This window comes from Burkholderia pyrrocinia (assembly GCF_001028665.1).
In the GTDB taxonomy this organism is placed as follows: domain Bacteria; phylum Pseudomonadota; class Gammaproteobacteria; order Burkholderiales; family Burkholderiaceae; genus Burkholderia; species Burkholderia pyrrocinia.
This window is the reverse complement of sequence record NZ_CP011504.1, coordinates 345691-807063: the sequence shown is the minus strand read 5'-3', so window position 1 is coordinate 807063 and position 461373 is coordinate 345691. Positions and strand designations below refer to the sequence as shown.

Below are 461373 nucleotides of genomic sequence, written 5' to 3'. Positions count from 1 at the left end.
CACGGCCACCTGGTTCGACGTCGACGACGGCGCGTCGGTGCCGGGGATGAACGCCTGGTCGAGGATCGAGTTCGTCTTGTCGCCGGCGATGTGCTGGTATGCGGCCTGCACGTACACGTCGGTGCGCTTCGACAGGTTGTAGTCGGCCATCAGCCCGACCGAGTGGATCTTCGGCTTCGCGTCGCCGGTCGATGCGTCGTACTTCTCGAGCGACAGCACGTATTGCGCGCCGACCATGAACGCCGGCGTGATCTGGTACGCGCCGTTCACTTCGAAGTTCTGGTACTTGATCGCGCTGACCGTCGCCCCCGGCGCGATGATCGCGCCCGGCGTGCCGAGGTAGCCGTTGCCGGTCGGGTTCTTGTAGTTCGAGTTCGTGTACGCGAAGCCGACCGTCGCGGGCCCGAACGTGTAGTTGATGCCCGCGCCGAACACGCGCATGCGCTCGGCGATGTAGCTCGCGTCGTTCGCGGTGATCGCGCCGGCCGAGCCGTTGCCCGGATGGTTCGCCTGCAGGTATGCGGCGCCGATCAGCAGCCCGTTGTTCTGGTATTGCGCGCCGAAGCTGTATGCGCGGTTGTCCGAGAAGCTCGTGCTGTTGCTGAAGCTGTACGCGCCGCCGAACTGGAAGCCGCCGAAGTTCGGGCTCGCGTACTTCACCGTGTTGTCGAGGCGGAACGAGTTGTCGGTGTTGTCGTTGTCGAACGGGTGCGCGAGCAGGTAGCCGCCCCAGTTGCCGTTGGCGGTGGTCGGCGCGAGATAGTCGACCACCGAGTCGTACTGGCGGCCGAACGTCAGCGTGCCGTACTGTGCCTGGCTCAGGCCGACATAAGCCTGGCGGCCGAACATGCGGCCGCCCTGGTTGAGCCGGCCGCTGTTCACGTCGAAGCCGTTCTCGAGCTGGAAGATCGCCTTCATGCCGCCGCCGAGATCCTCGCTGCCTTTCAGGCCCCAGCGGCTGCCCTGCGCGTAGCCGCTTGCCATTTCGTAGACGTGGCCGGTGCCGACGTTGTTCGTGTAGTTCAGGCCTTCGTCGATCACGCCGTACAGCGTGACGCTGCTTTGCGCGAACGCGGGCGACGCGAATGCGGCCGTTACGGCGAGCGCCGTCAGTTTCTTGTTCATTGAGAGATCTCCGGGGTATCCATCTTGTATCGGTTGTCGTGAGCGCGTCCGGCGAGGCGCGTCCCGTCATCCGGGGCGACCCGGCGCAGCGCGTGCGGCGCCGGAAACGCGCAGTGCGCGGCGGCGCGGCGACCGGCCGTGTCGGGTCGTGTCTCCTCCGATGACACCGCGCATTCTTCCGAAGCCGAAACGGAATCGAAAGCGAGTAATTTCGATGGATTGGATCGGGATCGCCAATGGGGGCGAGACGGATGGTTTCGACAGCCGAAACGGCGTGCGCGCAGCCGTGGTTCAGGGCCGGCCGGGCAGCCGCCGAACGGGATCGAGACGCCGCCCGCGCCGGGTCGTCAACGGCCACGTGAAACCGACTGAGAGCCCCGTCCGGCGGGCCTGACGGGTCGGAAGGCGATCGATTGGCGCTGCCGATTGCAATGATCGGAATTACTCGTTTCCCTAAACAAATTGGCGGTTGAACCATGCAGGCTGACCGGACGTGGATGGATTCGCGATTCGCCGGTCGCCGCGCATGCCGCGACGCACAAACAACAGATTCGATTTGGAGACGACCCACCATGCAGATTCGACGACTGAAAACGGTCCTTCTCGCCGCCGCGGCGATCCTGTCCGCGCCCGCGGCCCATGCGGCCGGCGGCGCGTGCGCCGACGGCAAGACGGTCCATTTCGCGGGCATCACGTGGGAGAGCGGGGCGTTCGCGACCGAGGTGCTGCGGCAGATCATGGAGAAGGGCTACGGCTGCAAGACGGACGTCGTGCCGGGCAGCACGGCCGCGACGGAAACGGCGCTCGCGCGCAACGACCTGCAGATCTGGGCCGAGCAGTGGACGGGCCGCAGCGAGATCACTGCGAAGGCCGTCGCGTCGGGCGCCGTGAAGCTGATCGGCGACACGCTGCCGGGCGGCACGACGGAAGGCTGGTTCGTGCCCGAATACGTGGTGAAGGGCGATCCGGCGCGCAACATCAAGCCGGTCGCGCCGGGGCTCGCGTCGATCGACGATCTGCCGAAGTACAAGCAGGTGTTCGCGGACGAGGAGGAACCGGACAAGGGCCGCTTCCTGAACTGCCCGACGGGCTGGGACTGCGAGCGCGTGAACACGCGGCTGTTGCGCGTGCTGAAGCTCGACCAGTCGTATACGAACTTCCATCCGGGCACGGGTGCGGCGCTCGACGCGGCGATCGCGTCCGCGTACCAGCGCGGCGCGCCGATCGTGTTCTATTACTGGGGCCCGGCCGCGCTGATGGCGAAATACAAGTTCGCCGCGCTGAAGATGCCGGCCTATAACGAAGCATGCTGGAAGACGCTGCGCGACGAGAGCAGCACGCACCAGTGCGCATCGTCGTACATGGTGTCGCGGCTGACGGTCGGCGTGTCGAAGCCGTTCGCCGATGCGAACCCCGATCTCGTCGGCGTGTTCGGCAAGGTGCGCTTCCCGATGGACTTCCTGAACCAGACGATCCTCGAGATGACGACGAAGAAGATCGACGGTGCGGCGATGGCCACGCAGTTCCTGAAGACTCGCCAGGACATGTGGAAGCAGTGGGTGCCGGCCGACGTCGCGCAGAAGATCGCCGGCAGCCTGAAGGGCGCGTAACCTGCGCGCGGCGGCGGGCCCGCGCCTGCCGCCGCCGTCACGCGCCTGCGCGGCGCGACGGAGAATCACTATGAACGGCTTCTTTCTGCACCTGTCGATCGCCGACTGGGTGAACAGCGCGCTCGAGACTTTCGTTGCGCAATACGGCGACAGCTTCCATCACTTCAGCACGATGCTGCTGCGCTACCTGCTCGTGCCGCTCGAAGGCGCGCTGCGCGTGGCGCCGCCGTGGCTCGTGCTGCTGGTCGTCGGCGCGATCGCGTGGAATGCGACGCGCCGCATCGGCCTCGGCGTGCTCTTCATGCTGCTGCTCTACGCGATCGGCTGCTTCGGCCTGTGGGACAAGCTGATGCAGACGCTTGCGCTGATGCTCGTCGCGACGGTGCTGTCGGTCGCGCTCGGCGTGCCGTTGGGCATCCTCGCATCGCGCAGCGCGTGGCTGCGGAGGATGCTGCTGCCGGTGCTCGACGTGATGCAGACGCTGCCGAGCTTCGTGTACCTGATTCCGGTGCTGATGCTGTTCGGCCTCGGCAAGGTGCCCGCGATCCTCGCGACGATCATCTACGCGCTGCCGCCGCTGATTCGCCTGACCGATCTCGGCATCCGCCAGGTCGATCCGGACGTGACGGAAGCCGCGCGCGCGTTCGGCACGACGCGCTGGCAACTGCTCGTCAACGTGCAGTTGCCGCTGGCGCGGCCGAGCATCATGGCCGGCATCAACCAGACGACGATGATGGCGCTGTCGATGGTCGTGATCGCATCGATGATCGGCTCGCGCGGGCTCGGCGAGGACGTGCTCGCGGGCATCCAGACGCTCGACGTCGGCAAGGGCACGCAGGCCGGCCTCGCGATCGTGATCCTCGCGATCGTGATCGACCGGATCAGCCAGGGCTTCGGCCAGGAGCGGCGCGCGCGCCGCCGGCTCGCGCAGCAGCGCCGGCAAAAAGGCGCGTCGCGCGTGCCGTACCGGCTGCCGCGCAACGCGCAGTCGGCGGGCGTCGATTCGAATCAGGCGACGCAATCGTCGCGCGCATAGGAACGGAGACAGACATGGCGACCATCGACGTCAAACACGTGTACAAGCTGTTCGGGCCGCAGGCCGCGCATGCGCGCGTGCTCGACCTGCTGCGCGCCGGCAAGCGCAAGGCCGACGTGCTGGCCGAAACGGGCTGCAACGTCGGGCTCAACGACGTGAGCCTCGGCATCGAGTCGGGCGAGATCTTCGTGATCATGGGGCTGTCGGGTTCCGGGAAATCGACGCTCGTGCGGCACTTCAACCGGCTGATCGAGCCGACGGCCGGCGAGATCGTGATCGACGGCAGCGACGTGATCAAGCTCGACGCGCACGGGCTGCGCGAACTGCGCCGCTACAAGGTCAGCATGGTGTTCCAGAACTTCGGGCTGCTGCCGCACCAGACCGTGCTCGACAACGCCGCGTATGCGCTGCGCACGCGCGGCGAGAAGCGGCACGATGCGGCCGACGCGGCGCGCAACTGGCTGACGAAGGTCGGGCTCGACGGGTACGGCGATCATTATCCGGACGAATTGTCGGGCGGGATGCGGCAGCGCGTCGGGCTGGCGCGCGCGCTGGCGGCCGACACCGACGTGCTGCTGATGGATGAGGCGTTCTCCGCGCTCGATCCGCTGATCCGCACCGAGATGCAGGATCAGTTGCTCGAACTGCAGGCGACGCTTTCGAAGACGATCGTGTTCATCACGCACGATCTCGACGAGGCATTGCGCATCGGCGACCGGATCGCGATCCTGCGCGACGGCACGCTCGTGCAGGTCGGGACGCCGGACGACATCCTGTCGCGGCCGGCGGACGATTATGTGCGGCGGTTCGTGGAGAAGCGGACGAGTACGAACTGAGCCGGCGCGGGAACGGCCAACGAAGCATGGGGCGCCACGCCTGCCGCCAACAGGATCCGAAGAATAAGCGTCCTATCACAGTCGAAACATTTCTGAATGGCGCTTCTTGCGGGTTTTTAACGCCCTGGCGGAATGAATTCGGGCGCGTCCTTGCCGGGCGTGCGTTTGCGATCGAGATCGAATACCCGGCGCCTCGGGCATACCCGGATGCACCCGTACTTCAGCCTCAAAAGTGAAACATTCCGCACTTGCCGGGCCCGCCTTGGGCCGATCGGGCAAGCGACTGAATACAAAGGGGAAATCCACCCGCACATCACAGATGTCCCGGCGCCGTGCCGATCGACACGTTTCAGACTTGAAACATAAATCGCGTGCCGGAATCGGGCGGGGCGGGCCAGGTCGCGTGAAGAATCCAACGGTCTCTTTGTATTCGGGCCGCTTGGAGGATTGGCATCGCCGATGCGTGATGTCGTCCGGATTGGTGCGGTCGGCCAAGCCGTTCCTCGTTACCTCAGGAGGATTTCATGCGTAAAACTTTATTGGCGTCCGCTGCGCTTCTCGCCTTGGGATTCAGCGGCTACGCGATGGCGAACCCATGCAGCAGCAATGCCAGTTCGACGTGCAGCCAGAAAGCGGATGACGGATCGAACACCCTCAGCAACGCAGTCAGCTCAACCCAGACCAGCACCACCGGGTCCAATGCGAATGAAGTTTCGCCTGGCGCGAGCGTCTATCAGGATTCGTACAACAGCACCAAGATCGTCGCGATCAGCAAACTCGACGGGTACGTGAGCAATGTCCAGGTCTGGGGCATTGGCAACAACGCGACCAATTCGGGCAGCGCGGCCGGCGGAAGCGGCGGCAAGGGCGGCAACGGGTATGGCTACGGTGGCAAGGGCGGTAACGGCGGCGGCGGCGGCGCGGGCGGCGCCGGCGGCAGCGGCGGCAGCGCGCATAACGGCAGCGCCACGGCAGGCAACGCCAGCAATGGCAGCGCGACGGCCGGCACCGGCAACGGCGGCGGCGGCGGAGCCGGCGGTTCACCTGACGCCAGCGGCGGGAGTGGCGGCAATGCCACTGCGAGCGGCGGCTATGGTTCCGGCAAGGGCGGCGGCGCAATCGCGGCTTCGGTCGGCGTAGGCGGCTCCGGCAAGGGCACCGGCACCGGCTGGGGCGGCGGCACCGGCACAGGCGATTCCGGTTCCGCGTGGGCCAAGAATCATGGCAGCGGAAGCGCGTCGGCATCGGCCGGCAGCGGCACCGGCACCGGCACGGGCACCGGCAGCGGCTCGGGTAGCGGCACAGGCGGCGCAGGGTCGGCGGGTACGTCGACTGCTTCGGGCGGATCGGGCTCGGGCACCGGCGGCTCGGGTGCGGCGGCGGGCGGCACCGGCGGCGCGGCAGCGGCCACGGCGGGCAACGGCGGTGCCGGCGGCGCGGGCACGGGCGGCGGCGCGACGAACGGCGGCGCGACGACGACGGCCAGCAACGGTAGCGCAACCGCGGGTAGCGGCGCGGTGGGCGCGATGGGCGGCGCGGGCGGCGCAGGCGGCACCGGCAACGGCGGCACCGGCAACGGCGCGGTCGGCGGCGCGGGTGGCGCAGGCGGAGCCAATGCGGTCAACGCGGGGACGTTCAACATGTCCAACGCGATGGCGAGCGTCGGCCAGACCGCTGCGGGCATCATGGTCGCCAACCAGAACAGCGGCATGGCGTCGCTCGTTCAGCAGGCTGTGACCGTGCAGGCGAACCTGTCCGTAGGACGTTAGAACGGCCGGTTGGTCCTGGCGAGCCGGATGCATTGACGCGGGCGCAGGCGAGCCCGCGGCTTGCGTTCCATCGCCGATGGACAGGACTGCCGGCGAGGGCGGGATGGCCGAACGGCCGTCTCGCTCTCGTTGGCACAGGCCGGGCTGATTTCCGTCGATCGACGGTCACGCGGATTCCGCTCCCTGTGCGTCGGGTTCGAGCCGACTCGCGCAGGGACCAAGGAGACAGCCATGCGAATCCGAACGGCACTTTCGCTGGTGATATTGCCTGCGGCGCTGCTGCCGGGCCTGACGGCCCATGCCACGGCTGACGGGTCGCAAACCGTTGCGGCGGAGGCAGCCGTCGGCGTTGCGCCGGCAACCGCACCTTCCCCACCCGCCGCACGCGCGGATCAGGCCGATCCGGCCGCGGCCGGCGCGCCCGCTGCGACAGCTACACCCCCTGCGACCGGCGCCGCGACCGCGCAAGCGGGCAGCTTCGGCGTCGCGATGTCGCCCGACCAGCTCGACGAGCATCGGGGCGGCGATGCGCTGATCGGCCAGAACTATCTGACCGGCGCGGTGACCGACAACGTGGCGAACCGGGTGTCGACCGGCTCGAACTCGATCACCGACGGCTCGTTCGCCAATGCGAGCGGCCTGCCGACGGTCATCCAGAATACCGGCGCCAACGTGTTGATTCAGAACGCGACGGTGCTCAACGTGCGCTTCGGGAACTGAGCGATGAGACAGGTCGCCGCAGCGTGCATCGCGGCGCTCGCGTGCGCGCTATCCGGTCCGGTTGCACAGGCGGACGAGATGACGGTCGTCGATCCGGCGGGCGCCGGTTATACGATGCACGTCACGAGTCTCAAGGAGGCGCGCTTCAAGCGCACCATCAAGCAGCAGTTCGATTTCAGCTGCGGGTCGGCTGCCGTCGCGACGCTGCTGACTTATCAGTACGACTATCCGATGACCGAGCAGACCGCGTTCGCCGAGATGTGGGAGAACGGCAACCAGGAGAAGATTCGCCGGCAGGGCTTCTCGCTGCTCGACATCCGGCGTTTTCTCGACGCGCACGGCTTCGTCGCGGACGGCTTCGAGCTGCCGTTGCAGACGCTCGCGAAGACGCACACGCCGGCGATCGTGTTGATCACCGAGCACGGCTATCACCATTTCGTGGTCGTGAAGGGGCTGCGTGACGGGCGTGTGCTCGTCGGCGATCCGGCCACCGGCACGCGGCCGATGTCGCTGGCGAGTTTCGAGCAGAAGTGGGAAGACCATGTGATTTTCGTGATCCACAACCGGCCCGAGCTGGCGGTGTTCAACGACCCGCGTGACTGGCGCGTCGCGCCCAGCGCGCCGCTCGACACCGGCATCGCCCGCGACGGCCTGTATTACGTCGTGGTGCCGAAGCACGGCCCGCGCGACTATTGAGGACCGTCATGAGATCCGAGACCAGGAAGATCGCCGGCATCGCCGCGATGGTGTGCGGCGGGGTGACGTCCGTGAGTGCGGCGGCGATGCAGGACGGCGCGCCGGCCGCGACCGTCGAGCCTGCCGTGCAGACGAGCGGCGCGCACGAACGGAACTGGCCGGCAACCGGCGCGATCGCGCTCAGCGACGCGCGCCTCGATGCGATGCGCGGCGGTTTCGATATGCCGGGCGGCCTGAAGGTTTCGTTCGGTGTGTCGCGTGTCGCGTTCGTGAACGGCAATCTGGTCACGACGACCAACTTCAACATCCCGGACATCAGTCATATCACTGCGCAACAGGCGCAGGCGCTGGCGGCCGCGAACGCAGGCGCGCTGATCCAGGTCGGCGCCGGCAACGCCGCGCAGCCCGCCGCGCTGCCGGCGCTGACCGGCGCGGTGATCCAGAACACGTTGAGCAACCAGCAAATCCAGGCGGTGACGACGATCAACACGACCGTCAACACACTGTCGACGTTCAAGAACCTGAACGTGATGTCGACGCTGAACAATGCGCTGCTCGGCGCGTTGCCGGGACGTTGAAGGGGCGATGAAGGATCGGCGAGCGACCGATGAATGGCAGGTGAACGGGCAGGTGAACGAGCAGGGAGCGGGCAGATGAGCGGGCAGATGAGCGGGCAATGGCACGCCGGGGCCGGCGTGCGTCACGCGGCCCGCCTTCGGCGCCGTCCGGCGATCAGAATGCAATCGGCACGCGCAGCGTCATGACCACGTCCGGCGTGTCGCGCGTGAGGCCGGCGCCGATCGACAGATTCAGCGTGGTCTTCGGCGACAGCCGGTACGAGTAACCGAGGAGCAGCGAGCCGAGGATCACGCGCACCGAGCTGGGCACCGTCTGGCCGTTCTGCTTCGTGGGCAGCACGATGCTCTGGTCGTAGCCGAGGCTCACCGACGCTTTCTCGTTCAGCGCGAGGCCCATGCCGACATTGAAACCCCAGATGTCGCCGGGCTGCAGTTTGCCGATGAAGTCCTTCTGCCCGTCGCGAATCGTGAGGCTGAGATTGTCGCGGCTGAAGCTGTGCAGATAGCTCAGGTTGCCGAAGAACACCACCGGGTCGGACGGAAAGAGCCACGTGAGGCCCGGCTGGATCGCGTAGAAGCCGGAGCCCGTCGGCTGCTCGAGCGGCAGGCCGGTGCCGGTGGCATTGCCGACGCAGCGCGTGACGCAGTCGGTGACCACGTCGAACGGGCTCTTGCCAGTGGCGGTCTTGAAGCGCAGCCAGCCGATGTAGTAGAACTTGTCGGGGCCGCCGGTATTGAACTGGTAGCGCAGCGTCATTTCGACGTCGCCGAGGCCTTTGCCGTGGCTGTTGAACGCGTTGTCCTGGGCGGAACCGGTGAAGATCTCGCGGCTGATCGTGTCGTTCGTCGAGTACACATAGGGGACGCGGACTTCGACTTCCATCCGGTTGGTGATCCCGTAGCGCACCGCGACCGCGCCCGTCAGCGTGGTCGTCTTGACTTCCCGCACGTCGACCAGGCCGATCAACAGCGCCGGGATGATCGTGTAGCCGACGAGTGCGACGCGGTTCGACGACGAATAGTTGAACTGGAACGACGGCTCGACGACGAACTTGTTCTTCGGCGTCAGCACGCCGGGCTGATCGAAGATCGGCGCGACGGGCGGCGGTGCGGTGTCCGCCACCGGCGCCTGGCCGACCGGCTGGCGCGGCTGCGCGGCGGACCCGGCCGCGGATTGCGCGTTGGCGGGGGCGTTGCCTGCCGTGCCGGGTGCGCCGCCCGGGGCGCCGGTATCGGCTTGCGGCGCTGCGTCGCCGGGGCCGCCGGCATCACCGGGGCCTGTACCGCGCCGGGCCGCGAGTTCCCGGTTGTCCAGCGCACGGCTCAGGCGCGAGAGATTGGCTTCTTCGTCGGCCAGTTTGCGCTTGAGCGCGCTCAGTTCCTGCAGATGGTGATCGACTTCCTGGCGCAGTGCGGAAATGTTCTCCTGCGTCGACTGGGCGTCCAGCGACTGCGCGTGCGTTTGGGCCTGAAAGAGCAGCACGCTTGCATAGCTGATGGCATGGATGCAGCGAAATGGCATGCGTTTCACGGCGCGTCTCCACGATCGGGCCTGCGGTTCCCCCGGCGCACACCGACGGCAAGCCGGCGCGCGCGTTGCCCCGGATCGCTTCGCTGCGCGTCACGTCACGCGAGCGCTGAACGCGCGTCACATCGCACGCGAGCCAAAGAATGTTTCTCCGGCTGCATCGATGTGCGTGATCGAACGCAATGAAACTTCGGCAGCGAGGCCGCGCGCCGACACTCGATTGTCAATGTGCACAACGTCACCACAACGTCACGTCCCGCCGGCCGAACGATGCGGCGACAGACCTCACGAGGCTAGTGCAGGCCGGCATCGAACGCCAACCAGACAAACCCTTGCTCGCGTATGGCGGACGACGGACGACACGGCGACACCTGTTTCGCGGGGCCTTCCGTCAAAACCGAATGCACGTTTCGAGCCTGTGCGCGCGGGCCCCGCGGCGTGTTCATGGTGGTGTTTTCCCGTGTGCCGGCGGGCATTGTGCCGACCGGACGATGCGTGGGGCCGGCCGCCGTCGCCGGAGACGCGATCGCGCGGAAATCGCGCGTTCCGTTCCCTCCGCGGGGCGCGTCGATTCCGCTGGAAACGGTTCGCGCCGGCGTTCGCGCGAGCATCGGGCCGTCGCGTCAGTGCGGGACGGTTTCGCGGGTGCGCATCCGCGCGCCGGCGGTTTCTGCGCGTTGCGCGTCCGCCAGAATCAGATCCGCGCCTTTCTCCGCGACCATCATCGTCGGTGCGTTGATGTTGCCCGACGTGATGTTCGGGAACACCGACGCGTCGACGATCCGCAGCGCCTGCAGCCCGTGCACGCGCAACGACGCATCGACGACCGACGTCGCCGCATCGGGCCCCATCGCGCACGAGCCGCACAGGTGGTAGATCGACCCCGACTGCTCGCGGAAGTACTGCAGCATCGCTTCGTCGGAGTCGACCTGCGGCCCCGGCGAGATTTCCTCGACGGTCATCGACTTCAGCGCCGGCGCGTGCATCAGCGCGCGGATCACCTTGCTGCCCTGCACGGCTTCGTCGAGATCCTTCTGCGTGGTCAGTGCATTGATGCGGATCTTCGCCGCGTCTTCCGCGCGGTTCGACGCGATCTCGATCGTGCCGCGGCTCGTCGGCCGGCACGGGTTGAACGCGATCAGGAAACCCGAATACGGCTCGGGCTTGATGCTCGCGCGGTCGCTCTTCGGAATCCGGTACGACAGCGGGTTGAAGTAGAGCTGCAGGTTCGGTTCCCGCGCATCGTCCGTGCCGCGGAAGAAGCCGCCGGCCTGGTTGACGCTCATCGCGAGCGGGCCGCGTTTCGTCAGCAGGTAGCGCAACCCGATCTTCATCTTGCCGAGCAGCGTGCCCATCTCGTCGTTCAGCGTCGGCCGGTTCGCCTTGAAGTAGAAGCTCACGCACAGGTGGTCCTGCAGGTTGCGGCCCACTGCCGGCAGCGCATGCACGAGCGGTACGCGCCGGCGCGCGAGCAGCGCCGGATCGCCGATGCCCGACAGTTGCAGCAGCTTCGGCGTATCGACCGCGCCGGCCGCGAGGATTACCTCGCGCGCGGCGATGAGTGTTTCGTCGCCGTTTGCGCCGGCCACGACCACGCCGGTCGCGCGCGAGCCGTCGAACGTCACGCGCCGCACCAGCACGCCCGAGCGCAGCGTGAGGTTCGCGCGGCCCAGCGCGGGCCGCAGGTACGCGAAGCTGCTCGAACAGCGTTCGCCGTTTTTCGTGTTCAGGTCGTAGATGCCCGCGCCTTCGAAGTGCGCGCCGTTGAAGTCGTCGGTGCGCGGCAGGTTCAGTTGCGCGCAACCCGTCAGGAACTCGTGGACGATCGGATGCACGTCGGCCTTCATCGACGTGATGTGAATCGGCCCCGTCGAACCGTGATGCTGCGGGTCGGTCGCGCCGGCCGCGTGGGTTTCGAGCTTGCGGAAGTACGGCAGCACGTCGTCGTACGCCCAGCCCGGATTGCCGGCGTTCGCCCAGTCGTCGTAGTCGCTGCGCTGGCCGCGCACGTAGACCATCGCGTTGATCGAGCCCGATCCGCCGACCACCTTGCCGCGCGGGCAGTACAGCTTGCGGTCGGCGAGCTGCGCTTCGGGCTCGCTGTAGTACATCCAGTTGTAGCGGCGGTTGTAGTAGGTCTTCGTGAAGCCGACCGGCACCTTGAACCAGAACGACGCGTCGTGTTCGCCCGCTTCGAGCAGCAGCACCGAGTGCCGGCCCGATTCGCTGAGGCGGTTCGCGAGGATGCAGCCGGCCGAGCCCGCGCCGACGATGATGTAGTCGTAAGTCATGGTCGCGTTTGTCCTGGTCAGCCCTTCGCGGGGGCGAGATCCTTCACGTCGACGGGCTTCTCGCCCATCTGCAGGTGCAGCCGCTCGCCCGTGTACGGCGTGTGACGGCGCACGACGTCCATGTCGAGTTCGATGCCGAGGCCCGGCTCGTTCGACGGGATGATGTAGCCGTCTTCCCAGCGGATCGGCGTCTTCACGACTTCGGCATGGAACCCGCCCCACGTCATGATGCTTTCCTGGATCAGGAAGTTCGGCGTGCAGGTCGCGAGCTGGATGCTCGCGGCCGCGCCGACCGGCCCGTTGTACAGGTGCGGCGCGATCTGCGCGTAGTGCACTTCGGCGAGCGTCGCGATCTTCTTCGCTTCGAGCAGGCCGCCCACACGTGCGACGTTCAACTGCAGGATCGATGCGCCGCCCGCCTGCAACAGCTTGTGGAATTCGTACTTGGTCGTCAGGCGCTCGCCGGTCGCGATCGGAATCGACGTGTGCTTCGCGACTTCGGCGATCGCTTCTTCCTGGCCCGGCGGCACGGGTTCCTCGAACCACAGCGGGTCGTATTTCTCGAGCCGCTTCGCCAGCCGGATCGCCGACGACGGCACCATCTGCCCGTGCGTGCCGAACAGCAGGTCGGCCTTGCTGCCGACGGCCTCGCGCACGCGGCGGCAGAACAGCTCGCAGCGGTCGAGCACTTCGAGCGACAACTGGTGGCCCGAGTAGGCCGTGTACGGGCCGGCCGGGTCGAACTTGACGGCCGTGAAGCCGAGCTTCACGTTCTCGGCCGCGCATTCTGCCGCGAGGTCGGGATCGTCGTAGTCGTATTCGCCGTTCGCGTTCTTCGGATACAGGTACGTGTACGAGCGCAGCCGATCGTGGATCCTGCCGCCGAGCAGTTCGTACACGGGCTTGCCGGCGGCCTTGCCGATGATGTCCCAGCACGCCATCTCGAGGCCGCTGACGACGCCCATCATCGTGAGGTCGGGCCGCTGCGTGAAGCCGCTCGAATACGCGTGGCGGAACAGCCGCTCGACGTGATGCGGGTCGTGGTTCAGCAGGTAGCGGTCGAACACGTCGTCGATGATCGGGCCCATCGCCTTCGGGTGGAACGTCGCCGAATAGATCTCGCCGACGCCTTCGATCCCGTCGTCGGTCTTCAGCTTCACGAAGATCCAGTACATCCCGCCGACATGCGGCGGCGGCACGGCGACGATGTGGGTTTCGAGCGAAACGATCTTCATACGGACTCCTTGATGCGATTGAGGCGGTATTTGAGGAACGCGGCGGCGCCTGCGCCGCAGAGCGCGATCGCCGCGATATAACCGAAATAGAGCTGGTAGCCGTGCGCGCCCGGGTAGGTCTGCGTCACGTAGCCGTTGATCAGCGGCACGAATACGTCGGGCGAATAGCCGAGCACCGAGATCAGGCCGATCGCGAGGCCCGCGCAATGCGTCGGAACCTTGCAGTCGTCGAGCAGCGACCAGTACAGGCCGCGAATCGAATAGGTGAGGATGCCGATGAACAGCACGAGCACGACGAGCATCGCCTGCGGGCTGTGCGGCGGTGCGGCGATCAGCCCGACGAGCGACAGCGCCGCGAGCACGAGCGCCCAGAACAGCACCGACACCTTCGACACGCGGTCGCCGAGGAAGCCGCCGCCGATGCCGCCGACGGGGCGCATCCACAGCTTGAGCGTCGTGATGAAGCCGGCCGCCGTCGCGCTGAGCCCGAAGTTGCCTTCGTGCAGGTACGCGGAGAAGCTGTAGGTCGCCCAGAACACCTGGTAGCCGCAGAACACGATCGCCGCGACGAGCCACAGCTCGGGGATTGCCGCGAGCGTCTTCAGGTCGGTCAGCACGTTGCCGGTGCGGCGCTTCGTGGCCGCCGCGCGATCGCCCGCGCGCGCCGGATCCTTCACCAGCGCAAGCAGCACGCCGAGCGCGATGCAGAAGAACGCATACAGGTGCACGACGAGCTTGAAGCCGGCTGCATCGGTGCCGCCGTGCGCCTGCGTCACGTACGCGAACAGCGTGATCGCGATCGTCGCGAGCAGCGCCTCGACGAGCCCGCGGCCGCCGTCGAGCAGCCCGAAGAAGCGGCCCTGTTGGTCGGGGCCCGCGATCACGTTCACGCGCTTGATCACGGCCGCCCAGAACGTGAGGCCGGTGGTGAGCCCCCAGCCGCCGAAGATCAGCACGAGCGTGTTGAACGACGGCCCGGTTGCGTAAACGAGCCCGAGCGCGCCCGTCGCGAGCAGCGAGAAGCAGATCAGCCAGCGCGGCGACAGGCGGTCGGCGAGCCAGCCGCTCGGCAGGTAGCTGACGAGGAAAATCGTGCCGAGCGACGAGTACAGGTAACCGAGCTGCACGTCGTCGATACGGAAGAACTGCAGCATCGTCGGCTGGTACACCTGCCGCAGGTACAGCATCGGGTAGATCGCGCCCGCGGCGATCACGAGCAGCAGCAGTTGCAGGTAGCGCTGCGCGCGTGTGTCTTGCGACGCGTGTGCGTCTTGCGTGTTGTCCTGCAATGCGAGCGACGCGGCGGGCGTCGACGGTTGGGTCGGCATGATGTCTTCCTCCATCAGACTTCCTTCAAGCGGAGGTCTGCAGATTTGTTTTGTGTTCGATCGGATCGGGGCGGCGCGCGCGGCGGTGTCGTGGCCGCGCGCGCCCGGATGCGTCAGTACTTCATGACGACGAGGCGCGTCTGCGTGAATTCGAGCATCCCGTGCTTGCCGTCGTCGCCGCCGAGGCCCGAGCGCTTCCAGCCGGCGTGGAAGCCCTGGTACGGATCGGCCGGCGTGCGGTTCACGTACAGCTCGCCCGCCTCGATCGCGTTCGCGACGGTCATCGCGGTGCGGTAGTGCTCCGTGTACAGCACCGACGACAGCCCGAACTGGTGGTCGTTCGCGAAGCCGACGGCTTCGTCGATCGTCGAGTAGCGCAGCACGGGCATGATCGGGCCGAAGGTTTCCTCCTGCACGATCTCCATGTCCTGCCGGCAGTTCGTCAGCAGCGTGGCCGGGTAGAAGAAGCCGGGGCCGTCGGGGATCGCGCCGCCGGTTTCGAGCGTCGCGCCGGCCGCGACCGCGCGTTCGACCATCGCGTGGATGTGCGCGCGCGCCGATGCGCTGACGAGCGGGCCCATGTTCGACGGATCGGCCGCACGGTCGCCGCTGCGTACCGCGCCCATCTTTTCCTTCAGCAGCGCGACAAAGCGGTCGTGCACGCTGTCGTGCACGTACACGCGCTCGATGGCCGTGCAGAGCTGGCCGCAATGCGTGGTTTTCGACGCGACGAGCGCGGCGGCCGCGCGTTCGAGGTCGGCGTCGGGCTCGATGATCGCGGGCGTCTTGCCGCCGAGTTCGAGCGACGGCTTCGCGATGTTCGCCTTGCAGTAGTCGAGCACCTTGCGGCCCGCGTTCACGCTGCCCGTCAGCGTGATCATCCCGACCGCCGGATGCGTGCACAGTGCCTCGGCCGTTGCATGGTCCATCGTCAGGATGTTGACGACGCCCGGCGGGAACCCGGCTTCGTCGACGGCCTTTGCGATCTCGAACGCCGACACCGGCGTGTGGTTGCTCGGCCGCACGACCACGGTGTTGCCGGAGATCAGCGCGGGCGCGACCTTGCGCAGCAGCGTGTAGACGGGATAGTTGAACGGGATCAGGCACGCGACGACACCGATCGGCTCGCGCTGCAGGAACAGGTTCTCGTCGGGCGTGTCGCTCGGGATGATCTCGCCCTCGATCCGGCGCGCCCACTCGGCGTGGTAGCGCGTGATCTGGCCGGCGTAGACGGCTTCGTTCGATGCGTCCTCGACGCTCTTGCCGGATTCCTGCGCGAGCGCCGCGCCGATGTCGGGCGCGCGTGCGGTCAGCGCGTCGGCGAGCTTGTGCAGGTAGGTCGCGCGTTCGGCGCTCGGCAGCTTGCGCCACGCCTTTTGCGCGGCGGCCGCGGCGTCGACGGCGGCCAGCGCGTCGGCCGGCGTTGCGGCCGGCACGCGCGCGTACGGTGCTTCGGTGGCGGGATTGTGGACGACGATGGTCGCGTCGCTTTCCGGGACGACGAAACGGCCGTTGACGTAGTTGCGTTCGATGCGCATGAAGTGGCTCCTCCGATGGATGCGGGCGGATCGCTTCGAGCGGCGAAACGCGCGGCACGGGACAGGGGCCATTCTGTTCATGCGTTTAGCGCACGACAAACGACTTATTTTCGCGTCGAGCATGAGAAAAACGCACGTTACTCGACGAATCGGCCGGAATCGCCCGTCCGGCAAGGCCGGTGCGGCGGTGGCGGGACGGGCGCGGGCGGCGGCCGGGCCGCATTTTCCGACTGGTCCGAATGCGGGCGGGCGCGGGAGCCGGTAAGGTGTCGCCCGCGGCCGGCGTCCGGGGACGGGGTCGGGGCTGGGGCTGGGGCTGGGGCTGAGGCTGAGGCTGAGGCTGAGGCTGGCCGGGGACGGATCGCGCGCTAGGCCAGCGGCACCTGCGGCAGCGGCGACGACGGTTCGAGGTGGCGCTTCGCGAGCCACACTTCCTGCTGCAGCCAGTCGCGGAACTGCACGATGTGCGGCAGGTTCGTCTGTTCGGGCCGCGTGACGAACCAGTACGACTGGTGGCCGTCGACGTGCACGTTGAGCACCTGCATCAGTTGCCCGGTCGCGAGCTCGCGCGCGACCATGTGGCGATCGGCGATCGTGATCCCGAGCCCGTCGATCGCCGCGCGGATCGCATGGTCGAGCAGGTCGAATTCGTAGCCGCCGCGCGTGTCGACGTCGGCGATGCCGGCCGCCTTCAGCCAGTGTTGCCAGGTCAGGTAGCGCTGGTCGTCGGTCGCGAGCACGTGCAACAGCGTGAAGCGGTTCAGGTCGATCGGCGCGCCTTCCTGTCGCAGCCGCGCATACAGCGCGGGCGCGCAGACGGCGATATGCTGCTCCTGCATCAGCAGCGCGTTGTCGAAGCCGTCCCATTCGCCGTCGCCGAACCGGATCGCGCAATCGAGCACGCGCGATTCGCCGAGGCTGTCGTGAATGCGCGTCGTGAGGCTCAGCTCGAATTCGGGATGCGCGTCGCGCAGCCGGCCGAGGCGCGGCATCAGCCAGCGTGCGGCAAAGGTCGGCGGCACGTTCGCGCGCAGGCGGTTCAGGTGGGTTTTTTCCTGCAGGCTGCGCACGGTCAGCTCGATCTTGTCGAACGACTGCTGCAGCGCGCGCAGCAGCACGCGGCCGGCCGCCGTCAGTTCGAGCTGGTGATGGCGGCGCTCGAGCAGCGTTTCGCCGAGCTGGCCTTCGAGCTGGCGAACCTGCCGGCTCACCGCGCTCTGCGTCACGTTGAGCAGTTCGGCCGCGCGCGTGAAGCTGCCGGTGCGGCCGGCCATCTCGAAGGCTTTCAGCGCATTCAGCGCCGGCATCTTGCGTCTCACGGGGCGGTGTCGTGTGTGGTGCGGGATGCTTATTGTAGGCGGGCGGCCGGCGGGACGGGGACGATGAACGATGAGGCGGCTGCCCGGAGCCGCACGCACCGGACATCGGGGTTTTCACGGCCTGACGGCCGGCGCGCTTTTCTGCGATAAAGCTGCCCGCGGGATTGCCGGCGGGCCGGCCGGCTGCCGGACGAAAGAGAGGAGCACACATCATGCGACGCCTGCCATCGTTGATCGCGCTGCGATTTTTCGAGGAGACCGCGCGTCACCTGAGCTTCAATCGCGCGGCGGTGTCGCTGTGCGTGACGCAAGGCGCGGTGAGCCGGCAGATCCGGCTGCTCGAGGAAGCGCTCGGTGCGCGCCTGTTCGAGCGCGATCACAAGGGCGTGCGTCTGACCGATGCGGGCCAGCGGTTGCTGCCGTTCATCGGGCAGGCGTTCGACACGATCGAGCGCGGCGTCGGCGAAATCGCTGCCGCGCGGCCGGGCGCGAAGCGGCGCCTGACGGTGTCGCTGCCGCCGACGTTCGCGACGCAGTGGTTTTCGCCGCGGCTCGGCACGCTCGCGGAGGCGTTGCCCGACGTGGAGCTGTCGATCCGCACGGAGCCGGCCGACGATTGCCATTGCCATATCCGCTTCGGGCGCGCGGCGCGGCCCGGCATGCAATCGGAACTGCTGATGATGGAGCGGCACGCGCTGGTCGGTGCGCCGCGCTATCGCGGCGACGCGCTCGATGCGCTGTTCGGCCGCTTGCCGTCGCTGCATGTGCTGCACGAGGGCAAACGCCTGACGCTGTGGGCCGACTGGTGCGAGCAGGCAGGCGTCGACGTCGCGCGGATCGGCGACGGCATCGAGTTCTCGACGCTCGAACAGGCAATCCGCGCGGCGCGCAAGGGCGCCGGGCTCGCGGTGGTCGACCTGAACATGATCGAGGAGGAGATCGGCGAGGGCAGCCTCGTGCGGCTGTCGCCGGTGCAGCCGATCGGGCCGTTCGGGTACTGGCTCGACGTCGAGCCGGAGAGCGTCGCGGTCGAGCATGTGACGGCGTTTGCCGCGTGGTTGAGGGGGCAGGCGGCGAGGAGGGGGTAGGGGGCGGGCGTGGCGGTGAGTCGCGGCTGATCAGGACGTGGAAACAATCGGATCAGTCCACGTTTGTCTTGTCGTGCTTCCGGTCGCAGTATCTGTCAACGATCGTTACCGAGAACGGAGATCGGCACGATCGTTGACGACTCGAGCCACGCGGTTTCTTTCCGTCGCCGCCGGTTACGAGTCGGGATCCAGCCCGAAGTGCATGAGCGTTTCACGGCGGGCCATGGCTTCTGCTTCGGCCGACGATATGTTCGGCAACTGGCACTTCGAGGGATCGATGCGCTCGACCTTGAAGACGGCTCGTCGAGGCCGGATTGCGAGTGCGGCGGCCGCCTGCGCGTCGTGCTCCAGCGCGGACCTGCGCATGACACGCGCCAGGCAGTGATGGAGTTCGCGCGCGACGAACGCGTCAAGGAGCTGGCGGGCTTCCGAGAGGCGAACGGGACGATGCTTGCTCATCGGGCGGCCACGCTTCGACGTGGCCCGTGTCATCCGGAATCCGGCGATCGGAGCGTGCTTTGCGGTCATTCGTAAATCCCCTTTTCGATCAAGTATTTCTGTAACGTCTGCACAGACTTGCTGTGCGGTGTGACGTCGAATGTCATCCAGCGATGTGATCCCGCTACGCGCCAGAAATCTCGCCCGAATCGCGTCGCATAGAGTGCACGTAGCGACCGAAGCGATCCGTCGGCCAGACCGGCCGGGTCCTCTTGGAAATACTGAAACAGCGCCGCTTCGTCGCCGTGCGGGGCGGGAATGGGTGCATCGAAGCCGAAGCGCGGCCAGGCGTAATATCCAAACAGTCGGCGCCCGCCAGGCTTCGGTGCGGCCTTGCGCCCGCCCGCGGCAAGTGTGCTTATCCGGACGATCCCCAACATATTGCATGCTCGAACGATTCGCCACAGCATCGCTGCGCCGAGTCCTGCGATCGCGTGATCGACGAGATCGATCGTTCTGAGTTCGAGTGCGGACACGCCTGATTCTCGAAAAACGGATATCCGATTCTCGGATCGGATCAACGCAGGGTGCGTGACGCTGAAAGTCAACCTGTCCGCGCTGTCGAGATACGCTTGAATATCCGATCCGGCAGGCGCCCCGCACAACGAGACCAGCAGCGTATCCGTAACGTCGCCGTTCACGCCGAGCAACGCGGAGATATCCAGATCGTTTCGATCGACCGCGAGCCGATCGTCGAAGTACGTCGTCTCGTACGGCAGAACATGGCTGAGATCGACGCGCTGGGCGGGCATGATTGCGGGCAAAGAGTGGAAAGTACCCAGCATATCGACACGGTTCCGGCGGGCCGAGTCCGCCGAACGGCCAGTCGAACGCGCGGTAGCGGGCTCGGCGAACACGCCGGCGTCGAACGGATAGACCTTCAGGCCAGGTTGTGGCGTGACGATGCCTTCAAACATGATCGGAGTTCGCACGGTGAGGGCCCGGCAAGGCTGCACGAGAGAAGGCGATCACCGGATGAATGCCCGGCGCCGCCGCAGCCTGCCCGACGCGCGTCCCGTTCCGTCCATCCGTCCATCCGCCCGATCGGCGGCGCCTGCATTCGCCCCGATCCGTCTGGAGTTCATCCCTTGATAACTGTTGATAACCGGGTTACCCTGCATGCATCGAATTCAATGCCGTCAGGAGGTCGACATGATCAGTGCCGAACTGGGCCAGCAACTGGAGGCTTACGTCGCGAAGCTGGTCGAATCGGGGCGTTACGGTTCCAAGAGCGAAGTGCTCCGGGAAGGCGTGCGCCTGATTCAGGATCGCGAGGCGCAACTGAATGCGCTGGACGCGGTCATCGCGCGCAGCCTGGCCGATGCGGAAGCAGGACGCGGCGCCGATGCGGAGGAAGTATTCGATCGCCTCGAGGCGAAGTATCGGGCACAGGCGGATCGTCAGGCGTGATCGTCCGCCTGTCGGACTTCGCGATCGCCGAACTCGAAGCGATTGCCGATTACATCGCGCGTGACAATCCGCAACGGGCCGTGACTTTCGTGCGCGAGATTCGCGACAAGTGCCTGGGCCTGGCCGGGATGCCGTTGGCGTTTCCGCTGGTACCGCGCTTCGAGCGCCACGGCGTGCGGCACCGCGTGTACGGCAACTATCAGATCTTCTATCGGGTCGTCGGCGATCCGCCGACGCGGATCGATATTCTTCACATCCTGCACGGCGCGCGGGATTACGCGTCGATTCTGTTCTGAGCGTTTCGCGATTCCCGTCTCGCCGGGAATGCAAAAAACTTCCGGCAAGAATGCAAGAACCCGGCCTCGGCCGGGTTCGTTCGGATCGCATTTCGCATCGCATCGCATCGCCGCGGCGCATGATCAGTATGACGATGCGAAAGCCCCGGGCGTGCCGACGCTGGCAAGCACGAAGCCTGCCTCCATCGTCAATGCCCCGACGCCTCCTCCAGTGTCAGGTGCTTCGTCTCCGGCGCCCACGCGATCGACACGATCATCCCCACCAGCAGCACGCCGGCCAGCGCGAACATCGTCGCGTGAAAGCCGAGCGTCGCGATGCCGACCGGCAGCAGGAACGTGCCGATCGCCGAACCGAGTCGACTACACGCGATCGCCAGCCCGACGCCGCTCGCGCGCACCTCGGTCGAAAAGCACTCGGGCGGGAACACGCCGACGAGGTTGCTGAACGCCGACATCGTCAACGTGAAGATCGCGAACGCGACGATCATCGCGACGGCCGCCGCCGACGGCAGCACCGCCAGCGCGACGAGCGACGCGTACGTCACCGCGAACGAGCCGATCAGGAAACCGCGCCGCGACAACCGGATCGTCAGCCAGATGCCGATCAGCGCGCCGAGCACGAGAAAGCCGTTCAGCAGCAGGTCGGCACCGAAGCCTTCGGCGAGGCCGATCGTTTTCAGGATCGTCGGCAGGAACGTGTAGATCGCGAAATTCGGAATCACGAGACACACGAAGAACGCGCAGTTGAAGACCGTCCGGCGGATCAGGTCGCGCTGGAACAGTCGCGAGAAGCCCGCATTCGCATGCGGATCGGTCGAGCCGTCGAGCATCACGTGCGGCCCGAAATGCTTCGCGACGATCGCGCGCGCTTCCTGCACGCGGCCCTTGCCGAGCAGCCAGCGCGGCGATTCGGGCGTGCCGATCAGCAGCACCAGCACGATCAGCGCGGGCAATGCCGCCGACGCGAGCAGCCAGCGCCATGCGTCGGGCGCGGCGTCGCTGTACGCGAGGCCGAGCACGTTCGCGGCGACATAGCCGATCGTCCAGATCACGCTGAACGAACCGAGCAACGCGCCGCGATGCTTGCGCGGCGAGAATTCGGCGAGGATCGCGTGGCCGACCGTGAAGTCGCCGCCCATCCCGAAGCCGATCAGCACGCGCAGCACGCACAATTCGAGCGGCGAGCTCACGAAGAACTGCGCGAACGCGGCCGCGGTGATGATCACGAAGCTCGTCAGGAAGGTCTTCTGCCGGCCCATCCGGTCGGACGGCCAGCCGAACACGAGGCTGCCGAAGAAGATGCCGATCAGCGCCGAGCTGCCGATCATCCCCATCCAGAACGCGTCGAACGACGTCGCGAGAGCCGTGCGGGGCGCCGCGCGGCCGGGCGGCGCGCGGCGCGGATCGACCGCGGAGAGCGGTCAGAGGTCAGCGGTCAGCGGCCGAGGCCGGCCATCAGCGTGTACTTGAGTTCCACGTATTCGTCGAGGCCGTACTTCGAGCCTTCGCGGCCGAGCCCCGATTGCTTGACGCCGCCGAACGGCGCGACTTCGGTCGAGATGATCCCGTCGTTGACGCCGACCATCCCGCTTTCCAGCGCACCCGACACGCGCCACGCGCGGCCGAGGTCGCGCGTGTAGAAATACGCGGACAGCCCGAACGGCGTGTCGTTGGCCGCGGCGACGGCTTCGTCCTCGGTCGTGAAGCGGAAGCAGCCGGCGACCGGGCCGAAGGTTTCCTCTTCGGCGATCAGCATGTCGGGCGTCATGCCGGTCAGCACGGTCGGCTCGTAGAACGTGCCGCCGAGCGCGTGACGCTTGCCGCCGGTGAGCACGCTCGCACCCTTCGCGGCGGCATCGGCGACGTGCCGCTCGACCTTGCCGAGCGCCGCTTCGTTGATCAGCGGCCCCTGGTCGACGTCGCCCGCGAGCGCGTTGCCGACGCGCAGCGTGCGCACGGCGTCCGCGAGCTTGCGCGTGAACGCGTCGTACACGCCGTCCTGTACGAGGAAGCGGTTTACGCACACGCAGGTCTGGCCTGTGTTGCGGAACTTCGACGCGATCGCGCCAACGACTGCCGCATCGAGATCGGCATCGTCGAACACGATGAACGGTGCGTTGCCGCCGAGTTCGAGCGACAGCTTCTTCAGTGTGTCGGCCGACTGCTTCGCGAGCAGCTTGCCGACCCGCGTCGAGCCCGTGAACGACAGCTTGCGCACGACGGACGAGCTCGTCAGCGTCTCGCCGATCGCGACTGCATCGCCCGACACGACGTTGAACACGCCGGCCGGCACGCCCGCGCGCTCGGCGAGCACCGCGAGCGCGAACGCCGACAGCGGCGTTTCCTCGGACGGCTTCAGCACCATCGTGCAGCCGGCCGCGAGCGCGGGGCCCGCCTTGCGCGTGATCATCGCGAGCGGGAAATTCCATGGCGTGATCGCCGCGACGACGCCGACCGGCTCGCGCGTGACGACGATCTGCGCGTTCGGCTTCGGGCTCGGGATCACATCGCCGTACATGCGCTTCGCTTCTTCCGCGAACCATTCGAGAAAGCTCGCCGCGTACGCGACTTCGCCGCGCGCTTCCGCAAGCGGCTTGCCCTGTTCGCGCGTCAGCAGCTCGGCGAGTGCGTCGCGGTGTTCGAGCATCAGCTCGCCCCAGCGCTTCACGCGGGCGCCGCGCTCTTTCGCGGTCAGTGCGCGCCACGCGGGAAACGCGTGCGCGGCCGCATCGATCGCGCGCTGCGTATCGTCGGCGCCGCCTTTCGCGACCTTCGCGATCGTCTCGCCGGTCGCCGGGTTCAGCACCGGATAGGTTGCGTCGCTCGCATCATGCGATTCGTGCCATTCACCGCCGATGTAATGGCCGGTCCTCAGAAATTCGTTCATTGTTTGTGGTTCCTTCAGTGCCTCAGTGCTTCAGTCGGCCGCGAAACTGCCCTGCGCCGGACGCGACTCGCGCGCGATGCGCTTGCCGGCCGTGTAGTCGTTGATCAGGTCGCACGGCGTGTAGTTGCGTTCCAGTTCGTGCAGCTCCTCGTCGGTGAGCTGCGTTTCGAGCGCGCCGAGCGCGCTGTCGAACTGCGCGACGGAATCCGCGCCCACCAGCATGCTCGCGATGCCGGGCCGGCTCAGCACCCACGCCTGCGCGATCTGCGCGGGCGGCACGCCGCGCCGCTTCGCGACCTTCGCGACCGATGCGGCGATCGCGAGCGACGATGCGTCGCCGTACATCTGCGCGGTGAAGAAGTCGGTCTGGTTGCGCGTCGATTGCGGCTCGCAGGTCAGCAGGCCGCGCGCGAGCGGGCTGAACACCGACACGCCGACGCCCTGGTCGATGCAGTACGGCACCATCTCGCGCTCTTCCTCGCGATATGCGAGGTTGAGCTGAAGCTGCATGTTGATCGGCTTGTCCCAGCCGTTGCGCTCGCACGCCTGCATGATCTTCGCGAACTGCCACGTGTACATCGTCGATACGCCGATGTAGCGCGCCTTGCCCGCGCGCACGATGTCGTGCAGCGCGCTCATCGTTTCCTCGACGGGCGTGTTCACGTCGAAGAAGTGCAGCATGAAGATGTCGACGTAATCCATCCCGAGCCGCTTCAGCGAACCGTCGATGCCGTCGAGCACGTGCTTGCGCGAATGGCCGCCCGCGTTCGGATAACTGCCCATGTCGTAGCCGACCTTGGTCGTCACGACGAGCTCCTCGCGGCGCGCGTTGCGCTTCAGGATGCGGCCGACCACTTCCTCGCCGACGCCCGTCGAATAGAAATCCGCGAGATCGATGAAGTTGACGCCGGCGTCGAGCGCGCGACGCACGATCGGCTCGCTCTGCGCTTCGTCGAAGATCCACGGCTTCCATTCGGGGGTGCCCATGTTCATCGTGCCGAGACACAGGCGGGACACCTTCAGGCCGGACTGGCCGAGGCGGACGTATTCCATGCTTCCTCCTGGTGCGGCCTTGCCGGCCGCTCGTTGTCTGTCAGTTCTTTTTCGGCGTGTAGAACGGGTTCGACACGTCGCGCGCGGCGGCGAACACGGCGTCGCGATGCGGCAGCCCTTCCATCGCGGCGACGATCGCATTGCGGCACGCGCGGTAGTTGTTCTCGAACACGGCGTCGAGATCGTCGGTCTGCGGGTTCACCCAGTTCGCCGACACGACGACCCAGTCGTTTTCCGCTTCGGGCGGCAGCGTGCCGTTCTCGAGCGCTTCGGCCACGGCCTTCGCGATGCCGGCCTGCGATGCGCCCCACGTGGCATTGCCGTGGAAGTCGCCGGCGATCTGCGCCTTGTTCACGTACAGCGTGAGCGGCTTGGTCGGCACGCCCGGCTGCGCGATCACGACGAACGGCGCATGGCCAGCCGACGGCGTCGCGAGCGCGGTCGCGAAGGCCTGTCCGGCCGGGCCGTTGCGCGGGCCGACCAGCACGTTGATGTGCGCGAGGTTGACGCCGGGGCCTTCGAAGCCTTCGCCGATATAGAGCTGCCTGGGTTGGGATGCGGTCATTGCTGTGTCTCGTCGATGAGGTTGGATGTGAGGCGATTGTGGTGGGCCGCGCGGCGGCCGGTGAATCGATGTTTTCTGATCGGGCTATGAGTTTTCGTCGTCTCCGGGAAAGCCCTGGGCCCGGCGCGCAAACGCCCGCCGGGCGGGCCGCGGCTGCCGCCGCGACGGCATGCGGGGCGAGATCGGCGGGCGGTTTTTCGCGTGCAGGCTCCGGGTTTGTCATACCCGGGCAGGGGTTGGAGGGCCGAGCGCATCTGGACAACAATCGGCGTACTCCGAGCCCTATCTTTCGTCTTCCCTTTTCTTTTCGAAAGCGAGTAATTCCGATGGCTGCCATTGAGAAACCTGTCGCTTCGCGCCAGATCCCCCAAGGGGGGCACGCCCCCAAGGCGACTTCCTTCGGGGCGGAAAGCTTGGGGCGGCCCGGCGTGTTCTCGAAGCCCGACTGGTCGAAGCTGACTTCGCTCGATCCGGAGCTGATCCGCGCATTCGTCGCCGTCGTCGAAAGCGGCGGCTTCACCGCGGCGGCCCGGCAACTGCATCGCACGCAGTCGACGATCAGCCTGCGCATCCGCACGCTCGAGGAGCGGCTCGACACGCACCTGTTCATGCGCAACAGCCGGCGGCTCGAACTGTCGCGCGACGGCGAGAATTTCCTGATCCACGCGCGGCGGATCATCCAGGTGCAGAACGACGCGATCATCGCGCTGAAGCAGACGAGCAGCGATCGCGGCGCCGTGCGCTTCGGGCTGCCCGAGGACTACGCGGAGCTGTGGCTGCCCGACCTGCTGAAATCGTTCTATGCGCTGCGGCCCGGCGCGCGCCTGCACGTGCATTGCCGCACGTCGCTCGAATTGCTCGAACGGCTGCAGGCCGGCGAGCTCGACGTCGCGCTCGTCGTGCGGCACGGGCCGAATGCGGGCGGACGGTTGCTCGGCCGTCACGACGTCGTGTGGGCCGCGCATCGGGATTTCGCGCTCGGCCCGCAAGCGTCGGTGCCGCTCGCGTTGTTTCCCGAGACGTGCTGCTACCGGCAGCGCGGGCTGCAGGCGCTCGCGACGGCCGAGCGGCCGTATCACGTCGTCTACACGAGCCAGAGCCCGACCGGCATCAAGATCGCGGTGAACCACGGTGCAGCCGTGACGATGATCGATCGCTGCACGCTGCCCGAGAACTGGCGCGTGCTCGACGAGACGGACGGGCTGCCGCCGCTGCCGGCGGCCGATCTCGAGTTGCATCGCTCGCCCGGCATCTGCGACCCGCTGACCGACGATCTCGTGTCGCTGATCGAATCGATGGTCGACGAGCGGCGGCGTGCGTCGCTCGAGGCGTTCGCGTAGCGGGGGACCGGGGTGGTCGGGGCGCGAGGGCGACCGGAGAGACCGGAGAGACCGGAGAGACCGGAGAGACCGGAGAGACCGGAGAGACCGGAGAGACCGGAGAGACCGGAGAGACCGGAGCGCGGACGAGCCTGACGCGAGGCGACCGGCTCGATCCTGGCGCATGTCGCCCACCGCCCACCGCTCGCCACCCGGCCCGCTGACGGCAGGCAGCGTTCCACATGCCGTTTTTTGCACGGCGTTTATGTGTCGTCTTCTAAGCTGGTCATGTGTCGAACAGCCGAGACGGCTTCCGTCCGCTCCATGACCTTCATCCATCCCGTTCCCGCCTTCGATGTCGCCGGCCGCCGGTTGCGCGCCGGCGCACGCAACAACGTCATTCCGTTCCCGCCTGCGCGCCCGCGCCTGCAGTTGCCCGTCACGCTGACGGCCGACTCCGGCGAACTCGCGCGCGCCCGCCTCGCGGCGCTGCTGCATTCGCCGCTCGGCGTGTATGTCGTCAGCGCGCGCGCCGTGCGCGACGTGATCCATGTGCACTTCGAGATCGCGCCGGAAGATCTGGACTTCACGTTGCACACGCTGATCGCGCAGCAGGCCGATGCGGTGATCGGGCCCGTCGCGCGCCGGTTGCGCGTCAGGCCGCAGGCCCGGTGAGCACGCGAACGGTTATTGCGCGTTCGTTGCTTGTTGCTCGATCGATTCGCGGCCGGATCGCCGGTCGCGGTGCTGTCCGCCGGCCGGCGGCGGATGTTCGTGCGCCGCGTCGCGCGCGGCGCCGATCCTGAATACGGAGGGTTCATGTACCTCACCGAAGAAGTGCGTACCGCGCGGCCGGCAAGCCGACGCGTGCGGACCGCGTCGCTGCCGTCGGGCCGGCAGCTTGCGCGGCAGCTCATGACGACGGTTCGCGTGGCCGAAGTGCTGCTGCATCAGGCGATCGTCGTGCCCGACGGCCATCAGTGGTCGGTCGACACCGAGCGCGTCGATGCGGTCGCGGCGAACGTCAATGCGGCGCTGGCCGCGGCGGGGTTTGGCGCGACGCGTTGATCACGCGTCGCCGGTTTGCCCGGTCTGCCGCTGCAGATCCTCCATCAACTGTTCCGCGAGGAAGTCGCACGGCGGCCGCTTCGATTTCGTGCTGCGCGCCAGGATCAGTTCGAGCGGCGGCAGGTCGGGCAGCCCGTGCGAGCGGCCGAGCATCGACAGTTGCGCGGGAATCGCGCAGCGCGCGAGCGGCGCGACCGCGAGGCCGGCCTCGACCATGCTGAGCAGCCCGAGCAGGCTCGGGCTTTCATACGAGGTGCGATACGGCACCTTCGCGCGTTCGAGGCTGCGGATCGCGTTCTCGCGCGCGACGCTGCCCGGCATGAACACCGCGATCGGCAGCGGCCGTTCTTCCCACACGCGCGGCCCGTTCGTCATCGCGGCCCACGCCATCGGCTCGTGGCGGATGAAGTCGCCGGTCAGCCCCTTGATGCGCGTGCCGCACACGAGATCGACGGTGCCTTCCTTGATCAGCGGCGCGAGCGCGCTGCTCGGCAGCCCCATCACCTGGATCTCGACCTTCGGGTAGGTCGCCGAGAATTTCTTCAGGACCGACGGCAGCAGCGACGACGCATAGTCGTCCGGCACGCCGATCACGACCTTGCCGGTCACTTCCGGCCGCACCACGGCCGCCCAGGCCTCGTCGCGCAGCGCCAGCATTCGTCTGGCGAATCCCAGCAGCACCTCGCCCTCGCGCGTCAGCACGATGCTGCGCGGCTTGCGCACGAACAGCGGCCGCCCGATCGCGTCTTCCAGGCTCTTGATCTGCATGCTCACGGCCGACTGCGAGCGGTTCACGGCCTCGGCGGCGCGGGTCATGTTGCCCGTCTCCGCGACGGCGACGACGGTGGCCAGCACGTCGTGATCGAGCATCTTCATGGGTATCAGGAAAACTGAACGTAACGATCAGCATTATGCGTTTTTATTGTTGCTGTGTGTCTGCCATAGTGCGATCACGCTGGCGTTTTGCCCGGCACGCAGGCTTGAACAAGGAAGAGTGGTGTATCGATGATGGACCATCCGTTGCGCGCCGCCCTGGCCGCGGAATTGCATGCGCGGCCGTTCCTGCGGCTGGCCGAAGCCGTGTCGCTCACGCATTACGCGATCTACGCGGACGGCCAGCCTGACATCCACGAAACGCTGCTGCACGCGCTGTGCCGCGACACCGGCATAACCGCGCCGCACGAAGGCGCGACGCACTACGCGGTGCAGTCGCCGTGCGGCTGGCACCTGAAGTGGGAACGTCACACCGAATTCTCGACCTTTACGTTCGTCGCGCCGCGTCGCGACACCGGCTATTTCGACGATCTCGCGATCGAGGGCATTCCGGCAGCATGGTTCGCGCAGCTCGCCGGCATCCGCTTCGTCGCGGTGCGGATGGAGTTGCTGTCGGGCGATGCCGCGCGGCTCGTCTGCGGCGACCTGCGCCGCTGGATCGACGGGCCCGCGCTCGTCGGCAGCAACGTGCTTGGCGGCGGCAAGGTGTTCTGCGACTGGCACGTGCGCGACGACGGCTTCATGCGCTTTCTCGTCGTCGACGAGGATTTTCGCGAGGAGCAGGGCGGGCGCCTGCTGCAGCGTCTCCATGAAATCGAAACGTACCGGATGATGGCGCTGCTCGCGCTGCCCGTCGCGCGCCGGATGAGCCGCGAACTCGACGAGATCCACGCGGCACTGCATGCACTGATGCAGCGGATGGACGCGACCGGCGCCGATGGTGACGACGCGGCGCTGCTCGTCAAGCTCACGCATCTCGCGGTGCGGGTCGAGTCGCTGTCGGGATCGGGCGCGCGGTTCAGTGCATCGCGCGCGTACGAAAAGCTCGTGCTGGCGCGCATCCAGGAATTGCGCGAGGAGCGCATCGAAGGGATGCCGACGATCGCCGAATTCATGGAGCGGCGCTTCGCGCCGGCGATGGAGACGTGCCGCAGCGTGTGGGCGCGCCACGAGCAGATCGCCGCGCGGATCGCACGCGCGGTCGACCTGCTGCGCACGCGCGTGAACCTCGCGCAGGAAAAGGACGTGACGCGCCTGCTGGCGGGCATGGAGCGCACCGCGCGCAATCAGCTGCATCTGCAGCACGCGGTCGAAGGGCTGTCGGTGGCGGCTATTTCGTACTACGTGCTGTCGCTTGCGACGGCGGCGTTCAAGGCGCTGCACGTGATGAACCTGCCGGTCGATCCGGAGCTGGCGGAAGGCCTGCTGATCGCGCCGGTGGTATTCGCGGTGATTCACATCACGCGGCGCACGCGCGCGCAGCTTGCACGATCGGAGGCCGTGCATGACGGCACGCCCGTGCATACGGCGGGTTTGAAGCAAGTTGGTTAAAACATCGACAACATAATCAAGGAAAGGAGTGGAGATGACTTTTTCGCAGAAACAACCGGGGTTTTATAGCGGTTTCGATGCCTTCGACGAATCGGCATCGGATGAAGCGGGCGTGCCGGAGGAGGCGCGCGTGAGCTCGTATCAGGCCGTGCTGCAGGAGCCGATGACGTCGCTCGTCGGGAATACGCTCGATCGGCCGGACGTCGCGGCGGTGGCGATCCTCGGCTACAACTGACGCGTTTCCTCGCGTCGATTCGATTCGATGTAATTCAGGCGTTCATTTGCCGGCCGCCCTTCGGCGCGCCGGACGTGAAGCGCCTTCCCCCTTCGCTTTCCCCGCCCCCAGAGCGAGCGCCAGCTCGACGAACGCGCGCGCGGCCGCGCTCCGGTACGCGCCCTTGCGCTGCAGCAGCACGGCCGTGCGCCGCAGCACGGCCGGATCGAGCGCGACGGCGACGAGATCGTCGTGCCCGGTCGCGATCGTCGCGGGCAGCAGCGTCGCGAGATTCGTGCGGCGCACGATCTCGATCACCGCACCCAGCGAATTCGCCTCCATCAACACGCGCGGCCGCACGTCGTGCTCGCGGAAATATCGGTCGATCTGCGCGCGCGTCGCGAACTCGGCCGTGAGCAGCACGAGCGGCGCGTCGTGCAGCGTGCGCAGGCCGGCCTTGCGTTTCCCTGCGAGCGCGTGCCGGCGGTTCACGACGAGCGCAAGCGTCTCGACCAGCAGCGTTTCCACTTCGATGTCCGACGTTTGCACCTCCTCGAACGCGATGCCGACATCGAGCTCGTCGTCGACGAGCAGCGCCTCGATGCGCTCCTGCGACATCTCGCGCACCGATAGCGACACATCCGGATAGCGGCCGTGAAACGCCTCGACGAGCGGCCCGACGAGATAGCTCGTGAAGGTCGGCGTGACCGCGATCCGCAGCGAGCCGCGGCTGAGATCCTGCACGTCGTGAATGGCGCGCCGGCCTTCCGCGAGATCGTGCAGCGCCTGCCGCGCATAGCGGAAATACACGTCGCCGGCATCCGTCAACCGCGTGACGCGCCCGGTGCGGTCGAACAGTTGCGCGCCGAGCGTCTCCTCGAGCTGGCGGATCTGCTGCGACAGCGCGGGCTGCGACACGTGCAGCGCGGCGGCCGCGCGCGTGAAGCTGCGGTGTTCGGCGACGGCCAGGAAGTAGTTGATATGGCGCAGCAGCATGGCGATTCCTATAAGTCGTGCTTATCCGCTGGATCATAAATCAGTCTTTTACGTTATTGGAAGTCCGGCGTAACCTGCCCTTCATCGATTTCGCCCACACCGGAGGACACGCGATGAAGGAGATCATCGAAGGCTTTCTGAAGTTCCAGCGCCACGCCTATCCGGAGCGCGCCGCGCTGTTCCGCGATCTCGCGCGCAGCCAGAACCCGCGTGCGCTGTTCATCTCGTGTTCGGACAGCCGGCTCGTGCCCGAACTCGTCACGCAGCGCGAACCGGGCGATCTGTTCGTGATCCGAAATGCCGGCAACATCGTGCCGTCGTACGGCCCCGAGCCGGGCGGCGTGTCGGCGTCGGTCGAATACGCGGTGGCCGCGCTGCGCGTGACCGACGTCGTGATCTGCGGGCATTCCGATTGCGGCGCGATGACCGCGATCGCGACCTGCCAGTGCATGGATCACATGCCGGCCGTCGGCCACTGGCTGCGCTACGCCGATTCGGCGCGCGTCGTGAACGAGGCGCGCACGCATCGCAGCGAACGCGAGCGAATCGACTCGATGGTGCGCGAGAACGTCGTAGCGCAACTCGCGAACCTGAAGACGCACCCCGCCGTGCGGCTCGCGCTCGAAGAAGGGCGTCTCGCGCTGCACGGCTGGGTCTACGACATCGAATCCGGCTGCATCGACGCCCATGACGGCGCGACCGGCCGGTTCGTCTCCCTGGCGGACCATCCCGAAGTCCGCGCCACGCCCGCGACGCTCCCGGTCGCGGCCTGAATCGCTCCCACCCAACCACGAGGTATAACCATGATCCAGTCCCAGCACAGTCAGACCGCCCGTCACGCGCTTGCAGAAACCGTCGTCCTCGCGAAGGCGCGCAAGAACCTGTCGTTCGCGCAGCTCACCGAAGGCACGGGCCTGAGCGAAGCGTTCGTCACGGCCGCGCTGCTCGGCCAGCATGCGCTGCCGGCCGACGCCGCGCGCGTCGTCGCCGACAAGCTCGGCCTCGACGACGATGCGGTGCTGCTGCTGCAGACGATTCCGCTGCGCGGCAGTATCGACGATCGGGTGCCGACCGATCCGACCATTTACCGCTTCTACGAAATGCTGCAGGTGTACGGCACGACGCTGAAGGCGCTCGTCCACGAGAAGTTCGGCGACGGCATCATCAGCGCGATCAATTTCCGGCTCGACGTGAAGAAGGTCGACGATCCCGAAGGCGGTTCGCGCGCGGTGATCACGCTCGACGGCAAGTACCTGCCGACCAAGCCGTTCTGACCGTTCCGACGCCGGCGCGGTGCTGCGGTGACGGTGCCGCGCAGGTCGCGCGACGCGCCGGCTCCAACTGCTCGTTTTCCCCACCCTCCGTTTCGCCCGGCGGCTTTTGTGCCGCCGGGTGTCCGTGTTGCCACGCGGGACCGTGTCGTGCCCCCGTTTTCCCGCCTCCCTAAACATCGATCCCGTTCAATGTCCGGAACGGAAATTCGCGATCCAAAAAGTTTTTGACGGGTTTAAAAATTCGCACTGGAGACGACACTGTCACGTTGTCGGTCCGGTCGACGAATCGGGAGCCGATGAGACGATCGATCAGCAATCGGTGAACGGATTTTGGGCCACCTCGGTGAACCGGCGCCAGGCTTCGAACCGTGCCGTGAGTTGATCCGTACCTCCTCCTTGTCAGAATAGATCGTGTCCACGAAAGCGGGTCATCTCCATTACGTACGCGGCGGATGCGGTGAGACCACGCTGGAGTGCATCGACGAGTCAAGCGACGACGCTGCACCGAAGGAAACAGGGGACGTGTGTCGCGCGAGCCATAGAAAAACCGACCGGCAAGCCGGTCGGAAAAGGTTGTGGTTCCGAGGGCGATCAAGCATTGTTGGAGCATGGCCCGGAGTAAACCGACAATAGAGGCACTGGGGGGGAAATGGTGCAACACACCGACACGGGGCGGGAGGTCCGGCCGGGTTCATAGAGGAGCCACAGTGCCTGAAAAAATGGATGAGGAAAGCGATATTTAAAGACGATGAGCGTCTATCTATTAACGAGCCGTCCGTTTGTAATCAGAAAACGAACTCGGAGATTTCGCGTTTTGCTTTTGCAATGGCGGCATTCCTTGCTTCATCGCCGAGCGCCAATCCTTCGGCGCGGACGATCGTGACATCGGTCAGTCCGATAAATGACAGAATACCGGTGAGATAACTTTCCTGGTGATCCAGTACGCGTGACGGGCTGTTGCCGGTATATTGCCCACCGCGGGAAGATGCGATGAAGACTTTCTTGCCCTCGGGGAGAAGGCTTTCCGGTCCATTCGGTCCATAACGGAACGTCTTCCCGGCCACGACGATACGGTCGATCCATGCCTTGAGCTGGGACGAAATGGAGAAGTTGTACATCGGCGACCCGATCACGATGAAATCCGCCGGGAAGAGATCGTCCAGATACTGAGCGCCAAGCGCGATGTCTTTAGCCAAAGCTTCGTCGCTGTTGGCGTTTCCCTGGGATGCGGATACATGCGTCGAGGACAGGTGAAGTGCCGGGTCCTTTTCAAGATCGCGATACGTGACACGAATTCGGGGGTGCAGGACGCTCAGGCGGTCGACGATGTCGGCGGAAAGATTGCGGCTAACCGAATGGTCGCCCAGGATGCTTGAATCAATGTGCAGTAGATTCACGATAGATAGCCCGGAACAAGGTTGACAGGGTTCAATCGACCGGAATCGATCGATCAACGGTGATACTTATCTCACATGCCGGCTTGCTGAGGTATCCACAATATATCGATGCAACCTATATCGGAATACGATGGGTGAGCCTGATGAATCGGGGCCGATCGTTGTTTGCGACAAGACTGTCAACATTTTCCGGGATATCTGATTTCTCGATGGAAGCCATCGAGAAATCAGAGTTGCTCATGATCCATGCGTCTGCATAGACTGAGGTGTCCATCGACGGGTGGCGCAAACGCATCGACGAAGACCTCGTCGAATGATTGGCGACGCGCCGACGACGAAATTAACCTCTGTAGATAGTGATGTAAGGAATAGAGAATCCTGATGAATAAGATTGGAATAATCGGTGCCGGTGCAATCGGATCCGCGATTGCCGAAGCGCTCTCGCGAAAAGGAATACACGCCGTCGTCGCCAATAGCCGCGGACCGGCATCACTCCAGAAACTAGTCGACAGGTTTGGTCCGACCATCCAAGCCGGTACTCGTGAAGAAGCTGCTGCTCAGGAAATTGTTTTCGTGGCGGTAAATTGGTCAAAGCTATCCACGGCGTTGGCGGGATTGCCCAATTTTGCCGGCCGAATTGTGATCGACACCAACAACCCACTGGAGGGGATGCCGCTCAACGTAGCTGATTTGGGTGGGCGCACATCGAGCGAGGTGTTTCGGGAATGGGTGCCCGGCGCCAAAGTGGTGAAAGCCTTCAATCACTTGAAGCCGATATTACTGTCCAGCGATCCTCGTGCGGAGGGCGGGCAGCGCGTTTTGTTCTATGCAGGCGACGACGGGGCCGCGAAGGCCACCGTCGCTCAGTTGATCGAGCGGCTGGACTTTTTCGGGATCGATCTCGGCACGCTTGTCACCGGTGGACGGCTCTTCCAATTTCCAGGAGGGCCGCTTCCTTCGCGCAATCTCGTTCGATATCCCTAGCTTCATGGGCGGGATATGCCAAGGAAGGCCGCAACGAAGATCACGTACACGTCGTACCGCGTTTGATTCGGGACGCGTCGGGCCTGCTAGCAGGGAACTTTGAGCTGTTCGAGCAGCCATCGACCCGCTGGCCCCGGTGGCGTGTCTTTGCGGTATATCCCCAGCATCGGCATTGCATGGATGCGAGGAAACAGGATGCCGAGGCTTAATCTGACGAGACGTCCGGCGTCGATATCGTCCCGCACCATCGCTTCCGGCATGTGCCCCCAGCCGAACCCCGCCTTCAGGAATGCGTGCTTGGCACCCAGATCGGCCAGCCGCCACGTGAGCGATGAATAGACACCGAACAATTTCCCGTCGGTCAGAGCACTGCGATCGGTCAAGACGAGTTGAACATGCTCGTCCAGCTCGTCGGACTGGATCACGTGTTCATGCCGCGAGAGCGGATGAGTCGGGGCGGCGACCGTTACCATGGGTACTTCGAGCAGATGTTCGGCGCCGACGGTCTCGGGTACGTCGGGCATCGAGCCGCTGATGCCGAGTCTGCACGTGCCGTCGAGCACGGGTTGCACCACCGCGCCCAATGCCTCCACGTAGAGGCGCAGCGGCGTGTCGGGAAATGCGATGCGAAATCCGCCGACGGCATGAGTCAGCTTCTCCATCGGAAACATCACGTCCATGACGACCGAGAGTTCGGGCTCCAGCCCTTCCGCGATCGCGCGTGCCTGCGATTTGAACGAATCCATGCTGCCGACCACGAGGCGCGCCTGCGCGAGCAACGCTCTGCCTTCTTCCGTCAGCCGCGGATAGCGGCTGCTGCGGTCGAATAACTGAATGTCGAGCTGGGATTCAAGATTTGCGAGCGTTTGGCTCACGACCGACTGGGCGCGCCGCAGCTTTCGGCCCGCAGCCGAAAAGCTGCCTTCGTCAGCCGCGGCAATAAAGGTCCTCAACTGGTCGAGCGAGAGGGCTTCGAGCATGTATCTGGGAATCGGATGGGTTTCATCGAAAAATATCGGCTATCCGTTCCGAGGTCAACGACTTAATCTGACCGTATCGCAATTGCGGGAGGATATGATGAGTTCACTCGTCGACAGTATCGAGCAGCCGGTCGCCGCCCCTCGGGTGCGCAGGATCACGCTGCGCACTGCTGGCTACCAGCTGGGTTCCATCCTGAGGCTGGTCAGCCCGACGGATATCGGGCGGCGAATCAAGCCGTTTGTGTTCGTCGATTACTTCGATTTCGCGCCGACACGCGACGAACTGTTCCGGATTCATCCTCACTCGGGCATCGCGACCGCCAGCATAGTGTTGAACGGTGAGGCACGATACCAGGATACGACCGGTGCATCGGGAATCATGCGGAAAGGCGACGTGGAATGGTTGCAGGCCGGGAATGGCGTCTGGCATGACGGAAGCGCCGTCGGAAACGAACGCCTCCGAGGCTATCAAGTCTGGATTGCATTGCCGCCCGATCAGGAGAACGGTCCCGCGTTCAGTCAACAAGTGCCCGCTGGATCGATTCCCGGTGTCGGTCCCGCGCGCGTGCTTTTCGGCGATCTCGCCGGCGTTCGGAGTCCCGTTGCATCGACGGAAGGCGTCACCTTGCTGCATGTCCGGTTGCGGGCCGGCAAGACCTGGCGATTTCAGCCGCCGTCTGGGCAAACGGTCGCGTGGGCACATGCGGGATCCGGTTCGGTGACGGCCAACGGCATGTCGATCGGTAGCGATCTGGTCGTGTTCGATGAATCTGACGGCACGATCGTATTCACGGCCGGAAGCGACGCGGACATTCTCGTGGGCTCCGCTGTTCCTCATCCGTACGATCTCGTGGTCGGCAATTACTCTGTTCACACGTCGGTCGATGCACTCCGAAAGGGCGAGGCCGAAATCGATCGAATCGGCAGCGCGTCGGATTGGCGAGCGCGCTGAGATAAGGGAAGTTCGAGCAGTTCATATTTTTTAAATTTGATTGGGATTGCATTTCATGGAAACGAAGAACTCGAATCTCACGCTGGCCCTTCCGCTGGTAGGGCGTGTCTTGATCGCACTCCTCTTCCTGATCAGCGGACTGGGCAAGCTCGCGGCCCCCGGGGCGACGATCGGCTATATCGAGTCGATTGGCCTGCCGGCGCCTACGCTCGGCTTTTTGGGGGCACTGATTCTCGAGCTGGCCGGAGGCGGTCTTCTCGTCGCCGGCTATCGAGTCCGCCTTGTGGCTGCGTTACTCGCCGTTTATTCGGTGGTCACCGCGCTGATCTTCCACCATGCGCTAGGCGATCAGAATCAGCTTTTCCATTTCTTCAAGGACGTGGCCATTGCTGGCGGGCTGCTGCAGATCGTTGCAAATGGTGCGGGCGCGTTCAGTATCGATCAGCGTATTGCCAGGGGGAGCGGAAAGCTTGGGGTGTCTCGATAACGGGGCCCAATGAAATGACGTCGAGATCGCATCGATATCCCGGTCAGGTGTTTGCGGCTTGAAATTCGAAGATGATGACAAGGCAAAAACGATGAGCTCCGAAGCATATGAAAACCAGACCTCCGAGAGTGCGAGGATTGTCGTCGCGATGGCTTACGGCGGCCCCGAGGTTCTTGCCCTGCGTGAGGTTCCGGTACCGAAAGTTGGCCATGGTCAGGTGAGTGTCGCGATTCGCGCGTCAGGGGTGAATCCGATCGATTACAAACTCTATGGCGGTGGATTCGGTACCAATCCGGCAAATCTACCGCTCCGAATCGGCTTCGAAGCGGCCGGTGTCGTGACGGCCACGGGGGAAGGGGCCGTGGGGCCAACCGGCCCGATATCAGTGGGCGACGAGGTGCTGGTGTATCGTGCGCCGGGCGCATATGCAACGCAGTTAGTCGTTCCTGCGTCGTCGGTGCTGGCCAAGCCCGCGAATCTACCGTGGGATCAGGCCGGCGGGTTGCTTGCCGCGGGTACTACCGCGGTTCATGCCTTGGAGGCCGTCGCGCTTGAGGAGGGCGAGACCGTGTTGATTCACGGCGCAGCTGGCGGCGTAGGCCATCTCGCAGTGCAATTGGCCGTGGCGCGGGGCGCGACGGTGATCGGGACCGCGAGTCCCGGCAAGCGCGACGTGTTGCGCGCACTCGGCGCGATCCCGGTCGCATATGGACCAGGCTTGGCGGATCGAGTCAGGGCTGCAGCCCCTCAAGGCGTCAATGCGGCTGCGGATATGGTGGGATCCGACGAAGCAATCGACACGTCGCTGGAGGTAGTTTCCGATCGCTCGCGCATTGCGACGATCGCCGGGTTTGCCCGGGGAAGCCTTGCGGGCGTGAAGCTGCTTGGCGGCGTTCCTGGCGCCGATCCCGGGCAGGATATCCGTTACGCGGCGCGCCTGAGGCTGGTTGTTGCGGCTGCGACTGGCACACTGCGCGTCAGTGTCAGCGAGACCTTTCCGCTGAATCGCGCCGCGGATGCTCATCGCGCGATCATGAGCGGACGGACGACCGGGAAAATCGTCCTGCTCTCCTAAATTTACAACGAACGGTACGTACAAGCGGATGAGGCGTTCCTCTCGCGGAATATCTTAAGGATGGAAGCGGCAATCACCGACGATGACTTGCGGACGTGGATTGAGCCTTGCCGCCGCGATCGAAACGACGGAAAACTCGCTCTATACCTGGTCCGGGAAACCTAAGTGGATCAGATGCAAGATGGACAAAATTCAATCCGTACGTTTCTTCTTGCAGGTCGTGGAAGACGAGAGTTTTGTGCGGGTCGCTAACCGATTGGGCGTCTCTGATGTGGCGATCAGCCGCCATGTGGTTTGGCTCGAAAAGCAAATAGGAGCACAACTGCTTGTTCGCAAGACGCGAAGTGTGTCGGTTACGGAATTCGGACGGACCTACTATGCGAGAATGCGGAACATTCTAGCGAAGCTAGACGAACTTGAGCGCTCCATATCGGAGTCGTCACTGAAACCGATTGGGACATTGCGCGTTGCGGTTTCGTCTTTCTTCTCGCTTCGGTACCTTACCTCGTGTTTGTACGGCTATCACAACACATACCCCGACGTATCGATCTCTCTAATCCTTCTAGATCGCCCGTTCGACATTGTCCGCGACGGATACGATGTCGGTATTATCGATCTGTCGACGTTGTCGAATATGAGCTTCATCGCGCGCCCTATCTGTGATGACCCATTAATCGCTTGCGCATCGCCAGCATACCTAGAGCGATGTGGCGAGCCGCTGCATCCTGAGCAACTGATAGGCCATTCGTATATCAAGGCATCTGGTTTGCATGCCAGTGGGCCCGGACTGAAAATCACCGGCCATGGCGGTACAGTGAGGTTGGATTGCAAACCAGTTCTGGTGGTCAATAACGTGGATTTTCTTGTGCAGATGATTCTGGCTGGAACTGGGGTCGGCTTTGTTCCGCCGGCATTGATTGAGTCGGAGCTTCAAAACGGGGAGTTGAAGTCAGTGTTGACTGGATATTCGTCTCCTGCTCCCGCTGTCGGCATTGTTTACCCGAGCCGTCGTCACTTGCCGGCCAAGGTGAGGACGTTCGTTGAGCACCTTCTGGCCACTTTCGATACATCGTCGGGTGTGTGATCAGCGCGCGAACGTTGAGCTTTGGCGTCGGGTAGTCGCGATCAAGATTGATCCAGTCCGCAATGTGTTCGACCGACAGGGTCGAATGATCGGCGATGAGATCGGCGGTGGATAGGACGAGTTTCAGATATTGGAGTAGAGCGTTTGTCGCCATGGGTACGAATCCTTGATCAAAGTGGACGTCAGGTAAGGTGCCGTCGCGCTACGCCTCCCGTTACCTCAAAGGGTCATACGATGGCTCGACAAGGACGTCATGGCACTTCGTGGCCGCGTATGGCTTGTGGAGTACTGCGAACCAAGCTTCAGGCTCTGGATGACGGCACGCGCAATACCCGTACCGCTCGCGCATCACCGCCCCGGCGTCGCGCGCTCGACGATCATGTCGTAGAGCGCCCGCGCGGCAGGCGACAGTTGCGCGCTCTTGCGCGTGACGAGCACGAGCGTGCGCGACACCGACGGCTCGACGAGTTCGATCATGCGGATCATCGGATACGCGTTCTTCTGGATCGCGAGCTTCGGCACCACGGCGGCGCCGAGCCCTTCCGCGACGAGCCCGAGCGCGGTCGAACTGCGCTGCACCTCGTAGAACGAATGCAGCGATACGCCACTGGTTTTCAGCGCACCTTCGAGCAGCCCACGATTGCCGCTCACTTCGCCGGCGAAGATCAGCGGATGCGGCTGCAGCGCCGCCCAGCGGATGCGTCGCCGCTTCGCGAGCGGATGATCGTCGCGGCAGACGAGCACATACGGGTCGTTCGTGAGCGGCACGCTGACGAGTTCGGGGTGCTGGTCGCCGGCGATGCTGATGCCGAATTCGGCTTCGCGGCGCAGCACGGCCTGCAGCACCGACGCCGACGCGTGATCGAGGATCTTCACCCGATCGTGCGGCCGGTGCCCGGAGAACGCGCGCAGGATGCGCGGCAGGTATTGCACGCCGACCGTCGGCACGCACGCGATCGTGACGTCGCCGCGCTGGCTCAGGCCCGTCTCGCGGATTTCGGTCAGCGCGTCGGACAGCTCGTTCAGCAGCCGCCGTGCCTGCGGCAGGAAGCGCCGGCCGATCTCGGTCAGCGTGGTGCGGCGCGTCGTGCGTTCGACCAGCGCGACGCCGAGAAACGACTCGAGCTTGCGCAGCCGTTGCGTGATCGCCGTCTGCGTCACATGCAGCGTGTCGGCCGCCTGCCGGAAGCTGCCGCCGTCGGCGATCGCGACGAAAGCCTGGACACCGAGCGTATCGATCTTCATCAGAAATTTGAATCAATCACGATATTAAATTCATTTTACTGAAGTGCGGCGTCGGTCGCAGAATGCGCTGCATCGGCGGCCGCATGCATCCCGCGCCCGGATGCGGCGACGCCGCCCATGCCGACCAGGAGAACCATCGTGACGACCCCACTCGATCAATACGCGAACCAGTATGTGCAATTCGAGGACGAACGCACGCGGCCGGTGCGCGACCTGCTGGCCGCGGTGCCGCGCACGCCGATCCGCACGGCGGTCGATATCGGCTGCGGGCCCGGCAATTCGACCGAAGCGCTGATCGCACGCGCACCCGACGCGACGATCCACGGGATCGATGCGTCGGCGGACATGATCGAGGCCGCGCGCAAGCGCCTGCCGGCGTTGCGTTTCGATATCGCGGATGTGGCCACGTGGGACGATCCGGGCGGCTATGACCTGATCCTGTCGAACGCGGTGCTGCAATGGGTGCCCGCGCACGACACGCTGTTTCCGACGCTCGTCGGTCGGCTCGCGCCGGGCGGCCACCTCGCCGTGCAGATGCCCAACAACCTCGACGAACCGGCGCACCGGCTGATGCGCGAAGTCGCCGCGGCCGGGGCGTGGGCGGACAAGCTGAAAGGCGCGGCGCGCACCGAACGGTTCGACGCGCGCTATTACTACGCGCTGCTGTCGCCACTGTGTTCGCGCGTGGACGTGTGGCGCACGACCTACTACCACCCGCTGCGCGGCGGCGCGGACGCGGTCGTCGAATGGTTCAAGGGCAGTGCGTTGCGGCCGTTCCTCGCGGCGCTCGATGACGACGAACAGCGTGCGTTCCTCGCGCGCTATCGCGACGCGCTCGCCGGCCCGAACGGCTATCCGGCACTTGCCGACGGCACCGTGCTGCTGCCGTTCCCGCGCCTGTTCATCGTGGCGACGCGGAAGTGATGCAGCAATGACGCGTTGGGCGACGCTGCGTCAGCGCACCGGCCGCACCGATTCCGGGTCGACCGTGCGGCTTCGTGCGGTCTGCCCGTCGCGCAGGTCCTTGTACCAGAACAGCGCGACGTCCCCGTCGTTGTCGCCATCCGCGTACAGCAAGCGATCGTGGCCGCCGAGCACGAAGCCCGTGCGAGCATACGTGCTGCAGGCCGCGACATTGTTCGCCTGCGTTTCCAGCCGCATGAAGCCGAACCCCTGGTTGCGCGCCCATGCTTCTGCTGCCGCCAGCAGGAACTGCCCGATCCCCTGGCGCCGGCAATGGCGGTCGACGGCCAGCTCTGCGATTTCGGCCATCCCGTTCCAGCTCTCCGCGATTGCCACGAATCCGGCTAGCCGCCCGCCGGCCGTCGCGCGAAAGAGCGCCGTTTTGCCAGATGATTGGTTTGCCCAGCCGGCCGGATCGAAGCCGTAGTCCTTGCGCCGTACCGGCAGCGCGCGAAGATCGAGCAAGTCCTGATATGGCGGATTCAGCTCCCATGCGATGTCGAACGAGAAGTCGCATCGTTCCAGTTCGTCGGCGGGAAGCCCGCTCGCCGGTTCGATGCTGATGTGCTCGGTTCGGTCCATGTGTCGGTGTCCTGTCGTCGGCGGGATGGTGTGGTCTTGTGCATGACGCGATCGTCGGCGCCATGATGCGCACCGGATCGCGTCCGTTCCTCGTTCGTCTTTTTGCACCTGCATGATTTGTCGCGCGCGAAACCGGCACGGACCGGCTGTATCCACGGTTGCCGAACGCGGGCAAGCCGTGAACCGGACGACGCCGCAAACGTGTGCGCCGTTCGCGCGCCGGCTGCGGCGCTGGTTCAACCGCCGGATTATGCTGGATTTCGATGTCGGCCCGGTGCTGTCATCTATTTGACGGCGGCGCCATGCATCGTGTTTGCGCTGTCGAAGCGCACGGACGTGTACGTGAGCGCGGCCTGCCGGAAGGCGTCGGGCAGCAACACGATCAACGGTCGCGCGGTGCCGGTGCGGGCCGAGATCGGCTCGTCGCCGTCGTTCATCGGCAGCGCGGGCGCGAACACGCAGTTCGTCACGCGGATCGGCCTGCGTCACAAGTTTTGATCGACCGGGCGGACGGGCGTTGCCGACGCGCGCAGCGCCCGTCGCGACGTCCGGAACCGGTACCGGCACGACAGCGGGCGCGCCATCGGAGCGCTCGTTTCGCTGTGGATGACGGAACGCGTGGGCAACGCGCCGGCCCGGAAAGCGATATATTTACCGGCGCATATCGAAGCGACGATCGACCCCATCACCCCACCTTCACCAGCACGGGAGCACCATTTTGAATTCGACGCAACGCGAAGCCGTCGGCGAGGCCTTTTCGCTCGACGCGATGCAGCATGCAAGAACCATGACGTGGCAGGCTGTCGACGCGATCGCCGCGGGCATCCGCCCCGGCACGCGCGAATCGGAGGCCAACGCGCTGGGGCTGAGCGTGCTCAAGGATCTCGGGATGGACCGGATCTGGCATCCGATTCTCGTCCGCTTCGGGGAAAACACGCTGCGCACGTTCAAGGAGCGTTCGGTGGCGGACCCCGTCCTCGCCGACGACGACATCTTCTTCATCGACCTCGGCGCCGTCTGGGCGAAGCACGAGGGCGACGCGGGCGCGACGTTCGTGTGCGGCGACGATCCGGACATGCATGCCTGTGCGCGCGCGGCGCGCATCATCTACGGCGAAGTCGAGCATCACTGGCGGACCACCGGATGCGCGGGTATCTCGCTGTACGAATTCGCGGCGCAACGCGCCGACGCGCACGGCTTCCGGCTGAACGTCGACATCAAGGGGCATCGCGTCAGCGATTTCCCGCACGCGATCTACAAGGCCGGCAATCTCGGCGATTTCGACGGTGCGCCGGCCGCCGGCCTGTGGATCCTCGAGATCCAGATCGCGCATCCGACGCGGCCGTTCGGCGCGTTCCACGAAGACCTGCTCGTGTAGGCGAGGCGCCCGGTGGCGCGCCCGTGAAGCGGCTGGCCGGCATCGTCGCGCGCGTGCTCGAGATCCGGGCGCGGCGCGTGTGCTGCCGGCGTTTGCCGCGCCGGCCATCGTGTATGCTTGCCCGCATCGTTCTAACGGCAAACAACATGAAGACTTCGGCACACCCCAAGCCAGAGGTGCGGTTCAGGATGCGCATCCAGCAGGCCGATACGATCGCGCTCGGCCCGGGCAAGGTCGCGCTGCTGGAGGCCGTGCGCGAGCACGGTTCGATTTCGGCGGCGGCGCGCAGTTTGAAGATGTCGTACCGGCGCGCGTGGCTGCTGATGGATGAGCTGAACCGCTCGCTGAAATCGCCGGCGACGGTGTCCGAGCACGGCGGGCAGAGTGGCGGCGGCAGCGTGCTGACGCCGGTCGGCGAGGAGATCATCCGCCTCTATCGCGGGATCGAGGAGCGCGCGTACGCGGCTTGCGCGGACGAGATCGCCGCGCTCACGAAAATGGTGCGCCGCTGAAGGCTTCTTCAGGTTGACGCCTGCTCAGGGCACGTTCCGCTGTTTGGAAAAATCATGCGTGGGGCCAGCGCGAGCCAGTCATTCGCGGGAACAGGCCCTAGCCGTGCCGCAGGCAAAAGCGCGGCGTGTCGCCTGCGGCGGCGTCCGGCGCGATGACATCGCGCGCTTGCGCATCGAGCCGCCCGATCAGTTCGACGAAGCTGGCGACGCTGGCGGTCCGCAGCGGGTAGTACGCGATGTGATTGCGTTCGCAGATGCGCTTGAGCAGGTTCATCGAATCGTGGTCGATGCAGTCGACCGGAAACACGACCAGGTGCGCGCCCGGTAACGCCGCGGCCAGCAGACCCTTGCGATCCTCGATGCCGCCGTCGTGCATCGTCATCTCGCCGCCCGCAGTCTCGACGATCCGCCGGATCGCGCGGTTCGACCCGGGCCGCCCGCCGACATAGACGAGGCGCGTGTGCCGAAGCATCGACAGCGTGTCCACCGTCTGTTCGGCCGGATCGTCCGTCGACGCCTGCACCGCCTGCTCGATCGCGCTCGCTTCGGCGCGCAGCGTCTTCACCATCGCCATCAGGTCGTCGAGCCGCGCGCGCATCGCGCGGGCGCTCGCCTGTTCCGCGGCGATCCGCTGTTCGGCCGCCTCGCGGCGGCTCGTATGCAGCGCGAGCCGTTCGTCGCGCGCGGCCAGCGCTTCGCGCAGCTCCTGCACTTCGTCGCGCAATACGGATTCGGCAGCCAGCGGCTGCGCGTTCTGGCGCGCGTTGATCGCATCCAGTTCCTTCAGCACCGTGTCGCGCTGCGTGCTCATCTCGTGCAGGCGCGCCTGCTGCCGTTCGATCTTCGCGTGCAGCGCCGCATTCTCTTCCTCCAGCGCGACCAGCCGCCGGATGTCGGCGCGATTGGCCGCGCCGACCAGGTGCGACAGCATGTGCAGGTCGCCGAACGCGGCCTGGCGCACGCCCATCGTCGTGCGCGGATGCGTCATCAGCGCCCAGTACGCGGGCGGAATGTCGCCGCTCGTGAGCGCTTCCTTCCAGCGTGCGAGGAGTTCGTCCGCATCCTTCGCGCTGTCGAACGCGCGTATCGCACCGGCATAGCGTTCGTCGAGCGCCTTGTGCAACGCCTTGGCGCCGGCCGCGCCGTCGATTGCGAGCTCGACGGCCGCGTGATGGATTTCGAGGTCGGTGGCGCGCTGCCGGTCGAGATCGGTGAATTTCGGCACGAGCCGGCGCAGTTCGTGCGTGGTCAGGCAGGTGCCGATGATCGAGCAGTGCAGGTTTGCATCGAGTTCGGACAGGCGCGCGCGGCGCTTCAGCTCGACCTGTTGCGCACGGGACGGCGCACAGCACGCGTCGACTCGCGCGCCGGTTGCCGCGGCCGGGTGGCCGCCGGACGACGGGAGGCCCGCCGTGCGGGCAAGGCGAAAGGGCGGAGCGTGCATGTTGACCTCTGTCCGGCCCTGTCGGACCGGGGACGGATGCGCGAAAGATTCGCGAAATATACCACGGAATATAACGGGTGAAATTCCGGAGAAATCGCGGAGAAATGCGGGGTGGCGCGTCAGCAGAGTGCGGTCGAACGGTCGGTGCGCGACAGTGCGGCCAGGGCCGGCGTTGCGGTCGAAACCGCGAGCGATGCCGGCGCGTGGCACGCCATCACGTACTCGACGCACAGTCCGACCAGCATCACGTCGACGCGCTCCAGCGCGGTGACCGCGTCGCGCATCGCGGCCGGATCGTTGCTGAACGAATCGGAAAACACGTCGTCGCGCGTGCGTTCGAGGCCGTGCGCCTGACCGATTGCATGTTCGAGTTCGGGCAGGCGCGTGAAGCGCGCGGCGCGCGCGTCGCGTTCGAGCGCCGCCAGCAATTCGCGCAGGCTCATCGCGGACAGCGTTTCGTCCGTGGCGGCCGAGAATAGCCGGATGAAGCGCGCGACGCTGCCGCGCAGGCGCCGGAACGCATCGACGACGTCCGTGACCTGCTGCGCGCGCCCGTCGCTCGGCAACGGCCTGAGCGCGCTGATCTTGCAAGTCAGTGCCGGCGTCTGGTCGCGTGCGGCGCGCAGCAGTGCGCGGTCCGTCGGCGTGCGGGGCATGGCGTGTCTCCGGTGGTGCAGATGTCGATATATTCTATGGGATATATCGATGGCGCAGTCGATTGATGCCTGACAGGAGTCGTTGTGGTGAATGAGAAGGTTGGCGACGAGCGACGCGTGAATCGAGGTAGCGGGGGACCAATGCGGCGACTAGCGCGTTCCGACAGCGACGGGTTTCAGTTGTGTATTGATCCAGGACCGGACACCGCTGTCTACTCGGACGTAGATGCCACCGTCACCACGCGTGGCCATTCCGGGTGTTTCGACCGCGCGCGACGTAATGGCGGCCAGACTGGACGTTTGGGTTCCAGTTATCGAGTCCTTGCCTTCTACGAATAGACGAACGGCGCTGCGCAACGAAATCGATGCGCGCGATGCCGGCTTGCTTCAGCTCGCTACGGACCGGGCGACAGAGGCAGTTTCCGCCCACCTTGGCGACGGGCCGGTGGCCGGCAAGATTCAGGCGCATGTCATCGTGGCGACAGGATAGTGGCGTCCCGGATTGCTCATATCAAATCGGCGCCGTTCGATTGCTCGCCAACCCTAAGTGTGTCGCGCTGCGGTTCGACTATGCTGAATTGACTGCAGCCCGCGCTTCGCGCCGCAACGCTGCGAACCGGCGATGACGGGAGGGCATGATGACCGAGCAAGGCAACGTTCAACTGGTGCAGCAGGCGTACGCGGCATTCGGCAGGGCCGATATCGACGGCATCCTGCAGACGCTCTCCGAAAGCGTCGACTGGTTCATACCAGGGCCGACCGGCTTCATTCCGTTCGCCGGCAGAAGACATGGGCCCCAGGAGGTCGCGGCGTTCTTCGCGGCGCTTGCGTCGGCGCAGACCGCGGAACGGTTCGAGCCGCGCGAGTTCATCGCCAGCGGCAGCCGGGTCGTCGTGGTCGGCGCACAACGCTGGTATGTCCACTCGACCGGACGCACGTACGAGGACGAGTGGGTGCATCTGATCACGATCGAGAACGGCAAGATCACGGCGTTTGCCGAGTATCACGATACCGAGGCGGAAGCGTCGGCACATCGACAGTGACGGCGTCGCCAACGGCCTGAACGGCCGCACTGGTCAGTCGATCGCGCGCATCGCGTGGCGCAGTTCCTGATAGCTGCGCAGCCCCGCGACGCCGAGCTCGCGGCCGATCCCGCTGAGCCCGAAGCCGCCCCAGCACACGTGCGGATAGATGAGCTGCGGCGCATTGATCCATACGAGCCCCGCGCGTACGCGTTGCTGGAACTGCTTCGCGATGCCCGCGTCGCGCGTCACGACGGTCGCGACAAGCCCGTAGCGCGTGTCGTTCGCGAGCGCGATCGCTTCGTCGTCGGTGCGGAACGACTTCACGCATGCGACGGGGCCGAACACTTCATCGGTCCATAGCGGGTTGTCGGCGGCCGGTTCGGCGATCACGACGGGCGCCATGAAGAAGCCGGCGCCGCCGGCATCCGCGACCCGGCCGTTGAACGCGACGCGTGCGCCCGCATCGATGCCGTGCTCGAGCATCGCTCCGACGCGCGCACGATGCGCGGCCGAGATCAGCGGCCCCATCGCGACCTGCTCCGCGGCCGGCGGCGCGACGACGAGCGCGCGCACGGCCGTCTCGAACGCGGCCATGAAGCTGCGGTACACGCTGTCGTGCACGAGGATGCGCGCGGTGGCCGAGCACATCTGGCCCGCGTTCGTGAACGCGCCCGCGACCGCGAGCGATACCGCGACGTCGAGATCGGCGTCGTCGCGCACGATCAGCGACGACTTGCCGCCGAGTTCGAGCGTCACGCGCTTCATGTCCTCGGCCGCGGCCTGCATCACTTTGCGGCCGGCCGCCGTGCTGCCGGTAAACGAGATCTTGTCGATCAGCGGATGTGCGGTGAGCGCCGCGCCGACGTCGGCGCCGCCGTTCACGACGTTGACGACGCCCGCCGGCACGCCAGCTTGCTCGACGATGTCGAGTAGCGCGTGCTCGGTCGGCGACGTGAGTTCGGACGGCTTCAGCACGACCGCGCAGCCGGCCGCGAGCGCGGGCGCGAGCTTCCACGCGGTCGTGACCATCGGGAAGTTCCACGGCATCACGAGCGCGGCGACGCCGACCGCGTCGTGGAAGCGTTCGGCCGTGACGGCGTCGCTCGGCAGCGCGACGGTTTCGGCCGCGAACAGCGCCGGGTCTTCGCACAGCTTCGCGTAGTACGCGAACGTCGCGGCGACGTCGCCGACGTCGGCTTCGGCTTCGAACGGCGGCTTGCCGCTCACTTGCATCTGCAGCGCGGCGAGGCGGTCGCGTTCGGCTTCGACGCGCTCGGCGATCGTCGCAAGAATACGGCCGCGCTCGGCGGGCGGCGTATCGCGCCAGCCGGCGAACGCGTCGCGCGCGGCGCGCACCGCGGCGTCGACGTGCGCGGCCGTCGCGAATTCCTGCCAGCCGATCGTGTCGCCGGTCGACGCGTTGCAGATCGGCGCGCCGGCCGCGTCGGAATGCGTGCGCACGGGCTGGCCGGCGATGTGCGCCGCGGGCAGCACGAACGTGGCGGTGGAGCGGGAAAGTTCGGCGGTGGACATGAGGGTCATCCTGTCGTCGGGTTAGCGGTAGGCGACGCCAGGCATCACGCAGAGCATCTCGAACGCGAGGTTCGCGCCGGTGAGCGCGGTGGTGCCGGTCGGGTCGTACGGCGGCGCGACTTCGACGAGATCCGCTCCGACGATGTTCAGGCCTTTCATTCCGCGTACGATTTCGAGGCCCTGCTGCACGGTGAGGCCGCCGATTTCCGGCGTGCCGGTGCCGGGCGCGAACGACGGGTCGAGGCCGTCGATGTCGAAGCTGAGATACACGGGCGTGTCGCCGACGCGTTCGCGCACCTGCGCCATCAGCGGCGCGAGCGACTTGTTCCAGCATTCCTCCGCCTGCACGACGGTGAAGCCCTGCTCGCGGCACCAGTCGAAATCGTCCGCGTGGTAGCCGGTGCCGCGCAGGCCGATCTGCGTGACCTTGTCGCATTGCAGCAGGCCGTCTTCCACCGCGCGGCGGAACGGCGTGCCGTGCGCGATTTTCTCGCCGAACATCGTGTCGTTCACGTCCGCATGCGCATCGACGTGCACGACGGCGACCTTGCCGTACTTCCGGTGCAGCGCGCGCAGGATCGGCCACGCGATCGTGTGGTCGCCGCCGAGCGTGATCGGCCGGCAGCCGTTCGCGACGATCTCGTCATACGCTTCCTCGATGCGGCGCACCGAGTCCTTCAGGTCGTACGGATTGGTCGCGACGTCGCCGATATCGGCGACCTGCAGCGAGTCGAACGGCGCGGCGCGCGTGGCCATGTTGTACGGGCGCAGCAGCACGGATTCGGTGCGGATCTGGCGCGGGCCGAAACGCGAACCCGAGCGGTTCGACGTGCCGAGGTCGAGCGGCACGCCGACGAAGCACACGTCGAGGCCGTCGGTCGTCGCGGCTTGCGGCAGCCGCATCATCGTGGCGATGCCGCCAAAGCGCGGCATCTCGTTGCCGCCCATCGGCTGGTTCAGTTCGCGGGGCATGGGGCCGTCTCCTTTTTCTGAGGTAAAGCGATCGGCCGATGGTAGAGGAGAACGCCCGCGCGAAGATTTTGAAGTCGCAACGTTTACATCGACGGGTCTCGATGCGAGTGGCGCCGCCGCATCGACGCGGCGCAACCGAACGCGGCCGCCCGGCCAGGTCAGGCCGGATCAGGCCGGCGCGAGAGGGCCGGCGGCGCGGCGCCGTCGTGCGGGCCGGAGGAAGGGAACGCGGTGGTCGCCGAACCCCACGCGGCGAGTTCGCGCTTCGTGCGCACGCCGAGCTTCGCGAACGCGCGCTTCACGTACGACTCGGCCGACGCGACGCGCACGCCGAGGATCTCCGCCGTTTCCGGCACGGTCTTGCCGGAGATCAGGTGCTTGCAGGTTTCGTATTCGCGCTTCGACAGCTTCACGCCGTCGGCCGCGATCCGCGCATCGAATTGCGCGAGCGGATGGACTTCGGGCGTCGGGTGCGCGACGCGCCGCACGGCGGTGGTCGACGCATGCAGTTCGAGCAGCGGGAACAGCACGTCGCTGATGCTGCGAAAGCGGTTCATCTCGGCGAGCGTGAACGGCGGCCGGTCGCGGCCGCGCTCCAGCGCGATCGAATGCTGCGAATAACGCGTGCCGCGCGCGAGCACGCATTCGTGGCCGATATGCACGTCGTCGAACAGCCGCTGGCGGAATTCGCCGGGCGGGATCGCCGCGATGTCGCGCACCACGAGCATCGTGCCCGTCTTGCCGCGCAGCCCCGCGAACAGCGGGTCGCTGTCGAGAAAGCGCTCGTAGTAGAGCGTCATCACGTCCGAGATGTCCGACGTCGCGGTGCCGATGCCGCTGCTGCCGATCCATTCGCATCGGTAGCCGGTGGGCATCGTGCCGTCGACACGCGAGCGTTCGACGTGCGCGACGTCGAGCGGCACCACGTCGTTCAGCAGCTGCGTGAGGCGCGGCACGAAGTGCGGCGTGCCGACCGTCTCGATCAGCTCGCCCAGCGCCTTGAACGACACGTTGAAGCGGTCGTTGTCGCGGTGGAAGGGGTTCACGTTGAGCAGCATGCGGTTCCCCGGTGAGAAGCGGCCGGATTGTAGCGGTTGCAACGACAAGCGTCATTAAGGGGAAACACCGTCGGGTGTCCTGCCGACCCGTTTGCCCCGCAAAACATCGCTTGTCCCCCCCGGAGGGGGGCATACCGGGGCAGTGTAAATGAGTAACTTTGTCGCTGCTTTTTTCAATCAAGAGACGAAAGACTCAGATGACCAAACTGATCAAGGACATCCTGCCGCTCGGCGCAGGCATCGGCGAATTCACGAAGCTCGACTTCGGGATGGACGAAAGCGACTGGCGCGCGGCCGAAGGCAAGAGCGGCAACTACATCATCGGCTGGTGGGAAGGCAAGGCCGGCTCGGTGGAGTTTCCGGAAACCGCGGCCGACGAAGCGGTATGGCTCGTCGAGGGCCGGATCGCGCTGACCGACGTCGAAGGCAACCGCAAGGAATTCGCGCCGGGCCAGGGCTACCTGTTGCCGGCCGGCTTCGCGGGCCGCTGGGAGACGATCGAGGACGCGAAGAAGTTCTACGTGCTGCTCGAGAAGTCGTGATGCCCGAAACCGCCGCCGTGGTGTCGTCGTCCGTGTGACGCGCACCTGGCGGCGGTTTCGTTTTCGCGTGTGATGGCTGGGATCATGGAAATGGAAGTCAACGAAGCAAAACTGACCGCGCCGGTTCAGGCGCACGTCATGCGCGGCGCGCCGGTCGCACTGGGCGTCGAGGCGGCGCTCGCGAATACGAAGCTGTTCCCGTACTGGCTCGACAACCCGGCCGCGCCGGCGACCGAGCCGGAACTCGTCGGCGACGTGACGGCCGACCTGCTGATCGTCGGCGGCGGCTTCACGGGGCTGTGGTCGGCCGTGCAGGCGAAGGAACAGATGCCGCACCTGAACGTGGTGCTGATCGAGGCCGGCAAGGTCGCGCACGGCGCATCGGGCCGCGCGGGCGGGATCATCTCGACGTCGGTGATGCACGGGCTGCCGAACGCGGTGCGCGTGTTCCCGAACGACATCGCGCAGCTCGAGGAATTTGGCCATCACAACCTCGACGGGTTCGAGGAGACGCTGAAGCGCTACGACATCGACGCCGACATCGAATGGAACGGCGAGATGACGGTCGCGGTCGATCCGGAGCACATCGCGCACCTGAAGGGCGATTACGACCTGCATCGCGAGTACGGCCACAACGTCGTGCTGCTGAATCGCGACGAAACGCTCGAACAACTGAACTCGCCGCTGTTCGCGGGCGCGCTGTGGTCGCGCAACCGCAGCGGCATCGTGCATCCGGCGAAGCTCGCATGGGGGCTGAAGCGCGCGGCGCTGTCGCTCGGCGTGAAGCTGTACGAGCACACGCCGCTCACGACCGTGACCGACGAAGGCAGCACCGTGTTCGTGACGACGCCGAAGGGCAGCGTGCGTGCGCCGCGCGTCGTGTTCGGCAGCGGCACCGCGAAGGTCGGGATTCCCGACATCAACCGCCGTGTGATGCAGGTGCGCGACCACGTGCTCGCGACCGAGCCGCTGACCGACGAGCAGCTCGCGCGGATCGGCTGGAAGAACCGCCAGGGCGTGTACGACACGCGCACGCAGCTCAACTATTTCCGCCTGACGAAGAACAACAACATCATCTTCGGCGGCCTGGTCAGCTATCACTTCGACGGCGACCCGGAACCGCACCAGGACGGCCAGCGCGAAACGTACTACCGGCTCGCGGAGGCGTTCTACCGCACGTTCCCGCAACTGAGCGACGTGCGCTTCTCGCACGCGTGGGGCGGCCCGATCGACTACTGCTCGCGCGGCTCGGTGTTCGCGAAGCGCTATCTCGGCGACAAGGCCGTGTTCGTCGCCGGTTATACGGGCTTCGGCGTCGCGGCGAGCCGGTTCGGCGCGTTCATGGGGCTGAACATCCTGTTCGATCGCGACAGCCCGGAGCGCAAGCTCGACATCGCGAACCAGAGCCCGAGCTACATCCCGCCCGAGCCGATGCGCTGGGTCGCCGCGAAGATCACGTTCCATGCGTTCGATGGCGCGGATGCCGAAGGCGGCTGGAAGCGTGCGTGGATCAGCGGGCTCAAGGCGATGGGCTTCCCGATGTAAGCGACGCGACGTCCCGGAATCGGGCCATCGCCATACCAAGCTCCCATGAGGAGACGGTCCGCACAGCGGACACGGAGAGAGACAGCGAATGAACGTAGTCAACCTGCAGGATGAAGCGCGACAGGAAAGCGCGCTGTTCGTCGTCGTGATGCTGCTGCTCGGCATACTCGGGCCGACGGTTTTTCTCGGCCTGCCCGCGATCGTCGGGCAGGTCGAGCGCCATTGGGGCTTCGGCGAAGCGGCGCTCGGGCTGTCCAGCTTCGTCGAGGTGCTCGGCGAATCGACGGGCACGCTGCTCGTCGCGTTCGTGCTCGGCCGCCAGCCGGTCCGGCTCGTGCTCGCGGGCGCGGTGACGCTCGCGGCCGGCGCGAACCTCGGCACGCTCGCGACACACGGGCTCGTCGCGTATTCGGCGCTGCAGTTCATCGCGGGCGTCGGCTCGGGCGGGCTGAACGGGATCGCGCTGCGCTACCTGTCGTATTCGCGCGCGCCGGAACGCAATCTCGGGATGATGCTGATGGGGCAAGTGATGTGGAGCATGGTGCTGCTCGCATACATCTTCCCGATGCTGAGCAGCGCATGGGGCGCGCACGGCGTGTTCGGTTTCGTCGCGTGCGTGCTCGGCATGTTCGTGCTCGCGGCGCCGCTGTTTCGCCGCGGCGAGACGCTGGCCGCGCCGACGCCGGCCGGCGTCGCCGGCAGCATCGACCGCAAGGGCGCGATGCTCGTGCTGTGCGCGCAGCTCGCACTGTATGGCGGCGTCGGCGTCGTGTGGACCTTCCTCGAGAAGATCGGCACCGATGCGGGCCTGAGCGGCAAGTCGGTATCGCTCGTGCTCGGCATCGCGAACGTCGCGAGCCTCGTGATCTGCGCGGCGATGCCGAAGCTCGGTGCCGGCCCGGGCCTGCGCCGCTGGACGCTCGTGAACCTCGGCGGCTGCGCGGTCGCGGCCGTGCTGCTTGCGATGCCGGCGTCGGTCGCGACGTTCACGCTCGGCGCGATCGTGTTCATCGGCTGCTGGACCGGCGGTGCGCTGCTGATCTACGCGACGATTCCGCAGTACGACCTGATCGGCAAGTCGGCCGCGCTGTCGCCGGGCTGCGTCGCGCTCGGCTACGGCGTCGGTTCGGTCGCGGGCGGCTCGCTGATCGAAAGCGCGGGCACGCAGTCGGCGCTTCTCGCGGCGATCGTGCTGTGCGCGGTGGCGTTCCTCTGCTACGTGCGGCTGCGGCCCGCGGTGTTCGGCATGGAGCGCGCGCTCGCAGTGGCACCTGAATGACGGATGCGGCGCGCGCCGCTGCCGATGGCGGCGCGTGTCCGGTTCGGTTCATCGGCGAAGGCGGCCGGCGTGGCGCGCGATGCGCGTCGTGCGGGCCGGCCGGGCAACGCGCGTACGCGCAGCGGCTTCAGCATGTTTTCGAATACCACCGATCTCGATCTCCGGCTTATCCGGGTCTTTCTGGCCGTCGTCGACGCACGCGGCATCACGGCCGCCGAGGCGTCGCTCGGCGTGCGGCAGTCGACCATCAGCACGCAGCTGTCGGCGCTCGAAGCGCGCGTCGGCTTCAAGCTGTGCGATCGCGGGCGCGGCGGCTTTCGCCTGACGTCGAAGGGCGAACGCTTCGCGGCCACGGCGCGCACGCTCGTCGCGGCGACGTCCGAATTCGTCGCGCGCGTGCGCGACATCGACCGCAAGCTGGTCGGCACGCTGTCGATCGGCCTGATCGGCCAGGCGCCGCTCGTCGAGAACGCGCGCGTGGCCGACGCGATCGGTGCGTTCCGCAAGCGCGACCAGGCCGTCACGTTCTCGATGAAGGTCGCGTCGCCGCAGGAGCTCGAGGAAAGCCTCGTCAACAACCAGCTCGATCTCGCGATCGGCTATTTCTGGCATCGCGTGCCGGGCCTGCTCTACACGCCGCTGTTCACCGAGCAGCAGGTGATCTACTGCGGGCGCGGGCATCCGCTGTTCCACGCGGCGCGGCCGGTGTCGGCGGACGACCTGCAGGCGCACGACTGGGTATGGCGCACCTATCCGGTGCCGGAGGAGCAGTATCCGCTGCCCGAGCGGCGCGTGACCGCGAGCGCGGACAGCATCGAGGCCGCGACGATCCTGATCCTGTCGGGCGGCCATCTCGGCTACCTGCCCGCGCATTACGCGGAGCCGTTCGAGCAGCGCGGGCTCGTGAAGGCCGTCGGCCGTTCGACGTTCAGCTTCGACGTGCCGCTGCATCTCGCGATGAAGCGCAGCACCAGCGACAAGCCGATCGTCGATGCGTTCTGCGAGGACCTGCTGCGCGCGTTCAACATCAAGGCGGCCGCGCTGGCCGCGTAGGCGCGCATCGCGCGTTCAGCAGTCGACGAGCACCCAGTCGAACAGCTCGCGGCGCGTGCGCACGCCGAGCTTCGCGAACGCGCGCTTCACATACGACTCGGCGGTCGACAGCTTCACGTCGAGTTGCTGCGCGGCCTCGGGCACCGAGCGCCCGCACAGCATCAGCCGGCAGATCTCGTGCTCGCGGCGCGATAGCTGCACGTGCTGCCGTTCGAGGCGCGCATCGAAACCGGCCTGCCCGGCCTGCGACAGCGCATTCGGCGATACCGACGCGACGCGCCGTGCGGCGCATGTGCGCGCATGCAACTCGAACATCGGAAACAGCAGGTCGACCATCTGCCGGAAGTGGAACAGCTCGTCCGTCGTGAACGCGGACTGAGCGCCGGTGCGCGCGAGCCCCAGTGCGTACTGCACGTGCGCGTTGCCGTGCACCAGTACGCATTCCTGCGCGATGCCCGGTTCGTCGAAGATCCGGCGGCGGAAGTCGCCGTTCGCGAGCCCGTCGATATGACGCTGCACGAGCAGCGTGCCGGCCTTGCCGCGCAGCGGCGCGAACAGCGGATCGACGTGGCAGTAGTCCTGGTAATAGACGTCCATCACGCGCAGCGTATCCGCCGGCAAGCGCAGGCTGCCGCTGCCGAGCCAATCGACGACATGGCCCGATGCGCTGCCCGTGTCGGCGCGCCAGCGTTCGAGATGCACGGCATCGGCCGCAATGCTGTCGTTCACGAACGCGGTGATCGCGCCGACGAAGCCCGGCGTGCCGACCGCGCGGATCGCCGCGCCGAGCGTATCGGGACGCACGCCGACCAGGTAGTGGCCTTGCGCGGCGGGATCGGGATGGAGAAGTCGCATGTTCGGACCGTGGCGGGCGGATGACAGCGCGACGTTACGCGAAGCGCGTGCGCGCGTCTGCCGGGAATTCACCGGATAAAAGCGCCGATTTTGCGCGTTGTCCCCACAATGACGACACGGCCTGCGCGCGGCGCGCCGGAATTCGCGAAGGCCCCTGCGTCGGGGGGGCAGACCCGTGCGAATCGTCTGTCTATAGTGAAAGCACTTCGAAAACCCGATCACCAGAAAGGACAGGCAATGCAGATTCAACCGACGCATGCCGCCGCGACGCCGGCGGATTTCGTGCTGACCAACGCGAAGGTCTACACCGTCGATCCGCACAAGCCGTGGGCGCAGGCCGTCGCCGTGCGCGACGGCCGGATCGTCCAGGTCGGCGATACCGCGGCCGTGCAGGCTTACGTCGGCGCGCAAACGAAAGTGGTCGACGCAGCCGGCCGGCTCGTGCTGCCGGGCTTCGTCGAATCGCACTGGCACTTCGAGACGACCGCGTTCGCGTTCCAGGCGTTCGTGAACTACGAGGATCCGCACAAGGTGCTCGCTGCGCTGCGCGCGTACGTCGAGTCGCATCCGGACGAGCCGGCGATCACCGGGATGGGCTGGGTGCAGGCGACGATTCCGCCGGCGCTGCTGCGCAAGGAGACGCTCGACGCGATCTGCGCGGATCGCCCTGTGTGCCTGCTGTCGACCGATTTCCATTCGATGTGGGTGAACTCGAAGGCGCTGGAGATCGCCGGCATCGATGCGTCGACGCCGCCCGTGCAGGAAGGCGCGAGCTGGTTCGAGAAGGACGCGGTGACGGGCGAGCCGACCGGCCTGATCGTCGACGGCGCCGCGTATTCGTTGCTGATGCTGCGGATCAGCGCGGCTGGCCTGCTGCCGACCGGCATCGACCTGTACCTGAAATCGATTCCGCCGTGGCAGAAGAAGCTGTGCGCGGCCGGCGTGACGACCGTGTTCGACGCGGGTTTCTTCGATCCGAGCGGCGACCAGTCGCTGCTGTACGAGACGCTGCAGACGATGGAGCGCGCGGGCGACCTGAAGCTGCGCGTGGTCGGCAGCGTCGCGGTGATCGGCGAGATCGACGATCCGGTCGGCACGCTCGTCAAATACCGTGAGCAGTACGATTCGCCGCTCGTGAAGGCACGCGCGCTGAAGCTGTTTCTCGACGGCACCGAGGCGAACCACACCGCGTACCTGCTCGAGCCGTACTCGGACCGCCCCGACACCTGCGGCGCGCCGACGATGCCGGCCGATACGTTCAACCGCTATCTGGTCGAAGCCGATCGCGCGAACGCGAACGTGATGGTCCACTGCGTCGGCGACGCGGCCGTGCGGATGGCGCTCGACGGCTTCGACTCGGTCAACCGCACGAACCCGCCGCGCGACCGCCGCCACGTGATCACGCACGCGTTCCTCACGCATCCGGACGACATCCCGCGTTTCCGCCGCGCGGGCGTGATCGCGAACACGCAGCTGCAATGGGGCGTGGTCGACGCGTACACCGAGCAACTGCGCGACCACTACGGCCACGAACGCTGGAGCAACATGTACAAGTTCCGCACGTTCCTCGACGAAGGCGTGACGGTGTCGATCGGCATGGACGGCCTCGCGTGCCAGTGCCGCTGCCAGCACAAGCCGCTCGAACACATCGAGTCGGGCCATACGCGCCAGCTCGCGGGCGAGCCCGATGCGCCGGTGTTCCCGGATATCGCCGAGCGCCTGAGCATTCCGCAGCTGATCGCCGCGTACACGATCCACGGCGCGTACCAGCTCGGGATGGAGCACGAAGTCGGCTCGCTGACGCCCGGCAAGCGCGCGGATCTCGTCGTGCTCGAGCACGACCTGTTCGAAGTCGGCCAGTACGACATCGGCCGCATCGACGTCGCGCTGACGATGATGGACGGCCGCATCACGCACGTGGGCGACGATTTCGGCGCACGCACGGGCGTGCAGGCATCCTGAGCGATCGTCTGCTGACGAAGCGACGACGATAACTTTCAAATCGCTTCCGTTTTGATCGATCGACGCATCCGGCCGGAACCGGATGCGCCGATTGTGCGGCGTGTCCCCCTATCGGCAGGGCAGACCGGCCAATTTCCTCGGGCTACATTTTTCCGGACCGAAGCACACACCCGTTCAACGCGAACGGATCATGATATCGACGGAGGAAACCATGGCAGGGGACTGGAAACAGCATCTGAGGACGGCATGCGCGGCGCTCGCGCTGGGCGGTTTCGCGTGGGCCGGCGTGCCCGTCGCGCACGCGGCGGACGTCGTCAACGCGTACAACTGGGGCAACTCGATCGGCAAGGCGACTATCGCGAACTTCGAGAAGGCGACCGGCATCAAGGTCGTCTACCAGGAGTTCGATTCGAACGAGACGCTGCAGGCGAAGCTGCTGTCGGGCACGTCGGGCTACGACGTCGTCGTGCCGTCCGACATCTTCTGGGCGCGGCAGCTGCAGGCCGGCATCTTCCGCAAGATCGACAAGAGCCAGGTGCCGAACTACGGGCTGCTCGATCCGGAAGTCATGAAGGTGCTGTCGAAGGACGATCCGGGCAACCAGTTCGGCATTCCGTGGACGTGGGGCACGGATGGCCTCGGGATGAACGTCGAGAAGGTGAAGGCCGCGCTCGGCAACGACGCGCCGCTCGACAGCTGGGCGCTGCTGTTCGACCCGAAGTACGTGCAGAAGCTGCGGAGTTGCGGTGTGTCGGTGCTCGATTCGCCGGTCGATGCGTTCGGGATGGCGCTGGTCTACCTGAAGAAGGATGCGAACACGACGAACCCGGCCGACTACCAGGCCGCGTACGAGCTGCTGAAATCGGTGCGGCCGTACATCACGCAGTTCAATTCGAGCAGCTACATCAACGATCTCGCGGGCGGCGACATCTGCCTCGCGCTCGGCTGGTCGGGCGACGTGAACTCCGCGCGCATCGCGGCCGCTGCCGCGAAGAAGCCGTATCACATCAAGTACGTGATCCCGACCGAGGGCAGCGCAATGTGGTTCGACATGATGGCGATCCCGAAGGATGCGCCGCATCCGGACGCTGCGCTGAAGTTCGTCAACTTCGTGCTGTCGGAGAAGGAGAGCGCGAACCTGACCAACGACACGTCGTATCCGTCGGCCGTGCCGTCGTCGAAGCACCTGGTGCGCAGCGAGGTGACGAGCGATCCGGCCGTGTTCCCGCCCGCCGACGTGATCCGCAAGCTGAGCCTCAGCAAGCCGGTTCCGCCTGAGCTGATGCGTCTGCAGAACCGTCTCTGGACGAAGCTGAAGACCGAGTAAGCCGGCCGCCGTTCGCCACATTCCCGCATATCTTTCGCGCGCCCCGCCGCCTACCGCGGCGGGCGGGGGCGCGCTCGTCCCGACGACACCCACCCCATGAAAATCAAACACATGACGGCGCTGTGCCTGCTCGCGTTCGAAGCGGCTTCGGCATTCGCACACACGCCGCAGGCAACCGACGCGAGCAGGATGAAGGCACTGCAGGCGCAGGTCACCGCGCTGCAGCAGCAGGTGAACGAACTGCGCGCGAGCATGATGGCAGCGCAGGCGCCCGGCACCGCAACTGCAACCGCCGCCGCATCGGGCGGCGCGAAGATTGGCGCCATCAACACGGCGGCCGCTGCCGCGCCGGCGGCCGACGCGGCGCCCACGTTCACGAACGACGACCTGCAGCAGATGCGCGAACAGATTTCGAACGCATCGCTGAAGGTCGATTCGCTGCAGGAAGCCGCGACGACCGGCCCGCTCGCGGGCCTGAGCATCACCGGCTACGTCGATCCGGTTTACCTGTTCAACCGTGCGCAGCGCACGTCCGGCTTCCAGTTCCTGAATCACGATCCGGGCGCGTACGACTACTTCAACAGCACGATCGGCGACGTCTATCTCGACATCAAGAAGACTTTCGGCGTCGGCCCGATGGCGCCGTCGGCGGAGATCGTGATCCAGCCGAACCGCGGTTTCGGCAACGTGTTCAGCAATGCGCACGGCGGCGTCGGCAACAACATCGTCACGCAGGCGCAGGTCAACGTGCCGCTCGGCACGACGCGGACCTTCGAGGTCGGGATGATGCCGAGCCTCGCGGGCTACGAGGTGCAGCCGTCGAACCAGATGCTGACGCTCACGCACGGGCTGCTGTACGACTTCAGCGAGCCGGGCAACCTGATCGGCATCGGGCTGAAGGGCTCCAACGCGGCGATGACGCGCTTCTGGCAGGTGGTGATCGGCAACGAGGTGCTGCGCACGGCCGGCGCGATCGCGAACGCGGCGAACAACACGACGAAGACCAACTGGACGCCGACGATCACCGCGCGCTTCGACAACGCGACGTCGACGGCTTTCGACTTCGGCATCTCCGGGATGCTCGGCCGGCAATCGCTGTTCTCGCCGTGCGCGGTGGCGGGCGGCTACGGCTACCAGTGCAACGGATCGTCGCCGACCGGCCTCTACAAATACGTGGAAGCCGACATGGCCTATACGCACGACAAGACGCAGGTCAACGCGCAGGTCGACTACGGCGAGCTGCAGAAGGGCGCCTGGAATGGCGGCACCGCGCGCTGGTACGGGATGTCGCTGCTCGGCCATACGAAGTGGACGACGTCGTGGGTCGGCCGCATGGGCGCGACGCTGCGCTTCGACTACCTGAACAACACGGCGAACGGCGGCGGCGGCACCAACATCCAGTACGGGCTCGCGGGCGGCAACCCGTCGGTGAACGGGTCGAGCGGCTTCGGCATCGATCCGTCATGCTTCCAGGGCTCGTCGACGAACGGCACCGAGTGCAAGGGCGCGCAACGCTATGCGATCACGGCCGACCTGTTGTTCTACCCGACGCAGCAGATTACCGTGAAGGTCGAATACCGCCACGACGCGGCGAACCATCCGGTGTTCCTGAAGAGCAACGGCACGTACGCGCGCAGCAACGACCTGGCCGGGATGCAGTTCATCTACTCGTTCTGACGGCCGGCGCGTGCCGATTCTTTCGCACTACACACCGCACGCCGGGCCGCGCGGGCCCGGACCTCATTCAACCCAGGAGAATTGACCTTGAAGCTGCACACCTTCGTGACCGACATCACCGATCCGCGCGCGAGAGGCCGCCTGATCGGCGAACGCTTCGCGCCGGGGATTCGCGAGACGGTCGCGCTGTATCTCGCGTTCTTTCCGAAGCTCGGCATCGATCCGCAGCGCGCACGGGAGATCGGCGAAGCGAGCCTTGCCGCGCTCGACGCATGGTGCCCGCGCCTGGCCGCCGAAGTCGAAGCGATCGCCGATGGCGTCGACCTGCCGCGCTGGCAGCTCGCGTGCCTGAACGCGCGCACCGAGATTCTCGCCACCGCGCCCGCGTCGGCCGAAGGCGAATGCTCGACGACCGTCTACGCGCCGGCCGGCCCGCACGCGCCGCGCACGCTGCAGACGTGGGACTGGCACGACAGCCTCGCGCCGCAGGGGCTGCTGATGCAGTTCGACACGCCGCACGGCCGTACCGTCAAGCTGTTCTCCGAATTCGGGATGCTGGCGAAGCTCGGCGTGAACAGCGCGGGGCTCGGGCTGCATTTCAACATCCTGCACCACGCGAGCGACAACGACAGCGCCGGCGTACCCGTGCATGCGATCGCACGGCGCCTGCTCGAAGACGCGACGACGGTGCAGGAGGCGATCGAACTCGCCAGCACTGCGCGCGTGAGCGCGTCGACGGTGCTGACCGTGTTCACGCGGCATGACGCGAACCCGCGCGCCGCGAGCATCGAGCTGAGCCCGTCGGGCGTGGGTGTGGTCGTGCCGCGTCCGGACGGCTGGCTGCTGCATACGAACCATTTCCTCGATCTTGCGTTGAGCGGTGGCGAGTGCATGCCCGACAGCTCGACGACGCGCGAGCGCTTCGCGCACCTGAACGATGTCGTGAAAGGCATGACGAGCGCCGACGTGCGCGAGCGCGCGGCCGCGATGTGCGGCGCGGCGGGCGACGAGGCCGTCGTGTGTTTCCATCCGGACCTGTCGATGCCCGACACCGAGCGCTGGGAAACGCTGCTGACCGTCGGCATCGATACCGATGCGTGCGCGCTCGACTACGTGGCCGGTAATCCGCACGACCTCGCGCGCGACGGGTTCCAGCGGTTCTGATACGCAAGCGACGGGTAAGCAGGGCGGCACGCGTGTGCCTCAACAGCTCGACCTGTTCGTGTCACTGCTGTCGTGACCGATCTATCGGAGTCCTCGGGTTGCCCGCTGAGGGCAACAAATTGCTCCCTGTCAGTCGGCTATCGCGTCCTTCGCGCTGATCCAGCCCGTCACGGCGCCTGCGCGCGGATTGCGATAGATAACCTTCAGCCACCGGAAGTCGGCAGTCGCGTCGACCAGTTCGAGCGTGTCGCCCGCGACGACGTAGCGGCGCGTGGGCGCGTCGGTCGCCAGGTCGTGCAGCGGCAGGCGTGCCGCCGCGCGCACCTTGAACGTGACCTTGCCGCCGCCATACGCCTGCGGGCGGCGCGACACGCGCTTGCCGTGCTCGTCGTAGGTCAGCAGCATCGACGACGGGCCGTTGTCGTCGTCGAGCAGTGTGCGCAAGTCGTCCGGTATCGCTTCGCTGGACTGGTACAGAAACATCCTGCCGCTGGCGTCGAAGCGGTACGCATCGGTGTACCAGATCGGGCCGCCGCGGCACGAGCTGTACAGCGTGCGCTCCTTCGGCTTCGCTTCGACGTTGATCAGGTCGTCGCAGTTGCCGTGCGGCATGTTGCTCGCCGGCATGTGCAGCGGCTCGAACTGCTGGCGCGCGGCGTTGTACAGGTAGATGCCGTAGCTTTCGTTGACCATGCCTAACATCGCGTGCAGCGCGAGATCGCGGTGGCCGTCGAAGTTGTAGTCGTCCGTTGCGAGGTGGTAGTGGCCTTCCTCGTCGGCGGCGGTGACGTCGAGCGTCTGCGTTTTCCCGCTCGGCAGGAAGCGGACCGTGAGGCGCGCGCTGTCGGCGCGCTCGACGCGGGCCGTGACGGTGTCGTCGACCTTGAACGTGAGCAGCGGTTTGGCCGCGTGTGCGGCGGGGGTCGCCGATGCGCACGCGGCGAGCAGCAGCGCGGCGACGCGCGGAAACGGTCGGAATCGGAGGGAGCGCGTCATGAGCGGGCGTCGGAACGAAAGATCGAGAATGGGCGTGCGCGCGAACGGCTAGCCGCGTGTGCTGTCGTCGCGATAACCATTCTTGCCGACAAAGATCTCCTTCAGCGCGGCGCGCAGCGCGACCGGATCGTACTGGCCGGGTGCGAGATGGATCACGTAACGCGTTTGACCGTCGAGACGCGCGGCGACGCCCGGTTCGATCTCGACGTCGATCGTGTCGTCCGTCAGGCGCACCGACAGATCCTTGACGCGCCAGTTGATCTGGTCGCGCACCATCACTTCGATCAGCGTGTCGTCCGGAAAGCGCGACAGTGCGAAGCAATAGTCCTGCTCCGCGTCGTGACAGTAGATGTTGGCGAAGCTTTCGTCGTCGTCGAGGTCGGACGTTGCTGCGCCGACGGTAGCGTGAAGTTCCATGAACGTAGGTTCCTGCGTATTGGTTGTCTGGGGTTATCGGGTTGTTTCTATCGCCGCTGCGGGCGTCGTGCCGCTATCGCACGACGCATCGGCATCGCGCGCCTTCAGCCACAGCCCGAATTCGCGCATCACGTCGACCACCGGCCGCAGCCGGTCGCCGTCCGCGGTCAGATCGTACTCGACCCGCACCGGCACTTCCGGATAGACGGTCCGTCGCACGAGCCCCGCGTCTTCGAGCGCGCGCAGGTCGAGCGTCAGCATGCGCTGCGAGATGCCCGGCATGTCGCGGCGCAGGTCGCTGAAGCGTCGCGGCCCGTCGAGCAGGTACGACACCAGCAGTAGCCGCCAGCGGCCGCCGAGCACGCGCATCGCTTCTTCAACGGAACATCCTGTCGCACTCGTTTTCATCCTGCTGAACCCTGGTCGGTAAATTTTTTGTGACTACGGCACAAACGACTGCCGTCTTCCCAGCCATGCGCCGATGCGAGATATTAGCGCCCGCGTCGCGGCGAATCGATACACGGACAACGAAACGAAGGAATCGCATGAAGCTTTATCACGCTCCCGGAAGCTGTTCGCAGGCGATCTGCATCGTACTGCGCGAAGGCGACATCGATGCGGAGATCGTCAAGGTCGACGCGCGCAAGCATGTCGTCGTCGAAGGCGGACTCAACTACTACGACATGACCGAACTCGGCTACGTGCCGCTGCTCGAACTCGACGACGGCACGATGCTGCGCGAAGGGCCGGTGATCGCGCAGTATCTCGCGGATCTGCGCCCGGAAGCCGCGCTCGCGCCCGCATACGGCACGCTCGCCCGCTACCGGCTGATGGAGTGGCTCAGCTTCCTCGGCACCGAGATCCACAAGGGCTTCGTTCCGCTGCTGTACGCGATGCAGGCGGGGAAGTACGTGGAGCCCGTGCGGCAGAAGCTCGACAGCCGCTTTGCATGGATCGACCGCCAGCTCGACGGCAAGACGTTCGTTATCGGCGACACGTTCACCGTCGCGGATGCGTACCTGTTCGCGCTGACCGGTTGGGGCAAGGCCGACTGGATGCGCTCGGTGTACAACGCGGATATCGACCTGAGCCGGTATGCGCAGCTGCGCGCGTGGTACGAGCGGGTTCGCGAGCGGCCGGCCGTGCAGGCCGTGCTGGCGGCGGACGACCTGTTGCGGTAGCGTGCTGCGACGGTCGCGGATACGGCGCGTCATCCCGCCGCGCCGTGACCGTTTTGCGCGATCGAGGTGCCGCCACGCAGCAAAACGCCGCGCTATAATCGCGACCATGAAACTGCTTCGGACCTTCATCCTGTTGCTGCTTTGCGCGGTGCTGCCCATCAGCGGGCTGGCAGCCAGCGGCCTGACCGGTGAATGTCCGATGCAGCACACGATGTCGATGGAAGCGGACGCTGGCATGAATATGTCCGCCGACATGAGCGATTGCGATTCGATGAAGTCGCCCTCCGCCGGCAGCGCGAAAGCGAAGGCCAAAGCCAAGGGCATGGCCTGCAAGATAACGGCCCAATGCCAGTTCGGCAGTCTCTATCACCCGGCCGCCCGCGCCGACGTCAGCCGCCCCGCTGCATTCGCCAGCACGATCGTCTTCCACTACACGCAGTCCGTCCCGGTCCGCGACCCGAGCGGGTTGTGGCGCCCTCCACGCATTAGCTGATCCCGATCCGACCGGTTCACCGCCCACGCGGTGAGGTTCGTCCTGTGCTCAGGACGTGGAATCCCTATGGATTCCGACGTTGGGGTTAAACCATGTCATTCGATTTCGGCACGCCGCGCACGCGGCGTGCGTGTCGGCGCGCGCCCGTGCTGTGGGCCGCGCTGCTGGTGGCAGGCGCCGTTCACGCGCAGCAGTCGCCGTTCACGCTGGACGCCGCGCTGCAGTCCGCGACCGATCGTTCCGCTTCGATGCAGGCCGCGCAGGCTTCGGTGCGCGCGAGCTCGGAAGCGGCCGTCAAGGCCGGCCAGTTGCCGGACCCGATGCTCAAGGCCGGCATCGACAACCTGCCGGTCAGCGGCGGGCAGCGCTTCACCGTCGGCCAGGACTTCATGACGATGCGCCGCATCGGCATCGAGCAGGAATGGGTGTCCGGCGACAAGCGGCGGCTGCGCACCGCGCTGGCCGACGAGCAGGTCAGCCGCGAACGCGCGGGTTATCTCGTGCAGCTTGCGGCCGTGCGCCGGCAGACCGCGACGGCGTGGCTCGACGCCGTCTATGCGAAGCAGGCGCTCGCGCTTCAGCAGGCGCTGCTCGCGCACATGAACCATGAACTCGACGCGACACAGGCGTCGTATCGCGGCGCGAAGGCGAGCGCGGGCGATGTCGTTCAGGCCCGCGCGATGCTCGCGCAAACGCAGGATCAGGTGCTCAAGGCGCAGCAGGCATATCGCACCGCACTCATCGCGCTTGCCCGCTGGACGGCGGCTCCCGTTGCGGACGTGACGGGGACGCCGCCCGCGCCCGAATCCTTCGTGTCGTCGCTGCCGCCGGACGAACTGCGCCTGTCGCAACCGGCGCTTGTCGCCGCCGCGAACGACATCGCGGTTGCCGAAGCCGACACCGCGGTGGCGAACAGCGAGCGCAGCCCGAACTGGACGTGGGAAATCGCGTACCAGCAGCGCGGCGGCGCGTATTCGAACATGGTGTCGGTCGGCGTCTCGATCCCGCTGCCGCTCAACCGCAAGAACCGCCAGAACCGCGACGTCGCCGAGAAAACCGCACTCGCGACGAAGGCGCGCCTGATGTACGAGGACACGCTGCGTCAGGTGCAGGCCGATATCCGCACGCAGTCCGAAACGCTGGCGAGCGGCCGCGAACGCATCGCGAACCTGAGCGCGTCGCTGCTGCCCGCCGCCGATCGGCGCATACAGCTCGCCAGCGCCGCGTACCGGGCCGGCACGGGGTCGCTTGCCGACACGTTCGCCGCCCGGCGTGCGCAACTGGAAGCGCAGTTGCAGGTGCTCGATCTCAGGCGCGACGTGTCGCAGACCTGGGCGCAGCTCGAATATCAGGTCGTGCCGGCGACGCTGGCCGCCGCGCAGTGAAGGAGAACCTCATGACGAACCAATCACTGGCGCGCGCGGCGCTGATGGCATTCGCCGGCGCGGCGCTGCTCGGCGCCGGCTATTTCGCGGGCGTCCGCCATGCGGCGGGCGGTGCGGGGATGGCCGCAGCGGTCGCAGCGCCTGCTGTCGCCGCTGCAGGCGCGACCGATCCGAACACGGGCCGCAGGGTGTTGTACTGGCACGACCCGATGGTGCCGAACCAGCACTTCGACAAACCGGGCAAATCGCCGTTCATGGACATGCAGTTGCAGCCTGTCTATGCGGAAGAAGGCGGCGGTTCGTCAGGCATCCGGATCGATCCGGGCCTGCAGCAGAACCTCGGCATTCGCTACGCGACCGTCCGACGCCAGCAGACGGCGGCCGGATTCGATGCGGTGGGCACCACGCAGTTCGACGAATCGCGCGCGGACGTCGTTCAGTCGCGCGTCACCGGTTACATCGATCGCCTCCATGCGCGCGCGCCGATGCAGCGCATCGCGAAGGGCGCGCCGGTCGCGTCGCTGTTCGTGCCGGACTGGCTCGCGCCGCAGGAGGAATATCTCGCGCTCAAGCGCGGCGGGATGGACGGCAGCCTGCTCGATGCGTCGCGCGCGCGGATGCGGGCGCTGTCGATTCCCGACGGCATGATCGCGAATCTCGACCGCACTGGCCGCGCGCAGACGCACGTCGTGCTGACCGCGCCGGAAACCGGCGTCGTCAGCGAGCTGAACGTGCGGGACGGCGCGATGGTCGCGCCCGGTCAGACGCTCGCGAAGATCGCCGGGCTGTCGACGCTGTGGCTGATCGTCGAGGTGCCGGAAGCGCTCGCGCTGAACGTGCAGCCGGGGATGTCGGTCGATGCGACGTTCGCGGGCGATCCGGCGCGGCACTTCAGCGGACGCATCCGCGAAGTGCTGCCCGGCATCAGTACCGGCAGCCGCACGCTGCAGGCGCGCGTGGAGATCGACAACGCAGCGCTGAAGCTCACGCCCGGCATGCTGATGCGCGTGCGCGTCGCCGCGAAGGAGTCGGTTTCGCGCCTGCTCGTGCCGTCCGAAGCGGTGATCGCGACCGGCAAGCGCACGATCGTCATCGTGAAGAACGGCGACGGGCGGCTTCAGCCGGTGTCCGTGACGGTGGGCAACGACGTCGGCGGCGACACGGAAGTGCTCGACGGGTTGAACGAAGGCGATACGGTGGTCGCATCGGGGCAGTTCCTGATCGATTCGGAAGCCAGCCTGAAAAGCGTGCTGCCGAAGCTGGAGCGGGCCGCGGGGGCAAGCGCGGCGGCATCGTCCGCAGCAGCAGCGGCGCCGATCTACGAAACCACCGGCAAGGTCGAGAAGGTCACGGCCGACGACATCACGTTCTCGCATCAGCCCGTTCCGGCGCTCGGCTGGGGCGCGATGACGATGGCGTTCGGCAAGCCGTCGGCACAGGCGTTCCCGAGCGTGAAGCCGGGCCAGACCGTGCATTTCGCGTTCACGCAGACCGACGACGGCTACCGTCTGACGAAGGTCGAGCCGCAAGGAGCTGAGCAATGATCGCGCGCGTCATTCGCTGGTCTGTCCACAACCGCTTCCTGGTGCTGCTGGCCACCGTGCTGATCGCGGCATGGGGCGTTCATTCGCTGCGGCAGACGCCGCTCGATGCGTTGCCCGACCTGTCGGACACGCAGGTGATCGTGAAGGCGTCGTATCCGGGCAAGGCGCCGCAGGTCGTCGAGGATCAAGTGACCTATCCGCTGACGACGACGCTGCTCGGCGTGCCCGGCGCGAAAACCGTCCGCGCGTACTCGTCGTTCGGCGACGCGTTCGTCTACGTGCTGTTCGACGATCGCACCGACCCGTACTGGGCGCGTTCGCGCGTGCTCGAATACCTGAGCCAGGTGCAGACCCGGCTGCCGGCGGGCGCGACCGTGTCGCTCGGGCCGGATGCGACAGGCGTCGGCTGGGTGTACGAGTACGCGCTCGTCGACCGCACCGGCCATCACGATCTCGGGCAACTGCGCGCGCTCAACGACTGGTTCCTGAAGTTCGAGCTGAAAGCGGTGCCGGACGTATCCGAAGTCGCGAGCATCGGCGGCATGGTGCGCCAGTACCAGGTCGTGCTCGATCCCGACAAGCTGCGCGCTTACGGAATCACGCAGGCGGCGGTGGCGGACGCGCTCCGCCAGGGCAATCAGGAGTCCGGTGGTTCGGTCGTCGAGCTGGCCGAGTCGGAGTACATGGTGCGGTCGTCCGGCTACCTGCGCACGCTCGACGATTTCCGGCACGTCGTGCTGCGCACGGACGACGCAGGCACGCCGGTGCTGCTCGGCGACGTCGCGCGCATCCAGGTCGGCCCGGCGATGCGGCGCGGGATCGCGGAGCTGAACGGGCAGGGCGAGGTGACGGGCGGCGTCATCGTGATGCGCTCGGGCAAGAACGCGCTCACGACGATCGACGCGGTGAAGGCGAAGCTGGCCGACCTGAAGCGTTCGCTGCCGCCCGGCGTCGAGATCGTCACGACTTACGACCGCTCGCAACTGATCGAGCGCGCGGTGGGTAACCTGAAGGACAAGCTGATCGAGGAATTCGTGATCGTCGGCATCGTCTGCGCGGTGTTCCTGTTCCATCTGCGCAGCGCGTTCGTCGCGATCCTGTCGCTGCCGCTCGGCGTGCTGGCCGCGTTCATCGTGATGCGCTACCAGGGCGTGAACGCGAACCTGATGTCGCTCGGCGGGATCGCGATTGCGATCGGCGCGATGATCGATGCGGCGATCGTGATGATCGAGAACGCGCACAAGCATCTGGAGGCGTACGACCACGCGCATCCCGGCGAACCAATCACGGCCGAGCGCCGCTGGGAACTCGTCGCGGCGTCGGCCGCGGAGGTCGGGCCGGCGCTGTTCTTCTCGCTGCTGATCATCACGTTGTCGTTCATTCCGGTGTTTTCGCTGGAAGGGCAGGAGGGCAAGCTGTTCGCGCCGCTGGCGTTCACGAAGACCTACACGATTGCCGCCGCCGCCGGGCTGTCGGTGACGCTGGTGCCCGTGCTGATGGGCTATCTCGTGCGCGGCCGCATTCCGCACGAGAACGCGAATCCGATCAACCGCGTGCTGATCCGCCTGTACCGGCCGCTGCTCGAAGCGACGCTGCGGCGCCCGTGGGTCGCGATCGGCATCGCGGTCGTCGCGCTCGTGCTGACGGCCGTGCCGTTGTCGCGGCTCGGCGGCGAATTCATGCCGCCGCTCGACGAAGGCGACCTGCTGTACATGCCGACCGCGCTGCCCGGTATTTCGGCCGACAAGGCGAGCGAGCTGCTGCAGCAGACCGACCGGCTGATCAAGACCGTGCCCGAGGTCGACACGGTGTTCGGCAAATCGGGGCGCGCCGATACCGCGACCGACCCGGCGCCGCTTGAGATGTTCGAGACGACGATCCGCTTCAAGCCGCGCAGCGCGTGGCGGCCCGGCATGACGCCGGAGAAGCTCGTCGACGAGCTCGATCGCACGGTGAAGGTGCCGGGCCTGTCGAACGTGTGGGTGCCGCCGATCCGCAACCGGCTCGACATGCTGTCCACCGGCATCAAGACGCCGGTCGGCGTGAAGATCTCCGGGCCGGACCTGAAGGGGATCGACGCGATCGCGACGCAGGTCGAGGCGGCGGTGAAGCACGTGCCGGGCGTGACGTCCGCGCTCGCGGAACGGCTGAACGGCGGCCGCTACATCGACGTCGATATCGACCGGCTCGCCGCCGCGCGCTACGGGCTGTCGGTCGCCGATATCCAGGCGGTCGTGTCGTCGTCGGTCGGCGGCGACGATGTCGGCGAGGTGATCGCGGGGCGCGAGCGTTTCCCGATCAACATCCGCTATCCGCGCGAGATCCGCGATTCGCTCGAGAACCTGCGGCAACTGCCGGTCGTCACGGCACGCGGTGCGCAGATCCGCCTCGGCGACGTCGCGCGCATCGCAATTGCCGACGGTCCGCCGATGATCCGCAGCGAGAACGCGCGGCTGTCGGGTTACGTGTACGTCGACATCCGCGGCACGGATCTGAACACGGCGGTGCGCGCGATGCAGCAGGCGGTCGCGCAACAGGTCGCGTTGCCGCCCGGCTATTCGATCGCGTGGTCGGGGCAGTTCGAGTATCTCGAACGCGCGGCGGCGACGCTGCGCACCGTCGTGCCGGTGACGCTCGTCGTGATCTTCGTGCTGCTGTTCCTCACGTTCGGCTCGGCGGCCGACGCGCTGCTGCTGATGTCGACGGTGCCGTTCGCGCTGGTCGGCGGCTTCTGGCTCGTGTGGGGGCTCGGCCACGCGGTGTCCGTCGCGACGTCGGTGGGTTTCATCGCGCTCGCGGGCGTGGCCGCCGAGTTCGGCGTCGTGATGCTGCTGTACCTGAAGGGCGCGCTGACGCGCCGGCTCGACGCCGGCGAACCGCTGACCGATGCGCTGCTGCTCGACGCGATTCGCGAAGGCGCGGTGCTGCGCGTGCGGCCGAAGGCGATGACGGTCGCCGTCGTGCTCGCCGGCCTCGTGCCGATCGTGGTCGGGCACGGCGCCGGCTCCGAAGTCATGCAGCGCATCGCCGCGCCGATGGTCGGCGGCATGGTCACGGCGCCGCTGCTGTCGATGTTCGTCATTCCCGCCGCGTGGCTTCTGCTTCAGCGCCGTCGTGTGCGAAGCGCGAGCGATGCGCGGCATTTCCCCACAGTTTCACCTGCAGTGCCTTCCGGCATGAATGTGCCATCGACCCAAACTGGAGAACCTCGATGAAGAAGTTGATGATTACCGCCGCCACTCTCGCGATCGGCGCTTTCGCCGCCCCCGCCTTTGCCGCCGGAGAAATGTCCGGCATGGACATGTCGGGCATGAAGATGTCGTCCGACGGCTCGGACGCATCGCATACCGCGCTGACCGATGCCGAAGTGAAGAAGGTCGATGCCGCGACCGGCAAGGTCACGCTGAAGCACGGCGCACTCGACAACGTCGGAATGCCGCCGATGACGATGGCGTTCAAGGCGAAGGATGCCGCGATGCTCACGCAGGTTCACGCGGGCGACAAGGTCAAGGTCCGGATCGAGAACGTCAACGGCACGCTGACGATCGTCAAGCTCGTCAACGCATCCTGATCGTCCGGATGCGGGCATTGCTGTCGCCCGCATCCGCACAACGAAGCACGTCGCACGGACGCGGTAGTCGTTGCCGCGTCCGCGCGCGAACGCCTGTCGGGCAGCGCGCCCGATCCGGGCGTCAGCGCGCCAGCGTCAGGAACAGATATCCCGCATAACCCGCGCCGTTCGCGAGCAACGCCCAGATCGCGAGCCCGCGCGCACGCGCATTGATGCGCAGCCAGGCCGCCGCCGCGAGCGTGACGATCACGCCGGTCAGCACTTCGGGGCGCGGCTCCCACGGCGTCAGCATGATGCCGATCGCCGGCAGCAACGTGCCCTGGAACACCATCGCGCCGGTGATGTTGCCGAACGCGAGCGTGTCCTTCTTGCGGCGGATCCACAGCACGCTGTTGACCTTCTCCGGCAATTCCGTGGCAATCGGCACGATGATCAGCGACAGCAGCAGCGCCGATACGCCAAGCACGTGCGACACGCCTTCCACGCCGTGAATGAAGCCCTTCGCACCGCCGACCAGCAGCGCGACGCCGAGCAGCAACTGCAGCGCGATGGTCGCCAGGTTGGTCGGCAGGCCCGTGCGCGCCAGGAACATCGTATGCGGCGCCTCGGTGCCATGCCCGGCATCGACAAGCTGGCTCGACGCGCGGAACGTCATCACGACATACATCACGTAGATGCCGACCAGCATCGCGGCGAGCAGCGCGCGCACGGCCCAGTTGTGGTGCGGGACGAACATCGCCGCAGTCGCCAGCGAGAACGCGGCGAGGAAGTAGTTCATGTCGCGCACGAAACCCGTACGCTCGGGCGCGATCGTGCCGCGCAGCCCGCGCGAGCGGATCACGGCGAGCGTCATCAGGAAGGTGGTGAGCGTCGCGAGCATCAGCGGCGCGCCGAGAATCGCGCCGACGCCGATTTCCTCGTTCACGGCCTGGTTCGCCGTGCCGCCGGCCAGTGCGAGCAGCGGCACCATCGTTTCGGGCAGCGCGGTGCCGACCGCCGCGAACAGCGACCCCGTCACGCCTTCGGAAATCTTCAGACGTTCGCCGAGGTGTTCGAGCGCGTTGGTGAAGACCTCGGCGGCCACGAGGATGACGACCAGCATGAACGCCAGTTCGAGGAACATGAAAGTCATGCGGCGCCTCCGCAGGCAGGTGCGTAGCGGGCAATGGGGCTTGGGGGGGACGCGGGGAGGAACATGGGGACTCCGTGGTCGGACGCTGACGAACCATGGCGCATCCGCCGACGTCCGACCAGGAACGACGCGATGCACCCATGGTCTCGCCAAACCGACTCGGTCGAACGCGCCACGGCTGAAAGCCGAGTGTGTTGACGCGTTCGCTTTCCGGGGGACGGAAAGCAGGCTACTCCCCAAAGACGAACGCAAGTCTAGCCGAGCGGATTTCTTTCGACAAGCCTTCATCTCGAAAAAATAACCCCCTCTACCCTATATGGAAAACACTTTGAAGATATACTCCCCCACCCTATACAGGAGCAATCGATGAGTCACACAGTTCGCGAAAAACAGAAGCTGCTGAACCGCGTGCGCCGTATCAGGGGCCAGGTCGAAGCGATCGAGCGCGCGCTCGAAGAGGAGCGCGGCTGCAACGACGTGCTGCAGCAGATCACGAGCTGCCGGGGCGCGATGAACGGCCTGCTGGCCGTCGTGCTGGAAGACCACATCCGGTCGCACCTCGTCGATGCGGACACGCCCGACGCGCATGAAGGCAGCGCGACCGAGCAGCTGATCGAGGTCGTCCACAGCTATTTCAAGTAAGCGGAACCAACATGAACGGATTCAACGGCACGGCGGCCGGCGGCGGCAGGCATAGCCATGCGTTTCTGGGCGCCGCACACGAGCAGAACGAACGGAAGACGTGGATGGTCATCGGCCTGTGCACGGCGATGATGGTGGCCGAAATCGTCGGCGGCACGCTGTTCGGGTCGCTGGCGCTCGTCGCCGACGGGCTGCACATGTCGACGCATGCGGGCGCGATGCTGATCGCCGCGCTGGCCTATACCTATGCGCGCAAGCATGCCGACGATCAGCGCTTCGTGTTCGGCACGGGCAAGCTCGGCGACCTCGCCGGGTTCACGAGCGCGATCGTGCTGGCGATGATTGCGTTGCTGATCGGCTGTGAGGCGATCGCGCGTCTTCTGTCTCCCGTGCCCATTCATTTCAGTGAAGCGATTCCGATCGCGGTGCTGGGGCTCGCGGTGAACCTGGCCAGCGTGTGGCTGCTGAGCGGCGACCACCATCACGGGCATGGCCACGGTCATCATCATGGGCATGACCACGACGACCATGACCACGACCACGAAGATGAGCATCACGCTCATGGTTCGCATACGGCGGCCCACCGCGATCACAACATCCGGTCGGCCTACATTCACGTGATCGCCGACGCGGCCGTTTCGGTGCTGGCCATCGTCGGCCTGCTGCTTGCGCGTGCGTTCGGATGGGTCTGGATGGATCCGCTCGCAGGCATCGTCGGCGCGCTGGTGATCGCGAACTGGGCCTACGGACTGATGCGCGATACGGGCGGCATCCTGCTCGACGTCAACGTCGATCGCAAGCTGGCGGACAACGTTCGCCGCGCGATCGAGACGCTCGGCGACAAGGTCAACGATCTCCACGTCTGGCGCGTGGGCCCCGGGCACATGAGCGCGATCGTGTCGGTCGAAACCGGCGACGCGGCGCGCGATGCGCGTTTCTATCACGCGCTGATCGCGCGCTTCGACGGCGTGTCGCACGTGACCGTCGAAGTGATGACGCCCGCGAAGGCGGCCTGATCGTGGCCGTGAAATCGCCGTGCATCGAGCTGTGCGCGTTTGACGGTCGAACGGGCTTTTGCGTCGGCTGCCTGCGCACGCGCGACGAGGCGCGCGACTGGAAGAAGCTGACCGACCACCGCCGGCACCAGATACTGAACGACCGCTCGCGCCGGCAGGCGAAGATCCGGCGCGAGCCGGGGGAATAGGGTGGCGCGCGCGACAGCCCATGCGTACCGTGTGTCACGGGCCTGCAGTAGTATCGATGGCGTCCCGTGTCGGGATTCCCGAATCGAGAGCGCCCCATGCAGACCGAACCGTCGACCGGCATTCTTCGTCAGATTCCGCGCAGCGTCTGGGTGCTGGGCTGCGTCAGCCTGTTGATGGACGTGTCGTCCGAAATCATCCACAGCCTGTTGCCGATGTTCCTGATGGCGGGGCTCGGCGCGAGCGCGACCACGATCGGCGTCATCGAGGGGATCGCCGAGGCGACGGCGCCGGTCGTCAAGGTGTTCTCCGGCACGTTGAGCGACTATCTGCGCAATCGCAAGTGGCTGGCGGTCGCCGGATACGGGCTCGGCGCGCTCAGCAAGCCGCTGTTCGCCATCGCGCCGACGATCGGCGTCGTGGTGACGGCGCGGATCGTCGACCGGATCGGCAAGGGAATCCGGGGCGCGCCGCGCGATGCGCTCGTGGCCGACGTCACGCCGGTCCACCTGCGCGGCGCCGCGTACGGGCTGCGGCAGTCGCTCGACACGGTGGGGGCGTTTCTCGGGCCGCTGCTGGCCGTCGCCATCATGCTGATGTGGCGCGACGACTTCCGCCTCGCGTTCTGGCTGGCCGTGATCCCGGGCATGCTGGCCGTGGCGCTGCTCGCGTTCGGTATCGACGAGCCGGCGCGCGCGCCGGGCGAGCGGCGCGTCAACCCGATCCGCCGCGACGTCGTGAAGCAACTCGGCGTCCGCTACTGGTGGGTCGTCGCCGTCGGCGCCGTGTTTGCGCTGGCCCGCTTCAGCGAGGCTTTCCTGGTGCTGCGCGCGATGGGCAGCGGCGTACCCGTCGCGCTCGTTCCGCTCGTGATGGTCGCGATGAACGTCGTGTATGCGTTGTCGGCCTACCCGTTCGGCAAGCTCGCCGACACCACGAGCCACACGAAGCTGATGGTGGCCGGACTCGCGATGCTGATCGCAGCCGACCTCGTGCTCGCGCACGGCACGCACTGGGGCACCGTAGTCGTCGGCGTGGCGCTGTGGGGGCTCCATATGGGGATGACGCAGGGGTTGCTCGCCACGATGGTCGCGCATGCCGCGCCGTCCGAATTGAGAGGCACGGCGTTCGGCGTGTTCAATCTGCTCAGCGGCGTCGTGACGCTCGTATCGAGCGTCGTCGCCGGTCTCCTGTGGGACCGGGTGGGCGCGGCGGCCACGTTCTACGCGGGGGCGGTGTTCAGCGCGGCGACCATCGTGCTGCTCGTCTGCCTGCGCGGATCGTTCGGCGCCGCGCAGGCCCGGTGATCGCAAGCCGGCGGCGAACGGTCTAGCTGTCGGTGCCGCGCGGAAAGTAAAGCGCGAACGTCGTGCGTCCGTCGCGGCTCACGACCTCGACCTTGCCGCGATGCAGCTCCATGATCGACTTGACGATCGCGAGCCCGAGCCCCGCGTTCCTTGCCGCGCCGTGCCGCGACGAATCGATGCGGTAGAAGCGCTCGAAGATCCGGTCGACCTGTTCGGGCGGAATCGCGGCGCCGCGATTCGTGACCTCGACGACCGCGTAGCCTGTTTGCGCGGACACGGCCAGCTCGATCGTCGACGCGGCTTCCGCGTGTTCGAGCGCGTTCGACGCGAGGTTGCTGACCGCGCGCCGGAACAGCGTCGCGTCCGCGACGACCGGCGCGTCGCCATGCACGTCGATGCGCACGCCGGCCTCGTCGGCCAGCGCCTGGAAATACGACGCGAGCCGGCGCAGTTCGCTGCCCGCGTCGAGTTCGGCGGTTTTCAGGTGCTGCCGCGCATTGTCGGTGCGCGCGAGAAACAGCATGTTCTCGATCATCCGCTGCAGCCGTTCGCATTCCTCGATATTCGAATCGATCAGCGCTTCGTATTCTTCGGTCGTGCGTGCGCGCGACAGCGTGATCTGCGACGAGCTGATCACGTTGGCGAGCGGCGTGCGCATGTCGTGTGCGAGATCGGACGAGAACTGCGACAGCCGCACGAATGCGCGTTCGAGGCGGTCGAGCATCCGGTTGACCGACGTCGCGAGCTCGCGCAGCTCGACGGGGCCGCCGCGCGCATCGAGACGCGCGTTCAGGTTGTGCGCCTCGATGCGCGACGTCTGCCGGCCGAGGCTCTCGACCGGGCGCAGGCCGCGCGACGCGACCGCGTAGCCGAGCGTGCCGACCAGCAGCGCGCCGACGGCCGCTGCGAGCCAGATGTCGACGCGATAGCTTTCGAGCAGCGACTGGCGATCGGTCGCCGTGCGCGCGAGCGCGACCTGGATCGCCTCGCCGGACGGCAGCGTGTCGCGCGCATACACGCAGCGCGACGTGCCGATGCCGGGCGGCGAGCAGGTGAACGGGCCGCCGGGTCCAGCGGTTCCGCCGGCCGGGTGCGGCGCCGCGATCACCGAGGCCAGCGTGTTGCCGGCTTCGTCGGTGTGCTCGACGAGCGGGCGGTTCTGCCCGTCGTAGATGCCGAGATAGACGCCCGGATGCGACAGCAGCACTTCGTGGAACACGGCCGGATCGTCGCGCAGCGCGGCTGTCGATCCGCTCGCGTGCGCGAGCTGCAGGAACTGGTTGAGCTTGCCGGAGATCTCGATGTCGTCGCGCCGCTTCAGTTCGGCGGACAGCGAGCGATAGAGGTACGCGCCGGTCAGCGCGAACACGAGCGCGGCGACGACGGCGAACGCGAGCGTCAGGCGCTGCAGCAGCGAATACGAAGCCGGGCCGGCGGTCACGAACGATCCTCGAGCACGTAGCCCATGCCGCGGATCGTGTGGATCAGCTTCTTGTCGTATGCGTTGTCGATCTTTGCGCGCAGCCGCTTGATCGCCGCATCGACGACGTTCGTGTCGCTGTCGAAATTCATGTCCCAGATCTGCGACGTGATGAAGGTGCGCGTCAGCACTTCGCCCTCGCGTTCCGCGAGCAACTGCAGCAGCGCGAACTCCTGCGCGGTCAGGTCGATGCGGTTGTCGGCGCGCCGCACGCGGCGCTTGATCAGGTCGATTTCGAGATCGGCCACGTTGAGGATGTCGCGCACGTTGCGCGGCGCGCGCCGCAGCAGCGAGCGGATGCGTGCGAGGAATTCGGCATACGCGAACGGCTTGAGCAGGTAGTCGTCGGCGCCCAGCTCGAGCCCGGCGACCTTGTCCTCGATCGCCTCGCGGGCCGTGAGCAGCAGCACGGGCGTCTGCTTCTGCGCGCGCAGCCGCCGAAGCACCTCGAAGCCGTCCATCTCCGGCAGCATCACGTCGAGCACGACGAGATCGAAATCCTCGTGCAGCGCGAGGAACAGCCCGTCCTTGCCGTTCTCTGCAATGTCGACCGTGTAGCTCGCCTCCATCAGCCCCTTCCGGAGGTACGACGCCATCTTGGGTTCGTCTTCGACTATCAGTATCCGCATGGTGAGGCAGGCTGTCCGTGATTCCAGCCGGTCAGTGTAACGCCTGAGCTTACGGTGCCGCGCGTGCGCGAAAGATGACCGCCGGATGACGGAATTTTCATGAAGTGCTTACTCGCCGCTTCGCCCGCGGTTCATGAAAATCTGGTCATGTTTCGACCATGTCGTCGTCACTGCGGCGGCGATAAGCTGCAGCCGTCTTGTCTCCGGAGCGCGCCGTCGCGGCGCTGCGCCGGCCCATCCGGTCGTTGCTTGCCTGATTCCGTTTCCATGTCGTACTGGCGCAAATTCATCCTCGTCGTGCTGCTGGCGCTGAGCCTGCCGATCCAGTCGTTCGCGACCGTTTCGATGCAGTGCGCGGGCGCCGCCGTGCCGCATGGGGAAGAGGCGCCGCACACGATGACGGTCGCACAGGGCGCGCACGACGGCCACGCCGGTCATGACGACAACGCAAGGCATGCGCCGTCGTGCGCCGCCTGCGTGTCCTGCTGCTTCGGCACGGGCATGACGGGCGTGCCCGCGGAGCCGGCTGCGGCGGACGCCAGCATCGCGATCGCGTCGTATCCGCCTTCGGCCGTCGTCGTGTCGTTCCTGACCGGCGGCATCGAGCGGCCGCCACGCCGGATGCCTGTCTAGTCCCTGCCCGCGGCCGACCGGCCGCGACCTGCAATCCACGCTGGCGGCCGTACGCGGTCCGCCGGACGACTCACGACGAGACTTGTTCATGCGATTGATCACTGCGGCGCTGTTGAGCGCGGCGGCCCTCGTGCCGTCGCTCGCGCCTGCGCAAACCCCGTTTCCCGATCCGGCGGACGCCGCCGCGACGGTGCCGGACGTCACCGTGACGTCCGCGTTCGACGGCTACCGGCCGTATCGGGACGACGAAGGCCCGGGCTGGAAACAACTGAACCGGGACGTGATGGAGCGGCCCGCGAAGGGGCGCACGACCGGCCACGCGAAGCCCGGAAACCCGGCGGGCAACGGCGGCGCCCATTCGATGCACGGAGGGGCCGCGCAATGAAGCACCTGGCGATATCGCCGCGGATCGGCGCGGCTGCGGTCGTGCTGGCGTTCCTCGCGGGCTGCACGACGTTTTCGAAGGACGGCGGCTTCGGCGCCGTGTCGTCCGCCGCATCGGAACGGATCGGGAAAGATGCCGTCGTCGTCCGTACCGATGCCGACCGCGAAGCCGTCGACAAGCGGACCCGCGAACTGCTCGCGAAACCGCTGTCGATGGACGACGCGGTGCAGGTTGCGCTGCTGAACAACCGCGGCCTGCAGGCGTCGTATGCGGAGCTCGGGCTGTCGGAGTCCGACCTCGTGCAGGCCGGCCGGCTGCCGAACCCGCGCTTCTCGTTCAGCCGCACGCGCGCCGGTGATGGCGAACTGACGCTCGGCCGCACGTTCTCGGCGAACGTGTTCGCGCTGCTGACGATGCCGCTCGCGACCAACATCGAACGCCGCCGTTTCGAACAGACCAAGCTCGAAACGGCCGACGCGATGCTGAAGGTGGCGGCCGACGCGCGCCGTGCGTATGTCGAGGCCGTCGCCGCCGAGCAGGCCGCGAACTATGCGCAGCAGGTGCGCGACGCGGCGAGCGCGGCCGCCGAACTCGCGCAGCGCATGCGGCAGGCCGGCAACTTCAACCGGCTCGATTACGCACGCGAACAGGCGTTCCATGCGGACGCGGTCGCGCAGCACGCGAAGTCGGGCCAGCAGGCCGTGGCCGCGCGCGAGAAGCTCACGCGCGCGATGGGGCTGTGGGGCGAGCGCACGCAGTACGCGCTGCCCGACCGTTTGCCCGACCTGCCGAAAGCGCGCCCGGACCTGCCCGATCTCGAACGCTTCGCGATGAGCAACCGCCTCGACATCCAGGCCGCGAAGCTGCAGACGCAGGGCGTCGCGTCGTCGCTCGGCCTCAGCAAGGCGACGCGCTTCGTCAACGCGGTCGATCTCGGCTACGTGAACAACTACGAGACCGGCAAGGGCCACGAGCACGGCTACGAGATCAGCGTCGAGATTCCGCTGTTCGACTGGGGCGGCGCGAAGGTCGCGCGGGCCGAGGCCGTCTACATGCAGTCGGCGAACCGGCTCGCGAAGACGGCCATCGATGCGCGCTCCGAAGTGCGCGAGTCGTACGCGGCGTACGTGACGAGCTACGACGTCGCGAAACACTATCGCGACGAAGTCGTGCCGCTGCGCAAGACGATCTCGGACGAACTGCTGCTGCGCTACAACGGGATGCTCGCGAGCGTGTTCGAGCTGCTGACCGATGCGCGCGAACAGGTCGGCGCGGTGAACGGCTACATCGATTCGCTGAAGGACTACTGGCTCGCCGAGACCGATCTGCAGATGGCCGTCGGCGGCCGGCTGCCGACCTCGGGCACCGCGCCGCGCGCGGCGGCTTCCGCCGAACCCGAACCCAAAACCGATACCGACGCTGCACCGCAGCCGGCTTCTTCACCCGCGGCGCAACCGGCGCCCGCAACGCATCCGGAAGGTCATTGACATGGTGTCCCGTCGACAATTTCTCAGCGGCTCGGGCGCCGCGCTGCTGGGCGCCGCGATGGTCAGCAAGGCCGGCGCCGCGTCGCTGCCCGAAGCGCCCACGATGGCGAAAAGCGCCACGCAGCCGCCGCTCGTGCCGCCCAACGGCCGCCCGTACACGCCGGTCGCGACGCTCAACGGCTGGACGCTGCCGTGGCGGATGAAGAACGGCTGGAAGGAATTCCACCTGACGGCCGAGCCCGTCGTGCGCGAGATGGCGCCCGGCATGAACGCGAACCTGTGGGGCTACAACGGCCAGTCGCCGGGCCCGACGATCGAGGCCGTCGAAGGCGACAAGGTCCGCATCTTCGTGACCAACCGGTTGCCCGAGCACACGACGATCCACTGGCACGGGCTGCGGCTGCCGAACGGGATGGACGGCGTCGGCGGCCTCACGCAGCCGCATATCCCGCCCGGCAAGACCTTCGTCTACGAGTTCCAGCTCGAATCGCACGGCACGTTCATGTATCACCCGCACGCCGACGAGATGGTGCAGATGGCGATGGGGATGATGGGCATGTTCATCGTGCACCCGAAGGATCGCGGCACGATGCCGGTCGATCGCGACTTCGTGTTCCTGCTCGCCGCGTACGACATCGATCCGGGCAGCTACACGCCGCGCGTGAACGAGATGACGGATTTCAACATGTGGACCTTCAACTCGCGCGTGTTCCCGGGCATCGATCCGCTGCCGGTGCGCGCGGGCGACCGCGTGCGGATTCGTTTCGGCAACCTGACGATGACGAACCATCCGATCCACCTGCACGGCTACAGCTTCGAAGTCGCCGGCACCGACGGCGGCTGGATTCCGCCGGCGGCGCGCTGGCCGGAAGTGACGGCCGATGTCGCGGTGGGCCAGATGCGCGCGATCGAGTTCACCGCCGATCGCCCGGGCGATTGGGCGTTCCATTGCCACAAGTCGCATCACACGATGAATGCGATGGGCCACCAGGTGCCGAACCTGATCGGCGTGCCGCAGAAGGATCTCGCGAAGAAGATCGGCAAGCTCGTGCCGGACTACATGGCGATGGGCAGCACGGGCGGCGCGATGGGCGGCATGGAGATGCCGCTGCCCGACAACACGCTGCCGATGATGACGGGCACGGGCCCGTTCGGGCCGCTGGAGATGGGCGGCATGTTCACGGTGCTCAAGGTGCGGCAGGGGCTCGGCCGCAACGACTATCGCGATCCGGGCTGGTTCCGGCATCCGAAGGGCACCGTTGCATACGAGTACACCGGCGAATTGCCGGACGGCTGAGCAGCGGCAGGCGGCAGCAGGCGGCGGCCGTGCCGATACGGCCGCTGGTTTCGATTCACTCACTCAGGAGCAAGCACGATGAAGAAAGGACTGGTTTCGATTGCAATGGGTTGTGCGCTGGCGTTTTCCGCCGCGTCGTACGCGGCCGGCGACATGGCCGGCATGGACATGAGCGGCGGCGCGAAGCAGGGCGCCGACGCGAAGCAGCGCATGTCGCACGGCGAGATCCGCAAGGTCGACACGGCCGTTGGCAAGCTGACGATCAAGCACGGCCCGCTGGACAACCTCGGGATGGACGCGATGACGATGGTGTTCAAGGTGAAGGACCCCGCGATGCTGTCGCAGGTGAAGGCGGGCGACAAGATCGACTTCGTCGCCGAGGACGTGGGCGGTGCGCTGACCGTCGTCGAGCTGAAGAAGCTGTAACGCCGGGCATGCACATGAAGATCACGACTCTCGGGCGGCTGGCCGCCTTCGCCGCGGCCGGCGCGATCCTCGCGGCCGCGCCGGTCGCTGCATCGGCGCACGGCAAGCTGGAAAGCGCCGCACCCGCGACGGGCAGCACGGTCGACACGGCGCCCGACATGGTGCGGCTCACCTTCAACGAAGACCTCGAACCGACGTTCAGTTCGGTGAAGGTGTCGGACGCGAACGGCAACGCCGTCACGCAGGAAAAGGCGAAGGTCGATGCGTCGAACCCGCGCGTGATGACCGTCGCGATGCCGAAGCTTGCGCCGGGCGCGTACACGGTGCAGTGGGCCGCGATGACGGCCGACGCGCATCGCACCAAGGGCACCTATACGTTCAAGGTGAAAGGGTGAACGAAGGCTTCGTCGGCCTGCTGCGGCTCGTATCGGTGGCGATCCAGAACGCCGGGTTCGCCGTAATCGTCGGCGCGCTGCTCGGCAGTCACTGGCTCGCGCGCGGCGCATCGGCGTGGCAGCACGGCATCGGGCGGCGTCTCGTCGCGACGCTGCGCATCGCGTCCGTCGTGTCGCTGCTCGCGAGCATTACCGCGTTCTGGGCGCACTGCGCGCTGATGAGCGACGTGTCGATGCTCGAAGCAGGGCCGGCCGTCTGCGCGATGCTCGTGGGCACCGGCTTCGGCCACGCATGGCTGGCCGGCGCCGTGTTCATGGTTGTCATCGTGCTGCTTTCATTCGTCAGGCATGCGAACGACACGCGTTTTCCGTTCGCGATGTGGGCTGCGCTCGCATGCGTCGCGCTCGCGCGCAGCAACGGCGGGCATCCGGTCGACGCGGGGCTGTTCAGCGTGCCGGTGTGGGTCGACTGGCTGCATCTGCTGGCGATCAGCGCGTGGGTCGGGCTCGTGCTCGTGACGGCGTTCGGCGTGACGCCGCGTCTTGCCGGCATGCCGGCAAGCGAACGCGCGACCGGCGCGTCGTTCGTGCAGTCGCTTTCCGATGCGTCGACGTATGCGTTGATCGTGCTGTTCGCGACCGGCGCGTACAACGGTTGGCGCGGTGTCGATACGCCCGCCAACCTGCTTGCATCGACATACGGGCAGATCCTGCTGCTGAAGCTCGCGCTTGTGTTGACCGCGGCGGCGCTCGGCGGACACAACCGGTTCTTCGGGATGCCGAAGCTGCTGGCCGCGCTGAAGGACCCGGCCGCCGCGATGCCGGCCGGCCCGTTGCGCCGGTTCGGCGCGGTGTTGCGGATCGAGGCGGTCGTGCTGGCCGGCGTGCTGATGGTGGCGGCCGTGCTCGTGTCGAGCGCGCTGCCGGGGACGGTTTAGCGCAGCGGTGCGGTGCCGAAAGTTACGCAGGGGAATCGTCACGGGCACGGCGGATTTTTGTCAGACGATTCCCCGTTTTTCACGCGTGATCGTGCGGCCGGTTGCGATCGCAGTGCGATACCGGGAATTACATCGGCCTGTCTGTCGATTACCAAAAACTGTCATTGAGCGCCGCTAAGCTTTCGCCACCCTCACAACCGGGATTTCCCGTCATGCGCTCGACAATCCGCCTGTTTGCCCCGCTATTGCTTCTGCCCACGCTTGCTGCCCCGGCGATCGCCGCCACCGCCGCGCCCGTCAGCCCGAACTGCGGCGGCAGCGCGACGCCCATTGCCGATATCCAGGGGCCGGGTGCGCCTTCGCCGCTCGCCGGCCAGAACGTGTCGATCGAAGCCGTCGTCACCGCCGATTTCGGCGGCACGGACGGCTTCGGCGGCTTCTTCGTCCAGCAGGCCGACGCGCAGCGCCGCAACCAGCCGGGCGTGTCCGAAGGCCTGTTCGTCTATGCGCCGAAAGTGCGCGCGAAGGCTGGCGATCTCGTGCACGTGACCGGCAAGGTCGAGGAGAAATACGGTCAGACGCAGCTCACGCAGTCGGGTGCGATCGCGGTGTGCGCGAACGGCCAGACCGTCACGCCCGCGACGCTCACGCTGCCGGTCGACAGCCCGAACGCATTCGCCGCGTATGAAGGGATGCTCGTGCGCCTGCCGCAGACGCTGAACGTCACCGACAACTACGAGCTCGGCCGCTACGGCAGCGTGTTGCTCAGCAACGGCCGCCTGCGCACGCCGACGAGCGTCGTGCCGCCCGCCCAGGCGCAGACGCAGATCGACGCGAACGCGCGCAACCGCCTGGTCCTCGACGACGGCTCGAACAAGCAGAACCCCGCGACCGTGCCGTATCCGGCGCCGGGCCTGTCGGCCGCGAACACGCTGCGCGCGGGCTACACGGTGCGCGACGTCGAAGGCGTGCTCGAAGTGCGTTACGGCGCCTGGCGCGTGCAGCCGCTGCCCGGCGCGGCCGTGCCGGCATTCGACGCGCGCACGAACCCGCGCACCAACGCGCCCGCGCGCGATCCGAAATCGAACCTGCGCGTCGCGTCGTTCAACGTCCTCAACTACTTCAACGGCAACGGTCTCGGCGGCGGCTTCGACGATCCGAACAACCGCGGCGCGAAGAACTATCAGGAATTCCAGCGCCAGGAAGCGAAGATCGTCAGCGCGCTGAAAGCGCTCGACGCCGACGTGATCGGCCTGATGGAAGTCCAGAACAACGGCTACGGCGAACTGAGCGCGGTGCGCCAGCTCGCGGCGAAGCTCGGCAACCACTGGCGCGTCGTCGATCCTGGCACGTCGCGCCTCGGCGGCGACGCGATCGCGGTTGCGATGATCTACGACAGCCGCAAGGTCGAACCGGTCGGACGCGCGGCCACGCTCGCGATCGACGACAAGAACCGCCAGCCGCTCGCGCAGTCGTTCCGCCGCATCGGCGGCAAGCAGGCGCTGACGATCGCGGTGAACCACCTGAAGTCGAAGAACTGCCCGGATGCCGCGAACGACGATCTCGACCAGGGCGACGGCCAGGGCTGCTGGAACCCGACGCGCACGCGCGCGGCGGCGAAGGTCGCCGACTGGCTCGCCGGCACGCCGACGGGTGTCGCGGGCCAGGGCGTGCTGCTGATCGGCGACTTCAACAGCTACACGTATGAAGACCCGATCCGCACGCTCGAATCGCGCGGCTACCGCAACCTCGTCGCGCGCTGGATCGGCGCGAACGCGTACAGCTACGTGTACAACGGCGAAGCCGGTTATCTCGATCACGCGCTCGCGACGCTGCCGCTCGCATCGCACGTGAAGGCCGTGCACGAATGGCACATCAACGCGGACGAGCCGCTCGCGCTGCAGTACACGCTCGCGTACAAATCGGCCGAGCAGCAGAAGACGTTCTACGCGCCGGATGCGTATCGTTCGTCGGATCACGATCCGGTGCTGATCGATATCGCGCTGCCGGGCGGCGGGCATTGATTGCGGGTTGAGTGTTTGCAATTGGCGATGTGCGGCACTGCCGCACGTCGTTGTGCGGGCGGCGGCTTGTGTATCGCGCGCCGCTCGCACTGCGGAAAATCCGGTCGGATATCGGGTAAATAATTCCGCCGCGGCCGGTATGAATTAACGAAGTCGGTATTTTATGGATGCCGAGGTGCGCATAAGCCCCCGGATTGACGAATGGTTGAAGTGAATCTCGTCATCGCATCGCGTATGCCTGCCGCTACAACGCCTTAATCGATCTCCGATAATAAAAATGAAAGAAAAATCCTGTCGGCCTGAAGGCATTTGAGGCGCTGCATCAATACAGGAAAGGCTGCTGAGTTGTGCGATAAAAGTAAAATATTCGGCGCAGCATTGCCGATAAGGCGCGCCTTGCACGAATAATCCCGTTTTCTTTCAAATCCCAGACACCGGCTGTCGTTCGCATCATTACGGGATTTTTAATATCGGAATGATCTTTGACAACGCGGCGCAGCACCGCCTATTTTGTCGATGTCGTAAATTTCGGTAATCAGAAAAGAAGTCCAAACTGCAGGGGGCGGTTCAAGCACGATTCTCGCCAGCAGTTTGCTGTGTCTGTATCACGTTCAGTCTCTTGAAGCAGTCCGATTCCAACCGCCTTTTGCGCGAGTGGCGGGTGTTGCTGCGCGTCTCGCCGGCGAAGGCGGCCTTTGTGAAGCGGTATCCGAACCAAATCAAAGGGCAGAGATGAAACCAGACAGGAGCAGTACCGGCAGCCGCCGTGCTCGTCACGGCCGGTTGGCCGGGCTAGGCGCATTGACGGTCATGACACTGGCGCTCGCGGCATGCGGCGGCGACGATTCGTCGTCCGTCGGCGCGTCGAGCCTCGCGCAGGCGACCGCCAGCCAGCAGGCCAGCGCACAAGCGGCCAGCAGTCAGGCACCGGCCGCCAACCAGCCTTATGTCGATCAGGTCGCGTATTCGATGAATGCGACCGACGGCCTCGCCGCCGCGCAGGTGTCCGAGAAAGCGGCGGTCATGCATTACCAGTGGAAGTCCGGCGGCACGACGATCAACTACACGACGACCACCGGCCACCTGACCGCGCAGGACGCGAACGGCAATGCGGAAGCGTCGATGTCGTATGTCGCGTACACCGCGCCGAGCACGAACGGCAAGCCGCGTCCAGTCACGTTCGTGTATAACGGCGGCCCCGGCTCGTCGTCGATCTGGCTGCGGCTCGGCTCGTTCGCACCGACGCGTGTGGCCACGCCTGATCCGGGGTTCGGCACCAACTGGCCGAACTATCCGCTCGTCGACAACGCGGAAAGCCTGATCGACACCACCGACCTCGTGTTCATCGACCCGCCGGGAACCGGCCTGTCGGAAGCCGTGTTGCCGAACACCAACCAGAAGTACTGGGGTTCCGATGCGGACGTGAACATCATGCGCGACTTCATCCAGCGCTACCTGAACGTCAACAGCCGCAGTACGTCGCCGATCTACCTGTACGGCGAATCGTACGGCACGCCGCGCACCGACATGCTGGCGCTCGCGCTCGAATCGGCCGGCGTGCACCTGACGGGCATCGTGCTGCAGTCGGCGATCCTGAACTACTTCGCGGATGCGGTGGAAGCAGTGGCGATCACGCAGTCGACGGAAGGGCTGCTGCTCGAAACCGATACCGTGGCAGGTTATCTGCCGGGTTATGCGGCGGTCGCGGCGTACTTCAACCAGGTATCGCCGGCGCCGGTGAACCAGGCTTTGTACGCACTGCAGACGGAACTGTTCACGACGCTGATCTACAACCAGCTGCAGAAGTACTCGCAGTCTTGGGTGTTGAGCCAGCTCGGCATTCCGGATGCGCTCGGCACGCCGGTGTTCCCGAGCGATGCGACGCTCCAGCTGTGGTCGATCCCGTCGAGCCTGACGCAACAGGCGCTGCGCGGCTACTTCAACGCGAACCCGTTCGGCACGAGCCTGCTGCCCGGAACGACGGTCGGCCGGTATGACGGACGCGTGTCGCTGCCGAACTCCGATCCGCGGCTGCAGAACGACGGCGACCCGTCCGACATCCTGATCTCGCAGCCGTTCACGAACGCGCTCGCGACGCAGATGCCGGACTACCTCGGCTACACCGCGCCGAACGCGACCTACCTGCCGCTGAACGACAACATCATCGGCGTATGGGACTTCTCGCACGACGGCCAGCCGATGCCCGACACGATCCCCGATCTGCTCGGCGCGCTGCAACTCAACCCGAAGCTTCGCGTGCTCGCGGAGAATGGCTTCCACGATCTCGCGACGCCGTTCTTCAACACCGAGAAGCAACTCGCGCGGCTGCAGACGGTGAAGGGCCTGAATCCGAAGCTGCAGGTGAACTTCTTCCAGGGCGGCCACATGACTTACCTGGACGATGTCGCCCGTCCGCAGATGAAGCGGGACCTGAAGACGTTCTACAAGGGCGCGCGGATTCCGACGGCGCTGACGCTGCATACGCTTCCGCCGCCGTGGCCGGACGAGAACCCGCCCAGCGTGCCGACCGGCAGCGTCCCGGGCGCGACGGCCGCGACGACGCTGGCGGCGGCCCCTTGAGCGACGGACTCCTTGTCAAAGGAACCCTCTATTCATCCATTGAATGCGAGTGATCATGTCCCTAATCAAATTGATTCGGCGGTTGTCTGCGTTGATCGTCCTCGGTGCCGTGGTGAGCAGCGCCTACGCATTGCCGCCGCAGGCGGTGGCGCCCGTGAAGCTGCCGCATGGCGGGCGCGGTGTCGACGGCCCGTTCTTTCCTGCCACGCGTGCGGCGCCGGTGTTGCCGTCGACCGGCGCGACGCTGCAGCAGCAGGCGCAGCGGCGCGTCGACGCGAGGCTCGGCGCCAATACGGTGCTGAGCAACGGCGCGGCCGTGACGAAGGCGCAGGCGCAGAGCAGCGGGCTCGGTTTCGTGTCGAAGCACTTCGACGAGATCGATGCGAAGCACACGGGCCGCGTGACGATGAGCGATGTGCGGCAGTTCATCCAGCAGCGGCAGGTGCAGGCGCAGCAGGAACAGCAGGACGAGTGATGGTGCGGGCAGGGCGGCGGCCGGTGCGAGGTCGGCACCGGCCGCCGAGCCGCACCACGCGTTCAGGTTGCGTGGCGCGCGTAGCGCCTGGCCGTGGCGGACGGCAACTCGCCGAACATCGCGCGATAGTCCTGCGCGAAACTGCTCAGGTGCCAGAAGCCCCATTTGGTTGCGGCGGACGTCACGGATTCGCCGAGCCGAAGCTCGCGACGCGCGTGATTCAGTCGAACGGCCCGCAGATACGCAATGGGGTTCAGGTTGAGCGCGTCGTGGAATGCATACTGCGCGGTACGCCGGCTGATGCCGAGCTGCACGCACAGTTCGGCGATCGACAGCGGGCAGGTCGATGCGTCCTGAAGCCGCTCCTGCACGGCGTTGACGAGCGACCAGTATTTCGTCGGGCGCGCGGCCTGCGCGCCGGCCTCCGGCGCGGCCGCCGTCAACACTTCCGAGATCGCATACAGGACGGTGCGCTCCAGCAGTTCGATCCGGTCCAGTGTCGTCACGTCTTCGACGGAGGTGCTTTTCGCCGCGGCGGCCAGCGTCCGGCGCAGCAGGTCGCGAAGATTGTCCGCGACATAGGTGGGCATCGGGATCAGCGGTGCGAGCGTGCGCGCGCGCAGGGACGCGGCGACCGTGCGCATCGCTTGCGTCGACAGCTTGTCGGGCTCGATTTCGACATTCACGAGCACGTGCCGGTCGGGCGAGTAGAACTCGAATTCCGGCAGGCTCGAGAACACGTGCAGGCTGTCGCGCCCGCTCTTCTCGCCGCACATGCGCGCATGCCCTTCCAGTTCCAGCGGCACGGCCACGGCGATCCGGTCCGACGGCACCGCGCCCCGCTGCAGGATGACCTTGTCGAGGTCCTCGACCAGCAGCTTGATGCCGCCCAGCGACACGATCGACGACGAGCCATGAAACAGGCCGCCCGAGATCTGCGTGTAATTCAGGTTCCAGCCTTCGAACGACCGCGCCTGTTCCTCCACGTCGGTGAACGCGCAGAACGCAACCGTTCGCGCGAACAACGGGGCGCCAGAGAAATCGCTCGGGTGGGCAGACGGCGTCATCGGGGCGGGAAGGGGCGGGCCGGGTCGAATCATTGTAGCCGCTTGATGAGCCGGTCAAAAAGCGCAGCCTCGTGGAAACCCTCGCTTGCCGAAATCCGATAGTGAAAAGCGTTTCGGCACCCTACCTTTGGCATGAATGCGACGCAGTTCACCGAGCGGTTCGGCGGTTCGGCGGAGCGGCGGGGTGGCGGGGCGGCCACCCGCCAACCGCCAACCGCCAACCCGCCGAGTCATCCCCCCAACGCACCGCGGTGCCTATCTGGAGAGACGTTGATGGAACTTCCCCGTGGCGGATTCTGGAGAAACTGGGTGGGCAATCAGTCGTGCGTGGCCGCGCACCTGGCGTCGCCGACCAGCGAGGCCGAGATCGCGGAACTGGTGCGCACCGCGACGCGGCAGGGCAAGCACGTCCGCTGCGCGGGGTCGGGGCACTCGTTCACGCCGGTCGTGGCGACGAGCGGCCTGCTGCTGTCGCTGCAGGACTACCAGGGCATCGTCGATGTCGATGAAGCGCGCAAGCGCGTGACGGTGAAGGCCGGCACCAAGCTCAATGCGCTGACGCGGCACCTGAAGACAATCGGCCTGTCGCTCGTCAACCAGGGCGACATCGATTCGCAGGCGATTGCCGGCGCGTTCGCCACCGGCACGCACGGCACGGGGACGACGCTGAGCAACCTGTCGTCGCAGGTCGTCGGGATGCGTATCGTGCGGCCCGACGGCTCGATCATGGAAGTGAGCGACCGGAAGGACCTCGACCTGCTCCATGCGACGCAGGTGAATATCGGCATGTTCGGCGTGGTCTCGGAGATGACGCTGCAGGTGACCGATGCGTTCTGGCTGCACGACCGTGTCTGGCGCGAGGACTTCGAAGCGCTGATGGAGCGATACGACGACCTGGCGGCGCAGCATCGGCATTTCGGTTTCTTCTGGTGTCCGGCGTCCGAAAGCCGCCACCTGTACTGCCTGCCCGACACCGCCAAGGTGTCGAATTCGAAGAAGGACTACGACGTGTGCGAGATCAAGGTGATGGATGTCACCGCCGAGCGCACGTTCCATGAAGGCGAACACGAGAAGATCGCTTACAGCTCCGAGGTGTATGCGATTCACTACGTGCCGAACTTCCATGAACTCGAGTACGCAGTGCCCGCGCAACACGGAAAGGAAGCGCTGCGCCGCGTCCGCGACCTCATTCTCACGAAACACCGCGACTGCATTTTCCCGGTCGAGTACCGCTTCACGAAGGGCGACCCGGCGTGGATCAGCCCGTTCAACCACCAGGACAGCGTCACCATTTCATGCTCGGGCGGCCCGAACGGCGTCGACTACTGGCCGTTCCTGAAGGACGTCGACGACATCCTGCGCGACTACGACTCGCGTCCGCACTGGGGCAAGCTGCACTTCACGAACCGCGAAGACGTGGACCGCTGGTTTCCCAAGGCGGAGGCATTCCGTGCATTGCGCCGCAGCGTGGACCCCGAAGGCTACTTCCTCAACGATCATCTTCGGACGCTGTTCAGCTGAGCGCGCCGATCGAACCAGACAGGAGAACGAAGCATGAATGTCAAGATTGACGGCCGCCTGGCCGGCAAGGTCGCCATCGTGAGCGGCGGCGCCGGCGGGTGCGGCGCGGCTGCGTCCGAACTGTTCGCCGCACAGGGCGCGAAGGTGGCGATCGTCGACCGGGACGGCGACGCCGCCGAAGCGCTCGCATCCAGGCTGCGCGATGCCGGCCTGCAGGCGCTCGGCCTTGGCGCCGACGTGTCGAAACAGGCGGAGGTTCAGCGGGCCGTCGATGCGGCGCGGGAGCAGTACGGCAATGCGGACATCCTGTTCAATCACGCGGGGACGCTGATCGTCAAACCGTTCCTCGACATCGAGGAATCGGAATGGGACTGGCTGATGGGCGTGAACGTCAAGAGCATGTTCCTGATGACGAAGGCGGTGCTGCCGCAGATGCTCGAGAAGGGGCGTGGCAGCATCGTATGTACTTCGTCGATTTCCGCGGTCTGCGCGACGCCGGGCGAAGTGCTGTACGACGCGACCAAGGGTGCGTGCCACATGTTCGCGCGGGCCATCGCGGTCGAGTACCGCGACCGCGGGATTCGCTGCAACGCGCTGGCGCCGGGGTTCATCCGCACGCCGCACGGGATGCGCGAACTCAAGGACCTGCAGGCGATGGGCGTCGACGCGACCGAAGCGGCGATCGCGATTCAGCAGGGCCGGTTGTGCGAGCCGTCGGAAGTCGCGGCGGCCGCGCTGTTCCTGGCGTCCGACGAGTCGAGTTTCGTCAACGGCACCCATCTGTTCGTCGACAACTGCTTTTCCGCCGTCTGATCGCAGATTCTCGCAGCGGCACTTTCGACGCGACACGCCATGCGACGCTAATCGTGCCGGCCAACGCGAAAGACACCGCGCAATTCGTCGTGGTTGTGGACGTTGAGCTTGCGGTAGATCTTTCGCACATGATCGACGACGGTGCTGTCGCGCAGCGCGAGGGAGCGCGCGATTGCGGTTTGCGAGTGGCCGAGGACGAGTAGCGAACAAAGCTGCCGTTGTCGTTCCGTCAGGCCGAACTCGAAGCCGAGTCGCTCGATTTCCAGTTCGTGCGGGAGGAAATGCTCGATGTAGATCACGATCGCCTGTTCGCAGTGCATCGCGCTTGCGTGCGCAAAACGATACGCCTTGAAGCGGAAGCGGCCGGCCGCATTGCGGCGTTCCATCGTGGCGGGTGCCACCGGGAGGCCGCACCAGATGCGATTGACGTTCGTTAGCAGCGGCGCAAGCCAGTTCGGAAAGCGGTCGCGACGATAGAACGCAAGCGGTTCGCCGGAAGCGAGCGCCAGCATTCTGGTGCTGTCCTCGCTCTGCAGCAGGACCTTCCCGGTGTTGTCGATGACCATGATCGCCGACTGGCTGCCTTCCGCTTCGCGCGAAGGCGGATGTATCGGGCATGAAAGCGCATGTGCGATATGTCGCGCGAAGGGCGCGATGTCCCGATGATTCTTTTCCGAGAACGGGTGACCGCCGGGCGCGCGGCACAATTTCAGGCTTCCCCAGCCACGGGTGCCATCGGTCGCCGTCAGCTCGAGGCAATGCCGCATGCCGACCGGCTGCCACAACTCCGCATACATCGCACTCTTCAGCAGCGCGGCGTCGTAACGGGCGCTGTTTTCGAAACCGCGGCCGCGGCGCATCGCATCCGAGAACGTGACGCCGAGCACTTCCTGTTTTTCGGTGTTGTGGACGTCGGCAAAGTAGGTGGGCAGGACTTGATAGACGGTGTCGTTTTCGCTGTATACGTCCGACACCGCATGGTGCTCGTCGGTATAGAAGAACATGCCCCAGTCGGCGCCCACGATGCGCCGCGTCGCTTCAACCACATGAGGAATGACGAGGCGCGGTTCGATGCCAAGCGAACATAGTCGCCGGATGTGGCCCGCTAGCGCGACATACTTGTCGGACATGGTGAGCCCCTTGAGCTACGGTGGGCTTGCACGCGACTGCGTCGCAACGCGGGCCGCTCGTTCCTTGCGCATACCGTGTCCAGTTTAGGTCGGCAATTTGACAAATTCCCAAATTGCCCCCTCGTCAGGGGGCGTTAAACCGGCAGGCTGATCCCTATCATTAATCCATTCCTGCCGGTTGCCCCGCCCGGTGCGCGGTGGCTCGAAGTGCGACATCCGCCCGGTCGCGGGCGCGCGCCGCTGGAATATTCGATTCGCGTTGCGGCACGACGCGCAGGCAAGAGCACGCGCTAGCTGCTGTGAGGCAATGTTGCGCATTCGCATGTGAATGCGCTGGTCCGGGGGGACGTTACAGGAGGACGCGAAGGTCGCTCGATGGAACCTCGAACGTGCGAAGCCGGCCGATGACTGAAGTGACGCAGCCAAATGCTCGCGATTCGCGACGAGCGGTGCATGCCGTCGCGGCCGATGTTGTCGCATCGGCGAGGTGTGTCGAATCGCGCGGACGGCCGGACATCGGCTCCGTCCCCGCTGGATGAGTCGCAATCTCTTTTCAGATGAGGTGCCACGATGAAGACGATGTACAAGGCGGCACTGGCCGCCGTTTGCATGCTGGGTGCGGCCGGGCTTGCCCGGGCGGACGGCGGAGCCGACGCGGGCCCCGGCACGCCCTCGGATGCGGCGATCAGCGCCACCGCTGTGGGCTCCATGCCCAGTGCCGGGTCACAGGCGGGCGGCCCTGCGGCGATCACGCGCGCCCAGGTGAAGCAGGAACTGATTCGCGCGCAGAAGTCGGGCGAGCTCGATCGGATGAATCAGTTCTACGGCGGCGGGGAATAGGGGCGGCGTGACGAACCGGCGCGGCCGCCCGGACCATCGGCGGCCGCGTGGTCGGTGCGCTGATTGCACGCGAGGACTGTTGCGACCGGCAACGCGACCCTTGCGACGATCACGGGCATGACTGTCAGACGAGGGTTCGACGGCCCGAAGGGCTGGATTGCCGGATCAAGGTCGTTCCGCATCGAAGTCGAAAAAAGCCGACTCGCGACATGACACCTGCGAGCCGGCGGTTTCAGCCTGTTTCAACGGCGCTTCAGACGGACGGATCGACGTTCGCCTCGAGTTCGCGGATGCGCTCGAGGTTCCGCGTGTCCTTCAGCACCGGCGGCCCCGCGAAGGTGTTGCGCACCCCGAAGCCGTACCAGATCACCATGAGCGCCGCCACGAAACCGACGAGCACGTAGAGCACCTTTTCATTCGGCGGCTGGATGCCCACATACGCGAGCACACAGGCGCCGACCAGCGCGAGCAACGCACACGGCTTGGACCAGATGCCCAGTTGGAACGGACCTTTTTCGGTCCACGTGCGGCCTTCGGCCAGCATCCCCGAGCCGATCGGCATCGCATACGAGATGAACAGGAACACCGCGCTTCCGGCACTCAGCACCGAGAACGCATCGCCGTACAGCGTGACGACGATCGCGAGCACCGCACACGTCCAGATCGCCGGGCCGGGCGTCCGGTGCGTGTGATTCACGCTGCGCAGCAGCTTCGACGCCGGCAGCCCGCCGTCGCGCGCGAACGCATACACCATCCGCGACGTCGACATGATCGCGGCGAGCCCGCACACGTAGTTGATGAAGAACATCGCGAGTTCGAGGCAGACGCGCAAGGTCTTCGGAATCGGCGCGAGTATCGCTTCGAAAAAGCCGGTGCCCTGTTTCATGCTGGCGGTCAGGTCGGGCATCACCAGCACGAACGCGCACACCATCACGTAGCCGAAGATCGCGGACCAGAACACCGACCCGATGATGCCGCGCGGCACGTTCCTGGCCGCATCGTGCGTCTCTTCCGACGTATGCGCGGACGCGTCGAAGCCGGTGATGGTGTAGGTCACCAGCAGCAGGCCGGACAGGAACGCGAGCGGCGTGGCCTGCTTCGGCCACGCACCGCCGTCGACACCGGTGAAATTGGTGAAGGTGACCAGCCGGTGCGCATCGAACGCGACAGGCGAGTAGTAGAGCAGCGAAACGACCAGCGCGATCGTCACCACGAAGATCAGATAGCCCGACAGGTCGGTGATCCTGCTCGCGATCCTGATGCCGCGTGCGTTCAGAATGGCTTGCGAGAGCGTGATGAATGCGATGAACGCCGTTTGATGCCACCAGGTCAGGCTGTCCGGACTGACGCCGAACATCGGCGCGATCAGCGTCTTGAAGAACGGATCGTAGGTGCCGAAATTGATCGCGGCGATCACGAAGACGAGGCCGATCAGGTTGAGCCACGCCGTCATCCACCCCCACTTCTTCCCGCCGAGGATGGCGCCCCAGTGATAGAGGCCGCCCGCCGTCGGGAACGCGGACGCGATTTGCGACATCGACACGGCGACGATCAGCGCGAACAGCGAACCCAACGGCCAGCCCAGGCCGATCGACGCGCCGCCGGTGGCGGAAAACGCGAGCTGAAACGCGGTAATGCCGCCCGACAGGATGCAGATCACCGAAAACGACACGGCGAAGTTCGAGAAACCGCTCATCCGTCTCGACAGTTCCTGCGCATAGCCCATCTTGTGCAGGAGGCTTACGTCACTGTCGGTGCCTGAATCAGGCGCGAGTTTTGCATCCATGTTCGCTCCGTCACGAATGTCCTGCGTGGCAGGACTGTCATCGCCGCCCGGGCCTCGTGTGACGGCCCGCTCCTGGAATTCGTCGGCGGCACGCGATGCCGCGGTTGAACGGCAATCGCGTTCCGGTCCGATGCGTGAACGGTATGAAACCAAATTTCCGGGCAATATCGGATTTCGGCAATGTAGTGAAAATCAGGATGCGTGCACTGTTTGGGGGCGTGGTGCGGCGTCATGGGCAGGCCGATCCGGTGCGACGCCGGACAGACGTGCTACGGCGCGATCACGGTCATCCTGAACGGCCCGCCGTTTGCCGCAGCATGCGCGACCGCGTCGTTCGCATCGTCGAGCGCGAACACCGTCACGTCGAAGTGCCCGAGGTCGAGCAGCCCGCCGCGGATGAGCCCCGCCATCAACGTCACGGCTTCCGTCGGGTACATCCATTTGCCGCGCAGCGTGATGTCGTTGCGCATGATCCACGGATACGGCAGCTCGAGCCCCGCACCGCCGAGCATGCCGACGCCGCCCATCAGCACCACGCGCCCGTACGGGCGCACCGCCATCACCGCAGCACGCACCGTCGTCGCGGGCACCGACGGCGGCATCAGGTCGATCACGCAGTCGATCGGCCCCGGCGCCGCCTGCTGCATGCGTGCGCGATCCGTGGTTTCGTCGCCGGTCAGCGCAACGGTGCGCACGCGTTCGCCGAAGCGGCGTTCGAGATCCGCGAGCGCATGCGCATTGCGGCCGGGCGCGATCACGCACCGCGCGCCCATCGCCAGTGCCACCGCGATGCCTGCGCTGCCGAAGTTGCCGGTCGCGCCGCTGACGAGCAGGATCTCGCCCGCCCGCAGATCGGACGCGAGCAGCCCGCCGTACGGCACGAGCAACGTATTGAGCGCGCACCAGCGCGCGGCGTCTGCCGGCCGGATGTCGCCGATGCGCACCGCGTTCTCGGTCGGCACCCGCAGACGTTCGGCGAACGGGCCGTCGTGGAAATGGCGCTGCAGCCGCTTGCCGCCTTCGCCGCGCGCGCTCCAGCCCTGCAGCACGATGTCGGGCATCTGCGCATCGTCGCGCGAGCGCACGGTCGGATCGCAGAACACCCAGTCGCCCGGCTGCAACTTCGTCGCGTCGGGGCCGGTTTGCCGGACCCGGCCGATTGCGCCGCAGCCGGGCACGTTCGGCAACTCGATCGGATACTGGCGCTCGCCGCTGAACACTTCCTGCGCATAGGACAGCACCGGCGTCGCGACGACATCCACGATGACCTCGCCGGTGCCGAGCATGGGGTCCGGCATCGTTTCGATCGCGAGCGGCATGCCGAGCGACTTCAGAATCGCAGCTTTCATGACTCTTCCAGAGGGTGGGGGACGCGCCGATTCTGGCAGGCTTAGAATCCGCAACAAGGCCCGGCACGAGCCCAGGATTGCCCGATACCACCCTGCACGGAGCGCCCCCGATGACCGTTACGACGCGAACCCCGTTCGGCGATTTTCTGCGCTCGCGGCGCAAGAAGCTGCGACCGGATGCCGTCGGCCTGCACGACGGCCCGCGCCGGCGCACGCCCGGCCTGCGGCGCGAGGAAGTCGCGGAACTGGCGGGCATCGGCGTCGACTGGTATGTGCGGCTGGAGCAGGGGCGCGACGTCAGCCCGTCGGATGCGACGCTCGACGCACTGGCACGCGCATTGCGGCTGGACAAGGCCGAAGCCGCCCATCTGCACGCGCTCGCGCGGCGCGACACGTCGCGTGCGTTCGTGCCGGAGCGCGTGCCGCCCACCATCGCGCGGCTCGTCGCGAATCTTCACCTGCCTGCGTACGTGACCGGGCGGCGCTGGGACATCCTCGCGTGGAATGCCGCAGCGGCCGACCTGCTTGGCTTCGATCGGCTTGCGGAAGCAGACCGCAACATCCTGGTCTACATGTTCGTCGAGCCGCACGCGCGCCGGCTCTTCGCCGAGCATTGGGCCGACGAGGCGCGCCGGATGATCGCGCTGTTTCGCACGAACCATGATCTCCATGCGGGCGATCCGGCGTTCATTGCGCTGGTGGAGCGCCTGTGCGCGAGCAGCGACGAGTTTGCGCAATGGTGGGGCGCGCATGACGTGCGCAGCGGGGCGTCGGGCCAGAAGGTGCTCGTGCATGCGCAACGTGGCACGCAGCGTTATGAATACGCGACGTTCCAGGCGAACGACGATCCCGCGTTGAAGCTGGCGATTTATACGCCGGTGAGTGGCGATGGGGACGTCGGCGAATAGGGGGGCGTGAGCGACACGATTGCCGGCGGGTCATGCGCCGGCAGTCGTCGGCCGGGCGACCGAGGCTTGATTGGCCGGCGTCACCGCCTGGCATCACATCGAAGCGCGGCTTCGTACGCGAATACGGGCGGTGAAGCGAAACCGGAAAGTGTTCCGGCTCAAGCCGTCCGCCGGCTCGACAAACGATTCCACAACATTCCCGCGCGGCTCCCGCTTCGGCAATACGCGAGCACCGGCTTCTGCAGCGAGTCGACCAACGCACCGAACGCATCGACTTCCGCGTCGCCGATATGATCGCGCTCGACCGGCAGGTAGCGCGCTTCGAGGCCCAGTTCGCGGGCAGCCGCTGCGATTTCATCGAACGCCGGCTGATCGTCGCCTTCGCCGTCCGGGCGGTTGCAGATGACCGAGCGGAAGCCCGCATTCCGGATCGCTTTCAGGTCGGCCGGCGTGATCTGCCGCGACGCGGAAAACCCGCTCGACGCCGTCGCGCGGCATTGCTCGATCGCGTTCCGGAAACAGGCAATGGCGAAATCGACGTCCTGCTCGGTCGTAAAGCGACCGAAGCTCACGCGCACGGTGCGGCCGGCAGTCTCTGCATCGAGGCCGATCGCAGTCAGCACGTGGGACGGTGCGCCGCTGGTCGAGTTGCATGCGGACGTCGACGACACGGCGAGCGCCTCGCCGAGCATGAACGGGAAAAAGCCGGGTGCGTTCACCGTCAGGCTCAACGTGTGCGGGATGCGGCGCGCAGCGGCAGCGTTCTGCGTGACATCGCCGAGCGCGAACAGCGCATCCGTCAGGCGTGCGCCGAGCGCCGCGATCCGCACGGCTTCGCCGTCGAGTTTCTCGGCGGCCAGTTCGCACGCGACGCCCATGCCGACGATCTGATGCGTCGCAAGCGTGCCCGAGCGCAACCCGCGCTCGTGTCCGCCGCCATGAATCTGCGGAGCGATCCGGTCGGCGATGTCGCGGCGGACGAACAGCGCGCCGATGCCCTTGGGGCCGTACACCTTGTGGGCCGACATCGACATCATGTCGATGCCGAGCGCCCGCACGTCGATCGGCATCTTGCCGAGCGCCTGCGCGGCGTCCACGTGGAGCAGCGCGCCTGCGGCATGCACGATGCGCGCGATCGCGGCGATGTCGGTCAGCGTGCCGATCTCGTTGTTCACGAGCATCAGCGACACGAGGCCGGTATCGGGGCCGATCGCGGCGGCGACCGCGTCGGCGGTGATTTCGCCGTCGCGCGTGGGCGTAAGGAAACTGACCGACATCCCGCGCTTCGACAGGTTCGCCATCGTGTCGAGAATGGCCTTGTGCTCGAGGCGGCTCGTGATCAGGTGGCGCTTGTCGGTCGCGGCTTCCGCATAGCCCTTCAGCGCGAGGTTGTTCGATTCGGTGGCGCCCGACGTCCAGACGATCTCGTCGGCATCCGCGCCGATCAGCGCGGCGACCTGCGCGCGGGCGCGCTCGACCTGTTCCCGCGCCAGCCGGCCGGCGGCGTGCGAACTCGATGCGGGATTGCCGAAGATGCCGTCGAAGCCGAGGCAGGCCGTCATCGCTTCGATTACGCGGGGATCCGCGGGCGTCGTTGCCGCGTAGTCGAGGTAGTGCAGCGTGGTGGTATCGCTCATGTCCGTCTCTTGCTCATTTCAGAATGGGAGAAATGATACGGGGGACAGGAGGGAAAATGGATCCAAAATTCCTTGGGAAACCCGCCTGATATGGAATAACGTTTTCTTCTGGAGTGGAATGGGGGAAATGGTTTCTTTGTAGGCCGGGCGGGGCTGTTCGCGACTGCCTCGATGTCTATGAGGGATTCCCCCGTGTCGCAGGCGTCAGCGCCATTCCAGCCCTGCGGCGATTCGCCCGATGCTTCCCCGCCGATGCTTCCCGAGCGCCCCGACCGATTATTTGCATTTCGCGAATGGCGCGTTCGCCGGTTGTTCCATACCCGATCCGCAGCCATGCCCCTATCGTTGTGGCGTCGGCTGGCTGGATTCGATGCGTCGAACCGGAAAGGCGGCCGGCACTTCGTCGCGATTCGCGTCGCACACAAAAAAACATCGGACCTGGCCCATGCGCAGGCGCTGCGGCGCGCGCAGGCAAGCCAGTCCTCGGAGACGGAAATGAAAGCAAACGAGTGGGATACCTCCTATGAGTGGAAGGCGGTGACGCTGCTGGCGCTCGGCTTCGGGCTGGTCGGCCTCGACCGCTGGCTCATCGCGCCGCTGTTCCCTTCGATCATGAAGGACCTCAACCTGACCGCGCAGGACGTCGGCAACTGCATCGGCGTGCTCGGCCTGTCGTGGGGCGTGTTCGCAGCACTGATGGGCGGTATCTCGGACAAGATCGGCCGCAGGAAGGTGCTCATTCCCGCCATCATCGCGTTCTCGCTGCTGTCGGGTTTTTCGGGGCTCGCGGGCGGGCTGCTCGGGCTGATGGCGATTCGCGGGCTGATGGGCGTCGCGGAGGGGTCGTTCTGCCCGACCAGTTTCGCCGCGACCGCCGACGCGTCGCATCCGCGGCGGCGCGGCCTGAACCTCGGCCTGCAGCAAAGCGGCTTCGCGCTGTTCGGCCTGGCGCTGTCCCCGATCATCGCCACGCAGTTGCTCGGCTTCGTGTCGTGGCGCTGGGTCTTTGCGCTGGTGGCGATTCCCGGCCTGATCCTCGGCGCGATCATGTTCTTCGTCATCCGCGAACCGAAGGTCACGAAGTCGGTCGCGTCGGAACACGCGCCGGCCTCGCTCGGCCATGTGCTCAAGAGCCGCAACATCCTCGTGGCGATGGCCGCACTGTGCTGCGCGATGACCGGCGTCTTCGTGCTCGGCGCGCTGCTGCCGCTGTACCTGACCGATTACCTGTCGCTCGGCACGCAGAAGATGGGCCTCGTCGTGTCGGCGATCGGCTTCGGCGGCTTTCTCGGGCAGTTCGGGTTGCCCGGCCTCTCCGACCTGGTCGGCCGCCGCCTTGCGAGTATCGTCGGCTTCGCGGGAACGGCCGTGATGCTCTATATCTTCCGCGGCCTCGGCCCGCAGCCGGTCGCGCTGTTCGGGGTCCTGTTCGTTGCATCGTTCTTCACGCTCGGGCTGGTGTCGCTGCTGTCCGGCCCGGTCGCGACCGAGGCTGCGCCCATCGGTCTCGTGTCGACGTCCATCGGCGTGGTGGTCGGCGTCGGCGAAATCTTCGGCGGTGGTATCGCGCCGGCGCTGGGCGGTTACGTCGCCGCACACTTCGGTATCCAGAACATTCTGTGGTTGCCGATGTGCGCAGTCGTGCTGGGTATCCTGGTCAGCATGCTGTTGAAGGAAACCGCGCCTGCCGTGCTGCAGCGTCGCGTGGTCGGGCAACCGGAACTGGCAGCCGGCGAGCAACCGAGGTAATGCCTGAGCGGGCGCGCCGGCGAACGCCGGTGCCGGTGCGCTTCGCGATTGACATCGATTCGGCGACACAGTGACGCTTTTCGCATGACACAGCCCGTTGCCCGGTGCAGGTAGACTGCCGGTTTCGCTGTCGAAAGAGGGCGCGGCATGGACCGGTTTCTGAGCATCGAGGCATTCGTAAGAGTCGCGGAGGCGAGCAGCTTCGCCGAGGCGGCGCGGCAGCTTGGTGTAACGAGCTCGGTCGTGACGAACCGCATCCAGCAGCTCGAGAAGTTCGTCAATGCGCCGCTGTTCCATCGCAGCACGCGCCACGTGCGCTTGTCCGAAGTGGGCGAGGCGTTTTATCGCGAGTGCGCGGAGGTGGTGGGGCGCGTCAACGAGTTGACGGACCAGATGCGCGAGCTGCGCGCCACGCCGACCGGGCGGCTGCGCATCCAGATGCTGCCCGGTTTCGCGCTCGATCACTTCGGCGCGCCGATGGTCGAGTTCAATCGACGCTACCCGGGCATCCAGCTCGACGTGATCGTCAATGATCGCGTCGTGGACCCTGTCGAAGAAGGGTTCGACATCGCGTTCCAGATCTTTCCGCCGATTTCCGAGTCGCTGATCGAGCGACGGCTGTTCACGGTCAGGCGCCTCTTCTGCGCGTCACCCGCTTACGTCGAAGCGCATGGTGCGCCACAACATCCGCGCGATTTGCTGCAGCACACCACCGCGCTGTATTCGGGTTATCCGTCGCGCAACCGCTGGACGATGACGCGCGACGACGAGGTCGTCGAAATGGAGCTGCCGGGCATGATTCGCTCGAACTCCGTTCACCTGCTGCGCGAGTACGCGCTGGCAGGCGGCGGCATCGTCTGCCTGCCCACGCTCGTGGCCAGCGACGCGCTCGTCGCGGGCCGGCTGGTGCCGATCCTGACCGACTACCAGCTCGCGCCGCTGAGCTTTGCCGCCGTTTATCCCGCAACGCAGCGACAGGCGTTGAAGGTGAAGGCTTTGGTCGAATTCCTCGCCGAATACATCGGCGACGAATCCCCGTGGGATCTTCCGCTTCTGGAGCGTGGCTGGGTGCGGTGACCCGCGCGATTATTCGCGAAACGCAAATGCCGTAATCGCCATCCGTTGCCTTGTTGGTGCTGTCCGTTGCCCCTAGAGTGGAATCCAACAAGCGGTTCAACTCAGGAGACAGACATGACCGACACGGCATACCACACCGTCTTTGGCTCGCTCGACAACTACAAGAAGGGCGAGATCGAAATCACCAGCGGCAGCGCCCAGCACTACGCCTTCTCGAACGTCTTCGAGGTGGCAGCGAAGTCGGCCCCTTACGAAAAGGTCGTCGCCGGCAAGAATCTCGAATACGTGATCGAAGTGCTGAGGACCGAGGGCCAGTCGCCCTGGTTCGCATGCGCGCATGACGAATTCACGATCCAGATGGACGGCGAAGTCCGGATCGAATTCATCAAGCTCGACACGCCGCCGACCTCGGGCCGCGGCACCGTCAGCGCCAGCGCGCAACCGGCCGGCCGCAACATGGGGTACGTCGTCCTGCGCAAGGGACATCAGGCGCTGCTGCCGGCCGGCTGTGCGTACCGCTTCGTCGCCGGCAAGCCGGGCGTCGCGCTCGTACAGACCGTCCTCGGCGAGCTGTCCGTCGAGAAGTGGGCCGAGATCTGCCTGCACTGACCCGTCCGACCGCTCACATTCGACTATCCCAGGAGACACGTTATGGCCACCCTCGAAACCCTCGACCCTTCCACCGGCTTTGCAGCCGATCTGGTGCAAGCCACGGAAGCCGATGCCGTCACCGGCTACCGCCGCTTCCAGCTCGGCGAGTTCGCGTTCCAGCGCGACGAATATTTCGTGAAGATCAGCTGGCCCGCGAAAGGCCAGACCCGCACGCATGCGATGCCGGCGGACGCGTTCCTGCGCGCGATGATGCGTGACGTGGCGTGGGGCTTCTTCTACGGCTGGGTGAATTTCGATCACGTGTTCGGCACGCGCAATCACTACGGCAAGGTGGACATGTATGCGGGCACCTTCAACGGCATCCTGAAGGACGCCGGGGTCGACTACACCGAGACCTTCGAAACGCCGACGATCATGGCGACCTTCAAGGCGATGCTGCACGACTGGACGAACGAAGGCTTCGACCCGTTCGCGGCGCCCGAGGAAACGGGCACGGCATTCGGGCGCAAGCACGGCGACAACGGGTCGGCCATCGAGCGCACGCGGATCGCGACGCGCCGCATGCCGGGCCTCGAAGGCGATTCGCCGCTGCGCGACGAGCTGCCGGTCAACCGCGCGTTCCTCGACGTCGCGCAGGACGAGCCGGAAGTGCATGCCGAGCCGGGCTTCGAAGGCGAGCTGCACGCGTTCAACCTGTTCAAGTACCTGTCGCGCTCGGACGTGACGTGGAATCCGTCAGTCACGTCGGTGTGCGGGCGCAGCCTGTTCTGCCCGACCACCGAGGAATTCATCCTGCCGGTTTTCCACGGCAACGATCGCGTCGAATGGTTCCTGCAACTGTCCGACGAAATCGTGTGGGACATCGGCGACAAGAACACCGGCGCACCGCGGGCACGCGTCACGATGCGCGCAGGCGACATCTGCGCGATGCCCGCCGACATCCGGCACCAGGGCTACTCCACCAAGCGTTCGATGCTGCTGGTCTGGGAAAACGCGACGCCGGACCTTCCGCAACGCTACGAGAGCGGCGAGCTCGCGCCGTATCCGATCGCGTTCTGAGCAGCGCTTCAGCTTCAGCTTCAGCAAAATACCGAGGACGATTCATGCAAACCCAACTCTTCATCGACGGGCGCTTCGTTGACGCCGTCGACCGCGGCACGATCGACGTGCTGAATCCCCACGACGGCTCCGTCATCACGAAGATCGCCGCGGCCACCGCGGCGGACGTGGACCTGGCCGTCGACGCGGCGACCCGCGCGTTCCCGAAATGGTCGGCCATGCCGGCGGCCGAACGCGGCCGACTGCTGCTGCGCCTCGCCGATGCGATCGAGGTCCATGCGGAGGAGCTGGCGCAACTCGAATCCCTGGACACCGGCCACCCGATTCGCGATTCGCGCTCGCTCGACGTGCCGCGCACGGCGGCGTGCTTCCGCTATTTCGGCGGCATGGCCGACAAGCTGCAGGGCTCGGTGATTCCCGTCGAGACCGGCTTCCTGAACTATGTGCAGCGCGCGCCGATCGGCGTCGTCGGCCAGATCGTGCCGTGGAATTTCCCGCTGATGTTCACGAGCTGGAAGATGGGCCCGGCACTCGCCGCCGGCAACACGGTGGTGCTCAAGCCGTCGGAAATCACGCCGCTGTCGACATTGCGCATCGTCGAGCTGATGGCCGAGGTCGGGTTTCCCGCGGGTGTCGTCAATATCGTTCCCGGCTACGGGCATACGGCTGGCCAGCGGCTCGCCGAACATCCGGGCGTCGGCAAGATCGCGTTCACGGGTTCGACGGCAACCGGCCGCCGGATCGTCGAAGCGTCGCAGGGCAACCTGAAGCGCGTTCAGCTGGAGCTGGGCGGCAAGGGCGCCAACATCGTCTTCGACGATGCCAACCTCGACGCGGCCATCAACGGCGCCGCATGGGCGATCTTTCATAACCAGGGGCAGGCGTGTATCGCGGGTTCGCGTCTCGTGCTGCACGAGCGCATCGCGGACGCGTTCCTCGAGCGGTTCGTTGCGCTCGCATCGTCGATCCGGATCGGCAACCCGTTCGACGCCGATACCGAGATGGGCCCGCTGACGTCGAAGCAGCACCTCGAGCGCGTGCTGTCGTTCGTCGACGTCGCGCGCGAGCAGGGCGGCCGCGTGCTTACCGGCGGCAGCGCGCCGCAAGATCCGGCGCTGGCCAATGGCTACTATGTGCGCCCGACGGTCATCGAAGCCAAAAGCGCGACCGACCGCATCGCGCAGGAGGAAGTGTTCGGTCCGTTCGTCACGGTACTGCGCTTCGGTAGCGACGAGGAAGCGCTTGCGATCGCCAACGCGACGGAATACGGGCTGGGCAGCGGCCTCTGGACCCAGAACCTCTCGCGTGCACACAAGATGGCGTCGCAGATCAATGCGGGCATGTGCTGGATCAACTGCTACAAGCGCGTCAATCCGGGCAGCCCGTTCGGTGGCGTAGGCAAGTCCGGTTATGGCCGCGAGATGGGCTTCGAAGCGATGCACGACTACACTGAAGCCCGGTCAGTTTGGGTCAATGTCGACGGCAACGTGCCGCCGCACTTCAAGCGCTGAGGCTTGCATGGAACGCTTCGTCTATCAAGGTACGCCTTCCCGCGTGGTGTTCGAATGGGGGGCGCTCGCCAGGCTGCCGGACGAGCTGTCGACGCTCGGCGCGCACCGTGCGCTCATCCTGTCCACGCCCGAGCAGCGGCCGCTCGCCGACCGCGTGAAGGAGGTACTGGGCGAGCGTGCGGCCGGCGTGTGCGCGCAGGCGGTCATGCACGTTCCGGTCGAAGTCGCGCGCGCTGCGCGCGAGATGGCCGCCGAACTGGGCGCGGACTGTTGCATCGCGATCGGCGGCGGCTCGACGATCGGGTTGGGCAAGGCCATTGCGCTCGAATCGTCGCTGCCGATCCTCGCCGTGCCGACGACTTACGCCGGCTCGGAGATGACGCCGATCTACGGGCTCACGGAAGGCCGGCTGAAGCGCACCGGGCGCGATGCACGCGTGCTGCCGCGTACCGTGCTCTACGACCCGTCGTTGACGTTGTCGCTGCCGCCGGGCATTTCGGCGGCGTCCGGCGTCAATGCGATGGCGCATGCCGTCGAGGCGCTCTATGCGGAAGACGCGAACCCGGTGATCAGCCTGATGGCCGAGGAATCGATTCGCGCACTCGGCGAAGCATTGCCGGTCGTGGTGCGCGATCCGGAAGACCGAACGATGCGCAGCCGCGCGTTGTATGGCGCGTGGCTCGCGGGCACCTGCCTGGGCGCGGTCGGCATGGCGCTGCATCACAAGCTCTGTCACACGCTCGGCGGCACCTTCAACCTGCCGCATGCGCAGACGCACGCGGCGATGTTGGCGCATACCGCGCACTACAACCACGCCGCCGCGCCTGACGCGCTGCGCCGTGTCGCACGGGCGCTGGGCGGGAACGATGCGGCTGAAGCCGGCCCGCTGCTGTTCAGGTTGAACGAGGCGCTCGGCATCGCGCCTGCGCTCGCCGACATCGGGATGCCGCAGGAGGGCCTCGACGAAGCGGCCGACCTCGCGTGCCGGAACCCGTATGCGAACCCGCGGCCGATCGAACGCGCGGCGATTCGCGCGTTGCTTCAGGACGCGTGGGAAGGACGCGCGCCGCATTGAACGGCTGGATGCGCAAACGGAGACAGACGTGATGAATGACCACCATGACAGCGACACGAGGCTGACCGAGCAGGTCGTCGCCAGCTTCGACGGCACGCCGAACCCGCGCTTGCGCGTGCTGATGCAGAGCCTCGTGCGGCATCTTCATGCGTTCGTACGCGAAACGGAGTTGACTGAGGCGGAGTGGATGGCGGCGATTCGCTTCCTGACCGAGACGGGGAAGATGTGCGACGACGTGGTGCGGCAGGAGTTCATCCTGTTGTCGGACACGCTCGGCGTCTCGATGCTCGTCGACGCGATCAACCATCGCTTCGCCACCGGCGCAACGGAAACCACGGTGTTCGGCCCGTTCTATATCAAGGGAATGCCCGAGCGTGCGTATGGCGAGAACATGGCGCTCACGCCGGGCGCGCCGGTCGTCGTGCACGGTCGCGTGCTGACCACCGACGGTGTTCCCGTGAAGGACGCCGTGCTCGACGTGTGGCAGACCGCGGAGAACGGCATGTATTCCGGGCAGGACACCGCGCAACCGCACGGCAACCTGCGCGGCCGCTACCGGACCGATGCCGAAGGTCGTTACGCGATCACGACGATTCTGCCGGTCAGTTATCCCATTCCGACCGACGGCCCGGTCGGGAAGATGCTCGACGCGACCGGCCGCCATCCGTGGCGGCCCGCGCATCTGCACTTCATGATCGACGCGCCGGGCTTCCGTACGCTCGTCACGCATCTTTTCGACGAGGACGACCCGTACCTGAAGTCGGATGCCGTCTTCGGCGTGAAGCCGTCGCTGATGGTCGCGTATCGCCCGCGTGCCGCGCATGACGAGCTCGCCCGCCAGATCGGCGTGAACGGCCCGTACCGCGAAGCGACGTACGACTTCGTCCTCGACCGGAGCTGATCGAATGGCTCGATTTTTCGCGGTATTTGCGACGGACCAGCCCGGTATGCGCGAGGTGCGCGACCGCGTGCGGCCGAGTCATCGGAGCTACCTGCGCTCGGCTTCGCAGCACGGCGTGTATGTGCGGCTCGGCGGCCCGACGCTGGACCCGCAGGGTGACGCGATGAACGGAACGCTGCTCGTCGTGGAGGCCGACGATATTCATGCGGTGATGCAGTTCGTCGGAAACGATCCGTATGTGAAGGAGGGGTTGTTCTCGCGCGTGGAAGTGCGTCCGTGGGACTGGAGTCTCGGAAACCCCGAGCAGCGAGTGTGAGTCATGGACGCAACGCAACTCTGCCGCTTTTCCGACGTGCCTGATGGCGGCGCGCGGGTCGTCGACGAAGCGTGCATCGGACGTCCCGTGATCGTGGTGCGAAGAGGCGAACAGGTGTGGGCATACGTGAATCGTTGCCCGCATTTCTCGGTGCCGCTCGATTTCGAGCCGGGCAATGTTTCCTGCTATCGGTCGCAGGTGTTGATGTGTGCCCATCACAGTGCGCTGTTCCGGTTCGATGATGGTGTGTGTATCGACGGACCTTGCTCGGGCTCGGCGTTGGAAGCCGTGGCTGTCGAGGTGGATGCCACAGCCTGGGTTGTCCGTCGAGGCGCTTGATTCGAGTGTTCTGATCGGGACGGGTGGGGTCAATCCATGCGGCGCTTCTCGTATTGATAAATAAGTAAAACTAATCATATTTTCGGCGTCGTTATATCTGCCGAGGTGAAGGCGTTGTTTTACGAAGCATTGAGCGAGTACCCGCCACGTAGCGGGTAGCAGGCTCGCATTTCCACAAAAAGACGGAGACAGAATGAAACTCAGGTTTGGAGCAGTGGCGATTCTCGCCGTGGCGCAGGGTGCATGGGCGCAGAGCAGCGTGACGATGTTCGGTCTGATCGACTCCGGCATCTCGTATGTCAGCAACGAGGGCGGCGGAAAGAACGTCAAATTCGACGACGGCATATTCGCGCCCAACCTCTTCGGCTTCCGCGGTACGGAAGACCTCGGCGGCGGGTATCGCGCCACGTTCGCGCTCGTGAATCAGTTTTCGATGGCCAACGGCGCCATCATCGGGTCCGGAATCTTTGGACGTAATGCATACGTGGGCCTGGAGAGCGACCGGTTCGGCAGCCTCACGCTGGGCAATCAGTACGACTTCATGGTCGATTCCCTCTTTTCCAAGGGGAATGCGATTGCGAGGGACATCAATGGGCTATACGGTTTCCGGAATGGCCCGTTCCAGCGTCTCGCGCTGCCGAACAATCCGACCGGTGCGTTCGATTGGGACCGCACCGCAGGCAGCAAGCCGATCGCGAATTCCGTCAAATACAGTTCGCCGACGGTCGCGGGCCTGTCCGGCGGCGTGATGTATGCGTTCGGCGGGGTGGCCGGCGCGATCGGCGCGGACAATGCCGTCAGCGCCGGGCTGAACTATGAGGTGGGCGCGTTTGGAGTGGGCGCGGCTTATACGAACGAGAAGTACGGTCCGGCTCCCGGTGCGCCGTCGACGAGCGTGCGGAACTGGGGCGTCGGGATGCATTACGACTTTGGTGTCGTGACGGCGAGTGCGCTGGTGACTACCGTGCGGAATTCGTTCAACGATGCCGGGGTGTGGATGGCCGAAACGGGTGGTGTGTGGCACGTCAGGCCGGACGTCGTCCTCGGTGCGAAATACATGTACATGAAGGGGAATGAGGCGGTGAACAACAACCATGCTCATCAGCTCAGCGTGGCGCTTCAATACCTGTTGTCGAAACGGACGACGGTGTATGTTTCGGCCGACTACCAGCGCGCGAACAGCGGCGCGAATGCGCAGGTCAATGGCGTGCTCGATCCGAATGGGGCGTCGAGTTCAGCGAGCCAGGCGGTGGCGCGGGTGGGGTTGCATACGGTGTTTTGATTGGGGGTGGGGCGGCGGGCGGAACTTGCGTCAAGGTTCGCCCGGCACCGGACCAGTCGCGCGGCGACATGCCGACATGCACGCCGCCGCTCGCTTCCGGACGGTTGTTGTCGCCCGGGCAACACGGTTGTGTGCCCGTTGACCTGCTGCCGGGCCGACAATGAGCTTACGATGAGGCATGCCGGTCATCGGTGAATTTCAAGCGGTGGGTGCGTTGCCGATCATTCCACCCTATAGTGCTCGTCGTTGACTGATCGACAAGAAAATCAGGAGCTCGTCGTGTTTCACCGGAAATCCAAATTGGGTCGTTCGACCTTCGTGTGCGTCGTCGCCCTGACGGTGATGCTGGCGCCAGTCGCGGCGCATGCAGAGGCGGAGGCTGTCGACGGCACGACGCGCATCGCGCCCGCTGTCAATCACGATACGTCACCGGCACGACCGATTGTCGGCGACGACCCGGTTGCAATTCGGGATGCCCTGAAGAAGCAGCACATCAGCACCATCCCCCCTTCGTTGAGCGGCCGGGTCCGCGGCCTGGTCTCCGGCGCTGTCGACCGGCATGGCTCGAATCCCGACCTGGCGGCCGTCGATCTGGATCGTGACGTGACGTTCGTGGTGCCGGTGCGGTACGGGCTGAGGTACCGGTCACAGCGGCACCTGTTGACGCTGGACGTCGACCTGTTCGACGCAGAGCGCGACGACCGGACGGGCATCCTGCTCAGAAAGGTCACGACGGGGCCACGAGGGCGAGGGCTCGTGATTGCACCCGAAGCGAAGGCAAAAGGGTACATCCAGCAGATCGACATCATCGAACTCGAGTCCGGGAAAGGCAAACTGACCACGGTTCGTAGCCGCATGCAGCTTTCGCCCGCCGTGTACGCCCAAACACATGGCGACTTCGCACTCGTTTTTTCCGGGCGCCTGGTCCGGCCTTACCTGACCGAAAAAATCGAGCATGTCGATCCGAGCATTGACGAGCCGACGGACATTACGACCAGGATCTCCAGGTTGCACATGGATATCCATGGCATCTGGCTGGTGAGTCCGTCGAGCGGTGTCGTGCTGTCGAAGAAGCTGCGTCTGTCGAAGTAGCGTTTTTCCTGTACGAGGCGATGATCTTGGCCGGCTTACGGAAGCGACAGCGCGAACGTTTGCGCCTTGCAAAAAATTTGAGGCGCTGTCGCAAATCTCAGGTTGCTCGGCACCCCATCAACGCGTCTCATCAATTGATTTTCTATACGCCTGGTGCAGCAAGGGCTGCGAGTTACCGACATCCCTTGTAAGCGAAACCAATTGACGTCAGCAGCGGAAATGAACCCGCGGTTGTCATCACTCGACAGTCACCGACTTAGCCAGATTCCTCGGCTTATCGATATCCGTCCCTCTTGCCAGCGCAGCGTGATAGGCGAGAAGCTGCATCGGCACCGTATGCAGAATCGGCGAAAGCGGCCCGTAGTACTCATTGAGCCGAATCACCTCGATCCCGTCGCTCGGTACCAGCCCGCAGTCCACATCCGCAAAGACAAAAAGCCGCCCGTTCCGCGCACTGACCTCATGCATGTTCGACCTGAGCTTCTCGAGCAGCATGTCATTCGGCGCAACCGCAATCACGGGCATCTCGTTGCTGACGAGCGCAAGCGGCCCATGCTTCAGCTCACCCGCCGGATAAGCCTCCGCGTGAATATAAGAAATCTCCTTCATCTTCAACGCACCCTCGAGCGCGATCGGGTAATGCATCCCGCGCCCGAGAAACAGCATGTTGTCGCGCCTTGCGAGCAGTTCCGACCACGCCATGATCTGCGGCTCCAGCGCGAGCACCTTCGACATCGCATCGGGCAGATGCCGCAACGCACGCAGATGTTCCTTCTCCTCGTCGTCACTCAACCGCCCGCGCACCTGCGCAAGCGACAACGTCAGCAAGAACAACGCAACGAGCTGCGTCGTGAACGCCTTCGTCGAAGCCACCCCGATCTCGATCCCCGCACGCGTGACGAACTGCAGCGCACATTCGCGCATCAACGCACTCGTCGCGACGTTGCAGATCGCGAGCGTATGCATCATCCCGCGCTGCTTCGCGACATGCACGGCACCGAGCACATCGGCCGTCTCGCCGCTCTGCGACACCGCGACAACCAGCGTGCGCGGATTCGGCACGCTGTCGCGATAACGAAACTCGCTGGCAATTTCAACGCTCGCCGGCAGCTTCGCAATGCTCTCGATCCAGTACTTCGCGGTCAGCGCCGCGTGATAGCTGCCGCCGCACGCAAGCAGCAGCACCGAATCGACATCGTTGAACACGCGCCACGCACCGTCGCCGAACAGCTCGGGCATGATCGACGCGACGTCGAGCAACGTATCGGCCACCGCCTGCGGCTGCTCGAAGATCTCCTTCTGCATGTAGTAGCGGTACGACCCGAGGTCGGCCGCGCCGCTATGCGCGGCGACCCGCTGCACCGCGCGCTCGACGCGCTGGCCGGCCGCATCGACGATCCAGTAGCGATGCAGCTGGATATCCGCGACGTCGCCATTCTCCAGATACGCGATGCGATCGGTGATGCCCGACAGCGCAATCGCGTCGGACGCCAGGAAATTCTCGCCTTCACCGACGCCGACCACGAGCGGCATCCCGTCGCGTGCGCCGACGATGCGGTGCGGTTCGTCGCGGCACATCACCGCGATCGCATAGCTGCCGCGCAGCCTCGCGACCGCGCGCCGGACCGCATCGAACAGGTCGCCGTCGTACAGGTGGTCGATCAGGTGCGCGATCGCCTCGCTGTCGGTCTGGCTCGCGAACACGTAGCCGTGCGCCTGCAGCTCCGCGCGCAACTGGTCGCAGTTCTCGATGATCCCGTTGTGCGACAGCGCAATGCGCGCGTTGGCGTCGCTCGGCGAGAAGTGCGGATGCGCGTTGAGCGTGACGGGCGCGCCATGCGTGGCCCAGCGCGTATGCGCGATGCCGGTGTAGCCCGACAGCGCATGCTCGGCGATCTCGCGCTGCAGGTTGGCCACGCGATCGACACTGCGGGCGCGCGCCAGCGCGCGGTCACGGTAGACCACGACGCCGCACGAATCGTAGCCGCGGTATTCGAGCCGCTTCAGGCCGTCGACAAGGTTCGGCAGGATGTCCCGCTGGGCGACCGCCCCGACAATTCCACACATATCGCGCTCCGTAAATGTCCCGTCTGGACCAGTGAGAGCGATGGTAGAGGTGGTCGAATGGAATTAAATTTCAAAATATAGACATAAATGAAACGGACCGCAGATCGTTTATCATGTTGAAATTAAATTTCACGCCCTGACCCGGAAGGAGCCGCCGATGGCCGGCATCACTCTCGACGATCTCGACCTGCGCATCCTCGCGATCCTGCAGGACGACGCGTCGGTGTCGAACCTGCAACTGGCCGAGCGCGCGCTGTCGTCGCCGCCGACCTGCATGCGCCGCGTGCGCCGGCTGACGGAAGCGGGCGTGATCCGCCGGCAGGTCGCGGTGCTCGATCCGGTCGCGATCGGCACGGCCGTCACGGCGCTGATCGAGATCAGTCTCGACCGGCAGACGGCCGAAGACTACGACGCGTTCGAAGCGTACGTCTGCGCGGAGCCGGCCGTCACGCAGTGCTACCGCGTGTCGCCGGGGCCCGATTTCGTCGTGGTGGCCGATCTGGCCGACGTCGCCGAATACGACGAATTCGCACGGCGGCTGTTCACCGGCGCATCGAACGTCCGCAACGTGCGGACGTTCTTCTCGACGCATCGCGCGAAATTCGAGGCGAACGCGCGGGTCGCGCATGCGATGCGCAAGCGCGCGTGATCGTATCGGTCACGCTGCATCAGGCGGCGGCCGCGTCCGCCAGTTGCAGCGGCTTGCCGTACCCGAAGCAATGGGCCGGCTCGGGAAACACGCGTTGCCGCACGTCGTGCGCGTACTGACGGATCGCGTCGCGCATCACCGCATTCGCATCGGCGTAACGCTTCACGAAGCGCGGCGTGTATGCATCGAATGCGCCGATCATGTCCTCGGTCACGAGCACTTGTCCGTCGCACGCGGGCGATGCGCCGATGCCGATCGTCGGGATCGTCAGCGTTTCGGTCAGATGGCGCGAGAGCGCTTCGGCGGTGCCTTCGATGACGACGCCGAACGCACCGGCCCGCTCGGCCGCGCACGCGGCGTCGAACACCTGCGCGGCCGAACGCGGGTCCATCCCCTGCGCGCGGAAGCCGCCGGTCGCGTTGGCCTGCTGCGGCATGAGGCCGACGTGCGCCATCACCGGAATGCCGCGCTCGGTCAGGAAGCGGATCGTGTCGGCCATCTCGCTGCCGCCTTCGAGCTTCACGGCCTGCGCGCCGGTTTCGGCGAGCAGCCGCGCGGCGGAGCGATAGGCCTGCGCGGGCGATTCCTGGTACGTCGAGAACGGCAGGTCGACGACGACGCACGCCTGCGCGGCGCCGCGTACGACGGCCGCGCCGTGTGCAATCATCATGTCGAGCGTGACGCGCAGCGTATCGGGCATCCCGTACAACACCATGCCGACGGAGTCGCCGACGATGATCACGTCGGCCACGTCGTCGACGAGCTTCGCCATCGGCGCGGAATACGCGGTCAGCGACACGAGGCTGCCGATGCCTTTGGTCGAACGGATCGCGGTGACGGTCTTGCGGGTGGTGCGGGTATGAGCGCTCATGAACGGAAGCCGTGTGAAAGAAGAGCCGCCACGGTAGCATCGCGCTCGTTCGTGCAATGACCTTCGGAGGACGTCTTATGTTGCTGGCGGGACAATCCGCTGACCCTTACGCGGTGCCGCCGATGGCGCGCCTGCCGAGGCCTCTGTACGTGCGTGCGTTCGGGATTCCCGGCAACGTGAGCGTCGATGCGCACAGTCATCCGTGGGCCCAGCTGATGTATGCGACGAGCGGCGTGCTCGAGGTGTCGACGCCGTCGGGCCGGCAGCTGCTGCCGCCGCATTACGCGATGTGGATTCCGCCGCACGTGCCGCATGCGGTGTCGACGCGCGATTGCGTCGCGTTCCACAGCCTGTATCTCGACGAAGCGATCGCACGCAGCGAGGCGAACGACGATTGCACGATCCTCTGCATGACGCCGCTGCTGCGCGAGCTGGTGATTGCCACGGCCGAATTGCCGGTGAACTACGACGAGACGGGGCCGGACGGCGCGCTCGTGTGCCTGATCGCCGACCGCATCGCACGGATGCAGCCGGCGCCGCTGACGGTGCCGCTGCCGCGCGATCCGCGTCTGCTGAAAATCGCGCGCGCGTTGCATGCGTATCCGGGCGATACGCGCAGTCTCGACGAATGGGGCCATCAGGTCGGCGCAACGCGGCGCACGTTGTCGCGGCTGTTCCGGCAGGACACGGGGCTGTCGTTTACCGAGTGGCGGCAGGCCGTGCGGCTGCTCGCGTCGCTGCCGCTGCTCGATGCCGGCGAGCCGATCGGCGCGGTGGCCGCACAACTGGGCTACGACTCGACATCGTCGTTCATCGCGCTGTTCCAGGCGAAGTTCCGCGTGACGCCCGGTGCGTATGCGAAGCGTGAAGCGCGCCGGCCTGTATTGACTGCGTGACGCGGCAACGCGTGCCGCACACCGTCACTCAGAACGCGAGCGCTGTCTGCACCGGATGATGGGCACCGCGCTGGAACCCGGCGCCTTCGAGCGACAGCAGCGCGCGCTTGCGGTCGATGCCGCCCGCATAACCGGTCAGGCTGCCCGACGCGCCGACCACGCGGTGGCACGGCACCATGATCGACACCGGGTTCCGGCCGACCGCACCGCCCACGGCGCGCGCGGCGCTCATCGGCAACCCGACGCGTTCGGTGATGTCGCCGTACGACACGAGCTCGCCGAACGGAATCGCGAGCAGCTCCTTCCACACACGTCGCTGAAACGTCGTGCCGCGCAGGTGGATCGGCACCGAGAACGTCTCGCGCATGCCGGTGAAGTATTCCGCGATTTCTTCCGCAACCTTGCGCGCGATCGGCGAAATGACGAGCGCGTTTGCTTCCGGCGCGATCGCAAGCGACGCGAAGTATTTCTGGCCGACGAAGAACAGGCCCGTCAGCGCATCGTCCTCGATACGCACGGCGATGTCGCCCAGCGGGCTCGGAATCAGGTGAGCGGGAGTCATCGCGATACATCTCCATGTAGGCGCCACACGTGCAGTGCGGCATACGCGCGCCATGGCGCCCAGCGCGCGGCATGTGGCGCGGATGATGGCATGCGCGTGCGTTCGGCGGGTTCGACGTGTTCGATGCGCGCGGGAAGCAACGCCTCGTCGGCCGGGAACGCATTCGGCCAGGCCATCGCACGCATCGCGACGTACTGCACCGCGCGCTCGTCGAAGCCGGGCATCGTGCGCAGCGCGGCGAGCGTCGCGTCGAGGGGCGCCATCGGTTCGAGTGCGAGCATGCCGTCGGCGACCGCGCGTGCGAGCGACACGATGGCCTGCGCCGTTTCGCGCGCAATGCCGAGCGCTTCAAGCGCCGCCGGCGGCAGGGCGGCCAGCGTCGCGGCGGAAGGCAGCGCGTGCATCAACCCCGGCGGCGCGCCTTCTAGCTTTGTGCCGAAACGTTCGGCGATGCACGAGAGCACCGCACTCGCATGCGCCGCCGCGAGCCGTTCGCCCGCGATCGCGCGAAGGGCGATTTCGAGGCCGTCGAACGCGCCGGGCACGCGCAGGCCGGGAGAGCCGCTCGCGAGTGCGCCGAGATGCGCGTCGATTACGTCGGGGCGGCTGTCGAGATCGAACAGCCGCCGCACGCGTGCGAGCACGGCCGGCACGACCGGCGTCAGCGCGGGCGACACGGTGACGGCCAGCGCGAAGCGCTGCGGCACGTGCGCGACGGACAGCCAGCCGGTTACGCGGCCACCATCGTTTCGATTCGGCAATTCGACGACACGCGCATAACCCTGCGCATCGATCCGCTCGACACCGTCGATCTGCCGCTGCGCGAGAAAGCGCATCAGGTCGGCCCACGCGAACGGCGGCCGGTACGGCAGCGGGAACGTCATGTCGCCATCGGCGGACGCGCCGGCCCCCTTACGAAGCCGCAGCGGATTGAGGCCGTAGCGCTGCCGGAACAGGTCGTTGAAGCGCCGCACGCTGCCGAACCCGGCCGTCGATGCGACGACGGCCACCGGCAGCGCGGTGTCGGTCAGCAGCCGCTTGGCCATCAGCAGCCGGTGAGTCTGCGCGAACTCGACCGGCGACACGCCGAACTGCGCGGCGAAGATCCGGCGCAGATGGCGTTCGGTCACGCCGACACGCCGCGCGAGCGCGTCGACGGAATGCGCGTTCAGGAAACCGTCCTCGATCAGCGTGGCGGCCGCGTCGGCGAGATTGCCGGACAGATCGAGCAGCCCGTGGCCGGGCGCGAGTTCGGGGCGGCAGCGCATGCACGGTCGGAAGCCGGCTTTCTCGGCGGCTGCGGCGGTCGGGTAGTAACTGCAGTTCTGCGCCTTCGGCGGCTTCACCGGGCAGACGGGGCGGCAATACACGCCCGTCGTCGCGACGCCGACGAAGAACCAGCCGTCGAAGCGGCGGTTCCGCGAAAGCAGGGCGTCGTAGCAGGTGTCGGGATCGAGGCGCATGAAACGACTGTAAACCATCGCCGTCATCGATTCTGGCTGGAATCGGACATGTGGTTCGGTGGCCGTGCCCCAATTTGCGCGTTGGAAAATCCGGGAAAAACGGTTAATGCCACTCTTCGAAACAGTCGTCTCTTTTGCCGCGACCAATTTGAGATGACTCATCGAAATCCCCGACTGACAGCGTGCCGGCAGACGCCCTATCCTTTGAAAAACGTTTTCCAGACGGATTGGCGATCGGCCGTGCGCGACAGCGCAACGCGGCCGCCGCCCCGGCGCCGGTCGCCGGTCAACGAACATGGTGCGGCGCGACGGGCGCTGCCGCGCATCGGAGACATTCATGCAATCTGCCGTCGTCGGCACGGTGCGCGCCGTCGCCAGCCGCTACCGCTGGACCGTCTGTGCGCTGCTGTTTTTCGCGACCGTCATCAACTACATGGATCGGCAGATCCTCGGCCTGCTCGCGCCGATGCTCCAGCACGACATCGGCTGGAGCCAGGTGCAGTACGGCCGCATCGTGATGGCGTTTTCCGCGTTCTACGCACTCGGGCTGCTCGGCTTCGGGCGCATCGTCGACTGGCTCGGCACGCGCGTTTCGTACGCGGTGGCGATGCTGGTGTGGAGCATCGCCGCGATGCTGCACGCGGCGGTCGGCTCGGTGATGGGCTTCGCGTTCGTGCGTGCGCTGCTCGGGATCGGCGAGGGAGGCAACTTCCCGGCCGCGATCAAGACGACGGCCGAGTGGTTCCCGCGCCGCGAACGCGCGCTCGCCACCGGCATCTTCAACTCGGGCGCGAACATCGGCGCGGTGTTCGCGCCGGCGATCATCCCGGCGATCGCGGTGGCCTACGGCTGGCGCGCGGCGTTCGTGATCATCGGCGCGATCGGCATCGTGTGGCTCGCGGTGTGGCTCGTGCTCTATCGCCAGGCCGATACGCGCGCGCTCGCCGCGGAATACGACGAGCCGCGCGACGAAGCCGAAGCGCTGGATGCGGCGAACGCGAACGCCGGTGCGCCGCGCTGGGGCGAACTGATCCGCAAGCGCGAGACGTGGGCGTTCCTGATCGGCAAGTTCCTGACCGACCCGGTGTGGTGGTTCTACCTGTTCTGGCTGCCGAAGTGGCTCAACGAGTCGCGCGGGATGGACATGCAGCACATCGGCCTGCCGCTCGTCTGCATCTACGCGCTGACGACGGTCGGCAGCATCGGCGGCGGCTGGCTGTCGTCGATGCTGTTGCGCGCAGGCCGGAGCGTGAACGGCGCGCGCAAGACGGCGATGCTGATCTGCGCGTGCTGCGTGCTGCCGATCGCATTCGTGTCGCAGGTGCAGAGCCTGTGGATCGCGGTGCTGATCGTCGGCCTCGCCGCCGCCGCGCACCAGGGCTGGTCGGCAAACCTGTTCACGACGGTATCCGACCTGTTCCCGCGCCGCGCGGTCGCGTCGGTGGTCGGCATCGGCGGGATGGCCGGTTCGATCGGCGGCGTGCTGTTCTCGGAAGTGATCGGCCAGGTGCTGCAACGCACGGGCCACTACTGGGTGCTGTTCGCGATCGGCGCGCTCGCGTACCTGCTCGCGCTGTCGATCATGCACGTGCTCACGCCGAAGATGAAGCCGGCGAAACTCGACGCTTGATCGCAGGTCGGCAAACGAACGCGCCGCTTAGTGCGGCGCGTTTTCTTTTGTGGAACGGAGGAGTGGTGCGCAGCAGGTATCTCAACCGACCGCCGCCGCCGTCGACGCACGCATGATCAACCGCGGCTCGAACGTCGAATAGCTCGCATCGGTGCGCCCCGCGAGCGCGTCGATCAGCTTCTGCATCGCAAGCTCGCCCATGTTCTCGCTCTGGATGTCGACGGTCGTCAGCGCGGGCGCCGCGTATTCGCCGTACGGCACGTTGTCGATGCCCGCGACCGATACGTCCTGCGGCAGCCGGAAGCCGAGCGACGCGGCTTCCTTCATGAAGCCGAGCGCGATCAGGTCGTTGTAGCAGATCACGGCCTGCGGGCGCTGCGGCCCGAGCATCACGCGCGAGCACGCGCGTTCGCCGGCTTCGGCGGTCGGCGCATGCGCATCGTGCACGTCGAGCGTGAGCCCGGCTTCGGCGAGACAGTCGCGCGCGCCCTGGATCCGCTCGTCGTTCACGCGTGCCGTGCCGAAGCCGAGATACGCGATGCGCGTGTGCCCGAGATTGAGCAGGTGGCGCGCGAGCATGTAGGTCGACAGCCGGTTGTCGATGCCGACGCTCGGAATCGGCAGGCCGGGGCTGCGCCGCAGCAGCACGAGCGGTTTGTTGAGGTCGAGCATCCAGCCGGCTTCGTCGTCGGGCATCCGCGTGCTGACGATCAGCCCGTCGACACGCTGCGCGAGCGCCTCGATCAGCGAGCGTTCGCGCGCCTGGTTCTCTTCGGTATCGACGAGCAGCAGCGTGTAGTCGTGCTGCAGCGCGATGCGGTTCGCGCCCTTGACCACGTTCGTGAAGTGCGGGTTGCTGATGTCGAGGATCACGAGGCCGATCGTGCGCGTGCGCCCGGTGATCATCGAACGCGCGAGCGGGTTCGAACGGTAGCCGAGCCGCTCGATCGCTTCCTTGAGCCGTGCCTCGACGGTCGGCGAGAAGCGCTGCGTGCCGTTCACGTACTTCGATACCGTCGCGACCGACACGCCGGCTTCCGCGGCCACGTCGCGGATCGTCGGGGAAACTTTTTTCATCCGGAGGGTAACGTTTTCGTTCGATAACGCCGGATTGTGGCAGAAAAAGCCGGCACGCGGCCGTGCGTCGATATCGGGAAAGTGCGGATGGCTGCGAACGGGTTCGGCCATTGACGTTCGGTTGCGGTCCCGCGTATAGTTGGAAAACGTTTTCCGATTCGGGCCAAAAACCGATTCGGAGTCCAGGTCAGATTCAAGGAGAAGGAGATTCGATGAACGCCTCATCCACCGGCGCGCGCAAACCGTTCGGGCGCCTGTTGCTGACGGGCGCGGCCGGCAACCTCGGCCGCCAGTTGCGCGGCGCACTCGCGGACTGGGCCGACGTCGTGCGCGTCAGCGACATCGCGGCGCTCGGCGACGCGGCCGCGCATGAAGAAGCCCGTGTCGTCGATCTGGCCGACCGGCCGGCGGTGATGCAGCTCGTCGACGGCGTGGACGCGATCGTCCATCTCGGCGGCATTTCGGTCGATGCGCCGTTCGACGATCTCGTCGGCGCGAACATCACCGGCACGTACAACCTGTACGAAGCCGCGCGCAAGCACGGCGTGAAGCGCGTCGTGTTCGCGAGCTCGAACCATGCGATCGGTTTCCATCCGGTCACCGAAGTGCTCGACGCCGATTCGCCGCTGCGCCCCGACAGCCTGTACGGCGTGACGAAATGCTTCGGCGAATCGCTGTCGCGTTACTACTTCGACCGCTTCGGGATCGAGACCGTGTGCCTGCGGATCGGCTCGTCGTTCGAAGTGCCGAAGAACCCGCGCATGCTCGTGACGTTCCTCAGCTATCGCGACTTCATCGAGCTCGTGCGCTGCTCGCTGCTGACGAACCGCGTCGGGCATGCGATCGTCTACGGCGCGTCGGACAACCCGGTGAAATGGTGGGACAACACGAAGGCCGGTTTCCTCGGCTTCCGTCCTCGCGATAGCTCCGAGCAGTTCGCGGAGCTGTTCCCGGTCGCGGCGCCGACCGCCGACTACGACGATCCCGCGCAGCGGTTCCAGGGCGGCGGCTTCGTCGTCGGCGAGCCGATGGAGCGGAAGGCTTCGTAAGCGGCACGGTCGGCCGAGGGGCCGCTTCATTGACGACGGATTTGCGGTTACGGTAAAAGGATAGCCATCCGGTGCGACGGGTTCCGCCATGCGGGGCCGAAAACGACGAACACGCCGGACGGCTGCATGCGTTGCGCGACGCTCGGGGGCACGACGTCGCGCTTCGCCGCAATCCGATCGAATAATCACAATATCGAGAGCAATGAAGAAAACCCTGTTGGCGCTGAGCCTCGTGCTGGCCATGGCGCCGGCGTTTGCCGACCTGCAGGCCGGCCTTGACGCCTATAAGAAGAAGGACTATCAGACCGCCATCCCCGAACTGACGAGCGCGGCGAACGCGGGTAACGCCGAAGCGGCTGCGCTGCTCGGCGAGTACTACCGCTACAAAGATGCCGAGCAGGCGGTGAAGTGGAGCTTCGTCGCCGCGCAGCATGGCGACGTGAAATTGCAGTACGACATGGGCGTGCGGATCGACGATATCGCGTGGAAACTGTTCCGGCACGGCGACGATCCGGCCAAGCGCTATTTCCGCGTGGCCGCGGATTGTTTCCAGCTGGCGGCCGACCGTGGTTACGCGCCCGCGCAGAGCACGCTCGGCATGTTGTACGACCAGGGGATGAAGCTGCCCCTCGACGTCGACAAAAGCGTCGTGCTGTATCGCGCGGCTGCACGCCAGGGCTATCCGCAGGGCCTCGAAAGCATGGGGACGCTGTACGAGCGGGGACGTGGCGGCGTGCAGAAGAACCTGCTGACCGCCTACACGTTCTATCTCGCCGCGGTGAAGGCCGGGAACGGCAGTCGCGACGTCGAATTCTCGGAGGTGACGGCTCGCGAGCTCGAAGCCGTATTGTCGGCACGCGATCGCGCGCGGGCGAAGGCGACCGTCGACGCATGGGAGCCGGGGCAACCGCTCAACGGGATGTAACGCGCTAGCCGGGTGTGTGCGCCGGCCCGCTTTGCGGGCCGATGGACTGCAACGCGTCGCAAGCGTTGCCGGTGCCGCCGGCGTCGCAGATTACCGCAGGACGTCGGTCGCCTTGTGCCGTGCATCGACGCCGTCGATCAGGATCAACGGGCCGCTCGCGTGCCGTGCGCGCAGCGGCTGGATTTGCCGGTACGCGTCCGATTCGTACCACGCGCGCGCCGTGTCGAGATCGGGAAACGCGATCGCGATCAGGTCGCCGCGCCACACGCCTTCGCGTACCTTCGGCCGCGCGCCGTGAATCACGAAATGGCCGTCGAACGGCGCGAGCGTGCCGTCGATGCGTTCGAGGTATTCGACGATGTCGTTGCACATGTCGACGTCGTGCAGGTGGGCGATGGCGTAGGCGGTCATGGCGGGCTCCTTGGCGTGACGCGGTTCGTGCGTCGATGGAGCCATGATCGCGGCGGGGGCGGCGCGCGTCGATTACCTGTGACGTAAGCGAATCCGCACAGCCGCGCGCAAGCGTGCCGCCCTGTACACCGCTCGCATGGTGCGACGGCATTCACGCGTACCTGTCGATGTCCAGCCCACTCTGAACCGGTGAAGGCTGTCGAGCAACGAGTTTCCGAAAGCTTGTTCACTGAACGCTGAACTTGTAGTTCATTCAGCTTTGAACGATCAATGGTGCGGTTCACTTTATTCTGAACTTTCCGTGGCGAGAACCACGCGCTGCCAACGTCAGAAATAGCACGGCAGGCCGTTGTCGACCCACAAGGGACATTCGCGATTTGGGAAAACAGCCACTCGATGCGATTCCATCTCTACACACCACGACTTAACATCAGTTAACAGTTTCCTCTGAGCTTGGCGATCTCGCTCACGAGAATTTCTACGCTTGGGGCCGATCGAAACCTTAAGCGGATTTCAGTGCGGGACGGTTGCCCTTGCAATCGCCGCACGGTAAGGCTCGGCTAGCGCTGTCCCTTCTCGGTACAGGATCCTCATCGCCCAGCACGCGTCGGGAGGAGAGACCATGCGCGGGCTTTGCTGCGCCGAAGCGAATTTCAGCGCTTCCTGCGGAGGTAGCGTGGCCTTTATTCTGGACACAGCTTCGTTGACATCCTCCTGCTTGACCGAGGGAATAGGATCCTGTCGCAATTCGGCTAGCGCGGCGTCGCCTGCCAACGTAAACCAGAAATCGGCGTCGGCCTGATTTAGCTTGACGAGGCCCTTGTCCATTGCACTGGGCCCTGGTGTTGATAACGGTCCCTGCAAGATCGCCTCGCACTCGGCTTCGCTCGCATCGTCGAGTATCTTGGACACAATTCTCAACCTGGTCTCGAGCGATGCATCGTCAAGCCGTTTCAAGCCGCTTAATGACAAGCTGGTTCCCCCCCTAAACGCATCCTCGCGCGTCGCTTTTGCTGCGAATGCCTGAATGGTCGGGTCGGTCGCCATCCGCATGATGAATTTCGCGTAGCTCGCATGGATCGGTGCTGACTCCGGGTAGGGATTGTAGATCGCCGTACCCTGGATTTTTGCCTCTGCATCAGGCGCTGCCTCCGTGCGCCCGATCCCCAGTGCAAGTACAAGCACCGCACACTTGCGAATTCTGTTGTAGTTCATGTCTATTATCGTTGAGCCTAGATTTATGGCTGGCTTTAAGCAGAAGTGGTGACTATCAAGGATAACGCAGGGCAATTTGCGCGTGGAATGTCCATTGTCGGGCGATGATCGCGAAGGACCGGACTTGGCCGAACTCGGTCGATTTGGCTAGCGAACAAGTTTTTAGGCGCCGCCGTTAATCCGCCGGGCAGTCGTCCCTCTCTTTGGGAAGGATCTCCGCACAAAAAAGTGAAGTGATGCTGGCGGACCGAGCTCAGCTCTTGCTCGACGTCTTTGCTACAAACGGCGTGGGCGCATGTTGAACCTGTTCGCTTCCACACTTTGGGCAGTGCGGGTGAGCGATTTCATGCTCCGCGAGATGTTCGACATGTTCGAATGTCTCACCACATTTATCACAACGGTATTGGTAGGTCGGCATGGCATCCCTCCAGCACGAAGCTTGCAAGTGGCGCCACGGACGAAGCCCAGGCGGCGTGCAGCACCCCAGATGAGACATTGTAGTGCAGGAGATGTGCACGCACTAATCGGCCATGCATGGCAGTACCCAGCGCGGTCTTTCGGTGCTATCAGGAGCGGTCGTTCTGAGACACATACGTTGACGTCGCACATATGTGCGTACGCCATATGGATGGAATTTCTCTACGGGACTACGCCAACGGTGACGGTAGCGAGCTTCCGTTCTCGAATGTTCCGAGAAGTGTGCGCGCTTCTTTCAGTAGGCGCTCGATTTGAACGAAAGGTAAGTCCTTCTCGAATAGGGAAACCTCCAGCGATTTTTTGGCATCGCTGCGAAATACTTCGGCAACAACCTCTCCATTGTCGTTCAAGAGTTCGAGTCCAAGTCCATCGCGCAGGACGTCTGATGCCGTTTGAAGTCGAAATGCCCTACTTACATCTCCGGTCATGAGGATTGGCCCTTAAAATGTCGGCAAGGTAGATGCTGGATGGGCAATTGTCGGCAATCTTGGTCGCGGCGTCGAGCGACTGCTTTTGGCTGCGGATTCAACCCGCCGATGCAACACACTTGAGGCTGCATAGCAGCGAGGAGTGTTGCAATGAAACAGAGGCGGCGGATCTACTATACAGACGGTCAGAAAGCGTTAATGTGGGAGCGCTGGCGCAAGGGCGCGCATGACCCCGCCGTGCTGGGGTCAAGGCTTATAAGCAATGGCCTCGATTTCTACCTTGGTGCCGACCATGTTTGTCGCCTGTACTGTCGAACGTGACGGTTTGTTCTCGCGGAAGAACTCTCCGTAAACGCGATTGAATTCATCGAAGTCGCGAGCGTCTTCAAGCCAGACGGTTGTCTTCACGACGTCCTCGAGCGTGCAACCCGCGAGCGCGAGTACATGAGCGACGTTCTTCAACGTCTGACGTGTGTGAGCTTCTATCCCGCCAGCGACGATGCTGCCGTCTTCGTCTCTGGCTACCTGACCGGATACAAACACAAAATCGCCAGCTTTCGTCGCTAGCGAGCGTGGCAGGGTTCGTGTGCCCGGATTGCTCTCTGCAAAGTTCTCAATCGTCATTTGAGTCACCTCCGCAAACCAGTGTGCCCCTGCGACCGCCGATGATCAAGGAGCGCATCGCTGAAAAACCTCCGCCGCCCTTTCTATACCCCACGCTCTGCAGTCGAACCATTTCTCCTGAAATCCTGCGAGCGTCCGGTGACGGGGTCAAGTTCACTTGCGTCCGCTCCTGGCCGAACCGAGTCGGATGACCTGACGTCCGCGTCGCTCCCTATTGCAGGCCCGGCCCACCCCCGTGCTCGATGGCTTCGGTTGCTACGCCTGCGCCCAATCACTTTCGGCCGCCAGTGTGCGCTGCGCCGAGTTCAGCGCTACGTGAATCTCGACAGTACCAGCCCCCATCGTCGACAGCCGCGTTGCCGTCAGTGCTGCTTGCGGCAAACCGGATCGGTCTCGCGCCGCTCGCTCGATTCGCACCAGTAACCCGGCCGCCACGCTTCGAACGCGACGGCGTTCGCCGCGTCGGCGCGCGTGACGCGAACCGGGTCGGCCTTCAGCGCATCGCCGTTCGGTTCGTCGTTGAAGCGCCAGTTGCGGAACACTTCCCGATGAAACACCCACGTGCGATGCGCGGCGTCGTAGCGAAAGGTCACGCGGTCGCGCCAGTGGTCCCGGCCCGCGAATACGCCCTGTTCGACCGTGAACGCGCGCGGTTCGATCGTGAGCGCGTTCTCGGCGACGCCATCGAGATACGGGTCGCCCATGCCGCCTTCGTCGGCTTTCATGATGACGGTGTCGTTGCGCGCCGCCAGCCGGTAGCGCCCGTCCTTGCCCTGCAGGAAGATCATCAGCGGACGCAGCGACGGATTACGCATCGAATCGCCGGGCCGATGCGCGACGACGACATAACCGGTGCGGGTGCTGTCGGTCAGTTGCCCGGACGCGGCATCCAGCGCTTCGTAGCCGGCGGGAAGCTGCGCGACGATGTCGTCGGGAAGATCGGAGGTGTCCGGGCAAGCGAGTGACGGAGGCGTGTCGCCGCACTGCGTAGCGTATGCGTTGCCGATGCCGAATGTCAGGAGCGCCGCGACGAGGAATCCTCTGAAGTGGGGGATCGTCATGCAGATAAGGTCAGGATGTCGCGGTGCGGAAGCCGACGCGCAAGCGTCGTCTCGTCTCGCCGCAGCGCGGGTTGATGGATCGGTTGGGGTCGCAGTGCAATCAGTCACGCACGCTTGCGCGTCGGCCGTGCGACGGGGGCCGGCGCCAGCGGCTCGCTGGCCTGCTCGCACATCCGGTCGAGCATGCGTTGCGCGGCGCCCGCGCAATCCTCGCCCTCCGGCTTGTTCTCGATCTCGTCGATCAGCGTCTCGAGATGACGCCGGTTCTGCGCGAGACGCTGTTCGAGCAGCGCGATTTCGTCGACCTTGTGCCGCAGCGCGACCAGCAGTTCGTCGCGCGGCCACGCGCCGAGATCGGGCGGCAGCACCGCGCGGATTTCGTCGAGCGCGAAACCCGCGCGCTGCGCGTGGTCGATGATCGCGAGTCGCGTCAGCGCTTCCGGCCCGTATTCCCGATAGCCGTTCGCCTGCCGGCGGGCCGGTTCGAGCAGGCCGCTCGCTTCGTAGAAGCGGATGCGCGACGCCGCGAGGCCGCTGGCCCGTGCCAGTTCGCCGATTTTCATGGTGTGCTCCAAAGGGGCTTGACCTTGAAGTTGACTTTAAAGTTATCGTTGGGCATCGTCAATCGAGGATGCGCTCCATGAACCTGTTTACGCCCCTGACACTGCCCAACGGTGCGGTGATCCCGAACCGGCTGGCCAAGGCCGCGATGGAAGAGAACATGGCCGATGCGGACCACGCGCCGTCCGACGCGTTGCTGCGCCTGTACCAGGCCTGGGCCGACGGCCAGGTCGGGCTGATGCTGACCGGCAACGTGATGGTGGACGGCCGCGCGATGACGGGGCCGAACGGCGTCGTGCTCGACAGCGACGCGCATCTCGACCGTTTCCGCCGCTGGGCGCAGATAGCGCGCTCGGGCGGCGCGCACGTGTGGATGCAGATCAATCACCCGGGGCGCCAGATGCAGGCGGCGCTCGGCCAGACGACGCTCGCGCCGTCGGCCGTGCCGCTCGAGCTCGGCGCGCTGTCGAAGCAGTTCCCGGTGCCGAAGGAAATGACGCAAGCCGATATCGCCGATGTGCAGCAGCGCTTCGTGCGCGCCGCGCAGCTCGCGGAGCAAAGCGGCTTCACCGGCGTGCAGATTCACGCGGCGCACGGCTACCTGCTGAGCCAGTTCCTGTCGCCGCTGACGAACCGCCGGCAGGACCAGTGGGGCGGCAGCATCGAAAATCGCGCGCGCCTGCTGCTCGACATCGTGCGGGCCGTGCGCGCGACGGTGTCGCCCGCGTTTGTCGTGGCGGTCAAGCTGAACTCGGCCGATTTCCAGCGCGGCGGCTTCAGCGCGGACGATGCGAAGCGCGTGGTCGAACTGCTGAATCCGCTCGACGTCGATCTCGTCGAACTGTCGGGCGGCAGCTATGAAGTGCCGGCGATGCAGGGCGAGGCGCGCGACGGGCGCACGCTTGCGCGCGAAGCGTATTTCCTCGAATTCGCGCACGACATCACGGCCGTTGCGCGGATGCCGCTGATGGTCACCGGCGGCATCCGGCGCCGCGCGGTCGCCGAACAGGTGGTCGAAAGCGGCGTGGCGATGGTCGGTATCGCGACTGCGCTGTCGATCGATCCGAACCTGCCGCGCGACTGGCAGGCCGGCAAGGACAGCGCGCCGGTGCTGCAGCCGATCCGGTGGAAGAACAAGGCGCTGGGCGCGCTGGCCAACATGGCCGTCGTCAAGTTCCAGCTCACGCGGCTCAGCGAAGGGCGCCGCACGAATCCGCTGGTGTCGCCGCTGCGCGCGCTGGTCGGGCAGCAACTGGCCACGCAGTGCCAGACGCGGCGCTATCGGAAGTGGATGGCGGGGCGCGCGGCGGGCACGCGAGCGTGACGGCGGTTGTTCGCGGCCGGGTGGTTGGTTGCCCGGCCGGCGCGAAAGCCGCGAGAACGGCGGCGGGCAGCATCAATCTGAACTTCATGCTTCGGAATCCTTTGAATCGATGGAATCGCTTTGCGATCACGCTGCCGCGCGCGCCGCATGGCCGAACAGCAAACGATCGATCAACCAGACCGCGACGATCGTCGTCCCCATCAGCGGGAATACGATGCCGAGCAGCACGAGCCCCGCGATCCAGCCACGCATCGGCGGCGTGCCGCGTTCGCGCGACGGCGCGCCCAGCTTGGCCGCAGGGCGGCGCTTCCACCACATCACCGTGCCCGTGACGGCCATCGCGGCGAGCCCGAGCGACAGCACCGCGCAGACGATCTGGTTCGCGAGCCCGAAATAACGACCCATGTGCAGCGACGTGCCGTACGACACGGCTTTCGACACCGCGCCGTAGTCGTCATAGCGGATGTCCTTCAGCACTGCACCGCTGTACTGGTCGATGTAGATCGTGCGTTCCGCCTTCGGGTCGGCCGGGAAGTACGACGCGGTGAACACGCCGTCCGCGCCCGACGGCAACGCGAGCGTGTAGCCGCTCGTCACGCCGAGCCCCGCAACGATTGCGATCGCGCGTGCCAGCGGCAGCGGTGCCGGCGTCGGCGCCGACGGCGAATGCGGAACGGGCACATTGCCGACCGCCCACGGCGTTTGCGGCAACGGCAGGTCGTCCATCACCATCCCCGGCATCGACTCGTCCGATTCGTGATGATGGCCGGACGGCGCAGCGGCTGCGCCCGGGCGCGTCGAACGCACCGACGCGCCGCCCCATGCGCCCTCCGGTGTGCCGAGGTTCACGGTCGCGGCGAGCGCCTTGAAGTTCTTGCCCCACGAGCCCGACCACGGCAGCCCCGACAGGATGAATGCCACGGTGCCGGCCGCGAGCCAGATGCCCGCCGTCGCATGGATGCTTTTCCACAGCGGCCGGCCGCGCAGCGACAGGTCGGGCTGCAGTGCACGCCCGATGCGCGCCGTGCCACGCGGCCACCACAGCGCGATGCCGGTGCCGATCATCACGAACGTCCAGCATGCGGCGAGCTCCATCAGCAATTCGCCCGTCTTGCCGAGCAGCAGCTTGCGATGCAGCATCCGGTCGACCTGCATGAAGCGGCCCTCGACGCTCAGCGTGCCGAGCACGCTGCCGTCGTACGGGTTCACGTACACGCTCTCGCGGCTGCCGTCGCGGAGCCGGAACACATATTCGGCGCTGCGGTCGGGTACCGTGGAGACCTGGACGGAAGCCGGCGTTGCTCCGGCCGGCATCGCGGTACGTGCGCGGGCGAGCAGCGTGTCCGGGTCGAGCTTCGGCGTGGCACGCGGCTCGACGACCAGCCGGTGCGGATACAGCAGCGGCTCGATCTGCGGCTGGAAGCAATAAAGGGTTCCCGTGATCGCGAGGATCACGAGAAACGGCATGACGAACAGGCCGGCATAGAAATGCCAGCGCCAGAGCGTCCGGTAACCGGCACTTGCGGAATGGGCGGGCGAGATCGTCCGCTCGATGGTGGTCGACATGGTGTCAGCTCCTCGTGATCGTCCAGATCGTCGATCGGCGAGGCCGGCGCGGGCCGGCCGCCGTCAACGCGGCACACACCGGCATGCGAGCGTCGACGTGACGGGCAACGCGGCCCGATGCGCAGGCCATGCGCAAGGCGGCGTTGCCCGCGCGACGCGGGCAGTCGGGTGAACGCTTGAATCAGGTGTGGTGAAACGAACGGCATGAAGGCCCATGCACATCGACGTGCACGAGCCGCTTGGCGGAACGTTCAGCAGAACAGCGGAGGGGCGCGGGAAGGCGGGCGATCGTCGAATATCGATCGCACGAAAGGAGGACAGTCGAAGTGAATCCGGAAACGCCGCGGAACCGCGGCGGGAAACAACAGCACCAGCAGCACGAACGACGCCAGCGCCGTGAACAGCGCCGCACCGAATGCGCAGAGGCTGTCGCCGTTTCCGGAGGACGCCGTCTTGTCGGCGTGCGCGTCATGCTTGAGCGCATCGACGAGCGCCAGCGCGTCGTTGGCCGGCGTGATCGGCGCGCTGGCGTCGAAGCGGGCGGCGAGCGCGGCTACGCTGACGATCAGCGGGCCACGGCCCGAACACAGCACCACCGAGCCCGCATCCGGACCGTCCGGATCGAGCATCACGGCGCCCGACATCAGCGCGCGGGACAGCAGCGTCACGAGGAGGAACCCCCACAGTAGCTGTCGCGCGACGCCTTGCCGGAGCAGGAAGCGGCGAAGTGCGTTCATGGCGCGCGATTGTACATCGGTTAGCGGGGAGGGACCGGCGCGCAGCGCTGATGAGCGGGATAAGCCGGCCAGCGAGCGGACGTGTGCGCGGGGTTGCCGCGTCGTGCGTCGCCCGGTTTCGCGATCGCAGCGACGCTCGTTGCGCGCATGCGCTCGTTTCGGGCGTGCCTTCCAGGGCAGCCGCCTCGTCAAGCCGCCTCGTCAAGCCGCGTCATGCCGGATACGAATCGTCGACCTTCAGGTTCGCGAGCCGGAACAGCGTGCGCAGCGTCTGCGGATGAATGTCGCGGCGCGCGGCGAGCGACGTCAGCATGAAGTCGAGCACCTTCGCGTAGCGGAGCAGCACCAGACAGCGCGCGAGATCGGGCGTGCGGCCGCGCATCTCTTCGGCGAGGTGAACCATTTCGGTCGACAGCATGCGTGCCATCTCGAGTTCCATCTGCTGTTTTTCGGTCCAGTCGGGCAGCGGCTGTTCGAGCACCTTTGCGAGAAAGAGCTGGAACGCCGTGTCGGACGAATTGGGCAGCGCATCCATGAGGGGCCTCGTTGCTTGTGCTGATCGTCCGGGCGTATTCGTGGATGCGCCCGAGGTTGAATTTGTGTCCGCGCGGGTCGTCGGCGCGGCTTTACCCGAACGGGATGCAGGTTCCGTACCAGCGCCGCGATCCGATTGTCGAGCAATGTCGAGCGGCGCTCCCGCGCCGGTCGGCGAGTCCCGTCGGTACTGGGTTGCGCGGACGGTCGAGGCGGGTGTCTACAGGCAGGGCGCGATGGACGTCGGGCGCACGGCGCGGCTCGGCGACGCGAAATGCTTCAAGGATGTAACGTAACGCGGCGTTGAAACGCGTGGTGCGTTTCCGCCGGCGAACGGCCGAAACGTGCCGGCCTGCGCGTTCCGCCCGCGTCTGCCGTGCGTTCGCCGACGGGAAACGCCGGTACGGGACGACCTCCGTTGTACGGCGGAAACCGGCGGCGAATGCGCCGGTTGTTTCATAAACGAGACGGTTTCACGAACGTCGATTCGACTGGCGTGGTCATCGAACTGGCCCTGCGATTGGCCGCGCAATTGTCCATGGGCAGACGGCGCGCGATTGCCAACAATCTCCGAACCCACCCTGCGAGATTCGACATGAGCGTCCACGCCTTCTTCTCGGCCAACCTGCTGCTGGCCTACACGGCCTATTTCATCGGTACGGCCAGCCCGGGACCGAGCAATCTGGCGATCATGTCGGTCGCCGCGAACCACGGCCGCAAGGCGGCGCTGGCGTTTGCGTTCGGCGTCATTTCGGGGTCGATGTTGTGGGCGACGGTGGCGGCGCTCGGCGTGTCGGCCGCGTTGCTCGCATGGTCGAAGCTGCTGGTCGCGATCAAGATCTTCGGCGGGCTGTACCTGCTGTGGCTCGCGTTCAAGTCGGGGCGCACGGCGCTGTCGGGTACGGCGGCGGCATCTCCGAACGCGGCGGGCGAGCAGCGGCTGTCGCGTTTCTACGCGCGCGGCGCGATGCTGCACCTGACCAATCCGAAAGCCATCCTCGTGTGGGTGTCGATCGTCGCGCTGTCGTCGAACGGCGCGGGCGCGTCGCACGGCGCGGTCGTGCCGGGTTGTGTCGTGATCGGGTGCCTGGTGTTCGGCGGTTATGCGCTCGTGTTTTCGATGGACGGCGTGCGCCGGCTGTACGTGCGCGGCCGGCGCGCGATGGAAGCGTGTCTTGCGGTGGTGTTCGGCGTGGCGGGGATCCGGCTGCTGGCGTCGAACGTATAACGGCGCGCTGCTCGCTGAAACCCTCCGCCGCATCGACGCGCGGCGGAAGGCTCCCGCTTCACGATGGCTTCAGAAAATGAAGCCCGTATTGATGAACTTCGACGTGTGATCCGACACGATCGAGTCGAGCAACTGCTTGCTGCTGTCGGTCTGCTTCGCCGCGACCATCGAGCGGATCGAGAACGCGCGCAGCGCGTCGCTCACCGACAGCGTGCCTTCGGCCGAATCCTTGCGGCCCGCGAACGGGAACACGTCGGGCCCGCGCTGGCACTGGCAGTTGATGTTCACGCGGCACACCTGGTTCACGAGCGGATCGACGAGCGCGCCGATCTGCACCGGATCGGAACCGAAGATGCTGACCTGCTGGCCGTGATCCGACGTCGTCACGTAGTCGAGCGCGGTGTCGACGTCGTCGAACGGCGCGACCGGAATGATCGGCCCGAACTGTTCCTCGCGGTACAGCTTCATCCCTTCGGACACCGGATACACGACGGCCGGATAGAACAGCGTCTTGCTGAATTCGCCGCCCGATGCGTTGACGACCTGCGCACCCTTCGCGTTCGCATCGTCGATCGCGTCCGTCATGTAGGCCGTGCGGTGCATGCCGGGCAGCGGCGTGATGCTGACGCCTTTCTCCCACGGCATGCCGATCTTCAGCTGTTCGAGCGCGGCGGTGAAGCGCTTCAGGAATTCGTCGACGATCGAGCGGTGCACGAGCAGCATCTTCAGCGCGGTGCAGCGCTGGCCGTTGAACGACAGCGCGCCGAGCAGGCATTCCTTCACGGTGAGGTCGAGATCGGCGTCGGGCAGCACGATCGCCGCGTTCTTCGCATCGAGGCCGAGGATCGCGCGCAGCCGGTGCGACTTCGGGTGCTGTTTCTTCAGGTGATCGGCCACCTTGCTCGACCCGATCAGCGCGAGCACGTTGATCTTGCCCGACGCGAGCATGTGCGGCACGACCACCGCGCCCGGCGCGTAGATCGTGTTGATCACGCCCTTCGGGAACGCGTCGCGGAACGCTTCGAGCAGCGGCTCGAACAGCAGCGTGCCGTACTGCGGCGGCTTGAATACCACGGTGTTGCCCATCAGCAGCGCGGGGATCAGCGTCGCGAAGGTTTCGTTCAGTGGATAGTTGTACGGGCCCATGCACAGCACGACGCCGAGCGGCGTGCGGCGGATCTGGCCGATCGTGCCTTCCGCGATCACGAAGCGCGAGTTCGCGTTGTCGAGCTCCTTCAGCGCATCGATCGTCTGCGTCATGTACGTGACGGTGCGGTCGAACTCCTTCTGCGAATCGGCGAGGCTCTTGCCGATCTCCCACATGATCAGGTTCACGACGAGCTCGCGCTGCGCGACCATCCGCTTGATGAAGTCCTGCATGCACGCGATGCGCTGCTCGACCTTCATCGTCGGCCACTCGCCGCGGCCCGAGTCGTACGCGCGCACTGCAGCGTCGAGCGCTGCGTCGCTCTCCGTTTCGCCCATCACCGGGTAGCTGCCGATCTCGACCTGCTCGACGTTGCCGTCCGCCTGCCGCACGCACACAGGCGACAGCACGGTTTTGGTTGCACCGTCCCACGGTCGCAACTCGCCGTCGACGAGCGACACGCGCTGGTGAATCGGCGAAGCGAGCCGGAATTCGGCGGGGATGTCCTGATAGGCGGGAAACAGTTGCTGCAGGGAGGCGGAATCGGGCATGACGGTCTCGTTTGACGGGGTGTCCGGGAAGGACGGGCGATGCGAATCCTGGGCTGAGCGATCCTCGATCCTGAATCGGCATGATGACGCGCACACGACGACGCGTCACGCGTGAACATGGCCGAATCAGTGTTTGGAACCAGTTCCATTAAAAAGGAACGCCGACGCGAATGCAAGAATTGCCGAATCGTCTCACGCGAATCGTAAGCATTTGGAAAGACTGTTTCCGAATGGCCGGTATAACGCGCTTGGTGCAACCGCAAACGTTTCACTCCGACTGGTTTGAGCGGATAATGGCGCGGCGCGGCGAAGAAAAAAATGAAGCGAGCCTGAGAGAGCAGACGTAGTGAACAAAAGAAGAAGGTCCGCCGCGCTGCCGATGCGAGGTCGGCTGCCCGGAGCGCCGGGTCGGGGTTGCCCGGCCCGGCGCGCACCGGACCGGACCGTTGAATACGTCCCGCCTGCTTCACCGGATCCTTCGTGATCCTCTCCAATCCCTCCGTAGTGGTTTTCAGAATCCCGTCTTCTGCCTGAGCGTTTCCGCACGATGCGGCCGATCGAATTCTTTCGTCGAGCTTACGCAGCGCACGTTCCAATCACGCGAAAATGAAAGGCATTCGTCAGGAATTCAGAACGCAACGCGTCCGTACGTTGCGGGCAGGCGACATGTTAAAAATTAATCGAAAACACGAATCATTCTCGTTTATTATTTCGCACCATTACGAGCCGTGACGGCAAGTCACGGCTTTTTTCGTGCCGGTCGTGCCGGCCGGCAGCCACCCGCGCCGGCCGGTCGCTCGCCCGGCATGCGTGACGGGGCGATCCCCCGCGCGCCATCTTCCTTACGGAAAGAGCCTTGTCGGTCGCTTCGCCGCGCGATTCGCGCGTCGGCCGGATGCGTTTCCGTTCGCCGTTTTTTCTTCACCCCCTACGTTCACGATGAAACTCAACACGAGCGCTTGCCATGCGCTTCTGATCGCCACGTCGCTGGCCGGCGCCCGCACTTCGTTCGCGCAGGCGAGCGACGCCGCGGCGACGTTGCCCGCAATTTCCGTCAATGCGGCCGCCGAGCATGCGTCGTACGACGCGGGCCGGTCGCGCGCGGCGACCAAGACCGACATGTCGCTGATGGATGTGCCGCAGACGGTGAACGTCGTCCCGCACGCGGTGATCGAGGACCAGAACGCGTCGTCGCTGCAGGACGCATTGCGCAACGTGCCGGGCGTAGGCTTCTCGGTCGGCGACGGCCAGCGCGACCAGATCACGATCCGCGGTTTCAACAGCATCACGGACCAGTACGTCGACGGCATTCGCGACGACGCGCTCTACTACCGCGACCTGTCGAACGTCGAGCGCGTCGAGGTGCTGAAGGGGCCGGCGGCCGTGCTGTACGGGCGCGGCTCGGCGGGCGGCATCGTGAATCGCGTGCTGAAGCGGCCGGAGGCGAACCCGGTGCGCGACGTGGGCGTGACGCTCGGCACGCGCGGCGAGCGGCGCGGCGAATTCGACCTCGGCTGGAATGCGAACGACGCGGCGCGTTTCCGCATTACCGGCGCGGCCGAGAACTCGAACAGCTTCCGCGACCAGTTCCAGCTCAACCGCCAGGCGATCGCGCCGTCCGCGCAGTTCAAGCTCGACAGCGACACGGTGCTGAACGTCGAATTCGACTACCTGCACGACCGCCGCACGTCGGACCAGGGCCTGCCCGCGTATCGCGGCCGGCCGGTCGACGTGCCGATCAACACCTATTACGGGTCGGCCGACGCGGCGAACAGCTCGTACAACGACGTCTCCGCGAAGAGCGCGACGGTGTCGCTCGATCACCGCTTCAGCGATTCGCTGTCGTTCCACGGTGCGATCCGCGCGTACGACTTCTCGCTCGAACGCAAGAATTACGTGACGTATGAGCCGATCAAGACGGCCGCGCATCCGGTCGTGACGCTCGACCAGTCGACGCGCCAGCGCACCGACCACGGCATCGACGGCCTGTTCGAGCTCACGCAGAAGACGTCGCTGTTCGGCATGCGCCACGAGCTGCTGTACGGGCTGGAGCTGTCGCAGCAGCAGAAGTTCGACACGATCTACAGCGTAACGAAGGTCGCCACCTACGATCTCTTCAATCCGCAGCAGGTGATCCTGCCCGGCGTGCCGACCGGCGCGCGTGCGAAGACGAACGCGTCGACCGTCGTCGGGCTCGCGGGCGTCTACGCGCAGGACCTGATCTCGCTGACCGAACACTGGAAGGTGCTCGCCGGCCTGCGCTTCGACTACCTGAACCAGATCCGCCACGACTACACGTCGTCGAACGTCAATCTCGACCGCACCGATCACGCGTGGAGCCCGCGCGTCGGCCTGATCTACGAACCGCTCGACTGGCTGACGCTGTACGGCTCGTTCAGCCAGTCGTTCTCGCCGCTCGCCGATACGCTGATCAGTTCCGGCGCGTTCGCGAACGGCGCCGCGCTCGCGCCGCAGAAGACCACCGCGTACGAAGTCGGCTCGCGTTTCGACCTCGGCGGCAAGGCGACGGCCAGCGTCGCGCTGTTCGACATGCGTCAGACGAACCAGCAGATCGGCGACCCCGCGAATCCCGGCTATGCGCTGCCGATCGGCACGCAGCACGTGCGCGGGATGGAGCTGGGCTTTACCGGCGAGATCGCGCCGAAGTGGTCGGTGTACGCCGGTTACGCGTACCTGAACGGCACGGTCGACGGTTCGCCGCAATCGACGGCGGCGGGGCTGGCACTGTCGAGCAACACGCCGGGGCTGATGCCGCGTCACAGCGCGAACCTGTGGCTGAAGCGCGAGCTGCCGTACGGCTTCTATGCGGCGGCCGGCATGCAGTTCCAGTCGGCGCGTTACACGTCGGCCAGCGATCTCGTCACGCTGCCGTCGTTCACGGTGTTCAACCTGGGCGCCGGCTATCGCAGCAAGAAGGTCGACGTGACGCTCACGCTCGACAACCTGTTCAATCGCCGCTACTTCATTGCCGCGCACGGCAACGCGGACCTGTACAACATGCCCGGCGATCCGCGTACGCTGACCGCGACGGTGAAGTGGCACATGTAACGCGCTTGCTGCGCGACAATGCGGGTCGTCGTTTCGATGACCCGCACATCATTGCCCATGATCCGGAAAGCGTTTGATGGGGCGAGCATGACCGGCCGCGCCCGCGCGCCGTAATCTGAAACGGGCGCGCTACTCGACGTCCTCGTCATCCTCCGCGTCGGCGTCGTCCATGTCGCGCACCGGCGCCGCATACGCGCTCGCCTGCTCGAGCAGCCAGCCGCGAAACAGCTCCAGCGGCTTGCTGTGGCTGAGCTCCGTCGGATACACGAGGTAGTAAGCGGAATCGCCGACCGTCGCCGCGTCGCACGGCACGACCAGGCCGAGCTGCTGCAACTGTTCCTCGACGAAGAACTTCGGCACGAGCGCGATCCCGAGCCCGGCCGCGGCCGCACTGATCAGCATCGTATGCAACTCGTAGCGCACGCCCTGCATCGTGCGGATGTCCTCGACGCCGTGCGTCTCGAACCACTGCGCCCACGCGCCGGGGCGCGTCGTCGAGTGCAGCAGCGGGTAAGCGAGCAGATCCTCCACACGCTCGACGGGCCCGTCGAGCAGCGCGGGCGAGCAGATCGGCACGACTTCCTCGCCGAACAGGTAGTCGGACGACGTGCCGGGCCAGGTCGGCTTGCCATAGTGGATCGCGGCCTCGAAGTGCGTGTCCTCGAACGAGAACAGGTCGGTGCGACTGCCCATGTTCACGCGCACGTCGGGCGTGCGGTCGTAGAAGCTCTTGATGCGCGGGATCAGCCAGTGCGACGCGAACGTCGGCAGCACCGCGAGTTCCAGGTAGCCGCCGCCGCTGCCGTGCGCGATGATCGACAGCGTGTCGCGGTCGAGCGCTTCCAGCGCGCGCCGCACCTGCGTGCCGTACAGCTTGCCGGCGCGCGTCAGCACGACGCGCTGCTTCACGCGCGCGAACAGCCGCACGCCGAGGCTCGCCTCGAGCGTCGCGATCTGTCGTGATACCGCGCTTTCGGTCAGGAACAGCTCCTTGGCCGCGTGCGTGAAGCTCTCGTGGCGCGCGGCGGCTTCGAAAGCCACGAGCGCGCCCATGTTGGGGATCTTGAATTTGCGCATGATGCTCGATTCGTCTGACGAACAGGGCCGCGCCACGCGGGGGCGGAGGGCGGGCGAAGGACGGTCAATAATTCCAAAAACTCATCACATATCAATTTAATCTCGCTTTACGCCCGCCTGCAACCCTTTGAATAATGCTCCCCACGCAAGGTCAGGCGCCCGATGGGCCGCCGGCCGACGAGTTGCCGGCACGTTTGCCGGCGGTCCCCCGAGACGAGAATCCTGATGCGCAATCCGAATATCGAGAGCTTGCTGACGAAGCTGCTGGGACAGGCGAAGACCGACGCCCTGTTCTCGACCCTGAACATGCCGGCCATCCTCGAAGAATGGGAAGACGGTGTCGTGACGCGCGCGGAGATCGCGCAGGCGATGAACATGGCGCTGTTCGAAGGGCTGCTCGAGCGTTCGGCGAACGGCCGCGCGTACACGGCCGACGCGATCGAAAGCGGCGGCTCGGTCTACTTCGACCACGGCGCGCTGCGCACGGTGCGCTGGCCGCACACGGGCGCGCTGCCGCCGGGCGAAGCCGCGTTCACGCGCATCCTGCGTCCGCTCGGTTTCCGCCTGAACGGCCGTTACCCGCTCGACAAGCTCGGCATGACCGGCCGCGCGTATGCGCACGAGGACGCACCGGACGAAATCGCGCAGTTCTTCGTCAGCGAACTGCATCCGGAGCGTTTCTCGAAGGAATTCCAGCAGGCCGTGACGAACGTCGTGAGCTCGTCGCGCGATCCGCTGTCGCCGGCGGCCATCGCGCTGCTGTGGGAAGTCGAACGCGAAGGCTGGCTGTCGCTCGACGCCGCGCACGCGCTGCTGCCCGAGATCGTCGGCGCCTTCGCGCGCCAGCACGACCTGCCGAACGAACTCGACTACGAAACGCTGCTGATGGAATCGGCGGAAATGGCGTGGATCTCGACCGAAGGCAATGCGTTCAACCATGCGACCGACCGCGTCGCCGACGTGTTCAAGCTGTCCGACGACGAGAAGGCGAAAGGCCGGCCGATGAAGCCGGAAGTCGAGCGCTCGCGCTCGGGCCGCGTGTTCCAGACCGCGTATCGCGCGGATACCGTCGAGCGCGAGTTCCGCACGCGCGACGGCGGCACGGTGAAGCGTAACGTGCCGGGCTCGTTCTACGAGTTCATCACGCGCAAGCGCACGTTCGACCAGGCGGCGCGCCGCTGGGTGACCGACCTGCGTTTCGATGCGGGCAACGCGCAGGGCATCTTCAAGATGACGGCGAACGCGGCGAAGTAATGGACGTAAGGCGGGGCGCGTCGCGCTTCGCTTACGAAGGGGCTAGCCGATCGGGCAGGGCGCGCACGCGTCCTGCCCGATTTGCATTGGGTGGCCCGCGATGAAGGGGAGTGCGCGCGGTCGTGCGAGCGGCAGCGGCGGATTGCCGTGTCGCCGTCGATGTCCTAGCTGGTGGGATGAGTAGCCTGCAGAGGCAGGCGGAGCGCGCCGGGCGCCGCGCCGTCAGAAGACGTGCGTGATCAGATAGAACAGCACCAGCAGCCCGACCGGTATGCCGAGCAGCCAGGCAATCAGATATTTGCCCATGTCGTTGTCCTGGTTCGTTGTCCTGGTGGCCGCGACGCCGGCGGCGTCGCGGCGGGGTGAGGTTGCCGGTTGCGTTACAGCTCGCGATCGAATTCCTTCAACTGCTTCTCGGCCGCGTCGCGGGCGATCCCGTAACGCTCCTGGATCTTCCCGGCCAGATACTCGCGATTGCCTTCCGCGACCGCGAGATCGTCGTCGGTCAGCTTGCCCCACTTGGTCTTCAGCTTGCCGGTGATCTGCTTCCACTGGCCCTTGATCTTGTCTTCGTTCATCGTGTGCTCCTTGTCGTAACGGGAAAACTGCGCGGCCTCGGCCGCGCGGGAGGTCAGGCCTTCGCCTTCAGGCCGGATGCGTCGACGTGCTTCACGCCCTTGACCGCGCGCGATACGGCGATCGCCTTCTTCACGGCGGTCTTGTTCGGCAGCACGCCCGTCAGCGTGACGACGCCGTCGACCGTCTTCACGTCGATGTCGAGACTCTTCACGCCGTCGGTGGCGGCCAGTCGGCTCTTCACCTTGGTCGTGATCCACGTGTCGGTGACGGGCTGGTTCGATTCGGCCTGCATGCCGTTGCCGTTGTCGGCAGATGTTTTTTCCTGCGCATGGGCGTTCGTGAGCGGCGCCGCACACAGCAGGAAGGCCGTGCTGACGGCGAGCAGCGCCGAAAGATGCTGGGGCTTGTTCATTGAAGTTCTCCGTCGATTGGTGTGTTGAATGGATGAGTGCGAACGGCGTTATCGGTCGCCGTCGGCCACCGGACGATCGGCGTGTCATAGCCGGGCTCGCGCGGCGGGATGTCCGGGCGCGGCATGTCGGGCGGCAGCGGAACCGGCGGATCGGTGCCGGGCGGCGGTTCGGGCGGATTGTCCGGAGGCGGATCGGGCCGCGTCGGATCGGGTGTCTGATGCAGCTTCATCGTGCTTCTCCTCTGCGGGTGGGAGGGCAGCGCATGGGCGCCGATGAAGTACCAGCGTACCGATGCGTACGCATGCGGACATCGCGCAAATTCACCTGATCGGCTAGTGCGTTTGCACGGGGGGCGGTGACGGGGTTGGTGTGCGTCGGTTGCCTGATATGCGGGGAACGGCGGGCGCGGCGGATGGCGGGATGCCGGACGGTAGCGGCGAGCCGTGCGAATGTACTATGGCGGCTAGTGCATTCGCGCCTGTCGTGCCGATGTGCGGCAGGCGATCATCGCCACACGCGCCGGCCGGCGCGTGTCGGAGCGAGGTGTGGCCGGGCCGGCGGTCATGTTGACGACATGGACAACCATTCGATGAACGAACAGGTAAACGAACAGGCGCTCAAGTCGCATACCGACCGGCGCCAGTTGCACCAGATCATCGCGGGGCTCACCGAGGGCGTGATCCTGATCGAGCCCGACCAGCGGATCGTCTGGGCGAACGAGGCCGCGCTCGCGATGCACGGCGTGACCGAGCTGAAGGCGCTCGGCGCGACCGTCACCGAATACCGCGAGCGTTTCCGGCTGCGCTACCGGAACAACCATCCGGTGCGCGACGGCCACTATCCGATGGATCGCGTGATCGCCGGCGAGGAGTTCAGCGACGTGACGGTCGAAGTCGAATCGGCCGCCGACGAAACCGTGAACTGGGTTCACCGGATCCGCAGCCTCGTGCTGACGAACGCGGCCGGCGAGCCCGACTGCCTCGCGCTCGTGCTGCACGATGCGACCGAATGGGCGAGCGCCGAGGAGCGCTTCGAACGCACCTTCAATGCGAACCCGGCGCCGGCCGTGATCTGCCGGCTCGACGATCTGCGCTACGTGAAGGTCAACCAGGGCTTTCTCGACATGACGGGCCATGCGCGCGACGACGTGCTCGGCCGCTCGGTGTACGAGATCGACGTGCTCGAACAGGCGGGGCGGCGCGAGCTCGCGATCGAGCGGCTCGGCGAAGGCGCGACGATCCCGCAGATGGAAGCCGTGCTGAAACTCGCTGACGGCAGCACGAGGGCGGTGGTTGTCGCCGGGCAGCCGATCGACGTGAACGACGAAGCGTGCATGCTGTTCACGTTCATGGATCTCGAACCGCGCAAGCAAGCCGAGCGCGCGCTGCGGCAGAGCGAGGAGCGCTTCGCGACGGCATTCCGGATGGCGCCGGTCGCGACCGCGATCGTCACGGCCGACCGTTTCGAACTGCTCGACGTCAACGATGCATTCGCCGCGATGACGGGCCATCCGCAGGACGACCTGCTCGGCAAATCCGCGGACGAGATCGGGCTGTGGGCCGAACGCGGTGCGTGGCAGCGCATCGAGGCTCGGCTCGTGCGCGACGGCAACGTACGCAGCGCCGACGTGCAGATCCGCGCGCGCGACGGCGACGTGCGCGATTGCGTCGTGTCGGCCGACCCCGTTGCGATTCACGGGCGCGACTGCCTGCTCGTCGCGCTGCTCGACATCAGCGATCGCAAGCGTACCGAGATGGAACTCGTCTACGCGATCGAGACCGCGATGCAGGATGCGTCGTGGTTCAGCCGCACGCTGATCGAGAAGCTCGCGAACGTGCGGCGCGCGAATGCGCCGGACGCGGGCGCGCAACTGTCGGATCTGACCGCGCGCGAGCGCGACGTATTCGACCTGCTGTGCCACGGTCTCGCGGACAAGGAGATCGCCGGCCGCCTCGGGCTTGCGCCGAACACCGTGCGCAATCACGTCGCGACGATCTACGCGAAGCTCGACGTGCACAGCCGCGGCGAGGCGATCGTGTGGGCGCGTGAGCGCGGAATCGTCGGCGCGGCCGATGCGAGCGGCGCACGCGAGAAGGGCGCGGAGAATGGCGGCGCGAAGGGCAAGGGCTGACGCCGTCGGTACGAATGCACCATGCGCGGTGGTGCATCCGCATCTGCCGCGCGCGGCGGATGCTTGCGAACCTGTCCATTAGGCGGTGCGGCGCGGGCCGTCACATCGCCGGTTCTCCCCAACCATTGCAGGAGACGACCATGGACAGCAATCGCATCGAAGGCAAGCTCAAGCAGCTCAAGGGTTCGCTCAAGGAAGCGCTCGGCAAGGTGACGGGCGACCGCAAGACGGAAGCGGAAGGCGTCGCCGAACAGCAGGCCGGCAGGATCCAGGAGCAGGCCGGCGAGGCGACCGATGCGACGCGCAAGCAGACGGGCACGGATCGGCACTGACCGGACGATGCGATACAGCGTGCGTCGCGAGCGCGTGCCGTTGTCGAAGGATGATGATCAATAGGCATTACAACGGCCGGCCTTGATGGACGGGCGCAGGCGCGTACCGCGATTGATGCTTTCTACACACGGCCCACCGTCGCGCGGCCCGTGTGCCGTCCGGATGCACGGAACTTGATGACAAATCCTCACAACATAGTTCCGATAATTCGTTTGCTGCACGGGTATTGGCTACCCACAATCCATTCACCTCTTTCGCGGTGAAAGGTTCTACGGAGACGGAACCGCGGTGATCGGCCGGCCGGTTTGGCGCCTTCGTTGAATGGCGCCCGGCGGCGGACGACATCACCGGCACGCAGGAGGTCGCCGACGCGCGGCAGTCGCGCGTTGCATCCCGACCCACAGAACAAGGACTGCCATGACGTTCCGCATTCGTTCGCTTTCCGGCATCGCATTGACCGCCGCGATCCTCGCGTTCCAGACGGGCGCGGCCCAGGCGCAGGAGACGGTCGTCAAGGTCGGCGTGGCCGGCCCGCTGACGGGCGGCGGCGCCGCGTACGGCAAGGACATCGAGAACGGCGTGCGCATGGCCGTCGACGAAGCGAATGCCGCGCGCACGATGGTGGGCGGCAAGCCCGTGAAGTTCGTCGTCGCGTCGCAGGACGACCAGAGCGATCCGCGCACCGGCGTGCAGGCCGCGCAGCAACTCGCCGATGCGCAGGTGGCCGTCGTGATCGGCCATTTCAATTCGGGCACGACGCTGCCCGCGTCGAAGATCTACGCGAAGGCCGGCATTCCGATGATTACGCCGTCGGCGACCAATCCCGACATCACGCGCGCCGGGCTCGGCACCGTGTACCGCGTGATCGCGACCGACACGCAGAACGCCGGCAACGCCGGGGCCTATGCGGCGAGCGTGACCAAGGCGAAGCGCATCGCGATCATCGACGATCGCACCGCGTTCGGCCAGGGCGAAGCCGACGAATTCGAGAAGTCCGTGAAGGCGAATGGCGGCACGATCGTCGCGCGCGAGTTCACGAACGACAAGGCCGTCGACTTCAGCGCGCAGCTCACGAAGATCAAGAGCACGAATGCCGACCTCGTGTTCTTCGGCGGCCTCGACGCGCAGGCCGCGATGCTCGTCAAGCGCATGCGCCAGCTCGGCATCCGCGCGCAGTTCCTCGCGGGCGGCGGCGTGATGAACGCGAACTTCATCAAGCTGGCCGGCAATGCGGCGGAAGGCGCGGCCGTGTGGGAATACGGGCAGCCGCTGTCGCGTCTCGCGAAGGGCAAGCTGTTCGAAACGAAATTCAAGCAGAAGTACGGCGTCGACATGCTCGCGTATGCGCCGTTCGCGTACGACGCGACGTGGATCGCGATCAATGCGATGCAGAAGGCGAACTCGACGAAGCCGGCCGATTTCAACGGCGCGCTGAAGGGCACGCGCTACGACGGCATCACCGGAACGATCGCGTTCACGAACACGGGCGACCTGAAGAACCCGAGCTCGACGCTGTACGAAGTGAAGAACGCCGCGTGGCAGCCCGTCACGACGAAATCGGCGGATTGAACGCAAGCGCGCGCGGGCTTTCGCGGCGATGCCGGACGTGCTGAAATACCGTGAGCGATCGGTTGCGGTCGCGGCGCGCGCCGGGGCGATCGCACCGGAAGCCTGCAGGCGCGACGCCGCGCGCGACGCGGCATGAACAACCAACGGGCGCGGCCGGCTGGCCGCGTCTTTTACGTGCAACTGGAGTCAGTCGTGAGTTCTCAAGTCGTCATCGTCGGCGGTGGTGTGATCGGCAGCTCGATCGCCTATTTCCTGCGCGCCACCGATCCGACGGTCGCCGTGACCGTCATCGAACGCGACCCCACCTATGCGCGATCGTCGTCGGCGCTGTCGGCCGCATCGATTCGCCAGCAGTTCTCGACGCCGCTGTCGATCGAGATGTCGCTGTTCGGCATCGACTTCCTGCGCACGATCGGCGAACGGCTCGAAGTGGACGGCAACCGGCCGTCGATCGATCTGCACGAAGGCGGTTACCTGTTCCTGGCAACGCCGGCCGGCGATGCGACGCTGCGCGAGAACCATGCGCTGCAGACCCGCCTCGGCGCCGATATCCGGTTGATGGATCGCGATGCGCTGCGTGCGAAGTTTCCGTGGCTGAACGTCGACGATCTCGTGTCGGGCGCGTACGGCGTGAGCGGCGAAGGCTGGTTCGACGGCTACGGGCTCGTGCAGGCGCTGCGCAAGAAAGCGCAGGCGCTCGGTGCGCGGTATGTGCCGGCCGATGTGAAGGAGGTGGTGCGCGATGGACGGAAGATCACGCATGTCATGACGGGCGACGGTGAGCGCCATGCGTGCGACACGCTCGTCAACGCGGCCGGTGCGTGGACGCGCACGCTGTCGTCGATGATGGGCATCGACATTCCCGTGTATGCGCGGCGCCGCAGCATCTTCAACGTGTCGTCGCCGGCGAAGCTCACCGATTGCCCGCTGCTGATCGATCCGACGGGCGTGTATTTCCGGCCGGAAGGGCGCACGTATATCTGCGGGACGTCGCCGAGCCCGGACCGCGACCCGGACGATCTGCCGCTCGACGAAGTCGATCACGACCTGTTCGACGAGGTGATCTGGCCGACGCTCGCGAATCGCGTGCCGGAGTTCGAGGCGCTGCGCGTGGAGAACTGCTGGTCCGGGTACTACGAGTACAACGTGTTCGACCACAACGCAATCATCGGGTATCACCCGGAACTCGACAACGTCGTGTTCGCGAACGGCTATAGCGGCCACGGGCTGCAGCAGGGGCCGGCGACAGGGCGTGGCGTCAGTGAACTCATCCTGGGCGGGCGTTATGAATCGCTCGACCTGTCGTCGCTCGGCTGGGCGCGCGTGCTGGAAAACCGGCCGATCGTCGAAAAGAACGTCGTGTAGTGCGGCGTAACCGCCCGGTGCAGGGTGGGCGGGATTCTCCTTGTGTCTCAAACCCATTGGCCCGACTTTGTCGGGCCTTTTTTTGTGCTTCGTGGATTTTGGTGGTGGGCGCTTGGTGACTCGTTGCGGCCGGTTGCACGTTCGACATTCGAGGACTGCTAACCTGGTGGCCGGTCGTCCGGGACTGCCGATACGCGTCAATTTCGGTGCCTGTCGAACCGGAACAACTGCGATGACCGCTCCACTCCGATACCCGCCCTTGGGATTATGATGACGCGATCGGCAGCCGTGGCTTACGGCATGATTGCACGGTCTGTTCTGTCAGTTGGCCGGCGCTCGCTTGCCGGCGCTTTCCCGATGCATTTTTGCGTAACACGAGGCGGCGATCCTTGAAGCCGCGAGTGGAGCGAACCATGGATCAAGGCGGTGACTTTATCGTGCGCACCATGTCGGCCGACGAGGTAGCCATGTCGGTCGAATGGGCGGCTGCGGAAGGGTGGAACCCCGGCTGGCATGACCCGCACTGTTTCAGGGAAGCGGACCCGGCCGGTTTCTTCGTCGGCATGTGGCGCGGCGAACCGGTCGCGTGCCTCGCCGCTGTCGCCTATGACGAAAGCTTCGGCTTCATCGGTCTTTACATCGTGAAGCCCGGGTTCCGCGGCAAAGGCTTCGGTATGCGGATCTGGCAGCACGGCATGCGTTATCTCGGCGACCGCAACGTCGGTCTCGATGGTGTCGTCGCGCAGCAGGCGAACTACAGGAAGTCCGGGTTCCGGCTCGCGTACCGCAACGTCCGCTATCAGGGGCGCGTGGACGGCATCGGGTGCGCGCATGTAGCCTCAGCGGCCGATGTGCCGTTCGAGCAGTTGCTTGCCTACGATCGCCAGTGTTTTCCCGCGGCGCGCGAGCGTTTCGTCTCCGCGTGGATCGCGCAGCCGGATGCCGTTGCGCTCGCAACAGTCGACGCCGGCCGCGTCGCCGGGTACGGTGTCGTGCGCCGCTGCAAGGCGGGCTGCAAGATCGGCCCGCTCTTTGCCGATGATGCAGACGTCGCCACCGGGCTGTTTCGCGCGCTGGCGGCGAGCATGCCCGGCGAGGTCATCGTGCTCGACGTGCCCGAAACGAATCCCGCGGCCGTCGCGCTCGCGGAACGGCACGGCATGACGAGCGTCTTCGAGACCGCGCGGATGTACACGAAAGATGCGCCCGCGATCGCGATCGATCGCGTGTTCGGGGTGACGTCGTTCGAGCTGGGGTGATGGGGCGGACGGGGCTGCCCGCGAATGGCTGCATGTGGCAACATCGCGGTGATCCGTACATCAAGTCGGGGCGCGGGCGGGCCCAACTATCCGAGGGGGAACTCATGTTTGACCACGTCAAATTCGGAGTCAGCGATTTCGCAGCGAGCAAGGCGTTTTTCCTCAAGGCACTCGAGCCGCTTGGCGTAGTGGTCGCGGGGGAGGGGGAGCCTTCGTACGGCGTCGAGCTTTGTCCGCCGGGGCCGTGGCAGCCTTCGTTGTGTCTGTTCCAGACCTCGGAGAAGCCCGCGCATCTTCACATCGCATTCAAGGCCGAGAATCGAAGGCAAGTCGACGAGTTCTATCGCGCGGCGCTGGAGGCGGGCGGGAAAGACAATGGCGCGCCGGGGCTGAGGCCGCGTTATAACGCGAATTACTACGCGGCGTTCGTCATCGGGCCGGACGGGCACAATATCGAGGTGGTTTGTCAGCGGGCGGACGGGTGACTTTCTGTCGAGGCGCGTTGGGCGGCGGGGCTGTCTCTCGCGTCACGCTTTTATCGAAAGCGGTTGACGGATGTCTTCGAAGCCGCGAGTGAACATGGGCGTGACTGAGGGTGTGCGCGCGCGAACATGAGAAGCCGGCAAGATGGATCGCTCGCACTGCGAGCATGAATTGTTGCTAGCCGTGCGGCAGGTCCCAAACCTTATCGCCGCGCTTCCCCATACGTCTCTCTACACACCTCGCGTAGCGCGTCGACGAGCAAATCCCGCGCCGGCGAGTGCGAGTCGGCCGAGCGGGTAAACAGCGCAATCGGCGGAAGCGTCCACACCAGCGAATAAGGCACGATCGCCACGCCGGCAATCCGCACCAGTTCCTCCGCGATATCGGCCGGCACGATCGACACGGCCTCGTCGCTCGACGCGATCATTTCGCCGATCAGCTTGGACGAGTAACTTTCGACGATCGGAACGGGCGGCGGGATGCCGGCCGACAGAAACAGGTCGGTCACCTGTTCCCGCATCGGCGTATGCGGCGCGCCGAGAATCCAGTCGAGCGCGTGCAGCTTGTTCCAGTCCAGCGGCGTGCGAGCCAGTTTCGCGGCAAGGCGCCGGCTCGCGATCATGCGTGGCTGCTGCTGGTACAGCACCTCGAAGGAAACCTGGCCCAGATCGACCGCCGACGACGCGCGCCCGATCACGATATCGACGCTGTGGTCCTTGAGCTGCAGCAGCAGTTGATCGCTGGTGCCTTCGTGGATCGTCACGGTCAGGCGCCGCTCCATCCGCGCTTGCAGCCGCTTCAGCGCCGCCGACAGCATCTGGCCGGAGATGAACGGAATCACGCCGATGTGCAGGTGGGCCGCATGCCCGGCGGCGACGGTCTCCATCTCGCGGGCGAGGTGGTCGAGATCCTTGATCATCGCCTTCGCCCGTTCGAGCACGACAGCGCCGAGCGCAGTCGGCCGCATGCCGCGCGACGAGCGCTCGAACAGCGGCGTGCCGAACATGCTCTCCAGCTCGGACAGCGCGTTCGTCACGGCGGGCTGGCTGCTGGCCATGTGCTCCGCGACGCGCGTCAGCGACCCGTGCTGCTGGATCTGCAGCAACAACACCAGATGCCGAATCTTCAGACGTGCGCCCAGCCGCCTGACCACGTCGTTTGCGTCAAAAGTCATTGACTGGTCATGCATTCATCATGAAAAAGTGATGGGCCGATATTAAAATAGAATCGTCTCCTTATGGCGGATCCCTAGAATCACCTTCATGGATCGCGCCGGGACTGGCCTGGCGCCCGTGCCCGGACCGAAAAACATGAAACAGACAGAGACACAGCAGCAGGCAGCGTTCGACTATCACGAGTTTCCGACCCCGGGGAAGATCTCGGTCGTCGCCAGCAAGCCGCTCGTGACCCAGCGCGATCTCGCGCTGGCTTACACCCCGGGCGTAGCAGGCGTGTGCGAGGCGATCGCGGCCGATCCGCTGCAGGCGCACCGCTTCACGAGCCGCGGCAACCTGGTGGGCGTGATCACGAACGGCACCGCGGTGCTCGGTCTGGGCAACATCGGCCCGCTCGCATCGAAGCCGGTCATGGAAGGCAAGGCCGTCCTGTTCAAGAAGTTCGCCGGGATCGACGTCTTCGACATCGAGATCAACGAAACCGATCCGGACAAGCTGGTCGACATCATCGCCGGTCTTGAGCCGACGTTCGGCGGCATCAATCTCGAGGACATCAAGGCGCCGGAGTGCTTCACGGTCGAGCAGAAGCTGCGCGAACGCATGAAGATTCCCGTTTTCCATGACGATCAGCACGGCACCGCCATTACCGTGTCGGCCGCTTTCATCAACGGGCTGAAGGTCGTCGGGAAGTCGATCAAGGAGGTGAAGGTCGTGACGTCGGGGGCCGGTGCGGCCGCGCTGGCCTGTCTGGACCTGCTGGTCGACCTCGGGCTGCCGGTCGAGAACATCTGGGTGACCGATATCGAAGGCGTCGTCTATCGCGGCCGTACCACGCTGATGGACCCGGCAAAGTCGCGCTTTGCGCAGGAAACCGATGCGCGCAAGCTGTCCGAAGTCATCGGCGGCGCGGACGTGTTCCTGGGGCTGTCGGTCGGCGGCATTCTGAGCGCGGAGATGCTGAAGGAGATGGCGCCGCGTCCGCTGATTCTCGCGCTGGCCAACCCGACGCCGGAAATCTTCCCGGAACTGGCGCATGCGACGCGCGACGATGTCGTGATCGCGACGGGCCGCTCGGACTACCCGAACCAGGTCAACAACGTCCTGTGCTTCCCGTATATTTTCCGCGGCGCACTGGACGTGGGCGCGACGACGATCACCCGCGAAATGGAAATCGCCGCCGTTCACGCGATCGCGGGGCTTGCCGAGGAAGAGCAGAACGAAGTCGTGGCGGCTGCGTATGGCGCGTACGACGTGGCGTTCGGTCCGCAATACCTGATTCCGAAGCCGTTCGATCCGCGCCTGATCGTTCGTATCGCGCCGGCCGTGGCCAAGGCGGCGATGGAGGGCGGTGTCGCGACGCGCCCGCTGGCGAATCTCGACGCGTATGTCGAGCAACTGCAGCAATTCGTCTACCACTCCGGCGCGTTCATGAAGCCGCTGTTCGCGACGGCGCGTCAGCTTGTGCGTGACGGCGGCAAGGCACGGATCGTCTTCACCGAAGGCGAAGACGAGCGCGTGCTTCGCGCCGTGCAGGTGATCGTCGACGAGAAGCTGGCGCGCCCGATCCTGGTTGGGCGTCCGGAGGTGCTGCTTGCACGGATCGAGCGGTTTGGTCTGCGCCTGCGGCTCGGTCAGGATGTCGAAGTGACCAATCCGGAATATGACGAGCGGTTCCCGCAGTACTGGACGACGTATTGGGAACTGCGGTGCCGGGATGGTATTTCGAAGGAGATGGCGCGCGTCGAAATGCGGCGTCGCCTGACGTTGATCGGCGCGATGATGGTGCGGCTCGGCGATGCGGACGGCATGATTTGCGGGACCGTTGGCGAGTATCACAATCACCTGCGGTTCGTCGACGAAGTGATCGGCAAGAAGCCGGGTGCTTCTACGTATGCAGCAATGAATATTCTGCTGCTCGATCAGCGGACAGTGGCGCTGGTGGATACGCACGTCAACGACAATCCCGATGCCGAACAGATCGCGGAATTCACGATTGCTGCGGCTCGGCAGATGGAATGGTTGAATCTCACGCCGAAGGCTGCGTTGCTGTCGCGGTCGAATTTTGGGTCAGGGAGTGCGGCTTCGGGCGTGAAGATGCGGCGGGCGCTGGAGATCGTCCGGGAGCAGGCACCCGATATCGAGGCGGATGGCGAGATGCATGGCGACTGTGCGCTCGATGAGGGGCTGCGGTCGAAGCTGCTGCCGATGTCGCCGCTGAAGGGGGCTGCGAATCTGCTCGTTTGTCCGAACGTCGATGCGGGGAATATTGCTTACAACCTGCTCAAGACCGAGGCGGGCAGCAATGTGGCGGTGGGGCCGTTCCTGCTCGGCGTCAACGCACCCGTGAACATTCTCACTTCGAGCGCGACCGTGCGGCGGATCGTGAATATGGCGGCGTTGACGGTGATTGAGGCGAATCGGGGTGCGTCTGCCTGATTGATTGTGTCTTGCGGGGGGGGCGCGGCCCCCCACGTTTGTCCGCACCCAGCCGGGCTGAAGCGTCATGAGTTCACGCAGGAGCGGGACGTCTCGAAGCCACGTATCGAGCGGCTTGCCGTAAACGGAATCGATCGTGTTCGGGTCAGACTGCGGAAGCGGATGCATCGGGAGACGACACCGCATCGAGCACCGGCGGATGCGTGACGATGGACTTCAGGTCGACGTCCGATGCACGCAGCTTCGCGGCATCGGGAATCGGGCGGCGTGTTTCGTCGGACGACGCGAAGAGCGTTTCGAACGCGCGGGCCGCATCGAGCAGGGCGAGATCGCCACGGAAAGCGCCGATCATCTGCAGCCCGAACGGCATGCCCCGATGATCGACTCCGCACGGCAGCGACAACGCCGGATTCGTCGCGAGCGTCACGACGTACGTGAGCGACAGCCAGCGATAGTAGTTTTCCAGTTCGACGCCATTCACCGATTTCAGATACGGCTGCGTCCACGGGAACGGCGAGACAGGCGTCGTTGGCGAAAGAATCACGTCATAACGGTCGAACAGCGTCTGGAAGCGGCGAAACAGACGCGTCTGATCGCCGTGCGCACGCACGCAATCCGCAAGACCGAGGCCGATACCCATTTCATAGTTCGCGCGCGGATTCGGGCCAAGCGAATCGGGGTCGGCCTCATACGCCTTTTGAAGGCCGGCGACGAAGGCCTCCGCGCGGAGTACATCGAAGCACCGATGCGCACCCTCGAAGCCCACTTCGATCGGCTCGCATACGGCCACCTCGCGACGGATAAACTCGATCTTGCGTCGGAACGTGGCACGGATGTCGTCGTCCACTTCGCACACACCGAAGTCTTCCGTGTAACCGATGCGCAGTTTCGACACGTCCGTGGGCGCGCGGCCGTCCATCGTCGGATTCATCGCGAACGGATAGCCGAGCGGGTCGCTGCCCGACAGGCCGGCCGTCGCCGCGAGTTGCAGCCACGTGTCGTCGACGGTGCGCCCCATCGGCCCAACCACCGCAATCGGCGTCCAGCCGAGCGGCTTTCGATCGCTCGACACGAGTCCCGGCGACGTGCGCATTCCGACCACGCCGCACTTCGCTGCGGGAATGCGCAGCGAGCCGCCGGTGTCGGAACCGCTGGCTAGCGGCACCATGTCGAGCGCAAGCGCCACCGCCGAGCCGCCCGACGAACCGCCCGCGTTCAGGCGCGGATCGAACGGATTGCCCGTCGCGCCCCACACGGGATTGAAGCTGTTCGCACCCGCGCCCATTTCCGGCACGTTGGTCTTGCCGACGACAATCGCGCCCGCTGCGCGCAGCCGACGCACCAGCGTGTTGTCGTGGGCGGGTACGTTCGCGCGATAGAGCGGCGAGCCATAAGTGGTCAGAAGGCCTTCGGTCTCTTCGAGATCCTTGATACCGATCGGCAAGCCGTGCAACGAACCGACGGCATCGCCGCGTGCGAGCGCGATATCGGCAGCACCGGCTTCGATGCGCGCGCGTTCGAAGCTCGTCGCCGTGATGGCGTTGACATACGGATTGAGCCTTTCGATTCGCGCGATGCAGGCTTCGAGCAATTCGACGGCGGAGATTTCGCGTGCTTGCAATAGCGCGCGCAGCGCAACGGCACTATGACGTGTGAGTTCGTAACGGTCGTTCACCGGACAGTCCTTCAAGCGACAATGCAAGAGTCCGCTCAATGTAGACGACGTGAAAAACGATCGCTAGTGATGTTTATCGAACGGTCAGTTCACTTTTGCGCAACGCGCGGGGGCGGAGGCAGTTCGCCGCTGAGCCGCTCGATAAACGATTGCAGCAGAGGCGGCAACGCGCGCCGCGCGAGGGTTTGAATTTCGATCGCGCGTTCGCCGGTGGCGAGTTCAGGAACGGGCAACGCGACGAGTTCTCCGGACGCCAGGCGCGGGCGCACGAAGAGTTCGCCGCTGAACGTAATGGCGTCGCTCGCGAGCGTGAACCCCAGGAGCGTTTCGAGCGTCGCGCTGCGAAGCACGCTCGGGCATGCGACGCCTTCGCGGCTGCAATAGATATCGATCAGCTTGTGCAGCGTCGAATGCACACCCGGCAATGCGAGCGGATACGCAAGCAACTCACGAAACGAAACCTGTGCAGACCGCGCGAGCGGATGAGATGACGCCACGATCGCGAACACGGGAGAGGGCGCTGAAAACGCGACGTGAATATCTTTCGCCGGGCCGAAGCTGAACGTGAGGCCGACATCGCACTCGGCTTCGCGCACGCGCTGCGTGACGTCGGCGGCCGCATCGACGACGACTTCGAACGATGCGGGTGCGACGGTGCGGCGGAAGTCCGCCATCGCGCGCGGCAGGAAGGTGGAGGCGAATCCTTCCGTGCAGGCGATGCGGATCGTGCGTTCGGTTTCGCCGCGAAGCGCGTCGATTTCCAGCGAAATCTGTTCGGCGTCGAGTTGCGAGCGACGCGCGTAGGCGGCGAGCATTTCACCCGCTTTGCTCGGGACCATGCCGCGCGATTGCCGGACAAAAAGCTGCGCGCCGAGTTCGCTTTCGAGCCGCGCGATCTGGCGGCTCACGGCGGATGGCACGACGTTCAGCCGGTTGGCGGCATCGGCGATGGAGCCGGTGTTGACGACTTCGAGGAAGTAACGGACGGCGGCTTCCTGAAGAATGCGGGCGCTCATGGTGGATCGACGGGACGCGGAGTTGCCCATGATAGCGCCTGTCCGGCCGGCAAAGCGGTCAGGCCTCCTCGGCGGTGACAAGGCGTGCACTGGTCTCGGGCGTCAGTCGTATCGACAGACTGGTGACGACTGCGAACGCCGTCGCCACGATCAGGAAGCCGAATACCGTGTCGTAGTTGCCCGTGATCGAAACCAGCAGGCCAATGACGGCTGGCGCGACGAATCCTGCGACCTGTCCGCCGAAATTGACCATGCCTGCACCGGTGCCGATGATCTTTTGCGGCAGGAATTTGACCGGAAGCGCGAAGACACCCGCGAACACGAACGACTTGAAGAAGTAGACGATCGACTGATACGCGATCACGCCCGCCACCGTTTCCGCGGTGTACATCTCATAGAGAAAGAAGCCGGAGATCGCGCAGCACGCGGCCATCAGCCACTTTTCGCGGCCGTCGAACCAGCGTGTGAGAATCCAGCCGCCCAGCGCTGTCGATACGCTCGCTGCGACGAAGGGCAGCGGCGTGAGCATGCCGACTGCCTTGAGGTCGAGATGGCGCTCGGTCAGAAGATACGCGGGCATCCACGCATCGAGTCCCTTGTTGACGATGCCCATGCAGAACCATGTGAGCAGAATCTTCCACATGAGCGGCATCTTGAGGAGCGCGCGCGTTGCCGCGCCGTCGATGCGCGCGGAACGGCCGGCCGAATCGCGTTTCCGATGCGTGTCCTTCACCGCGATCAGATAGACGAGCGCGAACACGAGACCGGCGCCGCCAGCGACGACGAATGCATGACGCCAGCCGAGATAGACGATGAGCGGCGCGATAGTCAGTGGTGCGATGAAGCTGCCGACATAGTTGGACGACATCAGGAACGCCGACATCTTCGGGCGATCCTCCCGCGCACACGATTCGGTCACGCCCTTCACTGCAGCACCGGGATAACCGCCTTCGCCGAGACCGAAGATGAAGCGGATCGCGATCAGCGAAGCGAGCGACCACGCGAGACCGGTCATCAACGTGAACAAGGACCAGAACGCGACGGACACGACGATGACCTTTTTGCTCCCCCAGCGATCCGCTATCCATCCGCCGGGAATCTGCATGGCCGCGTAGCCGATATAGAACGTGCTCATGACGACACCCTGCACCGCAGCGCCGACATGGAACTCCTTGCCGATGGCCACGAGCGAAAGCGCGATCGCCGAGCGATCGATGTAGGAGATGCAAAAGCCGAGGTAGAGCAGCGCGAATACCGCAAGGCTGGCACGTCTGCTTTTATTGGGGTCGATCATGGTGGACATCTGCCGATAGAGGGAAGATCGGGCCCGCGTCGGTGATGCCGAGCAGTCCCACCGCGACTAGTCGAATTGATCGTAAGTAGCCGCAAATGGGCCGACAAGTGACATATTCAGATCTCTCCGTTCGCGAAAACGCACCTGAGAAGCGCGGCGACGGGGGGTATTGGCGTAATTTTCTGTTGTCGCGACGCCTTGCTTCTCGCCCGTCGGATGTTGATCGCGGAACCTTTCGGACCGGTGGTCGAAAACCCCGTCTTGCTCGACAAGACGCAGCGAAGGGGAGAGAGAAGGGAAATCCACGGCCACAAAAAGCGCGGGCCGCGTGGGCGGCAGCCCATACGACCCGCTGACTACAACCGACTCACCCAAGGAGCCGGAAATGGCTGACGCCGATAATTAGTCACGTCCCAAGAAGCGCATACCGGTGCATATGAATGCCACGTTTGAGCCGGTCCTGCGCAGCACACCGGAACTTTCCAAGCGCGGCTGGCGTTACCTGCCGTGGATGCGTGCCATCGATTTGGACTGACAGCGCATGCCCGAACCACGCATCAAAACCCCGGCAAACGACACCCCCACCCCCCATTTAATGACCAAACCGCAAGACCTAGTGCATAGATATCGTTTGCCGCGGCCTTAATGACTATCGACAATCGTGGCTCGAATTCGCCGCCGCGGCGCCAGAAGCATCACGACGGCAGGCACCTGACGGCTATCCCGGCCGTCCGCGCCATCCAGCTCACGACGACATGTACGCGTTCACTCCCTCATTCCAGAATCCCGCCGGCTCGCCGATTCGCGAGTTGTTCAAGTACCTGTCCGAACCGGGGATGATTTCCTTCGCGGGCGGCTATCCGGCCAGCGACCTGTTCGACGTCGACGGCCTGAACACGGCCGCCGAACGCGCGTACGCGCAGCCTGTCCGCTGCCTGCAATACGGCCCGACCGACGGCCTTGGCGAACTGAAGCAGCAACTGATCGCGCTGATGGCGCGTCGCGGCGTCGCGTGCACGCCGGCCGAACTGCTCGTCACGACCGGTTCGCAGCAGGGCCTCGACCTGCTGCTGCGCGTGATGGTGTCGCCCGGCGACGTCGTGCTGACCGAACAGCCGGCTTACCCGGCGACGCTGCAGGCGATGCGTCTGCAGCAGGCGCGCATCGTGACGATCCCGGTCGACGGCGAGGGCCTCGACGTCGACCGTCTCGCAGCACAGCTCGCGTCCGGCGCGATCGCGCAGCCGAAACTGCTCTATACCGTCCCGACCTTCGCGAACCCCACCGGCGCGACGCTCACGCGCGAACGCCGGCTGAAGCTGCTGCGTCTCGCGGTGCAATACCGATTCCTGATCGTCGAGGACGATCCGTACGGCGACCTGCGCTTTGCAGGCGAAGCCGTGCCGTCGATGCTCGCGCTCGCCGGCGAAGTGGACGGCGCGCGCGACTGGATCGTGCATTTCGCGAGCCTGTCGAAGATCGTCGCGCCGGGGTTGCGCGTGGGCTGGACGATCGCGCCGGCCGAGATCGCGCGCCGTTGCGTGATCGCGAAGCAGACGGTCGACCTGTGCAGCACGCCGTGGACGCAGGCTACCGCCGCCGAATATCTGGCCGACGGCGCGCTCGAACGCCATCTGCCGCGCATCACGGCCGCGTACCAGCGCAAATGCGATGCGATGTGCGACGCGCTGCGCGACGGGTTCGGCGATGCGATCGAATTCCATCGCCCGGAAGGCGGGATGTTCGTGTGGGCGCGGATCGGCGCGGTGTCGTCGGACGTGCTGCTGCAACAGGCGATCGCCAACAGGATCGTGTTCGTACCCGGCAAGGCGTTCTTCGCGGACAACGTCGACGCGGCATCGCTGCGCCTGTCGTTCGCCGCGCCGGACGTCGACGCGATCCGGGAAGGCGTGGCGCGCCTCGTGCGTGCTTATGGTGCGGCGCTGGCCGCTTGAGGAGACATCAACGTGAATATCACCGTCAACGAAACGGCATCGATGGGCGCAGCGTCAGGCGCTGGCGATAACCGGCCGGCAAAGCATCGCTCGTCGCAGATCAGCGCGGGGCCGCAGTATGTGGCCGACGTGCTCGGCCGTTTCGGCGCGGAGCCGACGACCGATGCCGGCGATGCGGCGCCGGTCGTGCTCGGCTACAACTGAACGGCGCAAAGGCGGCGGCATCACACGCGAGCCGCCGCCGAAGCAAACGGTTAAGCTTGCGCGATCGACACACGCACGATCGCCGCCGCCACTCATGTCCGACTCAACCTCCGAATCGCTCACCGAAACGTACGACCGCTTGTGGTCCTGCCTCGAATCCGGCGTCAGCGTGCAGCGCTCGCCGTTTACGATGCTGCAGGCGGCAACCCTTGGCCTCGATGGTGCGCCGAAGGTGCGTACGATCGTGTTGCGCCAGGTGAGCCGCGCCGATCGCGTGCTGTCGTTTCATACCGATGCGCGTTCGGAGAAAGTCGCGGAGTTGCGCCGCGATCCGCGTATCTCGATCGTCGCGAATGATCTCGATGCGCTCGTGCAGATTCGCGCGGAAGGCGTTGCATCGATCTGCGACGACGAAGTGCAGCGGCGCGCGATCTGGCAATCGAGCCGTCCGCATACGCTGCTGCTGTATCGCGCACCTTTGCCGCCCGGCACGCGGGTCGAGTCACCGGAAGAAGCGCATGTCCCGGCGAGCCAACGCACTGCACCAACCGGCGACGGCTACGAAAACTTCTGCCTGATCCACATGACCATCAAGCGGATCGACTGGCTCGAACTCGTGCGCACCGGCCATCGCCGGGCGGTATTCGACCTGAACGAAGGCGGCTGCGAAGGCCGCTGGATCGCCCCCTGATCCGGACGCAGGCCGCTCAAGGCCGCTCGTCCGCCGCCGCTTGCCCGATCATCCAGTTTCGCATCACGGCGATCGCATCGTCGTCGCGGCGCTCGGCCGGATACACGAGATAGAACCCCACCGACAGCGGAAACGCGAAATCGAACGGCTTGCACAGCCGGCCCGCCGCGATATCGCGTTCGACCAACGGATCGGTCGCGAGCGCAATCCCCTGGCCGGCCACGGCCGCATCGATCGCGAGCGACGTCTGGTTGAAGTGCAACCCCTTGTGCGGATCGATATCCACAGGCTCGGGCATCGCTTCGATGAACTCGGGCCACAGGTCGTGCGCATCGTGCAGCAGCACGTGGCCGGCGAGCGCACGCGGCGACGCGGGCGCGGCCAGCAGCGCGGGGCTGCAGACGGCGCACACATCGAGCGGGAACAGCGCATGCGCGGCGAGATGCTTGCCGAACGGCGGCTTGCCGTAGCGGATCGCGAGATCGACGCCGTCGTGGCGGAACGTCGCGAGCTGCTGGTCTGCGATCACGCGCACGTCGTAGTCGGGATGCGCGTCGGTGAACTGCGCAAGCCGCGGGATCAGCCACTTCGACGCGAACGACGGCGTCGTGCTGATGGTCAGCGCCGCGCGCCGCTTCACGAGCTTGTCGGTTGCATCGGCGATCGCGTGCAGTGCGCGCTGCACGTCGGAGAAATACGCGGCGCCGTCGTGCGTCAGCGCGAGGCCGCGCGACAGGCGCTCGAACAGCTTCAGGCCGAGCACGTCCTCGAGATGGCGCACCTGCTGCGCGACGGCGCCCTGCGTCACGCCGATCTCGTCGGCCGCGGCGCGGAAATTGAGGTGCCGCGCGGACACTTCGAACGCACGAAGCGCATTCAGCGGCGGCAGGCGGGAAGGGCGAGGCGGCATTGTCAGGCTGTAGAAAAACTATCGGCTGAAGGCAGAAATACTGGTTCGACAGTCGTTTGCGATGCGCCTACATTACCACCATGGCGCGCCGAATGGCGGCTGCGCGGCGGCAGGTTTCGAACGAGGAGCGGATCGTGACTGTAGAAAAAGTGGCGTTGATCACGGCGGCGGGCAAGGGCATGGGCGCGGCGATCGCGCGCGAACTGGCGGCGACGGGCTATCGCGTCGCGCTGATGTCGCCGTCGGGCAGCGCGGTGGCGCTCGGCGAGGAACTGGGCGGGTTCGGCATCCAGGGCTCGGTGACGGAAGAAGCCGATATCGACCGGCTCGTACAGGAGACGGTCGCGCGCTACGGCCGGATCGACGCGGTCGTGAACAACACCGGCCATCCGCCGAAGGGCGAGCTGCTGGCGATCACCGACGACAACTGGCACGCAGGGCTCGACCTGATCCTGCTGAACGTCGTGCGCGTGATGCGCCGCGTGACGCCGATCTTCCAGAAGCAGGGCGGCGGCGCGGTGGTCAACATCTCGAGCTTCGCGGCGGATGCACCCGAGCAGCCGATGCCGGTGTCGTCGGCGCTGCGCGCGGCGCTGAGCGCGTGGACGCGCCTCTACGCGGAGCGCTATGCGGCCGAGAACATCCGGATGAACGCGGTGCTGCCGGGCTTCATCGACAGCTGGCCGGAAACGCCGGAGATCGTCGCGCGCATTCCGGCCGGCCGCTTCGGCAAGACCGGCGAGATCGCGAAGACGGTTGCGTTCCTGCTGTCCGACGGCGCGGGCTACATCACCGGGCAGAACATTCGCGTCGACGGCGCGATCGTCAAGGCACTCTGAGCGTCGTATCGGCGAGCGGCGGCGCGGGCCGCTCGCCGCGCAGCAAATACAAACGCGTACAAATCAGACAAATCCGCGATACCTCGAACCTTTCAAATTGGCGACGCCGCGTGACCAGGGCGCGCCGGATTGAAAGCCAAGGCGCGATCCAGCGCGCGGCATGTTCACTTTCCACTTCGGGAAAGGAGATGCCGGACGATGTCTTCCACACCGTTTTTCCCGATGCGTCGCCACCTGCTGGCCACGTCGGTGGCGGCCGGGGTATCGGCGATGCTACCCACCGCGCTGCATGCCGCGACCGGCGGCAGCGGCATACGCCCGTTCACCGCGCACATTCCACATGCCGGCGACGGTGCCGCCGGATATCGCGACGCTGCTCGCGACCGATTCGCCCGCGCCGGCTTCGCTGTCGCCGAAGGAGAAGGCCGCGTACGAGAAGCTCGCGACGTTCTATCGCGACAACTGCGGCTACTCGGCGATGATGGTTACGCGTCCGCAGACGGTCGGTTATGCGCTCGCCGATTCGCCGTCCGGGCAGGCCGCGTGGATGGTCGACAAGATCTCGCAGTGGACGTACAGCGGCGACGTGCCCGAACGCGCGATCCCGCGCGACGAGATTCTCGACGACATTTCGCTGTACTGGCTGACGAATACCGCGACGTCGGCCGCGCAGATCTACTGGGAGGATCACTCGAACAACTTCAACGCGGTGGATATCTCGCTGCCGGCCGCGATCACGGTGTTTCCGGGCGAGATCTACCAGGCGCCGCGCAGTTGGGCCGAGCGCAGTTATCACAACCTGATCTACTTCAACGAAGTCGAAAAGGGGGGGCATTTCGCGGCATGGGAGGAGCCGGAATTGTTCGCCCGCGAAGTACGCGCCGGGTTCCGGCCGTTGCGGCGCGGGTAAGCGCGGGTCGAGTGGCGGGCGCGGGCTGGCTTGCGTGCGGCTCGCGTTTGTTTTCGTTCTGTCGACTGTGTCGAGCTGGGCCGATCAGCCGCGCGGCCCGCCGAAAACCGTCGTTTCCCGCACGATTTTTGAATCGCTGTGTGTCGTGTTCGCACACAGATACGTTGGGATACAAAGCCTCCGGATCGTTCGGATATAAAACCGGTGAAGCGATTCACACGGCCGCGCGGTGTCATCCGCCGCCGCTGCGAACGGCGATACCGGAGCGCCTGCACGTGCCGCGGGCCCCTTCCTTAGCGATCGACAATGGAGAACGAGTCATGCCTGATACCGTGAACACCCGCCGCCGCCTGATCCTGGGTACGGCGCTTGCGGGCCTGAGCCTCGCCGACCTCGGGTTCGGCAACCTGGCGCGCGCGCAGTCTGCGCCCGATGCACCGGCTGCGAAGGGGGCGGCCGGCGTTGCGTCGCTGGGCACGATCCACCAGATCGACGCGGGCGTGCTCAACGTCGGGTATGCGGACCTCGGGCCGAAGAAGGGCCCCGTCGTGTTCCTGCTGCACGGCTGGCCGTACGACATCTATAGCTACGCCGAAGTCGCGCCGCTGCTGGTCGCGGCCGGTTATCGCGTGATCGTGCCGTACCTGCGCGGCTACGGGTCGACGACGTTCCGCTCGGCCGATACGGTGCGCAACGGCCAGCAGGCGGTGACGGCCGTCGACATCGTCGCGCTGATGGATGCGCTGAAGATCGACCGCGCGGTGTTCGGCGGCTACGATTGGGGCGCGCGCACGGCCGACATCGTCGCGGCGCTGTGGCCGCAGCGCGTGAAGGCACTGGTGTCGGTGAGCGGCTACCTGATCGGCAGCCAGGAGGCGAACCGCAAGCCGCTGCCGCCGCAGGCGGAACTGCAGTGGTGGTATCAGTTCTATTTCACGACCGAGCGCGGCGAACTCGGCTACGCGACGAACCGCGATGCGTTCAACAAGCTGATCTGGAAGCTCGCGTCGCCGAAGTGGCAGTTCTCCGACGAAACCTATGCACGCACGGCTGCGTCGTTCCAGAACCCCGACCACGTGGCCGTCGTGATTCACAACTATCGCTGGCGCCTCGGGCTTGCGAAGGGCGAAGCGCAATACGACGACATCGAGCGGCGTCTCGCCGCCGGGCCGGCGATTACCGTGCCGACGATCACGATGGAAGGCGATGCGAACGGCGCGCCGCATCCGGAACCGGCCGCCTACGCGAAGAAGTTCACGGGCAAGTACCAGCACCGGACGATTACCGGCGGCATCGGCCACAACCTGCCGCAGGAAGCGCCGCAGGCGTTCGCCGACGCGATCCTGCAAGTGGAGCACCTGTGATGCGGGCGGGCGGTGGCATCCTGCGTCGCGGCACGGGCCGCGCGCTCGTCGCGGGCGCGCTGCTGGCCGGCTCGCTGTCGGCCAGCGGCCCGGCCGCGTTCGCGGAACAACCGAATCCGGCCGCGTCGCCGATCTATGGCGTGACGATCCCGCCCGGCTACCGGAAGTGGGAAATGGTTGCGCCGGCCGAAGAGGCCGCGCCGCTCGACGAGCTGCGCGTGGTGCTCGGCAACCCCGTCGCGATGCGTGCGCTCGAACAGGCGACGCTGCCGTTTCCGGACGGCACGATCCTCGTGAAGCTCGCGTACAAGCGCAAGCAGTCCGACGAGTTCGCGCCGGCGACGGTGCCGGGCCAGGCGACGACCGTGCAGGTGATGGTGAAGGATTCGCGTCGTTATGCGTCGACGGGCGGCTGGGGTTTCGGGCGCTTCATCAACGGCGTGCCGGCCGATATCGGCCAGCATCAGACGTGCTTCGCGTGTCACCAGGCACGTGTGAAGAACCACGATTACGTGTTCACGCGGCTTGCGCCGTGACGTGAAGAAACAGGCTTGACGGAAAGGCGTGCCGCGCGAGGCACGCCTTTTTTTTGTGGTGCGTGTACGGCGCGTGTGTGTTGGAGAGCACGTCGGCAGGCGGGTTTGTATCGCACTGTATCTGCGGCCGTTCCGGAAAAACTGGCATGCAGAAAGCACCGGTTTCGGAAACATGCCGGATACGTGGGCGGGTTCTACTGTCGACATGCAGGAAACGTTCGATGCCAGACGTTTGCACCGGATGCCAAGTGATCGATACCCCAACTTCCGTCAAGGAGAACACTCATGAAAGCCGCCCGAATCCTCGCTGTTGCCGTCCTCGCCGCCATCCCCGCATTGTCGTTCGCCGATACCGGCCACGGCCTGACGCGTGCCGACGTGCGCGCCGAACTCGTCCGGCTCGAGCAGGCCGGCTACAACCCGGCCCGCAGCGAACCGCATTACCCGGACGATGTCGCCGCCGCGCAGCAGGTCGCGCGTTCCGACCAGAACGGCCCGTCGAAGTCGCAGGGCGACACCGTGGCCGATGCGTCGGCACCGGCAAGCCATCGCGACGCGGCACAGGCGCGCGCGTCGCAGCGCGCCATCGACGACCTGTACGCGCATTCGTGATCCGTTGCCGCGCCTGTCGCAGGCAGGCACGGGCCGCTACCGCAGCATTTCATGTGATTGATACAACAGAGAAAGGAGATTGACGATGGCCGGTTTGATGAAACGGGTTCTGGTATCCGCCGCGGTGATCGGCGGACTGTTCGGTGCGGTCGCGGCGCAGGCCGCGCCGAAGGACGACCTGAAGGGCACGAATGTCGTGCTCGTGCACGGTGCGTTCGCCGACGGGTCGAGCTGGAACCGCGTGATTCCGCTGCTCGAGGCGCGCGGGCTGCATGTGGTGTCGGTGCAGAATCCGCTGAGCTCGCTCGCCGACGATGCGGCCGCGACGAAGCGTACGATCGACGAGCAGAAGGGGCCGGTCGTGCTGGTCGGCCATTCGTGGGCCGGCGTCGTGATCAGCGACGCGGGCAACGACGACAAGGTGAAGTCGCTCGTCTACGTCGCGGCGTTCGCGCCCGACAACGGCCAGTCGATCGCCGACGTCACGCAAGGGCTGCCGGCACCGGCATGGGCCGGTGAACTGCGCAAGGACGCGGGCGGCTTCACGCGGCTGTCGGACAAGGCGATCGCGCAGGATTTCGCACCGGACCTGCCGCCCGCGCAGCAGCGCATCGTTGCGGCGACCCAGGGGCCGTGGTTTGGCGGTTGCATCTCGGAGAAGGTCGAGCAGGCCGCATGGCACGCGAAGCCGTCGACGTTCGTCGTCGCGACGCAGGACCGGATGATCGATCCGAAGCTGCAGGAAGCGATGGCGAAGCGGATCGGCGCGACGGTCGCGCGCGTGAACGGCAGCCATGTCGCGATGCTGAGCCAGCCGAAGGCCGTGGCCGATGCGATCATCGCAGCGGCGGAGCGTGCGAAGCACGACGCGCAGTGAGCGGATGCGGCGCCGCGTCTTCGTCGAAGCGTGGCGCCGAGAGTGATCGTGATGTCCTTCCTCAAGGAGAAGTGATGACGCATCTCTGGCAACTGTCGGCAAGCGAACTCGCGAAACGCGTGCGGCATCGCGAGGTGTCCGCGCGCGAAGTGGCGGATGCCGTGCTCGATCGTCTCGACGCGGTGAATCCGGCGATCAACGCGGTGATCGAACACCGGCCCGACGACGTGCGGCGGCAGGCCGATGAAGTCGACCGCGCGATCGCACGCGGCGACGATCCCGGCCCGCTCGCGGGCGTGCCCGTGACCGTGAAGATCAACGTCGACCAGGCGGATTTCGCGACGACCAACGGCACGCGCCTGCAGGAGAACCTGATCGCGCGCGCCGACAGCCCCGTGGTCGGCAACCTCAGGAAGGCCGGCGCGATCCTGCTCGGCCGCACCAATTCGCCGACGTTCGCGCTGCGCTGGTTCACGTCGAATCTCGTGCACGGCCACACGCGCAATCCGCGCAATCCGTCGCTGACGCCGGGCGGGTCGAGCGGCGGCGCGGCAGCGGCCGTCGCCGCCGGGATCGGCCCGCTCGCACTCGGCACCGACATCGGCGGCTCGGTCCGTTACCCGGCCTATGCGTGCGGCGTGCACGGGATCCGGCCGTCGCTCGGGCGTGTGCCGGCGTTCAACGCATCGTCGCCCGAGCGTGCGATCGGCGCGCAACTGATGTCGTCGGCGGGGCCGATCGCACGCACGATCGACGATCTCGCGCTCGCGCTGCGTGCGATCGCCGCGCCGGACCCGCGCGATCCGTGGCACGTGCAGGTGCCGTTCGACGGGCGCGAAGTGCCGAAGCGCGCGGCGCTGTGCGTGCGTCCGGGCGGCTTGCAGGTCGTGCCCGAAGTCGAGGCCGCATTGCGCGATGCCGCGCGCCGGCTCGTCGATGCGGGCTGGACCGTCGACGAGATCGACGATACGCCGCCGATGCGCGAGGCTGCGCTGCTTCAGGAGCAGCTTTGGCTTGGCGACGGTTTCGATGCGTTGTCGAACGCGGCCGCGAACGACGGCGATCCGGGCGCGGCGGCGGTGATCGCCGCCGTGCGCGACAAGGTGCGCGACCTGCCGGCCGACGTGATCAGCCGCGCGCTCGTCCGGCGCACTACGCTGACGCGGCAATGGCGGCAGTTTCTCGACGAGTATGCGGTCGTGCTGCTGCCCGTGTCGTCGGAACTGCCGTTCCCCGACGATCTCGACCGGCAGGGGCCGGACGGGTTCGAGCGTGTGTGGGAGGCGCAGCTCACGCTGCGCGCGCTGCCCGCGATGGGGCTGCCGGGGCTGGCCGTGACGACGGCGCTCGTGAACGGCGTGCCGGTCGGCGTGCAGGTGGTCGCCGCGCATCATCGCGAGGATCTGTGTTTGCTCGCGGGGCGCGACATCGAAGCGCGTGGCGTGCCGGTCGCGCCGGTCGATCCGGTGCAGTGATGGATTGACGGGCAAGCGAGTGCATCGGCGATGCCGTTCGGCATCACGCCGATGCCTGTCGCTCGCCGGTTGCCTTTCTTTGAATCATCCAGGCATGCGCAGCGACGCATGCACTCCATTTCGGATTCCATGACAACGCGCCACACGCCGCGTTGATCGTCTCCCGCCACTCCTTTCAAAACCCTTCGATGCGCGGCATCGAACGGCCATCGTCCCGCATTTCCCGACCGCAAGCGACCCCGCGCCGATAGCGCGCCTCTGCTATTGCATTCCTCGCGCCGCTGATTAGGAAATGAATTTTTATTGGTTCTGCTTCCAGATACGCGCTCGCATAGTGGCGCTGACGGCTATAGACAGCACGCAAGCTGCACCAGCCGCATTCCCGGTGTTTTTGATCATACGAATCTGCGAAAACGAGGAAGTGTCATGACGGTTGCATTGGAAGAACGAACCGCTGCGCAGCAGGCGCTCGAAGACGCTCGCGCGGCGGCCGCGTCAGCCGGCACGCCCTACGCGGGCGGCGTCGCGCCGGAAGCCGCGTGGGCGCTGTTCTCGGCCGGCGACGCATTGCTGGTGGACGTGCGCACCGCCGAAGAACGGAAGTTCGTCGGCCACGTGCCGGAGTCGCTGCATGTGCCTTGGGCGACCGGCACGAGCCTGACGCGCAACCCGCGCTTCGTGCGCGAACTGGAAGCGAAGACCGGCAAGGACGCGGTGGTGCTGCTCCTGTGCCGCAGCGGCAACCGGTCCGCGCAGGCGGCCGAAGCCGCGACGAAGGGCGGATTCAAGCGGGTATTCAACGTGCTCGAAGGGTTCGAGGGCGACCTCGACGAAGGACAGCATCGCGGCGCCCACAACGGCTGGCGCTTTCGCGGCCTGCCGTGGGCGCAGGACTGATTCACGGCCGATACAGGGAGAAGTCAGCATGGCCGCATTCGACATCGACGACATCGTTCAATCGCTGCAGACCGTCCGCCGCGCATGGCGCGAGAAGCAGCGTCGCTCGCTCGAACCGGGCGGGCGCGACCTGCCGGCGCGCGAGGCGCTCGCGCAGATCGTCGGCGCGCTGAAGGGCGTGCTGTTTCCGATGCGGCTCGGGCCACCCGACCTGCGCCAGGAGAGCGAGAACTTCCATGTGGCCCATGCGCTCGACGCGGCGCTGAACGCGCTACTCGCACAGGTCACGCTCGAGTTGCGCTACGCGGCGCGCCAGCGCAATGCCGACGGGCCGATCGACAACGTCGACGGGGTGGCTTCGACGGCCGTGCAGGCGTTCGCCGCACGGCTGCCCGAGATTCGCCGGCTGCTCGACAGCGACGTGCTCGCCGCGTTCCACGGCGATCCGGCGGCGGGCAGCGTCGACGAGGTGCTGCTGTGCTACCCGGGCATCCTCGCGATGATCCACCACCGGCTCGCGCATGAGCTGTACCGGCTCGGTTTGCCGCTGCTCGCGCGGATCATCGCCGAGCAGGCGCATGCGGAAACGGGCATCGACATTCATCCGGGCGCGCGCATCGGCGCGGGCTTCTTCATCGATCACGGCACGGGTGTCGTGATCGGCGAGACCGCGATCATCGGCGAGCGCGTACGCGTGTACCAGGCCGTCACGCTCGGCGCGAAGCGCTTCCCGCGCGATGCGGCCGGGAATCTGGAGAAAGGGCTCGCGCGCCATCCGATCGTCGAGGACGACGTGGTGATCTATGCGGGCGCGACGATCCTCGGCCGCGTGACGATCGGGCGCGGCGCGGTGATCGGCGGCAACGTGTGGCTCACGCAGGACGTGCCGGCCGGCGAGAACGTCACGCAGGCCGTGCTGCGCAGCGAAGCGAACGCCGCGCCGCGCGCGGCGGCGCGGGTCGCCTAGGAGGCGCGATGAGCGACCTCATTCATCACTTCGGCGCCAACGTGCGCAGGCTGCGCGAAGCGCGCACGTGGTCGCAGGAGCAGCTTGCCGAGCATGCGGGGCTGAACCGCTCGTATGTCGGCGAGATCGAGCGCGGCGAGGCGATCGCGTCGATCGTCACGGCCGACAAGATCGCGCGCGCGTTCGACGTGTCGATCTCGACGCTGCTGCCGGGCGCATACCTCACCTGAGGCCGTACAGCTTCGTTTCCTTTTCGGTTGCGCGACATGACGGCTATAGCATGTTGAGCCGGCAGGTGCGTGCTTCCGATAATCCCCTCGCGTCATAAGCAATCCCGTTTTTCATCTTAAGAACCCGGAGCCACACATGTCGACCGTTGCAAGCGGCACGGCCGCGCTGAGCGATCACGCCGCCCGCCAACTAGCGAACGCTACCAAGACCGTCCCCCAGCTTTCCACGATCACGCCGCGCTGGCTGACCCATCTGCTGCAGTGGGTGCCGGTCGAGGCCGGCATCTACCGCCTGAACCAGGTGAAGAACCCGGAAGCCGTGCGCGCCGCATGCACGCAGCTCGAGGACGAAAGCGTGCTGCCGCAGACCTTCGTGCCTTACGAAGAGCAACCGCGCGAATACTTCCTGAACGCGGTGAGCACGGTGCTCGACGTGCATACGCGGATCTCCGATCTTTACAGCAGTCCTCACGACCAGATCAAGGAACAGCTGCGCCTGACGATCGAGACGATCAAGGAGCTGCAGGAAAGCCAGCTGATCAACAACCCCGACTACGGGCTGCTGGCCAACGTGACCGACGAACAGCGGATCTTCCCGCTGACGGGAGCGCCGACGCCGGACGATCTCGACGAGCTGCTGACGAAGGTGTGGAAGGAACCCGCGTTTTTCCTCACGCACCCGCTCGCGATCGCCGCGTTCGGCCGCGAATGCACGCGGCGCGGCGTGCCGCCGCCGACGGTCAGCCTGTTCGGCTCGCAGTTCCTCACGTGGCGCGGCATTCCGCTGATCCCGTCGGACAAGGTGCCGGTCGCGGACGGCAAGACCAAGATCCTGCTGCTGCGCGTCGGCGACAAGCGGCAGGGCGTCGTCGGCCTCTATCAGCCGGGCGTCGCGGGCGAGCAGGGGCCGGGCCTGTCGGTGCGCTTCATGGGGATCAACAACCAGGCGATCGCGTCGTACCTGATCTCGCTGTATTGCTCGCTCGCGGTCCATTCGCCGGATGCGCTGGCTGTCCTCGATGACGTCGAAATCGCCAAGTTCCATGACTATCCCGACACCTACCGTTAATCCCGGCCTGGCCGGCGGCGACGCGCACGCGCTGCCGCACGCGCCGCTGCCGGCGGGCTTGCCCGACCCCGCGACGCTGGCGCGGCTCGCGTCCGAGTTCTTCGCGACGCCGCCCGGGCAGGCCACTGCTCCCGGGCTGTCGGCCGGCAGCGGTGCGGTCGGCGGCGTGCCGTCGGCGTTGCCGGCTGCCGCGCCGATCCTCGCGTCGGTGAGCAACCCGGCGCCCGGCGGTTCGCCGCTCGCGGGACCGGGCGGCACGGGCACCGGCGTGCCGGGCCTCGCGTTGCCGCAGGGCAAGGCGCCCGGCACGAACCTCGCACCGTCCGCGCCGACGCACGTGCTGTCGCTCGGCAATCGCGTGCCCGCGCTCGCGCCGCATGCGGCCGCGCAGAACGGGCTGCCCGACAACGCCGTGTCGATCGCGCCGGCGCTCGAGCCGCGCATCGGCGGCGCGGCGCTCGGCGTGCCGCAGGGGAATGCGGCGGCATCGGAAGGCGCGGTGAAGGCAGCGCCGGCTGCGTCGCCGTACTACTTCACCGACGGTTCGCTGCAGGGCTGGCAGGCGACGCCGCAGGACATCGTCGTGCCGTCGAACGACCTCGCGTCGCCGGAAGCGTTCGGGTTGCCGGGCGACGACGCGCTGCGCGACCTGCTCGCCGTGCATCGCGACGTGCCGGTTTCCCGCGCATCGGGCGCGGACGTGCAGCGTTACTTCATCGACGATACGCATGCAACCGAACCGCAAGGCCAGTTGCATCGCGGCGCGCACCCGCCGTTCGACGTGAACGCGATCCGCCGCGATTTCCCGATCCTGCAGGAGCGCGTGAACGGCAAGCAGTTGGTCTGGTTCGACAACGCGGCGACGACGCACAAGCCGCAGGCCGTGATCGACCGTCTCGCGTATTTCTATGCACACGAGAACTCGAATATCCACCGTGCCGCGCATGCGCTGGCCGGTCGCGCGACGGATGCGTACGAGCATGCGCGGGACACCGTGCGGCGCTTCATCGGCGCTTCGTCGCCCGACGAGATCGTGTTCGTGCGCGGCACGACCGAAGCGATCAACCTGATCGCGAAGACGTGGGGCGTGCAGAACGTCGGCGAAGGCGACGAGATCGTCGTGTCGCATCTCGAGCATCACGCGAACATCGTGCCGTGGCAGCAGCTTGCCGCGCAGAAAGGCGCGACGCTGCGCGTGATTCCGGTCGACGATTCGGGGCAGGTGCTGCTCGACGAATACCGGAAGCTGCTCAACGACCGCACGAAGATCGTGTCCGTCACGCAGGTGTCGAACGCGCTCGGCACCGTCGTGCCGGTGAAGGAGATCGTCGAGCTTGCGCATCGCGCGGGCGCGAAGGCGCTCGTCGACGGTGCGCAGTCGATCTCGCACATGCGCGTCGACGTGCAGGCGCTCGATGCGGATTTCTTCGTGTTCTCCGGGCACAAGATCTACGGGCCGACGGGCATCGGCGTCGTGTACGGCAAGCGCGCGATCCTCGACGACATGCCGCCGTGGCAGGGCGGCGGCAACATGATCGCGGACGTGACGTTCGAGCGCACGGTGTTCCAGCCGCCGCCGAACCGCTTCGAGGCCGGCACCGGCAACATCGCGGACGCGGTGGGGCTCGGCGCGGCGCTCGACTACGTGACCCGCGTCGGCATCGAGAACATCGCGCGCTACGAGCACGACCTGCTCGCGTATGCGACGAGCGTGCTCGCGCCGGTGCCGGGCGTGCGGCTCGTCGGCACCGCGCGCGACAAGGCGAGCGTGTTGTCGTTCGTGCTGAAGGGCTATGAAACCGAGGAAGTCGGGCAGGCGCTGAACGAAGAGGGCATCGCAGTGCGCTCGGGGCATCACTGCGCGCAGCCGATCCTGCGGCGTTTCGGGCTCGAGGCCACGGTGCGGCCGTCGCTCGCGTTCTACAACACGTGCGACGAGGTCGATGCGCTCGTTCGTGTGGTGCGGCGTCTCGCGACACGGCGCTGACGTCGTTCGCTTGCGGCGGCCCTTGCGGGTCGCCGCAAGTGACTTCCCGCTACCCGATCAGAATCGCACGACCTGCTTCTGCTCGACGCTGAAGCCGTCGCGCAGCACGCACGCGGAATCGGCGAAGTAGCGGCGGGTTTCCGACAGCAGGTCGGTATTGCCGCGACGGCAGAACACCACGCCCGACCCTTCCTCGGTCAGCAGCTCGTCGATCAGCGATTCGGGTTGCCCGATATCGGCGAGATGGACGTTCTGCACGCCGTGCGCGAGCGCATCGAGCGCCTCCCGCACGCAGGGCGCTGCATCGGCGGCCGGATGCTCGGCGAGCCATTGCTCGAGTTCCGTGATGCCATACAGCCCCGCGAGTTCGCCGAGTTCGCGCAGCAGCGCGCTTTCGACCATCATCACCAGCGTGACGGCGCCCGTGCGCTGCGCGAAGAGACTGCCCACCCGTTCCGGGCGCAGCAGGCGATCCTGGCCTGCGTCGTCCGGCGCGACCGGCATCACCACGGGCACCAGCCCGTTCCCGAGAAATGCGTTCAACGCGGCGCCGTCGAATTGCGCGACCGGGCTCGTGTTCGCGCGGTCGGATTCGGCGCCGGCGACCAGCAGGCCGCCGTCGTGGCCGTCGATGCCGATCGCCTTGGCGCCGTGACTGCCGATCAGGCGCACCAGCTCGTGGTTGACGTCGGCCATCGCGGTGCGCGCGGCCTGGACGGGTTCCGTGCCGGACGCGGCCGGCACGCCCTGCACGACGACCGGACGAATGCCGGTGAGCGCGAGCAGCGCGACATCCTGCGCGAATGCGTGGCGAGCGTGCGTATCGCTCGCGGCGCCGTTGTCGACGATGACGACGGTCTGCCCGTGCAGGGCCTGCATGAACGGCAGCGAGCGAGCCAGTCCGGCCACGCGCCGTGACGTAGGAGTGGGACTTTCAGGGTCTGGGAACATGGGGATCCGAAAGGATGAAGGGAGTGCCTGTCGCCGCACGATGCGGCGTCAGTGCGTGCGTTGCATGAGCCGATGAATTTCGTCGGGCGTCTGCGCGTCGCGCGACGCCTGCCGGAACGGGCGTTCGCTGAAGCACCGCGCCGCGTCGGCGAGCAGTTCGAGATGTGCGCGGTCGTCCTCTTTCGGCAGGACCAGCACGATGAATTCGCGCACGGGCTTGCGGTCCGGCGCGTTGAACGCGAACGGGTACAGCGCGCGAACGAATAGCGCGACGGCCGAGCCGAGCCCGTCGACACGCGCATGCGGAATCGCGACGCCCTGGCCGAGGCCGGTCGAACCGAGCTGTTCGCGCTTCGTCAGTTCGGACCGGATCCGTTCCGCAGAAATGCCGCTGCAGCGCGCGACGTATCGCGCGGCGAGGTCGAACAACTGGATCGCGCTTTCGACCGGCACGTCGAGCAGGATGTTGTCCGGCGGACACGCATCGGCCAGCCGGGCCGCGGGCGGCAAGCCGCCGCGTCGGTGGGGAAGGTCGGGGTGGCCGCCGATGGCGGCCTGCTGCGTTTGCATGCGGATCTCTCCGTGTCGTGATGACAGGGAAATCCTAGACACATCCGCGTAAAGACGGTGTCAGAGACGCGGGGGCCCGGCATTAAAATTTCGTATCGATTGCGGCGTGGCTCGCACCGCGCACCCGATACTGACGTCATCACGTGCCCGACAGGACGAACGGCAGCGTCGTCAGCAGAAAGACCGAAATGCCGACGACCGGCGCGCCGAACGCGATCGCTGCGAACGCCACCGCGGCGCTGGCCAGCACGAGCGTTCTCGACCGCCGGCGGTGCCGGTCGTGCGCCGTTGCCTTGTCTTCGCGGATGGCATCGGCCCGCGCGCCGATCACGTGTTTCCAGAACGTCAAGCCAAGCATGATTGCTCCTGTATGAAAGACGACCGAGACGGGGCGCGCGATGTGCCGTGCGCGCGTGTCAGCAGCGCTTGAGCTTCAGCACGCGCGAGATCTGACCGGGCGTGAAGCCGCTGTTGCGCACGTAAGGCGCACAGTCGAGCGGTGCGGTGAGCGATTCGCTGACGACGTACTGGCCGACGAAGCGGAACGCATCCGTTTCCATCTTGATGAACACCGGAATCGCATCGCGTTGCGCGGCGAGCGTCCTGCCGGCCGCGCGCGCGGATGCGCTGCCGTCGCAGAGGATCACGTCGGGTGCGTGCGGGTTGAGGTCCGTGCGCAGGCAGGCGGCCACGACCTTGCCGTTCTTCGTCGGCAGGAATGCCTGCTTGCTGCCGCCGCATGCGGTATGGATGAATTCGCGCGTGTACTGCTTGTCGATCTCGAACATGGCCGGGCTCCGGTATCGGAAATTTCCGTGAATGAAATCAGGTATGCAAAGCAATGTGACCGGATCGGTATGCCGGATGCGGGCAGGCGATCGGTCATCGCCGGGGCGGCGGAGCGATGGCGCGTCGTTGCAGGGGATTTGTCGCGAGCCCACGCCTGAGCGCACGATGCGCGATGACAGCATCGATGTCGTATTCAAGCGTGCGCGGATGTGACTACGGCGCGCACCGCCCGCCTGTCGGCAGGACGGTGGCTCGGGAAAGCGAGGCGCAGGCGTCCTGCCCGTCAGGCAGAAAAGCAACTCGGGGGACGAGGACTTCGGATGCGCATGTCGCGTGCTCGGTGGTGGATTGCGAACACATTCTAGTGAACGCACGCGCGGCGGCAAGTAAAAAGGTCGTAAAGGTTGCGGGATTCGCACGACAGGGGGCTGCCTGGCAGGTGACGAATGGTAACGGCGTGGTGCTGTCGATGTCCGTGTCGGCCGGTTGCGGCAGCGTCAGTCAGCCGTGCAACGGTGGAAGACACAGGCCGCGTCGATGCGACGACACGCCGACGCGATTCACGTGCATGCCGAGTCGAATGATTCGCATGATCAAACGAAAAAAACGCGTGACGACTTCCGTCGCCACGCGTTGCATGTTCCCGCAAAGCCGCGCGTTTGCCGTCGAACCGGCACGCACGGCGCGTCGTCAGAAATCGAACCCCGGCCCGCCCGCACCCGGGCCGCCCGGCGCCGCGGCCGGCGCCGCATCCTTTGGCGCTTCGAACACGGTCGCATCGGTCGTCAGCAGCAGCCCGGCGACCGACGCCGCGTTCTGCAGCGCAGTGCGCGTGACCTTGGTCGGATCGAGCACGCCCGATTCGACGAGATCGCCGTACTCTCCTGTCTGCGCGTTGTACCCGAAATTGCCCGAGCCTTCCGCGACCTTCGCGACGACGACGCTCGCTTCCTCGCCCGCGTTCGTGACGATCTGGCGCAGCGGTTCCTCGAGCGCGCGCAGCACGATCTTGATGCCCGCATTCTGGTCGGCATTCACGCCCTTCAGTTCGCGGATCGCCTGACGCACGCGGATCAGCGCAACACCGCCGCCCGGCACGATGCCTTCCTCGACGGCCGCACGCGTTGCGTGCAGCGCGTCGTCGACGCGATCCTTCTTCTCCTTCACCTCGATCTCGGTCGCACCGCCGACCTTGATCACTGCGACGCCGCCCGCAAGCTTCGCGACACGTTCCTGCAGTTTCTCGCGGTCGTAGTCCGACGTCGCTTCGTCGATCTGCACGCGGATCTGCTTCACGCGCGCTTCGATGTTCTTCGCATCGCCCGCACCGTCGATCACGGTCGTGTTTTCCTTGCCGACCTCGATGCGCTTCGCCTGGCCGAGTTCGGCGAGCGTCGCTTTCTCGAGCGTCAGGCCGGTTTCCTCGGCGACGACCTGCCCGCCGGTGAGGATCGCGATGTCCTCGAGCAGCGCCTTGCGGCGGTCGCCGAAGCCCGGCGCCTTGACCGCGACCGTCTTCAGGATCCCGCGGATGTTGTTCACGACGAGCGTCGCAAGCGCTTCGCCTTCGACGTCCTCCGCGATGATCAGCAGCGGCCGGCCCGACTTCGCGACCTGTTCGAGCACCGGCAGCAGGTCGCGGATGTTCGAGATCTTCTTGTCGTGCAGCAGGATGTACGGGTTCTCGATCTCGGCGATCTGCTTGTCGGGATTGTTGATGAAGTACGGCGACAGGTAGCCGCGATCGAACTGCAGCCCCTCGACGACGTCGAGTTCGTCGGCGAGCGACTTGCCGTCCTCGACGGTGATCACGCCTTCCTTGCCGACGCGGTCGATCGCCTCGGCGATGCGCTGGCCGATCGATTCCTCGCCGTTCGCGGAGATCGTCGCGACCTGCGCGATTTCCTTGCTCGTGGTGGTCGGCCTGCTGATCTTCTTCAGCTCGTCGACGGCCGCTGCGACGGCCTTGTCGATACCGCGTTTCAGGTCGAGCGGGTTGAGCCCGGCCGCGACGTATTTCTGGCCTTCGCGGACGATCGCCTGCGCGAGCACGGTGGCCGTGGTCGTGCCGTCGCCGGCCGCGTCGCTGGTGCGCGACGCGACTTCCTTCACGAGCTGCGCGCCGATGTTCTGCAGCTTGTCCGCGAGTTCGATTTCCTTCGCGACCGACACGCCGTCCTTCGTGACGACGGGCGCGCCGAAGCTGCGTTCGAGCACGACGTTGCGGCCCTTCGGCCCGAGCGTGACCTTCACCGCGTTCGCGAGAATGTTCACACCTTCGGTCAGCTTCGAACGTGCGACGTCGCTGAAAATGATTTCCTTCGCTGCCATGATTGCGCTCCGTTATTGATTGACGACCGCGACGATGTCTTCCTCGCGCAGGACGAGGAATTCATTGCCGTCCACCTTGACGGCCTGGCCCGCGTACTTGCCGAACAGCACGCGTTCGCCGACCTGCAGGTCGGGCACGATGCGCTGGCCGTCCGTGTCCTTGCGGCCGGGGCCGACGGCGATCACTTCGCCCTGGTCGGGCTTCTCGGCGGCGCTGTCGGGGATCACGATGCCCGACGCGGTGGTGGTTTCCTGATCGAGTCGCTTCACGATGACGCGGTCGTGCAAGGGGCGTAGGCTCATCTTTTCGTCCTGTGCTGTTCTGTCGAAATTGGCTGGCACTCTTTGGGAGAGAGTGCTGACGAGTATAAAAACGCTCGACGGCGCGATCCAATAACGGATTCGGAAAAGCATTTGCGCGGATGCGCTATGGACGGGAGACGGGAGGGGGAAGTCAGATCAGCAGCGATACCGTCCTGAACAGCGCGAGATCCTCCTTGCGCGCGGATCGCGCATGCTTGCGGATCACCTGCAGCAGGCAGTCGATGAAGCAGCGTGCGGCGTCGCTCAGCGTGCTGCTGCGGCGCGTGACGATCCCGAGGTCGCGCGGCTCGAACGTCTCCTTCAGTTGCAACGGCCGCATCCGTTCGCCGAATGGCGGCACGGCCGCGAGTATCGTCGGGCACCACGTGCACATGTCGGCCTGCTCGAGCATCGTCTGCAGCATCGCGACCGACTGCGCCCGCACGATGCGCCGTTCGTCGATCCGTGCGCCGTGGCGCGTGAACAGGTAGTCGACGAGCGCGGCCTGCCCGTCGGCCGCGAAATTCAGCACCCAGTCGTTGTCGAGCAAGTCGTGGATCGATCGTGCGCGTTCGTGCGGATGGCCGGCGCGCACCATGACCGACGTCTCGTAGCGCAGCATCGGCTCGAACGCGAACTCCTGCGTGCCGCCCGGTTGGACGTGCCCGAGCGCGAAATCCATGCTGCCGTCGCGCAGCAGCGGCTGTGCGACAGCCATCAGCGCTTCGTAGAGTTCGAGGCGTACGTCGGGCATCTGCTCGCGAAAACGCAGCACGGCTTCTGCGAGGAACGTCATCGTGAGCCACGGCGTGACGCCGATGCTCAGCCGCCCCTCGACGCGGCCGCGCATGCGTTCGAGATCGCTCTGCGCATGTTCGAGCTGCTTCAGCACGAGCTTCGCGTGCGTGAGCAGCGTCTTTCCGTATTCGGTGAAGCCGATGCCTTCCGGCGCGCGCACGAGCAGCGGCAGGCGCTCGCTCGCCTCCAGCTCGCGCAGCGCGCGCGTGACGGCCGCCTGCGACAGCCCGAGCGTGCGTGCCGCGCCCCGGATGCTGCCGGCCTCCGCGCTCGCGACGAGCGCCTGCAACTGATGCAGCTTGATGTTGCTCATGGTGCGATACCCGACAACGAAAGGTTGTCATCATAACGAAACCGCGGCTGGTCGCCGGGATTTTCGCTGCATACGATTCGGCCACGATCGGTCATCCGGGCGATCGACAACCGGAACGCATTCAGGAGAATCGGGGTTGGACCAGAAACATATTCATCCGGAAATAGCGGCCATCGAGACGGAGATGATTGCGCTGCGCCACCGGCTGCACGCGCATCCCGAACTCGGCTTCGAGGAATACGCGACGAGCGATCTCGTGGCCGATTGCCTGACAACGTGGGGTTATCGGGTGACGCGGGGGCTCGGCGGCACGGGCGTGGTCGGCACGCTGACGCGCGGCACCGGGAAACGGCTCGGATTGCGCGCGGACATGGATGCGCTGCCGATCCGCGAGACGACCGGGCTGCCGCATGCGAGCCGGCGCGACGGCGTGATGCACGCCTGCGGGCATGATGGCCACACGGCGATGCTGCTTGCGGCGGCCCGCTGTCTTGCCGGGCGCACGCGCTTCGCGGGCACGTTGAACCTGATTTTCCAGCCGGCCGAAGAAGGGCTCGGCGGCGCGAAGCGGATGATCGACGACGGGCTGTTCACGCAGTTTCCGTGCGATGCCGTGTTCGCGATGCATAACGTGCCGGGCCTGCCGGCCGGCGTGCTCGGCTTCTGCGACGGCGCGGCGATGGCGTCGGCCGACGAGGTGCGCGTGCGCGTGATCGGGCGCGGCGGGCATGGCGCCGCGCCGCACACGACGATCGATCCGGTGGTCGTGTGCGCGTCGATCGTGATGGCGTTGCAGACGGTCGTGTCGCGCAACGTGAATCCGCAGGAACTGGCGATCGTCACGGCCGGCTCGATCCATGCGGGCACCGCATCGAACGTGATCCCGCCGCATGCGGAACTCGAACTCAGCGTGCGTGCGCTGTCGCCGGACGTGCGCGCACTGCTGGAGCGACGCATCCGCGAGATCGTGCACGGGCAGGCCGCGAGTTACGGCGCGACGGCCGAGATCGACTATCGCTACGGCTATCCGGTGCTCGTCAATCACGCGGCGGAAACGGCGTTCGCGCGCGATGTGGCCCGCGAATGGGGCGGCGACGCGGCGCTGATTCCGCATCTGCGGCCGATCGCGGCGAGCGAGGACTTCGCATTCATGCTCGAGAAGTGCCCGGGCAGCTACCTGTCGATCGGCAACGGCGACGGCGCGGCTGGATGCGGGCTGCACAACCCGGGCTACGACTTCAACGATGCTTGCCTCGCGACGGGCGCGAGCTACTGGACCGCACTCGCGGAGCGATACCTCGCGTGATGCGGCCGCACGCTTTCGGTTCACGATTCACGATTTACACAAGGAGACGGGCAATGAAACAGTGGATGGCAGCGCTCACGATAGCGCTGGCGGCGGGATCGGTGCATGCGGGCGACTGGACGGGCAAGGAGATCCGTCTCGCGGTCGATCCGACTTACCCGCCGCTCGAATACAAGCTGCCCGACGGCACGCTGACGGGCTTCGGGATCGATATCACTAATGCGTTGTGTGCGGAGTTGCACGCGCGCTGCGTATGGGTCGAGTCGAGCTTCGACGGGATGATCCCGGGGCTGCTCGCGCGCAAGTTCGACGTGATCGCGTCGTCGATGACGATCACGCCAAAGCGGATGCAGCAGATCGCGTTCACGAACCGCATCTCGAACGCGCCGGCCCGGCTGATCGCGCACAAGGGCTCGCCGCTGCTGACGACGGCCGAATCGCTGAAAGGCAAGCGCGTGGGCGTCGAGCAAGGTTCCGCGCAGGCCGACTACGCAGTCGCGAACTGGCAGCCGGCCGGCGTGCAGATCGTGTCGTACCAGAACCAGGATCAGGTGTACGCCGATCTCGTGACGGGGCGGCTCGACGCGGCGTTCCAGGCATCGATCGCGGCCAGCGACGGCTTCCTGAAGAAGCCGCAGGGCAAGGACTTCATGTTCGCCGGAGCGCCGATCGACGACGCGAAGTACTTCGGGCAAGGCGACGGCCTCGGGTTGCGCAAGCAGGACAACGACCTGCGCGACGCGTTCAACCGCGCGCTCGCAGCGATTCTCGCGAACGGCACGTATCAACGGATCAACCGGAAGTATTTCGACTTCGACATCTACGGCGCGAAGTAAGCGGTGGAACGCGCGATGTGCGCGATAGACGATAAATAAATAAGGATTACGGATGAACTGGAGATCGGTTTTTGTCGCGATTCCGGCGCTGTGCGCAGCGCCCGCGTTCGCGCAAGGCAGCGTCACGCTTTACGGCCTCGTCGATGCGGGCATCGACTATACGAACAACGTCGGCGGCCATGGCGCGTGGCAGATGGCGAGCGGCTTCGCGCAGGGCAGCCGCTGGGGGATGAAGGGCACCGAGGATCTGGGCGGCGGCTACAGCGCGCTGTTCCAGATCGAGAGCGGGTTCAACGTGAACAGCGGCACGCTGGCGCAGGGGGGCCGCATGTTCGGGCGTCAGGCCTACGTCGGGCTCGGCAGCACGCGCTTCGGCACGCTGACGCTCGGCCGGCAATACGATTCCGTCGTCGACTATCTCGCGCCGACGACCGCGAACGGGAGCTGGGGCGTCTATCCGTTCTCGCATCCGCTCGACAACGACAACACCGGCAACACGTTCCGCACGAACAATACCGTGAAGTATGCGAGTCCGGATTTCTCCGGCTTCTCGTTCGGCGGCACGTACAGCTTCAGCAACGATACGGGCTTCGCGAACAACCGGGTATGGAGCGTCGGCGCGCAATACGAGCAGGGCGGCCTGCTCGTCGGCGCGGCGTTCCTGAATGCAGACAACCCGGGCGCGACGTCGGGCGGCGCGATCGCGGGTTCCGGGTCGGTCGGCGCCGATGCGAATTTTGCGTCGGCACGGCTGCGGATCTTCGGCGCGGGCATCAACTACACCGCGGGGCCCGCGACAGTCGGGTTCGCATACACGAACAGCAACGTCACGCGGCCGACCGCGAACGTCGGCTACCTGTTCGGCGACGAAACGATCGAACCGGTGACCGGGCCGCTTGCAGGCGGTACGGTGACGTCGATCAAGTATCAGAACTTCGAAGTGAACGGCAAGTACCAGTTCACGCCGGCGTTGTTCGTCGGCGCGCAATACGTGTACACGACGGTGCGCTACGACGCGACGACCGGCGCCGCGAAGCCGAAGATCCACTCGATCGGCTTGATGGCCGACTACACCCTGTCGAAGCGCACGGATGTGTATCTGATGGGCGCGTACCAGCGGATCGCAGGAGACGCGACCGGCTCGTCGCTCGATCAGGCATATGTGCCGGGCGCGGCCGATCTGTCGTCGACGTCGAAGCAGTTGATGGTGCACGCGGGGATTCGGCACAGGTTCTGATGGAACCCGCCGGAAAGAAGGCGGCGGCCCGCCGCCTTCATCCATCACGACGCGACGCGAATCACGACCTTGCCGAAATGCTGCCCCGACTCCAGGTACGCATACGCTTGCGGCGCTTCGTCGAAGCCGAACACGCGATCGACTACCGGCTTGATCCGTTTCGCATCGACGAGCCGCACGACGTCGTCGAGCATCGCACGGCTACCGACCATGATCCCGTGCAGCCGGCGGATCCCGCCGATCAGCGACAGCAGCCCAAGGCCGGGGCCGCCGAACCCGCTGACGCCGCCGATCACCGACACGATGCCGCCCAGCTTCGTCGCGGCGACCGAACGCGGCAGCGTGTCGTGTCCGCCGACTTCCAGGACGAGATCCGCGCCCGCGCCGCCGGTGAGCCGCAGCACTTCGTGTTGCCACTCGGGCGTCGCGCGGTAGTTGATCGTTGCGTCCGCACCGAGTGCGCGGGCGCGTTCCAGCTTCGCGTCGCTGGACGACGTAACGATCGTGCGTAGCCCCGCCGCATGCGCGAGCTGCAGCGCGACGATCGAGACGCCGCCCGTGCCGAGCAGCACGACGGTCGAGCCCGGCCCCGCGCCGCCGTCGGCGAACAGCGCGTTCCACGCGGTGATGCCCGCGCACGACAGCGTCGCCGCCTCGTCGTAGTCGAGATGCGCGGGGATTGCGACCAGCGCCGCTTCGTCGGACACGAAGTGCTCGGCCAGCACGCCGTCGAACTGCGCGCCGGGCGAACCGGAGACTTTCTGCGGCGTCGGCGGCCCGTCGATCCAGTGCGGGAAGTACGTGTTGATCACGCGATCGCCCGGCCTGAAGCGCGTGACGTCGCGGCCGGTTTCGATGACTTCGCCGGCGCCGTCGGCGACAGGAATCAGCGCGTCCTTGCCGATGCCGAGATAGTCGCCGCGCGCGAACATCAGGTCGCGGTAGTTCAGTCCTGCCGAGTGGATCTTCACGACGACGTCGGTCGGCCCGACGGGCCGGCGTGTCGCGTCGATGCGCCGGAGCCCGGCAGCGCCGTCGCCGGGTTTGACTTGCCATGCGTGCATGTCGACTCCTTTTTGAGATAGACCGGCTTATCATAGTGTTGCGCATGGGGACGCATTGGCGAGATTTTGGCCAATGACTGTCGCCATGGCGGACACAAACCTGTCTTTCAACCGGAGCGGAATCGCATGGACGAGCGGCTGAGAGGCGTCGCCGAATTTGTCGACGTCGTGGAGTCGGGCAGCTTCGCGGCGGCGGCGCTGCGCATGGGCGTCACGCGCTCGGCGATCGCGAAAGTCGTCGCGCGGCTCGAACGCCGTCTCGGCGCGCGGCTCCTGCAGCGCACGACACGCCAGCTCAGCCTGACCGACGAAGGGCTCGTCTATTACGAGCAGTGCCGGCGGCTGCTGGCCGAACTCGGCGACACGGAGGCCGCGCTCGACGCGGGCCGCCGCGAGCCGTCCGGGCGGCTGCGCATCAGCGTGCCCGTGCTGTTCGGACGGCAATGCGTGGCGCCCGTGATGCGGCGTCTCGTCGAGCGTCATCCGCGGCTCGAAATCGACGTGTCGTTCAGCGATCGCGTGGCCGACCTGATCAACGACGGTTTCGACATCGCGGTGCGCATCGGCGAGCTCGCCGATACGAGCACGCTCGTCGGGCGGCGGCTTGGCGTGCAGCGGATGGGCATTTGCGCATCGCCCGCGTATCTCGAACGTCATGGCCGGCCGACGGGGTGCGACGAACTCGTGTCGCACGTCGGCATCGCGTATTCGCGCGGCGGGCAGCCGACGCCGTGGCGGATCATCGGCGCGGACGGCGCCGTGCACGACCATCGCGCGGCCGGCCGCCTGCGGTTCGACGACCTGCTGGCGATCGCCGATGCGGCTGCTGCCGGCGCGGGCCTCGCGTGGCTGCCGTGCTGGCTGATGGCGCCTTACCTGCGCGACGGCCGTCTCGTGCTTGTGATGGACAGCAACAGCGTATCGGGCGCAGAGGTGTTCGCGGTGCGGCCGGCGTCGCGCCACGTGCCGTCGAAGGTGCGCGTCGTCATCGATGCGCTCGTCGACGAGATTCCGCCGATGCTGGCGTCGGACGACTGAAGCGAGCACGCGACCCGCCCAAGCGCGCACCGCATCCGGGCGGAGCGGCTGAACGACGCGAGTGTCGGCGCACCGTACGCGCTTTTTCCGGCCCGATGCACAATCGGCGCGGAACGCGCCTGTGCCGCGTGGCTGCGTACGCATCGCGGCGCGGGCCGCACCAAACGGCCTGCATAGCGCGCGCATCGCATATTCCAGCGCCCCGTTAGCATGTGACGAATCCGACTTTGGGCGCCGCGCGCGCGACGCTAAGATCGCCGCTCCCGTAGATCGAGCGTTCACGATAATGAAAAAGTCCGCGTCGCCGTTGCATGCTTTCCGTTTCCGTGTCGTCTGCGCCGCGATCGCCGGCGCGCTGTCGCTCGCATCGTGCGGCGGCGTCGACAGCGATTCGCCGCCCCCGCAGGCCGACACGACACCGCCGCAGGCCGCAAAGCGCCCGAACATCCTGTACATCATGGCCGACGATCTCGGCTATTCCGACATCCATGCATTCGGCGGCGAGATCAACACGCCGAACCTCGACGCGCTCGTCGCGTCGGGCCGCATCCTGTCGAACCATCACACGGGCACCGTCTGCGCGATCACGCGTGCGATGCTGGTGTCCGGCACCGATCACCATCTCGTCGGCGAAGGCACGATGGGCGTACCGACCGACGAGCGGCGCGGGCTGCCCGGCTACGAGGGCTACCTGAACGATCGCGCGCTGTCGTTCGCACAACTACTGAAGGACGCCGGTTATCACACGTATATCGCGGGCAAGTGGCACATCGGCTCGGGGATCGTCGGCAGCGCGACGGGCAGCGGGCAGACGCCCGACCAGTGGGGCTTCGAGCGCAGCTACGTGCTGCTCGGCGGCGCGGCGACCAACCACTTCGCGCACGAGCCGGCCGGCTCGTCGAACTACACGGAAGACGGCCGTTACGTGCAGCCTGGCCAGCCCGGGCAGCCGGGCGGTGCGGGCGGCAGCCCGGCCGTGTTCTATTCGACCGATTTCTATACGCAGAAGCTGATCTCGTACATCGATTCGAACCGGCGCGACGGAAAACCGTTCTTCGCGTATGCGGCGTACACGTCGCCGCACTGGCCGCTGCAGGTGCCCGAGCCGTGGCTGCACAAGTACGCGGGTGTCTATGACGCCGGCTACGACGCGATCCGCAACGCGCGGATCGCGCGGCAGAAAGCGCTCGGCCTGATTCCCGCCGACTTCAAGCCGTTCGACGGCCTGCCCGAAACGACGGCGGCGTCGCCCGCGACCGCGAACAACGGCACCGCGAGCGCGAAATACATCAGCGCGGTGCATTCGGCCGCGGACGGCTACAGCGACTACGGCCCAGGCAAGGTCGACAAGCTGTGGTCGAGCCTGTCGCCGGCCGAACGCAAGGCGCAGGCGCGCTACATGGAAATCTACGCGGGGATGGTCGAGAACCTCGACTACAACATCGGCCTGCTGATCCAGCACCTGAAGGACATCGGCGAATACGACAACACGTTCATCATGTTCCAGTCGGACAACGGCGCGGAAGGCTGGCCGATCGATTCCGGCGCGGACCCGACGGCGACCGACACCGCGAACGCGCAGGACCCGACCTATTCGGCGCTCGGCACCGACAACGGCAAGCAGAACGCGCAGCGCCTGCAGTACGGGCTGCGCTGGGCCGAAGTGAGCGCGTCGCCGTTCCGGCTCACGAAGGGTTATTCGGCCGAAGGCGGCGTGTCGACGCCGACGATCGTGCGCCTGCCGGGCCAGTCGCAGCCGTTGCCGACGCTGCGCGCGTTCACGCACGTGACCGACAACACGGCGACCTTCCTCGCGGTCGCGGGCGTCACGCCGCCGTCGCAGCCGGCGCCGCCGCTCGTCAACACGCTGACGGGCGTCGACCAGAACAAGGGCAAGGTGATCTACAACAACCGCTACGTGTATCCGGTCACGGGCCAGTCGCTGCTGCCGGTGCTCACGGGTTCGGCGACGGGCGAGGTGCATACGGCGCCGTTCGGCGACGAAGCGTACGGCCGCGCGTACCTGCGCAGCGCCGACGGCCGCTGGAAGGCGTTGTGGACCGAGCCGCCGCTCGGGCCGCTCGACGGTCACTGGCAGCTTTACGACCTCGCGTCGGATCGCGGCGAGACGACCGACGTGTCGGCGCAGAACCCGTCGGTGATCGGCACGCTCGTCGACCAGTGGAAGACCTACATGAGCAACGTCGGCGGCGTCGAGCCGCTGCGTCCGCGTGGTTATTACTGAGCGCCCCCAGCACTGTCGTTGTGCTCCGGGTCCCACGAGGGATTTCCTTCGCGGTGGAAAACCCGGAGCGGGCAGGCGTTTTCTTGAAAGGACGACACGATGCGGTTCCGGTTCTGGACGATCGGCGCGGCGCTTGCCGCCACGCTGTTCGCCACTGCGTTCGCGGTGGGCTATGCGAATCCGGCGGCGCCGGCGGGCGGCGCATTCGACGACGCGAATCGCGGCCGCGCGCTCGTGCCGCTCGGCTCGGAGCGGCAGTGCGGGCGCTATTCGGGGCTGCCGGCAAAGTGGCGCGACGACCCGAAGGCCGGGATGGTGCACCTGCGCGGCGGCGCGTTCGTGTTCGGCAGCACGCGCGGTTATGCGGACGAGCGTCCGGTCGGCGATGGCCGCACGCGCGTCGGCGGTTTCTGGATCGACCAGACCGACGTGACGATCGCGCAGTTCGCCGCGTTCGTGCAGGCGACCGGCTACGTGACCGAGGCCGAGCAGCAGGGCGGCGCGGCGGTGTTCCATGTGCCGACGCGCGACGAGATGAATGCGCGCGACCTCGCGTGGTGGTCGTGGGTGAAGGGCGCGTCGTGGCGTCATCCACGTGGGCCCGGCAGCGGCGTCGACGGGCTCGGCAACCTGCCCGTCACGCTCGTCACGCAGCGCGATGCGCTTGCGTATGCGCGCTGGCTCGGCCGCGATCTGCCGACCGAGGCCGAATGGGAATACGCGGGCAAGGCCGGCCGCGACGACGCATCGCTCGACGCGGCGCCGCGCGACGCACAGGGCAAGCCGGCCGCGAACTACTGGCAAGGTGTGTTCCCGGTGCTCGATACGGTCGAGGACGGCCACGCGGGCCTCGCGCCCGTCGGTTGTTATGCGGCGAACGGCTTCCGGCTCTACGACATGATCGGCAACGCATGGGAATGGACGAAGGACGCATACACGGGCCCGCACCAGTCGCACACCAACGGCGATACGGCGGCCGTCGCGCCGCCGACGCGCCGGCACGATACGCCGATGGTCATCAAGGGCGGCTCGTTCCTGTGCTCGCGCGACTACTGCGTGCGCTATCGCGCGTCGTCGCGCGAACAGCAGGAGGCCGATCTCGGTGCATCGCACATCGGCTTTCGCACGATCCTGAGGGATGCATCGTGACGAAGGGCATCGTGCGATTCGTCTCCGTGTGGCTGCTGGCCGCGTGTGGCGTTGTGCATCCGGGATCGGCCGTTGCGGCCGAATCGGCTGCCCCTGCCGTGCGCGTCGGCGTGACGCGCGGCGTGCATGCGCAGATCCTGGACGAAGTGAAGCGGGTCGCCGCTGCGCGAGGGCTGGGCGTCGATGTCGTCGAATTCGACGATGCGTCGCGCATCGACGCGGCGCTCGCCGACGGCCGGATCGACGCGGCCAGCTTCGAGGATGCGCACCAGCTTGCCGCGACGCGCGCGCAGAAACGCTACGCGCTGACCGAAGTCGCGCCGACCGTCACGCTGCCGATGGCGCTTTATTCGCGCAAGCTGAAAAACCTGAACGAATTGCAGCCCGGCGCGACGGTCGCGATTCCGGCCGATCCGCGCGGGATGGCGCGCGCGCTGGTGCTGCTGCAGAACGATACGCTGGTGACGCTGCGCGAGCAGGCCGGCCTGCATGCGACGCTGCGCGACGTGACCGGCAACCGGCTTGGGCTGAAGCTCGTCGCGCTGCGCCGCGATCGTCTTTACGCCGCGCTCGATACGGCCGCGTTCGTTGCGATCGACAGCGACGATGCCGCCCGCGTCGGGCTGCAGCCCGCACGCGACAGCATCAGCCTCGAGGACGCGCGCTCGCCGTACGCGAACGTGCTGACGGTGCGCAACGCCGATCGCGCGAAACCGTGGGTCGCGCAACTCGTCGCCGCGTATCACTCGGACGACGTCGCGCGCTTCATCCTCACGCGTTACCAGGATTCGGTGCGGCGGCCGTGGTAGACACGTACCTGCTCGCGTGCAACGCATGCGGACGCTGCTGCAACAGCGCGCCGACGCTGTCGTTGCGCGAACTGTTCCGGCATCGGCGCCGCTTCGTCGGCGCGCTGACGATCCGTCGCGTGCCGACGCGGCGAATCGGCGAACGCTGGCGTGCGGGCGGGCGCGAGCATGCATTCGACACGGACGATATTGCGGCGTCCGAAGCGCTGGCGGAGCGGTTGTTCCATCGACTCGGCGGCGCCAATGGCGAATGGGTCGCGCTGACGCTGCAGGGCTACGACTATCCGTCGCTCGGCCGTTGTGCGGCGCTCGCCGACGACGGCCGCTGCAGCGTGCACGCGGAGAAGCCGTCGATCTGCGGCGCGGTGCCGCTCGATCCGATGCTGCCTGACCGGTTGCAGTCGCGCGTGCTCGCGGCGCGGCGCGACGAAACGGCGTGGCTTGGCGCGAACTGCATTGTCGAGGCGGGAGACGAGCGGCCCGCCGTCGAGCACTCGTTTCCGATTCCGCTGGTGACGGCCGGGCAAGTCGCGGATCGCGCGGCGCTCGACACGTATCGCGATGCGCTCGCGTTCGAGCGCGCGGTGTGGCGCGATGCCGTGTTCGCGTCGCTGGCCGGTGGCGGGCAGGACGTACGCGATGCGTTGTCGCGGCTCGCGGCGGGCGGTTACCTGACCGTGTCGATCGTGCCCGTGCTGCTGGCCGTCGCGCCGGTCTCCGCGCATTGCCGCGCGCTGTGCATCGACTTCATCGACGCGCAACTCGCGTTGATCGGCACGAACATCGAGGCCGCACTCGCACGCCGGCACGCCGACGACCGGCCCGCGACACGCGAGTTGCGCGGTTTCGCCCAGGCGCTCGAACGTGCGCGGCATGCGCTTGCAGCGATGCCGGCGCCCGCGGCCGAAACGCGTGACGACGCGCCACGCATCGATGCATGGCTCGACGCGGATCCGCTCGCCGCGTAACGATCGCGGCACGCCGCGCGTGCCTTACACTTGGCGCTCTTTCAATCGTTTCCGACGGAGCGGGCATGTACGCGTCGACCTTTATTTTTCGTGCCGGGCAATACGATGACGAATTCCACCGGCTCGACCGGCAGATCGCCGACATGGCGCGCGCGGCGCCCGGCTATCTCGGCGAGGAGACGTGGGAGAACGTCGAAGCGGGGCTGATCCAGAACGTCTACTACTGGGAATCGGAGGCGGCGCTTCAGCAATTGATGCAGCATCCGGCGCACCTCGAAGCGAAGGCGAAACAGGCGCGCTGGCTCGACGGCTATCGCGTCGTGATCTCGAAGGTGCTTCGCGAGTACGGCGACGGCAAGCTGATGCAGCCGCATGCGGGGCAATCCGCGTGACTGGCTGACTGATTCATTGCTTCCATATTGCGGATAAATAAACAGAAACCGCACCCGGCGGCCCGCATTCGCATGCGGGTGTCGGCGGCCGCACCGTCGCACGAAGCGAGGCGCCGGATGAGCCGAATGCGATCGTGGGCGATTCGCGCAGCGATGTCGAACCCGCGCCGGAGGCTCGACCTCGCTTCACGCAGGCCCGCGCCGCTTCAAAGCGCCTCAACCAACCGCCGCGTACTCTTCGCGCAATACTCATGACACGCGGCCCGCGCGGCGATCGACGCGCCGTGCACGAACCGCGGCGCGTCCGCACGCCGCGACATCGACACGACGATCGACGGCGGCGACGGCTGCAGCGGCAGCTCGACAACCTCGCCGCTCTCGATCAGCGCATCGACGAACAGCACCGGAATCGCGGCCACGCCGAAGCCGTCGCGCACGAGCTGCACGATCACCGAGATCGACGGCGATCCGGTAATGCGCGTGTCCGACAGCGGCACGCCGTGCGCATGCGCAAGGGTACGAACGATGTCCTCCAGCGCCCGGTGAGGCGCGGTGCCGCGCCCGTAGGTCAGGATCGGCTGGCGCAGCACCTGCCGCGCGAGGCCCGTGCGCGTGTTCGGCAACAGCCCCGCGCGTGCGATCCAGCGCACCGGATAGTTCGCGAGCGCGTCGCAGACGACCGACGCCTCGTCGCTGCCCTCGACGCGGATGATCAGGTCGAGCTCGCCGGCCATCAGCCGGCGCTGCAGCACGACGCTCACGTCGACGGTCAGGTCGATCTCGAGCTGCGGATAGTCGGCCGCGAGGCGGCGCATATAGTGCGGCAGCCAGCTGTGCACGACCGTCTCGATCACGCCGAGCCGCAGCTTGCCGCGCAGCGCGCTTTCGCCGGACGCGGCGGCCTGCAGTTCCTGCGTCGCCTCGACCACGGCTTTCGCATAGCCGAGCAGGTACTCGCCATTCGGCGTGAGCCGGAATTCGCGGCTGTCGCGGTCGACGAGTACCGTCTGCAATTCGTCCTCGAGCGCCTTCAGGCGCTGCGAGATCGCGGCCGGCGTCGCGTGCAGCGCGGCGGCCGTCGTGCGGAAGTTGCGCAGCTTCGCGAGCGTGACGAAGGTTTCGAGAAAACGCGTGTTCATGGCGGTCGGGCGGACGATGGATGCGCAGCTTGCCGGTGAGGAAAAGTGAACGGGACCGGGGAAAACCCGAAGATCCGTTAAGAAATTCTATACACGAAGCGCAGAAAAACTCGTTGGCGACAAAATTTTTTCTTTTCTATTCTTCGCCGTATCCGATGACGCGACACCGTCATCCCGACCACATCCCGATCTGCGATTGAATCTCATGACGCCTTCCGAATTCCGCCAGTCCGTGCGCCACGGCGCGTTTCGCGGCCCGACCGCAGGCCACTGCGGCCCGTTCGCGCAAGCGAATCTCGCGATCCTGCCCGATGCGTATGCGCACGATTTCCTGCGCTTTTGTCAGGCAAACCCGAAAGCGTGCCCGCTGCTCGGCGTCGGCGAACCGGGTGCGTTCCGGATCGACGCGCTCGGCGAGGATCTCGACATCCGCACCGACGTGCCGAGCTACAACGTGTACCGCGACGGCCGCCAGACTGAGCGCGTCGAGTCGCTGGAAGCGCTGTGGCGCGACGACTTCGTCGTGTTCGCGATCGGCTGCTCGTTCTCGTTCGAGGACATGCTCGCCCGTGAAGGGATCGGGCTGCGCCACGTCGAGGAGGGCCGCAACGTGCCGATGTACCGCACGTCGATTCCGAACCGGCGCGCGGGGATCTTCGGCGGCCAGCTCGTCGTGTCGATGCGGCCGATGCGCGGCGCCGACGCGATCCGCGCGGTGCAGATCACGAGCCGGTTTCCGGGCGTGCACGGCGCGCCGATCCATATCGGTCACCCGCAGGAACTGGGCATCGCGGATCTGGACGCACCCGAATTCGGCGATGCGGTGACGATCCGCGACGGCGAGCTGCCGGTGTTCTGGGCGTGCGGCGTGACGCCGCAAACCGCGCTGATGGACGCGAAGCTGCCGATCGCGATCGCGCATACGCCCGGCTGCATGCTGATGACCGACATCACGAACGCGTCGCTGGCCGTGTTCTGATCCGACAACGCGACATCGCGACATCGCGACATCGCGACATCGCGACATCGCGACATCGCGGCATCGCGCGCGACGTAAGCACGACACACGACACACCACACGCAATTGACGGCGCATAACGACAGGAGCACCACCATGGAAAGCAAGACCCTCGCGGCACCCGCCGCCGAGCCCGCGAGCCCCGAGCGCAGCGGCCTGTTCTCGTGGTACGCCGACGCGCAGCCGCGCGAGCGCCGCGCGTTCTGGAGCTGCAAGGTCGGCTACATGCTCGACGGGATGGACACGCAGATGCTGTCGTTCGTGATCCCGACGCTCGTCGCGACCTGGGGTATCTCGCTCGCGGACGCCGGCTTCATCGGCACGGTCACGCTGCTCGCGTCGGCGCTCGGCGGCTGGATCGCGGGCATCCTGTCGGACCGGATCGGCCGCGTGCGCACGCTGCAGCTGACGGTGCTGTGGTTCGCGGTGTTCACCGCGCTGTGCGGGCTCGCGCAGAACTATCACCAGTTGCTCGCGGCGCGCGCGCTGATGGGCTTCGGCTTCGGCGGCGAATGGACGGCCGGCGCGGTGCTGATCGGCGAAGTGATCCGCGCGCGCGATCGCGGCAAGGCGGTCGGCCTCGTGCAGTCGGGCTGGGCGATCGGCTGGGGGCTGTGCGCGCTGCTGTATGCGCTGCTGTTCTCGGTGCTGCCGGCCGAGCAGGCGTGGCGCGCGCTGTTCCTCGTCGGGCTGGCGCCCGCGCTGCTGGTCGTCGCGATCCGCCGTTACGTGAAGGAGCCGGACGTCTACGAGAAGGAGAAGGCCGCGCAGGCGAAGGTGGCCGACGCGCCGCGCCTCACCGAGATCTTCGCGCCGAAGCTGATCACGACGACGCTGCGCGCGGCGCTGCTGACGACCGGCGCGCAGGGCGGCTACTACGCGATCACGACGTGGCTGCCGACCTTCCTGAAGACCGAGCGGCACCTGACCGTGATGGGCACCGGCGGCTATCTCGCGATGATCATCTTCGGCTCGTGGGTCGGCTACCTGACGAGTGCGTACCTGACCGACCGCCTCGGCCGCAAGCCGAACTTCATCCTGTTCGCGGTCGGCTCGATGGTGATTGCGTTCGCGTACACGTCGCTGAACCTGACCAATGCGTCGATGCTGTGGCTCGGCTTCCCGCTCGGCTTCTTCGCATCGGGCATCTTCTCGGGGATGGGCGCGTTCCTCACCGAACTGTTCCCGACCCGCGTGCGCGGCTCGGGCCAAGGCTTCTGCTACAACGTGGGCCGCGCGATCGGCGCACTGTTCCCGTTCCTGATCGGCGCGCTGTCGAAGCAGTACGGGCTCGGCACGAGCATCGGGATCTTCGCGGTCGCCGCATACGGCGTGGTGATCGTCGCCGCGCTGACGCTGCCCGAGACGCGCGGCCGCGAACTCGACGCCGCGTAAGCGGCGGGGCGGCCCGCCCTTCGTTTTCTTCCCTTTTCATCGACACCGTGACACGGCGCGACGCGCGCCGTGCGACGGCGCTCGTTCCGAGATCTCACGACGCATCGACCATCATGACCGACCGACACCTTTCTCCCGTTCCCTCCGACGCCGCGCGCTGGCAATTCTGGATCGACCGCGGCGGCACGTTCACCGACATCGTCGCGCGCCGGCCCGACGGCACGCTCGTCACGCACAAGCTGCTGTCGGAGAACCCCGAGCAGTACCGCGACGCGGCCGTGGCCGGCATCCGCCACCTGCTCGGCCTCGCGGACGGCGAGCCGATCACGCCCGCGCGCGTCGACATGGTGAAGATGGGCACGACGGTCGCGACCAACGCGCTGCTCGAACGCAAGGGCGAACGCACCGCACTCGCGACGACGCGCGGCTTTCGCGACGTGCTGCGCATCGCGTACCAGAACCGGCCGCGGCTGTTCGATCTCGACATCGTGCTGCCCGATGCGCTGTACGAGACCGTCGTCGAGATCGACGAACGCATCGGCGCGCATGGCGACGTCGTCGTGGCGCTCGATGCGCAGGATGCCGAAGCGTCGCTGCGCCGCGTGTTCGACACCGGCGTGCGCGCGCTCGCGATCGTGCTGATCCACGGCTACCGCTACACCGCGCATGAATGCGCACTCGCGGAACTCGCACGCCGCATCGGCTTCACGCAGGTGTCGGTGTCGCACGAGGTGTCGCCGCTGATGAAGATGGTGTCGCGCGGCGATACGACCGTCGTGGACGCGTACCTGTCGCCGATCCTGCGTCGTTATGTCGAGCAGGTCGCGCACGAGATGCCGGGCGTGAACCTGCAGTTCATGCAGAGCAGCGGCGGGCTGACGCGCGCCGATGCGTTCCAGGGCAAGGACGCGATCCTGTCGGGCCCGGCGGGCGGCATCGTCGGGATGGTGCGCGCCGCGCGCGCGGCCGGTTTCGGCCAGGTGATCGGCTTCGACATGGGCGGCACGTCGACCGACGTGTCGCACTACAACGGCGAGTTCGAACGCGTGTTCGAGACGCAGGTGGCCGGCGTGCGGATGCGCGCGCCGATGATGAGCATCCACACGGTCGCCGCGGGCGGCGGCTCGGTGCTCGGCTTCGACGGCGCGCGGCTGCGCGTCGGGCCCGAATCGGCCGGCGCGAACCCGGGGCCGGCCGCGTACCGGCGCGGCGGCCCGCTGACGGTGACCGACTGCAACGTGATGCTCGGCAAGATCCAGCCCGATCATTTCCCGCGCGTGTTCGGCCCGCATGCGGACGAGCCGCTCGACCGCGACGGCGTGGTCGCGAAGTTCGCGGCGCTCGCCGATGAAATCCATGCGGCGACGGGGCGGCGCGAGACGCCGGAGGCACTCGCCGAAGGTTTCCTCGAAATCGCGATCGGCAGCATGGCGAACGCGATCAAGAAGATCTCCGTACAGCGCGGCCACGACGTGTCGCGCTACGTGCTGACGACGTTCGGCGGCGCGGGCGGTCAGCACGCTTGCGGCGTGGCCGACGCGCTCGGGATGACGCAGGTGTTCGCGCATCCGCTCGCGGGCGTGCTGTCCGCGTACGGAATGGGCTTGGCCGACCAGACCGCGATGCGCGAGCGCGCGGTCGAGGCCGTGCTGTCCGATGCGTCGCTGCCGGCGTTGAACGCGGCGCTCGACCGGCTGGCCGACGAGGCCGTCGGCGCGCTGCTCGAACAGGGCGTGCCGCCGGAGCGGATCGCGACCGAGCGGCGCGTGCACCTGCGCTACCAGGGCACCGATTCGGCGCTCGACGTGCCGGCCGGCAGCGTCGACGCGATGCAGCAGGCGTTCGAGGCCGCGTACCGGCAGCGCTACGCGTTCCTGATGCCCGGCACGCCGCTCGTCGCGGAGCTGGCGTCGGTCGAGGCGATCGGCCGCTCCGATGCGCCGGTCGAAATCGCGCCGCTTGCGCCGCGCGGGGCGGGCGCCGCACCGCGCGCCGATTCCGCCGTGCGCTTTTATTCCGGCGGCAAATGGCACGACGCGGCGCTCTACGTGCGCGACACGCTGCTGGCCGGCGACGCGATCGACGGCCCGGCGATCGTCGCGGAAAAGAACGGCACGACCGTCGTCGAGCCCGGCTGGCGCGCGCAGATGACCTCACAGGGCAACCTCGTGCTGACGCGCACGACGCCGCTGCCGACGCGCCGCTCGCTCGGCACCGATGCCGATCCGGTGCGGCTCGAGATCTTCAACAACCTGTTCATGTCGATCGCCGAGCAGATGGGGCTGCGGCTGCAGAACACCGCGTACTCGGTGAACATCAAGGAGCGGCTCGACTTCTCGTGCGCGATCTTCGACGGCGACGGCAACCTGATCGCGAACGCGCCGCACATGCCCGTGCACCTCGGCTCGATGGGCGAGAGCATCCGCACGGTGATCGAGCGCAACCGCGGCCGCATGCGCGACGGCGACGTGTTCATGCTGAACGACCCGTATCATGGCGGCACGCACCTGCCGGACGTGACGGTCATCACGCCGGTGTTCGCGGACGGCTCGGACACGCCGCTGTTCTACGTCGGCTCGCGCGGGCATCACGCCGACATCGGCGGCACGACGCCGGGCTCGATGCCGCCCGATTCGACGCATATCGACGAGGAGGGCGTGCTGATCGACAACTGGCAGCTCGTGTCGGCGGGCGTGCTGCGCGATGCCGACACGCGCGCGCTGCTCGCGTCGGGCCGCTACCCGGCGCGCAACGTCGAGCAAAACATGGCCGACCTGCGCGCGCAGGTTGCCGCGAACCAGAAGGGCGTCGACGAGTTGCGCCGGATGGTCGTGCAGTTCGGCCGCGACGTCGTGCTCGCGTTCATGGGGCACGTGCAGGACAACGCGGAAGAAGCGGTGCGGCGCGTGATCGGCGCGCTGCAGGACGGCGCGTACCGCTACCCGCTCGACAACGGCGCGGAGATTCGCGTCGCGATCCGCGTCGATCGCGCGGCGCGGCGTGCGGAGATCGATTTCACGGGCACGTCCGCGCAGCTCGACAACAACTTCAACGCGCCGAAGGCCGTCTGCATGGCCGCCGTGCTGTACGTATTCCGCACGCTGGTCGGCGACGACATCCCGCTGAACGCCGGCTGCCTGAAGCCGCTCACGGTGATCGTGCCCGCCCGCTCGATGCTGAATCCCGAATATCCGGCGGCGGTCGTGTCGGGCAACGTCGAGACGTCGTCGGCGATCACCAACGCGCTGTACGGCGCGCTCGGCTGCGTCGCGTCGAGCCAGGGGACGATGAATAACTTCACATTCGGCAACGATCGCTACCAGTACTACGAGACGATCGCGGGCGGCAGCGGCGCGGGCGACGGCTTCGCGGGTGTCGGCGCGGTGCAGACGCACATGACGAACTCGCGGCTCACCGACCCGGAGGTGCTCGAATGGCGCTACCCGGTGCGGCTCGACTCGCACCGGATCCGCGCCGGCTCGGGCGGCGGCGGGCGCTGGCGCGGCGGCGACGGCGCGGTGCGGCGGATTCGCTTCCTCGAGCCGATGACCGCGTCGATCCTGTCGAACAACCGGATCCATGCGCCGTTCGGCGCGGCCGGCGGCGCAGCCGGCGCGCTCGGCCGCAACACGATCGAGCGCGCGGACGGCACGGTCGAGGCGCTCGACCATATCGGCCGCGCGCAGATGGCGCCGGGCGACGTGTTCGTCGTCGAAACGCCGGGCGGCGGCGGATACGGCGCGGCGGGTTGAGCCGCGGCACGCGCGCGGCAGCGGCGACGGCGGGCGTTCGTGCGGGGCGGCGAACGCCCGCCGCGCGTCGCGTGCGCCGGCTGCAACGGCGGCCGTACCGGTTCCACCCGCGCTGTCGGCCGGCTGCGGAATTCGACGACGCTGCGGAATCAGATAAAACACGTCGCATCGGCAGCGTCGCGATATTGCAACCGACTGTGGAATAAAGCGGCGCATTCACACCAGAACAGAAACAAATTGGCCGGATTTCGCGTCGCCTGGACGCGATCCGACCCTGCCGCCGTGGTCCTGAATTCGATCGGTCCCCACATTTTTCGATTTCCCGGAACCCTTTACGGAGCAAGGGGTTCCGCGTATCCGGCCGGCCCCGTTTCGCACCGCCTCACCCGCTCTTGCGCATGCCGCCAATCATGAAAAATCCGGCTTGCCAATCGAGTCCCGATTCCTTGACACTCTTCTCTAAATGTGAGTCCCAATCCTCAGCGTCATTTGATAAGATGGTTCTCATCATTCGTTAGGCAGAACCTGCGCGCTTTACGCGCGAACGCCGGGTCGCATTGGTTGGATACAAGTACGGGACGAGGGCCGTTGTCACGGCAATCACGGCTGCGTTGCCGGGAGCGCGCGCTGCGCGGCCCGGGAGGGCGGTTGGCCAACTCGCCTCCGTCTACACTGTGCGTTTTTTCTGGATCGGGGCGTGTCCATGGATGACGAAAACGATAGCGCGGTGCTCGAGGCGCATGTCGGTACGCGCAGCCCCTGCTGGCGTCTCGGCAGCGACAGCAATGCACTCGAACTGGCCGCCGTCCGCGGCCTGACCAACGTCGCCATCGCGTTGACGGTCGAGCAGGCCGCGTGCATTCGCGCCCTGACGGGCGTCACGTCGCACCTCGTGCTCGACATCACGCTGTTCGGCGAGCCGGTCAGCCTCCATCTCGTCGGCAGGAAGGTCAACACGACCGACTGGGCCGGTACCGCCTCCGCCTATTCCGATGCCGTGTCCGTCGCGGGTGATCTCGCGCACGGGCTCGCGTTCGCCGAGCAGGTCGTGTCCGAAGTGAATTCGCTCGTCGTGATCCTCGACCGCAACGGGATGGTGCAGCGCTTCAACCGCCTGTGCGAGGAAGTGACGGGCAAGCGCGAGGTCGACGTGATCGGCCGCAGCGCGTTCGAACTGTTCATGAGCCCCGAGCAGGGCGCGCAGTCGCGCACCAACATCACGGGCTTTTTCGCGAGCAACCACTCGTACGCGGTCGAGCGCTACATCAATACGGTCAACGGGCCGCGCCTGTTCCAGTTCCGCAACAAGTTCGTGCAGAGCGGCAGCGGCGTCGAGGAGCAGTTCCTGATCTGCTCGGGCATCGACATCACCGAGGAGCGCAACGCGCAGCATCGGCTCATCGAACTCGCGAACACCGACGTGCTCACCGGGCTGCCGAACCGTCATGCGATCAGCGAGCGCATCCATATGGCGATCGCCGACGAGAACGCCGCGTCGCGCGGCCACGTCGGCATCCTGTTCCTCGATCTCGACAACTTCAAGCGCGTCAACGATCACTACGGGCACATCACCGGCGACCGCCTGCTGCAGGACGTGTCGACGATCATCAGCGGCTGCCTGCCGTCCGGCGCGACGCTCGCGCGGCTCGGCGGCGACGAATTCCTCGTGCTGTTCGAGCACGGCACGCGGCCGCTGCTCGAAGCGACCGCGCAGATCATCCTCGAGCGGATGCGCACACCGATCCATCTCGGGCTGATGGAGGTCTATACGAGCTGCTCGATCGGCATCGCGATGCATCCGCAGCACGGCGATTCGCTCGAGACGCTGATCCGCAGCGCGGACACCGCGATGTACGTCGCGAAGGAAGAAGGCAAGCATACATACCGCGTGTTCTCGCTGGAGATGAACCAGAAAGTCGCGAAATACATGTGGCTCGACACGAACCTGCGCAAGGCGCTCGATGAAGAGCAGTTCGTGCTGTACTACCAGCCGGTCGTCGATATCGCGACCGGCGACGTGCGCGGCGTCGAGGCGCTGATCCGCTGGCAGTCGCCCGATCGCGGGCTCGTCGCGCCGATCGAGTTCATCCGCTTCGCGGAGGAGTCGGGGCTGATCGCGCCGCTCGGGCGCTGGGTGATGCGCACCGCGGCCGCGCAGGCCGCCGCGTGGAAGGCGAAGGGGCTCGGCATCCGGATCGCGGTGAACGTGTCCGCGCGGCAGTTGCAGGACATGAACATCGTGCACCAGTTCGCGTCGATTCTCGACAGCGCGGGGCTCAAGCCCGGCCTGCTCGACATCGAGCTGACCGAGAGCTGCTTCATCGAGGACGAGGATTCTGCCAACGGGCTGATGCGGCAGTTCCGCCAGCTCGGCGCGGAGATCCATCTCGACGATTTCGGCACCGGCTATTCGTCGCTGTCGCAGTTGTCGCGCCTGCCGCTCGACGCGATCAAGCTCGACCGTTCCTTCATCACGGGCATCGACCGCAATCCGCGCTCGCAGGCGCTGGTGCGCTCGGTCGTGTCGCTCGCGAAGGCGATGAATTTCGCGGTGATCGCCGAAGGCGTCGAGACGTACGCGGAAGCCGACTTCCTCAAGCAGCTCGACGTCGATCACGCGCAGGGCTACTACTACGCACGGCCGATGCCGGCGCAGGCATTCGAGGCGTGGCTCGCGGAGACGAGAAAGCTCAGGCTGATCGCCTGAGCTTCGTTCCGGAGAGCGGGGCGCCGCCGGCAACCGGCGGCGCCCGCTACCTTACACCGGGCGCAGCTTCGACACGCGCCGGTTCTGCAGCATCACCAGGCGTTCCATGTACGCGAGGTCCTTCGGCTCGATCGTGAACGCCGCATGCACCCACGCTTCCGTGATGTCCATCAGCTCCGAGCGCGACAACTGGAACACGCGCTCGCGTGCGCGCAGCATCGCGCGCACGCCGTTCAGCTTCGGCTTCGTCACGTCGATGAAGGTGCGCGTCGCGAGATACGCGTCACCCGCGTCGAACGTCACGTCGACCAGCCCGCGATCCTCGTACCACTCGGCCGCATGCGTTTCGCCGGTCGAGATCAGCGATTCCGCGAGGCCGCGGTCCGCCTTGCGCGCGACGAGCGAATAGCCGCCCATGCCCGGGAACAGGTTGAACGCGATCTCGGGGAACCCGAGCTTCACGCCCTTCTGCGCGAGCACAAAGTGATGCGCGAGCGCGGCCTCGAAGCCGCCGCCGAGCGCGCTGCCCTCGACCATCGCGATCGAGATCGACCCGGTGCCGAAGCCCGTGTAGATCTCGTACACGCCGTCGATGCATGAGCGCGCATAGGCCATCAGCTGGTCGCGCCGGCCGCTGCGGATCGCGTCGACGAAGAAGCTCAGGTCGCCGCCGACGTTGAACAGCTCGGGGACGAGCGAACCCGTCACCCAGAAGTCGAATGGCAGGCCCGAGTCGCGTGCGACGCGCGCGAGATGGATGATGTCGGTGACGAGTTGCTGGTTGAAGCACGGCCGCGGCTCCGATCGCAGCATCATCCACATGACGTTACGGCCTTCTTCGTAAAAGGCGGTCAGTTGCGTGAGTTCGCCGGCTTCATAAAACGGGCGGCACGCAGGATGGGATTGGAGTTGCATGGTATGTCCTCGTGAGTTGTGGTTTTCGAAGACCGTCGCGCCCGGCGCCATGCGGGAATCGGGTTGCCCGCCTGGCGCCGGGCGCGAGGCATCGCCATTGTTGCGCGCGCACAAAAGCCGAATTGCGGGGAACAACGCACGACTGGGACGAGGACGCGGATTGCATGAGCGCGGACAAGGGGGGGCCACGGGCGAGGAGAGGGGGAGCGGGAGGAGGAAACCTGCGCGCCGGGTGTGGCCGATGCGGGCGGGAAGGCGGGCTGCGATGCGGCTTGAGCAGGTTCGCCATCCCGCTCGATCGCGTACGGACGGCCGATCCGGCGCGCGGTCACCGGTGTCGGTCGCTTACGCGTTGAAAGCGGCGCCGGGCCGCCCCTATGGAATATGCGGACTGGCGCGGCGAGCGCACGTCGATTAGCTTTAAAGGATCGCGCTGCCGCACCGGGCGAGCCGGGAGGGGACCATGACCGCATTCCAGAAGGTGTGGCAGTTGCTGGTCGGAAAGCCTCTGGACCCGCTCGATCCGCGCACGCGGCATGCGATCGCCGTGACGCCGTTGCTGGCCTGGGTCGGGCTCGGCGCCGACGGGTTGTCGTCGTCGTGCTACGGCCCGGAAGAGGCGTTCCTCGCGCTGGCGCAACACACGCCGCTCGCGCTGTTTCTCGCGCTCGCGACCGCGGCGACCGTCTTCATCATCGCGCTCGGCTACAACCAGGTGATCGAGCTGTTCCCGACGGGCGGCGGCGGCTACCGCGTCGCGACCGCGCTGCTCGGGTCGAAGCCGGGGCTCGTGTCGGGCGCGGCGCTCCTGGTCGACTATGTGCTGACCGTCGCGACCTCGCTCGCGAGCGGCGTCGACGCGTTCTTCAGCCTGCTGCCGGTGAGCGCGCAGGTGTTCAAGCTCACGACCGAGATCGCGCTGATCCTGCTGATGACGGGGCTCAACTTCCGCGGGATGCGCGAATCGATCATGGTGCTGCTGCCGATCTTCATCGGCTTCGTGATCCTGCACTTCGGGCTGATCGTGTATGGCGTCGCCGTGCACGGCAGCAACCTCGCGATGATCGTGCCCGATGCCGTGCACGAGGCGCACGGGATGTCGCAGTCGCTCGGCGTGTTCGTGATGCTCGCGTTGCTGATGCGCGCGTTCTCGCTCGGCGGCGGCACCTATACGGGCCTCGAGGCCGTATCGAACAACGTGAACATGCTCGCCGATCCGCGCGTGCCGAACGGCAAGGTGACGATGTGGTACATGTCGACGTCGCTCGCGTTCACGGCCGGCGGCATCATCCTGCTGTACATGCTGTGGCATGCGCGGCCCGTCGAAGGCGAGACGCTCAACGCGGTCGTGTTCGGCAGCGTGATCGACCATCTCGGGCTCGGCTCGGCGTTCGCGCGGCATGCGCTGCTCGCGGCCGTGCTCGCGTTCGAGGCCGGGCTGCTGATGGTCGGCGCGCAGACGGGTTTTCTCGACGGCCCGGCCGTGCTGTCGAACATGGCGTCGGATTCGTGGGTGCCGCGCCATTTCCGCGACCTGTCGACGCGCCTCGTGCGGCAGAACGGCATCATCGTCGTCGGCCTGTCGAGCCTGCTGATCCTGCTGTGGACGCACGGCAGCGTCGACGTGCTCGTCGTGCTGTACAGCATCAACGTGTTCCTCACGTTCAGCATGTCGCTGCTCGGGCTGTGCACGTACTGGTGGCGCCATCGCAGCGAGCGCGGCTGGTTCAAGCATTTCTTCCTGTCCGCGCTCGGGCTGAGCGTGACGGCGACCGTGCTGGTCATCACGCTGGTCGAGAAGTTCACGGCGGGCGGCTGGCTCACGGTGCTCGTGACGAGCGCGGTGATCGCGCTGTGCTTCATGATCAACCGCCACTACGCATACACGCGCACGCAGCTCGCGAAGGAAGATGCGCTGTTCTCCGGCAAGCCGCCCGAAGTCGACGAGGCGAGCGCGCCGGGCAAGCCCGATCCGTCGCAACCGACGGCCGTGCTGCTGGTCGGCAAGCATCGCGGCGCGAGCATGCACGCGCTGCTGTGGGTCAACCGGCTGTTTCCCGGGCACTTCCGCAACGTGATCTTCCTCGCGGTCGGCGAGGTCGACGCGAAGGCGTACGACGGGCACGAACATCTCGAACGGCTGCGTCACTCGATCACCGAAGCGCTCGACTACTATGTCGCGCATTGCCGCCGCAACGGCATCGCGGCCGACTACCGGATCGCGTTCGGCACGAATCCCGTCGTGGAATTCATGAACCTCGCGTCGTCGACGCTCGACGAGTATCCGAATGCCGTGTGCTTCGCGAGCAAGCTGATCTTCCGGCGCGTGAATTTCCTGACCGCGTGGCTGCACAACCAGACGCCCGTCGAGCTGCAGGCGCGCCTGCACGTCGAGGGCAAGCAGATGGTGCTGTTGCCGATGAATGTCGGCTAGCGGTGCGGCGCGGCGCGTACACGCTCGCGTGGACGTGGCGCGGCAAGCGCGTCGGCGACTGCCGGTAGCAGTCGTCAGGGCTGATGATGCCGATGCGGGCGGTGAGGCCGCCGCAGCGGCGGATGACGGAATTTGGCCCTCAGCCGGTCGCGGCCCGGACGCTTGACGAAGAACAGCACGGCGAGCGCGACAAACGCCAGCAGCACGACGACTTCCACGATTCCGTTTTCCATGGTGCCTCCCGGTCGCGGGCGGACGATCCTTCGCCGGCGTTCGGCGTTAGAGCGGTTGCCGGCGGCCGCATGCGACGACGCTTTCATGTCTCATTGTAGGCCCGCGTGCACCGGCTTGACGCGTGCGTATGCGTCGCCCACACTGGCCGACACGGGAGTCGCGCGGTTGATCCTGTCCGCTGCGCGACCGCGCTTTCCGTGAACCGCGACGAGGTGCGATGTGGTGCGCTTTTCTGTCGGCCTGGCCGGCTGGATGCTGGCATGCGCTGCCGCGTTCGGCGCGTCGAACGCCGTCGGTGCGACGCCGGGCACGGGCCCGGCGGCGGACGGCGCGAACGACGTTGCCGACGAAGCGCCCGTCACGCTCGTCAGCGATGTTCACGAATTCGTGATCCAGCACGACGGTTCGCTCGACGAGCACGACGATTCGACGCTGCGCGCGAACAACGCGAACGGCATCGACGCGGTTGCGCAGCGCTACGTGTGGTTCGACAAGAATCTCGAGCAGGTCGACCTGCTCGCGGCCGAGACGATCGACCGCGACGGGCTCGCGCATCCGGTCGGCGCGGACGGCATCCGCGACGTGCAGGAGCCGCGTTCGGCCGGCGCGCCGACATTCCAGGACGGACTGTTGCGCACCGTCGTGTTTCCCGGCGTCGAAGCCGGGTCGAGCACGCGCGTGGCGTTCCGCAAGACGCGCACGAAGCCCGTCAATCGCGGTTACTTCGGCTACACCGTCGAGCCGTCGCGCGAGCCCGTCGACAACCAGCGGCTGATCTTCGACGTGCCGGCCGACATGCCGCTGTACGCGGACGCGCGCGGCTATGTCGCGCTGCCGCCGGTGACGGCGAACGGCCGCACGCGCTACGAATTCGACTACCGGCACGGCCCGTACGACCGCATCGAGAACGGCGCGGTCGGCTACCCGACCTACGGCGACCGGCTCGTCGTGTCGACGCTGCCCGACTACGCGGCGTTCGCCGCACGCTACCGCAACGCGGCCGTCGACCCGAGCGTGAGCGCCCCGGCCGTCGTGCAGTTCGCGCGCGCGCTCACCGCGGATGCCGCCGATCCACGCGACAAGGCGCGCATCCTGTACGACTGGGTGCAGGCGAACGTGCGCTACGTCGGGTTGTTCCTGGGCGAAACGGCCGCCGCGCCGCATCGTGCGACGGACATCCTGCGCAACCGCTACGGCGACTGCAAGGACCATGTCGCGCTGTTCGGCGCGCTGCTCGCGGCGGTCGGCATCCGCAGCGAACCGGTGCTGATCAATCTCGGTTCGGTGTACACGCTGCCGTCCGTGCCCGGTTACGGCGGCGGCGCGATCAATCACGCGATCACCTGGCTGCCCGATCTTGCGCTCTACGCGGATACGACGACGGCCGGCATCGCGTTCGGCTACCTGCCGCCGATCGTGATGGATCGCCCCGCGCTGCTGGTCGACACGGGCGTGCTGTCGCGCACGCCGGCCACGCAGCCGCGCGGTCGCATCGCACGGCTCGCGATCGATGCCGCGCAGCCCGGCGCCGCGCGTTTTCATGCGTACATCGAGGACGACGGCTGGACGGCCGAACTCGAACGCAACCTGTTTCGCCGCGCAACGCACGACCGCATCGAGCAACTCGCGACCGAACGCCTGCGGCAAAGCGGCTTGCGCGGCCGCGCGCAACTGTCGACCAGCGACCGGCGCGTGACCGACGGGCCGTTCGACGTGACGGTGTCGGGCACACTCGATCATTTCGTATGGCCCGACGGCACGACCGCGTTGCCCGCGCTGTCGAGCCTCACGGGCGGCATCGCGACGCAGGTCGAGAGCTGGCTGGCCGAACCCGTGCGCACGCAGCCGTGGGGCTGCATCGGCGGCACGTTCGACGAGACCGGCCAGATCGCGCTGCCGGCCGACGTCGTCGTGACCGACCTGCCGGCCGATGCGGCCGTGCACGACCGCTTCGTCGACTTCACGTCGCATTACGTGTTCGACGCGGCAGCGCGTGTCGTGCAGGTCACGCGGCGGATGAAGGCGGCGTTCGGCCGGCAGGTGTGCACGCCGGACGAATTCACGGCGCTGCGCGCGTCGCTCGAACGCATCGAGCGCGACACGCAGGCGCAGATCGTCGTGCGCGCGAAAGGGCGTTGAACGGGCAGGGGCAATGAGCGCGTCGCCGTCATCGGTCGACGCACAGGAGCGACATCATGACGGAACGGGACTACGAGATCGCCGATCTCTCGAAGGATTTGCTGGGTCGGATCGTGCAGGGCACCATCGCGAACGGCGCGGCCGTGGATGCGGAGCAGTGCGCGGCGCTCGCCGTGCAGTGCGCGACGGCGCTGGTCGACAAGCTTGGGGAGCGCAGCGGCTGAACGCGGAAGGACATCGCGCGCGGCGGTGGGAGCTTGAGCTTGAGCGACGCCGTCGAGCGTGCGGCTTCGAAGCAACGCGCAGCGGCCCCCGGTCGGCGTCGCACGTCAAGCGTCGGGCTTTACGCTTCGACGCGCACCTCGCCGTCCGCCCGCACCGCGCCCGGCGGCTTTCCGACCACGCGCTTGAACGCGCGGCTGAACGCGGCCAGCGAACCATAGCCAAGCCGGTACGCGACGGCTTCGATCGCCTCGTGGTCGCGCGTGATCCACTGCGCGGCCAGCCGCATCCGCAGCTCGGTCAGGTAGCGCACCGGCGTCATCCCGGTCGCCGCGAGAAAGCGCTCGGCGAACACCGAGCGCGACACGCCCGCTGCGGCGGCCAGCTCCGCGACGCTCCAGTTGCGGCCCGGGTCGCGATGCAGCGCGACGATCGCGCGGCCCAGCTTCGGCTCGCGCAGCGCCTGCACCCAGCCCGTCGCGTCGCCGCATCCGCACTCGACCCAGCCACGCACGATGAACGCCGCAACCACGTCCGCGAGCCGCGCGAGGATGCCCGCGAAACCCGCTCGCGCGGAGCAGGATTCGCGCTCCATCGCGTCGAGGATCGGGCGGATTTCCGGGTAGCGCGCGAGCAGCGTGCCGACGTGCATGAACTCGGGCATCGCGCCGACCAGCGGCTGCATGCCGCCGAGGTCGAGCTCCATGCACGCGCTGAAGATCAGCGCGTCGCCGGCGCCCGGCTCGGTCGTCGCGCAGGCCGCGGGCGACGTGCCGGCCGACGCCACCGATGCGACCGTATCGCAGATCTTCGCGGCTTCGAAGCCGTGGATCTCGCGGCACGGCGCATCCGGATCGGACACCAGCGCATGCATGCGCCCGTGCGGCAGCAGGATGGCGTCGCCGGCCTCGAGCCGCATCGTTTCGCCGGCTTCGTCGCGCAGCAGCACGGGCCCGCGTCCGACGAAATGGAACTGCGCGCGGCCCGGCGCGTGGCCGAAGCTCAGCCCGAACGGCCGCGCGACCTGGATGCGGCGGTACTGGACGCCGCTCAGGCGCATCCCCAGCAGCAGCTCGCTGACGAGGTCGTGGACGTCGGGGACGGGGGGAAGCGGGGGCTCGGACATGTCGAGATTCGGACGATCGATCAACAAGAGCGGATTGTATGTCATAGACCGTCCTGCCGTCGTTCCTTACGATACGCCGTCATCAGTACTTTCCCTAGACGAAAACGGAACGACGCATGAATCCCGGAATTTCCTCTGCCGCCTCGACGGCGGCCCCCCGCGAACCGGCCTGGGGCGCGGTATTCGCGATGGCGCTCGGCGTCTTCGGGCTCGTCACGGCCGAATTCCTGCCCGCGAGCCTGCTCACGCCGATGGCCGACAGCCTCGGCGTGACTGAAGGCGTGGCCGGGCAGGCCGTCACGGCCACCGCGACGGTCGCCCTCGTCACGAGCCTGCTGATCTCCGCGTTGACGCGCACGATCGACCGGCGGCGCGTGCTGCTCGCGTTCTCGGTGCTGCTCGTCGCATCGAACCTGGCGGTTGCGTTCGCGCCCAACCTGACGACGCTGCTGATCGGCCGCGTCGTGCTCGGCGTCGCGCTCGGCGGCTTCTGGACGATGGCGACGGCCACCGCGATGCGGCTCGTGCCGACGGCGATGGTGCCGCGCGCGCTGTCGATCATCTTCAGCGGCGTCGCGGTCGCGACAATCGCGTCCGCGCCGATGGGCAGCTATTTCGGCCACCTGATCGGCTGGCGCAACGTGTTCCTGATCGCGGCCGTGCTCGGCGGCATCGCGTTCGTGTCGCAGGTGACGACGCTGCCGTCGATGCCGCCGAGCGGCACGACGCGGCTGCGCACGCTGATCGACGTGCTGCGCCGGCCGACCGTCGGCCTCGGGATGTTCGCGACGATCCTCGTGTTCACCGGGCATTTCGCGTTCTTCACGTATCTGCGGCCATTCCTCGAACAGGTCGCCGGTGTCGGCGTGAACGGGCTGTCGGCGATCCTGCTCGGCTACGGCATTGCCAACTTCGTCGGCACGTCGCTCGCGGGCCGCGTGCTCGAACACCGGCTGCGGCCGATGCTGATCGCGATGCCCGCGCTGATGGTCGTGCTCGGCATCGCGCTCGTCGCGCTCGGCCGCGCGCCGATGCTCGACGCGGTGCTCGTCGCGTTGTGGGGGATGGCGTTCGGCGGCGTGCCCGTCGCGTGGTCGACGTGGGTCACGCGCACCGTGCCCGACGAGGCCGAGAGCGCGGGCGGGCTGATCGTCGCGGCGATCCAGCTCGCGATCGCGACGGGCGCGGCGGCCGGCGGCGTCGTGTTCGACGCGAACGGCGCGGCCGGCGTGTTCGTCGGCGCGGCGATCGTGCTGGCCGTCGCGGTCGCGACGATCGTGACCGGTGTGCCGAAGCGGGTCGGCGTGGTGGTGTCCTGATCGGCCGGGCGGGCCCGCGCTTCGCGGGCCCCGCCGCCGGTTATCCGTCCGCCCGTCCGGCGGCGCAGGCGCCTGCGATGCGGTCGAGTTCCGCGAGCGCATCGTCCGGCAGATCGAGGTCGGCCGCCGCGAGATTCTCGTGCAGATGTGCGACCGACGACGTGCCGGGAATCAGCAGGATGTTCGGCGCGCGGCGCAGCAGCCACGCCAGCGCGACCTGCATCGGCGTCGCGCCGATGCGTGCCGCCACGCCGGACAGCGTCGACGACTGCAGCGGCGAGAAGCCGCCGAGCGGAAAGTACGGCACGTACGCGATGCCGTCGCGGGCCAGCGCGTCGATCAGCGCATCGTCGCTGCGATGCGCGATGTTGTAGTGGTTCTGCACGCAGACGATGTCGCAGATCCGTCGGCCTTGCGCGACCTGCGCGGGTGTCACGTTGCTCAGGCCGACGTGGCGGACGAGCCCGCGCCGCTGCAGGTCGGCAAGCGCGCTCAGCGGCGCCTCGATCGATCCTTCGGCCGGCCCGTGCCGGTCGAACATGATGCGCAGGTTGACGACGTCGAGCGCATCGAGCCCGAGGTTGCGCAGGTTGTCGTGCACGGCCCGTTCGAGTTCGTCGGGCGCGAATGCGGGCAGCCACGCTGCGTCGTCGCCGCGTCGCGCACCGATCTTGGTCACGATCACGAGATCGTCGCGATACGGATGCAATGCCTCGCGGATCAGCTGGTTGGTGACATGCGGGCCGTAGAAGTCGCTGGTGTCGATATGGTCGACGCCGGACGCGACGGCTTCGCGCAAGACGTTCAGGGCCGCGTCGCGGTCCTTCGGCGGGCCGAATACGCCGGGCCCCGCGAGCTGCATCGCGCCGTAGCCGATTCGTTTGACGTTGCGATCGCCGAGCCTGAAGGCAGCGGTATGCCGAATGTCGGACATGACTGTGCTCCTGTGAATCCGTGGATGAATGCGCCCAGCATAGGCATTGGCCACCTGCGCGATAAGCCGTCATAATCCGCACGGGTTGTACGAAAAGGCGAACAATGCAAACCGATCTGGGCGATCTGAATGCGTTCATGGCCGTGGCGCGCGCCAGCGGCTTCCGCGACGCCGCCCGCATGACGGGCCTCAGCGCGTCGGGGCTGAGCGAGGCCGTGCGCCGGCTGGAAGCGCAGCTCGGCGTGCGGCTGCTGCACCGCACGACGCGCAGCGTCGTGCCTACCGAAGCCGGCGAGCGCCTGCTCGCGCGTCTCGGGCCCGCGTTGACCGAAGTGGCGGCGGCGCTCGACGGTATCGGCGAATTCCGCGACAGACCGGCCGGCACGCTGAAGCTCAACGTGCCGCTCAGCGCGGCCCGGCTCGTGCTGCCAGCGATCGTGCCGCGCTTCCTCGATGCGTACCCGGAAATACGACTGGAAGTGATCGCCGACGAAAGTTTCGTCGACGTGCTGGCGGCCGGATGCGACGCGGGCATCCGCTACGACGAACGGCTCGAGCAGGACATGATCGCGGTGCCGATCGGCCCGCGCATTCAGCGGTTTGCGACCGCGGCGGCCCCCGGCTATCTCGACCGTCATGGCCGGCCGCGGCATCCGCGCGAATTGCTCGACCATCGTTGCCTGCGCGGGCGCTTCGCCAGCGGGGCGATGCCGCCGTGGGAGTTCGAACGCGACGGCGAGGTCGTGCGGGTCGAGCCGGCCGCCGGGCCGCTGCTGGTGCAGGTCGGAGGCGCGTCGGACCTGCTGGTCGACGCGGCGATCGCCGGCACGGGCATCGTGCATCTCTTCGAAGAGTGGCTGCGCCCGCATTTCGACAGCGGTGCACTCGAACGCATACTCGAACCGTGGTGGCGGCCGTTTTCGGGCCCCTTCCTCTATTACCCGGGGCGCCGTCTCGTGCCGCCGGCACTGCGCGCGTTCATCGATTTCATCAAGGCATCCTGATTTTTGGGCGCATGGCGCGCGTCCCGGGCGGCCCGCCGCTCAGCGCACCGGTGCGTGCGCGTCGAGCAACTGCCGGTGGCGCGCTTCGGTCGCGTCGTCGGCGGGAAACATGCACTCCATGCGCAGTTCCTGCGCAGCGGCGCTTTGCGGCGTGCCGACCGTCGTGATCAACGAGAAGTAGCGCAGCACGACACCTTCGTGCACGAAGCCGATCGGGATGACCGGCAGCGCGGGCGCGGCGGCCGGCGCCGGCGGCGTTTTCCAGTCGCGCGGCGCATCGGGAAAGGCGAGCAGGTCGTCGAGCAGCCGCTGAGTTTCGTCGTCGATCACGCGGCCGACCGATTCGCGATACACGCGCTGCAGCAGGCCGCGCGACACGTTGTCCCAGTCGGCCAGAAACGGCCGCATGCCGTGCGGATCGAACATCAGGCGCAGCAGGTTGCGCGGCCCTTCGCGCGCCGCCATGTCGATGAAGCAGCCGAAAAAGCGCGGCGCCGCATCGTTGGTCATCAGCACGTTCCAGTGGCGGTCCATCACGATCGCCGGAAACGGATCGTGCTGGCGTACGACGCGCTCGAGCGCGCGGATCACGCCGTGCATCTCGTGCGCGTCCCACGGCGCTTCCGAATACATCGGCGCATAGCCGGCCGCGAGCAGCAGCGCGTTGCGCTCGCGCAGCGGCACGTCGAGCGTCTGCGCGAGTGTCAGCAGCGTGTCGCGGCCCGGCACGCTGCGCCCGCTTTCGATGAAACTGATCTGGCGCTGCGAGATGCCCGCGTCGAGCGACAGGTCGAGCTGGCTCACGCCGCGCACATCGCGCCAGTAGCGCAACAGCTGCCCCAGTTCGCGTGGCGGCGTGTTCGGATCGCGGCGGCTGGCGTTCATCGGCTGGTCCTGATCGTTCCGTGATCGACGCGAACGACTATATCGGACTCACGCGGCGCTCGCATGCCACGCGAACGCGTCGAACGGCGCTTCGAGCGTCGGGCGCGTGACGCTGCCGACGTAGTTCGTGATCGTCGATGCGGCGACCACCGCAATCACCTCGAGCAACTGTCCGGCGCTGAATCCGGCTTCGACGAACGATTGCCGGTCGGTGTCGGCAACGCGGCCACGGGTTTCGATCAGCGTGCGCGTGATGGCCGACAGCGCGGCCAGTTTCGCGTCGCCGGGCAGGCCGCCGCGACGGATCGCGTCGACGTCCGCGTGGAGCACGCCCTGTTTCAGCGCGAGCGCGGTATGGAACGCAACGGGCCACTCGCTCGCGTTCGTGACCGCGTTGGTGAGCAGCAGCGTCTGGATCTGCGGCTCCGTCAGGCTGCTGGCGTGCACGCGCTCGAACAGGCCGATGAAGCCGTTGATCAGCACCGGCGATGCGGCCATCGTCGCCGCGATGTTCGGGATCAGGCCGAAGGTTTGCTGAAGCTGCCGGAGTACGGGCTTCGATTCGGCAGGCGCCGAATCGATCGTATGAAGCGGATAGGCGGACATGATGTCTCCCGGGCGACGAGCGCCGCCGGAATGGCGGCGCGACACCCGAAGCGTAGGGACGGTCGTGTCGCGCGCCAATTACATCGCATGTAATCGTTCGACGCGCGCCGCGACGCCCGGCCGTCCCGCGAATCCGCTAGCCGCCTTGCTTGACCATCGCCGCCAGCGTGTTCATCGCCTGCAGATACGGATACGGCCCGTGGCTGATGCGGGCCACGCCGTATTCGGCGAGTTCGGCGAGCGTCGGCGTGTCCGAGACGCGCATCACGTTCACCGGCAGCGGCGATGCGGCCGTCAACTGGCGAATGAGCGCCGGCGAGCGCAGGCCCGGCACGAACAGGCCGTCGGCGCCGGCTGCCGCATAAGCGCGTGCGCGGGCCAGCGTGGCGTCGAGCAGGCGTTCGTCGTGCGTATCGGCGGGCGCTGTGAAGAACACGTCGGTACGCGCGTTGATGAAGTAGTCGGCGCCCGCGCGATCGGCCGCCTGCCGTGCCGCCGCGAGACGCGCTGCCGCTTCTTCGACGTCACGCAATTCGCCCGTCGCCGGAAAACTGTCTTCGAGGTTGCAGCCGACCGCGCCGGCCTCGATGCTGAGCGCAACCGTTTCGGCGACATCTTCCAGACGCTCGCCGTACCCGCTTTCGAGATCGACGGTGACGGGCAGGTCCGTCGCACGCGCGATCCGCTCGAGCACTTCCATCACGAGCGTGCGCGGCATCTGCTCGCCGTCGCCGAATCCATTCGCCGCTGCCACCGACCAGCTCCCGGTCGCCAGCGCGACCGCACCCGCGTCGGCCGTCGTGCGCGCACTGCCGGCGTCCCACACGTTGAACAGCGCCAGCGGCTGGCCCGCGCGGTGAAGCGACCGGAAATACGCGCCTTTCTCATTGCTGCTCATGCTCGTTCCTCCTTGTGAAAACCGGATCGGTTGTCGTGCCGAACGATACTGCCACCGTATCGAGCGCCGCGAGGAAATCGCGCGCGTCGAACAATTCTCCGAGGCTGCGCACGCCACCTGAAACGACGGACTTGCCGGTCATCAGGCGCACGGCCGCCTCGACGATGATCGGCGCGCTGACCGCGTAGATGTCGCGCCCCGACGCCGTGACGCGATGCGTCGTGCCGCCCTGCACGACGATCGCGTCCATCGCGAACTGCTGCGCCGAGCGGCCCAGCGCATCGGTCGGCACGGGCGGCGGCGTGGCGGCATCGCGCACGTCGCGCAGCGCGAGCGTCGCGAGCCACGATTCGATCGTATCGATGCGCAGATGACGCGACAGTGTCATCACTTCCGAAAACGGCAGCAGCGTCACGTCGACGCTACCGATCGGCGCCGGGAACGGCCACACGCGTTCGCGCGTAGTCGATGGCACCGGCGTCGGCTTGCCGTCCTTCTGGACGAGCCGCACCGCGCGATTGCGTTCGCCCGTCACGCGCGTGCCGCGCGTCGGGTGCCAGCTATCGAGGCCGGTTGCGATATCGACGCGATCGATCGGCATGCGCTGGTCGACGACGGCCGTGACGAGCAGGTCGGCCAGGCCGCCGTAGAACGCCGCGGCGGGAACGACGGTCACGCCTGCGGCGCGCGCACGTGCATCGACCTGTTCGGCCAGCGCCAGCACCGACGGCTGTTCGGCAGTCAGGTCGAGATAGGGGATGCCGGCCCGCAGTGCGGCATCGGCCAGCGGCAGCGCGGTATCGAGGTATGGGCCCGCGCAGTTGATCACGGCATCCGCACCGCGCAACGCGGCGTCGAGCGCGGCCGGATCGTCGATCGCCGCGACGTGCGAAGGCGCAGCGTCGCTTGTGCCGCTTTCCGCGAGCCGCGCGGCATCGCGGCCGATGCGGATCGCGCCAACGCCGCGCCGGGCCAGTTCGGCGACGACAAACCGCCCGGTGTGACCCGTGGCGCCATAGACCGCAACCGTCGTTCGATCGTCCATGATCCACTCCGATACAGAACGGTCTGTTTTATAGTACAGACCTGTAGCGTCGTCAACCTCGCGGTGCTATGATCGGTCCACTGTTGCGGTACGGGCGGCCTGGACGGCCGAGCTTGGATGAAAAAGGGAACGGATACACAAGGGGGCGCGCTCGACACGCGCGAACGCATTCTGCAAACGGCCAGCGAGCTGTTCTACCGGGAAGGCACGCGCGCGGTCGGCGTGGACCTGATCGTCGCGCGGGCGGGCGTTGCGAAGACGAGCCTCTATCGTCACTTCACGACGAAGGACGACCTGATCGAGGCGTTCCTGCTGCGCGAGGACGCCGATTTCTGGGCGCATTGGGATGCGGTGGCGCAGCAGTACAAACGCACGCCGCGCGAGGAACTGGACGCGCAGCTTCAATGGCTCGGCGAGCGCATTGCGCGCCCCGGCTATCGAGGTTGCCCGCAGATCAACATCGCCGCCGAATATGCGGACGACAACCATCCGGCCCGCAAGGTCGCCGTCGCGCACAAGCAGGAACTGCGGCGCCGGTTGACGGAGCTGGCGAGCGCGATGCGGATCGACGAACCGGAAACCTTCGCGCTGCGGCTCGCGACCGTCATCGACGGTGCGCTGAGCAGCGGGCGTGCGCTGCACGAGCATGGGCCCGTGCACTTCCTGCAGGAATTCGCGCAACTGCTGCTGCCGAAGAAGGGCAGGAAGTAAGCCCGCCCACTGCTGCGATCCGCGCGCCCGTTCAGCCGCGCACAGCCGGCTCCTGCGACAGCGTGCGCAACTGGCCGCGCAACAGATCGACTTCCCCTGGCGCGAATTGCCGTTCGATGTCGGCATGCGTCTGCTGCCACAGCGGAAACGCTTCGGCCAGCAGGTCCTGGCCGGCCGGCGTCAGTTCGAGCAGGCGGCTGCGCCCGTCGTCCGGATCCTGCGCGATCGTGACGAGCCCGCGCCGCTCGAGCGGCTTGAGCGCGGCAGTCAGCGTGGTGCGATCCATCGCGAGCAGCGACGCGACCGATTTCATCGGGGCCGGTTGCGGCCGGTTCAACGACATCAGCAGCGAAAACTGGCCGTTGGTGAGATCCAGCGGGCGCAGCACATCGTCGAAGATGCGCGCAAGATTGCGCGCCGCGCGCTGCATGTGCAGGCACAGGCAGCAATCGCGCACCATCAGCGTCGTTTCGAAAGGGAGCTTTTCTTTTCGTGCCATGTTGCAATTATGTTGATATCAACCTATCTTGTCAAGGTCGAGGCGCGGCAGCCCGCCGCGCCCGTCACCGGAGGAGAAAGCATGAGTGCTCAACAGCAGTTGTATCTCGCCGTATTCCTCGGCAGCAAGGACAGCCCGGCGATGAAGGCGTGGGTCGCGCTGTCGGACCAGGAGCGGCGCGCGAAGGAAGAGGCGGGCATCGCCGCATGGAAGGCGTGGGTCGAACGCCATCGCGACGCAGTCGTCGAGCTGGGCGGGCCGCTCGGCAAGACCAAGACCGTCGACGCAGGCGGCGTGCAGGACACGGCCAACGCGATGGGCGCGTTTTCGGTCGTGCGTGCTGCTTCGCACGACGCGGCGGCCGCGATGTTCGAAGGCCATCCGCATTTCACGATTTTCCCGGGCGAGAAGATCGACGTGATGCCGGTGCTGCCGATTCCCGGCGCGTGAACGATGTCGGTCGCAGCGCGTCGCGTTGCGTCGATGCGCGGTGGCCGGCATGCCGAAATTTTCCCGACATTCTGGATGGAGACTGGCGATGAAGCTTTACGGATTTGCCGGCACCCGCTCGCAACGCGCGCTGTGGGGGCTGAAGGAACTGGATGCGGATTTCGAGTTCGTGTCGGTCAACCTGCTTGCGGGCGAGCACAAGCGGCCCGAATTCCTGCGCATCAATCCGGCCGGCAAGGTGCCGGTGCTGGTGGACGGCGACCGCGTGATTCCCGAGTCGGCCGCGATCGTGCTGTATCTCGCGGACAAGTTCCCGGAGAAGGCATTGCTGCCGGTCGATCCGGCGCAGCGCGCGCAGGCCTATCGGTGGGTCATGTTCGCGGTGACGGAGCTTGAACAGCCGCTGTGGCGGATCACGCGGCACACGTTCCTTTATCCGCCGGAGAAGCGCTCGCCGGCCGACATCGAACTGGCGCGCGAGGATTTCGGGACGATGGCCGCGATCCTCGACAAGCATCTCGAAGGGCGCGAGTTCATCGTCGGCGATACGCTGACGGTGGCCGATTGCGTGACGGCCTACCTGATCGACTGGGCCAGCGAATGCAACCTGATCGAACCGTTTCCGCAACTGCGGGCGTATCTCGACCGGCTGTATGCGCGGCCGAAGGCGCCGCAGCGGATCGCGGAGGCGCGCAAGGCGGCGTGAAACGGTGGTCGGTCATGCCAAACGGCGTGATCGACCACGAACATTGTTTCAAACCGTTGCCGTTCGCTGGACTCGAATGCAGCCATCCGTTATCCCTTCAGCTTCCGAGAAAAAAGACGGTTGCTGAGGGAAAAGCATGGCTCAAGAACGAGGAATACGAGGCGCGTTCGCGCAGTGGATAACCGGTCGTCAGTCGTATTTCCTGGAGGTGCCGGGCGCGCCTCGGACGCAGGATCTGTCGATCATGTCGTTCGTGCTCGACGAGCAATTCGGCGAGCCCTACAGAATCGAACTGACGCTGACGAGCCCGGATTCGCTCGCGCGCACCGACTATCTCAATCGCCCCGCGACCTTCACGATCGAGCCGGCGGGAATCGGCGGCGGCGCCGATGCCGTCCGCACCTTCGCCGGCTGTATCACGGCATTCGGACAGATACGCAAGACGCGCGATTTCGTGTCGTATCGCATCGTCGTCGAACCGTTCGTCGCGCGCCTGCGTTTGACCGAGGCGTCGCGCATCTATCAGCAGCAGTCCGTGCCGGAGATCGTCGAGTCGATCCTGAGGCGGCACGAATTCCGCTCCCACCAGTTTTCGTTCAAGCTGCGGCGCGCCTATCCGCGTCTCGCATTCCGTATGCAATACCGGATGTCCGACTGGGACTACGTCCGCCTGCTGATGGAGCAGGCGGGCCTGTTCTGCTTCTTCCGCGCGGGACAGCATGGCGACGAACTGCATTTCGGCGATGACGTCGATGCCTATACGTATCGTCCGGATGTCGTTATTCCGTACCGCGAGGCGAGCGGTCTCGAAACGGGCCACGAGGCCGTGCTGTCGCTCGAGTCGCTGAGCGAAACCATTCCGCAGTCGGTCAGGGTCGCCGATTACAACCCCGAAAAGGCCTACGACCGCTTCAATGCCGAAGCGAATATCGCTCGCGACGATCCGACCACGTGGGGGCGGCGTTACGTGTTCGGCACGCATCATCTGGACGGCGACGAAGCCCGATGTGAAGCGCAACTGCGTCACGAGGCCGCGGTTGCCTGGCAGGTCGTGTATTCCGGGCGGAGTTCGGTGGTGGATTTCGCGCCGGGGCTCGTCGCGAAGCTCGACGAGCGGCCGGCCGATGCGCCGCACGGGATCGTCATCGTTTCCGTGCGTCACGCAGGCGGGCGCGATGCGTCGTACATCAACACGTTCAAGGCGATTCCGTGCGGCCGGCCGTTCCGCCTGAAGTTCGACGAGCGACGGTGGCCGACGATCGCGGGCACGCTGTCGGCGCGCGTCACGACGCCCGACGCATCGCCGTATGCGCATCTGACGAGCGGCGGCCACTACACGGTGCGATTCGATTTCGATTTCGACGCGTGGCCGGCCGGCGGCGAATGCGTGCCGCTTCGGCTTGCCAAGCCGTTCGCGGGCAGCAATCAGACGGGTTTTCACTTTCCGCTGCTGGCCGATACCGAGGTGGCCATTGCATTTGCCGGCGGGAATCCGAACCGGCCGTATATCGCGCATGCGCATCACGACAGTCAGGCGGTCGACCTGGTGACGAGCCGGGACGGCTTCAATACACGCAATGTGATCCGCACGCGAGCGAACAACAAGCTTCGTTTCGAGGACCGGAAGGGACGAGAAGGCATCAAGCTGTCGACGGACTATGGCGGCAAGACACAGGTCAATCTCGGGCATCTCGTCGACAACCGGAAGGAGACGCGCGGCGAAGGGTTCGAGGTCCGAACCGACGAGCGTGGTGTCGTGCGTGCCGGCAAGGGGCTGTTCCTGACGGCCGACGTCCAGTCGAATGCACGCGGAAAGGCTTTCGACATGACGGCGGCCCGCCAGCAGCTCGACGCGGCCCGGTCACGCATGCGCAGTCTGGCCGACGCGGTCGAGAAGGCCCGGGCGACGGTGGCCGCGTGCGATGCGCAGCAGGCATTGCTCGAATCGCGGATCAAGGATCTCGAAGCGGCGGTGCTGCTCGCATCCGCGCCGCACGGCGTCGCGATCGCCAGTGGCGAGCACATGCAGCTGGCGGCCGGCGGACATCTGTTCACGACAACGGGCGGCAATGCGGATGCGGCGATCGGCGGCAACTATACGGTCGCGGCCGGAAACGCGGTGTCGATGTATGCGAACGCGCAGGGAATGAAGCTGTACGCGGGCGCGGGCAAGGTCGACGTGCAGGCGCAAGCGGATGCGCTCGAACTCACGGCGCTGAAGGGCGTGACGATCGCGAGCACGTCGGACACCGTGACGCTGAATGCACAGAAGGCGCTGACGCTGATGTGCGGCGGGGCCTATATCAAGCTCGACGGCGGGCTCGTGGAGATCGGCAGCGCGGGCGAGATCCAGTTGAATGGGCCGCTGCGCGTCGGGCCGTCCGCGACGCGACGGCAGGCGCTGCCGCTGATGCCCGAACAGGAGCAAACCGGCATGCAGCTTTGGCATGCGTATCCGAATGGCGAGCCGGTCAGGAACGCGCCGTATCGCGTGACGTTTCCGGACGGGTCGTGGCGCGACGGGCGGCTGGATACCAACGGCCGGGGCACGGTAGCGAATGCGCCGCGCGGCGGCGGCACGGTCGAGTATCGCGAGGAAGACCACGATCTTCAGGATGCCGCGCGCAGATGGGGCGACCCGAACGGAGTGCCGGAATTTTCGGCAGCGAGTGGCGATGCCGGTCAGGCGGTGCCCAGTCTCGTCGGGGCGGCGATGGCGTCGGCAATACCGGCAGCCGGAACAGTCATGCAGGCGCTGCAGTCCGCGGTTTCCGTCCAGGCGGCGGCGTCGGGCATCGCGGCAAGCGGCGCGCAAGGCAACGTCCCCGCGCTCGCTCGATCCGCACTCGACATGGCCGGCCAGCCGGTTGCGAATGCCACCGCCAATCGCGCCACTGCAGCGAAACCGGATGTTGCGCCCGGCCTCGTCAAAACCACCGTGTCGCGCTGATTCGCGCGTCGCGTCCGCTTCCCGTTCGAAACAGATAACAACTTATGACCGGAACTGCAGCCCCTTCCACTCCTCAGCGCCGGATTCCTCAGGCGCTTCAGCAAAACGCCGAAGCGCGGCGTGTCATCGTCAGTCCGGTTCCCGCGCCGGGAACATCGCCGAAGCTGGTTGCCGCCGGCACCGAATCGGTCAGGAACCACGGCCTCGAGATCTTCGTGCAGTGCCTGTACATGGTGCCGTTCGTCGGCAACGCGATGTCGCTGTACGACGTCGGCATCGACATCTACCGGATCTGCAGCGAACCGGGTGGCACGAAGAAGGTACTCAATTGGGGGATTCTCGCGATCGACGCGATCGGAGTCGTGCCGGCTGCGGGTAACGCCACGCGCCCGGCACGCGCGGTCGTCAAGGAAGTGCTGCTCGCGTTCGCGAAGGGTGCGGGCGCTGCGGTGCTGGTCGACCTGTTCTGGGCGACGGCCGGCGGCGACGTGCTCGCGTTCATGGCCGAACTCGATACGCATCTGCGGAAGTGGAAGGACAGCATCGTTCAAGGCGTGCGCGATGCGTCGCGCACGGTGCGGCGCTTCGTGCTCGATCCCGTGTCGACTGCCGAACAGATGGGGCGGGTCAGGAAGAACACGGGCTTCCTGTCATGGGTGCCGTCGTCGGAAGAGATCGCGCTGATCGGCATCGACCAGTTGCTCAAGGTGTCGGGGCAGCGCGACGCGATCGTCGCATGGCTGGACGAGTTCGATCGCAACACGGGGCCGATGCTGGATAGCGCGTTCGGCAACGTGGAGGAGGCCGGCAGCCTGCTGTTCATGGCTGCGCAGATCACCGCGGAGATCACGGCCCGCAAGGCGCGCAAGATGCCGTCGCATGTGGCGCAGGCCGCACCGGGCACGATGCGCGAGCCGCACCGGAAGCCGGGCGAGCACCGCGATTCGACGCAGAAAGGCGCAGAGCCGAGTCCGCTGCCGGCAAAGGACGGCTGCGGGTGCCCGAAGACGGGCAGCAACAAGCCGGTCAACTACGCGATGGGCGACGAGAACCTCGAGCAGACGGACTTCGTGCTCGATGGCGTCGTGCCGATCGTGTGGACCCGACGTTACCGGTCGAGCCTCGCGGGTTACGACGCGAGCCCGCTCGGGGCGCGCTGGAGCAGTGCATATCACCTGTCGTTGCAAGAGCGGGACGGCGTGCTGACATTCTTCGACCCGGATAGCCGCGCGGTGCCGCTGCCGCCGGTCGGTATCGGGGAATCGGTCGAGGTGCAGACCGAGCAGTTCACCGTGACGCGTCCGGATGGACGGCATGTACTGCTGGCGTACCCCGACGGCTCGCACGAACGCTATGAACTGCACGGTACGGCGACGCAGGCCCGCTATCGGCTCATCTCCCGTACCCACCGCGACGGTCTCGGCCTGCGCTTCCTCTACAACGCAGCCGGCGAGCTCGTCACGATCGGCGACGGCGCGGGGAACGCGATCCGCATCGATTACGTCGATGGCCGCGTCTCGGCGATCTACCGCGATGGCGTGGCGGGTCTCGCCAACGAGGCCCTGGCGCGCTACACGTACGGCGTCGCAGGCGACCTGACCGGGCACACCGACATGCTCGGATTCCGGCGCACGTATGCGTACGAGCAGCACCTGCTCACGCGCTATACGGATTTCAACGGTCATCCCGCGAACCTCGCGTGGGACTGGCCGGGTCGACGCGAAGGCGTGCCGGCGCCGGCCGACGCGCGATGCGTGCGCACGTGGTACGGCAACGAAGGCCAGCCTGTCGAGGACGACACGACCTTCGAGTACCACCGCGAACACTGGTACACGAAGGTCACCGATGCGGACGGCAATGCGACGATCCACCGCTACGATTACCACAACCGGATCGTGCTGGTCGAACACGCGGACGGTTCGACCGAATCGTACGAATGGGACGAACAGAACCGTCTGGTCGGGTCGAAGAACGCACTGGGCCACACGCAACGCTTTGCTTATGACGCGCACGGGCGTCTCACGGCCGAAACGGACGCACTCGGCAACACCACGCGCACCGACTACGACGAGAGCGGACTGCCCGTCGCCGTCACGACCCCGGACGGCCGCGCTACGCAAACGGCCTACGACCCGCTCGGCCGGCCGGTCTCGACGACGGACGCGGCCGGGCGCGTGACCCGCTATGCATGGGGTGTCCAGGGCGAGTTGCTGTCGCTGACCGATCCGAAGGGCGGCGTGAAACGCTTCCGCCATGACCACGCGGGACGACTGGCCGAGGCGACCGACTGCTCCGGCCACGCGACGAGCTACGGCTACGACGAGCGTGGCCACCTGTCGCGTGTCACCGACGCCGAAGGCCACGTCACGCTTTACCGCTGCGACGCGCGCGGCCAGATCGCCGGCATCACGCATCCGGACGGGATCGAAGAGCACTTCACGTGGGACGGCGAAGGCAACCTGCGGACCTACCGCGACGGGGCGGGCCAGGTCACCGAATACATGTTCAACGCACGTCGGCAACCGACCTGGCGCAAGGATGCGGCGGGCCGGGAACTGGCGTATGCATACGATCGGCAGTGGCGGCTGCAGCGGCTGACCAACGAGAACGGGGACCAGACGCGGTTTGCCTACGACCGGCTTGGGCGGCTGGTCGAACAGACGGATTTCGACGGCAGCACGACCCGTTACGCGTGGGACGACGCGGGGCAACTGACAGGCTCACAGCAAGGCGACATCGCGACGACCTACACGCGCGACCCGCTTGGGCGGCTGACGCGGCGCGAGACGAGGGGGGAGGGTGGTCGCGGCCAGGTGACCGAGCGCTTCTACTACGACGCCCGCGGCCGGCTGACGACCGCGCACGGGCACGGCAGCCTCGTACGGCTGCACTACGACGACGCCGACAACCTGATCGCCGAGGAACAGACAATCCGCCCGGATATCCGCGGCGAGTACACGTCGGTCACCCGGCACGAATACGACGCGCTCGGCAACCGGATTCGCACGCAACTGCCGAACACGCGCACGATCGACTGGCTGCGCTATGGGTCGGGTCACCTGCATGGCGTGCTGCTGGACGGCCAGCCGCTCGTGGACTTCGAGCGCGACAAGTTGCATCGCGAGACCGTGCGGCGGCATCGCCGCTTCGAACAGACGCGCGAATACGATCCGGCCGGTCGGCTCAAACGGATGATCGTGCGTCACGATGCGAACGCGCGGCCGTCCGACTGGATCGCCGGACGTGAACTCCGGTACGACGCGGCGGGGCAGCTCACGCGCATCGAGGATCGTACGCGCGGGGCGACGGACTACACATACGACCCGACGGGGCGCTTGCTGAAGGCGACGACGCCGGACCTGAAGGAAGTGTTCGCGTTCGATCCGGCGGGCAATCCGGTGGATCCGGAGAAGATCCCGCCGCGCCCGAGCGAGGAAACGCTCGAGGCGCTGACGGCGCGGGTGCCGCGGGTCATCGCGGAGGATCGCGCGTGGTCGGAAGCGCACCCGGGCGAGCGGATGACGCCGGCGCAGCTCGAGCGGCGCAAGCGGTTGTCGGACGAACTGGGGGCGCTGATCAACTGGACGCGGGCGCTGCCGAAGTGCGTGGGGAACGTGCTGACGGAACTGAATCGCACGCGCTACACGCATGACGCACACGGGAACCTGGTACGGAAGGTGGAGCGGGTCGGGGCGACGTGGCTGTACAAATACGACGCGGCGCACCGGCTCGAACGGGCCGATCGTTATGCGAAGCCACCGGCGGCGGATGAGGTCGATCGGATCGAGACGAAGCAGGGTGGTGTGGTTTCCATTTCGGGGACAGTGCGGCCGGAGTTGCGCGTGAGCTTCGCGTACGACGCGTTCGGCCGTCGGACGCTGAAGGAGGTGGAGCAGCGGGACGGCAGCATCGACCGGACGGTGTTCACGTGGGACGGCGATGTGCTGCTGCTGGAGGAGCGGTTCCATATCCCGCCGCCGCAGCCGGGCGAGCGTGAGCCGGTGATGCATCGTCCGACGAATGTGGTGCGGGAGGATCCGGCTGATGAGTATTCGTTGCCGGTGGCGCAGCGGATGCATACGTTCGGGGAGCGGCCTCAGTGGCGAGGGGCGTCGATCTACCTGCATGAACCGGGGACGTTCGAGCCGCTGGCGCGGCTGGACGAGACGCTGGTTGAGGCGGCATTCATTGCGACGGGCACGGACGGGCGGTTCGTGCAGGTGCCGGCGAAGACACGGCATGCGACGCTGTTTTACCAGAACGATCATCTGGGGACACCGCAGGAACTGGTGGATGAGGCGGGGAAGGTGGTGTGGCTGGGGCGGTATCGGGCGTGGGGCGGGGAGAAGAGGGTCTGGCGGGAGACGCCGGAGCGGAATGAGGCGAGCAACCCGATTCGGTTTCCGGGGCAGTATTGTGATGAAGAGACGGGGCTGCACTACAACCGGCATCGGTACTATGATCCGGGCAGTGGACGGTTCATATCGAAGGACCCGATCGGGCTGGCGGGTGGGATCAATGTCTATCAGTACGCGCCGAACCCAATAAGCTGGATCGACCCGTTAGGGCTTTCGACGCAACGTCCTAAATGCTTACCTAGCTGCAACGATTACGCGTCTCAGGGTCCGAAAGATTCAACTGAGATGGCCCAAGAACTTTCCAAACAGATCAACCAAAATTCGGTAACGTTCTCTACACCCACAACACAAGGCCACATTGATCTGCAAGGGGCATCGCATTTCGATAAGGCTACGGGAACAGATATTCCGACACCTCATGTTCAGACTCGTACAATTAACGTTGGACCAAACGGCCGGGTGACGACATCGAAAAAGACGGAGGTTACAAGGGCTGCGACTAAACAAGACGTTCGAGTTGCAAGGGAACTGGCGAGACGAAAGGGGCTGTGCAAATGAGTGATCCGATTGATGCTTTGCAAAACTGGTATACCTCCCAATGCGATGATGTTTGGGAGCACTCTTATGGCGTTGAGATTACCAATATTGACAACCCGGGCTGGAGGGTTAAGGTAAGTGGTGCGTCAGGGAGGAAGCCTGCCGATATGAATGCAGAGCGCGATGAAGAAAATTGGATAACGGTGAAGGCGACCGAAACGGAATTCGTCGGATACGGTGGTCCTGGTAATCTGAATGAACTACTGGCGCTCGTTGTCGATTGGTTGCGATAAGGAATAAGGGCCGCTTGAGCGGCCCTTATTGTTGGTGTGATTAGTTGAAGCTCGGCGTTCAGGTGGCGGTGATGATGAGCTTGCCATGTTCAACGTGAACGCAGAGCTTCTGGCCGGCATGGAAGCCTTCATCGTGGGCCAGCCGCTGAGCCACAGGTCCAGCGGCTCGCAGTGGCTCTCGTCGTAGAGGGCTTTCCGTCCGTAACGGTCCATGTCGCGCTTGTGCTGCATTGTGATGAACCGTTCCGTGACGTTTAAGATTGGCGTCAACCATGATCGGCCGTCGGACGCTGAAGGAGGTGGAGCAGCGGGACGGCAGCCTCGACCGGACGGTGTTCACGTGGGACGGCGATGTGCTGCTGCTGGAGGAGCGGTTCCATATCCCGCCGCCGCAGCCGGGCGAGCGCGAACCGGTGATGCATCGTCCGACGCATGTGGTGCGGGAGGATCCGGCTGATGCGTATGCGTTGCCGGTGGCGCAGCGGATGCATACGTTCGGGGAGCGGCCTCAGTGGCGAGGGGCGTCGATCTACCTGCATGAACCGGGGACGTTCGAGCCGCTGGCGCGGCTGGACGAGGCGCTGGTGGAGGCAGCATTCATTGCGACGGGCACGGACGGGCGGTTCGTGCAGGTGCCGGCGAAGACGCGGCATGCGACGCTGTTTTACCAGAACGATCATCTGGGGACGCCGCAGGAACTGGTGGATGACGCGGGGAAGGTGGTGTGGCTGGGGCGGTATCGGGCGTGGGGTGGGGAGAAGACGGTCTGGCGGGAGACGCCGGAGCGGAATGAGGCGACGAATTCGATTCGGTTTCCGGGGCAGTATCACGATGAAGAGACGGGGCTGCATTACAACCGGTATCGGTACTATGATCCGAACAGTGGCCGGTTCATCAGTAAAGACCCGATCGGGCTGGTTGGTGGGATTAACGTCTTCTAGTACGCGCCGAACCCGGTTGGCTGGATTGATCCACTTGGCTTGCAGAAGAAGCGGCCTCGTGTGCCTCCGCACATCTCACAACAAAAACAAGCGGGACACGTCTTAGGTGAGCCACAGTATGATAATCGCGTAAAACAAGGTAAGGCGACATCATGTTTTTGTGATTGGACTGATGCAGTTCAATATACGGGTGATGCTTGGAATCAAGGAATCCCTGTTCCCGGACGTCCAAATGTTCGAGATCACGATTTTAAGAATCCGGTAGGATTTGGCCCTAACGGAGGTACTCAAACTTCAGTGCGTGTTCACCAAGACAATGCAGGGAAAATTCATGGACATCCCAAAGGACCAGAAGCCCCCTAAATCCAACTTCGATTGGGAGAGGTTTTTGCGATATGTGATTGAGGCTTATGGTAGCTTTGAGCGCCCTGAGTACTTCTTTTCTCGTCGGTGGTTTGGGGAGCAGAAGTATCCAGAAATGCTGAATTTTATAAAAGAGAATTATCAATTTTCGGAAGACACGGAGCCTAATACCGATGTCAGCTATTCCTTTGTTATCAAGAAAGGGAAAGAAAAGGCTGTTATGCAAGTATCTTTCGTCGGTCCGTATTTTTATCTGTCGAAAGTTCTGCCAGACGGCAGTCCATCGTTGCCGGAAGAAGATTTGCCTTCAAGAGATTTCAGATTTTCTATGCTTAAATATATGCGCGAGGCGGGATTCATTTTTACGCCTCACGCTGCTTTGAGCAAGAAAATTCTATTTGGCGGTGAGGATGTGAGCGTATATTCAATTCTTTACTGTTACGAGTATGAATCCTCGTGGGTGGCATGAGAAGGCTCGTGTGCGGAAGGAGTGAGGCCGTTCTACGAATGGAGACGTTCGCCTTCGACCGGCCTGTTAGCACTGGCTCACGTGAACCCGTAATGGTACGTGTACGGCGTGTGACCCGATCGACACTTGCCAACCGTCGCGCGAAGTTGAATTGCCTTGATACACAAGGCTCAACGGCGTGTCGTTCACCGCGCAATACCACTATGACGCGAAATGCAATCTGCGTCGCAGCAGTAGATTGCGACGGCTGAACGGTGAGAGGTCGAGGGTAGCGGCAAGTAGACGGGGCTGCATTACAACCGGTATTGGTACTATGATCCGGGCAGTGGGCGCTTCGTGTCCAAGGACCCGATTGGGCTCGCAGGCGGGATCAACGTCTATCGATACGCGCCGAACCCGGTCGGGTGGATTGATCCGCTGGGCTTGGCTAAGACCACATGCGACTTATATGCATTTGGCAAAGCCAGTGGTCCGCGCGAACCTAGAATCCAGGGCGTTAACACAAAACCGGGACTAAACGCAGACTTGATTGCCGACGCAGCTGGAATGGTGGGGCCGACTACTGAAGGAGGAGCGTCGACATTTGGTAATGTCAATAAGGCACATATCAGTGGTACTTATCACAAGCTTCCAATTGGATCGGAACTCCCAGATGGGATAGAGGTCGTCGCGGATGGCAAGGACGTTGGCGGGGCGCATGCCGCAACTCATCATACAGTCTGTCCTTCTAAGCGAATGTCGGGACAGACATTTTTCGAGAAATTCAAAAATCTGCCTTGGATTAAGGCTGGGAAGAAGCAATTATGAAATATAAAGAAAATGAATCGTGGGAGAGGCTTAAAGGGGCTTTCAAGATATGCGTGAAATTGAGAGGTGGGTTTGTAAAAAAACATCCGCTGTTTCTTTTGTTCAGAGAGCCTTTTCCGTGCCAGAGGAAAGGGCTATGGCCATCGATGTGGTGTCGAGCTATCCTGAGTCGGAGAGAGTCGTATTTTTTAAGCAGTTGATCTCAATGTCAAGCTATGTAAATGGTTTTACGGAGGAGTGCGGAAATTTGATATTGGAGTTGCCGCGTGATTGGGTGATGAAAAATATCGAGGCGGAAATTGATGGAGTGCTGGCTAATGGTGGTTATGAAGAGTATCGCTGCTTACTAGAATTGTGTTGTGAGCTGGATCGAGATTTGATGATTAAATTTGCAAGGCGTGCTCTGGATGGTTCTGACGAAGACATCAGAGATGCGGGGGCAGATTTCTTGTCCTGCTAATCTGACCGAGGTCAAGCGGTTGTAGTAATGAAGGCTGGCGTCTCTGCGGTTCCTGTAAATGTCACGACGGTGTCTCCAGAGGAAGCTACACAACTCAAGGCAGGGCCGCAGACGGTGACGTAGTTGCATCGCCAACTTATAGAAACCAAAATCATGCGACCCTATCGGGAATAACTGCGGAACAAGCGGAAGCGCTTATGACACCGACTGTCCGCAATCCTAGCGCAGGAAAGTAGGCCGAATATGAACGATGAACAACTAGAGGAAATCGAGGCTCGCTGCAAGGCAGCTACGCTTGGGCCGTGGGTATCTTATGTTGAAGGAAGAGATCATGAAAGTGGTTCAAATTTCATCATGACCGGTCCAGAATGGGCTCGCAGTGACGATATCGAGTTAAGTGGTGCAGCCGTCGCAGATCAAGATTTTATTGCCCATGCTAGGCAAGATATACCGCTGTTGGTTTCCGAGATAAGGAGGCTTAGAGAAGTGTTGGCGCGCAAGTAGCAGTCGTTTCCTGCGTTTAAGGCACGGGGGCGGGGCTGCATCACAACCAGTATCAGTACTGCGATCCTAATAGTAGACGGTTCGTATCGATGGATTCGATTGGGTTGGCTGGTCGAGTCAACGTCCTTATATATGCGCCGGATCCAATGACCTGGATCGATCCGCTTGGTTTAATGGGCTACCGAATCGCGCGCGAACTGCTGGGCGAGTCGGGCGTGGTCGAAGGCGCAGCAGCGGATCGCGCATGCGATCACGACACTTCGACAGGTCCGCCGAGCGCGCGACACAGCATCGACAGGTCGCGGAGCGTGAGGTGCGGCGTCGCGGCATGCTGCGGATCGCGTTCCACTTCCGGCTGTTGGTCGCGAACCACCCATGCCGCCTGAAGCCCCGCATTCAATGCACCGACGACATCGAGGTGGAAGTCGTCCCCCACATGCAGCAATTCCGCCGGACGCACGTCGAGCGCCTCCGCCGCCGCATGGAATATTTCGGGTTCCGGCTTCGCGATCCCGAACGCACGCGCGCTGAGCGTTTCCCGAAAGAATTCGCCGCCGCCGGTCAGCCGGAGGTCCGCGTTGCCGTTGGTCACTGCGATCAACGGAAACCGCGCGCTCAGCCATGCCAGTGCCGGCAACGCGTCTTCATAGAACTCGACCCGGTTCCGGGCGGCATAGAAGACTTCGTACGCACGTTCGGTAAGCGCGACATCTTCGTTTGCGCGTTCCAGCGCAAGCCTGATCGATCCGATTCTCAACGCACGATAGTCGCTGACGAGGTCAGGACACAAACGTTCGTATTCCTCACGTAGATCGCTCAGTGCCTGTTGCGTGGGCAGCACGCTCGCGGTATCGGGCGCGTGCTCGATCAGCCACGCGCGAAGTGTCGCTTCGGCGCGTTCGACGGACGGCCCGAACGGCCACAGGGTGTCGTCGAGGTCGAACGAGAGGGCGGATACCTTGGCGAGGCGCATGATGATTGAAGGGGCGGAGGTCGATTACCACGGCCACGGAACGGAGATTCCGGTTCCGTTCTCGGCGGCCTGCTCATACAGGAAACGCGCGACAGTCAGATCCTGGAGCGCGAGTCCGGTCATGTCGAATACGGTGATGTCGCTCGGCGAGCGGTCGATCGACGCCGTTCCGGCGAGCAGGTCGCCGATTTCGGTGCGCGGCAGATCCGGCGCCCACTGACACTCGCCGATGCTGCGCGCCTGATCGTGGTCGTCGACGAAAATGCGCGCGCGTTGCAGCACGCCGGCCGGAAGTTCGCGTTTGCCCACCGTGTCGGCGCCCACACAGGTCAGGTGGGTACCTGGCTGAACCGCATCCGCATCGAACAACGCACCACCGCCTGGCGTTGCCGTGATGACCACATCGCTGTCGGCCACCGCGTGGTTCCGGTCGCGAGCGACGCGGATCGCGCATCGTTCGCGGAATGCCGATTCGAACACCGGGTCCGGCTCGCCGCCGACGTTCACATACTGCACCGTGCAACGTTGCGGCAGCAGCCTGAGCGCGTATTCGAGCTGGACGCGCGCCTGCACGCCCGTGCCGAACACGCAGATCCGCGTGCTGTCGCGGCGGGCCAGCAGTTGCAGCCCGAGGCCGCCTGCGGCACCGGTCCGTGCGGTGGTGATCGCATTGCCGTCCATGATGCAGAGCGGGCGGCCGGTGGCCGGATCGAACAGCGCGACGGTTGCCTGATGCGGCTCGCCGCCGCGGGCCCGGTTGCCGGGCCAGAATCCGGCCGCCTTGAACCCGAGCAGATCCTGGCTCGCGACGTCGCCCGACTTGATGCCGAATACGCCGCCGGTGTGCAACTTCTCGCGGACCACCGGGAACACGCGTCCGGCCCTTTGGCTGTGCAGCACAAAGGCTTCCCGCACCGCGGCCATCACTTGCTCGGCCCGAAGGGCGGGCTCGACGGTATCGCGGTCGAGAAGAAGGAGTCGGGCGTCTGTCGGCATGTCGGATCGGGCTTTCCGCCGCAAGGCGAATCGGGAATGTTGAAATTGTGTCCAGATTTAGATAAATAGTCAATGCGCGGGCGGATGTCGCGAATGCGGGGTTCGTTCACCACCCGTAGAAGCGCGGCCACGCGTCTGCGGTGCCGTCTTCGCCGATAGCCTGATATTCGGGATGTTGCGCGCCGGTGGCGCACGCATGATTCGGCAGGATGCGCAGGCGCGTTCCGATCGGAAACCGCTGCGCGATGCCCGTGTCGGGCGAGCCCGCGCGCGACACGATGCCGTGCTCCTGGTTCGCTGCGCTCACGACGTAGTCGCCGAGCACGTCGCCGTCTTCGGTGCAGACCTGCCCGTAGCCGAAATCGTGCGCCTGTCGCTGCGTGCCGCGGTCGCGGCTCATTGCCATCCAGCCCGCGTCGACGATTGCCCAGCCTTTCTCTTCCTGGTGTCCGATGACGGTGGTCAGCACCGACAGCGCGATCTCGGACAGCTCGCACACGCCGATGTTGTGCATGACGAGGTCGAACAGCACATACACGCCGGCGCGAACCTCGGTGACGCCGTCGAGGTTTGCCGCGGACAGGGCGGTGGGCGTCGAACCGATACTGACGACCGGGCAGGGCAACCCGGCGGCCCTGAGGCGCTCCGCGGCCCGCACGGTGCGGCTGCGCTCCTGTTCGGCGATCGCCACCAGCGCGTCCCGCGTGTTGTAGTCGTAGCTGGAGCCCGCGTGAGCGAGCACCCCGCCCAGCATCATCCCGCCGTCGACCAGTGCGCGGCCCACGTCGATCAGCAGGTCGCCTTCGGGCGGGACGCCCGAGCGATGGCCGTCGACGTCGACCTCGATCCAGACTTCGAAGCGCTCGCCGTGCCCGCGCCCGAATTCGGCGATGGCGTGCGCGGCCTGCAGGCTGTCGGCGACGATCTTCAGGTCGCAACCCTGCCGGCGCAGCGCAAGCGCCTGGCCCAGTTTCGCGGGCACCATGCCGACCGCATAGACGATGTCCCGGACGCCGCCCGCGAAGAACTGCTCGGCTTCCTTGAGCGTCGACACCGTGACGCCTTGCGCGCCCGCAGCGATTTGCGCGTCGACGACTTGCCGGCATTTCGTGGTCTTGACGTGCGGCCGGAACCTGACGCCGAGTGCGTCCAGATGCGCCTGCATGCGGTCGATGTTGCGACGCATGCGGTCGACATCGATCAATGCGGCCGGGGTGTTGAGGGTTTGAATGTCCACGATGCGTTGCCTCGGAGTGTTGCTGACGCGAACACTGTAGGGCAACTGACGGTCGCCATGTTTAACGCGTGACTAATCCATCATTAAGCATCGTTTAATCGGCTGAATCGCGCGGGCCGCGGTGCGGCTCATGCCTTGCCACGCCACGGCGGCGGATCGAGGAACTGCCGCGCAGCTTCGAGAAAAACCCGTTGCCGCGCGGAGCGGCCGGTGCGCGACGGCAACAGCGCCGTCACCGGCGCGGGCGGCAGGCTCCAGTCGGGCAGCAACCGGACGAGCTTGCCGTTCGCCAGCAGCGGGGCGACGTCCCATTCCGAGCGTTCCACGATCCCGAGCCCGGCCAATGCCCAATCGGTGATGACGGTGCCGTCGTTGGAGGACAGCGCACCCGTGACGCGGATCACGGTGGACCGTCGGGACTCGCGTTGACCGTCGCCGCTTGGCGAGAAGCGCCATCGCGGAATGTCCTCGTCGTTCTCGCGCAGGCACAGGCAGTCGTATCGGGCGAGGTCGGAAGGATGATTCAGCTCCTTGATGCGACGCGCGTAGCCGGGGCTCGCACACAGGAAGCGTTCGTTGGGCGCGAGCGGATAGCCGATCCACGACGACGACTTGAGGCTGCCGACGTGCACGACCACGTCTGCCGCCGATGCGCTCGTCAACGGGCTCTCCGACAGGTGGAGCGAAATTTCCAGCTTCGGATGCGCGCGTTGCACGTCGCGCACGATCCGCGCGACGTACTTGCGCCCGAAGCCGAACGGGGCGACGACGCGCAGCGTGCCTTGCACGTCGCCGTGGTCGCCCGAGATGCTGACCGGCAGCGCCTCCACGCGCTCGAGAATATCGACGGCTTCCTGGTACAGCCGTTGCCCCTCGTCGGTCAACGCGATCCCTTGCGACTGCCGCACGGCGAGCCGTGCGCTCAATCGCGCCTCCATCCGCTGCAGGCGAATCGTGACCGCGGGCGGCGTGAGGTCGAGCAGGCGCGCCGCAGCGGCCAATGAACGCGACGCGCCGATCGCGCGAACGAGTCGAAGGTCGTCGAGATCGAGCATTTCATGTCCCTTAATGCTGGTGTTGCCTAGCATTAAACCGCACATCACGCGGCGAATCCATCGATGCGGCGAAATGCCGGCGCGGATTCGGGCAACGGGGATCGACGCCGTGATCGCGCCGCTGATGCTCACGAACGTCTATACGATGGCCGGCTCGCCGTCGGCCGCGTGATCGTGCTGCTTGTGCTCGCGTGCCGGTGCCGGTCGCGCAGCCGGCCTGTGGCGGATCAACGGGCGCGAGACGCGGCGGATTTTGCTGGACGAGTGCAGCACGGAGGGTGGTGCGGAACCGGCGGCGGATGCGGCGGCGCGCGTCTCGTGATCTCCGGCTGCACGCCGCGTCACGCGTGCAGCCCGAAAATCAGCGATCGATGCGCGGCGATCCCCGCCGTCACGCCGGATGCCGACGCGAACGTCGCGTTGGTCATCGGCGTCGACGCGTCGCCAGCCGCGAATACCCCTGCGACGCTCGTCTGCTTCCACGTATCGACTCGGACGACCGGACCAAGCGGCCCTTCGTCGAATGCACACCCGAGTTGCTCCGCGAGATCGCTCGTCATTACCGTGCGCGCGCCGACGAACAGCGCATCGATCGGCACGACCTGCCCGTCGGCGAGCCGCAGCGCTTCGATGCGCGGTGCATCGCCAAGAATTTCAACGACCGGCGACCGCTCGATGCGCACGCCGCGCGCGTCGAGCAACGCGGATTCTTCTTCATTCGGATCGACCACGCCCTGCGTGAACCACGTCGTCGGGCCCCAGTCCGGAATCAGGATCGCCTGATGCACGGAAAGCGGATGCGTGGCGAGCACGCCGAGCCGCTGGCCACTTACCTCGTACCCATGGCAATACGGACAATGCAGCACGCTGATGCCCCAGCGTTCCGCGAGCCCCGGCAGCGCGGGCAGTTCGTCGCGGATGCCGGTCGCGAGAATCAGCCGGTCGGCGCTCGCGCGGCGGCCGTCCGACAGCGTCACGTGGAAGCGGCCGTCGGCATCGCGCTCGGCCGTGCTCACTTCGCCGTCGAACCGCTGCACGGTCGGATACGCGTCGAGTTGCGTGACGGCTTCGGCAATGATCTGCGCGGGCGGCTTGCCGTCCTGCCCGAAAAAGCCGTGCGCGTGTTCGGCAAAGCGGTTGCGCGGCCGGCCCGCGTCGATCACGAGCACGCGGCGTCGCGCCCGCGCCAGCTGCATCGCGGCCGACAGCCCCGCAAAGCTACCGCCGACCACGATCACTTCATGATGGTTATGCATGCATCCGCTCCTGTTCCTGAACCTGCGTGAATGACGGACGTGTCCCGATGGCGGTCAACTCATGAAACACGTGAAGTTGCATGATAGGGCGATGGTATCATTCATGCAACTTCAGAAGTTTCGAGAAAGGGGGCGCCGCCCGTGAGAACCGACAGCCGTTTGTCGCGCATGCTGCATGCGCTGATCCACATGGACCAGGCCGACGGCCCGCTGACGTCGGAGGCGATCGCGACGATGCTGTGCACGAATCCGGTCGTCGTGCGGCGCCTGCTCGGCGGCTTGCGCGACTGCGGCTACGTGCAGTCGGAGAAAGGGCACGGCGGCGGCTGGGTGCTGAGCGTCGCGCTCGACGACATCACGCTGCTCGACGTATATCGCGCGGTGGGCGAGCCGCCGCTGTTCTCCGATCTGGTGCCCGAGGACGAGCCCGAATGCCTGGTCGAACAGGCGGTCAACGCGCATCTGTCGGCGACGTTGAAGGATGCCGAAGCATCGTTGCTGGCGCGCTTCGGCGAAGTCACGCTCGGCATGCTGTCGCGCGATTTCGAAGCGAAGGCTGCGCTGCGGGGCTACACGCGCTGACGCGCCGCAGCATCCCGATCGATCGCGCCTGACGTGCAATCCGGCGCGATCCGGCGCGGCCCAAACCGTCGCGCCGCGATGTTCTGTCCCCCGACTTCTGCCCGGTTCGCCCGCCACAGGGCAAAATACGGGTTTTCCGCACCCGCGAGGGCGCGTCCGAATCACGCGCCGGGCGGCGGCAGTGCGCATCGCGCACGCCGTCACCGGGCGCCCAGGCAAGATTGCTCGCCCAGTCGCGAGCCCACAGGAGTCCAGACCCCATGCCCGAATCCAACCTGTCCTTCTTCGGCCGGCTGTCGCTTGCCGTCGGCACGTTCTTCTCCGTGCTCGGCAACCGCGAGTTCGCGGCCGGCGTGCTGCGCGTGCGCGATGGCGCCCCGGCACCGGTCGCACCGGCGCCCGCGCCCGCACCTGCGCCCGTGAAGGCCCCGGCGCCCGAGCTGCGCGAAGCGAGCCCGCAGGCCGCGCTGCAACTGCTCGGCCTGCTGCAGCGCGATGCGCGCTTCATCGACTTCGTCGAGGAAGACATCGCCGGCTACGCGGACGCCGACATCGGCGCGGCCGCGCGCCTCGTGCACGACGGCTGCCGCGCGGCGCTGCGCGAGCACTTCACGATCGTGCCGGTGCGCGACGAAGCCGAAGGCAGCCGTGTGACGCTGCCGGCCGGCTTCGACGCGACGGCCGTGCGCGTGACCGGCAACGTGGTCGGTTCGGCGCCGTTCACGGGCACGGTCAGCCATCGCGGCTGGCGCGTCGCCGACGTGCGCCTGCCGAAGCTGACGGGCAGCCACGACGCATCGGTGGTCGCACCGGCGGAGGTGGAACTGTGAGCGATCCGCGCTATTCGATCGGCATCGACCTCGGTACGACCCACTGCGCGCTGTCGTACGTCGACAGCGCCGCAAGCGACGGCGAAAAGATCACGCAGCAGGTGCTGCCGATCGCGCAGCTCACCGCGCCCGGCGCACTGGAGTCGCGCGACCTGCTGCCGTCGTTCCTCTATCTGCCGCATGAAAGCGAACTGACGCAGGGCGACCTGACGCTGCCGTGGACGGCCTCGCGCGGGTTCGCGGTCGGCGAGATGGCGCGCACCCGCGGCGCCGGCACGCCGATCCGCCTCGTGTCGAGCGCGAAGAGCTGGCTGTGCCATCCGGGCGTCGACCGTCGCGCGGCGATCCTGCCGGGCGATGCGCCGCCCGAAGTGTCGCGCGTGTCGCCGCTGGAAAGCTCGATCCGCTACCTGACGCACCTGCGCGAAGCGTGGGACCACACGCATCCGGATGCGCCGTTCGCCGACCAGGACGTGACGGTGACGATCCCCGCATCGTTCGACCCGGCCGCGCGCGAACTGACGGCCGAGGCCGCACGCGCCGCCGGCTACTCGCGGATGACGCTGCTCGAGGAGCCGCAGGCCGCGCTGTACAGCTGGATCCAGAAGAGCGAAGGCGGCTGGCGCAAGCAGGTGCAGGTCGGCGACCTGATCCTGTGCGTCGACGTCGGCGGCGGCACGACCGACCTGTCGCTGATCGCGGTGGTCGAGCGCGACGGCAATCTCGAACTGCATCGCGTGGCGGTCGGCGAGCACATCCTGCTCGGCGGCGACAACATGGACCTCGCGCTCGCGCACGTGGTCGCGCGCAAGCTCGCGCAGCAGGGCACGCAGGCCGATCCGTGGCAACTGCGCGCGCTCACGTACGCATGCCGCGCCGCAAAGGAAACGCTGCTGTCCGATCCGACGGCCGACGCGGTGCCGCTTGTCGTGCCGAGCCGCGGCTCGAAGCTGATCGGCGGTTCGATCCGCACGGAGCTCACGCGCGCGGAACTCACGCAGACGATTCTCGAAGGCTTCTTCCCGCAGGTCGATGCGGCCGCGCGCCCGGTGAGCCGCGCGCGCGTCGGCCTGACGCAGCTCGGCCTGCCGTATGCGCAGGACGCGGGCATCACGCGCCATCTCGCGGCGTTCCTTGGCCGCCAGGTCGCGGCGCTCGACACGCTCGAAGGCGTGCAGCGCACGCTGCCGCAGGGCGCGACGTTCCTGCATCCGACGGCCGTGCTGTTCAACGGCGGCGTGTTCAAGTCGGCGCTGCTCACGCAGCGCGTGCTCGATACGCTCAACAGCTGGCTCGCCGCCGAAGGCGCGCCGCCCGCGCGCCTGCTCGCAGGCGCCGATCTCGATCTCGCGGTCGCGCGCGGCGCGGCTTACTACGGCTTCGTGAAGCGCGGCCGTGGCGTGCGCATTCGCGGCGGCACGGCGCGTGCGTACTACGTCGCGATCGAATCGGCGATGCCCGCGGTGCCGGGGCTCGAACCGCCGGTGCAGGCGCTGTGCGTCGCGCCGTTCGGGATGGAGGAAGGCTCGGACGCGGCGCTGCCGCCGCAGGAGTTCGGCCTCGTCGTCGGCGAACCGGTGCAGTTCCGCTTCTTCGGGTCGTCGGTGCGCCGCCAGGACCAGGTCGGCACGCTGCTCGACTACTGGTCGGCGGAAGAGCTGCAGGAGCTGGAAGAAATCCAGGCGACGCTGCCCGCCGAAGGGCGCACGGTCGGCGAGATCGTGCCGGTGAAGCTGCATGCGCGCGTGACCGAAGCCGGCACGCTCGAACTCGAGGCGATCCCGAGCGGCACGAACGAGCGCTGGAAGGTCGAGTTCGACGTGCGCGGCGCCGCCTGAACGCGATGAAGCGCTATACGGTCGGCATCGACCTCGGCACGAGCAATACGGTCGTCGCATACGTCGAGGCGGGCTCCGACGCGATCCGCGTGTTCGACGTCGAGCAACTCGTCGGCCCCGGCGCGGTGGCCGCGCAGCCGCTGCTGCCGTCGGTGCGTTATCACCCGGCGGCCGGTGAGCTCGCGGCGGACGCGTTGAGGTTGCCGTGGCAGGCGGCCGGCGCGCGCGACGCGGCCGCCCGTTCGGGCGGCGGCGGTGACGGCGGGTCAGCCGGTCGGGACAGCGGCGCTGGTGACGCGCTGCCTGCCGTGATCGGCCGTTATGCGCGCACGCTCGGCGCGCAGGTGCCGGGCCGGCTCGTGTCGAGCGCGAAGAGCTGGTTGTCGCACGCATCGGTCGACCGGCTCGCGGCGATCCTGCCGTGGGGCGCGGCCGACGGCGTCGACAAGGTGTCGCCGGTCGACGCGAGCGCGAGCTATCTCGCGCATGTGCGCGACGCGTGGGACGCCCGTTTTCCCGACGCGCCGCTCGCGAAGCAGGACGTGATCCTGACGGTGCCCGCGTCGTTCGACGACGGTGCGCGCGCGTTGACGGTCGAGGCCGCGCGGCGCGCGCGGCTGCCCGCGCTGCGGCTGCTGGAAGAGCCGCAGGCCGCGTTCTACGATTGGCTGTACGGGCAGCGCGCGACGTTGCGCGACACGTTCGCCGACGCGCGGCGCGTGCTGATCTGCGACGTCGGCGGCGGCACGACCGACCTCACGCTCGTCGATGTCGCGCCCGGCGACGACGGTGAGCCGACCTTTACGCGCGTCGGCGTCGGCAATCACCTGATGCTCGGCGGCGACAACATGGACCTCGCGCTCGCGCGCCTGGTCGAGACGCGGCTGACCGAGCCCGGTACGCGGCTGTCGGCCGCAAGCCTGTCGCAGCTCGTCGAGCGCTGCCGTGCCGCGAAGGAGCGGCTGCTCGGCGACGATGCACCGGCGTCCGTCACCGTCACGCTGCTCGGCGCGGGCAGCAAGCTCGTCGGCGGCGCGCGCTCGGCCGAGCTGACGCGGCAGGAAGTCGAACAGATCGTCGTCGACGGTTTCTTTCCGCAGGTCGAGGCCGGCGAGCTGCCGCGTCGCGCGCGGGCCGCGATCGTCGAATTCGGGTTGCCGTATGCGAGCGACCCGGCCGTCACGCGGCACGTCGCCGCGTTCCTGAACCGTCACGCGGAAGGCCCGCTGCCCGACACGCTGCTGCTCAACGGCGGCGTGTTCCGCGCAGGCGCGCTCGCCGGCCGTCTCGCGCAGACGCTCGGCGCGTGGCGCGGCGCGCCGCTCGACGTGCTGCACAACGCGCATCCGGACGTGGCCGTCGCGCGCGGCGCGGTGGCCTACGGGCTCGCGCGCGCCGGGCATGCGCCGCGCATCGGCGGCGGTTCCGCGCGCAGCTATTTCCTTGTGCTCGACGACCGCGCCGGCGACGCAGCCGCGCGCGGTGTTTGCCTGCTGCCTCGCGGTGCGGAAGAGGGCCGCGAGATCCGGCTCGAGGATCGTACCTTTGCGCTGCAGCTCGGGCAGCCGGTGCGTTTCCACCTCGTGTCGACGGTGGCCGAGACCGCGTATCGCCCTGGCGATCTCGTTGAATTGAAGGACGGCGATTTCGTGCGGCTGCCGCCGATCGCGACGGTCGTCGAGCGACAGGCGGGCAGCGATGCGCGCGAAACGCCGGTGAAGCTCACCGCGTCGCTGACCGAGGTCGGCACGCTCGAAATGCATTGCATCGCGACCGACGACGCGGCACGCCGCTGGCGGCTCGAATTCCAGTTGCGCGGCGATGCGCCGGCGCACGGCGGCGACGATGCGCCCGCGCGGCATCCGCGTCTCGACCAGGCCATCGAACTGATTGAGCGCTCGTTCGGCAGCAAGGCCGCGGACGTCACGCCAAAGGACACGCGCCGGCTGCGCGCGCAGCTCGAACAGGTGCTCGGCGCGCGCGAAGAATGGGACGTCGCGCTCGCACGCGAACTGTTCGACGCGTTGCTCGCGCGAGCGCGGCGGCGCCGGCGCTCGGCCGATCACGAACGCGCGTGGCTGAACCTCGCCGGTTATTGCCTGCGTCCGGGCTTCGGCCATCCGCTCGATGCGTGGCGCATCGAACAGCTGTGGCCGCTGTTCGACGACGGGATTCAATACGTGAACGACGGGCAGGTGTGGTCCGAGTGGTGGACGCTGTGGCGGCGCGTGGCCGGCGGCCTCGACGACGACGCGCAGACGCAGGTGCGCGACGCGATCGCATTCCTCGAACCGTCCGACGACAAGCGGCGCAAGCTGCCGTTCGATCCGGGCAAGGTCGGCCCGGCCGACATGACGCGGCTGTCCGCGTCGCTCGAACGGCTGCCCGTCGAGCGCAAGGTCGAACTGGCCGGGCGCCTGATCGCGCAATTGCAGAAGCCGGCCGAGCGTGCACTGTGTGCGTGGGCGCTCGGGCGCATCGGCGCGCGCCGGCCGTTCTACGGCAGCGCGCACAGTGTCGTGCCTGCGGAAGTCGTCAACGGCTGGCTCGACGCGCTGTTCGCGCTCGACTGGAAGCAGGTCGAGCCGGCCGCGTTCGCGGCCGCGCAGATTGCACGGATGACCGGCGACCGCTCACGCGACCTGCCGGACGATACGCGCGACGCGGTGATCAAGCGTCTGTCGGCCGCGAATGCGTCGGCCGCATGGATCGATATGGTGCGCGAAGCGATCGCGTTCGACGAAGCCGACACGGTGCGCGTGTTCGGTGAGACGCTGCCGGCCGGGTTGAAGCTGCTGTCGGGGTGAGCGGCGGGGTGAGCGGCGGGGTGAGCGGCGGGGTGAGCGGCGAGGTGTGCTGCGAGGTGTGCTGCGAGGTGTGCTGCGAGGTGTGCTGCGAGGTGTGCTGCGGGATCGTTCGGATGCCGGAGCATTCAGTGGCGCTGCCGATTCGATACCCTTCGAATACGAAAGCGGCTGCCGTTGCATCGCATCGGCAGCCGTTTTAGCTTTGCCAGTCTCTTTGTCAGCCTGCCGGTCAGATCTGCGGCGTCGTCTCGCGTGGCGATGCGGCCGATTCCACGGCGATCACGTCCTGCGCGGTCGCCCGCCGCGCGAGATGAATCCCCGCGAGCATGCAGCGCACCGACCCGCCGGCCAGTTCGATCGTCGGCACGTCGAGCGGCAGCAGCCGCGCGGAGCGCTCGATCGTCGCGCGCTGGTCAGGCGTGAGGCAATCGAACGCACGCCGCGACAGCGCGAGCACGCGCCCGTTTCTTCCCGACAGTTCCAGCGTATTGCCCGCGAAGTTCGCGATCTGCGACTGATCGAGCGCGATCACCGTGCGGCCGGTTTCGGTCAGGCGTTGCGCAATCTCGGCGCGGCGCCGGCTGTCGGCGATCAGGTCGAGGCCAACCATCGCGAACTCCGTCGCGACGCTCATCATCACGTTCGTGTGATAGATCGGGCGCCCGTCGGCGTCGGCCGTATCGAAACAGATCGGCTCGAAATTGAAGTGCGTGCAGAAGCGTTCGAGTGCGACCGGATCGGCGCGGCGCGAGCGCGCCGTGTACGCGATTCGCGCGACGTGGTCGAGCACCATCGCGCCGGTGCCTTCGAGGAACACGTCGTCGTATTCAAGGCCCGAATAGTCGATCACGTCCTGCACGCGATATTCGGCTTTCAGCATCTCGACGATGTCCGCGCGCCGCTCGCGGCGGCGATTCGGGCTGTGCATCGGATACAGCGCGACGTGGCCGCCAGGATGCGTCGAGAACCAGTTGTTCGGGAATACGGAGTCGGGTGTGTCACGCTCGCCGCGGTCGTCGAACACGTGCACCCGCACACCCGCATCGGCGAGCGTTTGCGCGGCGGCCGTGACTTCGTCGCGTGCGGCGGCGGATACCGACGACGTGTCGGTTGAACCGCCACCGGCCGTGCGCTGGAACGCGTTGTCGGCCGCGGTCTGCGGGTTCGGCAGGAAACGATGCGGCCGGACCATCACGACGGCGGCCGGCGCCTGGATCGATACGAGATTCATGGAAGGCAGGAGCGAAAGGCAGGGAACCGGGCAGCGCACAGGCCGCCCGGCGATGACGGTCAGCGCGCGAACGCGGCGACGGCTTCGGTCACGAATGCCGCGTGACCCTGCGCGATCGCAGCCGGATCGTCGATCAGCGCGAACAGGTTCTTCGGGTCGACGGCCGGTGGAATCAGCGCGATCTCGACCCCCGCGTTGTGCTGCTGTGCGAGTGCGTACAGGTAGCGCAGCGCCGAATAATCCTCGAGCGCGAAGCCGACCGAATCGAACACCGTGACTTCGTCCGCGCGTTCGCGACCGGTCGTTTCGCGCTGCAGCACGCGCCACAGCTCGGTGACGGGGAAGTCGGCCGGCATCTGCTGGATCTCGCCCTCGATGCGCGACTGGGGCTCGAATTCGACGAACACGCGGCCCGCCTGCAGCACGCCCGCTTCGAGTTCGGTCTTGCCGGGGCAATCGCCGCCGACCGCGTTCAGGTGCATGCCGGGCTCGATCATGTCGGCCGTGACGATCGTCGCGTACGCCTTGTCGGCGGTGACGGTCGTCACGATGTCGGCGCCGCGCACGGCGTCGGCGGTCGATGCGGCGCGCACGACGCGCAACTCAGGGTATGCGGCGAGGTTCTGCGCGAGCTTGTCGGTCGCGAGCGGATCGACGTCGAACACGCGGATTTCGTCGATGCCGAGCAGCGTGTGGAACGCGATCGCCTGGAATTCGCTCTGCGCGCCGTTGCCGATCAGCGCCATCGTGCGCGAGTCGGGCCGCGCGAGCACCTGTGCGGCGAGCACCGACGTGGCGGCCGTGCGCAGCGCGGTCGTCAGCGTGAGTTCGGCGAGCAGCAGCGGGTAGCCGGTATCGACTTCGGCGAGCGCGCCGAATGCCATCACCGTGTGCATCCCGCGCGCCGCGTTGACGGGGTGGCCGTTCACGTACTTGAACGCGAACAGCGATGCGTTCGCGACGGGCATCAGCTCGATCACGCCGTCGCGCGAGTGGCACGCGACGCGCGGCGACTTGTCGAAATCGGCCCACTGCAGGTAATCGGCGCGCAGCGTGTCGACGAGTTCGCGCAGGAACGTCGTGACGCCGGTCCGGGCGATCAGTCGGGCGGTGGCGGGAACGTCGAGGAAGCGAGTCATCGGTCTGTCTCCATTGTCTTTGCCGGTACGGGTGTCCTGGCATTCCGGTCGACCGGACGGCACTTCGGTGCGGGCTCGGGCTTGCTGAAAAGCGGCGGCGCGGCATATCCGGCCGGTCGATGGAGTCATTATTTCCGGGAGTGGAGCCAACAAAAAGACGGCAAAAGTGGCAGATTTATCGATAGACTATTCAAAATGTCAGCCAGATCCGGCAGTTTGCTAAATTTGCGCTGGTCGGAATGCGCAGCCTCCGGCACGCTGGCGGCCGGTTCACGCTCAACAGGAAAGCTCGCTCATGATCACGCTCGACGACGTCGACCGGCAGCTGATCGCGCTGCTGCGCGACAACGCGCGACTGCCCGTCGTCGCACTGGCGAAGGAACTGCGCGTCGCGCGCGCGACCGTGCAGAACCGGCTGACGCGGCTGGAGAAAAACGGCGTGATCGTCGGTTATACGGTGCGGCTCAAGCCGGCGGCCGAACGGCACCGGATTCGCGCGCTAATGTCGATCGCGGTGCAGGGCAACCGCGGCGCCGAGGTGGTGAAGGTGCTGCGCGGGCATCCGAACGTCGCGTCGATCCACAGCACCAACGGGCGCTGGGATCTCGTCGCCGAGCTGCATGCCGATTCGCTCGAGCATTTCGATCGCGTGCTCGGCGCGATCCGGCTGATCGACGGCATCGCGAGTACCGAGACGAGCATTCTGCTGTCGACGCACAAGGCGTGACGCGGGCGGAGGTTTGCGCTCGTGTTCGCTGCAGTATCAGTCGTGGGCTACCGATTCCGGAGACACTGGTTCGCCCGACCTCAGCGCCATTGCACGGTATCCGTTGGCATTTCCGCGACATCAATGCCGCCGTGTCGATGCTTCGTTTCGGAACGCCCATAACCGACGAATCGGTCTTCAAGCGTCTTCAAGACAAAGGAATCCTGGACAAAGATGGCAGCTTTTCCGCTTCTGGCTGACCGCGTCGATAGGACTTAACGGCTGTACCCGGGCAGCAAAATATTAAGTCGGAAACCTAAGCAGCCGATTGCTTCGAGCCAAACCTAAACGTGAACGACCGGGAGCATGCCAAGCGCCGAGCGCGGAGGGGAATTGCAATGTTCCTGGCCCCGTGTCCGGAATCAGGTGTGCACGGTTTCGCCGTCGTTTTGATCTTCGCGACGTGTTCCTTTGGCCGCCCGCGGAAACGTCAGCACCACCGCGAACCCGCCCGCATCCGGAAACGCGAACCCGATGCGCCCGCCGTGCGCCTTCATCACTTCCTGCACGATCGCGAGCCCGAGGCCCGACCCCGTGCGCCGTTCGCTGCCGTCCGGCGCGATCCGCACGAACGGCTGCAATGCGGCGTCCCAGTGCTCGCGCGGAATCCCGCGGCCGTTGTCGGTGACGGTCAGCGTGACCGCGCCGTCGGCGTTGCCCGAGGTCGCGACCGATACGACGATGTCGTCCGCATGACCGTGCAGCAGCGCGTTGTGCAGCACGTTCGACAGCGCTTCCTGCAGGCTGATCGCATCGCCGTCGATCCACGCCAGCGGTGCGTCGCTCGCGAATGCGACCGCAACATCGCGCTCGCCCGCGAGCGGAATCGCGCGGCCGAGCACGTCCTTCGCGAGCGCGACGAGCTCGACAGGTTGCAGCGGCACGGCCTCGATGCGATGGATCACCATCGCATGATTGAGCAACTGGCCGGTGAGGCGACCGACGTCCGCGCTGGTCGCGCGCAGCGCGTCGAGGCGTGCCGCATGGCGTGCGGGGTCGGACTCGCCGTCGAGCAGTTCGATCTGCGCGTCGAGCCGCGCGAGCGGCGTGCGCATCTGGTGCGCGGCGTCGGCGATGAAGCGCTGCATCGCGTTGATGCGTTCGGCCAGGCGGTGTATCAACCCGTTGATCGACCCGATGATCGCGTCGATCTCGCTCGGCGTGTCGAAGGCCACCGGCCGCAGGTCGGCCGGGTCGCGCGCGGCGATGATCGTGCCGATCTGCGCGAGCGGGCGCAGGCCGCGCCGGATCGCGAGGCCGCTCGCGCCGATCGCGAGCACGCTCATCAGCAGGATCAGCGTCCACACCTTGATGCTCATGTCGTTCGTGAGCTGCTGGCGCGCGTTGGTGGTTTGCGCAACGGTCACGAGCGCCCAGCCCGGCGTGCTTTCCTCGGGCATGTAGCGCGCGATCGTCGCGGTGCGGATCCGGTGCCCCTGGTAGACGGCGTTCGCGAACGCGGGGCCCTGTTTCGCGGCGGCGAGCGTCGCGGGGCTCGCGAGATCGTTGTAGCCGGCCACGACGATGCCGCGCGAATCGACGACCTTGTAGTAGACGAGGTCGTAGCGCGACAGCGTCGACAGCGCGGCCACCGGCGGATTCAGCGCGAGCACGCCGCCCTGCACGTAAAGGTTCTCCGCGACCTGGATCGACGCGCCGGCGAGCAACTGGTCGTACGCGCGTTCGGCCGCGACGCCCGCGTAGTAGCGAGCGATCGCCGCAAGCGCGAGCGCGCCGGTCGCGACGACGAGCGCGATGAAGAGCAGCGTGCGCCCGAACAGCGTCTTCGGGAACCAGTCAATGCGCGGCAATCTGATACCCCATCCCGCGCGCGGTGCGGATCTCGACCGAACTGCCCTGCAGCTTCCTGCGCACGCGCGTCACGTACTGCTCGACCGCGTTCGCGGTCGGCTCGTTGCCGAAGCTGAACAGCTGGTTCAGCAATTCTTCCTTCGAGAAGATGCGCTGCGGGCGGCTCGCGAGGATTTCGAGCAGCGCGAACTCCTGGCGCGACAGCGACAGCGGCTGGCCGTCGAGTTCCGCGAGGCGGCTGCTGCGATCGATCACGAGGCCGCCGAGCGTCAGCACGTCGTTCGCATGGCCGCTGTTGCGGCGCAGGAGCGCCTGCACGCGCGCATCGAGTTCGCGGTAGTCGAACGGCTTCACCAGATAGTCGTCGGCGCCGAGGCCGAGGCCGCTCACGCGGTCGTCGATCGCCGAGCGCGCGGTGACGAGCAGCACCGGCGTCGTGCTGCCCGACGCGCGCAGGTTGCGCAGCACCGAGAAACCGTCCATGCCGGGCAGGTTCGCGTCGAGCACGACGAGGTCGAAACGCTCGACGCGCAACAGCCCGTTCGCAGTCGCGCCGTCGGTTTCGAGATCGACCGCGTGGCCGAGCCGCGCCAGGCGGCTGCGGATCGCCGCGCCGATTTCGGCATCGTCCTCCACGACGAGAATGCGCATGGTGCCGTTTTGCAGATGGTGGATTAGGGGTTTTCCCGGGGCCGGGATGTCAGCATTTTCTCAGACTCGGTCGATAACCTGTGTCGAGCCGGAAGAAGCACGCAAGGACGGCATTAATACCAGAAATATTCAAGGAGACGGCAACATGCAGCAAGTCACGGGCACGACGCACGCGCGGCGCAGCAGCCCGCCGGCCCTCGCGTGGCCGTTTGCCGCCCGTCGCACGGCGGCGCGCGCATGACGACGTCGCTGCGCCGCCGCGCATTGATCGCCGCCGGGCTCGGCGTGCTCGCCGCACCGTCGCTCGTGCGCGCGAAGCCGCGCACGGTCCGGATCTCGAAAGGCTATGGCGTGCTGTACCTGCCGCTGCTCGTGATGGAGAAGCAGCGGCTGTTCGAGCGGCACGCGGCGCGGCACGGCGTGCGCGACGTCGCGGTCGACTGGGTGCTGCTCGACGGCGGCAATTCCGTCAACGACGCGATGATGGCCGGCACGCTCGATTTCGCGGGCGCCGGCGCGCCGGGCTTCATCGAGCTGTGGGCGCGGGCGCGCGGCATTCCGAATGTCGAGGTGATCGGCATCAGCGGGCTGTCGACCACGTCGCTGTCGCTGAACGCGAATCGTCCGGGCCTCACGTCGCTGCGCGACTTCAAGCCGTCCGACCGGATCGCGGTGCCCGGCATCCGCACGTCGCTGTCGGCTGTCGTGCTGCAGATGGTCGCGAGCCGGCAGCTCGGCCCCACGCATTTCGCGCAGCTCGATTCGATCACCGTGAACCTGCCGCATCCGCAGGCGATGCAGGCGCTGATCCGCCGCGAGAACGGCGTCACCGCGCACTTCACGTCGCCGCCGTTCTCGACGCTCGAGTTGCGGCAGCCGGGCATCCACCGTGTCGTGAGTTCGGTCGACGTGCTCGGCCCGCTGACGCTCGACGTCGTGTTCGCGCCGAAGCGGCTCGTCGACACGGAGCCTGCGCTGGCCGCCGCGTTTCTCGGCGCGCTCGACGAAGCGAACCGCCTGATCGCGCAGGACCCGCGCGCGGCCGCCGCGCTTTATGCGGCGTCGTCGGGCGTCGGCGTGTCGCACGACGACGTGATGCGGATGCTTGCCGCGCCCGACACGCGCTTCTCGGTGCGGCCGAACCAGTTGATGGACTACGTCGAATTCCTGTACCTGGCCGGCACGATCAAGGCGAAGCCGCGCACGTGGCACGAGATGTTCGCGCCGATGCTCGACGACTACCGGTCGGGTTGAGCGCTGCCGACGGCCGACCAACGACATTCACCGAAACACCCCGCGCTCGCGCCTTCGTTGCGCGCGGCGCCGATACAACCGACACGCAACCGTTTCACGTAAGGAGCCCGTAGTGAACGCTACCGAAACCCTGGACCCCGCGTCCGCCGAAGAACAGCGCATCATGTCGAAGGTGGCGCGGCGCCTGCTGCCCATTCTCGTCGTGATGTTCCTGATCGCGTTCATCGACCGGCAGAACGTCGGCTTCGCGAAGCTGCAGATGGTGCACAGCCTTGGGATGACGGAGGCCGCGTTCGGGCTCGCGTCGTCGCTGTTCTTCATCGGCTACCTGCTGTTCGAGGTGCCGAGCACGCTCGCGCTGCATCGCTACGGCGCACGCGTATGGCTCGCGCGGATCATGCTGACGTGGGGCCTCATCACGGTGCTGATGGGCTTCACGACGTCGATGCCCGCGTTCTGCTCGCTGCGTTTCCTGCTCGGCATCGCCGAGGCCGGCTTCTATCCGGGCGTGATCTACTACCTGACGCTGTGGTTTCCGCAAAGCTACCGCGCGAAGGTGCTCGGCATCTTCACGCTCGGCAGCGCGCTCGCGAACATGCTCGGCTCGCTGGTCGGCGGCGTGCTGCTGAGCCTGAACGGCGTGTGGGGGCTGGCGGGCTGGCAGTGGGTGTTCATCGCAACGGGCATCCCGGCGGTGATCGTCGCGATCGTCGTGTTCCGCGTGCTGCCGGCATCGTTCCGCGAGGCGCCGTTCCTCGACGAGCGCGAGAAGCAGATCGTCGCGGCCGCGCTGGAACGCGAGAAGCCTGTACAAGCCGAGCATGGTCAGCCGTGGAAGGCGCTGCTCGATCCGCGCGTGATGCTGTTCGCGGCGACCTACATGCTGATGTCGACGTCGCTGTACGGCGTCACGTACTGGCTGCCGACGCTCGTGAAATCGTTCGGCGTGTCGAGCAGCATGAACGGCGTCCTGAGCATGCTGCCGTGGGCGCTCGCGGTGCTGCTGCTGTTGTGGCTGCCGGCGAAGCTGCGTCGCGCGAAGAGCATCCTGCGCACGATCGCGATCGTCGCGGCGCTCGGCGCGCTCGGCTTCCTGCTGAGCCTCGTGCTGCCGTCGACGCCGCTGCGCTTCATCGCGCTCGTGCTCGGCGGCGCCTGCATCCCGCTGCTGTATCCGTGCTTCTGGTCGATGCCGCCGCGTTATTTCACCGGCGCGCGGGCGGCGGCGAGCGTCGCGGCGATCAACTCGATCGGCAACCTCGGCGGCTTCTTCAGCCAGAACCTGATGCCGTACGCGGGCAAGGTGACGGGCACCGCGTTCGGGCCGATGATCGTGCCGATCGTGTGCCTCGCGCTGCTCGGGATCGGCGCGCTGGTCGCGTGGACGCGGTCGGAGCGGGGGATGGTGGCGGCGCGTGCGTGACGGCGGGTGGCGTCACCGCATCGTCACCTGGTTCCCGACGACCTTGAAGTTGGTCGATACGTGCGCGTTGTTCGACAGCAGGTACTTGAGCGCGTCGATGTCCGGCGCGGTCGTCGAAAAGCGGTTCCCGCCGTCGAATATGAAGTCCCACGTGATGATGCCGCGGCTGTATTCGGGCATGTCCACGTGGATCTCCTTCAGCGACGCAAGCGGATACGCGCGCTCGTGCCAGTCGAACAGGTGCCGTACGTAGAGATGATCCTGCGTCACGATTTCGTAGCGTCGCAGGAACGGCGTCGCAACGACGAAGAGCACGGCGGTGAAGATCAGCAGCGAGCGGGCCGCGCGCCACGGGACGGCCTTCGATACGCGGCCGCGCGGCTTGGTGCGGTAGCGCTTGCACGCGGATGGCACGATCATCAACACGCCGAACCACCAGATGATCGCGATGAACCCGAGCGGCACGTTCATGAACGGCACCGAATAGGCGCCGACGAAGCTCGTCGGGAAATCCGGGAGCCGCGCGGTCGACACGAACCCGAGCCCGATGTAGCTGCCGGCCGGATGCGGGATGAACAGGGCCGTCGTCAGAGCCTGCAGCGCGAGCAGGACGGGCCAGCACAGCAGCGACACCGCAAGCCAGCCGGCCGCGACGGCGCACAAGCCGAGTACGTAGGTGAGGATGGTTTTCATCGTGGTGAAGGGGAGGTCCGGGCGGCTGGCTCGTTGGCACGTGCAGGGCGGCGACGAATTGTAGCGTCGTGCCGGAGGCCGGTGCGGACATGCACGCTCGACCTACCTACCCGCGCGAAACCCCATCCCCGCCATGCGCGACCGCCACAGGCGCGTGCGGCAGCGGAATATCCACCTCGACCGTCGTACCCTCGCCGAGCGTCGTCGTGATCTGCAGCGTGCCGCCGACGAGATACGCGCGCTCGCGCAAACCGACCAGCCCGAACGAGCCCGACTTGCGTGGCGCACCGGGATCGAATCCCGCGCCGTCGTCGCGAATCGTCAGCGCGATCGCATCGTCCCGGTGCACGAGGTCCACGTCGGCATTCGACGCGGCCGCGTGCCGCGCGACGTTCGCGAGCGCTTCCTGCGCGATGCGGAACACGGCCGTCGCATACGGTTCGTCGAGCTGCAGCTCGGTCGGCTCGACGTGCAGCTCGCAAGCAATCCCGTGACGGTGCCGGAAATCCTCCACGAGCCATTGCATCGCCGCGGCGAAGCCGAGATCGTCGAGCATCAGCGGTCGCAGGTCCGACGCGATGCGCCGCGTCGCGGCCACCGCACCGCGTGCCATCGTGTGCATCGTCGCGATCTTGCGCGCAAGCCGCGCGTCGTCCTGCGGCACGTGGTCGACCAGCCATTCGAGATCGTTCTTCAGCGTCGCGAGCGTCTGCGCAAGTTCGTCGTGCAGCTCGCGCGCGATGCGGCGCTGCTCGGCTTCGCGCGCGGTCGCGCTGATCGCGGCGATCTCGCGCAGCTCCTCGCGTGATGCCTGCAGCGCGCGCTCGGCACGCACGCGTTCCTCGACTTCGCGCCGCAGGTCGCGGTTCGACGCGCTCAGTTGCGCGGTGCGCGCGGCAACGCGCTGTTCGAGCCGTTCGTTCGCCTCGTTCAATTGCTCGCTCTTCTGCGCGACGAGCAGATGCTGGTAGCGCGCGCCGGCCAGCGCGCGCACCGTCTGCGCATGCAGCCGGCCGTTCTCGAACAGCATCGCGGACAGCACGACGGCCGACGCGACGAGTCCGTACGCGCGGCCCGCGTAGAAGCCGAGATCGAAGCGCCCGTGATTCAGCATCGACGACAGCGCGATGTCGAACAGCCACGCGACGAGCACGGTCATCACCCACAGGTCGAGCTCCGAATGGTCACGCCGCTGCCGCCACATCAGCATCAGCGCGACCAGGTTCAGCCCCCAGACGACCGTGATCGCGTACGTCATCGGCGCGGCCATCCGGTTGCCGTGCATGATGCGCGGCAGCAGGTCGTGGCCGGCGGTCGCGAGCACCGTGAGTGCGACCGTCGCGCCGACCGCCACGGCGATGCAGAGCGCCACGGGAATCGCCGCACGGCGCTGCGGGGCCGGGATCGGGCGTGCGCGCGATGCGGTGCGCAGCAGCGCATAGGCGGCGACCGCCAGCGGAAAGCCGCCGTGCCAGAACAGGTACAGCCACGCGGTGGTCTGTTCGCCGGCGCCGAGCAGGCCGGTCGGCGCGAACAGCCCCGGAAAGGTCAGCATGTGCGTGCCGGCCATGAAGGCTGTAAACAGGTAGCCGCCCGCGAGCACGAGCAGCGATTTCTCGCGCAGGATCGCGTACTGGCCGAGCAGGAGGCCGGCCGTCACCATGTCGTTGACGACGATCGCCGACTGGTACACGGGAATGAACGCCCAGCCCTGCGCGAGCGGCATGCCCGCGAACGGCGCGAGCGCGGCGAAGATCACGGCCGACACGAGCACGGCCGCGATCGCGAGCCGCCGCTCGCGCCGGCCCGGCGGCAGCGACGACATGAACAGGTGCGACGTGTCCGGATCGGCGTCGTCCGGGGGCGTGGGCGGGAAGCGGAAGGCGGCTGTCATGCGTCGTCGATGCCGGGGGCGAGATCGTGGCGCACCGCGTAGCGGACCAGCGCGGCTTCGTGCGGCAGTTCCATCTTGTCGAGGATCCGTGTCTTGTACGTGCTGACCGTCTTCGCGCTCAGCGCGAGTTCGGATGCGATGTGCGTGACGGTCTGGCCAGCGACGATGCGGCACATCACGTCGAACTCGCGCGTGGACAACCGTTCGTGCGGCAGCGTTTCGGCCGGCGCGCGCAGCGTGCGCGCGAGGCTTTCGGCCGCCGACGGGCTCACGTAGATGCCGCCCGCCGCGACCTTGCCGACAGCCTCGACGAGCTCGGCGGTCGCGCTGTCTTTCGTCAGGTAGCCGGTTGCGCCGGCCTTGAATGCGCGCGCCGCGTACTGCGCCTCGGCGTGCATCGTCAGCACGAGCGTGCGCAGCGACGGCGCGTGGCGCTTGACCAGCCGGATCAGCTCGATGCCGGTCGGCGCGGGCATCGACAGGTCGAGCAGCAGCACGTCGGCGGCGGCGCGCTCGGCCAGCGCGAGCGTGGCCGAGCCGTCGCTCGCCTCGCCGACAATGTCGAAACCGCCGGCCATCTCCAGGATGTGACGCAGTCCGTCCCGCATGACTGCGTGATCGTCAGCCAGAATTACCCTGATCATCTTCTAGCGATCCTCTTCGGGATGACGCCGCGGACCCTGCCGTCCGGTTGTCGCCGCGACTGTTCTTCTGACCAATATATTCCGCCGAATCACAAAACGATACACATCCGGGAAAGTTTCGAGATAGGCGATCGCGAACTGTGTACTGAAGCGAAATAATCGACGGGAAAGGGCACGGCGTGCGAGACAGGGTATTCCCTGATGCCTGCCGCGCCCGGGGCGGGCCGGCACGGTGTCACGCGAACCGCCCCGCGAACCGTCCTGATTCGGGACTAAACTGGTGCCCGATGCCACCGCGCCAATCGAGGAGCCCCGCGATGATTGACCTTGCCGATATCCTGCCGTCCGCATTGCCCGCCGCCGTCGCCTGGGCCGAAGCGGAGGCGGCGCGCGGGATCGCGCAGGGCGCGCCGCTGACGCCGGCGCAGGCCGACGACGCGCGCAAGGTGGGTGTCGCGCAGCCGGAGCGGATCCGCGTGGTGATCGTCAACCGCATGCCGTTTCCCGAAACGCCGTCGCTGGCCGCGATCGCTCGCGACACGGGGCTGCTGTCGCCGGGGACGATCGGGCTCACGCTCGACCATGCGGTGTACGTGCTGCGCGGGCAAGACACGCGGCGCCTGCTGACCCACGAATTCCGTCACGTGCATCAGTACGAGGCCGCCGGATCGATCGGCGCGTTTCTCGCGCGCTATCTGCACGAGATCGCGACGGTCGGGTACCACGACGCGCCGCTCGAGGCCGATGCGCGGCAGTACGAGTTCGATTGACCGCTGACGCCGGCGCGACCACGCGCACCTCGCGATGAACGTTCCCCACGCCACTGCCGGCCCGGTGTTCGCACACCGGGCCGCACCGCTTTGGAGCGTGCGATGAGCGACACGATCCACGCGTGGATCGGCGCGATCGGCGCGCATCCGCTGCTCGTGCTGGCGATTGTGTTCGTAACCGCCTGCGCCGAGGCGATCGCGCTGGTCGGCACGGTCGTGCCGGCCGGTGCCGTGATGTTCGCGGCCGGCGCGCTGATCGGCGCGGGCGCGCTCGACGGGTGGACGACGATCGGCGTCGCAGCCATCGGCGCCGTGGTCGGCGACGGGATCAGCTACGAGCTCGGGCGGCACTATCGCGGGGTGATCCGCAACGCCTGGGCGCGCTTCGGCTACGCGGCCGCTTACGCACGCGGCGAGGAGTTCGTGCTGCGCCATGGCATGAAGAGCATCGTGCTCGCGCGCTTCCTCGCGCCGGTGCGCGCGGTCGTGCCGGTCGTCGTCGGCTGCGCGACGCTGCCGCGCCGGTCGTTCTATCCGGTCAACGTGATATCCGCACTCGTGTGGGCGCCCGTGCACATCGCGCCGGGCATCCTGTTCGGTGCGTCGGCTACGCTGGCCGCGGCGATCAGCGTGCGGGTCGCCGCGATCCTGATGGTCGTGGCCGCGCTGATCGCGCTGGTATGGATCGGCGTGCGCGTCGCGCTGCGGCGCGGCTGGCCGCTGCTGCGCCGCGCGCTGGCCGAAGTCGTGCACGCATGCGCACGCCGCTGGCCGCGGTTCGGCGCGCGGCTGCACGACACGATCGCACGCGTGCGCCGCCTGCCGGGCGCGGTGCCCGTGCTTGCGCTGCTGTTCATCGGCTGCGTGTGGCTGTTCGCGGGCATCGTGCAGGATGTCGTCGCGAACGATCCGCTGATGCACGCCGACATCGCGCTGTACGCGTTCCTGCAGAACCTGCACACGCCGCCCGTCGATGCCGCGATGAGCGCGCTCGCGGTGCTGCACGGCCACGATACGGGGCTGATCGTCGCGGCCGCGTTTCTCGTCTGGCTGATGATCCATCGCTGCTGGCTGACGGCCGCATGGTGGCTCGCGACGGTCGGCGTCGCCGTCGTGCTCGTGCCGGCGTTCGGCGCGGGCGTGCCCGGCGCCACGCCCGCGAGCCTGCCGCCCGGCGCGCTGCACGTGCCGCTGCCCGATGCCGACGCCGCGTTCGCGATGCTCGCGAGCAGCGGCCTCGGCTGGGTGCTGACGCGCGACCGGCCCGCGCTGTGGCGCATTCCGGTCGTGACGGCGGTCGTGCTGTGGATCGTGCTCGGCGGCTTCGCGCGGCTGTATGTGGGCGACACGTGGCTGTCGGGTCTGCTCGGCGGCTGGAGCCTCGGGCTGGCGTGGTTCGCGTTGCTCGCCGGCGCCTATGCGTACTGGCGCGTGCGCGAGCATGTGCAGCCGAGGGGCGCGCTGGTCGCGGTGGTCGTGGTGCTCGCGACGGCCGGCGTATGGACGGTTCCCGCGCAGTGGCAACTCGACCGCGCATCGCGCCCGCATGTCGGCGACGTGGTCGCGATGACCGTCGACCAGTGGATGCGCGGCGGGTGGCAGCGTGTGCCGACGCGGCGCACCGAGATCGGCGGCGATCGCGAGGAATATCTGCCGCTGCAATGGAGCGCGACGTCGGACACGCTCGATCGCCACCTCGCACAGGCCGGCTGGCAGCGTGCGACGCCGTGGTCGCCGGCGACCGCGCTGCGCTGGCTGTTGCCGCAGGCGCCGGCCGATACGCTGCCCGTGCTGCCGCGTTACACGCACGGCGAAAGCACGCGCCGCGTGTTCGTCCGCGTCGATCCGGGCCACCCGGAAAGCCGCCTCGTGCTGCGGCTGTGGCGTTATCCGTACGTGTTGCAGGATGCGGTCGGGATGCGGCCGCTGTGGTACGGCGCGCTGTACCGCGAGGCGCTGCACCGGCCGGCGCGGCTGATGACGATCGTGCATACCACGACGATCGACGATCCGGCGGCGATCGCGCAGGCGCTGGCGGTCGAGCCGACGATCGCGCATCCGCCGGCGGGGATGACTGCCGTGCCGGCCGAGATGCTGCTCGTGTGGATGGTCCGGCCGTGAGCGGGCAGTCGGGCGGTGCGCTGCTTACGCGTGCGCAGGCTGCGCGGGGACGACGGACAGGCGCAGGCCGACGGTCTTGAGCACCGCGAGCAGGGTTTTCAGTGTCGGGTTGCCGTTGGGTGACAGCGTGCGATACAGCGATTCGCGGCTGATGCCGGCTTCGGCCGCGACGGCGCCGAGCCCGCCGTATGCTTCCGCGACCGTGCGCAGCGCGAGCAGGCCGGCCGCGCGGTTGTCGGGATCGTCGAGCGATTCCATTGCGACGCGCAGATAGGCCACCGCGAGTTCGCGATCGGCGCCGAGTTCGGCGACTTCCGCGTCGTGGTGCGATACCGCGCCTTTGAGCTTGTTCACATTTGCCTCCGTTTCCAGTTCGACACCGGCTGTCATTGTAGCTTATAAGCTACATATGCGGGTGCGCGCACGGAGCGCGGAGGACGTGCGTGAACGGCAGACCCGTCGGCGTGAGCCGACAGGTCTTTCCGCCTTACTGCTTCGCCGCCTCGGCAGTCGCGACCTTGTCGAGTGCGGCCGGAATATACGTGTCGAGCTGCGCGGTCACCGATTCGTAGAAGTCGATCGGCTTGCCCCACGCGTCGGGCACGTCGACGTGCTTTCCGGACGCATATTCGGCGAGCGTGAACACCTTGCCGGCCGCCGACGGATAGAGCGCGAGCACCTTCTCCTTGTGCTTGTCGGTCATCGTCAGGATCACGTCGGAATGCTTGACGTCGTTCGCGTTCAGTTGCACCGCGCGGTGTGCGGACGTGTCGATGCCGCGCCGCTTCATCAGGATCACGCCGTTTTCCTCGGGCTTTTCGTCGTACGGATCCTCGTCGACCGCGCGCGAAATCACCGCGACATGCGCATGGCGCTGCGCGATCAACTGGCCCGCGATCGCTTCGGCCATCACGCTGCGCCCGGTGTTGCCCGTGTCGACGAACGCAACCTTCTTCGGTTCGTCGGCGAATGCCGGCGTCGCACACTGGATGCCGACGCAACAGAGCAGCGCAAGCGCGTTGAGGGTGTGGCTTCTTTTCATTGATGTCTCCGCCATGGTGGGGTGATGTCGCCCGGCATCGCGCCGAGGCTTGCGCGAGATCATGACGGTCGCGTGCGCCGGAAAAAAATAAACGGCCGGTTTTCGCAAGACGGTGTCGCTTCGTTGCAAGCGGGCCGGATTGACAGTGGCGGCGATGGCACGCGCGGGTGCTTCGTCACGGCGGTTGTGCTTGTTGCAACCGTCGTGGGCGCAGCATGGGCTCTTGTGCGGGGCGGGCGAACGGAAGGTGCCGTTGCGACGGCGGTGCACAAAACAGGTTGTGCTTCGCCCGACACCGCGGCGACTACCGTATCGTCTTCGATGTTGGCGTAATGCGAGGGTCGTTGCACAGGCGATCGCATCCTGCTTCGCAGATCGGGACCAGCGTTACGGCGATTTGATTGAGCGCCGCGTTTCCGTCGTCGTCGATATCGGGATGTTTGATCGTGCGTGTATCGACCCAGATATTCTGTTCCTTGATACCTAGTCGAATCAGATAATCCTTCAGTGCTGCTGCACGGCGATGCGCGAGACTCAGCGGATCGCGTTCATGTATGTAGCCGCCGGCATAGACGATGCCCCGAATGTCGACATCCGGCCAGTCGCGAGCTTCCAGAACCATTTCCGCGATCCGTATCCGGTCGCTGTTGGGAATTTCGACGGAGTTCAATGGCAGCGTGTCTGCCATATCAGTCGAAATGGTGCAGCCATATGCGGGGCGAAGGGCAGCGAACACGGAAAGCGCAAGCAGGCTTGCACGGAGAAAATGTCGCATTCTGCGCATCCTCATTCTTCAAAGCCGACGTAGCAGGCCAGGCTGTCCGCATTGCGGATGGCTTTGTCGGGGTTGGATTGTGCCCAGAACGTCAAGCCGATCGTCACACCATACATCTCGTCGGTGGAGTCGAATACATCCGTGAAATGCCGTGCATTCGTGAATGAGCGTCAAGAGCTGGCATCCACGCCAGCGTTGAACTGGCGGTGACGTGCAGAAGCGAGAATAGATCGCGATGATACGCTTCTCGGAATCGGGCTTGCATATCGCCGCGTCGGTGTACCCGCTATCGGGGAACACGGTACACGTAATGTTTCGTTGCTTCTGCTGATCCCATCTGATGACGTTTTCGGGTTTGAGCGCTTGCATGGCCCGCAGCAGCCTTGGCATTCCGGATTGCAGCGTATGACGCACCATCTCGTCGCATCGACCGAACCACTTTTGAACACGCGCTTGCTCGGCATCGTCCCATCTGGCAAGCCCGGCGATGCGGTCCTGAATCAGGGGAAGGGCCATGTCGCGAAGTCGGACGATCGAGGTACGGAATGCCTTGTTCGACATGTTTGCGCATATCGGCGTCAGGTCGAGTTCGATGTCCTTGATTGAACCGGTGGTCGTATTGGTGGAGACAGTCCCGATCGATTCCCATTCGTCGTCGTGCAGTGAATCCGGATTGTTCTGGCACATTCATTGTCCTCCCCGGTAGATCTCGATGTCGATTACGTCTTGACCGGATGTTTCGAATCGAAGCATCAGTCCTTTTTCGTCGGTTCGTCCTTCAACATGTCGACCTGAGGAGTCCGTAATCCGATATCGGATGTTCGTGAGTACCCTTCCTGAGAGGCGATCGATCAGGCGAATCTGTTCATCGTGAATCGGCCGTATTGGCGTGGTGGAATGCTGGCGCCTCGCGCTCGACTCGGCAGGATGCTCGCTGCCGGACGATTCCAGGAATATCCCGGGGTTGTTGCCGACGATGACGCGATTTTTCTTGCACGGGCAAATTACCCAGTCTCCGTCGACGACTACATTCCGTCCGTTCTCGGACATGTCTTTTCCGGAGCCGATAATCTTGAAAATACCGTCGCAATCTCCGCAGGTCGCTTCGTCCCCGCTCAAACCAACTTGCTTTCCATCGTCGAGAATCGTCGAGGAGAACGCGATAACAATGCCTCGCGTCGTCGTTGGGTCCCCATGTCTTACAGCCGCTTTAAACACTGAAAAGTCCCCCTGTCGCGAAATTGGCGGCGACTGTCTGGTAGTCGAAGCCTGTCTGAAATTCCGGGGACTGGCGGTGCCGGGCATTGACTGAATCTGAGCCAGGCGGAAGGGGATCGATCGTAATGTTGGTCATCCTCGTAGCCATTTATTTCGTTTTGGATGGCTGATGATAATGTCGAAGCAGCGAGGAATGTCGTGTTATTGAGATGAGTGGAGGATGATCGTTGCAAATTGTCAAGGCGGTGGACGAGGTATGAATAGCATGAACCTGGCGTAGAGTCGTGCGGCGCATACTGGGACGAAACAGGAGTCGCCGATGGAGCGTGGCGGCGCACGGGTCGATCTCCCGACAGTTCGCCGCCTCTGCCTCCCGCTTACCCCATTGCCGCCACCCGTTCCGATGCAAAACCCGCCAGCGTCCGCAACGCATCGCGCGCCGACCGCAGGTAAAACGCCTGCAGATGAAACACGTGCCAGCGCGCCGCATGAATCTCCAGCCGGCACGGCACGCCGCAAGCCTGAGCATGACTGGCGAGCCGCTGCGCGTCGGACAGCAGCACCTCCTGATCGCCGGCCTGGACCAGCATCGTCGGCAGGCCGCGCAGGTCGGTGTCGAGCGGGCCGCGCGCGGCGGTCGAGCCGGCGCCGTGATACCAGCGCAAGCCCTGTTCGAGCCAGCCGCGCCTGATCATCGGATCGTCGAGACGGCGCGAAGCGAGTGTCGCGCCGCCAAGCGCAGGGTCGGTCACGGGCGAGATCAACAGCAGCGCGGCCGCGGCCGGCTCGCCGCGCTCGCGCAACGCGATGGCGAGCGCCAGCGCCAGCGCGCCGCCGGCCGAATCGCCGGCGATCACGATCCGGTGCGGCGCATGACCCTGCGTGCGCATCGCGTCGTACGCGGCCAGCGCATCGTCGAGCGCCGCAGGGCTCGGATGCTCGGGCGCGAGCCGGTAATCGGGCACCCACACCGGCAGCCCGGCCTCGTTCGCGAGCCGCGTCGTCACGCCGCGATGCGTATGCGGCCCGCCGAGGCAGAACGCGCCGCCGTGCAGATAGAGGATCGCGCCGCCCGTATCGCCGCGTTTCGGCGCAACCACTTCGACCGGCACGCCGTTGGCCGACATGCGGTAGCGCAGCGTGCCGCCCGTGCCGGGCATCAGCGGCGACAGCAACGCGACGACGCGGCGCTGCATGCGCGCACCGAACGGCGGCCCGATCAGCGGCCGGAACGCGACGCGCAGGAAGCCGCGCAGCGAAGCGGCGGACAGCGCCTCCAGTCTGCCGGCGGGCGGAGCGACCACGACGCCGTGCGCCGGCGAAACGGCATCGGGCAGCGGATGCGTGAAGCGGTACGCGGACAGCCCGGTGAAGCGCGTGATCCACCGGTAGGTCAGCGTGAAGCCCGGCCAGTTCGTGCTGTTGTGCCCCGAAGCATCGACGTACCAGCTCTTGCAACTGCTCCACACCGACCCTTCGAGCCGCTGCTGCACATGCACGTTGTAGCGCCGGTAGCGGCGTGCGTCGACGTCGATTGCGTTCGCGCCGTCGCGCCGCATCGCGCGCACGCAGCGCATCACGTGTGCGATCTGGCTTTCGAGCATGTAGACGATCGAGTTGTGGCCGAGGTTGGTATTCGGGCCGTACAGCATGAAGAAGTTCGGAAAGCCGGGCACGGTGAGGCCGAGATACGCTTGCGCGCCGCGTCGCCACGCGTCGTTCAGGTCGAGCCCGTCGCGGCCCGTGATGCGCATCGGCGACAGGAACTCGGTCGCCGCGAACCCCGTGCCGTAGACGATCGCGTCGACCGGATGGTGCACGCCGTCGACGGTCTCGATCCCGTCCTCGGTTACGCGCCGGATCCGCTGCGTGACGAGCTCGACGTAGTCGCGGCTCATCGCGGCAAGGTAGTCGCTCGACAGCAGGATGCGTTTGCAGCCGATCGGGTAGTCGGGCGTGAGCCGTTCGCGCAGCGCGGCGTCCGGCACGTCGCGCGCGAGCAGCTTGCGGAACGGCCGGCCGACCGCGACATCCATCAGCCCGTGCAGTCGCGTGAACGCGACCGCGCGCGATTCGTAGCGCAGGTAGATCGACGCGCGATACAGCTTCATCGCCCACGGCAGCCGGCGGAACAGCGCCTTCTCCCACGGGCGATACGCGCGGTCGGGGCGCGGCATCACGTAGGCCGGCGAACGCTGGAACACGACGAGACGCTGCACGTCGCCGGCGATTGCCGGGACGAACTGGATCGCCGACGCGCCGGTGCCGACCACCGCCACGCGCTTGCCGGCGAGCGGAAAGTCGTGATCCCAATGCGCGGAGTGGAAGGCGCGGCCGCGGAATGAGTCGATGCCGGGCAGGTCGGGCATCGCGGGGCGGCTCAACTGGCCGGTGCCGCTGACGAGCACGGCGGCGCTCAGCGTCGTGCCGTCGGCCAGCGTGACGTGCCACAGCGCACGGGCTGCGTCGTACTGCGCGCGCTCGACTTCGGCGCCGAAGCGCAGATGGCGCGCGAGGCCGTACTTGCGCGCGCAATGCTGCAGGTACGCATGGATTTCAGGCTGCGGCGCGAAGACGCGTGACCACGCCGGATTGGGCTCGAACGAGAACGAGTACAGGTGCGAGGGCACGTCGCACGCGGCGCCCGGATAGCGGTTGTCGCGCCACACGCCGCCGACGTCGTGCGAGCGTTCGACGATCACGAAATCGTGAATGCCGGCGCGTTGCAGCGCGATTGCCATGCCGATGCCGGCGAAGCCGGCGCCGATGATGATCGCCGCAAGCGGCGCGGCGGATTCGGTCGGGCGGGAAGCATCAGGCGACAACATGGCGGGTCTCCTCCAACGGGATGGCATCGTGCGCGGCGCACGACGCAAGAGCGGTGTCGCGATCCGTCGCTGCGACGGCGGCTTCGGCATGCGGCCGCGCCGGCGTGCGGCGCACGCCGCGAATCAGGTCGACGGCCTTCTCGGCGATCATGATCGTCGGCGCGTTGGTGTTGCCGCCGATGAGCGTCGGCATCACCGACGCATCGACGATGCGCAGCCCCTGCAGGCCACGCACGCGCAGTTGCGGATCGACGACGGCGAACTCGTCGTGGCCCATCCGGCACGTGCCGACCGGGTGATACACGGTGTCGGTGCGCCGCCGCAGCACGTCGCGGATTTCGTCGTCGGTCGCGACGTTCGCGGTGAACAGGTCGCGCGTGATCCAACTGGCGAGCGCCGGCGCTTCCATCAGCCGGCGCGTGAGCCGGAAGCCCGCGACCATGTCGTCGAGGTCGCGCGGATCGTCGAAGAACGCGGGGTCGATGCGCGGTGCCGCGAGCGGATCGGCGCTATCGAGCGTGACCGAGCCGCGGCTGCGCGGCCGCAGCAGGCACACGTGGCACGACAGCCCGTGGCCGGCATGCAGCTTGTGCGCATGATCGTCGACGAGCGCGACGACGAAGTGCAGCTGGATGTCCGGCGCGTCGAGGCCGGCGCGGGTCTTCAGGAAGCCGCCGCCTTCTGCGAAATTCGACGTCAGCATCCCGCGCCGTTCGCGGCGAAAGCGCGCGAGCTCGCGCAGCATGCGCAGGCCGCCGCGTGCCGATACACCCATCGTGTCGACACTGCGCGTGCGGTAGCCGAAGATGAAATCCGGATGATCCTGCAGGTTGCGGCCGACGCCGGGCAGGTCGGCGTGTACCGGAATGCCGAGCCCTTGAAGTTCGCGGCCCGGGCCGACACCCGACAGCATCAGCAATTGCGGTGTCTGCAGCGCGCCGGCCGCGAGCACGACTTCGCGCCGCGCGCGCAATGTGCGGACTTCGCCGTGCTGCCGCACTTCGACGCCGATCGCACGTGTCCCGTCGAACAGGATGCGCAGCACCTGCGCGTGCGTCTCGACCGTCAGGTTGTCGCGGCGGCCGACGTGCGGCAGCAGGTACGCGCGCGCCGCGCTCCACCGTTCGCCGTGCTTCTGCGTGACCTGGTAGATGCCGATGCCTTCCTGCTGCGCGCCGTTGAAATCGTCGGTGAGCGGCAGGCCGGCCTGTTGCGCGGCTTCCAGGTAGCGCGCATGGAACGGGTTGCCGGTGCGCAGGTCGCTGACCCACAGCGGGCCGTCGCGGCCGTGCCATGCATCGTCGAAGCGTTCGTTGTGCTCGCTCAACCGGAAGTACGGCAGCACGTCGTCGTACGCCCAACCCTCGTTGCCGAGCGCGGCCCAGCCGTCGTAGTCGACCCGATGGCCGCGGATGTAGACCATCGCGTTGATCGCGGACGAACCGCCCAGCGCCTTGCCGCGCGGCTGGTAGCCGATGCGCCCGCCGAGCCCCGGCTGCGGCACCGTGTCGAAGGCCCAGTTGTTCAAGCGGGTCGGCATCATCGCGACTGCGCCGGTCGGTACGTTGACGATCGCGCCGTCGCCGCGGCCGCCGGCCTCGAGCACGCAGACGGTCACGGCCGGGTCCTCGGTCAGTCGCCCCGCAACGACGCAGCCGCCCGAACCGCCGCCGACGACGATGTAGTCGAAAGTCTTGCTCATTGAATCGTCTCCTGATGGTCGATGGATCAAGCGATGCGAGTCGGCACGCGCTCGCGCAGCACGATGGCGGTGCCGCGCGCATCGAACCGCGCGCACCGGCAATCGGGAGGCGACACGCGGATCGCGAGCGGCAGGGTGCGGTCGCGGGTGAACGCTTCGCGTCGGCGTTCGAAACGGGCTGCGGGATCGGTCGGGCGAATCGGTCGCATGGTGTCTCCTCCGGGGGCGTTGGCGTCGCTCGGACGACGACTGGATGACGCCGATGGTGCTGGCCGCATGGGAAAACACCAATGCTGCTTCGGGACAATTGTTTTAGTATTTGGGCCAAATCGGCGCTTCGAGGGTTTCTCCGCATGAGCTTCTGGGACTTCACCCGGAGTCCGGCCAGCGCCCGGCTGCTGGTCGATTTCGGCGACGAACGCGGCGTGCCGCACGCGAAACTGCTGGCCGGCACGGGCCTCGGGAATGCGCAGCTCGACGATCCTAAAGTCGAGGTGACGGCCGCGCAGGAACTGCGGCTGACCGGCAACCTGCTGCGCGCGCTCGGGCGTGCGCAGGGCCTCGGGTTCGAGGTCGGCCGGCGTTACCACTTCTCCGCGTACGGCGTGTGGGGCTACGGGCTGATCGCGAGCGCGACCGCGCGCGACGCGCTCGCGCTGGCGATGCGCTTCCTGCCGCTCACGTACGCGTTCACCGTCATCACGTACCGCGAGGAGCCGGAGACGGGTGTGCTCAATTTCGGCGCGCCGGAACTCGACGGCGGCCTGAGCCGGTTCCTCGTCGAACGCGACATGATGGCCGCGGCCGTGCTGCTGCAGGAAATCGCCAGCGGCGATTTCGCGTTGTCGCGCTTCACGCTGCAGGCCGCGCGTACACCGTCGCTCGCTGTGCCGCACATCGCCGGCATCGAGCCGGTTTTCTCGGCGCGCTCGAACAGCCTCGCGTTCGAGCGCGCGTTTCTCGACCGGCCCCTGCCGCACGCGAATCCGCTGACGGTGTCGATGTGCGAGCAGATGTGCGGCCAACTGGTCGAAGCGCGGCGCGCACGCGTGGGCACGTCGGAGATGGTGCGTCAGTACCTGAGCGCGACGCCCGGCACCGCACCGTTTTCGCTCGAGGACATGGCGCGGCTGATGAACACGAGCCCGCGCACGCTCAAGCGCCGGCTGCAGGAAGAAGGTACGACGTTTCGCGTGCTGCTCGCGCAGGCGCGCGGCGCGATGGCCGAGACGCTGCTCGGCGATGCGCGCCTGTCGCTCGCGGAAGTGGCCGAGCAGCTCGGTTTCAGCGACCTGTCGAGTTTCTCGCAGGCGTTCAAGCGTTGGTACGGCGTGCCGCCGGGCGCGTATCGAAGTGCGGCGCTGCGCGACGCGGAGTGTCCATGAGTCTCCGCACGGCCTGTTGCTTTTCCACGGAAACGGGCGATACGCGGCGTTGCTTGCGTCGTTGCGATATCGTTTGTATTCGCGTGTGCATTCCCGCCGACATCCCCTTCACGAGAGAACCCGCATGATCACGCTTCGCCCGATGACCGAGGACGATTTTCCGCGCTTCTGGCCGACCTACCGCGCCATCGTCGCCGCTCAGGAAACCTATGCATTCGATCCCGCGCCGACGCCCGAAGCGGCGCGCGCACTGTGGCTCGACGCGCCGCTCTGCACGTGGATCGCCGAAGAGGACGGCGTGGTGCTCGGCTCGTACTACCTGAAGGCGAACGCGGCCGGGCCCGGCAATCACGTGTGCAACTGCGGCTACATGGTGAGCGACGCCGCGCGCGGCCGCGGCGTCGCGCGCCTGATGTGCGAGCACTCGCAGCAGGTCGCGCGCGAGCGAGGTTTCCTCGCGATGCAGTTCAACTCGGTGGTCGCGACGAACGAGGTCGCGGTCGCGCTATGGCAGAAGCTGGGATTTGAAATCGTCGGTCGCCTGCCGCGCGCGTACCGCCACGCGCGGCTCGGGTTCGTCGATTGCTTCGTGATGTTCAAGTGGCTCGGCGACGCGGCGGCCGCCGAAGCCTGAGCACGTCGCCGCGTCGTCAGACGGCGAACGCGCCGTCGAACACGATCCGTTCGTCGAGCGCGAGCGTGCCGCGCGCGAAGATCAGGTCGAGATGATGGCTGCCGTTCTCGCCGCCGCCGAGCCCGAGATGCAGGCCCGGATGGCGCTCCTCGAAACCTGCATTGCGGCCGTACAGCCCGCGGATCCCGAGGTTCGTGCCGATGCCGAATTCCTCGATCCGCCGGTGATTCGCGTGCCGGTCGAGATAGGTCGAGAAGTCGCGCCGGAAGCCCGCGTCGTCGCTGTCGAAATCGACGATCGTGCTGTTCTCGACCCGCAGCGTCGCGAGCCGCTCGACCACCTTGTACTTGATCGCGAACGGCACGGTGCCGAGAAACGTGCCGCTGAACACGACCGAGCCGTTCAGGTCGGTGACGTGCGTCGCGATCTCGCCGGGCACGACGTCGAGATTGCCCATGCCATCCACGCTCGTCCATTTCTGGTCCGGCGCGAGCGAGCCCGTCAGCGTGTTGCCGGCTTCGTCGATGAAGCGGATCTGCGATGCGCGCGCGGCCGCGTCGATCAGCCGGCCGTTGCGTGCGGCGATGTCGTCGAGCGATTCGGCGAATGCCTCGTCGAGATGCGGGCCGTAATCCTTGAATAAAACCGACTTGCTCCAGTGCTCGACGATCGCGGGGCGGATCGCGGCGAGGAACGGCGGCCCGCTCGGCGACGGCGTCGGCAGGCACGACGAGTCGTACAGCAGCACGAACAGGTCGGCGCGATCGAGCGCGGCGGCGATGTCGGCGGGCGGGGTGGTTTCGAGACAGAGGGTAGTCGCGTCGAGCGAATCGGGCAGGGCGGCAAACGCGCGCAACGCGATGTCGCGGTTGCGGGTGTCATGGCCGACCAGCAGTTTTCCCGACTCGCCGCGCGCAAGCTTGTCGCGCAGCGCGGGATGAAAGCCGAGTGCGCGGTGCAGGTTCAGCATGCGTGTCTCCGGAAGCGGCGGAAGGGCCGCGGCCCTTCCGCGAGAACGGGTGGCCCGCTCAGACCGGCCAGAGCGCGGTGCCGAACGGCACCACGGCGTCCTCGACCATCATGTCGACGGCCTCGGGGTGCGTGTCTTCCTGCATCCAGTCAAGCAATTCGATCTGCTGGGTGTCCTGCATGTTAATTCTCCTGTGGTGAACATGAGTGATTCAACATGAAAGTACGGCTAAAAGAATGCCGCTCCTCATCCGGAATTTTGTGAATTCCGGACGAGTGGCGTCGATAATAGTCTGACGAATTTACGAATGCAATGCGTTGCGAGATTTTTAGCCGAAGCCTGCTAAACACGGAGAATTTCGGCAGACGATGCGGGAAAAAGGCAGATAAATCGAATAACGGGACCGACCTGATTTTCCAATTATCGGGATCGTGGTCGGTTGATTGATTCCGGCGATTTTTTTAAATCGGAAATGCAATGGCGTCGATCATTTCGAATCGCGTCATTCATGAAAGACGATTGCGCATGGCAACCGCGCGCCTGGCCGCGCGCGGCGGCGCCCCCGGATTTCTGGCACCATCGGACGATCTTGCGCGACGGCCGCGGCCGCGCGCGCCGCCGTCCCGGCGGCACGACCCGAACAACGATGGAGACGACCTGATGCCCACAGCGCTGCAACCGGAGCGTGCCGGCCCGTCGCGGCCGGACGCCGGCGCAACCGAACCCGACCGCATGGCCGCGTGGCGGCTCGCGATCTGCCTGTCGCTCGGCAGCGCGATCGCGCTCGGCCTCGCGCGTTTTTCGTATGCGCTGTTGTTGCCGCCGATGAAGGCCGATCTCGGCTGGACGTTCGCGCAGGCCGGCGCGCTGAACACGGCAAACGCCGCGGGCTACCTGATCGGCGCGCTCGCGTTTCCGTTGCTGTCGCGGCGCTGGCGCGCGGGCACGCTGCTCGCGGCCGGCTGCGCATTGACCGCGTTGCTGATGGCCGCATGCGGGTTCACGTCGGCCATGCACGCGCTGCTCGTGCAGCGGCTCGCGACCGGCGTCGGCAGCGCGTTGATCTTCATCAGCGGCGGAGTGCTGGCCGCGCGGCTCGCGTCGGCGTCGCCGCGCGATGCGGGGCTGCTGCTCGGTCTCTATTACGGCGGTACGGGGTGGGGCATCGTCGCGTCGTCGCTGCTCGTACCGGCCACGCTTACGCATGGCGTGCACGGCTGGCAGCCCGCATGGTTTGCGCTCGCGTTCGCGTGCGTGCTGTTCTCGGCGGTGGCCGTGTCGGCCGCGCGTCGTATCGAGCGCGAGCATGCGGGACAGGCCGCGCCGCGCGACGGCGCGGTGGAGGCCGTCACCGCGAGCCCCGCTCGCTTCGCGCTCGCGCTGGCCGGCTACGGCCTGTTCGGCGTCGGTTATATCGGCTACATGACGTTCATCGTCGCGCTGCTGCGCGGCGCGGGGATGAGCGGCACGGTGGTAGCAGCGTTCTACGTGATGCTCGGCGTCGCGACCGTCGTGTCGGCGCGGCTGTGGTCGCGGTTGCTCGACCGGATGCGCGGCGGCCAGGCGCTGGCCGTGCTCAACGCGCTGCTCGGCATCGCGACGCTGATGCCCGCGATGTTCGTGCATCCGGCCGCCGCGTTCGCATCGGGCGTGCTGTTCGGCGCGACGTTCCTGTCGGCCGTTGCATCGACGACCGCGTTCGTGCGGCACAACCTGCCGCCCGACGGCTGGGCGAAAGGGATCAGCGCGTTCACGACGGTTTTCGCGTTCGGTCAGATTGCCGGGCCGGTCGCGATCGGCTGGGTGTCGGACAGCGCAGGGCTCGCGCGCGGGCTCGTGTATTCGGCGCTGACGCTGTTCGCGGGCGCCGCGCTCGCGGCCGGGCAGCGTGCATTGCGGGCCGCTGCGTAGTCAAGCGAAGGTCACCGCACGCACGCCGTGCGCGACACGCGATGGAACGCGCGGCTGAAGTAGATGAGGCTGTCGCCGTCGTCGCGCACGCGGATCGACGTCGCTTCGATGAACATCACCGAATGCGAGCCGACTTCCTTCATTTCGGCGATCGTGCCCTGCAGGCTCGCGAGCGCGTCGCGCAGCACGGGCACGTCCTGCTCGCCGCGATCCCACACGGGCAGCTCGAAGCGCCGCTCCATCGGCAGGTCGGTGAGCCCCGCGAAATGCCGCGCGAGCAGTTCGTGCTCGGCCGGCAGCACGTTGATGCAGACATGGCGGTTGCGCTCGAAGGTCGCGTGCATCGCGCTCGACCGGTTCAGGCACACGAGCAGCGTCGGCGGCGCATCGGTGACGGAGCACACGGCGCTCGCGGTGATCCCGCAGCGGCCGTGCGGCCCGGCGGTGGTGATCACGTTGACGGCCGCGCCGAGGTGGGCCATCGCTTGCCGGAACGCCTTCTGCGCGTCGGTCGGTTCGACGCGTGCAGGCCGCGCGCTGGCGGGCGGGGAGATCGTGGAGGATGTGGCGGACATGGACGCTCCTGGGTCGACGAATGCGGCGATCGTGCGCGCTGCCGGTGCAGCGGTCGATCGCCGACGATGACGCAAGCGTACGTCGCGAAAATGCGGCCGACCATTCGCACGATTGACGGTGGAGATGGCGTTCTCGCCAACGCGTCTAAAGGTTCTACCTAGATGCGCGGCGCGCTGCGCGAAAAAAAGCGCGATTGCGCGTTCGCGGGGCAGGTAAAAGGGTGTTCAGCGGGTTTTCGGCTCGTTATGATGTGCCGCACACCCCCAGCGAACGACGCTCGCGACGAGCCGGCAACCGGCCCCCTGCGCGGCGCGTGCGATACCCATACCGATATTGAGCGAGACACCCGCGATGACGTCACCCGCACCGATCGTATACATCGTCGACGACGACAGCGGCATGCGCACGTCGCTCGCGTGGTTGCTCGAATCGGTCGGCATCGCGTCCGAAGGGTTCGCGAACGCCGCCGACTTTCTCGCGCGCTTCGACGTGAACCTGCCCGCGTGCCTGGTGCTCGACGTGCGGATGCCGGAGAAAAGCGGCTTCGACGTGCAGGCGGAACTGAATGAGCGCGGCGCGACGTTGCCGGTGATCTTCGTCAGCGGGCACGGCGACATTCCGATGTCGGTGCGTGCGTTGCAGAACGGCGCGATCGACTTCGTCGAGAAGCCGTACAACTCGCAGCAGATGCTCGAACGCGTGCAGCGCGCGCTGCGGCTCGCGCAGCAGCGGCATGCGGTCGGCCAGCGCCATCGCGAGCTGCGCCAGCGGCTCGATGCGCTGACCGCACGCGAGAAGGAAGTGCTGCGCGGCGTGGTCGACGGCAAGGGCAGCAAGCAGATCGCGTCGGACCTGTCGATCAGCGTGAAGACCGTCGACGTGCATCGCGCGAGTATCAAGGAGAAGCTCGGCGCGACGTCGATCGCCGCGCTCGTGCGCGACGTGATGGTCGTGTGGGGCGACGACGGGGAATCGTCGCGCTGACAACGTTCGGTATGCAAACGAACGCAGCCGCATCCGAACGTGCCCGCGCGCGGCACCGGCCGGCACCGCACAATCGGCGCGTACCGACGCTCAGCGCATGTACAACCCGCCGTTGATATCCCAGCACGCGCCGTTCGCGAAATGCGCGTCGCCCGACGCGAGCAGCACGGCTGCGTCCGCAACGAAGCCGGCCGACCCGAGCTTGCCGCCCGGCAGGCTCGCGAGCACCTGACGCAGTTTTTCCGGCGCGACGCTTTCATGCACGATCGGCAGATCGAGCGGGCCCGGCGAGATCGCGTTGACGGTCACGCCGTGCGCTGCGAGATCGCGCGCGAACACCTTGGTCAGCGTCAGCGTGCCGCCTTTCGCGGCCGCGTAGTGCGCGCCCGTCGCCGAGCCGCCGTTCTGCCCGGCGAGCGATGCGATGTTGACGATGCGGCCCGCGCCGCGCGTCGCGAAGTACTGGCCGAACACCTGGCAGCCGAACAGCACGCTGCGCAGGTTCACGTCGATCACCTGGTCGAACTGCTCGGCCGTGATCTCCATCGCCGGCACGACCTTCGATGCGCCCGCGTTGTTGACGAGCACGTCGATCGCGCCCCAGCGTGCGACGAGTGCATCGCGCGCGGTTTCGAAATCGCGCTTCGACGTGACATCGAGAGGCAATGCGATCGCGCGTTCGCCGCTCGGGTCGAGTTCGCGTGCGTGTGCATGAATCGCGTCGGCGGCGATATCGGCCAGTGCGACGCGGTAGCCGGCTGCATGAAAGCGTTCGGCGATGACGGCGCCGAGCCCGCGCGCGGCGCCGGTGACTAGGACGACTCGATCTGACATGGTGCGTGATTCCCTGGTTTGCGGGCGCGCGCTTGTCATAGCTGCGTCCGCATCGTGGTTCATGCGGCGAGTGCCGCTTCGAAGTGTGCCGCGATCGCGCATACCTGTTCGTCCGCGCCCTTGCGTCCGACGATCTGCAAGCCGGCCTTCAGCGGCGAACCGGCCAGCGGCAGCGGCATGCTGAGCGCCGGATGGCCGCTCAGGTTGAACGGCCGGATCAGCGACGACATCGCAATGACCGATACGCCGTCGCGTGCTTGCTGCAGCGTGATCGGCAGCGCGGGCAGCGTCGGCAGGACCAGCACGTCCGCGTGTTCGAGCGCGGCGTCGACCTGCGCGGTGAAGCGCGCGCGGACGGCTTCGGCTTCGGCGAGCGCCACAGGCGTCGTCGTCGCGGCCGTGCGCAGCCGCGCATCGAGATCGGCGCCGAGTTTGGCTGTCGCGACCAGATGGCCGAACGCGCGCGACGTTTCCGCGTTGATCACCGCGAGCCCCGCGGCGAACGCGGCCGGCATCCCGTCGAGCACGATCGCGTGCGAGCGCAGGCCCGATGCGCGTACCGCCGCATCGAGCGCAGCTTTGATCGCCGGGTCGGCATTGATGGTGATTTGCGCAACCGTGCAGTCTGCGGACGATGCTGCTGCACACGCACGATCGAAGCCCGGCGCGATTGCGGCCATCGCCGCGGCCAGTGTGCGTACGTCGCGCGCGAACGGCCCGACGCAATCGAGCGTGGTGTCGACGGGTGCCACGCCGCGCCGCGACACGCGGCCGAACGTCGGCTTCAGCCCGACCACGCCGCAGCACGCGGCCGGCCCGCGAATCGAGCCGCCCGTGTCGGTGCCGAGCGCCGCATCGACCGCGCCGAGCCCGACGAGCGATGCGGAACCGCTCGACGAGCCGCCCGGAATGCGCGATGCGTCCTGCGGATTGACGGGCGTGCCCGTGTAGTCGTTGATGCCGGTCATGCCGAACGCGAGTTCGTGCATGTTCGCCTTGCCGGCGATCTGCCAGCCCGCGTCGAGCAGCAGGCGGACCACGTCCGCGTGTTCTGCTGCGGGCGGCGCATCGGCGAGCGCGCGGCTTGCCGCGCGGGTCGGATGGCCGGCGATGTCGATCGTGTCCTTGATCGCGATCGTCGGGCCCGGGCCGCCGAGCGTGAAGGTGTCGATGAAGCCTGTCATGGTCGGTGTCGTGAAGAAGCGGTCGTCAGGACCGTGGCGCGGCGGCGAACGGCCACGGGCCGTCGAGCACGCGCTCGGTGCGGAAATGGCGGATCAGCCAGGCCGAGCCTTCGGCGGCCGGTGCGAAGTCGACGGTCAGTCGCGCGGCGATCAGTTCGGCCGTGCCGTCTGCGTAGCGCGACGCCTGCAGCATGATCCAGCGGCCGCGCGCGGTCGCGTTGCCGGCGCCGACCTCGATCGATTCCGACGTCAGGAAGTGCAGGTTCGCCGAGAAGTGCGGATCGGGCGGCAGATAGCGGTTCAGCATCGCAACGATCTCGACCGTGCCTTCGACGCGGCCGAACTTGCGCGCGTACTGCGGGCCGATGCCTTCCCACACGGCGTCGGTCGTGAACAAGTCGGCGAGCGGCGAGCCGTCGCCGGCATCCTCGGGCACGTCGCACAGCGCCATGTAGCGCGTGATCGTCGCGCGCACCGCGCGCTCGGCGTCGAGCGCCGCCACGCGCTGCGCGAGCGTTTCGATCAGGCCGGGTGACAGGTCGGTCATCGCTTGCCTCACGACGCGGGCCGCGCGGCCGGCGGCACGGTCAGCGCGCGGCCGACCCGCGCCTCGATCTTGCCGTAGCGCCACAGGTTGTATTCACCGACGGGCGTCGTGCGATACAGGTTGCACACGGCGACCGTCGTGTCGAAATCGGCGACGTCGGCCATGATGTAGAACGTCCACGGCGCGCCGTCGGCCTGGCCGACCACGAGACGGTCGTCGTCCATCACGCCGAGCACGTGCACGCCGGGCATCGCTTCGACGGCCGCGAGCATCGCGCCGTACGCCTGCCACACTTCGCCGATCTTTTCGCGCGGCAGGTCGAAGAAGTTTTGCGACACGCCGCAGCAGAACAGTACGCGCAGCGGCAGCGGATTCGAATCGGACATGTCGGGTTCTCCAGAGGAATCGGTTGCGTGCATGAGCCGGCCGGCGAGGGCGCTTCGGCTTCATGCACTTTTAAAAAAAGCGGCTTCGGCAGCCGCGAGTTACAGATAGCCAGGAAACGGCGTGACGCCGGTAATCACCGCGCCGGCGCCGTCGAAGTTGCCTTCGGCGAGAAACGCGTGCTGCGTGACGACCATTGCGTCGCGCAGCAGCCGCTGCAGCGGATGCGACCGGTAGATCGCCGCCGTGCCGCCGAGGCGGTACGCGCGTTCGACGACGCTCGCGCCTTCGCGCGCGATCTGCGTCGCCGCGAGCCGCAGCAGGCTGACCTGGTCGGGCGTCACCGGGTTGCCCGCGAGGATCGATTGCCAGACCGTGTCGGTCGCGTCGTAGAAGAACGCGCGCGCCGAGCGCAGCTGCGCCTCGGCCTTCGCGAGCTCGATGCGGAAATACGCGCGATCGGCGAGGCGCGGCGCGCCGGTCGTCGTCTGGCGCCCGCCCGACATCCGGTTCACGACGTCGAGCGCCGCGCGCGCGAGGCCGAGATTGACGACGGCCAGCACCTGCGCTGCATATGCGACGGTCGGATAGCGGTACAGCGGCTCGTCGACGGTCGGCTCGCCGCCGCGCACGAAGGTCCACGCTTCTGGCACGAAGCGGTCGTCGATGCGCAGGTCGTGGCTGCCGGTGCCCTGCATGCCGACCACGCTCCAGTTCTCGACGATCTCGACGTCGGCGGCGCGAAACACGGCCGTGCGCGGCTTGTTCGGCACGGCGTCCTGCGCGCCCGGCACGGCGATGCCGACGCCGAGCCAGTCGGCGCCCTTGCAGCCGCTCGCGAATTTCCACGTGCCGTTCACGCGCCAGCCGCCCGGCGCGGGCTGCGCTGGCTGCACCGGGAACAGGCCGCCCGCGAACACCTGGTCGGGGCCGCTCGCGTACAGCTCGGCCTGGGTCTCGAGCGGCAGCGCGGCGAGATAGACGTTCGCGGAACCGAAGCTCGCGACCCACGCGGCCGAACCGTCGGCGGTCGCGATCCGTTCGATCATGTCGAGGAATGCGGTCGGCGCGAGCGCATCGCCGCCGAAGCGGCGCGGCGTGCCCGCGCGATAGATGCCGGCCTGCTTGAACAGCGCGATCACGTCGCGCGGCACGTGCGACAGGCGATCGAATTCCTCGCGTCGCGCGGCGACGGTCTCGATCACGGCGTCGAACGGCGACAGCCGCCCGGCCAGGTCGCCCGCCTCGGGCGGCGAGGTCGGCACGGGTTCGATGGCGAGGGCGGCTTGGGGCATGGCTGTCTCCTGGGCGGATAGGGTTCGATTGCGGGGCGGCATGCGTGCTGTGTTGAAAACGATATGCAGCACGACGATGCAGCCAGTCTAGAAACGCCGAAAACACGCAGCAATTGGTGCGTTGGGCCGTGCGACTGGTGACGTTCCGTGCCGGACTAAAGAAATCTTCAGATGCGATCGGCGCGCGCCGGTGCTATGTTGGGTTTCCGGCCGCGCGATGCCGCGCGCCTTCATCCGAATCCGATCATGAGTTTTCCCGACGAAGACGATTTCCACCGGCTGCTCGACGCGCTGACGACCTGCGTGCTGTTGCACGACGCGCAGACCAAGGCGATCGTGTGGGCGAATCGCGCCGCGTGCATCGCGCTCGGCTTTTCCGTCGAGGAACTGCTGCCGCTGAAGGCGCCGGACATGACGCGTCCCGAGCCGAAGTACCGGCGCGAGATCGGCGTGAGCGCGATGGACCGCGCGATCGTCGACGGGCCGCAGGTGTACGAGTGGTGCTACCGGTCGCGCACGGGCGTCGACATGCTGTCGGAGGCGATCGCCACCTATGTGCCGCTGCGCGGGCGCGATGTCGTGATGGTGCAGTTCCGCGACATCAGCGCGGAAGAAGCGATTCGCCAGCAACTGCGCCGCTACGAGGCGCGGCTGCGCGAGTTCATGCAGGATCTCGACGAAGGCGTCGCGGTCGTGTCGCCGCACGGCGGCGCGCAGTTCATCAGCGAGTCGGGGCGTCGCGTGCTCGGGCTTGCGCCCGACGAAGCGCTCGGCGAGGTGCTCGACTACTGCACCGAGGCCGATCGCGACCGGCTCGTCGCGCAGTTGCGCGATGCGCCGTCGACGTGTCCGTCCGAGCCGCAGCGCTACCGGATCGTGCGGCGCGACGGCTCGACGTGCTGGCTGCGCATCACGTGCCGGCAGGTCGAGATCGAAGGCGATCTCGACGGGCTGCTCGTACAGTTCCGCGATGTCAGCGACGAAGTCGCGATCGAGGACGCGCGGCGCGCCGAGGCGCGGATGCTCGAATACGCGGGCCGCTACAACGCGATGGGCGAGATGGCGACGGTGATCGCGCACGAACTGAGCCAGCCGCTCGCGGCCGTGCGCAACTTCATCGAGGGCGCGGTGCGACGGCTGAACGGCAACGGCGCCGTCGACGACACGATCTGGGGGCTGCGCAGCGCGGATCGGCAGGCCGAACATGCGGCGCTGATCATCAAGAGCGTGCGCGAATTCATCGTGAAGCGCGAGACGGTCGTCGCGGTTGCCGACCTGCGAGACATCCTTGCCGATGTCGCGTATTTCATCGAGTTGCGCGCGAAGGAGGCCGGCGTGACGGTCGCGATCGTGCAGGCCGATGCGCCGCTGCCGATCCGCTGCGAACGCGTGTTGATCGGGCAGGTGATTCTCAATCTCGCGTTCAACGCGATCGAAGCGTTCGCCGGCTGCGAGCGCGTGCCGCGCACGCTGACGCTCGGCACCGCGAACGTGGACGGGTACGCCGAGCTGCGCGCGATCGACAACGGCCCGGGCATCGCAGAAGGCGCGCACGACCGGCTGTTCGACGGCTTCTCGTCGTCGAAGGCCGGCGGCAACGGGATCGGGTTGTCGCTGTGCAAGAGCATCGTCACGCGCCACGGCGGCAGGATCGGCGCGAGCCCGGCCGACGGCGGCGGGCTCGACTGCCGCGTGACGCTGCCGCTCGCTGGTGAGCACGCGTAGCGGCTGCGACGCGTTACGGCAGGGCGGCGACGCGCGGTGTGGTGAGGCCCGGCGTATCGACACCCGATGTATCGACGCCCGATGTATCGACGCGCGGCGTGGCAAGGCCCGACGTATCGACGCCCGACCCATCGTCAGCGCCCCAGCGCCCGCGCGGTCTGGCCGCCGATGCCGAAGTCGGTGTTCGGAATGTCCTTGATGATCACGCGCGTCGCCTGCAGCGGCGCGTCGAGCACGTTCGCGCCGGCATCGGACAACGCGGCGATCAGCGCGCGTTTTTGTTCATCGGTGCGCCCGGCGATCAGGATCGCGACGATCACGGGCAGAGACGGCGGCGCGCCGTCCGCGGCACTGCGGCCGCCGAGGCCGAAGTGCGTCGCGGGCAGTTCGGTGAGCAGCACGCGCACGGATTCGACCGGCGCGCCGATCGCGTCGACGGTCGCACCGGTCAGCCGCACGATCAGTTCGGCCTTGCGGGCGTCGTCATGGCCGGCCGGCAGGAAAACTTCGAGTGTGGGCATGGTCGTCCGGAAAGGTGAAGGTTGCCGGTTCACCGTTGCACTTGCAGCGGCGAACCGGCCACGGCTTACAGCAGGAAACCGATCGCGCTGAGCGCTTCGGTCGAGTCGATCAGGCGCACGACCTTCTCGGCGATCCGCATCTCGCCTTCGGCATCGACGTGCAGCCGGTGCGTGACGTCGGCCGCGAACAGCGTCGCGACGCCGCGCTTGTACGCGACGACGACCTGCGCGGATTTCAGCTCGACGGTATCGGCGCTGCCGCTTTCCAGCGTGAAGCGCGACACGGTGCGCACCGTGCGTGCCGCGTCGGTCGCCGACGCCGAGTAACCGGATACCATCCGCTGCACGCGCTTCTCGCGCATGTCGTGGTCGTCGAACACGTAGTTCAGCGTCGCCGCGAAGTCGGTCGCGTCGGGATCGATCGGCACCACGTAGTGGCCGGCCGGATCCCACAGGTCGAGCCATGCGCGATAGTCGCGGCGGTCGAGCATCTCGGCTTCGCGCCACACGAATTCGACCGCGCGGGCGAAGGTTTGCTGCGAGAACAGGGCGTTGCGGTCGTCCATCATTGCTGCTCCATCATCTTGCGCCATTGCTGGTAGGCCTCGCGCATGCCGGTCTCGTCGGTCGCATGCGCGGTCTTTTCGCCGTTCGCGGCGGTCGTCTCGCGGTTCAGCCCGCGATTCACGAGGATCGGCACGTCGGGGCCTGCATGCGCGCCGCGCTGCACGCGCTCCCACGCTTCCGCGTCGTCGGGGCTGCCGAAGCCGAACGGGCCCTGGAAGTGCTCGTGGATGCGCAGCCGCTCGCGGTTCGCTTCGTCGGGGCCGCCGTCCATCGCGAGCGCGACGTGGCGGATCTCGGTTTCGTTCGCGGAGATCGGCCGCAGCACGCGGAAGAACGCCATCGACAACGCGAGGTTCGGGAACAGGTTCAGGTTGAAGCCGACACCCATCAGCGAGCGCACGATGCGGCGCACCTCGTCCGGCGCGTGGCGCTCGGCGAGCTTCGCCGCGAGCGGCGCGAAGCGCTCGGGCAGCGGCGCGCCGTCGTCCTCGTCGAGATCGATCAGCTCGGGCATCAGCACCGCGAGGCTGTGGCCGTTGCCGAGCCCGCGGCAGAACGCGTCCTCGCTCGTCATGAAGCTCGTGATCGCGGCGGCCGTCTCGTCGTCGATCGACTTCATCCACGACTTGTGCACGACCGGGAAGTGATAGAGGTCGGTCGTGTTCTCGAGCTGGATCTTCCAGTTGCCCTTGAACTTGAACTTGTGCTCGCCGTTCGCCTTGATCGGGTAGCCGGCGCCCTGCTTCATGAATAGGTCGATCCACGGCTTCGCGCCGCCGAGGAAATCGTCGAGCGGTTCGATGTCGTCGTTGAAGCTCGCGAAGATCAGCCCCTGGTACACGCCGACGCGCAGCTTCACGAGCGGCAGGTCGCCTTTCTCGCACACGCCTTCGTAGCCGTCGCCGTACGGCAGCGCGCGCAGCGTGCCGTCGAGCGCGTACGACCAGCTGTGATACGGGCACGTGAAGCCCTTCGCGTTGCCCTTGTGCGATTCGCACACGGTCGCGCCGCGATGGCGGCAGCGGTTCTGCAGCACGTTGATCTCGCCGGTCCTGTCGCGCACGACGATCACCGGCTGGCGGCCGATCGTCGTCGTGATGAAGTCGCCGGGCTGCGGCAGCTCGCTCTCGTGCGCGACCCAGATCCAGGTGCGGTAGAAGATGCGGTCGAGCTCGGCTTCGAACAGCGCCGGATCGTGATACATCGCGGGCGCGATGCGGTCGGGCTGCGCGAGACCGTGCAACGCGCGGGTATCGATCGTCTGATAGGGAATGTCGCTCATCGTTGTCGTGGGGAAGAGTCGCGAAATCGGGCCGCGCGGGGCGCGGTATCGAGAGACCAGTCTCGTCTTCCGCTACATATCCGTCAAATTGATCTAAAATTGGCGAGTCAATAAATACGGCAAATGATGGAGGCTACGATGACGTCGGTCGATCATCTCGATCTGAACCTGTTGCGCGTGTTCCAGGCGATCGTCGAGGAACGCAGCCTGACGAAGGCCGGCGAGCGGCTCGCGCTGTCGCAGCCGGCCGTCAGCTATTCGCTCGGCCGGCTGCGCACGCTGTTCGACGATCCGCTGTTCGTGCGCACGCGCTCGGGCATGCAGCCGACGCCGGTCGCGCTCGAACTCGCGAGCATCGTCGGCGAGGCGCTCGACATGGTGCGCGTGGCGCTGCGCTACGCGGAGCGCTTCGATCCGGCCACCAGCACGCGCACGTTCCGACTGTCGCTGTCGGACGCGGGCGAGATGGCGTACCTGCCGGCGATCTGCCAGGCGCTGCGCGAGCGCGCGCCGCGCGCGACGCTGAGCGTGCAGCCGATGCCGGTGGAGGAGATCGAGGAAGCGCTGCGCGCGAGCCGGCTGGATTTCGCGATCGGCAACCTGCCGGAACTGATGCCGCGCACGCGCCACCAGGTGCTGTTCGAGGAAACCTACGTGTGCATGACGGGCCGCCGGCGCGGGTTGCCGGCCGGCGCGGCGCTGAATCTCGAACAGTTCGTGCGCGCCGCGCACGTCAACGTGAAATCGGTCGAGCACAGCCACCACGCGCTCGACGACGCATTGCGCGCGCAGGGCGTGGGCCGCAACATTGCGCTCGAAGTGCCGCACTTCGTCGCGCTGCCGAGCGTGCTGTCGGTCACGGATCTCTATGCGACGCTGCCGAAGCGGCTCGCGCAGATCCTGAATCGCGACAACGCGTTCCGGCTTTACGACCTGCCCGTGACGCTGCCGCCCGCGCCGGTGACGATGCACTGGCACGAGCACTTCCATGAGGACGAGGGCAACGCGTGGATGCGCGCGCTGCTGGCCGAGATCGTCGAGCGTTTCGACGACGCGTGACAGCCGGGGTGCGTGCGGCGGGTGCCGCGTGAGCGCGTCAGAGATCGAGGACGAGCACCGCCGACCGCGCGCGCGACACGCAACAGCAGATCACCGTGTTGCTCGCGCGTTCGGCCTTGCTGAGGCAGTACTCTATCCATTGAGCTAAGGGCGCGCGGCGAAAAGTGCTGTGCTCACAATGACTTGCGAATTCCACAACCGGCCATCGACCACACCCTAAATCGGATGGGTGGCTGGTCTTCCGTATGGATTCCGTTCGTCATGAGCAAGAACAAGTCTGTGAATTCGATCATCGCGGCGGAAAGCCGATCGGTCCGTTCATCGCACAACGCTTGGAGAAAGGGTGGAGGGTTCCGGGCCTCGCCGCGAAGTTGCAAGCATCGCAGCAATGGCACGGCGAGCGCGTCGTTGAGGTGCGAGTTCGTGGTGCTGGCTGGTACGGCAACCGGTACAAGATGAAACCTTGATCCATCACGAGTACTCTGACCCGAAGCTGTCCGTCCTGACATTCCTGCTAATGTATCGGCTTCGATGTGCTGGGCGTGACGTTGAGAGAGCAACGTTATGTCCTGCGAAGCCGATGCGGAGAACGAGGTTCATGGCTTCAGTGACTATTGATCTGGGTTCTGGAAAGCGCGCTACGCTGACGCGTGCGGCAGGTTCAAACGGTGAAAGCCGGTCGGCAAGTCAACGCAGCGACGTGTCCGAATTGATGTTGCACTGGCCGAAGTATGCGGGCCTGACCGCGAACGCGTTGACATACCTTCGACAACTTGGCCTGGACGCGCTCCAAGGCACTCCGCTCGATGCGCTCAAGACCGCCATCGAAAATGGTCGTGTGACGGTGAAGATCGAACGAGAAGCGGTTGGTGGTGGTGGCGGTGCAGCAGGCGGTCATCCATCAACGCCACCATTCCCGCGAGCCAGCAGGCTTGCCAACGTCTCGCCCGTGGCCGCGCTGCCGGTAGACAAGCCGCTCCCGAGTTGGGCGACGCCCAGCGATGTGTCTGCGGGTGAACTTATGAGCTATTTGCAAAGTGTTGTTGCGGGCAGTGGTGCAGGTGGTGCGGCCGCGCTTGCGGGCGGCGCTGGCTTTGCTGATTCGACTTCGCTCAGTGAGGCATCGTCATTTGATTATTCGCCGGATGCCTTGGGAGACGCGGCTCAAGTCGCCGGGATCGACCGGGGCGATATGATGGCCTGCGACATCATCAAGGCAGAGTGCAAAGGCTCAGTGATGCGCGAGTTCCCGGGACAGTATCTGAATTCGACGCTCAACGAGATTCAAGGCGATGCGAGCGATGGCATCAAAGAGGCGCGCAAGGCGCTCAAGTTGCTCAACGATAACCGTTTCAAGAAATAGGTGCTCGATATGACCCGAAACACGTTGTTTGACCTGCTCGACCAGCTCGACTCCGCGAAGATTCACTACACCCTGAGCCGCAATCGATCCGATACGGTGTTGGTTTCGGTCACGGTGGTCGGGATGCGGGTGGAGGTGGATGTGTTCCGGGACGGGCACACCGAGGTTTGCATCTTTCGCGGTACGGAGGAGCCCACGGACGATGCCAATGCACTTGAACAGATCATCGAAGCGAATCGGGATTGATTGCCGAACGCCGCGCCCCAACCCATCGACGCAATGCGCTTGGGAGATGCGGGACGAACAGATCTACCGGCCTAGTCTTACTGTGTCAATAAATCAGCATTGGACACTGAACAAAACGGACATCGCTGGAGCCGGCGCGCGATGTAGGCGGAGATACGCCAGCGCAACGTGGTGATCGAATCAGCCACGTGGCGCTGCGCGCGCTGGGGACCCGCGTGGCACGTAATCCGAGGGTAAGGCAAATGGGTCGCGGATCGCGGAGTTTTTTTTACTGTCGCCTTGAATGAGGCGTTGAGCAACAAGAAACCCATAGGCAGCAATACACAACGATGCATGGTGATGGAATCCACACCAGCCACGGCCTTCGAAGTGTCCCAGGCCGAATTCCTGCTTGAGATCCTGATAATCCCGCTCGATACGCCAGCGCATCTTGGCAACATGAACCATGCGTTCGAGCGTCGTGTCTGGGGGCAAAGTCGAAAGCCAATATTTGAGTGGCTCCGGATCACCTTCGGGCCATTCGATCAGCAGCCATTCCTCATCGCGCAGTGTGGACCGCCAGTAATCGCGGTGTGAAGCACGCACGCGCACGGCGGCAAAGCGCGAACTGAGCGTGGCGCACGTGCCTTCGCGCCATATCACGTTGCGATAGCACGAGGCGTCGAGCGTCGATGCCAGATCCTTGACTCCAATCGGCTCATGTCCCGGCGCGCGCCGCAACAAGCTACGCGGCCGGCCCGATTTCCCCGCGGAGGGCTCAGGCGGTAGAGGAGCGGTGCCCGGCGCCCATACGCGCGTGTTCGAGCGAATCCCCACCGCATACTGCAGCCCGAGCTCGCTGACGGCCTCGCGAAACGACGTGTCGTCTCCATACCCTGCATCGGCCAAAACGACACCGTCGGGCGCGCCGCTTTGCCGTGCTTCGCGCAACTGCCCGGTCGCAATCGCCGGTTTGGTTGCAAACTCGATTTCCTCGGGCACGCCGGCTTTCTCTCGTCGAGCAGGATCGTCGCTCCATTCACGCGGCAGATACAGTCGATACGACACCGGTAGGCTCGCGTCTTCCGTCGCCACCGATAGACTCACCGCAACTTGGCAGTTGTCCTGCTTGCCCAACTGGCCGCAGTATTGCCGCGCTACGCCGACCGAATGCCTGCCCTTCTTGGGAAAACCCGTGTCGTCAATGATCCAGTACAACCCGCCAGCCGGGTCCATGTGCGGCAGCACCCAGCGCCGCACTTGCTCGAGCAGCGCCGTATCGGACCATTCCGACTTCGCCACGAAATGGTGCAGCGACTGGTGTCGCGCGCTTACACGTTCCGGTTCCAGATGTGCCGCCAGCGGCTCGACGCTCTTGCGCCGAATTGGCAGCATCAGCCCTTGGCAATAGCCCCTCAATCCTGAGTCGCGATCGTTATGCCCAAGCGCCTCACACAAATGTTCCAGATACGCCTCGAATGATGTCTCCCAGTCCATCATTCCTCACGCCATGGATGAAGAAGTTTCTATAATGGCATGAATTTATTGACACAGTAAGACTAGAAGGCTGATGAGAAATGACGGAAGGGCTTGCTGCGGCCGGACTGGCCCAAGAAACTCACGTACAATTTCCGTATGACTGTCCGTACACGTTTCGTATCAGACAGTCATATTGGCCGTAAGTCATTGTAGGGTGCGTCAGAGATCGAGAACCAGCACCGCCGAGCGCGCGCGCGACACGCAGCAGCAGATCACCGTGTTGCTCGCGCGTTCGGCCTTGCTGAGGCAGTGATCGCGATGATCGGGCTCGCCGTCGATGACGGGCACCATGCAGGTGCCGCACACGCCTTCGCCGCATGACGTGTCGACCTCGATGCCGATCCGCGCGAGCGCGTCGACGATCGACGTGTCGGGTGTGACGCGCACCGATTGTCCGCTGCGCTGAAGGCGCACTTCGAAGCCGTCGGCCGGGCCGGTGCTGGCGTTGGCATCGATGGTGGTGGTGGCCGGTTCCGCCGCGAAGCGTTCGAGATGGATCGAATCCTCGGGAATGCGCGTCGCTGCCGCCGCGACGACCGCATCCATGAACGGCCCCGGGCCGCACGTATAGACATGGGCGTGCGCATCGATCGATTCGACGCAGCGGCCGAGTTCCATCGCGAGCGCGTCGGGCTCGACACCATAGTGGAACGTCACGTGCGACGCGAACGGCTCGGCCGACAGTTCGTCGACGAATGCCGCGAGCTCGCGGCTGCGCGCGAAGTAATGCAACCGGTAGCGCGCGCCGCGCTTGTGCAGCGCATACGCCATCGACAGCAGCGGCGTGATGCCGATGCCGGCCGCGATCAGCACGTGTTCGCTCGCATCATCCGTCAGACGAAACAGGTTGCGCGGGCCGCCGATCGACAGCTCGGCGCCGACTGTCACGTCGTCGTGCAGCGAACGCGAGCCGCCGCGCGACTGCGCTTCCTTCTTGACCGCGAACAGGTAGCTGCCGCGCTCGTCGGGGTTGCCGCACAGCGAGTATTGTCGCGTGATGCCGGACGGTGCGGTGACGTCGATATGGGCACCCGGTTCGTACGCGTCGAACGGCTGGCCGTCGACGCGCGAAACCCGGAAACAGCGGATGTCCTGCGCCGCGTCGATCAGCGCGTCGATCCGGACCTGGTGGCGGTTCGCTTGCATGAAAAATTCCGTGGGGTAAGGGGAAGGCGGCGCGGCAGCAGATACCGCGCCGTCATGCGATCGAGAATAGGGATGGGCATCGCATAAATCAAATCGATTAAAAAGCGATGCTTGAATCAGTGGGATGGATAATTTCCGGTCGCCGGTCGCCGGTCGCCGGTCGCCGGTCGCCGGTCGCCGGTCGCCGGCGGCGATCAGCGATCAACGGTTAGCGCTTGCGATCAGCGCGCCGCGATCGCGTCGCCTGCATCGGCCGCCTGCGGCGCCTCCACCGATGCGTGACCGCGTTCGCGATCGAGGCTGCGGCGATAGTGCCGGCATCCGGCGGCGAGCAGCAGCGCGGCGAGCGTGGCCGCCGCGACGTTGACGATCGACATCGAATGGCCGACCGCGGCCGGCGCGCCGAACACGCGATCGGTGAACAGCGCGACGACGGTCGTGCCGATCCCGAGCGCGATCAGGTTCGACACGAGCAGGAACAGCGCGGAGATCTGCGCGCGCATCTGGTTCGGCGCGAGCGTCTGCATCGCAGCGGTCGACGTCGGCATCGGGAACGACGCGAAGAACATCGCGACGACGAGCATCGCGAGCGACGACGGCAGGTGGTCGAGCTGCGTGAACAGCGTCGCGGGGATCACCATGCACGTGGCGCCGATCGCGCCGGCACGCATCGGCGCATCGCTGCGGCCGCGCCGCAGCAGCCAGTCGTTGAGCCAGCCGCCGCAGAACACGCCGGCCGTGTTCGCGACCAGCAGCACGATGCCGAGCGTGTAGCCGGCTTCGACGGCCGTCATCCCGAAGCGGCGGATATAGAACGCGGGGGTCCAGCTCAGCAGGCAGTACAGCGTCATTGCGTAGCACGAGAAGCCGAGATAGTGGCACGCGAAGGTCGCGCGGTGCGCGCCGACGAAGCGCAGCGAATCGCGCATCGACACGCGCCGCACGGTGCCCGAGCGATCCTGCGCGAGCCCCTTGCGCTGCGGGTCGCGCACGGTCGCGGCGAACAGCAGCGCGACGAGCAGCCCCGGCAGCCCGACGATCAGGAACGTGACCTGCCACGCATGCACCTGCCCGACGACCGGCAGCGTGAACGCGCTCGCATGCTTGAGCAGCGCGATCACGTAGCCGCCGATCAGGAACGCGACGCCGCCGCCGATGAACGAGCCGAGCGAATACACGGCGATCGCGCGCCCGAGCTTTTCCTTCGGGAAGTAGTCGGCGAGCATCGAATACGCGCCGGGCGACAGCGCGGCCTCGCCGACGCCGACGCCCATCCGCGCGATGAACATCTGCACGAAATGCTGGCTGAGCCCGCACGCGGCGGTCGCGATACTCCACAGCGCGATGCCGATCGAGATGATCCGCGGGCGCGCGTAGCGGTCGGCGAGATACGCGACGGGCAGCCCCATCACCGCATAGAACAGCGAGAACGCGAAGCCGTTCAGCAGGCTGAACGGCGTATCGGACAGGTGCAGGTCGCGCTTGATCGGTTCGATCATCAGCACGAGGACCTGGCGGTCGACGAACGAAAAGACGTACGCGAGCATGCAGATGACGACGACATACCATTCGTACGTGTAGCGCTTGCCGTCGGCAGCGCGGGCCGTGAATGCGGACATGCGGATTCTCCAGGAGCGGGCGGTGGAAAAGCGCGGCAGCGGCCTTGCGGGCCGGGCGCCGTCGCGGCGCGAAAGCGTGCGGGTGGCACGACCGGAGACGCAGCGTAGTCGGCCAAATTCGGCCGCCATAGCCGGAGTGACAGCCGCGCCACACGGGCATTTACCGACCCGGATAAAGAAAACACCAGTGCCGTGCGCGCGGGCTGCCGCGCAGCGCACGTGCGGCGGGGCGCGCACGCATCATGCGGTGCATCTATAAGCGATATAGATCGTATTGCGTCGACGTCCGAAATTGTCGTTCCTAGACTCGGCCCGTTTTTCATTGGCTGCGTTGGCCGCTTGCGGCGAACGCGCTTCACACCATGCGGCGCGATGCCGACCGGCGCCGGCATTTCTACGGGACGACGAAAATGAACCATCCGAACGGGCGGGCCGACCGGCTTGCCGTGCCGCTTGCCGCGCTGCTCGCGTGCATCGCGCTGCCTGCATTCGCGCAATCGAGCGTGACGCTCTACGGCCGCGTCGACACCGCGATCGAATACGCGAACGCCGGGCCGAACCACGTGACGCGCATGGGCAGCGGCAACCTGTTCGCGACGCAGTGGGGGCTGAAGGGCGTCGAGGATCTCGGCGGCGGTTACGCGACGATCTTCAAGCTCGAGGACGGTTTCAACGCAGCGAGCGGCGCGCTGTCGAACAGCAGCGCGCTGTTCGGCCGCGAAGCGTGGGTCGGCATCACGGGGCCGTTCGGCGGCGTGCAGTTCGGCGAGCTCTACACGATCGTGCACACGACGCTCGTCACGTACAGCCTGCCCGGCCTCGGCGCGGGGCTCGCATGGGGCAACGCGACGAACAACTTCGTCGGGCCTGCGTTTCTGCGCGTGCGCAACTCGATGCGCTACACGTCGCCGCGCTATGCGGGCTTCATGCTGCGCGCGATGGCCGCGCGCGGCACGAACGGCGCGGCCGGGCAGCCGGCGACGCTGGGCGATACGTACGGCGCGGGCGTCAACTACGTGCGCGGCGGGCTGTCGGTCGACGTCGACTACATGCAGCAGAAGTTCAGCCCGGTTGCCGCGTCCAAGCTCGGCGATACGAGCCCGGCCGCGAACGGCAACTACACGGTCGGCGCGATTTCGTACGACTTCAACGTCGTGAAGGTCGCCGCGCTGTACCTGCGCCATCGCGGCGGGCCCGATGTCGCGACCGCGATCGACAGCCAGAGCGCGTATCCGCACAGCGACATCATCGAACTGAGCGCGACGGTGCCGATCGGGCGCGCGTCGCTGCTGCTGAGCGTCGGCCATTATCGGAAGGTCGCGGACAGCGAAGGCAATGCCGATTCGTACGGCATCCGTTTCGACTATCCGCTGTCGAAGCGCACGGTGCTGTACACGGGCGCCGCGATGGTGCGCAACGGTGCGCACGCGCGCTTCGTCGTCAACGGCGCGGCGGGCGGCGGCGTCGCGGTTGCGAAGCCGGGCGCGACCGCCAGCTCGATCGTCGCGGGCATCCTCACGTCGTTCTGATCGCCGCGACCTGGCCGGCCCGCGCCGGCCTGCGCCTGCATGCGTCGTCATGCGCAGGCCGGCGGCTGCGGCGCGAGCCATGCGTCGAACGGCGCCTGCTGGCCGATATTGAACAGTTCGAGCAGCAATGCGCGCAGCCAGCGGTGGCCGGGGTCCGCATCGAAGCGCCGGTGCCAGTACGCGTTGACGGCCCATTCACCGGCGCCGGCGATTTCGTACAGCGCGCACGGCTGCCGCGCCGCGAACGTGATCGCGATCGTCTCCGGCAGGATCAGTGCGTAATCGCCGTCCTGCAGCAGCGCGGGCACCACCATGAAATCGGGCAGCGCCGCGCGCACGCGCGGCATCAGCCCGTGCCGTTCGAGCAATTGCATCGACTGCGGATGCGACGTGACCGCGACGAAGCGCAATGCGTCGGGCGCCGCGCCGTCGAGCACGAAATCGTCGGGCAAAACGACGCGCTGCGCGGTGCGGCGCGGCATCAGCAGCACGCAGCGCTCGTGCAGCAGCGCGGCGCGCTGGAAGTGGCTCGACGCGTCGGCGAAATGCCCGAGCGCGAAATCGATGCGCCCCGATTCGAGCGCGACGTTCAACTGGCATTCGTCGACGTGCAGCGTCTCGATCACGGCGCCCGGTGCACGCTGGTCGAACGCAGCGAGCAGCGTCGGCAGGAACGCGCTCGCCGCGAAATCGCTCATGTGCAGGCGGAACACGCGCTGCGTGCTGTCGGGCGTGAAGCGCGAGCCTTCGTCGAGCACGTCCTGCAGGATCGCGAGCGCCTTGTCGACCGATAGCGCGAGCCGCTGCGCGCGCGGCGTCGGCTCGACGCCGGTGCCGGTGCGCACGAACAGCGCGTCGCGAAACATCAGCCGCAGCCGGCCGAGCGCGTAGCTGACGGACGGCTGCGTGACGCCGAGCCGCAGCGCCGCGCGGCCGACGTGCCGCTCCTCGTAGACCGCACGAAACGTCTTCAGCAGGTTGAGATCGAGATCCTGCACGCGCAGGCCGTCGGGTGCGTCGGCGTCGTGCGGCACGGGGTCGGCGCGAACCGGGGCCGCGGGGCGGCCGGTTGCGGGATGCGTCATCGTGGTTTCCTCGCGGTGACGGAAGGCGCTTGGCCGTAACGCCGCGCATACGCCTTCGCGAAATGACCGAAGCCATGGATGCCGTGCGCGATCAGCACGTCGGTCACGCTGCGCGCGTCGCCGCGTTGCAGCGCCGCGTGCACGGCGGCGAGCCGACGTTCGCGCACATATGCGGCCGGCGTGGTGTGCAGGAACGCGCGGAATGCGTGCTGCAGCGTGCGCGGCGCGACGCCGGCGACGGCCGCCAGCGCGGCGAGCGCGAGCGGTTCGCCGAGATGCGCGTCGACGTGGTCGCACGCGCGGCGCACAAGCGCGGGCAGCGGCGGCGTGCCGCGTGCGAGCGCGTCGCTGTGCGAGTGCGGCAGGTGCGTGAGCAGCAGCGACATCAGCCACGCGGTGAGGTCGGCACCGAAGGTTGTCGCGGCCGTGCCGATGCCCGGTTGCGCGCCGAGCCGGCACAGGTATTCGAACGTCGGCAGCACGAGCGCGGCGCCCGCGCCCGCGCCGCCGGCCGCGAGTTCGAACTGCAGCGGCCGCGTGAGCGTCGCCTGCAGCATGTCCTGCAGCTTGCGTTCCAGCGCGCCGCGTTCGAGCCGCAGCACGAGGTTGCGGCAATCGGGGCTCGTGCTCAATCGGCTCGCGAGCGCGGGCGACGACACGGTCAGTTCGCCGGGGCCGGCGCACGCGACGGCGCTGCCGGCCAGCAGCTCGCACGCACCGGCGAGCGTCAGCCTGAACAGGAAGTGATCGGCGTCGCCGCCGAAGTCGATGCGCGTTTCGCGGCCATAGCAGAGTTCGAGCAGCGCGCCGTGATGCAGCGGCACTTCGTACAGCTCCGCGCGAAACGGATCGCGGCCGCGCGCGGCCATCCGGTGCGGCCCGAGCCGGTGCGCGACCGCGCGTTCGACTTCGTCGGGCGCCTGCAGCGTGCCGAGCCGGTTCGGCGCATGGCGGGAAAGGGCAATGTCCATTCATGGGCCTCGTAGCGGATGCGTGGGCGCGGCTTCTTGCGCCGCGCCGCGATTGCGTTGCGCGAACGGGCGTGCCGTTGCGCGTTTTGAAGCGACGCGGCGGGGACGGCCGCGTAGTCTCGGAAACACTCGATCAACCGGAGACGACGATGAAGGTATGTGTACTGGGCGGTGGCCACGGCTGCCATGCGGCGGCCATCGACCTGCTCGAGAAGGGGCACGACGTGACGTGGTGGCGGCGCGATCGCGAGCCGCACGCGCGGCTGCGCGAACTCGGCACGTTGAACGTGACCGACTATCGCGGCAAGCGGCAAGTGCCGCTCGGCGATGCGCCGGGCGAGATCCGCCTGACCGACGATCTCGCAGCCGCGCTGCGCGGCGCCAGGCTCGTCGTGGTGCCGCTGCCGGCCACGTCGCACGACGCGCTCGCCGCGCAGGTCGCGCCGCTGCTCGAGGACGGCCAGGTCGTGTTCCTGCCGCCCGGCACGTTCGGCAGCTTGGTGTTCGCGCGTGCGGCGGCCGACGCCGGCAACCGTTCGCGCGTTGCGTTCGCCGAGACGGGAACGCTGCCGTACCTCGTGCGCAAGCACGGCGACAACGAGGTCGTGATCAGCGCGTATGCGACGCGGCTGCCGACCGGCGTGTTCCCCGCGAACGCGGCCGGCTGGGCGTTCGACGTGCTGCGCGCGGGTTATCCGTCGGTCGAGCCGGTCGAGGACGCGTTGTCCGGCGCGCTGATGAACGCGGGCCCCGTGATCCATCCGCCGCTGATCCTGATGAACGCCGGGCCGCTCGAACACTTCGACGCGTGGGACATCCACAACGAAGGCACGCAGCCGGCGATCCGTCGCGTAACGAACGCGCTCGACGCCGAACGCATCGCGGTGCGCGAAGCGCTCGGCTACCGTGCGCCGCATTTCCCGCTCGCGGATCATTACGCGGCCGAAGGCGACGAATGGATGTACGGGCGCGGCGCGCACGGCAAGCTGACCGATAGCGGCGACTGGCGCGAGAAGATCGATCTGCGCACGCATCGCTACATGCTCGAGGACACCCGGCTCGGGCTGTCCTTCATCGTGTCGTGCGGGCGCCGGGCCGGCGTGCCGACGCCCGTCGCGCAGGGGCTGCTGAGCATCGCGAGCGCGGTCGCAGTGCGCGACCTGTATGCGGAAGGTCGCACGCTGGAGCGGCTCGGGCTCGCGGCGTTGTCGACCGACGCGATGCGTGCGTTGCTCGACGCGGGGTACGCGGCATGAGCGCGGCCGCCGATGTGACGCGTGTGCATGTGCTCGGCGCAGGACGCATGGGGCAGGGGATCGCGCTCGTGTTCGCGTTCGCGGGCCTCGACGTGACGCTGGTCGACTTCAAGCCGCGCGACGCGGCCGGATGGCGCGCGTTCGAGGCTCGCACGCACGACGAGATCGGGCGGCCGCTGCACGCGCAGGTCGCGCTCGGCCGCATCGATGTCGCGCAGGCCGATGTGGTCGTCGCACGCATCGCGCTCGTCGCGCGGGACGATGCGGCAGATGCGGTGCGTCGCGCGGATATCGTGTTCGAGGCGCTGCCCGAAGTGCTCGACGCGAAGGCCGACGCGCTGCGCTGGCTCGGCGAGCATGTCGATGCGCATGCAACGATCGCGTCGACGACGTCGACGTTCGTCGTCACCGAGTTGCAGCGCCATGTCGCGCATCCTGCACGGATGCTGAACGCGCACTGGCTGAACCCCGCGCTGCTGATGCCGCTTGTCGAGATCAGCCGCAGCGACGCGACGGATCAGGTGGTGGTCGACCGGCTCGCCGCGCTGCTCGAACGCGTCGGCAAGAAGCCGGTGATCTGCGGGCCGGCGCCCGGCTATATCGTGCCGCGCATCCAGGCGCTCGCGATGAACGAGGCCGCGCGGATGGCCGAGGAAGGCGTCGCGAGCGCCGAGGACATCGACACTGCGATCCGCACCGGCTTCGGCCCGCGCTTCGCGGTACTCGGGCTGCTCGAATTCATCGACTGGGGCGGCTGCGACATCCTGTACTACGCGTCGAAGTACCTGGCCGGCGAGATCGGCCCGCGCTTCGCGCCGGCCGCGAGCGTCGTGCGCAACATGGAGGCCGGGCGCGACGGCGTGCGCACGGGCTTGGGGTTCCACGACTATGCGAACGTGGACGTGCCCGCGTACATGCGGCAGCGGCTCGGCGAATTCGCGCGGTTGCTCGATCACCTTGGGCTCGCGTCGGCGTTCGACGGTGCGCGGCGGGAGGGCGGCAACTAGGCGGCGCGTCGGGGCGGCGGGCGCGAGCGGTGGCACGCGCCGGGAACGGGCGTGCGGGCCGCCGCCGTGTTTGCCGCCCGCCGGTGCGGACTGGTCCGCTTGCGCGGAACGAAGCATGATGGTCACGCCGTGTCGCTGGCTGGTGCAGCGGGAGCGGCCCCCACGATCCGCGTTTCGCGCATCAAGCACAGCGTCGCGACGGTAACGAGGCCGAGCGCGACGAGGAACAGCGACACCGGCCACGACGCGTGATAGCGCGCAAGGAGCGCAGTCGCGATCAGCGGCGACATCCCGCCCGCGAAGATCGATGCGACTTCGTGCCCGAGCGCGACGCCCGAGTAGCGTACCTCGGTGCTGAACAGCTCGCCGACGAGCGCGGGCAGCGTGCCGATCATCGCGCCGTGGCTCACGGCCGTGCCGATCGTCAGCGCGAGCCAAACGAGCGGCGTCGCGCGCGTGTCGAGCAGCCAGAAGAACGGAAACGCGCACGCGACGAGGCTCAGCGCGCCGATCAGGTACACGGGCTTGCGGCCGATCCGGTCGGACAGCCGGCCCCACGCGAGCATTGCGCCCATCTCGACGATCATCGCGATCATCACGCCGGTCAGCATCACGCCGTTCGGGATGCCGACGTACTTGCCGTAGACGAGCGAGAACGCGAGGAAGATATACGCACCGCCGTTCTCGGCCACGCGCAGCCCCATCGCGAGCAGGATTTCCTTCGGGTGGCGGCGGATGCATTCGACGATCGGCAGATGCGTGTGCGCGCCGCGCTTGCCCGCCTGCTCGAAGTCGCGGCTTTCCGGCAGATGGCGGCGGATATAGATGCCGATCGCGAAGATGGCGATGCTCGCGAGGAACGGCAGCCGCCAGCCCCACGTGCGGAACGCGTCGTCCGGCAGCGCCTGCGCGGCGAGAAACGCGGCCGACGACAGCACGAAGCCGCCGCCCACGCCGAGCTGGCTCCACGCCGCGTAATAGCCTCGCTGCTCGGGCGGCGCGTTCTCGCTGATCATCAGCACGCCGCCGCCCCATTCGCCGCCGGACGCGATGCCTTGCAGCAGGCGCAGCACGACGAGCGCGGCCGGCGCCCACAGGCCGACCTGCGCGTAGGTCGGCAGCAGGCCGATCGCGAAGGTCGACGCGCCCATGATCAGCAGCGTCCATACGAGCGACGCCTTGCGCCCGTAGCGATCGCCGACGTGGCCGAACACGATCCCGCCGAGCGGCCGCGCGACGAAGCCGAGTGCGAACGCCGCGAACGCGGCGAGGCTGCCCGCGAGCGGCGACGCGCCGGGCGGGAAGAACACGTGGCCGAACACGAGCGCCGCGGCCGTGCCGTACACGAAAAAGTCGTACCACTCCATCGCGTTGCCGGCGACGGAGGCGATGACGATCCGGCGAAGCTGCCGGTCGGCGAGCGGCCGGGCGGCGCTCGGGGACTGCACGGTGTCGGTCGGGTACATGGCGGACTCTGAAGGGGGAGGCGGGCGCGTGCCGTCTGTGCAGCACTGCGGGCTAGTGTTGTCGGCACCGCCTTCCCGGTCAAATCCGCAGAAAAAGGGGAGTGTCATCACTCCCGCAAATGATGGTCATGCGGCGCGCGGCCGTGCCCGCGCGCCCGGCATGCCGTTACCGCTCGATCTGCCGGTTCCAGCGCGTATCCCATTGCGCGCGGCGCGCGTTGATTGCGGCCCAGTCGACCACCGTCACCTTGCGCACCAGGTCGTCGACATTGCCGAGGCTCTGCTGCATCGCGGCGGGCATCTTCGCGAGACGGTTGGTCGGGATCTGCTTGCCGGCCTCGGCGGCCTTCGTCTGCGCGGGCGCGGACAGCAGGAACTGCGCAAGCTTCTGCGCAAGCTGCGGATCGGGATTGTTCGCGACCACGCACAGGTCGACGAGCAGCAGCACCGGGCCTTCCTTCGGGTTCGCATACGCGACGGGAATGCCCTTGTCCTGCAGGTCGCCGACGCCGGTCGGCGTCAGCGGGAACAGGCCGGCTTCGCCGGTCTGCACCATCTCGGAGATCTTCGCCGAGTTCGGGATGTATTCGACGACGTTCGGCCCGACCGTGCTCGCCCACTTGCTGAAGCCGGGTTCGACGTTCTGCTCGCTGCCGCCGAGCAGCCGGTTGATCGCGAGGAAGCCGTGCAGCCCGAACGTGCTGCTCGACGCCGACTGGAACACGACCTTGCCCTTGTATTTCGGATCGGCGAAATCCATCCACGACGTCGGCGGCGCCCAGCCTTTCTCCGCGAACAGCTTCTTGTTGTACGCGATGCCGGTCATCCCGAGCTGCACGCCCGCGCCGACGTCGTCCTTCATCCGCGCGAACGGGTACAGCTCCTTCAGCACCGGCGAATCGTCGAGCTTCTGGCACACGCCGAGGCTGACCGCGCGCGCCATCACGCCGTCGTCGAGGAACGCGACGTGGATCTGCGGCTTGTTGCGGTTCGCGAGCAGCTTCGCGAGCACGTCCGACGACGTGCCGGGCACGACGACGACCTTCACGTTGTTCGCTTTCTCGAAGTCGGGCAGCACCTGGCTCGTATAGGCCTTTTCCATCGGCCCGCCGTTCATGCCGATGTAGATCGTCTTCGTTTGCGCGAACGCGGGTGCGCTGGCGCCCGCGATGCAGAGTGCGGCTGCGGCCGCGATCGTACCGAGCAGTTTCATCGAGAGGTCTCCTCTTGGGGGAAAGGGGCGGTCGGCGCGGCTTGGCGGAAGAAGCGGCCGATCGAGAATGCATCGAGTGGCGTGGCGGTTTCGCCGGTCGTGACGAGATCGGCGAGCACGTCGCCGACACCGGGCGCGAGCAGGAAACCGCCGCCGGAGAAACCGAACGCATGCAGCAGGTTCGGCGTCGTGCGGCTCGCGCCGATGATCGGGTTGTGGTCGGGCGTGCAGCCTTCGACGCCGCTCCACGTGCGGATCAGCAGCGCGTCGCGCAGCGCGGGCAGCAGCGCGCACGCGTCGCGCATCACCGCGTGCGTCGTATCGACCGACGGCTGGCCGAATTCGCCGTCGCCACGGCCGCGCCCGCCGCCGATCACGCAGTTGCCGCGCGCGACCTGCCGCGCGTAGACGCCGCCGCCGTACACGCCGAGGTTGTGCGTGATGAACGGCGGCAGCGGTTCGGTCACCCACATGTTCGGGTAGATCGGCTCCATCGGCACGGCTTCGCCGAAGCGTTCGGCGATCGTGTTCGCCCACGCGCCGGCTGAATTGATCAGCCACGTCGCGGTGCATGCGCGGCCACCCGCTTGAAAGTGGAAGCGCGTGCCGTCGTGCCGGACGTCGTCGACCGGTGTGTGCTCGAACACGTCCGCACCCGCCGCGCGGGCCGCGCGCGCGAACGCGGGCGACACGACGCGCGGGTTCGCATGGCCGTCGGTCTCGCACAGCGAGCCGCCGAGCGCCGCGCGGCCGAGCCACGGATAACGACGGCGGAATGCATCGCCGCGCATCACCTGCAGCGGCAGGCCGTGCTCGCCGGCAAGCGCGGCATACGCATCGAGCGCGTCGAGATCGGCGTCGCTGCGCGCGAGCCGCAAGTGCCCCGACACGACGAATTCGCCGTCGATGCCGATCAGCTCGGGCAGGCGATCCCAGATGCGCCGTGCGCGCAGCGCGAGCGGCAATTGCTCGGCGGGCCGACCCTGGCAGCGCACGCCGCCGTAGTTCACGCCGCTTGCCTGCGCACCGCAGTCGCGCCGCTCGAACAGCCCGACGCGCAGGCCGCGCCGCGTCAGCGCAAGCGCGGCCGATGCGCCGACAAGGCCGCCGCCGACGATCGCGACGTCGTAATGACGGGCATCACTCATCGCGCGCCTCGTCGGGAATCGCCGCGACGTCGTCGCCCGCGAGCGCGGCCGAGATCGGGAACGGCTTCACCGGCGGTTGCGCGCGCAACCGGCCGACGTCGGCGAGCGGGCGGCCGGTTTCGGCGGCCAGCACGAGCGCCGCCGCGTCGCCGCACATGCGACCCTGGCAGCGGCCCATCCCGACGCGCGTCAGCGCTTTCAGCCGGTTGAGTTCGGTCGCCGCGCCACCACGGATGCAGCGGCGCAGCGTGCCCGCGTCGATCTCCTCGCAGCGGCATACGATCGTGTCGTCGGGGCAGTGTGCGATCTGCTCGACAGGCGGCGCGAATGCCGCTTCGAGGCCCGCACGGAACGCGCCGATGCGCGCGAGCGTGCGTTCGAGTGTCGCCGCATCGGGTTTGGCGGACGGGGATGGCGATGGCGACGCGATGCCCGCATCGTCAAGCAACGCGAGCGCCGCGCGCCGGCCCGACGCTTCGGCCGCGTCGGCGCCCGCGATACCCGCGCCATCGCCCGCGACGTAAATGCCGTGCACCGATGTGCGGCCGGCCGCGTCGCGCTCGGGCAGCCATGCGCGGTTGACCGGATCGAAACCGAACCGGCAGCCGGCGAGATCGGCGAGCTGCGTTTCCGAACGCAGGCCGAAGCCGAGGCCGAGTGCATCGCAGTCGAGCACGCGCGGCTGCGCATCGTCACCGGCCGCGCGCCACGCGAGCCCCGTCACATGGTGTTCGCCGAGCACGCGTTCGAGCGTGACGCCCGTTTCGATCGCGACGCCATGCGCGCGCAGCCAGCCGATGTAATAGAGCCCCTTCGCGAAGGTCGACGGCATGCGCAGCAGCGCGGGAGTGGCGGCAGCCTGGCGGCGCAGCGGGCTCGTGTCGAGTACGGCCGCGACCTGCGCGCCAGCCGTTGCATACTGATATGCGACGAGATAAAGCAGCGGCCCCGTGCCCGCGAACACGATGCGCCGGCCGATCGCGCAGCCCTGCGCCTTCAGCGCGACCTGCGCGCCGCCGGGCGTATAGACACCCGCGAGCGTCCAGCCGGGCACGGGCAGCATGCGGTCGGTCGCGCCGCTCGCGACGATCAGGTGCGAGAACGGCACGGTAATTTCGCGGCCGTCCTGCAGCGTATCGACGCGGCCCGCGCCGCATGCCCACGCGAGCGTGTTCGGCCGGTAGTCGACGTGAGGCAGAAGCGCGGCCATCGTCCGGTGCACGGCGTCGGCTTTCGCGGCTTCGAATCCGTACAGCGTGCGCTTGCCGCGCGCGAAGCCGCCGTCGGCCGGCGGTTGACGATAAATCTGCCCGCCCCAGCGTGCGTTCTCGTCGATCACGACGGGGCGCAGCCCCGCGTCGACCAGCGCCTCGGCCGCGCGCACGCCGGCCGGCCCCGCGCCGACGATCACCGGTTGCAATGCATCGCTCATTGCGTGTCTCCGGTCGCGGCCGGTTGAACGGCGGTGAGAATCCGCATGCCTTCGACGATCGGCGTCGAGCATGCGCGTACGCGCGCGCCGGCCTCGGTGCGCACCCAGCAGTCCTGGCACGCGCCGATCAGGCAGAAGCCCGCGCGCGGCTGGCCGCTGAATTCGCTGATGCGCACGCGGCGCTGCGCGACGAGGATCGCGGTGAGCACGGTGTCGCCGGCGAGCGCCTGCGCGGGGCGGCCGTCGAGCGTGAACGCAACGGCGGCGCGCTCGCGCTCGGCAACGCGCACGAACTGCGCGCCGTCGGCCGGGTCGCTAGGGGAACGGGAAACGGGAGTCGACATCAGTGTTGACCGATCAGGATGCGGTTCAGGCCGTACACGCGATCGAGCAGCAGCATCGCGCCGGCGGTGATGAAGATGACGAGCGCCGACACCGACGCCATCATCGGGTCGATCGATTCGGTCGCGTACATGTACATGCGCACGGGCAGCGTGACCGTCTGCGGCGACGTGACGAAGATCGACATCGTCAGCTCGTCGAAGCTGTTGATGAACGCCAGCAGCCAGCCGCCCGTGATGCCGGGCACGATCATCGGCAGCGTGATGCGGCGGAACGTCGTCCACGGGTCCGCGCCGAGCGAGCACGCGGCCTGCTCGATGCTGCGGTCGAGGCCCGCGACCGACGCGAGCACGAGCCGCATCACGAACGGCGTGATGACGATCATGTGCGCGAGCACGAGCCACGCGAACGAGCCGGTCGCGCCGATCAGCGCGAAGAAGCGCAGCAGCGCGATGCCGAGCACGAGGCCGGGGATCACCAGCGGCGACAGCAGCAGGCCGTTCAGGAACGCGCGGCCGGGAAACGCCGCACGGCCGATGGCAAGTCCTGCCGGCAACGCGATCGCGAGCGACAGCGTCGCCGACGCGAACGCGAGCTTCAGGCTGTTGAAGAACGCGGTGACGAAGTCGGGATAGTCGAGGATCGCGCGGAACCAGCGCAGCGACAGCCCGTGGGTCGGCAGCGTCAGCGTTTCGTCGGGCGTGAACGCGACCAGCACGACGATCGCGAGCGGCGCGAGCACGAACAGCATCACGAGCGTGTGGAACGCGAGGGCGAAGGGGCCGTTCTTTCTCATCGGGATGCGCCTCCGAGGCTGCGCGCGTAGCGGCGTTCGAGCACGCGGTAGTAGGTGAGCATCACGACGAGGTTCGCGACCAGCAGCAGCACCGCGATCGTCGCGCCGAGCGGCCAGTTCAGCGAGCCGAGGAATTCGTCGTAGACGGCCGTGGCCGCGACCTTCAGCCGGCGTCCGCCGAGCAGGCCGGGAATCGCGAACGCGCTCGCCGACAGCCCGAACACCATCAGGCTGCCCGACAGCACGCCCGGCATGAGCTGCGGCAGCACGATGCGGCGCAGCGTCGTGAACGGCGACGCGCCGAGCGACAGCGCCGCGTGCTCGGTCTGCGGATCGAGCCGCTGCAGCGCGGTCCACACCGGAATCACCATGAACGGCAACATCACGTGCACCAGCGCGATCACGATCGCGAAGGTCGTGTATTCGAGCTTGTACGGCCCGAGGCCGGCGAGCCCGAGCGCCTGGTTCACGAGCCCGCTCGTGTTCAGCAGCATGCTCCAGCCGAACGCGCGCACGACGACCGACACGAGCAGCGGCGCGAGGATCGCGAGCAGGAACAGCGAGCGCCACGGGTCGCGCATCTTCGACAGCACGTACGCTTCCGGTGTGCCGATCGCGACGCAGATCGCGGTCGTCAACGCGGCGATGCCGAACGTGCGCGCGAAGATCGTGTGGAAGTACGACGAGCCGAGCACTTCCGCGTAGTTGCCGAACTGGAGCGCGGCGATCGGCCCGGTGGCCGGGTCGTAGCGGTAGAACGTCAGCACGAACGTCATCGCGAGCGGCACGAGCACGAGCGCGGCGAACAGCACGAACGCGGGCGCGCACATCAGCCACAGCGGCGCATGCGCGCGCCAGGTTGCGCGCAGCACGCGTCCGGTGGCGGCGCGTGCCGGCACGGCATCAGGCGCGACGGCCCGCGCGAGGCCGGCCGTCGCGCCGTCGGTGGGCAGCGGGCGGGAAGGCTGTCGCATTCAGGCCTCCCGGCGCATCACGCGCACCGCGTCGCTGTGCCAGTCGATGCCGACCGGCGCGCCTTCCGCGAGCGGCTCCGCGCCTTCGTTCTGGCAGCACACGAGCACTTCGCCGAGCGCGCTGTCGACGCGGTACAGCCACTGGCTGCCGAGGAAGAAGCGGCTCGTGACGGTCGCGGCGAAGCGGCCCGCATCGGGCGCGCACAGCCGCAGCTTCTCGGGACGGATGCAGACCGACACCGCGTCGCCGACGCGCATGTCGCGCTCGCGCGGCGGCAGGTGCGCAGTGCGCCCGGTCTCGGCGAGATCGTGACCGAGGTCGATGCGGATCGCGTCGCCGTCGTGCGCGACGACGGTGCCCGGCAGCAGGTTCGCCTTGCCGATGAACTGCGACACGAAGCGGTTTTCCGGGCGCTCGTAGGCCTGGTACGGCGTGTCGATCTGCGTGACGCGGCCGGCTTCCATCACGACCACGCGATCGCTGATCGACAGCGCTTCCGATTGATCGTGCGTGACCATGATCGTCGTCGTGCCGATCTTGCGCTGGATCGCGCGCAGTTCGAACTGCATGTCCTCGCGCAGCTTCGCGTCGAGGTTCGACATCGGTTCGTCGAGCAGCAGCACCGGCGGCTCGATCACGACCGCGCGCGCGATCGCGACGCGCTGCCGCTGGCCGCCCGACAGCTCGCGCGGAAAGCGGTGCGCGAGCGTATCGAGGCGCACGAGCGCGAGCGCCGCGCGGATGCGTTCCGCGCGCTCGGCCTTGTCGACGCCGCGCATGTCGAGGCCGAAGCCGACGTTTTCCGCGACGCTCATGTGCGGAAACAGCGCATAACTCTGGAACACGATGCCGAGCCCGCGGCGGTTCGGCTTCAGGTGCGTGATGTCCTGCCCGTCGAGCGCGATGCGGCCACGCGTGACGTCGACGAAGCCGGCGATCATCTGCAGCGTGGTGGTCTTGCCGCAGCCCGACGGCCCGAGCAGCGACACGAATTCGCCTTGTTCGACCGACAGGTTGACGTCGGCGACGGCGGTGAGCTCGCCGAAGGTTTTCGTCAGATCCGTAAGCGTGAGAAACGACATGAGGAGCTCCGGGTTCGCACACCGCGTAGCCGGTGCGCCAATGACGCGGACTCTAGCCAGCCATATTTCGGAGCGTCAATTTCGAATTCTGCTGAACGGGATGAATTTCAGAAAAATTCCGTTGAACGGAACGGATTGGTGTATCGCGCGCAAATCGTTCCGATGGGTGAAGGGTGACCGGGCCGAGAAATGCACGCGTCAATCCCGTGCACACCCGGATGCCCGTGGAATTTCGGCCGGACGACAATGGCGGCTACCGTATTCCGTTCAATGAAATCATCGAGGAGAGCCGGCATGCAGGAACCCCTTTCGTCCGGAATGCCCGGCACGCCCGCCGCGCGCGCACCGGGCGCCGACGACGAAGCCGAACCGGCCGGCGCACCGGGCACCGGCATGCTGCAGCGCGCGTTCGCGATCCTGCGCGCGCTGGCCGGCATGCAGCAGGACGGCGTGCGCGTCACGCATCTCGCGAAGGCCGTCGGCCTCACGCAGGGCACCGCGCACCGGATCCTGCAATCGCTGATCGCCGAAGGGATGGTCGAGCAGGACGAGCAGTCGAAGCTGTACCGGCTGAGCGTCGATTTCTTCGCGCTCGCCGCGCTGGCCGGCAACCCGAGCAGCATGCGCACGCTGTGCCGCCCCGCGCTGCTGCGGCTGTGCGCGAGCCTCGGCGAGACGATCTTCCTGCTCGTGAAGAGCGGCTTCGACGCGGTGTGTCTCGACCTGTGCGAAGGGCCGTTCCCGATCCGCTCGTTTACCGGCGACATCGGCGGGCGCATCGCGCTCGGCGTCGGGCAGGGCAGCCTCGCGATCCTCGCGTTCCTGCCCGAAGCCGAACGCGAGGAAGTGATCCGCTTCAACGTGCCGCGCATCCGCGGCTACGGCGTGCTCGACGAGGTGTACCTGCGCACCGAGATCGAACGCGTGCGGCAGCTCGGCTACGCGGGCCGCAACAGCGGCGTGCTCGACGGGATGGCCGGCGTCGCGGTGCCGATCCTCGATCGCACCGGTTACCCGGTCGGCGCGCTGAGCGTCGGCACGCTCGCGTCGCGTCTCGGCGACGACCGGATGCCGATGGTCGTCGAACTGCTGCGGCGCCAGGCCGACGCGATCGGGCCGCGCACCAACCCGTTCGACGCCGCATTGCGGCGGCCGATGCACGGGCTATCCGGGAAAACCGCATAGGCGCGTCGAGCGTCGCCGTTTCGTCAGCTTGCTTACGCAAGCCATTCACGTCCGATCAAAGTGCGCCGCGTCCGGCGGACCTGCGCGCTTTCGTTTCTCTTGCAGGGGCGCACCTGCCCCGCGTTTTTCCCCTCCATTCGATTTTCAACTGCCGGCCAGTTGAACATTTCATTTCTTGATGTGATTGCGGCTGGATACCATCCAGCGACTGTCTATACAACCCGATCGGGACGCATGGGCACGACCGACAAAACACAACACAACATCGATGAGCAGGTTTGGAGCGGAGACGACGGAGATGATGCAAATGAAGGATGGGAAGACGGGCGCCGCAGCCGTGGGCGCCGCGATCGCGATGCTGTTCGCAGGCGCCGCGCATGCGCAGTCGACGGTGACGCTGTACGGGATCGTCGACGCGGGCGTGACCTACACGAACAACGCGAAGGGCCATTCGCTGTGGCAGTTCACGGGCGGCAACGAATCGGGCCCGCGCTGGGGCTTGATCGGTACCGAGGATCTCGGCGGCGGCCTGAAGGCGAACTTCCGGCTCGAGAACGGCTTCAACGTCGCGAACGGTGCGCTCGGGCAGGGCGGCCGGATGTTCGGGCGTTCGGCATGGGTCGGCCTGAGCGGCGCGAACTGGGGCGCGGTGACGCTCGGCCGCCAGTACAACTCGACGCAGGACATCCTCGGCTCGCTGCAGATGAGCAGCTTCCTCGCGCAGAACTCGACGCACCCGTTCGACAACGACGACATCAACAACACGTTCCGTCTCAACAACGCGGTCAAGTACGTGTCGCCGACTGTCGCCGGCCTGCAGGCGAACCTGGTGTACGGCTTCTCGAACTCGACGGGCTTCGCGAACGACAACAGCTGGAGCGCGGGCGTCACGTATGCGAACGGGCCGCTCAATGCGGGCGCCGCGTATGCGCGCGTGAATCATCCTGCGAGCAGTGCGACTGGCGCAGTTGATTCGGACAACTACTACCCGTCGTCGGCGTCGGTGTTCGGCGCGGGCCTGTCGAGCGCGGTGCGCCAGCAGATCTGGGGCGCGGGCGGCAGCTATGCGATCGGCGCGGCGACGCTCGGCCTGTTGTACACGGGCTCGAACTTCGGGCAGGCGACGGGCGGCGCGCTGCGCTTCAACAACTACGAAGGCAGCCTGCGCTACCTGGTGACGCCCGCGCTGATGGCCGCGGCCGGCTACACCTATACGAAGGTCGCGCGCGGCGGCGACAGCGGCCACTACCAGCAGGTGTCGGCCGGCGTGCAGTACCTGCTGTCCAAGCGCACCGACGTGTATGTGAACGGCTTCTACCAGAAGGCGTCGTCGTCGGTCGGGCACGCGTGGATCGACGGCACCGACAGCCCGTCGTCGACGACGTCGCAAGTGGCGGTGGTGGTCGGCATCCGCCAGAAGTTCTGATGTTCTGACGCGCTCGCGCGTCTTCCGGAGGAGACACTCATGAAATTCAAACTGTTGCTGGCAGCGTTGCCGTTCGTCGGGATGGTTGCGGGCGGCTCGCTCGCCGAGGGGCGGCCGCTGCTGTTCGGGCTGCCGTTCCTGCTCGTATGGAACCTGTTCTGGATGGCGGCGACGGCTGCGATCCTCGCGATCCTGTTCCATCTCGACGAGCGCGACGCGGCCCGCGACAGCCGCCCGGGAGACGCGCGATGAACGCTTCGATCGTCATCATCGCGGCGTTCGCCGTGTTCGCGCTCGCGATCGGCGTGATGGCGCGCCGCGGCCGCAAGCTCACGCTCGAACAGTGGGCGGTCGGCGGGCGCGGCTTCGGCTCGCTGCTCACGTTCCTGCTGATGGCCGGCGAGGCGTTCTCGACGTTCTCGTTCCTCGGCGCGAGCGGCTGGACCTACAGCAAGGGCGTGCCGGCGTTCTACATCCTGTCGTACGGCTGCCTCGCGTTCGTGATCGGCTACTGGATGCTGCCGGCGATCTGGCGTTACGCGAAGGAACACGGCCTCGTGTCGTTCGCCGATTACTTCGCGTCGAAGTACGACAGCCGTGCGATCGGTGTGCTGGTGTCCGTCGTCGCGGTGTTCGCGATGGTGTCGCTGCTGATGATCCAGTTGCGCGGGCTCGGCGTGATCGTGTCGGAGATGTCGTACGGGCTGATACCGCAGGCCGCCGCGATCTGGATCGCCGCGACGCTGATGGTCGTGTACATGGTCGTGTCGGGCATCCACGGTTCGGCGAGCATCGCGATCTTCAAGGACGTGCTGATCCTCGCGATCGCGATCTTCCTCGGCCTGTACCTGCCGATGCATTACTACGGCGGCCTCGGCGAGATGTTCGCGAGGATCGACGCCGCGCATCCCGAACTGCTGCGCATGCCCGAGCACGGCTTCAACCTCAGTTGGTACAACTCGACGATCCTGCTCACGTCGCTCGGCTACTACCTGTATCCGCACGGCTTCACCGCGATCTACGTCGCGAAGGACGAGCGCGCGCTGCGCCGCAACGTGATCCTGATGCCGCTGTACCAGGTGCTGATCGCGTTCCTGTTCCTCGTCGGTTTCGCGGCCGTGATGACCGTGCACGGGCTCGAAGGCGCGCAGACCGATCTCGCGCTGCTGCGCCTCGTGAAGCAGACGTTCCCCGCGTGGTTCGTCGGCATCGTCGGCGGCACGGGCCTGCTGACCGCGCTGGTGCCGGGCTCGCTGATCATGCTGAACGCGTCGACGACGATCGCGCGCAACATCTACCGCGAAGGCTTCGCGCCGAATGCGACGGACCGCGAGGTGACGCGCGTCGCGCGGATCGCGCTGCCGATCTTCACGCTGGTGGTCGTGTACTTCGTGCTGCGCGGGGGCGCGACCTTCGTCACGCTCGCGATCTTCTCGTCGAGCCTGCTCACGCAGCTCGTGCCGATGCTCGCATCGAGCTTCCTGAAGCGGCCGTTCGGCACGCGCGAAGGCGCGTTCGCTGGCATCGTCGCCGGCGCGATCGTGATCGCGATGACGAACTACTATGGCGTGACGCTCGTTTCGCTGTTCCCCGGCGCGTCGAGCACGCTGACGTCGATCAACCCCGGGCTCGTCGCGCTCGCGGTGAACGCGGTGGTATTCATCGCGATCAGCACGGTGCAGCGCAAGCTGAAGGCCCGTGTCGCGGCGCCGGTCGGTTCCGCGTGACCTTTGCTTCGCCATTTTGAGGTCAGGCCGCTGGGTAGTTGCCCGGCGGCTTTGCCGTTCGATGGCACCCCGAACAATCCGAACCAATACAGGACAATACGCGATGACTACCGAGGATAAACGCGAAGACCCGCGCGAAGCGATCGACATCCTGATCGCGAACGGCTGCGTGATCACGATGGACCCGCAGCGGCGCGTGATCGACAACGGCGCGGTTGCCGTGAAGGACGATCGCATCGTCGCAGTCGGCGGCACCGACGAGTTGCAGGCACGCTACCGCGCCACGCGTACGATCGACGCGCGCCGCAAGGCCGTGCTGCCGGGCCTGATCGATGCGCACGCGCATGCGGGCCACGCGATGCTGCGCACGATCGGCGGCGCGGACGGCGATGCATGGTCGGCCGCAGCCGAGACAATCTACACGCGCGCGTCGGACGAGGCATTCTGGGAAACCGAATCGCATCTCGCCGCGCTCGAACGGCTGAAGGCCGGCGTGACGACGGGCGTGTCGCTGCTCGGCGGCGGCAACTCGATCATGCGCGTCGACGATCCGGTCTACGCGCGGCGCCATTGCGACGCGGTCGTGCGCACCGGCACGCGCTCGATCGTCGCGGTCGGCCCGTCGCGTCCGCCCGCGCCGCGTGCTTACACGCGCCATACGCCGGACGGCAGCGACACGCGCGACATCGATTTCGACACGATGTACGACGTGTGCGAGAACATCGTCGACGCGTGCCACGGCGACGCCGACGGCCGGATCAGGATCGCGCTCACGCTGCCCGTATACGGCCCCGAGCACGACCCGGAACTCGCGCAGTATGAGCGCGACTTCCGCGACCAGGCCGCGTGCTACGGCGCGCTTGCACGCGAGCGCGGGCTGACGTTCACGCAGGACGGCCATCGCGCGGGCACGCTCGCGTTCGCGCATCGCGAGCTCGGGCTGCTCGGCCCGACGTCGTTCATGTCGCACAGCATCGACCTGACCGACGACGACATCGCGGCGTGCGTGGAAACCGGCACCGCGATCGTCCACAACCCGAGCGCGATCATGTCGATCATCGGGCGCTGCCCGGTGCCCGAGCTGATCGATGCGGGCGTGACGGTGGCGATCGCGTCGGACGGCGCGGCGCCCGATCGCGGCTACGACATGTTCCGCCACATGTGGCAGTGCATGCACTACCACCGCCGGCATTTCCGCGACCCGGACGTGCTGCCGCACGGCAAGGTGCTGGAGATGGTGACGATCGATGGGGCGAAAGCGCTGTCGATCGATCGCGAAGTCGGTTCGCTCGAAGCCGGCAAGCTCGCCGACATCATCCTCGTCGACCTGTTCCGGCCGCACATGATGCCGATGAACATGCCTGTGTATCGCGTGACGTGCTTCGCGAACGCGGCCGATGTGTGCATGACGATGGTCGGCGGGCGCGTGTTGATGGACGATCGGAAGGTGTTGTCGGTCGATGAGAATGCGATTCTCGAGCGCGTGAACGAAGTCGCGGAAGTCATGATCGAACGCAGCGGGTTGCGTCATCTGCTCGACGAGCCGGTGACGCTGTGGGGGCGGAGTCACTACTGATCCGATCGATCGCTGCGCCGACGGCGGTCCGCGTGTGAGGATTTCGTCAGCCCCGGGCAACGCAACAATGCCGATGGTTGGCCGGCGGCGGACATGCTAGGATTTCTCTCAAACAACTCCGGAGACTGCTATGCCGTTCATCTGCGAAAACGTTGAATGTCGTGCCGTACTGGCTCGCGGGCAGGTCAGGTCCAGGCAAGAGGACGACGGGTGGTGCTTCTACTGCCCCGACTGCAATGCGAGGAACGAGTTGAAGGATATCGGTGTACCTGGCGGTCCTGTCGAGCTGGTTCAGCCGGAAAGGCCGAATCTTCCGCACAAGGTCATCGCCACGGCCCGACCATTGGAGGACGGCAGATACGCAGCGCAATTGCGCGTTCAGCGGGCACTCGGCGTGAAAGGAACGTACGCGGCCGAAGAGCACTGGGAGCAGCTCGGCGTGTTCCCGGACGCGCAAGAGGCCGTCGCGCATGCGAAGTCTTTCGCAACGGAACTGCTGGAACGAACAGCCTAGTCGCGAGCGGCACGCTGGCTTGCGCGATACCTGGCCATGCGCGGATCGGTACGGGAGGCCCACGACCGTGCGTCCGCGCGACATGCCGGTGCTGTGCTGCATGCGCAAACGGGTGCCTCATCCCGCCGAATACCCCGCCAAACCAGAGGTGACTAGCCTCGATTCACGCAGCACCACTGGCAGCGAGCTTGACGAATAGTCTGGCTGCTTCGTTGCCATGGGACAAGGCGCGCAGCGCAAGGGCGAGCGCCAGCTGTGCGTCGTGGGTGGCGGCGCTTCGATCCTGCTCGAAGAGCTTGACGGCGTGGCGCATATGCTGCGCCGCTTGCGTGTGAAGTTCGACGGCCGCCGCATGAAGTTTGGCCACGTCCGCGGCACTTGCGGCCGAGCCGGTCGATGATGGTGTTGTTGACGGCGTATTGGCACCGTGCGCGCCGGCGTCGTGTGCCTGATCGATCGCATGCAACGTGTGACCGTGAGCCATCATCGCCTGATGTGCGGCGTGGGCGAAGTCCTTGCCGTCCTCGAAATGCCGCGATGCCTCGCGGTGATATCGCGCGGCCTGCTCGTGGTGCGACGCCGCGGCTTCCAGATGCCCTTTCTTGCTGTGCTTCGTGTTCATGCCGGCTCCAGTGCAACTTCATGACTGACTCGGATGGCGACCGATTCGAAGACACGGTGGCAGGTCGCAACGACGTTCTAATCTACACGCACTTGCGCATTGTGTGGCATTTGCGTGTCGCGAGGCATCGGCATCGCGTTCGGCCTGCTTTTGCACCGGGTTGTTGGGGTGGCCATGCATAGTACTATCCGTTAAGGCACGCTGTCTGGAACCTGTCGGACTGCTTGCAATTGCATCGACCAGGAAAAAAATGCCGAGCCGGGCCACTGAATCTCCGTGCACCCCTTCGGCGGTTTCGCACGCCAGACAGGCAAGCACCTTCCAATGACACGATGATTCCCGAAATCAGCCATCGCATTTTTGCTTTGGTCCATGGATACGCAATTTTTTGGAAGCCAGCGCAATGAACTCATCGACAAGCGATTCGAGCCGGCCTGACGTGCTGATCATCGGCGGCGGGCCCGCCGGTGCGACGGCGGCGGCCTTCCTGACGATGAAAGGACGCAACGTCGTGCTCGTGGAGAAGGAAGCCCATCCGCGCTTCCATATCGGCGAAAGCCTGCTGCCACGTAACCTCGACATATTCGAGCGGCTCGGTGTTCTGGAGCAGGTACGCGAGATCGGTGTCCATAAGCCGGGTGCGGAGTTCGTCTCCGACCGTACGGGGCGCAGCTGCGCGTTTCCGTTCGGAAACGCACTGAATCGAGACCGTACGCACGCGTGGCAAGTGCGGCGTGCGGACCTCGATGCGTTGTTGTTCAGACACGCCGCCGCGTGCGGAGCCGAGTGTGTCGAGCGTACTCGTGTCACGAACATCAAGCTGGACGATACCGGCGGACGTCACGTCGTGTCCGCGCAGGACGAATCGGGCAGCACCCGCGAATGGCATCCGCGCTACGTGCTCGACGCTTCGGGCCGCGATACGTTTCTCGCGTCGCGGATGAAGGTCAAGACCTCGAACAAGTACAACAACACGGCGGCCGTTTATGCGCATTTCACTGGCGTAGAGCGTCGTGAAGGCGAACTCGCGGGCTACATCAGCATTCATCTTGCGGAGGATGGGTGGTTCTGGCTGATCCCGCTCCCCGATGACACAATGAGCATCGGCTTTGTCGGCGATCAATCGGCGTGGAAAGGGCGCAAGGGAACGCCGACCGAACTGCTGACCGAGCGTATCGCTTCGAGCCCGACCGTCGCGGCTCGCACGCAAGGCGCACAGCGCGTATCGGACGTCTACAGCACGGCCAATTACAGCTATCGCGCCAGCGAGGGCAACGGTAACGGTTTTCTGATGATCGGCGATGCCTACGGATTCGTCGATCCGATGTTCTCGACAGGCGTATTGATGGCGATGACCGGCGGAGAACTCGGCGCGGAGGCCGCCCATGTGTGGCTCGACGATCCGGTACGAGGAAAGAAGCTTGCGCAAGCCGCCGGCCGAGAGCTGACAGAGGCAATGGATCGGATCAGTTGGCTGATCTATCGAGTGAACGATCCTGTCATGCGTACGCTTTTCATGGCACCGTCCAATCGTTTGTGGATGCGAGACGGCGTCGTCAATCTGCTGGCAGGAAATCTCCGGGGGAGCTGGCGCGCCGCACTGCCGGTGATGTGCTTCAAGGCTGTGTATCACGTGCTCTCGGCACTGCACCGCCGTGGAGTCGAGATTTCGCTGCCGGAGACGCCCGCGCCTGGAATCTGACCGGACCGGATGCCCGGACCCGCTCGGTAGCGACCGCTTGCCGATCGCATATCGGACGTTGTCGAAAGCATCGGCGACGGACTGCAACGGGTCGTCAAGCGACGTCCACCACAATCCACGAAGCATTTCTTGCATCGGCGAGCCAGTTGCCGGAAACGAAGAAGGGGCGTCGCGCGCTAATGCACGACGCCCCTTCGCGTTTTCAGTTGCAGATGCCGAACGAGAAAAACTTGTTCGCGACTGCTGCTGCGATCGATGCATGAACCGTCGGCAGGTCCATTACTTCACCTTGAACGAATAGTCGCCGTGTGTGCGATGTCCGTCCGACGCGACTGCGACCCAATGCACCGTGTACGTGTCGGGCGGCAACGTTGGCAGCGCGACATGTATCGACTTCCTGTCGTTCGGATCGACTTCGGCCTTGGCAGTATTCACCTGTTTGCCATTCGAACTGCTGACGTTCAGCGAACTGAACGCAGGTTCGAGGGGGCCGTCGAACTCGATCGCCACGCGTGCCGGCGCCGCCACTTCGGCTCCCGCCGACGGTGACTGATGGTGCGGAAACACATGCGCGAATGCCATCGGCGCGATCGAGATACCTGTGGCGATGGCTGCTGCGCGCAAGCCGTGACGAAGTCGCTTGAGTGCTGGCATGGCTATTCCCCTTTGCCGAAAAATGGCTTGCCGAGCGAGCGGGGCATCACGTCGTCCAGGAACAGGTGTGCCTGAAACAGGACGCCGACGCCCTTTCCGCTTGCATGGTTGACAGGAATGACCGCTTCGGCGCCAAACTGGCCCCATCGGTTGAGCCAGAGCAGGCCGGGATTGATGCTGCCGGTCGTATGTCCCGAACAGGGGCCGCCTGTACAGGTGCTCATCGGGAACTCGACGACCGGGATCAGGTTGCTGAACGGTGCCTTGAGCCCCACGTCCTGCACGAAATTCTGCAGATACGGCAGGCTGTATTGCACGGTGACGCCCCAGCTCAACGAATCCGGGTCGGTGTTGTTCAGCGTCAGGCGCGGACCGATGGTCCCGGTGATCGCGAGCGGCTTCAGATACTTCAGGCTATCCGGCAAATCGCCGAATCCCTTGCCGACGTATAGCGTCGGCGTGATCGCCGAGTGTGGGTCGGCGATCGACCTTGATCCGGTGCCGCCCAGTTCCGCAACCGCGCCAACGGAGGCCATGAACTCGTGTTTTTCGTTGACGTAGAAGCGGTATTTGACACCGATCGCGAAGTTGTCGAATCCGCGGGCCGAACCGCCATTCGGCACGTTGACGTTGACGTAGGTTCCCACCACTGACAGGGCGAAACTGGGCGTGATCAGTTTGTCCCACTCGAGCGTCGTCGTGTTGGTGTTCTGCTCGTCGCCATCGTCGGTCAGCGATTTGACATGGCCGAATTCGAGATTGACTTCGTCGCCGACACCGGGGTCGTCGACCGCCATCGTCGCCGGGAAAACCCGGTTACCGGCGATCGCGTGCGCCGATGCAAGCGATGGAAACAGAAGCGGGATGGCGATAGTGGCCGGAGCAATGAGGGCCGCAAGCATCGGCATACTGCCGCGTGCAGGAATGAGGGTGCGCATGATTTGATCCTTGCGAGAGGCGCTGATGTGCTCGCGAGCCTGTCAAAAGACGCGCGAGGACATGGCGATGCAATGACACCTGCATCGCCGTCGGGCTGACTCAATCAGGATGAAAACGGGGGCGCACGCGGCTGGGCCGCAGTGAAGTGGAAAACGCTGTGGGGTGTCTGAAACGCTGGCGCCGACGTGGGATGAACCGGCCAATCCGTCGGCACGAACCCCGAGGTCCCGCCCAGTAACGCGGGCATGTCGGCAAGCAGTCCGCAATATGCGCATGCCTGCCAGTGGACCGCCTTCTCGGGCAGCGACGCGTGGTCGGGGCCCGCAACGTCCGCGCCGTTCTGCGCGGTACAGAACGCGCCGGATACAGCGTCGAATTGCCGCTCGGACGAAAGGCTTTGCGATATCGTCGGCGCGAGCGTCGCCATCAGGATTGCAAGCAATCCCAGGATGCTGCCTATCCTCCTGCGAAACAGGGCTGACATGATTTTGGTGGAATCGCACGCTCGTCGGCACGTTGCGGGGAGTATGGCATAGGCACCGGATGGTCCAGATGGGGAAGTTCCCTACTTATGTGTGGGCATCGGGAGGTGCTTCGCGCCGGTTCGGACTATTCGCCGGCGCCTGCCTTTGCAGCGTGCGACCGGCTGCCTGGGGTCGACAAGCGACACCTGCGGCAATCCGCGAAGCACTTCTTGCATCGACGATTCAGTTGCCGGAAAGGAAGTGGAGGCGTCGCGTGTCGATGCGCGACACCCCTTCGCGTTTTCCGCCGGCTGCCTCGTCAGTTATAGATGTCGAACGAGAAATACTTCTTCGCGATCCGCTGATACGTCCCATCCTGAATCAGGCTCGCCAGCGCCTGGTTGATCTGCGTGCGCAGCGCGTCGTCATCCTTGCGCACGCCGATTGCCGAGCCCACGCCGAGCGTCTTCGGATCATGCAACGCCGGCCCGGCGAACTCGAAGTTCGCGCCCTTCGCGGTTTTCAGGAACCCGAGATCGGCCTGCACCGACGACTGCAGCGACGCATCGAGCCGGCCCGACAACAGATCCTGATACACGAGATCCTGCGTCTGGTACGTGCGGACGATCACGCCCTTCGGTTCCCAGTACGTGCGCGCATAGCTCTCCTGCGTCGAACCCTGCTCGACGCCGACGCTCTTGCCCTGCAGCGACTCGGGCGTCGGCTGCAGGTTCGAGCCGCGCCGCGCGACGAGGCGCGGCGGCACGTTGTTGATCTTGTCGGTGAACGCGATCTGCGCGAGCCGCTTTTCGGTCACGCTCATCGACGACAGCACGCCGTCGAACTTGCGCGCCTTCAGCGCCGGGATCATCCCGTCGAATGCGTTCTCGACCCACACGCAGCGCACCTTCATCCGTTCGCAGATCGCGTTGCCGAGGTCGATGTCGAAGCCGACGAGCTTGCCGTCGGGCGCGAGCGATTCGAACGGCGCGTAGCTGGGATCCACGCCGAGGCGCAGCACCGCCGGGTCTTTCGCGGCGGCGGCGCCTGCCGTCAGCGCGAGCGCGACGGCCAGAACGAGCTTTTTCATTACTGTCTCCAATACCGATTGATGTTGTATGTCGTGAAGCGAACGAGCGGCCGATGGGCGTGACTGCCCGCGCCCGGCCATGCGCGGGCGGCTGGACCATCGCCGGAAGCGGCCGGCGATGGTCCCGATCAGGGCATGCGGTTCAGTGAACGGTGCGGGTGATGCGCGCCATGCTGGGCCGGTAGCCGGCGGGCGAGAACGCGGCGTTCAGCGCGGCCATCGCCACGATCACGGCGATATGCATCCACCACGCGATCGCGAAGCCGCCGCCCGCGTCGCGCAGCCAGCCGATCAGCCAGGGGCTCGCCGCGACGGTCAGGAAACCGACGCCCTGAACGAAGGCCGCGAGCGCGCCGGCGAGCCGCGCGTCGGGCAGGTGGTCGAGCGTGACGATCAGGCTCATCGAGAAGAAGCCGCCGAGACCGAGGCCGACGCACGCGACCCAGAGCCACGGCGCGGACGCGGGCAGCGTCGCGAACCCGGCGAAGCCGGCCGCCTGCAGCGCGAGCGTGAGCCACAGCACGTTGCGACGGTCGGGCGACCGTTTCGCAAACATCGGCATCGCGAGCGCGCCGATCGCCTGGAACAGCGCCATCCACGCGAGCAGGTTGCCGCTCGCCTGAGGGCTCATGCCGACGCTGCGGTAGAACGCGGGCAGCCATGCGACGAGGCTCGCGTAGCCGCTGTTGCTGAGGCCGAAGAACAGCGCGAGCTGCCATGCGCGCGGAATGCGTGCGAACGCGGTGATCGGCGCCGATGCGGCCGTCGCATGCACGGCGTCGCGTGGCGCTTTCGTGCGCCACAGCGCGAGCGTGACGAGCGCGGGCACGGCCCATACGGCGAGCGCGAGATGCCAGCCGCCGTGCGCCGCGAGCCACGGCGCCGCGACCGCGCCGAATGTGCCGCCGCCGACCAGCGCGGCCGAATAGAGGCCCATCGCGAGCGGCAGCCGGTCGACGAACCAGCGTTTCGCGAGGCCCGGCACGAGCGCCTGGACGACGGCGACGCCGGCGCCCGCGACGATCGCGGTCGCGATCAGGCCCGCGCTGCCGCCGGTCCACAGGCGCGCCGTGCAGCCGGCCGCGATCAGCGCCAGCGCGGCGGTCAGCGCGCGTTTCTCACCGAAGTGCCGCGCGAGCCCGACTCCGACCCCGGCGACGACGCCCATCAGCACGAACGGCAACGTGGTCAGCAGCGCGGCCGCGCGAAAGCCGAGGCCTGTGTCGGCACGCACGACGTCGAGCACGGGGCCGAACGCGGTCAGGAACGGACGCAGGTTGAGGCCGGCCAGCACCAGCAGCGCGAGCGCGCCATAGGACACGGAAGCCGCGTGCGGGCGGTGTACGGCTTGCGCGGTGCCGGGGTCGGTCATCGGGATGCTCCAGGAAGGGGCCGGTGGCCCAAAGATGCGATGCCGAAAGGGTAAGCGCGCGCTACGCCAGGTGAAAATTAAATATTCGACTGGGAATCAGTGCGGTTTGCGATGGGTTGCGCGCAGCGATGGGGCCGGATGGGCGCGGCTGTCCATGCGCGCGACCATGCTCGAATCCTTCAGCGTGCCGGCCCGCGTGACGCAGTCGATGCCTGCGCCGATCAGGTCGGCCGGCCGGTCGCTTGCGCCGAGCACGAACTCGATCTGCGATAGCGCTGCCGGGAGTCGGGCAGCGCCGGAATGACGACCGTCTTCGCGAGCGCGCCCGCGATGTCGAGCCGCAGTGGGCTCGTCGGCGTCGCGCGTCATTCGACCGGATGCAGATCCTGCAGCAGCGTCGGCACGAGTTCCGACACGGTCGGGTGGATGTGCATCGCGCGGCTGATCGTCGTGTACGGCGCGCCCGCGGCCATCACGTCGAGCATTTCGTGCACGACCTCGTCGCCCGTTACGCCGAGGATCGACGCGCCGAGGATCGCGTGGCTGTCAGCATCGACGATCACCTTCATGAAACCCTGGCTTTCGCCTTTTTCGACCGCGCGGCCGACGCGCGTCATCGGGCGCGTGCCGACCAGCAGCCTGCGGCCCGTCTGCTTCGCTTCCGCGAGCGTCATGCCGACGCGGCCGAGCGGCGGATCGATATACATCGCGTAAGCCGTGATGCGGTCGGACACCTTGCGCGGATCGTCGTCGAGCAGGTTGGCCGCGACGATCTCGTAGTCGTTGTACGCGGTGTGCGTGAACGCGCCGCGCCCGTTGCAGTCGCCGAGCGCCCAGATGCCCGGCACGTTCGTGCGCAACTGTTCGTCGACGGTGATATAGCCGCGCGCATCGGTCGCGACACCCGCACGGTCGAGCCCGAGATCGTCGGTGTTCGGCACGCGGCCGACCGCGAGCAGCAGGTGCGAGCCCGCGACCTCGCGGCCGCCGCCCGCGCAATCGAGGCCGATCACGATGCCGTCGCCGTCGCCGTCGCGCCGCGCGCTCAGGCAGTTCGCGTCGAGCTGCACGTCGATCCCTTCGTTTTCGAGGATCTCGCGCACGGCTTGCGACACGTCGTCGTCCTCGCGGCGGATCAGACGCGAGCCCTTCTCGACGATCGTGACCTTCGACCCGAAGCGGCGGTACATCTGGCCGAATTCGAGCCCGACGTAGCTGCCGCCGACGATCACGAGATGCTCGGGCAGGAAGTCGACGTCCATCATCGTCGAGTTGGTCAGGTACGGCACCGAGTCGAGGCCCGGCATCGCCGGCACCTGCGCGCGTCCGCCGACGTTGATGAAGATGCGTCCGGCTTCGAGCAGTTCGTCGCCCACGCGCACCGCGTCGGCGCTCTCGAAGCGGGCATGACCCTGGAATACGGTCGTGTTCGCGAGGCCGCGTACCCATTGTTCGACGCCGTGGTTCGAGCGGCCGGAGATCTGGTCCTTGCGCGCCTTCACGGCTTTCATGTCGACGGTGACGGGGCCGCCGACCGACACGCCGTATTCGCCGGCGCGCCGCGCGATTTGCGCGGCATACGCGCTCGCGATCAGCGTCTTGGTCGGGATGCAGCCGGTGTTCACGCAGGTGCCGCCGAAGCGGCCGCGTTCGACGATCGCGACTTTCAGCCCGGCGGCGGACAGCCGCGCGGCGAGCGGCGGGCCGGCTTGCCCGGTGCCGATGACAATCGCATCGAAGTGTTGCGTCATGACGTCCTCCTGTGCGGGTTCTACGACGGAAGGCGTGAGGGCGAGCCGCGTGCGGCGGCGGCGCACGGTCGCGCGACGGCGAGCGCTTATGGTAGTCCTGTTGGCGTACGCTCGCGAGCACCGGAAGGACGGGCGACGCGGGGAGTGCGACGGACGGGCCGCGCACCGGTGTGCGCGCAAGGCGGTCGGCATGCGACCCAACCGGTCGCAGCGCGTTGCGCCGGTCGCTTCAGTCCTTGCGTTTCCATTGACCGAACGAAACCGGCCGGTGCGCGTCGGCACGCGTGACGGTCACGTGGTCGGGCTTGTCGTCGAGCGGAAACGATACGGTGACGATCTGGTTCGAAAATACCCAGCCGCGCGTGCGCGAGTCGTAGCGGAACGTCACGTAGTCGGTCCAGTGCTGCCCGCACGCGACGAAGTTCTGCACGGTGAAATAGCGGCCTTTCACCGAGAGGCCGTTGACGCCGGCGTCTTCGGGATCGAACGGATCGCACTGGCCGCCGTCGTTCGCGCGCAGGACGATCTGGTCGTTGCGCGCGGCAAGCCGGAACGCGTGGTCGGGCTGTTCCTCGTAGATCAGCAGCGGGCGCGGCGACGGCTGTTCGCGCGTATCGACCGCACGATGCACGACGACGAGAAAGCTGTGCCGTCCGTTGCCGAGATCGGGCCCGGCTTGCGCGAGCAGCGGCTGGTAGCCGGGCGGCAGTTGCGTCTCGATCGACTTCGGCAGTGCGTCGGCGCGGGCGCCGGCGGGCAGTGCCGCAAGCAGCGGGAGCAGCAGGAGGGACAGGCGGAGAACGCGCATGGCGGGGTGTCCGGTTAACAGGATGAAAGGTGCACCGGCCGCGCGGGGTTACAGATCGCGCCCGAGAAACCCGGTGCCCGGCACCGGATTGAACGCGACAGGCGGCACGGGATGACGGGAATGAGGGCCAGCATAGCAGCGCGCGGCCGCTTTCGGTCACGCGCGAAGCGTGCCAGAATCGGCGGCTCGACCGTCGGAAACGACACGCAGGCGCCGGCGCATCGGCGTCGCTGACAAGGAGACTTCGATGAATGCATCGGCTGCCGTACTCGCGATCCTGGCCGCGCTGTGGCTCGGCGCGATGATTCCGGGCCCGAGCTTCGTGCTGGTTGCCCGCAATTCGATCGGGCTGTCGCGCCGCGACGGGCTCGCCACCGCGCTCGGCATGGGCATCGGCGGCATCGTGTTCGGCGGCGTCGCGCTGGCCGGGCTCTATACGCTGCTGCAGGCCGTCGAATGGCTGTATATGGGCCTCAAGGTCGCGGGCGGCGCGTACCTGATCTACATGGCGTCGAAGATCTGGCGCGGCGCCGACCGGCCGATCGCGATGGACGATCCGCAGGCGATCGCCGGCGGCAGCGCGCGCAAGTCGTTCTGGACGGGCCTCACGACCCAGCTCAGCAACCCGAAGACGGCGATCTGGTACGGCAGCATCTTCGCGGCGCTGCTCCCGCAGCATCCGCCGCTGTGGTGCTACCTCGCGCTGCCGCCGCTCGTGTTCGGCGTCGAATTCGGCTGGTACACGATCGTCGCGCTGTGCTTCTCGACGCGCCGGCCGCGCGAGCTCTACCTGCGTGCGAAGAAGTGGGTCGACCGCATCGCGGCCGGCGCGATCACGCTGCTCGGGCTGCGGCTGATCCTGAATGCGCCGAAAGCGGGGATCTGACCGCTTCCACTCCCGATCCGCATCGCACGGCGGCCGACCATTCCCGTGGTCGGCCGCCGGAGCGAACCATCCGAACCGCGCACCACGCTTCCGGAAACCGCGAGTCGTCCGGAAACGCCTTCTTTTTCCTCATGACGCACCGGGCGAGGCCCCCGGCTCCCCGATCCCGGCAACTCGCCGAGCCGCCTCCGACGGTATTCCCGGCCACCCGCTACCGCCCGCGGAGCCTTGCGCGACGGGCGTCCGCGTGTGTCGCCCGGTGCGCCGGACCGCGCCGCTTCCCCGATTCTGGCGGTCGACCTCCCGGCGACGTGTAAACTGCTGCCTTTTTTGACGGTTTGCAGCATGGTGCAAGCTCCTCCGCGCCCGGCATTGAGCGGTCCGACCCTCGTCCGGCTGCTCGCGCGCCTGGCCGATGCCGACGTCGCGGAATCCCGGCAGACGCTGTCCGACCGGCTGAGCCAGTGGCTCGGCTGGACCGACGCGATCACGCTGTCGTCCGCGCTGACCGCGAGCCCGCCCGGCGTCGCGGCCGGCGTGCGCGGCTACGACGCGGAGCGCGACTGCGCGCGCGTGCGCCACGATCTCGCGCAGGCGATCACGGCCACCAACCGGCCGCGTACGCGGCGCCGGCCCGGCGACATGCCGCCGCCGGCCGCCGACACGGCCGATTTCGCGGACTTCCGCCAGCGCTATCTGTCCCTGCAGCAGGACATGGAAACGGCGATCGGCCAGTTGCGCGGCCGCCTGCGGGTCGCGCTCGCCGCGCGCTCATCCGGGATGGCGCGGCTCGCGACGCTCGACGCGATCATGGAGCGCGTGCTCGGCGCGCGCGAGCGCAGCCTGCTGTCGGCCGTGCCCGCGCTGCTCGGCACGCGCTTCGGGCGGCTGCGCGACGCGGAACGGCAGGCGCTGGCCGATGCCGAATCCGCCGCTGCATCCGACACGGCCGGTACGGCCGATGACGGCGCGGTTGCCGACGGCGCGGCCGTCGTGGCGATCGTGCCCGGCGCATGGCTCGACACGTTTCGCGACGAGATGCAAAGCATCCTGCTCGCCGAACTCGAGGTCCGGTTTCAAACGGTAGACGGGCTGCTCGCGGCCCTTCGCACCAGCTAATCAACACGCTATGTCCAGAATTCGCATTGATCTCGTTGTCTTCGTCGCCGGTCTGCTCGCAGTGGGCTGGATCGGCGTCGGCTATGTCGCGTCGAACCCGCTGGCGTCGGCCGTCACGCTGCTGATCGGCGCGTGTTACGTCGCCGGCGCATGGGAACTGCTGCGCTACAAGCAGGCGACCGCCACGCTGTCGCGCGCGGTCGCGGGCCTGGCCGAGCCGCCCGCGAAGCTCGACGCGTGGCTCGACACGCTGCCCCCGGGCCTGCGCGGCGCCGTGCGGGCACGTGTCGAAGGCGCGCGCGTCGCGCTGCCGGGCCCGGCGCTCACGCCTTACCTCGTCGGCCTGCTGGTGCTGCTCGGCATGCTCGGCACGCTGCTCGGGATGGTCGTGACGCTGAAGGGCACGGGCGCCGCGCTCGAAAGCGCGACCGATCTCGACGCGATCCGCGCGTCGCTGATCGCGCCGGTGAAGGGCCTCGGCTTCGCGTTCGGCACGTCGATCGCGGGCGTCGCGACGTCCGCGATGCTCGGGCTGCTGTCCGCGCTCGTGCGCCGCGAGCGGATCGACGTAGCGCAGCAGCTCGACGCGAAGATCGCGACGACGTTGCGCGTGCATTCGTCCGCGCACCAGCGCGACGAATCGTTCCGGCTGTTGCAGCGCCAGGCCGACGTGATGCCGGCGCTGGTCGACCGGCTGCAGACGATGATGACGACGCTCGAGGCGCGCAGCGTCGCGCTGCACGATCGCCAGCTCGACAGCCAGCAGGCGTTTTTCGACCGGACCGAGCGCGCGTATGCGGGCCTCGCGTCGAACGTCGGCGACGCGCTGAAGGAAAGCGCCGCCGAAAGCGCGCGCGTGGCCGGCGCCGCGCTGCAGCCGGTCGTCGCGGCGACGATGACGGGGCTCGCGCAGGAGATGGCCGCGCTGCGCGACACCGTGACGGGCGCCGTGCAGCGCCAGCTCGACGGGCTGACGGACGGCTTCGAGAAGACCACCGGCAACGTGACGGCCGTCTGGAACCGCGCGCTCGACGAACAGCGCCGCGCGGGCGACGCCGTCGCGCAGCAACTGCAGACGACGCTGGGCCAGTTCACCGATACGTTCGCGCAGCGTTCGACGGACCTGCTCGACGGTGTCGCGATGCGCCTCGAATCGACCGAAGGCCGCCTGTCGGACGCATGGCGCGAAGCGTTGTCGCGCCAGGAGCAGGTCGGCGAGACGCTGGCCGGCCAGCACGCGCGTGCGCTGGGCGAAGCCGCCGCGACGTTCGAACGGCATTCGGGCGCGACGCTCGCCGCGATGCGCGAGTCGCACGCGGGGCTGCAGACCGAACTGGCCGCGCGCGACGAACAGCGCCTCACCGCGTGGAACGACTCGCTGGCCACGATGGCCGCGAAGCTCGGCGACGAATGGCAGCGCGCGGGCGTGCATAGCGCGGACCGTCAGCAGGAAATCTGCGATGCACTTGCTCAAACGACGCGCGAGCTCACCACGCAGGCTTCGACGTTCGAACAACGCTCGAACGAACTGCTGTCGACGATCCGCGATTCGCACACGGGCCTGCAAACGCAACTGGCCGCACGCGATGAAGAACGCCTGTCGGCCTGGAACGATTCGCTGGCCGCGATGGCGACGAAGCTCGGTGACGAATGGCAACGCGCAGGCGTACACAGCGCGGGCCGTCAGCAGGAAATCTGCGATGCACTCGCTCAAACGACGCGCGACCTCACCACGCAGGCTTCGACCTTCGAGCAGCGTTCGAACGAACTGCTGTCGACGATCCGCGATTCGCACACGGGCCTGCAAACGCAACTGGCCGCGCGCGATGAAGAACGTCTGTCTGCGTGGAACGATTCGCTGGCCGCAATGGCGACGAAGCTCGGCGACGAATGGCAACGCGCAGGCGTACACAGCGCAGGCCGCCAGCAGGAAATCTGCGACGCACTCGCGCAAACGACGCGCGATCTCACAACGCAGGCTTCGACCTTCGAGCAGCGTTCGAACGATCTGCTGACGACGATCCGCGATTCGCACGCCGGCCTGCAGACGCAACTCGCCGCACGCGACGAACAGCGCCTGTCCGCGTGGAACGATTCGCTCGCCGCGATGGCGGCCGCGCTGCGCGACGAATGGGCGCAGACGAGCGCGCAGGCCGCGACGCGCCAGCAGGACATCTGCGACACGCTGGCCCGCACCGCGAACGACATCACCGCGCAGGCGCAGGTGCATGCGAGCGACACGATCAACGAGATCGCGCGCCTCGTGCAAGCCGCGTCGGAAGCGCCGAAGGCCGCGGCCGACGTCGTCGCCGAACTGCGCCAGCGCCTGTCCGACAGCATGGTGCGCGATACCGCGACGCTCGAGGAGCGCAGCCGCCTGCTCGCAACACTTGAAACGCTGCTCGGCGCGGTCAACCATGCGTCGACCGAACAGCGCACCGCGATCGACGCGCTCGTCAGCACGTCGGCCGACCTGCTCGACCGCGTCGGCGCGCGCTTCAACGACACCGTCGATGCCGAAACGCGCAAGCTCGATTCGGTGGCCGCGCAGGTCACTGCGGGCGCGGTCGAGGTCGCAAGCCTGGGCGATGCGTTCGGGATGGCCGTGCAGGTGTTCGGCGAATCGAACGACAAGCTGCTGACCCATCTGCAGCGCATCGAGGCCGCGCTCGAGAAATCGCTCGCGCGCAGCGACGAGCAGCTCGAGTACTACGTCGCGCAGGCGCGCGAGGTGATCGACCTGAGCATGATGTCGCAGAAGCAGATCGTCGAAGACCTGCAGCAGCTCGCCGGCCGGCGGGCACCGGTCGGAGCGTAACGCATGCACGACGAAATCGACGGCGGCGCGCCATCCGCGCCGGTGTGGCCCGCGTTCGCCGACCTGATGTCGGTGCTGCTCGGCGCGTTCGTGCTGATCCTCGTCGGCGTGATCGGCATGCAGCTGCAACTCACGTCGAAACTCGAGGAAGCCGTGCGTGCGCGCCAGCTCGAAGCGCAGCAGCGCAAGTCGCTCGAACAGGCGCTCGCCGGGCCGCTCGCGGCCGGCCGCGTGACGCTCGTGAACGGGCGCATCGGCATCAGCGGCAACGTGCTGTTCGCGCTGAACTCCGACCAGTTGCAGCCTGCGGGCCGCGACTTGCTGAAGACGCTGGCCGCACCGCTGGCCACCTACCTGAAGACGCGCGACGAGATCCTGATGATCAGCGGCTTTGCCGACGACCAGCAGGTGCATGCCGGCAACCGCCAGTTCGCGGACAACTGGGAATTGTCGGCCAAGCGCGCGTTGACGGTCACGCGCGCGCTGATCGACGCCGGCGTGCCGGCAGCGTCGGTGTTCGCGGCCGCGTTCGGCTCCGAACAGCCGGTCAGCTCGAACGCGGACGATGAAGGCCGCGCGAAGAATCGCCGCGTGGAGATCGCGCCGGTGCCGCGCAAGAGCGCATCGAACGGAGGGAAGGCGAAGTGACGGAACACGCGACGCCCGCCCGCGCGACGCTCGACGCATGGCGCGAGCAGGGCGTGGACCGGCTCGATCCCGTGCGCTTTCACCGGATCGACGCGCTCGAACGGCGCGCGGCCGTGCTCGATGGCAGCGCGCGCGAATTGCTCGACGCGCGGCTGGCAGCGTTGATCGAAGGCTTTGCGGAGGTCGTTGCGCGGGCCGATGAAGCGAAGGCCGCGCACGACAATGCGGAAGCCGCGGCAGGTGCGCCCGTGCGCGGCACGATTGCGGAACTCGTCGAACGGCTTGCGCGCGATGCGCAGGCCGACCGGCGCGGGCTCGATCCCGAGCTGGTCGACTACTTCCGCACGATGTGGTCGAAAGTCCGCACGGAGCAGCAGTATCGCCAGTCGCTCGATCAGGTGCCGCGCAATGCGGGGCCGCTCAATTCGAACAGCCTCGTGCACCGGTCGCTGTCGACGATGCGCGAGCTGTCGCCGGAATATCTGCAGCAGTTCATGTCGTACGTCGATGCACTTGCGTGGCTCGAGGATCTCACCGGCGGCGGCGCGCAGCCCGAGAAGGAAGCGCCGCGTGTGAAGACGGTGAAGAAGGGGACGCGGAGCAAGAGCCGGTAGCGTGCTCCGTTGCAGCGTTGGCCGGTTACATCGATAACTGGCCCGATGTCGCCGCATGTTGATACCGGGCCGCGCTGATGAATTTCGAAAAGCGTTCGCACCAGATCACGACCGACGTGTACTGCGCGGGATTCACGTCGGCGGGAAGCGGCACGACGAAATTGCCGAATGTCTTCAGGTCGCCCACGCGCGCGGCACGCGCCTTGATCGCGAGGAACGACGCCTGGGTGTCGACGAATTCCGGAACGAGATAGATCTTGTAGTCGGGCCCCGGTGCGACGTCGCCTTCGAACGTGAGCGACGAATCGGTGATCGTCAGCTTGCCGTCCGCCCAGTGCAGCGGATCGCTTCCCGGCAGATTGCGTTCGAAGCGACCGGTGTGGCGTGCATTTTCCGTGGCCACTTGCAGTTCGACGGCGCTAGCGCCCTCCGATGCGGTCAGGATCGGCAGCACGTAGATGCCCGCGGCGAATGCAACGAGACCCGTCGCGAGATGCGACGCGATCAGTATCCAGATTCTGGTTTTCATGGCGGCCCCTTTGAGCGAGAACAGGCGGTGGCGCATGGCCACATGCGTGTAGTCGCGCGAGCCGGCGAAATCTGACAGCCGGTCGGTTTTCATCTGAACATGCCGTTCACATCGGGCGCGACGCCTGGCCGTGGTTCGGTACGGCATCGCGACACGGCGTCGAATAAATTTCGTCGGCGGGTGTCATTTTTGCGCTCGCGGATCGACTCACTCTCCATCGACAACGTCGTCGATGCCAAGGAGAGTTCACATGAACAAGCTTGCTCTGTATGTTCTCGCGACGGTTGCCGCGACCGCTTCCGTTTCCGCATGGGCCGCGCCGCAGTCCACCGTGACGCGCGCCGAGGTCACGGCCGAACTGGCCGCACTGCACGCGGCCGGCTACCGTCAGACCGGCGAAGACCCGCACTATCCGGCGCGACTGGCGGAGGCGCTGACGAAGATCGGCTCGACCGGGACGTCGACGGCCGATACCAGCGGATACGGGATGGCCGCACCGGCCACGAGCGAATCGGGCTCGATCGCCGCCGACAGGCCGATCTATCGCGGACGATGATCGTGGCAGGACATTGCGCCTGTCGACGGGCGCAATGTCCGATTCATCGGGACTGCGATGCGTTTCCCGATGCGCAGCGTCAGCGCGGCGGCGCACCTTCGGCAATCGCCGCGCCGAGCGCGTGCAACGCATCGACAAGCGCCGACGCGAACGGCGGATGCGCAGCAATGCCCGCCGCATCGAGCTGGCTGCCGAGGATCGGCAGCGTGATCGACGCACGCTCGACGATGCGTGCGGACATCACCGACAGCGTTTCCCGCAAAGCCGCGTCCGCATGCGTCGCACGCGGCGACGCATTCAGCACCGCGACCGGCTTGTAGACGAACGCTTCGCATCCGACGACCCAGTCCAGCGCGTTCTTGATCACGCCGGTCACGCCGTGCGCGTATTCCGGGCTCGCGATCAGCACGCCGTCGGCCGCGTTCAGGCGATCGATCAGGTCGCGCACGGCGGCGGGCGACGGGTGTTCGGTATCGGGGTTGAACAGCGGGAATTCGCCGAGGCGATCGAAGCGCGCGATGCGCATGCCGCGCGGCGCGACGAGCGCGGCTGCATCGAGCAGCGCGGCGTTGTACGACTGCGACCGGAGGCTGCCGCACAGGGCGACGATGTCGATGCGGCGGTCGGTGTCGGTTCGGGGATCGGTGGTCATCGATGAGCGTTTCGGTTGGCGTGATGCGCTGTCGCGTCGCGCAGACCGGACGGATTATCGCATCGGCGTTCGGGCGGCGTGGCGCGTGTCGCCGACGCTACGCGCGTGACGCGGCCTGCGCTGCTCCGTTGAGAATTGTCGCGGAATCGCAGCGAACCGGTTCGGCGTCGCTCATCCCGGCCGCCCGCGCGAATTCCGTCATCGCCCACCCGTTGCCGAGCAACAGCCGCCGCGTATGCAGCGCGCCGTGCACGTCGTCCGGAACGGTGTCGCCGAGATAACGCAGCGCGCGGCCTTCGACATCGACGAAGCCATGCCGGTAATCGTGCGCGAGCGCCGTCCACAACTGCGCGGCGCCGACCGACTGGCGCGCGCCGCTGATCAGGCACAGCCCCGCGTCGAGCCCCCAGCGATACAGCGTCGTCGCAAGGCCCTTGCGTTGCGCCGAGCCGCGCAGCCGCGTATGCGGCGCGCGCAGGTAGCGATCGGCGCGGCGCGGGATTTCGGGAAGGCGGTTGAACACCGTGTAGCCGGCGAGCTGGCGCGCGGCCGGATCTTCGACATACAGGAAGTATTCGCCGTCCGCTTCGCGGTGGCGGACGATCAGGCCCGAGCGGCCGAGCGCGACGGCCGGCAGGCCGTGCAGGCGATGGCCCGGCTGGTGGAGGCGTGCGTAGAGCGTGTCGAGTTCATCGTCGATGTCGTGCTGGGAATGCTGTACGTCGATGCGCATGGCAAAGGTCGCCCGTCCCGGGCGGTTCGAGAAAGAGGTTCATCGCAAAAAGGGAAAAGGAATGGGTGCGGCCCCCGGGCTCGGCAAAGCGAGCCGGGGCCGCGAATCAGCTGGGGATGTGCTGGAAACCGGCGGCGATCGCGGCGAGGCCCGCGATGCAGAGTGCGAACAGGATCAGGACTTTGTAGATCACGTCTCTTTCCTCTTGATGTCTTCATCCGCCCAAAGGCGGCCGATTCCCACTACTGGCGATGCACGTCCGCATCGGAGAATGTTCAACGCAGCGTTGGTATCTCGATCATGCACGACACCGCAGCCACCGCAGGCCCACTCTCTTATTCGCAGTCCCGCGATACCTTTCGGCCGCGTCGTGCTGTCTTTCGACCCGCACGCCGAACAGGACTGGGTAGAACCGTATTCGTCCACTTCCTCGAACGTGACCCCGTGCGCTATCGCCTTGTAGCGAAGCCTGTATCGGAAGGACGACCAGGATACGTCGTTGACGCTTTTCGCCATCCTGGTTTTGGCGAGACCGACGGCCGACACGTTGCCGACCGCGATGTAGTCGAAGCGCCGCACCAGGGCGAGCGCGAGCTTGTGCTGGAAATCGGCGCGGGCATTCGCCACCTTCGCATGCAGTTTCGCGATATGGCGCTTGTGCTTTCGCGCCCGTTGGGCTTTCGCCAGCTTTTCGGCCGCGCGCTGGCTGAATCGGTCGTTGGGCACTTTCTCGCCGGTCGAAAGTGTGGCGAAGTCTTTCAGACCGAGATCGATACCGACGCCGGAACGGATCGGGCGCGCTGGAACATCGGGCATCTCGATCACGATATTGAGGAACCAGTTGCCGCGTGCATCCTGCGCAAAATTGGTTCCGTCCTTGATCTTTCCTTCGGGAAGCGGGCGGCTGCTGAACACGCGAAAAGTGTTGCCCGCAAAGCGAAACGCATCCCCCTCGCGCTTCAGATCGCGCCCCTTCAACGGCACCCAGCCAAGCGATTTCCTGCCGCGATAGCGCAGGTAAGGGCGTCGGTGCTGGCTGCGCGACTTCGCGTACTGCTCACACGTTGCGTTGACCGTGCCCGAATGGATGCTGAGTTCCTTGCTGCTGCCTGTCGTCAGCCTGTTCAGATCGAAACCCGTCGGCCACTTCTTGTTCCACTTGAGCGCGTGTTTCTGCGTGTCGTTGCAAAAGTTCCAGACATAGTTCACCGCACGGCTCTGTTTGTTAAGCAGTCCGTTGAGCGACTTCACTCGGTAGCGGTAGACAAGAATCATGCAGGCCATTCTAGCGTTGGGATGCCGTTTGTCGACGACGCTCCTTTCCTCCCAGCCATCAATAACGAGATTTCTCAGAGCGACTCGGAATGCACGGTGCCGGCGGGCGGCATCGCGGAGACGGTGAGCGGCGGGCATGGCCCGCACGGCCGTCGTGCGGGACGACGGTCGGGTGTCCGGGCGACGGATCGTGCGCGGACGGCCAGCACCATACGCGAGGTGCCGGGGGCGGGCAATCGGACTGGCGGAGAAAAGCGACGAAAAGCGGGGAATCGCGGCGTTTCGCGACAATTGGCCGCAAGGGGTTGCGTGTCGCCGTGTCGACCGATGCGTGTGAACCGGGATCGCAACGCGATGGGGAAAGTGCGTGGCGATTGTCTTTGTATGCCCGGAACCGGCGAAACGTCGATGTCCGTGCGACGGCAGGCGCGGCATGCATCGCCGCCCCGGCCGCCGTCCTCCGGTCACGCCGTCACGCCGGCTGCTGCACCCCGAACGCCTGCCTGATCCTCGCAAACAACCCGTGCTGCGCAATCCATTCGGCGTACGCACGATAGTCGGGGTCGCGCATCAGGTGGCGTTCTTCCGTCTTCGCGCGCAGGTAATAGATCAGGTTGACCGCGACGAGCGCAGCGCAGTGCATGAGCCCGATCTGCCAGCCGAGCGGCTCGACGAACGGTACCGACACCATCCAGTACGACAGGTTCTTCGCGATATACGCCGGATGCTTCGTGAAGCGGTACGGGCCCGACGTGATGATTCCGCGGTTGGTGAGGTTCGAGAAGCGCAGCCCGAACGAGATCGTCGACAGCGCGTAGGTCATCAGCAGCAGGATGATCACGGCGCCCCAGATCACGCGCAGCGTCGGCGCGGACAGCAGCCAGTTGTCCCAGAACAGCGAGCCTTCGTAGCGGATGTAGTGGCTCGAGATCAGCGACCAGAACGGTTGATAGCAGATCAGCGCGGCGCCCCAGCCGAGCGCCGTCGGCTCGACCGTGCGCACGTGACTGTCGAGGATGCGGAACGTGCACAGGTAGCCGACGGTGCCGAACATCAGGTCCATCGTGAACGACAGGTCGTACAGGAACGAGAACGTCGCGAGCGACATCGGCGCATTCATCGCGTGCGCGAGCGACGCGGTCAGGTGATCGGCGTCCTTCGACAGGTAGACGGTCATCAGCGGCAGGAAGAACGTCTTCACGCCCCAGCCGGCGAGCATCTCGCGCACCGGCTGCCAGCTGGCGGGCCGCTCGCGGCGGAACAGGAAGCGGCCCCACAGCAGGTACGCGTCGTCGGTTTCGCGCTGATGGCGGTCCATCCACATGAAATAGAACGGCGCGGCGACGATCACGTACGGGGCGAGCGCGCGCAGCAGCGACCAGAACGGCAGATAGAAATCGCCGTGGTATTCGGGCAGCAGCCAGTACAGCATCCCGATGCCCGCGTAGATCGACGTGAGCGCGCCGAGCCGCGTCGCGACGCGCGCAAGGCCGAGCGGCCGCACGGCCTGGCGCGACAGCCCCGCGCTCGGGCGCAGGTAGACGCGCGAGATGAGGATTTCGTGCAGCGCGATCGTGCCGATGATCGCGAGGCTCGCGATGATCGCGCGCGTCGCGGCGTCGAGGGCCGGCTGGTCGCGCGTGAACCACAGCGCGAGGAGCCCGGCCGTGATGCCGAGCAGGCCGGCGCGGAATGGCGTGGCGGAACGGGGCGGGCGGTCCTGGACCGCGGCGACGCCGTCGAGCGTGGAATTCATGATCGGATCCTCGTCGGGATGAGGGCCGGCGCCCCCGCTTGGCGGGTGACGCCGGCCGTCGGCCGGGCTTTGTATTGATGCGTGCCCGGCCATTGGCCTGTGGTTCTGGTAGGTAAAGCGTTACTTCTTGGTGCCGCCGCCCAGCAGTCCGCCGAGCAGGTTCGTCACCGGCGACAGCAGGTTGCCTGCACCGCCCGCGGCGGCGCCGTTCGAGCTGCCGGTCAGGCCGGCCGGCGTCGTCGCCGTGCCGGTTGCGCCGCCGGGGCTGACCGTACCGTTGGCGCCCGCCGAGCCGGCCGGCGTCGTCAGCGCGCCTGTCAGCGTGCCGACCGGGCCGCTCGTCAGCAGGCCGCCGACGTTGCCCGTCACGTTGCCTCCCGGCGTCGTGACCGTACCGGTGAGGCTTGCGCCGAGCGGCGTCAGCGAGTTGACGAGGTTGGTGACCGGCGCCAGCAGGCCGCCGACGCCCGAGCCACCGGTGCCGCTGGTGCCACTCGTGCCGCCGGTCCCGCTCGTGCTGCTCGAACCGAGACCGCCGAGCGCGCCCGTCACCGTGCCGAGGAGGCCCGTGATCGGCGCGAGCGGGCCGCCGCTGGTGCCGCTCGTGCCGCTGGTACCACTGGTACCACCCGTACCGCTCGAGCTGCTGCCGCCGCCGAGCCCGCCCGTCAGCGTACCGAGCAGACCGGTAATCGGGGCGAGCGGGTTGGTGCCGCTGCTGGAGCTGCCGCTGGACAGCAGGCCGCCGGCCGACGTCACCGTGTTGCCGAGCTGGGACACGCTGTTGCCGGCGCTCGTGCCGACCGGGTTGCCGGTCGCGCTGCCGATCTGCGAACCGGCGAGGCCGAGGCCGCTGCCGAGCGTGCTCAGCAGTCCGCTGAGCGGGGCGCCGAGCATGGTTGCGCCGCCGAGCGTCTGCGTGGCGCCAGGCGTCGTGACGCCGCCGGTCAGCGTGTTCGTGATCGGGTTGATTACGCTGCCGAGCTGCGTCTCGAGTTGCTGGACCGGCGCGCTGTTCAGCGCGGTATTCAGCGCCGATGCGGTCGAGTTGACCGCATTGCCGACCGTGTTGACGAGATTGCCGACCAGGGTCGTCGCCGGCGCGAGCGGCGACAGCGGACCGGTGCCGAGGCTCGTCACTGCGTTGCCGAGGTTGTTGACCGCGCCGCCGGCGCCGGTCAGCAGGCCGGTAGTCGACGTGAGCGTCGGGCCGAGCGGGTTCGGCGACACGCCGATCGAACCGAGGCCGGCCGCGACGCCGTTGCCGAGCGACTGCACGCCGTTGCCGAGGCTCGTGACCGCGTTGCCGACGCTGGTGGCCGTCGTCGGGTTCGTGCCGGGGATCTGCACGCCGCCGATCTGCGCGCCGCCGTTCGCGACCGTCGTGCCGAGTGCCGTCACGAGGTTGCCGGATTGCTGGAGGACGTTGCCGAGCGGGGTGACGCCGGTGCCCGAGGTGCCGGAGGTACCCGAGGTGCCCGAGGTACCGGAAGTACCCGACGTACCGGAAGTACCCGACGTGCCGGAAGTGCCCGACGTGCCGGAAGTGCCCGACGTGCCGGAAGTACCCGACGTACCGGAGGTGCCCGACGTACCGGAGGTACCCGAGGTGCCGGAAGTGCCCGACGTGCCGGAAGTACCCGAGGTACCGGAGGTGCCCGACGTGCCGGAAGTGCCCGAGGTACCAGAGGTGCCCGAGGTACCGGAAGTGCCCGAGGTGCCGGAAGTACCCGACGTACCGGAGGTGCCCGAGGTACCGGAAGTGCCCGAGGTGCCGGAAGTACCCGACGTACCGGAGGTGCCGGACGTACCGGAAGTGCCTGAGGTGCCTGAGGTACCGGAAGTGCCCGACGTACCGGAGGTACCCGACGTACCGGAAGTGCCCGACGTACCGGAGGTACCCGACGTGCCGGAAGTGCCCGACGTACCGGAAGTGCCCGACGTACCGGAAGTACCCGACGTACCGGAAGTGCCCGACGTACCGGAGGTACCCGACGTACCGGAAGTGCCCGACGTACCGGAAGTACCCGACGTACCGGAAGTGCCCGACGTGCCGGAAGTGCCCGACGTGCCGGAGGTGCCCGACGTGCCGGAAGTACCCGACGTACCGGAGGTGCCCGAGGTACCGGAAGTAGTACCCGACGTACCCGAACTACCGCCACCCGACGTCCCCGACGAACCGCCACCCGACGTACCGGACGTCCCCGACGTCCCCGACGTCCCGCCGCCCCCCGACGTGCTCGGCTTGATCGACGGCGGGGTCGTCGGTCCATCGACCGAGCCGCAACCGTACAGCGCGAGCAGCGACGAGACGGCGATCGTTACCGTCGTCTTCTTGAAGATATTGTGCATGTTGGCCTCGACATTGGAAGTGTGTCCAAGCCTCCACTGCAAATTCCGCGCCACGACAGCGTTCGCGAAACGGTGTCGCGCTTTGTTGCGGAAATCGGGAATATCAACGCGATTTAAACGGAGGAATGGCGGTTTCGCGCGGCGGGTACGCGCGGTGCTCGGGAGTGGGGGTTTCGATGTTCCCGCAAGCCGCCGTAACGCGCGGCCGGATGTTACGTAGCGTTCGACCGCCCGTTACGCGAACGGCCGCGAACCGAGGGCCGCATCTTTGACGAAACGCGGCGGACCCGTGAACATGCGCGAAATCTCCCGGCTGCCGGCGATGCCGACTCGGCCACGACTTCACACAGGACACGGACATGAGCGAACAGGACAGGGAGCACGGCAAGGCGCGGCGGATCGACGTGATGGGTGAGGCGTTCGTCGAGCGCGCGATGCGCGACCTCGACGGATTTTCGCGTCCGTTGCAGAACTGGTTGAACGAACACGCGTGGGGCAGCACGTGGCAGCGAGGCGGGATCGACCTGAAGACGCGCAGCCTGTGCACGTGCGCGATGCTGGCGGCGCTCGGCCGCAGCACGGAACTGAAGGGTCACATTCGCGGCGCGCTCAACAACGGCGCGAGCCTCGTCGAGATCCGCGAGGTGCTGCTGCACAGCGCGCTGTACGCGGGCGCGCCGGCCGCGGTCGAGGCATTCCGCAGCGCGCGCGAGGTGATCGCGGATCTCGGGCTGTCGGTGCCCGACGACGAAGCCTGATTCCGCCGCAGCGCCGGCTGCCTGGCACGGGATCAGGCCCTGCGTCGCTTTTCGCTCAGTGCGCGACCCGCGCGGCATGCGTGGCTTGTGCGGCGTCCTCGGCCGGCGCGGCGGCGACTTCGAGCAGCCAGTCGGCCGTCGCATCCGGAATCGTGACCGGCAGCATGTGTCCGCCCTCGACGACCTTCAGCCGCACGCGCGCCGATTTCTTCGCGAGCGCGTCACCGTGCTCGCGCCAGTTCAGGATCGGATCGGCTCGGCCGTACAGCACATCGACCGGCAGTGTGAGCTCCGCATAGCGGCGTACCATCGCGGGCAGGTCGACGGGCGCCGACAGCAGGTCGGTCGCGGTCGCGTAGAACACATGCGGCCGCATCCCGAGCAGCCCGCCGCCCTTGGTGGGGAAGTCGCGCGGCACGTCTTCCGGCGCGAACACCTGGCGCACGGCCTTGCGGCCGGTCAGGATCGTCAGCGGGATGGCAAAGGTCCACGACACGAAACGGCGCACCAGCGGCGACGGCAGCATCAGCGGCCGGAACGGCGCCGGCGGCTCGGATTGCTCGTGCGACAGCGGCGCGATCAGCGCCAGCCGGCTTACGCGGTCCGGATGGTTGAGGCCGACCGCGAGCGCGATCGCGCCGCCGAGCGAATGGCCGACGAGCACGGGCTTGTCGAGCCGCAGCGCGTCGATGAACGCGGCGACCGTGCGCGCCTGCGCGAACACGTTCGCCTGCGAGCCCGCACCGCGGATCGAGCGGCCGGCGCCGGGCCGGTCGATGAGGATCACGCGATGCTGCTGCGCGAGCCGCGCGAGCGGCAGGTACGCGAAGTTGCGCAGTTGCCCCGCGAGCCCGTGGACGAACACGAGCGGCGGGCCGTTGCCGTATTCGACGTAGTGGATACGATCGCCGCTGATGTCGACGAAGCGGCCTTCGGGCGGAAACGCGCGCGTCACGCGGCGGGCCACGTAGCCGGAAAACAGCGCGAGCGCGGCGAGCACCGCGACGACGCCGAGCAGCACGTTCTGGATCAGATGGAGCGTATGGGTCATGTCGGTCTCACCGGGTTTCGAGAGCGGGTTCGGCAACCGGCGCCGTTGCGACCGGGCCGGCTTTCGCGCGGCGTTCGAAATGCATCGCCGAATCGGCGAGCGCGCCGAACTTCAGCGATGCGAGATCGAGCACGTAGTTCTGGTGGAATTTCCACGGCTTGCGGTGGCCCTGCTTCGGCAGGATGCCGGCCGCGCGCTGGATGTAGCCCGAGCTCAGGTTGACGGCCGGCACGTCGCCGAGATCGCCGGCGCCGAGCCGCGGCACGCACGTGTCATGGCCGTTCGCGCGCATGTGGTTGAGCAGCCGGCACACGTAGCGCGCGATCAGCTCGGCCTTCAGCGTCCACGATGCATTCGTGTAGCCGAACGACGACGCGAGGTTCGGCACGTCGCTGTACATCATCCCCTTGTACGACACGGTCTCCGGCAGGTCGACCGCGCGGCCGTCGACCGTGACGCGCGCGCCGCCGAGCATCTTCACCTTCAGCCCGGTCGCGGTGACGATCACGTCCGCGTCGAGCTGCTGGCCGCTCTTCAGCTGGAGGCCGGTCGGCGTGAAGCGCTCGATCTCGTCGGTGACGATCGACGCGCGGCCCGCGCGGATCGACTTGAACAGGTCGCCGTTCGGCACGAGGCACACGCGCTGGTCCCACGGCATGTAGCGCGGGGTCAGGTGCTTCGCGACGTCGAAGCCGGGGCCGAGCTGCTTGCCGGCCGCGCGGATGATGAACTTCTTCGTTTGATCGGGCTTGCGGCGCGACACGTTGTACAGGTACATCGTCAGCAGCACGTTCTTCACGCGCACGAGCCGGTGCGCGAGCCGCGACGGCAGCACGCGGCGCAGCGCGTTCGCGATTCTGTCGCGCGCGGGCAGCGACACGATGTAGGTCGGCGAGCGCTGCAGCATCGTCACGTGCTGCGCGTCGGCCGCCATCGACGGCACGAGCGTGACGGCCGTCGCGCCGCTGCCGATCACGACGACGCGCCGGTTCGCGTAGGACAGATCCTTCGGCCAGTGCTGCGGATGCACGAGCTTGCCCTCGAACGTGTCCATGCCGGGCCAGTCGGGCCGGTAGCCGGCGTCGTAGTCGTAGTAGCCGCTGCACATGAACAGGAAGCGGCAGGTGGTGACGAGCGTGTCGGTCGCGCCGTCGCGCTTGCGCTCGATGCGCACCGTCCAGCGCGCGCGGTTCGAATCCCAGTCGGCCGCGACGACCTTCTGGCCGTAGCGGACCGCCTTGTCGATCCCATAGGTACGCGCGGTGTCGCGGATGTAGTCGAGGATCGTCTGGCCGTCCGAGATCGCCTTGTCGTTGTGCCACGGGCGGAAGCTGTAGCCGAGCGTGAACATGTCGGAATCCGAACGGACGCCCGGATAGCGGAACAAATCCCAGGTGCCGCCGATCGCTTCGCGCGCCTCGACGATCGCGACGCTCGCATGCGGGCAGCGCTGTTTCAGGTGATACGCGGCGCCGATGCCGGACAGGCCGGCGCCGACGATCAGCACGTCGAGGTCGTTGCTGTCGCCACGATCATGGCGGGCGCCGGGGGCGGGCGGCGCGTCGCGCCGGTCGGTCGTCGTCGAGGTCATGCGGGTTCCTTGGTCGGCGTGGTCGGGAGTGCGGCCGGGGCGGGGGCGCGTTCGAGATTGCGTGCACGGGCGCGGCGCACGTGACGCAGCATCAGCCGCTGGTAGCCGGCGCCGAGCAGCCGCGCGATCCGGTCGAGGCGGCGCGCGTCGGCGCCGACGAGTACGCGGCGCGCATTGCGCTCGACGCCCGCGAGGATCTGCCGCGCGGCATCGTCGGCCGTCGTCGCGTTGATCAGGCGGTTCGCCTGCCGGCGATGGGTCGCTTCGTCCTGGCCCGTGAGCGCGTGGATGCTGGTATCGACGCGGCCCGCATCGACGATGTTCGTCGCGACGCCGCCCGGGTGCACGCAGGTCGCGCTCACGGGCGCGCCGTCGAGTTCGAGTTCCATCCGCAGCGCCTCGGTGAAGCCGCGCACCGCGAACTTGGTGGCGTTGTACGCGCTTTGCGTCGGCATCGCGACGAGCCCGAACAGGCTCGACGTGTTGACGACGTGCCCGTCGCCCGACGCGCGCAGGTGCGGCAGGAACGCCTGCGTGCCGTGCATGACGCCCCAGAAATTGATGCCGACGATCCATTCGAGATCGGCGATGCGCGCGGTTTCGGCGCTGGCGGCCAGCGACACGCCCGCGTTGTTGAAGATCAGGTTGACCTTGCCGTGTTCGGCGCGGACGAAATCGGCCCACGCGAACACCGCGTCGCGGTCGGCGACGTCGAGCCGCCGCGTGCTCACGCGCACGCCGTGCTGCGCGCACGCGGCCGCCGTGCCGGCGAGCCCGGCTTCGCTGACGTCGGCGAGCGCGACTTCGCAGCCGCGCCGCGCGAGCTCGACCGCGAGGCTGCGGCCCATGCCCGAACCGGCGCCCGTGATCGCGGCGACCTTGCCGGAAAACCCGTTCATCCGTTGCTCCTCCCGTTCCGCTTGTGCTGCACCGGCGGCGCGTCTATTGTGGTGTTGGTCGTCACCACTTTAGTTTTCGGGTGTCCTGATGTCAAATAGCGGAATGGAGAAAGCACTCGAAACGGAAAAACGGGGCCGGTCGTATGGCGGCGTGGCGCCCGAGGTGCGTGCCGCCGAGCGACGCGAGGCGCTGATCCGCGCGGCGACGCGCGTGTTCGGCACGGTCGGGTTCCGCAAGGCGACCGTGCGGTCGATCTGCCAGGAAGCGAAGCTGAACGATCGCTATTTCTATGCGGCGTTCGACAGCATCGAGGATTTGCTGCGCTGCACCTACCTGCATCACGCGCAGCAACTGCATGACGCGGTCGCACAGGCGGTCGCCGCGCGCGGCGGCGATCTGCGCGAGAGCGTCGACGCGGGGCTCGCCGCGTTCTTCGCGTTCCTGCGCGACCCGTGCGCGGCGCGCGTGCTGCTGCTCGAGGTGATGGGCGTGAGTGCGGATACCGACATGACGTACCAGCGCATGCTGATCGACTTCGGCAAGCTGATCATGGCGATCGGCGCGTCGCACGAGGCCGCGACGCCCGCGGAGCGCACCGAGCAGCGGCTGATCGGGCTCGCGCTCGTCGGCGCGATGACGAACGTCGGCGCGGCGTGGCTGCTCACCGGCTATCGCGATCCGGAAACGCAGATGGTCGCCAGTTGCAGGAAGGTGTTGCTGGGGACGTTGCGGGAGATCGGCTGAACGGATGGCATCCGGCGGTGCGTGTTACCCGCGGCAATTGACTGCAGGCTGAAAATGAAAAGAAAGCGGCAACCACACGGCACACCGGGTGCCATGTTGTATTCTGGTTCGATTTAATCGTCTTTTTAATAAAAAAGACGATCGGTTTTTTGGGGTGGAGAATAAGTTTCGGGAAGTTGTCATTGTTTTTAATTCCGGTTCCATGTGGAAGTGAATTGATGAAAACAATATGGAACGAATTAAAAAAGCGACGCAATGCGAAAATCACTTCGCATTGCGCCGATCGTGGCGCGAAACCCTTCGCGCCCCAGGCACGATTGATCAGGAGCCCGTGTATCCGCCCCGGGTCAAGCCGTCGCCGTCCCGGCAATACTCGGTCGTCGTGCCGCTGCTCGTTGCGTACACACGGATGTGAACGGCGCCCCCGACCGGCCAGCACGTGACGGACACGTTGTCGCCCGCCAGGTTGAACGGGCCCGTGTACTCGTTCGACCCGCCGTAGCAGCGTACGGCGACCTTGTTGCTGTTGGCCGTGTAGACACGAATCGACGGCGTGGTTCCCTATGAAATTGCGGCGGTTTGCATTTCCAGACTCCTTGTTCGATTGAATAAAGCGGGGAATTGAAACGCTTCGGTCAACGCGAATTGGTGTATTTCCGGGAATAAGGTTAGTGGAAAATCTGGAAAGCGACGAGCTATTTTTTGGGGGATAAAAGAACGTATTTGGTCGGGGCGGGAAAGCCCGGCGAAAGGAGATTGACGGTTGGGTAAAAACGCGCGGCGATCCGGAGTCAGTCTGCCGCGCGTTTCGATCGTGTCGAGCGTACTGGCGCCGCCGGCGGGGTATCGCCAATCCTCGCCTTCATCGCATCGATGAACGCCCGCACCTTCGGCGACGGCAACCGCGTCGACGGATACACCGCATGAATCCCGGCCGGCGCCGAACGCCATGCGGGCAGCAGCCGCACGAGCCGGCCGGTTGCGACGTCGTCGGCGGTCGAGAAATCCGTCAGCAGCCCGAAGCCGCCGCCCGCGAGCACGATCGCGCGGCATGCCGTTGCGGTGTTCGACACGACCGACGCGACGCAGCGCACCGACGCGCTGCCGCCGCGCGCGCTTTCAAGCTCGAGCGTGTGCGGGCGCGACAGCGTCGACAGCATCACGAACGGCAGTGTGGCGAGCGCATCCGTATCGCGCGGCAGCCCGTAGCGCGCGACGAACGCGGGGCTCGCGACCAGCCATTTCTCGTACGTGCCGAGCTGCACCGCGCGATAGTTCGAATCGGCGAGACGGCCGATGCGGATCGCGACGTCGAGGTTGTCCGCGACGAGATCGACGACCCGGTCGTTCGCGACGAGTTCGACGTCGAGCCCCGGATGCAAGTCGCGCAGCGCGACGACGGCCGGTGCGACGACCTGCGCGCCGTAGTCGATCGGCACGCTCACGCGCAGCGTGCCGCGCAGCGGCCCCGCGTCGGACGACACCGCATCGAGCGCGGTTTCGGTGGCGCGCACGATGTCGCGGCACGCGTCGTAGAACGTACGCCCCGCGTCGGTCACGCTCAGCCGCCGCGTCGTGCGCACCAGCAGGTTCGCGCCGACCTCGGATTCGAGGCGCTGCATGTGCGTACTGACGACCGTCTTCGCGAGGCCGAGCCGCTCGGCCGCGGCCGTCAGCGAGCCGGCATCGACCACCGCGACGAAGATCGCCAGCCGGTTCAGGTTCACGTCGCGCAGATCGGCCATCGTCGATTGTCCTATGGGAGCGGATAATGTTTCAGCGATTATCCGTCTTCTGGCCGCGAACGGCGAGCGCTACTCTGGGGCCGTTCGTCGCTGACATCCAGCGACGCGAGATTCCGGAGTGTTTTCCATGTCCGTTGCCAGCAAGCCCGCCTCCGCGCAGCCCGTCGCCGGAGTGCCCGTCGCCCCGATTCGCGTCTATTCGTTCCTGCTGTCCGGGCATGCGCATCGCGTCCGGTTGTTCCTGTCGCTGCTCGGCTTGCCGTCCGAGACCATCGACATCGACCTCGCGGCCGGCGCGCAGCGCGAACCGGCGTTCCTCGCGCTCAATCCGCTCGGGCAGGTGCCCGTGATCGACGACGGCGGCACCGTGATCGCCGATTCGAACGCGATCCTCGTGTATCTCGCGAAGCGCTACGGCGACGCGCACTGGCTGCCCGACGACCCGGCCGGCGCGGCGGTCGTGCAGCGCTGGCTGTCGTACGCGGCCGGTCCGATCGCGTCGGGGCCCGCGGCGGCGCGGCTCGTGACCGTGTTCGGCGCGCCGCTTGACCAGGACGCGGCCAAGCGCACGGCCGCCAAAGTGCTCGACGTGATCGACCGCGAGCTGGCCGGCAAGCCGTTCGCGGCCGGCGCTCAGCCGACGATCGCGGACATCGCCGCCTACACGTACATCGCGCACGCGCCGGAAGGCGGGGTGTCGCTCGAACCGTATCCGCACGTGCGCGCATGGCTGGCGCGCGTCGAGGCGCTGACGGGTTTCGTCGGCATGCCGACGACGCGCGCGGGCCTGCTGGCCGCGTAACGCCAACCGAAGCCGCGCCTGTTCAGGGAGAACGCGATGAACGCCCCGACCACTGTCGTACCGGGCTGGGAACTCGATGCCGCGCCGTTTCACGCGGGCGAACTCGCCGTGCAGCAGCGCGCGGGCGTGACGGAGGCCGCGGGCGCGGCCGGCCGGCGCGGGATCCGGCGCTTCATGCCGGACCAGCACCGGACGTTTTTCGGGCAACTGCCGTTCTTCGTGCTCGGCGGCGTCGATGCGCACGGCCAGCCGTGGGCGACGCTGCGGGCCGGCGCACCGGGGTTCGTCACGTCGCCGGATGCGCGCACGCTGCGCATCGCGGCGCCCGCGCTGCCGGGCGATCCGCTGGCCGGCGCGTGGCGGCCGGGTGCGCCGCTCGGCGGGCTCGGGATCGAGTTCGATACGCGGCGGCGCAATCGCGTCAACGGCGTCGTGCGCGCGGTCGACGGCGATGCGCTGACGATCGCGGTCGAGCAGAGCTTCGGCAACTGCGCGAAGTACATCCAGGGCCGCAAGCCGTCGTTCGTCGCGCGCGACGGCCGGGATGGCGATATGCAGGTCGCGCCCGATGTGTCGGACCGGCTGGGAGACGCGGATCGCGCGCTGCTCGCGCAGGCCGATACGTTCTTCGTCGCGAGCGCGAACACGTCGGCGGACGCGGGCGCCGCGCACGGCGCGGACGTGTCGCATCGCGGCGGGATGCCGGGCTTCGTGCGCGTCGACGATGCGCACACGCTGACGACGCCGGATTTCAGCGGCAACCGTTTCTTCAACACGCTCGGCAACCTGCAGCAGGATCCGCGCGCGGGGCTGCTGTTCGTCGATTTCGACAGCGGCGACCTGCTGTATGTCGCCGCGCGTGCGGAGATCGTGTGGGACGGGCCGCTCGTCGCGTCGTTCGACGGCGCGCAGCGTGTCGTGCGCTTCCATGTGCGGGAAGTACGGCGCATGCGCGCGGTGCTGCCGTTCCGGTGGTCGGCGGTCGAGCGCGCGCCGCAGTTCGCGGCGATGGCTGCTGCTGCCGGCGGTGGAGCGGCGACCGCGCCGGTCGCGCTGGTGCAGTCCGCATCGGCACCGGCATCGACACCCATATCGACACCCACATCGACACCCGCATGGCGATCGCTGCGCATCGCGAAGATCGTCGACGAAGCGCGCTCGATCCGCTCGTTCCATTTCGAACCGGTGGACGGCGGCGCGTTGCCCGCATACGAAGCCGGGCAGCATCTGACGCTGCGTGTTGCATTGCCGGGCAGCGATGCGCCGTCGATTCGCAGCTACACGCTTTCCGACGCGCCGGGCAGCGCGCATTACCGGATCACGGTGAAGCGCGAAGGGCGCGTTTCGGCCTGGCTGCACGATCACGCGCAGGCGGACATGACGTTCGACGCGCAAATGCCGCGCGGTCGCTTCGCATTCGATCTGGCAAGCCCGCGCCCGGCCGTGCTCGTATCGGCCGGCATCGGCATCACGCCGATGATCGCGATGCTGCGCAGCGCGCTGGCCGACGCCGCGCCGTCGCGCCGTGTGGTGTTCGCGCACGGCGCGCGCGAAGCGGCCGACCGGCCGTTCGCGGCGGAACTGGCGCGCATCGCGGCCGCCGATGCGCGGCTGTCGCTCCACTGGTTCGACAGCCGTCCGCACGACGACACGGCAGCGCGGGCCGGCCGCATCGACATCGCGCAACTGAAGCGAATCCTGTCGTTCGACGACTACGACTTCTACCTGTGCGGGCCGTCGGCGTTCATGCGCGACCTGTACGACGGGCTGCGCGCGCTGAACGTACCGGACGAACGCATCCGCTTCGAGGCGTTCGGGCCGTCGAGCATCGCGCGCAGCACGACCCGTGCGGCAGGCACGCCGGCGGCGGCGAGTGCGCCCGTCGTATTCCGGCGCACCGGGCGCGAAGCCGCATGGACGCCCGCCGACGGCACGCTGCTCGAATTCGCGGAAGGGCAGCGCATCGCCGTGCCGTCCGAATGCCGCTCCGGTTCGTGCGGCACGTGCGCGACGCGCGTGCTGTCCGGCGCGGTCGACTACGAGCAAACGCCCGATGCGGCGGTCGAACCCGGCTGCGCGCTGCTGTGCGTCGCGCGGCCCGCGCAAGGCGCCACGGAACCGCTCGTGCTCGACCGCTGACAGTACCTGCGACATGCCGCCGCAGACGGCCTGCTGCGCGAAAAGCGCACGCAACTGCTTCTTTTTTCGGATGCCGGTCGGATCGACGATAGCGTCAACCGATTCGATTAAAGGAGCGCAATCATGAAACTGCTCGGCATGATCAAGCTGGTCCTGTGGAGTTTCTTCGGCGTACGCAACAGCAAGGCGCACGCGGCGGATCTCGCGAACGTCAACTTCACGCTGCTGCCGTTCGTGGCGATCATCCTCGCGCTGCTGGTCGGCGCGGTCATCTACGGCGTCGTGCATCTGGTCGTCGATCCGACCGTGACGATGCAGGGGTTCTGAGCGGCGCATGAACCGCGAGCGGGCTATCGCGCCCGCTCCGGTTTCCGCCCGCGTGACCGGCGCGTGACCGCTCCGGTCTGCAAGCTTGCCCGGCGCGACGCACGTGGTGGTCGCATTGCCGCCTTTGTCGTCCCGCCCGACCGCGTTTCTCCCTCCCCGCCGTCCGTTCCACCCGATTCCAGGGTCTCGACCCCCGCCCGGGGTAAAATGCGCGCCACGCCGCGATGTCGCGCGCGCAGGGCAGGCCGCCGTTCCGACGAACGGCGCGCGCAACTGCCCGGCGCCCGCACCGGGGCGTTCGAAGCGTCCCCCGCATGACACGACCGCGCGATGCAGCCGGCCGCCCGACAGGCACCCGACGAACCCGTCGACGGCTGCGTCGGCTCCCGGTGCGTCACCCGAATCCGATGTCCCATCCTGCGTCTTCCTGATCGACCGGCACGCATGCGTGCCGTCTCGTCCGATTCGTCCGATGAATGTCGTGCCGGCCGGATACGCCGGCGGGTGAAGAGTCGTCCGCGGGCGGGCGCTTCGCAGCTTCGTAACGTGTTTCGACAGGGTCGAGTGGCGAGTTTTCCATCCAGAACAATGACGGTGAATAAAACAACAGCGTCGCCCGCACGGCGGCGGCGCGCGAAGGTCGGGCTCGGCGTCGGTCTCGGCATCACGCTTTTCGCGGCGCAGGCTGCCGCAGCCCAGGGCGATGCGCCGGCACCGGACGCCGATGCGGCCGGCAGCGCGACGCTGCCGACGATCACGGTGAACGGCGAGCGCGGCACCGCGTTTCGCGTGCGCAACGCGTCGGTCGCGGGGCTCGACGACACGCCGCTGCGCGATACGCCGGCATCGGTGAGCGTCGTCACGCGCGCGCAACTCGACGACCAGCAGGCGAAGCGGCTCAGCGACGTCGTGCGCAACGACGCGTCGGTCGTCAACGACTACGCGCCGGTCGGCTATTTCGAAGGCTTCGCGATCCGCGGCTTTCCGGTCGATCTCGCGAGCGCGATCCGGATCGACGGGCTGACGGTGTCCGGCGAGCAGAACGTGCCGCTCGAGAACAAGGAGCGCGTCGAGATCCTGAAGGGGCTCGCCGGCATCGACAGCGGCGTCGTCGCGCCGGGCGGCGTGATCAACTTCGTGACGAAGCGCTCCGCGAACGTCGCGAGCGTGACGGGCGGCGTCGACAGCCGCGGCTCGACGTCGGCGGCCGTCGATCTCGGCCGCCGCTTCGGCCCCGACAATCAGTTCGGCTTCCGGATCAATGCCGCGAAGGAGAACATGCACTCGTACATCGACGGCACGAACGGGCGGCGCACGTTCGGCTCGATCGCCGCCGACTGGGACATCAGCCCGCGTGCGAGCCTGCAGCTCAATGCTGAATTCCAGCAGTGGATCCAGCGTTCCGCGCCCGGCTACCAGCTGCTCGGCGGCACCGTGGTGCCGTCGGTCAAGACCACGTCGAAGGCGCTCGGCACGCAGCCGTGGGCGAAACCGGTGACGACCGACGCGCTGAACCTGAACGCGCGCTTCGACTACCAGTTCAACGACGACTGGAAGGCATACATCGCAGCCGGCCGCAGCCGCACGATGATCGACGACAACAGCGCGTTCGCGTACGGCTGCTCGTACGCGGCAAGCTGCGCGGCCGGCGCGACGTCGCCGTTCTTCTTCGGTGCGAACGGCGACTACGACGTGTACGACTTCCGCAGCCCCGGCGAATACCGGCGCAACGACGACCTGCGCGCGGTCACGACCGGCAAGTTCGCGACGGGGCCGCTGCGGCACGAGCTGACGCTCGGCGTGAGCGTGCAGCGCCGCGTCGTGCACATGGCCGACGCCGTGTACGACTACGTGGGCAGCGAGAACATCTACGGGCCCGACGTGGCGTTCCCGCCGTCGCCGAATTCGCCCGGGCCGTCGTATCCGCGCCTCGACGCGCGGCAGTACGGCGTGTTCGGGCTCGATCGCATCAGCATCGGCGAACACTGGCAGGTGCTCGCGGGCGGCAAGGAAGTGCTGCTGCGCCAGCGCAGCTGGAGCAGCCTCGATGGCGCGGATACGCGTACCGACCGCTCGGTGTTCCTGCCGCAGGTCGCGCTCGTCTACAAGCCGGTGAACGTGCTGTCGCTGTACGCGTCGTACAGCAAGGCGCTGTCGCTCGGCGATCAGGCGCCGGTGCGCGCGACCAACGCGTACGCGTTCCTGCCGCCCGTCGAATCGCATCAGATCGAGGTCGGCGCGAAATACGACTGGCTCGACCGGCTGAGCCTCACGGCCGCCGTGTTCTCGATCAGCAAGCCGTTCCAGTTCGCCGACCCGGACGCGTCGGGCACGACTTACACGTTCGTGCAGCGCGGCACGCAGCGGCACCAGGGGATCGAACTCGGCGCGGCCGGGCGCGTGACCGAGCGGCTCGCGCTGACGGCCAGCGTCGCGGCGATTCGCGCCCGCGCGGTCGATTCGGGTTCGCCGGCCTACGAAGGACACCAGATCATCAACGTGCCCGCGCTGCGCGCGTCGCTGTATGCAGACTACGCGGTGCCGGGCGTCGCCGGCCTGAACGTGCTCGGCGGCGTCGAGTACAGCGCGGCCCGCAACGCGAACGAGGAAGGCACCGCGCGCGTGCCGTCGTGGTTCGTGTTCAATCTCGGCGCGCGCTATACGACGAAGATCGGCGGCCATCGCACGGTGCTGCGCGTATCGGTGGACAATCTGTTCAACAAGTTCTACTGGCGCGACGCGGGCGAGCAGCAGGGCGACGCGTACCTGTTCCCGGGTGCGCCGCGCACCGCGCGCGTGTCGTTGACCTATGATTTCTGATCGTCCGGAACCGGTTGCGTGACGCGCGGCCCCGGCAGCTAACCAGGAGAGCACAGACGATGTCCCCACTCGAAATCGCCGGCGTGATCGTCAGCGCGCTCGCGATCTGGCTGACCGCGAAGCGGCGCATGCTGTGCTGGCCGGTCGGGCTCGCGTCGGTCGCGCTGTACGGCTGGATCTTCTTCGACGCGAAGCTGTACTCGGACATGCTGCTGCAGGGCGCGTTCGCGGTGCTGCAGGTGTACGGCTGGCAGCGCTGGCTCGCGCAGCGCGCGAGCGAAGCCGGCGGCGGCGCGGCGCCGGCCGGCGACGTGGCGCCCGTCACGGGCGTGCGGCCGCGCCAGATGCTGCCCGACCTGATCGCGGCCGTCGTCGGCAGCGCGCTGCTCGGCGGCATGATGGCGCGCTGGACCGATGCGGCGCTGCCGTTCGTCGATGCGTCGCTGACCGCGTTCAGCCTCGTCGCGCAATACTGGACCGCGCGGCGCTACATCGCGTCGTGGGGGCTGTGGATCGTCGTGAACGTCGTGTACGTCGGGATGTTCGTGTTCAAGGCGCTGTATCTGACGGCCGGACTCTATGCGCTGTTCATCGGGCTCGCCGTCGTCGGCTGGCGCGACTGGAGCCGGACGGCCGCGACGCTGCGCGCGGCGGCCGGCGGCACGCTCGCGTCGGGCGGCGGCGCGCGCTGATTCACGCGCCGATTCAACTACGGAGCAACGTCGTTCATGTCATTCCCACTCGAGCCGGACGGGTCCATATCGCGTGACGTCGCGCCGCCGCAATTCGGCGTCGACGGCGAGCAGGCCGAACGCGACTGGCCGCTGATGACGCACGACGAGGTGGCGGCGGTGCTCGCGCGGATCGACGGCGCTGGCGAGCCGGCCCGGCTGACGTGGCACAGCCCGCGGCAGTTCGCGGCGGCCGTGCTCGTGCGGATGGCGGACGGGCGCGGGCTGTTCGTCAAGCGTCATCACGTGAGCCTGCGCGATGTCGCGGGGCTGGAGGAAGAACATCGCTTCATCGCGCATCTGCGCGCACGCGGCATGCCGGTGGTCGACGTGCTCGCCGGTCGCGACGGCGCGACCGCGTTCGCATCCGGCGAATGGACCTACGAGGTGCACGTGCTCGCGCCCGGCGTCGACCCGTATCGCGGCGTGATGTCGTGGCAGCCGTTCACGCATCCGTCGCATGCGTACGCGGCCGGCCGCGCGCTGGCCGAGCTGCATCGCGCGTCGGCCGGCTACGATGCGCCCGCGCGGCCCGTGCGCACGCTGCTGTCGAGTTTCCGCGTGCTGTCGTCCGCCGATCTGGCGGGCGCGCTCGAACGCTGGGTCGAAACGCAGCCGCTGCTCGTGCGTGCGCTCGGCGCGCGCGACTGGCGCGGCGACGTTGCCGACGCGATCGGCCCGTATCACGCGCGCCTCGTGCCGCTGCTGCCCGCGTTGACGCCGCTGTGGACGCACGGCGACTGGCATGCGTCGAACCTGCTGTGGACCGATGCGGGGCCCGGCGCGCAGGTGCGGACCGTGCTCGATTTCGGGCTGTCGGATCGCACCTGCGCGGTGATGGACCTCGCGCTCGCGATCGAGCGCAATACGGTCGACTGGATGGCGCCGGCCGACGCGCGGCGCATCGAATACGAGCAGATCGACGCGCTGCTGGACGGCTACGAATCGCTCGAACCGCTGAGCGACGACGCGTATGCGGCGCTGGTCGCGCTGCTGCCGATCGTGCATACGGAGTTCGCGCTGTCGGAAGTCGCGTATTTCGGCTGCATCATCGATGCGCCGGCCATCGTCGACATCGCGTACGACGGCTACCTGATCGGGCACGCGCGCTGGTTCGGCGAACGCGACGGGCGGCAACTGCTCGACTGGCTCGAACGGCGGCGGCGGATGAGGAGCGGGCAAACGTGAGCGATGTGTTTGGCACGGGGACGTGTTTGGCGCGTGCTGTCGCATCTGGCAGGCGACATCGCGCCTGAACTCGCCCCGGAGTGTCCGCCCACAAGCCTGTGATCGCCCCAGTTTCCGCGCTGTGTTCAACAATCGTGGCGACCTGAGGGCCGATTGTAGCAGTGCGCTACGCGTCCCCGGATGGCGGGTCCTGTCATCGCGCAGCGTGGTCCCGCGCAACTCCAATACGAAATCCACCGCCCGGCAGATCCGGGTGGGAGTCAGCGGTCGATAAAGACGAGCGCCGGAAACGTGCGTCCGGCGTTTGAACTCGTGAAACCGGGCGTTCAGTCGTTTTAGGCGAACTGGGCGTCGTGTGGGCATTGCGGACAAAAAATTTGAACAGCGCAGGCATCCGGCCCGACACCGCCACGCCCAATACCCGGAAATCATGGTCACAACCGCGCGCTCGATAGTTTTTCATGACATTCGTTCGGATACCAGATAATCGTTGCTGAATTTTCGTACACGGACGATTGATCCCCCTGTCGGGTTGGCTTTAAGTTGGCGTGAAGCACATTTCACCCACTTAACCGGAGAGGGATGCAGGATGACGAACGAACAAGAAGCAAAGGCTTTTACCCATCTTTTCGCGACCATCGGCTCACGTACCGAGCGCGGCGGTTGGGTTGCCGAAGTCGCGGGTAAGACGAGCTATCGCGGGCTGACGCTGGCCCGCGTCGGCGACGTCGTTCAATACGACGACGGCAGCGAGGCCGTTGTCGTCGACGGGGCGGGATTTGCCGCCACGTCGGAGGGCAAGCCGATCGCGCTGGTCGGCTCGCGACTGAGCAACGGCGACGTCATCACTCAAACGTTACAAGACGGAGCCGGCATCCGGGTAACCGATGACGAGTCGATTCCCGGCTTGTTCGATCCGGCCTACGTACCGCCGCCCGCGCGCCCACGCTATCGGCTGGCCGTGAAAGGGGCGACGACCGCGAGGGGCGGCGTGCTGCGCGAAGCAACCGGCACGTGGGACGTGGGCGAATCGCTCGGCAAGTCTGCTGTCGTGGGAAACGTCGTCCACTATGAGGACGGCTCAACCGCCCGAATAATCAGCGGCCTTGGCATCGCGGATTACCCGGACTTCACGCCGCTCGCCTTCGTTGGTAGCGAACTCTCAAACGGCGATGCGGTGACGGACTCCCCGGAGCGTGAAGGCAGGGGCTTCGCCGATACCTTCACGGTGGTGAAATTGGCGACCGTGGTTGACCAAGAGGCGGCGACATGATCCGGTCTTTCCTCGCCCAGGGCGACCGCGCCGGGAGCGCGATCATCACCGAGGGTCTCGACACAGTGACCTGTTCTAATCCGCCGCCGGCAGTACAAATCGCCACGCTCGGCATGAAAACCTACTGCACGGCTTGCAAGCAAGAAGGATTCATTGCGCCGAAGGGGCCGCGCTGGCCCGGCACGGGCCCGAACGGCAAGCAATGGGCATTGAGCGGCGATATCAACGTGTGCAACTGCAGCCCGCCGCCGGTTTTCTACGCGGAACGCAACATGAGGATGATTTTCACGGCAGAGGAAGCGGCAGCGCTGACGGGGAAAGGCACTCCACGTTCGTTGTTGGAGATTCACACTGAACACGACGAACAATTTTTTCTGTGCGACGCCGATACTGGCCGACCCTTGGCACACGTGAAATATCGCATCCGTACCGCGTCCGGAAAAGTATTCTGCGGCGCTACGGATGCTACCGGCCATACCAGCCGAATTGTTACGTCGAGCCGAGAAGCAATGGACATCGAGATTCATGTGGGAGAGTAAAGAACATGGCAACAGACGATGCAAATACGCAAGACAACGGTGACTGGATTCACGTCGGGAAGGGCGAGTCGAACACGGTCCGCGGTTCGAAAGTCGTCATTCCGTTGTCACTGAATGGTCCGCCTATCTGCCCTAACATGACCGATGCAGAATTCAGGAAGCTTGTTCTGGGGTTGCGAGATGAGGCCGTTGTCATTACCAAGCAGAGAATAGCCGAGCTGGCGCGTTGGACACCCGATATACAGGCCCGGGTTGCCGTGTGGTTTGGTTCGCCTGACAACGCGATCAGAATCCGGTTGACTGCGGGCCTCAGGGCTCTCGTGACAGTCATGTCGGACCTGACCGCCAAGAACTTCGTGCGTCCCGGCTCTGACGCGGATTTGGCTACTGGCTGCTTGCCAAACATGAAGGGTCTCGACGGAGAAGTGGCCCACGTCTGTCGTCCGGATACTGCGACGCATACGATTGCGATTAATATCCATTTCTGCTCGCTGCCTGATCGCTCCGCGAGCAATCTATCCTCGAAGCAACTTACGATAGTTCACGAGTGTTCGCATTTTATAGATACGTTTGGTTCCGAGGACTACCCGGGCGCGTATGGTCGTTGGGCTTGCGAACGATTGGCGAAGGAACATCCTGAGCAGGCTATTGGAAATGCAGACAGCATCGCATGGTTCGTTTTGGCGCGTTAACCGGTCCAAAAAAATGAAACGATTGATATTGCTTCTTCTGGTGTTTGCGAACTGCTCGTCGCAGGCCTATGCATGTAAGGTTCTGGAACAAGACAATATGCAATTGGCGTTGAACTCTATCGAGATTGGCAACAGCGATCGGTTGAGCCTTGTTAGGCACTTCCTGACTGCGAGAGAGTGGACGCGTGAAGGGGCATCCGCAACTGTAGATGCGGCCGCGTTTGCGTGGGAGCGCAATCCGAAGGAGTTGGCAAAATTGCGCGGCGAGGCGATGAAATCTTTCCTTGTGCAACTGGGAATGAATCCCCAGGACGTATGGATTCACGAGCGGATCATTCAGGGCAAGGACGGCAATCGTGCCCCCGACGACGCGCATCAAGTCGGCGTTGAATTTGTTCCGAAATGCCCATCGGAAGGTTGTCAGAGTCTATGCAATCTACCGGGTTTGCGGGGTGTTAGCAGCTATGCAGTTACGGCGGCTACACCCGGTCCCGCACGTGACGTCGATCTTTTTACCTGTGGCGACGAGCGCCAGCCTGCAACGGCGCGTATCGTCACGACGGAAAGATGGACACCGCGCACCGAAGATAAAGCGTTGCTCCTTGGGTCTTCCTCGAAGCCGCTTGCGCACGTTTGTTACCGAATCACCACGAGCGCGACCCGCTATGTCGGGATGACGGACGAGCGCGGGCAAACTGAGCGAATGCAATTGCTAGGACCGGAATATACGAGGATTGAGGTAAAGGTCGACGCGACCAAGAACTAGATCGGGTAACACGGATTGTCCACCGGGAGGTGGGCACTTCCACGGACAGTGAAGCGGCACCGCGAGGTTCATGGCACCGTGATCTCCGGCGCGTTGCTGGACAACTACCGCATTCGATGCGATGTGCGCCGCTCACCTATCCACGAGCGGACCACGTTGTTCCAGCAGCTCAGTCAGGCGATACGCCGCTTCACCCAATCGCCGCGCATGGTGGCGGTCCCGCCGCCGCGGTCGGCATGTGCTGCACGCTCACGCGCCGCCGCGCCGAAGATGACGGAAATATCATCTTCGCCTCATGTTTGCACTGCGGTCGCTCCGTAGCATCGGTCGCGAAACAGTAACCGCAGGCTCGCACATGTTCACGCACACTCTGGTTGCGCTCGCCGTCGTTGCGACGGCGGTGACAGCGCATGCCCAATCGTCCCCGCCACCCGCCACGCCAGGCGAGCTGCCCGCAGCCGCTTCGCCGCAGCCCGATGCGGCCGCTGCCGCGCCGCTGACGCTCGCCGACGCGCTCGACACGGCCGTACGCAGCAATCCGGCGCTGCGCGGCGCGCTCGCCGACGTCGATGCGTCCGCGGGCGCGCTGATGCAGGCCGGTGCGCGCCCGAACCCGGAACTCTCGTTCCTGCAGGAAGGCTTTCGCCGCGCGGAGCGCACGTCGACCGTGCTGCTCAACCAGACGATCGAACTGGGCGGCAAGCGCAGCGCGCGGCTCGACGTCGCGTCGTACGGACGGCAGTCCGCCGATGCGTCGCTCGACGAGCAGGGCGCCGTCGTGCGCGCCGACGTGATCGCCGCGTTCTACGGCTTGCTCGCCGCGCAACGGCAGCTTCAGGTGACCGAGGAATCGGCGGCGATCGCCGCGCGTTCGGCGGATCTCGCCGGGCGGCGCGCGCAGGCCGGCAAGGTGTCGCCGGTCGAAGCGACCAAGGCGCAGGTGGCCGCCGCGGCCGTGCTGATCGAAGTCACGACCGCGCGCGGCCGCGTCGACGTCGCGCGCGAAAGGCTGAATTCGGCAATGGGCGGCGCGCGCACCGACCGGCTCGATGCGGTCGGCGATCTCGAAGTCGTGCCGGCGGTCGACCCGCTGCCCGCGCTCGTCGAGCGGCTCGACGACGCGCCGCTCACGCGTATCGCACGTGCCGAGATGCTGCGCTCGAACGCGGCCGTGTCGCTCGAACGCGCACGGCGCATTCCGGACGTGACGGTCAGCGCAGGCGTGAAACGCGTGACCGCGGGCGGCGTGCCGGACAACCAGGCCGTCGTCGGCGTGTCGATCCCGATTCCGCTGTTCAACACGAACAAGGGCGCGCTGCTCGAAGCGACGCACAAGGCCGAGCGCGCGAACGCGAATCTCGATCGCGAACGCGCGCGGCTGCGGCTGGAGCTGACGCAGGCCTACGCGAACTTCGAGGCCGCCGCGCAGGAGGCGCGGCGCCTGAAGACCGACATCCTGCCCGGCGCGCGCACCGCGCTCGATGCGATGTCGCGCGGCTACCAGCTCGGCAAGTTCGGCTTCCTCGACGTGCTCGACGCGCAGCGCACGCTGTTCCAGGGGCAATCGCAATACGTGCGCGCGCTTGCCGACGCGCACGCGGCCCGCGCCGACATCGGCCGGCTTGTCGGCACGCCGCTCGCGGCCGTCGCGCAATAAGCGCCCCTCTCACCTGAAGGATCATCATGTCACGCAGCAGAATCTTCATCATTGCGGCGGCCGTGCTCGGCGGCGCCGGGATCGTGCTCGGCGCGCTCGCCGTCACGCGGGGCGGCGGCAGCGCGTCCGCCCCGTCGGCCGCCGAAGCCGCACAGCCGGCCGATGGCGCCGGCGCGCGCGGCGGGGTCGTGCTGAAGCGCGGCAGGCTCGCCGTCGAGATCGTCATGACGGAAAAGCCCGGTGACGCGCGGCTCGTCGTCTACCCGTTCGTCGACGGCAAGCCTACGACCAAGGGCGTGACCGTGTCCGGCACGCTGGTCCGGTACGACCGCACGCACGAACCCATGCGTTTCGACGCGGCTGGCCAGAAGTTCGTGTCCGCGCAGCCGATCGCGAAGCCGCACGTGTTCGATGCGACGATCGACGTCAAGGCGGGCAGCGACGCCGCGTCGTTCCCGTTCGTGCGCGCCGACGGCGCGATTGCGCTGACCGACGCACAGTTGGCAGCATCGAAGATCGCGCTCGCGAAGGCCGGCCCCGCGCAGATCGCGACACCGTTCCAGTTGCCGGGCGAGATCAAGTTCAACGAGGATCGCACCGCGCACGTCGTGCCGCGCGTGGCCGGCATCGTCGAGCAGGTATCGGTGTCGCTCGGGCAGAACGTCGCGAAGGGGCAGGTGCTGGCCGTGATCGCGAGCACCGATCTTGCGGACCGGCGCAGCGAACTGCTGACGGCCGAACGCCGGCTGTCGGGTGCGCGCGCAACCTACGAACGCGAACGCACGCTGTGGCAGGAGCGCATCTCGGCGGAACAGGACTACCAGCAGGCACAGGTGCAGCTGCGCGAGGCCGAGATCGCGGTGCAGAACGCGCGGCAGAAGCTTGCTGCGCTGAACGCGCCGGCGGGCGCGGGCGCGCTGAACCGTTACGAGCTGCGTGCGCCGTTCGCGGGCACGATCGTCGAGAAGCATGCGACGCCCGGCGAAGCGATCGCCGCCGATGCGAGCATGTTCGTGATCTCCGACCTGTCGACGGTATGGGCCGAGATGGCCGTGCCGGCGCAACGGTTGAACGATGTGCGGGTCGGCCGCGACGCGACCGTCAGCGCGACCGCGTTCGAATCGCGTTCGAGCGGCCCGATCGCGTATGTCGGCTCGCTGCTCGGCGAACAGACGCGCACCGCGCCGGCGCGCGTCGTGCTGCCGAACCCGGACGGCGTGTGGCGGCCGGGTATGTTCGTGAACGTATCGGTCGACGCGGGCAGGCAGGGCGTGCCGCTCGCGGTCGCGAGCGACGCGCTGCAGGACGTCGACGGCGCGCCGTCGGTGTTCTTGCGCTCGCCGAAGGGATTCGTCGCGCAGGCGGTCGAGACGGGGCGGCGCGACGAACGCGCGACCGAAGTGCTGAAGGGGCTCAAGCCCGGCCAGGAATACGCGGCGTCGAACAGCTTCGTGCTGAAGGCCGAACTCGGCAAGGGGAGCGCGGAACATGAGTGAGCGTGACGCGCGTGCCATTGCGCAATTTTCGGCCCGATGTGCGACCCGATCTGCGATCCGCCGAATGATCGGCCGCGCGGCCCGTCCGGCGAGGGCGACCGTTCCCCGTTTCAAGGAATTCCGCCATGTTTGAGCGCCTGATCCGCTTTGCGATTGCGCACCGCTGGCTCGTGATGCTGGCGATCGCGGCCGTGGCCGCGTTGGGTGTCTTCAGCTACCAGAAGCTGCCGATCGACGCGGTGCCCGACATCACGAACGTGCAGGTCCAGATCAACACGGCCGTGCCCGGCTATTCGCCGCTCGAGGCCGAGCAGCGCATCACCTATCCGATCGAGACCGTGATGGCCGGGCTGCCGGGCCTCGAGCAGACGCGCTCGATCTCGCGCTACGGGCTGTCGCAGGTCACCGTGATCTTCAAGGACGGCACCGACATCTACTTCGCGCGGCAGCTCGTCAACGAGCGCATCCAGGAGGCGAAGGACAAGCTGCCGGCCGGCATCGCGCCCGCGATGGGGCCGACGTCGACGGGCCTCGGCGAAATCTACCTGTGGACCGTCGAGGCCGACGCGGCCGCGCGCAAGCCCGACGGCACGCGCTATACGGCGGCCGACCTGCGCGAGCTGCAGGACTGGGTCGTCCGGCCGCAGCTCAGGAACGTGCGTGGCGTGACCGAGGTCAACTCGATCGGCGGTTACGTGAAGGAATACCGCGTCGCGCCGAACCCGGCGAAGCTGATGTCGTACGGGCTGACGCTCGCCGACGTCGTGCGCGCGCTCGAACGCAACAACGACAACGTCGGCGCCGGCTACATCGAGAAGCGCGGCGAGCAGTATCTCGTGCGTGTGCCGGGCCAGGCGCGCACCGTCGACGATATCGCGAACATCGTGCTGACCAACGTCGGCGGCGTGCCGGTGCGGATCAAGGACGTCGGGCTGGTCGACATCGGCCGCGAGCTGCGCACGGGCGCTGCGACGTCGGACGGCGAGGAGGTCGTGCTCGGCACGGTCTTCATGCTGATGGGCGAGAACAGCCGGACGGTCGCGAAGGCCGTCGCCGCGAAGATGGAGGACGTGAACCGCACGCTGCCGGCCGGCGTGAAGGCGATACCCGTGTACGACCGCACCGTACTCGTCGAGAAGGCCGTCGCGACGGTGAAGAAGAACCTGCTCGAAGGCGCGATCCTCGTGATCGCCGTGCTGTTCCTGTTCCTCGGCAACATCCGCGCGGCGCTGATCACCGCGCTCGTGATTCCGCTGTCGATGCTGATGACCTTCACCGGCATGGTCAACGCGAAGGTGAGCGCGAACCTGATGAGCCTCGGCGCGCTCGACTTCGGGATCATCGTCGACGGCGCGGTGGTGATCGTCGAGAACTGCGTGCGGCGGCTCGCGCATGCGCAGGCGGCGGCCGGGCGGCCGCTCACGCGCGACGAGCGCTTCGCCGAAGTATTCGGCGCATCGCAGGAGGCGCGCCGTGCGCTGATCTTCGGGCAACTGATCATCATGGTCGTGTACCTGCCGATCTTTGCGCTGACCGGCGTCGAAGGCAAGATGTTCCACCCGATGGCCATCACCGTCGTGATGGCGCTCGCGGCCGCGATGGTGCTGACCGTCACGTTCATTCCGGCGGCCGTCGCGCTGTTCATCGGCGAGCGGGTCGAGGAGAAGGAAAACCGGCTGATGGGCTGGGCGCGGCGCGCATACGAACCGGTGCTCGCCGCGTTCATGACGCGTCCGGCGCGCGTGATGCTCGGCGCGAGCGCGATCGTGCTGGTCACGCTCGGGCTCGCGACGCGGCTCGGCAGCGAGTTCATCCCGAGCCTCAACGAAGGCGACCTGGCCGTCGCTGCGCTGCGGATTCCGGGCACGAGCCTGTCGCAGTCGGTCGAGATGCAGAAGTCGATCGAGAAGACGCTGAAGGCGCGTTTCCCCGAAATCGAGCGTGTGTTCGCGCGTACCGGCACGGCCGAGATCGCGGCCGACCCGATGCCGCCGAACCTGTCGGACGGCTACATCATGCTGAAGCCGACGGACCAGTGGCCCGACCCGAAGAAGCCGCGCGACACGCTCGTGCGCGAGATCGAGGAAGCGCTCGCCGAGCTGCCGGGCAATGCGTACGAGTTCTCGCAGCCGATCCAGCTGCGCTTCAACGAGCTGATCTCGGGCGTGCGCAGCGACGTCGCCGTGAAGATCTTCGGCGACGACATGGCCGTGCTGAACCAGACCGGCGAGCAGATCGCGGCTGCGCTGCAGAAGGTGCCGGGCGCATCGGAGGTGAAGGTCGAGCAGACGACTGGGCTGCCGGTGCTCACGGTCAACCTCGACCGCGACAAGCTCGCGCGCTACGGCGTGACCGTCGCCGACCTGCAGGACACGGTGGCTGCGGCAGTCGGCGGGCAGAAGGCCGGCACGCTGTTCCAGGGCGACCGACGCTTCGACATCGTCGTGCGGCTGCCCGACGAGCTGCGCTCGGACATCGAGGCGATCAAGCGGCTGCCGATCGCGCTGCCCGCGCCGGCGGCAGGGGCCAGCGCGCCGCTCGCGGCGGCGCCGTACGTGCCGCTCGCGGAACTCGCGACGATCGACGTCGCGCCGGGTCCGAACCAGATCAGCCGCGAGGACGGCAAGCGGCGCGTGGTCGTCAGTGCGAACGTGCGCGGCCGCGACGTCGGCTCGTTCGTCGCCGATGCGCGCGAGCAGTTGCAGCAGGACGTGCGCGTGCCGGCCGGCTACTGGGTGTCGTGGGGCGGGCAGTTCGAGCAGTTGCAAAGCGCGAGCGAGCGCCTGAAGCTCGTCGTGCCGCTTGCGCTGTTCATGGTGTTCGTGCTGCTGTTCGTGATGTTCAACAACGTGAAGGACGGGCTGCTCGTGTTCACCGGCATTCCGTTCGCGCTGAGCGGCGGCGTCGTGTCGCTGTGGCTGCGCGGGATTCCGCTGTCGATCACGGCGGCGGTCGGCTTCATCGCGCTGTCCGGCGTCGCCGTGCTCAACGGTCTCGTGATGATCTCGTTCATCCGCAACCTGCGCGACGAAGGGACGCCGCTCGACGCCGCCGTGCGCGAAGGCGCGCTTACGCGGCTGCGGCCGGTGCTGATGACCGCGCTGGTCGCGTCGCTGGGCTTCCTGCCGATGGCGTTCGCGACCGGCACCGGCGCCGAGGTGCAGCGCCCGCTTGCGACGGTCGTGATCGGCGGTATCCTGTCGTCCACGGTGCTGACGCTGCTGGTGCTGCCCGTGCTGTACCGCGTCAGCCATGCGGTGTCGTGGCGCGCCGCGCTTTGGGGCAGCTTCGGCATGGGCATGCTGCGCCGGCTGGGTTTCTTCAAGGGTAATGCGTGATGCGAATTCTGATTGTCGAGGATGAACCGAAGACGGGCGCGTATCTGCGCAAGGGCCTGACCGAAGCCGGTTATGTCGTCGACTGGGTCGAGGACGGCATCACGGGCCAGCACCAGGCCGAGACCGAGGAATACGACCTGCTCGTGCTCGACGTGATGCTGCCGGGGCAGGACGGCTGGACGCTGCTGCAGAACCTGCGGCGCAGCAAGTCGACGCCCGTGCTGTTCCTCACCGCGCGCGACGACGTCGGCGATCGCGTGAAGGGGCTCGAGCTCGGCGCCGACGACTATCTCGCGAAGCCGTTCGATTTCGTCGAGCTGACCGCGCGCATCAAGTCGATCCTGCGGCGCGGCCAGCCGCGCGACTCGAACACGCTGCGCGTGGCCGACCTCGAACTCGACCTGACGCGCCGCAAGGCCACGCGGCAGGGCGACACGATCCTGCTGACCGCGAAGGAATTCGCGCTGCTGTGGCTGTTGATGCGTCGCGAGGGCGAGATCCTGCCACGCGCGACGATCGCGTCGCAGGTATGGGACATGAACTTCAACAGCGACACGAACGTCGTCGATTCAGCGATCCGGCGGCTGCGCTCGAAGATCGACGACGCATACGAACCGAGGCTGATCCATACCGTGCGCGGGATGGGCTACGTGCTCGAAGCGCGCGGCGGCGCGGCCGCATGATTGCGCACCTGCTGCCGCGCACGCTGCGCGGACGCCTGACCGCGCTGATCATCCTGTCGACGTCGGTGATCCTCGCATCGAGCGGCGTCGCGCTTTACGAGGCGCTGAGCAACCGCGTCGAAATGACGGCAGCCGAGCAGATGGCCGGCATTTCCGCCGCGTTGGGCTCGCATCTGGCCGAAGCGCGCACGACGGCCGACGTCGCGCGCAATACCGACATCTGGGTCGACCAGTTGCACGGCCATCCGAACATGGATCTCGCGATCTACGATGCAGCGGGCACGCGCCTCGTCGGCACGCCCGGGTTCCGCCCGTACGCGCCGCTGCTGTCGCTGGACGCGGGGCGCGTGCCGGTCGGCATCGCGCCGCCCGGCATGCGGCACCAGTATCTGGTGACGACCGTGCCGCTCGCCGGCGCGGGTGCGCCCGTGGTGCGCGTTGCGGTGCAGTACGACCGCAGCGCCGACGTGCTGCTGTTGCGCACGCATGCTTCTACGATCGTGGTGATCGAGGTGTTCGGCGTGGTGCTCGCGGCCGCGATCGCGTATGGCATCGCGGCGCTGGGTTTGAGCCCGCTGCGGCGTTTCGCGGCGCGCGCCGAGCAGATGTCGACGAGCCGGCTTGCGCATCCGCTGCCGGAACTCGATACGTCAGGCGAACTGAAGGAACTCGAGCACGCATTCAACGGGATGCTCGCGCGGCTGAGCGAATCGTTTACGCGGCTGAGCCAGTTCTCGTCGAATCTCGCGCACGACATGCGCACGCCGCTCACGAACCTGCAGGCGGCCGCGCAGGTCGTGCTGTCGCAGCCGCGCAGCGCGGATGAATATCGCAACGTGATCGAGTCGAGCATCGACGAGTATCAGCGGCTGTCGCGAATGATCGAGGACATGCTGTTCCTGGCGCGCTCGGAACAGGCCGGCACGTCGATCGACGTGCGGCGCCTGAATGCGGCGGAAGAGGCCGGGCGTGTCGCCGGCTACTACGAGTCGCTTGCGGAGGATGCGGGCGTGTCGGTGAAGGTCGACGGCCACGCGTGGGTCGATGCGGATCTCACGCTGTACCAGCGCGCGTTGAGCAACCTGCTGTCCAATGCGCTCGCCTACGCGCCGCGCGGCAGCGTCGTGACGATCGACTGCGTGGAGCAGGGCGGTGCGACGACGATCGCCGTGTCGGATACGGGGCCCGGCATCGCCGCGGAACATGTCGGGCGGATTTTCGAGCGCTTCTATCGCGTCGATCCGTCGCGGCACAATTCGGCGTCGGGGACGGGGCTCGGCCTCGCGATCGTCCGGTCGATCATGGACAACCACGGCGGCGAATGCGGCGTCGACAGCGATCCCGGCCGGCGCACGACGTTCTGGCTGCGCTTTCCGCGACGGCCGGCCGAGCCGCAGCGGCCGGCCGCCGTCCGCACCTGACATCGCGGGCGGGCACGCCCGCGCGTTCGCCGCAAGGCGGTTGCGCGCGGCACGTTGCCCGCGATCGTGCGACCGAGCGGCATCAGCGCGTCGCCAGGTTGTCGTGGTTGTCGGCCTGCGGCTTCTTCTCGCCGCCATGCATTGAAATCCCGTGAAGCTCCTTGTTGCGCGCGATGATCTCGCTGGTCGGCGGGTATTGCGTCTTGCTCGTCGGCACGATGCCGTCGTGCTGCGCCTGCTTCAGTTCGTTGACGACTTGTGCACGGGTCTTGCCCTGCGTTTGCGTCTGCGCTTGTGCGAACGCGGCCTGCGTCGCCATGCCGAGCGACAGCGTGGCGGTGACGAACAGTGCTGCGAGTTTTGCCGTTTTCATTGAGTGCTCTCCTTGATCAGGGTTGCCGGGTGGCGAACCATGGACCCAGTATGCGAAAGCAGCCGTGCGCCACCGTGATCGGGAGATGAAAAAACCGTCAGATTGCGTGAGACGGCGATGCGCCGTGCGGACTCGATCGACGTGACGCAATCGTCATGTTCGCGTCATGGGCGCGATGAGCGGGGAGCGGAACATGAAGCCTGTCAACGACCCGCGCGGCCGATGGCATTCGCGCCGTTCGCGACAGCAGCATGAAAAGCGGGCGGTCCTGTTCAGACTTTCATCCCGGACCGAAACGTGCATCGTCCCGCCATTCTCCTATCGTTGATCGCAGTCCTGATCGTCCCGTTTCTCGCGGGCTGCGTATTGCCACGTTCCGACACCGGCACGACCGCGTCGGCCGCCGCGCGCAAGCCGGTGCCGGCCGACCTCATGCCCGGCGAACAAATCGACTACGCCGGGCATCGCTGCGGCAATCCGAACCTGCACGTGAAGACGCATCCGTGCCTGTTTCCGCAACGCAATCCAACGCCCTGATCGTCCGGCTCGCGACAAAAAAAAGGCCCGGTACTCAATGAGTCCGGGCCTAACGCGTGATCGTGCCGAGCGACAGCGATCCGCGGCGTGGGTGGGAACGGGCATGACCCGTTCCCGTTCCGATCGTAGCGGCACGACGCATCGGGAACCTGATCGGGACATGAAATTTTTGTCACGCACGCACGCACGCACGCGCGAGCGAGCGAGCCGCGGCCGCGATCAGAACCGGTGGCGCAACCCGAGATTGACGATGCCTTGCGTGCGCGTGCCGCCGTAGCCATAGGAGCCGATCGACGCCTGCGCCGTTTGCGTGCCGCCGTCGAGCGTCGCTGCTCCCCGTTCGCGCGTTGCCAAGCGCCGACCGCATAGAGATCGTGCGCTTCGACAGTAATCAATGACGAATTTCATTCGCACTGCGACGCAGCGCATGCGCGAACCATGACGAAACCGTCATGCCGGGATCACGATTCCGCACCGTCTCCGGATCAAAGTGAAGGCTCCCGTCACGGATTCCCGGCAAGGAGCGAACAACATGAGCATTCCGCGACCGAAGATCACCAGTGCCGTTGCCGCGCTGTCGATCGCGGCCTTCTCGCAGACCGTGGCCGCGCAGGCGAAGACCGGCAGGAAGTACGTCAGGAACTGGTGCGCGCGCGGCAGACGGCGTGATCCCGAGCCCGAATCACGACTACCCGGCGAGCCCGGCCACCGTCGCGCGCAATCAGGAAATCCATCGTTCGACGGTTCATCGCGGCGAGAAGGCGCCGATGGTCGATGCGCACGACAACCGCTTCGCGGTGCGTTGAGCGTTCATTCTCGGCCGGCTGCGGCAACGCCGCTCGGCCGGTTCTCCATGCAAAAAGGAGCATGCATGCGCACTATCGCAACAGGATTCGTGCTGTCAGTCTGTTTGATGTCGACGGCCGCGATGGCGGCCGGCTGGCCGGAACGGGCGCTGTCGCATGCGTCGGCGCACGACGTCGGCCGCCGCGCGAACGAACGGATGCGCTGCGAGTTCGCGGCCGTGCCGTCAGGCGAGTGGAGCGCGACGTTCACGCGCGGACAATGCGAGGTCGACAACGGCCGGCTCACGTTCGTGCCGGCCGACGCGGGCGGCGACGCGAATGTCGCGGAGAAGCGGATCGTGTTGCGCGATGTCCGTACCACGTCGCTTCAGTCGCGCAAGTTGAAGGAGCAACTGCAACTGACGACACGCGACGAAGTGATCGCGCTGAATGTGCTGACCGACGACGGCAGCCGCAAATCGCGCGAGCATGCGATCGACCTGTGGACCGCGCTGCGCGACGAGGGCGTTACGCCCGTCAACGGCACGCGCATCGTCGACACGTATCCGGCGGGCGCGACGACGTGGTAGCCGGCGCGCCCGTTTCGGTCAAAGCTGCGCGAGCGCCTGGTCGAGGTCGGCGAGCAGGTCGTCGATATGCTCGATGCCGATCGACAATCGCACTGTTTCCTCCTTCACGCCGGCCTTCGCGAGCTCGACCGGCGACAATTGCCGGTGTGTCGTCGATGCCGGGTGCGTCGCGAGCGACTTCGTATCGCCGATGTTGACGAGCCGCGTGAACAGCTTCAGCGCGTCCTGGAACTTCGCGCCGCCGTCGCGGCCGCCCTTCACGCCGAACGTCAGGATGCCCGGTGCGCGGCCCGACAGGTAGCGTGCGACGAGCGGGTGGTCGGGGTGATCGGGCAGGCCTGCGTAGTTTACCCACTCGACGTTCTCGTGGCGCGCGAGATGCTGCGCGATCTTCAGTGCGTTGTCGCCGATCCGTTCGACGCGAAGCGCGAGCGTTTCGATGCCCTGCAGGATCTGGAATGCGTTGAACGGCGAGATCGCCGCGCCCATGTTGCGCAGCGGCACCACGCGCGCGCGGCCGATATACGCGGCCGGCCCGAACGCCTCCGTATAGACGACGCCGTGATAGCTGACGTCCGGCTCGTTCAGTCGCTTGAAGCGGTCTGCGTGCTCGGCCCACGGGAACTTGCCCGAATCGACGATCGCGCCGCCGAGGCTCGTGCCGTGCCCGCCGAGATACTTCGTCAGCGAGTGCACGACGATGTCCGCGCCGTGCTCGAACGGGCGCAGCAGGTACGGCGACGGCACCGTGTTGTCGACGATCAGCGGGATCCCGTGGCGATGCGCGACTTCCGCGAGCGCGGCGATGTCGGTGACGTTGCCGAGCGGATTGCCGACCGATTCCGCGAAGATCGCCTTCGTGCGCGCGTCGATCAGCGGCTCGAACGACGCGGGGTCGCGCGGATCGGCGAAGCGCGTCGTGATCCCGTATTGCGGCAGCGTATGCGCGAACAGGTTGTAGGTGCCGCCGTACAGCGAACTGGCGGACACGATGTTGTCGCCGGCCTCGGCGATCGTCTGGATCGCGTATGTGACGGCGGATTGCCCCGACGCGAGCGCGAGCGCGCCGATGCCGCCCTCGAGCGCGGCGATCCGCTGCTCGAGCACGTCCGTCGTCGGGTTCATGATCCGCGTGTAGATGTTGCCCTGGACCTTCAGGTCGAACAGGTCGGCGCCGTGCTGCGTGTCGTCGAATGCGTACGCAACGGTCTGGTAGATCGGTACGGCGACCGCGCGCGTGGTCGGGTCGGGACGATAACCGCCGTGCACGGCGATGGTTTCGAGGCGCCAGTTCGAAGAGGCCTGATCGGTCATGGGTGCTCCGTCTGTTGTTGTGATGGTCGACGGATTATAGGAGCACGTGTGCTGCTGTCCTTAGAACGAATGGTGTGTTGCTTATGGGGATGCCGCGCATAGAATGCCTTTTTCCGCAGACAAGGGGTGCGCGATGGATCAGGATCAGTGGAACCGGGTAGATGCCTCGGCACGGTGATCGTCGTCGACAACGTCGTGCGCCGCGAGCGCGTGGCCGATCCGGACAATCGCGAGCCCGATGTGGTCGGTGCGAAGGATGGGTTCGCGCGTCTCGCCGCCGAGCCGAAGCTCATGACGACGGCCGTGCAGACGGTCGGGCAGAAGGGCTGGGACGGGTTCTCGATTTCGATCGTCGGCGAATGACGTGATGGTGGCACGCGTGTGCGGGCGTGCCGCGCGCCAGTTTCTGGCGGGATCCGCAATCGGCACGCCACGCGCGTCAGCGGTTTCCCGACGCGTCGGCCCGTCGATACAGGCGCGGCCATTGATCCTGGAACAGCCCGTTGCACGTGCTGTGCGTCGCGATGTCGGCGAGCAGGAAACGCCGGCCGTCGAAGATCCACGACGCGGTCGAGCCGCAATCGCCGGCACTGCGCAAGCGGACCTTGCTCGACAGCATCGCGCTGGCGGAATCGTAGCCGGCCTCGGTCAGTTCGTTCGCGAACGACGCCGAATCGAGGCCCGCGTTCGCGTTCTCGCCGAAATTCATCGCCGTCGGCGCGTACGGCGCCGACCGTCGCACGCGGTACCACAGGTCGGTGTGGTTATACATGCTGCTGGTCTGGCACGGTATCGCGACGAGCGCGTCGTCGGCCGAGATCGCCACGGCGCGCGACGTCTTCCTGCGATCGCCGGCCGACATTTCGTCTTCGACATCGGCCGCACATTGCTTCACGTCGGCGCCGAATTTCGCGAGCACCGCATCGACGAGCGGGCGCTGTTCGGCGGCCGACAGGTTCGCGACGGGCGGCGCCGGAACGACCGCGGGCGGCAGCGCCGGCGCGGGCGGCACCGACGCCGCCGGCCGGTTGCCGGGGCGCAGCAGTGCCGTGACCGTGCCGACACGACCCTGCGTGTCGTCGATCAGCAGCAGCGCGGCATTCAATCCCGACAGCGGCGTGCTAGATGCTTGTGCCGACGCCGGATCGCCGAAGCTCAGCAGTTGCGCATTGCGCGACGCGGCGAGCCACGCGGCAACCGTTGCCGGATCGCTCGTCCGGATCCGGAACGGATGCGCGTCGTTATTGTCCGGCTTGTCGCCGAATGCATGCCATTGGGCCGGCATCGCGTCGAACGGGCGGCCGTCGACGCGTGCCGTGCGCAGATCCAGTGGCGCCGACGCGAAGATGTCGAGCGACGGTTGCGCGTCGGGGCCGGCATCGCGCGTCACGCGCAGGATGAGGTCGGTGCGTGCATCGTCGATGTCGTCGGCGTTGCTTTCGGCAATGCAGCGGTTGCCGTTGTCGCAGACGACCGACCAGCTCTTGAAGGCGCGCTCGACCGGCGGCCGCGAAAGCGGGCGGGCCTGTGCAGCGAGAGGGGAAACGGCAAGGAGGGCGGCGAGGGCGAGCGAAAGGCGGTGCGACATGACGGTTCGTATCGGCTGTGAATGGGCGGGCGGAAGACGTCGGACTGCAAGCGCATCGTCAGCAAGCGGTGCACGTCGGGTGCAGCGGCGCATGACGCGGCGCGTTTTGCCGAACGGGACCAAGTATACCGCCGCAACGGGCTGCGTTCGGCGCGACGGCGCGTAGTGTGCGGGCACGCACATTGCTCACCGGCAGCGGCCGGGCGCGTGCAGATGCGAAAACGGCGCGATGCCCGCAGGCATCGCGCCGTTCGTCTTTCACCGACCGTCGACCACGTCGCGCAGGAACGTGTCGAGCATCGTCTCGACGAGCGCGTGGATCGCGCGCCGCGCTATCCTTTCACGCACACCACCTGGCGCAGCGTATGCACGACTTCCACGAGGCTGCGCTGGGCCGCCATCACCGCGTCGATGTCCTTGTAGGCCATCGGGATTTCGTCGACGACACCCGCGTCCTTCCGGCATTCGACGCCTTGCGTCGCCTTCGCCTGGTCGTCGGCCGTGAAGCGGCGCTTCGCTTCGGTGCGGCTCATCGCCCGGCCCGCGCCGTGGCTGCACGAGCAGAAGCTTTCCGGGTTGCCGAGCCCGCGCACGATGAAGCTCTTCGCCCCCATCGAACCAGGAATGATCCCGAGCTGCCCCTTCTGCGCGGACACCGCGCCCTTGCGCGTCACGAGCACGTCTTCGCCGAAGTGGCGTTCGCGCTGCACGTAGTTGTGGTGGCAGTTCACCGCGTGCTCGTCGACCGCGAACGGCTTGCCGATCACGCCGCGCGCCGCGCCGATCACCGCGTCCATCATCGCCTGCCGGTTGCGCCGCGCGTAGTCCTGCGCCCAGCCGACCGCTTCGACGTAGTCGTCGAAGTGCCGGCTGCCCTCGGTGAAATATGCGAGGTTGCGATCCGGCAGGTTCGCGATGTGCTGCCGCATGTCGGCCTGCGCGAGTTCGATGAACAGGCTGCCGATCGCGTTGCCGACGCCGCGCGAGCCGCTGTGCAGCATGAACCACACGTGGTCCGCTTCGTCGACGCACACTTCGATGAAGTGGTTGCCGGTGCCGAGCGTGCCGAGATGCGCGTAGTGGTTCGTCTTTTCCAGCTTCGGATACTTGTCGACGATCCGCTGGAACCCCGGCAGCAGCGATTTCCACGATTCGGTCACGGCGGCCGGCGTGCGATCGCCCCACGCACCCGGATCGCGGCGGCCCGGCGCGCGGCCGTGCGGCACCGCGCGTTCGATCGCGCTGCGCAGCCCGGCGAGCGAGTCCGGCAGGTCGGACGCCATCAGCGTCGTGCGCGCGGCCATCATCCCGCAGCCGATATCGACGCCGACCGCGGCCGGAATGATCGCGCCCTTCGTCGGAATCACGCTGCCGATCGTCGAGCCCTTGCCGAGGTGGACGTCCGGCATCACCGCGACGTGGCGGAAGATGAACGGCATCTGCGCGGTGTTGCGCAGTTGCGCGCGCGCTTCGTCCTCGACGGCGACGCCTTGCGTCCACATCTTCACCGGCTTGCCGTTCGCCAGTTCCATCAACTGATAATCCATGTTGCTCATCTGCTTCACCTGATTCGTTCATTCGTCCGGCGCGGCACCTCTATGCCGCGCCGTTTCATGCATTAAGCGCCCTTGATGCTGACGAGTCCGTTCAGCACCTGGTCGAGACCGCCGAACACCGAGATGCGGTCGATCCGTTCCGCGACGCGCTCGAGCGTTTCCAGCTCCTTGAGCCGCAGCGCGGTCGGGTTCTCTTCCATCACCTTCGCGGTGTTCAGCAGCGAACGTGTCGCCGCCGTTTCCTCGCGGCGGCGAATCACGTTCGCCTGCGCGGCCTTTTCCGCTTCGACCACCTGCGCGAGGATCGTCTTCATGTCGCCCGGCAGCACGATATCCTTCACGCCGACGCTGCGCACGTCCACGCCCGAGTTTTCGAGGCGCGTACGCACCTGCGCGATCACGACGTCGTCGATCGACTGCTTGTCCTCCAGCAGTTCGTCGAGCGAGCGCGTACCGACGGCCGCACGCAGTGCGAACTGCAGCTCGCGATACAGGTGTTCGACCGGCTTCTGCAACTGGCCGAACGCATGCAGCACGTCCGCATAGCACCACGTCGCCGACAGGTTCAGCCGCAGCGCGACCTTGTCGCGCGTCAGGATTTCCTGTCCGCCGACTTCGAGCGCCTGCACGCGCAGGTCGACGAGTTCGACCGCGACGTCGCGGTTGAAGCGCCAGAACGCCGACACGCCCGCGTCCAGCAGCCGTTCGATCTTGCCGTCGATCTTCAGCATGCCGACGTGATACGCCGGCACCTGCGCCAGCAGCACGCCCGTCAGGCCCGCCACGCCGCGCGCACGCAGCGCCGGTTGCGCGATGCGCTTCACGAGCGCGGCCGGCAGCATGCTGTCCTGCGCGAGATCGACGCGTTCGAGACGGTGCTCGGCCAGGCCGCGCCAGTACAGCCGGCGCGTGCCCGGCGCGAGGATCTCGACGAGCACGTCGTCTTCATAGCGCAGGCCCGCTTCGTCGTCGGCCAGATCCATCGCGACGAAATAGTGCGCGAGCACGTCCTGCGCATCGTGACGCAGGTAGTCGGCCAGCGCTTGGTCGGCGAGCGGCGCGTCGAGACGCGCGGTCTGCACCGACAGGCGCTTGAACGGATCGAAGGCCTTGAACACGCCCGGTTCCAGCACCTTCACGAAATCGCCCTCGCTCATCAGCAGCGCGCGTTCGTTCTTTTTCACAACATGACGCTTCCACATATTCTTGTCCTTTTCTTCAATGACCGCCGGGTGACGCGCATCGTGCGGATCGCGGTGCGACGCAATCGGGCGGGCGGCGCGGGGGCCGGCGCGGGCGCTGCACGGCGACGCATCCTGCATCGCTTCGTCGTGCGCGTTCGCGCGGGCCGTCCGGCCGCCTGGCCGATCGCGCGGAACCGCAACCGGTCCGACGCGCGGCGGGCCTCGCGGCCCGCACCGGCGGGTACTGCTTTCATCACGAGACTGTCCTTGCGGACAGCGTTCGGACGGGATTCGAACCCGCCACACACCGGCTTTTGCCGGCTGCTCCACCTGAATGAGCTTCCGAACAGTGGGCGCCCCGGGATTCGAACCCGGACGTGGCATGCCTCGCGCGCCCCTTTGCCTTCGTCTGTCCATGGCGGCATGCGCTGCCGCGACGAACGAGGTTCGGCGGCGGCGCACCAGCAGGGCTTTGTGAACCCTGGCTCGCGGGCCAGCGGGACATCCGGCGCTTTCTATTCAGCGAGGAGCGTGCCAGCGGGGGCTCTAGTGCTCGAAGGAATTTCTAGGCCTTTGAAACTAAAGGGGAATTTATTGCGTCGTGTTGATTTGCGTCGGCCTTGCCTCTGCGGGCGGATCGACAAAATCCGATACAATCGGATCGCTTCTTATCCGATGAGATAAACATGCGAAAGACAGTCGCAATCGGCTTTCTCGGCACCGTGCTCGACCAGGGCGGCCGCGCGCCGCGCCGCTACCGCAAATGGCGGCCGACGATCTCGCTGTGCGAGCAGCCCGACCTGCCGATCGACCGGCTGGAGTTGCTGCATCCGCCGAGCTACACGCGCCTCGCCAACCAGGTGCGGGACGATCTCGCGCGGCTGTCGCCGCACACCGACGTGCGGCTCACGCCGCTCACGATCCACGACCCGTGGGATTTCGAGGAGGTCTATGCGACGCTGCACGACTACGCGCGCGCCTATCCGTTCGACCTCGAACACGAGGACTACCTGATTCACATCACGACCGGCACGCACGTCGCGCAGATCTGCTGGTTCCTGCTGGCGGAGGCACGCTACCTGCCCGCGCGTCTCGTGCAGACGGGGCCGCCGCAGCGGACCGACGAAGGGCCGAGCGGGCCGGGCACGCTGTCGGTGATCGATCTCGACCTGTCGCGCTACAACCGGATCGCGCAGCGCTTCACGCGCGAGCGCGACGAAACGGTGTCGTTCCTGAAGGCCGGCATCGCGACGCGCAACGCGCGCTTCAATGCGCTGATCGAGCAACTTGAGCGCGTGGCCGTGCGTTCTCGCGCGCCGATGCTGCTCGTCGGGCCGACCGGCGCCGGCAAGTCGTTTCTCGCGAAGCGCGTGTACGAGCTGAAGCGCGGCCGCCATCGGCTCGCGGGGCCGTTCATCGAGATCAACTGCGCGACGCTGCGCGGCGACGCGGCGATGTCGACGCTGTTCGGCCACGTGAAGGGCGCGTTCACGGGCGCGCAGTCGGCGCGCGCGGGGTTGTTGCGCGCGGCGGACGGCGGCCTGCTGTTTCTCGACGAGATCGGCGAACTCGGGCTCGACGAGCAGGCGATGCTGCTGAAGGCGATCGAGGAGAAGCGCTTCCTGCCGGTCGGCGCGGACGTCGAGGCAACCAGCGATTTCGAACTGATCGCGGGCACGCACCGCGACCTGCGGCTGATGGTGGCGGCCGGCACGTTCCGCGAGGATCTCTATGCGCGGATCAATCTGTGGACGTACGAACTGCCGGGGCTCGCCGAGCGCCGCGAGGACATCGAGCCGAACCTCGAATTCGAACTCGACCGCTTCGGCCGCGAGCAGGGCGAGCAGGTGCGTTTCAACGTCGAGGCGAAGCGGCGTTACCTCGCGTTCGCGGCGTCGCCGCGCGCGGCGTGGGCCGGCAACTTCCGCGAGCTGTCGGCCTCGGTCACGCGGATGGCGACGCTGGCCGATGCGGGGCGGATCACCGAGGATCTGGCCGAACAGGAGGTCGAGCGGCTGACGCGCACGTGGTCGCCGCCGGGCGGCGCGGGGGCGTCCGATACGTGCGTCGATGCGGTGTTCGGCGCGCGTGCGGCGGAACTCGACCTGTTCGACCGCGCGCAGCTCGAACGCGTGCTCGACGTGTGCCGCGTGTCGGCGAGCCTGTCGGAAGCCGGGCGCACGCTGTTCGCGGTGTCGCGGCAGAGCAAGAAGCAGCCGAACGATGCGGACCGGCTGCGCAAGTATCTCGCGCGGTTCGGGCTGGATTGGGACGGGGTGCGGCAGGCGCTCGAACTGGCGCGGTGAGCGCGGCGGCGCGGATGCCGCGCGGAGCCGAATGGCTCCGCACGCAAGCGGGCGGGTTCGGTTACGCCGCTGCCGCCGCCTCCCGGAACGGCGCGAGGAACACCCAATCCGGCTGCGCCGCCGCCACATCCGCCAACCCGCGCGCGAACGCAGGCGCCGGCAGCCACGGATACCCGAACGCCGCGTGCAGCGCATCGAGTTTCACCGACTGCGGATCGTCGATCGTATCCATCCGCGCGATATGAATGTGCAGCGCGGTTATCCGCGCAACGCCGTCGCCATCGCACGCGAACTGCCAGCGATACGTGCCGTGCCCGATCCGCAACGCGCCGTTGTCCTTCTGCCGCATCACGACGAGCCACGACATTCCGCTGACGCCATGTTCGTCGACGACCGGTTCCGTGCAGACGTAATAGGTCCGGCACCGCTCGAACCGCTCGCCGAATTCCTCGACCAGCGTGCGCGCAATGGCCGCCGCGCCCATCACGCGCGGCGGAAAATCGATGTCGTCGTTTGCGAGCGAAAAGCTCAGCTCGGCATCGGCCGCGAAGCAGTCGGCGATCAGCGCGGGCCGGTTCAGGTCCTTCGCGCGCAGATAGCATTCGAGCGGCGCGCGAACCTGCGCGGGATGAAGCGGGAAGGGCATGGTCGAGCTTCCAGTATCGGGTTATCGGGTCGTATGCATGCGGCATGCGTATGTGCTGGACCCGCTGCCCGGTGCGGGCAGACGTAATCGAATCGAGCGCGCAATCAGGTGTAGCAGATCGCAATGATCTCCGCGCTGGTTGCAGCGTCGAACGGTGCGCGTTGCCAGTCGCCGCACCAGTCGGCCGACGAGAATCCGGCCGCGGCTACGCGTGCCTGCAAGTCGGGTTGCGCGATGAAGCGCAGCCGGCTCGTGTTCTTCAGCAACATGTCGTCGCGGCGGAAACGGTAGTACGTATCGAACGTCACGATCGCGCCGTCTACCGCGCGCACCGCGTGATGGAGATCGACGCCGCCGAATTCGTGCGATTCGACGCTGCACGCCGAATGCTCGGGCGTCCATGCACCCCACGGCGCGACGCGCGGGTTGCGGGTCTCGAACAGGAAACGGCCGCCGTCGGCGAGCACGCGCCGCGTGCCGCGCAATGTCGCGTCGATGTCGTCGTCGGTCAGCAGGCACTGGAATGCGTGCCCGGTCATCACGACCGCATCGAACGGCGCGCCGGGCGGCAGGCCGGGCAGATCGCAGGCGATCCAGCACACTGCGTCGGCGCCCGGCTGGCGTCGTGCGTAATCGATCATCGCCGGCGCGGGATCGATCGCGACGACGTCGTGTCCGGCCGCCGCGAGCCGGCGCGCGAACGTGCCGGTGCCGCAACCGAGATCGAGAATGCGTTGCCGCGCGGCGCCGATCACGGATGCGTAGAACGCAAAATCGCGATCGCCCGCATTGAACAGGTCGTAGACCGCGACGAGGCGCGGGTCGGTGTAGAGGGCTTCGCCGGCGGGCGCCGTGCCGGACGTCATGCGGCCGCGCGCATCAGCGCTGTTGCACGGCCACGCGCAACCCGAGCGCGATGAAGATCGAGCCGATGATCTTCCCCTGCCAGCGCGTGAGCCACGTGAGCCGTTTCACGATGCGGCCGAGCGGGCGGATCGAGCATGCGATCAGCGACGTATAAAGCGAGCTGAGCACGACGAAGATCAGCCCGAGCACCGCGAACTGAACGAACGTCGAGCCGCGTTCCGGATGCACGAACTGCGGCATGAACGCGAGAAAGAACAGCGCGGTCTTCGGATTCAGTACTTCGGCGGGAATCGCCTGCAGGTACGCCTTGAGCGGCGTGACGGGCGACACCGTCGGCAGCGACGGGTCGGACGGTTTGTCGAGCAGCGCGCGCACGCCGAGATAGATCAGGTACGCGGCGCCGACCAGCTTCACGACGTTGAACGCGAGCGCCGACGTCATCAGCAGCGCGGACAGCCCGACGGCCGCGAACAGCGTATGCACGAAGTCGCCGCTCGCGACGCCGAGGCCGGTCAGGATGCCGGTCTTGCGGCCGCCCTGCACGGTGCGGCTCAGCACGAGCAGCACGGCGGGGCCGGGGATCAGGAACAGGCCCAGAACGACGGCCGTGAAGGTGGTCAGCGTGGTCAGGTCGAACATGGCGGCTCCGGCAGGTTGGCGCAGCGGCAGGGGATCGGCGCATTGTATTCGGTTCGGCGCGCGGCCGCAGACGCAGCCCGCGAACCGCCCGGCTGCGCCGGCGCCTTTCTGGTATAAGCACGAAACGATGCGCGGGCACGGTGCCCGGCATCCTCCACCGCCTACCGTTTCATGCGCAAGCTTCCACCGACCACCGATCCCGCAGCGGACGCCGACGTCTACCACGTGCCGCGTCCGCTCGTCGTGTTCGGCGGCTCGGTCGTCGAGCCCGAGTGGCGGCTCGAGCGGCACAGCCATCGCCAGGCGCAGCTGCTCTACACGCTGAGCGGCGTCATCTATTGCGAGATCGACGGCGGCGTATGGAGCGCGCCGCCGCAATGCACGGTGTGGATTCCGGGCGACGTCCCGCATTCGGCGCGCGGCTCGGCCGGCGCGACCTTCTATGCGGTGCTGGTCCAACCCGATGCCGCGCTCGATTTGCCCGCGCGCTGCTGCACGCTGTCGACGTCGCCGCTGCTGCGCGAGCTGCTGCTGAAGGCGGCGAGCTTCCCGAACCTGTACGACGTCGACGGCCCGCAAGGGCGGCTGATAGCGACGCTGCTCGACGAACTCGTCGCGGCGCCGGTCGAGGACCTGTACCTGCCGATGCCGGTCGACCGCCGCTTGCGCAAGCTGATCGACCATCTGCTCGACGATCCGGCCGACAAGTCGTCGCTGCCCGAACTCGCGCGGCGCGCGGGCGTCAGCGAGCGCAGCCTGACGCGGCTCGCGACGAAGGAGCTCGGGATGAGCCTCGGCGACTGGCGTCGGCGGCTGCACGTCGCGTTGTCGCTGCGGATGCTGACGACCGGCCGCCGCGTGCACCAGATCGCGATCGATCTCGGCTACGAGAGCGCGAGCAGCTTCGTGACGATGTTCCGCAAGGCGACCGGCAAGTCGCCGACGCAATTCCTGACCGACCGGCAACGCTGAACGGCCGGCGCGCGCACGTTTGGCCGGAATGAAAAAGCGCTTGGCCGGGATGAAAAATGACGCGGTTGGCTTCGATCCATAAAATGAGAATCGTTCTCATCTGGAGGCCGACATGCAGATCGTCACGACTGAATTCCCGTTTGTCTGGTTGCGTTACAGCGGCTCGACGCACACCGATCCCGCCCGCCTGCTCGCCGAACTCGACGCGTTGCTGGCGCGCCGCGAACGCTTCGTTCTTCTGACCGACGATGCGCCGTCCGGCGACGATCGCGGCGCCGGCGATCACGAAATGCGCAAGCAGCTCGCGAAGTGGAGCAAGGCCAACCGCGCGCGGTCGCGCGAATGGATCCCCGCGATGATCGCGATCGAGCCCGACGCGGCGCGGCGCGTGGCGCTCGACGCGTTCTCGGGCGCGTTCGAGAAAGTCTGGGGCTATCCGTTGAACGCGGCGGCGACCCGCGACGCTGCGCTCGCGCTGGCGCAACGGCTGCTCGACGAACCGGCGCGCGGCGCCGCGGCCGCGAACGGCTGAACCGGCTGAACCGGGTGCTGCGTCGGCGGCGCGGCTTTCCTCGACATCGACACGCATGCACGGCGCACGAACGTGTGCCGCGGCATGCGGTAACCACGCAGGGGTGTCCGGTGGACAATCCGATCCGCGCGATGCGCATCTTCACGCGCATCGTCGACATGAACAGCTTTACGCGCGCGGCGCAGGCGCTCGGCATTTCGCGCGCGACCGCGACGCGGACCGTGCAGGAGCTCGAAGCGGCGCTCGGCATGCCGCTGCTGGTGCGCACGACGCGCGCGCTGCGTGCGACGCCCGAAGGCGACGCGTATTACCGGCGCTGCCTGCGCATCACGGCGGACGTCGACGAGCTCGAAGCCAGCATCCGTGGCGCCGCGCTGCGTCCGAGCGGGCCGCTGCGCGTCGAGTTGCCGGGATCGGTGGCGGGCGCGATCGTGTTGCCCGCGCTCGGCGAATTTCATGCACGGCATCCCGATCTCGTGCTGATGTTCGGCGTGTCCGGGCGCGCGGCCGACATGGTCGGCGACGCGGTCGACTGCAGCATCCGGCTCGGCGAGTTGCCCGATTCGTCGCTCGTCGCGCGCCGGCTCGGCATGCTCGAGCGCGTGACGTGCGCGAGCCCTGCGTATCTCGACCGCCACGGCGTCCCGCGCACGCTCGACGATCTCGCCGCGCATCGCGCGGTATGCGGATTGTCCTTTTCCGGTCGGCGCACGGCCGAACTCGATTTCACGGTGGATGGCGCGGTACGCAAGGTGCGGCTCGACGGCATCGTCAGCGTGGACGACGAGCACGCGTACCTCGCGTGCGGCGTGCACGGCCTCGGCCTGATCCAGCCGCCGCGTGTCGCCGCGCAGCCGTTGATCGACGCAGGACGGTTGCGGGAAGTGCTGCCGCGCTGGCGGCCCGATGCGATCGCCGTGTCGGCCGTCTATGTGAAGCGACCGCATGTGTCGCCCGGCGTGCGCGCGTTCGTCGACTGGATCGCCGAGCGGTTTGCGCAGAACCTGGAAGGTGTGGTCGTCGCGGGGCCCATGGCGCGACGGCCGGTGCGGGAAGCCGTCGAGATGAACGATCGCGAGGGCAGTCAGGTGGCGCTGGCGTGAACGAGGGGGGGCTGAACGAAAGGCGGTCAATCGTTCGCGAGATGGAACGCGTCGGCCATGCGCTCCTGCTCGCGGGCAGGCAGCGCGAGTTGCGTCGCCAGTGTTCTCCATTGGCTGACGATGCCGCGGAAGTCGTCGATGATCTCGTCGGCGTGCTGTAGGTTCAGCCGAAAGTATTCGCATACCTCGCGAGCAAGTTCGAGGTTCAGCGCGTTGTCTGCTTCCGTAATGTTGAGCTTGAGACCATCGGCAACGGCGACCGGATTCATGTCGTAGGCCGCCGAAAGCCTCCAGCCCGAACCCGGCACCAGAATGAATCCATGATTGCGGAGATGATCGTCGGTGTTCGAGACCAGGAGGTTGAAGACGATTCTCGCCCATAGCTCGCGCAAGTCGGCATTCGGTTGTGCGCCGTGCCGCATGAGGACTTCGGCCAATTCCAGGTAGCTGACGCCTGTCGACGCATCGTCGCCGTCGATGTGGCCGGTCATGGTCATTGCCGACGCGAAATGCAGACGTCGGCCATCTGCTGTCCGATCGAAACGCCGGACCAGGAAACAGTGATGGTCGCTCGCGAATTTTCGCGCCTCGGCGTGGGCGACGTTCAGGCCGCAACCGACCGCCAGCGCATTGACGACCATTTCCCAGCCACCCACGTCGTAGTCGTCCCGCGCGCTCGGAAACTTCGCAATATAGAGATGACCGCGATCGTCGGCGACGCTTGCCTTGGGTCTCGCGCCACCGAGCGAGCCGCCGGGGGCGATGAGCATCGACAACCAGTCGCGGCCATCCGGGGCGGTATTGTCGACGTCTTCCTCCAGCGCGCGACTCGCGTGTTCCAGTTCACGAATCTCTGCAAACGGCGGCGCAGCGAGATCATGACGATCGTCGAGAAATTCTCCGGCGTCGTCGAGCCGGTAGCGCAACGCACCGACGCGATAAAGGTCGTGAACGCCAAGCAGGTAGTCCGATTCGTGGAGTCGGGTGCCTTTCGGCCTCAGGCCGGCACGAATGTCTCGCTCCAGCCTGCGATCCATCAGCATGCGGCCCCACCGATCGGGGCTGGAATCGGCGAAGGCGCCGAACGCGTCCCGCGGCGAGGCCGGATATTGGGGGCCTTCAAAGAGACCGATTGCCGGATCGATCTGCACGTTTGCGAACTCGGGAACCGCCAGTGCGGCAGAGGCGTACTGGAACTCGAACCGCTCGCTTGCTCGCGTCTTGCGGCTGTGCAGGAGTCCGAGCTTTCGCGGTTCAGGCAAGCCGTCCCAATCTGCGTAGACACCGATCGTCGTCATTTCCCGCGATGCTCCCCATGCCGTTTTCGTGCCGGCTTCAGCAATGCGACGAGATCGGCTGCCGTCGTGCCGCGGGTATCGCCGGATTCGGTTGTTTCGGATGCCGCCGTGCCTGCTTCGGCCGATTTCGTGGTGGAGGGAGCGCTTGCGCGCATGCGCCGGTCGGGCGCGGGCGACGTGGCGGAGGAAAGAGACGGCGCGGTTCGTCGGGCGGATCGTGGTTTGACGAGGCGGGCGTCCTGAAGCTGGCGGCCGAATTCGTCCGTGGCGGCCAGCTTTTCCAGATCGCTCTGGAGCCCCAGCACCTGCATGACGGACAGATAGGCGCCGATGGTGACGCCCGACCCGCCGGCTTCCAGCGAACGAAGCGTCATCGGCGACATGCCGGCGCGTTCCGCAACCTGCTTGGCCGTCAGCTTCCGGCGCAGGCGCGCAAGCTTCAGCCGCTCGCCGAAGTCGGCGAGCAGTTGGTTCGATACCGGCAGGAGCGGAGCCGTCTTTTGTGCCATAAGGCTAATATTTCAATGTTTTGCTAACGAAGATGCCAAAATATTAGCACAATCGATGCAGCGCGCGAGCGCCTTTGAGGCTGCGTCGATATGTGGAAATGTAAATATTTTGGCGATTAACGGACAAATTAGCCAAAATTTTTGCATCCATTTCATGCGCGCGGAGCAGTCGTGCGCCCCATTCCGATTCCTACACCGCCCTCAACCGCCCCAACTCGTCAGCCAGAAAATCGACGAACGCGCGAATCCGCGCGGACATCTGGTGACGTTGCGCGTACACCGCATAGATGTCGGCGCTCGGCGTTTCGTGGTCGGGCAGCACGATGACCAGCCGGCCGTCGGCGAGATAGTCGCGGAGGTCCCATTCGGCGCGCATCAGGATCCCGTGCCCGTCGAGCGCCCACTTCACGGCGATCTCGCCGTCGTTCGTCGTCAGGTTGCCGTTGATCCGCACCGCTTCCGTGTTGCGTGCCGCGCCGCGCCCGCTGGTCAGGCGCCAGATCCCGTAACCTTCGTCGCCCTGCCGGATGCCGATGCAGTTGTGCCGCGTCAGGTCGTGCGGCGTGCCGGGCGTCCCGTGCCGCGCGAGATACGCGGGCGCCGCGCACAGCAGCCGGCGGTTCGGCGCGAGCCGCCGCGCGACGACGCGCGTGTCGGGCGGCTCGCCGAAGCGGATACACACGTCGAACGCGTCGTCGGTGAGCGGCGGCGGCATCACCGACAACTGCAACTGCACCGACACTTCCGGATAGCGTGCGACGAAGCGCGAGATCGCGGGGCCGACGTGGCTGCGCCCGAAACCGAGCGTCGCGTTCACGCGCAGCAGCCCCTTCGGGCGCTGCTTCGCGCTGCCGAGCAGCTCGCCGAGTTCGTCCATCTGGTCGAGGATCCGGCGTGCGTAGTCGAGATACACGTCGCCTTCGGGCGTCAGCATCATCCGCCGCGTCGTGCGGTTGACGAGCGTCACGCCCGCGCGCCGCTCCATCTGCGTGAGCCGCTTGCTGACGGCCGCCGCGGTCAGCCCGAGTTCGCGCGCGGCCGCGCTCAGGCTGCCCGACGCGGCCAGCGTCGAGAAGAAGCCGAGATCGGCCGGCTGGACGGTATCCGCCATGACGGGATTCGTGAATCAAAGTTAAAGATGCTTTGAGTCTAGCACCGGTTCCCGCACTCCTGGTTCGGTAAAGTGCGTTCACGCTCACGATCATTCGAGGATGTCCGCATGAAGACCTACCGTATCGCAACGATTCCCGGCGACGGCATCGGCAAGGAAGTGGTGCCGGCCGGCAAGCAGGTGCTGGAAGCGCTGGCCCGCGGCAGCGACCGCTTCGCATTCGAGTTCGAGGATTTCGACTGGGGCGCCGATTACTACCGCCAGCATGGCGCGATGATGCCGGCTGACGGCCTCGACGCGCTGCGCGACAAGGACGCGATCCTGTTCGGCTCGGCGGGCGACCCCGACGTGCCCGACCATGTGACGCTGTGGGGGCTGCGCCTGAAGATCTGCCAGGGCTTCGACCAGTACGCGAACGTGCGCCCGACGCGCATCCTGCCCGGCATCGACGCGCCGCTGAAGCGCTGCGGGCCGGACGACCTGAACTGGGTCATCGTCCGCGAGAACTCCGAAGGCGAATACGCGGGTGTCGGCGGCCGCGTGCACCAGGGCCATCCGATCGAGGCCGCGACCGACGTGTCGATCCTCACGCGCGCCGGCGTCGAACGCATCATGCGCTTTGCGTTCCGGCTCGCGCAGTCGCGTCCGCGCAAGCTGCTGACCGTGATCACGAAGAGCAACGCGCAGCGGCACGCGATGGTGATGTGGGACGAGATCGCGAAGCAGGTCGCACAGGAATTCCCCGACGTCACGTGGGACAAGGAGCTCGTCGACGCGGCGACCGCGCGCATGGTCAACCGGCCGGCGTCGCTCGACACGATCGTCGCGACCAACCTGCACGCGGACATCCTCAGCGATCTCGCCGCCGCGCTCGCCGGCAGCCTCGGCATCGCGCCGACCGGCAACATCGATCCCGAACGCCGTTATCCGTCGATGTTCGAGCCGATCCACGGCTCCGCGTTCGACATCATGGGCAAGGGGCTCGCGAATCCGGTCGGCACGTTCTGGTCGGTCGTGATGCTGCTCGAGCATCTCGGCGAGACGGACGCCGCCGCGCGCGTGATGCAGGCGATCGAGGCCGTGACGGCCGCCCCGTCGCTGCATACGCGCGACCTCGGCGGCAGCGCGACGACCGCGCAGGTGACGGCGGCCGTCTGCGAGCGCGTCGCGAACGCGGCGGTCGCGGCCTGACGATCGCAGCGGCGCAGCGTATATACGCTGCGATGTAGCGACGGCGCGTATGCGCAACCGGTAGCCGGCGCCGTATGTTCGTCATCCTGATGATTTTTCATGCCCGCGACTCGCGCGTCCGACGCGAGCCGGGCGCCGGCCCGCGCGCTTCGTCGCGGCGCCGGCGAGTACTCACAGACAGAGCACGGCTCGACCTCGAAGGAGGAGACACATGCAAACGGATCTGGAAACCCGCGTCGCGCGGAAACTGATGTGGCGCATCATTCCGTTCGTGATGCTGCTTTACTTCGTCAGCTTTCTCGATCGTGTCAACGTCGGCTTTGCCGCGATGACGATGAACAAGGCGATCGGCCTGTCGCCGACCGCGTTCGGGTTCGGCGGCGGCCTGTTCTTCATCGGCTACTTCCTGTTCGAAGTGCCGTCCAACCTGATTCTCCATCGTGTCGGTGCACGCATCTGGATCGCGCGGGTGATGATCACGTGGGGCATCGTGTCGGCGGTGTCCGCGTTCGCCGTCGGGCCGACGAGCTTCTACGTGCTGCGCTTCCTGCTCGGCGTGGCCGAAGCCGGGTTCTTTCCCGGCATCATCCTGTACCTCAGCCTGTGGTTTCCCACGAAGCAGCGCGCGGTGGCCGCCGCGTGGTTCATGGCGGCCGCGCCGATCTCGACCGCGATCGGCTCGCCGCTGTCGGGCGCGATCATGCAGATGCCGCCGATGTTCGGGCTCGCCGACTGGCAGATGCTGTATATCGTCGAAGCGCTGCCGGCGGTCGTGCTCGGCTTCGTCGTGCTGAAGTGCCTGACCGATGCGCCGTCGAAGGCCGCGTGGCTGCAGCCGGACGAGCGCGACTGGCTGATCGCGAAGCTGAAAGCCGAGGCCGACGCGCGGCACACGCATGCCGGGCATACGGCCGGCGCGTGGCAGGCGTTGCGCGATCCGCGCGTGCTGGCGCTTGCGCTGATCTACTTCGGCACGTCGGCCGGGCTGTACACGCTCGGGCTGTGGGCGCCGCTGATGGTCAAGCAGTTCGGCTTCACCGCGCTGCAGACGGGCTTGCTGACCGGCATCCCGAGCATCGCCGCGGTCGTCGCGATGATCGTCTGGGCGCGGCATTCGGATCGCACCGGCGAGCGCACGTGGCACGTCGTGATTCCCTGTGTGCTCGCGTGCATCGGCTTCGTGTTCGCGGGGCAGGCGAGCACCGCGCTCTTGACCGTGCTCGCGCTGGTCGTCGTCAACATCGGGATCAGCGCCGCGAAGGCGCCGCTGTGGGCGATGCCGAGCGCGTTCCTGTCAGGCGCGGGCGCGGCCGCCGGGATCGCGATGATCAACTCGATCGGCAATCTCGGCGGGTTCGTCGGGCCGTTCGCGATCGGCTGGCTCAAGCATGTGACGGGCGGGTATGCGGCGGGGCTCTACGTCGTGGCGGGCACGCTCGCGGTGTCGGCGGTCGTTACGCTGATGCTGAGCCGGAAGGCGTCGCAGCAGGCGCTCGTGTCGGGGGTGCGGCACAACCATTGAGGTGCGTGCACCGGGGCAACCGGTGCCCGATGCGTCACACGCCCAAAGCCCCGATGACCGTGAGACATGAATCGACGCGAATCCGTCACTATCGAGCACACTAGCGCGTCAAGGCTGCGAGTCCAGCGCGACGACGCGCCGCGCGATCTCCGTCGCGCACGCGTCCACCGACATGTGTGACGTGTCGACCAGACAGTCGCTGAAGGTTCGCGACGCATAGCCTTCGCGATACATCTGCGCGACGCGTTCCCGCTCCCAGTCCGTCAACACGCGCTCTCCCCGATTCGATCGCGCGACCGCTTCCGGCGGCGCCAGCGTCACGACGAACAGACGCGCCGAGCGCGCGTCGCACGCAGCGCGCAGACGCGCGAATTCCACTTCGCCGATCGGATAGGCGACCACAAGAAAACGTTTGTGCGTATCGGTTATGCAGCGAACGAGGCGCTCCAGCGCGATCGCCCACTGCACTTCGAACGGCGCATTTTCCGGCGCGTCGTGATCGTCGCCGTCGATGAAGCGGGCGTCGGGCAGCGCTTGCGCAAGCGCGGCGCCGATCGTCGATTTACCGCTGTTGATCGGGCCGTTGAGATGAATGACGGTGAGGGGAAGCACGGTGGCGCGCGGGATCGACCGAGGCTGAATGCAGGGAAGCGGCCATTATAAATGTAAGGATTGTGAAAGAAAATTTTTCACGTGATTCCTCTAAAGAAAGCCCTCGCGCCGCCGTTAGCGTTCAGCAGAAGCATAAAAAGCGTTGCAGACTGAAAACCACACGACCAAACAACCGAGGACCGCGCGGCCGGTGAAGCCGCGCGGATGACCACAAGATGGCACGCTGGAATTCGATACGGCGCGCGGGCACCGGGAGCCTGCGCGTGATCTTCTTTTGCCTGGCCGCGGCGGGTGCGCTGCCGCGCGCAGCGTCGGCCGCCGGCATCGCGCCGGACGGCGGCACGTCCACGCACGTGTCGATCGGGCCGAACGGCCGGCAACTCGTCGATCTGGCGCCGGCCGTCGGCGGCGTGTCGAACAACACCTATTCTTCGTTCAACGTGACGACGGCCGGCGCGACGCTGAACAACGTCGGCGTCAACGCGCGCACGATCGTCAACCAGGTGACGAGCACGAACCCGAGCCTGATCGAAGGCCAGATCGCCGTCGCGGGGTCGCGGGCGAACGTCGTGCTGGCCAATCCGAACGGCATCACCGTCAACGGCGGATCGTTCGTCAACACCGGGCACGTCGCGCTGTCCACCGGCAGCGTGAGTTTCAACGACCTGCAAATCGCGCCCGGCATCTATCAGCGCAACGTGCTGCTCGACACCGCGACCGGCACGATCGTCGTCGGCCCCGGCGGCCTCGCGAGCGCGCTGATCGGCCTCGACCTGATCGCCAGGAACATTCGCATCGAAGGCCCGCTGAACAACACGTTCTCGTCGCCGACGGCCGGCGTGCGGCTGCTGGCCGGCCGCGGCCGTGTCGAGCTGAACACCGGGCTGTCGCCGACCGACAACGCGAACGACTGGCTCGCGCGCAAGGCGACGATGAACCCCGACACGGCGTCGTCGTATGCGATCGACATCACGGCCGCCGGCAGCCTGACCAGCGGGCGCGTGCAGCTGATCGTCACGGATCGCGGCCCTGGCGTACGCAGCGCCGGCCCGCTGAACGCGTCACTCGGCGATTTCACGCTGACGTCGAACGGCAGCGTCGAGCTGTCGAACACGAAGATCGACGTCGCGCGCGACTTCAGCGTGACTGCGCAGGGCGGCATCGCGCTGGCCGACACGCAGATCAAGGTCAACGGCGGCAGCGCGAGCGTTGCGTCCGCCGGCGCGATCATGTTCGCCGGCAGCAGCCTGCTCGCGTCCGGCGGCGTGAAGCTGACCGGCGCCGGGATCGCACTCGCACCCGACGCGGCGCAGGCGGGCTCGACCATCGCGTCGTCGCAAAGCGGCGTCGTGTTGAAGAGCAGCGCGGATATCGCGAACGTCGGCTCGCTCGTGCAGGGTCAGGCCGCGATCGACGCGGATGCCGATTCGGCCGGTGCCGTCACGCTGAACGCGGCTGGCCGCATCCTGAACCAGTCGCTGCCGCAGACGCGGCTCGGCATCCTGTTCGGCGTGCAGGGCGACGTGTCGCTGACGGCGGGCGCGGATATCGTCAATCAGAATGCGCGGATCCTGTCGAACCGCAACGTGTCCGTCGTTGCCGGCGGCGACGTGAACAACGTCGTCGACCACAGCACCGGCGAGCAGAACGGCGCGGTGGTCGGCTTCTCGGAGCGCGGCGGGCGCTTCCTGTTCCTGCAGCATCGCAGCGACGGCTTCACGGTCGATTACGGCGCGCTCGCGGATGCGACGAAGCTCGCGTACATCACCGCGGATGCCGGCGACGTGACGATCCGCGCCGCGAACGTGACCAACATCGGCGGCTCGATCCTGTCGAACGGCGGCGCGATCGATATCGCCGCGCGCGACCGGCTGCTGACGCAGGCCGTGTTCACCGGGCAGGCGTCGTACCGGCGCACGTGCTTCGTGTTCTGCCGCGCGAGTGCGTCGTCGAATGTGCGGGCGCTCGGCGGCGTCATCGAGGCCAACACCGACATCACGCTGAAGGCCGGCACGCAGATCACCAACACCGGCGGCACGGTGCTCGCGCTCGGCAACCTCACGCTCGACGCGCCGAAGACACTCGCGCAGGGCGTGGCGGGCTACACCGCAATCAACCGCGACCACGACCTGAAGGCGTGGTTCGGCAATCGCTGGGCAGCGATCTACGCGGCCGATACGGGCGGCATCTTCACCGGCGGGTCCGGCAAGGTGCGCCTGACCGGTGAGGCCGACATCGAGGGCGGCGCCTTCAACGCGCCTGACGGCGTGTCGGCGGCAGGCGGCGTGGTGACGATTCGTCCGCCGGGCCGCCAACCGGTGACGATCGGCAACGGCAATCACCTGGGGCTCGTGTCTTGGTTCGGGCTGTGACGGGCCGTGCGCCGCTACTGGCCCGCGCGCTCCTGCTGACTGCAGGCGCGGCGTCGCTGCACGCGCATGCGCAGCTCGCGGGAGGGATCCCGCCGGGCATCGCCGCGCCGCGCGTCGAACAGGATCCGGCGCAGCGGCTGCTGCAGGAGCAGCGCGACCGCCAGCGCAGCGAAGAGATCGCACAGCCGCCCGCGCAGATCGCCGTGCCGGAACAGCCGGCGATGCCGAACCTGCCGGCCGATGCCGATGTCGAGACGCTGCCCGATGTCGCGCCGACGTTCCGGATCGACCATGTCGAATTCACCGGCGACACGATTCTCGGCCAGCCCGAACTCGACCGCATCGCCGCGCCGTTCATCGGCAAGCAGCTCGGGCGCAACCGCATCAACCTGCTGCTGCGCCGGCTGACGGAAGCCTTCATCGCGCGCGGCTACATCACGACGCGCGCGTACCTCGGGCCGCAGAACCTCGCGTCCGGCACGTTGAAGATCAACCTCGTGCCTGGCCGCGTGGCGGCGCTGACGCTGAACGGCAAGCCGCTACGGCCACGCGACCCGGACGAGAAGTGGTACGAGGTGCGCGGCGGGGGCCTGCTGACCGAAGCCGGCACCGCATGGGCGTTCGCGAGCGGCCCGGGCGACCCGCTGCGCCTGCCCGATCTCGAGCAGGGCGTCGACCAGATCAACCGGCTGCGCCGCAACCAGGCCGAGATCCAGATCCTGCCGGGCGAGACGCCGGGCGATTCGATCGTCGCAATTTCGAACCGCGCCGGCGATCGCCTGCATTACGACTTCGGCGTCGACACCTACGGCAGCTCGCAGACGGGCAAGATACGCTACCGCGCGGGCGTCGAAGCCGACAACGTGATCGGGCTGCAGGAATCGTTGTCGTTCAACTACGTCGGCACGACCGACACGAACGCGGTGGTGTTCTCGGCGGCGGTGCCGTACGGCTACCAGACCTTCAGCTACACGGTGTCGATGTCCGAGTACCAGCAGGCGATCGGCGACGTCGCGCTGCTCGAAGGCCGCACGTTCAGCCAGATGCTCGGCTGGAACGACGTGCTCGTGCGCTCGCCGCGCGGGCGCGTGAGCGTCGACGTGACGCTCAACAAGCTGCGCACCGAACGCGACTTGAACGGCCTGCCGCTGTCGCCGCAGAACCTCACGGTGCTGCGTGTCGGGCTGAACGGGCTCGTGCGCTTCGCCGCGCGCGGCCAGGGCGCCGCGGCGACCTGGGACGTCGGCGTGTCGCAGGGGCTGCCGTGGCTGTCGGCCACTCACGACCCGTCCGACATCGGCATCGACGACGCGCACAGCCAGTTCACCAAGCTCGACGCGACCGCCACGCTGCAGATGTCGCTCGGCACGCTCGCGGGCTCCGCCTGGGCCTATCGCGGCACGCTGCGCGGCCAGTACAGCCGCGTCGCGCTGTTCGGCAACGCACAGATCTTCCTGGGCGGGATGAGCTCGGTGCGCGGCTTCATCGAAGGCGGGATGGCCGGCGACAGCGGCGTGTACCTGCGCAACGAGGCCGCGTGGCAGAACGTGCCCGCGTGGCGCGACGCGCGCATCGAGCCGTACGTGTTTCTCGACGGCGGCAAGGCGCACCTGAACGCGCAGGGCGGCTGGCCGACGCTCGTCGGGGCCGGTGTCGGCGCGCGCGCGCAATGGCGCCTGAAGAGCGGCACCGTGTCGACCGAGGTGCTGCTCGGGCAGGCGCTCGCGCAGCCGGCGGCACTCGGCAGGAAAGCCACCGTATTGCTGGCCACACTCAACTGGACCGATTGAAGGGGAACCTCATGCATCGCCTGTCGAACCGTAGTGCCGTTGTAACCCGCTCGACCCTGTCCGCGCACGTGCGCCACCTGGGCCTCGGGCTCGTCGTCGCCGCGCTCTGCGGCCTGGCCGCGCCGCATGCGCACGCGGCGGCCAAAACGGCCCGCAAGGCCGCCGACGCGGCGCTCGCCGCGTCCGCGCCGCTGCCCGTCGATGCGGTGGCGAGCGTGAATGGCGTGCCGATCACGAAGGCGCAGATCGACGACGCCGTGCGCGCGGGGAAAGCGCCGGACACGCCGGCGCTGCGCGCCGCGCTGAAGAACCAGTTGATCGCGCGCGAGCTGTTCCGCCAGGCGGCGCTCAAGCTGCACTACGACACGAAGCCGCAGGTCGTCGCCGCGGTCGAGCAGGCGAAGGCGCTCGCAATGACGCAGGCGTACCTGCGCGACCAGGTCAAGCCGGCGCCGGTCGCCGATGCCGACGTGAAGGCGCGCTACGACGCGATCGTCGCGACGCTCGGCGAGAACGAATACAAGCCGAGTGTGATCGCGGTGAACGATGCGGACACCGCGAAGCAGATCGTCGCGCGCCTGAAGAAGGGCGAGGACTTCGGCAAGCTCGCGCAGGAATTCAGCAAGGGGCCCGGCGCTGCACAGGGCGGCGCGCTGAACTGGATCTCCTTCAAGACGCCGATCACCGCCGGCAACACGCAGAACTGGCCGCAGCCGCTCGCCGAGGCGCTCGTGAAGCTGCCGCAAGGCGGACTCACGCGTGATCCGGTGCAGGTCGGCGACACGTACTGGATCCTGCGCGTCGACGACAAGCGGCCGACGCAGGTGCCGGCGTTCGAGCAGGCGAAGGACACGCTGCGCCAGCAGCTCGAACAGGTCGCGCTGGAGAAGGCGACCTCGCAGGTGGTGGCGGACCTGATCCGCAACGCGCACATCCAGCAGTAAGCGGCGACGCCGGGCGCAGGCCCGGCCAACCGTAGATGCGGCATCGGGCGGGGAAACCCGGTGTCGCGTCTCGCCATGGCCGGGCCGGCCTATGGCACGCAACGCACGGCATAAAAATCGAAACGAATCGACCAAGAAATGAACACGTCCAAGCGTAAGGTCTTGCAGCAACTGGCTGCCGCGGCAGCGGCGCGTGTCGGCGCGCGTGCGCGCGCGGAAACGATGATGTCGCGTTTCTTCCGCGTCAACGCGTATGCACTGCGCGAGTACAGCTGGTGGCAACGCGCGATGTGCGCGCTCGTTGCGACGACGATGTTCATTGGCCCGATCACCGTGACGGTCGAGCAAAGCCGCGATGCGGCCGGCACGCTGGGCGCGGGCAATCGCCGGATGGACGACGACACATGGCAGCGGGTTCTCGACCTGGCATCGCAGCGCGTGCGGTTTTCGATGCAGATTGCCGCTGCCGCGCCGATCACCGACCCGACGGCCCCCATCACGTTCCAGCCCGCGATCACGCAATCGACCGGCGCCGGTGGCGGCGTGCCGGTGGTCAACATCACCGCGCCGAACGCGGCCGGTATTTCGCTGAACCAGTATCAACGCTTCAACATCGACCCGGTCGGGCTGATCCTGAACAACAGCCTGATGTCGGGCACGTCGCTGACCGGCGGCGACGTGCAGGCGAACCCGAACCTGAACGGTCGGGCCGCGAGCGTGATCGTCAACCAGGTCACGTCGACGGGCAGCGGCTACGCGAGCTTGCTGAACGGTCCGCTTGAAGTGTTCGGCGCACCGGCGACGGTGATCATCGCGAACCCGAACGGCATCACGACGCGCGGCACGGGCTTTACGAACACGATCGGCGTCACGCTGTCGACGGGCGCGCCGCAGTTCCTGAACGGTGTCGGCGGCGCCCCGATCGATTACGCGAACGCGAAGGCGATCGGCTACAACGTGACCGGCGGCCATCTGCAGATCGAGGGCAACGCGGGCGTGAACGGCCCCGGCGCGGGGATCGAAGGCACGGTGGGCACGATCGACCTGATCGGCGAGACGATCGGGATCAACGCGCCGCTGTATGCGGGCACGCGCATCAACGCGATCGCGGGGCGGCAGTTCGTCACGCCGTCGGCGGCGGACGCAACCGGCACGACCTACGGCACGGCATCGAACGGCTCGATCAACTCGGCTGCGGCAATCAACGCGGCGAACGGCGGCGCGAATCGCTCGCTCGCGATCGACGCGACCGCATTCGGCGCGATGACGGCGGGGCAGATCCAGGTGATCAGCACGGCGGCGGGGATGGGCGTGCGCACCGATGCGCAGTTGGCCGCGAACGCGGGCGACCTGACGCTGTCGGCGAACGGCGACGTATCGATTGCGGGCACGGCGGCCCAGCATCAGGCGACGGTGCAGGGCGCGGGCAACGTGTCGATGACGGGCACGCATATCGGCGTGGGCGGCTACACGATCAACGCGAACGGCGACGTGACGTCGGCCGGCGCGATCCAGTCGGGCGGCAAGCTGGCGGTATCCGCGGGCGGAAACGTGAACGTCGCGAACGCGCAGGCGAACAGCGACATCGCCATCGCGGGCGGCGGCGCAAACGTCACGCTGGGCGACGTGCAGACCGGTGGCACGCTGTCCGTCGCCGCACAGGGCGGCGCCGGCGGAGACGTCACGCTGAATGGCCCGGTGCTCGCGACAGGCGGCACGTCCTTGCGCGCATCGCGCGACGTCCGGATAAACAACCGGCTCGACAGCCAGACGATCGACGTCACGGCACAGCGCAACATCGGCATCGCGGGGGCCGTGAGCGCCACAGGCAACCTGACGCTCACCGCACAAGGCGGTGGAATCACGTCGACCGATCGCGTCGCGAGCGGCCAACGCTTGTCCCTCAACGCCGGACACGACGTCGTTGCTACCGGCGCGCTGCAGGCGAACGGCGACCTGAGCGTGCGCGCGGGGAACAGCGCGAGCATCGGCGACATCCATGCGGGCGGAGCGATCGACGTGAGCGCACAGGGCACAGCCGGCGGCGGCGATCTCGCTTTCAACGGCGAGACGCAGGTGACGGGCGCGGCGCGGGTGGCATCGGCGCGCGACATCACGGTGAACGGCACGTTGACGGGCGGCTCGACGCTGGCGCTCGATGCGCAGCGCGACGTGACGGTCGGCGCGCGCGGCACGGTGCAGTCGGCGAGTGACCTGGCGTTGACGGCGCGCACCGGCAGCGTGACGTCGAACGGCACGTTGACGAGCGCATCGAACCTGTCGGTGCAGGGCGCGCAGGACGTCGCGCTGCTCGGCACGACGGGCGCGATGGCGGACACGACGCTGAGCGCGGGGCGCGACGTGACGGTGGGCGGCACGCTGTCCGGGCGCGGCGGCGTGCGGATCGATGCGGGGCGCGACATTGCGCTCGGCGGCAGCACGGGTTTCGTGAAGGACGCGCAGGCGCAGGCGGGCCGCAACCTGTCGATGACGGGTTCGCTTGCCGCGACGAACGTGACGCTGGGCAGTGGCCAGTCGATGACGTTGCACGACGTGCAGTCGTCCGCGGCCTTGCAGGCGAACGCGCAAAACGGGGCGTTGACGATTGACGGCACCGTGACGTCGTTGTCGACCACCCAGCTCAAATCAGGCGGCGATACGGCGGTGACCGGCACGCTGCAAAGCACGGGCCGCCTCGATGTCGCCAGCGGCGGCGGCGTCGCGATCGCGGGGCAGGTCAATACCGTGTCGACCGGGACGTTCCGAGCAGGAAACCGGTTCAGCGTGGACGGCACGCTGCAGACGACCGGCACGCTCGATATCGCCAGCGGCGCCGACGCATCGATCGGCGGCACCGTGAACGCGCTGTCGGATGTGATCCTCGCGTCGAGCGGCGGCGTGACGGTCAACGGCCTGCTGCAGAGCGCGGGCCCGCTGACGCTGACGAGCGGCGCGAACACGTCGATCGGCGGCACGGTGCTGTCGACGGGTGACGTGACCCTCAAGAACGTCGCTGGCTCGCTGGCGAGCACCGGCACGATCCAGGCGGGCCGCGATCTGCTGATCGATGCCGCGCACGCAGTCGATCTCGGCAAGCAGCAGACGATCGCGCAACGTGACCTGACGGTGCGTGCCGGCGGCGACCTCACCGCGAACGGCACGGTGATTGGTCAACGGAACGGCGCGCTGAACGCCGGCGGCACGCTCGGCGGCGCGGCATCGATCGCGTTCGGTCAAGCGGCGACGCTACAGTCGGGCGGCGATACTCACCTGACGGGTTCGCTGCGCGGCGATACGGTGCAGACGCAGGCGGGCGGATCGGCGTCGCTGCACGACGTGCAGGCCGTGTCGTCGATGTCGCTTGCCGCGACGCAGGATCTCGCGACGACGGGCAACCTGATCGGCAACGCAACGACGACGCTGCAGGCTGGGCGCGATCTTGGCGTCAGCGGCGCGGTTCAGTCGTCGCAGACGCTCATGCTGACAGCCGGTCGCGATGTCGCAACCACGGGCGCAATGCGGACCGACCAGGATCTGCACGTTCATGCGGGCAACAACGCAGCAATCGGCGATGTGCAAGTCGGCACCGCGCTCGACGTGAAGTCGCAAGGCACGGCGGGCGACGGTGACGTGACGCTCAACGGCAACGCGACCGTCGCAGGCGTGACGAACGTGCAGGCGGCGCGCGACATCGTTGTCAATGGTTCGCTGACCGGCGCCACGCAGGTGGCGCTCTCGGCGCAGCGCGACGTCGGCGTCAACGGCAGCGGTGCCGTCCGCGCCATCGGCGATCTCGCGATTACCGCGACGACCGGCAGCATCGCATCGGCCGGCATATTGAACGGCGCGGGCTCGCTGACCGCGAATGCGGCGCAGGACGTCGTGCTGACCGGGACGACCGTGTTCACCGGCGACGCCGCCATGACGGCAGGCCGCGACGTGACGGTGGGGGGGACGCTGGCAGGTCGTGGCGGCGCACGCATCGACGCGGGGCGCGATATCGCGCTGGGTGGTAGTACAGGATTCCTGACGGATGTGCGGGCGCAGGCGGGACGCAACCTGTCGATGACGGGGTCACTCACCGGAATGAACGTCACACTGGGCAGCGGCCAGTCGATGACGCTGCATGACGTGCAGTCGTCGGGCGCATTGCAGGCCAATGCGCAAAGCGGGACGCTGACCGTCGACGGCACGGTCACGTCGTTGTCGACCGCGCAGCTCCAATCAGGCAGCGACACGACCGTGACCGGCGCGCTGCAAAGCGCGGGTCGCCTCGATCTGACGAGTGGCGGCAATCTCGGGATCGGCGGCACCGTCAGCGCGCTGTCCGATGCGACCGTCACGTCGAGCGGCGCGGCGACGGTGAACGGGCTGCTGCAGAGCGCGGGCCCGCTGACGTTGACGAGCGGCGCGAACACGTCGATCGGCGGCACGGTGCTGTCGACGGGTGACGTGACCGTCAAGAACGCCGCGGGTTCCCTGACGAGCACCGGCACGATCCAGGCAGGCCGCGATCTGCTGATCGACGCCGCGCACGCGGTCGATCTGGGCACGCTGCAAACCACGGCGCAACGTGACCTCACGGTGCTCGCGGGCGGCGACCTCATCGCGAAGGGCACGGTGATCGGCCAGCGAAACGGCGTGCTGAACGCCGGTGGCGCGATCGGCGGCGCGGCGGCGATCGCATTCGGGCAGGCGGCGACGCTTCAATCGGGCGGCGATACACGCCTGACGGGCTCGCTGCGCGGCGACACGGTGCAGATGCAGGCAGGCGGCTCGGCGTCGCTGCACGACGTGACGGCTGCCGCGACGCTGTCGCTCTCGGCCGGGCAGGATCTTGCGACGACCGGCACCGTGGTGGCCGGCTCGACGGCGACGTTGCAGGCCGGCGGGAACCTGAGTGTCGACGGCGTGATGCAGGCGGTCCGCGATATCGCGCTGACCGCGACGAACGGGAGCATCTCGACCAGCGGGCCGATCGCCGGCAACGGCGCGATCGGTATGCAGGCGGGTACCGACATCCTGCTGAACGGATCGGTCGGCGCGGCGCGCGGCATGTCGCTGAACGCGGCCCGCGACGTCGCCGCGACGCAGGCCCTGAACGTGCTGGCGAACGACCTGCGGATCACCGCGGGCAACAACATCGGCGTGGCCGATGTGCAAGCGGGCGGGGCGTTGTCCGTCACGGCCCGAAACGGCGATGCGGCGTTCAATGGTACGGCTGCGGCGCTCGGCGAGACCACCGTGAACGCGGGGCGCGACGTGGTCGTGCGCGGCACGCTCGCCGGCGGCGGCGACGGCACGAGTGCGACGCATGCGCCGACGTCCGTGCAGGCGGGGCGCGACGTCCAGGTGACGGGCATGCTCGCGGGCGGCGCGACGCTCGGCGTCAACGCTGCGCGCGACGTGACGATCGGCAACGTCGGTCAGGTCCAGGCGGCCGGCGACATGACGCTTGCCGCCGGCGCCGGCAGTATCACGTCGCAGGGCACGCTCGCGGCAGAACGCACTGCCGCGCTGACGGCGGCCAGGGACGTTTCGCTGACCGGCAAGACGAGCGTCGGAGGCGACGCGGCGCTGACGGCCGGGCATGACCTGACGCTCGGCGGATCGGTCGTCGGCAAGGGCGGCGCGGTGCTGAACGCGGGCAACGATGTCACGATCGGCGGCAGCACCGTCTTCACGAACGACGTCGCGGCCAAGGCCGGCAACGACCTCGCGGTCACGGGCGCGCTGCAGGGGCAGGCGGTGTCGCTGAGCGCCGCACGCTCGGTCGCGCTGAAGGACGTGCAATCGAACGCGGCGCTCACCGTCAACGCCAAGGGCGGCGCGCTGACGATCGACGGCACCGTCAACTCGCTCGCAGGCGGCACGCTGAACGCCGCCGGCGACCTGACGCTCAACGGCGCGTTGCAGACGGCCGGATCGATGAATGCCGCGAGCGGCGGCAACCTGGCGATCAACGGGGCCGTCAACGCGCTTGCCGATGCGACTTTGCATTCGGCTGCGGACCTGAATGTGAACGGCACGCTGCACGCGGGTGGCCCGCTGGCGGCATCGAGCAATGGCACGCTGTCGGTCGGCGGCACGCTCGACGCGGCCACCGATGCGACCTTGAGCGCGGCGCGCGGCCTCGTCGTCGACGGCACCGTCAACGCCGGCCGCAAGCTCGACATGACGAGCGGCGGCCCGACGACGCTGCGCGGCGTCGTCAACGCGGCAGCGGCGGGCGCGCTGCGCTCGGACGGCGACATCACGGTCAACGGCACGCTGCAGGCGGCAGGGCCGCTCGACGTCATCGGCGGCGGCAACACGACGGTCGGCGGCGCGCTGGTGTCGTCGGGTGACATGACGCTGCGCAATGCCGCGGGCGCGCTGACGAGCACCGGTACGCTGCAATCGGGCGGCAACCTGTCGGCCGATGCGGCCGGCACGATCGATCTCGGCCGGGGACGCACGACAGCGCTCGGCGATCTCGCGGTCAACGCCGGCCGCGATCTGCACGCGGACGGCACGGTGATCGCGCAGGGGCGCGGCACGCTGACGGCCGGCGGCGCGATCGGCGGGGCGGGGGCGCTGGCGTTCGGCGGGGCGGCGACGCTGCAGTCGGGCGGCGACACGCTGCTTGCCGGTTCGCTGCGAGGCGATCAGGTCGACGTGAACGCGGGCGGTAACGCGACGCTGCACGACGTGAACGCGGGCGCGGCGATGACGCTCGCATCGGCCGGCAACCTGAGCACGACCGGCGCGGTGAGCGGCAACGCGGACGTGTTGCTGCGTGCGGGCGGCGACATCGATCACAGCGGCGTATTGCAGGCTATCGGCAATGCGACGTTCGACGCGCGCGGCGGGCATGTCGCATCGACGGGCTCAATCGAGACGAACGGCGCGCTTGCGGTGAAGGCGGGCACGGATATCGCGCTCGGCGGCAAGACGGCTTCGGCGCTGAACACTGCCCTGACCGCCGGCCGCGACATCGCGATCGGCGGCTCGCTGGCGAGCGGCGGCGCGTTCAATGCGACGGCCGGCGGGAACGCGGGCATCGCCGGCGCGGTGCTGGCCATCGGCGACACGCATGTCGGCGCGGCCAACGACATTGACGTGACCGCCAAGCTCGAGGGCCACGGGGCCGGCATGCTTACTGCCGGCCGGGATCTGACCGGCGCCGGCGCGATCGCGTTCGCACAGGCCGCGATGCTCGATGCGGGCCGCGATGTCGTGCTGGGCGGGCTCGTGCAAGGGCATACGGTTGCGATCACGGCGGCAGGCAATGCAAGCGTGACCAACGTGCAGGCGGACGATACGTTGTCGTTGCGCGCGAACGGCACGCGCACGGACACCGGGCCCGGCAACCTGACGATCAACGGCACGGCCGCCGCCGGCGGGCGCATCGATGCGGTCGCGGCGCAGGACGTGTCGGTGCCGGGCAAGCTGCAGGGCGCGGCCACGGTCGGCATCGATGCGGGGCGCAGCGCCGTGATCGGGGGCGCGGTCCAGTCGGGTGGCGCGATGACGATTGCCGCGCATGCCGGCGATCTTGCCGCGATTGGCGGGATCAACAGCGGCGCGACGCTCGACGTGACGACCGGGCGCGATCTGGCGCTCGGCGCCACGACGAGCGCGGTCGGCGACATGACGCTCACCGCCGCGCGGGATCTGAACACCGGCAGCGGGTTGCTGATCGGCGACGCGAACGGCACGCTGCGCGCGACGCGCGATATCGTCGGCGCCGGAACGCAGTCGTTCCTGCAAGGTGTGTTCGATGCGGCCGCGCAGCGCAACGCGGTGTCGGGCGGCCTCGTTCAGGCCCGGAGCGTGCAGTTGCAGGGCGGTAACGATGCGTCCGTCAACGACGTCGTATCGGCGACCACTTTCGACCTGAAGGCGCTCGGTAACGCGGGTGGCGGCGATGCCGTGGTGCGCGGCACCGCGCAAGCGGCCGGCGCCGCGACCGCGACTGCGGCGCATGACGTGCGGGTGACGGGCACGCTGTCGAACGGCGCGGCGCAAACGCTGAGCGCGGGCAACGACGTCGTCGTAAGCGGCACGTCGAGGTCCGCCGGCGACATGAAGGTGGCCGCGTCGGGCGGCAGCGTGCAATTGAACGGCACGACGACGTCGGGCGGCGCGCTCGATGTCCGCGCCGGCGTCGATGCGCGCTTCGACGGCACGATTGCCGCGGCCGGCATGACGACAGTCCAGGCCGGCCGCGATATCGGCATCGGCGGCAGCGTGGCCGGGCAGGCTGGCGGCACGCTGACGGCCGCACGGGATATCGCCGGCGCCGGATCGGTGGCGTTCGGGCAGGGTGCGACGCTCGTCGCGTCGCACGATGTCGCGTTGTCGGGGGCGTTGCAGGGCGCGAGCGTGTCGGTGACGGGCGGCAACAATGCCGGCCTCGGCAGCGTGCAGGCGGTGTCGGGCGATCTGTCGGTCGTCGCGAACGGTCTTGCGGGCGGCGGTGACGTGACGCTCGGCGGCGCGGGCACCGCGCTGGGCGCGTTCTCGTTGCAGGCCGCGCGCGACGTCAGCGTGAGTCACGCGATCAACGCGGGGGCGGCAACGGGCATCACCGCCGCACGCAACGTCGCGCTTGGCGACGTGAACACTGCGGGCGACCTGAACGTCACCGCGTCGAACGGAAGCGTCGCTGCGGAGAGCGTGACGGCGCGCGGCAACCTGGACGTGACGGCCGGGCAGGCGATCGCGCTGTCGGGGCAAACCGTGTCGGGCGGCAATGCGACGCTGGCGTCCGGCGGCGACATGACGCTGGCCGGCAGCATCGCCGCGCAGCAGGCAGGCAAGCTGACTGCGGGCGGTTCGATCGACGCGGCGTCGATCGCGTTCGGCAAGCAGGCCACGGTCGGCGCGGCGAACAGCATCGTCGTGAAAGGCGGCGTCGCGACCGACGGCGATCTGGCGATGACGGCCGGTAACGACCTCGCGATCGGCAGCGCGCAGACGGGCGGTGCGATCGACTTGCGCGCGCAGGGGCACAACGGCGCCGGCGACGTGATCGTGAACGGCGGCCTGACGTCCGGCACGGCGACGACGATCGCCGCCGCGCGCGACGCGGTGATCGCCGGCAGCGTCGGCAGCGGCGCAAGCCTGACGGCCGGCGCGGGACGGAACTTCGGCATCGCCGGCGCAATGCGTTCGAACGCCGATACGTCGTTGAGCGCGACGAACGGCAATCTCGTCGTGGGCGGCGATTTCGTGTCCGTCGGCAATTTCGGTGCGCGTGCCGGCGGTACGCTGGCGCTGCTGACGGGCGGGCTGACCAACGGCGACACCACGTTGACGTCTGGTGGCGCGATGACGCTCGGCGGCGCACTGTTCGGCCTCGGCGGCGCGAGCCTCGACGCGGGCGGCGCGATCACGGGCGGCAGCGCGCTGACGTTCGGCAAGGATATCGGCGTGACGTCCAGCGGGGGCGTCGCGCTCGGCGCGATCCAGAGCGCAGGGAAGTTCACGGCGACGTCGACCGGCGACCTGTCGCTCCGTGCGACGACCGCGGTCGGCGGTGTGTCCGCGACGTCGCAGGCGGGCAGCGTCGCCGTCAACGGCGCGCTGCAGTCCGGCGGGAGCGTGCAGATCCAGGCAGCGAACAACGTGCAGGTGACGGGCGCGCTGTCGTCGATGGGGACGGTGAACGTCAACGGCGTCAACGGCAACGTGACGCTCGCGGGCGTGTCGTCGAACGGCGATGCGACGCTGCATGCAGGGCAGGACCTCACGCTCGGCGGCTCGAGCGTCGTGGCCGGTCAGTTGGGGTTGTCGGGCGGCAACGTGACGCTCAACGGGTCGGTGGCCGGTTCGAAGAACGTGACCGTCTCCGCGCAGGGGACGGTGGATGCCGGCAACGCGACGATCGTAGCGTCGCAGAACCTGCAGGTGAACGGCGCGAACGTCACGCTCGGCGACGCGACGGTGGGCGGGACGCTGACCGCGCAGGCGTCGAACCAGCTCACGCTGGCCGGCGGCCATGCGGTGAACGTGGTCGGCAATGCGATGCTGACGTCGCAGAACGGGATGTATAACGCGGCACATGTGCTGGCCGGGTCGCTCAACGTGTCTGCGCCGAATCTCACGAACGCGGCGGGGGCGTCGCTTGCGTCGATCGGCGCGACGACGATCAACGCGTCGAATTTCACGAACGCGGGGCTGGTGAACGGCACGACGACCAACGTGACCGTGGGCGGCGGGCTGACGAACGTCGGCGGGTCGCTGATGGCAGTGGATGCGCTCGGCATCAACGCGGGTTCGCTGAACAACCAGAACGGGATCGTCTTTGCGGGGAATCCGAGCGTCGGGACGGGGGCGACCGGCGATGTGTCGCTGACAATTAATGGCGGCAATGGCGCGTTCTACAACGCGGGCGGACAGTTGCTCGCGCAACGGAACATGGGCATCAACGTCGCCAACATGACGTTCGACCCGCTGCAGGGGACGATCAGCCAGGGCGGGAACCTGTCCGTCACCGCCGGCTACGTGAACATCGGCGGCACCTGGAACTACGGCGGGCAGAGCGTGGCGCTGACCGGCCTGAACGGCATCACGAACAACGGCACGATGACCGGGACCGCGGCGCTGACGCTGTCGTCCGGCGGCGGGACGTTCGAGAACCACGGGCAGGTCAGCGGCCGCGACGTGACCTTCAACGGCACGCTGAACAACGCGGCCGGCGCGGTGATGCATGCCGACAATGTGTTGACGCTGAACGGCAATACGACGAACCGCGGGACGGTCGAGGCGGGGAGCGTGCTCAACGTCAGCGGCTGGAACTACGACAACCAGGGGGCGACGACGCAGTCGAGGGGGGATGCGAATTTCAATCTCGGCGGTTCGCTGTTCAATACGGGCGGCTCGATATTCGCCGGCCGGAACATCGGTGTCTCTGCTGCGCAGGTGATCAACGATCAGACTGCGCCGCAGGGGGCCGTCACGACGACCACGCAAATCAGCGATCCGGCGCTCCTGATGTCGGGATCGGTCGGCACGGTGACCGCCGGCTATGAAAAGATATCGGGTCATGAGCAAACTGTGTCGGCAGCTTACGTGACGTCGTCTGCGACGCTCGGCGGCCTGCTGGCGCCGACCGGCTCGACCACGAACAGCGGTTTATTGTCGGCTTCCGATCCGGTCGCGACGTCCGGTACGGTGACGTTCAATCAGTACCGCGTCCTGACCGGCACAAACGACCACGGCGTTTCGCTCAATTCGAACTATTGGTTTGTCGGAACGGGGCCGGCGGCCGGTGCGCTCCGATCGGCGACGTTCACGTTGCCGACGGTCTACCAGACGACGACGAATCAACAAGCAGGAACCTCGGGCGTCATTTCGGCCGGCGGTTCGATCACTTTGGCTGCCGGCACCCTGTCGAATCGAGGCGGGCAGATCGCGGCGCAAGGCGATATCGCGCTCAATGTCCAGTCGTTGAGTAACGGCGCGGTTGCGCCGACCATGACGGTCAACAGCACGACGTATGTCGACCAGGCCCAATATACGAATTTTCTGACGCAACTCGCGGCGCTCGGGTCAATCGGTGTCCAAGGCACCGGCAACCCGACCGGCGTGTTCAATTGCGATTCGGGCAATTCTTGTCAGGTGGGCTCGCCTTACGGGCCGACCACGTTCCAAATCAACAAGGGTGCAGCCGCGCCTGTTGCTACCGGCACGGTGACCTTCACGACGCCGACGGGCATGATAGCCGCGGGCCACGACCTGGCGCTCGGCGGCGGCAATCTGGCCAACGCGGGGGTGCTGTATGCCGGCAATAACGTCGCTATTACATCCGGCACGCTAACCAACCAGGGTGGTAACCAGCAAAACTATTCGAGCCAGGTCGGCTGCGCGTCGGGCGTGCCGAATTCGGCATGCGGCAACGCAGGCCAACCGCGCGGCAACAATCCGACCACGACGACGTTCGGCTACAGCCAGAACGACGCGACGATCTACGCCGGCCACGATCTCGTCATCGCGGCCGGCCAGATCAACAACACGTACGGCAATCTGCTCGCGGGCCACGACATCGTCATCGGCGGCGTCGGCACGACCGCAAACTCGACCACGCCCGCACAGAGCCTGAACAATACGTCCGGCAACATCGTCGCGGGCAACAACATCACGCTGAACGTCTCGGGGGCGATCACCAACAATCTGCCACCGCCGGTTCCCGTACATGAAAACTACGGCAAGCAGGAGCAGTACTCGGGCTGCATGACCGCAGGCGGCTACAAGGAAAGCTACTGCGAGGGCTATGTCGACCAGCAGTCGGGCAGCTCGTCGGTGATCAGCGCGGGCAACAACCTGCAGGTCAATGCCGGCAGCCTGACGAACATCGGCAGCCTGATCGCCGCGGGCAACAACGCGACGATCGCGGTCGCAGGCCCGGTGGTCAACGAAGCGCAGGTGCTGAACGCCTACTGGCACTCGCACTGGGTGCAGGAAACGGGCATGTTCAGCAGCGACAAGCGTCACGACATCTGGGCATGCGGCACGCCGGAGCAGTGCAAGGCGCTGTATGGGAGCGCATACACGAGCACTGGCGGCACCATCGATCCGCCGACGCCGGTCGGCAATATCGCGTCGACGATCCAGGCGCCGAACCTGTCGATCTCGTCGGGCGGGCAGATCCAGAACGTCGGCAACGTGATCGGCACGTTGGTGTCGTTGAGCGGGCAGAAGCTGATCAACGGCATCACGACGCCGAACACCTACACGCCGCAGGTCGGCTCGCCGCAACGCGTGATCACGCTGAGCCCGGTGACGTTGCCGGGGCTGAATCTGTCGATTCCGCGCGCGGTCGGGATGGGTACGCTGCCGACGCCGGTAGCCGGCAAGGCGTCCTACGTCGACGAATCGTTGAGCGGTTCGGGGCTTGGGCTGCTGGGTGCGCAGGATCTGCTGAACAACCTGCCGAAGAACTTGCAGCCGTCGTCGACGCTGTTCTATTTCAATCCGCAGGAAGAGGATCTTCTGCTGCAGCAGGCCGCCCTCCAGCAGACGGGCAAGGCGAGCTTCGTCGATGGTTTGACATACGACAGCAAGAACAACATGTCGGTGACGGCGCAGGAAAAGATGTACCTGTACCAGAATGCAGTCGACTACTCGAAGGCACATGACCTGCAACTCGGTGCCGCGCTGACGCAGGAACAGATCAATGCACTTGATCGGCCGATGCTGTGGTACGTCGAGCAGACCGTGCCGGATCCGACGTGTCATGCGACGGGGACGGCATCGTGCCCGACGATCACTGCATTAATGCCGCAGGTGTATCTGCCGCAGGACACGCAGGCGATGTCGGCGGGCGGCAATATCTCCGGACATGACGTCACGCTGAAGTTCAATCAGGACGGCAACGGCAGCATCCTCAATACGGGGAGCATCACGGCGTCGGGGACGCTGAGCGTCGATACGCACACGCTGACGAACCAGGCGAACCAGGTCAATGTCGGAGAGATCTGGCAGAAGGTCGATGGCGGCTATCTGAATACGACCGGCACGGTGGTGCAGCCGGGCGGGTTCATGAGCGCCGCGAACATGGATCTGAATGTTCAGGCGCTGAACCAGATCGGTGGGGCGCTGCAGAAGCTCGCGGCCGACGGAACGATCGATCAGGCTGGGACCCAACAAGCGCTTGCAGCGCTTCAACACCAACTCGGCGGCAATTTCACGCAAACGGCCCTGAGCGACAACCTTCACCAGGATTTCGTGAAGGAAGGCGGCTCGTTCGGGATGACGCAGATCTTCTCGATGGTGGTCGCTGTTGCCGCGGCGATCATGATGCAGCCGGAGATATCTGCTGCGATCGCGTCGATGTCGGGGGCTGCCGACGCGGCAGCCACAGCGGCATTCATGGCGGCCCAGCAGGGACTGACGGGCGCGGCCATCACTGCGGCGGCAAGTGCGGCAGGTGGTTCGCTGGCCGTCGGCGGCTTGGCCAACACGATGATTGCTGTCGGATTGAGCTCGTTTGCGTCCAGCGCGCTGGGGCAGGTCGTCGCTACGGGGCAGGTCGATTTCGGCGCGAGCCTGAAGAACGGTCTGATCGGAGCGGTGACTGCCGGACTGACGAACGGCATCACGTTCGATAGTGGTACTGGTTCGTTCGGGTTCAGCGCGAATGCTGCATTCGAGGGAAGTGCTCCGTCTCTTTCGGCACTGGCCGGTGTGCAGACGACGGGCAACGCGTTGGTGCCGCAGGCTGGAGCGGCGGCAGGATCGCTTCCCACTGCGGTGCTCGCAATGTCGGCCGATGCGGCGATTCAGGCCGGCACGCAGACGCTGATTGGCGGGGGAAGCTTCCTCGATAGTCTGCGGGACAGCTTCGTCAGGGATGCTGCGGCTGCTGCTGCGTATGCGATTGGTCAAGGAACCGATCCGCTCACGATTCAGAACATCGCTGCCCATGGTCTTCTCGGGTGTGCGGCGAGTGCTGCAACGGGGAGTGGTTGTGCGGGCGGTGCGATTGGTGGAGCAACCAGCGCTGCCGTCGCGCCGTTCGCGATCGTTGCACTTGATCCGACCGGGGCGCCACTAACTGCCGAACAGGTTGCGACGGTGACCGCGTTGTCCATGTTCGGTGGAGGACTGGCCGCGGGGTTGGTAGGTGTTGATGCGCAAGCGGGGGCAACTTGGGCCGGGAACGAGGCGACTAACAACGCAGAGAAAAATATAGGGAAAATTGTCCAAGCTTGTGGACAGAATGCCTTTTGTCGTGCGCTGTTGCTAACGTCACCGCTTGCCACCACCCTGGTGACTGCCGTCGGTGCAGAGGCAAATAGAAACAACGGTTTCAACAATGCGCACGGCAACCAGCCGCAATTACCGGACTCGCCCGGTAACAATGATGATGACCTGAGCGGAGGGGCACAGGGGCGACGATCCGGCGGCTTCTCGGTTGCCGGAATGGCATTACTCTCAACTTGCATCCCGACGCCGCCGGCGGGATGTATTCCGGTCACGATACCGGTACCGACGTCTTTCGCGTTGCCGAGTTTCGGTCCAATATTCTCGGTCGGGGATAGCGGCAGCGATCACTCGAGTCACGACGCGACTGGTGCTTCCAGTGCAGGGAGCGGAAAACAGGCGGATTCGTCCGCATCAAGTAGCGTCAAGACTGGCGGAACGGTCGAGCTGTTTACTGACTCAACCGGTCCAAAAGTTTCAGGTGCGGTTGGCGTGGGGCCAACGGATCCACGTGCTGTCGCTGCAGATGCTCGGAACATGCCAAATATCCCGAGCAATAGCCAGGCAAAGGTGGTCGCGAACAATCCGTTTATTCCTAGAGATGCAGGAGGGACAGGGGCGATGATGGACTACCTGCCTGAAGCCGCTCGGATTACTAGGCCAGGAGGGGAGATTGTCGTCAATGGGAATATGGCTAATATGTATGTGAAAAATATGCCAACTGCAGCTCAACTTGAACAGTTGGGGTTGGAGGTAAAGTATCAAGGAAATCTCCTTCCCGAATACCGGGGATTTAATTTCCTTCGGACGGATGGGTCGAGGATTGATCTGGAAACGATGAGAAGCGTCGTTTTTGTGAAGAAGGGGAGGGTGTAGTGAGAATTGTAAAAGATTGTTGGCAAGTGCTTGGTGCATCCGAATGTCAGTATGGTGCCCACATATTTGATGGCAATGATGTCATTGTGTATGTAAGTCATTGGTTGGCTGTATTTGACGAAATTGAGAGTTTATTTTTCAGGAAAAATGCAGAGGGATATGTTGGGCACTGTCAATTTGCTTTTTTGGATATTGAGAAGTTCGATATGGTCGTGGTTCCGTACGAGAACCACGCGGATGGTGTGATTTGGCGCGATCCCGTCAAGTATTCGTATTCGGGGAAGGCGCAAGGCGAGACGTCGATATTTGAGTTGTCCGGCAGTCTGCAAGGAATCGCCTCATCGGTGGAGATCACTGTTAAAGCTCGAGCGTTCGAACTGCGGATACTGGACGGGGATGAGCCGGCAAGACAGTCATAATTCTCCGTGCTAACGCAAGCGATAGGAGGTGCAGCCCGTCAAGTTTGGCGGAAGCCCCACGGATTCGGGAAACAAAGTCGTACTTCCCCGAGATCTACACCGTCAACAGGTTACGCCATGGTGGAATAGGTTGATGAAGGATATTACTAAGTGAGGGGCTGCTACGACAGCACAGACATGATGGATAGTAAGCGATTGGCCAATTGGCATTGGAACGAAGGGGCATCGAATCAGGCTGTTTCAGATCTGATCGCCCTGATCGAGATTCCTCTTCCCGACGACTACCTCACGTTTCTGAGGGAGCACAACGGGGGAGAGGGATTTATCGATAATGAATATCTTATGCTTTGGAGGGCAGAAGATATCGTCACGTTCAATGAGGAATACGAGGTTGCTGAATATGCGCCAGGCTTACTGCTCTTTGGTTCCAATGGCGGTGGGGAGGCATATGCATTTGATACTCGAGTGAGTCCGATGCAAATCGTCGAGGTTCCGTTCATCGGTATGGATCTTGCCGATGTCATACCGATTGCGGGGAGTCTCACTACGCTACTTTCGGGAGCATCAGAATGAAGCCGCGGAAGGGCGAGGCACGTCCGTTGGGAATGGAGCTGTTTGATGTAAAACCGGTGATTCTTGGCGGGAACCCGAATGATATGTCCAATAAAGCGTGGCTCACGAGGCAGCAACATATCGAGGCAGTTCGATACTGGAATCGGGTCGTGCAAGAACTCAAGGCAAGGAAATAGCCGAAGCATTGCCGTCCGAGATGGAAGACCTATCCGCCATTTTGTGGGCGAGGGTCATGCTCGCCGGGCGGTTTTCACGCCGCCCGGCTGCACATGAAGAACGTTGAGACGGACGTGACGGCCTAGAACAAAACCTGCCCGTCATTCAACATTGCGAAAGCCGGCGCAGACGTTGAACAACGTCGACACCAACGCGAGCACGATCGTCAATCAGGTTGCCTGATTGTTGCAGAAGCGATACGGTGCGATCGCACCAGCATCGTCTGTCTTGCTGAAATTATTTAGTAATGTTTTTTTTAGGCGAATCGAAATAATAAATATTCGGTAGCTACCCTAAAGAAAGCGAAACCCCTGCCGTTACACTTCCTCGGTGGCTCGCAAAACCACACGAAAGCACTACAACCGCACAACCACACGACCAAACAACCGAGGGACGCACGGCCGGCGAAGCCGTGCGCATGATCAGAAGATGGGACGCATCGATTCGATTCGGCGCGCGGGCATCGGGGGCCGGCGCGCCCTCTGCCTTTACCTTGCCGCAGCGGGGCTGTTGCCGCATCGCACCGCCGCCGCTGCGGGCCTTGCCCCGCACGAACACACCCACGCCTGTATCCGTCGTGCCGAACGTCTGGCAACCGACGAATCTCACGCTTTCCCTCGCCGGCATATCACCATACCTATTCAACGCCGTTCACGGAGGGAAGCAAGAAAAGCGAGAGCACGAATCGATCTTTCAATAAAAGCAATACAACGATATTCAAATATTGACTATTAAAAATGCATCGTAAATCGGGGATTGAATTGAAGAAGCATTCTGTTTGTTTGTTGGCGGCTGCAGCGATCTCGGTGTTCGTCGTCGCGGGCTGTGGTGGCGGCGGTGACGGCTCGTCGAACGCCAGCAGCGGCACGCCCGCAAACACCGGCGGCGCCAATAACGCAGCCAGTGCGCCGGTCGTCGCATCGACGCCGCTCGCGGCACAGCCGGCGAGCGCGCCGGTCGCCTCGTCGCAGCCGGTGACGGTCGGCGAGGCGCTGCCGAGCCTGACGAACCCGCAAGCCGGTTCGACTGCCGCAACGGCGAGCGGCCCGATCGGGATCTGGACGCAATCCGGCAACCTGGGTTACTCGACCATCGCCCTGGTCGATCCGCGCAACAACCTGACCACGCTCAATCTGCTGGGATCGTTCGTGATGTCAGAGGATTTCGCGAGTCTGACGGTCAATGGCGCGACGTGGTCGCTCGGTTCAGGCGTCAACTTCGGCACGGGCGGGTTGATCACCAAAATCGACTCCGGCTCCGGTGCGTACGGCGCGAACCAGACGTTGTCCGGAACGATCAGTCGAGGCGGTACTGCGTCGACCTTGACGTGGACCTATAACGCCGCAAACGCACTGAGCGTCACGCAGGACAGCGTCGTGGGCACGTGGGCGACCACGAACGCGTCCTTCGCGATCGCATCGGGCGGCACGGTCACCGGCACGCTGAGCGGTTGCAACATGACCGGCACGCTGACACTCGCCACGCCCGGCTCGAACCAGAACATGTACGACATGACGCTGGCAGCCTCGGCATCGACGGGCTGCAGGCTCCCGGCGGGCGTTCCGCTGTCGGGCAGCGCCGCGATCATGTTCGTGCCGATCAAGGGGACCAACGGCTTCCAGCGATCGATCCTGTACGTGCTGCGCGCCGCTGATTACAGCTTCGTCGCCTACGGCCAGGTCATCAAGCAATAAACGCACGGCCTGCTCGCACGCGGCGTTTTCACGCGCCGCGTGCGACGGCCCGACGAAAACGTTCCGTCAACAACGAAAGCCAATTTACTCAATGAAGAACTCATCCAAAGCCACCCTGTTCGGTTGCGGCCTGCTCGTGACGCTGCTGTCCGGCTGCGTCACGTTGCCGAACACCGACCTGAAACCCGAAGCCCGCGAGAAGCTGCATTCGATCGCCATCCTCGAAGTCACCGAGCCGAAGCGTGTCGCGGTCGTCAACCTCGGCGGCGCGGCGGGCGGGTTCGGTCTGATCGGCGCACTGGCGCAATCCGCCATCAACGCGAGCCATACGAGCACCTACACGGATCACGTGGCCACCGGCAAGATCGTATTCGCACCGGACATCGCGGACGGCGTAACGGGCCGCCTCACCGGCAACGGGTATCAGGTCGTGAAGCTGGACGGCCAGAAAGTGAAGCTCGCGGATGACGGCAAGTCGGACGACTACTCCGCGATCCAGACCGACGCGGATGCCATCATGAATGTGTGGTTCACGTCGTTCGGCTATATCTCGCCGCCCAACCAGCCCGATTACATTCCGTGGGTGGTCGTCCGGGCGCGCATTCTCGACGCCAAGACGAAGCAGGACATCTATTACAAGACGTTCGCGTGCGGCTACGACATCAAGTCGAACAGCGTCCACATCGACAGCGATTTCGCTTACACGTACGGCAGCTTCAGCGATCTCGAGAAGCGTTTCGACAAGTCGGTGGAAGGGATCAAGTCGTGCGAGAAGTCGGTCGCGGACATGATCGGCCAGGATCTGGCACGGACGCCGGCGACCGCGGCTACGACGGCTGCGGCTACGACGACGACGGCTGCGACGACTGCGACCGGGACTGCCACGGCATCGAAATGATCTTGATGCGACTGCAGGATCGTCGGAATACGCGTTCCGAATCCGGCAGTGCCTGAAGAAAGCTGGGAGGGGAGTACGGCACGCGGCCGGGCGGTTTTTACGCCGCCCGGCCGCTCGCGAAAGCGACTGGCTTACTCGCCGCTATCGCCCTTGATCTGCGGCAGCGCCGACGATTCACCCGGCGTGAGCAAGCCGACTTGCGTATAAACGCGCAGCTTGTCGCGCGTATCGGTGATGTCGAGGTTGCGCATCGTCAGCTGGCCGATCCGGTCGCGCGGCGAGAACGTCGATGCCACCTTCTCCATCGACAGGCGTTCCGGCTGGTACGTGAGGTTCGGCGACTTCGTGCTCAGGATCGAGTAGTCGTTGCCGCGGCGCAGTTCGATCTTCACTTCGCCGGTGATCGCGCGCGCAACCCAGCGCTGCGCCGTTTCGCGCAGCATGATCGCCTGCGGGTCGAACCAGCGGCCCTGGTACAGCAGGCGGCCGAGACGGCGGCCGTTCTCGCGGTACTGCTCGATCGTGTCTTCGTTGTGGATGCCGGTGACGAGACGCTCGTACGCGATGTACAGCAGCGCGAGGCCCGGGGCTTCATAGATGCCGCGGCTCTTCGCCTCGATGATCCGGTTCTCGATCTGGTCGCTCATGCCGAGGCCGTGGCGCCCGCCGATGCGGTTCGCTTCCAGCAGCAGCTCGACCGGGTCCGTGAACTCGACGCCGTTCAGCGCGACCGGCTGGCCGGCTTCGAAGCGCACCGTCACTTCTTCCGCGGCGATCTTCACGTCGTCGCGCCAGAACGCGACGCCCATGATCGGGTTCACGATCTTGATGCCGCTTTCGAGGCTTTCGAGATCCTTCGCCTCGTGCGTCGCGCCGAGCAGGTTCGAGTCGGTCGAATACGCCTTCTCGGCCGACATCTTGTACGCGAAGCCCGCCTGGTTCATGAATTCGGACATTTCGGCGCGGCCGCCGAGTTCGTCGATGAACGTCTGGTCGAGCCACGGCTTGTAGATCTTCAGGTCCGGGTTCACGAGCAGGCCGTAGCGGTAGAACCGCTCGATGTCGTTGCCCTTGTACGTGCTGCCGTCGCCCCAGATGTTGACGCCGTCTTCCCTCATCGCGGCGACGAGCATCGTGCCCGTCACGGCGCGGCCGATCGGCGTCGTGTTGAAGTACGTGACGCCGGCCGTCGTGATGTGGAACGCGCCGCTTTGCAGCGCCGCGATGCCTTCGGCGACGAGTTGCGCGCGGCAGTCGATCAGGCGGGCGCCGGCTGCGCCGTATTCGATCGCACGCTTCGGGATCGCGTCGTAATCGTCTTCGTCGGGCTGGCCGAGGTTCGCCGTGTATGCGTACGGGACGGCGCCCTTCAGTTTCATCCAGTGCAGCGCGGCGCTGGTGTCCAGGCCGCCGGAGAAGGCGATACCGACCTTCTGGCCGGTCGGGAGGCTTTCGAGAATCGTGCTCATAGGAATTACCGTGGATTGGGTCCGGTGGGATCGTATTTCGCGGAATATGCGAGTATCGGCTGTCCGGGAAGTTGGGGCAAGGGCTGATTTTCGCGCGGATCCGTCGTCCGGCCTGTCGCGGCGGGCCTGGCGGGCGGTTAACCAGGCGGAGAACGCCGCGTTAACCGGCGCCGAGCGGCGGCCGAAACGGTCGCGAACGAGCGCCGTCGCGGGCCGTGCTTCCGGGGCCGGATCGGCTGAAGGGCGGGGCCGCCGCCGTCAGGATGCGGATCTGCTGCGCCGAAAGACATATGAAAGATTGGCGGGCCCCACCCGGAATCCCGCGAACCTCAGATATTCCACGACTGCGCGGTATCGAGCAGCTTCTCGCGCAACTGATCGACTTCGCCGGCCAGCTTGGCCGTGATCGACACGTAGCCGGACAACTGCGGCGGCGGCGCGTCGTGCGGCGGGTCGGCCGGCCGGCGGCGCGGCGCGAGCCGGCTCGGCGTGCCGAACTTGAGCGCGCGGCTCGCGCCGACGAGCGTGTCGCGGATGCGCCGGTTCACGGCCCTCATCTCGACGCGCATGTATTCGCGGGCCGCCAGGTCGTCGCGGGCCGGCACCGCGCTCGACAGGATCTCCAGATAGCCGATGCACAGGCGCAGGCTGCGCTGGATCGCTTCGAGCTGCGTCATCGACGTCTCGCATTCCTTCGACACCGACGGCATCAGCGAACGCAGCTGCACGAGCAGCGCGCTCAGCGCGGCCATTTCCTTCAGGTGCGCGTCGTCGCTGACCTGGCGGTCGCCGGCAACCCGCGCATGCACGGCCGCGCATGCGCGCAGCGCGTCGGCGAGCTTGTAGCGCCAGGAATAGGTCGCATAGAGCGGCAGCGCGAACGAGAACGCCAGCGCGATCGCGATGCCGGTCAGCACGTTCACCGCGCGCCACAGGCCGTCGACGATCTCGTTGTCGCCGTGCCCGGCGACGATCACCATCGTGATCGCCGACAGCAGCGCGATATAGCCGGCCTTGCCGATCGCGTGATACGCGCAGAAGCCGCACGCGATTGCCATCAGCAGGTAGATCGCGAGCGGCGCATGCGCGAAGGAATACAGCAGGATCAGCCCGAGCCCCGCGAGCGCGCCGATCGACGTGCCGAGCGCGCGCTCGGCGGCCTTCTTGCGGATGTTGCCGTGGTGCTGCAGCCCGCCGACGACGATCAGCACCGTGATCGTCGACCACTCGCCGTGCGGCACGCGCAGGCCGGTGGACAGGGCGATCGACACGAGAATCGCGAGCGCGACGCGCGCCGCATGGATCAGCTTCGCGTGCCGGTAACGGCGATACGGGTCGAGCAGCGGGCGGAGCGCGTGGCGCAGGAGGGGCGGCAGCCGGGTAGGGAGCGAGGCGGTCATGACGGAGCGGGAGTGGCCGGAACGCGCACGGCGGCCTGCGCGGGCGGGCGCCGCGCCGCGTGCGCAGCAGACGTAACGCTAGCCGAACGCGCGCGGGCTGTCCACGGCGCGGCGGTCCGGCCCGGCCGGCTGCCGCATCGTGTCGCGACATCACGTCACGCGATGTTACGCCATGCGTCGGCCGCGCTCGGCTGCGCGTCCGACACGCGATTGCGTCCGCCGGACTTCGCGCGGTACAGCGCCTCGTCGGCGCGCAGCAGCAGCGTCGCGGCGTTCATGCGGCCGTCGGCGGCGGTCGCCGTGCCGATGCTCGCCGTGACGCGCCCGTACGGGCTCTGCACGTGCTCGATGCCGAGCTCCGCGATTGCTTGCCGGATACCTTCGGCAACGGTCGCCGCGCCTTGCGCGTCGGTGTCGGGCAGCGTGACGACGAATTCCTCGCCGCCGTAGCGCGCGACGTGATCGCCGTCGCGGCGCAGGCAGCGCGACGCGGATTGCGCGACGCGACGCAGCACGTCGTCGCCGGCCGGGTGGCCGTAGTAGTCGTTGAACGCCTTGAAGTGATCGACGTCGACGAACAGCACGGACAGCGGGCGGCCGCTGCGCGCCGCACGCTGTGCCTCCTTCGCGAGCACCGTGTCGAACGTGCCGCGGTTGTCGAGGCCCGTCAGCGAATCGGTGTGCGCGAGCCGGTACAGCTTCGATTCGGCGATCTGCCGGCGCTTCAGTTCGCGCGACAGCGCCAGCGAGCCCCACGCGATGAACCCGGTGAACAGGCACATCAGCACGACGGTCCAGACCGCGCGGTGGTGCCACGGCGCGTAGACGTCGATCTCGGCCGGCGCGACGTCGACGATCAGCGGCAGGCCGGGGAGATGCTTGTAAACATAGATGCGCCGCACGCCGTCGATGCTGCCGGTGCCCGCCAGCACGCCTTCGCGGCTGCGCAGCGCCGCGATGAACAGCGGCGAATTGTGCAGGTCGAGGCCGACCGTGCGCGCGTCGTAAGGCAGGCGGCTCACGAGCATGCCGTTGAGCTCGGCGATCGCCGCGCTGCCGTGCTTGCCGACCGCGAGGCCGTCGAGCAGCGCGCGGAAGTAGTCGATGCTGAGCGTGCCGACGACGATGCCGCCGAACGTGCCGTCGGCCAGCGAGATCCGGCGGCTGAGCGCGATCGTCAGCGCGCCGCCGCGCAGCCGGGACGCGTATGGCCGGCTGATGTAGAGGCCCTGCGCGAGCCCGTTGCGGTGCACGGTGAAATAGTCGCGGTCCGCAAAGTTGCCTTGCCGCGCGGGCGACGCGCTCGAATCGATCACGATATTGCCGTGCGCATCCATCACGAACAGCGACCCGAGATACGCACCGGTCGCCGCGCGGTCGAACAGCAGCCGGTGGCGCTGGCGCGGCGGCAACGTCATCAGTTCCGGATCGGTCACGCCGTCGACGACGTTTTGCAGCGACAAATCGTAGAGTTCGATATTGCGCGCGATATCGCGTTCGATCAGCAGCATCAGGTTGCGCGCATTTTCGACCGCATGGTCATATGCGTCGCGCCGCGCCTCGATTAAAAGCGACGTGGAAAGTCCCCAACTGAACATCAGCAGGACGATGCCCGCAACGAGTACGCCGCGGGGCGACAGAATGCGTGCCACGATCGACGCGGTATGGCGGCGCAGCGTGGCGGGCAGCGGGAGTGGCTTCATCCTCGGGGGGGGGGCGGGCGGCGGATATTCGCGTCGTCGACGGTTCCGCGCGCTGATTATTTCGAATTAATCCGCATTATCTCGCGAATCCCGGCAATTCGTGTGCGCATGCAAAACATGCATGCGGAAACGGCGATTCGAAACGATTACGCATCATTACCGCATTGCGCGCGGGCGATTTGATTTGAATCAATTATCAGTATCGGTCGTTTTGTCTGATTAATGGGGCGATGACCGGTCGATTTTTCGTATCGGCGCGGTATTTGGCGGATCGAGACAGCATTGCCCGCCTGCCGCGCGGAATGAAAAGCCGAATAACCCCGGAATAGCCAAGGTTTTTGTGCCGGCGTGCGGCTGCGGCCGCGCCGGTGCAGCCAACTCGTTGATTCTGCGAACTCTCCCCGGCCGCGGCGGGCGGGCGCACCCGAGCTGTCCCGATGGCGAATCAGGTAGAATCCGCGCTTCGCCGCAGGCGCCCGCCGCGCAACGCGTATCGGGGCCGCATCGAATGCATCGCAGGACGCGCCCCGCGCTCCGATTCCGCATGCGCCGGCTACGGATGCCGGCCCGCTCAACGTTCGTCTCGTTTATGTCCGCAATTCCGAAATCCGACCCACCCGGTTCGTCCGCGAACCCACCCAAGCTTCATCGCGCGCTGAAGGCGCGCCACCTGACGATGATCGCCATCGGCGGTTCGATCGGCACGGGCCTGTTCGTCGCGTCCGGCGCGTCGATCTCGCAGGCCGGCCCCGGCGGCGCGATGGTCGCGTACATGCTGATCGGCCTGATGGTGTACTTCCTGATGACGAGCCTCGGCGAGATGGCCGCGTTCATGCCCGTGTCGGGTTCGTTCGCGACCTACGGCGCGAAATACGTGGACGAAGGCTTCGGCTTCGCGCTCGGCTGGAACTACTGGTACAACTGGGCCGTGACGATCGCGGTGGAACTCGTCGCCGCGCAGCTCGTGATGCACTACTGGTTTCCGGACGTGCCGGGCGTGTGGTGGAGCGCGGCCTTCCTCGGCGTGATGTTCCTGCTCAACGCGCTCACCGTGCGCGGCTTCGGCGAGGCCGAATACTGGTTCGCGCTGATCAAGGTCGTCACCGTGGTCGCGTTCATCGGCGTCGGCCTGCTGATGATCTTCGGCATTCTGAAGGGTGCGCCCAGCAATGGCTGGGGCAACCTGTCGATCGGCGACGCGCCGTTCGCGGGTGGCCTGCCGGCGCTGATGGGCGTCGCGATGATCGCGGGCTTCTCGTTCCAGGGCACCGAGCTGATCGGCGTCGCGGCCGGCGAATCGGAGAACCCGCGCACGACGATTCCGCGCGCGGTGCGCCAGGTGTTCTGGCGGATCCTGCTGTTCTACGTGTTCGCGATCTTCGTGATCGGCGTGCTGATTCCGTATACCGACCCGAACCTGCTGAAGACGGACGTGACCGACATCGGCGTGAGCCCGTTCACGCTCGTGTTCCGCCACGCGGGCCTTGCATTCGCGGCCGGCGTGATGAACGCGGTGATCCTGACGGCCGTGCTGTCGGCCGGCAACTCGGGCATGTACGCGTCGACGCGGATGCTCTACAACCTCGCGACCGAAGGCCGCGCGCCGAAGGTGTTCGCGAAGCTGTCGCCGGGCGGCGTGCCGCGCAACGCGCTGTATGCGACGACGGCCGTCGGTGCGCTGTGCTTCTTCACGTCGCTGTACGGCGACAAGACGGTGTACCTGTGGCTGCTGAACACGTCGGGGATGACGGGCTTCATCGCATGGCTCGGCATCGCGGTCAGCCACTACCGGTTCCGCAAGGGCTACGTGAAGCAGGGTTATTCGCTCGATCAACTGCCGTACCAGTCGAAGTGGTTCCCGTTCGGCCCGCTGTTCGCGTTCGTGCTGTGCCTCGTGATCGCGCTCGGGCAGGACTATCAGGCGTTCCTCGCGAACAGGATCGACTGGGCCGGCGTGACCGCGACCTACGTCGGCATTCCGCTGTTCCTCGTCGTGTGGCTCGGTTTCCGGCTCCTGAACAAGAGCCGCTTCGTGCGCTACGAAGACATGGAGATCGCGCCGTGGATTGCCGCGAGCCGTGGTGCGCAACCGCAGCCGGTGGCGAATCGCGAAACCGCGGGCTGACGTGTGGGCGGCAGACGGCCGCGCGACGTGCGATGAAACGGGAAGCCTCGCGCTTCCCGTTTTTTTTGCCCGGCTTTTGTCTGCACGGGGTCAAAGCCGGTTATATTGCCCGACCCTACCGGGCCACGGCCCGGCCGGCGCGACAGGCGCAGCGCGGATCGGCATCCGGCGCGCGCGGTGCGCGGTGGCCGGCGGCGCCCGGCGTTTTCATCGTTCCATCCGGGCCGGCACGGCCCGCGGAGCGCGCAACCCAGAGGAATCCATGAGCGCATCACCCGCCGAGCGGAAGGCCGGACCCGTTTCCATCGTGCGAATCGAAGCCGCGATCAACGCGTGGCGCGAAGTGTACCCGCCGGCTCCGGACGGCGAGGACGGCTACGCGCTCGACGCCGGCAGCAATTGCCTCGCCGAGCTGTACGGCACGATGATCTGCTATCAGTTGCCGGACGTGCCGCTCGATACGCTGAGCAACGAGCAGCGCGACGCGCTCTACGCGACCGAGGTGTGACGGGCGGTCGCGACGCTGTCGCGACACGGCGGCGTCGATCGGAAACGGGAAGCTTGAAGGCTTCCCGTTTTGCTTTGCGGGGCGCGTAGGGGTGTGCGTGGAGGTTTGCGCCGCCTGCGGTATCGTGACGACATCGTCCGGCCGTGGTTTGACGTCGGGTCGCTGTCCGGGAGGCATCGAAAATGGAGTTGAGACACCTCCGCTACTTCGTCGCGGTCGCCGAGGAGCGGAATTTCACGCGTGCGGCGGAACGGCTGCATATCGCGCAGCCGCCGCTGAGCCGGCAGATCCAGCAGCTCGAGGAAGCGCTCGGCGTGCCGCTGTTCGAGCGCAGCGCGCGGCCGCTGAAGCTGACCGACGCGGGGCGCTTCTTCTATTCGCACGCGGTGCAGTTGCTCGCGCAGACGACCGAACTCGAATCGATGACGAAGCGGGTCGGCAAGATCGAGCGCAGCATGTCGGTCGGCTTCGTCGGCTCGACGCTGTACGGGATGCTGCCGAAGATCATCCGGCGCTTTCGCAGCGAGCATCCGGCCGTCGAGCTGAGCCTGCACGAGATGTCGACGATGGACCAGATCAAGGCGCTGAAGGAAGGGCGCATCGATGTCGGGTTCGGGCGCATCCGCCATGAAGATCCGAGCGTGCGGCGCGTCGTGCTGCGCGAGGAGCGGATGATCGTCGCGCTGCCGGTCGGCCACCCGCTCGACGGCGCGAAGCCCGTGCTGTCGCTGCACGATCTCGTGAACGACACGCTGATCATCTTCCCGAAGGCGCCGCGCCCGAGTTATGCGGACCAGGTGCTCGCGGCCTTTCACGATCGCGCGTTGCAGCCGCGGCGGATCTACGAGACGCGCGAACTGCAGATCGCGCTCGGCCTCGTCGCGATGGGCGAGGGCGTGTCGGTCGTGCCGCACAGCGTCTACGGGCTGAAGCGCGACGACATCAGCTACAAGCCGCTCGACGATCCGAACCTCGTGTCGCCGATCATCATGAGCATGCGGATGCTCGACGAATCGGAGGACATCCGCGCGATGCAGGCGCTGATCTACCGGCTGTACGACGAAGCGCAGATGGAGTATCTGCCGCCGCAGCCCGAATGAGCGCGCGGGCGGTGGGGGCTTGCTTGACGCCGTGCGCGCGGGCACGCCAACATGCGGGGATCCGATGCGGCCGCCGACGTGCGGCCGCTTTCACGCAGAAAACCGACACATGACCGATAGCCTGACCGAGGAGACACTCGTCGAGACGCCGCAAGGGCGTCTCTTTGCGAAACGCTGGCGCGCTCGTCCGGTGCAAGATGTGGCGGACACGTCCAGGTCGACCGCACCTGAGCCGGCCGCGCCTAAGCCGGCCGCGCCCATCGTGCTGCTGCACGATTCGCTCGGCTGCGTCGACCTGTGGCGCGATTTTCCCGCGCAGCTCGCGAGCGCCACGCAACGCGACGTGATCGCCTACGACCGCCTCGGTTTCGGCCGTTCGGATCGTCATCCGGGGAGGCTCGGCACGACGTTCGTGCGCGACGAGGCCGATCGTGCATTCGATGCCGTGCTCGAACAACTTGGCGTCGACGCGTTCGTCGCGTTCGGGCACAGCGTCGGCGGCGGAATGGCGGTCGGCTGCGCCGCCGCGCATCCGGAGCGTTGCCGTGCACTCGTGACGGTCGCCGCGCAGGCATTCGTCGAGGATCGCACGCTGGCCGGCATTCGCGACGCTGGGCGGCTGTTCGACGAGCCGGGCCAGCTCGACCGGCTCGCGCGCTATCACGGCGACAAGGCCGAATGGGTGCTGCGCGCGTGGGTCGACACGTGGCAGTCGCCGGCGTTTCGCGACTGGAATCTCGACGACGACTTGCCGCGCGTGCAATGCGCGACGCTCGCGATTCACGGCGAAGACGACGAATACGGATCCGACGTGCATCCGAAGCGGATCGCCGCGCGCGTCGCGGGGCCGTCGTCGTTCCTGTTGCTCGCCGGATGCGGGCACATGCCGCACCGCGAGCGCACGGACGACGTGCTGGCCGCCGTGGCGACGTTCCTGCGCGACGCGGGCGCCTGAGCGCCCGGGCAAGCGGCGGGCGCGTGCCCGCCGGCCGTCAGAACGCAAGCTGGATCGCGAGATCGATCGCGAGCAGCGCGATCGAGCAGCCGATGCCGAGGATCACGTTCGGCAGCCGGTGCTCGAAGTCGCGATTGTCGCGGCGCATCGCGGCGCCGAGCAGGAAGATCGCCTCCACGACGATCTGCAGTCCGACGAACAGCAGCATCAGCAGATACTCGTAACCCATCTGCTTGAACGCGGCGAATTGCATCCCGTGATCGCGGATCCACTGGCCGACGCGCAGCAGTTCGTAAATGAACAGCAACGCGGGAAACAGGTAGCTGATGAAATAGGTCGGCGCGGTGGCGTTTCGTAGTTCGAGGTGGAAGTGCTGATGCGTGGTGGTCATCGCGAATCCCTCCTTGCAACGCATGATTGCGGTCGCGACGGCGGCGCGACAACGTGCGAATCGCGGGATTACCCGATGCACCGTGCGCAGCCGTACGACACCAGCATACTGCTGCGCGGGAAATTTGGCATGCGGTGCGTGCATTCGTCGTGAAAACCCGTATGCGCTGCGCGACGCGCTCACCGCGATGCACTTGACGGATGCGGCGTGTCGGCCGGTTGCGTGGCGCCCGATGCATTCGGCAGCAACCACTCCGGATGCTGTTCCAGATCGCAGGCCAATGCGCGCAGTGCGCTCGACGTGCGTGCGAATTGCGTCAGCGTGCGGTGGACGTTCGATGTGGCCGCACCCTGTTGCGCGAGCATCGCCTGCGCGGCCGTGAACGCCTGTCGTGCGGTGCCCAGCGCATCGCGCGCATGCGGTGCGAGTTCGGTATCGAGTTGCGCGAACAGCGCATTGGTGTGCACGAGCGCTGCGTTCAGGTCCGTGCCCATGCAGTCGAGCGGCAATCGGGAAAGTGTTCCGGCGATATCGGCAATGTGTACGCGCAGCACGTCGAGCGTGCCGGGCACGGTCGGCAACACGATCGGCAGGCGATCGGTATCGACCGACGCGAGCGGTGCGTGCGGGAACATGTCGAGCGCGACATACGAGCGGTTCGCGATCGGATTGCCGACGCGCAACTGACCGCGCAAACCGCGCGCGACGAGCGTTCGCAGCAGCGCCTTGCCGGCATCGGTGTCGCCGTTGCCGAGCACGTCGCGATAGCGCTGCCCGAGGCGATCGGGATAGAGCGCGATCGTCACGCGCATCGCGACGTCGCCGCGTGCCGCGTCGTATTCGGTGCCGACGGCTGTCACGTTGCCGAGTTCGATGCCGCGAAAATCCACCGGCGCGCCGACCTCGAGGCCGCGCAGCGAGCGGTCGAAACGCATCACGACCGGCGCGGCCGGCGCGTTCGGCGTGCGCATCGCGTCGATTTCGTCGTCGGCCACGCGAAAGCGCGTACCGTCCGGCGCCGCGACGTTCGAGGCGCGTCCGGGCGGCGTGGCGAACGCGAGTGCACCGGCGAGCAGCGCGGCGATCGACGGCGTGCCGAGCTTCATGCCGCCCGCGTCGAGCCGCAGACCGAGACCGCCGGCCTGCCACCAGCGCGCATCGACATCGACGTATCGATCGAACGGCGCGGCGACGAACACGTCGATCGAGACGCCGTGCCCGTCGGCGTCGAGCGCATAACCGGCCACCTGACCGACGCGTGCGCGCCGGTGATAGACCGGCGAACCGATCGCGACCGAGCCGAGCGACGTCGCGCGCAGCGTGTAGTGACGGCCGCCGCCTTCGGTGACCGGCGGTGCATCGAGCCCGGTGAACGTCGTGCGCGGTTCGCGCGAACTGCCAGGCGCGGCCGCGATGTATGAACCGGACCGCACCGAATCGAGACCGGAGAGGCCACCGGGCCCGATGCGCGGCCGCACGATCCAGAAGCGTGTGTCCGCAACCGCCAGTGCCTGCGCGTTGGCGTCCAGTCGCACATCGATCGTCACGCCGGGTTGCCCGCGCAACGCGCGGACGTGCGTGACGCGACCGATTTCGACATTGCGCAGCCGCAGCGTCGATCTGTCTGCTTCCAGTCCTTCGGCTGTCGCGAACGCGATCGTGATCGTCGGCCCGCGGCTGCCGAGCGACGAGACGCCCCATGCGATACAGAACGCGGCGGCCGCGAGCGGAACGATCCAGACGATCGCCGTTCGCGGCCAGCGCGCGAGCACCTGCTTGAAACGCTCCAACGCGCACCGAAGGTTGTCAGTCGAATTGCGCGACGAGTGCATCGGCGCCCTTGTCGATGCCGGTTTTTGCCGCGCTGAGCGCGCCGAAACTCGCGCCGACGTTCATCGCATTCGGATACTGCTTCGTCACGTACGCGCTGATCAGCCGGTTCGTCGACGCATCGCGGATCTCCACCGCGTAGATGACCGAGCCCGTGAAGGCGCCCTCGCGGCCGCGGATCGCCTGCACGCCGTTGTAGACGTTGCCCGCGAGATCGAAATGCGCGAATGCGCCGGCAAATGTCGTCGTCGTCACGGCGCCCGTCAGCGTCAGCTTCACGCGCAGCGTGTCGGGACCCGGCGCGCTCGTCAGCTCGAAGCGCTGGCCGAGCTTCTTCGCGAACGTGTCGCCCATGTACGTCGCGAGCGTCGACTTGTCCTGGTCGCTCAGGTCGCCGAACTGATGGTCGGTGCCGCGATAGACGGCCACCGGGTCGAGAATCAGCTTCCGGTACGTGTGCCAGTCCGCCGGCAGCGCGTAGCGGTAGGGCACGCGGCCGGACTTGTCCTGCGGATCGCTGCGCAGGTAGGGCGACGATTCGATGCCGCTGTAACGGGCGGGCTGGACGCCGGCGCATCCGGCGAGCGCGACGCAAAGCGCGGCGTTGAGCAGGTGGCTGGGCTTGATCGATCGGTTCATTTGATGCTCCGGGTCAGGGTTCGCACCGGTAGGGCCGGTGCGAAGGGTGGTGCAACAGGGCGGCATTGCCGCTCGGGGTTTACAAAAAAGCCAACCAGACGGTTTGTTTTTGGCGCGCAATAACCGCATGAATTTCGGGATCGGCAAGCCGTCCGGCAGCGGTCATCGGCCGGGCAGCCGCGCCACGGGCGGCGCTCGCGTCGCGCGATGTGGTGCGTGACGCGGTCCGACATCCGGCCGGGGCCGATGCGGGAGCCGATCGTAGCACCGCCATTTCCGAATGTAAACCGACCAGGCGGTTTGTTTGTGATAGACTCCGCGCACTTCGTTCATACGATCGTGCCGGTTCGGCGCGGTCGCATTGCATCACTTCATACCGGGGATAGTTCATGGATAACCCGACGCGTTCCGAGCGAACGCGCACTGCCGCGATCCAGGCGGCGCTCGCGATCCTCGAGCGCGACGGTCCGGGCAAGCTCACGTTCGATGCGATCTCGCGCGAAAGCGGCATCAGCAAGGGCGGGCTGATGCATCAGTTCCGCACGAAAGGCGATGTGCTGAACGCACTGATGGAACATCAGCAGGACTACTACCAACGATTCCAGCGCGACTATCTGGCCGCGCGCGATCCGGGCGAAGCGCAGCCGACGCTGTCCGCGCAGATCGCGACGATGCGCGAAGTGATCGACCAGCAGCCGTCGGCGGCGCTCGCGATCATGGCGGCGCTGGTCGAGGATCCCGCGCCGCTGCAGCAGGTTCGGGATATCGACGGCGAGAACGCGAAGCGCATCGCGGCCGAATCCGACGACCCCGATCTTGCGCTGCTGCGGTGGAAGGCGGCCTGGGGGCTCGCGCTATCGGCGATGTTCGGGCTGTGTCCGCTGTCGGCAGACGAGCGCGCGCGGCTGTTCGACCGGCTGCTCGACGAGACGCAATGGCCGTCGGGCGGCGGCAATGCCGCGAAGCGCGATGCGCCGGCAGCGAAAGCGTCGCGGAAGAAATGAAGCGCGCGTTTGTCGCATGCGGTGCGGCGGTCGCCCGTTTCGGGCGCTCGCTGCTCGCGGTCGTGCTTGGGCGCTTGTGAGTTTGTGAGCGCCCGACTGGCGCGTTGCGCCGCTCAGCCTTTCGCTTCCGCGCCTTCGACAAACAGCTTCGCGACCGACTGAAACTCCCGTTTCAGCGACAGCCCCGGCACGGTCAGCCAGCGCAGCATCGCCGCGAGATACAGGTGATGGAACCACGTCGCGAGCTGGTCGGCCCGCAGCGTTGCATTCAGTTCGCCGGATTGCTGCCCCGCGGCGATCAGTTGCTGCCATACCAGCGCGATATCGCCGCGGTTCTCTCCGCCGCTTTCCGGTTCGACCGTGCCGATGCTCAGGAAGCGATGCCGCAGATACGCGAGCAGGTACACCGGATGTTGCTCGCACCACGCGGCCGACGCATCGAGCACGCAGCCGATGCGCGACGCGAAGGTCTTGCGCCGCGCGACGTCGCGCTGCAGATGCGCGAGGTCGCGCGCGAGTTCGCCTTCGAGCCAGTGCGCGAGCACGGCTTCCTTCGTCGGAAAATGGTTGTACAGCGTGCGCTTCGCGACATCGGCCTGCGCGGCGATCTGTTCCATCGTGACGGCATCGTAGCCGTGCGCGTCGAACAGGCGTGCGGCGGTGGCGGCGAGATGCGCGAGCATCTGGATGCGCTTGCGCGCGCGGCGGCCCGGATCGTCGGTCGGAATCGGCATGGCGGCGGTGTCGACTGAAAGTGTACGAATTGCATTAGTATACGACGTGCTCTTTTTTGAATCCACCGTTTCCGCCGTATACGAGGAGTCATGCATGAAGCTCGTCATCGCCACCTACGGCACCGAAGGCGACACGCGCCCACTCGCGGCGCTCGGCCGTGCGTTGCTGGATGCCGGCCACGAAGTCCGGCTGCTGGCCGATGCCGCGACGCTCGGTTCGGCCGACGCGCTCGGCGTGCCGTCGGCGCCGTTGTCCGGCGATATTCGCCGCGCGATTGCACCGGACGGCGCGTTGTCGGACGCGGTGCGCGGGCGCGGCGGTTTCAACGACACGTCGAAGGCGCTCGCGGCGATCGCGAATGCGAACACGGCTGCGTGGATGCGCGAAGTCACGGACGCGTCGGCCGGTTGCGACGCGATCCTCGTGTCGGGGCTCGCGTCGTTCGTCGGGTTGTCGGTCGCCGAATATCGCGGCGTGCCGGCGATCGGAACCGGCATGATCCCGATCACGCCGACCGCCGGATTCGCGTCGCCGTTCCTGCCGCCGGGCAAGCTGCCGCGCTGGCTGAACCGCGCGAGCCACCGGTTCGTCAACGCGCTGCTGTGGCAGGCGTTCAGGAAGGCGACGAATGCGGCGCGCGCAAGCGTGTGCGGGCTGCTGCCGCGCAAGCAGGTCTGGACCGATCATCCGATGCTGTACGGCGTGTCGCCGACGCTGTTGTCCGGCCCGGCAGACTGGCCGTCGCACGTGCGTGCATGCGGCCAGTGGCGTATCGATGCAAGCGCATGGGCGCCGCCGCGTGAACTCGCGGCCTTTCTCGATTCGGGCGAACCGCCCGTGTACATCGGCTTCGGCAGCATGGCCGGCTTCGACCGGGTCGCGCTGGCCGACACGCTGGTGCGTGCGCTCGACGGCCGGCGCGCGCTGTTCTATCCGGGCTGGAGCGGCATCGATGCGTCGCTGCTGCCGGCGCACGTCTGCGTGATCGGCGACACGCCGCACGACTGGCTGTTCCCGCGCGTATCGATGGCGATTCATCACGGCGGATCGGGCACCACGCATTCGGCCGCGCGGGCCGGCATTCCGTCGGTCGTCGTGCCGTTCGCGGGCGATCAGTTCTTCTGGGCGAACCGGCTGCAGCGGCTCGGCGTCGCGGATGCGCCGGTCGCGGGGCGGCGCGTGGATGCCGCCGCGCTTGCGCGGGCGATTGCGTTTGGCGAGCGCGGCGACACGAAGACGCGAGCAACGGAACTCGGCGCGCGTATCGCGCAGGAGGACGGTTTGAAGCTGGCGGTCGGCGCGATCGAGCGATGGGGGCGCCCCGGCGCGCGGTGACGCCGCGCGTCAGAAATGTCCGGTGAACCGGTAACGGCTGCCCGGGTGCCACAGATTGGCCACCGACGCGACCAACCCTTGCGACCACGTGCGCCGATGCAGCATCAGGCACGGTTCGCGGTCGTCCATCGTCAGATGGCGGCGCGTTTCGGCGTCGGGCATCGCGGCCTCGATCCGGTATTCGACGCGCTGTAACGGCGCGACGCGCGTCAGGTACTGGTTAGGCGTCGTCGTCGTGAAGTCCTGCAATGCGTATTCGGGCGCGCACGCCGGATTGACCCAGCGTTCCTCGAGCTGCACGGGCGTGTCGTTCTCGAAGTGCAGCACGCGCGAATGGAAGATCGGGCTGCCGGTATCGAGTTGCAGCTCGTCGGCGAGCTTCGCGTCGGCAACGGCCGCGCCGACCTGCAGCACCTGCGCGCGATAGCCGTGGCCGCGCGCGGCGACTTCGTCCGAGATGCTGCGGATCGCGACGAGCGTCGATTCGTACTTCGGCGATGCGACATACGTGCCCGAGCCGCGCGTGCGCGTGAGCACCTGTTCGGCCGTCAGCTCGCGCAGCGCACGGTTGACGGTCATCCGCGCGACGTTGAATTCACGCGCGAGCTCGTTCTCCGACGGCACCTGGTCGCCTTCCGCCCACTCGCCGGCATGAATGCGCGCGAGGATGAAGTCCTTGATTTCCTGATAGATCGGTGTGGTCATGGGATCACGATTCGAGAGTCGGCAGCGGCCCGCCGCCGAATGCCGATCCGGCGCGCGCCCGGCGCCGAGTGTACCGGTTTCGCGGGCGCGCGGGCCCGGATCCCCCGAATGATCCCTGTTCGGCCGGCGCGCGTCCATGCGGGATTGCACAGAGCGGCCGGCCTTCGATGGCCGGCGCGCGGTCAGAACCGATGCCGGATGCCGACCGTCGCGACCACCTGCGTGTTCGTCGACGAAGCCGCGAGCCCCGTGACGTTCGCGAACCCGAGCGTCGCGCCCGACGGCACGCCGAACTGGTGCTGGTACACGGTTTCCGCATACACGTCGGTGCGCTTGCTCAGCGCGTAGTCGGCCATCAGCGATACCTGGTGCCATTTCGGCCGGTGGCTGCCGGCTGCGTCGTCGTAGCGGCCTTCGGTGAACGTATAGGCGCCCGCGAACGAGACTGCCGGCGTCAGCGCATAACGCGCGTTGACCTCGTAGTTGTCGAACCGCAGCGCGTTCAGCGCGCCGGGCAGCGACGACGCGGCCGTTTCGTCGAACATCGAATGCGTCCACAGCGCGCCGACCGTCAGCCGGTCGAATGCATAGCTGCCGCCGGCGCCCATCACGCGCTGGCGCACGGCCGGGAAGTTCGGCCCGTCGTTCGTCGACAGCGCACCGCCGGCCGTCAGCCCGCCGCGATTGAGCTGCAGGTACGCGGCGCCGAAGTTGACCGGCCCGTTCGCATACGACACGCCCGCGCTGTACGCGCGGTTGTTCGCGAAGCCGCCAGCCGCGTTGCTGAACCCGTACAGGCCGCCGAACTGCCAGCCGGCGAGCGTCGGGCTCGTGTATTTCACCGCGTTGTCGATGTAGAACGAATCGTCGATGTTGTCGTTGTCGAACGGATGCGACGCGAGGTTGTTGCCGTCGCCGTTGTTCGCCATTGCCAGCGGGCCGAGATAGTCGACGACGGAGTCGTATTGCCGGCCGAGCGTCAGCGCGCCGTATTGGTCGCTCTGCAGGCCGACGTATGCGCGGCGGCCGAACATCGTGTTCCGGTAGGACTGCGTGCCGTTGTTCAGGTTGAAGCCGTTCTCGAGGCGGAACAGCGCGTGCAGGCCGCCGCCGAGATCCTCGTTGCCGCTCAGGCCGAACACCGTATTCGACAGCAGGCCGCTGCCTTGTTGCCACACGCTCTTGCCCGACTGGTTGTTCGTATAGGCGATACCGGCATCCAGCATCCCGTAGAGCGTGACGCTGCTTTGCGCATGCGCGGCGGCGCCGAAGAACGCGAGGGAGAGGGTACCGACGACTGCTTTTTTCATTGGATGTGCTTCCTGGAAAGGCCCGTAACGACGGGAGCGACGATCCGTTGCGCGCGCCGGCTGCGAACGGACACGGTTCGTGGAGAACCGCGCGTTCGTGCCGGATGCGTGCGTTCGAATCGATGAAAGGGGCCGCGTGACGCATGTCACGCATGGCGGCGGCGAACGCCGGCTAGTGCTGCAACAGGCGGATCGTGCCGAACTCGGCGGCCGGCAGCAGGCGGAGAATCTCCATGATGGCCGGCGACGCCTGCGACCGCGCGACTTCGAGCTCGATGCACGCGCGCCCGGTGCGCTTGTCGATCGCGGCCGTATAGAAATTGAGCGCGGCGCCGACAGCCTGATGCAGCAGGCGCCGCACGACAGCGAGATTGTCCGACTCGACGCGGATCGACAGCAGCACGAGGTCGTCCGCGGGGAGCCTGCGCCGCGAACGAACGGGCGGCAGATCGCGTGAAGCAGCGGATTCGGTTCTGGTCGGTTTCATTCGTTCATCCCCGGGTCGCATCGTGCTCCGCACCGCGGAGATCTCGTGTTGGACATGGCGCCCATTCTAGGAATCACCGTGACGATACGGTGTATAGACTCGCACCGGCGCTGAAAAGAACGCATAAAAATCTATGGTTAGCCCGAGCAGTATTGGCCGGCGCGATTCAACAAGGATTCTCAAATATCGGTGAACGTCATGAGCGATGTGCATTTCGTACTGCCCATGGGGCGACCGCACTCGAAGGCGTGCATCGGCAGATCGTGACGGGCGTCGTCGCCAGCCTCGAACCGATCAAGCACGACGGCACGAACGGTGGCAGTTTCTTCGACATGAACGCCGCGCATCATTTCGAGAACCCGACGCCGCTCTCGGCGACCTGACTGTCGGTCTCGGCCGGCATGAAGTTGCCCGCGGCGGCGTGATCGCCGCGCGGCACCTGCTGACGGAACTGCAGTTCGACTACCGGCTGGTCGGGCTGGAAACGGTCGGCGCGACCCGCGAGGTCTAGACAAGTGACGCATGCCGTTCGGCCGCTCATGTACGCATCGAGAAAGCCGGAATTCAGCATCGCGTAATCAATAATTAATTGAAATTTAAGGAAATTCCCGGCCACGACCCTAATTGTCCGACAATTAGAGATAAACACGGATTGCTGGCGATACCCGTGAAAAGGCAAAGTTGTATGTACAACTTGGGGCATCGCCTAGCAGGGCGATTTCCGGGTTGGAAGGGGTCGCGGCGGAGCCGCCGTGCCGGCAGCGCCGGTGCGGGGCGCCCGACGGGACCCCTGCCCAGTTCGCCTCTGACAGGATCGCCATGAAGAAACTCGCGCTCAGTATTGCCCTTGCCTGCCTCGCGGTCGGTGCCCACGCCAAGGATTGGTCGACGATCCGGTTCGGCGTCGACGCCAGCTATCCGCCGTTCGAATCGAAGGACGCAAGCGGCAAGGTCGTCGGCTTCGACGTCGATCTCGGCAACGAGATCTGCGGCCGCCTGAAGGCGAAATGCGTGTGGATCGAGAACGACTTCGACGGGATGATCCCCGCGCTGAAGGCGAAGAAGTTCGACGGCGTGCTGTCGTCGATGTCGATGACGCCGGCGCGCGCCGAGCAGATCGCGTTCTCCGACAAGCTGTTCAACACGCCGACGCGCCTCGTCGCGAAGAAGGGCGCGAACCTGCTGCCGACGGCCGAATCGCTGAAGGGCAAGTCGGTCGGCGTCGAGCAGGGCACCATTCAGGAAACCTACGCGAAGACTTACTGGGCGCCGAAGGGCGTGCAGGTCGTGCCTTACCAGAACCAGGACGGCGTGTACCAGGACCTGATGTCCGGCCGCCTCGACGCGGCGCTGCAGGACGCGGTGCAGGCCGAGATCGGCTTCCTGAAGACGCCGCGCGGCGCGAACTTCGATTTCGCCGGCAAGGACATCGACGATCCGAAGACGCTCGGCAACGGCGCGGGCATCGGCCTGCGCAAGGACGACGCCGACCTGAAGGCGAAGATCGACCACGCGATCGCCGACATCATCAAGGACGGCACGTACAAGAAGCTCGAGAAGAAGTACTTCGCGTTCGACGTCTACGGCGGTTGACCGTCCATGCGGCGCGCATCGGCTGCGGTGCGCGCCGCGTCTGTTGCCGGGCGCCGTCCGCGTCACGGGATGCGTCGGGCTTGATGAGCAGGTCGCATCAGGTAGTGCGTAGATATCGTTTGATGCGCCGTTAATGGCTATTGACAATCCAGCCACATCGTTCTGGATCCCTTATATGATCTTCCAAGGATTTGGCCCGCTGCTGTGGGCCGGCACGGTCGAGACCGTGAAGCTCGCGGTGCTGTCGCTCGCCGCGTCGCTCGTGCTGGGGCTCGCCGGCGCGGGGGCGAAACTGTCGACCAACCGCGTGCTCAAGTCGATCGGCACCTTCTATACGACGCTGATCCGCGCGGTGCCGGACCTCGTGCTGATGCTGCTGCTGTTCTACGGGATCCAGATCCTGCTGAACAACGTGACCGACCTGATCGGCTGGGACCAGATCGACATCGACCCGTTCGTGGCCGGCGTCGTGACGCTCGGCTTCATCTACGGCGCGTACTTCACCGAAACGTTCCGCGGCGCGTTCCTCGCGGTGCCGCGCGGCCAGCTCGAAGCCGGCTTTGCTTACGGGATGAGCGGCTGGCGCGTGTTTCGCCGCATCCTGTTCCCGCAGATGATGCGCTTCGCACTGCCGGGCATCGGCAATAACTGGCAGGTGCTCGTGAAAGCCACCGCGCTCGTGTCGATCATCGGCCTGGCCGATGTCGTGAAGGCGTCGCAGGACGCGGGCAAGAGCACGCTCGATTTCTTCTTCTTCACGCTGGCCGCAGGCGCGATCTACCTCGCGATCACGACGGTATCGAACGTCGTGCTGCATCACCTCGAGAAGCGTTATTCCGTCGGCGTCCGGAGGCTCGCACTGTGATCGAACTCGTCAGCCAGTACTGGCAAAGCTATCTGTACACCGATGGTTATCGCTTCAGCGGCCTCGCGATCACGCTGTGGCTGCTGGTCGTGTCGATCGCGCTCGGCTTCGCGCTCGCCGTGCCGCTCGCGATCGCACGTGCCTCGTCGAACCGCTGGATCTCGGGCCCCGTGTGGTTCTATACGTATGTGTTCCGCGGCACGCCGCTCTACGTGCAACTGCTGATGTGCTACACGGGCATCTACAGCCTGCAGGTCGTGCACAACCACGTGCTGCTCGACACGTTCTTCCGCAACGCGATGAACTGCACGCTGCTCGCGTTCGTGCTGAACGAATGCGCGTATGCGACGGAGATCTTCGCGGGCGCGATCAAGGCGACGTCGGCCGGCGAGATCGAGGCCGGGCAAGCCTACGGGATGTCGCGCTTCAAGCTCTATACGCGGATCATCCTTCCGTCCGCGCTGCGCCGCTCGCTGCCGAGCTACAGCAACGAAGTGATCCTGATGCTGCACGCGACGACGCTCGCGTTCACCGCGACCGTGCCCGACATCCTGAAGGTCACGCGCGACGTCAATTCGGCGACCTACATGTCGTTCCAGGCCTACGGCATTGCAGCCGTGCTGTACGCCGCCGTCGTGTTCACGCTCATCTGGGCGTTCCGCAAGCTCGAGACGCGCTGGCTCGCGTACCTCTCGCCGCGCAGCCATTAATGCATTCGCAAGATTCGCAAGGAAGGACCAAGCATGTACAAGCTCACCGTTGACAACCTGCACAAGAAATTCGGCGACAACGAGGTGTTGAAGGGCGTGTCGATGAAGGCGAAGGCCGGCGACGTGATCAGCATCATCGGCTCGAGCGGCTCCGGCAAGAGCACGTTCCTGCGCTGCATCAACTTCCTCGAGCAGCCGTGCTCGGGGCAGATCACGATCGGCAGCGAGCCGATCCAGACCACGCGCGACCGCAACGGGTCGCTGCGCGTGGCCGACCAGAAGCAGCTGCAGCGGATGCGCACGAAGCTGTCGATGGTGTTTCAGCACTTCAACCTGTGGGCGCACATGACGGTGCTCGAAAACGTGATCGAGGCGCCGATGGCCGTGCTCGGGATCGGCAAGGAAGAAGCGATCGCGCGGGCGCGCAAGTATCTGGAGAAGGTCGGCCTCGCGCCGCGCGTCGAGGGCATGTATCCGTCGCACCTGTCGGGCGGCCAGCAGCAGCGTGTTGCAATTGCACGAGCGCTCGCGATGGAGCCGGAAGTGATGCTGTTCGACGAGCCGACGTCGGCGCTTGACCCGGAGCTGGTGGGCGAAGTGCTGAAGGTGATGCAGAAGCTCGCCGAGGAAGGGCGCACGATGGTCGTCGTCACGCACGAGATGGGTTTCGCGCGCAACGTGTCGAATCACGTGATCTTCCTGCATCAGGGGAAGATCGAGGAGGAAGGGAATCCGCAGGAGATTCTCGTGAATCCGAAGAGCGAACGGCTCGGGCAGTTTCTGTCGGGGCGGTTGAAGTAAGCCGGCACGCAGCGTTGCGCACTGCCCGTGAGGCCGCCATGGCGTCACGGGCGGTGCGGAGATTGAAGTACGCTTACAGTTGCGCGAGCGCATCCGTCAAAGGCCGCTGCGCGACACGCATGAGCGGTAACCTGCACGGCTTCGCGCCGTCGCAAACTGGAACGCTAAATGCTTGTCAGGCTCGATCCTTTCGATGAAGGAGCACCACGATGAGCACACCGACCACCACCGCCTTTTCCCATGTCAAGCCGCAGGACACCCCGTATCGGGGCGAAGGCCTGCGCGACTTCTTCCTGTATCGCGATCTCGGCATCGCGGCCGCGACGAACGGCAAGGTCGTCGCGCAACTCGTCCGGGCGAATCATGCACCGACGGCGGGCACCGGCTGGCACCGTCACGAGGCCGAGTTCCATATCGTGATCATGCTGAAGGGCTGGGCGCGCTTCATGTACGGCGAGCAGGAGACGCTGGTGTCCGCTGGCGACTGCGTGCACCAGGCGCCGGGGATCGTTCATTACCTGTTCGATTACTCGCCGGACATGGAGTATCTGGAGATCGTCGGGCCCGCCGATTTCAAGTCGATCGATGTCGAAGGGCCGTGCGCCGTGCCCGCGCCGACGCCGTGGGGAGAGACGGGCGCGTAGCTGCCGTTTTTCCCGACGCGCGCATGCGCCGACCGACGCGCATCGTGCGCACGTTTGCGACAGACCGCCTTCCGGCGGTTTTTCGTTGATGCTTCCCGGAGGCCTCTGCTGGCTCCGCTGACACCCACGACCTGCTTTCCCCGTCGATCCGTTCATTCGAATTCCGAAGGGTCGCGAAGCTGAAGATCCGGAAAGAAAGGAAAGACATTCGTCAGCTTCGCGTCACGGATTGTTACGTGGTGTCAAAGATCGTCAATTGCGGGCTGCGCGGTGCACGGCCTGTCGACGGCCGGCGTTAAGGAGGTACCAGCCGGATCACCGGCTGACCTTACCCGGGAGAGTTCCATGAAGCGCATCGCGAAGATCCTGACGGCCACCGCAGTTGCTTGCGCCGTTCTCGCTCCGGCGCTTGCCGAAGCCCATTCGCACCGCGTGTGCCATTTCGACCATCACCACCATCGCGTGTGCCGCTGGGTGCGGTAACCGTGGCTTTCCCCCGGGATGTCCGGGACGCTTTCATCATTCAGGCAAGTCAGGCAAATCAGGAGAGGACTATGAAAAAGACGATGTTGATCGCCGCGCTCGTCGCCGGCATGGGTGTGTCGATCGGTGCGTTCGCGCAGGTTCCGGCCAGCGCGCCGGCCGGCACGACTGGTCTGTGCAAGGACGGTTCGTTCTACTCGGGCGCGTCGAAGAAGGGCGCATGCGCCGGCCATAAGGGTGTGAAAACCTGGTACGGCGCATCGTCGGCGGCGGCAGCCAGCGCGCCGGCCGCGATGGCGCCGGCAACGGCGGCTTCCGCTGCCGCTGCGTCCGGTGCCGCGCCCGCGAAGAGCGCCTCCGCGACGACCGCCGCAGCGGCGCCGGGCGGCGGCGCGGGCAAGGTGTGGGCCAACGACAGCACGAAGGTCTATCACTGCTCGACCGACAAGTATTACGGCAAGACGAAGCACGGCAGCTACATGTCGGAAGCGGATGCGAAGGCCAAGGGCTTCCATGCGTCGCACGGCAAGGCCTGTTCGTAACGCGGGCCGGGCGCGCGAGTTCGCTCGCTCGCGCGTCGCCTGAAGGCTGTCGTCAATCTCGCCCCGCCACCCCGGCGGGGCGATTCATTTGCGACGCCGGCGGTTGTAATGCCGCACGGGTTCAGTGCGTGTGATGCGGTCGCGTTTCGGTCGCCGCATCGTGCTCGGTTGCGCGCGCATCGAGCAGCGCGCGCAGCGTGACGTAATGCGTGCCGTTCGCGTTGCCTTCCGCATCCGCGGTGCGGTCGTACGGCTCGTTGTCGTGGATCGTCGCGCGTACGATCGGATAGATCTGCGTTTCCCATCGGCTGCCGTTGAACACGCCGTAGTGACCCGCGCCCGTCTGCACGTGGTGTGTCTTCAGATACGGCGGCAACCCCGAACACAGCTCCTGCGCGGCCACCGTCTGGCCCACTGCGCAGATATCGTCCTTCTCGCCTTCGATCGTCAGCAGCGCGGTGCGGTGAATCGCCGCCGGTTCGACGAGCCTGTCGCCCACGGTCAGTTCGCCGCGTGCGAGCGCGTATTGCTGGAACACCTTCTCGACCGTCTCCAGATAGAACTCCGCGGTGAGGTCGGCCGTCGCGAAGTATTCGTCGTAGAAGTGCCGCAGCGTGTCGGCTTTTGCGGGGTCGCCTTTCGCGCGCTCGTAATACAGGTCGGCGAACGACGCAGCATGCCGGTCGGGATTCATCGACATGAACGCGCCGACCTGCACGAAGCCCGGATACACGCACCGCTGCGCACCGACGAAGCCGGCCGGCACGACGCTGATCAGGTTCTTCGCGAACCATTCGATCGGCTGGCTCGTGGCGAGCGCGTTGACCTTCGTCGGATTCACGCGGCAGTCGATCGGGCCGGCCATCAGCGTCAGGCTGGCGGGCTGCGCCGGATCGCCGCCGGCGGCCATCAGCGCGACTGCTGCGAGCGCGGCGACGGTCGGCTGGCAGATCGCGAGCACATGCGTGTCCGGGCCGATATGGCGGATGAAGTCGATCACGTGCGTGACGTATTCGTCGAAGCCGAACCGTCCGGCCGTCAGCGGAATGTCGCGCGGGTTGTGCCAGTCGGTGATGTACACGTCGTGATCGGCCAGCATCGTGTGCACAGTGCCGCGTAGCAGCGTCGCGAAGTGCCCGGACATCGGCGCGACGATCAGCACGCGCGGCTGTCGCGCGACCGGCCGCGCCTTGCGGAAATGCAGCAGCGTGCCGAACGGTGTGGCCGCTGCCGCTTCCTCGACGATCGGCACCGTTTCTCCGTCGACGACGATCGACGCGATCCCGAACGGCGGACGCCGATGCGAGAACGCACAGCATTCCAGCAGTTCGCACAGCGCGTCGAGCATGCGGCCCGTCGGCGTTGACGTGGATGGGGGCCACAGCGACATCGTCGCGCGTGCGGTCGCGGCCCATGCGCGCGCCGGGCGCAGGCATTCGGCAGACCATTGGTAAAACGGATAGGCAAGCAGATTCATGGCCGTCGCTCGTTGCGCTGCATTGCATTGAACGAGGCAAGCCGTGTGCCAGCGTGTAGCTGGCACGCGCGTTGCACGCGGTTCGGTCATGCGGCGGCTCAGGCGGCACGCGACGACCGGCAGCCGAACGCAATGCGTTGCCGCGCCGGTCCCGCGAGCGGCCCATGCCGCGACACTGTGCGGCGCTGCGCCAGTTCGGCGAATGCGCCGCACAGGCGTGGTGCGGGTGACGGGTGCGGCGTCCGCTTTCGGTGCAGGGGCACGAACGGCTTTCAGCAGGGGAGCGACATGGAATCAACCGGACAGACGACGCTGACCATCAGCAGCCGCAATTACTCGTCGTGGTCGATGCGCGGCTGGCTGCTCGCGAAGCTGAGCGGGCTTCCGTTCGAGACGGTCAGCGTGCCGATCGATGCCGCGTCGCGCGCGGAATTGCTGCTGCTGTCGCCGTCGATTCTCGTGCCATGCCTGACGCACGACGGCAACAAGGTGTGGGATACCCTCGCGATCGCCGAATACCTGAACGAAATCCGGCCGCAGGCGCGACTGCTGCCTGAAGGCCGGCGTGCGCGCGCGCATTGCCGGTCGATCTGCGGCGAGATGCATTCCGGGTTCAGCGCGCTGCGCTCCGCGTTGCCGATGAACCTGCGCGCGCATTTCCCCGGCTTCCGGATCTGGTCGCGCGCGCAGCACGACATCCAGCGGATCGTGACGATCTGGCACGAGTGTCTGGCCGCGTATGGCGGACCCTGGCTGTTCGGCGCGGAGATCGGCATCGCCGATGCAATGTATGCGCCGGTCGTCACGCGCTTCCTGACCTACGACGTGAAGCTGGAGCCGGAAATCGCCGAGTACTGCATGCGCGTGCTCGCGCATCCGTTCGTCGCGGAATGGATCGACGCGGCGAAGGCGGAGCAGGAAGACATCGACGAACTCGACATGGAGTTCTGATGCGCGCGATCGCAGCGCGCTTTCAATTGCATGACACACGTACGTATCGAAACGAACTTCCCGATGCCGCTGCGCAATCCGCAAACGTTTTACCTTGATTTCGGGTTAAACCGAGTGCGAATTCCCTAAAGGATGTTGAGCCCGATGACGTAAACGAGTCACGGGGATGACTCGCGACACGCATGCTTTCGACGTGCGGCGCGCAGTCCGCAACAACCAGCGCAGCAGGGGAATCGACGTGAATCGTCAGCAATCGTGGACGCGTACAGCGGCGCCCGGAGAAATCATTTACTCGGAGGGTTTCGCGGGCGAGCCCGTGATCTTTCTGATCACCGATGGCAAGGTCGAGCTGTCCACGCGATGCGACGACAAGCGCGTCATCGTCGCGACGCTCGGCCGCGGCGAGTTCTTCGGCGAATCGGCGCTGCTCGCCGCCGAGCCGCGCGCCCATACCGCGAAGGCGCTTTCATTCTGTCAGCTCACGGTCGTGCCTGCCGGCATGCTCGATGAAGAAATCGAGCGCGTGTCGGCGCTGCTGCGCCATATCGTGCGAACGATGATCCGGCGCGTGAAGCGCAAGGACGACCAGCTCGCGACCTACACGCATGCGGACTTCATGCCCGGCGTGCTGTCGTATGCGCATGTGCTGTCGCTGATGGCCGGCGCCGATGCGCGCGAATCCGGCGACGCGTGGGCGCGCCGGCCGATGCAGGCCCATGCGACCGAAACCTCGGTGCCGCTCGCCGAAGTGATCCGCAAATGCCGCGCGATTGCCGGCCACTCGCGGCCGCACGTGCTCGCGATGCTGCGACGCATGGAGAAGCTCAACCTCGTCACGATCGAAGCCGCGCAGGCCGACCATGCCGGCGGTGCAACCGACTATGCGGCTTCGTCGGATGCGCGCCAGGTCGTCACATTCGATGCTGCGCGCGTGATCGACCGCGCGCAGCAAGTTGCCGATCACGATCTCGATCTGTCGATCAACAGCGAACTCGAACTCATCGAACTGGCCGATCTCGAATCGCTGATCGGCGTCGAGAAGACGCTGTTGCTCAACAAGCTGTCGAACGGCGAGATTGCCGAAGAAGTGTTTGCGTTCCGCAAATCGAAGGTGCTCAGTTACGTCGAGCAAAAGGGCGTCGCGTATTTCTCGCGGCGCAATGGGCGTCGCGGTGGCGACGTGCGTTCGCTGGAGGATCTCGTGTGGGTCGACCAGCGCACGCTGTTCGACGTGATCAGCGCGTTCGATACGTACGATCTCGCGAAGCTAATCGCCAATCTCGACGATCGCGCGGTGGCCGACAAGCTGTTTTCCGTGATGACCGAGGCACGGCGCAACGAGGTGTCGTGGGTGATGCGCCGCGAGCTCAAGCTCGATCCGATCGAGATCGAGGATATCGAGCAGCGCGTGCTGGATGCCGTGCGCGCGGCCAAGGCGCCGGCGACGGGCGCGGCGTCCGTGGCGTCGGATGCGTGACACGGGGAGGCGTATGGATCTGTTGACCTTGGCCGGTGTGGTGCTCGGCGGCGCGGCGATCGTGTTCGGTTTCGCGCTGGAAGGCGGGCATTTTTCGATGCTGTTCCAGTTCGAGGCGCTCGTCATCGTGCTCGGCGGCACGCTCGGCGCGGTGATGATCCAGAACACCTCGGCACGCTTCTTCGACGCCGTGAAGCAGTTGCGGCTCGCGTTCGTGCGTGCCAGAGAGGTCGATCGCAAGAACCTGTCCGACCTGCTCGAATGGGGCGACCGCGCGAAGCTCGACGGGCTGCTCGCATTCGAATCGATGGACGTGAGCGGCATCCATCCGTTCGCGCGCCGCGGGCTCGAACTGCTGGCGAACGGCGTGTCGACTGCCGTGCTCGAGGACGCATTGCAGCGCGAACTCGACGCGTACGAACGCAGCCACCTGGCCGCCGCGCGCGTGTGGCAGCAGGCCGGCGGTTATGCGCCGACGTTCGGCATTCTCGGATCGGTGCTCGGGCTCGTGCAGGTGACGAGCCACATCCTCGAACCGGCGCAACTCGGGCCGGGTATCGCGGTCGCATTCATCGCCACGCTGTACGGGCTCGCGTTCGCGAACCTCGTGTTTCTGCCGCTTTACGGCAAGCTGCGCGCGCAGATCGACAGCGAGCTGCGGTTCCGCAAGCTGTATCTCGACGGATTGCTCGCGATCTCGCGCAAGGAGTCGCCGCATACGATCGAAACGCGGTTGACCGGCGATGTGCGCGGGCGCGCGGCGGAGTCGCTCGCGTGATGTGCTGCGTATGAGGTACGACGAACAGGGATCTTCGGCATGACAGCTCGAACTGACGGCGCAGCTACCGCCAATCGCGACGACGATGAACACGAAGGCGCGCAGTCCGGACGCTGGCTGATTTCGTACGCGGATCTCATCACGACGCTGATGGTGCTGTTTCTCGCGCTGTATGTGCTCCAGCTCGCGAAATACAACGCGCTCGACGCGCGATACCAGACGCTTGCGCGACACACCGGTGGTGCTGCGAGTACTGCCAATGTAGTCACACCCGAACGCGCGCCGGCCTGGCTCGCGTTGCTCGATTCGTTGAAGACGAACGGGCGGATTTCGCTGGTGAAGGCGCCGCACGGCGTCGAGATCGGCATCGACGCGAAGATCCTGTTCAACGTCGGCGATGCGCGTTTGCTGCCCGATTCGTCGCCCGTGCTGAACCAGATCGCGCAGGCACTGAGCGAGCACGCGACCGGCGACGTTCTCGTCGAAGGGCATACGGACAGCGTGCCGATCGCGAACGCGAAATACGAATCGAACTGGGAGCTTTCGTCGGCGCGCGCGGGGAGTGTGGTGCGCTACCTGACCGAGCGCGGCGTGGCGCCGCACCGGCTCGCGGCAATCGGGCGGGCCGATACGCAGCCGCTCGTGACGGGCGACGATGCCGCCGCACGAGCACGGAATCGACGCGTGACGATCTTCGTTGCGTATTGATTTGTGCTGACCCAGCGCGTATAGGCGGCCGCATATGCTCACCAGTCAACGACATAACGAATCTCGCATGATCGATATCTGAAATCAGCGATGCGGTTCTGCGCATGCATGCCGATAACCCAATCTGGCTCAGACCGAGCGGTTATCGAGGGTTCCCCATGCATTTCTGGCGCAAGCTTTCCATTCAGAACAAGCTGATTCTCAGCATGACCAGTTGTCTGCTCGTGTTCGTCGCGATTTCGAGCGGGCTGAGTATCCGTCTGATCGGCAACGCGGTGCGCGATCGCGTCGTCCGCGAAGAGTTGCCGACGGCCGTGAACGGCATCCGCGCCGACGTGCAGCGGCAGATGGCCGGGCCGATCGCCGCGTCGCGCATTCTCGCGCGCGATGCGTTCCTGCTGCAATGGGAAGCCGAAGGCGAACCCGACGCCGGCACGCGCAACTGGATCCAGCTCGCGAAGAACGTGAAGGACGAGCAGAAGGCCGCGTCCGTGCAGTGGGTGTCGGTGAAGAGCGGCAATTACTACAACGAAGCCGGCCTGCAGCGGAAGGTCACCGACAAGGATCAGTGGCTGACCAGCTTCCTGTCGTCCGGCAAGGCGTTCGACGTGAACATGGATCGCGAGGTGACCGTCGGCGGCTACATGATGTTCATCAACAGTCGCGTCGAACTCGACGGCGTGCCGATCGGCGCGGCGAGCATGAGCCTGTCCGTCGATGCGCTCGCGAAGGGTATTTCGGCATACCGGATTGGCGAGACCGGGTTCGCGTATCTCGTGCGTCCGGACGGCGCGATCATGATGCATCGCGATACGTCGCTGATCGACGGCAAGCATTTCCTGAAGGACCAGCATGGGCTGCCTGACGATGCGTCGTCGACGCTGCTGGCCGGCAAGCCGTATGCGTACCTCAGCTACAACGGCGACGGCGGCGAGCGTTTCATCGCGACGTCGTTCATTCCGGAGCTGAATGCGTATGTCGTCGTCGAGGTGCCGCAGGCGGAACTGCTCGGGCCCGTGACGCGCGCGATTCGTAGTGCGGCGCTGGTTGCGGCGGTGGTGGGGCTTGGGGTTGCGCTGATCGTGATCTGGCTGGTCGGGCGCGCGATTGCCGCGCCGATTCGGCGTGCGGCGACGCTGCTTTCGGAGATTGCGAGCGGCCAGGGTGACCTGACGCGCCGGATGACGGTCGAGAGCCAGGACGAGATCGGGCAGTTGTCGGATGCGTTCAACCGGTTCGTGTCGTCGTTGTCGACGCTGGTTCATCGGATTCGGGCGGCTTCCGCGTCGATTGCGACCGGGTCGGCGCAGATTGCTTCGGGGAATGCGGATTTGAGCGAACGCACCGAAGGGCAGTCGAGCAACCTGGAGCGGACGGCTTCGTCGATGGAAGAGATCACGGCCGTGGTGCGGAACAACACCGAGACGGCGACGACGGCCGCGAAGATGATCACCGGCGCGTCGGATGCGGCGGCGCGCGGCGGGCAGGTGGTGGGCGAGGTTGTTAGCACGATGCAGCAGATCAGCGACGCGTCGCAGCGGATCTCCGAGATCATCGTGATGATCGACAGTATCTCGTTTCAGACGAACATTCTTGCGTTGAATGCGGCTGTGGAAGCGGCGCGGGCGGGGGAGCAGGGGCGCGGGTTTGCCGTCGTGGCTTCGGAAGTGCGGAATCTGGCGCAGCGTAGCGCGCAGGCGGCGAAGGAGATCAAGGCGCTGATCGAACATAGCGCGGGGACGGTGAATACCGGGTCGCGGTTGGTTAGTGAGGCGGGGAAGGTGATGAGTGATGTTGTCTCGCAGGTTCAAGGCGTCAGCGCGATGATGAGTGAGATTGCGGAGGCTAGTCTGGAGCAGAGTGCTGGCATCGACCAGATTGGGGACGCGGTCCAGTCGCTCGATCAGATGACGCAGCAGAATGCGGCTTTGGTCGAAGAAAGCGCAGCGGCGGCAGAGAGTTTGAAGCAGCAGGCGGCGGAATTGACCAAGCTGGTGTCGGCGTTCAAGGTGGATGAATAAAGTCTGTTTGGCGTTTTAGAATGAGGCGTTTCTGAGGGACGGCTGCCGTGGGGTCACGGCAGCCGTTTTGCATTCGGGCTTGGGTTCGGGGACGTCATATAAGAATGAAAAGCATTTCCAAACTGAAAGTTGGGGTGGGGGCGGTTGTGATCCTGACTCTGATCGCTGTTGTCGGGGCGAAGGCGGTTACGTCGCCTACCGATTCTTATCTCGCGGATCGGAAAAAGGCTGCCGAGGCAGTGAATGCGGCTCGGATGGAAGATCGGGCGGATTTGGACAAGAAATATACCGTCGAGTTGAATGCGAAGCTGGTAAAGCTTGTTGGGGTGGTGAAGGCGAAAGGGTTTTCCGGGAAGGTGGAGAGTAACGTGCAAAGCGCCATCACTGATGACGGGATGACGCCGGGACCGGATGGACTGTTCTTCAAGTCGGATGACGGGAAGGTGAATCTTCTTGTTACGACGGTTCCGCTGTTGAAGGCTTGGACGAAGACTGCGGATGCGGGGCTCAAGTCGACGGAGGATGTTGCCGTTATCTTCGATAACGAGACGTTTTATACGGACGTGTTTGGTGATGACGCTGCGGCGTTTCGGTTTGCCGAACTGCCGGTGAAGCGGAAGCCGGCTGATGGGGTGGTGAAGGCTTTGCTGCTGGGGGAAAGCCAAGACGGGGTGCCGGAGGGGCCGAATACGTTGGCGGTGTCAGTTAGGCAGGGGGAGAGGGTTTATGTCCTCTGGAGGGAAGTGACGGTTCCGGGAATTGGGGCTTGTGGGGCGGGGCGAGTGCCTGATGAAGAACGGCAGGCTTGTTTCGCGAAACACATGCCCACGCAGAAGGGCTATGCGCGACTTGTGTCCGAAGTGCAAGCGATGGCGGATGAGGTTGTCCAATAAGAAACAACTGTCTCCGTGTCGCTTAGTCGGGCAATGTCACGGTGCGATCGGATTCGACCACTTTTGAGTCGTTCGACAACACTGGAAACATCGCTGACAATCGGCGATTGAAGGCCCGACAGGTGTCGATGTCGATCTTTTTGTTGTCGGATACTTCAATTTCCCTCTCGCAGAGCTTCTTCAGCCATGAATATCGCCTTCGAGTCGCCCGATCAACCCGATGTGATCGCCCTAATCGCCGATCTGGATGCCTACCAGGACACCCTGTACCCGCCGGAGAGCCGGCACGCTCTGGATATCGCATCGTTGAAGCAACCCAATGTCCTGTTTGCTGTTGCGCGGGACAGTGAGGGTAAAGCAATTGGGTGTGGGGCGATTGTCCTCAACCCCGAATTCGGGGAACTGAAACGCATGTATGTCAGCTCGCGCGGCCGGGGGCAAGGTGTCGCTCGAAAACTCATTGGCATGCTCGAGTCACGGGCAATCGACTCGGGTTGCAAGTTGCTCAAGCTTGAAACCGGGCCCTATCAACATGAGGCGCTGGCTTTGTATGCGTCTGCTGGCTATCAGCGTCGGGGACCGTTCGGCGATTACACGGACGATCCGTTGAGTGTCTTCATGCAGAAACACATTGCGGGCTGAGAGTCGGGTTCGTGCGGGCATGGGATAGCAGCTACTGATGTCTAGTCGTCCATCTGGTTCCGGCCATCTACGGCCGTTGGCGAGCGCTTTCGCGCAGACATTCGAACATCGGATACGCACCAGACACCGGACGTTCAAGCACATGCTCAATCCGTCAAGTCGTCGGGCTTTTATGGAAGTTCGCAGCCCATCGTGTCTTGTCCTCAACGAACGGCTGTCCATAGACGCCCGTAGGCGCCGGTCGTGCAAAATGCGCGTCGGGGGAAGATTTAGATGCTATATCAGGCGGTCGACCTCTATGCCTCGACCCGCAGCGCTTCGATTAAGCCCGGCATTCGATAGCTATCGATAGTGGCTGTCTGGAAACAACGCTGCGAACGGACGAAGCTGTGTAAAATTTGCGTTGCAGGGTCGATGACTGTCGAAAAGAAGATCGGTTTATGCTTGTCGCGTGGCTCACATAGAAGTCCTGGGCGTGCGTGTGAGACGAATGAAAGCTCCGCGGTCGGAACTTACACTGAACTGGCAGAAGGGGGAAAACTCTCGTATGGACAATAACGAACGCGAGAAACTATTAAACGTTGCATTTCGCCCGCATTATCCGATCGAAGAGCGCGAAAGCTTCTTCGGTCGCGAGCAGGAACAGCAACGCGTGATTCAGGCACTACACAGCCCTGGGCAGCACGTTGTCATCTATGGGGAGAGGGGCGCAGGCAAGACCTCATTAGCGCGGGTGAGCACGATCGGCTGCCCTCGCATTGACGTCTTCTGCGAAAGCGATTCGTCTTTCTCAAAGCTTGCACGTGACGTCATCCTTAAGTATCAGAAGGCATTCCCGGCTAAGTTGGTTTATGACGCGACGACCGACCGTGTCTCAATCGAAGGGGTCATGCGTTCAATCGACAATTTGGACGGTAACAGCCTGAAATCGCTGCTGCCAAACGAGACACTCGTGATCATCTTCGATGAGGTCGATCGACTTCCGGCAGATACGCTCGCGAGTCTTGGCGAATTTGCGAAGAATGCAGCTACCGACCTCGGTAAATCGACTCTTGTATTCGTCGGCGTCGGCACTACGGTGAACGATCTGCTACGTGGTCACGAGTCCGTCTTCCGAAACATTAAATCGGTGGGATTGGGCAGATTTGAGCGAGACTCAGATATAAAAGCAATTCTGGAAAAAGGAGGCGGCATTCTAGATCTAAAATTTGCCACATCAGCCGTCTCCGATATCATCCTCGCATCCGACCGCCTGCCGTTTTACGTTCAGTTGCTCGGGATCACATCCGCCCGTGTAGCGATGATCGAAGGCTCGAATACGGTTACAAAGGAGCACGTTACAAGAGGTGCTGAGGATGCCGCACAAGACGCAGATGAAACGCTGCGAGACGCTTACGAATCGGCCATCCTCTCCTCGCGGAGTGACGTCTACAAGTACATCCTGTGGGGATTGGCGTCGTTGGATGGGCGCATGGAGGGCGCCGTCGGACAGATCGCGGAAGTAGCATCAAACTTCGCACCTGGCAAAAACATAAGCGCGCAGGTGGCGGGGACTGCTTTGAAACAGCTGATTTCTGACGGTCGGCAAAACATCATTTCGGCTCGCACAATGGGGCCGAGGAAAACCTTCTATTCTTTTTCACATCCGCTGATGCGCGGATATGTAAGGTTGCGAATTCATGCCGCTAACAACCGCACTGAATGACTTTGAAAAAAGTATGCAGTCGTGCTTGCATTCATATTGGCAGATTAGGGCAGCAAACGCCGCAATGTTGCATTTCACTCAATCTGGACCTTGGACGACCCTTCCACTGGAGTTCGGTAACTTGCCTCACACGGCGCAGGTTCGACCGCCGCAAAAAGTGCCAGTTAGCGCTGCGCTGCGCGAGATCGAAACCTATGTCAAGGACGGGAGGGCCGTCACAGATTTCTTCTTCGCAGTGATCTCGTACTTTGAATCTTTCCTTTCCGCAGCGTTGGCCGCAAAGGCGCTATCCCCCGATGGGACACTCGGCCAGCTCATGGCGCGGGCGAAGCAAGGATATTCCCTCCCAACTTCGCCGGAAACAGAGATGGCTGACGAGGTTCGGGAACGTCGAAATATGCTGGTGCACCATCAGGGAGTAGCACAGCAGCGCTACGTGTCTGTTGCTAGTGTTACATCGCTACCAACCCACATCCGTTCGACAGCGCTTGGACAGGTTTTATCTATCGACGACAACTATTTTGCTTACGTGTGTGATGGCCTAATCACTTACGCGCGACTTTTTTAGTTGCCTCCCAAATGTGAGTCCGTGCAGTGAGAACCTTCCGCCACGCCGCTACAGATAGCACATGGCGTAAACAGAGAAGTCTTTGCACGCGTGAAAGCCGATACCCAATACAAAGGGCTATGCGTAGCGACATGCCGAGTCGCTTGAGAACTGAGCGACCGTTGTACCTTGTAAACTGACGCCGGAGCCGCGCGAGGGGCGAACGACGGCAACGGGATGCGGATTCAACCGGTCGGCCGCCTCCCCGATGGGGCCGACCGGGTTCGGCCATGAAGAGTCAATCGAACATAGTGCAATCGAGACGCTTGCATGTCCGGTTCTGCCCCAAAAGCTGACGCTCAGCACCTCAAACCACCGTGTGCAATAATCCGTGTTCAATATCAACAGATAGCGAGACCGTCGCAATGTACAAATATAAGTTGAACGAGCTAAGGTTCTGTGACGATAAAATCATTAATCCCGGCCGTTTAACAATTATCGTCGGCGCCAATAACTCTGGAAAGAGCAAAGCACTAAAGGACATCGCATCACAAGCTACAGATCCGCTCAAGGCATCTTCGGTAATTGTGAAGGAAATAAATTTCACGGTTCCGTCCAATCTTGACGAGCTTCGGGAGGCGTACAAGCTTGAGCCATACGTTGACGAAAACAAAAACGTCTTTCTTCGCTATCTTTCATCAAATTTAACGACAGAGTATTCGCTAGGTGTTGGCCCTGGGTGGGAAGATCAGTTGGATCGTTCACTTAAGGCGTCAAACGAACACTCTCGCGCACTTTTCGCGAATTGGATTGGGAATTATTTCATATCTCTTTTTTCGACTGAAGATAGACTAAAGATCGCCAAATCCGCAGAAAGCTCACCCCGGGGAATCACAACACATTTACTTCAGGCCTTGTATAACGATGGAATTGAAACGGAAGCCAAAGTTCGGGAGATAGTAAAGAAAGCTTTTCAGAAAGATATTCGCCTTGACTTTTCTTCTTTGAGGACGCTCCTATTTCGCGTCGCAGACGATCTATCCAACGTCCCAGCAGATCCTAGAGAGGCGGCAACTATTTATGATCATATAGAAAAATTAGATGATCAAGGAGACGGTATTCGCAGCTTTGTCGCCACTGTACTGGCAATTTTGGTCGGCTCGCGCCCGGTTCTGCTTCTGGACGAGCCCGAGGCCTTCCTCCATCCACCACAGGCGTTTCGACTCGGCGAGGTTGTCGCCCAAAATCTGCATCCAGACCGACAAGTTATTGTTGCTACCCATAGCGCAGAGTTTTTGCGTGGCGTGCTAAGTCAAACGCAAGAAGTCAGCATTCTCCGCCTGGTGCGAACAAATACAAAAACCTCTGTCAATGTCCTAGACAGCGCCGGAATCGCCCGATTGGCAAACGATCCGCTCCTGTCGTCATCGCGCGTGCTCGATGGACTTTTTTACAACGGGGCGATTGTGGTTGAGGCGGATGCTGACGCGGTATTTTATCAGCGCGTTGGGAGGCAACTATCTGGTGCAGATAATTTTCATTTGGTTCATGCTCATAACAAGCAGACTGTCGCGAAAGTTTTGCAGCCGTATCAGACTCTTGGGGTCAAGCATGCGGCAATTGTTGATTTTGATGTCATTCGTGTAAAAGATGAGTTTCAATCCTTATTGAAAGAGCTCGGCTTTACTCAAGTCGAGCGGGATGGAATTTTAACTTTAAGACAATCGATTATTGCTGAGGTTGAGAAAAAAGATGCGAACCAATTTCTACAAGCTACAATTGATAAATTGCAATCAGCGATCGGGGCCGCGGCTGAATCTGCAGACCCGGACAGCGCGCTTGCGAGTCTAATGAGTGAATTGAAGCGGATTCGCGAGAGCGGCAGCGCATGGTATCCATACAAAAAGCGCGGAAGGGAGGCACTGAACACAGAAAATCAGGCAGTGTTCGATAAATTAAGTCAAGCCTGTAGTCAGCGGGGCTTATTCATTGTTCCGGTGGGGGAGCTTGAGGGTTGGCTTGAGGACTACGGTGTCCAACATACATCAAATAAATCAAAATGGATCGTGAATGCTCTCAAGGCAATGCCGAGCCTGCACGTTGATCAAACGCTTAGGCCATGGAGTTTTGTCAAGAAAGTGTTCCTATTCTTGAATGACTAACTGGGCTTCCCTTTGCGCGGCAGGCGTCAGGCGAGCAAACGCAGTGTTGTCATCATGAACCGCCGGGCGTCTCTCGCCTATCGACGGCCGGTATAGTCCTCAACGGGCCGTTTGTAAGAAAAGAAGCGAAGGACCGGAACGGGTCGGCAGCGGTCGCCCGTAGTCATTTCGATCGACTAATTTTAGAAAACCGGCGAGCACAAAGAAACATCAAAAATCTATTTGCAACGTCGGTCTTGTGCCGTGCACATCCCTATGCCTAACGGCCAATCCCCCGCAACTCCCCATTTCTGAGATGCCAGCGCAGCTACACTGGTCATGAAGCCTTGCTTCTCGCCCATCGGAGTTGGTCGCTGAACCCTTCGCACCGGTGGTCGAAAAAACCGTCTTGCCCAACAAGACGTAGCGAAGGGGGAGAGAGAAGGGAAATTCACGGCAACAAAAAGCGCGGGCCGCATGGGCGGCAACCCATACGACCCGCTGACCACAACCAACTCGTAACAGGAGTCGGAAATGGCTGACGCCAATAGTAAGTCACGTCGCAGAAAGAACAAACCGGTCAACATGCAAAAGACGTTTGAGCTGGTCCTCCGCAACTATCCGGACCTTCCCAAGCGTGGCTGGCCTTACCTGCCTTGGATGAAGGCGATCGATATTGATTTCAAGATCTTTGGATTCAGGCCAGGCGACCGCGTATACCTTGACGTCAACTACGTCACCCGGCAGATCACGATCTCGCCGGACAACAGCCAGCTGGCGCTGCGAGAGCAGCCTTACCACGATCCTGAACCGGAAGACTCGCCGGCATAACAAGCAAGGGCTGCTTGATGCGGCTCTTGTGAGTGGATTGCAGGCTTTGCACGAACGCGACTGACCGCCGGGGCGAGACCGCCCTGGCCATAGCCTCGGACATTGCGATTCGCGCCCACAGCCATCTTCAACAACTGTCACGACCGCAAGGCCCGTGAGGCCGCACCGTGCGTGCCGAAACAATCGGATGGATTCGATTCGCTCGGAGGTATCCGGATTCAAGCGACGTCCCGAATGTCCGCGTGCATTCGTGAACGACGCATCAACGCCCGCTGTCCCGAGCCTTCACTATCCGCCCGCGCTGCAGCACATAGGCGACGTGCTCGCCTTCACCGGCCACGACGCCGATATCGTCGAGCGGGTTTCCGTCGAGCACGACCATGTCGGCAATGGCACCGGCGGCCACGACACCCAGTTGCCCCGTCCGGTCGACAATCTCCGCCGCCACCGTCGTCGCTGACCTGAGCGCTTCCAGATTCCCGAGCACTTCCGCCCGAATCCGAAACTCGCCGCACTGAAACGCGTGCATTTCCCCAAGCAGATCGGACCCGAATCCCATCTTCACGCCGGCCTTCGCATAGATCTCCAGCGACTCGCGTCCTTTCTGCTGCACGGAAGCCACCTTCGCCACGGAGTCCGCCGGCATCCCGAACTCCGCCCCATGTTTGGCAAGCGCGTCATAAGTAACAAGCGTAGGCACCACAAACGCCCCATGCTCATGCATGAGCTTCGCCGCTGCTTCATCCACGAGATTTCCGTGCTCGATCGTCCTCACGCCACATCTCACAGCCCGAGCAATCGCCCGCCCCGTATACGCATGCGCCATCACATAAATATTCGCGGCCTCGGCTTCATCGACGATGGCCCGAATCTCATCCTCCGAATACTGCGTATTGGCAATCGGATCAGTCGGAGAAGCAACCCCACCAGAAGCCATGATCTTGATCTGCGTCGCGCCCTTCTGAATCTCTTCACGCACCGCGAGCCGCACACCTTCAACTCCATCCACCACCCGCGCAATCGCCCCCGTCCTAAAACAGCAAGAGCAGGGCTCCAGCAAATCCCCCCGAGGCCGAAAATCCCCATGTCCGCCGGTTTGCGACAACGCCTTCCCCGACGGAAAAATCCTCGGCCCCGAAACCAGCCCCGTTTCGACCGCCTGCATCAAACTCCAATCCGCTCCGCCCGCATCCCGCACGCTGGTAAACCCACGCGACAACATCGCATCGAGAATCGGCAACGACCGAATCGCCGCGAGAATATTCGGCTGCGTCGCATTGGCACCAAGATTCGCATTCGAAGCCAGCACATGCACGTGGCAATCGATGAACCCTGGCATCACAGTCTTGCCGCGCACATCGATCACCTGCGCATTCGGCAAATCCACCGGCCGGTCAGTGACTTCGACAATCCGTTCGCCTTCGATCACGACATGATGATGTTCAAGCAACACGCCTCGTTCGAGGTCAAGAACGTTGCCGCCTTGAAGCACGGTAATGGTCATGGGGAAATATCCTTATCGAGTCATGGAGGCGCCACGCTTCGCATCCTTCACGAACCGCGTCCCGACGAAACTGACTGCCGCCGCGAGGATCACGTAGAAGGCAGGCGCCATGTTGCTACCCGTGCGAGCGATGAGCCAGGTAATCAGGAACGGTGCGAACCCGCCAAAGATCGTGACCGCGAAGTTGTACGCAACGGAAAGCCCCGTCGACAGTACTTTGGTCGGAAACAACTCGGCGAATGCCGCGAGGATTGGCCCCGTATAGGTCGCGATCAGCACGCCGAACACGGCCTGGAACACGATCAGCGACGTGAACCCGGGCGCATGGTTGATCCACGCGAACATCGGCCAAGCGAGCACGAGGATTGCGAGCGCCGAGCCGGACAGGAACACGCGCCGTCCCCACACGTCGGCGAGCCTGCCGACGATCGGCGAGCAGCACATGATCATCAGCCCGCCGACCATCCCGGCCGCGAAGCCGGTCGACTGCGGCAGATGCAGCGTGCGCACGGAATAAGTCGGCATGTAGAAGAGCAGCACATAGGTGCACACAGTCCACAGAATGACCATCGAAAAACTCGCGAACGTCTCGCGCGGGTAGGTGGACAGCACTTCCTTCAGCGGCGAGCTTTCCTTCGCCTGCGCTTCGACGGCGCTGAACGCGGGCGTCTCGTCGATATGGCTGCGGATGAAGTAACCGACCGGCCCGACGATGATCCCGAGCAGGAACGGCAGCCGCCAGCCCCAGCTATGCAGCGCCTGCGCGTCGAGCGACGTCGTGACGAACGTGCCGGTCGCCGCGCCGAGCAGCACCGCGAAGCCGATGCTCGACTGAATCCAGCTCGAGTAATACGCACGCTTCTCCGGCGGCGCGTATTCAGTGAGGAATGCTGTTGCGCCACCCATCTCGCCGCCGGCCGAGAAACCTTGCAGCAGCCGCGCGACGACGATCAGCAGCGGCGCGGCGATGCCGGCCTGTTCGTAGGTCGGCGCGATCCCGATGAGCGCGGTGCCGGCTGCCATCAGCAGGATGGTGAGCGACAGCGCGGCCTTGCGTCCGACCTTGTCGGCATAGACGCCGAGCACGATGCCGCCCACCGGCCGCATGAAGAAGCCGACGCCGAACGTCGCGACGGTCAGCAGCACGGACGTCAGTTCGTTGCCGGTCGGGAAGAACAGCTTCGCGATAATCACCGCGAAGAAGCTGTAGACGGTGAAGTCGAACCATTCGAGGCCGTTGCCGATCACGGTCGCGACGATGGCGCGGCGGCGCTGCTGCACTGCCACATCGACGGAAGGCGCGGCGCGCGGGGAAAGCGTTCCTTGCATGGTCTCTTCCTCTGTCAGAAGACGGGACGGCTGCCCCGCGTGAATCCCATGCTACGGACAGCCGGAATTTTTTTTGAAACGAAAGATTCGCATGCACGCATGCGCTGCACGCATGCATCGCGCTCAGGGCGCGGTCTGCTTCTCCGCCTGTTCGAACAGCCAGCGCGTGAACAGGCGTGCGGCCTGGTTCTGCGCGCGGTCGTTCGGCGAGATCACGTAATAGCCGCCGCCGTGGCTCGCGGACGCCCCCGTCACGCGCACGAGCAGGCCGGCCTCGATGCATGCGTCGATCATGTAGCGCCAGCCGAGCGACACGCCCTGGCCGAGAATGGTCATCTGCACGATCTGCGGATAGGAGTTGATCGTGATGTCCTGCGGCTGCGCCTTCTGTCGGTCGACGTCGTTCATGTCGAACCATTCGGACCAGGACATCCATTGGCGCTGCCCGTCCTCGAGGCGCAATAGCGTCTCGTTCGCGAGATCGGCCGCGTCGAGCGTGCGGCCGGCCAGATAGCCCGGCGCGCAGACGGGAAACACTTCCTCGTCGAACAGCCGGCGCGCGGTGTATTCGGCCGGCGCTTGCTGGCGCACGTAGTAGACGCCGACATCGAACTCCGCCGGCGACATCGACGCGAGACCATCGCGCACGATCAGACGCAGCTTGATGTTCGGATACGCGGCGCGAAAGTCCGGCAGCCGAGGCGTAAGCCACAGTAGTGCGACGCCGGACGAGCACGCGATCGTCAGTTCGAGATCGCCGTACGGCTTCATCACATCTTGCGTGGCTTCCGCACACTGGGTGAGCAGGTGGTGGACCTGTGTCGCGTATTGCTCGCCGGCGATCGTCAGTCGCAGCGAACGGTGTTCGCGAACGAACAGCGAGCGGCCGAGGAATTCCTCGAGCTGCTGGATCTGGCGGCTGATCGCGCTCTGGGTCAGGTGCAGTTCGGCGGCGGCTTTCGTGAAGCTCGCGTGCCGCACGGCGGCTTCGAACGCGACGAGGCACTGAAGGGGCGGGAGAGGCGTGATGCGCATGGCGGGCAGGGAGTCGATGGCGCTGTCGACATGATACGGGTGCACCGAACGAAAATCGCAAGCTAGAAAGGGCGCTGTAGACTCGCTATATTCATGCGAAGATTGAGCGAAATCTCACTGACACTCGCCCGAGAACGACGTGACCCTATCAAACCCTGAGAGCAAACCGAAAGCTGGCCATCCGCCGTGGATGTCCGTCGCGCTGGCTGAACTCGGCATCCGCCGCCACCCGCCGGGCAGCATCAACCCGCGCATCGTCGAGTACAACAACCAGACGAACCTGGTCGGCTACGACGACAAGATTTCCTGGTGCTCGTCGTTCGTCAACTGGTGCATGACGCACGCCGGCATTCGCGGCACGGGCTCGGCGCTCGCGCGCTCATGGCTCGAGTGGGGCTGCCCGCTGGAGCGTCCGGTGTACGGCTGCATCGCCATCCTGACGCGCGCCGATCCCGCAAGCTGGAAAGGTCACGTTGGTTTCTACCTGCGCCACGACGACGAACACGTCCACCTGTTCGGCGGCAACCAACTGGAAGAAGTGCGCGAACTCGCGTACCCGTTGAACGAAGTGATCGGCTACCGCTGGCCCGACGCAGTATGTGTATAAGGCTAGACTAGACCAAACAGACAGCGTCAGATCGTCTGACTCAGTTCGGCCAACACTTGCCGTCCGAGTCGGCTGCTCGAATGGCCGTCGTACTTCGGAACCTGCCGTCGAAGACGCACCAAGTCGAAGGGCGGCTCCGGGTCCGGGAAGCGCCATTCGCTGGCGCGAGATGGCACGGCGACCAAGGTAGACGCTTTACACTGCGACAAATGAGCTACCCTTCCCTGCAACCCCAGCCCCAAAACGTCCTCACCTCCTATTTCTGGAGCGGCGACGCCATCCGCAGTCGGCGCGTAAGTGACATCGTGCTGTCGGGCACGGTCGACGTGCCAGAGCCGCCGGCGCGTCTGCTCGCAGATTGGGCTAGGGAGATTTCGTCCCGCATGACCCTGGAACCTGGGGATGTCGAGGCGTTACCTCTGGCACGAGCACGAGCGCGCTGGCCGGACTACTCGCACTGCGTGCAGGCAGTGGCGGATTGGGCGAGCAAGCTTGGACTGCCCGGAGTACTTGCCTCCAGTGACGTCGCTCTCATGGCTTGCCGCGGCGCGAGGTATCACCACGACGGAGAGCAGTATGGTGGCGCGGCCTTCTGCAATCTCTTCCTGAGCGAGGATAAGGGTCAGGACGTACACTTTCCGTCGTTGGGTCTTCGAATCCCCCTGACCCGGGGTTCGGTTCTGATATTCGATACCTGCCAGCCTCATGGCGTCATTCGGCGCGGCAGCAGCGGTTTTGATGTGGACGACTTCCCGCCCGACCAGGATTGCACTCAGCTATTCCTGACCTGGGAGCTTCCCGTTGAGGCTATCCATGTCAGGCAGGCGCTCAATGTCGCCTTTGACATTGATCTTTCGACCTCGCTGAAGGTAAACGAGGAGCAAGTCCGGCTGAATGATGAAAGAGTCAGCGTGTGTGACAAGTCAGGTCGGTGGCACCGAGCTGACTAATCGCCAGGACTAGTCACGATCCCACCTGGTCGGCTGCATCGATCTCGCCGTCGCCTGCCGGCCAGGAACGGCCGTTCGACAACCACACGCCAATCGTCGACAATCCGGACCGTACATTAGGGCGTTAGCTCTCTCAACGAACCTCGACCTTGAGTGAACCACATGTCAAGCCTGTCGGAATCCTGCGACGCAGAACCTTCTAATGTGCATCGGCTGGTGATCGTCGAGGGCATCATGGGATCAGGCAAGTCTACGGCTATGCGGTTCATCGCAAAACACCTACAAGAAGCGGGACTACCGGCGGTGCCTATCCATGAAAGGACCGACCCGCATCCGGTGCGTGCGACGGACGAACTCGAACACTGGTTTGAACCGTGGAGAGACGCAACACCAGAGGATCTCGCGGACCGCGCATTGGCGAGATGGGCCGCCTTCGTCGAGTACACGCTATCAAATGCCGAGATTCCGGTATTGGACGGTCAACTTTTTCACGGGGACCTGACCCACCTGCTCCTAATGGAGGCCGATACTGCGTTGATTTTCGGCTATATACGGAAGCTGGCAACGGTCGTTACCCCGCTCAATCCGCTGGTCCTTTACCTCTGGCAGGAAGACGTTGAAGAAGCCATCAGAAGGGTCTGCGTAGAACGAGGGCCTGAATGGATCGACTATCAGGTCAACTGGAAGCTGGCGGCTCCCTACTGTGTGAGCAAGGGGTACGTGGGACTGGACGGGCTGATTTCCCTGTACCGTGATTACCGCCAGCTCACCGACGGCTTGTTTCAGGAGCTGCCGTTAGCCAAGCTCGCTATTGAAAACTCGGGGAGGGACTGGCCCGCCTATGAAAGGCGAATTCTTCATGAGTTGGGGTTGCCGACGGGGTGAGGACGCAGGCTGTAGTCGGCCAGGAACGGTCACTGGTACTCGGTGCCAAAATCGTCGACAATCCGACAATGGAGTAACTTTGGGAACCGCTTAGAAACACAACAGAATTCGGAAAAACGCGATGACGAAAGTGTTCATAGACACGACTGAAATTGCAGACTGGCCTTCGTTCCATCGGGTCTTCTCGCAGGTCTTTGGTTTTCCCGCGTTTTATGGCAACAACATGGACGCGTTGATTGACTGTTTGGGTTACCTCGATGAGCCCGAGGCCGCGATGACGAGCTTGCATGTCAGGCCGGGAGAGACGTTGGCGATACAGCTTGGAGCTGTCATCAGTTTCCGGAGGCGCTGCCCAGACCTATTCGAGGCTTTGCAAGACGCGTGCGCTTTCGTGAACTGGCGTCGTACGCGCGAGCATGAAGCCGCTTTGGTTGCACTCTCGTACTACGACTGAATCGAAGGACAGCGCCAGACGCACTGCGGCCAGCTTCGGTCAGTCGAATTCAAGCTTCGAATCAACGACAGTACTAAGGTACAGATGCCGGCCAACCCGCCTCCCGGCTGCTGCCTTCTGTTGCTTAAAGGCTCGGCGCTGGTCGCCAATGAACAAATGGTGGGTATGGGACACCGTTGAAGAAGGCCAGAAATACTTCGGCAACTTGGTCGGCCATGAACCATTCATCTGAGCGCATCGGAATGTTGCCAGCCCGGAAGACCAAGACGGTGCCGTCGGGGCGCACGGGTGACGGTTTGTCGTGGAATGCCCTCCACCGCTGCACATCGAATTCGTAACGCTCGATCATGCAACTAGCACCGCCGCCCGCTACCTGCACGTAGCTACCACGAGCGTCAGTCAACGACGCGTAAGAAGATTTTCCATAGCTTCGCAGCGATTGCAGTGATCGGGTGATCTGCCGTGGAGTTGGCGAAATGATTTCCGCTTTCCCTTCGATCTCGAATTTCATTTGCTGAATCGCTCCGATTAAGCCAGCCAGACGTGAATCCTACCAGCGCCAAAGCCTGATGCTGAATGGCCGTTAACGGAAAACCTGATTGCCCGCTTCGGGTCGATCACGGTCCTCGATGAAGCGACGGCCAATCGAGCTCGGATCTGATCTGACACTGACTGAGAGATCAGGTGTCGACTTACGCGCAGTATGACCAAACGGCCACAACGCACACGAAACCACCAGCACCGCCTTTCCCGCCACTGCTAATCTGTCGCACACACCGCATTGATCCACCCGGAGCCCGTCGGCGGACCGCCCCGCAGTCGCCGACCTCCACCTCACAAGGAGCCAGCAGTGCAAACCGGTAATCTCCGTCTCTACGCGGATGCGCAATACACGAGCCCTTACGCGATGTCGGTCTTCGTCGGCCTTGAGGAAAAAGCACTGCCTTACGAACTGGTGACCGTCGATCTCGGCAACCGCGCGCATTTCGCGCCGGACTATGCGGCGACGTCGCTGACGCAACGCGTGCCGACGCTCGTGCACGACGATTTCGCGCTGTCGGAATCGTCGGCGATTACCGAGTATCTGGACGAGATTTTCCCGGGCACGCGGCTCTATCCGGTCGATCCGCGCCAGCGCGCGCGGGCGCGTCAGGTGCAGGCGTGGTTGCGCAGCGACCTGATGCCGATCCGCACGGAACGGTCGACCGAAGTGCTGTTCTACGGCCCGACGAGCGAGCCGCTGTCGAGTCTGGCGCAGGCTGCCGCGCAGAAGCTGTTCGCCGCCGCCGACAAGTTGCTCGCGCCGGGCGCGGCAAACCTGTGCGGCGAGTGGAGCATTGCCGATGTCGATCTGGCGGTGATGCTGAACCGTCTGGTGCTGAATGACGATCCGGTGCCGCAGCGACTCGCCGACTATGCGCGTGCGCAGTGGGAGCGGGCGTCGGTGCAGCGCTGGGTGAAGTTGAAGCGGCCGCCGCTGTAACCTGAACTAGGCCGCGCCGGTTTAGCCGGGCGGCCTTGCATGCGTAAAGGTGCAGGCCGCCGACGGGACGCTGCATTCGTATCAGGCACCGGCTTCAATTCTTCGCCACAGCCTCTGTCTCCGCCTCCGTCCCACCCGCCGCCTCGTTCCTGCTCCACCCACCCCCAAGCGACCGATAAAGCGCGACCGCTGCCAGCGCATGCTCGCGCTTGACCTGATTGAGCGAATCCGAATCCCGCAGATAAACCTCCTGCGCCGACAGCACATCCAGAAAATCCGTCGCGCCGCCCTTATAGAGCTGATTCGCCAACCCAAGCGCCTTGTCCGACGCAGAAAGCGCGCTATCGAGCTTCCGCGTCGCTTCATCGGAACTGACAAGATTCGCACGCGCATCCTCGACTTCCCTCAACGCCTGCAGCATCGTCTGCCTTAACCCGAGTTCCGACTCGCGCATCCGGCTTTCGCTCTGCGAGATATCGGCGGTAATACGCCCCGCATTGAAGATCGGACTCGTCGCACTCAACGCTGCACTAAACAGGTTGTCGGTCAACGTAGGCAACCCGAGATACGACGCCGCCAGAATCCCGTCCGCCAAATTCAGCGAAAACTTCGGATACCGCTCGGCCTTCGCAACACCCACTTGAGCCGCACGCCGTTCAACCTGCGCATAAGCAGTCAACACATCGGGCCGCCGCAACAAAGCCTGCGAAGGCAACGTCCCCGGCGCGCCAACCGGCGGCGCAGGAATCTCACCCGCTTGCGCCAACACGAGCCGATCGACCGATTCCGGCGTCCGCCCCGAATACACGGCAATCAGATTGAGCTGATGCGAAATCTGCGCCTGCGTCGGCGGAATCCGCGCTTCGAGCGCATCGAGCTGGTTTTGCGCGCGCGTGACGTCGAGTTCCGTCGACAACCCGAACGCCTGCCGCTTGCGCGTGAGTTCGAGCGCGTGCTGACGAATCTTCGCGTTGTCCTGCAGGATCTTCAGTTCCTGCTGCGCCCAGCGCAGATCGACATACGCGGATGCCGCATCGGCCGCGAGCGCGAGCCGCATTGCATCTTCCGCATGCTTCTGCCCGACGAGCTCGGCTTGCGCGGCGAGCAGATCGAGCCGTTCGCCGCCGAACACATCGGGCGACCAGCTCAGCGCGAGCCCCACGCCGGCCTGTCGCACATAACCGAGCGGCGGCGGCGTGTTCTGCCGCGCGTCGGCCGCGTGCGCGGTCGCGTCGAGTTCGGGCAGCAGCGCCGCGCGCTTCTGGACGGTCAGCGCCTGCGCCTGCTTCACGCGTTCGGCGGCGGCCTGCAGATCGAGGTTGCCGTCGAGCACGGTCGCGATCAGCCGGTCGAGCACGGGATCGTGGAATTGTGCCCACCATGCGGCGGCGTCGATGTCCGCGCGCGGCACGTCGGTATCCCATGCGGTGGGCGCGAGCGTCTGAACGGATTCGTGCAGCGCCGGATGCTGCGCGGGCTGCACCGCACACCCTGCGGCGAACACGCTGACGGCAACGGCGACGAGTAGCTTTTTCATGATGAGGATCTCAGTGCGCGTCCGGCGGCGGCGCGTTCAAAGTAATGGGTTTGGAAAACACGACCGCAAGCAGCGCGACGACGAAGCACAGCGACAGCGCGTAGTACGCATCCGCATAGGTGAGCGTCAGCGCTTCGCGATAAATCAGCCGATGCAGGTTCGCGAGCCCGGCCTGCGCGGTATTCAGCGTATTGCCCGCAACAGCCGTCCAGTACGCGGCCTGATGGTCGAGCAGCGACGCGATCTGCGGCTCGCCGGCGCTCACATGCTCGTTCAGGCGCAGGTAGTGGAAGTTCAGCCGGTCGTTGAGCATCGTCGCGCTCACCGCGATGCCGATCGCACCGCCGAGATTGCGCATCAGGTTGAACAAGCCGCTCGCCGATTTCAGCCGCGACTGCGGCAGCGAGCCGAGCGCCATCGTCACGATCGGCGGCACGCTGAACTGCTGGCCGATCCCGCGCAGCGCCTGCGGCAGCAGCAGTTCCCGCCAGCCCCAGTCGTGCGTGATCGGCGTGTACAGGTAGCAGCCGAGGCCGAAGCAGATCAGCCCGAACACGAGCAGCGCACGCATGCTGAAGTAGCGTGCGGCAAACGCATACACGCCAAGCGCGAGCAACTGGAACGCGCCGACCGACAGCAGCGCGATGCCGATCTGCAGCGAGCTGAACGCGCGCACCTGCGCAAGAAACAGCGGCGTCAGGAACACGGTCACGAAGATCCCGATGCCGGTCACGAACGACAGCAGGCTGCCGATCCCGAAGTTGCGCACGGCGAGCGCGCGCAGGTCGACGATCGGATCTTCCGCGGTCAGCGCATGCACGATGAACAGGAAGCCGCAGATGCCGGAGATCCATGCGCAGATGACGATCACATCGTCGCCGAACCAGTTCTTGCGCGGGCCTTCTTCCAGCACGTATTCGAGGCAGCCGAGGAAGCCCGACATCAGCACGATGCCGAGATAGTCGCCGCGCTTGATGAGGCTGAGGTCGGGTTCGTCGATATGCACGTAGCGCGGCACGAGCGCGGCCACGGCGATACCCGGCACGAGGTTCAGGTAGAACAGCCAGTGCCACGACCATTGGTCGGTGATCCAGCCGCCGATCACGGGGCCGATCGCCGGCGCGAGCGACGCGAGCGCGCCGATGGTCGTCGACGCGATCAGCCGCTGCTTGCCGGGGAACAGCACGAACGCGGTGGTGAACACGGTCGGGATCATCGCGGCGCCGAGCGCACCCTGCAGCCCGCGAAACAGGATCATCGAGTTGATGTCCCACGCGAGCCCGCACAGCATGCTCGTGATCGTGAAGCCGACGGCCGACGCGACGAACAGCCAGCGCGTCGACATCACCTTCGACAGCCAGCCCGACATCGGGATCACGATGATCTCGGCGATCAGGTAGGCCGTCTGCACCCACGACAGCTCGTCCTGGCTCGCGGACAAGCCGCCGCCGATGTCGCGCAGCGACGACGCGACGATCTGGATGTCGAGCGTCGCCATGAAGAAGCCGACGCACATCAGCGCGAACGCGAACACGCGCTGCTTGGTCGGTTGCGACGCGGGGTCGCCGGAAAACGCGGTGGTCATGGTCGGCTCCCGCTCAGTTCGCGTGGTCGGTATGCACGGTCACGACCGCGGACAGGCCGGGGCGCAGCACGTGCTCGAGGCCCGGCTGCGGATCGAGATGCACGCGCACGGGCACGCGCTGGACGATCTTCGTGAAGTTGCCGGTCGCGTTCTCGGGCGGCAGCACGCTGAAGGTCGCGCCGGTCGCGGGCGCGACGCTGTCGACGCGGCCATGCAGGCGCGTGCTCGACGCATCGAGCGACACGTCGACGCGATCGCCCGCGCGCATCTTGCGCAGCTGGTCTTCCTTGAAGTTCGCGTCGATCCACAGCCCGGAAGCCGGCACGATCGTCAGCAGCGGCACGCCGACGTTCGCGAGCATCCCGACACGGCCCGTGCGGTTGCCGACGTAACCGTCGACCGGCGAGCGGATCGTCGTGTATTCGACGTTGAGCGCCGCAACGCGCTGCGCGGCGAGCGCGGTGTTCACGCGGGCCCGCGCATCGGCGAGCTGCGCGCCGAGCACGTCGAGTTGCCGCTTCGACGCGAGCAGCGCGGCGTCGCTGCGTTCGACGGCGGCACCGGCCTTCGAATAATCGGCGTCCGCGCGCTCGACGATCTGGTTCGACACGGCGTCGGATTTCACGAGCTCGCGATAGCGCACGCGGTCCGATGCGGCGCGCGTCAGTTCGGCCGACGATGCGCTCTTGTCTGCCGCTTGCTGGCCGATCACCGCGTATTGCAACTGCTGCTTCGCTTCGAGTTCGGCCACGGAGGAGCGTGCACTGTCGACTTCGGCGCTGGCCTGCGCGAGCTTCGCATCGAAGTCGCGCGCATCGAGCTGCACGAGCACGTCGCCGGCCTTCACGCGCTGGTTGTCGGTCACGAGAATCCGGTCGACGAAGCCGTTGACCTTCGGCGCGAGCACCGTCACGTCGCCGCCGACATAGGCATCGTCGGTGCTCTCCTGGAAGCGCAGCACGAACAGCCAGTCGAGCACGGCAGCTGCCACCACGACGACGACGGCGATCACCGCGATGCGCATCCACGGCACGCGGCGCCGCTGCTTCGCGGGCCGGTCGATTGTGACTGCCTCGCGGGAGGCAGTGACTTCCTGGGTCGTTTCCATCGATTCACCTATGTATATGCACTTATCAAAACGATCGACGACGTCGCGTCGATCGGGGAAGGGGTTAGCGCTCCGGCAGGTTGTGCGTGATCCGGAACAATTCGTCTCTCAGGCGGGCCGCCTGGGTCGGCCCGAACCGTCGCTCGAACGCTTCCTGCGCGGCGAGCCAGTGCACGTGCGCGTCGGCGACCTTCGTTTCGCCGTGCGCGGTCAGCGCGAACGTCTGGCCGCGGCACGGCGGCTCGATCCGGCCCGTCACCAGCGCCGCGCCGACGAGCGGCTTGAGCGCGCGCAGCAGCGCGGTGCGCTCGATCACCAGCACGGCCGACAGCGTCGCCATCGTCAGGCCCGGCCGCTCGCGCAGCAGCGCGAGAATGCTGTACTGCGACGGCGTGACGCCCGCCCGCGACAGGTAACGCTCGTAGAACTGCGAGATCCGGCGAGCGGCTTGCCGGACCGCGAAGCAATCGTCATCGGTTAGCGTGGTCTTGTGCATGTGCACATGTTAGGGCGCGGGGCGCCACGAAGCGATGGGCGGAGCGGGATCAGATTGGTGTCGTGGCTGTACCAATCGGCGTCAGGCCGACGCGTTCGCGCGCCGGATCAGGCCGCGGCCGGAACGATCCGGCCCACGCGGTCGCAATAGTCGGCCGTGTAGTCGATGAACGCCTTCACCTTCGCGGGCAGCAGCGCGCGGTTCGCGTACGCGAGCTTGATCTCGACGAACGCGTCGACGAGATCGGCGCCCTCCAGCAACTGCACGAGTGCGCCCGACGCGAGTTCGGCCTCGACGAGCGTTCTCGGCACGACGCCGATGCCGAAGTCGTGCATCACCATTTCGCGGTTGAAGACGGGGCTGTTCGACGAGATGTCGAAGCGGTACGGCACGGTCAGCGTGTCGCCGTCGACGCGGAACGACAGCGCGGGCCGGCGCAGCGACGGCGATATCGGCACGAACGGATGATCGGCGAGGTCGGCGGGCGTTTCGGGGCGCGAATGCGCGCTCAGATACGCGGGCGTCGCGACGATCACGACCGGAATGCGCTCGACCAGCCGCACGACGGTCGTCTCGCTCGTCAGCATGTACGGCACGACGATGCCGATGTCGTAGCCTTCGCCGACGAGATCGACTGGGCGCTCGGTCAACGTGACGTCGAGGCGCACCTTCGGATGCGCGCTCTTGAAGCCGGCGATCAGCGGCACGAGCCGGTTCAGCGCGGCCGTCGTGTGCGCGACGAGGCGCAGCAGGCCCTCGGGTTCGCGCGTCTGCGTCTGGGCTTCCACTTCGAGCGCGTCGAGCTCGTCGAGCACGGCCGCGCAGCGCTCGTAGATGCGCTCGGCGGTTTCGGTCAGCGACACCTGGCGCGTGGTCCGGTGCAGCAGCCGGCTGCCGAAGCGCGCTTCCAGGTCCGCGACCGCACGCGACACGACGGGCCGCGCGAGGCCGTGCATGTCGGCGGCGCGCGTGAAGCTGCGCATCTCGACCACCGACCGGAAGATCCGCAGCTTGTCGATGTAGTCCATGTCCGTCTCCTTGACGCGATGGCGGGGCGCCGGGCCTACCCATCCGGCCACCGGCCTCGTTACGGCGGAGTGTACATTGACTTTATGCATATGCACATATAAATTGCGGAACATGAACGACATCCCGATTGCCCTAACGTGCAACTGCCTCGCGCTGCGTCAGGCGGCGCGCTTCGTCACGCAACTGTACGAACGCCATCTGGCCCCGGTCGGCGTCACGCCCGCGCAGTTCTCGATCATGGCGAACCTGACGCATCGGCCCGGCCTGCTGATGAGCGAACTTGCCGACACGCTCGTGATGGATCGCACGACGCTGCTGCGCGCGCTGAAGCCGTTGCAGCGCGACGGTTTTGTCGCGACGGCCGCGTCCGAGCACGATGCGCGCGCGCATGCGCTGAGCCTCACGAAGCTCGGCGAGCGCACGTTCGCGCAGGCGAAGGTCGCGTGGCAGGCCGCGCAGGACGAATTCGAGACGCAGTTCGGCGAGGGGCGCGCGAAGGCGCTGCGCGATGAACTGTTCAGCCTTACCGCGGAACGCTAGGCGGGCAGCAGGTGGCTCGCGCGTTGCGACGAACTGGAGCGGAATTCGATCCATCGGACGCTTCGGCAGCGTTCGAAGCGCGGACGCATGGCATCTGCGACCGAGAATTGGTTTTTAAACTGTCCGGATGGATGGTTATCTGGACAGATTTTATTTCCAGTTGTAGAGTCCTCTGACGGATTTCACGGGCCGGCGCCGCCGGCACGAGTCATGAGGAGCAACCGATGCTGCAGTTGAGTGACCGCGACGACGCGATGTTGCGCGGGGATTTCGGCGACGGCGTCGCGCGCGCGATGCGGATCGTCGTGCGCACGGCGGAAGTGATGGCCGCGCCGCACCTGATCGACATCACGTCCGCGCATATCGACGGCTGTCTTTATCACGGCCAGACGAGCCTCGACTTCGTCGAGTATTTCGTCGACACGGGCGCGAAGGTCGCGGTGCCGACCACGTTGAACGTCGGGTCGCTCGACCTGATCCATCCCGAGCTGTATCACGGCGACCGCACGATCCAGCGCGATGCGCAGCGCCTGATGGACGCGCATCTGCAGCTCGGTTGCGAATCGAGCTTCACGTGCGCGCCGTATCAGTTGAAGAGCCGTCCCGCGAAAGGCGAGCAGATCGCGTGGGCCGAATCGAATGCGATCGTGTTCGCGAACTCGGTGCTCGGCGCGCGCACGAGCCGGTACGGCGATTTTCTCGATCTGGCCGCCGCGATCACCGGGCGCGCGCCGTATGCGGGGTTGCATGTCGAAGCGAACCGCGCCGCGCGGATCGTGTTCGACGCGCCGGATTTCAGCGGCCTTCCGTCGCGCGATATCTATTTCGCCGCGCTCGGTTTGCTGATCGGCAGGATCGCGGGCGCGATCGTGCCGGCGATCGTCGGGCTGCCGGCGGATACCACCGAAGACGAACTCAAGGCGCTCGGCGCGGCGGCCGCATCGAGCGGGGCCGTCGCGCTGTTCCATGCGGTCGGTGTGACGCCCGAGGCGCCGACGCTCGACGCCGCATTGCACGGGCGCGCGGCGCAACGCACGGTCGACGTCGCGATGGCCGACCTCGACGAGATTCGCCGCACGCTGAACCACGGCGCGGCCGGCGACGCACTCGTCGCGGTGGCGCTCGGCACGCCGCACTTCTCGCTGGCCGAATTTCGCACGCTCGATACGTTGCTCGACGCGTTCGACGGCAAGCCGGCCTGCGATTTCTACGTGAACACGAGCCGCTTCATTTTGTGGGAACTGGGCGAAGCCGGCCTCGCGGACAAGTTCGCCGCGCGCGGCATCCAGATCGTCGTCGATACCTGCACGTACATCACGCCGGTGATGAAGCAACTGTCGGGGCTGGTGATGACCAACTCGGGGAAATGGGCGTCGTATGCGCCCGCGAACATCGGCGTCACGGTCGCGTACGGCAGCATGCGCGAATGCGTGCGGTCGGCGTACGAAGGAAAGGTGCGATTCGATGACTGACGCGACGGGCAAAGTACTGACGGGCGACACGCTCGTGCCGGGCAGCGCGTGCGCGAGCGCGTTCGTGCTCGACAAGCCGCTCAGCTTCTGGGGCGGCTACGATTCGGGCGCGGGCAGGATCGTCGATCGAGGGCATCCGCAGGCCGGCGCGAGTCTCGCCGGCAAGGTGATGGTGATGCCGCACGCGAAGGGCTCGAGTTCGAGCAGCAGCGTGCTCGCGGAAGCCGTGCGCAACGGCACGGGGCCCGTCGGGATCGTGCTGAAGGAGCGCGACCTGATCATCTCGATCGGCGCGATCGTGGCCGCCGAGCTGTATGCGATCGCGGTGCCGGTGGTGTGCGTGACCGATGACGTGTATGACGCGATCGTCGCCGCAACGGGCGACGTGCGGATCGACGCGCGTGACGGGGACGGCGGCGCGCGGATCTACGTCGGCGGCTGACGCGTCGCGCGCCAACCAGCCGATTTACTCGTGTGACGGGCCGCCGGCCGCTTCCCGATACGCACTCGGCGTCTGCCCGGCCCAGCGCCGGAACGCGCGCGTGAAATTCGCCGGGTCGGTAAATTGCAGCCGCTCGGCGATCGTCTTCAGGTCGAGATCCGACGCGGCGAGCAACTGCTTCGCGTCGCGAAACCGCGCTTCGTCGAGCAATTGCCGATAGCTCGACCCGGCTTCCTCCAGCCGGCGCCGCAGCGTGCGCGTCGACACGAGCAGCGCGTCGGCGAGCGTATCCGGCCCGGGGTAATCGCCAGCCGTTCGAGCCAGCTCCGCGCGCACGCGCTCGACCAGATCGCCTTCCTCCTGCCGCACCTGCGCATACTCGCGCTCGACCTGCACGAGCGCCTGCCGGTGCGCGACTTCGTCGGCGAGCGGCAAAGGCCAGTCGAGCACGTCGCGCGCGATCCACAGCGCGTTCGCCGCGCAGCCGAATTCGACCGGCGGCAACTGGTCGCGATAGCGTGCGAAATACGCGGGCTCCGGCCACATGAATTGCAGCGCGATCGGCGGCAACGCGCGCCCGGCCCATTGCGAGATGTTCTGCGCGAGCCCGGTCAGCACGAACTCGAACATCACATGATGCTGCAGCACGGGGCTGGCCTGCACGCCGTGCAGCTCGAGCGTCGCGCCGCGTTCGTCCTCCGTATAGGTCAGCCGATATTGGCGGTTGCGCATCCGGAAGTAGCGTTGCGTGACGGACAGCGCTTCGCGGATGTCCCGCGCGGTCAGCGTCGCGTAACCGAGAAAGCCGTGCACGGTCGGCTTCAGCAGCAGCCCGAACGCGAGCCCGATGCCCGGATCGCCGCCGATCTCGATCGCATTGAGCACGAGCCGCCCCCATTGCGACGGCGCGACGCGCGCGTCGGGTTCGGCCAGCACCGCGTCGCGCAGGCCCGTGCCGGCACGCACGGCGGCCAGGTCGACGCCGCGCGCGGCCAGCGCCTGCAGCAGCAGGCGCGGATAGGCGACCGGAATCGTCGGCCGGCGCAGCCCGAGGCGGTCCTTGGCGAGTGGGGAAGTCATGTCATTTTGGCCGGAAATGACAAGCATTATGGCTGTTTGCCCCCTCACGTTCAAGGCGGCGCGCGCCTACGATGGCAGGCATCGCTTACTGGCAGGATCATCATGACGACCCCCTTTCCCCACCTGCTCGCGCCGCTCGATCTGGGCTTCACGACGCTGAAGAACCGCGTGTTGATGGGCTCGATGCACACGGGCCTCGAGGACAGCCGCAAGACGCTGCCGCGGCTCGCCGAATATTTCGCCGAACGCGCACGCGGCGGCGTCGGCCTGATCGTGACGGGCGGCTTCGCGCCGAACGTGGCCGGCTGGACCAAGCCGTTCGGCGGCACGCTGATGACGTCGGCCGCCGCGCGGCGGCATCGCGAGATCACCGGCGCAGTGCATGCCGAGGACGGCAAGATCGCGCTGCAGATCCTGCATACGGGCCGCTACGGCTATCACCCGTTCGCGGTCGCGCCGTCGAAGATCAAGTCGCCGATCTCGCCGTTCGCGCCGCACGAACTGAGCGCGGGCGGCGTAGAGCGGCAGATTCGCGCGTTCGTCCGCTGCGCGAAGCTCGCACGCGAAGCCGGCTACGACGGCGTCGAGATCATGGGCTCCGAGGGCTACCTGATCAACCAGTTCATCTCGATGCATACGAACAAGCGCACCGATCAGTGGGGCGGTTCGTACGAGAACCGCATCCGCTTGCCGATCGAGATCATCGAGCGCACGCGCGAAGCGGTCGGCCGCGATTTCATCCTGATCTACCGGCTGTCGATGCTCGACCTGATTCCGGACGGCAGCGACTGGAGCGAAACGGTGCAGCTCGCGAAGGCCGTCGAGCGCGCGGGTGCGACGATCATCAATACGGGGATCGGCTGGCACGAGGCCCGCGTGCCGACGATCGCGACGTCGGTGCCGCGCGGCGCGTTCGCGTGGGTGACGAAGAAGATGAAGGGCGAGGTCGGCATTCCGCTCGTGACGACCAACCGGATCAACCGGCCGGAAGTGGCCGAGCAGATCCTCGCGGACGGCTGCGCGGACATGGTGTCGATGGCGCGCCCGCTGCTCGCGGATGCCGAGTTCGTCGTCAAGGCCGCGCAGGGCCGCGCCGACGAGATCAACACCTGCATCGGCTGCAACCAGGTGTGTCTCGATCACGCGTTCAAGAACAAGATTGCGTCGTGCCTGCTGAATCCGCGCGCGTGCCACGAGACGGAACTGAAATACACGCCCGCACAGCAGCCGAAGCGCATCGCGGTGGTCGGCGCGGGGCCGGCCGGGCTCGCATGCTCGACCGTGCTCGCGCAGCGCGGCCATCAGGTCGACCTGTTCGACGGCGCAGCCGAGATCGGCGGCCAGTTCAACATGGCGAAGCAGGTTCCGGGCAAGGAAGAGTTTCATGAGGCGCTGCGCTACTTCGGCCGCCAGGTCGAACTGACTGGCGTGAACCTGCACCTGAACCGCCGCGTCGACGCGAGCGACCTGATCGCCGGCGGCTACGACGAGATCGTGCTCGCAACGGGCGTCGCGCCGCGCGACCCGAAGATTCCGGGGCAGGACGGGCCGAACGTGCTCAGCTATATCGACGTGCTTGCGGGCAAGCAGCCGGTCGGCCGGCGTGTCGCGGTGGTCGGTGCGGGCGGGATCGGCTTCGATGTCGCGGAGTATCTGGTGCAGGACGGCGAGTCGCCGGCGCTCGATCTGGAAGAGTGGAAGGCCGAGTGGGGTGTGACCGACCCGGCCGCGACGCGCGGTGGCGTGACGCGTGCGCAGGTTGCGGCGCCGGCGCGTGAAGTGACGCTGCTGCAGCGCAAGGCCGCGCCGCTCGGCAAGGGGCTCGGCAAGACGACCGGCTGGATTCACCGCGCGACGCTGAAGATGAAGCAGGTGAAGATGATCGGCGGCGTGAACTACGAGCTGATCGATGCGCGCGGGCTGCACGTGTCGTACGGCGAGCAGCGCACCGATCACGAGCTGATCGAAGCCGACACGATCGTGCTCTGCACGGGGCAGGAGCCGCAGCGCGGATTGCTCGCGCCGCTGCAGGCTGCAGGGCACTCGGTGCACCTGATCGGCGGCGCGGAACTGGCCGCCGAACTCGATGCGAAGCGCGCGATCGATCAGGGCGCGCGCTTGGCAGCGCGGCTCTGATTGCTCGATTGCTCGATGGCGCGGCTGCGCGTGGCAGCGATGGCATGCGCTGTCCCAGGATTCGGCGTTTGCGCCGGCGCGGCCTGACCGGAAGGCCGCGCCGGCCGTCGGGGTCATTCCATCTCGACGCGCTGTGCCTCTGTCTCTTCCGCTTCGAGCATCGCCTTGACGATCAGATAGACGGCCGGTAGATCGTCGTCGTCGCGCTTCCAGTCGACGGCTTCCTCGATGTCTGCCGCGACCATTCGGCTGTCGCGCAGCCGGATGAATGCATCGACGACGGTCGGATCGTTGCGGTTCAGGAAACCGGCGTTCGAGAACGCAAGCTCCTCGACATTCAACAGCGCCTGCCAGCTCATTGTGCGGACCGCGGCCGGATGGCTGCGCCGCCGCAGGCCGAGCGCCCGCTGCGCGGGGGCGCCGACGACGCGTTGAAGATCGACGACCGCCTGCCGCGCGGCGCGCTCGAAGTGGATCGGGTTGAAACCGGGTTGCTCGGGATCGAATGCGGATGACTGGAACATGGTCGCCTCACAAAAATCCGTCCGTCGATGGGTGACGGAATTCGGGTCAAATGGTGCAAAAGCACTGTAAATATATACAGTGTTCGAGGCGGTTTCAAGTCCCGAATGAAGAATCTTGCAGCAGGGCCGGGCGGCCCTGGCGAAGGCGACCGAAACCGGCAATCGGGCGCCGCCCGGCACGCCGTTCCCCGCCGTGCCGATTCCGGCCGCCGTCGTTGGCTTATACCGATGCCGCAATCGTCTCCCGCAGCCACCGATGCGCCGGATCGCGATGCACGCGCTCATGCCACAGCATCGACATTTCATAGCCGGGCACCTCGACCGGCGCTTCCACGACGCGCAGCGCAGGCACGTCGCGCACCAGCCGCTCGGGCAGCATCGCGACGAGATCGGTGCTGGCGACGGCCGACATCACGAACAGGAAATGCGGCACGGACAGCACGACGCGCCGCGTGGCGCCAACTTTCGCGAGCGCTTCATCCGTCACGCCGAAGAAGCCGCCGCCATCGGGCGACACGATCACGTGTTCGAGCGTGCCGAACTGCGCGAGCGTCGGGCGCCGCTTCAGCTTCGGATGTCCGGCGCGGCCGATGAGCACGTATCGCTCGACGAACAGCGGCAGGCGCCGCATGCCGGCCGGCGAACCCTCGGTCGTATGGAATGCGAGATCGATGCCGTTCCGCTCCGCATCCTGCTCGATGCGCGGTGGCACGAGCTCGACGACGGCCAGCCGTGTACCGGGCGCGGCCGAGCGCAGCGTGTTCAGCGCGGGCAGCAGGATCGTCGATTCGCCGTAGTCGGTCGCGGCCACGCGCCACGTGTTCGTCGCGGTCGCGGGATCGAACGGCGTGGCCGGAACCACCGCGCGTTCGACGGCTTCGAGCGCGTCCCGCAACGGTTCGCGCAGCGCTTCCGCGCGCGCGGTCGGCCGCATCCCGCGCGGCCCCGGCAGCAGCAGTGGATCGCCGAACTGGTCGCGCAGTTTCTGCAACTGCACGCTGACCGACGGCTGCGACATGTTCAGCTTCTCGGCCGCGCGCGTGACGTTGTGCTCGGCGAGCAGCACGTCCAGCGTGACGAGCAGGTTCAGGTCGAGTCGCCTGAGATTATTCATGGCTATACCTGGAATATCAGGAATTCATTTCAAATATACCTTTGGAGGCGGCATCCTGCAGTCATTCAATCAACGGAGTGACGAACTTGACGTCCTCTTCCGCCTAAAGGCGGAGGATTCCCACACCTGGCGATGCACGTCCGCATCGGAGAATGTTCAGCGCAGCGTTGATATCACGATCATGCACGACACCACATCCACTGCAGGCCCATTCTCTTACTCGCAGTCCCGCGATACCTTTCGGCCGCGTCGTGCTGTCTTTCGATCCGCACGACGAACAGGACTGGGTCGAACGGCTTTCGTCCACTTCCTCGAACGTGGCTCCGTGCGCGATCGCTTTGTAACGGAGTTTGTCCCGGAAAGACGACCAGGATGCGTCGTAGACGCTCTTCGCCATCCTGGTTCTAGCGAGTTTTGCGGCCGACACGTTGCCGACCGCGATGTAATCGAACCGCCGCACCAGATCGAGCGCGAGCTTATGCTGGAAATCAGCACGGGCATTCGCGACCTTTGCGTGCAGCTTCGCGATATGCCGCTTGTGCTTTCGCGCCCGTTGCGCTTTCGCCAGCTTCTCCGCCGCTCGTCGATCGAACTGGTCATTGGGCAGCTTCTCGCCGGTCGAAAGTGTGGCGAAGTCTTTCAGGCCGAGATCGATGCCCACACCGGAACGGACCGGGCGGGCCGGAACATCCGGCATTTCGATCACGATGTTGAGAAACCAGTTGCCGCGTGCATCCTGCGCAAAGTTGGTCCCGTCCTTGATCTTGCCTTCGGGAAGCGGTCGGCTGTTGAACACGCGAAACGTGTTGCCGGCGAAACGGAACGCGTCACCCTCGCGCTTCAGGTCACGGCCCTTCAGCGGCACCCAGCCCAGCGATTTCCTGCCGCGATAGCGCAGGTAGGGCCGACGGTGCTGACTGCGCGACTTCGCATATTGCTCGCACGTCGCGTTGACCGTGCCGGAGTGGATGCCGAGTTCCTTGCTGCTGCCGGTAGTCAGCCTGTTCAGATCGAACCCAGTCGGCCACTTCTTGCTCCACTTGAGCGCGTGCTTCTGGGTGTCGTTGCAGAAGTTCCAGACGTAGTTCACCGCACGGCTCTGCTTGTTGAGCAGTCCGTTGAGCGACTTCACCCGGTAGCGGTAGACAAGAATCATGCAGGTGATCCTAACCCGTGGAAGAAGCTGCTTGTCAACAGCACGCCTTTCCTTCCCGCCATCAATGGCGGGGTTTCTCGGAGCAAATTCTGATGAATGTGCTGATCGTGTATGCCCATCCGGAACCGCGTTCGCTGAACGGCGCGCTGCGCGACTTCGCGGTCGCGCATCTCGAAGCGGCCGGCCGCACGGTGCAGGTGAGCGACCTGTATGCGATGAACTGGAAGGCCGCATTCGACGCGAACGACGTGACCGATCGCGCGCCCGATGCGCGTTTCGATCCGTCGCTCGATTCGAAGCACGCGTTCGCGACGGGCACGCAAAGCGAAGACATCGCGCGCGAGCAGGACAAGCTGAAGTGGGCCGATGCGGTGATCCTGCAGTTTCCGCTGTGGTGGTTCTCGATGCCGGCGATCATGAAGGGCTGGGTCGAGCGCGTGTACGCGTACGGCTTTGCTTATGGCGTCGGCGAGCATTCGGACACGCGCTGGGGCAACCGCTACGGCGAAGGTTCGCTTGCCGGCAAGCGGGCGATGGTGATCGTCACGGCAGGCGGGTGGGAATCGCACTACAGCCCGCGCGGCATCAACGGGCCGATCGACGACGTGCTGTTCCCGATCCAGCACGGGATTCTGTATTACCCGGGTTTCGACGTGCTGCCGCCGTTCGTGATCTACCGGACGGGGAAGATGAACGACGCGCGCTTCGAGGAAACGCGCGCTGCGCTCGGCAGGCGTCTGGACGATTTGTGGACCGCGCAGCCGATTCCGTTCCGGCGGCAGAACGCTGGCGATTACGAGATTCCGGCGTTGACGCTGAAGTCAGGCATTGCGCCGGAGAAGGCGGGGTTTGCGGCGCATCTCGCACACGAGCACTGATCGCGCGCGATCATGACCGATCGATGCGTCGTTCGACGCGCAGGCGGCCCGGCGGCTCGAAGTAGGTGCCGAAACGCACGAGCCCGGCGTTCTTCAGGTGGCACGTCATCTCGAAGCTGACGAGGATGCCGGGATCGCGATTGTCGACGATCCCGACGTCGATCGAGCGAATGCGCGGCTCGTATTTCAGCAGCGTCGCTTCCATCTGCTGCTTGAGCAAGTGCGCGGATGCGGGGAGCGCCTTGTAGATGTTCGTGAGATCGGGTAGCCCGTAGTCGGGCAGGTGCTTGAGCGCACCGGCCCGCGTATTGAGAATGCGGCGTACGTTCTGCTGCACGCTCAGGCATTCGAGCGTCCGGTCGTCGTAGGCGCCGATCGGTTCGCCGCCGATCTGGCCGAGCAGCATGTCGTAGAGCGAGGGGCCGGCGGTCATCGGTCGTTCCATCGTGTAGTGCCGGTATCGCTGGCCGTCGGCGCGTCGATGAAGTCGATGGTCAACGATCCTTCGGCGGTGGCCGACAACAGGATTTGCCGTGGCGCAGTGCCGGATGCCATCCGTCCGAGCAGTTCGCGGGACACGACCGGCAGCACGCGCTGGTTCAGGAACGCGTCGACGCTGCGCGCGCCGGATTCGCGAGACACGCAGTGCTGCGCGATCGATTCGATCAGATTGTCCGCGCACGTCAGGGTCACCGCGTGTTGCCGATGGAGGCGCTCGGCGATCTTGTCCAGCTTGATCCGCACGATCGACGCGAGGGCCGCCGCGTCGAGCGGCCGATAGACGAGTGTCTGAAAGCGTGCGAGCAGTGCAGGCTGGAAATGAGCGACCAGTTGAGGATGAACGGCTTCGCGCAGCGCTTCGTGCGTGATCGCCGGTTCCTCGGCCGTTGCATCGTCGATTTGCGCGCTGCCGAGATTGGACGTCATCACGATCACGCAATTGCGGAAATCGATCTCGCGTCCCTCGCCGTCGCGCATCGTGCCGCGGTCGAACACCTGATAGAAAATGTCGAGCACGTCGCGATGCGCTTTCTCCACTTCGTCCAGCAGCACGACGCTGTACGGACGCTGACGCACGGCTTCGGTCAGGACACCGCCGCGTCCGTAACCGACGTAGCCGGGCGGCGAGCCCTTGAGCTGCGATACCGTATGTGCTTCCTGGTACTCGGACAGGTTGATCGTCGTCAGCGCGGCTTCGCCGCCGAACAGCAGGTCGGCGAGCGCCAGCGCGGTTTCGGTCTTGCCGACGCCGGACGGCCCGGTGAGCAGGAATACGCCGAGCGGTGCGTGCTCGTTCTTCAGGCCGGCCTTGGCGGTGCGCAGGCTCTCCGCCAGCGCGCCGATCGCATCGTCCTGCGCAACCACGCGCGCAGCGAGCGTCGCTTCGAGCGCGAGCAGGCTTCGCAGTTCGTCGTCGACGAGATTGCCGACCGGCACACCGGTCCATTCAGCGACAACGCGCGCAATGGATTGCGCGTCAACGTCGGCGGCGATCATCGGCGACTTGCCCTGAACGGTCGACAGCGCATCGATGGCATTGGAAATGGCCACCGGATCGGGCGCGGAGCCGACTGCGCCGCGAAGGGTGCGCAAGATGTCGACGATTTCGCGTTCTCGCGTGTACTGGCTGAGCAGCATGTCGGCAGTGTCGCGCACGGCGTCGTGTTCCGTGTCGATCGTGGTGCGCCGCTCGGCGATGTCACCGATCCCGGCACGGAAATCCGCATCGAGCGCGGCGCGTTCCAGCTCGAGTGCCGTCAGTGTCGCGCGTGCCTGCTGCAGCTCCACCGGCGGCACGTCGAGCGCCATGCGCACGCGCGCGGCCGCCGTGTCGATCAGATCGACGGCCTTGTCCGGTAGCTGCCGGGCCGGAATGTAGCGGCGCGACAGCCGCACGGCCGCGACGATCGCCTCGTCGCGAATGTGGACGTCGTGATGTTTCGCATAGCGGCTTGCGAGCCCGCGCAGCATCAGGCAGGCCGTGTCGTCGTCGGGCTCGTCGACCTTGATGACCTGGAAGCGCCGTTCGAGCGCGGCATCGCGTTCGAAATATTCCTTGTACTCGGCCCACGTGGTTGCCGCGATCGTGCGCAACTCGCCGCGCGCCAGCGCCGGCTTGAGCAGGTTGGCGGCGTCGGCGCCACCCGCCGCGTTGCCCGCGCCGATCAGCGTATGTGCTTCGTCGATGAACAGCAGGATGGGTGTCGTCGATGTCCGCACCTCGTCGATCACGTTCTTCAGCCGTTGCTCGAATTCGCCTTTCACGCCTGCGCCGGCCTGCAGCAAGCCGAGGTCGAGCGTCAGGATGCGCGTGTCGCGGATCGTTTCCGGAACGCTGCCTTCGATCACGCGCAACGCGAGCCCTTCGACCAGCGCGGTCTTGCCGACGCCCGGCTCGCCGACCAGGATCGGGTTGTTCTTGCGGCGGCGCGCCAGCACGTCGATCATCTGCCGGATCTCCCGGTCGCGGCCGAAGACGGGATCGATCTCGCCACGGCGGGCCTTTTCGGTCAGGTCGAGCGCAAAGCGCGCGAGGGCGTTGTCGTCGGTGGCGCGAGACGGTGCCTGCCGATCGTGACGATCGATGGAGATTTCCGTCTCTGCATTGCCGGGTTGATCGACGGTTGGCGACGCGTTCGGCTGCAACGTCATTTCATCGGACGCGTTCTCGGATGAACGTCGCCCGATCCGGGGCAGCACGCGCCGAATCTGCGCGCTTGAAACCGACAACAGCGGCCACGCACGTTGCGTGCGCAAGACGTGCGGCGCGTCGACGATCGCCTGCAGCAGGTGGCCCGAGCGAATGGTGCCGTCGGAATCGTCCGACACCGCATGCGTCCACGCATCCTCGATCACCGTGGCGAGCTGCCGTGATAGTGCCGGCATGCCGCGCAACGTGCGTGGCATGCGGTCGATCACGTCGATCAACGCATCCCACACCGCATCGATATCGAGATCGTAGTGGCGCAGGATCGCCGGAATGTCGCCGTCATCCGCTTCGATCAGTTTGAGCACCCAGTGCTCGACCGCGATTTCGTCCGCGAGCCGGGTCTGGCACAGGCTCGCTGCGGCTTCGAGCGCGCGTGTGCAATGGGGATTGAGGCGGCGAATGAGATGGGAGGCGTCCCGGAGAGGCGGCGTCATGTCGATAGCGGATCA

Annotated in this window: 407 protein-coding genes, 1 tRNA gene, 9 pseudogenes and 1 riboswitch (1 of these 418 only partly in view); of the genes and pseudogenes, 234 read left to right on the top strand and 183 right to left on the bottom strand. The window is 66.3% G+C overall.

All coding sequences use genetic code 11. From position 1 onward, the window contains the following. Nucleotides 1–1125 carry the 5' portion of a porin gene (locus ABD05_RS19855; protein ID WP_047901843.1) on the bottom strand. Its footprint begins 27 nt before the window's first position, so 1125 of the gene's 1152 nt are visible here — the first part of the coding sequence; the start codon lies at nt 1123–1125; its stop codon lies beyond the left edge, outside the window. Between the two features lie 572 nt (nt 1126–1697). On the opposite strand from ABD05_RS19855, the gene ABD05_RS19850 reads away from it, so the two are divergent. The 7 genes from ABD05_RS19850 to ABD05_RS19820 all read left to right on the top strand — a co-directional run bounded on the left by ABD05_RS19850 (nt 1698) and on the right by ABD05_RS19820 (nt 8370). Further along, nucleotides 1698–2735: an ABC transporter substrate-binding protein gene (locus ABD05_RS19850; protein WP_047901842.1), complete on the top strand. Its 1038-nt coding sequence runs from the start codon at nt 1698–1700 to the stop codon at nt 2733–2735. Between the two features lie 70 nt (nt 2736–2805). After that, nucleotides 2806–3771, top strand: coding sequence for an ABC transporter permease (locus ABD05_RS19845; protein ID WP_047901841.1), 966 nt, complete (start codon nt 2806–2808; stop codon nt 3769–3771). 14 nt (nt 3772–3785) lie between these two features. After that, entirely contained in the window at nt 3786–4607 is an 822-nt protein-coding gene (locus ABD05_RS19840) for a quaternary amine ABC transporter ATP-binding protein (protein WP_053059955.1), read from the top strand. A 524-nt stretch (nt 4608–5131) separates the two neighbouring features. Next, nucleotides 5132–6376, top strand: a complete 1245-nt coding sequence (locus tag ABD05_RS38340; RefSeq protein WP_047901840.1) for a hypothetical protein — start codon at nt 5132–5134, stop codon at nt 6374–6376. Nucleotides 6377–6607: 231 nt separating this feature from the next. Next, nucleotides 6608–7096 (top strand): hypothetical protein, encoded by a 489-nt coding sequence (locus ABD05_RS38980; protein ID WP_047901839.1) that lies wholly within the window; start codon nt 6608–6610, stop codon nt 7094–7096. Between the two features lie 3 nt (nt 7097–7099). Further along, nucleotides 7100–7792: a C39 family peptidase gene (locus ABD05_RS19825; protein WP_047901838.1), complete on the top strand. Its 693-nt coding sequence runs from the start codon at nt 7100–7102 to the stop codon at nt 7790–7792. Nucleotides 7793–7800: 8 nt separating this feature from the next. Further along, the gene (locus tag ABD05_RS19820) at nt 7801–8370 is read left to right on the top strand and encodes a hypothetical protein (RefSeq protein WP_047901837.1); all 570 of its coding nucleotides are present in this window, start codon (nt 7801–7803) and stop codon (nt 8368–8370) included. A 154-nt stretch (nt 8371–8524) separates the two neighbouring features. Here the strand turns inward: ABD05_RS19820 and ABD05_RS19815 are convergent, their stop codons facing one another. The 6 genes from ABD05_RS19815 to ABD05_RS19790 all read right to left on the bottom strand — a co-directional run bounded on the left by ABD05_RS19815 (nt 8525) and on the right by ABD05_RS19790 (nt 17597). After that, nucleotides 8525–9901: an acetate kinase gene (locus tag ABD05_RS19815; RefSeq protein WP_047901836.1), complete on the bottom strand. Its 1377-nt coding sequence runs from the start codon at nt 9899–9901 to the stop codon at nt 8525–8527. 620 nt (nt 9902–10521) lie between these two features. Continuing rightward, nucleotides 10522–12189 carry a GMC family oxidoreductase gene (locus ABD05_RS19810; protein WP_047901835.1) on the bottom strand — a complete coding sequence of 556 codons (1668 nt, stop codon included), beginning with the start codon at nt 12187–12189 and terminating at the stop codon, nt 10522–10524. 17 nt (nt 12190–12206) lie between these two features. Continuing rightward, complete coding sequence (locus ABD05_RS19805; RefSeq protein WP_047901834.1) at nt 12207–13424, bottom strand: mandelate racemase/muconate lactonizing enzyme family protein; 1218 nt, start codon at nt 13422–13424, stop codon at nt 12207–12209. Continuing rightward, nucleotides 13421–14752, bottom strand: coding sequence for an MFS transporter (locus tag ABD05_RS19800; RefSeq protein WP_047903664.1), 1332 nt, complete (start codon nt 14750–14752; stop codon nt 13421–13423). Before ABD05_RS19800 ends, ABD05_RS19805 begins: the two co-directional genes overlap by 4 nt. A gap of 113 nt (nt 14753–14865) precedes the next feature. Further along, nucleotides 14866–16290 (bottom strand): aldehyde dehydrogenase, encoded by a 1425-nt coding sequence (gene aldA / locus ABD05_RS19795; RefSeq protein WP_047901833.1) that lies wholly within the window; start codon nt 16288–16290, stop codon nt 14866–14868. A 368-nt stretch (nt 16291–16658) separates the two neighbouring features. Beyond that, on the bottom strand, nt 16659–17597 hold the full coding sequence (locus tag ABD05_RS19790; protein WP_047901832.1) for a LysR substrate-binding domain-containing protein: 939 nt from the start codon (nt 17595–17597) through the stop codon (nt 16659–16661). Between the two features lie 224 nt (nt 17598–17821). Between ABD05_RS19790 and ABD05_RS19785 the strand changes: the two genes are divergently transcribed. After that, entirely contained in the window at nt 17822–18697 is an 876-nt protein-coding gene (locus tag ABD05_RS19785; RefSeq protein ID WP_047901831.1) for a LysR substrate-binding domain-containing protein, read from the top strand. Between the two features lie 174 nt (nt 18698–18871). Here ABD05_RS19785 and ABD05_RS19780 read toward each other — a convergent pair whose 3' ends face one another. Together ABD05_RS19780 and ABD05_RS19775 are read right to left on the bottom strand one after the other, a co-directional pair. Further along, nucleotides 18872–19225, bottom strand: a complete 354-nt coding sequence (locus ABD05_RS19780; protein ID WP_047901830.1) for a hypothetical protein — start codon at nt 19223–19225, stop codon at nt 18872–18874. Continuing rightward, nucleotides 19222–20112, bottom strand: a complete 891-nt coding sequence (locus tag ABD05_RS19775) for a hypothetical protein (protein WP_238594171.1) — start codon at nt 20110–20112, stop codon at nt 19222–19224. The genes ABD05_RS19780 and ABD05_RS19775 overlap by 4 nt, the downstream gene beginning before the upstream one ends. Nucleotides 20113–20347: 235 nt before the next feature. On the opposite strand from ABD05_RS19775, the gene ABD05_RS19770 reads away from it, so the two are divergent. Both ABD05_RS19770 and ABD05_RS19765 read left to right on the top strand, forming a co-directional pair. Then, complete coding sequence (locus ABD05_RS19770; RefSeq protein WP_047901829.1) at nt 20348–20605, top strand: type II toxin-antitoxin system ParD family antitoxin; 258 nt, start codon at nt 20348–20350, stop codon at nt 20603–20605. Beyond that, nucleotides 20602–20901 carry a type II toxin-antitoxin system RelE/ParE family toxin gene (locus tag ABD05_RS19765; protein ID WP_047901828.1) on the top strand — a complete coding sequence of 100 codons (300 nt, stop codon included), beginning with the start codon at nt 20602–20604 and terminating at the stop codon, nt 20899–20901. The genes ABD05_RS19770 and ABD05_RS19765 overlap by 4 nt, the downstream gene beginning before the upstream one ends. A 188-nt stretch (nt 20902–21089) precedes the next feature. On the opposite strand, the pseudogene ABD05_RS19760 reads toward ABD05_RS19765, so the two are convergent. From ABD05_RS19760 to fae, 4 genes and pseudogenes are all read right to left on the bottom strand, one after another. After that, nucleotides 21090–22247, bottom strand: a pseudogene (locus tag ABD05_RS19760) (MFS transporter); the annotation flags it as partial. An 89-nt stretch (nt 22248–22336) separates the two neighbouring features. Next, a complete protein-coding gene (locus ABD05_RS19755; protein ID WP_047901827.1) occupies nt 22337–23788 on the bottom strand; it encodes an NAD-dependent succinate-semialdehyde dehydrogenase in 1452 nt (483 codons plus the stop codon). Between the two features lie 30 nt (nt 23789–23818). Then, entirely contained in the window at nt 23819–24841 is a 1023-nt protein-coding gene (locus tag ABD05_RS19750) for an aldo/keto reductase (RefSeq protein WP_047901826.1), read from the bottom strand. A gap of 40 nt (nt 24842–24881) precedes the next feature. Beyond that, nucleotides 24882–25406 carry a formaldehyde-activating enzyme gene (fae, locus tag ABD05_RS19745; protein WP_031397394.1) on the bottom strand — a complete coding sequence of 175 codons (525 nt, stop codon included), beginning with the start codon at nt 25404–25406 and terminating at the stop codon, nt 24882–24884. 428 nt (nt 25407–25834) lie between these two features. On the opposite strand from fae, the gene ABD05_RS19740 reads away from it, so the two are divergent. The 3 genes and pseudogenes from ABD05_RS19740 to ABD05_RS19730 form a co-directional block, all read left to right on the top strand. Continuing rightward, nucleotides 25835–26746: a LysR family transcriptional regulator gene (locus ABD05_RS19740; RefSeq protein ID WP_047903661.1), complete on the top strand. Its 912-nt coding sequence runs from the start codon at nt 25835–25837 to the stop codon at nt 26744–26746. Nucleotides 26747–27049: 303 nt separating this feature from the next. Beyond that, complete coding sequence (locus tag ABD05_RS19735) at nt 27050–27400, top strand: hypothetical protein (RefSeq protein WP_047901825.1); 351 nt, start codon at nt 27050–27052, stop codon at nt 27398–27400. 144 nt (nt 27401–27544) lie between these two features. Further along, nucleotides 27545–27757 (top strand): annotated as a pseudogene (locus ABD05_RS19730) (hypothetical protein); the annotation flags it as partial. Between the two features lie 36 nt (nt 27758–27793). Here ABD05_RS19730 and ABD05_RS19725 read toward each other — a convergent pair. Next, a complete protein-coding gene (locus ABD05_RS19725; protein ID WP_027782171.1) occupies nt 27794–28669 on the bottom strand; it encodes a LysR family transcriptional regulator in 876 nt (291 codons plus the stop codon). A gap of 129 nt (nt 28670–28798) precedes the next feature. Here ABD05_RS19725 and ABD05_RS19720 point away from each other — a divergent pair, with 129 nt between their 5' ends. Together ABD05_RS19720 and ABD05_RS19715 are read left to right on the top strand one after the other, a co-directional pair. Next, complete coding sequence (locus ABD05_RS19720; RefSeq protein WP_047901824.1) at nt 28799–30118, top strand: DUF3422 family protein; 1320 nt, start codon at nt 28799–28801, stop codon at nt 30116–30118. A gap of 34 nt (nt 30119–30152) precedes the next feature. Further along, nucleotides 30153–30353: a hypothetical protein gene (locus tag ABD05_RS19715; RefSeq protein WP_047901823.1), complete on the top strand. Its 201-nt coding sequence runs from the start codon at nt 30153–30155 to the stop codon at nt 30351–30353. Nucleotides 30354–30395: 42 nt separating this feature from the next. Here ABD05_RS19715 and cynR read toward each other — a convergent pair whose 3' ends face one another. Continuing rightward, nucleotides 30396–31328, bottom strand: coding sequence for a transcriptional regulator CynR (cynR, locus tag ABD05_RS19710; RefSeq protein ID WP_047901822.1), 933 nt, complete (start codon nt 31326–31328; stop codon nt 30396–30398). A 113-nt stretch (nt 31329–31441) separates the two neighbouring features. On the opposite strand from cynR, the gene ABD05_RS19705 reads away from it, so the two are divergent. Together ABD05_RS19705 and cynS are read left to right on the top strand one after the other, a co-directional pair. Next, the gene (locus ABD05_RS19705) at nt 31442–32101 is read left to right on the top strand and encodes a carbonic anhydrase (RefSeq protein ID WP_047901821.1); all 660 of its coding nucleotides are present in this window, start codon (nt 31442–31444) and stop codon (nt 32099–32101) included. A 30-nt stretch (nt 32102–32131) separates the two neighbouring features. Next, the gene (gene cynS, locus ABD05_RS19700) at nt 32132–32602 is read left to right on the top strand and encodes a cyanase (RefSeq protein WP_047901820.1); all 471 of its coding nucleotides are present in this window, start codon (nt 32132–32134) and stop codon (nt 32600–32602) included. A 785-nt stretch (nt 32603–33387) separates the two neighbouring features. Here the strand turns inward: cynS and ABD05_RS19695 are convergent. Beyond that, the gene (locus ABD05_RS19695; RefSeq protein WP_047901819.1) at nt 33388–33999 is read right to left on the bottom strand and encodes an FMN-dependent NADH-azoreductase; all 612 of its coding nucleotides are present in this window, start codon (nt 33997–33999) and stop codon (nt 33388–33390) included. A gap of 381 nt (nt 34000–34380) precedes the next feature. Here ABD05_RS19695 and ABD05_RS19690 point away from each other — a divergent pair, with 381 nt between their 5' ends. Continuing rightward, nucleotides 34381–34983: an NADPH-dependent F420 reductase gene (locus ABD05_RS19690; protein ID WP_047901818.1), complete on the top strand. Its 603-nt coding sequence runs from the start codon at nt 34381–34383 to the stop codon at nt 34981–34983. Nucleotides 34984–35069: 86 nt separating this feature from the next. On the opposite strand, the gene ABD05_RS19685 is transcribed toward ABD05_RS19690, so the two are convergent. After that, nucleotides 35070–35963: a LysR family transcriptional regulator gene (locus ABD05_RS19685; RefSeq protein ID WP_047901817.1), complete on the bottom strand. Its 894-nt coding sequence runs from the start codon at nt 35961–35963 to the stop codon at nt 35070–35072. Here ABD05_RS19685 and ABD05_RS19680 point away from each other — a divergent pair. From ABD05_RS19680 to ABD05_RS19665, 4 genes are all read left to right on the top strand, one after another. Further along, on the top strand, nt 35962–36915 hold the full coding sequence (locus tag ABD05_RS19680; RefSeq protein ID WP_238594170.1) for a pirin family protein: 954 nt from the start codon (nt 35962–35964) through the stop codon (nt 36913–36915). The genes ABD05_RS19685 and ABD05_RS19680 overlap by 2 nt on opposite strands. 55 nt (nt 36916–36970) lie before the next feature. Beyond that, on the top strand, nt 36971–37402 hold the full coding sequence (locus ABD05_RS19675; RefSeq protein ID WP_047901816.1) for a DoxX family protein: 432 nt from the start codon (nt 36971–36973) through the stop codon (nt 37400–37402). A gap of 58 nt (nt 37403–37460) precedes the next feature. After that, nucleotides 37461–38477, top strand: coding sequence for an NADP-dependent oxidoreductase (locus ABD05_RS19670; RefSeq protein WP_202967909.1), 1017 nt, complete (start codon nt 37461–37463; stop codon nt 38475–38477). A gap of 181 nt (nt 38478–38658) precedes the next feature. Then, nucleotides 38659–39561, top strand: coding sequence for a LysR family transcriptional regulator (locus ABD05_RS19665; RefSeq protein WP_047903658.1), 903 nt, complete (start codon nt 38659–38661; stop codon nt 39559–39561). A 348-nt stretch (nt 39562–39909) separates the two neighbouring features. Here the strand turns inward: ABD05_RS19665 and ABD05_RS19660 are convergent, their stop codons facing one another. Next, entirely contained in the window at nt 39910–40806 is an 897-nt protein-coding gene (locus ABD05_RS19660; RefSeq protein ID WP_047901814.1) for a LysR family transcriptional regulator, read from the bottom strand. Nucleotides 40807–40944: 138 nt separating this feature from the next. Between ABD05_RS19660 and tam the strand changes: the two genes are divergently transcribed. Next, nucleotides 40945–41730 carry a trans-aconitate 2-methyltransferase gene (gene tam / locus ABD05_RS19655; protein ID WP_047901813.1) on the top strand — a complete coding sequence of 262 codons (786 nt, stop codon included), beginning with the start codon at nt 40945–40947 and terminating at the stop codon, nt 41728–41730. 30 nt (nt 41731–41760) lie between these two features. On the opposite strand, the gene ABD05_RS19650 is transcribed toward tam, so the two are convergent. Next, the gene (locus ABD05_RS19650) at nt 41761–42351 is read right to left on the bottom strand and encodes a GNAT family N-acetyltransferase (RefSeq protein WP_047901812.1); all 591 of its coding nucleotides are present in this window, start codon (nt 42349–42351) and stop codon (nt 41761–41763) included. Between the two features lie 312 nt (nt 42352–42663). On the opposite strand from ABD05_RS19650, the pseudogene ABD05_RS19645 reads away from it, so the two are divergent. The 3 genes and pseudogenes from ABD05_RS19645 to ABD05_RS19635 all read left to right on the top strand — a co-directional run. Beyond that, nucleotides 42664–42849: pseudogene (locus ABD05_RS19645) on the top strand (porin); the annotation flags it as partial. 220 nt (nt 42850–43069) lie between these two features. Then, on the top strand, nt 43070–43729 hold the full coding sequence (locus ABD05_RS19640; RefSeq protein WP_047901810.1) for a M24 family metallopeptidase: 660 nt from the start codon (nt 43070–43072) through the stop codon (nt 43727–43729). Between the two features lie 188 nt (nt 43730–43917). After that, entirely contained in the window at nt 43918–44241 is a 324-nt protein-coding gene (locus tag ABD05_RS19635; RefSeq protein WP_047901809.1) for a winged helix-turn-helix domain-containing protein, read from the top strand. A 97-nt stretch (nt 44242–44338) separates the two neighbouring features. Here ABD05_RS19635 and ABD05_RS19630 read toward each other — a convergent pair whose 3' ends face one another. Both ABD05_RS19630 and ABD05_RS19625 read right to left on the bottom strand, forming a co-directional pair. Beyond that, entirely contained in the window at nt 44339–45685 is a 1347-nt protein-coding gene (locus tag ABD05_RS19630; protein WP_047901808.1) for a DUF2325 domain-containing protein, read from the bottom strand. 119 nt (nt 45686–45804) lie between these two features. After that, nucleotides 45805–46341 (bottom strand): hypothetical protein, encoded by a 537-nt coding sequence (locus tag ABD05_RS19625; RefSeq protein ID WP_047901807.1) that lies wholly within the window; start codon nt 46339–46341, stop codon nt 45805–45807. 638 nt (nt 46342–46979) lie between these two features. Here ABD05_RS19625 and ABD05_RS19615 point away from each other — a divergent pair. Then, nucleotides 46980–47384, top strand: a complete 405-nt coding sequence (locus tag ABD05_RS19615) for a nuclear transport factor 2 family protein (RefSeq protein WP_047903657.1) — start codon at nt 46980–46982, stop codon at nt 47382–47384. A gap of 33 nt (nt 47385–47417) precedes the next feature. On the opposite strand, the gene ABD05_RS19610 is transcribed toward ABD05_RS19615, so the two are convergent. The 3 genes from ABD05_RS19610 to ABD05_RS19600 form a co-directional block, all read right to left on the bottom strand. Continuing rightward, a complete protein-coding gene (locus tag ABD05_RS19610; RefSeq protein ID WP_047901805.1) occupies nt 47418–48899 on the bottom strand; it encodes an aldehyde dehydrogenase family protein in 1482 nt (493 codons plus the stop codon). 21 nt (nt 48900–48920) lie between these two features. Further along, a complete protein-coding gene (gene speB / locus ABD05_RS19605; protein ID WP_047901804.1) occupies nt 48921–49871 on the bottom strand; it encodes an agmatinase in 951 nt (316 codons plus the stop codon). 158 nt (nt 49872–50029) lie between these two features. Next, entirely contained in the window at nt 50030–50929 is a 900-nt protein-coding gene (locus tag ABD05_RS19600; RefSeq protein ID WP_047901803.1) for a helix-turn-helix transcriptional regulator, read from the bottom strand. A gap of 197 nt (nt 50930–51126) precedes the next feature. Between ABD05_RS19600 and ABD05_RS19595 the strand changes: the two genes are divergently transcribed. The 4 genes from ABD05_RS19595 to ABD05_RS19580 all read left to right on the top strand — a co-directional run bounded on the left by ABD05_RS19595 (nt 51127) and on the right by ABD05_RS19580 (nt 55348). Beyond that, on the top strand, nt 51127–51471 hold the full coding sequence (locus tag ABD05_RS19595) for a cupin domain-containing protein (RefSeq protein WP_047901802.1): 345 nt from the start codon (nt 51127–51129) through the stop codon (nt 51469–51471). Nucleotides 51472–51555: 84 nt separating this feature from the next. Continuing rightward, the gene (locus tag ABD05_RS19590) at nt 51556–53016 is read left to right on the top strand and encodes an NAD(P)/FAD-dependent oxidoreductase (RefSeq protein WP_047901801.1); all 1461 of its coding nucleotides are present in this window, start codon (nt 51556–51558) and stop codon (nt 53014–53016) included. Between the two features lie 88 nt (nt 53017–53104). Beyond that, the gene (locus tag ABD05_RS19585; RefSeq protein WP_047901800.1) at nt 53105–54295 is read left to right on the top strand and encodes an MFS transporter; all 1191 of its coding nucleotides are present in this window, start codon (nt 53105–53107) and stop codon (nt 54293–54295) included. Between the two features lie 132 nt (nt 54296–54427). Beyond that, nucleotides 54428–55348, top strand: a complete 921-nt coding sequence (locus ABD05_RS19580; protein WP_047903656.1) for a LysR family transcriptional regulator — start codon at nt 54428–54430, stop codon at nt 55346–55348. A 15-nt stretch (nt 55349–55363) separates the two neighbouring features. Here the strand turns inward: ABD05_RS19580 and ABD05_RS19575 are convergent, their stop codons facing one another. Beyond that, nucleotides 55364–56203: a helix-turn-helix transcriptional regulator gene (locus tag ABD05_RS19575; RefSeq protein ID WP_047901799.1), complete on the bottom strand. Its 840-nt coding sequence runs from the start codon at nt 56201–56203 to the stop codon at nt 55364–55366. Between the two features lie 237 nt (nt 56204–56440). On the opposite strand from ABD05_RS19575, the gene ABD05_RS19570 reads away from it, so the two are divergent. The 4 genes from ABD05_RS19570 (at nt 56441) to ABD05_RS19555 (ending at nt 62333) form a co-directional block, all read left to right on the top strand. Next, a complete protein-coding gene (locus ABD05_RS19570) occupies nt 56441–58165 on the top strand; it encodes an amidohydrolase (RefSeq protein WP_047901798.1) in 1725 nt (574 codons plus the stop codon). Nucleotides 58166–58376: 211 nt separating this feature from the next. Beyond that, nucleotides 58377–59492, top strand: coding sequence for a polyamine ABC transporter substrate-binding protein (locus ABD05_RS19565; RefSeq protein WP_047901797.1), 1116 nt, complete (start codon nt 58377–58379; stop codon nt 59490–59492). A 96-nt stretch (nt 59493–59588) separates the two neighbouring features. Further along, nucleotides 59589–61169, top strand: a complete 1581-nt coding sequence (locus ABD05_RS19560) for a DUF3138 family protein (protein WP_047901796.1) — start codon at nt 59589–59591, stop codon at nt 61167–61169. 87 nt (nt 61170–61256) lie between these two features. After that, nucleotides 61257–62333: a C45 family autoproteolytic acyltransferase/hydrolase gene (locus ABD05_RS19555; protein ID WP_047901795.1), complete on the top strand. Its 1077-nt coding sequence runs from the start codon at nt 61257–61259 to the stop codon at nt 62331–62333. Nucleotides 62334–62462: 129 nt separating this feature from the next. On the opposite strand, the gene ABD05_RS19550 is transcribed toward ABD05_RS19555, so the two are convergent. The 3 genes from ABD05_RS19550 to ABD05_RS19540 are packed head-to-tail and all read right to left on the bottom strand — an operon-like array spanning nt 62463 to nt 64154. Beyond that, nucleotides 62463–63329, bottom strand: coding sequence for an XAC2610-related protein (locus ABD05_RS19550; RefSeq protein WP_047901794.1), 867 nt, complete (start codon nt 63327–63329; stop codon nt 62463–62465). 48 nt (nt 63330–63377) lie between these two features. After that, nucleotides 63378–63746, bottom strand: coding sequence for a hypothetical protein (locus ABD05_RS19545; protein ID WP_047901793.1), 369 nt, complete (start codon nt 63744–63746; stop codon nt 63378–63380). A 33-nt stretch (nt 63747–63779) separates the two neighbouring features. Then, nucleotides 63780–64154 carry a winged helix-turn-helix transcriptional regulator gene (locus ABD05_RS19540; RefSeq protein WP_047901792.1) on the bottom strand — a complete coding sequence of 125 codons (375 nt, stop codon included), beginning with the start codon at nt 64152–64154 and terminating at the stop codon, nt 63780–63782. A gap of 137 nt (nt 64155–64291) precedes the next feature. Here ABD05_RS19540 and ABD05_RS19535 point away from each other — a divergent pair, with 137 nt between their 5' ends. The 6 genes from ABD05_RS19535 (at nt 64292) to ABD05_RS19510 (ending at nt 71920) form a co-directional block, all read left to right on the top strand. Further along, the gene (locus ABD05_RS19535; RefSeq protein ID WP_047901791.1) at nt 64292–64927 is read left to right on the top strand and encodes a glutathione binding-like protein; all 636 of its coding nucleotides are present in this window, start codon (nt 64292–64294) and stop codon (nt 64925–64927) included. Between the two features lie 106 nt (nt 64928–65033). Further along, complete coding sequence (locus ABD05_RS19530) at nt 65034–65420, top strand: hypothetical protein (RefSeq protein ID WP_047901790.1); 387 nt, start codon at nt 65034–65036, stop codon at nt 65418–65420. A gap of 92 nt (nt 65421–65512) precedes the next feature. After that, entirely contained in the window at nt 65513–66805 is a 1293-nt protein-coding gene (locus tag ABD05_RS19525; protein ID WP_047901789.1) for a TolC family protein, read from the top strand. 11 nt (nt 66806–66816) lie between these two features. Further along, a complete protein-coding gene (locus ABD05_RS19520) occupies nt 66817–68349 on the top strand; it encodes an efflux RND transporter periplasmic adaptor subunit (protein WP_047903655.1) in 1533 nt (510 codons plus the stop codon). Next, nucleotides 68346–71564, top strand: a complete 3219-nt coding sequence (locus ABD05_RS19515) for an efflux RND transporter permease subunit (RefSeq protein WP_047901788.1) — start codon at nt 68346–68348, stop codon at nt 71562–71564. The genes ABD05_RS19520 and ABD05_RS19515 overlap by 4 nt, the downstream gene beginning before the upstream one ends. Further along, nucleotides 71561–71920, top strand: a complete 360-nt coding sequence (locus ABD05_RS19510) for a copper-binding protein (RefSeq protein WP_047901787.1) — start codon at nt 71561–71563, stop codon at nt 71918–71920. Before ABD05_RS19515 ends, ABD05_RS19510 begins: the two co-directional genes overlap by 4 nt. 121 nt (nt 71921–72041) lie before the next feature. Here the strand turns inward: ABD05_RS19510 and ABD05_RS19505 are convergent, their stop codons facing one another. Continuing rightward, a complete protein-coding gene (locus ABD05_RS19505) occupies nt 72042–73052 on the bottom strand; it encodes a sodium:calcium antiporter (protein ID WP_047901786.1) in 1011 nt (336 codons plus the stop codon). Nucleotides 73053–73123: 71 nt separating this feature from the next. Continuing rightward, a riboswitch (yybP-ykoY riboswitch) is annotated at nt 73124–73302 on the bottom strand. 116 nt (nt 73303–73418) lie between these two features. On the opposite strand from ABD05_RS19505, the gene ABD05_RS19500 reads away from it, so the two are divergent. From ABD05_RS19500 to ABD05_RS19485, 4 genes are all read left to right on the top strand, one after another. Beyond that, nucleotides 73419–73694 carry a metal/formaldehyde-sensitive transcriptional repressor gene (locus ABD05_RS19500; RefSeq protein ID WP_047901785.1) on the top strand — a complete coding sequence of 92 codons (276 nt, stop codon included), beginning with the start codon at nt 73419–73421 and terminating at the stop codon, nt 73692–73694. Between the two features lie 11 nt (nt 73695–73705). Then, on the top strand, nt 73706–74710 hold the full coding sequence (gene dmeF / locus ABD05_RS19495; protein WP_047901784.1) for a CDF family Co(II)/Ni(II) efflux transporter DmeF: 1005 nt from the start codon (nt 73706–73708) through the stop codon (nt 74708–74710). A gap of 2 nt (nt 74711–74712) precedes the next feature. Beyond that, on the top strand, nt 74713–74898 hold the full coding sequence (locus ABD05_RS19490) for a DUF1289 domain-containing protein (RefSeq protein ID WP_082146167.1): 186 nt from the start codon (nt 74713–74715) through the stop codon (nt 74896–74898). Nucleotides 74899–74994: 96 nt separating this feature from the next. Further along, entirely contained in the window at nt 74995–76203 is a 1209-nt protein-coding gene (locus ABD05_RS19485) for an MFS transporter (RefSeq protein WP_047901783.1), read from the top strand. 22 nt (nt 76204–76225) lie between these two features. Here ABD05_RS19485 and ABD05_RS19480 read toward each other — a convergent pair whose 3' ends face one another. Both ABD05_RS19480 and ABD05_RS19475 read right to left on the bottom strand, forming a co-directional pair. Then, nucleotides 76226–77644, bottom strand: coding sequence for a heavy metal sensor histidine kinase (locus ABD05_RS19480; protein ID WP_047901782.1), 1419 nt, complete (start codon nt 77642–77644; stop codon nt 76226–76228). Next, nucleotides 77641–78312, bottom strand: coding sequence for a heavy metal response regulator transcription factor (locus ABD05_RS19475; protein ID WP_047901781.1), 672 nt, complete (start codon nt 78310–78312; stop codon nt 77641–77643). The genes ABD05_RS19480 and ABD05_RS19475 overlap by 4 nt, the downstream gene beginning before the upstream one ends. Before the next feature lie 267 nt (nt 78313–78579). Between ABD05_RS19475 and ABD05_RS19470 the strand changes: the two genes are divergently transcribed. From ABD05_RS19470 to ABD05_RS19425, 10 genes are all read left to right on the top strand, one after another. After that, complete coding sequence (locus ABD05_RS19470) at nt 78580–78945, top strand: hypothetical protein (RefSeq protein WP_047901780.1); 366 nt, start codon at nt 78580–78582, stop codon at nt 78943–78945. Between the two features lie 88 nt (nt 78946–79033). After that, entirely contained in the window at nt 79034–79330 is a 297-nt protein-coding gene (locus tag ABD05_RS19465) for a hypothetical protein (RefSeq protein WP_047901779.1), read from the top strand. Beyond that, a complete protein-coding gene (locus ABD05_RS19460; protein ID WP_047901778.1) occupies nt 79327–80817 on the top strand; it encodes a TolC family protein in 1491 nt (496 codons plus the stop codon). The genes ABD05_RS19465 and ABD05_RS19460 overlap by 4 nt, the downstream gene beginning before the upstream one ends. 1 nt (nt 80818) lies before the next feature. Next, nucleotides 80819–82114: a multicopper oxidase family protein gene (locus tag ABD05_RS19455; RefSeq protein WP_047901777.1), complete on the top strand. Its 1296-nt coding sequence runs from the start codon at nt 80819–80821 to the stop codon at nt 82112–82114. 78 nt (nt 82115–82192) lie between these two features. Beyond that, nucleotides 82193–82540: a copper-binding protein gene (locus ABD05_RS19450; RefSeq protein ID WP_047901776.1), complete on the top strand. Its 348-nt coding sequence runs from the start codon at nt 82193–82195 to the stop codon at nt 82538–82540. A gap of 14 nt (nt 82541–82554) precedes the next feature. Continuing rightward, nucleotides 82555–82935 (top strand): copper homeostasis periplasmic binding protein CopC, encoded by a 381-nt coding sequence (gene copC / locus ABD05_RS19445; RefSeq protein WP_047903653.1) that lies wholly within the window; start codon nt 82555–82557, stop codon nt 82933–82935. Continuing rightward, nucleotides 82932–83873: a CopD family protein gene (locus ABD05_RS19440; protein WP_047901775.1), complete on the top strand. Its 942-nt coding sequence runs from the start codon at nt 82932–82934 to the stop codon at nt 83871–83873. Before copC ends, ABD05_RS19440 begins: the two co-directional genes overlap by 4 nt. Nucleotides 83874–84085: 212 nt before the next feature. Continuing rightward, nucleotides 84086–85897 (top strand): ExeM/NucH family extracellular endonuclease, encoded by a 1812-nt coding sequence (locus ABD05_RS19435; RefSeq protein WP_047901774.1) that lies wholly within the window; start codon nt 84086–84088, stop codon nt 85895–85897. A gap of 732 nt (nt 85898–86629) precedes the next feature. Further along, on the top strand, nt 86630–88477 hold the full coding sequence (locus ABD05_RS19430; RefSeq protein WP_047901773.1) for a S10 family serine carboxypeptidase-like protein: 1848 nt from the start codon (nt 86630–86632) through the stop codon (nt 88475–88477). A 43-nt stretch (nt 88478–88520) separates the two neighbouring features. Next, nucleotides 88521–88952 (top strand): hypothetical protein, encoded by a 432-nt coding sequence (locus tag ABD05_RS19425; protein ID WP_047901772.1) that lies wholly within the window; start codon nt 88521–88523, stop codon nt 88950–88952. 62 nt (nt 88953–89014) lie between these two features. Here the strand turns inward: ABD05_RS19425 and ABD05_RS19420 are convergent, their stop codons facing one another. Beyond that, on the bottom strand, nt 89015–89977 hold the full coding sequence (locus ABD05_RS19420; RefSeq protein ID WP_238594168.1) for a helix-turn-helix domain-containing protein: 963 nt from the start codon (nt 89975–89977) through the stop codon (nt 89015–89017). Nucleotides 89978–90292: 315 nt separating this feature from the next. Between ABD05_RS19420 and ABD05_RS19415 the strand changes: the two genes are divergently transcribed. Further along, nucleotides 90293–91540 (top strand): D-arabinono-1,4-lactone oxidase, encoded by a 1248-nt coding sequence (locus ABD05_RS19415; protein ID WP_047901770.1) that lies wholly within the window; start codon nt 90293–90295, stop codon nt 91538–91540. 33 nt (nt 91541–91573) lie between these two features. Then, a complete protein-coding gene (locus ABD05_RS19410) occupies nt 91574–92353 on the top strand; it encodes an SDR family NAD(P)-dependent oxidoreductase (protein ID WP_047901769.1) in 780 nt (259 codons plus the stop codon). A 47-nt stretch (nt 92354–92400) separates the two neighbouring features. Here the strand turns inward: ABD05_RS19410 and ABD05_RS19405 are convergent, their stop codons facing one another. Next, a complete protein-coding gene (locus ABD05_RS19405) occupies nt 92401–93483 on the bottom strand; it encodes a helix-turn-helix transcriptional regulator (RefSeq protein ID WP_047901768.1) in 1083 nt (360 codons plus the stop codon). Nucleotides 93484–94053: 570 nt separating this feature from the next. On the opposite strand from ABD05_RS19405, the gene ABD05_RS19400 reads away from it, so the two are divergent. Further along, nucleotides 94054–94323: a DUF4148 domain-containing protein gene (locus ABD05_RS19400; protein WP_047901767.1), complete on the top strand. Its 270-nt coding sequence runs from the start codon at nt 94054–94056 to the stop codon at nt 94321–94323. Nucleotides 94324–94576: 253 nt separating this feature from the next. On the opposite strand, the gene ABD05_RS19395 is transcribed toward ABD05_RS19400, so the two are convergent. Further along, on the bottom strand, nt 94577–96109 hold the full coding sequence (locus ABD05_RS19395; protein ID WP_047901766.1) for an amino acid permease: 1533 nt from the start codon (nt 96107–96109) through the stop codon (nt 94577–94579). 269 nt (nt 96110–96378) lie between these two features. Continuing rightward, on the bottom strand, nt 96379–97458 hold the full coding sequence (locus ABD05_RS19390) for a zinc-binding dehydrogenase (protein WP_047901765.1): 1080 nt from the start codon (nt 97456–97458) through the stop codon (nt 96379–96381). 110 nt (nt 97459–97568) lie between these two features. Between ABD05_RS19390 and ABD05_RS19385 the strand changes: the two genes are divergently transcribed. After that, a complete protein-coding gene (locus tag ABD05_RS19385) occupies nt 97569–98366 on the top strand; it encodes a helix-turn-helix domain-containing protein (protein WP_047901764.1) in 798 nt (265 codons plus the stop codon). A 158-nt stretch (nt 98367–98524) separates the two neighbouring features. On the opposite strand, the gene ABD05_RS19380 is transcribed toward ABD05_RS19385, so the two are convergent. Then, nucleotides 98525–100003, bottom strand: a complete 1479-nt coding sequence (locus tag ABD05_RS19380; RefSeq protein ID WP_047901763.1) for an aminotransferase class V-fold PLP-dependent enzyme — start codon at nt 100001–100003, stop codon at nt 98525–98527. 495 nt (nt 100004–100498) lie between these two features. Between ABD05_RS19380 and ABD05_RS19375 the strand changes: the two genes are divergently transcribed. The 11 genes from ABD05_RS19375 to ABD05_RS19330 all read left to right on the top strand — a co-directional run bounded on the left by ABD05_RS19375 (nt 100499) and on the right by ABD05_RS19330 (nt 111016). Next, nucleotides 100499–101752: an MFS transporter gene (locus ABD05_RS19375; protein ID WP_047903652.1), complete on the top strand. Its 1254-nt coding sequence runs from the start codon at nt 100499–100501 to the stop codon at nt 101750–101752. 147 nt (nt 101753–101899) lie between these two features. After that, entirely contained in the window at nt 101900–102829 is a 930-nt protein-coding gene (locus ABD05_RS19370) for a LysR family transcriptional regulator (protein WP_047901762.1), read from the top strand. A 114-nt stretch (nt 102830–102943) separates the two neighbouring features. Further along, nucleotides 102944–103438 carry a cupin domain-containing protein gene (locus tag ABD05_RS19365; protein WP_047901761.1) on the top strand — a complete coding sequence of 165 codons (495 nt, stop codon included), beginning with the start codon at nt 102944–102946 and terminating at the stop codon, nt 103436–103438. 42 nt (nt 103439–103480) lie between these two features. Then, nucleotides 103481–104500 carry a hydroxyquinol 1,2-dioxygenase gene (locus ABD05_RS19360; protein ID WP_047901760.1) on the top strand — a complete coding sequence of 340 codons (1020 nt, stop codon included), beginning with the start codon at nt 103481–103483 and terminating at the stop codon, nt 104498–104500. A 44-nt stretch (nt 104501–104544) separates the two neighbouring features. Beyond that, entirely contained in the window at nt 104545–106011 is a 1467-nt protein-coding gene (locus ABD05_RS19355; RefSeq protein WP_047901759.1) for an aldehyde dehydrogenase family protein, read from the top strand. Nucleotides 106012–106018: 7 nt separating this feature from the next. Next, the gene (locus ABD05_RS19350; protein ID WP_047901758.1) at nt 106019–107086 is read left to right on the top strand and encodes a maleylacetate reductase; all 1068 of its coding nucleotides are present in this window, start codon (nt 106019–106021) and stop codon (nt 107084–107086) included. 28 nt (nt 107087–107114) lie between these two features. Then, complete coding sequence (locus tag ABD05_RS19345; RefSeq protein ID WP_047901757.1) at nt 107115–107987, top strand: intradiol ring-cleavage dioxygenase; 873 nt, start codon at nt 107115–107117, stop codon at nt 107985–107987. Between the two features lie 4 nt (nt 107988–107991). Beyond that, nucleotides 107992–108303: a YciI family protein gene (locus ABD05_RS19340; RefSeq protein ID WP_047901756.1), complete on the top strand. Its 312-nt coding sequence runs from the start codon at nt 107992–107994 to the stop codon at nt 108301–108303. A 3-nt stretch (nt 108304–108306) separates the two neighbouring features. After that, entirely contained in the window at nt 108307–108642 is a 336-nt protein-coding gene (locus ABD05_RS36410; protein WP_082146166.1) for a Rieske (2Fe-2S) protein, read from the top strand. A gap of 193 nt (nt 108643–108835) precedes the next feature. Then, on the top strand, nt 108836–109924 hold the full coding sequence (locus tag ABD05_RS19335) for a porin (RefSeq protein ID WP_047901755.1): 1089 nt from the start codon (nt 108836–108838) through the stop codon (nt 109922–109924). A 279-nt stretch (nt 109925–110203) separates the two neighbouring features. Beyond that, the gene (locus ABD05_RS19330) at nt 110204–111016 is read left to right on the top strand and encodes a hypothetical protein (protein ID WP_047903651.1); all 813 of its coding nucleotides are present in this window, start codon (nt 110204–110206) and stop codon (nt 111014–111016) included. Between the two features lie 237 nt (nt 111017–111253). On the opposite strand, the gene glmS is transcribed toward ABD05_RS19330, so the two are convergent. Next, entirely contained in the window at nt 111254–113083 is a 1830-nt protein-coding gene (gene glmS, locus ABD05_RS19325) for a glutamine--fructose-6-phosphate transaminase (isomerizing) (protein ID WP_047901754.1), read from the bottom strand. Nucleotides 113084–113240: 157 nt separating this feature from the next. On the opposite strand from glmS, the gene ABD05_RS19320 reads away from it, so the two are divergent. Next, entirely contained in the window at nt 113241–113732 is a 492-nt protein-coding gene (locus tag ABD05_RS19320; protein WP_034181959.1) for an Lrp/AsnC family transcriptional regulator, read from the top strand. A gap of 19 nt (nt 113733–113751) precedes the next feature. Here the strand turns inward: ABD05_RS19320 and panB are convergent, their stop codons facing one another. Beyond that, complete coding sequence (panB, locus tag ABD05_RS19315) at nt 113752–114603, bottom strand: 3-methyl-2-oxobutanoate hydroxymethyltransferase (protein WP_047901753.1); 852 nt, start codon at nt 114601–114603, stop codon at nt 113752–113754. Nucleotides 114604–114680: 77 nt separating this feature from the next. Here panB and ABD05_RS19310 point away from each other — a divergent pair, with 77 nt between their 5' ends. Further along, on the top strand, nt 114681–115499 hold the full coding sequence (locus tag ABD05_RS19310) for an AraC family transcriptional regulator (protein ID WP_047901752.1): 819 nt from the start codon (nt 114681–114683) through the stop codon (nt 115497–115499). A 28-nt stretch (nt 115500–115527) separates the two neighbouring features. On the opposite strand, the gene ABD05_RS19305 is transcribed toward ABD05_RS19310, so the two are convergent. Then, a complete protein-coding gene (locus ABD05_RS19305) occupies nt 115528–116061 on the bottom strand; it encodes a methylated-DNA--[protein]-cysteine S-methyltransferase (RefSeq protein WP_047901751.1) in 534 nt (177 codons plus the stop codon). Next, nucleotides 116058–117542 carry a DNA-3-methyladenine glycosylase 2 family protein gene (locus ABD05_RS19300; RefSeq protein WP_047903650.1) on the bottom strand — a complete coding sequence of 495 codons (1485 nt, stop codon included), beginning with the start codon at nt 117540–117542 and terminating at the stop codon, nt 116058–116060. The genes ABD05_RS19305 and ABD05_RS19300 overlap by 4 nt, the downstream gene beginning before the upstream one ends. A 319-nt stretch (nt 117543–117861) precedes the next feature. Between ABD05_RS19300 and ABD05_RS19295 the strand changes: the two genes are divergently transcribed. Next, nucleotides 117862–119154: an MFS transporter gene (locus ABD05_RS19295; RefSeq protein WP_047903649.1), complete on the top strand. Its 1293-nt coding sequence runs from the start codon at nt 117862–117864 to the stop codon at nt 119152–119154. Nucleotides 119155–119235: 81 nt separating this feature from the next. Here ABD05_RS19295 and ABD05_RS19290 read toward each other — a convergent pair whose 3' ends face one another. Next, nucleotides 119236–120342, bottom strand: a complete 1107-nt coding sequence (locus tag ABD05_RS19290; RefSeq protein WP_047901750.1) for a LacI family DNA-binding transcriptional regulator — start codon at nt 120340–120342, stop codon at nt 119236–119238. A 101-nt stretch (nt 120343–120443) separates the two neighbouring features. Here ABD05_RS19290 and ABD05_RS19285 point away from each other — a divergent pair, with 101 nt between their 5' ends. After that, nucleotides 120444–121280, top strand: a complete 837-nt coding sequence (locus ABD05_RS19285; protein ID WP_047901749.1) for an NAD-dependent epimerase/dehydratase family protein — start codon at nt 120444–120446, stop codon at nt 121278–121280. Between the two features lie 202 nt (nt 121281–121482). Beyond that, nucleotides 121483–122205 carry a tetratricopeptide repeat protein gene (locus ABD05_RS19280; RefSeq protein WP_047901748.1) on the top strand — a complete coding sequence of 241 codons (723 nt, stop codon included), beginning with the start codon at nt 121483–121485 and terminating at the stop codon, nt 122203–122205. 90 nt (nt 122206–122295) lie between these two features. Here ABD05_RS19280 and ABD05_RS19275 read toward each other — a convergent pair whose 3' ends face one another. The 6 genes from ABD05_RS19275 to ABD05_RS19250 all read right to left on the bottom strand — a co-directional run bounded on the left by ABD05_RS19275 (nt 122296) and on the right by ABD05_RS19250 (nt 126984). Continuing rightward, nucleotides 122296–122616, bottom strand: coding sequence for a DUF1330 domain-containing protein (locus tag ABD05_RS19275; protein WP_047901747.1), 321 nt, complete (start codon nt 122614–122616; stop codon nt 122296–122298). Between the two features lie 513 nt (nt 122617–123129). Next, nucleotides 123130–123831 carry a hypothetical protein gene (locus tag ABD05_RS19270; protein WP_047901746.1) on the bottom strand — a complete coding sequence of 234 codons (702 nt, stop codon included), beginning with the start codon at nt 123829–123831 and terminating at the stop codon, nt 123130–123132. Between the two features lie 253 nt (nt 123832–124084). Beyond that, nucleotides 124085–124249 carry an FmdB family zinc ribbon protein gene (locus tag ABD05_RS36405; RefSeq protein WP_047901745.1) on the bottom strand — a complete coding sequence of 55 codons (165 nt, stop codon included), beginning with the start codon at nt 124247–124249 and terminating at the stop codon, nt 124085–124087. 733 nt (nt 124250–124982) lie between these two features. Further along, complete coding sequence (locus ABD05_RS19260) at nt 124983–125360, bottom strand: RidA family protein (RefSeq protein ID WP_047901744.1); 378 nt, start codon at nt 125358–125360, stop codon at nt 124983–124985. Nucleotides 125361–125722: 362 nt separating this feature from the next. Beyond that, the gene (locus ABD05_RS19255) at nt 125723–126421 is read right to left on the bottom strand and encodes a hypothetical protein (protein ID WP_047901743.1); all 699 of its coding nucleotides are present in this window, start codon (nt 126419–126421) and stop codon (nt 125723–125725) included. Nucleotides 126422–126525: 104 nt separating this feature from the next. Beyond that, nucleotides 126526–126984: a MerR family transcriptional regulator gene (locus ABD05_RS19250; protein WP_047901742.1), complete on the bottom strand. Its 459-nt coding sequence runs from the start codon at nt 126982–126984 to the stop codon at nt 126526–126528. 77 nt (nt 126985–127061) lie between these two features. On the opposite strand from ABD05_RS19250, the gene ABD05_RS19245 reads away from it, so the two are divergent. After that, nucleotides 127062–128306: an NADH:flavin oxidoreductase/NADH oxidase family protein gene (locus ABD05_RS19245; RefSeq protein ID WP_047901741.1), complete on the top strand. Its 1245-nt coding sequence runs from the start codon at nt 127062–127064 to the stop codon at nt 128304–128306. A gap of 126 nt (nt 128307–128432) precedes the next feature. On the opposite strand, the gene ABD05_RS19240 is transcribed toward ABD05_RS19245, so the two are convergent. From ABD05_RS19240 to ABD05_RS19230, 3 genes are all read right to left on the bottom strand, one after another. Then, the gene (locus ABD05_RS19240) at nt 128433–129872 is read right to left on the bottom strand and encodes a PepSY-associated TM helix domain-containing protein (RefSeq protein ID WP_047901740.1); all 1440 of its coding nucleotides are present in this window, start codon (nt 129870–129872) and stop codon (nt 128433–128435) included. Between the two features lie 251 nt (nt 129873–130123). Further along, nucleotides 130124–130609: a hypothetical protein gene (locus ABD05_RS19235; protein WP_047901739.1), complete on the bottom strand. Its 486-nt coding sequence runs from the start codon at nt 130607–130609 to the stop codon at nt 130124–130126. 211 nt (nt 130610–130820) lie between these two features. Next, nucleotides 130821–131144 (bottom strand): hypothetical protein, encoded by a 324-nt coding sequence (locus ABD05_RS19230; protein WP_047901738.1) that lies wholly within the window; start codon nt 131142–131144, stop codon nt 130821–130823. Nucleotides 131145–131738: 594 nt separating this feature from the next. On the opposite strand from ABD05_RS19230, the gene ABD05_RS19225 reads away from it, so the two are divergent. Beyond that, a complete protein-coding gene (locus ABD05_RS19225; RefSeq protein ID WP_047901737.1) occupies nt 131739–132371 on the top strand; it encodes a LysE family translocator in 633 nt (210 codons plus the stop codon). A gap of 69 nt (nt 132372–132440) precedes the next feature. Here ABD05_RS19225 and ABD05_RS19220 read toward each other — a convergent pair whose 3' ends face one another. Continuing rightward, nucleotides 132441–134069: an NADP-dependent glyceraldehyde-3-phosphate dehydrogenase gene (locus ABD05_RS19220; protein WP_047901736.1), complete on the bottom strand. Its 1629-nt coding sequence runs from the start codon at nt 134067–134069 to the stop codon at nt 132441–132443. 939 nt (nt 134070–135008) lie between these two features. Here ABD05_RS19220 and ABD05_RS19215 point away from each other — a divergent pair. Then, nucleotides 135009–137138 carry a TonB-dependent receptor gene (locus tag ABD05_RS19215; protein ID WP_047901735.1) on the top strand — a complete coding sequence of 710 codons (2130 nt, stop codon included), beginning with the start codon at nt 135009–135011 and terminating at the stop codon, nt 137136–137138. A gap of 129 nt (nt 137139–137267) precedes the next feature. Here the strand turns inward: ABD05_RS19215 and ABD05_RS19210 are convergent, their stop codons facing one another. Beyond that, entirely contained in the window at nt 137268–138215 is a 948-nt protein-coding gene (locus tag ABD05_RS19210) for a LysR family transcriptional regulator (RefSeq protein ID WP_047901734.1), read from the bottom strand. Between the two features lie 225 nt (nt 138216–138440). Between ABD05_RS19210 and ABD05_RS19205 the strand changes: the two genes are divergently transcribed. Then, nucleotides 138441–139469: a DUF1338 domain-containing protein gene (locus tag ABD05_RS19205; protein ID WP_047901733.1), complete on the top strand. Its 1029-nt coding sequence runs from the start codon at nt 138441–138443 to the stop codon at nt 139467–139469. Nucleotides 139470–139849: 380 nt separating this feature from the next. Here the strand turns inward: ABD05_RS19205 and ABD05_RS19200 are convergent, their stop codons facing one another. Genes ABD05_RS19200 through ABD05_RS19190 form a run of 3 tightly spaced genes read right to left on the bottom strand, consistent with a single transcriptional unit; the run spans nt 139850 to nt 140690 of the window. Then, on the bottom strand, nt 139850–140047 hold the full coding sequence (locus tag ABD05_RS19200; RefSeq protein WP_047901732.1) for a CsbD family protein: 198 nt from the start codon (nt 140045–140047) through the stop codon (nt 139850–139852). A gap of 53 nt (nt 140048–140100) precedes the next feature. Beyond that, a complete protein-coding gene (locus ABD05_RS19195) occupies nt 140101–140460 on the bottom strand; it encodes a BON domain-containing protein (RefSeq protein WP_047901731.1) in 360 nt (119 codons plus the stop codon). Next, entirely contained in the window at nt 140457–140690 is a 234-nt protein-coding gene (locus tag ABD05_RS19190) for a hypothetical protein (protein ID WP_047901730.1), read from the bottom strand. The genes ABD05_RS19195 and ABD05_RS19190 overlap by 4 nt, the downstream gene beginning before the upstream one ends. A 360-nt stretch (nt 140691–141050) precedes the next feature. Between ABD05_RS19190 and ABD05_RS19185 the strand changes: the two genes are divergently transcribed. From ABD05_RS19185 to ABD05_RS19160, 6 genes are all read left to right on the top strand, one after another. Then, a complete protein-coding gene (locus ABD05_RS19185; protein WP_047903648.1) occupies nt 141051–142592 on the top strand; it encodes a helix-turn-helix transcriptional regulator in 1542 nt (513 codons plus the stop codon). 140 nt (nt 142593–142732) lie between these two features. Beyond that, nucleotides 142733–142924: a CsbD family protein gene (locus ABD05_RS19180; RefSeq protein ID WP_047901729.1), complete on the top strand. Its 192-nt coding sequence runs from the start codon at nt 142733–142735 to the stop codon at nt 142922–142924. Nucleotides 142925–143342: 418 nt separating this feature from the next. Next, nucleotides 143343–144494 (top strand): branched-chain amino acid ABC transporter substrate-binding protein, encoded by a 1152-nt coding sequence (locus ABD05_RS19175; protein WP_047901728.1) that lies wholly within the window; start codon nt 143343–143345, stop codon nt 144492–144494. A 192-nt stretch (nt 144495–144686) separates the two neighbouring features. After that, a complete protein-coding gene (locus ABD05_RS19170; RefSeq protein WP_047901727.1) occupies nt 144687–145859 on the top strand; it encodes an NAD(P)/FAD-dependent oxidoreductase in 1173 nt (390 codons plus the stop codon). A 413-nt stretch (nt 145860–146272) separates the two neighbouring features. Next, nucleotides 146273–147118 (top strand): GNAT family N-acetyltransferase, encoded by an 846-nt coding sequence (locus ABD05_RS19165; RefSeq protein ID WP_047901726.1) that lies wholly within the window; start codon nt 146273–146275, stop codon nt 147116–147118. 104 nt (nt 147119–147222) lie between these two features. Beyond that, a complete protein-coding gene (locus ABD05_RS19160) occupies nt 147223–147603 on the top strand; it encodes a VOC family protein (protein ID WP_047903647.1) in 381 nt (126 codons plus the stop codon). 200 nt (nt 147604–147803) lie between these two features. Here the strand turns inward: ABD05_RS19160 and ABD05_RS19155 are convergent, their stop codons facing one another. Continuing rightward, complete coding sequence (locus ABD05_RS19155; RefSeq protein ID WP_047901725.1) at nt 147804–148775, bottom strand: LysR substrate-binding domain-containing protein; 972 nt, start codon at nt 148773–148775, stop codon at nt 147804–147806. A 136-nt stretch (nt 148776–148911) separates the two neighbouring features. On the opposite strand from ABD05_RS19155, the gene ABD05_RS19150 reads away from it, so the two are divergent. Then, nucleotides 148912–151212 (top strand): NADP-dependent malic enzyme, encoded by a 2301-nt coding sequence (locus ABD05_RS19150; protein WP_047903646.1) that lies wholly within the window; start codon nt 148912–148914, stop codon nt 151210–151212. Between the two features lie 145 nt (nt 151213–151357). Here ABD05_RS19150 and ABD05_RS19145 read toward each other — a convergent pair whose 3' ends face one another. The 3 genes from ABD05_RS19145 to ABD05_RS19135 form a co-directional block, all read right to left on the bottom strand. Continuing rightward, nucleotides 151358–152887, bottom strand: a complete 1530-nt coding sequence (locus ABD05_RS19145) for an amidase (protein ID WP_047903645.1) — start codon at nt 152885–152887, stop codon at nt 151358–151360. Between the two features lie 89 nt (nt 152888–152976). Next, nucleotides 152977–153993 (bottom strand): LysR family transcriptional regulator, encoded by a 1017-nt coding sequence (locus ABD05_RS19140; protein WP_238594166.1) that lies wholly within the window; start codon nt 153991–153993, stop codon nt 152977–152979. Continuing rightward, nucleotides 153962–155197: an MFS transporter gene (locus tag ABD05_RS19135; RefSeq protein WP_082146164.1), complete on the bottom strand. Its 1236-nt coding sequence runs from the start codon at nt 155195–155197 to the stop codon at nt 153962–153964. Before ABD05_RS19135 ends, ABD05_RS19140 begins: the two co-directional genes overlap by 32 nt. Nucleotides 155198–155952: 755 nt before the next feature. On the opposite strand from ABD05_RS19135, the gene ABD05_RS19130 reads away from it, so the two are divergent. From ABD05_RS19130 to ABD05_RS19120, 3 genes are all read left to right on the top strand, one after another. Then, the gene (locus tag ABD05_RS19130; RefSeq protein WP_047901722.1) at nt 155953–157152 is read left to right on the top strand and encodes an aminotransferase-like domain-containing protein; all 1200 of its coding nucleotides are present in this window, start codon (nt 155953–155955) and stop codon (nt 157150–157152) included. Between the two features lie 12 nt (nt 157153–157164). After that, on the top strand, nt 157165–157356 hold the full coding sequence (locus ABD05_RS19125; RefSeq protein WP_047901721.1) for a hypothetical protein: 192 nt from the start codon (nt 157165–157167) through the stop codon (nt 157354–157356). Between the two features lie 94 nt (nt 157357–157450). Next, nucleotides 157451–158047, top strand: a complete 597-nt coding sequence (locus ABD05_RS19120; RefSeq protein WP_047901720.1) for a pyridoxamine 5'-phosphate oxidase family protein — start codon at nt 157451–157453, stop codon at nt 158045–158047. 16 nt (nt 158048–158063) lie between these two features. Here ABD05_RS19120 and gcvA read toward each other — a convergent pair whose 3' ends face one another. After that, on the bottom strand, nt 158064–158957 hold the full coding sequence (gene gcvA / locus ABD05_RS19115) for a transcriptional regulator GcvA (protein WP_047901719.1): 894 nt from the start codon (nt 158955–158957) through the stop codon (nt 158064–158066). A 134-nt stretch (nt 158958–159091) separates the two neighbouring features. On the opposite strand from gcvA, the gene ABD05_RS19110 reads away from it, so the two are divergent. Beyond that, nucleotides 159092–159796: an SDR family oxidoreductase gene (locus ABD05_RS19110; protein WP_039354670.1), complete on the top strand. Its 705-nt coding sequence runs from the start codon at nt 159092–159094 to the stop codon at nt 159794–159796. Here ABD05_RS19110 and ABD05_RS38515 read toward each other — a convergent pair. After that, entirely contained in the window at nt 159783–160007 is a 225-nt protein-coding gene (locus ABD05_RS38515) for a hypothetical protein (RefSeq protein ID WP_162489611.1), read from the bottom strand. The genes ABD05_RS19110 and ABD05_RS38515 overlap by 14 nt on opposite strands. 126 nt (nt 160008–160133) lie before the next feature. Between ABD05_RS38515 and ABD05_RS19105 the strand changes: the two are divergent. From ABD05_RS19105 to ABD05_RS19055, 11 genes and pseudogenes are all read left to right on the top strand, one after another. Further along, nucleotides 160134–160706 (top strand): annotated as a pseudogene (locus ABD05_RS19105) (epoxide hydrolase); the annotation flags it as partial. A gap of 320 nt (nt 160707–161026) precedes the next feature. Beyond that, nucleotides 161027–162070 (top strand): alpha/beta fold hydrolase, encoded by a 1044-nt coding sequence (locus ABD05_RS19100; RefSeq protein ID WP_047901717.1) that lies wholly within the window; start codon nt 161027–161029, stop codon nt 162068–162070. After that, the gene (locus ABD05_RS19095; protein WP_047901716.1) at nt 162070–162606 is read left to right on the top strand and encodes a cytochrome P460 family protein; all 537 of its coding nucleotides are present in this window, start codon (nt 162070–162072) and stop codon (nt 162604–162606) included. Before ABD05_RS19100 ends, ABD05_RS19095 begins: the two co-directional genes overlap by 1 nt. A gap of 285 nt (nt 162607–162891) precedes the next feature. Next, nucleotides 162892–163218 (top strand): DUF4148 domain-containing protein, encoded by a 327-nt coding sequence (locus ABD05_RS19090; protein ID WP_047901715.1) that lies wholly within the window; start codon nt 162892–162894, stop codon nt 163216–163218. 85 nt (nt 163219–163303) lie between these two features. Continuing rightward, nucleotides 163304–164095 (top strand): alpha/beta fold hydrolase, encoded by a 792-nt coding sequence (locus ABD05_RS19085; protein WP_047901714.1) that lies wholly within the window; start codon nt 163304–163306, stop codon nt 164093–164095. Nucleotides 164096–164169: 74 nt separating this feature from the next. After that, nucleotides 164170–165570 (top strand): amidase family protein, encoded by a 1401-nt coding sequence (locus tag ABD05_RS19080; protein WP_047901713.1) that lies wholly within the window; start codon nt 164170–164172, stop codon nt 165568–165570. Nucleotides 165571–165996: 426 nt separating this feature from the next. Then, entirely contained in the window at nt 165997–166467 is a 471-nt protein-coding gene (locus ABD05_RS19075) for a rhodanese-like domain-containing protein (RefSeq protein WP_047901712.1), read from the top strand. Between the two features lie 28 nt (nt 166468–166495). After that, nucleotides 166496–167434 carry a serine O-acetyltransferase EpsC gene (epsC, locus tag ABD05_RS19070; protein WP_047901711.1) on the top strand — a complete coding sequence of 313 codons (939 nt, stop codon included), beginning with the start codon at nt 166496–166498 and terminating at the stop codon, nt 167432–167434. 8 nt (nt 167435–167442) lie between these two features. After that, the gene (locus ABD05_RS19065) at nt 167443–167664 is read left to right on the top strand and encodes a helix-turn-helix domain-containing protein (RefSeq protein ID WP_047901710.1); all 222 of its coding nucleotides are present in this window, start codon (nt 167443–167445) and stop codon (nt 167662–167664) included. Between the two features lie 136 nt (nt 167665–167800). Next, nucleotides 167801–168733, top strand: a complete 933-nt coding sequence (locus tag ABD05_RS19060) for a family 2A encapsulin nanocompartment shell protein (protein WP_006479760.1) — start codon at nt 167801–167803, stop codon at nt 168731–168733. After that, nucleotides 168708–170720, top strand: coding sequence for a family 2A encapsulin nanocompartment cargo protein cysteine desulfurase (locus ABD05_RS19055; protein WP_047901709.1), 2013 nt, complete (start codon nt 168708–168710; stop codon nt 170718–170720). The genes ABD05_RS19060 and ABD05_RS19055 overlap by 26 nt, the downstream gene beginning before the upstream one ends. Before the next feature lie 57 nt (nt 170721–170777). Here the strand turns inward: ABD05_RS19055 and ABD05_RS19050 are convergent, their stop codons facing one another. The 7 genes from ABD05_RS19050 to ABD05_RS19020 form a co-directional block, all read right to left on the bottom strand. Then, on the bottom strand, nt 170778–171671 hold the full coding sequence (locus ABD05_RS19050; protein WP_047901708.1) for an amino acid kinase family protein: 894 nt from the start codon (nt 171669–171671) through the stop codon (nt 170778–170780). Nucleotides 171672–171719: 48 nt separating this feature from the next. Further along, nucleotides 171720–172241 carry a PTS sugar transporter subunit IIA gene (locus ABD05_RS19045; RefSeq protein WP_053059953.1) on the bottom strand — a complete coding sequence of 174 codons (522 nt, stop codon included), beginning with the start codon at nt 172239–172241 and terminating at the stop codon, nt 171720–171722. 139 nt (nt 172242–172380) lie between these two features. Then, a complete protein-coding gene (locus ABD05_RS19040) occupies nt 172381–172599 on the bottom strand; it encodes a hypothetical protein (RefSeq protein ID WP_231944088.1) in 219 nt (72 codons plus the stop codon). Nucleotides 172600–172657: 58 nt separating this feature from the next. Then, entirely contained in the window at nt 172658–173029 is a 372-nt protein-coding gene (locus ABD05_RS19035; protein ID WP_047901706.1) for a DUF6697 family protein, read from the bottom strand. Between the two features lie 691 nt (nt 173030–173720). Beyond that, entirely contained in the window at nt 173721–175361 is a 1641-nt protein-coding gene (gene groL / locus ABD05_RS19030) for a chaperonin GroEL (protein WP_047901705.1), read from the bottom strand. A 12-nt stretch (nt 175362–175373) separates the two neighbouring features. Beyond that, nucleotides 175374–175664, bottom strand: a complete 291-nt coding sequence (locus tag ABD05_RS19025) for a co-chaperone GroES (RefSeq protein ID WP_011694564.1) — start codon at nt 175662–175664, stop codon at nt 175374–175376. A 151-nt stretch (nt 175665–175815) separates the two neighbouring features. Then, entirely contained in the window at nt 175816–176775 is a 960-nt protein-coding gene (locus tag ABD05_RS19020) for a LysR substrate-binding domain-containing protein (RefSeq protein ID WP_047901704.1), read from the bottom strand. 184 nt (nt 176776–176959) lie between these two features. Here ABD05_RS19020 and ABD05_RS19015 point away from each other — a divergent pair, with 184 nt between their 5' ends. From ABD05_RS19015 to ABD05_RS19005, 3 genes are read left to right on the top strand one after another with little or no spacing between them, the layout of a single operon-like run. Further along, a complete protein-coding gene (locus ABD05_RS19015; protein WP_148669166.1) occupies nt 176960–178081 on the top strand; it encodes a M20 aminoacylase family protein in 1122 nt (373 codons plus the stop codon). A gap of 53 nt (nt 178082–178134) precedes the next feature. Further along, entirely contained in the window at nt 178135–178917 is a 783-nt protein-coding gene (locus ABD05_RS19010) for an ABC transporter substrate-binding protein (RefSeq protein ID WP_047901702.1), read from the top strand. 52 nt (nt 178918–178969) lie between these two features. Further along, complete coding sequence (locus tag ABD05_RS19005; RefSeq protein ID WP_047901701.1) at nt 178970–180154, top strand: porin; 1185 nt, start codon at nt 178970–178972, stop codon at nt 180152–180154. A gap of 44 nt (nt 180155–180198) precedes the next feature. Here the strand turns inward: ABD05_RS19005 and ABD05_RS19000 are convergent, their stop codons facing one another. Continuing rightward, nucleotides 180199–181218 (bottom strand): zinc-dependent alcohol dehydrogenase family protein, encoded by a 1020-nt coding sequence (locus tag ABD05_RS19000; RefSeq protein WP_047901700.1) that lies wholly within the window; start codon nt 181216–181218, stop codon nt 180199–180201. 126 nt (nt 181219–181344) lie between these two features. On the opposite strand from ABD05_RS19000, the gene ABD05_RS18995 reads away from it, so the two are divergent. From ABD05_RS18995 to ABD05_RS18970, 6 genes are all read left to right on the top strand, one after another. Continuing rightward, nucleotides 181345–182256: a LysR family transcriptional regulator gene (locus ABD05_RS18995; protein WP_047901699.1), complete on the top strand. Its 912-nt coding sequence runs from the start codon at nt 181345–181347 to the stop codon at nt 182254–182256. Between the two features lie 286 nt (nt 182257–182542). Beyond that, entirely contained in the window at nt 182543–184501 is a 1959-nt protein-coding gene (locus tag ABD05_RS18990) for an arylsulfatase (protein ID WP_047901698.1), read from the top strand. A gap of 99 nt (nt 184502–184600) precedes the next feature. After that, nucleotides 184601–185650, top strand: coding sequence for a formylglycine-generating enzyme family protein (locus tag ABD05_RS18985; protein WP_047901697.1), 1050 nt, complete (start codon nt 184601–184603; stop codon nt 185648–185650). Continuing rightward, nucleotides 185647–186459, top strand: a complete 813-nt coding sequence (locus ABD05_RS18980; protein WP_047901696.1) for a MetQ/NlpA family lipoprotein — start codon at nt 185647–185649, stop codon at nt 186457–186459. Before ABD05_RS18985 ends, ABD05_RS18980 begins: the two co-directional genes overlap by 4 nt. Further along, nucleotides 186453–187427 carry a YkgJ family cysteine cluster protein gene (locus tag ABD05_RS18975; protein ID WP_047901695.1) on the top strand — a complete coding sequence of 325 codons (975 nt, stop codon included), beginning with the start codon at nt 186453–186455 and terminating at the stop codon, nt 187425–187427. Before ABD05_RS18980 ends, ABD05_RS18975 begins: the two co-directional genes overlap by 7 nt. 65 nt (nt 187428–187492) lie before the next feature. Further along, nucleotides 187493–187819 carry an antibiotic biosynthesis monooxygenase family protein gene (locus ABD05_RS18970; RefSeq protein WP_047901694.1) on the top strand — a complete coding sequence of 109 codons (327 nt, stop codon included), beginning with the start codon at nt 187493–187495 and terminating at the stop codon, nt 187817–187819. Between the two features lie 206 nt (nt 187820–188025). On the opposite strand, the gene ABD05_RS18965 is transcribed toward ABD05_RS18970, so the two are convergent. After that, a complete protein-coding gene (locus tag ABD05_RS18965) occupies nt 188026–188958 on the bottom strand; it encodes a LysR family transcriptional regulator (protein ID WP_047901693.1) in 933 nt (310 codons plus the stop codon). Between the two features lie 205 nt (nt 188959–189163). On the opposite strand from ABD05_RS18965, the gene ABD05_RS18960 reads away from it, so the two are divergent. From ABD05_RS18960 to pdeR, 4 genes are all read left to right on the top strand, one after another. Beyond that, nucleotides 189164–189937 (top strand): putative hydro-lyase, encoded by a 774-nt coding sequence (locus tag ABD05_RS18960; protein ID WP_047901692.1) that lies wholly within the window; start codon nt 189164–189166, stop codon nt 189935–189937. A gap of 135 nt (nt 189938–190072) precedes the next feature. Further along, nucleotides 190073–191371 (top strand): MFS transporter, encoded by a 1299-nt coding sequence (locus ABD05_RS18955; protein WP_047901691.1) that lies wholly within the window; start codon nt 190073–190075, stop codon nt 191369–191371. A gap of 113 nt (nt 191372–191484) precedes the next feature. Then, the gene (locus ABD05_RS18950; protein WP_047901690.1) at nt 191485–195123 is read left to right on the top strand and encodes a hydantoinase B/oxoprolinase family protein; all 3639 of its coding nucleotides are present in this window, start codon (nt 191485–191487) and stop codon (nt 195121–195123) included. A gap of 703 nt (nt 195124–195826) precedes the next feature. After that, nucleotides 195827–197830, top strand: coding sequence for a cyclic di-GMP phosphodiesterase (gene pdeR, locus ABD05_RS18945; protein ID WP_047901689.1), 2004 nt, complete (start codon nt 195827–195829; stop codon nt 197828–197830). Nucleotides 197831–197881: 51 nt separating this feature from the next. Here the strand turns inward: pdeR and ABD05_RS18940 are convergent, their stop codons facing one another. Next, entirely contained in the window at nt 197882–198745 is an 864-nt protein-coding gene (locus ABD05_RS18940; RefSeq protein ID WP_047901688.1) for a crotonase/enoyl-CoA hydratase family protein, read from the bottom strand. Nucleotides 198746–199208: 463 nt separating this feature from the next. Between ABD05_RS18940 and ABD05_RS18935 the strand changes: the two genes are divergently transcribed. After that, entirely contained in the window at nt 199209–201179 is a 1971-nt protein-coding gene (locus ABD05_RS18935) for an APC family permease (protein ID WP_047901687.1), read from the top strand. A gap of 74 nt (nt 201180–201253) precedes the next feature. Here the strand turns inward: ABD05_RS18935 and ABD05_RS37725 are convergent, their stop codons facing one another. Further along, the gene (locus ABD05_RS37725; protein WP_148669113.1) at nt 201254–201499 is read right to left on the bottom strand and encodes a hypothetical protein; all 246 of its coding nucleotides are present in this window, start codon (nt 201497–201499) and stop codon (nt 201254–201256) included. A gap of 166 nt (nt 201500–201665) precedes the next feature. Here ABD05_RS37725 and ABD05_RS18930 point away from each other — a divergent pair, with 166 nt between their 5' ends. Both ABD05_RS18930 and ABD05_RS38635 read left to right on the top strand, forming a co-directional pair. Further along, a complete protein-coding gene (locus ABD05_RS18930; RefSeq protein WP_148669165.1) occupies nt 201666–203552 on the top strand; it encodes a transglutaminase family protein in 1887 nt (628 codons plus the stop codon). 56 nt (nt 203553–203608) lie between these two features. Beyond that, nucleotides 203609–203776, top strand: a complete 168-nt coding sequence (locus ABD05_RS38635) for a hypothetical protein (RefSeq protein WP_167347853.1) — start codon at nt 203609–203611, stop codon at nt 203774–203776. Between the two features lie 119 nt (nt 203777–203895). Here ABD05_RS38635 and ABD05_RS18925 read toward each other — a convergent pair whose 3' ends face one another. Then, the gene (locus ABD05_RS18925) at nt 203896–204945 is read right to left on the bottom strand and encodes an AraC family transcriptional regulator (RefSeq protein WP_047901685.1); all 1050 of its coding nucleotides are present in this window, start codon (nt 204943–204945) and stop codon (nt 203896–203898) included. Between the two features lie 71 nt (nt 204946–205016). Between ABD05_RS18925 and ABD05_RS18920 the strand changes: the two genes are divergently transcribed. Then, a complete protein-coding gene (locus tag ABD05_RS18920) occupies nt 205017–206219 on the top strand; it encodes an MFS transporter (RefSeq protein ID WP_047901684.1) in 1203 nt (400 codons plus the stop codon). A 40-nt stretch (nt 206220–206259) separates the two neighbouring features. Here ABD05_RS18920 and ABD05_RS18915 read toward each other — a convergent pair whose 3' ends face one another. Continuing rightward, complete coding sequence (locus ABD05_RS18915; RefSeq protein ID WP_047901683.1) at nt 206260–207153, bottom strand: aldo/keto reductase family oxidoreductase; 894 nt, start codon at nt 207151–207153, stop codon at nt 206260–206262. 104 nt (nt 207154–207257) lie between these two features. Here ABD05_RS18915 and ABD05_RS18910 point away from each other — a divergent pair, with 104 nt between their 5' ends. Continuing rightward, nucleotides 207258–208157, top strand: coding sequence for a LysR family transcriptional regulator (locus tag ABD05_RS18910; protein WP_047901682.1), 900 nt, complete (start codon nt 207258–207260; stop codon nt 208155–208157). Nucleotides 208158–208196: 39 nt separating this feature from the next. Here the strand turns inward: ABD05_RS18910 and ABD05_RS18905 are convergent, their stop codons facing one another. The 4 genes from ABD05_RS18905 to ABD05_RS18890 form a co-directional block, all read right to left on the bottom strand. Then, on the bottom strand, nt 208197–209042 hold the full coding sequence (locus ABD05_RS18905; RefSeq protein ID WP_047901681.1) for a helix-turn-helix domain-containing protein: 846 nt from the start codon (nt 209040–209042) through the stop codon (nt 208197–208199). A 48-nt stretch (nt 209043–209090) separates the two neighbouring features. Further along, nucleotides 209091–209648, bottom strand: coding sequence for a carboxymuconolactone decarboxylase family protein (locus ABD05_RS18900; protein WP_047901680.1), 558 nt, complete (start codon nt 209646–209648; stop codon nt 209091–209093). 136 nt (nt 209649–209784) lie between these two features. Further along, nucleotides 209785–210546: an isocitrate lyase/PEP mutase family protein gene (locus ABD05_RS18895; protein WP_047901679.1), complete on the bottom strand. Its 762-nt coding sequence runs from the start codon at nt 210544–210546 to the stop codon at nt 209785–209787. Next, nucleotides 210533–211591 carry a saccharopine dehydrogenase family protein gene (locus tag ABD05_RS18890; protein ID WP_047901678.1) on the bottom strand — a complete coding sequence of 353 codons (1059 nt, stop codon included), beginning with the start codon at nt 211589–211591 and terminating at the stop codon, nt 210533–210535. Before ABD05_RS18890 ends, ABD05_RS18895 begins: the two co-directional genes overlap by 14 nt. Nucleotides 211592–211708: 117 nt before the next feature. On the opposite strand from ABD05_RS18890, the gene ABD05_RS18885 reads away from it, so the two are divergent. Beyond that, entirely contained in the window at nt 211709–212302 is a 594-nt protein-coding gene (locus tag ABD05_RS18885; RefSeq protein ID WP_047901677.1) for a TetR/AcrR family transcriptional regulator, read from the top strand. Between the two features lie 31 nt (nt 212303–212333). Here the strand turns inward: ABD05_RS18885 and ABD05_RS18880 are convergent, their stop codons facing one another. Next, a complete protein-coding gene (locus ABD05_RS18880; RefSeq protein ID WP_047901676.1) occupies nt 212334–212801 on the bottom strand; it encodes a MarR family winged helix-turn-helix transcriptional regulator in 468 nt (155 codons plus the stop codon). Nucleotides 212802–212882: 81 nt separating this feature from the next. Here ABD05_RS18880 and ABD05_RS18875 point away from each other — a divergent pair, with 81 nt between their 5' ends. From ABD05_RS18875 to ABD05_RS36375, 10 genes and pseudogenes are all read left to right on the top strand, one after another. Further along, complete coding sequence (locus tag ABD05_RS18875) at nt 212883–213251, top strand: YciI family protein (RefSeq protein ID WP_047901675.1); 369 nt, start codon at nt 212883–212885, stop codon at nt 213249–213251. A gap of 88 nt (nt 213252–213339) precedes the next feature. Then, nucleotides 213340–213957: a glutathione S-transferase family protein gene (locus tag ABD05_RS18870; protein WP_047901674.1), complete on the top strand. Its 618-nt coding sequence runs from the start codon at nt 213340–213342 to the stop codon at nt 213955–213957. Nucleotides 213958–214093: 136 nt separating this feature from the next. Further along, a complete protein-coding gene (locus ABD05_RS18865; protein WP_047901673.1) occupies nt 214094–216907 on the top strand; it encodes a type VI secretion system Vgr family protein in 2814 nt (937 codons plus the stop codon). Between the two features lie 44 nt (nt 216908–216951). After that, entirely contained in the window at nt 216952–221823 is a 4872-nt protein-coding gene (locus ABD05_RS18860; RefSeq protein WP_238594164.1) for an RHS repeat-associated core domain-containing protein, read from the top strand. Further along, nucleotides 221820–222095 (top strand): immunity 53 family protein, encoded by a 276-nt coding sequence (locus ABD05_RS36385; RefSeq protein WP_082146267.1) that lies wholly within the window; start codon nt 221820–221822, stop codon nt 222093–222095. The genes ABD05_RS18860 and ABD05_RS36385 overlap by 4 nt, the downstream gene beginning before the upstream one ends. Before the next feature lie 272 nt (nt 222096–222367). Continuing rightward, entirely contained in the window at nt 222368–223036 is a 669-nt protein-coding gene (locus tag ABD05_RS39310) for an RHS repeat-associated core domain-containing protein (protein ID WP_047901672.1), read from the top strand. Nucleotides 223037–223367: 331 nt separating this feature from the next. Then, nucleotides 223368–223868 (top strand): hypothetical protein, encoded by a 501-nt coding sequence (locus ABD05_RS18850; protein WP_141685076.1) that lies wholly within the window; start codon nt 223368–223370, stop codon nt 223866–223868. 282 nt (nt 223869–224150) lie between these two features. After that, nucleotides 224151–224303 (top strand): annotated as a pseudogene (locus ABD05_RS39545) (RHS repeat-associated core domain-containing protein); the annotation flags it as partial. A gap of 508 nt (nt 224304–224811) precedes the next feature. Next, nucleotides 224812–225135: a hypothetical protein gene (locus ABD05_RS18845; RefSeq protein WP_047901670.1), complete on the top strand. Its 324-nt coding sequence runs from the start codon at nt 224812–224814 to the stop codon at nt 225133–225135. A 243-nt stretch (nt 225136–225378) separates the two neighbouring features. After that, the gene (locus ABD05_RS36375; protein ID WP_082146161.1) at nt 225379–225639 is read left to right on the top strand and encodes a hypothetical protein; all 261 of its coding nucleotides are present in this window, start codon (nt 225379–225381) and stop codon (nt 225637–225639) included. Between the two features lie 250 nt (nt 225640–225889). Here the strand turns inward: ABD05_RS36375 and ABD05_RS18840 are convergent, their stop codons facing one another. The 5 genes from ABD05_RS18840 to ABD05_RS18820 form a co-directional block, all read right to left on the bottom strand. Further along, nucleotides 225890–226612 (bottom strand): HAD family hydrolase, encoded by a 723-nt coding sequence (locus ABD05_RS18840; protein ID WP_047901669.1) that lies wholly within the window; start codon nt 226610–226612, stop codon nt 225890–225892. Between the two features lie 24 nt (nt 226613–226636). Further along, complete coding sequence (locus ABD05_RS18835) at nt 226637–227608, bottom strand: ornithine cyclodeaminase family protein (RefSeq protein WP_047901668.1); 972 nt, start codon at nt 227606–227608, stop codon at nt 226637–226639. A gap of 106 nt (nt 227609–227714) precedes the next feature. After that, nucleotides 227715–228794: a DSD1 family PLP-dependent enzyme gene (locus ABD05_RS18830; protein WP_420796371.1), complete on the bottom strand. Its 1080-nt coding sequence runs from the start codon at nt 228792–228794 to the stop codon at nt 227715–227717. 179 nt (nt 228795–228973) lie between these two features. After that, nucleotides 228974–229933, bottom strand: coding sequence for a LysR substrate-binding domain-containing protein (locus tag ABD05_RS18825; protein WP_047901666.1), 960 nt, complete (start codon nt 229931–229933; stop codon nt 228974–228976). Nucleotides 229934–230241: 308 nt separating this feature from the next. Next, nucleotides 230242–231156: an NAD(P)/FAD-dependent oxidoreductase gene (locus ABD05_RS18820; protein ID WP_047901665.1), complete on the bottom strand. Its 915-nt coding sequence runs from the start codon at nt 231154–231156 to the stop codon at nt 230242–230244. 141 nt (nt 231157–231297) lie between these two features. On the opposite strand from ABD05_RS18820, the gene ABD05_RS18815 reads away from it, so the two are divergent. The 4 genes from ABD05_RS18815 (at nt 231298) to ABD05_RS18800 (ending at nt 237213) form a co-directional block, all read left to right on the top strand. After that, nucleotides 231298–231738, top strand: coding sequence for an Rrf2 family transcriptional regulator (locus tag ABD05_RS18815; protein WP_034182055.1), 441 nt, complete (start codon nt 231298–231300; stop codon nt 231736–231738). Between the two features lie 260 nt (nt 231739–231998). Further along, nucleotides 231999–232568, top strand: a complete 570-nt coding sequence (locus tag ABD05_RS18810; protein WP_047901664.1) for a DUF2760 domain-containing protein — start codon at nt 231999–232001, stop codon at nt 232566–232568. Next, complete coding sequence (locus ABD05_RS18805; RefSeq protein ID WP_047901663.1) at nt 232565–234406, top strand: Hsp70 family protein; 1842 nt, start codon at nt 232565–232567, stop codon at nt 234404–234406. The genes ABD05_RS18810 and ABD05_RS18805 overlap by 4 nt, the downstream gene beginning before the upstream one ends. A 5-nt stretch (nt 234407–234411) precedes the next feature. Continuing rightward, nucleotides 234412–237213 carry an Hsp70 family protein gene (locus ABD05_RS18800; RefSeq protein ID WP_047901662.1) on the top strand — a complete coding sequence of 934 codons (2802 nt, stop codon included), beginning with the start codon at nt 234412–234414 and terminating at the stop codon, nt 237211–237213. Nucleotides 237214–237442: 229 nt separating this feature from the next. Here the strand turns inward: ABD05_RS18800 and ctlX are convergent, their stop codons facing one another. Together ctlX and ABD05_RS18790 are read right to left on the bottom strand one after the other, a co-directional pair. Further along, complete coding sequence (ctlX, locus tag ABD05_RS18795; protein WP_047901661.1) at nt 237443–238444, bottom strand: citrulline utilization hydrolase CtlX; 1002 nt, start codon at nt 238442–238444, stop codon at nt 237443–237445. Between the two features lie 59 nt (nt 238445–238503). After that, on the bottom strand, nt 238504–239583 hold the full coding sequence (locus tag ABD05_RS18790) for an ornithine cyclodeaminase (RefSeq protein WP_047901660.1): 1080 nt from the start codon (nt 239581–239583) through the stop codon (nt 238504–238506). 295 nt (nt 239584–239878) lie between these two features. On the opposite strand from ABD05_RS18790, the gene ABD05_RS18785 reads away from it, so the two are divergent. Continuing rightward, on the top strand, nt 239879–240310 hold the full coding sequence (locus ABD05_RS18785; protein WP_006753967.1) for an Lrp/AsnC family transcriptional regulator: 432 nt from the start codon (nt 239879–239881) through the stop codon (nt 240308–240310). 401 nt (nt 240311–240711) lie between these two features. Here the strand turns inward: ABD05_RS18785 and ABD05_RS18780 are convergent, their stop codons facing one another. Continuing rightward, entirely contained in the window at nt 240712–242160 is a 1449-nt protein-coding gene (locus tag ABD05_RS18780; RefSeq protein ID WP_047901659.1) for a sensor histidine kinase, read from the bottom strand. Next, entirely contained in the window at nt 242147–242812 is a 666-nt protein-coding gene (locus ABD05_RS18775; RefSeq protein WP_034182068.1) for a response regulator transcription factor, read from the bottom strand. The genes ABD05_RS18780 and ABD05_RS18775 overlap by 14 nt, the downstream gene beginning before the upstream one ends. Before the next feature lie 237 nt (nt 242813–243049). Here ABD05_RS18775 and ABD05_RS18770 point away from each other — a divergent pair, with 237 nt between their 5' ends. Continuing rightward, the gene (locus ABD05_RS18770) at nt 243050–244066 is read left to right on the top strand and encodes an ABC transporter substrate-binding protein (RefSeq protein WP_047901658.1); all 1017 of its coding nucleotides are present in this window, start codon (nt 243050–243052) and stop codon (nt 244064–244066) included. Between the two features lie 112 nt (nt 244067–244178). After that, complete coding sequence (locus tag ABD05_RS18765) at nt 244179–245489, top strand: MFS transporter (protein ID WP_047901657.1); 1311 nt, start codon at nt 244179–244181, stop codon at nt 245487–245489. 12 nt (nt 245490–245501) lie between these two features. Here the strand turns inward: ABD05_RS18765 and ABD05_RS18760 are convergent, their stop codons facing one another. The 3 genes from ABD05_RS18760 to ABD05_RS18750 all read right to left on the bottom strand — a co-directional run bounded on the left by ABD05_RS18760 (nt 245502) and on the right by ABD05_RS18750 (nt 248720). Then, nucleotides 245502–246182: a hypothetical protein gene (locus ABD05_RS18760; RefSeq protein ID WP_047901656.1), complete on the bottom strand. Its 681-nt coding sequence runs from the start codon at nt 246180–246182 to the stop codon at nt 245502–245504. Nucleotides 246183–246288: 106 nt separating this feature from the next. Further along, the gene (locus ABD05_RS18755) at nt 246289–248076 is read right to left on the bottom strand and encodes a sensor histidine kinase (RefSeq protein WP_047901655.1); all 1788 of its coding nucleotides are present in this window, start codon (nt 248074–248076) and stop codon (nt 246289–246291) included. Then, nucleotides 248073–248720 (bottom strand): response regulator, encoded by a 648-nt coding sequence (locus ABD05_RS18750; protein WP_047901654.1) that lies wholly within the window; start codon nt 248718–248720, stop codon nt 248073–248075. Before ABD05_RS18750 ends, ABD05_RS18755 begins: the two co-directional genes overlap by 4 nt. 317 nt (nt 248721–249037) lie before the next feature. Here ABD05_RS18750 and ABD05_RS18745 point away from each other — a divergent pair, with 317 nt between their 5' ends. Further along, nucleotides 249038–249490, top strand: coding sequence for a hypothetical protein (locus ABD05_RS18745; protein WP_047901653.1), 453 nt, complete (start codon nt 249038–249040; stop codon nt 249488–249490). Nucleotides 249491–249592: 102 nt separating this feature from the next. Further along, the gene (locus tag ABD05_RS18740; RefSeq protein ID WP_047901652.1) at nt 249593–251611 is read left to right on the top strand and encodes an LssY C-terminal domain-containing protein; all 2019 of its coding nucleotides are present in this window, start codon (nt 249593–249595) and stop codon (nt 251609–251611) included. A gap of 24 nt (nt 251612–251635) precedes the next feature. On the opposite strand, the gene ABD05_RS18735 is transcribed toward ABD05_RS18740, so the two are convergent. From ABD05_RS18735 to ABD05_RS18710, 8 genes are all read right to left on the bottom strand, one after another. Further along, entirely contained in the window at nt 251636–251965 is a 330-nt protein-coding gene (locus tag ABD05_RS18735) for a helix-turn-helix domain-containing transcriptional regulator (protein WP_047901651.1), read from the bottom strand. A 133-nt stretch (nt 251966–252098) separates the two neighbouring features. Next, a complete protein-coding gene (locus tag ABD05_RS18730; RefSeq protein WP_047901650.1) occupies nt 252099–252653 on the bottom strand; it encodes an arsenate reductase/protein-tyrosine-phosphatase family protein in 555 nt (184 codons plus the stop codon). Between the two features lie 304 nt (nt 252654–252957). Further along, entirely contained in the window at nt 252958–253428 is a 471-nt protein-coding gene (locus ABD05_RS18725) for an OmpA family protein (protein WP_148669112.1), read from the bottom strand. Between the two features lie 18 nt (nt 253429–253446). Further along, entirely contained in the window at nt 253447–254115 is a 669-nt protein-coding gene (locus ABD05_RS36360) for a M35 family metalloendopeptidase (protein ID WP_238594162.1), read from the bottom strand. Continuing rightward, entirely contained in the window at nt 254116–254733 is a 618-nt protein-coding gene (locus tag ABD05_RS36355) for a PAAR domain-containing protein (RefSeq protein ID WP_238594161.1), read from the bottom strand. It lies immediately after the preceding gene. A 290-nt stretch (nt 254734–255023) separates the two neighbouring features. Further along, nucleotides 255024–257474, bottom strand: a complete 2451-nt coding sequence (locus ABD05_RS18720; RefSeq protein WP_047901648.1) for an alpha/beta hydrolase fold domain-containing protein — start codon at nt 257472–257474, stop codon at nt 255024–255026. Then, nucleotides 257461–259176, bottom strand: coding sequence for a GMC family oxidoreductase (locus ABD05_RS18715; protein WP_047901647.1), 1716 nt, complete (start codon nt 259174–259176; stop codon nt 257461–257463). Before ABD05_RS18715 ends, ABD05_RS18720 begins: the two co-directional genes overlap by 14 nt. A 26-nt stretch (nt 259177–259202) precedes the next feature. After that, on the bottom strand, nt 259203–259385 hold the full coding sequence (locus tag ABD05_RS18710; RefSeq protein WP_047901646.1) for a hypothetical protein: 183 nt from the start codon (nt 259383–259385) through the stop codon (nt 259203–259205). A 144-nt stretch (nt 259386–259529) separates the two neighbouring features. On the opposite strand from ABD05_RS18710, the gene ABD05_RS18705 reads away from it, so the two are divergent. Both ABD05_RS18705 and ABD05_RS18700 read left to right on the top strand, forming a co-directional pair. Then, nucleotides 259530–260561, top strand: coding sequence for an AraC family transcriptional regulator (locus ABD05_RS18705; protein WP_047901645.1), 1032 nt, complete (start codon nt 259530–259532; stop codon nt 260559–260561). 124 nt (nt 260562–260685) lie between these two features. Next, nucleotides 260686–261195: a GNAT family N-acetyltransferase gene (locus ABD05_RS18700; protein ID WP_047901644.1), complete on the top strand. Its 510-nt coding sequence runs from the start codon at nt 260686–260688 to the stop codon at nt 261193–261195. A 16-nt stretch (nt 261196–261211) separates the two neighbouring features. Here ABD05_RS18700 and ABD05_RS18695 read toward each other — a convergent pair whose 3' ends face one another. Further along, nucleotides 261212–262165 carry a M29 family metallopeptidase gene (locus ABD05_RS18695; protein WP_047901643.1) on the bottom strand — a complete coding sequence of 318 codons (954 nt, stop codon included), beginning with the start codon at nt 262163–262165 and terminating at the stop codon, nt 261212–261214. A gap of 58 nt (nt 262166–262223) precedes the next feature. Next, a complete protein-coding gene (locus ABD05_RS39305) occupies nt 262224–262346 on the bottom strand; it encodes a hypothetical protein (RefSeq protein ID WP_006766865.1) in 123 nt (40 codons plus the stop codon). Nucleotides 262347–262825: 479 nt separating this feature from the next. On the opposite strand from ABD05_RS39305, the gene ABD05_RS18685 reads away from it, so the two are divergent. Beyond that, a complete protein-coding gene (locus tag ABD05_RS18685; RefSeq protein ID WP_047903642.1) occupies nt 262826–264076 on the top strand; it encodes a YbfB/YjiJ family MFS transporter in 1251 nt (416 codons plus the stop codon). Nucleotides 264077–264087: 11 nt separating this feature from the next. On the opposite strand, the gene hpaC is transcribed toward ABD05_RS18685, so the two are convergent. Continuing rightward, nucleotides 264088–264651 (bottom strand): 4-hydroxyphenylacetate 3-monooxygenase, reductase component, encoded by a 564-nt coding sequence (hpaC, locus tag ABD05_RS18680; protein WP_047901642.1) that lies wholly within the window; start codon nt 264649–264651, stop codon nt 264088–264090. A gap of 352 nt (nt 264652–265003) precedes the next feature. On the opposite strand from hpaC, the gene ABD05_RS18675 reads away from it, so the two are divergent. Next, nucleotides 265004–265636 (top strand): response regulator transcription factor, encoded by a 633-nt coding sequence (locus tag ABD05_RS18675; protein ID WP_047901641.1) that lies wholly within the window; start codon nt 265004–265006, stop codon nt 265634–265636. A gap of 90 nt (nt 265637–265726) precedes the next feature. Here the strand turns inward: ABD05_RS18675 and ABD05_RS18670 are convergent, their stop codons facing one another. From ABD05_RS18670 to ABD05_RS18650, 5 genes are all read right to left on the bottom strand, one after another. After that, entirely contained in the window at nt 265727–266470 is a 744-nt protein-coding gene (locus ABD05_RS18670; RefSeq protein WP_047901640.1) for an SDR family NAD(P)-dependent oxidoreductase, read from the bottom strand. A gap of 59 nt (nt 266471–266529) precedes the next feature. Next, nucleotides 266530–267654, bottom strand: a complete 1125-nt coding sequence (locus ABD05_RS18665) for an amidase (protein WP_047901639.1) — start codon at nt 267652–267654, stop codon at nt 266530–266532. Nucleotides 267655–267679: 25 nt separating this feature from the next. Next, entirely contained in the window at nt 267680–268201 is a 522-nt protein-coding gene (locus ABD05_RS18660) for a nuclear transport factor 2 family protein (protein WP_047901638.1), read from the bottom strand. Nucleotides 268202–268209: 8 nt separating this feature from the next. Continuing rightward, nucleotides 268210–268587: a hypothetical protein gene (locus ABD05_RS18655; RefSeq protein ID WP_047901637.1), complete on the bottom strand. Its 378-nt coding sequence runs from the start codon at nt 268585–268587 to the stop codon at nt 268210–268212. 99 nt (nt 268588–268686) lie between these two features. Then, complete coding sequence (locus ABD05_RS18650; RefSeq protein WP_047901636.1) at nt 268687–269880, bottom strand: acyl-CoA dehydrogenase family protein; 1194 nt, start codon at nt 269878–269880, stop codon at nt 268687–268689. A 171-nt stretch (nt 269881–270051) separates the two neighbouring features. On the opposite strand from ABD05_RS18650, the gene ABD05_RS18645 reads away from it, so the two are divergent. Further along, nucleotides 270052–271605, top strand: a complete 1554-nt coding sequence (locus tag ABD05_RS18645; protein WP_047901635.1) for a sensor histidine kinase — start codon at nt 270052–270054, stop codon at nt 271603–271605. A 134-nt stretch (nt 271606–271739) separates the two neighbouring features. Here ABD05_RS18645 and ABD05_RS18640 read toward each other — a convergent pair whose 3' ends face one another. The 3 genes from ABD05_RS18640 to ABD05_RS18630 all read right to left on the bottom strand — a co-directional run bounded on the left by ABD05_RS18640 (nt 271740) and on the right by ABD05_RS18630 (nt 273975). Beyond that, nucleotides 271740–272126, bottom strand: a complete 387-nt coding sequence (locus ABD05_RS18640; RefSeq protein ID WP_047901634.1) for a 2-hydroxymuconate tautomerase family protein — start codon at nt 272124–272126, stop codon at nt 271740–271742. A 65-nt stretch (nt 272127–272191) separates the two neighbouring features. Next, nucleotides 272192–272695, bottom strand: a complete 504-nt coding sequence (locus tag ABD05_RS18635; protein ID WP_047901633.1) for an aromatic-ring-hydroxylating dioxygenase subunit beta — start codon at nt 272693–272695, stop codon at nt 272192–272194. After that, entirely contained in the window at nt 272692–273975 is a 1284-nt protein-coding gene (locus ABD05_RS18630) for an aromatic ring-hydroxylating oxygenase subunit alpha (RefSeq protein WP_047901632.1), read from the bottom strand. Before ABD05_RS18630 ends, ABD05_RS18635 begins: the two co-directional genes overlap by 4 nt. A gap of 138 nt (nt 273976–274113) precedes the next feature. Here ABD05_RS18630 and ABD05_RS18625 point away from each other — a divergent pair, with 138 nt between their 5' ends. The 4 genes from ABD05_RS18625 to ABD05_RS18615 all read left to right on the top strand — a co-directional run bounded on the left by ABD05_RS18625 (nt 274114) and on the right by ABD05_RS18615 (nt 276643). Continuing rightward, on the top strand, nt 274114–275034 hold the full coding sequence (locus ABD05_RS18625) for a LysR family transcriptional regulator (protein ID WP_047903641.1): 921 nt from the start codon (nt 274114–274116) through the stop codon (nt 275032–275034). A gap of 245 nt (nt 275035–275279) precedes the next feature. Then, a complete protein-coding gene (locus ABD05_RS37700) occupies nt 275280–275501 on the top strand; it encodes a hypothetical protein (protein ID WP_141685073.1) in 222 nt (73 codons plus the stop codon). A 131-nt stretch (nt 275502–275632) separates the two neighbouring features. After that, nucleotides 275633–276397, top strand: coding sequence for a hypothetical protein (locus tag ABD05_RS38725; protein ID WP_175804801.1), 765 nt, complete (start codon nt 275633–275635; stop codon nt 276395–276397). Between the two features lie 9 nt (nt 276398–276406). Then, nucleotides 276407–276643 (top strand): hypothetical protein, encoded by a 237-nt coding sequence (locus ABD05_RS18615; protein WP_047903640.1) that lies wholly within the window; start codon nt 276407–276409, stop codon nt 276641–276643. Between the two features lie 180 nt (nt 276644–276823). Here ABD05_RS18615 and ABD05_RS18610 read toward each other — a convergent pair whose 3' ends face one another. The 3 genes from ABD05_RS18610 to ABD05_RS18600 all read right to left on the bottom strand — a co-directional run bounded on the left by ABD05_RS18610 (nt 276824) and on the right by ABD05_RS18600 (nt 280926). Next, nucleotides 276824–278119 carry an IS701 family transposase gene (locus tag ABD05_RS18610; protein WP_047903639.1) on the bottom strand — a complete coding sequence of 432 codons (1296 nt, stop codon included), beginning with the start codon at nt 278117–278119 and terminating at the stop codon, nt 276824–276826. A 201-nt stretch (nt 278120–278320) separates the two neighbouring features. Beyond that, nucleotides 278321–279307 (bottom strand): PDR/VanB family oxidoreductase, encoded by a 987-nt coding sequence (locus ABD05_RS18605; protein ID WP_047901630.1) that lies wholly within the window; start codon nt 279305–279307, stop codon nt 278321–278323. A gap of 221 nt (nt 279308–279528) precedes the next feature. After that, a complete protein-coding gene (locus ABD05_RS18600; protein ID WP_047901629.1) occupies nt 279529–280926 on the bottom strand; it encodes a spinster family MFS transporter in 1398 nt (465 codons plus the stop codon). A gap of 410 nt (nt 280927–281336) precedes the next feature. Between ABD05_RS18600 and ABD05_RS18595 the strand changes: the two genes are divergently transcribed. Beyond that, nucleotides 281337–282455, top strand: coding sequence for a porin (locus ABD05_RS18595; RefSeq protein ID WP_047903638.1), 1119 nt, complete (start codon nt 281337–281339; stop codon nt 282453–282455). 47 nt (nt 282456–282502) lie between these two features. Here the strand turns inward: ABD05_RS18595 and ABD05_RS18590 are convergent, their stop codons facing one another. After that, nucleotides 282503–283540: a LysR family transcriptional regulator gene (locus tag ABD05_RS18590; RefSeq protein WP_047901628.1), complete on the bottom strand. Its 1038-nt coding sequence runs from the start codon at nt 283538–283540 to the stop codon at nt 282503–282505. Further along, nucleotides 283537–284511: an AraC family transcriptional regulator gene (locus ABD05_RS18585; protein WP_047901627.1), complete on the bottom strand. Its 975-nt coding sequence runs from the start codon at nt 284509–284511 to the stop codon at nt 283537–283539. Before ABD05_RS18585 ends, ABD05_RS18590 begins: the two co-directional genes overlap by 4 nt. A 149-nt stretch (nt 284512–284660) precedes the next feature. Between ABD05_RS18585 and ABD05_RS18580 the strand changes: the two genes are divergently transcribed. Together ABD05_RS18580 and ABD05_RS18575 are read left to right on the top strand one after the other, a co-directional pair. Further along, nucleotides 284661–285767 carry an NAD/NADP-dependent octopine/nopaline dehydrogenase family protein gene (locus ABD05_RS18580; RefSeq protein WP_047903637.1) on the top strand — a complete coding sequence of 369 codons (1107 nt, stop codon included), beginning with the start codon at nt 284661–284663 and terminating at the stop codon, nt 285765–285767. Then, complete coding sequence (locus ABD05_RS18575; protein ID WP_047901626.1) at nt 285764–286774, top strand: 3-hydroxybutyryl-CoA dehydrogenase; 1011 nt, start codon at nt 285764–285766, stop codon at nt 286772–286774. The genes ABD05_RS18580 and ABD05_RS18575 overlap by 4 nt, the downstream gene beginning before the upstream one ends. Nucleotides 286775–286896: 122 nt before the next feature. On the opposite strand, the gene ABD05_RS18570 is transcribed toward ABD05_RS18575, so the two are convergent. The 8 genes from ABD05_RS18570 to ABD05_RS18535 all read right to left on the bottom strand — a co-directional run bounded on the left by ABD05_RS18570 (nt 286897) and on the right by ABD05_RS18535 (nt 295228). Then, a complete protein-coding gene (locus ABD05_RS18570) occupies nt 286897–288240 on the bottom strand; it encodes an MFS transporter (protein WP_047901625.1) in 1344 nt (447 codons plus the stop codon). A gap of 166 nt (nt 288241–288406) precedes the next feature. Further along, a complete protein-coding gene (locus ABD05_RS18565; protein ID WP_047901624.1) occupies nt 288407–289453 on the bottom strand; it encodes an ABC transporter substrate-binding protein in 1047 nt (348 codons plus the stop codon). Further along, nucleotides 289450–290601, bottom strand: a complete 1152-nt coding sequence (locus ABD05_RS18560; RefSeq protein ID WP_047901623.1) for an NAD(P)/FAD-dependent oxidoreductase — start codon at nt 290599–290601, stop codon at nt 289450–289452. The genes ABD05_RS18565 and ABD05_RS18560 overlap by 4 nt, the downstream gene beginning before the upstream one ends. Continuing rightward, a complete protein-coding gene (locus ABD05_RS18555; RefSeq protein WP_047901622.1) occupies nt 290594–292033 on the bottom strand; it encodes an FAD/NAD(P)-dependent oxidoreductase in 1440 nt (479 codons plus the stop codon). Before ABD05_RS18555 ends, ABD05_RS18560 begins: the two co-directional genes overlap by 8 nt. After that, nucleotides 292030–292377 carry a (2Fe-2S)-binding protein gene (locus ABD05_RS18550; protein ID WP_047901621.1) on the bottom strand — a complete coding sequence of 116 codons (348 nt, stop codon included), beginning with the start codon at nt 292375–292377 and terminating at the stop codon, nt 292030–292032. Before ABD05_RS18550 ends, ABD05_RS18555 begins: the two co-directional genes overlap by 4 nt. Continuing rightward, entirely contained in the window at nt 292377–293171 is a 795-nt protein-coding gene (locus ABD05_RS18545; protein ID WP_047901620.1) for an ABC transporter permease, read from the bottom strand. The genes ABD05_RS18550 and ABD05_RS18545 overlap by 1 nt, the downstream gene beginning before the upstream one ends. Further along, nucleotides 293168–294145, bottom strand: a complete 978-nt coding sequence (locus ABD05_RS18540; protein ID WP_047901619.1) for an ABC transporter permease — start codon at nt 294143–294145, stop codon at nt 293168–293170. Before ABD05_RS18540 ends, ABD05_RS18545 begins: the two co-directional genes overlap by 4 nt. Continuing rightward, nucleotides 294146–295228: an ABC transporter ATP-binding protein gene (locus ABD05_RS18535; protein WP_047901618.1), complete on the bottom strand. Its 1083-nt coding sequence runs from the start codon at nt 295226–295228 to the stop codon at nt 294146–294148. 294 nt (nt 295229–295522) lie between these two features. Between ABD05_RS18535 and ABD05_RS18530 the strand changes: the two genes are divergently transcribed. From ABD05_RS18530 to ABD05_RS18505, 6 genes are all read left to right on the top strand, one after another. Beyond that, nucleotides 295523–296413, top strand: a complete 891-nt coding sequence (locus ABD05_RS18530; RefSeq protein ID WP_047901617.1) for an IclR family transcriptional regulator — start codon at nt 295523–295525, stop codon at nt 296411–296413. A 301-nt stretch (nt 296414–296714) separates the two neighbouring features. Continuing rightward, nucleotides 296715–297839, top strand: coding sequence for a porin (locus tag ABD05_RS18525; protein ID WP_047903636.1), 1125 nt, complete (start codon nt 296715–296717; stop codon nt 297837–297839). A gap of 39 nt (nt 297840–297878) precedes the next feature. Next, entirely contained in the window at nt 297879–298091 is a 213-nt protein-coding gene (locus tag ABD05_RS18520) for a DUF3311 domain-containing protein (protein WP_047901616.1), read from the top strand. Continuing rightward, on the top strand, nt 298088–299566 hold the full coding sequence (locus tag ABD05_RS18515; RefSeq protein ID WP_047901615.1) for a sodium:solute symporter family protein: 1479 nt from the start codon (nt 298088–298090) through the stop codon (nt 299564–299566). The genes ABD05_RS18520 and ABD05_RS18515 overlap by 4 nt, the downstream gene beginning before the upstream one ends. Before the next feature lie 103 nt (nt 299567–299669). Continuing rightward, on the top strand, nt 299670–301142 hold the full coding sequence (locus ABD05_RS18510; RefSeq protein ID WP_047901614.1) for an amidohydrolase family protein: 1473 nt from the start codon (nt 299670–299672) through the stop codon (nt 301140–301142). A gap of 130 nt (nt 301143–301272) precedes the next feature. Continuing rightward, nucleotides 301273–301656: a hypothetical protein gene (locus ABD05_RS18505; protein WP_047901613.1), complete on the top strand. Its 384-nt coding sequence runs from the start codon at nt 301273–301275 to the stop codon at nt 301654–301656. A gap of 163 nt (nt 301657–301819) precedes the next feature. Here the strand turns inward: ABD05_RS18505 and ABD05_RS38335 are convergent, their stop codons facing one another. Next, nucleotides 301820–302278 carry a hypothetical protein gene (locus ABD05_RS38335; RefSeq protein WP_047901612.1) on the bottom strand — a complete coding sequence of 153 codons (459 nt, stop codon included), beginning with the start codon at nt 302276–302278 and terminating at the stop codon, nt 301820–301822. Between the two features lie 403 nt (nt 302279–302681). On the opposite strand from ABD05_RS38335, the gene ABD05_RS18495 reads away from it, so the two are divergent. Then, nucleotides 302682–303980 carry an NAD(P)/FAD-dependent oxidoreductase gene (locus ABD05_RS18495; protein ID WP_047901611.1) on the top strand — a complete coding sequence of 433 codons (1299 nt, stop codon included), beginning with the start codon at nt 302682–302684 and terminating at the stop codon, nt 303978–303980. A 279-nt stretch (nt 303981–304259) separates the two neighbouring features. Here the strand turns inward: ABD05_RS18495 and ABD05_RS18490 are convergent, their stop codons facing one another. The 8 genes and pseudogenes from ABD05_RS18490 to ABD05_RS18460 all read right to left on the bottom strand — a co-directional run bounded on the left by ABD05_RS18490 (nt 304260) and on the right by ABD05_RS18460 (nt 311058). Further along, entirely contained in the window at nt 304260–304634 is a 375-nt protein-coding gene (locus tag ABD05_RS18490; RefSeq protein WP_047901610.1) for a copper resistance CopC family protein, read from the bottom strand. 2 nt (nt 304635–304636) lie between these two features. Further along, nucleotides 304637–305572, bottom strand: a complete 936-nt coding sequence (locus tag ABD05_RS18485) for a hypothetical protein (RefSeq protein WP_047901609.1) — start codon at nt 305570–305572, stop codon at nt 304637–304639. 104 nt (nt 305573–305676) lie between these two features. After that, nucleotides 305677–306057, bottom strand: coding sequence for a DUF2946 domain-containing protein (locus ABD05_RS18480; RefSeq protein WP_047901608.1), 381 nt, complete (start codon nt 306055–306057; stop codon nt 305677–305679). A 299-nt stretch (nt 306058–306356) separates the two neighbouring features. After that, nucleotides 306357–307127, bottom strand: a complete 771-nt coding sequence (locus tag ABD05_RS18475; RefSeq protein WP_047901607.1) for an ABC transporter substrate-binding protein — start codon at nt 307125–307127, stop codon at nt 306357–306359. A 142-nt stretch (nt 307128–307269) separates the two neighbouring features. Beyond that, a complete protein-coding gene (locus tag ABD05_RS18470; protein ID WP_082146154.1) occupies nt 307270–308499 on the bottom strand; it encodes a cyanate transporter in 1230 nt (409 codons plus the stop codon). Nucleotides 308500–308655: 156 nt separating this feature from the next. Then, nucleotides 308656–308864, bottom strand: a pseudogene (locus ABD05_RS36330) (LysR family transcriptional regulator); the annotation flags it as partial. After that, entirely contained in the window at nt 308865–310250 is a 1386-nt protein-coding gene (locus tag ABD05_RS18465) for an FAD-containing oxidoreductase (protein ID WP_047901606.1), read from the bottom strand. 229 nt (nt 310251–310479) lie between these two features. After that, a complete protein-coding gene (locus tag ABD05_RS18460; RefSeq protein ID WP_047901605.1) occupies nt 310480–311058 on the bottom strand; it encodes a hypothetical protein in 579 nt (192 codons plus the stop codon). A gap of 247 nt (nt 311059–311305) precedes the next feature. On the opposite strand from ABD05_RS18460, the gene ABD05_RS18455 reads away from it, so the two are divergent. The 5 genes from ABD05_RS18455 to ABD05_RS18435 all read left to right on the top strand — a co-directional run bounded on the left by ABD05_RS18455 (nt 311306) and on the right by ABD05_RS18435 (nt 317143). After that, nucleotides 311306–311944: a LysE family translocator gene (locus ABD05_RS18455; RefSeq protein ID WP_047901604.1), complete on the top strand. Its 639-nt coding sequence runs from the start codon at nt 311306–311308 to the stop codon at nt 311942–311944. Between the two features lie 345 nt (nt 311945–312289). After that, nucleotides 312290–313063 (top strand): DUF3348 domain-containing protein, encoded by a 774-nt coding sequence (locus tag ABD05_RS18450; RefSeq protein WP_047901603.1) that lies wholly within the window; start codon nt 312290–312292, stop codon nt 313061–313063. 10 nt (nt 313064–313073) lie between these two features. Continuing rightward, on the top strand, nt 313074–315881 hold the full coding sequence (locus ABD05_RS18445) for a DUF802 domain-containing protein (RefSeq protein WP_047901602.1): 2808 nt from the start codon (nt 313074–313076) through the stop codon (nt 315879–315881). 3 nt (nt 315882–315884) lie between these two features. Further along, on the top strand, nt 315885–316529 hold the full coding sequence (locus ABD05_RS18440) for an OmpA family protein (RefSeq protein ID WP_047901601.1): 645 nt from the start codon (nt 315885–315887) through the stop codon (nt 316527–316529). Next, nucleotides 316526–317143, top strand: a complete 618-nt coding sequence (locus ABD05_RS18435) for a DUF2894 domain-containing protein (protein WP_047901600.1) — start codon at nt 316526–316528, stop codon at nt 317141–317143. The genes ABD05_RS18440 and ABD05_RS18435 overlap by 4 nt, the downstream gene beginning before the upstream one ends. A gap of 25 nt (nt 317144–317168) precedes the next feature. On the opposite strand, the gene ABD05_RS18430 is transcribed toward ABD05_RS18435, so the two are convergent. Next, entirely contained in the window at nt 317169–317672 is a 504-nt protein-coding gene (locus tag ABD05_RS18430) for a DM13 domain-containing protein (RefSeq protein WP_047903634.1), read from the bottom strand. Nucleotides 317673–317922: 250 nt separating this feature from the next. On the opposite strand from ABD05_RS18430, the gene ABD05_RS18425 reads away from it, so the two are divergent. Further along, the gene (locus ABD05_RS18425; RefSeq protein ID WP_047901599.1) at nt 317923–318228 is read left to right on the top strand and encodes a DUF4148 domain-containing protein; all 306 of its coding nucleotides are present in this window, start codon (nt 317923–317925) and stop codon (nt 318226–318228) included. 79 nt (nt 318229–318307) lie between these two features. On the opposite strand, the gene ABD05_RS18420 is transcribed toward ABD05_RS18425, so the two are convergent. The 5 genes from ABD05_RS18420 to ABD05_RS36325 form a co-directional block, all read right to left on the bottom strand. Beyond that, nucleotides 318308–318880 carry an NADPH-dependent FMN reductase gene (locus ABD05_RS18420; protein ID WP_047901598.1) on the bottom strand — a complete coding sequence of 191 codons (573 nt, stop codon included), beginning with the start codon at nt 318878–318880 and terminating at the stop codon, nt 318308–318310. 97 nt (nt 318881–318977) lie between these two features. Continuing rightward, nucleotides 318978–319613, bottom strand: coding sequence for a hypothetical protein (locus ABD05_RS18415; RefSeq protein ID WP_047901597.1), 636 nt, complete (start codon nt 319611–319613; stop codon nt 318978–318980). A gap of 189 nt (nt 319614–319802) precedes the next feature. Then, nucleotides 319803–320888: an RNA-guided endonuclease InsQ/TnpB family protein gene (locus tag ABD05_RS18410; RefSeq protein WP_047903633.1), complete on the bottom strand. Its 1086-nt coding sequence runs from the start codon at nt 320886–320888 to the stop codon at nt 319803–319805. A 472-nt stretch (nt 320889–321360) separates the two neighbouring features. Continuing rightward, nucleotides 321361–322644, bottom strand: a complete 1284-nt coding sequence (locus ABD05_RS18405) for an isoprenylcysteine carboxylmethyltransferase family protein (RefSeq protein ID WP_047901596.1) — start codon at nt 322642–322644, stop codon at nt 321361–321363. 120 nt (nt 322645–322764) lie between these two features. After that, complete coding sequence (locus ABD05_RS36325) at nt 322765–324996, bottom strand: collagen-like triple helix repeat-containing protein (protein WP_082146153.1); 2232 nt, start codon at nt 324994–324996, stop codon at nt 322765–322767. 359 nt (nt 324997–325355) lie between these two features. On the opposite strand from ABD05_RS36325, the gene ABD05_RS18390 reads away from it, so the two are divergent. Next, the gene (locus tag ABD05_RS18390) at nt 325356–325754 is read left to right on the top strand and encodes a carboxymuconolactone decarboxylase family protein (protein WP_047901593.1); all 399 of its coding nucleotides are present in this window, start codon (nt 325356–325358) and stop codon (nt 325752–325754) included. Nucleotides 325755–325809: 55 nt separating this feature from the next. Here the strand turns inward: ABD05_RS18390 and ABD05_RS18385 are convergent, their stop codons facing one another. The 3 genes from ABD05_RS18385 to ABD05_RS18375 are packed head-to-tail and all read right to left on the bottom strand — an operon-like array spanning nt 325810 to nt 329295. Next, entirely contained in the window at nt 325810–326805 is a 996-nt protein-coding gene (locus ABD05_RS18385) for an alpha/beta fold hydrolase (protein WP_047901592.1), read from the bottom strand. Nucleotides 326806–326812: 7 nt separating this feature from the next. Further along, entirely contained in the window at nt 326813–328396 is a 1584-nt protein-coding gene (locus ABD05_RS18380) for a flavin-containing monooxygenase (RefSeq protein WP_047901591.1), read from the bottom strand. Then, entirely contained in the window at nt 328393–329295 is a 903-nt protein-coding gene (locus ABD05_RS18375) for an SDR family NAD(P)-dependent oxidoreductase (RefSeq protein WP_047901590.1), read from the bottom strand. The genes ABD05_RS18380 and ABD05_RS18375 overlap by 4 nt, the downstream gene beginning before the upstream one ends. A gap of 103 nt (nt 329296–329398) precedes the next feature. Between ABD05_RS18375 and ABD05_RS18370 the strand changes: the two genes are divergently transcribed. Next, complete coding sequence (locus tag ABD05_RS18370) at nt 329399–330040, top strand: TetR/AcrR family transcriptional regulator (RefSeq protein ID WP_238594159.1); 642 nt, start codon at nt 329399–329401, stop codon at nt 330038–330040. A gap of 791 nt (nt 330041–330831) precedes the next feature. On the opposite strand, the gene ABD05_RS18365 is transcribed toward ABD05_RS18370, so the two are convergent. Then, nucleotides 330832–331785, bottom strand: a complete 954-nt coding sequence (locus ABD05_RS18365) for a LysR family transcriptional regulator (protein WP_047901588.1) — start codon at nt 331783–331785, stop codon at nt 330832–330834. A 127-nt stretch (nt 331786–331912) separates the two neighbouring features. Between ABD05_RS18365 and ABD05_RS18360 the strand changes: the two genes are divergently transcribed. The 15 genes from ABD05_RS18360 to ABD05_RS18290 all read left to right on the top strand — a co-directional run bounded on the left by ABD05_RS18360 (nt 331913) and on the right by ABD05_RS18290 (nt 351657). Then, nucleotides 331913–332587: a glutathione S-transferase family protein gene (locus ABD05_RS18360; RefSeq protein WP_047901587.1), complete on the top strand. Its 675-nt coding sequence runs from the start codon at nt 331913–331915 to the stop codon at nt 332585–332587. 36 nt (nt 332588–332623) lie between these two features. Further along, complete coding sequence (locus ABD05_RS18355) at nt 332624–334726, top strand: pyridoxamine 5'-phosphate oxidase family protein (protein ID WP_047901586.1); 2103 nt, start codon at nt 332624–332626, stop codon at nt 334724–334726. Nucleotides 334727–334849: 123 nt separating this feature from the next. Then, nucleotides 334850–335053 (top strand): DUF2970 domain-containing protein, encoded by a 204-nt coding sequence (locus ABD05_RS18350; protein WP_039356454.1) that lies wholly within the window; start codon nt 334850–334852, stop codon nt 335051–335053. Between the two features lie 588 nt (nt 335054–335641). Beyond that, entirely contained in the window at nt 335642–337873 is a 2232-nt protein-coding gene (locus ABD05_RS18345) for a TonB-dependent siderophore receptor (protein WP_047901585.1), read from the top strand. 59 nt (nt 337874–337932) lie between these two features. Continuing rightward, nucleotides 337933–338565, top strand: coding sequence for a nicotinamide riboside transporter PnuC (gene pnuC / locus ABD05_RS18340; protein WP_047901584.1), 633 nt, complete (start codon nt 337933–337935; stop codon nt 338563–338565). Between the two features lie 36 nt (nt 338566–338601). Continuing rightward, nucleotides 338602–339792 (top strand): phosphotransferase enzyme family protein, encoded by a 1191-nt coding sequence (locus tag ABD05_RS18335; protein WP_047901583.1) that lies wholly within the window; start codon nt 338602–338604, stop codon nt 339790–339792. Between the two features lie 589 nt (nt 339793–340381). Next, nucleotides 340382–341065 (top strand): PAAR domain-containing protein, encoded by a 684-nt coding sequence (locus ABD05_RS18330; RefSeq protein WP_047901582.1) that lies wholly within the window; start codon nt 340382–340384, stop codon nt 341063–341065. Then, nucleotides 341062–341604 carry a PAAR domain-containing protein gene (locus ABD05_RS18325; protein WP_047901581.1) on the top strand — a complete coding sequence of 181 codons (543 nt, stop codon included), beginning with the start codon at nt 341062–341064 and terminating at the stop codon, nt 341602–341604. The genes ABD05_RS18330 and ABD05_RS18325 overlap by 4 nt, the downstream gene beginning before the upstream one ends. A 5-nt stretch (nt 341605–341609) precedes the next feature. After that, entirely contained in the window at nt 341610–342296 is a 687-nt protein-coding gene (locus ABD05_RS18320) for a M35 family metalloendopeptidase (protein WP_047901580.1), read from the top strand. A 13-nt stretch (nt 342297–342309) separates the two neighbouring features. Further along, nucleotides 342310–343062 (top strand): hypothetical protein, encoded by a 753-nt coding sequence (locus tag ABD05_RS18315; RefSeq protein WP_047901579.1) that lies wholly within the window; start codon nt 342310–342312, stop codon nt 343060–343062. Nucleotides 343063–343417: 355 nt separating this feature from the next. Further along, nucleotides 343418–344719, top strand: coding sequence for a TolC family protein (locus tag ABD05_RS18310; RefSeq protein WP_047901578.1), 1302 nt, complete (start codon nt 343418–343420; stop codon nt 344717–344719). A gap of 26 nt (nt 344720–344745) precedes the next feature. Continuing rightward, on the top strand, nt 344746–346215 hold the full coding sequence (locus tag ABD05_RS18305; protein WP_047901577.1) for an efflux RND transporter periplasmic adaptor subunit: 1470 nt from the start codon (nt 344746–344748) through the stop codon (nt 346213–346215). A 125-nt stretch (nt 346216–346340) separates the two neighbouring features. After that, the gene (locus ABD05_RS18300; protein ID WP_047901576.1) at nt 346341–349553 is read left to right on the top strand and encodes an efflux RND transporter permease subunit; all 3213 of its coding nucleotides are present in this window, start codon (nt 346341–346343) and stop codon (nt 349551–349553) included. Continuing rightward, nucleotides 349553–350236, top strand: coding sequence for a heavy metal response regulator transcription factor IrlR (gene irlR / locus ABD05_RS18295; protein ID WP_047901575.1), 684 nt, complete (start codon nt 349553–349555; stop codon nt 350234–350236). Before ABD05_RS18300 ends, irlR begins: the two co-directional genes overlap by 1 nt. Then, entirely contained in the window at nt 350233–351657 is a 1425-nt protein-coding gene (locus ABD05_RS18290; RefSeq protein WP_047901574.1) for a heavy metal sensor histidine kinase, read from the top strand. The genes irlR and ABD05_RS18290 overlap by 4 nt, the downstream gene beginning before the upstream one ends. A gap of 82 nt (nt 351658–351739) precedes the next feature. On the opposite strand, the gene ABD05_RS18285 is transcribed toward ABD05_RS18290, so the two are convergent. After that, nucleotides 351740–352030 (bottom strand): DUF4148 domain-containing protein, encoded by a 291-nt coding sequence (locus ABD05_RS18285; protein ID WP_047901573.1) that lies wholly within the window; start codon nt 352028–352030, stop codon nt 351740–351742. Between the two features lie 366 nt (nt 352031–352396). Here ABD05_RS18285 and ABD05_RS38955 point away from each other — a divergent pair, with 366 nt between their 5' ends. Further along, the gene (locus ABD05_RS38955) at nt 352397–352567 is read left to right on the top strand and encodes a hypothetical protein (protein ID WP_238594158.1); all 171 of its coding nucleotides are present in this window, start codon (nt 352397–352399) and stop codon (nt 352565–352567) included. Nucleotides 352568–352786: 219 nt separating this feature from the next. On the opposite strand, the pseudogene ABD05_RS37695 reads toward ABD05_RS38955, so the two are convergent. After that, nucleotides 352787–352941 (bottom strand): annotated as a pseudogene (locus ABD05_RS37695) (porin); the annotation flags it as partial. A 291-nt stretch (nt 352942–353232) separates the two neighbouring features. Between ABD05_RS37695 and ABD05_RS39540 the strand changes: the two are divergent. Both ABD05_RS39540 and ABD05_RS18270 read left to right on the top strand, forming a co-directional pair. Continuing rightward, complete coding sequence (locus ABD05_RS39540) at nt 353233–353373, top strand: hypothetical protein (RefSeq protein ID WP_238594157.1); 141 nt, start codon at nt 353233–353235, stop codon at nt 353371–353373. A gap of 65 nt (nt 353374–353438) precedes the next feature. Further along, a complete protein-coding gene (locus ABD05_RS18270) occupies nt 353439–353942 on the top strand; it encodes a hypothetical protein (RefSeq protein ID WP_047901572.1) in 504 nt (167 codons plus the stop codon). Between the two features lie 18 nt (nt 353943–353960). Here the strand turns inward: ABD05_RS18270 and ABD05_RS18265 are convergent, their stop codons facing one another. Next, entirely contained in the window at nt 353961–355256 is a 1296-nt protein-coding gene (locus tag ABD05_RS18265) for an O-acetylhomoserine aminocarboxypropyltransferase/cysteine synthase family protein (protein ID WP_047901571.1), read from the bottom strand. Between the two features lie 168 nt (nt 355257–355424). On the opposite strand from ABD05_RS18265, the pseudogene ABD05_RS18260 reads away from it, so the two are divergent. Then, nucleotides 355425–355619 (top strand): annotated as a pseudogene (locus tag ABD05_RS18260) (methyltransferase); the annotation flags it as partial. Nucleotides 355620–355695: 76 nt separating this feature from the next. On the opposite strand, the gene ABD05_RS18255 reads toward ABD05_RS18260, so the two are convergent. The 4 genes from ABD05_RS18255 to ABD05_RS37690 form a co-directional block, all read right to left on the bottom strand. Next, nucleotides 355696–356844: a DUF1176 domain-containing protein gene (locus tag ABD05_RS18255; RefSeq protein ID WP_047901569.1), complete on the bottom strand. Its 1149-nt coding sequence runs from the start codon at nt 356842–356844 to the stop codon at nt 355696–355698. A 332-nt stretch (nt 356845–357176) separates the two neighbouring features. Further along, entirely contained in the window at nt 357177–358400 is a 1224-nt protein-coding gene (locus ABD05_RS18250) for an RtcB family protein (RefSeq protein ID WP_047903632.1), read from the bottom strand. 62 nt (nt 358401–358462) lie between these two features. Continuing rightward, nucleotides 358463–359602 (bottom strand): slipin family protein, encoded by a 1140-nt coding sequence (locus ABD05_RS18245; protein ID WP_047903631.1) that lies wholly within the window; start codon nt 359600–359602, stop codon nt 358463–358465. 258 nt (nt 359603–359860) lie between these two features. Further along, nucleotides 359861–359933 (bottom strand) — tRNA-Phe (locus ABD05_RS37690). Between the two features lie 337 nt (nt 359934–360270). Here ABD05_RS37690 and rtcR point away from each other — a divergent pair. Further along, a complete protein-coding gene (rtcR, locus tag ABD05_RS18240) occupies nt 360271–361890 on the top strand; it encodes an RNA repair transcriptional activator RtcR (protein WP_047901568.1) in 1620 nt (539 codons plus the stop codon). A 61-nt stretch (nt 361891–361951) separates the two neighbouring features. Here the strand turns inward: rtcR and ABD05_RS18235 are convergent, their stop codons facing one another. The 3 genes from ABD05_RS18235 to ABD05_RS18225 form a co-directional block, all read right to left on the bottom strand. Beyond that, complete coding sequence (locus tag ABD05_RS18235) at nt 361952–362536, bottom strand: nuclear transport factor 2 family protein (protein WP_047901567.1); 585 nt, start codon at nt 362534–362536, stop codon at nt 361952–361954. A 104-nt stretch (nt 362537–362640) separates the two neighbouring features. Next, complete coding sequence (locus ABD05_RS18230) at nt 362641–363402, bottom strand: class I SAM-dependent methyltransferase (protein WP_047901566.1); 762 nt, start codon at nt 363400–363402, stop codon at nt 362641–362643. 13 nt (nt 363403–363415) lie between these two features. Continuing rightward, on the bottom strand, nt 363416–364042 hold the full coding sequence (locus ABD05_RS18225; RefSeq protein ID WP_047901565.1) for a LysE family translocator: 627 nt from the start codon (nt 364040–364042) through the stop codon (nt 363416–363418). Between the two features lie 171 nt (nt 364043–364213). Here ABD05_RS18225 and ABD05_RS18220 point away from each other — a divergent pair, with 171 nt between their 5' ends. The 3 genes from ABD05_RS18220 (at nt 364214) to ABD05_RS18210 (ending at nt 366649) form a co-directional block, all read left to right on the top strand. After that, complete coding sequence (locus tag ABD05_RS18220) at nt 364214–365014, top strand: AraC family transcriptional regulator (protein WP_047901564.1); 801 nt, start codon at nt 364214–364216, stop codon at nt 365012–365014. 112 nt (nt 365015–365126) lie between these two features. Then, complete coding sequence (locus tag ABD05_RS18215; protein ID WP_047901563.1) at nt 365127–365546, top strand: ATP--cob(I)alamin adenosyltransferase; 420 nt, start codon at nt 365127–365129, stop codon at nt 365544–365546. 110 nt (nt 365547–365656) lie between these two features. Then, nucleotides 365657–366649, top strand: a complete 993-nt coding sequence (locus ABD05_RS18210) for a LysR family transcriptional regulator (protein WP_047901562.1) — start codon at nt 365657–365659, stop codon at nt 366647–366649. A 26-nt stretch (nt 366650–366675) separates the two neighbouring features. On the opposite strand, the gene ABD05_RS18205 is transcribed toward ABD05_RS18210, so the two are convergent. From ABD05_RS18205 to ABD05_RS18195, 3 genes are all read right to left on the bottom strand, one after another. Then, nucleotides 366676–367947 carry a type II toxin-antitoxin system HipA family toxin gene (locus tag ABD05_RS18205; protein ID WP_047901561.1) on the bottom strand — a complete coding sequence of 424 codons (1272 nt, stop codon included), beginning with the start codon at nt 367945–367947 and terminating at the stop codon, nt 366676–366678. After that, nucleotides 367944–368456: a helix-turn-helix domain-containing protein gene (locus ABD05_RS18200; RefSeq protein ID WP_047901560.1), complete on the bottom strand. Its 513-nt coding sequence runs from the start codon at nt 368454–368456 to the stop codon at nt 367944–367946. The genes ABD05_RS18205 and ABD05_RS18200 overlap by 4 nt, the downstream gene beginning before the upstream one ends. Nucleotides 368457–368646: 190 nt before the next feature. Next, nucleotides 368647–369567 carry a LysR substrate-binding domain-containing protein gene (locus ABD05_RS18195; RefSeq protein WP_047901559.1) on the bottom strand — a complete coding sequence of 307 codons (921 nt, stop codon included), beginning with the start codon at nt 369565–369567 and terminating at the stop codon, nt 368647–368649. A gap of 108 nt (nt 369568–369675) precedes the next feature. Here ABD05_RS18195 and ABD05_RS18190 point away from each other — a divergent pair, with 108 nt between their 5' ends. Together ABD05_RS18190 and ABD05_RS18185 are read left to right on the top strand one after the other, a co-directional pair. Next, nucleotides 369676–370758 (top strand): tartrate dehydrogenase, encoded by a 1083-nt coding sequence (locus ABD05_RS18190; RefSeq protein WP_047901558.1) that lies wholly within the window; start codon nt 369676–369678, stop codon nt 370756–370758. A 211-nt stretch (nt 370759–370969) separates the two neighbouring features. Beyond that, complete coding sequence (locus ABD05_RS18185) at nt 370970–372280, top strand: MFS transporter (RefSeq protein WP_047901557.1); 1311 nt, start codon at nt 370970–370972, stop codon at nt 372278–372280. Nucleotides 372281–372388: 108 nt separating this feature from the next. Here the strand turns inward: ABD05_RS18185 and ABD05_RS18180 are convergent, their stop codons facing one another. Then, nucleotides 372389–372892 carry a nucleoside/nucleotide kinase family protein gene (locus ABD05_RS18180; protein WP_047901556.1) on the bottom strand — a complete coding sequence of 168 codons (504 nt, stop codon included), beginning with the start codon at nt 372890–372892 and terminating at the stop codon, nt 372389–372391. 215 nt (nt 372893–373107) lie between these two features. Between ABD05_RS18180 and ABD05_RS18175 the strand changes: the two genes are divergently transcribed. From ABD05_RS18175 to ABD05_RS18140, 8 genes are all read left to right on the top strand, one after another. Next, nucleotides 373108–375264 (top strand): two-partner secretion domain-containing protein, encoded by a 2157-nt coding sequence (locus ABD05_RS18175; RefSeq protein WP_047901555.1) that lies wholly within the window; start codon nt 373108–373110, stop codon nt 375262–375264. Between the two features lie 17 nt (nt 375265–375281). Then, nucleotides 375282–377054 carry a ShlB/FhaC/HecB family hemolysin secretion/activation protein gene (locus ABD05_RS18170; protein WP_047903630.1) on the top strand — a complete coding sequence of 591 codons (1773 nt, stop codon included), beginning with the start codon at nt 375282–375284 and terminating at the stop codon, nt 377052–377054. Nucleotides 377055–377065: 11 nt separating this feature from the next. Further along, nucleotides 377066–377998 (top strand): peptidylprolyl isomerase, encoded by a 933-nt coding sequence (locus ABD05_RS18165; protein WP_047901554.1) that lies wholly within the window; start codon nt 377066–377068, stop codon nt 377996–377998. 138 nt (nt 377999–378136) lie between these two features. Continuing rightward, on the top strand, nt 378137–393565 hold the full coding sequence (locus tag ABD05_RS18160; RefSeq protein WP_238594156.1) for a two-partner secretion domain-containing protein: 15429 nt from the start codon (nt 378137–378139) through the stop codon (nt 393563–393565). Then, nucleotides 393565–393984: a hypothetical protein gene (locus ABD05_RS37685; protein WP_141685071.1), complete on the top strand. Its 420-nt coding sequence runs from the start codon at nt 393565–393567 to the stop codon at nt 393982–393984. The genes ABD05_RS18160 and ABD05_RS37685 overlap by 1 nt, the downstream gene beginning before the upstream one ends. A gap of 177 nt (nt 393985–394161) precedes the next feature. Then, nucleotides 394162–394557 (top strand): SMI1/KNR4 family protein, encoded by a 396-nt coding sequence (locus ABD05_RS18150; RefSeq protein WP_053059952.1) that lies wholly within the window; start codon nt 394162–394164, stop codon nt 394555–394557. 998 nt (nt 394558–395555) lie between these two features. Beyond that, nucleotides 395556–396467 carry a hypothetical protein gene (locus tag ABD05_RS18145; protein WP_047901552.1) on the top strand — a complete coding sequence of 304 codons (912 nt, stop codon included), beginning with the start codon at nt 395556–395558 and terminating at the stop codon, nt 396465–396467. Nucleotides 396468–396558: 91 nt separating this feature from the next. Further along, entirely contained in the window at nt 396559–397365 is an 807-nt protein-coding gene (locus tag ABD05_RS18140; protein WP_047901551.1) for a hypothetical protein, read from the top strand. A 131-nt stretch (nt 397366–397496) separates the two neighbouring features. Here ABD05_RS18140 and argG read toward each other — a convergent pair whose 3' ends face one another. The 3 genes from argG to ABD05_RS18125 all read right to left on the bottom strand — a co-directional run bounded on the left by argG (nt 397497) and on the right by ABD05_RS18125 (nt 401937). Next, nucleotides 397497–398834, bottom strand: coding sequence for an argininosuccinate synthase (argG, locus tag ABD05_RS18135; protein ID WP_047901550.1), 1338 nt, complete (start codon nt 398832–398834; stop codon nt 397497–397499). A 329-nt stretch (nt 398835–399163) separates the two neighbouring features. Then, a complete protein-coding gene (locus tag ABD05_RS18130) occupies nt 399164–400234 on the bottom strand; it encodes an FUSC family protein (protein ID WP_047901549.1) in 1071 nt (356 codons plus the stop codon). A gap of 155 nt (nt 400235–400389) precedes the next feature. After that, nucleotides 400390–401937 (bottom strand): GGDEF domain-containing protein, encoded by a 1548-nt coding sequence (locus ABD05_RS18125; RefSeq protein ID WP_047901548.1) that lies wholly within the window; start codon nt 401935–401937, stop codon nt 400390–400392. 589 nt (nt 401938–402526) lie between these two features. Here ABD05_RS18125 and ABD05_RS18120 point away from each other — a divergent pair. The 4 genes from ABD05_RS18120 (at nt 402527) to ABD05_RS18105 (ending at nt 406625) form a co-directional block, all read left to right on the top strand. Continuing rightward, on the top strand, nt 402527–404062 hold the full coding sequence (locus tag ABD05_RS18120; protein ID WP_047901547.1) for an amino acid permease: 1536 nt from the start codon (nt 402527–402529) through the stop codon (nt 404060–404062). A gap of 262 nt (nt 404063–404324) precedes the next feature. Continuing rightward, nucleotides 404325–404570 carry a DUF3717 domain-containing protein gene (locus ABD05_RS18115; RefSeq protein WP_047901546.1) on the top strand — a complete coding sequence of 82 codons (246 nt, stop codon included), beginning with the start codon at nt 404325–404327 and terminating at the stop codon, nt 404568–404570. A 182-nt stretch (nt 404571–404752) separates the two neighbouring features. Continuing rightward, complete coding sequence (locus ABD05_RS18110; RefSeq protein ID WP_047901545.1) at nt 404753–405670, top strand: LysR family transcriptional regulator; 918 nt, start codon at nt 404753–404755, stop codon at nt 405668–405670. A 109-nt stretch (nt 405671–405779) separates the two neighbouring features. After that, nucleotides 405780–406625 carry an alpha/beta fold hydrolase gene (locus ABD05_RS18105; RefSeq protein WP_047901544.1) on the top strand — a complete coding sequence of 282 codons (846 nt, stop codon included), beginning with the start codon at nt 405780–405782 and terminating at the stop codon, nt 406623–406625. A gap of 37 nt (nt 406626–406662) precedes the next feature. On the opposite strand, the gene ABD05_RS18100 is transcribed toward ABD05_RS18105, so the two are convergent. From ABD05_RS18100 to ABD05_RS18090, 3 genes are all read right to left on the bottom strand, one after another. Beyond that, entirely contained in the window at nt 406663–407016 is a 354-nt protein-coding gene (locus tag ABD05_RS18100) for a hypothetical protein (protein ID WP_047903627.1), read from the bottom strand. A gap of 179 nt (nt 407017–407195) precedes the next feature. Further along, a complete protein-coding gene (locus tag ABD05_RS18095) occupies nt 407196–408806 on the bottom strand; it encodes a PqiB family protein (protein ID WP_047901543.1) in 1611 nt (536 codons plus the stop codon). Between the two features lie 16 nt (nt 408807–408822). Further along, on the bottom strand, nt 408823–409485 hold the full coding sequence (locus tag ABD05_RS18090) for a DUF3313 domain-containing protein (protein WP_047901542.1): 663 nt from the start codon (nt 409483–409485) through the stop codon (nt 408823–408825). Nucleotides 409486–409874: 389 nt separating this feature from the next. Here ABD05_RS18090 and ABD05_RS18085 point away from each other — a divergent pair, with 389 nt between their 5' ends. Beyond that, nucleotides 409875–410489: a TetR/AcrR family transcriptional regulator gene (locus ABD05_RS18085; protein WP_047901541.1), complete on the top strand. Its 615-nt coding sequence runs from the start codon at nt 409875–409877 to the stop codon at nt 410487–410489. A gap of 113 nt (nt 410490–410602) precedes the next feature. Here ABD05_RS18085 and ABD05_RS18080 read toward each other — a convergent pair whose 3' ends face one another. Then, a complete protein-coding gene (locus ABD05_RS18080) occupies nt 410603–411223 on the bottom strand; it encodes a TetR/AcrR family transcriptional regulator (protein WP_047901540.1) in 621 nt (206 codons plus the stop codon). Nucleotides 411224–411317: 94 nt separating this feature from the next. On the opposite strand from ABD05_RS18080, the gene ABD05_RS18075 reads away from it, so the two are divergent. Further along, nucleotides 411318–412559, top strand: coding sequence for a glycosyltransferase (locus ABD05_RS18075; protein WP_047901539.1), 1242 nt, complete (start codon nt 411318–411320; stop codon nt 412557–412559). Between the two features lie 9 nt (nt 412560–412568). Here the strand turns inward: ABD05_RS18075 and hutC are convergent, their stop codons facing one another. The 3 genes from hutC to ABD05_RS18060 all read right to left on the bottom strand — a co-directional run bounded on the left by hutC (nt 412569) and on the right by ABD05_RS18060 (nt 415061). Continuing rightward, nucleotides 412569–413264, bottom strand: a complete 696-nt coding sequence (gene hutC, locus ABD05_RS18070) for a histidine utilization repressor (protein ID WP_047903626.1) — start codon at nt 413262–413264, stop codon at nt 412569–412571. A 182-nt stretch (nt 413265–413446) separates the two neighbouring features. Further along, on the bottom strand, nt 413447–414574 hold the full coding sequence (locus tag ABD05_RS18065; RefSeq protein WP_047901538.1) for a porin: 1128 nt from the start codon (nt 414572–414574) through the stop codon (nt 413447–413449). A 172-nt stretch (nt 414575–414746) separates the two neighbouring features. Beyond that, the gene (locus tag ABD05_RS18060) at nt 414747–415061 is read right to left on the bottom strand and encodes a hypothetical protein (protein WP_082146150.1); all 315 of its coding nucleotides are present in this window, start codon (nt 415059–415061) and stop codon (nt 414747–414749) included. Nucleotides 415062–415291: 230 nt separating this feature from the next. On the opposite strand from ABD05_RS18060, the pseudogene ABD05_RS38945 reads away from it, so the two are divergent. Further along, a pseudogene (locus ABD05_RS38945) lies at nt 415292–415435 on the top strand (potassium-transporting ATPase subunit KdpA); the annotation flags it as partial. Here ABD05_RS38945 and ABD05_RS38330 read toward each other — a convergent pair. Beyond that, nucleotides 415408–415677 carry a hypothetical protein gene (locus tag ABD05_RS38330; RefSeq protein WP_158361624.1) on the bottom strand — a complete coding sequence of 90 codons (270 nt, stop codon included), beginning with the start codon at nt 415675–415677 and terminating at the stop codon, nt 415408–415410. The pseudogene ABD05_RS38945 and the gene ABD05_RS38330 overlap by 28 nt on opposite strands. 203 nt (nt 415678–415880) lie before the next feature. Here ABD05_RS38330 and ABD05_RS18055 point away from each other — a divergent pair, with 203 nt between their 5' ends. The 7 genes from ABD05_RS18055 (at nt 415881) to ABD05_RS18030 (ending at nt 420699) form a co-directional block, all read left to right on the top strand. Next, nucleotides 415881–416654 carry an ABC transporter substrate-binding protein gene (locus ABD05_RS18055; RefSeq protein ID WP_047901536.1) on the top strand — a complete coding sequence of 258 codons (774 nt, stop codon included), beginning with the start codon at nt 415881–415883 and terminating at the stop codon, nt 416652–416654. A gap of 175 nt (nt 416655–416829) precedes the next feature. Further along, complete coding sequence (locus ABD05_RS18050; RefSeq protein WP_047901535.1) at nt 416830–417519, top strand: ABC transporter permease; 690 nt, start codon at nt 416830–416832, stop codon at nt 417517–417519. Continuing rightward, on the top strand, nt 417516–418229 hold the full coding sequence (locus tag ABD05_RS18045) for an ABC transporter permease (protein WP_047901534.1): 714 nt from the start codon (nt 417516–417518) through the stop codon (nt 418227–418229). The genes ABD05_RS18050 and ABD05_RS18045 overlap by 4 nt, the downstream gene beginning before the upstream one ends. A 33-nt stretch (nt 418230–418262) precedes the next feature. Next, entirely contained in the window at nt 418263–419030 is a 768-nt protein-coding gene (locus tag ABD05_RS18040; RefSeq protein WP_047901533.1) for an ABC transporter ATP-binding protein, read from the top strand. 209 nt (nt 419031–419239) lie between these two features. Beyond that, nucleotides 419240–419674 carry a cupin domain-containing protein gene (locus tag ABD05_RS18035; RefSeq protein WP_047901532.1) on the top strand — a complete coding sequence of 145 codons (435 nt, stop codon included), beginning with the start codon at nt 419240–419242 and terminating at the stop codon, nt 419672–419674. A gap of 345 nt (nt 419675–420019) precedes the next feature. After that, complete coding sequence (locus tag ABD05_RS38625; RefSeq protein ID WP_167347852.1) at nt 420020–420157, top strand: HHHH-motif protein; 138 nt, start codon at nt 420020–420022, stop codon at nt 420155–420157. Between the two features lie 71 nt (nt 420158–420228). Continuing rightward, nucleotides 420229–420699 carry a DUF3761 domain-containing protein gene (locus tag ABD05_RS18030; RefSeq protein ID WP_047901531.1) on the top strand — a complete coding sequence of 157 codons (471 nt, stop codon included), beginning with the start codon at nt 420229–420231 and terminating at the stop codon, nt 420697–420699. Nucleotides 420700–420820: 121 nt separating this feature from the next. On the opposite strand, the gene ABD05_RS18025 is transcribed toward ABD05_RS18030, so the two are convergent. Continuing rightward, complete coding sequence (locus ABD05_RS18025) at nt 420821–422176, bottom strand: polyhydroxyalkanoate depolymerase (RefSeq protein WP_047901530.1); 1356 nt, start codon at nt 422174–422176, stop codon at nt 420821–420823. A 288-nt stretch (nt 422177–422464) separates the two neighbouring features. Between ABD05_RS18025 and ABD05_RS18020 the strand changes: the two genes are divergently transcribed. The 11 genes from ABD05_RS18020 (at nt 422465) to ABD05_RS17970 (ending at nt 434870) form a co-directional block, all read left to right on the top strand. Continuing rightward, nucleotides 422465–423127 carry a glutathione S-transferase family protein gene (locus ABD05_RS18020; protein WP_047901529.1) on the top strand — a complete coding sequence of 221 codons (663 nt, stop codon included), beginning with the start codon at nt 422465–422467 and terminating at the stop codon, nt 423125–423127. A gap of 238 nt (nt 423128–423365) precedes the next feature. Continuing rightward, the gene (locus ABD05_RS18015) at nt 423366–424604 is read left to right on the top strand and encodes a cyclic nucleotide-binding domain-containing protein (protein WP_047903625.1); all 1239 of its coding nucleotides are present in this window, start codon (nt 423366–423368) and stop codon (nt 424602–424604) included. A gap of 13 nt (nt 424605–424617) precedes the next feature. Next, on the top strand, nt 424618–425382 hold the full coding sequence (locus tag ABD05_RS18010) for a flagellar motor protein (RefSeq protein WP_047901528.1): 765 nt from the start codon (nt 424618–424620) through the stop codon (nt 425380–425382). Nucleotides 425383–425421: 39 nt separating this feature from the next. Further along, complete coding sequence (locus ABD05_RS18005) at nt 425422–426090, top strand: OmpA/MotB family protein (protein WP_047901527.1); 669 nt, start codon at nt 425422–425424, stop codon at nt 426088–426090. 158 nt (nt 426091–426248) lie between these two features. Then, nucleotides 426249–428111: a methyl-accepting chemotaxis protein gene (locus ABD05_RS18000; RefSeq protein WP_047901526.1), complete on the top strand. Its 1863-nt coding sequence runs from the start codon at nt 426249–426251 to the stop codon at nt 428109–428111. Between the two features lie 104 nt (nt 428112–428215). Beyond that, nucleotides 428216–429004 (top strand): hypothetical protein, encoded by a 789-nt coding sequence (locus ABD05_RS17995; RefSeq protein ID WP_047901525.1) that lies wholly within the window; start codon nt 428216–428218, stop codon nt 429002–429004. 186 nt (nt 429005–429190) lie between these two features. Further along, nucleotides 429191–429646 carry a GNAT family N-acetyltransferase gene (locus tag ABD05_RS17990; protein WP_047901524.1) on the top strand — a complete coding sequence of 152 codons (456 nt, stop codon included), beginning with the start codon at nt 429191–429193 and terminating at the stop codon, nt 429644–429646. Nucleotides 429647–430193: 547 nt separating this feature from the next. Continuing rightward, nucleotides 430194–431351, top strand: a complete 1158-nt coding sequence (locus ABD05_RS17985) for an AAA family ATPase (protein ID WP_047901523.1) — start codon at nt 430194–430196, stop codon at nt 431349–431351. Between the two features lie 64 nt (nt 431352–431415). Then, complete coding sequence (locus ABD05_RS37670; RefSeq protein WP_148669111.1) at nt 431416–431919, top strand: hypothetical protein; 504 nt, start codon at nt 431416–431418, stop codon at nt 431917–431919. Between the two features lie 404 nt (nt 431920–432323). Beyond that, the gene (locus ABD05_RS36305) at nt 432324–434060 is read left to right on the top strand and encodes an ATP-dependent nuclease (protein WP_082146147.1); all 1737 of its coding nucleotides are present in this window, start codon (nt 432324–432326) and stop codon (nt 434058–434060) included. 513 nt (nt 434061–434573) lie between these two features. Continuing rightward, on the top strand, nt 434574–434870 hold the full coding sequence (locus ABD05_RS17970; RefSeq protein ID WP_047901520.1) for a hypothetical protein: 297 nt from the start codon (nt 434574–434576) through the stop codon (nt 434868–434870). A gap of 262 nt (nt 434871–435132) precedes the next feature. Here ABD05_RS17970 and ABD05_RS17965 read toward each other — a convergent pair whose 3' ends face one another. The 3 genes from ABD05_RS17965 to ABD05_RS17955 all read right to left on the bottom strand — a co-directional run bounded on the left by ABD05_RS17965 (nt 435133) and on the right by ABD05_RS17955 (nt 438738). Beyond that, nucleotides 435133–436374, bottom strand: coding sequence for a metal-dependent hydrolase family protein (locus ABD05_RS17965; RefSeq protein ID WP_047901519.1), 1242 nt, complete (start codon nt 436372–436374; stop codon nt 435133–435135). Between the two features lie 12 nt (nt 436375–436386). Continuing rightward, nucleotides 436387–437703 (bottom strand): MFS transporter, encoded by a 1317-nt coding sequence (locus ABD05_RS17960; protein WP_047901518.1) that lies wholly within the window; start codon nt 437701–437703, stop codon nt 436387–436389. Nucleotides 437704–437826: 123 nt separating this feature from the next. After that, nucleotides 437827–438738: a LysR substrate-binding domain-containing protein gene (locus tag ABD05_RS17955; protein WP_047901517.1), complete on the bottom strand. Its 912-nt coding sequence runs from the start codon at nt 438736–438738 to the stop codon at nt 437827–437829. Between the two features lie 190 nt (nt 438739–438928). On the opposite strand from ABD05_RS17955, the gene ABD05_RS17950 reads away from it, so the two are divergent. The 4 genes from ABD05_RS17950 (at nt 438929) to ABD05_RS17935 (ending at nt 441634) form a co-directional block, all read left to right on the top strand. Further along, nucleotides 438929–439345, top strand: a complete 417-nt coding sequence (locus ABD05_RS17950) for a TIGR02594 family protein (RefSeq protein WP_047901516.1) — start codon at nt 438929–438931, stop codon at nt 439343–439345. Between the two features lie 209 nt (nt 439346–439554). Beyond that, nucleotides 439555–440295 carry a hypothetical protein gene (locus ABD05_RS17945; RefSeq protein ID WP_047901515.1) on the top strand — a complete coding sequence of 247 codons (741 nt, stop codon included), beginning with the start codon at nt 439555–439557 and terminating at the stop codon, nt 440293–440295. A 162-nt stretch (nt 440296–440457) separates the two neighbouring features. Next, on the top strand, nt 440458–441180 hold the full coding sequence (locus ABD05_RS17940; RefSeq protein ID WP_047901514.1) for a P-loop NTPase family protein: 723 nt from the start codon (nt 440458–440460) through the stop codon (nt 441178–441180). 121 nt (nt 441181–441301) lie between these two features. Beyond that, nucleotides 441302–441634, top strand: coding sequence for a barstar family protein (locus ABD05_RS17935; RefSeq protein WP_047901513.1), 333 nt, complete (start codon nt 441302–441304; stop codon nt 441632–441634). Nucleotides 441635–441758: 124 nt separating this feature from the next. Here ABD05_RS17935 and ABD05_RS36300 read toward each other — a convergent pair whose 3' ends face one another. Further along, a complete protein-coding gene (locus ABD05_RS36300) occupies nt 441759–442145 on the bottom strand; it encodes a hypothetical protein (protein ID WP_082146146.1) in 387 nt (128 codons plus the stop codon). Between the two features lie 339 nt (nt 442146–442484). On the opposite strand from ABD05_RS36300, the gene yfcF reads away from it, so the two are divergent. Then, nucleotides 442485–443117: a glutathione transferase gene (gene yfcF / locus ABD05_RS17930; RefSeq protein ID WP_082146145.1), complete on the top strand. Its 633-nt coding sequence runs from the start codon at nt 442485–442487 to the stop codon at nt 443115–443117. A gap of 94 nt (nt 443118–443211) precedes the next feature. On the opposite strand, the gene ABD05_RS17925 is transcribed toward yfcF, so the two are convergent. The 5 genes from ABD05_RS17925 to ABD05_RS17905 form a co-directional block, all read right to left on the bottom strand. After that, complete coding sequence (locus ABD05_RS17925; protein WP_047901511.1) at nt 443212–444654, bottom strand: efflux transporter outer membrane subunit; 1443 nt, start codon at nt 444652–444654, stop codon at nt 443212–443214. A gap of 10 nt (nt 444655–444664) precedes the next feature. Next, nucleotides 444665–446239, bottom strand: coding sequence for a DHA2 family efflux MFS transporter permease subunit (locus ABD05_RS17920; protein ID WP_047901510.1), 1575 nt, complete (start codon nt 446237–446239; stop codon nt 444665–444667). A 13-nt stretch (nt 446240–446252) separates the two neighbouring features. Then, on the bottom strand, nt 446253–447347 hold the full coding sequence (locus tag ABD05_RS17915) for an HlyD family secretion protein (RefSeq protein ID WP_047901509.1): 1095 nt from the start codon (nt 447345–447347) through the stop codon (nt 446253–446255). A gap of 64 nt (nt 447348–447411) precedes the next feature. Then, nucleotides 447412–447843: a MarR family winged helix-turn-helix transcriptional regulator gene (locus ABD05_RS17910; RefSeq protein WP_047901508.1), complete on the bottom strand. Its 432-nt coding sequence runs from the start codon at nt 447841–447843 to the stop codon at nt 447412–447414. 107 nt (nt 447844–447950) lie between these two features. After that, the gene (locus ABD05_RS17905; protein ID WP_047901507.1) at nt 447951–448871 is read right to left on the bottom strand and encodes a LysR family transcriptional regulator; all 921 of its coding nucleotides are present in this window, start codon (nt 448869–448871) and stop codon (nt 447951–447953) included. A gap of 112 nt (nt 448872–448983) precedes the next feature. On the opposite strand from ABD05_RS17905, the gene ABD05_RS17900 reads away from it, so the two are divergent. From ABD05_RS17900 to ABD05_RS17890, 3 genes are all read left to right on the top strand, one after another. Beyond that, on the top strand, nt 448984–449412 hold the full coding sequence (locus ABD05_RS17900) for a MarR family winged helix-turn-helix transcriptional regulator (RefSeq protein ID WP_047901506.1): 429 nt from the start codon (nt 448984–448986) through the stop codon (nt 449410–449412). 224 nt (nt 449413–449636) lie between these two features. Next, nucleotides 449637–450884 carry an aconitase X gene (locus ABD05_RS17895; protein WP_047901505.1) on the top strand — a complete coding sequence of 416 codons (1248 nt, stop codon included), beginning with the start codon at nt 449637–449639 and terminating at the stop codon, nt 450882–450884. Beyond that, the gene (locus ABD05_RS17890) at nt 450877–451326 is read left to right on the top strand and encodes an aconitase X swivel domain-containing protein (protein ID WP_047901504.1); all 450 of its coding nucleotides are present in this window, start codon (nt 450877–450879) and stop codon (nt 451324–451326) included. Before ABD05_RS17895 ends, ABD05_RS17890 begins: the two co-directional genes overlap by 8 nt. 24 nt (nt 451327–451350) lie before the next feature. Here the strand turns inward: ABD05_RS17890 and ABD05_RS17885 are convergent, their stop codons facing one another. Continuing rightward, nucleotides 451351–452433 (bottom strand): AraC family transcriptional regulator, encoded by a 1083-nt coding sequence (locus ABD05_RS17885; protein ID WP_047901503.1) that lies wholly within the window; start codon nt 452431–452433, stop codon nt 451351–451353. Nucleotides 452434–452508: 75 nt separating this feature from the next. Between ABD05_RS17885 and ABD05_RS17880 the strand changes: the two genes are divergently transcribed. Continuing rightward, on the top strand, nt 452509–454542 hold the full coding sequence (locus tag ABD05_RS17880) for an NADPH-dependent 2,4-dienoyl-CoA reductase (RefSeq protein ID WP_047901502.1): 2034 nt from the start codon (nt 452509–452511) through the stop codon (nt 454540–454542). Between the two features lie 113 nt (nt 454543–454655). Here ABD05_RS17880 and ABD05_RS17875 read toward each other — a convergent pair whose 3' ends face one another. The 3 genes from ABD05_RS17875 to ABD05_RS17865 form a co-directional block, all read right to left on the bottom strand. After that, a complete protein-coding gene (locus ABD05_RS17875; RefSeq protein WP_034185087.1) occupies nt 454656–455066 on the bottom strand; it encodes a DUF2471 family protein in 411 nt (136 codons plus the stop codon). Nucleotides 455067–455286: 220 nt separating this feature from the next. Beyond that, entirely contained in the window at nt 455287–456180 is an 894-nt protein-coding gene (locus ABD05_RS17870) for a LysR family transcriptional regulator (RefSeq protein ID WP_047901501.1), read from the bottom strand. Between the two features lie 103 nt (nt 456181–456283). Then, the gene (locus tag ABD05_RS17865; RefSeq protein WP_047901500.1) at nt 456284–457336 is read right to left on the bottom strand and encodes an RNA-guided endonuclease InsQ/TnpB family protein; all 1053 of its coding nucleotides are present in this window, start codon (nt 457334–457336) and stop codon (nt 456284–456286) included. Between the two features lie 92 nt (nt 457337–457428). Between ABD05_RS17865 and ABD05_RS17860 the strand changes: the two genes are divergently transcribed. After that, a complete protein-coding gene (locus tag ABD05_RS17860; RefSeq protein WP_047901499.1) occupies nt 457429–458214 on the top strand; it encodes an NAD(P)H-dependent oxidoreductase in 786 nt (261 codons plus the stop codon). 10 nt (nt 458215–458224) lie between these two features. Here ABD05_RS17860 and tssE read toward each other — a convergent pair whose 3' ends face one another. Further along, a complete protein-coding gene (gene tssE, locus ABD05_RS17855) occupies nt 458225–458647 on the bottom strand; it encodes a type VI secretion system baseplate subunit TssE (RefSeq protein ID WP_047903624.1) in 423 nt (140 codons plus the stop codon). After that, nucleotides 458644–461358, bottom strand: a complete 2715-nt coding sequence (gene tssH / locus ABD05_RS17850) for a type VI secretion system ATPase TssH (protein WP_047901498.1) — start codon at nt 461356–461358, stop codon at nt 458644–458646. The genes tssE and tssH overlap by 4 nt, the downstream gene beginning before the upstream one ends. Between the last annotated feature and the right edge of the window lie 15 nt (nt 461359–461373).

Excerpts from the sequence above, each read along its gene's own strand:
- ABD05_RS19850 (WP_047901842.1), top strand. The coding sequence starts at position 1,698 with ATGCAGATTCGACGACTGAAAACGGTCCTTCTCGCCGCCGCGGCGATC.
- ABD05_RS19845 (WP_047901841.1), top strand. The coding sequence starts at position 2,806 with ATGAACGGCTTCTTTCTGCACCTGTCGATCGCCGACTGGGTGAACAGC.
- ABD05_RS19840 (WP_053059955.1), top strand. The coding sequence starts at position 3,786 with ATGGCGACCATCGACGTCAAACACGTGTACAAGCTGTTCGGGCCGCAG.
- ABD05_RS38340 (WP_047901840.1), top strand. The coding sequence starts at position 5,132 with ATGCGTAAAACTTTATTGGCGTCCGCTGCGCTTCTCGCCTTGGGATTC.
- ABD05_RS38980 (WP_047901839.1), top strand. The coding sequence starts at position 6,608 with ATGCGAATCCGAACGGCACTTTCGCTGGTGATATTGCCTGCGGCGCTG.
- ABD05_RS19825 (WP_047901838.1), top strand. The coding sequence starts at position 7,100 with ATGAGACAGGTCGCCGCAGCGTGCATCGCGGCGCTCGCGTGCGCGCTA.
- ABD05_RS19820 (WP_047901837.1), top strand. The coding sequence starts at position 7,801 with ATGAGATCCGAGACCAGGAAGATCGCCGGCATCGCCGCGATGGTGTGC.
- ABD05_RS19810 (WP_047901835.1), bottom strand. The coding sequence starts at position 12,189 with ATGACTTACGACTACATCATCGTCGGCGCGGGCTCGGCCGGCTGCATC.
- ABD05_RS19805 (WP_047901834.1), bottom strand. The coding sequence starts at position 13,424 with ATGAAGATCGTTTCGCTCGAAACCCACATCGTCGCCGTGCCGCCGCCG.
- ABD05_RS19800 (WP_047903664.1), bottom strand. The coding sequence starts at position 14,752 with ATGCCGACCCAACCGTCGACGCCCGCCGCGTCGCTCGCATTGCAGGAC.
- aldA (WP_047901833.1), bottom strand. The coding sequence starts at position 16,290 with ATGCGCATCGAACGCAACTACGTCAACGGCCGTTTCGTCGTCCCGGAA.
- ABD05_RS19790 (WP_047901832.1), bottom strand. The coding sequence starts at position 17,597 with ATGCCGGCGCTGAATGCGCTGAAAGCCTTCGAGATGGCCGGCCGCACC.
- ABD05_RS19785 (WP_047901831.1), top strand. The coding sequence starts at position 17,822 with ATGCGACGCCTGCCATCGTTGATCGCGCTGCGATTTTTCGAGGAGACC.
- ABD05_RS19780 (WP_047901830.1), bottom strand. The coding sequence starts at position 19,225 with ATGACCGCAAAGCACGCTCCGATCGCCGGATTCCGGATGACACGGGCC.
- ABD05_RS19775 (WP_238594171.1), bottom strand. The coding sequence starts at position 20,112 with ATGTTTGAAGGCATCGTCACGCCACAACCTGGCCTGAAGGTCTATCCG.
- ABD05_RS19770 (WP_047901829.1), top strand. The coding sequence starts at position 20,348 with ATGATCAGTGCCGAACTGGGCCAGCAACTGGAGGCTTACGTCGCGAAG.
- ABD05_RS19755 (WP_047901827.1), bottom strand. The coding sequence starts at position 23,788 with ATGAACGAATTTCTGAGGACCGGCCATTACATCGGCGGTGAATGGCAC.
- ABD05_RS19750 (WP_047901826.1), bottom strand. The coding sequence starts at position 24,841 with ATGGAATACGTCCGCCTCGGCCAGTCCGGCCTGAAGGTGTCCCGCCTG.
- fae (WP_031397394.1), bottom strand. The coding sequence starts at position 25,406 with ATGACCGCATCCCAACCCAGGCAGCTCTATATCGGCGAAGGCTTCGAA.
- ABD05_RS19735 (WP_047901825.1), top strand. The coding sequence starts at position 27,050 with ATGACCTTCATCCATCCCGTTCCCGCCTTCGATGTCGCCGGCCGCCGG.
- ABD05_RS19725 (WP_027782171.1), bottom strand. The coding sequence starts at position 28,669 with ATGAAGATGCTCGATCACGACGTGCTGGCCACCGTCGTCGCCGTCGCG.
- ABD05_RS19720 (WP_047901824.1), top strand. The coding sequence starts at position 28,799 with ATGATGGACCATCCGTTGCGCGCCGCCCTGGCCGCGGAATTGCATGCG.
- ABD05_RS19715 (WP_047901823.1), top strand. The coding sequence starts at position 30,153 with ATGACTTTTTCGCAGAAACAACCGGGGTTTTATAGCGGTTTCGATGCC.
- cynR (WP_047901822.1), bottom strand. The coding sequence starts at position 31,328 with ATGCTGCTGCGCCATATCAACTACTTCCTGGCCGTCGCCGAACACCGC.
- ABD05_RS19705 (WP_047901821.1), top strand. The coding sequence starts at position 31,442 with ATGAAGGAGATCATCGAAGGCTTTCTGAAGTTCCAGCGCCACGCCTAT.
- cynS (WP_047901820.1), top strand. The coding sequence starts at position 32,132 with ATGATCCAGTCCCAGCACAGTCAGACCGCCCGTCACGCGCTTGCAGAA.
- ABD05_RS19690 (WP_047901818.1), top strand. The coding sequence starts at position 34,381 with ATGAATAAGATTGGAATAATCGGTGCCGGTGCAATCGGATCCGCGATT.
- ABD05_RS19680 (WP_238594170.1), top strand. The coding sequence starts at position 35,962 with ATGTATCTGGGAATCGGATGGGTTTCATCGAAAAATATCGGCTATCCG.
- ABD05_RS19685 (WP_047901817.1), bottom strand. The coding sequence starts at position 35,963 with ATGCTCGAAGCCCTCTCGCTCGACCAGTTGAGGACCTTTATTGCCGCG.
- ABD05_RS19675 (WP_047901816.1), top strand. The coding sequence starts at position 36,971 with ATGGAAACGAAGAACTCGAATCTCACGCTGGCCCTTCCGCTGGTAGGG.
- ABD05_RS19665 (WP_047903658.1), top strand. The coding sequence starts at position 38,659 with ATGGACAAAATTCAATCCGTACGTTTCTTCTTGCAGGTCGTGGAAGAC.
- ABD05_RS19660 (WP_047901814.1), bottom strand. The coding sequence starts at position 40,806 with ATGAAGATCGATACGCTCGGTGTCCAGGCTTTCGTCGCGATCGCCGAC.
- ABD05_RS19650 (WP_047901812.1), bottom strand. The coding sequence starts at position 42,351 with ATGGACCGAACCGAGCACATCAGCATCGAACCGGCGAGCGGGCTTCCC.
- ABD05_RS19635 (WP_047901809.1), top strand. The coding sequence starts at position 43,918 with ATGCGCATCCAGCAGGCCGATACGATCGCGCTCGGCCCGGGCAAGGTC.
- ABD05_RS19630 (WP_047901808.1), bottom strand. The coding sequence starts at position 45,685 with ATGCACGCTCCGCCCTTTCGCCTTGCCCGCACGGCGGGCCTCCCGTCG.
- ABD05_RS19625 (WP_047901807.1), bottom strand. The coding sequence starts at position 46,341 with ATGCCCCGCACGCCGACGGACCGCGCACTGCTGCGCGCCGCACGCGAC.
- ABD05_RS19615 (WP_047903657.1), top strand. The coding sequence starts at position 46,980 with ATGACCGAGCAAGGCAACGTTCAACTGGTGCAGCAGGCGTACGCGGCA.
- ABD05_RS19610 (WP_047901805.1), bottom strand. The coding sequence starts at position 48,899 with ATGTCCACCGCCGAACTTTCCCGCTCCACCGCCACGTTCGTGCTGCCC.
- speB (WP_047901804.1), bottom strand. The coding sequence starts at position 49,871 with ATGCCCCGCGAACTGAACCAGCCGATGGGCGGCAACGAGATGCCGCGC.
- ABD05_RS19600 (WP_047901803.1), bottom strand. The coding sequence starts at position 50,929 with ATGCTGCTCAACGTGAACCCCTTCCACCGCGACAACGACCGCTTCAAC.
- ABD05_RS19595 (WP_047901802.1), top strand. The coding sequence starts at position 51,127 with ATGACCAAACTGATCAAGGACATCCTGCCGCTCGGCGCAGGCATCGGC.
- ABD05_RS19590 (WP_047901801.1), top strand. The coding sequence starts at position 51,556 with ATGGAAATGGAAGTCAACGAAGCAAAACTGACCGCGCCGGTTCAGGCG.
- ABD05_RS19585 (WP_047901800.1), top strand. The coding sequence starts at position 53,105 with ATGAACGTAGTCAACCTGCAGGATGAAGCGCGACAGGAAAGCGCGCTG.
- ABD05_RS19580 (WP_047903656.1), top strand. The coding sequence starts at position 54,428 with ATGTTTTCGAATACCACCGATCTCGATCTCCGGCTTATCCGGGTCTTT.
- ABD05_RS19575 (WP_047901799.1), bottom strand. The coding sequence starts at position 56,203 with ATGCGACTTCTCCATCCCGATCCCGCCGCGCAAGGCCACTACCTGGTC.
- ABD05_RS19570 (WP_047901798.1), top strand. The coding sequence starts at position 56,441 with ATGCAGATTCAACCGACGCATGCCGCCGCGACGCCGGCGGATTTCGTG.
- ABD05_RS19565 (WP_047901797.1), top strand. The coding sequence starts at position 58,377 with ATGGCAGGGGACTGGAAACAGCATCTGAGGACGGCATGCGCGGCGCTC.
- ABD05_RS19560 (WP_047901796.1), top strand. The coding sequence starts at position 59,589 with ATGAAAATCAAACACATGACGGCGCTGTGCCTGCTCGCGTTCGAAGCG.
- ABD05_RS19550 (WP_047901794.1), bottom strand. The coding sequence starts at position 63,329 with ATGACGCGCTCCCTCCGATTCCGACCGTTTCCGCGCGTCGCCGCGCTG.
- ABD05_RS19545 (WP_047901793.1), bottom strand. The coding sequence starts at position 63,746 with ATGGAACTTCACGCTACCGTCGGCGCAGCAACGTCCGACCTCGACGAC.
- ABD05_RS19540 (WP_047901792.1), bottom strand. The coding sequence starts at position 64,154 with ATGAAAACGAGTGCGACAGGATGTTCCGTTGAAGAAGCGATGCGCGTG.
- ABD05_RS19535 (WP_047901791.1), top strand. The coding sequence starts at position 64,292 with ATGAAGCTTTATCACGCTCCCGGAAGCTGTTCGCAGGCGATCTGCATC.
- ABD05_RS19530 (WP_047901790.1), top strand. The coding sequence starts at position 65,034 with ATGAAACTGCTTCGGACCTTCATCCTGTTGCTGCTTTGCGCGGTGCTG.
- ABD05_RS19525 (WP_047901789.1), top strand. The coding sequence starts at position 65,513 with ATGTCATTCGATTTCGGCACGCCGCGCACGCGGCGTGCGTGTCGGCGC.
- ABD05_RS19520 (WP_047903655.1), top strand. The coding sequence starts at position 66,817 with ATGACGAACCAATCACTGGCGCGCGCGGCGCTGATGGCATTCGCCGGC.
- ABD05_RS19515 (WP_047901788.1), top strand. The coding sequence starts at position 68,346 with ATGATCGCGCGCGTCATTCGCTGGTCTGTCCACAACCGCTTCCTGGTG.
- ABD05_RS19510 (WP_047901787.1), top strand. The coding sequence starts at position 71,561 with ATGAAGAAGTTGATGATTACCGCCGCCACTCTCGCGATCGGCGCTTTC.
- ABD05_RS19505 (WP_047901786.1), bottom strand. The coding sequence starts at position 73,052 with ATGACTTTCATGTTCCTCGAACTGGCGTTCATGCTGGTCGTCATCCTC.
- ABD05_RS19500 (WP_047901785.1), top strand. The coding sequence starts at position 73,419 with ATGAGTCACACAGTTCGCGAAAAACAGAAGCTGCTGAACCGCGTGCGC.
- dmeF (WP_047901784.1), top strand. The coding sequence starts at position 73,706 with ATGAACGGATTCAACGGCACGGCGGCCGGCGGCGGCAGGCATAGCCAT.
- ABD05_RS19485 (WP_047901783.1), top strand. The coding sequence starts at position 74,995 with ATGCAGACCGAACCGTCGACCGGCATTCTTCGTCAGATTCCGCGCAGC.
- ABD05_RS19475 (WP_047901781.1), bottom strand. The coding sequence starts at position 78,312 with ATGCGGATACTGATAGTCGAAGACGAACCCAAGATGGCGTCGTACCTC.
- ABD05_RS19470 (WP_047901780.1), top strand. The coding sequence starts at position 78,580 with ATGTCGTACTGGCGCAAATTCATCCTCGTCGTGCTGCTGGCGCTGAGC.
- ABD05_RS19465 (WP_047901779.1), top strand. The coding sequence starts at position 79,034 with ATGCGATTGATCACTGCGGCGCTGTTGAGCGCGGCGGCCCTCGTGCCG.
- ABD05_RS19460 (WP_047901778.1), top strand. The coding sequence starts at position 79,327 with ATGAAGCACCTGGCGATATCGCCGCGGATCGGCGCGGCTGCGGTCGTG.
- ABD05_RS19455 (WP_047901777.1), top strand. The coding sequence starts at position 80,819 with ATGGTGTCCCGTCGACAATTTCTCAGCGGCTCGGGCGCCGCGCTGCTG.
- ABD05_RS19450 (WP_047901776.1), top strand. The coding sequence starts at position 82,193 with ATGAAGAAAGGACTGGTTTCGATTGCAATGGGTTGTGCGCTGGCGTTT.
- copC (WP_047903653.1), top strand. The coding sequence starts at position 82,555 with ATGAAGATCACGACTCTCGGGCGGCTGGCCGCCTTCGCCGCGGCCGGC.
- ABD05_RS19435 (WP_047901774.1), top strand. The coding sequence starts at position 84,086 with ATGCGCTCGACAATCCGCCTGTTTGCCCCGCTATTGCTTCTGCCCACG.
- ABD05_RS19430 (WP_047901773.1), top strand. The coding sequence starts at position 86,630 with ATGAAACCAGACAGGAGCAGTACCGGCAGCCGCCGTGCTCGTCACGGC.
- ABD05_RS19425 (WP_047901772.1), top strand. The coding sequence starts at position 88,521 with ATGCGAGTGATCATGTCCCTAATCAAATTGATTCGGCGGTTGTCTGCG.
- ABD05_RS19415 (WP_047901770.1), top strand. The coding sequence starts at position 90,293 with ATGGAACTTCCCCGTGGCGGATTCTGGAGAAACTGGGTGGGCAATCAG.
- ABD05_RS19410 (WP_047901769.1), top strand. The coding sequence starts at position 91,574 with ATGAATGTCAAGATTGACGGCCGCCTGGCCGGCAAGGTCGCCATCGTG.
- ABD05_RS19405 (WP_047901768.1), bottom strand. The coding sequence starts at position 93,483 with ATGTCCGACAAGTATGTCGCGCTAGCGGGCCACATCCGGCGACTATGT.
- ABD05_RS19400 (WP_047901767.1), top strand. The coding sequence starts at position 94,054 with ATGAAGACGATGTACAAGGCGGCACTGGCCGCCGTTTGCATGCTGGGT.
- ABD05_RS19395 (WP_047901766.1), bottom strand. The coding sequence starts at position 96,109 with ATGGATGCAAAACTCGCGCCTGATTCAGGCACCGACAGTGACGTAAGC.
- ABD05_RS19390 (WP_047901765.1), bottom strand. The coding sequence starts at position 97,458 with ATGAAAGCTGCGATTCTGAAGTCGCTCGGCATGCCGCTCGCGATCGAA.
- ABD05_RS19385 (WP_047901764.1), top strand. The coding sequence starts at position 97,569 with ATGACCGTTACGACGCGAACCCCGTTCGGCGATTTTCTGCGCTCGCGG.
- ABD05_RS19380 (WP_047901763.1), bottom strand. The coding sequence starts at position 100,003 with ATGAGCGATACCACCACGCTGCACTACCTCGACTACGCGGCAACGACG.
- ABD05_RS19375 (WP_047903652.1), top strand. The coding sequence starts at position 100,499 with ATGAAAGCAAACGAGTGGGATACCTCCTATGAGTGGAAGGCGGTGACG.
- ABD05_RS19370 (WP_047901762.1), top strand. The coding sequence starts at position 101,900 with ATGGACCGGTTTCTGAGCATCGAGGCATTCGTAAGAGTCGCGGAGGCG.
- ABD05_RS19365 (WP_047901761.1), top strand. The coding sequence starts at position 102,944 with ATGACCGACACGGCATACCACACCGTCTTTGGCTCGCTCGACAACTAC.
- ABD05_RS19360 (WP_047901760.1), top strand. The coding sequence starts at position 103,481 with ATGGCCACCCTCGAAACCCTCGACCCTTCCACCGGCTTTGCAGCCGAT.
- ABD05_RS19355 (WP_047901759.1), top strand. The coding sequence starts at position 104,545 with ATGCAAACCCAACTCTTCATCGACGGGCGCTTCGTTGACGCCGTCGAC.
- ABD05_RS19350 (WP_047901758.1), top strand. The coding sequence starts at position 106,019 with ATGGAACGCTTCGTCTATCAAGGTACGCCTTCCCGCGTGGTGTTCGAA.
- ABD05_RS19340 (WP_047901756.1), top strand. The coding sequence starts at position 107,992 with ATGGCTCGATTTTTCGCGGTATTTGCGACGGACCAGCCCGGTATGCGC.
- ABD05_RS36410 (WP_082146166.1), top strand. The coding sequence starts at position 108,307 with ATGGACGCAACGCAACTCTGCCGCTTTTCCGACGTGCCTGATGGCGGC.
- ABD05_RS19335 (WP_047901755.1), top strand. The coding sequence starts at position 108,836 with ATGAAACTCAGGTTTGGAGCAGTGGCGATTCTCGCCGTGGCGCAGGGT.
- glmS (WP_047901754.1), bottom strand. The coding sequence starts at position 113,083 with ATGTGTGGAATTGTCGGGGCGGTCGCCCAGCGGGACATCCTGCCGAAC.
- ABD05_RS19320 (WP_034181959.1), top strand. The coding sequence starts at position 113,241 with ATGGCCGGCATCACTCTCGACGATCTCGACCTGCGCATCCTCGCGATC.
- panB (WP_047901753.1), bottom strand. The coding sequence starts at position 114,603 with ATGAGCGCTCATACCCGCACCACCCGCAAGACCGTCACCGCGATCCGT.
- ABD05_RS19310 (WP_047901752.1), top strand. The coding sequence starts at position 114,681 with ATGTTGCTGGCGGGACAATCCGCTGACCCTTACGCGGTGCCGCCGATG.
- ABD05_RS19305 (WP_047901751.1), bottom strand. The coding sequence starts at position 116,061 with ATGACTCCCGCTCACCTGATTCCGAGCCCGCTGGGCGACATCGCCGTG.
- ABD05_RS19300 (WP_047903650.1), bottom strand. The coding sequence starts at position 117,542 with ATGGTTTACAGTCGTTTCATGCGCCTCGATCCCGACACCTGCTACGAC.
- ABD05_RS19295 (WP_047903649.1), top strand. The coding sequence starts at position 117,862 with ATGCAATCTGCCGTCGTCGGCACGGTGCGCGCCGTCGCCAGCCGCTAC.
- ABD05_RS19290 (WP_047901750.1), bottom strand. The coding sequence starts at position 120,342 with ATGGCCGAACCCGTTCGCAGCCATCCGCACTTTCCCGATATCGACGCA.
- ABD05_RS19285 (WP_047901749.1), top strand. The coding sequence starts at position 120,444 with ATGAACGCCTCATCCACCGGCGCGCGCAAACCGTTCGGGCGCCTGTTG.
- ABD05_RS19280 (WP_047901748.1), top strand. The coding sequence starts at position 121,483 with ATGAAGAAAACCCTGTTGGCGCTGAGCCTCGTGCTGGCCATGGCGCCG.
- ABD05_RS19275 (WP_047901747.1), bottom strand. The coding sequence starts at position 122,616 with ATGACCGCCTACGCCATCGCCCACCTGCACGACGTCGACATGTGCAAC.
- ABD05_RS19270 (WP_047901746.1), bottom strand. The coding sequence starts at position 123,831 with ATGAACTACAACAGAATTCGCAAGTGTGCGGTGCTTGTACTTGCACTG.
- ABD05_RS36405 (WP_047901745.1), bottom strand. The coding sequence starts at position 124,249 with ATGCCGACCTACCAATACCGTTGTGATAAATGTGGTGAGACATTCGAA.
- ABD05_RS19260 (WP_047901744.1), bottom strand. The coding sequence starts at position 125,360 with ATGACGATTGAGAACTTTGCAGAGAGCAATCCGGGCACACGAACCCTG.
- ABD05_RS19255 (WP_047901743.1), bottom strand. The coding sequence starts at position 126,421 with ATGACGATCCCCCACTTCAGAGGATTCCTCGTCGCGGCGCTCCTGACA.
- ABD05_RS19250 (WP_047901742.1), bottom strand. The coding sequence starts at position 126,984 with ATGAAAATCGGCGAACTGGCACGGGCCAGCGGCCTCGCGGCGTCGCGC.
- ABD05_RS19245 (WP_047901741.1), top strand. The coding sequence starts at position 127,062 with ATGAACCTGTTTACGCCCCTGACACTGCCCAACGGTGCGGTGATCCCG.
- ABD05_RS19240 (WP_047901740.1), bottom strand. The coding sequence starts at position 129,872 with ATGTCGACCACCATCGAGCGGACGATCTCGCCCGCCCATTCCGCAAGT.
- ABD05_RS19235 (WP_047901739.1), bottom strand. The coding sequence starts at position 130,609 with ATGAACGCACTTCGCCGCTTCCTGCTCCGGCAAGGCGTCGCGCGACAG.
- ABD05_RS19230 (WP_047901738.1), bottom strand. The coding sequence starts at position 131,144 with ATGGATGCGCTGCCCAATTCGTCCGACACGGCGTTCCAGCTCTTTCTC.
- ABD05_RS19225 (WP_047901737.1), top strand. The coding sequence starts at position 131,739 with ATGAGCGTCCACGCCTTCTTCTCGGCCAACCTGCTGCTGGCCTACACG.
- ABD05_RS19220 (WP_047901736.1), bottom strand. The coding sequence starts at position 134,069 with ATGCCCGATTCCGCCTCCCTGCAGCAACTGTTTCCCGCCTATCAGGAC.
- ABD05_RS19215 (WP_047901735.1), top strand. The coding sequence starts at position 135,009 with ATGAAACTCAACACGAGCGCTTGCCATGCGCTTCTGATCGCCACGTCG.
- ABD05_RS19210 (WP_047901734.1), bottom strand. The coding sequence starts at position 138,215 with ATGCGCAAATTCAAGATCCCCAACATGGGCGCGCTCGTGGCTTTCGAA.
- ABD05_RS19205 (WP_047901733.1), top strand. The coding sequence starts at position 138,441 with ATGCGCAATCCGAATATCGAGAGCTTGCTGACGAAGCTGCTGGGACAG.
- ABD05_RS19200 (WP_047901732.1), bottom strand. The coding sequence starts at position 140,047 with ATGAACGAAGACAAGATCAAGGGCCAGTGGAAGCAGATCACCGGCAAG.
- ABD05_RS19195 (WP_047901731.1), bottom strand. The coding sequence starts at position 140,460 with ATGAACAAGCCCCAGCATCTTTCGGCGCTGCTCGCCGTCAGCACGGCC.
- ABD05_RS19190 (WP_047901730.1), bottom strand. The coding sequence starts at position 140,690 with ATGAAGCTGCATCAGACACCCGATCCGACGCGGCCCGATCCGCCTCCG.
- ABD05_RS19185 (WP_047903648.1), top strand. The coding sequence starts at position 141,051 with ATGAACGAACAGGTAAACGAACAGGCGCTCAAGTCGCATACCGACCGG.
- ABD05_RS19180 (WP_047901729.1), top strand. The coding sequence starts at position 142,733 with ATGGACAGCAATCGCATCGAAGGCAAGCTCAAGCAGCTCAAGGGTTCG.
- ABD05_RS19175 (WP_047901728.1), top strand. The coding sequence starts at position 143,343 with ATGACGTTCCGCATTCGTTCGCTTTCCGGCATCGCATTGACCGCCGCG.
- ABD05_RS19165 (WP_047901726.1), top strand. The coding sequence starts at position 146,273 with ATGGATCAAGGCGGTGACTTTATCGTGCGCACCATGTCGGCCGACGAG.
- ABD05_RS19160 (WP_047903647.1), top strand. The coding sequence starts at position 147,223 with ATGTTTGACCACGTCAAATTCGGAGTCAGCGATTTCGCAGCGAGCAAG.
- ABD05_RS19155 (WP_047901725.1), bottom strand. The coding sequence starts at position 148,775 with ATGACTTTTGACGCAAACGACGTGGTCAGGCGGCTGGGCGCACGTCTG.
- ABD05_RS19150 (WP_047903646.1), top strand. The coding sequence starts at position 148,912 with ATGAAACAGACAGAGACACAGCAGCAGGCAGCGTTCGACTATCACGAG.
- ABD05_RS19135 (WP_082146164.1), bottom strand. The coding sequence starts at position 155,197 with ATGATCGACCCCAATAAAAGCAGACGTGCCAGCCTTGCGGTATTCGCG.
- ABD05_RS19130 (WP_047901722.1), top strand. The coding sequence starts at position 155,953 with ATGTACGCGTTCACTCCCTCATTCCAGAATCCCGCCGGCTCGCCGATT.
- ABD05_RS19120 (WP_047901720.1), top strand. The coding sequence starts at position 157,451 with ATGTCCGACTCAACCTCCGAATCGCTCACCGAAACGTACGACCGCTTG.
- gcvA (WP_047901719.1), bottom strand. The coding sequence starts at position 158,957 with ATGCCGCCTCGCCCTTCCCGCCTGCCGCCGCTGAATGCGCTTCGTGCG.
- ABD05_RS19100 (WP_047901717.1), top strand. The coding sequence starts at position 161,027 with ATGCCTGATACCGTGAACACCCGCCGCCGCCTGATCCTGGGTACGGCG.
- ABD05_RS19095 (WP_047901716.1), top strand. The coding sequence starts at position 162,070 with ATGCGGGCGGGCGGTGGCATCCTGCGTCGCGGCACGGGCCGCGCGCTC.
- ABD05_RS19090 (WP_047901715.1), top strand. The coding sequence starts at position 162,892 with ATGAAAGCCGCCCGAATCCTCGCTGTTGCCGTCCTCGCCGCCATCCCC.
- ABD05_RS19085 (WP_047901714.1), top strand. The coding sequence starts at position 163,304 with ATGGCCGGTTTGATGAAACGGGTTCTGGTATCCGCCGCGGTGATCGGC.
- ABD05_RS19080 (WP_047901713.1), top strand. The coding sequence starts at position 164,170 with ATGACGCATCTCTGGCAACTGTCGGCAAGCGAACTCGCGAAACGCGTG.
- ABD05_RS19075 (WP_047901712.1), top strand. The coding sequence starts at position 165,997 with ATGACGGTTGCATTGGAAGAACGAACCGCTGCGCAGCAGGCGCTCGAA.
- epsC (WP_047901711.1), top strand. The coding sequence starts at position 166,496 with ATGGCCGCATTCGACATCGACGACATCGTTCAATCGCTGCAGACCGTC.
- ABD05_RS19065 (WP_047901710.1), top strand. The coding sequence starts at position 167,443 with ATGAGCGACCTCATTCATCACTTCGGCGCCAACGTGCGCAGGCTGCGC.
- ABD05_RS19060 (WP_006479760.1), top strand. The coding sequence starts at position 167,801 with ATGTCGACCGTTGCAAGCGGCACGGCCGCGCTGAGCGATCACGCCGCC.
- ABD05_RS19055 (WP_047901709.1), top strand. The coding sequence starts at position 168,708 with ATGACTATCCCGACACCTACCGTTAATCCCGGCCTGGCCGGCGGCGAC.
- ABD05_RS19050 (WP_047901708.1), bottom strand. The coding sequence starts at position 171,671 with ATGTTCCCAGACCCTGAAAGTCCCACTCCTACGTCACGGCGCGTGGCC.
- ABD05_RS19045 (WP_053059953.1), bottom strand. The coding sequence starts at position 172,241 with ATGCAAACGCAGCAGGCCGCCATCGGCGGCCACCCCGACCTTCCCCAC.
- ABD05_RS19040 (WP_231944088.1), bottom strand. The coding sequence starts at position 172,599 with ATGCTTGGCTTGACGTTCTGGAAACACGTGATCGGCGCGCGGGCCGAT.
- ABD05_RS19035 (WP_047901706.1), bottom strand. The coding sequence starts at position 173,029 with ATGTTCGAGATCGACAAGCAGTACACGCGCGAATTCATCCATACCGCA.
- groL (WP_047901705.1), bottom strand. The coding sequence starts at position 175,361 with ATGGCAGCGAAGGAAATCATTTTCAGCGACGTCGCACGTTCGAAGCTG.
- ABD05_RS19025 (WP_011694564.1), bottom strand. The coding sequence starts at position 175,664 with ATGAGCCTACGCCCCTTGCACGACCGCGTCATCGTGAAGCGACTCGAT.
- ABD05_RS19020 (WP_047901704.1), bottom strand. The coding sequence starts at position 176,775 with ATGAGCAACATCAAGCTGCATCAGTTGCAGGCGCTCGTCGCGAGCGCG.
- ABD05_RS19015 (WP_148669166.1), top strand. The coding sequence starts at position 176,960 with ATGATTGCGCTGCGCCACCGGCTGCACGCGCATCCCGAACTCGGCTTC.
- ABD05_RS19010 (WP_047901702.1), top strand. The coding sequence starts at position 178,135 with ATGAAACAGTGGATGGCAGCGCTCACGATAGCGCTGGCGGCGGGATCG.
- ABD05_RS19005 (WP_047901701.1), top strand. The coding sequence starts at position 178,970 with ATGAACTGGAGATCGGTTTTTGTCGCGATTCCGGCGCTGTGCGCAGCG.
- ABD05_RS19000 (WP_047901700.1), bottom strand. The coding sequence starts at position 181,218 with ATGCACGCATGGCAAGTCAAACCCGGCGACGGCGCTGCCGGGCTCCGG.
- ABD05_RS18995 (WP_047901699.1), top strand. The coding sequence starts at position 181,345 with ATGGACGAGCGGCTGAGAGGCGTCGCCGAATTTGTCGACGTCGTGGAG.
- ABD05_RS18990 (WP_047901698.1), top strand. The coding sequence starts at position 182,543 with ATGAAAAAGTCCGCGTCGCCGTTGCATGCTTTCCGTTTCCGTGTCGTC.
- ABD05_RS18985 (WP_047901697.1), top strand. The coding sequence starts at position 184,601 with ATGCGGTTCCGGTTCTGGACGATCGGCGCGGCGCTTGCCGCCACGCTG.
- ABD05_RS18970 (WP_047901694.1), top strand. The coding sequence starts at position 187,493 with ATGTACGCGTCGACCTTTATTTTTCGTGCCGGGCAATACGATGACGAA.
- ABD05_RS18965 (WP_047901693.1), bottom strand. The coding sequence starts at position 188,958 with ATGAACACGCGTTTTCTCGAAACCTTCGTCACGCTCGCGAAGCTGCGC.
- ABD05_RS18960 (WP_047901692.1), top strand. The coding sequence starts at position 189,164 with ATGACGCCTTCCGAATTCCGCCAGTCCGTGCGCCACGGCGCGTTTCGC.
- ABD05_RS18955 (WP_047901691.1), top strand. The coding sequence starts at position 190,073 with ATGGAAAGCAAGACCCTCGCGGCACCCGCCGCCGAGCCCGCGAGCCCC.
- ABD05_RS18950 (WP_047901690.1), top strand. The coding sequence starts at position 191,485 with ATGACCGACCGACACCTTTCTCCCGTTCCCTCCGACGCCGCGCGCTGG.
- pdeR (WP_047901689.1), top strand. The coding sequence starts at position 195,827 with ATGGATGACGAAAACGATAGCGCGGTGCTCGAGGCGCATGTCGGTACG.
- ABD05_RS18940 (WP_047901688.1), bottom strand. The coding sequence starts at position 198,745 with ATGCAACTCCAATCCCATCCTGCGTGCCGCCCGTTTTATGAAGCCGGC.
- ABD05_RS18935 (WP_047901687.1), top strand. The coding sequence starts at position 199,209 with ATGACCGCATTCCAGAAGGTGTGGCAGTTGCTGGTCGGAAAGCCTCTG.
- ABD05_RS37725 (WP_148669113.1), bottom strand. The coding sequence starts at position 201,499 with ATGAAAGCGTCGTCGCATGCGGCCGCCGGCAACCGCTCTAACGCCGAA.
- ABD05_RS18930 (WP_148669165.1), top strand. The coding sequence starts at position 201,666 with ATGCTGGCATGCGCTGCCGCGTTCGGCGCGTCGAACGCCGTCGGTGCG.
- ABD05_RS38635 (WP_167347853.1), top strand. The coding sequence starts at position 203,609 with ATGACGGAACGGGACTACGAGATCGCCGATCTCTCGAAGGATTTGCTG.
- ABD05_RS18925 (WP_047901685.1), bottom strand. The coding sequence starts at position 204,945 with ATGACATACAATCCGCTCTTGTTGATCGATCGTCCGAATCTCGACATG.
- ABD05_RS18920 (WP_047901684.1), top strand. The coding sequence starts at position 205,017 with ATGAATCCCGGAATTTCCTCTGCCGCCTCGACGGCGGCCCCCCGCGAA.
- ABD05_RS18915 (WP_047901683.1), bottom strand. The coding sequence starts at position 207,153 with ATGTCCGACATTCGGCATACCGCTGCCTTCAGGCTCGGCGATCGCAAC.
- ABD05_RS18910 (WP_047901682.1), top strand. The coding sequence starts at position 207,258 with ATGCAAACCGATCTGGGCGATCTGAATGCGTTCATGGCCGTGGCGCGC.
- ABD05_RS18905 (WP_047901681.1), bottom strand. The coding sequence starts at position 209,042 with ATGAACGCCAGCCGCCGCGATCCGAACACGCCGCCACGCGAACTGGGG.
- ABD05_RS18900 (WP_047901680.1), bottom strand. The coding sequence starts at position 209,648 with ATGTCCGCCTATCCGCTTCATACGATCGATTCGGCGCCTGCCGAATCG.
- ABD05_RS18895 (WP_047901679.1), bottom strand. The coding sequence starts at position 210,546 with ATGAGCAGCAATGAGAAAGGCGCGTATTTCCGGTCGCTTCACCGCGCG.
- ABD05_RS18890 (WP_047901678.1), bottom strand. The coding sequence starts at position 211,591 with ATGGACGATCGAACGACGGTTGCGGTCTATGGCGCCACGGGTCACACC.
- ABD05_RS18885 (WP_047901677.1), top strand. The coding sequence starts at position 211,709 with ATGAAAAAGGGAACGGATACACAAGGGGGCGCGCTCGACACGCGCGAA.
- ABD05_RS18880 (WP_047901676.1), bottom strand. The coding sequence starts at position 212,801 with ATGGCACGAAAAGAAAAGCTCCCTTTCGAAACGACGCTGATGGTGCGC.
- ABD05_RS18875 (WP_047901675.1), top strand. The coding sequence starts at position 212,883 with ATGAGTGCTCAACAGCAGTTGTATCTCGCCGTATTCCTCGGCAGCAAG.
- ABD05_RS18870 (WP_047901674.1), top strand. The coding sequence starts at position 213,340 with ATGAAGCTTTACGGATTTGCCGGCACCCGCTCGCAACGCGCGCTGTGG.
- ABD05_RS18865 (WP_047901673.1), top strand. The coding sequence starts at position 214,094 with ATGGCTCAAGAACGAGGAATACGAGGCGCGTTCGCGCAGTGGATAACC.
- ABD05_RS18860 (WP_238594164.1), top strand. The coding sequence starts at position 216,952 with ATGACCGGAACTGCAGCCCCTTCCACTCCTCAGCGCCGGATTCCTCAG.
- ABD05_RS36385 (WP_082146267.1), top strand. The coding sequence starts at position 221,820 with ATGAGTGATCCGATTGATGCTTTGCAAAACTGGTATACCTCCCAATGC.
- ABD05_RS39310 (WP_047901672.1), top strand. The coding sequence starts at position 222,368 with ATGATCGGCCGTCGGACGCTGAAGGAGGTGGAGCAGCGGGACGGCAGC.
- ABD05_RS18850 (WP_141685076.1), top strand. The coding sequence starts at position 223,368 with ATGGACATCCCAAAGGACCAGAAGCCCCCTAAATCCAACTTCGATTGG.
- ABD05_RS18845 (WP_047901670.1), top strand. The coding sequence starts at position 224,812 with ATGGCCATCGATGTGGTGTCGAGCTATCCTGAGTCGGAGAGAGTCGTA.
- ABD05_RS36375 (WP_082146161.1), top strand. The coding sequence starts at position 225,379 with ATGAACGATGAACAACTAGAGGAAATCGAGGCTCGCTGCAAGGCAGCT.
- ABD05_RS18840 (WP_047901669.1), bottom strand. The coding sequence starts at position 226,612 with ATGCGCCTCGCCAAGGTATCCGCCCTCTCGTTCGACCTCGACGACACC.
- ABD05_RS18835 (WP_047901668.1), bottom strand. The coding sequence starts at position 227,608 with ATGCCGACAGACGCCCGACTCCTTCTTCTCGACCGCGATACCGTCGAG.
- ABD05_RS18830 (WP_420796371.1), bottom strand. The coding sequence starts at position 228,794 with ATGCGTCGCAACATCGACCGCATGCAGGCGCATCTGGACGCACTCGGC.
- ABD05_RS18825 (WP_047901666.1), bottom strand. The coding sequence starts at position 229,933 with ATGCTAGGCAACACCAGCATTAAGGGACATGAAATGCTCGATCTCGAC.
- ABD05_RS18820 (WP_047901665.1), bottom strand. The coding sequence starts at position 231,156 with ATGCATAACCATCATGAAGTGATCGTGGTCGGCGGTAGCTTTGCGGGG.
- ABD05_RS18810 (WP_047901664.1), top strand. The coding sequence starts at position 231,999 with ATGCCCGAATCCAACCTGTCCTTCTTCGGCCGGCTGTCGCTTGCCGTC.
- ABD05_RS18800 (WP_047901662.1), top strand. The coding sequence starts at position 234,412 with ATGAAGCGCTATACGGTCGGCATCGACCTCGGCACGAGCAATACGGTC.
- ctlX (WP_047901661.1), bottom strand. The coding sequence starts at position 238,444 with ATGAATCTCGTATCGATCCAGGCGCCGGCCGCCGTCGTGATGGTCCGG.
- ABD05_RS18790 (WP_047901660.1), bottom strand. The coding sequence starts at position 239,583 with ATGACTCGCTTCCTCGACGTTCCCGCCACCGCCCGACTGATCGCCCGG.
- ABD05_RS18785 (WP_006753967.1), top strand. The coding sequence starts at position 239,879 with ATGATCACGCTCGACGACGTCGACCGGCAGCTGATCGCGCTGCTGCGC.
- ABD05_RS18775 (WP_034182068.1), bottom strand. The coding sequence starts at position 242,812 with ATGCGCATTCTCGTCGTGGAGGACGATGCCGAAATCGGCGCGGCGATC.
- ABD05_RS18770 (WP_047901658.1), top strand. The coding sequence starts at position 243,050 with ATGACGACGTCGCTGCGCCGCCGCGCATTGATCGCCGCCGGGCTCGGC.
- ABD05_RS18760 (WP_047901656.1), bottom strand. The coding sequence starts at position 246,182 with ATGAAAACCATCCTCACCTACGTACTCGGCTTGTGCGCCGTCGCGGCC.
- ABD05_RS18755 (WP_047901655.1), bottom strand. The coding sequence starts at position 248,076 with ATGACAGCCGCCTTCCGCTTCCCGCCCACGCCCCCGGACGACGCCGAT.
- ABD05_RS18750 (WP_047901654.1), bottom strand. The coding sequence starts at position 248,720 with ATGATCAGGGTAATTCTGGCTGACGATCACGCAGTCATGCGGGACGGA.
- ABD05_RS18745 (WP_047901653.1), top strand. The coding sequence starts at position 249,038 with ATGATTGACCTTGCCGATATCCTGCCGTCCGCATTGCCCGCCGCCGTC.
- ABD05_RS18740 (WP_047901652.1), top strand. The coding sequence starts at position 249,593 with ATGAGCGACACGATCCACGCGTGGATCGGCGCGATCGGCGCGCATCCG.
- ABD05_RS18730 (WP_047901650.1), bottom strand. The coding sequence starts at position 252,653 with ATGAAAAGAAGCCACACCCTCAACGCGCTTGCGCTGCTCTGTTGCGTC.
- ABD05_RS18725 (WP_148669112.1), bottom strand. The coding sequence starts at position 253,428 with ATGCGACATTTTCTCCGTGCAAGCCTGCTTGCGCTTTCCGTGTTCGCT.
- ABD05_RS36360 (WP_238594162.1), bottom strand. The coding sequence starts at position 254,115 with ATGTGCCAGAACAATCCGGATTCACTGCACGACGACGAATGGGAATCG.
- ABD05_RS36355 (WP_238594161.1), bottom strand. The coding sequence starts at position 254,733 with ATGCCCGGCACCGCCAGTCCCCGGAATTTCAGACAGGCTTCGACTACC.
- ABD05_RS18720 (WP_047901648.1), bottom strand. The coding sequence starts at position 257,474 with ATGTTGTCGCCTGATGCTTCCCGCCCGACCGAATCCGCCGCGCCGCTT.
- ABD05_RS18715 (WP_047901647.1), bottom strand. The coding sequence starts at position 259,176 with ATGAGCAAGACTTTCGACTACATCGTCGTCGGCGGCGGTTCGGGCGGC.
- ABD05_RS18710 (WP_047901646.1), bottom strand. The coding sequence starts at position 259,385 with ATGCGACCGATTCGCCCGACCGATCCCGCAGCCCGTTTCGAACGCCGA.
- ABD05_RS18705 (WP_047901645.1), top strand. The coding sequence starts at position 259,530 with ATGAGCTTCTGGGACTTCACCCGGAGTCCGGCCAGCGCCCGGCTGCTG.
- ABD05_RS18700 (WP_047901644.1), top strand. The coding sequence starts at position 260,686 with ATGATCACGCTTCGCCCGATGACCGAGGACGATTTTCCGCGCTTCTGG.
- ABD05_RS18695 (WP_047901643.1), bottom strand. The coding sequence starts at position 262,165 with ATGCTGAACCTGCACCGCGCACTCGGCTTTCATCCCGCGCTGCGCGAC.
- ABD05_RS39305 (WP_006766865.1), bottom strand. The coding sequence starts at position 262,346 with ATGCAGGACACCCAGCAGATCGAATTGCTTGACTGGATGCAGGAAGAC.
- ABD05_RS18685 (WP_047903642.1), top strand. The coding sequence starts at position 262,826 with ATGCCCACAGCGCTGCAACCGGAGCGTGCCGGCCCGTCGCGGCCGGAC.
- hpaC (WP_047901642.1), bottom strand. The coding sequence starts at position 264,651 with ATGTCCGCCACATCCTCCACGATCTCCCCGCCCGCCAGCGCGCGGCCT.
- ABD05_RS18675 (WP_047901641.1), top strand. The coding sequence starts at position 265,004 with ATGACGTCACCCGCACCGATCGTATACATCGTCGACGACGACAGCGGC.
- ABD05_RS18670 (WP_047901640.1), bottom strand. The coding sequence starts at position 266,470 with ATGTCAGATCGAGTCGTCCTAGTCACCGGCGCCGCGCGCGGGCTCGGC.
- ABD05_RS18665 (WP_047901639.1), bottom strand. The coding sequence starts at position 267,654 with ATGACAGGCTTCATCGACACCTTCACGCTCGGCGGCCCGGGCCCGACG.
- ABD05_RS18660 (WP_047901638.1), bottom strand. The coding sequence starts at position 268,201 with ATGACCGACCTGTCACCCGGCCTGATCGAAACGCTCGCGCAGCGCGTG.
- ABD05_RS18655 (WP_047901637.1), bottom strand. The coding sequence starts at position 268,587 with ATGTCCGATTCGAATCCGCTGCCGCTGCGCGTACTGTTCTGCTGCGGC.
- ABD05_RS18650 (WP_047901636.1), bottom strand. The coding sequence starts at position 269,880 with ATGCCCCAAGCCGCCCTCGCCATCGAACCCGTGCCGACCTCGCCGCCC.
- ABD05_RS18645 (WP_047901635.1), top strand. The coding sequence starts at position 270,052 with ATGCGATCGGCGCGCGCCGGTGCTATGTTGGGTTTCCGGCCGCGCGAT.
- ABD05_RS18640 (WP_047901634.1), bottom strand. The coding sequence starts at position 272,126 with ATGCCCACACTCGAAGTTTTCCTGCCGGCCGGCCATGACGACGCCCGC.
- ABD05_RS18635 (WP_047901633.1), bottom strand. The coding sequence starts at position 272,695 with ATGATGGACGACCGCAACGCCCTGTTCTCGCAGCAAACCTTCGCCCGC.
- ABD05_RS18630 (WP_047901632.1), bottom strand. The coding sequence starts at position 273,975 with ATGAGCGACATTCCCTATCAGACGATCGATACCCGCGCGTTGCACGGT.
- ABD05_RS18625 (WP_047903641.1), top strand. The coding sequence starts at position 274,114 with ATGACGTCGGTCGATCATCTCGATCTGAACCTGTTGCGCGTGTTCCAG.
- ABD05_RS37700 (WP_141685073.1), top strand. The coding sequence starts at position 275,280 with ATGGATTCCGTTCGTCATGAGCAAGAACAAGTCTGTGAATTCGATCAT.
- ABD05_RS38725 (WP_175804801.1), top strand. The coding sequence starts at position 275,633 with ATGGCTTCAGTGACTATTGATCTGGGTTCTGGAAAGCGCGCTACGCTG.
- ABD05_RS18615 (WP_047903640.1), top strand. The coding sequence starts at position 276,407 with ATGACCCGAAACACGTTGTTTGACCTGCTCGACCAGCTCGACTCCGCG.
- ABD05_RS18610 (WP_047903639.1), bottom strand. The coding sequence starts at position 278,119 with ATGGACTGGGAGACATCATTCGAGGCGTATCTGGAACATTTGTGTGAG.
- ABD05_RS18605 (WP_047901630.1), bottom strand. The coding sequence starts at position 279,307 with ATGCAAGCGAACCGCCACCAGGTCCGGATCGACGCGCTGATCGACGCG.
- ABD05_RS18600 (WP_047901629.1), bottom strand. The coding sequence starts at position 280,926 with ATGTCCGCATTCACGGCCCGCGCTGCCGACGGCAAGCGCTACACGTAC.
- ABD05_RS18595 (WP_047903638.1), top strand. The coding sequence starts at position 281,337 with ATGAACCATCCGAACGGGCGGGCCGACCGGCTTGCCGTGCCGCTTGCC.
- ABD05_RS18590 (WP_047901628.1), bottom strand. The coding sequence starts at position 283,540 with ATGACGCATCCCGCAACCGGCCGCCCCGCGGCCCCGGTTCGCGCCGAC.
- ABD05_RS18585 (WP_047901627.1), bottom strand. The coding sequence starts at position 284,511 with ATGGACATTGCCCTTTCCCGCCATGCGCCGAACCGGCTCGGCACGCTG.
- ABD05_RS18580 (WP_047903637.1), top strand. The coding sequence starts at position 284,661 with ATGAAGGTATGTGTACTGGGCGGTGGCCACGGCTGCCATGCGGCGGCC.
- ABD05_RS18575 (WP_047901626.1), top strand. The coding sequence starts at position 285,764 with ATGAGCGCGGCCGCCGATGTGACGCGTGTGCATGTGCTCGGCGCAGGA.
- ABD05_RS18570 (WP_047901625.1), bottom strand. The coding sequence starts at position 288,240 with ATGTACCCGACCGACACCGTGCAGTCCCCGAGCGCCGCCCGGCCGCTC.
- ABD05_RS18565 (WP_047901624.1), bottom strand. The coding sequence starts at position 289,453 with ATGAAACTGCTCGGTACGATCGCGGCCGCAGCCGCACTCTGCATCGCG.
- ABD05_RS18560 (WP_047901623.1), bottom strand. The coding sequence starts at position 290,601 with ATGAGTGATGCCCGTCATTACGACGTCGCGATCGTCGGCGGCGGCCTT.
- ABD05_RS18555 (WP_047901622.1), bottom strand. The coding sequence starts at position 292,033 with ATGAGCGATGCATTGCAACCGGTGATCGTCGGCGCGGGGCCGGCCGGC.
- ABD05_RS18550 (WP_047901621.1), bottom strand. The coding sequence starts at position 292,377 with ATGTCGACTCCCGTTTCCCGTTCCCCTAGCGACCCGGCCGACGGCGCG.
- ABD05_RS18545 (WP_047901620.1), bottom strand. The coding sequence starts at position 293,171 with ATGAGAAAGAACGGCCCCTTCGCCCTCGCGTTCCACACGCTCGTGATG.
- ABD05_RS18540 (WP_047901619.1), bottom strand. The coding sequence starts at position 294,145 with ATGCGACAGCCTTCCCGCCCGCTGCCCACCGACGGCGCGACGGCCGGC.
- ABD05_RS18535 (WP_047901618.1), bottom strand. The coding sequence starts at position 295,228 with ATGTCGTTTCTCACGCTTACGGATCTGACGAAAACCTTCGGCGAGCTC.
- ABD05_RS18530 (WP_047901617.1), top strand. The coding sequence starts at position 295,523 with ATGCAGGAACCCCTTTCGTCCGGAATGCCCGGCACGCCCGCCGCGCGC.
- ABD05_RS18525 (WP_047903636.1), top strand. The coding sequence starts at position 296,715 with ATGCAAATGAAGGATGGGAAGACGGGCGCCGCAGCCGTGGGCGCCGCG.
- ABD05_RS18520 (WP_047901616.1), top strand. The coding sequence starts at position 297,879 with ATGAAATTCAAACTGTTGCTGGCAGCGTTGCCGTTCGTCGGGATGGTT.
- ABD05_RS18515 (WP_047901615.1), top strand. The coding sequence starts at position 298,088 with ATGAACGCTTCGATCGTCATCATCGCGGCGTTCGCCGTGTTCGCGCTC.
- ABD05_RS18510 (WP_047901614.1), top strand. The coding sequence starts at position 299,670 with ATGACTACCGAGGATAAACGCGAAGACCCGCGCGAAGCGATCGACATC.
- ABD05_RS18505 (WP_047901613.1), top strand. The coding sequence starts at position 301,273 with ATGCCGTTCATCTGCGAAAACGTTGAATGTCGTGCCGTACTGGCTCGC.
- ABD05_RS38335 (WP_047901612.1), bottom strand. The coding sequence starts at position 302,278 with ATGAACACGAAGCACAGCAAGAAAGGGCATCTGGAAGCCGCGGCGTCG.
- ABD05_RS18495 (WP_047901611.1), top strand. The coding sequence starts at position 302,682 with ATGAACTCATCGACAAGCGATTCGAGCCGGCCTGACGTGCTGATCATC.
- ABD05_RS18490 (WP_047901610.1), bottom strand. The coding sequence starts at position 304,634 with ATGCCAGCACTCAAGCGACTTCGTCACGGCTTGCGCGCAGCAGCCATC.
- ABD05_RS18485 (WP_047901609.1), bottom strand. The coding sequence starts at position 305,572 with ATGCGCACCCTCATTCCTGCACGCGGCAGTATGCCGATGCTTGCGGCC.
- ABD05_RS18480 (WP_047901608.1), bottom strand. The coding sequence starts at position 306,057 with ATGTCAGCCCTGTTTCGCAGGAGGATAGGCAGCATCCTGGGATTGCTT.
- ABD05_RS18475 (WP_047901607.1), bottom strand. The coding sequence starts at position 307,127 with ATGAAAAAGCTCGTTCTGGCCGTCGCGCTCGCGCTGACGGCAGGCGCC.
- ABD05_RS18470 (WP_082146154.1), bottom strand. The coding sequence starts at position 308,499 with ATGACCGACCCCGGCACCGCGCAAGCCGTACACCGCCCGCACGCGGCT.
- ABD05_RS18465 (WP_047901606.1), bottom strand. The coding sequence starts at position 310,250 with ATGACGCAACACTTCGATGCGATTGTCATCGGCACCGGGCAAGCCGGC.
- ABD05_RS18460 (WP_047901605.1), bottom strand. The coding sequence starts at position 311,058 with ATGCGCGTTCTCCGCCTGTCCCTCCTGCTGCTCCCGCTGCTTGCGGCA.
- ABD05_RS18455 (WP_047901604.1), top strand. The coding sequence starts at position 311,306 with ATGAATGCATCGGCTGCCGTACTCGCGATCCTGGCCGCGCTGTGGCTC.
- ABD05_RS18450 (WP_047901603.1), top strand. The coding sequence starts at position 312,290 with ATGGTGCAAGCTCCTCCGCGCCCGGCATTGAGCGGTCCGACCCTCGTC.
- ABD05_RS18445 (WP_047901602.1), top strand. The coding sequence starts at position 313,074 with ATGTCCAGAATTCGCATTGATCTCGTTGTCTTCGTCGCCGGTCTGCTC.
- ABD05_RS18440 (WP_047901601.1), top strand. The coding sequence starts at position 315,885 with ATGCACGACGAAATCGACGGCGGCGCGCCATCCGCGCCGGTGTGGCCC.
- ABD05_RS18430 (WP_047903634.1), bottom strand. The coding sequence starts at position 317,672 with ATGAAAACCAGAATCTGGATACTGATCGCGTCGCATCTCGCGACGGGT.
- ABD05_RS18425 (WP_047901599.1), top strand. The coding sequence starts at position 317,923 with ATGAACAAGCTTGCTCTGTATGTTCTCGCGACGGTTGCCGCGACCGCT.
- ABD05_RS18420 (WP_047901598.1), bottom strand. The coding sequence starts at position 318,880 with ATGACCACCGATCCCCGAACCGACACCGACCGCCGCATCGACATCGTC.
- ABD05_RS18415 (WP_047901597.1), bottom strand. The coding sequence starts at position 319,613 with ATGCGCATCGACGTACAGCATTCCCAGCACGACATCGACGATGAACTC.
- ABD05_RS18410 (WP_047903633.1), bottom strand. The coding sequence starts at position 320,888 with ATGATTCTTGTCTACCGCTACCGAGTGAAGTCGCTCAACGGACTGCTT.
- ABD05_RS18405 (WP_047901596.1), bottom strand. The coding sequence starts at position 322,644 with ATGAATTCCACGCTCGACGGCGTCGCCGCGGTCCAGGACCGCCCGCCC.
- ABD05_RS36325 (WP_082146153.1), bottom strand. The coding sequence starts at position 324,996 with ATGCACAATATCTTCAAGAAGACGACGGTAACGATCGCCGTCTCGTCG.
- ABD05_RS18390 (WP_047901593.1), top strand. The coding sequence starts at position 325,356 with ATGAGCGAACAGGACAGGGAGCACGGCAAGGCGCGGCGGATCGACGTG.
- ABD05_RS18385 (WP_047901592.1), bottom strand. The coding sequence starts at position 326,805 with ATGACCCATACGCTCCATCTGATCCAGAACGTGCTGCTCGGCGTCGTC.
- ABD05_RS18380 (WP_047901591.1), bottom strand. The coding sequence starts at position 328,396 with ATGACCTCGACGACGACCGACCGGCGCGACGCGCCGCCCGCCCCCGGC.
- ABD05_RS18375 (WP_047901590.1), bottom strand. The coding sequence starts at position 329,295 with ATGAACGGGTTTTCCGGCAAGGTCGCCGCGATCACGGGCGCCGGTTCG.
- ABD05_RS18370 (WP_238594159.1), top strand. The coding sequence starts at position 329,399 with ATGGAGAAAGCACTCGAAACGGAAAAACGGGGCCGGTCGTATGGCGGC.
- ABD05_RS18365 (WP_047901588.1), bottom strand. The coding sequence starts at position 331,785 with ATGGCCGATCTGCGCGACGTGAACCTGAACCGGCTGGCGATCTTCGTC.
- ABD05_RS18360 (WP_047901587.1), top strand. The coding sequence starts at position 331,913 with ATGTCCGTTGCCAGCAAGCCCGCCTCCGCGCAGCCCGTCGCCGGAGTG.
- ABD05_RS18355 (WP_047901586.1), top strand. The coding sequence starts at position 332,624 with ATGAACGCCCCGACCACTGTCGTACCGGGCTGGGAACTCGATGCCGCG.
- ABD05_RS18350 (WP_039356454.1), top strand. The coding sequence starts at position 334,850 with ATGAAACTGCTCGGCATGATCAAGCTGGTCCTGTGGAGTTTCTTCGGC.
- ABD05_RS18345 (WP_047901585.1), top strand. The coding sequence starts at position 335,642 with ATGACGGTGAATAAAACAACAGCGTCGCCCGCACGGCGGCGGCGCGCG.
- pnuC (WP_047901584.1), top strand. The coding sequence starts at position 337,933 with ATGTCCCCACTCGAAATCGCCGGCGTGATCGTCAGCGCGCTCGCGATC.
- ABD05_RS18335 (WP_047901583.1), top strand. The coding sequence starts at position 338,602 with ATGTCATTCCCACTCGAGCCGGACGGGTCCATATCGCGTGACGTCGCG.
- ABD05_RS18330 (WP_047901582.1), top strand. The coding sequence starts at position 340,382 with ATGACGAACGAACAAGAAGCAAAGGCTTTTACCCATCTTTTCGCGACC.
- ABD05_RS18325 (WP_047901581.1), top strand. The coding sequence starts at position 341,062 with ATGATCCGGTCTTTCCTCGCCCAGGGCGACCGCGCCGGGAGCGCGATC.
- ABD05_RS18320 (WP_047901580.1), top strand. The coding sequence starts at position 341,610 with ATGGCAACAGACGATGCAAATACGCAAGACAACGGTGACTGGATTCAC.
- ABD05_RS18315 (WP_047901579.1), top strand. The coding sequence starts at position 342,310 with ATGAAACGATTGATATTGCTTCTTCTGGTGTTTGCGAACTGCTCGTCG.
- ABD05_RS18310 (WP_047901578.1), top strand. The coding sequence starts at position 343,418 with ATGTTCACGCACACTCTGGTTGCGCTCGCCGTCGTTGCGACGGCGGTG.
- ABD05_RS18305 (WP_047901577.1), top strand. The coding sequence starts at position 344,746 with ATGTCACGCAGCAGAATCTTCATCATTGCGGCGGCCGTGCTCGGCGGC.
- ABD05_RS18300 (WP_047901576.1), top strand. The coding sequence starts at position 346,341 with ATGTTTGAGCGCCTGATCCGCTTTGCGATTGCGCACCGCTGGCTCGTG.
- irlR (WP_047901575.1), top strand. The coding sequence starts at position 349,553 with ATGCGAATTCTGATTGTCGAGGATGAACCGAAGACGGGCGCGTATCTG.
- ABD05_RS18290 (WP_047901574.1), top strand. The coding sequence starts at position 350,233 with ATGATTGCGCACCTGCTGCCGCGCACGCTGCGCGGACGCCTGACCGCG.
- ABD05_RS18285 (WP_047901573.1), bottom strand. The coding sequence starts at position 352,030 with ATGAAAACGGCAAAACTCGCAGCACTGTTCGTCACCGCCACGCTGTCG.
- ABD05_RS18270 (WP_047901572.1), top strand. The coding sequence starts at position 353,439 with ATGCGCACTATCGCAACAGGATTCGTGCTGTCAGTCTGTTTGATGTCG.
- ABD05_RS18265 (WP_047901571.1), bottom strand. The coding sequence starts at position 355,256 with ATGACCGATCAGGCCTCTTCGAACTGGCGCCTCGAAACCATCGCCGTG.
- ABD05_RS18255 (WP_047901569.1), bottom strand. The coding sequence starts at position 356,844 with ATGTCGCACCGCCTTTCGCTCGCCCTCGCCGCCCTCCTTGCCGTTTCC.
- ABD05_RS18250 (WP_047903632.1), bottom strand. The coding sequence starts at position 358,400 with ATGAGCAACATGGATTATCAGTTGATGGAACTGGCGAACGGCAAGCCG.
- ABD05_RS18245 (WP_047903631.1), bottom strand. The coding sequence starts at position 359,602 with ATGTGGAAGCGTCATGTTGTGAAAAAGAACGAACGCGCGCTGCTGATG.
- rtcR (WP_047901568.1), top strand. The coding sequence starts at position 360,271 with ATGCGAAAGACAGTCGCAATCGGCTTTCTCGGCACCGTGCTCGACCAG.
- ABD05_RS18235 (WP_047901567.1), bottom strand. The coding sequence starts at position 362,536 with ATGCCCTTCCCGCTTCATCCCGCGCAGGTTCGCGCGCCGCTCGAATGC.
- ABD05_RS18230 (WP_047901566.1), bottom strand. The coding sequence starts at position 363,402 with ATGACGTCCGGCACGGCGCCCGCCGGCGAAGCCCTCTACACCGACCCG.
- ABD05_RS18225 (WP_047901565.1), bottom strand. The coding sequence starts at position 364,042 with ATGTTCGACCTGACCACGCTGACCACCTTCACGGCCGTCGTTCTGGGC.
- ABD05_RS18220 (WP_047901564.1), top strand. The coding sequence starts at position 364,214 with ATGCGCAAGCTTCCACCGACCACCGATCCCGCAGCGGACGCCGACGTC.
- ABD05_RS18215 (WP_047901563.1), top strand. The coding sequence starts at position 365,127 with ATGCAGATCGTCACGACTGAATTCCCGTTTGTCTGGTTGCGTTACAGC.
- ABD05_RS18205 (WP_047901561.1), bottom strand. The coding sequence starts at position 367,947 with ATGACGACGATCGGTGTCTACGCAGATTGGGACGGCTTGCCTGAACCG.
- ABD05_RS18200 (WP_047901560.1), bottom strand. The coding sequence starts at position 368,456 with ATGGCACAAAAGACGGCTCCGCTCCTGCCGGTATCGAACCAACTGCTC.
- ABD05_RS18195 (WP_047901559.1), bottom strand. The coding sequence starts at position 369,567 with ATGGCGGATACCGTCCAGCCGGCCGATCTCGGCTTCTTCTCGACGCTG.
- ABD05_RS18190 (WP_047901558.1), top strand. The coding sequence starts at position 369,676 with ATGAAGACCTACCGTATCGCAACGATTCCCGGCGACGGCATCGGCAAG.
- ABD05_RS18185 (WP_047901557.1), top strand. The coding sequence starts at position 370,970 with ATGCAAACGGATCTGGAAACCCGCGTCGCGCGGAAACTGATGTGGCGC.
- ABD05_RS18175 (WP_047901555.1), top strand. The coding sequence starts at position 373,108 with ATGGCACGCTGGAATTCGATACGGCGCGCGGGCACCGGGAGCCTGCGC.
- ABD05_RS18165 (WP_047901554.1), top strand. The coding sequence starts at position 377,066 with ATGCATCGCCTGTCGAACCGTAGTGCCGTTGTAACCCGCTCGACCCTG.
- ABD05_RS18160 (WP_238594156.1), top strand. The coding sequence starts at position 378,137 with ATGAACACGTCCAAGCGTAAGGTCTTGCAGCAACTGGCTGCCGCGGCA.
- ABD05_RS18150 (WP_053059952.1), top strand. The coding sequence starts at position 394,162 with ATGATGGATAGTAAGCGATTGGCCAATTGGCATTGGAACGAAGGGGCA.
- ABD05_RS18140 (WP_047901551.1), top strand. The coding sequence starts at position 396,559 with ATGAAGAACTCATCCAAAGCCACCCTGTTCGGTTGCGGCCTGCTCGTG.
- argG (WP_047901550.1), bottom strand. The coding sequence starts at position 398,834 with ATGAGCACGATTCTCGAAAGCCTCCCGACCGGCCAGAAGGTCGGTATC.
- ABD05_RS18130 (WP_047901549.1), bottom strand. The coding sequence starts at position 400,234 with ATGACCGCCTCGCTCCCTACCCGGCTGCCGCCCCTCCTGCGCCACGCG.
- ABD05_RS18125 (WP_047901548.1), bottom strand. The coding sequence starts at position 401,937 with ATGAAGCCACTCCCGCTGCCCGCCACGCTGCGCCGCCATACCGCGTCG.
- ABD05_RS18120 (WP_047901547.1), top strand. The coding sequence starts at position 402,527 with ATGTCCGCAATTCCGAAATCCGACCCACCCGGTTCGTCCGCGAACCCA.
- ABD05_RS18115 (WP_047901546.1), top strand. The coding sequence starts at position 404,325 with ATGAGCGCATCACCCGCCGAGCGGAAGGCCGGACCCGTTTCCATCGTG.
- ABD05_RS18110 (WP_047901545.1), top strand. The coding sequence starts at position 404,753 with ATGGAGTTGAGACACCTCCGCTACTTCGTCGCGGTCGCCGAGGAGCGG.
- ABD05_RS18105 (WP_047901544.1), top strand. The coding sequence starts at position 405,780 with ATGACCGATAGCCTGACCGAGGAGACACTCGTCGAGACGCCGCAAGGG.
- ABD05_RS18100 (WP_047903627.1), bottom strand. The coding sequence starts at position 407,016 with ATGACCACCACGCATCAGCACTTCCACCTCGAACTACGAAACGCCACC.
- ABD05_RS18090 (WP_047901542.1), bottom strand. The coding sequence starts at position 409,485 with ATGAACCGATCGATCAAGCCCAGCCACCTGCTCAACGCCGCGCTTTGC.
- ABD05_RS18085 (WP_047901541.1), top strand. The coding sequence starts at position 409,875 with ATGGATAACCCGACGCGTTCCGAGCGAACGCGCACTGCCGCGATCCAG.
- ABD05_RS18080 (WP_047901540.1), bottom strand. The coding sequence starts at position 411,223 with ATGCCGATTCCGACCGACGATCCGGGCCGCCGCGCGCGCAAGCGCATC.
- ABD05_RS18075 (WP_047901539.1), top strand. The coding sequence starts at position 411,318 with ATGAAGCTCGTCATCGCCACCTACGGCACCGAAGGCGACACGCGCCCA.
- hutC (WP_047903626.1), bottom strand. The coding sequence starts at position 413,264 with ATGACCACACCGATCTATCAGGAAATCAAGGACTTCATCCTCGCGCGC.
- ABD05_RS18065 (WP_047901538.1), bottom strand. The coding sequence starts at position 414,574 with ATGAAAAAAGCAGTCGTCGGTACCCTCTCCCTCGCGTTCTTCGGCGCC.
- ABD05_RS18060 (WP_082146150.1), bottom strand. The coding sequence starts at position 415,061 with ATGAAACCGACCAGAACCGAATCCGCTGCTTCACGCGATCTGCCGCCC.
- ABD05_RS18055 (WP_047901536.1), top strand. The coding sequence starts at position 415,881 with ATGAAGAAACTCGCGCTCAGTATTGCCCTTGCCTGCCTCGCGGTCGGT.
- ABD05_RS18050 (WP_047901535.1), top strand. The coding sequence starts at position 416,830 with ATGATCTTCCAAGGATTTGGCCCGCTGCTGTGGGCCGGCACGGTCGAG.
- ABD05_RS18040 (WP_047901533.1), top strand. The coding sequence starts at position 418,263 with ATGTACAAGCTCACCGTTGACAACCTGCACAAGAAATTCGGCGACAAC.
- ABD05_RS18035 (WP_047901532.1), top strand. The coding sequence starts at position 419,240 with ATGAGCACACCGACCACCACCGCCTTTTCCCATGTCAAGCCGCAGGAC.
- ABD05_RS38625 (WP_167347852.1), top strand. The coding sequence starts at position 420,020 with ATGAAGCGCATCGCGAAGATCCTGACGGCCACCGCAGTTGCTTGCGCC.
- ABD05_RS18030 (WP_047901531.1), top strand. The coding sequence starts at position 420,229 with ATGAAAAAGACGATGTTGATCGCCGCGCTCGTCGCCGGCATGGGTGTG.
- ABD05_RS18025 (WP_047901530.1), bottom strand. The coding sequence starts at position 422,176 with ATGAATCTGCTTGCCTATCCGTTTTACCAATGGTCTGCCGAATGCCTG.
- ABD05_RS18020 (WP_047901529.1), top strand. The coding sequence starts at position 422,465 with ATGGAATCAACCGGACAGACGACGCTGACCATCAGCAGCCGCAATTAC.
- ABD05_RS18010 (WP_047901528.1), top strand. The coding sequence starts at position 424,618 with ATGGATCTGTTGACCTTGGCCGGTGTGGTGCTCGGCGGCGCGGCGATC.
- ABD05_RS18005 (WP_047901527.1), top strand. The coding sequence starts at position 425,422 with ATGACAGCTCGAACTGACGGCGCAGCTACCGCCAATCGCGACGACGAT.
- ABD05_RS18000 (WP_047901526.1), top strand. The coding sequence starts at position 426,249 with ATGCATTTCTGGCGCAAGCTTTCCATTCAGAACAAGCTGATTCTCAGC.
- ABD05_RS17995 (WP_047901525.1), top strand. The coding sequence starts at position 428,216 with ATGAAAAGCATTTCCAAACTGAAAGTTGGGGTGGGGGCGGTTGTGATC.
- ABD05_RS17990 (WP_047901524.1), top strand. The coding sequence starts at position 429,191 with ATGAATATCGCCTTCGAGTCGCCCGATCAACCCGATGTGATCGCCCTA.
- ABD05_RS17985 (WP_047901523.1), top strand. The coding sequence starts at position 430,194 with ATGGACAATAACGAACGCGAGAAACTATTAAACGTTGCATTTCGCCCG.
- ABD05_RS37670 (WP_148669111.1), top strand. The coding sequence starts at position 431,416 with ATGTTGCATTTCACTCAATCTGGACCTTGGACGACCCTTCCACTGGAG.
- ABD05_RS36305 (WP_082146147.1), top strand. The coding sequence starts at position 432,324 with ATGTACAAATATAAGTTGAACGAGCTAAGGTTCTGTGACGATAAAATC.
- ABD05_RS17970 (WP_047901520.1), top strand. The coding sequence starts at position 434,574 with ATGGCTGACGCCAATAGTAAGTCACGTCGCAGAAAGAACAAACCGGTC.
- ABD05_RS17965 (WP_047901519.1), bottom strand. The coding sequence starts at position 436,374 with ATGACCATTACCGTGCTTCAAGGCGGCAACGTTCTTGACCTCGAACGA.
- ABD05_RS17960 (WP_047901518.1), bottom strand. The coding sequence starts at position 437,703 with ATGCAAGGAACGCTTTCCCCGCGCGCCGCGCCTTCCGTCGATGTGGCA.
- ABD05_RS17955 (WP_047901517.1), bottom strand. The coding sequence starts at position 438,738 with ATGCGCATCACGCCTCTCCCGCCCCTTCAGTGCCTCGTCGCGTTCGAA.
- ABD05_RS17950 (WP_047901516.1), top strand. The coding sequence starts at position 438,929 with ATGTCCGTCGCGCTGGCTGAACTCGGCATCCGCCGCCACCCGCCGGGC.
- ABD05_RS17945 (WP_047901515.1), top strand. The coding sequence starts at position 439,555 with ATGAGCTACCCTTCCCTGCAACCCCAGCCCCAAAACGTCCTCACCTCC.
- ABD05_RS17940 (WP_047901514.1), top strand. The coding sequence starts at position 440,458 with ATGTCAAGCCTGTCGGAATCCTGCGACGCAGAACCTTCTAATGTGCAT.
- ABD05_RS17935 (WP_047901513.1), top strand. The coding sequence starts at position 441,302 with ATGACGAAAGTGTTCATAGACACGACTGAAATTGCAGACTGGCCTTCG.
- ABD05_RS36300 (WP_082146146.1), bottom strand. The coding sequence starts at position 442,145 with ATGAAATTCGAGATCGAAGGGAAAGCGGAAATCATTTCGCCAACTCCA.
- ABD05_RS17925 (WP_047901511.1), bottom strand. The coding sequence starts at position 444,654 with ATGAAAAAGCTACTCGTCGCCGTTGCCGTCAGCGTGTTCGCCGCAGGG.
- ABD05_RS17920 (WP_047901510.1), bottom strand. The coding sequence starts at position 446,239 with ATGACCACCGCGTTTTCCGGCGACCCCGCGTCGCAACCGACCAAGCAG.
- ABD05_RS17915 (WP_047901509.1), bottom strand. The coding sequence starts at position 447,347 with ATGGAAACGACCCAGGAAGTCACTGCCTCCCGCGAGGCAGTCACAATC.
- ABD05_RS17910 (WP_047901508.1), bottom strand. The coding sequence starts at position 447,843 with ATGCACAAGACCACGCTAACCGATGACGATTGCTTCGCGGTCCGGCAA.
- ABD05_RS17905 (WP_047901507.1), bottom strand. The coding sequence starts at position 448,871 with ATGGACTACATCGACAAGCTGCGGATCTTCCGGTCGGTGGTCGAGATG.
- ABD05_RS17900 (WP_047901506.1), top strand. The coding sequence starts at position 448,984 with ATGAACGACATCCCGATTGCCCTAACGTGCAACTGCCTCGCGCTGCGT.
- ABD05_RS17895 (WP_047901505.1), top strand. The coding sequence starts at position 449,637 with ATGCTGCAGTTGAGTGACCGCGACGACGCGATGTTGCGCGGGGATTTC.
- ABD05_RS17890 (WP_047901504.1), top strand. The coding sequence starts at position 450,877 with ATGACTGACGCGACGGGCAAAGTACTGACGGGCGACACGCTCGTGCCG.
- ABD05_RS17885 (WP_047901503.1), bottom strand. The coding sequence starts at position 452,433 with ATGCTTGTCATTTCCGGCCAAAATGACATGACTTCCCCACTCGCCAAG.
- ABD05_RS17880 (WP_047901502.1), top strand. The coding sequence starts at position 452,509 with ATGACGACCCCCTTTCCCCACCTGCTCGCGCCGCTCGATCTGGGCTTC.
- ABD05_RS17875 (WP_034185087.1), bottom strand. The coding sequence starts at position 455,066 with ATGTTCCAGTCATCCGCATTCGATCCCGAGCAACCCGGTTTCAACCCG.
- ABD05_RS17870 (WP_047901501.1), bottom strand. The coding sequence starts at position 456,180 with ATGAATAATCTCAGGCGACTCGACCTGAACCTGCTCGTCACGCTGGAC.
- ABD05_RS17865 (WP_047901500.1), bottom strand. The coding sequence starts at position 457,336 with ATGATTCTTGTCTACCGCTACCGGGTGAAGTCGCTCAACGGACTGCTC.
- ABD05_RS17860 (WP_047901499.1), top strand. The coding sequence starts at position 457,429 with ATGAATGTGCTGATCGTGTATGCCCATCCGGAACCGCGTTCGCTGAAC.
- tssE (WP_047903624.1), bottom strand. The coding sequence starts at position 458,647 with ATGACCGCCGGCCCCTCGCTCTACGACATGCTGCTCGGCCAGATCGGC.
- tssH (WP_047901498.1), bottom strand. The coding sequence starts at position 461,358 with ATGACGCCGCCTCTCCGGGACGCCTCCCATCTCATTCGCCGCCTCAAT.